Origin of the sequence: Nitratireductor sp. OM-1 (assembly GCF_003296175.1) — a bacterium.
Lineage (GTDB): Bacteria > Pseudomonadota > Alphaproteobacteria > Rhizobiales > Rhizobiaceae > Nitratireductor > Nitratireductor aquimarinus.
Map to the genome: position 1 here is coordinate 3325562 of NZ_CP029208.1, position 461373 is coordinate 3786934.

General features: G+C 62.0%; 408 protein-coding genes, 7 tRNA genes, 2 other RNA genes, 5 pseudogenes and 2 riboswitches (2 of these 424 only partly in view). Of the genes and pseudogenes, 180 read left to right on the forward strand and 242 right to left on the reverse strand.

The window, feature by feature from the left end; all coding sequences use genetic code 11:
* The 3 genes from dnaE to DEJ54_RS15960 all read right to left on the reverse strand — a co-directional run.
* Positions 1–678, reverse strand: partial view of a DNA polymerase III subunit alpha gene (dnaE, locus tag DEJ54_RS15950; protein ID WP_113155430.1) — the start only. Its footprint begins 2847 nt before the window's first position; the window shows 678 of its 3525 coding nt (coding positions 1–678); it begins with the start codon at positions 676–678; its stop codon lies beyond the left edge, outside the window.
* A 103-nt stretch (positions 679–781) separates the two neighbouring features.
* Positions 782–1465, reverse strand: coding sequence for an HAD hydrolase-like protein (locus DEJ54_RS15955; RefSeq protein WP_113155431.1), 684 nt, complete (start codon positions 1463–1465; stop codon positions 782–784).
* A 13-nt stretch (positions 1466–1478) separates the two neighbouring features.
* Positions 1479–3491: an acetyl/propionyl/methylcrotonyl-CoA carboxylase subunit alpha gene (locus tag DEJ54_RS15960; RefSeq protein WP_113155432.1), complete on the reverse strand. Its 2013-nt coding sequence runs from the start codon at positions 3489–3491 to the stop codon at positions 1479–1481.
* A gap of 209 nt (positions 3492–3700) precedes the next feature.
* Here DEJ54_RS15960 and DEJ54_RS15965 point away from each other — a divergent pair, with 209 nt between their 5' ends.
* From DEJ54_RS15965 to parE, 8 genes are all read left to right on the forward strand, one after another.
* Complete coding sequence (locus tag DEJ54_RS15965) at positions 3701–4828, forward strand: S-(hydroxymethyl)glutathione dehydrogenase/class III alcohol dehydrogenase (RefSeq protein WP_113155433.1); 1128 nt, start codon at positions 3701–3703, stop codon at positions 4826–4828.
* 4 nt (positions 4829–4832) lie between these two features.
* Entirely contained in the window at positions 4833–5297 is a 465-nt protein-coding gene (locus tag DEJ54_RS15970; protein WP_204360909.1) for a YaiI/YqxD family protein, read from the forward strand.
* A gap of 4 nt (positions 5298–5301) precedes the next feature.
* On the forward strand, positions 5302–6141 hold the full coding sequence (fghA, locus tag DEJ54_RS15975) for an S-formylglutathione hydrolase (RefSeq protein ID WP_113155435.1): 840 nt from the start codon (positions 5302–5304) through the stop codon (positions 6139–6141).
* Between the two features lie 221 nt (positions 6142–6362).
* A complete protein-coding gene (locus DEJ54_RS15980; protein WP_113155436.1) occupies positions 6363–6746 on the forward strand; it encodes a helix-turn-helix domain-containing protein in 384 nt (127 codons plus the stop codon).
* A gap of 125 nt (positions 6747–6871) precedes the next feature.
* A riboswitch (glycine riboswitch) is annotated at positions 6872–6970 on the forward strand.
* Positions 6971–7118: 148 nt separating this feature from the next.
* The gene (gene gcvT, locus DEJ54_RS15985; protein ID WP_113156333.1) at positions 7119–8222 is read left to right on the forward strand and encodes a glycine cleavage system aminomethyltransferase GcvT; all 1104 of its coding nucleotides are present in this window, start codon (positions 7119–7121) and stop codon (positions 8220–8222) included.
* A 7-nt stretch (positions 8223–8229) separates the two neighbouring features.
* A complete protein-coding gene (gene gcvH / locus DEJ54_RS15990) occupies positions 8230–8598 on the forward strand; it encodes a glycine cleavage system protein GcvH (RefSeq protein ID WP_113155437.1) in 369 nt (122 codons plus the stop codon).
* Between the two features lie 9 nt (positions 8599–8607).
* Positions 8608–11409: an aminomethyl-transferring glycine dehydrogenase gene (gene gcvP, locus DEJ54_RS15995; protein ID WP_113155438.1), complete on the forward strand. Its 2802-nt coding sequence runs from the start codon at positions 8608–8610 to the stop codon at positions 11407–11409.
* A gap of 298 nt (positions 11410–11707) precedes the next feature.
* Complete coding sequence (gene parE, locus DEJ54_RS16000; protein WP_113156334.1) at positions 11708–13780, forward strand: DNA topoisomerase IV subunit B; 2073 nt, start codon at positions 11708–11710, stop codon at positions 13778–13780.
* Positions 13781–13824: 44 nt separating this feature from the next.
* On the opposite strand, the gene DEJ54_RS16005 is transcribed toward parE, so the two are convergent.
* A complete protein-coding gene (locus DEJ54_RS16005) occupies positions 13825–14940 on the reverse strand; it encodes a DUF2336 domain-containing protein (RefSeq protein ID WP_113155439.1) in 1116 nt (371 codons plus the stop codon).
* A 177-nt stretch (positions 14941–15117) separates the two neighbouring features.
* Here DEJ54_RS16005 and DEJ54_RS16010 point away from each other — a divergent pair, with 177 nt between their 5' ends.
* On the forward strand, positions 15118–15573 hold the full coding sequence (locus DEJ54_RS16010) for a MaoC family dehydratase (protein WP_113155440.1): 456 nt from the start codon (positions 15118–15120) through the stop codon (positions 15571–15573).
* 2 nt (positions 15574–15575) lie between these two features.
* Entirely contained in the window at positions 15576–16454 is an 879-nt protein-coding gene (locus DEJ54_RS16015) for a CoA ester lyase (protein ID WP_113155441.1), read from the forward strand.
* Between the two features lie 58 nt (positions 16455–16512).
* Here DEJ54_RS16015 and DEJ54_RS16020 read toward each other — a convergent pair whose 3' ends face one another.
* Both DEJ54_RS16020 and DEJ54_RS16025 read right to left on the reverse strand, forming a co-directional pair.
* Positions 16513–17121 (reverse strand): flavin reductase family protein, encoded by a 609-nt coding sequence (locus tag DEJ54_RS16020; protein WP_113155442.1) that lies wholly within the window; start codon positions 17119–17121, stop codon positions 16513–16515.
* Positions 17121–17681 carry a nitroreductase gene (locus DEJ54_RS16025; protein ID WP_210343945.1) on the reverse strand — a complete coding sequence of 187 codons (561 nt, stop codon included), beginning with the start codon at positions 17679–17681 and terminating at the stop codon, positions 17121–17123. The genes DEJ54_RS16020 and DEJ54_RS16025 overlap by 1 nt, the downstream gene beginning before the upstream one ends.
* Before the next feature lie 222 nt (positions 17682–17903).
* Here DEJ54_RS16025 and DEJ54_RS16030 point away from each other — a divergent pair, with 222 nt between their 5' ends.
* Positions 17904–18797 (forward strand): hypothetical protein, encoded by an 894-nt coding sequence (locus DEJ54_RS16030; RefSeq protein ID WP_113155444.1) that lies wholly within the window; start codon positions 17904–17906, stop codon positions 18795–18797.
* 77 nt (positions 18798–18874) lie between these two features.
* Here the strand turns inward: DEJ54_RS16030 and thrS are convergent, their stop codons facing one another.
* From thrS to DEJ54_RS16050, 4 genes are all read right to left on the reverse strand, one after another.
* Positions 18875–20851, reverse strand: a complete 1977-nt coding sequence (gene thrS, locus DEJ54_RS16035) for a threonine--tRNA ligase (protein ID WP_113155445.1) — start codon at positions 20849–20851, stop codon at positions 18875–18877.
* A 124-nt stretch (positions 20852–20975) separates the two neighbouring features.
* Positions 20976–21395, reverse strand: a complete 420-nt coding sequence (locus tag DEJ54_RS16040; RefSeq protein WP_113155446.1) for a DUF2267 domain-containing protein — start codon at positions 21393–21395, stop codon at positions 20976–20978.
* Entirely contained in the window at positions 21392–21733 is a 342-nt protein-coding gene (gene yidD, locus DEJ54_RS16045) for a membrane protein insertion efficiency factor YidD (protein WP_113155447.1), read from the reverse strand. The genes DEJ54_RS16040 and yidD overlap by 4 nt, the downstream gene beginning before the upstream one ends.
* 2 nt (positions 21734–21735) lie before the next feature.
* Positions 21736–22182, reverse strand: coding sequence for an iron-sulfur cluster assembly scaffold protein (locus DEJ54_RS16050; RefSeq protein WP_113155448.1), 447 nt, complete (start codon positions 22180–22182; stop codon positions 21736–21738).
* Between the two features lie 243 nt (positions 22183–22425).
* On the opposite strand from DEJ54_RS16050, the gene folE reads away from it, so the two are divergent.
* The 3 genes from folE (at position 22426) to DEJ54_RS16065 (ending at position 24709) form a co-directional block, all read left to right on the forward strand.
* Positions 22426–23091, forward strand: a complete 666-nt coding sequence (folE, locus tag DEJ54_RS16055) for a GTP cyclohydrolase I FolE (RefSeq protein WP_113155449.1) — start codon at positions 22426–22428, stop codon at positions 23089–23091.
* Positions 23091–23537, forward strand: a complete 447-nt coding sequence (hisI, locus tag DEJ54_RS16060) for a phosphoribosyl-AMP cyclohydrolase (RefSeq protein ID WP_113155450.1) — start codon at positions 23091–23093, stop codon at positions 23535–23537. The genes folE and hisI overlap by 1 nt, the downstream gene beginning before the upstream one ends.
* 188 nt (positions 23538–23725) lie before the next feature.
* Positions 23726–24709, forward strand: coding sequence for a patatin-like phospholipase family protein (locus DEJ54_RS16065; RefSeq protein ID WP_371685904.1), 984 nt, complete (start codon positions 23726–23728; stop codon positions 24707–24709).
* A 9-nt stretch (positions 24710–24718) separates the two neighbouring features.
* On the opposite strand, the gene recJ is transcribed toward DEJ54_RS16065, so the two are convergent.
* From recJ to DEJ54_RS16090, 5 genes are all read right to left on the reverse strand, one after another.
* Positions 24719–26500: a single-stranded-DNA-specific exonuclease RecJ gene (gene recJ / locus DEJ54_RS16070; RefSeq protein WP_113155451.1), complete on the reverse strand. Its 1782-nt coding sequence runs from the start codon at positions 26498–26500 to the stop codon at positions 24719–24721.
* Positions 26501–26760: 260 nt separating this feature from the next.
* Positions 26761–27738, reverse strand: coding sequence for a class II fructose-bisphosphatase (gene glpX, locus DEJ54_RS16075; protein WP_113155452.1), 978 nt, complete (start codon positions 27736–27738; stop codon positions 26761–26763).
* A gap of 140 nt (positions 27739–27878) precedes the next feature.
* The gene (locus tag DEJ54_RS16080; protein ID WP_113155453.1) at positions 27879–29192 is read right to left on the reverse strand and encodes a homoserine dehydrogenase; all 1314 of its coding nucleotides are present in this window, start codon (positions 29190–29192) and stop codon (positions 27879–27881) included.
* A 40-nt stretch (positions 29193–29232) separates the two neighbouring features.
* The gene (locus DEJ54_RS16085; RefSeq protein ID WP_204360823.1) at positions 29233–30453 is read right to left on the reverse strand and encodes an LL-diaminopimelate aminotransferase; all 1221 of its coding nucleotides are present in this window, start codon (positions 30451–30453) and stop codon (positions 29233–29235) included.
* An 84-nt stretch (positions 30454–30537) separates the two neighbouring features.
* Positions 30538–30894: a hypothetical protein gene (locus DEJ54_RS16090; RefSeq protein ID WP_162742324.1), complete on the reverse strand. Its 357-nt coding sequence runs from the start codon at positions 30892–30894 to the stop codon at positions 30538–30540.
* Between the two features lie 200 nt (positions 30895–31094).
* Between DEJ54_RS16090 and DEJ54_RS16095 the strand changes: the two genes are divergently transcribed.
* The 10 genes from DEJ54_RS16095 (at position 31095) to DEJ54_RS16140 (ending at position 43353) form a co-directional block, all read left to right on the forward strand.
* On the forward strand, positions 31095–32924 hold the full coding sequence (locus DEJ54_RS16095) for an alpha/beta hydrolase (protein WP_113155455.1): 1830 nt from the start codon (positions 31095–31097) through the stop codon (positions 32922–32924).
* A gap of 280 nt (positions 32925–33204) precedes the next feature.
* Positions 33205–34353, forward strand: coding sequence for a YcbK family protein (locus DEJ54_RS16100; RefSeq protein ID WP_113155456.1), 1149 nt, complete (start codon positions 33205–33207; stop codon positions 34351–34353).
* Positions 34354–34434: 81 nt separating this feature from the next.
* Positions 34435–34510, forward strand: a tRNA-Glu gene (locus DEJ54_RS16105).
* Positions 34511–34658: 148 nt separating this feature from the next.
* Positions 34659–35633, forward strand: a complete 975-nt coding sequence (locus DEJ54_RS16110) for a hypothetical protein (protein ID WP_245447585.1) — start codon at positions 34659–34661, stop codon at positions 35631–35633.
* A 62-nt stretch (positions 35634–35695) separates the two neighbouring features.
* Positions 35696–36397, forward strand: a complete 702-nt coding sequence (gene sfsA / locus DEJ54_RS16115; protein WP_113155457.1) for a DNA/RNA nuclease SfsA — start codon at positions 35696–35698, stop codon at positions 36395–36397.
* Between the two features lie 57 nt (positions 36398–36454).
* The gene (gene map, locus DEJ54_RS16120; RefSeq protein WP_113155458.1) at positions 36455–37282 is read left to right on the forward strand and encodes a type I methionyl aminopeptidase; all 828 of its coding nucleotides are present in this window, start codon (positions 36455–36457) and stop codon (positions 37280–37282) included.
* 70 nt (positions 37283–37352) lie between these two features.
* The gene (radC, locus tag DEJ54_RS16125; RefSeq protein ID WP_113155459.1) at positions 37353–38108 is read left to right on the forward strand and encodes a DNA repair protein RadC; all 756 of its coding nucleotides are present in this window, start codon (positions 37353–37355) and stop codon (positions 38106–38108) included.
* Between the two features lie 248 nt (positions 38109–38356).
* Entirely contained in the window at positions 38357–39136 is a 780-nt protein-coding gene (dsrO, locus tag DEJ54_RS16130; protein WP_113155460.1) for a sulfate reduction electron transfer complex DsrMKJOP subunit DsrO, read from the forward strand.
* Entirely contained in the window at positions 39117–40274 is a 1158-nt protein-coding gene (gene nrfD / locus DEJ54_RS16135; protein ID WP_113155461.1) for an NrfD/PsrC family molybdoenzyme membrane anchor subunit, read from the forward strand. Before dsrO ends, nrfD begins: the two co-directional genes overlap by 20 nt.
* Positions 40267–43353 carry a molybdopterin dinucleotide binding domain-containing protein gene (locus tag DEJ54_RS16140; RefSeq protein ID WP_113155462.1) on the forward strand — a complete coding sequence of 1029 codons (3087 nt, stop codon included), beginning with the start codon at positions 40267–40269 and terminating at the stop codon, positions 43351–43353. Before nrfD ends, DEJ54_RS16140 begins: the two co-directional genes overlap by 8 nt.
* A 134-nt stretch (positions 43354–43487) precedes the next feature.
* Here the strand turns inward: DEJ54_RS16140 and DEJ54_RS16145 are convergent, their stop codons facing one another.
* The 4 genes from DEJ54_RS16145 to DEJ54_RS16160 all read right to left on the reverse strand — a co-directional run bounded on the left by DEJ54_RS16145 (position 43488) and on the right by DEJ54_RS16160 (position 46668).
* Complete coding sequence (locus DEJ54_RS16145) at positions 43488–43985, reverse strand: GNAT family N-acetyltransferase (RefSeq protein WP_113155463.1); 498 nt, start codon at positions 43983–43985, stop codon at positions 43488–43490.
* 76 nt (positions 43986–44061) lie between these two features.
* Positions 44062–44874 (reverse strand): aminoglycoside phosphotransferase family protein, encoded by an 813-nt coding sequence (locus tag DEJ54_RS16150; RefSeq protein WP_113155464.1) that lies wholly within the window; start codon positions 44872–44874, stop codon positions 44062–44064.
* 184 nt (positions 44875–45058) lie between these two features.
* Positions 45059–46495, reverse strand: coding sequence for a trigger factor (gene tig, locus DEJ54_RS16155; RefSeq protein WP_113155465.1), 1437 nt, complete (start codon positions 46493–46495; stop codon positions 45059–45061).
* Positions 46496–46583: 88 nt separating this feature from the next.
* Positions 46584–46668: transfer RNA gene (locus tag DEJ54_RS16160), tRNA-Leu, on the reverse strand.
* A 336-nt stretch (positions 46669–47004) separates the two neighbouring features.
* Between DEJ54_RS16160 and DEJ54_RS16165 the strand changes: the two genes are divergently transcribed.
* A complete protein-coding gene (locus DEJ54_RS16165) occupies positions 47005–47145 on the forward strand; it encodes a DUF1127 domain-containing protein (protein WP_008599151.1) in 141 nt (46 codons plus the stop codon).
* Positions 47146–47824: 679 nt separating this feature from the next.
* Here the strand turns inward: DEJ54_RS16165 and DEJ54_RS16170 are convergent.
* A complete protein-coding gene (locus tag DEJ54_RS16170) occupies positions 47825–48406 on the reverse strand; it encodes a hypothetical protein (protein ID WP_245447587.1) in 582 nt (193 codons plus the stop codon).
* 123 nt (positions 48407–48529) lie between these two features.
* On the opposite strand from DEJ54_RS16170, the gene trmFO reads away from it, so the two are divergent.
* Positions 48530–49933, forward strand: coding sequence for a methylenetetrahydrofolate--tRNA-(uracil(54)-C(5))-methyltransferase (FADH(2)-oxidizing) TrmFO (gene trmFO / locus DEJ54_RS16175; RefSeq protein ID WP_113155466.1), 1404 nt, complete (start codon positions 48530–48532; stop codon positions 49931–49933).
* Between the two features lie 84 nt (positions 49934–50017).
* Here trmFO and DEJ54_RS16180 read toward each other — a convergent pair whose 3' ends face one another.
* The 5 genes from DEJ54_RS16180 to yajC form a co-directional block, all read right to left on the reverse strand.
* A complete protein-coding gene (locus DEJ54_RS16180; protein ID WP_113155467.1) occupies positions 50018–51775 on the reverse strand; it encodes a DUF4153 domain-containing protein in 1758 nt (585 codons plus the stop codon).
* A gap of 178 nt (positions 51776–51953) precedes the next feature.
* Complete coding sequence (locus DEJ54_RS16185; RefSeq protein WP_245447591.1) at positions 51954–52802, reverse strand: phytoene/squalene synthase family protein; 849 nt, start codon at positions 52800–52802, stop codon at positions 51954–51956.
* 1 nt (position 52803) lies between these two features.
* Positions 52804–53193, reverse strand: coding sequence for an Mth938-like domain-containing protein (locus tag DEJ54_RS16190; protein WP_113155468.1), 390 nt, complete (start codon positions 53191–53193; stop codon positions 52804–52806).
* On the reverse strand, positions 53193–55763 hold the full coding sequence (gene secDF / locus DEJ54_RS16195) for a protein translocase subunit SecDF (protein WP_113155469.1): 2571 nt from the start codon (positions 55761–55763) through the stop codon (positions 53193–53195). Before secDF ends, DEJ54_RS16190 begins: the two co-directional genes overlap by 1 nt.
* A gap of 70 nt (positions 55764–55833) precedes the next feature.
* Positions 55834–56181, reverse strand: a complete 348-nt coding sequence (gene yajC / locus DEJ54_RS16200) for a preprotein translocase subunit YajC (RefSeq protein WP_113156340.1) — start codon at positions 56179–56181, stop codon at positions 55834–55836.
* A 253-nt stretch (positions 56182–56434) separates the two neighbouring features.
* On the opposite strand from yajC, the gene DEJ54_RS16205 reads away from it, so the two are divergent.
* Entirely contained in the window at positions 56435–57313 is an 879-nt protein-coding gene (locus DEJ54_RS16205) for an ATP-binding protein (protein WP_113156341.1), read from the forward strand.
* Positions 57314–57436: 123 nt separating this feature from the next.
* Here the strand turns inward: DEJ54_RS16205 and DEJ54_RS16210 are convergent, their stop codons facing one another.
* The 14 genes from DEJ54_RS16210 to DEJ54_RS16275 form a co-directional block, all read right to left on the reverse strand.
* Positions 57437–58927, reverse strand: coding sequence for a peptidoglycan DD-metalloendopeptidase family protein (locus tag DEJ54_RS16210; protein ID WP_371685905.1), 1491 nt, complete (start codon positions 58925–58927; stop codon positions 57437–57439).
* A 203-nt stretch (positions 58928–59130) separates the two neighbouring features.
* Positions 59131–59784 (reverse strand): protein-L-isoaspartate(D-aspartate) O-methyltransferase, encoded by a 654-nt coding sequence (locus DEJ54_RS16215; RefSeq protein WP_113155471.1) that lies wholly within the window; start codon positions 59782–59784, stop codon positions 59131–59133.
* Positions 59781–60539 (reverse strand): 5'/3'-nucleotidase SurE, encoded by a 759-nt coding sequence (gene surE, locus DEJ54_RS16220; protein WP_113155472.1) that lies wholly within the window; start codon positions 60537–60539, stop codon positions 59781–59783. Before surE ends, DEJ54_RS16215 begins: the two co-directional genes overlap by 4 nt.
* Positions 60540–60543: 4 nt before the next feature.
* Entirely contained in the window at positions 60544–61827 is a 1284-nt protein-coding gene (gene serS, locus DEJ54_RS16225; RefSeq protein ID WP_113155473.1) for a serine--tRNA ligase, read from the reverse strand.
* 68 nt (positions 61828–61895) lie between these two features.
* The gene (gene tatC, locus DEJ54_RS16230; RefSeq protein WP_113156342.1) at positions 61896–62681 is read right to left on the reverse strand and encodes a twin-arginine translocase subunit TatC; all 786 of its coding nucleotides are present in this window, start codon (positions 62679–62681) and stop codon (positions 61896–61898) included.
* Between the two features lie 52 nt (positions 62682–62733).
* Complete coding sequence (tatB, locus tag DEJ54_RS16235) at positions 62734–63369, reverse strand: Sec-independent protein translocase protein TatB (protein WP_113155474.1); 636 nt, start codon at positions 63367–63369, stop codon at positions 62734–62736.
* A gap of 52 nt (positions 63370–63421) precedes the next feature.
* Positions 63422–63646 carry a twin-arginine translocase TatA/TatE family subunit gene (locus DEJ54_RS16240; RefSeq protein ID WP_113155475.1) on the reverse strand — a complete coding sequence of 75 codons (225 nt, stop codon included), beginning with the start codon at positions 63644–63646 and terminating at the stop codon, positions 63422–63424.
* A 35-nt stretch (positions 63647–63681) separates the two neighbouring features.
* Positions 63682–64800: an ABC transporter ATP-binding protein gene (locus DEJ54_RS16245; RefSeq protein WP_113155476.1), complete on the reverse strand. Its 1119-nt coding sequence runs from the start codon at positions 64798–64800 to the stop codon at positions 63682–63684.
* Positions 64801–64853: 53 nt separating this feature from the next.
* Complete coding sequence (scpB, locus tag DEJ54_RS16250; RefSeq protein WP_113156343.1) at positions 64854–65585, reverse strand: SMC-Scp complex subunit ScpB; 732 nt, start codon at positions 65583–65585, stop codon at positions 64854–64856.
* Positions 65578–66384: a ScpA family protein gene (locus tag DEJ54_RS16255; protein WP_204360910.1), complete on the reverse strand. Its 807-nt coding sequence runs from the start codon at positions 66382–66384 to the stop codon at positions 65578–65580. Before DEJ54_RS16255 ends, scpB begins: the two co-directional genes overlap by 8 nt.
* 60 nt (positions 66385–66444) lie before the next feature.
* The gene (gene nagZ, locus DEJ54_RS16260; RefSeq protein WP_113155478.1) at positions 66445–67464 is read right to left on the reverse strand and encodes a beta-N-acetylhexosaminidase; all 1020 of its coding nucleotides are present in this window, start codon (positions 67462–67464) and stop codon (positions 66445–66447) included.
* Between the two features lie 91 nt (positions 67465–67555).
* Positions 67556–70564, reverse strand: coding sequence for an SPOR domain-containing protein (locus tag DEJ54_RS16265; RefSeq protein ID WP_113155479.1), 3009 nt, complete (start codon positions 70562–70564; stop codon positions 67556–67558).
* Between the two features lie 111 nt (positions 70565–70675).
* Positions 70676–72433, reverse strand: coding sequence for an arginine--tRNA ligase (argS, locus tag DEJ54_RS16270; protein ID WP_113155480.1), 1758 nt, complete (start codon positions 72431–72433; stop codon positions 70676–70678).
* 67 nt (positions 72434–72500) lie between these two features.
* On the reverse strand, positions 72501–73721 hold the full coding sequence (locus DEJ54_RS16275; protein ID WP_113155481.1) for a deoxyguanosinetriphosphate triphosphohydrolase: 1221 nt from the start codon (positions 73719–73721) through the stop codon (positions 72501–72503).
* A 170-nt stretch (positions 73722–73891) separates the two neighbouring features.
* On the opposite strand from DEJ54_RS16275, the gene erpA reads away from it, so the two are divergent.
* Positions 73892–74242, forward strand: a complete 351-nt coding sequence (gene erpA, locus DEJ54_RS16280) for an iron-sulfur cluster insertion protein ErpA (RefSeq protein WP_113155482.1) — start codon at positions 73892–73894, stop codon at positions 74240–74242.
* Positions 74243–74442: 200 nt separating this feature from the next.
* Positions 74443–74883, forward strand: a complete 441-nt coding sequence (locus DEJ54_RS16285; protein ID WP_224873587.1) for a cupin domain-containing protein — start codon at positions 74443–74445, stop codon at positions 74881–74883.
* A 62-nt stretch (positions 74884–74945) separates the two neighbouring features.
* On the opposite strand, the gene DEJ54_RS16290 is transcribed toward DEJ54_RS16285, so the two are convergent.
* Positions 74946–76325 (reverse strand): uracil-xanthine permease family protein, encoded by a 1380-nt coding sequence (locus tag DEJ54_RS16290; RefSeq protein WP_113155483.1) that lies wholly within the window; start codon positions 76323–76325, stop codon positions 74946–74948.
* Positions 76326–76594: 269 nt separating this feature from the next.
* Here DEJ54_RS16290 and DEJ54_RS16295 point away from each other — a divergent pair, with 269 nt between their 5' ends.
* From DEJ54_RS16295 to DEJ54_RS16305, 3 genes are all read left to right on the forward strand, one after another.
* Entirely contained in the window at positions 76595–77662 is a 1068-nt protein-coding gene (locus DEJ54_RS16295) for a polysaccharide deacetylase family protein (RefSeq protein WP_113155484.1), read from the forward strand.
* A gap of 95 nt (positions 77663–77757) precedes the next feature.
* Entirely contained in the window at positions 77758–78549 is a 792-nt protein-coding gene (gene xth / locus DEJ54_RS16300) for an exodeoxyribonuclease III (protein ID WP_113155485.1), read from the forward strand.
* A 97-nt stretch (positions 78550–78646) separates the two neighbouring features.
* Positions 78647–78934 carry a hypothetical protein gene (locus tag DEJ54_RS16305; RefSeq protein WP_162742325.1) on the forward strand — a complete coding sequence of 96 codons (288 nt, stop codon included), beginning with the start codon at positions 78647–78649 and terminating at the stop codon, positions 78932–78934.
* A gap of 19 nt (positions 78935–78953) precedes the next feature.
* Here DEJ54_RS16305 and DEJ54_RS16310 read toward each other — a convergent pair whose 3' ends face one another.
* The 12 genes from DEJ54_RS16310 to DEJ54_RS16365 form a co-directional block, all read right to left on the reverse strand.
* On the reverse strand, positions 78954–79757 hold the full coding sequence (locus tag DEJ54_RS16310) for a tetratricopeptide repeat protein (RefSeq protein WP_113155487.1): 804 nt from the start codon (positions 79755–79757) through the stop codon (positions 78954–78956).
* Complete coding sequence (gene ilvD / locus DEJ54_RS16315) at positions 79744–81468, reverse strand: dihydroxy-acid dehydratase (protein WP_113155488.1); 1725 nt, start codon at positions 81466–81468, stop codon at positions 79744–79746. Before ilvD ends, DEJ54_RS16310 begins: the two co-directional genes overlap by 14 nt.
* 229 nt (positions 81469–81697) lie before the next feature.
* Positions 81698–82630 (reverse strand): TerC family protein, encoded by a 933-nt coding sequence (locus DEJ54_RS16320; protein ID WP_113155489.1) that lies wholly within the window; start codon positions 82628–82630, stop codon positions 81698–81700.
* Positions 82631–82879: 249 nt separating this feature from the next.
* Positions 82880–84010, reverse strand: coding sequence for an outer membrane protein transport protein (locus DEJ54_RS16325; protein ID WP_113155490.1), 1131 nt, complete (start codon positions 84008–84010; stop codon positions 82880–82882).
* 427 nt (positions 84011–84437) lie between these two features.
* Entirely contained in the window at positions 84438–87290 is a 2853-nt protein-coding gene (locus tag DEJ54_RS16330) for a valine--tRNA ligase (RefSeq protein ID WP_113155491.1), read from the reverse strand.
* Positions 87291–87494: 204 nt separating this feature from the next.
* Positions 87495–88307: a PopZ family protein gene (locus tag DEJ54_RS16335; RefSeq protein WP_113156345.1), complete on the reverse strand. Its 813-nt coding sequence runs from the start codon at positions 88305–88307 to the stop codon at positions 87495–87497.
* A 294-nt stretch (positions 88308–88601) separates the two neighbouring features.
* Positions 88602–89966, reverse strand: a complete 1365-nt coding sequence (locus tag DEJ54_RS16340) for a TolC family outer membrane protein (protein WP_113155492.1) — start codon at positions 89964–89966, stop codon at positions 88602–88604.
* 205 nt (positions 89967–90171) lie between these two features.
* The gene (locus tag DEJ54_RS16345) at positions 90172–90846 is read right to left on the reverse strand and encodes a protein-L-isoaspartate O-methyltransferase (RefSeq protein ID WP_113155493.1); all 675 of its coding nucleotides are present in this window, start codon (positions 90844–90846) and stop codon (positions 90172–90174) included.
* Between the two features lie 201 nt (positions 90847–91047).
* Positions 91048–91983 carry a pirin family protein gene (locus DEJ54_RS16350; RefSeq protein ID WP_113156346.1) on the reverse strand — a complete coding sequence of 312 codons (936 nt, stop codon included), beginning with the start codon at positions 91981–91983 and terminating at the stop codon, positions 91048–91050.
* A 117-nt stretch (positions 91984–92100) separates the two neighbouring features.
* Positions 92101–93909 carry an amidohydrolase gene (locus DEJ54_RS16355; RefSeq protein ID WP_204360824.1) on the reverse strand — a complete coding sequence of 603 codons (1809 nt, stop codon included), beginning with the start codon at positions 93907–93909 and terminating at the stop codon, positions 92101–92103.
* 354 nt (positions 93910–94263) lie between these two features.
* A tRNA-Cys gene (locus DEJ54_RS16360) sits at positions 94264–94337 on the reverse strand.
* Between the two features lie 111 nt (positions 94338–94448).
* Positions 94449–94733 carry a hypothetical protein gene (locus DEJ54_RS16365; protein WP_222474230.1) on the reverse strand — a complete coding sequence of 95 codons (285 nt, stop codon included), beginning with the start codon at positions 94731–94733 and terminating at the stop codon, positions 94449–94451.
* A 187-nt stretch (positions 94734–94920) separates the two neighbouring features.
* Between DEJ54_RS16365 and DEJ54_RS16370 the strand changes: the two genes are divergently transcribed.
* From DEJ54_RS16370 to DEJ54_RS16385, 4 genes are all read left to right on the forward strand, one after another.
* Positions 94921–94995: transfer RNA gene (locus DEJ54_RS16370), tRNA-Asn, on the forward strand.
* 178 nt (positions 94996–95173) lie between these two features.
* A complete protein-coding gene (locus DEJ54_RS16375) occupies positions 95174–96736 on the forward strand; it encodes a CYTH and CHAD domain-containing protein (RefSeq protein ID WP_162742326.1) in 1563 nt (520 codons plus the stop codon).
* Positions 96737–96875: 139 nt separating this feature from the next.
* Positions 96876–97115 (forward strand): hypothetical protein, encoded by a 240-nt coding sequence (locus tag DEJ54_RS16380; protein ID WP_113155495.1) that lies wholly within the window; start codon positions 96876–96878, stop codon positions 97113–97115.
* Positions 97116–97138: 23 nt separating this feature from the next.
* The gene (locus DEJ54_RS16385; protein WP_113155496.1) at positions 97139–98590 is read left to right on the forward strand and encodes a deoxyribodipyrimidine photo-lyase; all 1452 of its coding nucleotides are present in this window, start codon (positions 97139–97141) and stop codon (positions 98588–98590) included.
* Positions 98591–98601: 11 nt separating this feature from the next.
* Here the strand turns inward: DEJ54_RS16385 and DEJ54_RS16390 are convergent, their stop codons facing one another.
* Positions 98602–98898, reverse strand: coding sequence for a Dabb family protein (locus tag DEJ54_RS16390; protein WP_113156349.1), 297 nt, complete (start codon positions 98896–98898; stop codon positions 98602–98604).
* Positions 98899–99096: 198 nt separating this feature from the next.
* A complete protein-coding gene (locus DEJ54_RS16395; protein ID WP_371685907.1) occupies positions 99097–101073 on the reverse strand; it encodes a bifunctional 2',3'-cyclic-nucleotide 2'-phosphodiesterase/3'-nucleotidase in 1977 nt (658 codons plus the stop codon).
* Positions 101074–101284: 211 nt separating this feature from the next.
* Between DEJ54_RS16395 and DEJ54_RS16400 the strand changes: the two genes are divergently transcribed.
* Positions 101285–101959: a 5-formyltetrahydrofolate cyclo-ligase gene (locus DEJ54_RS16400; protein ID WP_113155498.1), complete on the forward strand. Its 675-nt coding sequence runs from the start codon at positions 101285–101287 to the stop codon at positions 101957–101959.
* Between the two features lie 7 nt (positions 101960–101966).
* Here the strand turns inward: DEJ54_RS16400 and DEJ54_RS16405 are convergent, their stop codons facing one another.
* A complete protein-coding gene (locus DEJ54_RS16405) occupies positions 101967–102440 on the reverse strand; it encodes an Lrp/AsnC family transcriptional regulator (protein ID WP_113155499.1) in 474 nt (157 codons plus the stop codon).
* A gap of 151 nt (positions 102441–102591) precedes the next feature.
* Between DEJ54_RS16405 and ald the strand changes: the two genes are divergently transcribed.
* The gene (gene ald, locus DEJ54_RS16410; RefSeq protein WP_113155500.1) at positions 102592–103707 is read left to right on the forward strand and encodes an alanine dehydrogenase; all 1116 of its coding nucleotides are present in this window, start codon (positions 102592–102594) and stop codon (positions 103705–103707) included.
* Between the two features lie 93 nt (positions 103708–103800).
* Here ald and DEJ54_RS16415 read toward each other — a convergent pair whose 3' ends face one another.
* The 5 genes from DEJ54_RS16415 to DEJ54_RS16435 form a co-directional block, all read right to left on the reverse strand.
* Complete coding sequence (locus DEJ54_RS16415) at positions 103801–104274, reverse strand: DUF1203 domain-containing protein (protein ID WP_113156350.1); 474 nt, start codon at positions 104272–104274, stop codon at positions 103801–103803.
* An 83-nt stretch (positions 104275–104357) separates the two neighbouring features.
* Entirely contained in the window at positions 104358–104915 is a 558-nt protein-coding gene (locus DEJ54_RS16420; protein WP_113155501.1) for an OmpA family protein, read from the reverse strand.
* A 114-nt stretch (positions 104916–105029) separates the two neighbouring features.
* Positions 105030–105881, reverse strand: a complete 852-nt coding sequence (gene sseA / locus DEJ54_RS16425) for a 3-mercaptopyruvate sulfurtransferase (RefSeq protein WP_113155502.1) — start codon at positions 105879–105881, stop codon at positions 105030–105032.
* A gap of 15 nt (positions 105882–105896) precedes the next feature.
* A complete protein-coding gene (locus DEJ54_RS16430) occupies positions 105897–106637 on the reverse strand; it encodes an alanyl-tRNA editing protein (RefSeq protein ID WP_371685908.1) in 741 nt (246 codons plus the stop codon).
* On the reverse strand, positions 106637–107671 hold the full coding sequence (locus DEJ54_RS16435) for a cysteine synthase A (protein ID WP_113155504.1): 1035 nt from the start codon (positions 107669–107671) through the stop codon (positions 106637–106639). Before DEJ54_RS16435 ends, DEJ54_RS16430 begins: the two co-directional genes overlap by 1 nt.
* A gap of 228 nt (positions 107672–107899) precedes the next feature.
* Here DEJ54_RS16435 and DEJ54_RS16440 point away from each other — a divergent pair, with 228 nt between their 5' ends.
* Complete coding sequence (locus tag DEJ54_RS16440; protein WP_113155505.1) at positions 107900–108727, forward strand: SDR family NAD(P)-dependent oxidoreductase; 828 nt, start codon at positions 107900–107902, stop codon at positions 108725–108727.
* A gap of 6 nt (positions 108728–108733) precedes the next feature.
* Here the strand turns inward: DEJ54_RS16440 and DEJ54_RS16445 are convergent, their stop codons facing one another.
* The 4 genes from DEJ54_RS16445 to ilvA all read right to left on the reverse strand — a co-directional run bounded on the left by DEJ54_RS16445 (position 108734) and on the right by ilvA (position 113563).
* Positions 108734–109945, reverse strand: coding sequence for an MFS transporter (locus DEJ54_RS16445; protein WP_113155506.1), 1212 nt, complete (start codon positions 109943–109945; stop codon positions 108734–108736).
* 134 nt (positions 109946–110079) lie between these two features.
* The gene (locus tag DEJ54_RS16450; protein WP_113155507.1) at positions 110080–111450 is read right to left on the reverse strand and encodes a DEAD/DEAH box helicase; all 1371 of its coding nucleotides are present in this window, start codon (positions 111448–111450) and stop codon (positions 110080–110082) included.
* 280 nt (positions 111451–111730) lie between these two features.
* Positions 111731–112267, reverse strand: coding sequence for a DUF1697 domain-containing protein (locus DEJ54_RS16455; protein WP_113155508.1), 537 nt, complete (start codon positions 112265–112267; stop codon positions 111731–111733).
* 9 nt (positions 112268–112276) lie between these two features.
* Positions 112277–113563: a threonine ammonia-lyase IlvA gene (gene ilvA, locus DEJ54_RS16460; protein ID WP_113155509.1), complete on the reverse strand. Its 1287-nt coding sequence runs from the start codon at positions 113561–113563 to the stop codon at positions 112277–112279.
* 133 nt (positions 113564–113696) lie between these two features.
* Between ilvA and DEJ54_RS16465 the strand changes: the two genes are divergently transcribed.
* Together DEJ54_RS16465 and DEJ54_RS16470 are read left to right on the forward strand one after the other, a co-directional pair.
* A complete protein-coding gene (locus DEJ54_RS16465; protein WP_113155510.1) occupies positions 113697–115154 on the forward strand; it encodes a TrkH family potassium uptake protein in 1458 nt (485 codons plus the stop codon).
* Between the two features lie 81 nt (positions 115155–115235).
* The gene (locus DEJ54_RS16470) at positions 115236–116432 is read left to right on the forward strand and encodes an alpha/beta hydrolase (RefSeq protein ID WP_113155511.1); all 1197 of its coding nucleotides are present in this window, start codon (positions 115236–115238) and stop codon (positions 116430–116432) included.
* Between the two features lie 100 nt (positions 116433–116532).
* Here DEJ54_RS16470 and ade read toward each other — a convergent pair whose 3' ends face one another.
* The 3 genes from ade to DEJ54_RS16485 all read right to left on the reverse strand — a co-directional run bounded on the left by ade (position 116533) and on the right by DEJ54_RS16485 (position 120617).
* The gene (gene ade / locus DEJ54_RS16475) at positions 116533–118350 is read right to left on the reverse strand and encodes an adenine deaminase (RefSeq protein ID WP_113155512.1); all 1818 of its coding nucleotides are present in this window, start codon (positions 118348–118350) and stop codon (positions 116533–116535) included.
* 145 nt (positions 118351–118495) lie between these two features.
* Complete coding sequence (locus DEJ54_RS16480) at positions 118496–119098, reverse strand: TetR/AcrR family transcriptional regulator (RefSeq protein WP_113155513.1); 603 nt, start codon at positions 119096–119098, stop codon at positions 118496–118498.
* A gap of 535 nt (positions 119099–119633) precedes the next feature.
* Positions 119634–120617 carry a DMT family transporter gene (locus DEJ54_RS16485; protein ID WP_245447595.1) on the reverse strand — a complete coding sequence of 328 codons (984 nt, stop codon included), beginning with the start codon at positions 120615–120617 and terminating at the stop codon, positions 119634–119636.
* A gap of 119 nt (positions 120618–120736) precedes the next feature.
* On the opposite strand from DEJ54_RS16485, the gene DEJ54_RS16490 reads away from it, so the two are divergent.
* Together DEJ54_RS16490 and recQ are read left to right on the forward strand one after the other, a co-directional pair.
* Positions 120737–121633, forward strand: coding sequence for a LysR family transcriptional regulator (locus DEJ54_RS16490; RefSeq protein ID WP_113155515.1), 897 nt, complete (start codon positions 120737–120739; stop codon positions 121631–121633).
* 92 nt (positions 121634–121725) lie between these two features.
* Entirely contained in the window at positions 121726–123528 is a 1803-nt protein-coding gene (recQ, locus tag DEJ54_RS16495; RefSeq protein WP_113155516.1) for a DNA helicase RecQ, read from the forward strand.
* 47 nt (positions 123529–123575) lie between these two features.
* Here the strand turns inward: recQ and hdhA are convergent, their stop codons facing one another.
* The 3 genes from hdhA to DEJ54_RS16510 all read right to left on the reverse strand — a co-directional run bounded on the left by hdhA (position 123576) and on the right by DEJ54_RS16510 (position 125389).
* Positions 123576–124343 (reverse strand): 7-alpha-hydroxysteroid dehydrogenase, encoded by a 768-nt coding sequence (gene hdhA / locus DEJ54_RS16500; protein ID WP_113155517.1) that lies wholly within the window; start codon positions 124341–124343, stop codon positions 123576–123578.
* A gap of 116 nt (positions 124344–124459) precedes the next feature.
* On the reverse strand, positions 124460–125035 hold the full coding sequence (locus tag DEJ54_RS16505; protein ID WP_113155518.1) for a GNAT family N-acetyltransferase: 576 nt from the start codon (positions 125033–125035) through the stop codon (positions 124460–124462).
* 268 nt (positions 125036–125303) lie between these two features.
* Positions 125304–125389 (reverse strand) — tRNA-Leu (locus DEJ54_RS16510).
* Between the two features lie 235 nt (positions 125390–125624).
* Here DEJ54_RS16510 and DEJ54_RS16515 point away from each other — a divergent pair.
* From DEJ54_RS16515 to DEJ54_RS16560, 9 genes are all read left to right on the forward strand, one after another.
* Positions 125625–126377, forward strand: coding sequence for a competence/damage-inducible protein A (locus tag DEJ54_RS16515; RefSeq protein WP_113155519.1), 753 nt, complete (start codon positions 125625–125627; stop codon positions 126375–126377).
* Positions 126378–126453: 76 nt separating this feature from the next.
* The gene (locus tag DEJ54_RS16520; protein ID WP_113156351.1) at positions 126454–127296 is read left to right on the forward strand and encodes a universal stress protein; all 843 of its coding nucleotides are present in this window, start codon (positions 126454–126456) and stop codon (positions 127294–127296) included.
* A 146-nt stretch (positions 127297–127442) separates the two neighbouring features.
* Entirely contained in the window at positions 127443–127940 is a 498-nt protein-coding gene (gene gpt / locus DEJ54_RS16525) for a xanthine phosphoribosyltransferase (protein ID WP_113155520.1), read from the forward strand.
* Positions 127941–127995: 55 nt separating this feature from the next.
* Positions 127996–128697, forward strand: a complete 702-nt coding sequence (gene bluB, locus DEJ54_RS16530; protein WP_113155521.1) for a 5,6-dimethylbenzimidazole synthase — start codon at positions 127996–127998, stop codon at positions 128695–128697.
* Between the two features lie 262 nt (positions 128698–128959).
* The gene (locus DEJ54_RS16535) at positions 128960–129427 is read left to right on the forward strand and encodes an NUDIX hydrolase (RefSeq protein WP_113156352.1); all 468 of its coding nucleotides are present in this window, start codon (positions 128960–128962) and stop codon (positions 129425–129427) included.
* A gap of 115 nt (positions 129428–129542) precedes the next feature.
* The gene (locus DEJ54_RS16540) at positions 129543–131081 is read left to right on the forward strand and encodes an inorganic phosphate transporter (protein WP_113155522.1); all 1539 of its coding nucleotides are present in this window, start codon (positions 129543–129545) and stop codon (positions 131079–131081) included.
* A gap of 683 nt (positions 131082–131764) precedes the next feature.
* A complete protein-coding gene (locus tag DEJ54_RS16545) occupies positions 131765–135520 on the forward strand; it encodes a vitamin B12-dependent ribonucleotide reductase (protein ID WP_113155523.1) in 3756 nt (1251 codons plus the stop codon).
* A gap of 820 nt (positions 135521–136340) precedes the next feature.
* Complete coding sequence (locus tag DEJ54_RS16555; protein ID WP_113155525.1) at positions 136341–140660, forward strand: NACHT domain-containing NTPase; 4320 nt, start codon at positions 136341–136343, stop codon at positions 140658–140660.
* A 268-nt stretch (positions 140661–140928) separates the two neighbouring features.
* A complete protein-coding gene (locus DEJ54_RS16560; RefSeq protein ID WP_113155526.1) occupies positions 140929–141705 on the forward strand; it encodes an alpha/beta fold hydrolase in 777 nt (258 codons plus the stop codon).
* A gap of 339 nt (positions 141706–142044) precedes the next feature.
* Here the strand turns inward: DEJ54_RS16560 and DEJ54_RS23250 are convergent, their stop codons facing one another.
* On the reverse strand, positions 142045–142269 hold the full coding sequence (locus DEJ54_RS23250; protein ID WP_162742327.1) for a hypothetical protein: 225 nt from the start codon (positions 142267–142269) through the stop codon (positions 142045–142047).
* A 257-nt stretch (positions 142270–142526) separates the two neighbouring features.
* Here DEJ54_RS23250 and DEJ54_RS16565 point away from each other — a divergent pair, with 257 nt between their 5' ends.
* Positions 142527–143258 carry a metallophosphoesterase gene (locus tag DEJ54_RS16565; protein ID WP_113155527.1) on the forward strand — a complete coding sequence of 244 codons (732 nt, stop codon included), beginning with the start codon at positions 142527–142529 and terminating at the stop codon, positions 143256–143258.
* Between the two features lie 113 nt (positions 143259–143371).
* Here DEJ54_RS16565 and DEJ54_RS16570 read toward each other — a convergent pair.
* The 3 genes from DEJ54_RS16570 to DEJ54_RS16580 form a co-directional block, all read right to left on the reverse strand.
* Positions 143372–144474, reverse strand: a protein-coding gene (locus tag DEJ54_RS16570) for an IS3 family transposase (RefSeq protein WP_113154401.1) whose coding sequence is annotated in 2 segments (ribosomal slippage) — positions 143372–144213 and positions 144213–144474 — 1104 coding nt in all. Because the reading frame shifts where the segments join, the coding sequence is not laid out codon by codon here.
* Between the two features lie 169 nt (positions 144475–144643).
* Entirely contained in the window at positions 144644–146023 is a 1380-nt protein-coding gene (locus tag DEJ54_RS16575; RefSeq protein WP_113155528.1) for a DUF1254 domain-containing protein, read from the reverse strand.
* Complete coding sequence (locus DEJ54_RS16580) at positions 146020–147108, reverse strand: DUF1254 domain-containing protein (protein ID WP_245447597.1); 1089 nt, start codon at positions 147106–147108, stop codon at positions 146020–146022. Before DEJ54_RS16580 ends, DEJ54_RS16575 begins: the two co-directional genes overlap by 4 nt.
* 855 nt (positions 147109–147963) lie before the next feature.
* On the opposite strand from DEJ54_RS16580, the gene DEJ54_RS16585 reads away from it, so the two are divergent.
* The 3 genes from DEJ54_RS16585 to DEJ54_RS16595 all read left to right on the forward strand — a co-directional run bounded on the left by DEJ54_RS16585 (position 147964) and on the right by DEJ54_RS16595 (position 150900).
* Entirely contained in the window at positions 147964–148755 is a 792-nt protein-coding gene (locus DEJ54_RS16585) for a hypothetical protein (RefSeq protein ID WP_245447599.1), read from the forward strand.
* 214 nt (positions 148756–148969) lie between these two features.
* The gene (locus DEJ54_RS16590) at positions 148970–150220 is read left to right on the forward strand and encodes a mechanosensitive ion channel family protein (protein ID WP_113155530.1); all 1251 of its coding nucleotides are present in this window, start codon (positions 148970–148972) and stop codon (positions 150218–150220) included.
* 47 nt (positions 150221–150267) lie between these two features.
* Positions 150268–150900 (forward strand): response regulator transcription factor, encoded by a 633-nt coding sequence (locus DEJ54_RS16595; RefSeq protein ID WP_113155531.1) that lies wholly within the window; start codon positions 150268–150270, stop codon positions 150898–150900.
* On the opposite strand, the gene DEJ54_RS16600 is transcribed toward DEJ54_RS16595, so the two are convergent.
* Positions 150897–152573: a histidine kinase gene (locus DEJ54_RS16600; protein ID WP_113155532.1), complete on the reverse strand. Its 1677-nt coding sequence runs from the start codon at positions 152571–152573 to the stop codon at positions 150897–150899. The two genes, DEJ54_RS16595 and DEJ54_RS16600, sit on opposite strands and share 4 nt — an antisense overlap.
* A gap of 511 nt (positions 152574–153084) precedes the next feature.
* On the opposite strand from DEJ54_RS16600, the gene DEJ54_RS16605 reads away from it, so the two are divergent.
* Positions 153085–153351 carry a transposase gene (locus tag DEJ54_RS16605; protein WP_371685981.1) on the forward strand — a complete coding sequence of 89 codons (267 nt, stop codon included), beginning with the start codon at positions 153085–153087 and terminating at the stop codon, positions 153349–153351.
* A 190-nt stretch (positions 153352–153541) separates the two neighbouring features.
* Entirely contained in the window at positions 153542–154279 is a 738-nt protein-coding gene (locus tag DEJ54_RS16610) for a hypothetical protein (RefSeq protein WP_113155534.1), read from the forward strand.
* Between the two features lie 358 nt (positions 154280–154637).
* Here the strand turns inward: DEJ54_RS16610 and DEJ54_RS16615 are convergent, their stop codons facing one another.
* Both DEJ54_RS16615 and DEJ54_RS23255 read right to left on the reverse strand, forming a co-directional pair.
* Positions 154638–155540 (reverse strand): LysR family transcriptional regulator, encoded by a 903-nt coding sequence (locus DEJ54_RS16615; RefSeq protein ID WP_113155535.1) that lies wholly within the window; start codon positions 155538–155540, stop codon positions 154638–154640.
* The gene (locus tag DEJ54_RS23255) at positions 155530–155706 is read right to left on the reverse strand and encodes a hypothetical protein (protein WP_162742179.1); all 177 of its coding nucleotides are present in this window, start codon (positions 155704–155706) and stop codon (positions 155530–155532) included. The genes DEJ54_RS16615 and DEJ54_RS23255 overlap by 11 nt, the downstream gene beginning before the upstream one ends.
* Here DEJ54_RS23255 and DEJ54_RS23750 point away from each other — a divergent pair.
* A pseudogene (locus DEJ54_RS23750) lies at positions 155693–156514 on the forward strand (FAD-dependent monooxygenase); the annotation flags it as partial. The gene DEJ54_RS23255 and the pseudogene DEJ54_RS23750 sit on opposite strands and share 14 nt — an antisense overlap.
* 104 nt (positions 156515–156618) lie before the next feature.
* Here DEJ54_RS23750 and DEJ54_RS16625 read toward each other — a convergent pair.
* The 5 genes and pseudogenes from DEJ54_RS16625 to DEJ54_RS16645 all read right to left on the reverse strand — a co-directional run.
* Positions 156619–156960, reverse strand: a pseudogene (locus DEJ54_RS16625) (class I SAM-dependent methyltransferase); the annotation flags it as partial.
* A gap of 225 nt (positions 156961–157185) precedes the next feature.
* A complete protein-coding gene (locus DEJ54_RS16630; RefSeq protein WP_113155537.1) occupies positions 157186–157788 on the reverse strand; it encodes a thioredoxin domain-containing protein in 603 nt (200 codons plus the stop codon).
* The gene (locus DEJ54_RS16635) at positions 157785–159152 is read right to left on the reverse strand and encodes an ATP-binding protein (protein ID WP_113155538.1); all 1368 of its coding nucleotides are present in this window, start codon (positions 159150–159152) and stop codon (positions 157785–157787) included. The genes DEJ54_RS16630 and DEJ54_RS16635 overlap by 4 nt, the downstream gene beginning before the upstream one ends.
* Entirely contained in the window at positions 159149–159814 is a 666-nt protein-coding gene (locus DEJ54_RS16640) for a response regulator (RefSeq protein ID WP_113155539.1), read from the reverse strand. Before DEJ54_RS16640 ends, DEJ54_RS16635 begins: the two co-directional genes overlap by 4 nt.
* A 45-nt stretch (positions 159815–159859) precedes the next feature.
* On the reverse strand, positions 159860–160648 hold the full coding sequence (locus DEJ54_RS16645) for a L,D-transpeptidase (RefSeq protein WP_224873519.1): 789 nt from the start codon (positions 160646–160648) through the stop codon (positions 159860–159862).
* A gap of 150 nt (positions 160649–160798) precedes the next feature.
* On the opposite strand from DEJ54_RS16645, the gene dsbD reads away from it, so the two are divergent.
* Genes dsbD through DEJ54_RS16660 form a run of 3 tightly spaced genes read left to right on the forward strand, consistent with a single transcriptional unit; the run spans position 160799 to position 164042 of the window.
* Complete coding sequence (dsbD, locus tag DEJ54_RS16650) at positions 160799–162619, forward strand: protein-disulfide reductase DsbD (protein WP_113155540.1); 1821 nt, start codon at positions 160799–160801, stop codon at positions 162617–162619.
* Between the two features lie 2 nt (positions 162620–162621).
* Complete coding sequence (locus DEJ54_RS16655) at positions 162622–163449, forward strand: TlpA disulfide reductase family protein (protein WP_113155541.1); 828 nt, start codon at positions 162622–162624, stop codon at positions 163447–163449.
* Positions 163446–164042 carry a DsbA family protein gene (locus tag DEJ54_RS16660; protein ID WP_113155542.1) on the forward strand — a complete coding sequence of 199 codons (597 nt, stop codon included), beginning with the start codon at positions 163446–163448 and terminating at the stop codon, positions 164040–164042. The genes DEJ54_RS16655 and DEJ54_RS16660 overlap by 4 nt, the downstream gene beginning before the upstream one ends.
* A 117-nt stretch (positions 164043–164159) precedes the next feature.
* On the opposite strand, the gene DEJ54_RS16665 is transcribed toward DEJ54_RS16660, so the two are convergent.
* A complete protein-coding gene (locus tag DEJ54_RS16665; protein WP_113155543.1) occupies positions 164160–165161 on the reverse strand; it encodes a GH25 family lysozyme in 1002 nt (333 codons plus the stop codon).
* Between the two features lie 158 nt (positions 165162–165319).
* Here DEJ54_RS16665 and DEJ54_RS16670 point away from each other — a divergent pair, with 158 nt between their 5' ends.
* Positions 165320–166546 carry a GGDEF domain-containing protein gene (locus tag DEJ54_RS16670; RefSeq protein WP_162742328.1) on the forward strand — a complete coding sequence of 409 codons (1227 nt, stop codon included), beginning with the start codon at positions 165320–165322 and terminating at the stop codon, positions 166544–166546.
* A gap of 483 nt (positions 166547–167029) precedes the next feature.
* Here the strand turns inward: DEJ54_RS16670 and DEJ54_RS16675 are convergent, their stop codons facing one another.
* Entirely contained in the window at positions 167030–167494 is a 465-nt protein-coding gene (locus DEJ54_RS16675; RefSeq protein ID WP_113155545.1) for an aminoacyl-tRNA deacylase, read from the reverse strand.
* 490 nt (positions 167495–167984) lie between these two features.
* On the opposite strand from DEJ54_RS16675, the gene DEJ54_RS16680 reads away from it, so the two are divergent.
* A complete protein-coding gene (locus tag DEJ54_RS16680) occupies positions 167985–168698 on the forward strand; it encodes a L,D-transpeptidase (RefSeq protein ID WP_224924615.1) in 714 nt (237 codons plus the stop codon).
* A 206-nt stretch (positions 168699–168904) separates the two neighbouring features.
* Here DEJ54_RS16680 and DEJ54_RS16685 read toward each other — a convergent pair whose 3' ends face one another.
* A complete protein-coding gene (locus DEJ54_RS16685) occupies positions 168905–169954 on the reverse strand; it encodes an aldo/keto reductase (protein WP_113155546.1) in 1050 nt (349 codons plus the stop codon).
* 210 nt (positions 169955–170164) lie between these two features.
* On the opposite strand from DEJ54_RS16685, the gene DEJ54_RS16690 reads away from it, so the two are divergent.
* Positions 170165–170944 carry an META domain-containing protein gene (locus tag DEJ54_RS16690; protein WP_113155547.1) on the forward strand — a complete coding sequence of 260 codons (780 nt, stop codon included), beginning with the start codon at positions 170165–170167 and terminating at the stop codon, positions 170942–170944.
* Between the two features lie 19 nt (positions 170945–170963).
* On the opposite strand, the gene DEJ54_RS16695 is transcribed toward DEJ54_RS16690, so the two are convergent.
* The 7 genes from DEJ54_RS16695 to DEJ54_RS16725 form a co-directional block, all read right to left on the reverse strand.
* Complete coding sequence (locus DEJ54_RS16695) at positions 170964–172538, reverse strand: trimethylamine methyltransferase family protein (RefSeq protein WP_113156356.1); 1575 nt, start codon at positions 172536–172538, stop codon at positions 170964–170966.
* A gap of 155 nt (positions 172539–172693) precedes the next feature.
* A complete protein-coding gene (locus tag DEJ54_RS16700) occupies positions 172694–173119 on the reverse strand; it encodes a hypothetical protein (protein WP_113156357.1) in 426 nt (141 codons plus the stop codon).
* Between the two features lie 17 nt (positions 173120–173136).
* On the reverse strand, positions 173137–173523 hold the full coding sequence (locus DEJ54_RS16705; protein WP_113155548.1) for a hypothetical protein: 387 nt from the start codon (positions 173521–173523) through the stop codon (positions 173137–173139).
* An 8-nt stretch (positions 173524–173531) separates the two neighbouring features.
* Positions 173532–173990, reverse strand: coding sequence for a hypothetical protein (locus DEJ54_RS16710; protein ID WP_162742329.1), 459 nt, complete (start codon positions 173988–173990; stop codon positions 173532–173534).
* A 105-nt stretch (positions 173991–174095) separates the two neighbouring features.
* On the reverse strand, positions 174096–174548 hold the full coding sequence (locus DEJ54_RS16715) for a hypothetical protein (protein WP_245447601.1): 453 nt from the start codon (positions 174546–174548) through the stop codon (positions 174096–174098).
* Complete coding sequence (locus DEJ54_RS16720; RefSeq protein ID WP_113155550.1) at positions 174515–174901, reverse strand: hypothetical protein; 387 nt, start codon at positions 174899–174901, stop codon at positions 174515–174517. The genes DEJ54_RS16715 and DEJ54_RS16720 overlap by 34 nt, the downstream gene beginning before the upstream one ends.
* A gap of 9 nt (positions 174902–174910) precedes the next feature.
* Positions 174911–175384: a hypothetical protein gene (locus DEJ54_RS16725; RefSeq protein WP_245447603.1), complete on the reverse strand. Its 474-nt coding sequence runs from the start codon at positions 175382–175384 to the stop codon at positions 174911–174913.
* A gap of 335 nt (positions 175385–175719) precedes the next feature.
* On the opposite strand from DEJ54_RS16725, the gene DEJ54_RS16730 reads away from it, so the two are divergent.
* The gene (locus DEJ54_RS16730; protein ID WP_113155551.1) at positions 175720–176418 is read left to right on the forward strand and encodes a B12-binding domain-containing protein; all 699 of its coding nucleotides are present in this window, start codon (positions 175720–175722) and stop codon (positions 176416–176418) included.
* 31 nt (positions 176419–176449) lie between these two features.
* Here the strand turns inward: DEJ54_RS16730 and DEJ54_RS16735 are convergent, their stop codons facing one another.
* Positions 176450–176608: an entericidin A/B family lipoprotein gene (locus DEJ54_RS16735; RefSeq protein WP_113155552.1), complete on the reverse strand. Its 159-nt coding sequence runs from the start codon at positions 176606–176608 to the stop codon at positions 176450–176452.
* A gap of 49 nt (positions 176609–176657) precedes the next feature.
* On the opposite strand from DEJ54_RS16735, the gene DEJ54_RS16740 reads away from it, so the two are divergent.
* The 8 genes from DEJ54_RS16740 (at position 176658) to DEJ54_RS16775 (ending at position 184064) form a co-directional block, all read left to right on the forward strand.
* Positions 176658–177308: a DUF1638 domain-containing protein gene (locus DEJ54_RS16740; protein WP_113155553.1), complete on the forward strand. Its 651-nt coding sequence runs from the start codon at positions 176658–176660 to the stop codon at positions 177306–177308.
* Positions 177309–177377: 69 nt separating this feature from the next.
* Positions 177378–178007, forward strand: a complete 630-nt coding sequence (locus tag DEJ54_RS16745) for a DUF4893 domain-containing protein (protein ID WP_113155554.1) — start codon at positions 177378–177380, stop codon at positions 178005–178007.
* 142 nt (positions 178008–178149) lie between these two features.
* Entirely contained in the window at positions 178150–178767 is a 618-nt protein-coding gene (locus DEJ54_RS16750; RefSeq protein ID WP_224873593.1) for an exopolysaccharide biosynthesis protein, read from the forward strand.
* 159 nt (positions 178768–178926) lie between these two features.
* Positions 178927–179229, forward strand: coding sequence for a virulence factor (locus tag DEJ54_RS16755; RefSeq protein ID WP_113155556.1), 303 nt, complete (start codon positions 178927–178929; stop codon positions 179227–179229).
* The gene (locus DEJ54_RS16760; protein ID WP_113155557.1) at positions 179216–179815 is read left to right on the forward strand and encodes a methylenetetrahydrofolate reductase C-terminal domain-containing protein; all 600 of its coding nucleotides are present in this window, start codon (positions 179216–179218) and stop codon (positions 179813–179815) included. Before DEJ54_RS16755 ends, DEJ54_RS16760 begins: the two co-directional genes overlap by 14 nt.
* The gene (locus DEJ54_RS16765; protein WP_113155558.1) at positions 179812–180930 is read left to right on the forward strand and encodes a methylenetetrahydrofolate reductase; all 1119 of its coding nucleotides are present in this window, start codon (positions 179812–179814) and stop codon (positions 180928–180930) included. The genes DEJ54_RS16760 and DEJ54_RS16765 overlap by 4 nt, the downstream gene beginning before the upstream one ends.
* A gap of 53 nt (positions 180931–180983) precedes the next feature.
* Positions 180984–181937 carry a methyltetrahydrofolate cobalamin methyltransferase gene (locus tag DEJ54_RS16770; RefSeq protein ID WP_113155559.1) on the forward strand — a complete coding sequence of 318 codons (954 nt, stop codon included), beginning with the start codon at positions 180984–180986 and terminating at the stop codon, positions 181935–181937.
* A 72-nt stretch (positions 181938–182009) separates the two neighbouring features.
* Positions 182010–184064, forward strand: coding sequence for an ASKHA domain-containing protein (locus DEJ54_RS16775; protein ID WP_204360825.1), 2055 nt, complete (start codon positions 182010–182012; stop codon positions 184062–184064).
* A gap of 3 nt (positions 184065–184067) precedes the next feature.
* Here DEJ54_RS16775 and ligD read toward each other — a convergent pair whose 3' ends face one another.
* Positions 184068–184973: a non-homologous end-joining DNA ligase gene (gene ligD / locus DEJ54_RS16780; protein ID WP_113155561.1), complete on the reverse strand. Its 906-nt coding sequence runs from the start codon at positions 184971–184973 to the stop codon at positions 184068–184070.
* Between the two features lie 20 nt (positions 184974–184993).
* Positions 184994–185893, reverse strand: a complete 900-nt coding sequence (locus DEJ54_RS16785; protein ID WP_113156360.1) for a LysR substrate-binding domain-containing protein — start codon at positions 185891–185893, stop codon at positions 184994–184996.
* A 128-nt stretch (positions 185894–186021) separates the two neighbouring features.
* On the opposite strand from DEJ54_RS16785, the gene DEJ54_RS16790 reads away from it, so the two are divergent.
* From DEJ54_RS16790 to DEJ54_RS16800, 4 genes are all read left to right on the forward strand, one after another.
* On the forward strand, positions 186022–186204 hold the full coding sequence (locus DEJ54_RS16790; protein WP_113155562.1) for a hypothetical protein: 183 nt from the start codon (positions 186022–186024) through the stop codon (positions 186202–186204).
* Positions 186205–186659: 455 nt separating this feature from the next.
* Positions 186660–186800, forward strand: coding sequence for a hypothetical protein (locus DEJ54_RS23415; RefSeq protein ID WP_204360826.1), 141 nt, complete (start codon positions 186660–186662; stop codon positions 186798–186800).
* A gap of 227 nt (positions 186801–187027) precedes the next feature.
* On the forward strand, positions 187028–188026 hold the full coding sequence (locus tag DEJ54_RS16795) for a GlxA family transcriptional regulator (protein WP_113155563.1): 999 nt from the start codon (positions 187028–187030) through the stop codon (positions 188024–188026).
* Between the two features lie 77 nt (positions 188027–188103).
* Entirely contained in the window at positions 188104–188589 is a 486-nt protein-coding gene (locus DEJ54_RS16800; RefSeq protein WP_113155564.1) for an SRPBCC family protein, read from the forward strand.
* A gap of 6 nt (positions 188590–188595) precedes the next feature.
* On the opposite strand, the gene DEJ54_RS16805 is transcribed toward DEJ54_RS16800, so the two are convergent.
* Together DEJ54_RS16805 and DEJ54_RS16810 are read right to left on the reverse strand one after the other, a co-directional pair.
* Positions 188596–189438 carry a DUF1194 domain-containing protein gene (locus DEJ54_RS16805; RefSeq protein WP_113155565.1) on the reverse strand — a complete coding sequence of 281 codons (843 nt, stop codon included), beginning with the start codon at positions 189436–189438 and terminating at the stop codon, positions 188596–188598.
* Positions 189439–189663: 225 nt separating this feature from the next.
* On the reverse strand, positions 189664–192183 hold the full coding sequence (locus DEJ54_RS16810; RefSeq protein WP_113155566.1) for an FAD-dependent oxidoreductase: 2520 nt from the start codon (positions 192181–192183) through the stop codon (positions 189664–189666).
* A gap of 238 nt (positions 192184–192421) precedes the next feature.
* Between DEJ54_RS16810 and DEJ54_RS16815 the strand changes: the two genes are divergently transcribed.
* Positions 192422–194149 (forward strand): hypothetical protein, encoded by a 1728-nt coding sequence (locus DEJ54_RS16815; protein WP_113155567.1) that lies wholly within the window; start codon positions 192422–192424, stop codon positions 194147–194149.
* 440 nt (positions 194150–194589) lie between these two features.
* On the opposite strand, the gene DEJ54_RS16820 is transcribed toward DEJ54_RS16815, so the two are convergent.
* The 7 genes from DEJ54_RS16820 to DEJ54_RS16850 form a co-directional block, all read right to left on the reverse strand.
* Positions 194590–196017: an aspartate aminotransferase family protein gene (locus DEJ54_RS16820; RefSeq protein ID WP_224873469.1), complete on the reverse strand. Its 1428-nt coding sequence runs from the start codon at positions 196015–196017 to the stop codon at positions 194590–194592.
* 56 nt (positions 196018–196073) lie between these two features.
* Entirely contained in the window at positions 196074–197081 is a 1008-nt protein-coding gene (locus tag DEJ54_RS16825) for an NAD(P)-dependent oxidoreductase (protein WP_113155569.1), read from the reverse strand.
* The gene (locus tag DEJ54_RS16830) at positions 197078–197515 is read right to left on the reverse strand and encodes an EamA family transporter (RefSeq protein WP_090326855.1); all 438 of its coding nucleotides are present in this window, start codon (positions 197513–197515) and stop codon (positions 197078–197080) included. Before DEJ54_RS16830 ends, DEJ54_RS16825 begins: the two co-directional genes overlap by 4 nt.
* Positions 197516–197626: 111 nt before the next feature.
* Positions 197627–198976 carry an FAD-binding oxidoreductase gene (locus DEJ54_RS16835; protein ID WP_113155570.1) on the reverse strand — a complete coding sequence of 450 codons (1350 nt, stop codon included), beginning with the start codon at positions 198974–198976 and terminating at the stop codon, positions 197627–197629.
* Positions 198977–198979: 3 nt separating this feature from the next.
* Entirely contained in the window at positions 198980–200413 is a 1434-nt protein-coding gene (locus tag DEJ54_RS16840) for a UbiA family prenyltransferase (protein WP_113155571.1), read from the reverse strand.
* A gap of 221 nt (positions 200414–200634) precedes the next feature.
* Positions 200635–200898, reverse strand: coding sequence for a hypothetical protein (locus DEJ54_RS16845; protein WP_162742385.1), 264 nt, complete (start codon positions 200896–200898; stop codon positions 200635–200637).
* Between the two features lie 117 nt (positions 200899–201015).
* Positions 201016–203487, reverse strand: coding sequence for a mechanosensitive ion channel domain-containing protein (locus DEJ54_RS16850; RefSeq protein WP_113155573.1), 2472 nt, complete (start codon positions 203485–203487; stop codon positions 201016–201018).
* 220 nt (positions 203488–203707) lie between these two features.
* Here DEJ54_RS16850 and DEJ54_RS16855 point away from each other — a divergent pair, with 220 nt between their 5' ends.
* The 4 genes from DEJ54_RS16855 to DEJ54_RS16870 are packed head-to-tail and all read left to right on the forward strand — an operon-like array spanning position 203708 to position 208829.
* The gene (locus DEJ54_RS16855) at positions 203708–204967 is read left to right on the forward strand and encodes a sarcosine oxidase subunit beta family protein (RefSeq protein WP_113155574.1); all 1260 of its coding nucleotides are present in this window, start codon (positions 203708–203710) and stop codon (positions 204965–204967) included.
* A 10-nt stretch (positions 204968–204977) separates the two neighbouring features.
* Complete coding sequence (locus DEJ54_RS16860) at positions 204978–205256, forward strand: sarcosine oxidase subunit delta (RefSeq protein WP_113155575.1); 279 nt, start codon at positions 204978–204980, stop codon at positions 205254–205256.
* Entirely contained in the window at positions 205253–208246 is a 2994-nt protein-coding gene (locus DEJ54_RS16865; RefSeq protein ID WP_113155576.1) for a sarcosine oxidase subunit alpha family protein, read from the forward strand. Before DEJ54_RS16860 ends, DEJ54_RS16865 begins: the two co-directional genes overlap by 4 nt.
* Positions 208239–208829, forward strand: a complete 591-nt coding sequence (locus DEJ54_RS16870) for a sarcosine oxidase subunit gamma (RefSeq protein WP_113155577.1) — start codon at positions 208239–208241, stop codon at positions 208827–208829. The genes DEJ54_RS16865 and DEJ54_RS16870 overlap by 8 nt, the downstream gene beginning before the upstream one ends.
* A 122-nt stretch (positions 208830–208951) precedes the next feature.
* On the opposite strand, the gene DEJ54_RS16875 is transcribed toward DEJ54_RS16870, so the two are convergent.
* Entirely contained in the window at positions 208952–209557 is a 606-nt protein-coding gene (locus DEJ54_RS16875; RefSeq protein ID WP_113155578.1) for an EF-hand domain-containing protein, read from the reverse strand.
* A 414-nt stretch (positions 209558–209971) separates the two neighbouring features.
* Entirely contained in the window at positions 209972–210679 is a 708-nt protein-coding gene (locus DEJ54_RS16880; RefSeq protein ID WP_113156361.1) for a nitroreductase, read from the reverse strand.
* 315 nt (positions 210680–210994) lie between these two features.
* Here DEJ54_RS16880 and DEJ54_RS16885 point away from each other — a divergent pair, with 315 nt between their 5' ends.
* The gene (locus DEJ54_RS16885) at positions 210995–212197 is read left to right on the forward strand and encodes a pyridoxal phosphate-dependent aminotransferase (protein ID WP_113155579.1); all 1203 of its coding nucleotides are present in this window, start codon (positions 210995–210997) and stop codon (positions 212195–212197) included.
* 32 nt (positions 212198–212229) lie between these two features.
* Here the strand turns inward: DEJ54_RS16885 and DEJ54_RS16890 are convergent, their stop codons facing one another.
* Positions 212230–212412 (reverse strand): DUF3008 family protein, encoded by a 183-nt coding sequence (locus DEJ54_RS16890; RefSeq protein ID WP_113156362.1) that lies wholly within the window; start codon positions 212410–212412, stop codon positions 212230–212232.
* A 668-nt stretch (positions 212413–213080) separates the two neighbouring features.
* Here DEJ54_RS16890 and DEJ54_RS16895 point away from each other — a divergent pair.
* Positions 213081–214985, forward strand: a complete 1905-nt coding sequence (locus DEJ54_RS16895) for an autotransporter assembly complex family protein (protein ID WP_113155580.1) — start codon at positions 213081–213083, stop codon at positions 214983–214985.
* On the forward strand, positions 214982–219604 hold the full coding sequence (locus tag DEJ54_RS16900) for a translocation/assembly module TamB domain-containing protein (protein WP_245447605.1): 4623 nt from the start codon (positions 214982–214984) through the stop codon (positions 219602–219604). The genes DEJ54_RS16895 and DEJ54_RS16900 overlap by 4 nt, the downstream gene beginning before the upstream one ends.
* Before the next feature lie 223 nt (positions 219605–219827).
* On the opposite strand, the gene DEJ54_RS16905 is transcribed toward DEJ54_RS16900, so the two are convergent.
* The 3 genes from DEJ54_RS16905 to DEJ54_RS16915 all read right to left on the reverse strand — a co-directional run bounded on the left by DEJ54_RS16905 (position 219828) and on the right by DEJ54_RS16915 (position 221744).
* Positions 219828–220472, reverse strand: coding sequence for a protein-L-isoaspartate(D-aspartate) O-methyltransferase (locus DEJ54_RS16905; RefSeq protein ID WP_204360827.1), 645 nt, complete (start codon positions 220470–220472; stop codon positions 219828–219830).
* A 174-nt stretch (positions 220473–220646) separates the two neighbouring features.
* Positions 220647–220722: transfer RNA gene (locus DEJ54_RS16910), tRNA-Lys, on the reverse strand.
* Between the two features lie 104 nt (positions 220723–220826).
* Entirely contained in the window at positions 220827–221744 is a 918-nt protein-coding gene (locus DEJ54_RS16915) for a PhzF family phenazine biosynthesis protein (protein WP_113155582.1), read from the reverse strand.
* Positions 221745–222047: 303 nt separating this feature from the next.
* On the opposite strand from DEJ54_RS16915, the gene DEJ54_RS16920 reads away from it, so the two are divergent.
* From DEJ54_RS16920 to DEJ54_RS16930, 3 genes are read left to right on the forward strand one after another with little or no spacing between them, the layout of a single operon-like run.
* On the forward strand, positions 222048–223112 hold the full coding sequence (locus DEJ54_RS16920) for an efflux RND transporter periplasmic adaptor subunit (RefSeq protein WP_162742330.1): 1065 nt from the start codon (positions 222048–222050) through the stop codon (positions 223110–223112).
* Between the two features lie 2 nt (positions 223113–223114).
* Complete coding sequence (locus DEJ54_RS16925) at positions 223115–223837, forward strand: ABC transporter ATP-binding protein (RefSeq protein ID WP_113155584.1); 723 nt, start codon at positions 223115–223117, stop codon at positions 223835–223837.
* Positions 223831–225039 (forward strand): ABC transporter permease, encoded by a 1209-nt coding sequence (locus DEJ54_RS16930; protein ID WP_113155585.1) that lies wholly within the window; start codon positions 223831–223833, stop codon positions 225037–225039. Before DEJ54_RS16925 ends, DEJ54_RS16930 begins: the two co-directional genes overlap by 7 nt.
* Positions 225040–225100: 61 nt before the next feature.
* Here DEJ54_RS16930 and DEJ54_RS16935 read toward each other — a convergent pair whose 3' ends face one another.
* Complete coding sequence (locus DEJ54_RS16935) at positions 225101–226216, reverse strand: endonuclease/exonuclease/phosphatase family protein (RefSeq protein WP_113156364.1); 1116 nt, start codon at positions 226214–226216, stop codon at positions 225101–225103.
* A gap of 187 nt (positions 226217–226403) precedes the next feature.
* On the opposite strand from DEJ54_RS16935, the gene DEJ54_RS16940 reads away from it, so the two are divergent.
* On the forward strand, positions 226404–226868 hold the full coding sequence (locus DEJ54_RS16940) for a BA14K family protein (protein WP_113155586.1): 465 nt from the start codon (positions 226404–226406) through the stop codon (positions 226866–226868).
* 157 nt (positions 226869–227025) lie between these two features.
* Positions 227026–227583, forward strand: a complete 558-nt coding sequence (locus tag DEJ54_RS16945) for a BA14K family protein (RefSeq protein ID WP_245447607.1) — start codon at positions 227026–227028, stop codon at positions 227581–227583.
* A gap of 304 nt (positions 227584–227887) precedes the next feature.
* Here DEJ54_RS16945 and DEJ54_RS16950 read toward each other — a convergent pair whose 3' ends face one another.
* Positions 227888–228748 carry an AraC family transcriptional regulator gene (locus DEJ54_RS16950; protein ID WP_113155587.1) on the reverse strand — a complete coding sequence of 287 codons (861 nt, stop codon included), beginning with the start codon at positions 228746–228748 and terminating at the stop codon, positions 227888–227890.
* A gap of 113 nt (positions 228749–228861) precedes the next feature.
* On the opposite strand from DEJ54_RS16950, the gene DEJ54_RS16955 reads away from it, so the two are divergent.
* Both DEJ54_RS16955 and DEJ54_RS16960 read left to right on the forward strand, forming a co-directional pair.
* The gene (locus DEJ54_RS16955; protein WP_113155588.1) at positions 228862–229803 is read left to right on the forward strand and encodes a phytanoyl-CoA dioxygenase family protein; all 942 of its coding nucleotides are present in this window, start codon (positions 228862–228864) and stop codon (positions 229801–229803) included.
* A 275-nt stretch (positions 229804–230078) separates the two neighbouring features.
* The gene (locus tag DEJ54_RS16960; protein WP_113155589.1) at positions 230079–230642 is read left to right on the forward strand and encodes a DUF429 domain-containing protein; all 564 of its coding nucleotides are present in this window, start codon (positions 230079–230081) and stop codon (positions 230640–230642) included.
* A gap of 163 nt (positions 230643–230805) precedes the next feature.
* Here the strand turns inward: DEJ54_RS16960 and blaOXA are convergent, their stop codons facing one another.
* The 6 genes from blaOXA to DEJ54_RS16990 all read right to left on the reverse strand — a co-directional run bounded on the left by blaOXA (position 230806) and on the right by DEJ54_RS16990 (position 236075).
* Entirely contained in the window at positions 230806–231567 is a 762-nt protein-coding gene (blaOXA, locus tag DEJ54_RS16965; protein ID WP_113156366.1) for a class D beta-lactamase, read from the reverse strand.
* Between the two features lie 173 nt (positions 231568–231740).
* On the reverse strand, positions 231741–232073 hold the full coding sequence (locus DEJ54_RS16970) for a hypothetical protein (RefSeq protein ID WP_162742331.1): 333 nt from the start codon (positions 232071–232073) through the stop codon (positions 231741–231743).
* Positions 232074–232326: 253 nt separating this feature from the next.
* Positions 232327–233346 (reverse strand): ketol-acid reductoisomerase, encoded by a 1020-nt coding sequence (ilvC, locus tag DEJ54_RS16975; protein WP_113155591.1) that lies wholly within the window; start codon positions 233344–233346, stop codon positions 232327–232329.
* A gap of 49 nt (positions 233347–233395) precedes the next feature.
* Positions 233396–234046 (reverse strand): TetR/AcrR family transcriptional regulator, encoded by a 651-nt coding sequence (locus DEJ54_RS16980; protein WP_113155592.1) that lies wholly within the window; start codon positions 234044–234046, stop codon positions 233396–233398.
* A 591-nt stretch (positions 234047–234637) separates the two neighbouring features.
* The gene (locus tag DEJ54_RS16985) at positions 234638–235219 is read right to left on the reverse strand and encodes a hypothetical protein (protein ID WP_113155593.1); all 582 of its coding nucleotides are present in this window, start codon (positions 235217–235219) and stop codon (positions 234638–234640) included.
* 115 nt (positions 235220–235334) lie between these two features.
* A complete protein-coding gene (locus tag DEJ54_RS16990; protein WP_113155594.1) occupies positions 235335–236075 on the reverse strand; it encodes a pyridoxine 5'-phosphate synthase in 741 nt (246 codons plus the stop codon).
* A 145-nt stretch (positions 236076–236220) separates the two neighbouring features.
* Between DEJ54_RS16990 and DEJ54_RS16995 the strand changes: the two genes are divergently transcribed.
* Positions 236221–236628, forward strand: a complete 408-nt coding sequence (locus DEJ54_RS16995; protein WP_113155595.1) for an STAS/SEC14 domain-containing protein — start codon at positions 236221–236223, stop codon at positions 236626–236628.
* Positions 236629–236806: 178 nt separating this feature from the next.
* Here DEJ54_RS16995 and DEJ54_RS17000 read toward each other — a convergent pair whose 3' ends face one another.
* From DEJ54_RS17000 to DEJ54_RS17020, 5 genes are all read right to left on the reverse strand, one after another.
* On the reverse strand, positions 236807–237934 hold the full coding sequence (locus tag DEJ54_RS17000) for an ATP-dependent RecD-like DNA helicase (RefSeq protein ID WP_113155596.1): 1128 nt from the start codon (positions 237932–237934) through the stop codon (positions 236807–236809).
* 275 nt (positions 237935–238209) lie between these two features.
* Positions 238210–238710 (reverse strand): hypothetical protein, encoded by a 501-nt coding sequence (locus tag DEJ54_RS17005; protein ID WP_113155597.1) that lies wholly within the window; start codon positions 238708–238710, stop codon positions 238210–238212.
* A 128-nt stretch (positions 238711–238838) separates the two neighbouring features.
* The gene (locus DEJ54_RS17010; protein WP_113155598.1) at positions 238839–239435 is read right to left on the reverse strand and encodes a LysE family translocator; all 597 of its coding nucleotides are present in this window, start codon (positions 239433–239435) and stop codon (positions 238839–238841) included.
* A gap of 127 nt (positions 239436–239562) precedes the next feature.
* Positions 239563–240135 (reverse strand): acetolactate synthase small subunit, encoded by a 573-nt coding sequence (ilvN, locus tag DEJ54_RS17015; RefSeq protein WP_113155599.1) that lies wholly within the window; start codon positions 240133–240135, stop codon positions 239563–239565.
* Between the two features lie 83 nt (positions 240136–240218).
* Positions 240219–242021, reverse strand: a complete 1803-nt coding sequence (locus tag DEJ54_RS17020; RefSeq protein ID WP_113155600.1) for an acetolactate synthase 3 large subunit — start codon at positions 242019–242021, stop codon at positions 240219–240221.
* A gap of 335 nt (positions 242022–242356) precedes the next feature.
* Between DEJ54_RS17020 and DEJ54_RS17025 the strand changes: the two genes are divergently transcribed.
* Positions 242357–244234 carry an ATP-binding protein gene (locus DEJ54_RS17025; RefSeq protein WP_113156367.1) on the forward strand — a complete coding sequence of 626 codons (1878 nt, stop codon included), beginning with the start codon at positions 242357–242359 and terminating at the stop codon, positions 244232–244234.
* 151 nt (positions 244235–244385) lie between these two features.
* On the opposite strand, the gene DEJ54_RS17030 is transcribed toward DEJ54_RS17025, so the two are convergent.
* Both DEJ54_RS17030 and miaA read right to left on the reverse strand, forming a co-directional pair.
* On the reverse strand, positions 244386–245168 hold the full coding sequence (locus tag DEJ54_RS17030; RefSeq protein WP_113155601.1) for a GGDEF domain-containing protein: 783 nt from the start codon (positions 245166–245168) through the stop codon (positions 244386–244388).
* 80 nt (positions 245169–245248) lie between these two features.
* On the reverse strand, positions 245249–246193 hold the full coding sequence (gene miaA / locus DEJ54_RS17035) for a tRNA (adenosine(37)-N6)-dimethylallyltransferase MiaA (RefSeq protein WP_113155602.1): 945 nt from the start codon (positions 246191–246193) through the stop codon (positions 245249–245251).
* Between the two features lie 29 nt (positions 246194–246222).
* Between miaA and serB the strand changes: the two genes are divergently transcribed.
* Both serB and DEJ54_RS17045 read left to right on the forward strand, forming a co-directional pair.
* Positions 246223–247110 (forward strand): phosphoserine phosphatase SerB, encoded by an 888-nt coding sequence (gene serB / locus DEJ54_RS17040; protein ID WP_113155603.1) that lies wholly within the window; start codon positions 246223–246225, stop codon positions 247108–247110.
* Entirely contained in the window at positions 247107–247670 is a 564-nt protein-coding gene (locus DEJ54_RS17045) for a GNAT family N-acetyltransferase (protein ID WP_113155604.1), read from the forward strand. Before serB ends, DEJ54_RS17045 begins: the two co-directional genes overlap by 4 nt.
* 90 nt (positions 247671–247760) lie before the next feature.
* Here DEJ54_RS17045 and DEJ54_RS17050 read toward each other — a convergent pair whose 3' ends face one another.
* The 7 genes from DEJ54_RS17050 to DEJ54_RS17080 all read right to left on the reverse strand — a co-directional run bounded on the left by DEJ54_RS17050 (position 247761) and on the right by DEJ54_RS17080 (position 253613).
* Positions 247761–249260: a DegQ family serine endoprotease gene (locus tag DEJ54_RS17050; protein ID WP_113155605.1), complete on the reverse strand. Its 1500-nt coding sequence runs from the start codon at positions 249258–249260 to the stop codon at positions 247761–247763.
* A gap of 167 nt (positions 249261–249427) precedes the next feature.
* A complete protein-coding gene (locus DEJ54_RS17055; RefSeq protein WP_113155606.1) occupies positions 249428–249613 on the reverse strand; it encodes a DUF2065 family protein in 186 nt (61 codons plus the stop codon).
* Between the two features lie 12 nt (positions 249614–249625).
* Positions 249626–250564: a protease modulator HflC gene (hflC, locus tag DEJ54_RS17060; protein WP_113155607.1), complete on the reverse strand. Its 939-nt coding sequence runs from the start codon at positions 250562–250564 to the stop codon at positions 249626–249628.
* The gene (gene hflK, locus DEJ54_RS17065) at positions 250564–251664 is read right to left on the reverse strand and encodes an FtsH protease activity modulator HflK (protein WP_113155608.1); all 1101 of its coding nucleotides are present in this window, start codon (positions 251662–251664) and stop codon (positions 250564–250566) included. Before hflK ends, hflC begins: the two co-directional genes overlap by 1 nt.
* A 147-nt stretch (positions 251665–251811) precedes the next feature.
* Positions 251812–252306: a dihydrofolate reductase gene (locus DEJ54_RS17070; protein ID WP_113155609.1), complete on the reverse strand. Its 495-nt coding sequence runs from the start codon at positions 252304–252306 to the stop codon at positions 251812–251814.
* Positions 252307–252320: 14 nt separating this feature from the next.
* Positions 252321–253115, reverse strand: a complete 795-nt coding sequence (locus tag DEJ54_RS17075) for a thymidylate synthase (RefSeq protein ID WP_113155610.1) — start codon at positions 253113–253115, stop codon at positions 252321–252323.
* 186 nt (positions 253116–253301) lie between these two features.
* Complete coding sequence (locus DEJ54_RS17080) at positions 253302–253613, reverse strand: DUF2853 family protein (RefSeq protein WP_113155611.1); 312 nt, start codon at positions 253611–253613, stop codon at positions 253302–253304.
* Between the two features lie 158 nt (positions 253614–253771).
* Here DEJ54_RS17080 and ssrA point away from each other — a divergent pair.
* From ssrA to DEJ54_RS17100, 4 genes are all read left to right on the forward strand, one after another.
* Positions 253772–254139, forward strand: a transfer-messenger RNA (tmRNA) gene (gene ssrA / locus DEJ54_RS17085).
* A 268-nt stretch (positions 254140–254407) separates the two neighbouring features.
* Complete coding sequence (locus tag DEJ54_RS17090; RefSeq protein WP_113155612.1) at positions 254408–254995, forward strand: SspB family protein; 588 nt, start codon at positions 254408–254410, stop codon at positions 254993–254995.
* 2 nt (positions 254996–254997) lie between these two features.
* Positions 254998–255195 carry a DUF4169 family protein gene (locus tag DEJ54_RS17095; protein WP_113155613.1) on the forward strand — a complete coding sequence of 66 codons (198 nt, stop codon included), beginning with the start codon at positions 254998–255000 and terminating at the stop codon, positions 255193–255195.
* Positions 255192–255431, forward strand: a complete 240-nt coding sequence (locus DEJ54_RS17100) for a ribbon-helix-helix domain-containing protein (RefSeq protein ID WP_113155614.1) — start codon at positions 255192–255194, stop codon at positions 255429–255431. The genes DEJ54_RS17095 and DEJ54_RS17100 overlap by 4 nt, the downstream gene beginning before the upstream one ends.
* Positions 255432–255463: 32 nt before the next feature.
* Here DEJ54_RS17100 and DEJ54_RS17105 read toward each other — a convergent pair whose 3' ends face one another.
* Both DEJ54_RS17105 and DEJ54_RS17110 read right to left on the reverse strand, forming a co-directional pair.
* The gene (locus DEJ54_RS17105; RefSeq protein ID WP_371685982.1) at positions 255464–259336 is read right to left on the reverse strand and encodes an AsmA family protein; all 3873 of its coding nucleotides are present in this window, start codon (positions 259334–259336) and stop codon (positions 255464–255466) included.
* Positions 259337–259431: 95 nt separating this feature from the next.
* Positions 259432–260850, reverse strand: coding sequence for an FAD-binding oxidoreductase (locus DEJ54_RS17110; protein ID WP_113155616.1), 1419 nt, complete (start codon positions 260848–260850; stop codon positions 259432–259434).
* Positions 260851–261031: 181 nt separating this feature from the next.
* Here DEJ54_RS17110 and DEJ54_RS17115 point away from each other — a divergent pair, with 181 nt between their 5' ends.
* The 3 genes from DEJ54_RS17115 to DEJ54_RS17125 all read left to right on the forward strand — a co-directional run bounded on the left by DEJ54_RS17115 (position 261032) and on the right by DEJ54_RS17125 (position 263686).
* Positions 261032–261520 carry a thioesterase family protein gene (locus DEJ54_RS17115; protein ID WP_113155617.1) on the forward strand — a complete coding sequence of 163 codons (489 nt, stop codon included), beginning with the start codon at positions 261032–261034 and terminating at the stop codon, positions 261518–261520.
* 123 nt (positions 261521–261643) lie between these two features.
* Positions 261644–263284: a chloride channel protein gene (locus DEJ54_RS17120; RefSeq protein WP_113155618.1), complete on the forward strand. Its 1641-nt coding sequence runs from the start codon at positions 261644–261646 to the stop codon at positions 263282–263284.
* 171 nt (positions 263285–263455) lie between these two features.
* Positions 263456–263686 carry a hypothetical protein gene (locus DEJ54_RS17125; RefSeq protein ID WP_245447613.1) on the forward strand — a complete coding sequence of 77 codons (231 nt, stop codon included), beginning with the start codon at positions 263456–263458 and terminating at the stop codon, positions 263684–263686.
* A 2-nt stretch (positions 263687–263688) separates the two neighbouring features.
* Here the strand turns inward: DEJ54_RS17125 and DEJ54_RS17130 are convergent, their stop codons facing one another.
* A complete protein-coding gene (locus tag DEJ54_RS17130) occupies positions 263689–264567 on the reverse strand; it encodes a dienelactone hydrolase family protein (RefSeq protein WP_113155620.1) in 879 nt (292 codons plus the stop codon).
* A 153-nt stretch (positions 264568–264720) separates the two neighbouring features.
* On the opposite strand from DEJ54_RS17130, the gene DEJ54_RS17135 reads away from it, so the two are divergent.
* A complete protein-coding gene (locus tag DEJ54_RS17135) occupies positions 264721–265134 on the forward strand; it encodes a helix-turn-helix domain-containing protein (RefSeq protein WP_113155621.1) in 414 nt (137 codons plus the stop codon).
* A 116-nt stretch (positions 265135–265250) separates the two neighbouring features.
* The gene (locus DEJ54_RS17140; protein WP_113155622.1) at positions 265251–267749 is read left to right on the forward strand and encodes an ATP-dependent helicase; all 2499 of its coding nucleotides are present in this window, start codon (positions 265251–265253) and stop codon (positions 267747–267749) included.
* Between the two features lie 202 nt (positions 267750–267951).
* Here DEJ54_RS17140 and DEJ54_RS17145 read toward each other — a convergent pair whose 3' ends face one another.
* The gene (locus DEJ54_RS17145; protein ID WP_113155623.1) at positions 267952–268416 is read right to left on the reverse strand and encodes a hypothetical protein; all 465 of its coding nucleotides are present in this window, start codon (positions 268414–268416) and stop codon (positions 267952–267954) included.
* 214 nt (positions 268417–268630) lie between these two features.
* A complete protein-coding gene (locus DEJ54_RS17150; protein ID WP_113155624.1) occupies positions 268631–268996 on the reverse strand; it encodes a DUF488 domain-containing protein in 366 nt (121 codons plus the stop codon).
* Positions 268997–269257: 261 nt separating this feature from the next.
* Here DEJ54_RS17150 and DEJ54_RS23260 point away from each other — a divergent pair, with 261 nt between their 5' ends.
* From DEJ54_RS23260 to DEJ54_RS17160, 3 genes are read left to right on the forward strand one after another with little or no spacing between them, the layout of a single operon-like run.
* Positions 269258–269419, forward strand: a complete 162-nt coding sequence (locus DEJ54_RS23260) for a hypothetical protein (RefSeq protein WP_162742180.1) — start codon at positions 269258–269260, stop codon at positions 269417–269419.
* Between the two features lie 40 nt (positions 269420–269459).
* Positions 269460–270038 (forward strand): SCO family protein, encoded by a 579-nt coding sequence (locus DEJ54_RS17155; protein WP_113155625.1) that lies wholly within the window; start codon positions 269460–269462, stop codon positions 270036–270038.
* Positions 270039–270050: 12 nt separating this feature from the next.
* Entirely contained in the window at positions 270051–270923 is an 873-nt protein-coding gene (locus DEJ54_RS17160) for a 50S ribosomal protein L11 methyltransferase (RefSeq protein ID WP_113155626.1), read from the forward strand.
* Between the two features lie 39 nt (positions 270924–270962).
* Here the strand turns inward: DEJ54_RS17160 and DEJ54_RS17165 are convergent, their stop codons facing one another.
* On the reverse strand, positions 270963–272141 hold the full coding sequence (locus tag DEJ54_RS17165; RefSeq protein ID WP_113155627.1) for a diguanylate cyclase: 1179 nt from the start codon (positions 272139–272141) through the stop codon (positions 270963–270965).
* A gap of 191 nt (positions 272142–272332) precedes the next feature.
* A complete protein-coding gene (locus tag DEJ54_RS17170; RefSeq protein WP_113155628.1) occupies positions 272333–272512 on the reverse strand; it encodes a hypothetical protein in 180 nt (59 codons plus the stop codon).
* Positions 272513–272737: 225 nt separating this feature from the next.
* Here DEJ54_RS17170 and DEJ54_RS17175 point away from each other — a divergent pair, with 225 nt between their 5' ends.
* Positions 272738–274567: an aminopeptidase P family protein gene (locus tag DEJ54_RS17175; RefSeq protein WP_113155629.1), complete on the forward strand. Its 1830-nt coding sequence runs from the start codon at positions 272738–272740 to the stop codon at positions 274565–274567.
* Between the two features lie 19 nt (positions 274568–274586).
* Here the strand turns inward: DEJ54_RS17175 and DEJ54_RS17180 are convergent, their stop codons facing one another.
* The 22 genes from DEJ54_RS17180 to mraZ form a co-directional block, all read right to left on the reverse strand.
* Positions 274587–274886 (reverse strand): AzlD family protein, encoded by a 300-nt coding sequence (locus DEJ54_RS17180; RefSeq protein ID WP_113155630.1) that lies wholly within the window; start codon positions 274884–274886, stop codon positions 274587–274589.
* Positions 274883–275611 carry an AzlC family ABC transporter permease gene (locus DEJ54_RS17185; protein WP_113155631.1) on the reverse strand — a complete coding sequence of 243 codons (729 nt, stop codon included), beginning with the start codon at positions 275609–275611 and terminating at the stop codon, positions 274883–274885. Before DEJ54_RS17185 ends, DEJ54_RS17180 begins: the two co-directional genes overlap by 4 nt.
* Positions 275612–276308: 697 nt before the next feature.
* Positions 276309–278420, reverse strand: coding sequence for an NAD-dependent DNA ligase LigA (gene ligA, locus DEJ54_RS17190; RefSeq protein WP_113155632.1), 2112 nt, complete (start codon positions 278418–278420; stop codon positions 276309–276311).
* Positions 278421–278549: 129 nt separating this feature from the next.
* Positions 278550–280223, reverse strand: coding sequence for a DNA repair protein RecN (gene recN, locus DEJ54_RS17195; protein WP_113155633.1), 1674 nt, complete (start codon positions 280221–280223; stop codon positions 278550–278552).
* 8 nt (positions 280224–280231) lie between these two features.
* Positions 280232–281074 (reverse strand): outer membrane protein assembly factor BamD, encoded by an 843-nt coding sequence (locus DEJ54_RS17200; protein ID WP_245447811.1) that lies wholly within the window; start codon positions 281072–281074, stop codon positions 280232–280234.
* A gap of 171 nt (positions 281075–281245) precedes the next feature.
* On the reverse strand, positions 281246–282184 hold the full coding sequence (lpxC, locus tag DEJ54_RS17205; protein WP_113155635.1) for a UDP-3-O-acyl-N-acetylglucosamine deacetylase: 939 nt from the start codon (positions 282182–282184) through the stop codon (positions 281246–281248).
* Positions 282185–282566: 382 nt separating this feature from the next.
* Positions 282567–284279: a cell division protein FtsZ gene (gene ftsZ / locus DEJ54_RS17210; RefSeq protein WP_113155636.1), complete on the reverse strand. Its 1713-nt coding sequence runs from the start codon at positions 284277–284279 to the stop codon at positions 282567–282569.
* A gap of 69 nt (positions 284280–284348) precedes the next feature.
* Positions 284349–285665 carry a cell division protein FtsA gene (gene ftsA / locus DEJ54_RS17215; protein ID WP_113155637.1) on the reverse strand — a complete coding sequence of 439 codons (1317 nt, stop codon included), beginning with the start codon at positions 285663–285665 and terminating at the stop codon, positions 284349–284351.
* On the reverse strand, positions 285662–286540 hold the full coding sequence (locus tag DEJ54_RS17220) for a cell division protein FtsQ/DivIB (protein ID WP_113155638.1): 879 nt from the start codon (positions 286538–286540) through the stop codon (positions 285662–285664). The genes ftsA and DEJ54_RS17220 overlap by 4 nt, the downstream gene beginning before the upstream one ends.
* Positions 286541–286569: 29 nt before the next feature.
* Positions 286570–287496: a D-alanine--D-alanine ligase gene (locus DEJ54_RS17225; protein WP_113155639.1), complete on the reverse strand. Its 927-nt coding sequence runs from the start codon at positions 287494–287496 to the stop codon at positions 286570–286572.
* A 342-nt stretch (positions 287497–287838) separates the two neighbouring features.
* Entirely contained in the window at positions 287839–288801 is a 963-nt protein-coding gene (gene murB / locus DEJ54_RS17230; RefSeq protein WP_113155640.1) for a UDP-N-acetylmuramate dehydrogenase, read from the reverse strand.
* A complete protein-coding gene (murC, locus tag DEJ54_RS17235) occupies positions 288798–290201 on the reverse strand; it encodes a UDP-N-acetylmuramate--L-alanine ligase (RefSeq protein WP_113155641.1) in 1404 nt (467 codons plus the stop codon). Before murC ends, murB begins: the two co-directional genes overlap by 4 nt.
* Positions 290198–291322, reverse strand: a complete 1125-nt coding sequence (gene murG / locus DEJ54_RS17240; RefSeq protein WP_113155642.1) for an undecaprenyldiphospho-muramoylpentapeptide beta-N-acetylglucosaminyltransferase — start codon at positions 291320–291322, stop codon at positions 290198–290200. Before murG ends, murC begins: the two co-directional genes overlap by 4 nt.
* Position 291323: 1 nt before the next feature.
* Positions 291324–292478 carry a putative lipid II flippase FtsW gene (gene ftsW, locus DEJ54_RS17245; RefSeq protein WP_113155643.1) on the reverse strand — a complete coding sequence of 385 codons (1155 nt, stop codon included), beginning with the start codon at positions 292476–292478 and terminating at the stop codon, positions 291324–291326.
* 1 nt (position 292479) lies between these two features.
* Positions 292480–293877 (reverse strand): UDP-N-acetylmuramoyl-L-alanine--D-glutamate ligase, encoded by a 1398-nt coding sequence (murD, locus tag DEJ54_RS17250; protein ID WP_113155644.1) that lies wholly within the window; start codon positions 293875–293877, stop codon positions 292480–292482.
* Positions 293878–293887: 10 nt separating this feature from the next.
* Complete coding sequence (gene mraY / locus DEJ54_RS17255; RefSeq protein WP_113155645.1) at positions 293888–294970, reverse strand: phospho-N-acetylmuramoyl-pentapeptide-transferase; 1083 nt, start codon at positions 294968–294970, stop codon at positions 293888–293890.
* 3 nt (positions 294971–294973) lie between these two features.
* Positions 294974–296398 carry a UDP-N-acetylmuramoylalanyl-D-glutamyl-2,6-diaminopimelate--D-alanyl-D-alanine ligase gene (locus tag DEJ54_RS17260; protein ID WP_113155646.1) on the reverse strand — a complete coding sequence of 475 codons (1425 nt, stop codon included), beginning with the start codon at positions 296396–296398 and terminating at the stop codon, positions 294974–294976.
* Entirely contained in the window at positions 296395–297849 is a 1455-nt protein-coding gene (locus DEJ54_RS17265) for a UDP-N-acetylmuramoyl-L-alanyl-D-glutamate--2,6-diaminopimelate ligase (protein WP_113155647.1), read from the reverse strand. The genes DEJ54_RS17260 and DEJ54_RS17265 overlap by 4 nt, the downstream gene beginning before the upstream one ends.
* A 49-nt stretch (positions 297850–297898) precedes the next feature.
* Positions 297899–299623, reverse strand: a complete 1725-nt coding sequence (locus tag DEJ54_RS17270; protein ID WP_113155648.1) for a penicillin-binding protein 2 — start codon at positions 299621–299623, stop codon at positions 297899–297901.
* A complete protein-coding gene (locus tag DEJ54_RS17275) occupies positions 299620–299988 on the reverse strand; it encodes a hypothetical protein (RefSeq protein WP_113155649.1) in 369 nt (122 codons plus the stop codon). Before DEJ54_RS17275 ends, DEJ54_RS17270 begins: the two co-directional genes overlap by 4 nt.
* A 6-nt stretch (positions 299989–299994) precedes the next feature.
* A complete protein-coding gene (gene rsmH, locus DEJ54_RS17280; protein WP_113155650.1) occupies positions 299995–301014 on the reverse strand; it encodes a 16S rRNA (cytosine(1402)-N(4))-methyltransferase RsmH in 1020 nt (339 codons plus the stop codon).
* The gene (gene mraZ / locus DEJ54_RS17285; protein ID WP_113155651.1) at positions 301011–301478 is read right to left on the reverse strand and encodes a division/cell wall cluster transcriptional repressor MraZ; all 468 of its coding nucleotides are present in this window, start codon (positions 301476–301478) and stop codon (positions 301011–301013) included. Before mraZ ends, rsmH begins: the two co-directional genes overlap by 4 nt.
* Positions 301479–301851: 373 nt before the next feature.
* Here mraZ and DEJ54_RS17290 point away from each other — a divergent pair, with 373 nt between their 5' ends.
* The gene (locus tag DEJ54_RS17290) at positions 301852–302961 is read left to right on the forward strand and encodes a cystathionine gamma-lyase (RefSeq protein ID WP_113155652.1); all 1110 of its coding nucleotides are present in this window, start codon (positions 301852–301854) and stop codon (positions 302959–302961) included.
* Between the two features lie 62 nt (positions 302962–303023).
* Here DEJ54_RS17290 and rnpB read toward each other — a convergent pair.
* The 9 genes from rnpB to DEJ54_RS17335 form a co-directional block, all read right to left on the reverse strand.
* Positions 303024–303424, reverse strand: an RNA gene (gene rnpB / locus DEJ54_RS17295) — RNase P RNA component class A.
* A gap of 178 nt (positions 303425–303602) precedes the next feature.
* The gene (locus tag DEJ54_RS17300) at positions 303603–304331 is read right to left on the reverse strand and encodes a lytic transglycosylase domain-containing protein (protein ID WP_113155653.1); all 729 of its coding nucleotides are present in this window, start codon (positions 304329–304331) and stop codon (positions 303603–303605) included.
* Positions 304332–304542: 211 nt separating this feature from the next.
* Positions 304543–305286, reverse strand: coding sequence for an N-acetylmuramoyl-L-alanine amidase (locus tag DEJ54_RS17305; protein ID WP_113155654.1), 744 nt, complete (start codon positions 305284–305286; stop codon positions 304543–304545).
* A 20-nt stretch (positions 305287–305306) separates the two neighbouring features.
* The gene (locus DEJ54_RS17310) at positions 305307–306017 is read right to left on the reverse strand and encodes a DnaJ family molecular chaperone (RefSeq protein WP_113155655.1); all 711 of its coding nucleotides are present in this window, start codon (positions 306015–306017) and stop codon (positions 305307–305309) included.
* Between the two features lie 153 nt (positions 306018–306170).
* Positions 306171–306359 carry a hypothetical protein gene (locus DEJ54_RS17315; RefSeq protein WP_113155656.1) on the reverse strand — a complete coding sequence of 63 codons (189 nt, stop codon included), beginning with the start codon at positions 306357–306359 and terminating at the stop codon, positions 306171–306173.
* A 171-nt stretch (positions 306360–306530) separates the two neighbouring features.
* Positions 306531–307052, reverse strand: a complete 522-nt coding sequence (locus tag DEJ54_RS17320; protein WP_222474093.1) for a winged helix DNA-binding protein — start codon at positions 307050–307052, stop codon at positions 306531–306533.
* 2 nt (positions 307053–307054) lie between these two features.
* Positions 307055–308359, reverse strand: a complete 1305-nt coding sequence (locus tag DEJ54_RS17325) for a TRAP transporter large permease (RefSeq protein WP_113155658.1) — start codon at positions 308357–308359, stop codon at positions 307055–307057.
* The gene (locus tag DEJ54_RS17330; RefSeq protein WP_113155659.1) at positions 308359–308910 is read right to left on the reverse strand and encodes a TRAP transporter small permease; all 552 of its coding nucleotides are present in this window, start codon (positions 308908–308910) and stop codon (positions 308359–308361) included. Before DEJ54_RS17330 ends, DEJ54_RS17325 begins: the two co-directional genes overlap by 1 nt.
* Before the next feature lie 98 nt (positions 308911–309008).
* Positions 309009–309980, reverse strand: coding sequence for a TRAP transporter substrate-binding protein (locus tag DEJ54_RS17335; protein ID WP_113155660.1), 972 nt, complete (start codon positions 309978–309980; stop codon positions 309009–309011).
* 161 nt (positions 309981–310141) lie between these two features.
* Here DEJ54_RS17335 and DEJ54_RS17340 point away from each other — a divergent pair, with 161 nt between their 5' ends.
* From DEJ54_RS17340 to DEJ54_RS17350, 3 genes are all read left to right on the forward strand, one after another.
* A complete protein-coding gene (locus DEJ54_RS17340) occupies positions 310142–313768 on the forward strand; it encodes a hydantoinase B/oxoprolinase family protein (protein ID WP_113155661.1) in 3627 nt (1208 codons plus the stop codon).
* Between the two features lie 211 nt (positions 313769–313979).
* Positions 313980–315224 (forward strand): DUF3419 family protein, encoded by a 1245-nt coding sequence (locus tag DEJ54_RS17345; RefSeq protein ID WP_113155662.1) that lies wholly within the window; start codon positions 313980–313982, stop codon positions 315222–315224.
* A 2-nt stretch (positions 315225–315226) separates the two neighbouring features.
* Positions 315227–315904, forward strand: a complete 678-nt coding sequence (locus DEJ54_RS17350) for a class I SAM-dependent methyltransferase (RefSeq protein ID WP_113155663.1) — start codon at positions 315227–315229, stop codon at positions 315902–315904.
* A 138-nt stretch (positions 315905–316042) separates the two neighbouring features.
* Here DEJ54_RS17350 and DEJ54_RS17355 read toward each other — a convergent pair whose 3' ends face one another.
* Complete coding sequence (locus tag DEJ54_RS17355; RefSeq protein ID WP_113155664.1) at positions 316043–317440, reverse strand: serine hydrolase; 1398 nt, start codon at positions 317438–317440, stop codon at positions 316043–316045.
* A 129-nt stretch (positions 317441–317569) separates the two neighbouring features.
* On the opposite strand from DEJ54_RS17355, the gene DEJ54_RS17360 reads away from it, so the two are divergent.
* Together DEJ54_RS17360 and DEJ54_RS17365 are read left to right on the forward strand one after the other, a co-directional pair.
* Positions 317570–318373, forward strand: coding sequence for a GH25 family lysozyme (locus DEJ54_RS17360; protein ID WP_113155665.1), 804 nt, complete (start codon positions 317570–317572; stop codon positions 318371–318373).
* A gap of 58 nt (positions 318374–318431) precedes the next feature.
* Positions 318432–319610 carry a lytic murein transglycosylase gene (locus DEJ54_RS17365; protein ID WP_113155666.1) on the forward strand — a complete coding sequence of 393 codons (1179 nt, stop codon included), beginning with the start codon at positions 318432–318434 and terminating at the stop codon, positions 319608–319610.
* Between the two features lie 102 nt (positions 319611–319712).
* Here the strand turns inward: DEJ54_RS17365 and DEJ54_RS17370 are convergent, their stop codons facing one another.
* Complete coding sequence (locus tag DEJ54_RS17370) at positions 319713–321164, reverse strand: cation:proton antiporter (protein WP_113155667.1); 1452 nt, start codon at positions 321162–321164, stop codon at positions 319713–319715.
* Between the two features lie 30 nt (positions 321165–321194).
* The gene (locus DEJ54_RS17375; RefSeq protein WP_113155668.1) at positions 321195–322415 is read right to left on the reverse strand and encodes an alanine racemase; all 1221 of its coding nucleotides are present in this window, start codon (positions 322413–322415) and stop codon (positions 321195–321197) included.
* Positions 322416–322629: 214 nt separating this feature from the next.
* On the opposite strand from DEJ54_RS17375, the gene DEJ54_RS17380 reads away from it, so the two are divergent.
* Positions 322630–323553, forward strand: coding sequence for a DMT family transporter (locus tag DEJ54_RS17380; RefSeq protein ID WP_245447615.1), 924 nt, complete (start codon positions 322630–322632; stop codon positions 323551–323553).
* Positions 323554–323951: 398 nt separating this feature from the next.
* Here the strand turns inward: DEJ54_RS17380 and metF are convergent.
* Positions 323952–324871, reverse strand: a pseudogene (metF, locus tag DEJ54_RS17390) (methylenetetrahydrofolate reductase [NAD(P)H]).
* Complete coding sequence (locus tag DEJ54_RS17395) at positions 324871–325890, reverse strand: metalloregulator ArsR/SmtB family transcription factor (RefSeq protein ID WP_113156368.1); 1020 nt, start codon at positions 325888–325890, stop codon at positions 324871–324873. The pseudogene metF and the gene DEJ54_RS17395 overlap by 1 nt, the downstream one beginning before the upstream one ends.
* A gap of 162 nt (positions 325891–326052) precedes the next feature.
* Here DEJ54_RS17395 and DEJ54_RS17400 point away from each other — a divergent pair, with 162 nt between their 5' ends.
* Positions 326053–326388 (forward strand): DUF2293 domain-containing protein, encoded by a 336-nt coding sequence (locus DEJ54_RS17400; protein ID WP_113155671.1) that lies wholly within the window; start codon positions 326053–326055, stop codon positions 326386–326388.
* Between the two features lie 28 nt (positions 326389–326416).
* On the opposite strand, the gene DEJ54_RS17405 is transcribed toward DEJ54_RS17400, so the two are convergent.
* Together DEJ54_RS17405 and ettA are read right to left on the reverse strand one after the other, a co-directional pair.
* A complete protein-coding gene (locus DEJ54_RS17405; RefSeq protein WP_113156369.1) occupies positions 326417–327538 on the reverse strand; it encodes a beta-ketoacyl-ACP synthase III in 1122 nt (373 codons plus the stop codon).
* A 336-nt stretch (positions 327539–327874) separates the two neighbouring features.
* On the reverse strand, positions 327875–329524 hold the full coding sequence (gene ettA / locus DEJ54_RS17410; RefSeq protein ID WP_113155672.1) for an energy-dependent translational throttle protein EttA: 1650 nt from the start codon (positions 329522–329524) through the stop codon (positions 327875–327877).
* 101 nt (positions 329525–329625) lie between these two features.
* Between ettA and DEJ54_RS17415 the strand changes: the two genes are divergently transcribed.
* The 3 genes from DEJ54_RS17415 (at position 329626) to DEJ54_RS17425 (ending at position 333476) form a co-directional block, all read left to right on the forward strand.
* Positions 329626–330555, forward strand: coding sequence for an alpha/beta fold hydrolase (locus DEJ54_RS17415; protein WP_113155673.1), 930 nt, complete (start codon positions 329626–329628; stop codon positions 330553–330555).
* Positions 330556–330645: 90 nt separating this feature from the next.
* The gene (locus tag DEJ54_RS17420; protein ID WP_113155674.1) at positions 330646–331821 is read left to right on the forward strand and encodes a CaiB/BaiF CoA-transferase family protein; all 1176 of its coding nucleotides are present in this window, start codon (positions 330646–330648) and stop codon (positions 331819–331821) included.
* Positions 331818–333476, forward strand: coding sequence for a thiamine pyrophosphate-binding protein (locus DEJ54_RS17425; RefSeq protein ID WP_113155675.1), 1659 nt, complete (start codon positions 331818–331820; stop codon positions 333474–333476). The genes DEJ54_RS17420 and DEJ54_RS17425 overlap by 4 nt, the downstream gene beginning before the upstream one ends.
* Positions 333477–333899: 423 nt before the next feature.
* Here the strand turns inward: DEJ54_RS17425 and paaE are convergent, their stop codons facing one another.
* The 5 genes from paaE to paaA form a co-directional block, all read right to left on the reverse strand.
* Entirely contained in the window at positions 333900–334979 is a 1080-nt protein-coding gene (gene paaE, locus DEJ54_RS17430; RefSeq protein WP_113155676.1) for a 1,2-phenylacetyl-CoA epoxidase subunit PaaE, read from the reverse strand.
* A 22-nt stretch (positions 334980–335001) separates the two neighbouring features.
* Positions 335002–335529, reverse strand: a complete 528-nt coding sequence (gene paaD, locus DEJ54_RS17435) for a 1,2-phenylacetyl-CoA epoxidase subunit PaaD (protein ID WP_113155677.1) — start codon at positions 335527–335529, stop codon at positions 335002–335004.
* 98 nt (positions 335530–335627) lie between these two features.
* Entirely contained in the window at positions 335628–336413 is a 786-nt protein-coding gene (paaC, locus tag DEJ54_RS17440; protein ID WP_113155678.1) for a 1,2-phenylacetyl-CoA epoxidase subunit PaaC, read from the reverse strand.
* Positions 336413–336700, reverse strand: a complete 288-nt coding sequence (paaB, locus tag DEJ54_RS17445; protein ID WP_065814923.1) for a 1,2-phenylacetyl-CoA epoxidase subunit PaaB — start codon at positions 336698–336700, stop codon at positions 336413–336415. Before paaB ends, paaC begins: the two co-directional genes overlap by 1 nt.
* Positions 336701–336713: 13 nt before the next feature.
* The gene (paaA, locus tag DEJ54_RS17450) at positions 336714–337709 is read right to left on the reverse strand and encodes a 1,2-phenylacetyl-CoA epoxidase subunit PaaA (protein WP_113155679.1); all 996 of its coding nucleotides are present in this window, start codon (positions 337707–337709) and stop codon (positions 336714–336716) included.
* A gap of 120 nt (positions 337710–337829) precedes the next feature.
* Between paaA and DEJ54_RS17455 the strand changes: the two genes are divergently transcribed.
* Both DEJ54_RS17455 and DEJ54_RS17460 read left to right on the forward strand, forming a co-directional pair.
* Complete coding sequence (locus tag DEJ54_RS17455) at positions 337830–338264, forward strand: PaaI family thioesterase (protein WP_113156370.1); 435 nt, start codon at positions 337830–337832, stop codon at positions 338262–338264.
* A gap of 100 nt (positions 338265–338364) precedes the next feature.
* A complete protein-coding gene (locus DEJ54_RS17460) occupies positions 338365–338691 on the forward strand; it encodes a hypothetical protein (protein ID WP_113155680.1) in 327 nt (108 codons plus the stop codon).
* Between the two features lie 64 nt (positions 338692–338755).
* On the opposite strand, the gene DEJ54_RS17465 is transcribed toward DEJ54_RS17460, so the two are convergent.
* The 3 genes from DEJ54_RS17465 to DEJ54_RS17475 all read right to left on the reverse strand — a co-directional run bounded on the left by DEJ54_RS17465 (position 338756) and on the right by DEJ54_RS17475 (position 340438).
* Positions 338756–339244, reverse strand: coding sequence for a CreA family protein (locus DEJ54_RS17465; RefSeq protein ID WP_113155681.1), 489 nt, complete (start codon positions 339242–339244; stop codon positions 338756–338758).
* A gap of 100 nt (positions 339245–339344) precedes the next feature.
* Positions 339345–339563 carry a DUF6500 family protein gene (locus DEJ54_RS17470; protein WP_065814918.1) on the reverse strand — a complete coding sequence of 73 codons (219 nt, stop codon included), beginning with the start codon at positions 339561–339563 and terminating at the stop codon, positions 339345–339347.
* Between the two features lie 257 nt (positions 339564–339820).
* Positions 339821–340438, reverse strand: a complete 618-nt coding sequence (locus DEJ54_RS17475) for a TetR family transcriptional regulator C-terminal domain-containing protein (RefSeq protein ID WP_113155682.1) — start codon at positions 340436–340438, stop codon at positions 339821–339823.
* A 270-nt stretch (positions 340439–340708) separates the two neighbouring features.
* Between DEJ54_RS17475 and DEJ54_RS17480 the strand changes: the two genes are divergently transcribed.
* From DEJ54_RS17480 to DEJ54_RS17515, 8 genes are all read left to right on the forward strand, one after another.
* Complete coding sequence (locus DEJ54_RS17480) at positions 340709–342037, forward strand: aspartate aminotransferase family protein (RefSeq protein WP_113155683.1); 1329 nt, start codon at positions 340709–340711, stop codon at positions 342035–342037.
* Between the two features lies 1 nt (position 342038).
* Entirely contained in the window at positions 342039–342332 is a 294-nt protein-coding gene (locus DEJ54_RS17485) for a cupin domain-containing protein (protein ID WP_090327048.1), read from the forward strand.
* Positions 342333–342345: 13 nt separating this feature from the next.
* Positions 342346–343596: a Zn-dependent hydrolase gene (locus tag DEJ54_RS17490; protein WP_113155684.1), complete on the forward strand. Its 1251-nt coding sequence runs from the start codon at positions 342346–342348 to the stop codon at positions 343594–343596.
* Positions 343597–343647: 51 nt separating this feature from the next.
* Positions 343648–345099, forward strand: coding sequence for a dihydropyrimidinase (gene hydA / locus DEJ54_RS17495; protein WP_113155685.1), 1452 nt, complete (start codon positions 343648–343650; stop codon positions 345097–345099).
* Between the two features lie 15 nt (positions 345100–345114).
* Positions 345115–345939, forward strand: coding sequence for an ABC transporter ATP-binding protein (locus DEJ54_RS17500; RefSeq protein ID WP_113155686.1), 825 nt, complete (start codon positions 345115–345117; stop codon positions 345937–345939).
* A 159-nt stretch (positions 345940–346098) separates the two neighbouring features.
* Positions 346099–347025, forward strand: coding sequence for an ABC transporter permease (locus tag DEJ54_RS17505; protein WP_162742332.1), 927 nt, complete (start codon positions 346099–346101; stop codon positions 347023–347025).
* Positions 347022–347882 carry an ABC transporter permease gene (locus DEJ54_RS17510; protein ID WP_113155687.1) on the forward strand — a complete coding sequence of 287 codons (861 nt, stop codon included), beginning with the start codon at positions 347022–347024 and terminating at the stop codon, positions 347880–347882. Before DEJ54_RS17505 ends, DEJ54_RS17510 begins: the two co-directional genes overlap by 4 nt.
* Before the next feature lie 43 nt (positions 347883–347925).
* Positions 347926–348909 (forward strand): ABC transporter substrate-binding protein, encoded by a 984-nt coding sequence (locus DEJ54_RS17515; protein ID WP_113155688.1) that lies wholly within the window; start codon positions 347926–347928, stop codon positions 348907–348909.
* A gap of 112 nt (positions 348910–349021) precedes the next feature.
* Here the strand turns inward: DEJ54_RS17515 and DEJ54_RS17520 are convergent, their stop codons facing one another.
* Positions 349022–349927, reverse strand: coding sequence for a helix-turn-helix domain-containing protein (locus tag DEJ54_RS17520; RefSeq protein ID WP_113155689.1), 906 nt, complete (start codon positions 349925–349927; stop codon positions 349022–349024).
* A 111-nt stretch (positions 349928–350038) separates the two neighbouring features.
* Here DEJ54_RS17520 and pobA point away from each other — a divergent pair, with 111 nt between their 5' ends.
* From pobA to DEJ54_RS17545, 5 genes are all read left to right on the forward strand, one after another.
* The gene (pobA, locus tag DEJ54_RS17525) at positions 350039–351211 is read left to right on the forward strand and encodes a 4-hydroxybenzoate 3-monooxygenase (RefSeq protein WP_113156372.1); all 1173 of its coding nucleotides are present in this window, start codon (positions 350039–350041) and stop codon (positions 351209–351211) included.
* Between the two features lie 60 nt (positions 351212–351271).
* Entirely contained in the window at positions 351272–351670 is a 399-nt protein-coding gene (pcaC, locus tag DEJ54_RS17530) for a 4-carboxymuconolactone decarboxylase (protein WP_113155690.1), read from the forward strand.
* Positions 351667–352407, forward strand: coding sequence for a protocatechuate 3,4-dioxygenase subunit beta (gene pcaH, locus DEJ54_RS17535; RefSeq protein WP_113155691.1), 741 nt, complete (start codon positions 351667–351669; stop codon positions 352405–352407). Before pcaC ends, pcaH begins: the two co-directional genes overlap by 4 nt.
* Positions 352407–353021 (forward strand): protocatechuate 3,4-dioxygenase subunit alpha, encoded by a 615-nt coding sequence (gene pcaG / locus DEJ54_RS17540; protein ID WP_113155692.1) that lies wholly within the window; start codon positions 352407–352409, stop codon positions 353019–353021. Before pcaH ends, pcaG begins: the two co-directional genes overlap by 1 nt.
* Positions 353022–353128: 107 nt before the next feature.
* Positions 353129–354193, forward strand: a complete 1065-nt coding sequence (locus DEJ54_RS17545) for a 3-carboxy-cis,cis-muconate cycloisomerase (protein WP_113155693.1) — start codon at positions 353129–353131, stop codon at positions 354191–354193.
* A gap of 252 nt (positions 354194–354445) precedes the next feature.
* Here the strand turns inward: DEJ54_RS17545 and paaZ are convergent, their stop codons facing one another.
* Both paaZ and DEJ54_RS17555 read right to left on the reverse strand, forming a co-directional pair.
* Positions 354446–356476 carry a phenylacetic acid degradation bifunctional protein PaaZ gene (paaZ, locus tag DEJ54_RS17550; protein ID WP_113155694.1) on the reverse strand — a complete coding sequence of 677 codons (2031 nt, stop codon included), beginning with the start codon at positions 356474–356476 and terminating at the stop codon, positions 354446–354448.
* An 18-nt stretch (positions 356477–356494) separates the two neighbouring features.
* Positions 356495–357733: a cytochrome P450 gene (locus tag DEJ54_RS17555; protein WP_113155695.1), complete on the reverse strand. Its 1239-nt coding sequence runs from the start codon at positions 357731–357733 to the stop codon at positions 356495–356497.
* Positions 357734–357848: 115 nt separating this feature from the next.
* Here DEJ54_RS17555 and paaI point away from each other — a divergent pair, with 115 nt between their 5' ends.
* The 4 genes from paaI (at position 357849) to DEJ54_RS17575 (ending at position 361243) form a co-directional block, all read left to right on the forward strand.
* Positions 357849–358286 carry a hydroxyphenylacetyl-CoA thioesterase PaaI gene (gene paaI / locus DEJ54_RS17560; RefSeq protein ID WP_113155696.1) on the forward strand — a complete coding sequence of 146 codons (438 nt, stop codon included), beginning with the start codon at positions 357849–357851 and terminating at the stop codon, positions 358284–358286.
* A 27-nt stretch (positions 358287–358313) separates the two neighbouring features.
* Complete coding sequence (gene paaK / locus DEJ54_RS17565; RefSeq protein ID WP_113156373.1) at positions 358314–359624, forward strand: phenylacetate--CoA ligase PaaK; 1311 nt, start codon at positions 358314–358316, stop codon at positions 359622–359624.
* Positions 359625–359730: 106 nt separating this feature from the next.
* On the forward strand, positions 359731–360327 hold the full coding sequence (locus DEJ54_RS17570) for a TetR/AcrR family transcriptional regulator (RefSeq protein ID WP_113155697.1): 597 nt from the start codon (positions 359731–359733) through the stop codon (positions 360325–360327).
* Between the two features lie 40 nt (positions 360328–360367).
* The gene (locus tag DEJ54_RS17575; protein WP_113155698.1) at positions 360368–361243 is read left to right on the forward strand and encodes a PaaX family transcriptional regulator C-terminal domain-containing protein; all 876 of its coding nucleotides are present in this window, start codon (positions 360368–360370) and stop codon (positions 361241–361243) included.
* A gap of 2 nt (positions 361244–361245) precedes the next feature.
* On the opposite strand, the gene DEJ54_RS17580 is transcribed toward DEJ54_RS17575, so the two are convergent.
* The 10 genes from DEJ54_RS17580 to DEJ54_RS17625 form a co-directional block, all read right to left on the reverse strand.
* Positions 361246–362190 carry a DMT family transporter gene (locus DEJ54_RS17580; protein ID WP_245447620.1) on the reverse strand — a complete coding sequence of 315 codons (945 nt, stop codon included), beginning with the start codon at positions 362188–362190 and terminating at the stop codon, positions 361246–361248.
* A gap of 102 nt (positions 362191–362292) precedes the next feature.
* Entirely contained in the window at positions 362293–362760 is a 468-nt protein-coding gene (locus DEJ54_RS17585) for a carboxymuconolactone decarboxylase family protein (RefSeq protein WP_162742333.1), read from the reverse strand.
* Positions 362761–362790: 30 nt separating this feature from the next.
* A complete protein-coding gene (locus tag DEJ54_RS17590; RefSeq protein ID WP_113155701.1) occupies positions 362791–363288 on the reverse strand; it encodes an Rrf2 family transcriptional regulator in 498 nt (165 codons plus the stop codon).
* A gap of 130 nt (positions 363289–363418) precedes the next feature.
* A complete protein-coding gene (gene preA / locus DEJ54_RS17595) occupies positions 363419–364729 on the reverse strand; it encodes an NAD-dependent dihydropyrimidine dehydrogenase subunit PreA (RefSeq protein ID WP_113155702.1) in 1311 nt (436 codons plus the stop codon).
* 14 nt (positions 364730–364743) lie between these two features.
* On the reverse strand, positions 364744–366096 hold the full coding sequence (locus DEJ54_RS17600; RefSeq protein WP_113155703.1) for an NAD(P)-dependent oxidoreductase: 1353 nt from the start codon (positions 366094–366096) through the stop codon (positions 364744–364746).
* A 199-nt stretch (positions 366097–366295) separates the two neighbouring features.
* On the reverse strand, positions 366296–367258 hold the full coding sequence (locus DEJ54_RS17605; protein WP_113155704.1) for a peptidase inhibitor family I36 protein: 963 nt from the start codon (positions 367256–367258) through the stop codon (positions 366296–366298).
* A 258-nt stretch (positions 367259–367516) separates the two neighbouring features.
* Entirely contained in the window at positions 367517–369631 is a 2115-nt protein-coding gene (locus tag DEJ54_RS17610; protein WP_113156374.1) for an ABC transporter ATP-binding protein, read from the reverse strand.
* 25 nt (positions 369632–369656) lie between these two features.
* Positions 369657–370814 (reverse strand): ABC transporter permease, encoded by a 1158-nt coding sequence (locus tag DEJ54_RS17615; RefSeq protein ID WP_113155705.1) that lies wholly within the window; start codon positions 370812–370814, stop codon positions 369657–369659.
* A 12-nt stretch (positions 370815–370826) separates the two neighbouring features.
* Entirely contained in the window at positions 370827–371831 is a 1005-nt protein-coding gene (locus tag DEJ54_RS17620) for an ABC transporter permease (protein ID WP_162742334.1), read from the reverse strand.
* A gap of 114 nt (positions 371832–371945) precedes the next feature.
* Complete coding sequence (locus tag DEJ54_RS17625; RefSeq protein ID WP_113155707.1) at positions 371946–373598, reverse strand: ABC transporter substrate-binding protein; 1653 nt, start codon at positions 373596–373598, stop codon at positions 371946–371948.
* A gap of 276 nt (positions 373599–373874) precedes the next feature.
* Positions 373875–374087: riboswitch (cobalamin riboswitch) on the forward strand.
* Positions 374088–374211: 124 nt separating this feature from the next.
* Here DEJ54_RS17625 and DEJ54_RS17630 point away from each other — a divergent pair.
* The 4 genes from DEJ54_RS17630 to DEJ54_RS17645 are packed head-to-tail and all read left to right on the forward strand — an operon-like array spanning position 374212 to position 378708.
* A complete protein-coding gene (locus DEJ54_RS17630) occupies positions 374212–376074 on the forward strand; it encodes a TonB-dependent siderophore receptor (protein ID WP_204360828.1) in 1863 nt (620 codons plus the stop codon).
* A complete protein-coding gene (locus DEJ54_RS17635; RefSeq protein ID WP_113155708.1) occupies positions 376074–376943 on the forward strand; it encodes an ABC transporter substrate-binding protein in 870 nt (289 codons plus the stop codon). The genes DEJ54_RS17630 and DEJ54_RS17635 overlap by 1 nt, the downstream gene beginning before the upstream one ends.
* Positions 376940–377920, forward strand: coding sequence for an iron ABC transporter permease (locus tag DEJ54_RS17640; RefSeq protein WP_113155709.1), 981 nt, complete (start codon positions 376940–376942; stop codon positions 377918–377920). Before DEJ54_RS17635 ends, DEJ54_RS17640 begins: the two co-directional genes overlap by 4 nt.
* Positions 377920–378708, forward strand: coding sequence for an ABC transporter ATP-binding protein (locus DEJ54_RS17645; protein WP_113155710.1), 789 nt, complete (start codon positions 377920–377922; stop codon positions 378706–378708). Before DEJ54_RS17640 ends, DEJ54_RS17645 begins: the two co-directional genes overlap by 1 nt.
* Here the strand turns inward: DEJ54_RS17645 and DEJ54_RS17650 are convergent.
* The 3 genes from DEJ54_RS17650 to DEJ54_RS17660 are packed head-to-tail and all read right to left on the reverse strand — an operon-like array spanning position 378705 to position 381284.
* Entirely contained in the window at positions 378705–380066 is a 1362-nt protein-coding gene (locus DEJ54_RS17650) for a S8 family serine peptidase (RefSeq protein ID WP_113155711.1), read from the reverse strand. The genes DEJ54_RS17645 and DEJ54_RS17650 overlap by 4 nt on opposite strands.
* Positions 380059–380715, reverse strand: coding sequence for a hypothetical protein (locus DEJ54_RS17655; RefSeq protein ID WP_113155712.1), 657 nt, complete (start codon positions 380713–380715; stop codon positions 380059–380061). Before DEJ54_RS17655 ends, DEJ54_RS17650 begins: the two co-directional genes overlap by 8 nt.
* The gene (locus DEJ54_RS17660; RefSeq protein ID WP_113155713.1) at positions 380712–381284 is read right to left on the reverse strand and encodes a sigma-70 family RNA polymerase sigma factor; all 573 of its coding nucleotides are present in this window, start codon (positions 381282–381284) and stop codon (positions 380712–380714) included. The genes DEJ54_RS17655 and DEJ54_RS17660 overlap by 4 nt, the downstream gene beginning before the upstream one ends.
* Before the next feature lie 556 nt (positions 381285–381840).
* Between DEJ54_RS17660 and DEJ54_RS17665 the strand changes: the two genes are divergently transcribed.
* The 3 genes from DEJ54_RS17665 (at position 381841) to DEJ54_RS17675 (ending at position 388007) form a co-directional block, all read left to right on the forward strand.
* The gene (locus tag DEJ54_RS17665) at positions 381841–383721 is read left to right on the forward strand and encodes a hypothetical protein (protein WP_245447812.1); all 1881 of its coding nucleotides are present in this window, start codon (positions 381841–381843) and stop codon (positions 383719–383721) included.
* 11 nt (positions 383722–383732) lie between these two features.
* Positions 383733–387380 (forward strand): hypothetical protein, encoded by a 3648-nt coding sequence (locus tag DEJ54_RS17670; protein ID WP_113155714.1) that lies wholly within the window; start codon positions 383733–383735, stop codon positions 387378–387380.
* Positions 387381–387575: 195 nt separating this feature from the next.
* Positions 387576–388007: a hypothetical protein gene (locus DEJ54_RS17675; RefSeq protein ID WP_113155715.1), complete on the forward strand. Its 432-nt coding sequence runs from the start codon at positions 387576–387578 to the stop codon at positions 388005–388007.
* A gap of 415 nt (positions 388008–388422) precedes the next feature.
* Here the strand turns inward: DEJ54_RS17675 and DEJ54_RS17680 are convergent.
* Positions 388423–388499, reverse strand: a tRNA-Ile gene (locus DEJ54_RS17680).
* 110 nt (positions 388500–388609) lie between these two features.
* Here DEJ54_RS17680 and DEJ54_RS17685 point away from each other — a divergent pair.
* A complete protein-coding gene (locus DEJ54_RS17685; RefSeq protein WP_113155716.1) occupies positions 388610–389338 on the forward strand; it encodes an SIMPL domain-containing protein in 729 nt (242 codons plus the stop codon).
* 242 nt (positions 389339–389580) lie between these two features.
* Here DEJ54_RS17685 and DEJ54_RS17690 read toward each other — a convergent pair whose 3' ends face one another.
* From DEJ54_RS17690 to DEJ54_RS17700, 3 genes are all read right to left on the reverse strand, one after another.
* Positions 389581–389931 carry a hypothetical protein gene (locus DEJ54_RS17690; RefSeq protein WP_113155717.1) on the reverse strand — a complete coding sequence of 117 codons (351 nt, stop codon included), beginning with the start codon at positions 389929–389931 and terminating at the stop codon, positions 389581–389583.
* 103 nt (positions 389932–390034) lie between these two features.
* Positions 390035–390451, reverse strand: a complete 417-nt coding sequence (locus DEJ54_RS17695; protein ID WP_113156377.1) for a nuclear transport factor 2 family protein — start codon at positions 390449–390451, stop codon at positions 390035–390037.
* Between the two features lie 53 nt (positions 390452–390504).
* The gene (locus DEJ54_RS17700) at positions 390505–390954 is read right to left on the reverse strand and encodes a YcgN family cysteine cluster protein (RefSeq protein WP_113156378.1); all 450 of its coding nucleotides are present in this window, start codon (positions 390952–390954) and stop codon (positions 390505–390507) included.
* Between the two features lie 181 nt (positions 390955–391135).
* Here DEJ54_RS17700 and DEJ54_RS17705 point away from each other — a divergent pair, with 181 nt between their 5' ends.
* Entirely contained in the window at positions 391136–393178 is a 2043-nt protein-coding gene (locus DEJ54_RS17705; protein WP_113155718.1) for an OmpA family protein, read from the forward strand.
* A gap of 194 nt (positions 393179–393372) precedes the next feature.
* Positions 393373–394242: a dihydrodipicolinate synthase family protein gene (locus tag DEJ54_RS17710; protein ID WP_113155719.1), complete on the forward strand. Its 870-nt coding sequence runs from the start codon at positions 393373–393375 to the stop codon at positions 394240–394242.
* A 139-nt stretch (positions 394243–394381) separates the two neighbouring features.
* Here the strand turns inward: DEJ54_RS17710 and DEJ54_RS17715 are convergent, their stop codons facing one another.
* Positions 394382–395086 (reverse strand): orotate phosphoribosyltransferase, encoded by a 705-nt coding sequence (locus DEJ54_RS17715; RefSeq protein WP_113155720.1) that lies wholly within the window; start codon positions 395084–395086, stop codon positions 394382–394384.
* A 174-nt stretch (positions 395087–395260) separates the two neighbouring features.
* On the opposite strand from DEJ54_RS17715, the gene DEJ54_RS17720 reads away from it, so the two are divergent.
* The 4 genes from DEJ54_RS17720 (at position 395261) to DEJ54_RS17735 (ending at position 398123) form a co-directional block, all read left to right on the forward strand.
* On the forward strand, positions 395261–395647 hold the full coding sequence (locus tag DEJ54_RS17720; RefSeq protein WP_113155721.1) for a YciI family protein: 387 nt from the start codon (positions 395261–395263) through the stop codon (positions 395645–395647).
* Positions 395644–396897: an RNA polymerase sigma factor gene (locus tag DEJ54_RS17725; protein WP_113155722.1), complete on the forward strand. Its 1254-nt coding sequence runs from the start codon at positions 395644–395646 to the stop codon at positions 396895–396897. The genes DEJ54_RS17720 and DEJ54_RS17725 overlap by 4 nt, the downstream gene beginning before the upstream one ends.
* A gap of 117 nt (positions 396898–397014) precedes the next feature.
* Positions 397015–397437 (forward strand): glyoxalase/bleomycin resistance/extradiol dioxygenase family protein, encoded by a 423-nt coding sequence (locus DEJ54_RS17730; RefSeq protein WP_113155723.1) that lies wholly within the window; start codon positions 397015–397017, stop codon positions 397435–397437.
* A gap of 251 nt (positions 397438–397688) precedes the next feature.
* Complete coding sequence (locus DEJ54_RS17735; RefSeq protein WP_113155724.1) at positions 397689–398123, forward strand: peptidylprolyl isomerase; 435 nt, start codon at positions 397689–397691, stop codon at positions 398121–398123.
* A gap of 57 nt (positions 398124–398180) precedes the next feature.
* On the opposite strand, the gene DEJ54_RS17740 is transcribed toward DEJ54_RS17735, so the two are convergent.
* A complete protein-coding gene (locus DEJ54_RS17740) occupies positions 398181–398606 on the reverse strand; it encodes a VOC family protein (protein WP_113155725.1) in 426 nt (141 codons plus the stop codon).
* Positions 398607–398802: 196 nt separating this feature from the next.
* Here DEJ54_RS17740 and DEJ54_RS17745 point away from each other — a divergent pair, with 196 nt between their 5' ends.
* The 3 genes and pseudogenes from DEJ54_RS17745 to DEJ54_RS17755 all read left to right on the forward strand — a co-directional run bounded on the left by DEJ54_RS17745 (position 398803) and on the right by DEJ54_RS17755 (position 400128).
* Positions 398803–399411 carry a TetR/AcrR family transcriptional regulator gene (locus DEJ54_RS17745; protein ID WP_113155726.1) on the forward strand — a complete coding sequence of 203 codons (609 nt, stop codon included), beginning with the start codon at positions 398803–398805 and terminating at the stop codon, positions 399409–399411.
* Positions 399412–399442: 31 nt separating this feature from the next.
* Positions 399443–399850, forward strand: a pseudogene (locus DEJ54_RS17750) (transposase); the annotation flags it as partial.
* Positions 399851–399939: 89 nt separating this feature from the next.
* Complete coding sequence (locus tag DEJ54_RS17755; RefSeq protein WP_113155727.1) at positions 399940–400128, forward strand: hypothetical protein; 189 nt, start codon at positions 399940–399942, stop codon at positions 400126–400128.
* 21 nt (positions 400129–400149) lie between these two features.
* On the opposite strand, the gene DEJ54_RS17760 is transcribed toward DEJ54_RS17755, so the two are convergent.
* From DEJ54_RS17760 to dnaG, 7 genes are all read right to left on the reverse strand, one after another.
* Complete coding sequence (locus DEJ54_RS17760) at positions 400150–400872, reverse strand: DUF599 domain-containing protein (protein ID WP_113155728.1); 723 nt, start codon at positions 400870–400872, stop codon at positions 400150–400152.
* 54 nt (positions 400873–400926) lie between these two features.
* Complete coding sequence (locus DEJ54_RS17765) at positions 400927–401220, reverse strand: HlyU family transcriptional regulator (protein ID WP_113155729.1); 294 nt, start codon at positions 401218–401220, stop codon at positions 400927–400929.
* Between the two features lie 83 nt (positions 401221–401303).
* A complete protein-coding gene (locus tag DEJ54_RS17770) occupies positions 401304–401723 on the reverse strand; it encodes a secondary thiamine-phosphate synthase enzyme YjbQ (protein ID WP_113155730.1) in 420 nt (139 codons plus the stop codon).
* A gap of 57 nt (positions 401724–401780) precedes the next feature.
* Complete coding sequence (locus tag DEJ54_RS17775; RefSeq protein WP_113155731.1) at positions 401781–402074, reverse strand: GYD domain-containing protein; 294 nt, start codon at positions 402072–402074, stop codon at positions 401781–401783.
* Between the two features lie 218 nt (positions 402075–402292).
* Positions 402293–403045, reverse strand: coding sequence for a carbonic anhydrase (locus tag DEJ54_RS17780; RefSeq protein WP_113155732.1), 753 nt, complete (start codon positions 403043–403045; stop codon positions 402293–402295).
* 166 nt (positions 403046–403211) lie between these two features.
* Positions 403212–405206 (reverse strand): RNA polymerase sigma factor RpoD, encoded by a 1995-nt coding sequence (rpoD, locus tag DEJ54_RS17785; RefSeq protein ID WP_113155733.1) that lies wholly within the window; start codon positions 405204–405206, stop codon positions 403212–403214.
* A 360-nt stretch (positions 405207–405566) separates the two neighbouring features.
* Entirely contained in the window at positions 405567–407507 is a 1941-nt protein-coding gene (gene dnaG / locus DEJ54_RS17790; RefSeq protein ID WP_113155734.1) for a DNA primase, read from the reverse strand.
* A 238-nt stretch (positions 407508–407745) separates the two neighbouring features.
* Between dnaG and DEJ54_RS17795 the strand changes: the two genes are divergently transcribed.
* A complete protein-coding gene (locus DEJ54_RS17795) occupies positions 407746–410124 on the forward strand; it encodes an EAL domain-containing protein (protein ID WP_113156379.1) in 2379 nt (792 codons plus the stop codon).
* 67 nt (positions 410125–410191) lie between these two features.
* On the opposite strand, the gene DEJ54_RS17800 is transcribed toward DEJ54_RS17795, so the two are convergent.
* Both DEJ54_RS17800 and DEJ54_RS17805 read right to left on the reverse strand, forming a co-directional pair.
* Positions 410192–412558 (reverse strand): heavy metal translocating P-type ATPase, encoded by a 2367-nt coding sequence (locus tag DEJ54_RS17800; RefSeq protein ID WP_113155735.1) that lies wholly within the window; start codon positions 412556–412558, stop codon positions 410192–410194.
* 142 nt (positions 412559–412700) lie between these two features.
* The gene (locus tag DEJ54_RS17805) at positions 412701–413150 is read right to left on the reverse strand and encodes a GatB/YqeY domain-containing protein (protein WP_113156380.1); all 450 of its coding nucleotides are present in this window, start codon (positions 413148–413150) and stop codon (positions 412701–412703) included.
* Between the two features lie 398 nt (positions 413151–413548).
* Here DEJ54_RS17805 and carA point away from each other — a divergent pair, with 398 nt between their 5' ends.
* Complete coding sequence (gene carA, locus DEJ54_RS17810) at positions 413549–414748, forward strand: glutamine-hydrolyzing carbamoyl-phosphate synthase small subunit (RefSeq protein ID WP_113155736.1); 1200 nt, start codon at positions 413549–413551, stop codon at positions 414746–414748.
* Positions 414749–414808: 60 nt separating this feature from the next.
* Here the strand turns inward: carA and DEJ54_RS17815 are convergent, their stop codons facing one another.
* From DEJ54_RS17815 to DEJ54_RS17835, 5 genes are all read right to left on the reverse strand, one after another.
* The gene (locus DEJ54_RS17815; RefSeq protein WP_113155737.1) at positions 414809–416296 is read right to left on the reverse strand and encodes a TadE/TadG family type IV pilus assembly protein; all 1488 of its coding nucleotides are present in this window, start codon (positions 416294–416296) and stop codon (positions 414809–414811) included.
* 162 nt (positions 416297–416458) lie between these two features.
* On the reverse strand, positions 416459–416974 hold the full coding sequence (locus DEJ54_RS17820; protein ID WP_113155738.1) for a DUF2937 family protein: 516 nt from the start codon (positions 416972–416974) through the stop codon (positions 416459–416461).
* A 45-nt stretch (positions 416975–417019) separates the two neighbouring features.
* Positions 417020–417943, reverse strand: a complete 924-nt coding sequence (locus DEJ54_RS17825) for a neutral zinc metallopeptidase (RefSeq protein ID WP_113155739.1) — start codon at positions 417941–417943, stop codon at positions 417020–417022.
* 97 nt (positions 417944–418040) lie between these two features.
* Positions 418041–419021 carry a L,D-transpeptidase gene (locus DEJ54_RS17830; protein WP_222474074.1) on the reverse strand — a complete coding sequence of 327 codons (981 nt, stop codon included), beginning with the start codon at positions 419019–419021 and terminating at the stop codon, positions 418041–418043.
* A 158-nt stretch (positions 419022–419179) separates the two neighbouring features.
* Positions 419180–419929: a DUF4336 domain-containing protein gene (locus tag DEJ54_RS17835; protein WP_113155741.1), complete on the reverse strand. Its 750-nt coding sequence runs from the start codon at positions 419927–419929 to the stop codon at positions 419180–419182.
* Positions 419930–420218: 289 nt separating this feature from the next.
* Between DEJ54_RS17835 and carB the strand changes: the two genes are divergently transcribed.
* Positions 420219–423716, forward strand: a complete 3498-nt coding sequence (gene carB, locus DEJ54_RS17840) for a carbamoyl-phosphate synthase large subunit (protein ID WP_113155742.1) — start codon at positions 420219–420221, stop codon at positions 423714–423716.
* Between the two features lie 57 nt (positions 423717–423773).
* Here carB and DEJ54_RS17845 read toward each other — a convergent pair whose 3' ends face one another.
* Positions 423774–424766, reverse strand: a complete 993-nt coding sequence (locus DEJ54_RS17845; protein ID WP_204360829.1) for a GlxA family transcriptional regulator — start codon at positions 424764–424766, stop codon at positions 423774–423776.
* A 138-nt stretch (positions 424767–424904) separates the two neighbouring features.
* Between DEJ54_RS17845 and DEJ54_RS17850 the strand changes: the two genes are divergently transcribed.
* Positions 424905–425525, forward strand: a complete 621-nt coding sequence (locus DEJ54_RS17850; protein ID WP_113155744.1) for a cysteine hydrolase family protein — start codon at positions 424905–424907, stop codon at positions 425523–425525.
* A 69-nt stretch (positions 425526–425594) separates the two neighbouring features.
* Positions 425595–426053: a cupin domain-containing protein gene (locus DEJ54_RS17855; protein ID WP_113155745.1), complete on the forward strand. Its 459-nt coding sequence runs from the start codon at positions 425595–425597 to the stop codon at positions 426051–426053.
* A gap of 62 nt (positions 426054–426115) precedes the next feature.
* Here DEJ54_RS17855 and DEJ54_RS17860 read toward each other — a convergent pair whose 3' ends face one another.
* The 3 genes from DEJ54_RS17860 to DEJ54_RS17870 form a co-directional block, all read right to left on the reverse strand.
* Positions 426116–426943, reverse strand: a complete 828-nt coding sequence (locus tag DEJ54_RS17860) for an ABC transporter permease (RefSeq protein ID WP_245447622.1) — start codon at positions 426941–426943, stop codon at positions 426116–426118.
* Positions 426940–427950: an ATP-binding cassette domain-containing protein gene (locus DEJ54_RS17865; protein ID WP_113155746.1), complete on the reverse strand. Its 1011-nt coding sequence runs from the start codon at positions 427948–427950 to the stop codon at positions 426940–426942. The genes DEJ54_RS17860 and DEJ54_RS17865 overlap by 4 nt, the downstream gene beginning before the upstream one ends.
* 152 nt (positions 427951–428102) lie before the next feature.
* Positions 428103–428732, reverse strand: coding sequence for a lytic transglycosylase domain-containing protein (locus DEJ54_RS17870; protein WP_113155747.1), 630 nt, complete (start codon positions 428730–428732; stop codon positions 428103–428105).
* 156 nt (positions 428733–428888) lie between these two features.
* On the opposite strand from DEJ54_RS17870, the gene DEJ54_RS17875 reads away from it, so the two are divergent.
* The 3 genes from DEJ54_RS17875 (at position 428889) to DEJ54_RS17885 (ending at position 430550) form a co-directional block, all read left to right on the forward strand.
* The gene (locus DEJ54_RS17875) at positions 428889–429443 is read left to right on the forward strand and encodes a methylated-DNA--[protein]-cysteine S-methyltransferase (RefSeq protein ID WP_113155748.1); all 555 of its coding nucleotides are present in this window, start codon (positions 428889–428891) and stop codon (positions 429441–429443) included.
* Positions 429444–429652: 209 nt separating this feature from the next.
* Positions 429653–429910 (forward strand): hypothetical protein, encoded by a 258-nt coding sequence (locus tag DEJ54_RS17880; protein ID WP_113155749.1) that lies wholly within the window; start codon positions 429653–429655, stop codon positions 429908–429910.
* 145 nt (positions 429911–430055) lie between these two features.
* Positions 430056–430550, forward strand: coding sequence for a hypothetical protein (locus DEJ54_RS17885; protein WP_113155750.1), 495 nt, complete (start codon positions 430056–430058; stop codon positions 430548–430550).
* Positions 430551–430685: 135 nt separating this feature from the next.
* Here DEJ54_RS17885 and DEJ54_RS17890 read toward each other — a convergent pair whose 3' ends face one another.
* Together DEJ54_RS17890 and DEJ54_RS17895 are read right to left on the reverse strand one after the other, a co-directional pair.
* Positions 430686–431537: an EAL domain-containing protein gene (locus DEJ54_RS17890; RefSeq protein ID WP_162742335.1), complete on the reverse strand. Its 852-nt coding sequence runs from the start codon at positions 431535–431537 to the stop codon at positions 430686–430688.
* A 4-nt stretch (positions 431538–431541) separates the two neighbouring features.
* Positions 431542–432462: an EAL domain-containing protein gene (locus DEJ54_RS17895; RefSeq protein WP_113155752.1), complete on the reverse strand. Its 921-nt coding sequence runs from the start codon at positions 432460–432462 to the stop codon at positions 431542–431544.
* Positions 432463–432644: 182 nt separating this feature from the next.
* Here DEJ54_RS17895 and DEJ54_RS17900 point away from each other — a divergent pair, with 182 nt between their 5' ends.
* The 4 genes from DEJ54_RS17900 to msrP all read left to right on the forward strand — a co-directional run bounded on the left by DEJ54_RS17900 (position 432645) and on the right by msrP (position 438868).
* On the forward strand, positions 432645–433847 hold the full coding sequence (locus DEJ54_RS17900) for a pyridoxal phosphate-dependent aminotransferase (RefSeq protein WP_113155753.1): 1203 nt from the start codon (positions 432645–432647) through the stop codon (positions 433845–433847).
* A 125-nt stretch (positions 433848–433972) separates the two neighbouring features.
* Positions 433973–435508 carry a bifunctional diguanylate cyclase/phosphodiesterase gene (locus DEJ54_RS17905; protein ID WP_113155754.1) on the forward strand — a complete coding sequence of 512 codons (1536 nt, stop codon included), beginning with the start codon at positions 433973–433975 and terminating at the stop codon, positions 435506–435508.
* Positions 435509–435715: 207 nt separating this feature from the next.
* A complete protein-coding gene (locus DEJ54_RS17910; protein WP_113155755.1) occupies positions 435716–437764 on the forward strand; it encodes an elongation factor G in 2049 nt (682 codons plus the stop codon).
* A 120-nt stretch (positions 437765–437884) separates the two neighbouring features.
* Positions 437885–438868: a protein-methionine-sulfoxide reductase catalytic subunit MsrP gene (msrP, locus tag DEJ54_RS17915; protein WP_113155756.1), complete on the forward strand. Its 984-nt coding sequence runs from the start codon at positions 437885–437887 to the stop codon at positions 438866–438868.
* Positions 438869–439109: 241 nt separating this feature from the next.
* Here msrP and DEJ54_RS17920 read toward each other — a convergent pair whose 3' ends face one another.
* On the reverse strand, positions 439110–440000 hold the full coding sequence (locus tag DEJ54_RS17920; protein WP_113155757.1) for a LysR family transcriptional regulator: 891 nt from the start codon (positions 439998–440000) through the stop codon (positions 439110–439112).
* A 77-nt stretch (positions 440001–440077) separates the two neighbouring features.
* Positions 440078–441052: a thioredoxin-disulfide reductase gene (trxB, locus tag DEJ54_RS17925; protein WP_113155758.1), complete on the reverse strand. Its 975-nt coding sequence runs from the start codon at positions 441050–441052 to the stop codon at positions 440078–440080.
* Between the two features lie 468 nt (positions 441053–441520).
* Here trxB and DEJ54_RS17930 point away from each other — a divergent pair, with 468 nt between their 5' ends.
* Positions 441521–441994, forward strand: a complete 474-nt coding sequence (locus DEJ54_RS17930; RefSeq protein WP_113155759.1) for an Lrp/AsnC family transcriptional regulator — start codon at positions 441521–441523, stop codon at positions 441992–441994.
* A 47-nt stretch (positions 441995–442041) separates the two neighbouring features.
* Here DEJ54_RS17930 and DEJ54_RS17935 read toward each other — a convergent pair whose 3' ends face one another.
* The 6 genes from DEJ54_RS17935 to greA all read right to left on the reverse strand — a co-directional run bounded on the left by DEJ54_RS17935 (position 442042) and on the right by greA (position 446859).
* Positions 442042–442668: a hypothetical protein gene (locus DEJ54_RS17935; RefSeq protein WP_162742336.1), complete on the reverse strand. Its 627-nt coding sequence runs from the start codon at positions 442666–442668 to the stop codon at positions 442042–442044.
* A gap of 157 nt (positions 442669–442825) precedes the next feature.
* Positions 442826–443617 (reverse strand): glycosyltransferase family 25 protein, encoded by a 792-nt coding sequence (locus tag DEJ54_RS17940; RefSeq protein ID WP_113155761.1) that lies wholly within the window; start codon positions 443615–443617, stop codon positions 442826–442828.
* Positions 443618–443772: 155 nt separating this feature from the next.
* The gene (locus DEJ54_RS17945) at positions 443773–444567 is read right to left on the reverse strand and encodes a glycosyltransferase family 25 protein (protein WP_113155762.1); all 795 of its coding nucleotides are present in this window, start codon (positions 444565–444567) and stop codon (positions 443773–443775) included.
* Entirely contained in the window at positions 444561–445310 is a 750-nt protein-coding gene (locus DEJ54_RS17950; RefSeq protein WP_113155763.1) for a glycosyltransferase family 25 protein, read from the reverse strand. Before DEJ54_RS17950 ends, DEJ54_RS17945 begins: the two co-directional genes overlap by 7 nt.
* A complete protein-coding gene (locus DEJ54_RS17955; RefSeq protein ID WP_113155764.1) occupies positions 445289–446383 on the reverse strand; it encodes a glycosyltransferase family 4 protein in 1095 nt (364 codons plus the stop codon). Before DEJ54_RS17955 ends, DEJ54_RS17950 begins: the two co-directional genes overlap by 22 nt.
* A 2-nt stretch (positions 446384–446385) precedes the next feature.
* Positions 446386–446859, reverse strand: a complete 474-nt coding sequence (gene greA / locus DEJ54_RS17960; RefSeq protein ID WP_113155765.1) for a transcription elongation factor GreA — start codon at positions 446857–446859, stop codon at positions 446386–446388.
* Between the two features lie 278 nt (positions 446860–447137).
* Between greA and DEJ54_RS17965 the strand changes: the two genes are divergently transcribed.
* The 6 genes from DEJ54_RS17965 to DEJ54_RS17990 all read left to right on the forward strand — a co-directional run bounded on the left by DEJ54_RS17965 (position 447138) and on the right by DEJ54_RS17990 (position 453116).
* Positions 447138–448271, forward strand: coding sequence for a PQQ-dependent sugar dehydrogenase (locus tag DEJ54_RS17965; protein WP_113155766.1), 1134 nt, complete (start codon positions 447138–447140; stop codon positions 448269–448271).
* Positions 448272–448380: 109 nt separating this feature from the next.
* Entirely contained in the window at positions 448381–449271 is an 891-nt protein-coding gene (locus tag DEJ54_RS17970; RefSeq protein WP_113155767.1) for a DMT family transporter, read from the forward strand.
* Between the two features lie 85 nt (positions 449272–449356).
* Positions 449357–449785 (forward strand): DUF3775 domain-containing protein, encoded by a 429-nt coding sequence (locus DEJ54_RS17975; protein ID WP_113156382.1) that lies wholly within the window; start codon positions 449357–449359, stop codon positions 449783–449785.
* 60 nt (positions 449786–449845) lie between these two features.
* Positions 449846–450694 (forward strand): extensin family protein, encoded by an 849-nt coding sequence (locus tag DEJ54_RS17980; RefSeq protein WP_113156383.1) that lies wholly within the window; start codon positions 449846–449848, stop codon positions 450692–450694.
* A 120-nt stretch (positions 450695–450814) separates the two neighbouring features.
* Positions 450815–451744 (forward strand): extensin family protein, encoded by a 930-nt coding sequence (locus DEJ54_RS17985; RefSeq protein WP_113155768.1) that lies wholly within the window; start codon positions 450815–450817, stop codon positions 451742–451744.
* A 73-nt stretch (positions 451745–451817) separates the two neighbouring features.
* A complete protein-coding gene (locus tag DEJ54_RS17990) occupies positions 451818–453116 on the forward strand; it encodes a hemolysin family protein (protein WP_113155769.1) in 1299 nt (432 codons plus the stop codon).
* Positions 453117–453221: 105 nt separating this feature from the next.
* On the opposite strand, the gene DEJ54_RS17995 is transcribed toward DEJ54_RS17990, so the two are convergent.
* The 6 genes and pseudogenes from DEJ54_RS17995 to DEJ54_RS18020 form a co-directional block, all read right to left on the reverse strand.
* Positions 453222–453611 carry an acyl-CoA thioesterase gene (locus DEJ54_RS17995; RefSeq protein ID WP_113155770.1) on the reverse strand — a complete coding sequence of 130 codons (390 nt, stop codon included), beginning with the start codon at positions 453609–453611 and terminating at the stop codon, positions 453222–453224.
* 382 nt (positions 453612–453993) lie between these two features.
* A complete protein-coding gene (locus DEJ54_RS18000; RefSeq protein ID WP_371685983.1) occupies positions 453994–454890 on the reverse strand; it encodes an NAD-dependent epimerase/dehydratase family protein in 897 nt (298 codons plus the stop codon).
* A gap of 2 nt (positions 454891–454892) precedes the next feature.
* Positions 454893–455701, reverse strand: a pseudogene (locus tag DEJ54_RS18005) (glycosyltransferase).
* Between the two features lie 12 nt (positions 455702–455713).
* On the reverse strand, positions 455714–456934 hold the full coding sequence (locus tag DEJ54_RS18010) for an NAD-dependent epimerase/dehydratase family protein (RefSeq protein ID WP_113155772.1): 1221 nt from the start codon (positions 456932–456934) through the stop codon (positions 455714–455716).
* Positions 456935–457101: 167 nt separating this feature from the next.
* Positions 457102–457344 carry a DUF1344 domain-containing protein gene (locus DEJ54_RS18015; RefSeq protein WP_113155773.1) on the reverse strand — a complete coding sequence of 81 codons (243 nt, stop codon included), beginning with the start codon at positions 457342–457344 and terminating at the stop codon, positions 457102–457104.
* Between the two features lie 468 nt (positions 457345–457812).
* A complete protein-coding gene (locus tag DEJ54_RS18020; RefSeq protein ID WP_371685921.1) occupies positions 457813–458139 on the reverse strand; it encodes a BA14K family protein in 327 nt (108 codons plus the stop codon).
* A gap of 254 nt (positions 458140–458393) precedes the next feature.
* On the opposite strand from DEJ54_RS18020, the gene DEJ54_RS18025 reads away from it, so the two are divergent.
* Positions 458394–458627: a hypothetical protein gene (locus DEJ54_RS18025; RefSeq protein ID WP_113155775.1), complete on the forward strand. Its 234-nt coding sequence runs from the start codon at positions 458394–458396 to the stop codon at positions 458625–458627.
* 132 nt (positions 458628–458759) lie between these two features.
* Here the strand turns inward: DEJ54_RS18025 and DEJ54_RS23265 are convergent, their stop codons facing one another.
* Entirely contained in the window at positions 458760–458945 is a 186-nt protein-coding gene (locus DEJ54_RS23265; RefSeq protein ID WP_162742337.1) for a hypothetical protein, read from the reverse strand.
* A 205-nt stretch (positions 458946–459150) separates the two neighbouring features.
* On the opposite strand from DEJ54_RS23265, the gene DEJ54_RS18030 reads away from it, so the two are divergent.
* The 3 genes from DEJ54_RS18030 to DEJ54_RS18040 all read left to right on the forward strand — a co-directional run.
* Positions 459151–460245, forward strand: coding sequence for an autotransporter outer membrane beta-barrel domain-containing protein (locus tag DEJ54_RS18030; protein WP_162742338.1), 1095 nt, complete (start codon positions 459151–459153; stop codon positions 460243–460245).
* Between the two features lie 193 nt (positions 460246–460438).
* The gene (locus tag DEJ54_RS18035) at positions 460439–460978 is read left to right on the forward strand and encodes a DinB family protein (protein ID WP_162742339.1); all 540 of its coding nucleotides are present in this window, start codon (positions 460439–460441) and stop codon (positions 460976–460978) included.
* Positions 460979–460980: 2 nt separating this feature from the next.
* On the forward strand, positions 460981–461373 hold the 5' portion of the coding sequence (locus DEJ54_RS18040; RefSeq protein WP_113155778.1) for a hypothetical protein. 129 nt of this gene lie beyond the right edge of the window; 393 of the gene's 522 nt are visible here — the first part of the coding sequence; the start codon lies at positions 460981–460983; its stop codon lies off the right edge, out of view.

Genomic DNA, 461373 nt, shown 5'->3' on the forward strand with positions numbered 1-461373 from the left:
CAGTTCGAGCTTGTAGGCGAGATCGACGGTTGCCGCCTCGACAACCCGGTCATACCCCTCGAAACGCTCCAGTTCCACATAGAGCCGGTTGCCAAAGCATTCCTTCAGGAAAAGCAACCGCTCCTCGGCAACCTCGGGCCGGTCGGCCTTCAATGCGGCGCCGATCGGCCCGCGCGGACCGCCGCTCAGGCAGATGATGCCGTCGGCCAGCTCGGTCAGCCATTCCGTGGTGATATGGGTCGCCTCACCCGGCTCGTTGTCGAGATAGGCGCGGCTGACGAGCCGCACCAGATTGGCGTAACCTGCCTCGGTCGAAGCGATCAGAACCAGCGGTTCATACTGCGCGCCCCCACCCTTGCGGCCATTGCTGCGGCGGCTTTCCGCCAGCGCGTCCTCAAACGCGCAGTCAAGCTGGCAGCCGACGATGGGTTGCAGCCCCTCCTTGGAGGCTTTCTGGGAAAACTCCAGCGCGCCGAACAGATTGTTGGTGTCGGTGATGGCGATGGCCGGCGCTTCATCCTTCAGCGCATGGCCAATGACCTTTCCAAGAGGCAGCGCGCCTTCCAGCAGCGAATAGGGCGAATGCACCCGCAGGTGAATGAAGGGCCGTTCGGGCCGGTTTCTTTCACGCTCCGCCGCTGCGAAAATCGGATCGCGCAAACGCCTGTCGCTCGCCATGAACTGCTGCCAACTGCTTCTTGAAGACTCAAAGCACATTGTCCCGCATCGGGCACCGGGGGTAAAGGCCCGTCACCCGGCAGCACACGGCTTTCTGAACGCGTCAGACCGTCTCTGCAGCCAGAACCCGTTCGATTTCGACGGCCAGCTCTGCCGGCTCTTCCACGATACCGACCGCGCCCGCCTCCGCCAGCTCGGCCCGATCGCCAAATCCCCAGAGAACGCCAATCGCCGGCACGCCATTCGCCTTGCCGCCGGCAACATCATGAAGCCGGTCGCCGATCATCACCGTGTTCGCGGGCTCGATCCCTTCACTGGCGATGATGTGCCGGATCAGGTCCGCCTTGTTGGCATTGGTCCCATCGGGGGCAGAGCCGTGCACAGCATCGAAGAAGCGTGCGAGATCGAAATGCGCAATGATATCTTTGCTGTAGGCTTCCATCTTCGAGGTCGCCACGGAGAGGAAATGCCCTGCATCGACACAATGGGAAAGCGTCTCCCTGATGCCGGGAATGAGCTCATTCTCGAACTTGCCGACGTCCTGATAGCGCTCGCGATAGTGCCCGACCGCCTCCCAGATGCGCGCTTCGTCGCTGGTGTCCAGAAACGTGGCGAAGGTGACCTGCAGGGGCGGACCGATATGAGAGCGAATGGTGGCGTCATCCGGGGCCGTGCGCCCCATCTTCTCCATTGCATGGCGGATGCAGCTGGAAATGCCGACAAACGGGTTCGTCAGTGTGCCGTCGAGATCGAACAGCACCGCTGCCCGCTTTTCCATCTGCGCCATTTTCGGAAAGCTCCTATTCGAATTCCATGATGACCGCATCCACGGCGAGGCTGTCACCGGGCGCGGCATTGATCTTTGCCACCATCCCGTCGCGCTCGGCGCGCAGGACATTCTCCATCTTCATCGCCTCGACAACGGCGAGTATTTCGCCCGCCTTGACCTCCTGCCCGGTGGCGACCGCGATGGACACGACCAGACCCGGCATCGGGCAAAGCAGCATTTTCGACGTATCGGGCGCTTCGCGCACGGGCATCAGGCGGTCAAGCTCGGCAATGCGTGGCAGCATCACGCGCGCATTCGCAGCCACGCCCTGCCAGGCGACCTGAACGCCATTGAGGATCGGACGCACCTGAACGGCGACAGTGCGGCCATTGACATCGCCTTCCCAGACCGGCTCCCCCGGACGCCAGGAAGAGCGCACGGTCACCGGATCAGCATCGCCAATGCGAATGTCCATTTCCAGCGGGATCGAGATCATGCCTTCGACAAGGCTGACGGACAGATAATCGTCATCGAGCCGCACCACCCAGTCGCGCTTCAGTTCGCCCGAATGCGGTGCAAGACGGCCGGTCAGCCGGTCGAGCCGGTCACGCCGCAGAAGCTCCACGGCCAGCGCCACCGCAGCAAGCACCGTGCGCTCGCCCGCCATGGGCGATGGCGGGGCAAACCCGTCAGGAAATTCCTCCGCGATGAAGCCGGTCGACAGACGCCCTTCGCGCCAGCGCGGATGGCTCATCAGAGCCGCGAGGAATGGAATGTTGTGCTCGATCCCGTCGATCACGAAACGGTCCAGCGCCTCGCTCATCGCATTGATCGCATCAAGTCGCTCGGGCGCCCAGGTGCAGAGCTTGGCGATCATCGGGTCGTAGAACATCGAGATTTCCGACCCTTCCGCCACGCCCGTATCGTTGCGCAGGACGGCATCGCCCAAACGCCCCTCCTGCGGCGGACGGTAACGGGTGAGCCTGCCGATGGACGGCAGAAAGTTACGCACCGGATCTTCGGCATAAATACGGCTTTCAATGGCCCAGCCATTGAGCTTCACATCGGCCTGACCGAAGGACAGCGCCTCGCCTGCCGCCACCCGCAGCATCTGCTCCACCAGGTCGATGCCGGTGACAAGCTCGGTCACCGGATGCTCCACCTGAAGGCGCGTGTTCATCTCCAGAAAATAGAAATTCCGGTTCTTGTCGACGATGAACTCGACCGTGCCGGCGCTTTGATAATCAACGGCTTTTGCGAGCGCCACAGACTGTGCGCCCATGGCCGCGCGCGTCTCGGCGTCCAGAAAGGGCGACGGAGCCTCCTCCACCACTTTCTGATTGCGGCGCTGGATGGAGCACTCGCGCTCGCCCAGATGCAGGCACGCGCCATGCGCGTCCGCCAGAACCTGTATCTCGATATGGCGCGGCTCCTCGATGAATTTCTCGATGAAGATGCGGTCATCGCCGAAAGAGGACGCAGCTTCCGATTTCGAGCGCTCGAACCCTTCGCGCGCCTCGTCATCGTTCCAGGCAATCCGCATGCCCTTGCCGCCGCCGCCCGCCGACGCCTTGATCATCACCGGGTAACCGATTTCACCCGCGATGCGCACCGCATGTTCGGCATCATCGATCAGTCCCATGAAACCGGGAACGGTCGAGACGCCGGCCTCGGCGGCAATCTTCTTGGAGGTGATCTTGTCGCCCATGGCCTTGATGGCCTTCGGCTTGGGGCCGATGAAAACGATGCCCTCGGCTTCCAGTCGCTCGCAGAACCCTGCATTCTCGGAAAGGAAGCCATAGCCCGGATGCACGGCCTCTGCGCCGGTCTCCTTGCAGGCGGCGATGATCCTGTCTGCGACCAGATAGCTCTGACTGGCGGCGGGCGGTCCGATGTGAACGGCCTCGTCGGCCATGTCCACATGCACCGCGTCGGCATCGGCGTCGGAATAGACCGCGACGGTGGCGATGCCCATCCTCCTCGCTGTCTTCATGACCCGGCAGGCGATTTCACCGCGATTGGCGACGAGGATCTTCTTGAACATGAACGGTGTTTCCCCCCAACGAGCGACGTCGTTTCTGTTTTATGGCTTTGCTTGCCCCCGCTCAAGCGTTTCACACAATTGTCGCATGAGAAGCGGGTTTGTCAGATTGCGTCATCCTATGGCCGGAACGGGCTTGCGGGACATAACAATTCCTGAAACTTTCGGCTGAGATTTGCGTATGAGATTCCGGACTTGCAGGAGAATTGTCCATGAAAACCCGCGCCGCTGTTGCCGTTCAGGCAGGAAAACCACTTGAAATCATGGAGGTAGACCTCGATGGCCCGCGCGAAGGCGAAGTGCTGATCGAGGTGAAGGCGACCGGCATCTGCCATACGGATGAGTTCACCCTCTCCGGCGCAGATCCGGAAGGCATCTTCCCGGCGATTCTCGGCCATGAAGGCGCTGGCGTCGTCGTTGATGTCGGTCCCGGCGTGACGAGCCTCAAGAAGGGCGATCACGTGATCCCGCTCTACACGCCCGAGTGCCGCGCGTGCCCGTCCTGCCTGTCGCAGAAAACCAATCTGTGCACCGCCATCCGCTCCACCCAGGGCCAGGGCCTGATGCCGGACGGCACGAGCCGTTTCTCCCTCAACGGCGAGAAGCTGCATCACTATATGGGCTGCTCGACCTTCTCGAACTTCACCGTTCTGCCCGAAATCGCGGTCGCCAAGGTCAATCCGGACGCGCCCTTCGACAAGATCTGCTACATCGGCTGCGGCGTGACCACGGGCGTCGGCGCGGTCATCAACACCGCCAAGGTCGAGATCGGCTCGACGGCCATCGTGTTCGGCCTCGGCGGCATCGGCCTCAACGTGATCCAGGGCCTCCGGCTTGCCGGCGCCGACATGATCATCGGCGTGGACCTGAACAACGACAAGAAGGAATGGGGCGAGAAATTCGGCATGACGCATTTCGTCAATCCGAAGGAAGCCGGCGAAGACCTCGTTCCCTATCTCGTCAACATGACCAAGCGCGGCGCTGACCAGATCGGCGGCGCGGACTACACGTTCGACTGCACGGGCAATGTCCACGTGATGCGTCAGGCGCTGGAAAGCGCGCATCGCGGCTGGGGCGAGTCGATCATCATCGGCGTGGCCGGTGCGGGTCAGGAAATCTCCACCCGTCCCTTCCAGCTGGTCACCGGACGCACCTGGAAAGGCACGGCCTTTGGCGGCGCACGCGGCCGCACCGACGTGCCAAAGATCGTCGACTGGTACATGGAGGGCAAGATCGACATCGACCCGATGATCACGCACACCTTGTCGCTGGACGAGATCAACAAAGGCTTCGACCTCATGCATGCGGGCGAATCCATCCGCTCCGTGGTGGTCTACTGAGGCCATCACCTTGTCGACCATCTATGTGGATGCAGATGCCTGTCCGGTGAAACCGGAAGCAGCCCGTGTCGCCGAGCGGCACGGGCTTGTCATCGTCTATGTCTCCAATGGCGGGCTGCGCCCCTCACGCGACCCCATGGTGCGGCATGTGGTGGTGCCCGGCACCGCCGACGCCGCCGATGACTGGATCGTGGAGAATGCCGTGGCCGGCGACATCGCCATCACGGCGGACGTGCCGCTGGCCGCGCGCCTGGTGGAGATGGACGTGCATGTGCTCGGCCCCACCGGCCGCCCGTTCACGCCCGAAACCATCGGCATGGCGGTCGCCATGCGCAACCTCAAGCAGGATCTTCGCGAATCCGGTGAGATCAAGGGATACAATCCCGGTTTCACCGCACGCGACCGCTCCGACTTCCTGCAGGCGCTCGACCGCACCGTGCGCCGCGCTTTGAAAGAAAACAGGGACTGACCTCATGAAGACCGTCTCCACCGCCCGCTCTCGTGGCGGCGTCCAGGGCGTTTACAGCCACACCTCAAAAACCTGCCAGTGCGACATGACTTTCGCCGTGTTCGTGCCGCCGCAGGCAGCTGATGGCCCCTGCCCGGTCCTGTGGTATCTGTCAGGCCTCACCTGCACGCACGCCAATGTCATGGACAAGGGCGAATACCGCCGCATGGCTGCCGAACTCGGCATGATCGTGGTCTGCCCGGACACGAGCCCGCGCGGCGACGACGTGCCGGACGAGGCGGACAACTGGCAGTTCGGCAAGGGCGCAGGCTTCTATGTGGACGCCACGCAGGAGCCCTTCGCCAAGAACTACCGCATGTATTCCTACATCACAGAGGAACTGCCGGCGCTGATCGCCGAAAATTTTCCGGCGGACATGGATCGCCAGGGCATTTTCGGACACTCCATGGGTGGCCACGGGGCGCTGACCATCGCGCTTAAAAATCCCGACCGTTTCAAAAGCTGCTCCGCCTTCGCCCCCATCGTCGAACCATCGACTGCGGGCTGGTCGAAACCGGCGCTGGAGAAATATCTGGGAGCGGACGAAGCCACGTGGCGCGGACACGACGCCTGCGCGCTTGTAGCCGACGGCGCTCGCTTTCCCGAATTCCTGATCGATCAGGGCGCGGCTGACGGCTTCCTGGACGAGGGCCTCAGGCCATGGCTGTTCGAAGCGGCCTGCAAAAAGGCGGGCATTCCGCTCACGCTCAACATGCGTGAGGGCTATGACCACTCCTACTTCTTCATCTCGACCTTCATGGACGACCATCTTGTCTGGCACGCAAAGCGCCTCGCAGCCCGCTGACCTGAATCAACACATGAAGCCGATGAATCATCTCCTCATGTTCTTCGGCTAACATTCTGCCAGCAAACGGCTTTTCACCTCCACGACGATTGACGCGCCGGCGCAAACTTGTGCCGGCGCGTCGCATCCGGCATGCTTTCGGGAGCAAACCCGCCCTAAAATGCGGGATCATTGAGCTCAGAATGCCACCCAATGATGATCGAAAACGGAGGTGCTGCCCGGTGCAGGACACAGCACATATTTATTCAGACACACCCGACCGCGACACGATGGGCGGCCGCCTCTCCCGGGCGCGCGACGCCGTTGGCCTCTCGGTTGCAGAACTTGCCCGCCGTCTCGGCGTGAAGGCGGCTACGATACAGGCCTGGGAAAGCGACCGCTCGCAGCCGCGCGCAAACCGGCTGGCCATGCTCGCCGGCGTTCTCAATGTCAGCCTCTCCTGGCTGCTGCACGGCGTGGGCGTTTCGCCCGCCGACGAAAGCCGCTCGGAACTGGTCAACGCCGTCGCAGCCAACCTGAAGCGCATCCGCAGGCTCCAGGAAGAGACCAACCGCATTGTCGCGCAGATCGAAACCGACCTTGCGCGCGCTGAAGGCGCTGGCTGACGCGCGGATTTCTTCTGATGCGACATTGTGCACAGAAAGCGTGATGCCACGACCGCGACCGGCGTTATGACAGGTGACAAACGCAACGGCCTGCGCTAATTTCCAGCCGTCGAGGGCAGCAGCCCTGCCTGTTTGCGGGAGAGAACCAAACCGGGAAAAACCGGGGCGGACGCCGAAGGGGAAATCGCCCGAAATCTCTCAGGCAAAAGAACCGTAGACAGGTCAAGACACTCTGGAAAGTCGGGGAGTGATCCCCGCGCCGAAGGTGTAAGCGTGGTCGACAGAGTTCCGGCTGCGCGAGTCTCTCAGGCTTCCGACAGAGGGGCACGAACATGTCGCTTCCCGCGGCATGCGTGCGATTCTGGAGGAATGATGAGCAACACCGAATCCCTGAAACATCTGCCGCTGGAAGCGCTGCATGAAGATGCCGGCGCACGTTTTGGCGCATTCGCCGGCTGGCGCATGCCCCTGACCTATCCCGCCGGCGTGATGAAAGAGCACATCCACACGCGCGAAAGCGCCGGACTGTTCGACATCTCTCACATGCAGCTCTTCGAGGTTGAAGGCGCAGACGCAGCAGCCTTCCTGTCGCGCGCCTGCCCGCTCGATGCGACGGCGCTTAAGGAAGGCCAGTCGAAATACACCGTCCTTCTCAACGAGAATGCCGGCATCATCGATGACCTGATCGTCACCCGGCTCGGCGAAAACCGCTACATGATCGTGGCGAATGCCGGCAATGCCGCGAAGGATGAAGCGCATTTCCGCGCCATCGCCGCAGATTTCGACATTTCCTTCACCGCGCTCAAGCGCGTCCTCCTCGCCCTTCAGGGCCCCGACGCAGAAGCCATTCTGATCGCTGCCGGCCTCGACCTCAGCGATCTCGTCTTCATGACCGGCACAGAGCCGCATGAAGGCTGGTTCGCCACCCGTTCGGGCTACACCGGCGAAGACGGTTTCGAGGTGGCGCTGCCGGTCGATCAGGCGGAGCGCTTTGCCCGCAAACTGCTCGACGACGAGCGCGTCCAGTGGGTTGGCCTTGCCGCCCGCGACAGCCTCAGGCTCGAAGCCGGGCTCTGCCTGCATGGTCAGGATCTCGACGAGACGACCGATCCGGCCAATGCCGCCATCCTTTGGGCCGTGCCGAAGGCGCTGCGCTCCGAAGGCCGGTTCATCGGCGCTGAGGCCCTGCAGAAGATCATTGCCGATGGCGCGAAGGAAAAGCGCGTCGGCCTGAAGCCGGAAGGCCGCCAGCCGGTGCGCGCCGGCGCACCGCTCATCAACGAAGCCGGCGAAAAGGTCGGCCGCGTCACATCGGGCGGTTTCGGCCCCTCCGCCGGTCATCCGGTGGCGATGGGCTATGTCGCCAAGGGGCTTTCCGAACCCGGCACCCGTCTTTTCACCGAAGTGCGCGGCAACCGCATCGCACTTGATGTCCATACCCTGCCCTTCACGCCGCAGCGCTACAAAAAAGGATAACAGCCAGATGAGCCAGACCTATTTCACCGAAGACCACGAGTGGATCAAAGTCGAGAACGGCGTCGCAACCGTCGGCATCACCGATCACGCTCAGGAACAGCTCGGCGATCTGGTGTTCGTGGAACTACCCGAAACCGGCGCAACGCTCTCCAAGGGCGACACCGCCGTCGTGGTTGAATCCGTGAAGGCCGCTTCCGATGTGTACGCGCCTGCCGATGGCGAGATCTCCGAGGTCAACGAAGCGCTTGCAAGCGACCCGGCCCTCGTGAACTCCGCCCCCACCGGCGATGGCTGGCTGTGGAAGATGAAGCTCTCCGATGAAAGCCAGCTCGAAGGCCTGATGGACGAAGCCGCCTACAAGGCGTCGATTGCCTGAGGAAACACCATGTCCGCCAACACACTCCCTTTCGCCGCCCGCCATATCGGCCCGCGCGGTGAAGAAACCAAGGCCATGCTGGCCACGCTCGGCGTTCCGTCGCTCGAGACGCTGATCACGCAGGCCGTGCCGAATTCGATCCGCCTCGACCGTCCGCTCGACCTGCCGCCGGCAGCCAGCGAGACCGAGGCGCTCGAAGAACTCGGCGCAGCCATGCGCCAGAACAAGGTGCTCAAGAGCTTCATCGGCGCCGGCTATCACGGCGTGAAAGTCCCGCCGGTCATCCAGCGCAACCTGTTTGAAAACCCTGCCTGGTACACGGCCTACACGCCCTACCAGTCGGAAATCAGCCAGGGCCGCCTTGAGCTTCTGTTCCACTTCCAGACGCTGGTGACGGAACTGACCGGCCTGCCGGTCGCCTCTGCCTCGCTTTTGGACGAAGGTTCGGCCGTGGCCGAAGCCGTGGGCATTGCCTGGCGTCATCATCGCTCCAAGCGCAGCAAGCTGGCGATTGCCGGCGAACTGCACCCGCAGACCCGCGACGTGGTGGTCACCCGCGCGGAGCCGCTGGGCATCGAGGTCGATGGCGACACGATTGACGACAACACCTTTGCCCTCATCGTTCCGTGGACCGACACCTATGGCGTTCATGGCGACCACGGCGCGCTGGTCGCCGAGGCAAAGGACAAGGGCGCCATCGTCATCATGGTGGCCGACCCGCTCGGCCTGCTGTTGAGCGAAACGCCGGCAGCGCTCGGCGCAGAAATCGCCGTTGGCTCGATGCAGCGTTATGGCGTTCCGATGGGCTTTGGCGGTCCGCACGCGGCCTATTGCGCCGTATCGGACAAGCTGACGCGCCTCATGCCCGGCCGTCTCGTCGGCCAGTCGGTCGATGCGCATGGCCGTCCGGGCTACCGTCTGGCGCTGCAGACCCGCGAGCAGCACATCCGCCGCGACAAGGCGACCTCCAACATCTGCACCGCGCAGGCGCTGCTTGCCAACATGGCCGCAGCCTTTGCCATCTGGCATGGCCCGGAAGGGCTCGCTGCAATTGCCGAGCAGGTGCATGAGCGCGCAGCCCGCTTCCATGCGGGCCTCAAGGCTGCCGGCCTTTCGCTTGCAGGCGATGTCATCTTCGACACGGTCACCGTCACCGTTCCCGGCAAGGCGCAGGAGATCGCGGCCGGAGCCGAGGCCGAGGGTCGCCTTGTGCGGGTTCTCGACGCGGACCGCGTCAGCGTCGCCTTCGACGAGACGACGACCGAGGACGATCTGGCTGCACTGGCAGCCCTGTTCGGCGCCACCGTGCCGGAGAGCGCACCGCGCCTTGCCCCGGCCGCAGCGCGCGGCGAAGGCTTCCTCACGCAGCCGGACTTCCATTCGCACCGCTCGGAAACGGAAATGATGCGCTTCCTGCGCAGGCTCGCCGACAAGGATCTTGCGCTCGACCGCGCCATGATCCCGCTTGGCTCCTGCACCATGAAGCTCAACGCCGCTGCCGAGATGATGCCCGTGAGCTGGCCGGAGGTGGGCGGTCTTCACCCCTTCGCTCCGCCGGAGCACACGGTGGGTTATCGTCGCATGATCGACGATCTGGACCGCTGGCTCTCGGAAATCACCGGCTTCGATGCAGTTTCGCTGCAGCCCAATGCCGGTAGCCAGGGCGAATATGCCGGTCTTCTGGCCATCCGCCGCTATCACGCCGAGCGCGGCGAAGGTGACCGCGATATCTGCCTCATCCCGTCCTCCGCCCATGGCACCAACCCGGCGTCCGCCTCCATGGCCGGCATGCAGGTGGTGGTCGTGCGCTGCACGGAAGATGGCAATATCGATCAGGACGACCTGAAGGCGAAGGCCGTAGAGCACGCCGACAAGCTGGCGGCGCTGATGCTGACCTACCCGTCGACCCACGGCGTGTTCGAGGAAGGCGTGCGCGACATGTGCGCAGTGATCCACGAGCATGGCGGCCAGGTCTATTTCGACGGCGCCAATCTCAACGCGATGGTCGGGCTTGCCCGTCCGGGCGATCTGGGAGCGGATGTCTGCCATCTGAACCTGCACAAGACCTTCTGCATTCCCCATGGCGGCGGCGGACCGGGCGTTGGCCCGATCGGCGTCAAGGCGCATCTGAAGCCGTTCGTGCCGGGACATGTGGCGCTCGGCAGCAGCCATGCGGTGGCCGCAGCCCCCTATGGCAGCGCGTCGATCCTGCCGATCACATGGATGTATATCCGCATGATGGGCGGCGACGGCCTCAAGCGGGCGACGGAAATGGCAATCCTCAACGCCAATTACATCGCCCACAGCCTGAAGGAGCACTACCCGGTGCTCTACAAGGGCCGCAACGACCGTGTCGCGCATGAGTGCATTCTCGACACGCGGGTGTTCAAGGATCGCGCCGGCATCACCGTCGACGACATCGCCAAGCGGCTCATCGACTATGGCTTCCACGCCCCGACCATGAGCTTCCCCGTTGCGGGCACGCTGATGGTGGAGCCGACGGAGTCGGAGCCGAAGAGCGAAGTCGACCGCTTCTGCCAGGCGATGATCTCCATCGCCGAAGAAGCTGCGCGGGTGGAAAAGGGCGAATGGCCGAAGGATGACAATCCGCTCGCCAACGCCCCGCACACCGCCATGGAGCTGATGGGTGACGACTGGACGCATCCCTATAGCCGCAGCGAAGCCGCCTTCCCCGAAGGTTCGCTCGAGGCAGCGTCCAAATACTGGCCGCCCGTCTCGCGCGTCGACAATGTCGGTGGCGACCGCAATCTGGTCTGCGCCTGCCCGCCCATCGAAGCGCTGGCAAGCTAGAGCATCGGACCGAAAAGTGGAGCCCGGTTTTCGGGTTGTTCCGATACTCCATTCATAAACTGGATCGTCCTTTTGTGCGTCCGACTGGACGCACCGCGATCCAGCCCTCTATGAAACGGATCATCTCCCCAAGCTGGGGAGATGATCGCCTCAATTGCCGCGCACCTCTTGGCGCGCGCCCTCGCTTTCTGGTAAAGCGTCGTCCACACACTCCGAACGGAACCGGAACAGGCTTCGCTTTGCCTTGCAAACCATGGCAAACTGCGGGCTGATTCGCGGACAGGAAACAACACGCTTCATGGACGACAACAACGACCTCTTCGCCGGAATGCCTGCCGCCGGGACGCATGCCAATGTGGAACGTGCGAAAACGCCCGAGCCGGCAGCGCCTCAGCGCAAGCCCGCTGCGCGTCCCGCGCCATCTGCATCGCCCGCCCCGTCGGGCGACGGCTACAGTGCGGCCGACATTGAGGTTCTGGAAGGTCTGGAGCCCGTTCGTCGCCGTCCCGGCATGTATATCGGCGGCACCGACGACAAGGCGCTGCACCACCTGTTCGCCGAAGTCATCGACAACTCGATGGATGAGGCGGTGGCCGGCCACGCCACCTTCATCGAAGTGGAACTCGACGAGGAAGGCTACCTCTCCGTCACCGATAACGGTCGCGGCATTCCGGTCGATCCGCACCCCAAGTTCAAGGACAAGTCGGCGCTCGAAGTCATCATGACGACGCTGCATGCCGGCGGTAAGTTCGATTCCAAGGTCTACGAGACCTCCGGCGGCCTGCACGGCGTTGGCGTGTCCGTGGTCAACGCCCTGTCCGAACTCCTTCAGGTCGAGGTTGCCCGCAATCGCCAGCTCTTCCGCCAGACCTTTTCGCGCGGCCTGCCGCAGGGCGGACTGGAGAAGCTCGGCGACGTGCACAACCGGCGCGGCACCAAAGTGCGCTTCAAGCCGGACGAAGAAATCTTTGGCAAGGGCGCGAAGTTCGAGCCCGCGCGGCTCTACAAGATGGCCCGCTCCAAGGCCTATCTTTTCGGCGGCGTGGAAATCCGCTGGATCTGCGCCCCTTCCCTGATCGGTGAGAAGGACGAGACGCCCGAAAAAGCGACCTTCCACTTCCCCGGCGGTCTCAAGGACTATCTGGCCGCCTCGCTGGACGGGCAGTTCCAGGTCACCAAGGAAATTTTCTCCGGCCGCAGCGAAAAGACCACCGGTCATGGCGCTGTGGAATGGGCGATCACCTGGTATGGCGGCGACGCCATGCTCAACTCCTATTGTAACACCGTGCCGACGCCCGAGGGCGGAACCCACGAAAGCGGTTTCCGCAACGCGCTCCTGCGTGGCCTGCGCGGCTATGCGGAGCTGACCGGCAACAAGCGCGCTTCCATCATCACCTCCGAAGACGTGATGATCTCGGCCGCAGGCATGCTATCGGTGTTCGTGCGCGAACCGGAATTCGTCGGCCAGACCAAGGACAAGCTGGCGACGGCTGCGGCCACCCGCATCGTCGAAAACGCGATCCGCGATCCGTTCGACCACTGGCTTGCAGAAAACCCGCAGGAAGCCTCCAAACTGCTCGAATGGGTGGTGGCGCGCGCCGATGAGCGCCTTCGCCGCCGTCAGGAGCGCGAGGTCAGCCGCAAGAGCGCCGTGCGCAAGCTGCGCCTGCCCGGAAAGCTCGCCGACTGCACCATGGGCGCGGCAGCGGGTGCTGAAATCTTCATCGTCGAGGGCGACTCGGCTGGCGGCTCCGCCAAGCAGGCGCGCAACCGCGCCAGTCAGGCCGTTCTGCCGCTGCGCGGCAAGATCCTCAACGTCGCCAGCGCCGGCTCCAACAAGCTCGCCGCCAACCAGCAGATTTCCGACATCACACAGGCGCTCGGCTGCGGCACGCGCTCGAAATACCGTGAAGACGATCTGCGTTACGACCGCGTCATCATCATGACGGATGCCGACGTCGACGGTGCGCACATTGCCTCGCTGCTCATCACATTCTTCTATCAGGAGATGCCGCAGCTCATCGAGAATGGCCATCTCTACATGGCTGTTCCACCGCTCTACCGCCTCAGCCAGGGCGGCAAGACCATGTATGCGCGCGACGACGCCCACAAGGACGAGCTTCTGGAAACGGAGTTCACGGGGCGCGGCAAGATCGATATCGGCCGCTTCAAGGGTCTGGGCGAGATGATGGCGAGCCAGCTCAAGGAAACGACCATGGACCCGGCCAAGCGCACGCTGCTGCGCGTCACCGTGCTCGACGGTCAGGAAGCCACCAAGGGCGCCATCGACAGCCTGATGGGAACCAAGCCCGAAGCGCGCTTCCGCTTCATTCAGGACAATGCCGAGTTCGCTGAAGAACTGGATATCTGACGCGCAAAGCCGGCATTGATGCCGGCGACGCGGGTGCCCTTCTGTCAGGCGGCGGCGATCGCCTGCGCCTGAAGGCGTGCGTTCTCACGCAGGGCATCGAGATGGATTGAGCGCAGCAGGCCAGCGAGCTCGGCAGATTCCGCTGCCGGACCGGACTGGCCGGGCGTCGCGCCAATGCTCTCCATCATCAGCCAGGAAACCTCCTGCGCACCGGCCACACGCCGCCCCTGCGCGACGTCACGCCAGACCGACAGCGCCCGGATCAGGGGGCGATGAAAGGGCTTTGCAAGCCCCGCCTTCTGCAAAAGCGCCGATACGGCCAGATCGCGTCCGTTCACAAGCAGGCCGCGAATGCGCGTGTGCGACTGCCCGGTGAGCGCCATCATCACATGGCCGAAGAAATCGATCTTGCCATGCGCCACCATGCGCACGATGAAACCTGCCGTCAGATCACCACGCATGCGCAGATGCTCCACCAGCGCTTCGTGCTCATCCGGGTCAATCGTCTCGATCAGCGTGAGCGAGGCGCGCACGCATGCATCACGCGTCAGCTTCTCGGCCCGCGCCGCACCCACCAGCGCCTTGACCAGCGGCGCTTCGCGCAGGGCTTCGCCAAGCTGCACGAGAAGCGTGTGCCTGCAATCGGAGGGAAGACGCTGATCGGCCGCCAGCGCCACGCGCATGCGCGGCTCATGGCCATGACGCTCAATCATGCGGCGAAAGCTCACTGCGGCGATCTCCGCGCTCGGATTGTCGACCATCGCCAGACAGGCTTCGAGCGACCCCACCTCTGCAATGGCGGCCGAAACCCCCATGGCGAGCTGCGGACGCTGTGCAACAAGCCGCTGCGTCCCTTCGCGGCCGTCGCCCACGCGGTCGATAAGGTCGGAATCGGAAAGCATCGGCGAGCGCGCCAGGATCGGCGCAGCCACGTCCGGCTGGTCGGCGGCAAGAGCGGCGATCACCTGCATGGGCGCATGCCGGCTCATCGAGAGCGCTTCGGCCAGTGCAGCGCGCACCTTGGATGAAGGATCGTCGAGCAGCGCCGTCAGCGCGGCCTCGGCCGCGTAGCGGTCCTCAAACGGCAGTTCCCGGTCGAGATAGGCTCTGGCGAGAGCTGTGGCAGCCCCTGATCTGTCAACCACTCTGGCAGTCTCCATCCATTTAAGAAAATGCTGAACTACTTGCACTGAAGTCACGCTCCCGCCCTGTCTGGAATGACCCTAGCGCGAATTCGTATAGGAAACGTTTACCATAAGTGCCCGCTTGCGAGGGGCCGGCAGCCCGCCTATCAAGAAAGAGAGGATACATTGGTCAAACGGGATGCGGAGGACACGATGGCCGGTCTTTACCTAGAGGAATTCCAGCCGGGACAGGTGTTCCAGCACACGCTGCGCAAGAGCGTCACCGAAAGCGACAACATGCTGTTTTCGACCATGACGCTGAACCCGCAGCCGCTCCACATCGATTTCGCCTTTGCCGAGAAGACCGAATGGGGCAAGCCGCTCGTCAACTCGCTCTTCACGCTGGGGCTGATGATCGGCATCTCCGTTCACGATACGACGCTTGGCACGACGGTCGCCAATCTGGGCATGACGGAGACGGGCTTCCCTCACCCGGTCTTCCACGGGGACACGATCCGGGTTGAAACGGAGGTCAAATCGGTGCGCGAATCCAAATCCAAGCCCGACCGCGGCATCGTCGAGTTCGAGCACCGCGCCTACAATCAGAATGACAGGCTGGTGGCGCGCTGCCTGCGCCAGGCCATGATCCTCAAAAAGAAAGACGCCTGATCATGCGTTCGCTTCTATTCGTGCCCGGGGATTCCGAGCGCAAGCTTGAAAAGGCGCTTGGTTCCGCAAGCGATGTGCTGATCATCGATCTGGAAGATTCGGTCAGCCCCGACCGCAAGGCCGAAGGCCGGCGCATCACCACCGCTTTCCTGGAGGACGCGCGCGGCCGTACGGGCGCGCAGCTCTATGTACGGGTCAACGATCTGTCGAGCGGCCTGACGGAAGACGACCTCGCCGGCGTCATGCAGGCGGGTCCCGATGGCGTGATGCTGCCCAAGGCCGAGGGCGGCGCAGATGTGGCGCGCCTTGCCGCCGCATTGCGCGTGCACGAAGCAGAAAACGGCATTGAAGACGGAAGCACACGCATCCTGCCGATCATCACGGAAACGGCGCTGGGCGTCCTCAACGCCGCCAGCTACCGGGGTTCGAGCGACCGGTTGGCCGGGCTGACCTGGGGCGCGGAAGACCTGTCAGCCCATATCGGCGCGCTCGCCGCGCGCCATGAAGACGGAAGCTATACGCCGCTCTTTCAGCTCGCCCGCAGCATGACGCTGCTGGCGGCTGCGGCGGCAGGCGTTCCGGCCATCGACACCGTGTTCCCGAACTTTTCGGATACAGAGGCTTTTGCAAGGGATTGCCAATTGGCGGCGCGCGATGGCTTCGTCGCCAAGATGGCCATCCACCCGGCGCAGGTCGCACCGATCAACGCCACCTTCACCCCCTCCGCCGGGGAGGTGGAGAAGGCCCGCGCCGTGGTGGAGGCCTTCTCTGCCGCCGGAAACGCTGGCGTGGTCAATATTGGCGGGCGGATGTATGACCGCCCGCACCTGGCGCTTGCCGAACGCGTGCTTGCACGCGCAGCCGACGCGTCGTCAGACTAGAGTGGGGAGAAGCATCGGATTAACCCGAAAACCGGGCTACTCCGACTGCCCTGGCGCGTCAGTCGCCCTTCCACTGGGGGCGCGTCATCTGGAAGACCTCGGTCACAGCCGAATAGTCACGATATCCAAGACGGGCGAGATTGCCGGCAGCAACGGCATCGAACATGCCGTCCTTCAAAACGGCATCGCTGATGTGAACGCCGACCACCTCACCGGTCACCACGATGACGCCTGCCCACGCGCCATCGAGGCCGAGCGGACGACGCACTTCGGTCACCTTGCATTCCAGAGCAGCATGGCATTCGGCCACGCGCGGCGGCGCAACCAGCGTCGATGGGGCTTCCGTAAGTCCGACAAAGGCAAACTCGCTGACACCGCGCGGCGCATCGACCGAGCTTGCATTCAGCTGCTCGGCCAGATCATGGCTTGCAAGATTGACGACGAACTCGCCGGTTTCTTCCGCATGGGTGGCGCTGTCCTTCGCCCCTTCCGAGGAGAAAAACACCAGATGCGGATTGGACGAGATCGCATTGAAGAAGGAGTAAGGCGCAAGGTTTGCCGTTCCGTCCTTCGACAGGGTCGAAATCCAGCCGATCGGACGCGGCGAGACGATCGCCTTGAACGGATCATGCGGCAGGCCGTGCCCCTTGGAGGGTTCGAAAAACATCATGCTTCCCACGGGCCGGAGTAATCGGAAACAATGGCGTCCAGCGCAGGGCGCGGCCGCTCGACCAGTTCCACATCATAGGAACCGATATGCACGAAGCCGACCACACGCTCCTGCGGCGCCAGCCCCAGAATGCGGCGGCCTTCCGCATCGTCGGAATACCAGTTGGTGATGAGATTGGTGCCATAGCCGAGCGCATTGGCTGCAATCATAAGGTTCATGGCCGCCATGCCGCCGGACAGGAACATCTCCCATTCGGGAATGGTCGGGCTTTCCTTGGGCACGCAAACCACACCGATCACCAGCGGCGCGCGGGAAAAGCGGTTGCGCTCCTGCTCCAGACGCGTTTCCGGCAGCTCGCCCTCACGCTCGACCGCGCGTTTTGCCAGTGCCTCGCCAATCTCGGTGCGCGCATCGCCACGATAGAGAATAAAGCGCCAGGGTGTCAGTCGCCCGTGATCGGGCACGCGCGAGGCTGCGGTCAGGATGGTCTCGATTTCCTTGTCGGAAGGAGCTGGTTCCGCGAGGTCTTTCACCGGCGTGGAGCGGCGCGCGAGCATGAAATCAAGCACGGATGGATGCACTGTCTGTCTCCTGTGGGATCTGCATTGCCTGAAACAGGTTGTCTGGCTGGCAAAAGCTGGCTTTTCGCTGGAACCAGATCGCATAATCGCCTTGAAATTGCCACCGCCTTGGGCTTCATGTCAGCTATGCGCGGTTCACTTAAAACGACTCTGTCTCTTCTCGCCCTGTGCACGCTGTCCTTTCAGGCGTCGAACGTCATGGCGCAGGAGGATGCGGCGAAAGCCGTCGACGGCCTGCGCCTGCCCGGCCTCAACAATTATGCCCCCGCCTCCGTGGATGATGCGCTCGCCATTGCCGACACCGGCGAGGTCACGCTGGTCGCGCATCTGAACGAAGGCGGCGACGAAATCCCGAACGGTCTCGTCTGGCGTATTTTCGGCACGCAGCCCGGCCCCGATGACAAACTGCCGCTCGTCGCAACCGCGCGCGGCGGCAACAGCGTCTTCGAGCTCGCCCCCGGCAGCTATCTCGTCCATGCCGCCTATGGACGCGCAGGCGTGACGAAGCGCATCACGGTCAGCCGCGAGCCCATGCGCGAAGACCTGTTCCTCGATGCCGGCGGTCTCAAGCTCAACGCGATCCTGCCCGGCGGCGTGCGCATTCCGCAGAACCAGCTGCGCTTTGCCATCTATGAGGCGACGGAAGACAATATCGGCGACGGTGCGCTGATCCTGCCCAAGGTCGAGCCCGGCAGCATCGTCCGGCTCAATTCCGGCACCTATCACGTGGTCTCCAATTACGGAGACATCAACGCAGCGATCCGCTCCGACATCCGCGTGGAAGCCGGCAAGCTGACGGAAGCGACGGTGGAGCACCGCGCCGCCGACCTTACCATGAAGCTTGTGCGCGAACGCGGCGGCGAAGCCATTGCCGATACCGCCTGGTCGGTTCTGACCGACACGGGCGAAATCGTCTACGAAACGGTCAGCGCCTACGCCTCCATGGTTCTTGCCGAAGGCAATTACACGATTGTCGCCAAGAACCGCGACCGCATCTACCAGCGCGACTTTTCGGTCGTGCCCGGCCGCAATCAGGATGTGGAACTGCTGCCAACCGATCTGCTCGACACGCGCAATCAGTTTCCCGACTGAAAACCGGAACACATCGCAGAAATGAAAAAGCCCCGCTGCATCCAGCGGGGCTTTCTTCGTTTTGAGCGCCTTACAGCTCAGGCCTTCGCGGCCTTGCGCTTCAGGTCCGGCGGCGTTGCCTCTTCGACCAGCATGGCGGTCACATCGGCCATCGACATGGACGCCTGATCGCGGCTGCCCAGCCGGCGAATGTTCACCGTACCTTCTTCCGCTTCGCGCTTGCCGCAGACGAGGATCACCGGAACCTTGGCCAGCGAGTGCTCGCGGACCTTGTAGTTGATCTTCTCGTTGCGCAGATCCACCTCGGCCAGAAGTCCGGCCTCCTTCAGCGTCTCCGTCACTTTCAGTGCATATTCGTCGGCATCGGACGTGATCGTCGCCACCACCACCTGCACCGGTGCGAACCAGAGCGGGAAGTGACCGGCAAAGTTCTCGATCAGAATGCCGAGGAAACGCTCCATCGAGCCGCAGATCGCCCGGTGCACCATAACCGGCTGCTTCTTCTCCGAATCCTGATCGATGTAGAACGCACCGAAACGCTCCGGCAGGTTGAAGTCGATCTGCGTCGTGCCGCACTGCCATTCGCGGCCGATGGCGTCCTTCAGAACATAATCGAACTTCGGCCCGTAGAACGCGCCATCGCCCGGATTGATCGCCGTCTTGATGCGGCTGTCCGAGGCGGCGATCTTTTCGAGAACGCCCGTCATGATCTCCTCGGCGTGATCCCACAGCGCATCCGATCCGACGCGCTTTTCAGGCCGCGTGGAGAAGAAGACCGTGATCTCCTTGAAGCCGAAATCGGCATAGGTAGAGAGGATCAGGTCGTTGATCTTCAGGCATTCAGCCGCAAGCTGGTCTTCCGTGCAGAAGATGTGCGCGTCGTCCTGCGTGAAGCCGCGCACACGCATCAGGCCGTGCAGCGCGCCCGAAGGCTCGTAGCGATGCACATTGCCGAACTCGGCCATCCGGATCGGCAGGTCGCGGTAGGACTTCAGGCCATGCTTGAAGATCTGCACGTGACCGGGACAGTTCATCGGCTTCAGTGCGAAGGTGCGGGTGTCTTCCGCCTCGTCGTCCGCGCACTCGACCTTGAACATGTTCTCCTTGTACCAACCCCAGTGACCGGAGGTCTCCCACAGGCTCTTGTCGAGCACCTGCGGAGCGTTGACCTCATCATAGCCATCGGTTGCGAGCCTGCGGCGCATGTAGCTCACAAGGTTCTGGAACATGCGCCAGCCCTTGGAGTGCCAGAACACGACGCCCGGGCCTTCTTCCTGGAAATGGAACAGGTCCATCTCGCGGCCAAGGCGACGGTGGTCGCGCTTCTCGGCCTCTTCCAGCATGTGGAGATACTGGTCGAGCTCTTCCTGCGTGTGCCAGGCCGTGCCGTAGATGCGGGTCAGCATCGGATTGTTGGAATCGCCGCGCCAATAGGCGCCGGCCACCTTCATCAGCTTGAAAGCCTTGCCGATCTGACCGGTGGAAGCCATGTGCGGTCCACGGCAGAGGTCGAACCAGTCGCCCTGCGCGTAGATCTTGACGTCCTGATCCTCGGGGATCGCGTCGATCAGCTCGACCTTGTAGCTCTCGCCCTTTTCGGCGAACACTTCCTTGGCCTTGTCACGCGACCAGACTTCCCTGGTGAAAGGCTTGTTGCGCGCAATGATCTCCGCCATCTTCTTCTCGATGACCGGCAGGTCTTCGGGCGTGAAGGGCTCATTGCGGGCGAAGTCGTAATAGAAGCCGTTCTCGATCACCGGACCGATGGTGACCTGGGTGCCGGGCCACAGTTCCTGCACGGCTTCGGCGAGCACATGCGCGGCATCGTGACGGATCAGTTCCAGCGCGCGCGGGTCGTCACGGGTGACGATCTCGATATCGCCGGACGTGCCGACAGGCTCCGACAGATCGCGCACCGTGCCATCGAGCGCATAGGCGACGGACTTCTTGGCGAGCGACTTGGAGATGCCGGCTGCAATGTCAGCGCCGGTCGTCGCCGCGTCATACTCGCGAACGGAGCCATCGGGAAATTTTAGGGAAACGGCCTCGGCCATAAGTCTTCTCCTTATCCAGTCCCGCCAACGAGCGCGGGTGGTTTGGGCATTCTGGGTTTGCGGGCCCGAAATAAGCATTTCGCCAGCGAAGGTAAAGGGCAAACCGGCGGCAGTAGTGTCGCGGCTATTTCAGCCAGTAGTCTTCCGCCCCTATCGGCATGGCGCCAAGCACCCGCCGCAGCCGCTCCTCGCCAACCTCCGCACGCAGGACAGCGGCGACATCTCCAATGGCGGTTTCAGGCGCAGTGTTGTGCGGTTCCCGCACGGCCTTCATCTCCCGGTGCAGCGTTTCACGATCGGGAAACGGAGTGACTTCCGCCTCAACATCCCAGCCTTCAATGAAGATCACCCGCAGGAGCGGTGGCAGGACTTCCGCAAAGGCCAGCGCGTCCTTCACCGGCACGTGGCTGCGAAACACGTGCAGCACGGCGCGCGTCATCGCATAGCTCTGATTATGCGAACCGCGCATGGACTGCTTTTTCACCGCATCGAGAAAACGCCGGAAATCGCGGCTGGCGTAAAGATAGTCCATCGGCACCGTCATGAATGCTCGCCTTTCTGCCGCGCCACCCGCCAGAAGCGCCACGGCGTCCACCATTTCAGGTCTTGTTCCAGCACATCGGGCACCGGATCGATCCCATGTGTGCCGCCCGGCCCGCACCGCACCACGCGGAAAAGTCCCATCCAGCCGCCCGACCACAGCCCATGCCGGGCAATCGCCTCATAGGTGTATTCCGAGCAGGTTGGGAAATGCCGGCAGGAATTGCCGATGAAGCCCGACAGGGTGAGCTGGTAGAGCCGCACGAAAGCCGTTCCGAACAGGCGACCGGGCGTCTTCGGCCAGGGGCCCTGCCAGTTGCGGCTGCGAATGGGTTGAGCCATGATCAGGCGGCAGCGCCAGCGCGCGCCTTTTCGATCTGGTCGATGGCATCCACCACCGCATCGAAGGTGAGAAGCGTGGAAGCATGGCGCGCCTTGTAGCCGCGCACCGGCTCCAGATATTTCAGATCCTCGAAGCGGCCTGCCGGCGGCGGGCCTTCTTCCTTGAGCATGGCGTACATCGCGTCACGCACATGGCGCAGCTCATCAGCCTTCGCACCCACCACATGCGCAGCCATGATCGAGGACGATGCCTGACCGAGCGCACAGGCCTTCACCTCATGCGCGAAGTCTGTGACCGTGTCGCCATCCATCTTGAGATCGACAATGACAGTGGAGCCGCAAAGCTTTGAGTGCGCCTTTGCCGTGGCGTCGGGATTATCCAGCCGTCCAACCCGCTGAATATTGCCGGCAAAGCCAAGAATTTTCGCGTTATAGACATCGTCCAGCATGGTTTTCCCGCTCTGCCGCAGCCGAAACAAATCAAAGTCGTTTCGGCATCTTTCCTTCTGCTTCAAGGCACTTATATAATGATCGCTATGGGCCCGCGACAAGGCATGATGCCGCTGCGGGTTCCAGTTTCGCGCACGCCACTGTCGGGCCGGGCTGAGAATTTTTCTCCAATACCCGCTGGATAAGGCCGTGAACCGTTCAACTCGTTCCTGCTGAGACAGGAACTACGGGAGACGCCTTCTATGGACGCCATTATCAAGAACTTTCCGCCTCATGCCGATAAGGGTGAAGCCACTGCGGAGAAGAATTCCTATATGGACAAAGCAGTTACTGATCGCCCCTCTCAGGAAGAGGTCGAAAACGCCGTTCGCACGCTGCTGCGCTGGACAGGCGACGACATCAACCGTGAGGGCCTGATCGAGACGCCCAAGCGCGTCGCCAAGGCATATCGCGAAATGTTCTCCGGCTACGACCAGTGTCCCGCCGAAGAACTCGGCCGCACCTTCGAGGAGGTGCAGGGCTATAACGACATGGTCCTCATCAAGGACATCTCGTTCCATTCCCATTGCGAACACCACATGGTGCCGATCATCGGCAAGGCGCATGTCGCCTATCTGCCGGACGGCAAGGTGGTCGGATTATCCAAGATCGCCCGCGTGGTCGACATCTTCGCCCGCCGCCTGCAGACGCAGGAGGCCATGACGGCGCAGATTGCCCATGTGATTCAGGACGTTCTGAAGCCGCGCGGCGTTGCCGTTCTCGTGGAAGCCGAGCACATGTGCATGGCCATGCGCGGCATCCGCAAACAGGGTTCGGTCACGCTGACGACGACCTTCACCGGCGCCTATCGCGAAGACCTTCAGGAACAGGCGCGCTTCATGACCATGCTGCGCGACAAACACGGCTGATGACCACACTCACGTTTCCCCCTGCCCCATCCGACAAGGCCGCGCTCGAAGAGGGCGCGGCTTTTTCTCCGCGCTTCGATGCCAATGGCCTCATCACGGCCGTGGTGACGGACGCCGACACCAATGCACTTCTGATGGTGGCGCACATGAACGCCACGTCTCTCGCCATGACCCTTGAAACCGGCATCGCCCACTACTGGTCGCGCTCGCGCGGCAAATTGTGGAAGAAGGGCGAGACCTCCGGCAATGTCCAGCACATCGTCTCCATCGCCACCGACTGCGATCAGGATGCGGTGCATCTGAGCGTACGCGTCGCCGGCGATGGCGCAACCTGCCACACCGGTCGCCGCACCTGCTTCTACCGCAATGTGAGCATTCGCGACGGCAAACCGGTTCTGGTCGACCTCGGCATGAAGCCTTTGGACGACAAAGACGGACATGCTTGACCGAAAGTCGGTCTCGATTTCTTGAACGCCCGAAGCGTAGACTTTCTCCTCGGGAGCGCCCATCTACTGGGAAGGGGTAGTAGCCGCGTTCCTCGGTGAGGCAGCGTTGAACCATTCGGTTCGCCACAGCGACGCATATTCACCAATTCGATACAGTCCTCAGGCATGATGCTTCCGGGGACGAGGAGATGAACATGCTCGATTGGGCATCTCTACGCAGGAAACAGGAAAACCGGGAAATCGACGTGATTTCGCCGGAACCGCCCCCGCTTGATCCAGCGCCCGCGCCTGAAAAAGGCGGCATTGCCCTGGCTCTTGGCGGCGGCGCGGCTCGTGGCTGGGCGCATATCGGCGTCCTCCGCGCCCTCGATGAAGCCCAGATCCCCGTCGGCATGATTGCCGGAACATCCATCGGTGCACTGGTCGGCGGCTGCTATCTGGCTGGCAAGCTCGATGAGCTGGAAGAATTCGCACGGTCCCTCACCAAACGCCGCATCTTCGGCCTGCTCGACATCAATTTTGGCGGCAGCGGCCTGTTCGGCGGCATGAAACTAACGGCCCGCATGCAGGAGCACCTTCAGGACGTCACCTTCGATGACCTCGCCAAACCCTTCGTCTGTGTCGCGGCGGAAATCCGCACCGGTCATGAAATCTGGCTGTCGAAAGGATCGCTGATCACCGCCATGCGCGCGTCCTATGCGCTGCCCGGCGTTTTCGAACCCGTCACCTGCAATGGCCGCGTTCTGGTGGACGGCGCGCTGGTCAATCCGGTTCCCGTTTCCGCCTGCCGCGCCTATGAGCAGCCTCTGGTCATGGCGGTGAACCTGCATTACGACCTGTTTGGCCGCGCCGCCGTCATCAAGCATTCCGCCGACATGCCGCAGGAAAGCGAGGAAGGCGAGACTGCGTCTCTGGTGGTCGACAAGGGGCCGCAGCAGCGCGATCAGCGCCTTGGCATCACCGGCGTCATGGTCGAGGCGTTCAACATCATTCAGGATCGCATTTCACGGGCGCGCATGGCCGGCGATCCGCCCGACCTGTCGCTTCAGCCCAAGCTCGGCCATATCGGCCTGACGGAATTTCACCGCGCTGACGAGGCGATCACCATCGGTTACGAAACCACGCAGGCCCGGCTTACCGAACTCGAACGCCTGCTCACGGTCCTCGGATAGGCGCAGCCCTCAGGCGCTGGCCGCATCCTGGAGCCGCAACTGGATGCGCTTGTTTCCATTCCAGTGATTGGCCGCCAGCGTGCCCGCCACGTGAATGGTCGCACCGCGATTGCCAAACAGGAAATTGCCGAGATCCGTTTCCGCCGCACGGAAAGCAATCGCCTCCATGCGCGCGCCGGTCTGTGAGCGCAGTTCGGCGCGGATATGGCCATTGCCCACCACACGCGCATCCGCCAGACGGTGGCGCGGCAGCGCCAGAACCGGCGTCGAATGCCCGGACCCGAAAGGCCCGGCCGTCTCCAGTGCATCGAGCAGCGCAAGGTTCGCGCCATCGGCAGAAAGCGCTGCATCGATCTTGAGGCTCTCAGCGTCGCGCAGCCGCTTTACTGCACTCGCCGCCCGCTCCTCGAAGAAGGCGCGCAGCGGCCCAAGCTTCTCGCGCTCAACCGTGATGCCGGCAGCCATCGCATGCCCGCCGCCCTTGACCAGAATGCCCTCGGCCACCGCCTCGCGCACGATCTTGCCGAGATCGAAACCGGGAATGGAGCGGCCGGAGCCGGTGCCCTTGCCATTCGGACCGAAGGCGATGGCGAAGGTCGGTCGCCTTGCGTGATCCTTGAGACGGGAGGCGAGCAGCCCGACAATGCCCGGGTGCCAGCGGTCGCTTGCCGTTACCAGAACCGCAGGCCCCTCGCCCGAAATCAGTTCTGCATCGGCCTCCGCCTTCGCCTCGGCCAGCATCACCGTTTCCATTTCCTGCCGCTCGGTGTTCAACCGGTCGAGCGTCTCGGCGATCTTGGCAGCCTCGGCCGGATCGTCGCTGGCGAGCAGATTGCTGCCCAGCGCCGCATTGCCGATGCGCCCGCCCGCATTGATGCGCGGGCCGATCATGAAGCCCAGATGGTAGGGGTTGAGCGGTTCGCCGATGCGCGACACCCGCGCCAGCGCAGCCAGTCCCGGCGTGTTCATCTGGCGCGCGGCCACAAGCCCTTTCACCACGAAAGCACGGTTGACGCCAACGAGCGGCACCACGTCGCAGACCGTGCCCAGCGCCACCAGATCAAGAAGGCCGAGCAGGTTCGGCGGCGGCTTGGAGACACCGCCCTGACGCAGATGCTTCGCGGTCTGGACAAGCGCCAGAAACACGACGCCCGCAGCGCACAGGAACCCCTGGCCGGAAAGATCATCCTCGCGATTGGGGTTCACCACAGCAACCGCATCCGGCAGATCGCCGCCCACCTGGTGGTGATCGAGCACGACCACATCCGCGCCCGCCTCGTTGGCGGCGGCGATGGCGGCGGCGCTGTTGACGCCGCAATCGACGGTGACGATGAGGCTCGCACGCCCCGCAAGGTCGCGCATCGCGTCGGGATTTGGGCCGTAGCCCTCGAAAATGCGGTCGGGAATATAGATCTCGGCGTCGATGCCGTAATGCCCGAGAAAGCGCTTCATCATGGCCGAGGAAACAGCGCCATCGACGTCGTAATCGCCGAAGATCGCCACCTTTTCGCCGCGCCGCACCGCATGGGCGAGCCGCTCGGCAGCCTTGTCCATGTCGGTCAGCGTTGCCGGATCTGGCAAGAGATCGCGAATGGTCGGATCGAGGAAGCGCTCTGCATCGTCGATATCCACCCCGCGGCCGGCTAGAACCCGCGCCACGATTTCGGGAATGCCATGGGTCTGCGCCATGGCCAGCGCAGCGTTCTCGCCGCGCAGGTCAAGCCGATGCTCCCACGCAAGACCGCGTGCGGAGTGCCGGACATCGAGGAAATACCGTTTTTCGCCAGTCATTACCGCCTACGTTTCACAGCGGCCGAACAAAGGCAAGCGGGCCGTAACCCGCTTGGATATTTGTGCGTCCTCTCGGACGCACAAAGGACGATCTAAACCTATTGAGCAAGCGTCGGAGCGCACCGAAAGCCGCCCCTCCACTTTTCGGTCCGATGCATTAGATCGCCGTGCGTCCATCAGGACGCACAAAGGACGATCTAAATCATTGATGGAGCATCGGAATGACCCGAAAACCGGATCCCACTTTTCGGTCCGATGCTCTAAAACTTGTCCAGATCCTGGTGGCGGGCGATGATTTCGCGCACCGTCTGCGAAGAAGAGCGCATGACGATGGTGTGGGTGGAGATCTGGTCACGGCCGAACTTCACGCCCGAAAGCAGGTTGCCGTCCGTCACGCCGGTCGCAGCGAACAGAACGTCGCCCTTGGCCATCTCGTCCATGCGGTAGACCTTGGCGGGATCGGAAATGCCCATCTTGGCCGCGCGCGCCACCTTTTCCTCGGTGTTGAGCTGCAGACGTCCCTGCATCTGGCCGCCGATGCAGCGCAGGGCAGCAGCAGCCAGAACGCCTTCCGGCGCGCCACCGATGCCCAGATAGATGTCGATGCCGGTTTCGTCCGGGTCGGTCGTGTGGATCACGCCGGCCACGTCGCCATCGCCGATCAGGCGAATTGCAGCGCCGGTGCCGCGCACTTCCTCGATCAGGCGCGCATGGCGCGGACGATCGAGAATGCAGGCCGTGATCTCATTGACCGGAACGCCCTTGGCCTTGGCCAGCGCTTCGATGTTCTCCACGGCTGGCGCATCGAGATCAACAACGCCCTCGGGATAGCCCGGGCCGACGGCAATCTTTTCCATGTAGACGTCGGGCGCATAAAGCAGGCTGCCGCGCTCTGCGATGGCGATCACCGCCAGCGAGTTCGGCAGGTTCTTGGCGCAGATCGTGGTGCCTTCCAGCGGGTCGAGCGCGATGTCGACTTCCGGGCCTTCGCCCACGCCCACTTCCTCACCGATGTAAAGCATCGGCGCTTCGTCGCGTTCGCCTTCGCCGATCACCACCGTGCCCTGAATGGGCAGGCGGTTGAGTTCGGAGCGCATCGCGTCGACGGCCACCTGATCGGCGGCCTTCTCGTCACCACGTCCGCGCAGCCGCGCAGCAGCCACAGCCGCGCGCTCCGTCACACGAACGAGTTCCAGCGTGAGAATGCGGTCGAGACCCGCCTGCGAGGCTTTCAACATTGACTCAAATCCTGATGTTCTTCCGCTCCCCATGAGCGGGCCGGCTTCTTGTGACAAAGACGGCGCGGGACGGCAAGTCCCTCACCGCCCCGTCAAAAACATGAACCGATTGAATAAATGTGACAGACGCCAAACCTGCGTCAGGCTGCCCGCTCGATGCGGATAACCTGGGGCTTGTCGACCATGTGACCGTCCGCAATCACACCATCCACCGCCTTGCGCACGGCTTCCTCGGTGGTCTCATGGGTCACGAGAATCACGTTCTTCTGATCCTCCGGCAGACCGCCATCGGCGTGCTGAACGATGGATTCCAGCGAAATCTCGTTGTCGGCCATACGCTTGGCAATGGCTGCGAACACGCCGGCGCGGTCATGCACGGTCATGCGGATAAAGTAGCCGCCCTCATGCGCACGCATGCGCGCACGCTGGTAAGGCTTCAGCTTCGCGGCCGGACGCCCGAACACCGGGCCATGCTGGAAGCCGGGCCGGCTCTTGGCGATATCCGCCATGTCGCCGATCACGGCAGAGGCCGTCGCATTGCCGCCGGCGCCGGGGCCGGAGAGCAAGAGCTCGCCCAGAACATCGGTCTCGATTGCCACGGCGTTGGTCACGCCGTGCACCTGAGCGATCACGGACTGCGTGGGAACCATGGTCGGGTGCACGCGCTGCTCGATGCCGCTGTCGGTGCGCTGCGCGACGCCCAGAAGCTTGATGCGGTAGCCGAGTTCGCTGGCGGCGCGAATATCGGCCTGGCTGATGTTGGAAATGCCTTCCATGTAGATGTCGTCAGCCGAGATCTGGCAGCCAAAGGCAAGGCTCGTGAGGATCGAGAGCTTGTGCGCCGTGTCGTGTCCCTCGATATCGAAGGTCGGATCGGCTTCGGCATAACCAAGACGCTGAGCCTCTGCGAGGCAGTCCTCAAAGGAAAGCCCCTCTTCTTCCATCCGCGTCAGAATGTAGTTGGCCGTACCATTCATGATGCCGAACACGCGGCTCACATCATTACCGGCCAGCGCTTCGCGCATGGTCTTGATGACCGGAATGCCTCCAGCGACCGCCGCCTCATAGTTGAGGAGAACGCCCTTTTCCTCAGCAATCGTCGCCAGCGCCACGCCATGTTTGGACAGAAGCGCCTTGTTGGCGGTCACCACGTGATGACCGGCCTCAAGCGCTGCCTTCACCGCGTCATAGGCAGGGCCGCTATCGCCGCCGATCAGTTCGACGAACACGTCGATATCAGACGAACGGGCGAGCTCCACCGGATCATCGAACCACTTTGCATTGCCGAGATCGACGCCACGGTCACGGGTTCGGTCGCGCGCCGAGACAGCCGTGAGCGTCATCATGCGTCCGCATTGCCTGGTCAGTTCCGCTTCCTTCTCCGTCATGCAGCGCACGACAGAAGCTCCTACGGTTCCCAAACCCGCAATTCCAATACGCAACGCTTCGGACATGATGCGGCGTGCTCCTTCTTGAACAGTCTGTAAGTGGGACTCAGCGACGGGCGCCGAGCGGGATGACGTTGTCGGTGTTTTCGGGCGCCGTTGCAAGGAAGCGCTTGATGCTGCGCGCCGCCTGGCGAATCCGGTGCTCGTTCTCCACCAGTGCAATGCGCACATACTGATCGCCAAACTCGCCGAAACCGATGCCCGGCGCGACCGCCACCTCCGCCTTTTCGACCAGCAGCTTGGAAAACTCAAGCGAGCCAAGCGCGCGATAGGCTTCGGGGATCGGCACCCAGGCAAACATGGTGGCCGGCGGAGGCGGAACCTCCCAGCCTGCGCGACCAAAAGACTCGACGAGCACATCGCGGCGGCGGTGATAGACCTCGCGCACCTCTTCGATCTCGGAGCCATCGGAATTGAGCGCGGCGGCAGCAGCCACCTGGATCGGCGTGAACGCGCCATAGTCCAGATAGGACTTCACCCGCGAGAGCGCTGCGATCAGACGCTCATTGCCAACCGCAAACCCCATGCGCCAGCCGGGCATGGAGAAGGTCTTCGACATGGAGGTGAACTCCACCGTCACATCCATTGCGCCCGGAACCTCCAGAACGGAGGGCGGCGGGTTGCCATCGAAATAGATTTCCGAATAGGCAAGATCCGACAGAATGATGAGGTCATTCTTGCGGGCGAACGCAACGACGTCCCTGTAGAAATCGAGCGACGCCATACAGGCCGTCGGATTTGACGGATAGTTGAGGATCAGCGCCAGCGGCTTTGGCGTCGAATAGCGCACCGCGCGTTCAAGCGCGGGAATGAAATTCTCATCCGGCTCGGCGGGAATGGCGCGCACGACGCCGCCCGACATGATGAAGCCGAATGTATGGATCGGATAGGTCGGGTTCGGGCAAAGAACCACATCGCCCGGCGCGGTGATCGCCTGGGCCATGTTGGCAAAACCTTCCTTCGAGCCAAGCGTCGCGACAATCTGGGTCTCGGGATCAAGCTTCACACCAAAGCGGCGCTCATAATAAGCCGCCTGCGCACGGCGCAATCCCGGAATGCCCCGGGAAGAAGAATAGCGATGCGTGCGCGGATCGCGCACCACGTCGCACAGCTTGTCGACAATGGCCTGCGGCGTCGGCAGGTCGGGATTGCCCATTCCGAGATCGATGATGTCCGCGCCGCGCGCTCGCGCGCTGGCTTTCAGGCGGTTTACCTGTTCGAAAACATAAGGCGGAAGCCGGCGGATCTTATGGAATTCTTCCATCATCGTACCTCAAAACGGGATGCGCGATGCCGCGCCCGGTCCTCATATACCCAATCCCGTCAACGGTCGAGAGCAGGAACCCTGTCCCTACTCGGTCTTTTCGATTTCCTGAAGCTGCCGCTCGGCATGGGTTTTCGCCAGATTGCGCAGACGGCGCGCCTCGGCATCCGCATTATTTGCCGGCGCACTGTTCTCCAGCCTTTGCCGCGTCGCTGTCAGGTCGCGCATCAGCGCATCCTTTTCCGAAGGCGCGATGGGCGCAGTCGCCGAGGCCGGCGGCACATTCAGGTCAGGATAAGCGCCGGTCACATTTGCACCCGGTGTGGGCGCACCTGGTGTCGGCTTCTGCGACGGCGTTGCCGCCGTGCGCGGGGCGGGTTGTGGAACCACTGGCGGCGTGCGGAGGGCGGCGGCGGGCGCGGCATCCTCCAGGCTTGCGCTCATGCACCCCCCCAGAATCGGCGGCAACGCAACCACCGGAGCGAGAAGCGCGACTGCGCGAAAAAAACCGCCGTGAGATTTGATTTTCATATTCTCTTCCGATTCAAGCCACTACCATGCATGATGGCAGAGGGGGAGCCTCCCGTCAGATTATGTTAACACCGCGCCCGTTGAAAGGCGCGTTTAGGTTGTAGGCGCAGAACATGGCTCATGAAAAGCAGACCAATGGCGCAGAAAACCAAGCAGACAGCACGGTAGAGCAGTATTTCGCAAAAGATCCGCAGCGTTTTGCGCAGAATCTGGCGCAGGCGCTCGAAGAGCTCGGCAAGGCGGCCGCCTCCTGGAGGCAGGCCCGTGAAAGTGGCGAATCGACCGACATTTCCGCAGCGCCCCTCGCCGACATGGTCAAAACGTTCTCCCGCGTCAGTGAATACTGGCTGAGCGATCCGGCGCGCGCACTGGAGGCGCAGACGCGGCTCTTTGGCGAGTTCATGGGCATCTGGGCGAATGCGATCCGCCGCATGAGCGAAGACAACATCGCCGACTATGCGCCGGCATCCGACAGGGACAAGCGGTTTCAGGACCCCGAATGGGGCCGCAACGCCTTTTTCAGCTTCCTGAAACAGGCCTATCTGGTCACCGCGCGCTGGGCGGCCGACCTGGTTGATGGAGCCGACAATCTGGATGAGGCGACGCGCCACAAGGCCCGCTTCTATGTCGAGCAGATGAGCCAGGCCCTCTCGCCGTCAAACTTCCTGCTCACCAATCCCGAGCTTTACCGTGAAACCATGGCGAGCGACGGCGAAAATCTCGTGCGCGGCATGCGCATGCTCGCCGAGGACATCGCCGCCGGCAAGGGCGACCTGAAACTGCGCCAGTCCGACGCCTCCAAGTTCAAGGTGGGCGAGAACATCGCCACCACGCCGGGCAAGGTCATCGCCCGCAACCGGCTTGTGGAAGTGCTGCAATACGAGCCGACCACCAAGAAAGCTTTCAAGCGGCCCTTGCTCATCGTGCCGCCATGGATCAACAAGTTCTACATTCTCGACCTCAACCCCAAGCGCTCCTTCATCCGCTGGGCGGTGGAACAGGGCCACACGGTGTTTGTCATCTCGTGGATCAACCCGGATGAGCGCCACGCCTGTCTGGACTGGGGTGATTACATTGATGAGGGCATTCGCTTCGCGCTCGACACGATCGAACAGGCAACGGGCGAGAAGCAGGTCAACGCAATGGGCTATTGCGTGGGCGGCACACTGCTTGCCGCAGGCCTCGCGCTGATGGCGGCGGAGGGTGAGCAACGCATCGCGTCTGCAACCTTCCTGACGACGCAGGTGGACTTCACCTTTGCCGGTGATCTCAAGGTCTTTGTCGATGAAGAGCAGATAAAGGCGCTGGACGCGGCAATGCGTGAACGCGGCTTTCTGGACGCCACACGCATGGCCACCGCCTTCAACATGCTGCGCGCGGGCGACCTGATCTGGCCCTATGTGGTCAACAACTACCTGCGCGGTCAGGCGCCCCTGCCCTTTGACCTTCTCTACTGGAACTCCGATTCCACCCGGCTCGCAGCGGCGAACCACTCCTATTACCTGCGCAACTGCTATCTGGAGAACAATCTCTCGCAGGGTCGCGCGGTGCTGCGCGGCAGGACGCTGCATCTGGAAGATGTCGACATACCGATCTTCAACCTCGCAACCCGCGAGGATCACATCGCGCCTGCGAAATCCGTCTTCCTGGGAAGCCGTTTCTTCGGCGGACCGGTGGAGTTCGTGCTTGCGGGATCCGGCCACATCGCCGGTGTGATCAACCCACCCGAAATGAAGAAATACCAGTTCTGGAGCGGGCCGAAGCCTGAAGGCGAACTGGACGACTGGATGGCGCAGGCGAAGGAGAACGCGGGCTCCTGGTGGCCCAGATGGCACGAATGGATCACCGGCCTCGACAAGGAAGAGGTAAAGGCGCGCAAACCCGCAAAAGGCAAGAAAGCTCTGGCCGACGCACCCGGAGATTATGTTCGCACCCGCGCCTGATCACGCCCTTGGATCAGGACCAAAACCTTGATCACGCGTTGTAACCGAACGAAAGAAGCTTTTACGCACCGAGCCGGGTCTCTGGCCTATGCTTAAAAGCTAACATGTTGTTGCCTTAATTGTTTTCTAACGCCTATGATAGTTATCCACATGGGGACCAAGATTCGTTAGCAGACAAACGGTGGCTGCATGCCGGTAACCGGGCATGGGTTGTTTGGTTCGTGAATTCATATGAGGGGGCAGACTTCTGTTGCTGGGGGACGAGAGCGGAAAGCGCTGTATGAAGTTGATGAGTTGCGGGCGTGCGAGCCTTGCCAGCGTTCTTTGCGCTCTTTTTCTTGCTTCATGCTCCACCACATCAGATCCGGTAACGCAGTTCGGCCTGACACCGACCGATTTGCAGGTGAGCGCCGGCGAAGAAGGGTTTGAGGCCAGCGACAGCGACCTTATTGCCGCAGCACCTGGCGAAGAGAATGCCGCTGAAGGCAGCAGTGTTCCACTCCCGGCAGCGCGCCCCGGCTCCCAAACGGCGGCAGCCTCTACCCCGGAACCCCAGACACAGACCGCTCAGACGAATGAGCAGCCCCCGGCCGGCGAGACAGCGCCGGTAGAGACCGCAGCGCAACAGGCTGCCGAAACCACGACACAGACAGCCGCCGCAGAGGTTCCCCAGCCTGCAGCGCGCCCGGCGGAAACAGAAACTGCGGAGGCCGAAGCCGTCGCAGCAGCCGAGGCGGAAGCATCCGCCAAGAAACAGACTTTCCTAGCCGCATTCTTCTCGGCTCGCGAACCGAAGGCCGCCCAGGCTGCGGAAAGAGCGGCCCGCCCGCTCATCGACCCGAAGAAGACGCAAAAGAAGGTCGAAGAGAAACCCAAAGTGGTTCTCGCCGCCACCTCCGAGAGCCGGCCCGTGACAGCATCCCTCGGCACAGGCGCCGCCCTGCCCGGCGTGCGTCAGGGTGACAGCCTGTTCGAATTCTCGAGCAAGTCCGGCGCGGACGATGATGCCGACGCCGACATTTACGAAGAAGAGCCCGCCTATCAGGTCGCCTCTGCGGCCGGCATGGCGCGCCTTGCGCCCAATGGCCTCCTCAAGCAGCGCGAAAGCGTCGACACTGCCTGCCTGAAGCCAGCGCTCGTTGGCATGCTCAAGGCCATTGAGCGCCACTATGGCAAGCGAATCGTCGTCACCTCCGGCTATCGCAGCCCCAACTACAACCGTCGCGTCCGCGGCGCCCGCAAGTCGCTGCACATGTATTGCGCGGCAGCCGACATTCAGATTTCCGGCGTCAGCAAATGGGAGCTGGCCAAGTTCGTTCGCTCCATGCCGGGCCGTGGTGGTGTAGGCACCTATTGCCACACGAAATCCGTGCATGTGGACGTCGGTCCGGAGCGCGATTGGAACTGGCGCTGCCGCCGCAGAAAATAATTTTGAAAAAAATGCATGTTCCATCAATTGATGGGTTGCCCCATGCAGCGAAGCTTACTATAAGCCGTCTCGTTCTCGAGCGCGCCCATCGTCTAGCGGTCTAGGACGCCGCCCTTTCACGGCGGAAACACGGGTTCGAGTCCCGTTGGGCGTGCCAGTTTCTTTCCCGAAATTGCACATAGTAAAACGTCAGCCGAATGCTTCGGTTTGACCCGCTCTCGCAGTCCGCGTACTTGTCGGATGCAGATGTCTTCGACACATGGCCAGTCGCCTACCGTCGAGACCTTGGGAGAAAGGCGGGGAGAATGCAGGGCGTACTGACCGCCATTTCGAATACGCTCGGCTTTGCAGCCTCGCATGCGCGATTCTTTCTGATAGCCGGGCTTGTGGCGGGAATCGCTTCTCCGGCAGCAGCACACGCCGCAAAGCCATGGATTGCGGAAATGATCGCCGGCCTGCTCTTTCTTGCAGCGCTGCGCGTCGGCCCCAGAGCCCTCATCGGCGCATTGAGCGACCTGAGGCAGTCACTGGTCGCCACGCTCGCCTTTCAGCTGGCGCTTCCCCTCGCTTTCGCCCTCTTCTTCCTCGCCATCGGCTGGACCGGCGTTCTGCCCACCGCTCTGGTGCTCATGGCCGCAGCCGCGCCCGTTTCCGGCAGCCCACATCTGGCGATCATGACGGGAAACGATCCCGCACCGGTCATGCGGGTCATGACGCTCGGCACCGCGCTCCTGCCACTCACCGTTCTGCCCGTATTCTGGCTCACGCCCACGCTGGGGAGCGCTGACGTGATTCTGGCGGCCGCAGGCCGTCTGCTGGCCGTTATCGCGCTGGCGGTCTCTGCTGCCTTCCTGCTGCGCCGATTCGCGTTACGCAGTCCCGGCCCCGGCGCCATACGCTCGATAGACGGTCTTTCCGCGATTCTCATGGGTGTGGTCGTTGTGGGGCTCATGTCCGCCGTTGGCGAAACCCTGCTGGTCGACCCCGCTCTTGTGGGCCTCAACCTCGCCATTGCCTTCGCCGCGAACTTTCTTCTCCAGCTTGCCGTGACCACGCTTCTGGAACGCTCCGGCTCCAAAGCCATTGCAGCGCCTCTGGGCATTGCAGCCGGCAACCGCAATATCGGCCTCTTCCTCACTGCGCTTCCTGCGAGCGTCACCGATTCACTTCTGCTCTTTATCGGCTGCTATCAGATCCCCATGTATCTGACGCCGCTCGTGCTCGGCCGTTATTACCGTAAGCGCGCAGCGATCAGTGCCCACCGCCAGCCGTCCACCTGAATCAGCGCTTGCAGAAGCCCACGCAACCCGCTGAAAAGACTCCCCCCTTCGGAAAGACCCAAATGCAGTTTCCAGAGCCCCTGATCGAAGCCCGGCTGATCCGCCGCTACAAGCGCTTCCTGGCCGATGTCATCCTGCAGGATGGAACGCAGACAACGGTTTCGGTGCCCAACACCGGCTCCATGCTGGGCCTGACCGCCGAAGGGTCACGCGTCTTTCTCTCCCACTCCGACGATCCCAAGCGCAAATACGCCCATCGCCTGGAGATCGTGGAGGCGGACGACACGCTGGTCGGAATCAACACCGGCCTGCCCAACAGGCTCGCCGAAGAAGCAATCCGCGCCGGCCTCGTTTCCGATCTTGCCGCCTACCCCGTCCTGAAGCGCGAGCAACGCTACGGAGAGCGCTCGCGCATCGACATGCTTCTGGAGGCTGCAGACCGCGCCTGCGCCTATGTGGAGGTCAAGAACGTCCACTTCATGCGCGAGCCGGGGCTGGCCGAGTTCCCCGACACGGTCACGGAGCGCGGCGCGCGGCACCTGCATGAGCTCATCGGCATGCGCGCCGCCGGCCACCGCGCAATCATGATCTATCTGGTGCAGCGCGGCGACTGCGACCGCTTCCGCCTCTGTGGCGATCTGGACCCCGCCTATGCTGCGGCTTTTGCGCAGGCCAGCGCCGCCGGGGTTGAAGCTTACGCCATCAAATGCCAAATCACCCCTGAAGCCATCCGCCCGGATCGTCTGATAGACATCGTGCGATAAAAGCCGCAAAATCCGGCACAACGATTATTGAACAAAGCGCAAGCGAACCAAAGCCCCATGGTCACCTATCTCGAAGCAGACTCCGCCCCCATGCGTAATACCGGCCAGATCCGCCTTTACGGCGAAGAGGGCTTTGAAGGCATGCGCAAGGCGTGCAACCTCACGGCGCGCTGCCTTGATGAGCTGGCGGATCGCGTCGCGCCGGGCGTGACGACCAACGAGATCGACCGTTTCGTCTTCGAGTTCGGCATGGACCATGGCGCCATTCCCGCGACGCTCAACTATCGCGGCTACACAAAGTCCACCTGCACCTCGATCAACCATGTGGTCTGCCACGGCATTCCAGACAACAAGCCGCTGCGCGAAGGCGACATCGTGAACATCGACGTCACCTACATTCTCGACGGCTGGCACGGCGATTCGAGCCGCATGTATCCGGTCGGCACGATCAAGCGCGCGGCCGAACGGCTACTCGAAGTCACGCATGAATGCCTCATGCGCGGCATCGCCGCCGTAAAGCCTGGCGCACGCACCGGCGCAATCGGCGCCGCCATCCAGTCCTATGCGGAAGGCGAGCGCTGCTCCGTGGTGCGCGATTTCTGCGGCCATGGCCTCGGACAGCTGTTCCACGACGCGCCGAACATTCTGCACTATGGCACTCCGAGCGAAGGCGTCGAGATGCGGCCTGGCATGATCTTCACCATCGAGCCGATGATCAATCTGGGTCGTCCGCATGTGAAGGTGCTCTCGGATGGCTGGACGGCTGTGACGCGCGACCGCTCACTTTCGGCTCAGTATGAGCACTCGATCGGCGTCACCGAAACCGGTTGTGAAATCTTCACCCTTTCGCCTGCAGGGCTCGACCGCCCCGGCCTCTCCGCCTAAACTGCTCTACCGGTGCGTGCAGTCCGTTACGGACTCACGCCTGTTTGAGCGGTGCAAGGGGGAGGCACTTATGGGCAGGCAGGACGAGCACACATTCTTTGCTGAAGGGCCAGTCGGACCGACCACAAAGATAGAACGCGCAAAGCCAGCGCGAAAACCGCACTATCATGGCCATCGAGACAGGTTACGGCAGCGCTTCGCCGACAATGGAAGCGAAGCGCTTCTGGATTACGAGCTTCTCGAACTCTTCCTCTTCCGCTCCATTCCCCGCGCAGACACCAAGGGGCCGGCCAAGGCCCTTCTGGAGCGCTTCGGCTCGCTTCCCGAAGTGCTCGGCGCGCCAGAGCGCCTTCTGCAGGAAGTGGAAGGCATTGGCGAGGCTGCCGCACGCGATCTCAAGATTGCTGCTACCCTCGCCCGACGCATGCTGAAAGCCGAACTGCGCGGCCGCCAACTGCTGACCTCCTGGTCACAGGTCATCGACTATTGCATGGCCTCCATGGCGCATGAGCAGATAGAGCAGTTTCGAGTCCTGTTCCTCGACAAGAAGAATCAGCTCATTGCCGACGAAGTGCAGCAGACCGGCACGGTCGATCACACGCCGGTCTATCCGCGCGAACTCGTTCGGCGCGCGCTGGAACTGTCGGCGAGCGCCGTGGTGCTGGTGCACAACCACCCATCGGGCGACCCGACGCCGTCACGCGCCGATATCGAGATGACCAAGACCATCGTGCAAACCGCGACGCCGCTCGGCATCGCCGTGCATGATCACATCATCATCGGCAAGAACGGCCATGTAAGCTTCAAGGGGCTGCAGCTCTTCTAGCCTGCTCGTTTTCGCCAGCGCGAAACGGGAAGCCCCGCCAGACAGCAATGGCAGAGCAGCGCTGCTACGCGGCTCCCATTGCCGGCAAGGCATGCAGAAATGCATCGCACCCATGCTAAAAAGCATAACTCATTGATATTTTTGGAATTTTGACTCTGGTCAAATTCCACCTCGAACCTCCGGGCTACGACTTTCGTAGCAATGCCTGCCTGCAGATTCGCGGGCTAGCCAAACTCATTGGAGGTCACATGGATCTTGCAAGACGGATGTTCATGGGGCAGCTCGCGCGGCTTGCCGCGGGCGCCAGCCTCGTGCCACTGGCCACGGTGGCGGAAGCCGCCATCAACGACCAGCCGCCGCGTCGCGGCGGTGATCCCACAAAGCGCTACGCCATGCTGATCGACCTGCGCCGCTGCATCGGTTGCCAGGCCTGCACGGTCTCGTGCCATCTGGAAAACGATGCGCCGCTGGGCAAGTTCCGCACCATCGTGTCGCAATATGAGGTCGACGATCCGGAGACGGGCGACATGTCGACCTTCTTCCTGCCGCGGCTGTGCAATCACTGCGACAACCCGCCCTGCGTGCCGGTCTGCCCGGTGCAGGCCACCTATCAGCAGGAAGACGGCATCGTCGTCGTCGATGCGGAACGCTGCGTCGGCTGCGCCTATTGCGTACAGGCCTGCCCCTATGATGCGCGCTTCATCAACGACAAGACGCAGACCGCCGACAAGTGCACATTCTGCACCCACCGGCTGGAAGCCGGTCTTCTGCCGGCCTGTGTTGAAAGCTGCGTCGGCGGCGCGCGCATCATCGGCGATCTGAACGATCCCGAAAGCACCATTGCCCGCATGATCGCCGAGCACCGGGACGAATTGCAGGTTCTGCAGCCCGAAAAGGGAACGCTGCCGCACGTCTTCTATCTCGGCATGGATGAACGCTTCGTCGACCGCCCCGAGGCCTTCGCCTCGATCTGGGAAATCCGTGGCACGGACAATGAGGAGTTGCACTATGAATTCAGCGGTCATTGAGATCCTCGCGCCACGCTACCAGATCGCCTGGTACCCATGGGCCGTGCAGTACTTTTTCATGATTGCGCTGGCCTATGCCTCGCTCTGGCTGGCCCTGCCGGGTCTTCTCGGCGCACGCCGCTGGAAGGCGACGGCGCGCTATGCGCTCCTTGGCGCGATGACAACCGCCATCGTTGCCCCCATCGCGCTTCTGGCCGATCTGCATCAGCCGCTGCGGTTCTGGCATTTTTATGCCTACTTCACACCGTGGTCGTGGATGTCCATCGGCAGCCTCATGCTGCCGCCCTTCGTCTTCGCGATCATAGCGCTCGCCTGGCTTGTCTGGCGCGAGCCCATGCTGGCCTGGCGCACGCGTGACGACATGACCGGCCTCATCGCCCGCATCGCCACGCTTGGCGGCTGGCAGACCCCGCGCTTCGCAGTCGTTGCACTTGCGCTGTTCGCCGCCGTGATGTCGTTCGCCATTGCCATTTATACCGGCAGCGAAGTCGCCATCCTCAAAGGTCGTCCGCTGTGGAACACGCAATGGCTCCTGCCCTTCTTCGCAGCCACCGGCTTCATCGGCGCTGCCGGTCTGGTGCTCGTGCTCAACCGCTTCACCGGCACGCGCGACGCCGACACCGACCGCAACATGCTGATGGTGGTTGTCGCCGCCGCGGTGGTGACGGCGCTTGTGGCCCTTGCCTGGGCGCTTGAGGGCATCTTCGTGGAAGACAGCTCCGTCGCAGCCGCCATCCAGTCGGTGCGCCACAGCGCCGAATGGCGCTCCACGGCCATCTGGAGCCTCTCCGTCGGCGCATCCATGACGCTTGTCAGCTTCCTGCTCGTATGGCGCAACGGCGCGCGCATCTGGGGCTGGGTCATCGGGCTGGTGGCGCTGCATCTCGCCTGGATGGCCCGCTGGAACGTGCTGATGGACGTGCAGACGGTGCAGAAGCAGACCGCTGGCTATCTCGAATATGTGGTTGGCTGGGGTTCCAGCGGCTGGCTCGGCGTGATCGGAACCTTCGGGCTCTGGATCGCCCTCCTGCTTGTGATCGACATGTTCGTACCGTGGAAACAGGCGCTCGACGGCCCCGCCGACGCGCCCGCAGAAAAGACCGACATCTCCGCCAAGGGAGTTCCCAGCCATGGATAAGAACCGCCGCAACCTGCTCAAGGGTGGCGTTGCCGCCGCCGGCGCAGCCACTTTCGTCGCCGGCTATTCCGAGCCGCTGACCCGCATGGCCAAGGGCCTGACCGGCAGCTCGGGCGAAAAGCCCCGCCACCCCGTCTACGGCAATGCGCTCGATCCCGAATACAGGGTCGATCTCGAAACCGGCGCGATGGAGCTCAATCCCGACCAGCGCGTCGCCTTCACCGTCTGCTATGGCTGCACCACCAAATGCGGCGTGCGGGTGCGCATCGACAACAACACCGAAGAGGTGCTGCGCTCGATCGGCAACCCGTTCAACCCGCTGTCCTCGGAAGAGCACACCGACGAGACCATGCCGGTCAAGGATGCGCTCCTGCGCACCACCGCCTACGCCGACCAGGGCTGGGCCAACCGCTCCACCACCTGCGCGCGCGGCAATGCCATGATCGCGCAGATGACCAGCCCGCAGCGCGTCACCGCGTGCCTGAAGCGCACGGGAAAACGCGGCGAAGGCAAGTGGGAGACGATCAGCTTCGAGCAGCTCATTGAGGAAATCGTCGAGGGCGGCGATCTGTTCGGCGAAGGCCAGGTGGACGGACTTGCCGCGATCAACGACTATGAAACGCCGCTCGACCCGGAAAACCCCGAATACGGCCCCATGACCAACCAGCTTCTGGTCATGGAAGCCACCGATTATGGACGTTCGGCCCTTCTGCGCCGTTTCTCCGACAAGGCGTTCGGCACCCGCAATTATGGCCATCACGGCTCCTATTGCGGCCTCGCCTTCCGCATGGGCGCGGGCGCGATGATGAACGATCTCGCCAAGAACGCCCATGTAAAGCCCGACTATGAAAAGGCCACGTTCGGCCTGTTCGTCGGCACCGCGCCATCACAGGCAGGCAACCCGTTCAAGCGGCAGGGACGGCTTCTGTCCAAGGCGCGTGTCGACGGTTCGCTCGAATACATGGTCGTGGATCCGGCGCTGAACGCCTCGGTCGCGCGCGCCGCCGGCAAACGCGCCAACTGGGTGCCGGTCAAGCCGGGCACCGATGCCGCGCTCGGCATGGCGCTCATCAAGCTCCTGTTCGACAATGAAGGCTATGCGGCCGACTATCTGGCCATCCCCAACCCGGATGCCGCCAAAGCCGCCGGCGAGCCCTCCAACAGCAATGCGACGCATCTGGTTATCATCGATGAGAACCACCCGCGCGCCGGCGCTTTCCTGCGCGAGTCCGATCTCGGCCTGAAGGAAGCCGGTAGCGAGGACGATGCGCCCATGGTCGTGGATGCCAATGGCCAGATCGTGCCGGCCAACGCCGTCGATCAGGCAGCGCTCTTTGCCGCTGAGACCGTCACGCTGGCGGATGGCAACACCATTGAGGTGCGCACCGGCCTGCGTCTGCTTCGTGACGAGGCAGAAGCGCACACGCTGGACAAAATGTCCGAGACCTGCGGCATCCCCGTCGCGCGCATGCAGGAGATGGCCGACAAGCTGGCCGAGCATGGCCGCACCGCAGTGGTCGACTGCCATGGCGGCATGATGTCGGGTGCCGGTTTCTATGCAGCCTTCTCGCTGCAATTGCTCAACGTGCTTCTCGGCAACATCAACCACACCGGCGGCAATGCCCATGGCGGCGGCAATTTCAACGGCACTGCCGGAGGCCCCCGCTATGACCTCGCGGGCTTCGAAGGCGCGCGCAAGCCAAAGGGCGTGTTCCTGTCGCGCTCGCGCTTCCCCTATGAGAAGACGAGCGAGTTCAAGCGTCTCAAGGCCGAGGGCAAGAACCCCTACCCGGCCCGTGCGCCCTGGCGTCGGCTGGCGCCGCCGGTCCTGACCGACCACATCACCGCTGCCGTGGAAGGATATCCCTACCCGATCAAGGCGATGATCGGCGTCATGTGTAATCCGATGTACGGCCAGGCCGGCCTCAGGGCCGTGCTGTGCGACAAGCTTGCCGATCCCAAAGTGCTGCCGCTCTATGTGGCCGTGGATGGTTTCATCAACGAGACCAACACCTATGCCGACTACATCGTGCCGGATTCGGTCATGTATGAAGTCTGGGGCTTCACTGGCGCTTGGTCGGGCAATTTGACCAAGATGACCACGGCCTGCTGGCCCATCGTCGAGCCACGTCAAGCGAAGACGCAGGATGGCGAGCCCGTGAGCATGGACAGTTTCTTCATCGCGCTGTCCAAGCGTCTCGGCCTCAAGGGCTTCGGCGATGCAGCCATCACCGACGCCAATGGCGGCAAGCATCCGCTCAACCGGGTGGAAGACTTCTACCTGCGCGCGGCGGCCAACATCGCCTTCACCGGCGAGACGCTTCCCGACGCCAGCGAAGAAGACATCCGCTTCTCGGGCCTCGAACGCCTTCTGCCGGCCATCGAAGCCACCCTGCCGGCAGAAGAACACGGCCCCGTGGCGCATCTTTATTCGCGTGGCGGCCGGTTCCAGACTTTTGCCGACGCGCGCAAGGGGGATACGCTCGGCAATCTGTGGAAGCGCCAGCTCTGCGTCTGGAACGAGGATGTGGGCACCTGCGTCGACAGCATGACCGGCAAGCGCCTGTTCGGCACGGCAAAGCTGCAGCCGCCGGTCATGGCCGACGGTTCACCCATGCGCGATCACTTCACCGAGGAGGAATGGCCGATGCTCGCCTTCTCCTACAAGTCGAACGTGATGAACAGCTATGCCATCGGGCTTGAGCGGCTGCGCATGATCAAGCCCTACAACCCCATGCTCGTGAACAGCGAGGATGCGGCCGCGCTCGGTGTCACCCATGGTGACGAGATCGTGGTGGAAAGCCCCGGTGGCGCCATTCGCGGACTGGCGATCGTCACCAATGGCGTGATGCCCGGCACGATCGGCATCGAGCACAGTTTCGGCCATACGGAGCTGGGCGCGCGCGATCATGTGATCGACGACAGGACCATGGCCGGCAATCCGTGGATTGCGGCCGGCGTCAACATCAACGATCTGGGCTTTGCCGACCCGACACGGCAGACGCTCGGCACCTGGCTGGAGCCCGTGTCAGGCGCATCCGTGCGTCAGGGCCTGCCGATCCGGGTCCGTGCTGCCTGATCGAAGCCCGGAACAACGGTCTCAAGCCCTCGCGCCATGCGCGGGGGCTTTTTCTTGTAAACGCGGCATGCGCCCTGATTTGAGCGATGGAAGCAGTCGCGACCGGCGACGGGGCGGCTCTGTCGGCTCAGCTGTCAGGCAAAGTCGAGACGCATCAGCACTTCGTCAACAAATGCCCCCTCAACGCAGAGCGCCTTCTGATCAACCGCCCATTCCCTGAAACCCGCGCGCTGATACAGCCTTTTTGCCGCTTCGTTTGAAGCGGTCACGGAAAGCAGGACTGACTGGCAATCAACCATGGCCTCGTTGATGGCTGCCTGCAGCAGGTTTTTCGCCAGACCGGTGCCGCGACCAGAAGGAGCCACATACATCCCCCAGATGCTGGCCCTGTGTCTGATCTTGGCCGCCTTTTCCCTGCGGAGGCCGATGATCCCCTGCAAGGCTCCAGCGGCGTCAAATCCACCAAAAACGACATTCTCCGCCAAACGCGCGGCTGCCCGTTCGAGCGGCTGGGCAAGCTCATCATCAAACGAAGCGCCGAACGCTTCAGGATGCATCTTTAGCCCCTCGAGCCTCAGTACTCTGAACGCGCGCGCATCTTCGGCTCCAAGCCGCCTGATATTCATCTGCATGGCCTTCTCACAAGCACGAGCCTCCGCCCCCCCTTACCGGAGAGGAAAGTCGCCTCAACATGCCGCAAGCGACGTCTCACCGCGAAAGCTCCGCAGCCGCCAGTGCGGCAATCTTAAAATCCACTTCCGCCAATGGGTTCTCATCCTCGAGAAACCACGCCGCTGACAAGCCGGTCCATGCGAGAATCCACTGAAGCAGGGTGCGGCGCTCCACCTTCGCCGCTTCGGATACGACCGTCAGGCGTCGCTGAAAGCGGCCGGGCTGCGTTGCGACCGGTTGACTGGGGGCGCTCAAATCGGGGTTGGTGAAAATGTTCGCAAAGTCGAAGCCGCGATCACCCGTCAGGCCATGCGGATCGATGGCCAGCCAGCCCCGCTTGCCGAAATCAAGCACATTGCCGTGGTGCAAGTCGCCGTGAAGGACGACCTGCTCTTTTGGCTCGGCCAGAAGCTTTTGCGCTGTCTCAAGACAGTGGATCAGGATACCGCCATGCCTGGCCGCCGCCGGTTCGAGGCACCGGAACCAGCGCTTTAAAGGAACGAGTTCAGGCATGGGGCCGGGTCTGCTGCGATGCAGGCGGTTGGCGGTGGCGCAGAGAATACGGCAGGCCTCATCATCATCGTTGCCACGCGCCATGTCCGCCAGAGAGCGAGCGCCGGTGGCGCGCTCAAGAAGCAGAGCGCCTTCAGTGCACGCCAGAACCTCTGCCGCCCCGTCCCCGCTCCACCATGTCATAAGGCTCGCCCCGCGCTTCTGATCCGCGCTGGAGAACAGTTTGAGCATTGCCGGCTCGTCCCCTCGAAGCACCGGCAGAAGGTTCGCTGCCGGGGTAACGATCGGCTCACCATCAATGGCGAGCTTCCAAAGGCGCAGATACGGCTCGAACATCACAGTCTCTCCGGGCTCGTCCGAATACCGCAAGTGTCATATTCGGAAATCAGGCAGGTTCTTCGCATGCCCGCAGAAGAGCGGCAATGTCCACACCGTCGCACCGGCCCACAAGCCAGACAGCGCATAAAGAAAAAGGCCGCCCCGAAGGACGGCCTTTCTCGAACTTTCAAAAAGGAGAGGCTTATTCGCCCTCTTCCTTCTTCTTGGCAGCAGCCTTCTTCGGAGCGGCTTTCTTCTTCGGAGCAGCCTTCTCCTTCTTCGCCGGCTTCGCCTCGGTCTCGTCCTCGTCGTCAGCCATCAGCTCGTCGCGGGAGACCTTCTCGTCGGTAACCGCGATTTCAGCGAGCAGATGGTCGATGACCTTCTCCTCGAAGAGCGGCGCACGGATGTTGGCCATGGCCTGCGGGTTCTGACGATAGAACTCGTAGATTTCCTGCTGCTGGTGCGGCGGGTAGCGGCGGATCGATTCGATGAGCGCGCGCTGCATCTCTTCGTCGCCAACCTTGACCTCTGCCTTCTCGCCGATCTCGGAGAGAACCAGGCCCAGACGCACGCGGCGCTCAGCAAGACGCTGATACTCTTCGCGAGCCTCTTCCTCGGTCGTCTCTTCGTCTTCGAAGGAGCGGCCGGCAGCCTCAAGATCGCGGGTCACCTGGTTCCAGATGTTCTCGAACTCGGCTTCCACGAGCTTGGACGGCGCTTCGAACTTGTAAGCCTCGTCCAGCGCGTCGAGGATCTGACGCTTCGCCTTCTGGCGGGTCACCTGGCCAAACTGGTTCTCGAGCTGGCCACGAACGATCTCGCGCAGCTTGTCAGCCGATTCAAGGCCGAGCTGCTGTGCGGTCTCGTCGTTGATCTCCATCTCGTTGGGCTTGGAGACTTCTTTGACCTTGATGTCGAACTCGGCTTCCTTGCCTGCGAGATGCGCTGCCGCATACTCTTCCGGGAAGGTGACCTTGATCGTGCTCTCGTCGCCGGCCTTCAGGCCCACGAGCTGCTCTTCGAAACCGGCGATGAACTGGTTCATGCCGATCACGACCTCGGAATCCTCGGCAGCGCCGCCATCAAAAGCTTCGCCGTCGATCTTGCCGAGATAGTCGAGCTTGACCTTGTCGCCGTCAGCCGCCTTGCCCTTCTTCACCTCGTAGGTGCGGGCGGAGTCGGCAACGCGCTTGACCTGCTCTTCGACTTCCTCATCCGTCACGTCATAGACCTGACGCTTGATCTTGATGTCGGAGAAATCCTTCAGCTCGATCGGCGGAATGACTTCATAGGACATGGAGAATTCGAAGTCGGCATCGCCGGAGAGAACCTTGTCGGCTTCCTTCTCGTCCTCGGTCATCGAGATTTCCGGCTGAATGGCCGGCTTCTCACCGCGCTCGGTCAGGATGCTCTGCGTGCCTGCGAGGATCTCGTTCACGACTTCAGCCATGAAAGACTTGCCGTAGACGCGGCGCAGGTGCTGCGCGGGCACTTTACCGGGGCGGAAACCCTTGAGGTTCACCTTGTCCTTTGCGTCGTTGAGACGCTCAGCGAGGCGCGCCTCCATGTCCTTGGCAGGAACAACGACCTTAAGTTCGCGCTTGAGCCCTGAATTGAGAGTTTCGGTTACCTGCATCCATCATACCTTTGTATTCGCTTTTGCCGCCGCGTTCACGGCGCCCACCGCTCTTCCTGTCGGGGATACTTACCGGGAATGGCCCTTCTGGTGCGGGTGGAGGGACTTGAACCCCCACGGCTTGCGCCACAGGAACCTAAATCCTGCGTGTCTACCAATTCCACCACACCCGCTTCGAAAGACCCAAGGAACGCCTTAAGCTTCCGAAAGCGCGGGTTCTATATCACCTGCACCTAGTCTATCAAAGCAAAATTGGCAAGATTCAGGGCTTTTTTGATCGCTTCGGCCCCCTTGCGCATACCGGCTGCATCCCCCGCTCCCACCGTGCTTTTTATAAACCGATTAGAACCGCGCCAAACCCGAGCCATGCAGCAGCCGCAAAAAGGCCATGTTGCATTGCACAAATCGCATTGCTGTCATGCAACATTGTCACTTCAAAGCCGGGCGGCTTGGGACTATCTCCTGCTCACAAGACGAACACAGAATATTCGAACGAAGCGAGCAGCAAGATGAACATCATTCGCAACTACCGCAACTGGCGCCGTTACCGTCAGACCGTCAACGAGCTGAGCCGCCTGTCCAACCGTGAACTGAACGATTTGGGCATCTCCCGCGGCGACATCCCGTTCGTTGCACGCAAGTCTGTCTAAGGACAGCAGCTAATTCAGTTTCGCCAGGATTACCTCCTCCCAATCCTGACGGATATGACCGACAAACTCCTCCTCCCAATTGTCGGTCACCCAAAACAACCCCTGCCGAACCTCCTCCCTCGGCAGGGGTTGTAAAAAGGGCGGTAAGCCTCGTAAGAGCCCGCCAGACAGAGTTTTAGAGATTCCTTCGGAGTTATCCTCCTCCCAACTTCGAAGGAAACGACCGGCATCTCCTCCTCCCAATTGCCGGTCACCCTATAACGACACCCGCCGAACCTCCTCCCTCGGCGGGTGTTGTTTCCGGGCAGAGGCCTTCCTATATGGGCGCTGTCAGGATTTGAGTTTCATAGATTTCGTCCGGGTTACCTCCTCCCAACCCTGACGAATAGACCGGCAACCTCCTCCTCCCAAAATTGCCGGTCACCCTATAACGACACCCGCCGAAACTCCTCCCTCGGCGGGTGTTGTTTCCGGGCAGAAGCCTTCCTATATGGGCGCTGTCAGGATTTGAGCTTCATAGATTTCGTCCGGGTTACCTCCTCCCAACCCTGACGAATAGACCGGCAACCTCCTCCTCCCAAAATTGCCGGTCACCCTATAACGACACCCGCCGAAACTCCTCCCTCGGCGGGTGTCGTTTTTTTATCCCCTCCGCTTCCATGCACGCGCGCCGGACGCGCTATCGCTCGCCGCGCACGCCGCGCTTCTTCCACTCAGAAAGCTGCATGATGTCCGGCGCACCGCCAGCCGGCTCGTACCAGCTGTCGACAGCCCAGTCCCGGCCATCCTTCGCGCGCACCACGGCAGTGGCGTGCGGGTAGCGGATGTCGATGAAGAAGCCGCGTGCGGCGTTCCTGCGCACAGTGTGATGATGCAGCAACCCGTGGCGCTGCAGATAGGTCAGGAGCGTCCGCGTGTTGCGCGACTCGTCGATGCAGTCCATCTGGCCATAGACCCGTGCGCCGCCCGGTCCGGACTTCGCTCCATCACGCACGCCCATGGTCTGCGTCGCCAGTGTTTCGAAATAGCGGACCGCCTTGCTGATGGCCGCCCGTTCGGCGCTTGCGGAAGACCTGCCGCCCGCCATGATCGCGGCCAGCCGCTGCTTCGCAGCCGCCCCCAGATTCATGCTCTTCTTGTAGACACAGCCATAGCCGCTGCACAGATAGATGCGCTCCGCCTTCGCCGCCGCCGGCCCGGTCACACATGCCAGACACAGCGCCGCTGCAAGCAGCCCCGCCCGTGATGCTCCAAATTCCATTCGCACAGTATAAAACGCCCCTGTTGATTGCGAAACCGGATGGCAGAGCCGCCTCTATAATTGGTTAGCGCCACACGCCATCCACCGTTGCATTCCATGGTCCGGCGGCTTATCTCCTCCCCCATGAAACCGATACACATCATTGGCGGCGGTCTCGCCGGTTCCGAAGCTGCCTGGCAGGCGGCACAAGCGGGTGTTCCCGTCATTCTGCACGAGATGCGACCGGTGCGCGGCACCGATGCGCACAAGACCGACGGGCTTGCCGAGCTGGTCTGCTCGAACTCGTTCCGCTCCGACGATGCGGAAACGAATGCGGTCGGCCTGCTGCATGCGGAAATGCGGCTCGCAGACTCCCTCATAATGCGCTGCGGCGACGCCAACCAGGTGCCCGCCGGCGGCGCGCTGGCCGTGGACCGCGACGGATTTTCCGAAGCCGTCACCGCAGAGCTTGAGGCGCATCCGCTCATCACCATCGAGCGCGAGGAGGTCACCGGCCTGCCGCCGGAAGAGTGGGATCAGGCGATCATCTCCACCGGCCCGCTGACCGCGCCCTCGCTGGCGGAAGCCATTTCGGAGGCCACGGGCGCGCAGTCGCTCGCCTTCTTCGACGCGATCGCCCCCATTGTCCATTTCGATTCCATCGATCTCGACACCGCATGGTTCCAGTCGCGTTACGACAAGGTCGGCCCCGGCGGCACCGGCAAGGACTACATCAACTGCCCCATGGACAAGGAGCAGTATGAAGCCTTCATCCAGGCGCTGCTCGACGGCGGCAAGACCGAGTTCAAGGAATGGGAAGGCACGCCCTATTTCGATGGCTGTCTGCCCATCGAGGTGATGGCGGAGCGCGGACCGGAGACGCTGCGCCACGGACCGATGAAGCCGATGGGCCTCACCAATGCGCACAATCCCGACGTAAAGGCCTATGCGGTGGTGCAGCTGCGCCAGGACAACGCGCTTGGCACGCTCTACAACATGGTCGGCTTCCAGACGAAGCTGAAATATGCCGAGCAGACGCGCATCTTCCGCATGATCCCCGGTCTGGAAAATGCAGAATTCGCACGGCTCGGCGGCCTGCACCGCAACACCTATCTGAATTCGCCTGCGCTTCTCGACGGCCGGCTTCAGCTGAAAAGCCGGCCCGGCCTGCGCTTTGCCGGTCAGATCACCGGCTGCGAGGGCTATGTGGAAAGTGCGGCAATGGGCCTGATCGCCGGTCGCTTTGCCGCATCCGAGCGTCTGGGCCAACCGATCTCCACGCCGCCCGGGACCACGGCCTTCGGCGCGCTGCTCAACCACATCACCGGCGGGCATCTCATCTCCGACGATGAGCCGGGCAAACGCTCCTTCCAGCCAATGAACGTCAATTTCGGCCTGTTCCCGCCCGTCGAGGTGCCGAAGCCCGAAGGCAAGCGCCTTCGCGGCAAGGAGAAGACCGTCGCCAAGAAGAAGGCGATGACGGCGCGCGCGCTGGTCGACTTCAAGGAATGGCTCGCTGCCCAGCCGGCAAGCCAGGCCGCCGAATAGGCAGGTTCTCGAAAGAGAGCCCACAAAGAGAAAGGGGAAGCCGCAATGCCGGCTTCCCCTTTTTTATTCAGTCCTGGCTGCGCCTTACTTCCAGTCTTCAAGCCTTAGAAGCAGCGTCCCGGTCATGTTGCGCAACTCCAGCTCCGGCTCAAACGTGGCGTGGAGATGAGATGGCACGATGAGGATCTTTCGCCCCTCAGCCTCCAGAGAGAACATCACCGTCTGCCCATCCTGTGAGGCGAGAGAAGCGATGCGTTCTTCCTCCACGGGGAACAGCCCTTCAACCCCGTTCGCGGTTTTCACCGAAACCGCATTCTGCTTCAGCAGAAGCGCGATCTTTCCGCCATCCGGCAGAACGATATCGAAAGTACCCGGCTCCCCGTCCAGGAAAACCGCATTCTGGACAACGACATCGAAACCATCCGACTTGAACGCAACGATCAACGGGTTGCTGTAGAAAACCCCGTTTCGATCCACATGGACGGGATTGTCGGGATCGAGCCCCCAGGCGATGGCCACTTCGCGATATGCATTGCCGTCCGGGCTCAGCGCAAAACCTTCAGGCTCCACAGCGCCAACGGCGTCCTCTCCGTTGAGATAACGCAGCACCGAAAGCGCCTCGGATTTCGCCTCCACGCTGAGCGGCGTATCGTTGACGAGGTCCAGAAACCTCGCCGTCTGCGACCGCACCGACCAGTCGAGCGCACCCTGCGGCCCGAAACTGCCCAAAAGCAGCGCCAGAACCGGAATGCCGGCGATGAGCCGGATATCGCCCCGCAGACGCGGCAGCGCCTGCATCCCCACCAGCGCGAGCGTCACCAGACCGAACAGGCCGAGGAAATAGCGCTGCGGCGTCCAGCCGAACGCCCCCACCCGCAGGGCGAGCGCGTAGAACAGAAGCCCCAGCGGTACCAGAAGGAACAGCGGCCAGAAACGCACGAAGAAGCGCGTCGGCGCACGGGCGGTGTCCAGAAACGGCTTTGTCAGAAGAAGAACGGCGACAATGCACACGCCATATGTGAGCACCAGCCAGCCGATCTGGCCCTGCGGAACCTCTCCGGTAATCGCGATCTTGGCCGCATAGAGGTGCAGAATGAGCGCATAGATGATGAGCATGGGCACGGCGGCGAAGTCGCCCAGCGCGCGCATGCCGCTCTGCATCAACGCATGCTCATGACCGCCCGGCTCTTCATCGAAGGTGCGCGGCGTCTGCCCGAGCCCGAAGAGCGGTGCGACGAACAGGCCGATCGAGGCCCAGATATGCTCATAGAGATCATTCGGAACATCGATCCCGAAGAGATGGGTCAGACTTGCCAGAATGGCCGAAATACCGCCGCCGAACAGCGCAAACGCCAAAAGCCCGAGCCCCACGGCGAAAACCAGCCGCGCCGTAAACATCCAGAACGCATCGCCCGTCCCCCGCCATGCGAAGGGCGCAATGGGCGCAAGCGCCATCAGGGAGAGCACAAACGCCCATTCGACCGTGCGCTCGGTGATGTTCGGCCACATGACGGCAAAGGCAACAACACCGGCGAGCACCGGCAATGCCACGCTGATCCACGCAGAAAGCTGCCGGGCCTGCGCAAACAGGGTTGCGGCAAAAGAGGCAATCACGGCGGCGATCAGCGCAAAGAGGAGGTCATCCTTGTTGGCCGCGCCAAGAAGGGCGGCGGGCACAAGATCGATATCCGCAACGAGCGCGTTGGCGTAGGTGGCGGTCAAAAAGAGAAAAAACACCGTGACGGGAAAGCGCGCCACGGCATCGCCCATGGCGACAAGCGCCTCAAGCGCTGACGCGAGCCACCCCGTGGCCGCATGATTTCTGTTCAGATTTTCAGCCACAAACCTTCCCCCGATCAATGAGCCGATGATCAAAGACCATGCGGACGCGGCGTAAATTGGACAACGGCATCGTCAATCGCCATGCGCCCCTTCGGACGCATCAGGGACAATCCGGATTGTAAATGAAGCGTCGGAACAACCGAAAAACGGATCGCGCTTTGAGGTCCAGGTTCTGGGGTTATCCCCATCCCTTCGTGGCGCGCCGGAACATCAGCCAGTGCCGACGCCATTGCGGCAGCGTCACGATGTCTTCAAGTGCCGCAGCCCCGCTCGCCTCAAGGCGCTTGAGATAGGCCTGCGAAAGCCCCGCAGGCAGGAATGCCGGACGCAGAGAAGCCGGCAGCGCCTTCGCGCCTGCCTCGAATGCCGCCGCATGATGTTTGCCAAGGGCGACCATGGCCGCCACGGCGCGCGCCGCAGCGTCACGGTCCTCGCCGCTCAAAAGGTTTTCGCGCGTGGTGCCGGCGGCCCGTAACAGATCGCCCGGAATGTAGCACTGCCCGCGCCGGCGATGGATCGGCAGCATGCGCAGAAGCCCGGCAATGGCCTGCGCACAGCCCGCATGGCCTGCCAGTTCCGAGGCGCGCATGGCGGCTGGCGTGTCGAGCACCAGTCCGGCAAGCTGGATCAGAGCCGAAGCGGTCTCGCCGCAATAGCCTTCCAGGTCGTTGCGGCTTGGCATCGGGTCGTCATAGAGATCGAAGATGCGCGCTTCGAGAAGGTCGAGCAGTGGCTGCACGGGAAGCCCATGCGTGCGGATTGCCTCCAGAAGAGCCACCGCGAGCGGCGAACCGTCCGCACTCTCCGGCGCAGCCTCCGCCGTCAGAACATCCCGCCAGAACTGCAGCCGCACCTCGCCGGGAAGCGGCTCGCTCACCCGGTCGCGAATGCCCGCCACTTCCACATTGAAAGCATAAAGCGCAAACAGCGCCGGGCGCTTTTCCTCGGGTGCGTACAGCACGGAGAGATAGCGGTCGGGATCGGCGTCGCGCACCACCGACATGACAAAAGGCTGCGTTTCGGCCATCTCAGTCGACAGCGATCAGCGCTGCTGCAACCGTGCGGTCTTCCGCAAGCAGCACATTGTAGGTGCGTACCGCGGCGCCCGTCGCCATGGGCTCGACCGCCACGCCGGCCGCCCGGAAGCGCTTGCGCAGTTCAGCTGGCACAGGGATCAGGGTCTTTCCGGTGCCAAGAAGCAGAATGTCGAAGTCGGCGGCTTCGTCGAACAGCCTGGTGAAGTCGCCCTCGCCCAGCCCTTCGAAAGCCGCCACGTCCCACCCGTGAATGCCCGAAGGCATGCACAGGATGGAACCGCGATGCGACATGTCGGCAAAGCGAAAACCGCCATTGCCGTAAGCGTCGATGGGAGCGCGGCCCGGGAAATGGGCCGCGCGTATTTCAATGCCGCCCGCCATCACTTGGCCGGCATCTGTCCGGTCGTGTCCGAACCGGTCGCATCATCGTCCTTCTGCTCTGCGCCCAGCGCCCCGGTGGAGCGCATGCGGAACAGGATCAGCAGCGGACCGGCGATGAAGATCGACGAGTAGGTGCCGATCACCACACCGAAGATCATCGCGGCCGTGAAGGAACGGATCACCTCGCCACCGAAGACGAACAGTGCACCGAGCGCCAGAAGCGTCGTCACCGAGGTCATGATGGTGCGCGACAGCGTCTGGTTCATCGACAGGTTCAGAAGCTCCGGAAGCGGCATCTTCTTGAACCGTCGCAGGTTCTCGCGCACGCGGTCATAGACCACGACTGTATCGTTCAATGAGTAACCCACGATTGTCAGGATCGCCGCGATACTCGTCAGATTGAACTCGATGCCGGTTATCACGAAGAAGCCTACGGTCATGATCACATCGTGCAGTGTGGCAAGAATTGCGCCCACGGCGAACTGCCACTCGAAGCGCAGCCAGATGTAAATCAGGATCGCCAGGAGCGAGACCAGAACCGCAATCGTGCCGGCACGCGCAAGCTCACCGGAGACGGTCGGCCCCACCACTTCGACGCGGCGGAACTCATAGGCGTCCTCAAGCTCGCCCCGCACCTTGGCGATGACGGTCTGTTCGGCATTCTCGCCGCCGTCCTGCGCCTGAACGCGGATCAGCACCTCACGCGGATCGCCGAACTCCTGCACCTGAACGTCGCCCAGATTGAGTTCTGACAGACGCGCGCGGATATCGCCGATGTCAGCCGGTCCTTCGCGGGACTGCACCTCGATGGAGGAGCCGCCCTTGAAGTCGATGCCGTAGTTCATGTTGACGGTCATGAACAGCGCCACAGCCGCGATGGAAGCCAGAGCCGACAGCGTGAAGGTCACGCGGCGCAGCTTCATGAAGCCGATCTTCGTGTTGTCAGGCACGAAACGCAGCGGCGTGCGCGGCAGCTCACGGGGACGCCGGCGGCGCACCCAATCGGCAACGATCCAGCGCGTCAGCGAATAGGCGGTGAAGACCGTCGTCGCGATACCGATGGCAAGCGTGACGGCAAAGCCGCGGATCGGACCCGAACCCAGATAGAACAGGATCACGGCGGCGATCAGCGTCGTCACATTGGCGTCAACAATGGTTGCCAGCGCCTTGGAGAAGCCCGTGTCGACCGCCTGAATGAGCGAACGCCCGCCGGCCCTCTCCTCGCGAATGCGCTCGAAGATGAGCACGCTGGAGTCCACCGCCATGCCGATGGTCAGCACGATACCGGCAATGCCCGGCAGCGTCAGCGTTGCACCGAGCGCCGAGAGGATCGCGATGATCATCGTCACATTGGCGGCAAGCGCGATCACGGCGAACACGCCGAGAAGCCCGTAAGCGGCAATCATGAACGCAACGACAAGCGCCGCGCCGATCAACGAGGCGATCTTGCCGGCGTCGATGGAGTCCTGACCAAGGCCCGGTCCGACCGTGCGCTCTTCAATGATTGTCAGCGTCGCCGGCAGAGCGCCCGCGCGCAGAAGGACGGCCAGATCATTGGCCGACTGGACGTTGAAATTGCCCGAAATCTGGCCGGTGCCGCCGAGGATGGGCTCGCGGATCTGCGGAGCCGAAATCACCTGGTCGTCGAGAATGATGGCGAACAGGCGACCGACATTCTCCTGCGTCGCCTGACCGAAGCGCGTCGCGCCCTTCGTGTCGAAGCGGAAGCTCACCACCGGTTCGTTGGTGCGCTGGTCGAAGGTCGCCTGCGCATCCACCAGATTTTCACCCGAAACGATGACGCGGTCTTCGATCAGGTAGGGAACGGGCGGATCGTCCACCGAGTATTTGATGGTCGTGCCGATGGGCGGGCGGCTGTTGATGGCCTCCTGCACGGGCACCGACTGGTCGACCATCTGGAAGCTCAGCTTGGCGGTCTGGCCAAGAATGTCTTTCAGGCGCTGCGGGTCCTGAAGGCCCGGCACCTGAACGAGAATGCGGTCTTCGCCCTGCCGCTGGATCACCGGCTCGGTGGTGCCGAGCTCGTTGACGCGGCGGGAGACCACTTCAATGGACTGCGAAAGCGCGGAGGACACACGGTAGTTGATACCGTCTTCCGTCAGCGTGAAGCGCAGAAGGCCCGGCTCCGGTTCGGTGAGCGCAAGCTCGGTCACCGTGCCGCCGCTGAACAGGCCGGAATTCACCGGCTGTGTCAGCTCGCGCAGAGCCTCCTTGGCTTCGGCAACCTGAGCGGCGTCGCGAATGCGCACCTGCACGCTCTGGCCCGAACCGGTGAGGCCGGTATAGCCGATCCGCTTGTCACGCAGCGTACGGCGGATGTCGTCGCGCGTCGTAACGATGCGCTCCTCGATCAGTTCCTTCTTCTCGATCTGGAGAAGAATGTGCGAACCGCCCTGAAGGTCGAGGCCCAGCGTCATTGGCCGCGAAGGCGCCCAGCTCGGCATGGAGGACAAATAGGATGCCGGAATGATGTTCGGCGCCGCGTAGGCGACGCCAAGCGCCACGGCCAGCCAGATAAGTATCGTTTGCCAGCGCGAGAAGTGTAGCATGGGGCCTCGTCTGTTCAGGTTGGGAGGGCCGTTTTTGCCGGCCCTTCCCGGCAATCACGTCATATTGCGGTTATTTCTTGGCGGGCTGCTTGTTGTCTGCAACCGGCTCACCCTTCACGCGAACCTCTGCGAGCATGGAGCGCACGGCCGTAACCTTGTTGCCGCCGCCCAGGTCGATTTCGAGCTCGCTGTCATTGATGACCTTGCTCACCTTGCCGACCAGGCCGCCGCCCGTCACCACCGTGTCGCCACGACGAACAGCCGACAGCATCTCGGCGCGCTTCTTCATCTGCTGGCGCTGCGGACGGATGATGAGGAAATACATGATCACGAAGATCAGAACGAACGGCAGAATGCTGACAAAGATGTCGGGCGCTCCGCCTGCGCCAGCCTGTGCGTATGCCGGGGTGATGAACATCGAAAACTCCTGATATCTGCCGGACGTCCGGCTGGTCATAAATGTGGCCGGAATATAGACTTTCACCCCTTCATTGCAACTGTTGGCGCAGTGTGCACAGGCCCGCAGGGCCGCTTATGCGCAGACATCTGACGCTGCGTCCGGCAATACACTCCCCCGCGCCGCCTCCCGCACTTGCAAATCCCGCCCCCTTATGGAAGAACCGTACCGTACGGTACGCAACCCGTCTGCGCATGAGCTTTGCGAGGAAATCATGTCCGAAAACACCATCGAAGCGCTGTCCGAGAAACTCGACCGGCTGATCGATACGATCGCCCGCCTCACCCCGCAGCAGCCCGAGCCGCCGCGCTTCGAAGCCGCCGACTGTTTTGTCTGGAATGCGGAGCGCCGGACGCTGGATCCCGTCGAAAAGGTCAATCGCGTGGAACTTTCGCTGATTCGCGGCGTCGACCGCGTGCGCGATATCCTGGCCGACAACACCGAGCGCTTTGCCCGCGACCTTCCCGCCAACAACGTGCTTCTGTGGGGCGCGCGCGGCATGGGCAAGTCGTCGCTGGTGAAAGCCGTCCATGCCGAGATCAACCGCGCCGCCCCTGCCGGCCAGACGCCGCTGAAGCTGGTGGAGATCCACCGCGAGGACATCGAGACCCTGCCACAGCTCATGGCCTTCCTGAAAGCCGCGCCGTTCCGCTTCATCCTTTTCTGCGACGATCTGTCCTTCGATCAGAATGACGCCTCCTACAAATCGCTCAAGGCAGCATTGGAAGGCGGCGTTGAAGGCAGGCCCGCCAATGTCATCCTCTACGCCACCTCCAACCGGCGGCACCTCTTGCCGCGCGACATGATCGAGAATGAGCGCTCGACGGCCATCAACCCGTCGGAAGCCGTCGAAGAAAAGGTCTCGCTGTCAGACCGTTTCGGCCTCTGGCTCGGCTTCCATAAATGCTCGCAGGACGAATATCTGGCGATGATCGGCGGCTATGTCACCCATTACGGCCTCGAGATCGATCCGGAGCGCCTGCGCGCCGATGCGCTTGAATGGGCCACCACGCGCGGCAGCCGTTCGGGCCGCGTCGCCTGGCAGTTCATTCAGGATCTCGCCGGCCGCCTCGGCAAGCGTCTCGACGCCTAAGGCGTATCCCCCCGACCCAACGCTTCGCCTCAATAAAAAACCCGCCCTTTCGGGCGGGTCAAAGAGGCAGCCTGACCGGAGGTCTGGCAGGCCGCAGCTTTTTTCTCGTTATTCAGGGAACGTCTATTCGAGATAACCTGTCGGATTGACCGGCGTGGCGTCCTTGCGCACCTCGAAGTGCAGTTTCGGACGCTCGGCGCTGCCGCTCATGCCCGACAGGGCGATTTCCTGACCGCGCCGGACCTTCTCGCCACGCTTCACCCGAAGCGCGCTGGCATGGCCGTAAACCGTCACCATGCCGTTGTCATGGCGCACCAGAACCGTGTTGCCGAATTCCTTCAGCCCGTCGCCGGCATAGATCACGACGCCATTTTCGGCTGCCTTGACCGGCGTGCCTGCCGGAACGGCAATGTCGATGCCGTCATTGCGCACGGAACCCGAGGTGCTGCCGAAGTCCGAGATGATTCGACCACGCGCCGGCCAGCGCAGCTTGCCGATGCCGGTCGAGTCCGGCGCAACTTCATTGCTCTGCTTCGCCACGGCGGCAACCTGTGTCTGAGCCTGCGTCGAGGTTTTCACCACCGGTGCAGGATCGCGGGTCGTGGCGTTGGTCGTCGTGCGATCAACCGTCTTCGGAGCCGCTGCAACCTGCGTCGGCTGGCTCACATTGCCGGACGGGATGGTCAGAAGCTGGCCGACCTTCAGATAGCCATCAGCAAGACCATTGGCCGCCTTGATGTTCGCGACGCTCGCACCCGTCTTGCGGGCAATGCCGTAAAGCGTGTCGCCCGAAACCACGGTGTAGGAACCGGCAGAAGCCGTCTTGGTCTGCACCGGCGCCGTCTGGCTGTTCGTATTGGCGTTGCTCGCGGCATTGTTCGTTTCCGAACCCTGCGGGCGCGGCTTGGGCCGGGGCGTCTCGCGCAGAACCGCAAGGCGCTCCTGCGGCTCTCTCTGAGGCGTCGGCTCATTGGGAACAGGCTGCGGCGCAGCGGCCTGACGCTGCGTGGCCGCACCATTGTCAGACGCGGCAGCCGGCGCATTGCCCGAATAGGCATAGCTCGGGATCATCAGCGTCTGTCCCGTGCGCAGCTGCGATGCGCTGGAAAGATTGTTTGCGCCGAGAATGGCGGCAACCGGCACACCGAACCGGCGCGACAGGTTGAACACCGTCTCGCCTTCGCGCACCGTGATCGTCTGGCCGCCGCCCTGCCCGGTCTGCGCAGGCTGGCGCGTCACCGATCCGGTCGACGTGCGGTCAAGCTGCGGCTGCGCCGGCACGGGCGCTGCGGCAACGCGTGCCGGCTGCGGCTGCGACTGCGATGGCGCGGGAAGCGCCTGGCGCTGTACGTTGGAAGCGGTCTGATTGGTCAGGTCCACCGGCCGGGTCGCTGCGCGAACCGGCGTATTGGTCGGCGCGGGCAGAGGCTGGCTGACGGCACCGCCCACGAGACCGTTCGGCCGCGGGCTGGAGCCCTGCCGGCTGATCGAACCCGTGTAGGTGGTGTCAACACCGCCGACATCGCCCGGATAGGGCTGGCTGGCAGGGGCCATGGCCACCGCCCGGTTGGTCGACCGTGCATCTGCAAAATCGCTGGACTTGAAGCGGGACACATCGGAACTGCATCCTGCCGCAACACCGCCCATCAAAATGACAGCGGCTCCGCGCAAAATAGCGCGATCGAAACTCCGTGTAATGCAACGCATGTGACTACCCGCGTACCCAATACCTGAACACGGGCAATTAAATCGCGTTAATGTTACTCAGCGGTTAAGCTGCGGGGAGATTTTGAGATGAGCGCCCCTCGCCGGGAGCGTCAGATGGCCTCGGCAGCGCTTTTGAAAAGAGGCTGTAGCCGCACGTTTTCAAGGTCTGCGCGCTCGAAACGACTGCCCACCTTGGCCAGTTTCGTCATCATCTGCACATCGTCGCCCGGTCCGATTGGCGCGACCATAATGCCGCCGGTGGCAAGCTGATCGACGAAACGGCGCGGCAATTCATCGAAAGCGGCCCACACGATGATTCGGTCGAACGGCCCGTCGGAGGGTGCGCCTTCGGAACCGTCTGCATGCCGGGCCGACACATTGGTGAGGCCCAGATTCTCCCAGCGCAATTGTGCTTCCACACCAAGCGTCTTGTAACGGTCGAGCGTGAGGACCCGGCCCGCCAGCCTCGCGATCACCGCAGCGGTGAAGCCCGACCCCGTGCCGATCTCCAGAACCCGGTGCCCGGAAGAGAGTTCCAGCGCATCGATGGCCCTTGCCTGCAGGTCGCAGCCTTCTATGGCCTCGCCACAGGCAATCGGCACCATGCGCTGCGACCACGCCGCCGCATACCATTCCGATGGAAGAAAGCCCGCGCGCGGCGTCGCCTCCATGGCGGCAAAGAGTTCCTTGCCGCCAATTCCGCGCGCGCGCATGCGCAGCATGAACGCGGCAAAGCTCTCGCGCTCCTGCCCCGCTTCGTTCATGCCAGAGCCTTGGAAAGCTGGTCACGCACTTCATGCGCCGTCAGGTCGAGATGCAGCGGCGTCACCGAAACATAGCCGTCACGGATCGCTGCCTGATCGCTCCCCTGGCGAATATCGGCCTGCTGGCGGCCGAAACGCAGCCAGTAATAGGGATAGTTGCGCCCGTCGCGGCGCTCTTCCACGTTCAGCCCGTGCACCATCTTGCCCTGTGCGGTCACCAGAGTGCCCTTGGCGTCTTCCGGCGCACAGTTCGGGAAGTTGATGTTGATCAGAACACCTTCCGGCATGGGCCGGTCGATCAGCTTCTTCAGAAGCGGCGGCGCAAGCGCCTCGGCGGTGCCGAAGGGAATGTAGCGGCTTTCATCGGTAAAGTCATAGGCCTGGCTCAGCGCAAAGGACGGAATGCCCAGAAGCGTCCCTTCCATCGCACCGGCCACGGTGCCCGAATAGGTCACGTCATCGGCAATATTGGTGCCGTTGTTGACGCCGGACAGGATCAGGTCCGGCGGCGTGTCCATCACGTGCCGCACGCCCATGATCACGCAATCGGTGGGCGTGCCGCGTAAGGCAAAATGCCTGTCATCGATCTTGCGCATCCTGAGCGGCTCCGACAATGACAGCGAATGGGCAAAGCCCGACTGGTCGGTTTCGGGCGCCACTACCCAGACATCATCGCTCAAAGTGCGGGCGATACGCTCCAGCGTCGCCAGTCCTTCTGCGTGAATGCCATCGTCATTGGTCAACAGAATGCGCAAAGTCTCAATCCTTCGATGCTTCGATTTTCTCCAGGCCGCCCATATAGGGTTTGAGGGCTGACGGTATCGTGACACTGCCGTCCTCATTCTGGTAATTTTCCAGAACCGCGATCAGCGCACGGCCAACAGCGGTTCCCGAACCGTTGAGCGTGTGAACGAAGCGGGTCTGCTTCTCGCCGGCCGCACGGTAGCGCGCATTCATGCGACGCCCCTGGAAATCGCCACAGACCGAGCAGGACGAGATTTCACGATAGGCGTTCTGCCCCGGCAGCCAGACTTCCAGATCGTAGGTCTTGCGTGCACCGAAGCCCATGTCGCCCGTGCACAGAACCATGGTCCGGTAAGGCAGGTCGAGCTTCTTCAGCACGGTCTCGGCACAGGCCGTCATGCGCTCATGCTCGTCAATCGATGTTTCGGCATCGGTGATCGAGACCAGCTCGACCTTGTAGAACTGGTGCTGGCGCAGCATGCCACGCGTATCACGCCCCGCAGAACCCGCTTCCGAACGGAAGCACGGCGTCAGCGCGGTAAAGCGCAGCGGCAGCTTGTCACCTTCCAGAATTTCCTCGCGCACGAGATTGGTGAGCGACACTTCAGCCGTCGGGATCAGCCAGTGATCGTCACCGGCGCGGAACAGATCCTCGGTGAACTTCGGCAACTGCCCGGTGCCGAACATCGCATCGTCACGCACCAGAAGCGGCGGCTGCACTTCCGTGTAGCCATGCTCCTGCGTGTGCAGGTCGAGCATGAACTGGCCAAGCGCGCGCTCAAGGCGGGCAAGCTGGCCGGATAGCACCGTGAAGCGCGAGCCCGAAAGCTTTGCCGCGCGCTCGAAATCCATCAGGCCGAGCGCCTCGCCGATCTCAAAATGCTCTTTCGACCAGTTGGCGTGCTTCGGCTCGCCATGCCTGCGCACTTCGACATTGTCGTTTTCGTCCGCGCCAACCGGCACGTCTTCGAGCGGGATGTTGGGAACACGCGCCAGCGCATCGTTGAGCGCGGCGTCGTGGCGGCGCTCTTCAGCCTCGCCATCCTGAACGAAACTCTTCAGCTCAGACACTTCGGCCTTCAGCTTCTCGGCGAGGTCCTTGTCGCCGGATGCCATGGCCTTGCCGATTTCCTTGGAGGCGGCATTGCGGCGCTCCTGCGCCTCCTGAAGCTTCGTCAGGTGCTGGCGGCGCGCTTCGTCAAGCGCCAGGAGCTTCCCACTTTCAGGGTCCGCGCCGCGCTTTTTGAGCGCTTCGTCCAGCGCCTGCGGGTTCTCGCGAATCCATTTGATGTCGAGCATGTCTGATTTCCAATCGCGGAGAGATTGCAGTGAACCGCCCCGGGACAGACAGGAAATGACCTGCTGATCTAGGCGGTCGGCTGGTCCGTCTCGCCGGTGTCGTCCTGCGCGTTCGCTTCCTTCTCGCGCTGGCGCTCGACCATGCGGGCGGCCCAGATGGCAATTTCGTAGAGAAGGATGGTCGGAAGCGCAAGGCCGATCTGGCTCACCGGATCCGGCGGCGTGAGGATCGCCGCGGCCACGAAAGCCGCCACGATGGCGTATTTGCGCTTGTCGGCAAGCCCGGTCGAGGTCAGAAGCCCCACCCGCGCCATGAGCGTCGTCACGACCGGAAGCTGGAACACGAGGCCGAAGGACAGGATCAGCGTCATGATCAGGCCGAGATACTCCGAAACCTTGGGCAGCAGAGAGATTTGCACCGTGTTGTCAGGCCCCACCTGCTGCATGGACAGGAAGAACCACATCACCATCGGCGTGAAGAAGAAATAGACGAGTGCAGCGCCGATCAGGAACAGGATCGGCGAGGCAATCAGGAACGGAATGAACGCGCGGCGCTCGTTGCGGTAAAGCCCTGGCGCGACAAACTTGTAGATCTGCATGGCGATCACCGGGAAGGCGATCACCAGGCCGCCAAACATGGCCAGCTTGATCTGGGTAAAGAAGAATTCCTGCGGCGCGGTGTAGATCAGGTCCACCTTGTCCGCGTCGAGACCGGCCCACAGGGTCGCCCACTGGAACGGAATCACCAGCAGGTTGAAGATCTGCTTGGCGAAGAAGAAGCAGACCAGAAAGGCCACGAAGAACCCTCCGATCGCCCAGATGAGCCGCGAACGCAGCTCGATCAGGTGATCCATCAGCGGGGCGGAAGACTGATCGATGTCGTCGTCTCGTTCGGCGTTCACGACATTAGGCTCCGCTGGTCTTCTTGGTGGCCGGACGCTTCGCCGCGCCAGCCGCAGTGGTCTTGCTGGCGGCCTTCGGCTTGGCTGCCGCTCTCGGCTTTGCAGCGGCCGTCTTGGCTGCTGTGCTTTTGGCTGCCGTGCTCTTTGTCGAAGCAGCCTTCGTCGACGCCGCCTTTGTTGAAGTAGCCTTCGGCGACGTCTTGGCAGACGTGGACTTCGCCGGAGCCTTGGCGGCTCCAGCCTTCCCCTCGCCCGGCATGCGGGTTGCCCCGGCCTTGGCCGGTTCCGCCGCATGCGTCTCGGTCGAGGCCGGAGGCCCTGACTTTGCCGCCTGCGGCTTCATGGCCTCATCCAGCCCGGAACGAATATCACGTCCCACCTGCTCCAGAGGGTTCAGGTGCTTCTTGATCTCGTTGCGCGGATCGAGCTTGCGCGCGTCGTCCACGATAGACTTCACGTCATCAAGCTCGGCTTCCTGCAGCGCTTCATCGAACTGCTTGCGGAAATCGCCAGCCATGCTGCGCAATTTGGACGTCGTGCGCCCGAATGAGCGCAGCATACGCGGCAAGTCCTTCGGCCCGACCACGACGATCAGGACGATGGCGATCACCATGATTTCGGGCCAGCCAAGATCAAACATAAGTCACCGGAAAGAGGGGCAGGAAGTTTATCCGCAGCGCATCAGCGCCGAATCAGCCGGACTTCTTCTTGTTCGGCTTGCTTGCGTCCTTCACCGGCTCGTCAGCCTGATGCTCGACCGTCTTGGTCGTGTCCTCGTCATCGTCGGACATGCCCTTCTTGAAGCTTTTGATGCCCTTGGCCATGTCACCCATCAGCTCGGGGATCTTGCCGCGACCAAAGAGGAGCAGCACCACGACGAGCACGATGAGCCAGTGCCAGATTGAAAAGGAACCCATGATCAGTCTCTTTCACCAATTGCCATTGATTTGATTTATGCGCTTTCGCCCGATTGTTCAAACGATTGTCTCGCAAACACAAGCACATCGCTCGGGACGACATTCAGCCATATATCGCGCACGCCCGGCTCCAGATGTCCACAGCGCACACGCGCCCGGACATGATGATCCGCGCCGGGAATGGCGAGTTCGAGAAATTCCACCACGCCGAGGAACCGGCGCGAGATGATGCGGGCAGGCACTGCCCCGCCCTTCTGGTCCACCTGGAAGCCGGAAAGGCGCACCGCGACCGTTGCCGCAGCCCCCTCTTCCAGCCCATCGGCGGGAAAACGTCCAAGCGGCGTTTCCACCGCGCCTGCATGAACCCGCCCCTCGAATTCGTTGATCTCGGAGAAGAAACCCGCAACGAAAAGATCGGCAGGACGGTGATAGAGTTCTTCGGCGGTGCCCACCTGCACCAGCCCGCCATCCTTGAGCAGGGCGATCCGGTCGCCCATGCGCATGGCTTCCTCGGCGTCATGCGTCACCACAACCGCCGTGGCGCGGCTCTGGCGCAGGATCGCAAGCGTTTCGGCCCGCACATTGTCCTTCAGGCGCGAATCGAGCCCGGAAAACGGCTCGTCCATCAGGAGAACCGCCGGACGCGGCGCAAGCGCGCGCGCCAGCGCAACACGCTGCTGCTCACCGCCCGACAGGACATGTGGATAGGCGTCGGCATAGCCGTCGAGCCCGACACGCTCCAGCGCGTTCATCGCCTCCTGCCGCGCCTCGCCGCCCGACAGGGCTGTCAAGCCAAAGCGCACATTGTCGAGAATCGTCAGATGCGGGAACAGCGCGAAATCCTGGAACACCAGGCCGATGGAGCGTTTCTCCGGCGGCAGGAAGACATCCGGCCCCGCAATCTCCCGCTCATTGAGGAACACCTGCCCGGCGCGCTGCGCCTCGATGCCGGCGGCAATGCGCAGAAGCGTCGTCTTGCCGGAGCCGGAAGGCCCAAGAAGGCACAGCACCTCGCCCGGCTCGGCCGAAAGCGAAACATCGCGCAGCGTCTGCCCGCCCGAAGCGTAGGAATGGCTGATGTTCTTGAAGGAGAGACGCGCCGCAAAGCTGACGCCGGCTGTCCTGCGCGCCGAACTTTGCTTCTTACTGTCCATGCACCGGTATCCCTGGATGGATCGCAGGCGGCCCCTGTCCCGCGGACCTTCCGTCAATCATCCTCTGCGAGCGGTGTCAACAGACCGAGCTCTTCCAGGTCGATATCCGTCAACGGATCTTCATCTTCTGTGAGTTCATCGGGATCTGTCATGGGCTGGGGAACGGCAAAATTGGCCGGCATGCGGGCGGAAAGCAGCCCCGCGCCCTTCAACTCTTCGATCCCCGGCAGATCACGCAGTTCCGCCAGACCGAAATGGTCGAGAAATTCCGTGCTGGTTCCGTAGGTTACGGGCCGTCCGGGCGTGCGGCGGCGACCGCGCATCTTCACCCAGCCCGTCTCCAGCAGAATGTCGAGCGTGCCCTTGGAGGTCTCGACACCACGGATTTCTTCGATCTCCGCCCGCGTCACCGGCTGGTGGTAGGCGATGACCGCGAGCATCTCGAGCGCGGCGCGCGACAATTTGCGCTGCTGGACCGCGTTCCGGCTCATCAGAAAGGAAAGATCGCTCGCCGTGCGAAACACCCAGCAATCTTCCACGCGAACCAGATTGATGCCGCGCTTTTCATAGTCGCTGCGCAGTGCTTCCAGCGCCTCGGCAACATCCGTACCCTGTGGAAGCCGCTCGACCAGCGCCCGCTCGGGCACCGGTTCGGCGCTGGCAAAGATAATCGCTTCGACCATGCGCTTGGCTTCCACCAGATGCGGCGAAACAGACTTGCTCTCTTCCCTTTCCTCATCGCCATCATTGGCGACAAACGGAACCACATTGCTGTTTTCAGTCATCATAGCCCTCGAACAGGCTGGCGGGAGCCTTCTTGCCCGTGCGCATATAGATGGGCGCAAAAGCCTCCTGCTGCCGGATTTCCAGCGCGCCTTCGCGCACCAGCTCCAGCGAAGCGGCAAACGAACTGGCCGTCGCGGTCGCCCGCTCCTCGGCATTGGTCATGTAACGGATCAGAAAATGATCGAGCGCCGTCCAGTCTCCAAAATCGCCTATCATCCGCACCAGAATGTCGCGCGCCTGCTTCAGGGACCAGACGCCGCGCTTGGCGATGCGCACATTGGTCACCGCGCGCCGCTGGCGCTGTGCAGCATAAGCGGTCAGAAGATCGTAGAGCGAAGCGGAGAAAGCGCTCTGCTTCTGCACGATCACCGGCTCGGGCATGCCGCGCGCAAACACATCCCGGCCAAGCCGGTTGCGGTTCACGAGCCGCGCCGCCGCATCACGCATCGCCTCAAGCCGTTTCAGGCGAAACTGCAGAAGGGCCGCCATTTCCTCACCCGTCGGCTCTTCGTCCTCGGGTTTCTTGGGGATCAGCAGGCGTGATTTCAGATAGGCAAGCCAGGCCGCCATCACCAGATAGTCGGCGGCCAGCTCCAGGCGCATCTTGCGCACCTGTTCAATGAAGGCGATGTACTGCTCGGCGAGCGCCAGAACAGAAATGCGCGCCAGATCCACCTTCTGCGTACGCGCCAGATGCAGCAAAAGATCGAGCGGGCCTTCAAAGCCCGCCACATCGACCGTCAGCGCAGGCTCCGACACCCCGTGATCATCGGGTTTGTCGTCCCACAGCTTCTCCATGGGAGCCGGTTTGACGGCTGTCTTTTCAGCACTCTGCGCCAAGCGTTGTGGTTCCTATCATCAGGCGACCGCCGCGAAGCATTGCTCGAATTCCGCCCGCGCGGCCAATTCTTCAGTGTCGTCACCCGGTGTCAGGTACGCCATGGCGCGGTTCGCACGCTCCAGGCTCTTGCCCGACAATTCCGGCGCTTTTTCGGCGACGGCCTTCATTTCCGGCATGATGCCGTGACAGTGAAGGACGAGATCGCAGCCTGCCGCAAGGATTGCTTCCGCACGATCCGAGAAATCCCCAGAAAGTGCGTGCATCGAGACGTCATCGCTCATCAAAAGCCCGTCAAAGCCGATTTCGCCGCGAATGATCTCCTGCACCACCTTCTCGGAAGTGGTCGCCGGACGCTCCGCATCGATGGCGTGGAAAACGATATGCGCGGTCATGGCCATGGGCAGATCGGCAAGCGCCTTGAACGGCACGAAATCATGCGCGCGCAGCTCGTCCAGCGAGGCCGTCACCTCCGGCAGCGCCTTGTGGCTGTCGCAGAACGCGCGCCCGTGACCGGGCACATGCTTCATCACCGGCAGCACGCCACCGGCCATCAGGCCGTCACTGGCCGCGCGTCCGAGCGCAATCACGGCCTCTGGATCATGCGCATAGGCGCGGTCGCCGATCACGTCATGCGCGCCGGCGATCGGCACATCGAGAACCGGCAGACAGTCAGCGGTAATGCCGTAGCGCTTAAGGTCCATCGCATGCAGACGCGACATCAGCCAGGCAGCGCGCACGCCGGCCTCGGGATCCTTGTCGTAAATCCTGCCAAGCTCCGAAGCCGTCGGATAATTGGCGGCCATGGGCGGTCGCAGCCGCTGCACCCTTCCGCCTTCCTGATCGATGAAAACCGGCGCATCCGGCCGCCCGACGCTGTCGCGCATGGAGGCGACAAGGTCACTCAGCTGCCCGGCCTCCTCGATATTGCGCGCAAAGAGGATGAACCCCCAGGGACGCTCGTTTCGATAGAAGGCGATTTCGTCCGCCGTCAGCTTGGTCCCGGTCGCACCGAGGATCATGGATTTTGATTCGCTCATGCACACAGGATAGCCGGGCGCACGAATCTGGAAAAGAAAACAAAAAACCGCCGCGCAATGGCGGCGGTTTTGACTGGAGTGTCTGCGAAACCTACTTCGAGACGAAGCAGCTTCCGCCAGCCGATTTCAGCTGCGAGCAGAGACGGATTGCATCGTCCTTCGAAGAAGAAGGAATGCGCACACGATAGTAAGTGCCCTTCCCTGCGATCTCCGCCTTGACGATGTTCACGCCCTTGCCGGTCAGCAGGTTCCCGTAGCGCTGCGCCATGTCCTGATAGGATTTTTGCGCCGCTTCCACGGTCGGCTGCGAAGAAATCTGCACCGACCAGCCATCCGTACCGGTGGTCACCGGTGCGGGAGCCGGAGCCTGTGCGACAGGCTGCGTCGGCTGGCTCGGGGCTGCGGCCACCTGCGAAGACTGCTGCTGTGCAGCTGGCTGCTGCGGCGCCGCCGGCGCTGCAGGCCGCGATGTCGGCACCGGCGCCTGCACATTCGGGGCGGCGGCCGTTTCGCCGGCACCCGTCGGGGCTGTGCCGGAAGCAGGCGCATTCTCACCGGCTGCCGCCAGCCTTGCGTCAGGCGCAACCTCTTGTGCATTGCCGGTCGCAGCAGGCGCGCCCGCCGTTTCCGTCGCGGTCTGCACCGGAGCTTCCGGCTCGCGCGGAACAATCGTTCCGTCGGGACGAACCACCATGGTGCGCACGCGGCGCGGGGTCATTGCCGTCACCGGCTCACTGGTCGGCGCTGCGGTGTCGCCTGCATTCGGATCAAGACGTTCTTCCGACTTCGGTGCGGCAAGCGGAACCTCGACGGGCTCCTCTGCCGTGGACACCAGGCGCTCCTGCGCGGGATCGCTGTCCGTCTCACCACCGGTCACACGCTGATAGACCTGATTGTCCTGATTGGGGACCTGCTGGCCGCCCGGGTTTTCAGGCTTCACCTTGACCGGATCATTGTCCGCGCGAATCACCGCCGGGGCAGTGTTGTCATCGCCGCCACCGGATCCCAGTGCGAAGAAGGCAATCGCGCCAACCACGGCGACACCACCAACCGCAGCCGCGATCAGCGTGTTGCGACGGCTCTTGAGCGGGTTGGAGCGCGAGGCCGCAGCCGCAGCAGCTGCCGCTGCGGGCGCTGCCGCCTGTTCTGCCGGCGTAAATTCGTCGACGGGCTCGTCCCAGGGCGTCATGGCCGGGGCAAATCCATCTGCCGCTTCCGCACGACCGGAAACCGCCGCACCGGCATCCCTGCCCGCAGCGAAATCATCGTCGAACTCGCCGGTTTCGGCAAAGCTGTCGGCAAAGGCCGTCTCAAAGTCGAAATCGTCCTGCGGACGCCGCGGCTCATCGCCCTCAAGGGCGGCTGCGGCGTAAGCGTCTCTGGGAATGGACGATACCGGCGTTTCCTCGACCGCGCTTCTGGTCTCTGCACGCTCGGGCAGGCTTTCGCTATCGCCGAAAGCACGCGCCAGCGCCAGTTCCAGATCATCCGCCTCAGCCTTCGGCGCGGGCTCCGGCTCGCTCACGAATTCCGGGATATGAGCGGAATCGGTAACGGGAACGCGCTCATTGCCGGGAACATCGACCGTATCGATGAACGGCGTGCTGGCTTCGCTGCCGCCACCATAGCTCACAGTCGGCTGCGGCTCTTCAGGCTGCTGCCAGAACGGAATCGACGATGCCGGTGTGGTCTCGGTTGCCTCGGGCGCGACTGGCTCATGCGTCTCGACAGACTGGAGGGCCTCGGGCGCTCCAAAATCAAGATCACCCCAGTCGAAGCTCGTTTCGGGGGTCGGTTCTCTCTGCGGCTCCATGACGGGTTCCGCCACCTCCTCTTCCGCAAGAGCCCCCGCAGTCAGTTGCTGTTCGAGACTGGCCGCAAAATCCTGATCATCGCCGGCCATGTCTGCATCGACAGTACCAGACTTTTCAGCCCCCTGCGCAACGGAATTTGCGAAGGCCTGAGGCGAAAGATAGGGATCCGCACCGCCCGAAACCCGAACGGCGTCGGCAAGAGCCGCCGAAATGTCGGTGGCTGGCGGCACGTCGATTTCGGAGAATGTCGATGCAACATCCCCGGCAACGGCATCCGCCGTATCCGTGTCCTCAGAAGGCATGCTTGCCCAGGCGTCGGGCTCCGGGAACATGTCTTCATCCTCGACAGCCGCTCCAAAGCGGTCGGCGGAAGATGCAGCTTCGGCCTCCACCGGCTGTTCGGGCTGCCCGTCCGTGGGCTGTGCATCTACGTAATGCGTGTCCGCAGCCTGCGTTTCGACAGGCTGGGAGGAAGCAATGCCGTCCTGCCAGTTGTCGGCTGCAAGTGAAGCTTCAAGGTCATTGTCGAGCTGGGCAAAATCGCTCTCATCGAACGTTACGACCGGCTCCTCGGCTGGCTCCGGCGCGCTTTCCTCGATGGGCTGCTGCTCTTCCGCAGCGAAGGACGCAAACTCACGGGCGCTCGCATCAATGTCGAACTCGGAAAAATGCTGTTCGATATCGTGCGGGTCAAAAGCCGGAGGCGCTTCATGGCCCTGACGGCTCTCGGGAGCCTCGGGCGCTGCAAACGCATCGTGCTGCGGAACCTGTTCCGGCTCCGGAGCAGCGGCTGCCGGCGCACGCTCCATGGAAGGCTCAAACGACAGTTCGGGCTCTGCCATGGAAGCGGCCGGGGAAGCTGAAACGTCTGCCGACACGGCTTCCTCCACGGGCTCGAGGCGCATTTCGCTCTCAAAGCTCGCCGCAAAGGTCTCGTCGAGTTCATTTGCCATGTCGGAGGCAAGATCCACTTCGGGCTCCTGCTCCATCGCTCCGGGCTCTTCAGCCGCCGGCGGCGCTTCGAAGCGCCAGTCCTGCGTCTGCATTTCCGGACGGCTGTGGTCTTCGGCCGGTTCTTCGCGAACCTCGTCGGAAAACTCCGCCAGGTCGCCCAGCAGCTCGTTCTCAAGCTCGAGGGCGAGATCATCGCCCTCCTGCCCTGCTGCATTGCCAGAATCCTCGGCGCGCCGTGGATCATGCCCCATGATGCGGGTCAGTTCCGCAAACGGGTCATCATCAGCAAAAACGGCGCTATCCGCACGTTGGTTCGGGCTATGATCTGCCATACCTTTTTCCGCACTCACACTCGGTAGACGCCCGCGACGTCATACAATTGTCGGGTACCAGCGCAATGTGGGCAAAAGGTGACAGACGATCGCACCCCTTTCGGGATGAGATTAGCGCATCTCTGAAGGCGCCTCGGCCCCGATCAACGCAAGTCCGGATGTGAGTACATCACGAACTGCCTGCACCAGACCCAGTCTGGCGTAGGTCAATTCTGGATCGTTAACCTTAACAAAACGTAAGTCGTCTGTCTCGCTGCCGCGATTCCACTGAGCGTGGAAGAGGCTCGCCAGGTCGTAGAGGTAGAATGCCAGCCTGTGCGGCTCCATCGCCTGGGCTGCACTTTCGACCAGACGCGGGTACTCGGCGAGCTTGCGTACAAGCGCCATTTCGCCCTCGTCGGAAAGCTTCGAAAGCTGCGCCTTCATCTCCTCACGGCCGAATTCCGCAATGCCCAGTTGCTCGCTCGCCTGGCGGAAAGCCGAATGGCTGCGCGCCGATGCATACTGCACGTAGAAGACCGGATTGTCCTTGGACTGCTCGGTCACCTTCTGGAAATCGAAGTCGAGCGGCGCATCGTTCTTGCGATAGAGCATCATGAAACGGATCGGATCACGCCCGACCTCCTCCACCGCCTCGCGCAGGGTCACGAACTCGCCTGCCCGCTTGGACATGCGGACCGGCTCACCGCCACGGAACAGCTTCACGAGCTGGCAAAGCAGCACCGTCAGCTCGACCCTGTCTTCGGCCAGCGCCCGCGCCACGGCCTGAAGCCGCTTCACATAACCGCTGTGATCAGCACCCAGCACATAGATCATATGCTCGAAGCCACGATCCAGCTTGTCCTTCATATAGGCCACGTCGGCGGCAAAATAGGTGAAGCTGCCATCCGACTTCATCAGCGGACGGTCGATGTCATCGCCCACTTCGGTGGAGCGGAACAGGGTCTGCTCGCGGTCTTCCCAGTCTTCCGGCTTCTGCCCCTTCGGCGGCGGCAGCTTGCCCTTGTAGACATGGCCCTTCATGGTCAGATCGTTGATCGCGGAACGGATCGCCCCGCCATTGCCCTCATGCAGCGAACGTTCGGAGAAGAACACGTCGTGGCGGATGTTCAGCGCGGCGAGATCGTCGCGGATCATCTGCATCATGCTCTCGATCGTCCTGTCCTTGACGATCGCCATCGCGTCGGCGGACGGCATTTCCAGAAGCCGGGTGCCATATTCGTCAGCCAGCGTCTTGCCGACCGGCTTCAGGTAATCGCCCGGATAGAGACCTGCGGGGATTTCGCCGATGTTCTCGCCAAGGGCCTCGCGGTAGCGCACCATGACCGACTGGCCGAGCACGTCGATCTGCACGCCCGCATCGTTGATGTAGTACTCGCGCACCACGTCATAACCGGCGAAATCGAGCAGATTGGCCAGCGCATCGCCAACCACCGCGCCGCGGCAATGGCCCACATGCATCGGGCCGGTCGGGTTGGCCGACACATATTCCACGTTCACCTTCTCGCCCCTGCCGAGCTGCGAACGGCCATAATTCGTGCCCAGGTCGAGCATTTCGCCAAGCCGCGCCTGCCAGAAACTGTCGCTCAGCTTCAGGTTCACGAAGCCGGGACCGGCCACGGAGGCAACCGCCACATCCGGATCAGCCTCGAACGCCTTGGCGATCTTCTCACCCAGCGCGCGCGGATTGTCGCCAACGGCCTTCGCCAGCACCATGGCTGCATTGGTCGCCACATCGCCATGGCTGGCGTCTCGCGGCGGCTCCACGGCGACGCGCGAAAGGTCAAGCGGCTCACCGTTGCTGGCCTGCAGGCCAAGGGCTTCAATGGTCTTTGCGACCCGATCCGAAAAATCGGCGAAAATGTTCATGGACGATGTCCTGAAAAAGGTTCGGTTGAAAGGTACCGTCCGCCCGGTGGCGGAATTGCGGTTGGCACTAGCTCAATTCAGGAGTCTGGTCAAACAGACGTCGGTGTTCCTTCACCGCGTAGGTGTCGGTCATGCCGGCCAGAAAATCGGCCACATGCCGCGCCTTTTCAGCGTCTTGCGCCACATCCAGCCCCTCGCGCCAGCCCTCAGGCATTTGGCGTGGATTGTCGAAATAGGCGTCGAACAGGTCCTTCACGATGCGGTCGGCATTGGCCCGCACCGCCACAACCGTCTCATGCCGGTAGAGATTGGCGTAAAGGAAGCGCTTCAGCTCCTTTTCATCCGCCGCCATGCCGTCGGAGAAGGCCACAATCGTCTGTCCCGCATCGTGCACATCGTCCGCATTCGCGGGCTTCAGTTCTTCCAGACGCTGCCTTGACGCCACGATCACATCCTCGACCATCACCGTGATCTGCCGGCGCATCAGCTCATGCCCGCGCCGCACCGGATCGAGATCGGGATAGCGTTCCTCAACCGCGCTCAGAATTCTTCCCGGCAGGCCAACGCCCGCCATCATGTCGAGCGTGAGCAGGCCCGAGCGCAAACCGTCGTCGATGTCATGGGCGTTATAGGCAATGTCGTCGGCAATGGCCGCGCACTGGGCCTCGATGCCCGCATAGCGTGCCAGCTCCAGATCGTGCCGCGCCACATAATCCAGAATGGGCTGCGGCACCGGCCCCTCGAGCCCCCTGCCCTGTGCATCCATCAGAGGGCCATTGTGCTTCACCAGCCCTTCCAGCGTTTCCCAGGAAAGGTTCAGCCCGTCGAACTCGGCATAGCGGTTCTCAAGTTCCGTCACGATCCGCAGCGACTGGGCGTTGTGATCAAACCCACCCCAGCGCGCCATGCATTCGTCGAGCGCATCTTCGCCCGTATGGCCGAATGGCGTGTGGCCGAAATCGTGAACCAGCGCGATGGCTTCCGCCAGATCCTCGTCGCAACACAGCGCCCGCGCCAGAGCGCGGGCGATCTGCGCCACCTCGATGGAATGGGTCAGCCGCGTGCGGTAATGGTCGCCCTCATGGGCGATGAAAACCTGCGTCTTGTGCTTCAGCCGGCGAAAAGCGGTCGAATGGATGATCCTGTCGCGGTCGCGCTGGAAAGGCGTTCGTGTCGGGCTTTCCGGTTCTGCAAAAAGCCGCCCGCGCGAGGCCGCCGGGTCCGTGGCGTAAACCGCCCTTGGCCGATACCCGAAGCCGATATCCCGCAAACCCTGTTCACTGTTCATGATCCGCCACACCGTTGGGGCAGACCGTTTCAGGCCCGCCGCTGTTGCTGTTTCAACCCCAACCGCACCACTCGGACAAACCCGACTGCGTTGCTCAGGTTGACTTGCCGCCTGCGGCTTCATACCTATTCCATGAACACGAACGCAAGGTGACCGTCAGGACAACCACCATGGGCATTGACGCGGGAACGGAAATGAAGAGCGTTGAACTGACCGAGGCTGCGGCCCGGCGCATTACCAGCATCCTCAAGGACGAGCCGGGCAAGATCGCCCTGCGCGTGTCCGTCGAGGGCGGCGGCTGCTCCGGTTTCTCCTACGCATTCGACTTGGTCGGCGAGCGCAATGAGGACGACCACGCCATCGAGCGGGACGGAGCCACCGTCCTGATCGACGATCTCTCGCTGGTCTATATGGGCGGCTCGGTGATCGATTTTGTCGACGACCTGATCGGCCAGTCCTTCCAGATCAGAAACCCGAACGCCGTCGCCTCCTGCGGCTGCGGAACCAGTTTCTCCATCTGATCCAAAAATCCCTTTCAGAAAAAAGCGTCGCGCCCCCTGCGCGGCGCTTTTTTTTCGTGCGCATTTTCCGGCGCATTCTTTCCGTGGGCGCTCTGTCACAGCCAAAACCCGATTGACGCAGAGGCTGAACCCGTTACAAGGGCGACCGCCTCAATGAGGTATTTTTATTCAAGTATATATTTGTTTTAAAAGGTTATTTCATGAACAGACGAGATATGGCGGGGCTTCTCGTGCTCCCCGCATTGCTGGCGTCAATGCACACGCCCGCCCGCGCCGACGATCAGGCTCCGAAGGCCGATTACCAGCGGGTCCAGCCGCTCCTCGACACGAAGAGCACCATCCTTGATCAGAAGCTCATCTACCCGAATGGCGAGGCCGAGCTGAAGGCGGTCGTGGTCACGCTGATGCCGGGCGAGGAAACCGGGCGTCATATGCACACGGTTCCCCTGTTCGGTCACATTCTGGAAGGAGAACTCGCCATCCAGTACGAAGGCGAGGAAGAGAAGACCTTCAAGGCCGGCGACAGCTTCATCGAAGCGCTCAACACCTGGCACAATGGCCGCGTGGTGGGCGACAAGCCGGCCCGCATTCTCGCCGTCTTCATCGGCAACGCAGAAACGCCGCCCGTCATCCGCCCCTGACAGCGCGCGGCCCCGACGATTTTGCGTCTTCGGGAGCAAGCCCCCCCGAAGACGCGTGCGGCTTACGCTTCGTTCTCGCCCCCGACCTCTTCAGGCAGGATCAGGTTAAGGACGATGGCCAGGAATGCCGCCGGCAACAGGCCGGAGGTCAGCAGGATCTGCGCCGTCTTCGGCAGGTGCTGGAGTGCTGCCGGCTCCATCTGAAGCCCGAGCCCGACCGAAAGCGACACGGCGAAGATCACCATGTTGCGGCGGTTCCAGTTCACTTCCGAAAGCATGTTGATGCCCGCTGCCGCAACCATGCCGAACATCACGATCACGCCGCCACCCAGCACCGTGATCGGCACGGTCGAGATGATTGCGCCCACCTTGGGGATCAGACCGCAGACAATCAGGAAGACCGCGCCGCAGGTCACCACATGCCGGCTCATCACGCCCGTCATCGAGATCAGGCCGACATTCTGGCTGAACGAGGTGTTCGGCAGACCGCCGAAAATGCCGCCAATGGCCGTTCCAAGACCATCCGCATAGGTCGCACCGGAGATTTCCTTCTCCGTCGCCTCACGGCCCGCACCACCCTTGGTGATGCCCGACACGTCGCCCACGGTCTCGATGGCCGAGATGACCGCCATGAAGCACATGCCGATGATTGCGGGCGCAGCCAGTTCAAAGCCCCATTTGAAGGGAACGGGAACTGCCATCCAGGATGCATTGCCCACATTGGAGAAGCTCACCATCCCCATGGCGAGCGCGACCACATAGCCGGCGATGAGGCCCAGAAGCACGGCTGCAATCGACCACATGCCGCGCGCGAAGAATTTTAGAAGAAGCGTCACGACAACCACGACCAGCGCCACGCTCCAGTTCTGAAGGCTGCCATATTCCGGCTTGCCGATCAGCGGCACGCCGCCTGCCGAATACTGGATGCCCACCTGAATGAGCGACAGGCCGATCATGAGAACGATCAGGCCGGTCACCAGCGGCGGCAGCGCAAAGCGCAGACGTCCGACAATACTGCCCAGGAAGAAGTGGAAAATGCCGCCGATCACGACACCGCCCATCAGCGCGCCCATGGCGGCCACGCCCTGCCCGGCCACGACCGGGATCATCACCGGCAGGAAGGCGAAGCTCGTGCCCTGCACGATCGGCAGCCTTGCGCCCACCGGGCCCATGCCAATTGTCTGAAACAGCGTCGCGATGCCCGCAAACAGCATCGCCATCTGGATCATGTAGATCAAATTCGGAAAATCGGGCGAGTTGGAGCCAAAACCGAAACCGGCCGCTCCCGCCACGATAATGGCCGGCGTGACGTTCGAAACGAACATCGCCAGCACATGCTGAATGCCCAGCGGCACCGCCTGCATCAGCGGTGGCGTATAATCTGGATTGCTCAAATCGGCCCGCGATAAAGCATCGCCGGCGCGCTCCATTGTCTGTGTCATTTCGTTCCCCGGTTGTGTTTCAGATTTTCTGAAATCTTTTCTTGAAATCATCGGGCACAATGGGGCGCGCAACTATCTATAATTTTTTGAAAGACAGACACGGATTCAAACAGTAAGCGTCCGCAGCATTGAAGCTTTTCGCGAAGGAAATTCTTCAGCTTTTTCTGTTTGGATCGCCTTGTTCCCAGCCCTGACGGGACCGGGCTCACATGAGCCCGGTCCCACCGTTCAAAATCAATGCCAGCCCGCGGAAAGACGCCGAACGCCTGATGCTGCCACTCCAAGCCCTCAAGAGATCCGCTCGCTACGCGTTGATCCGGGCTGGCCTGGAAGGTTCAGCCATTGCCCTAAGAACAGGCCTGCCATCGAAAACGCCGGCACGCGGCGTCATCTTCGCCCTGCATCACGTGGATCCGCAGACGCCGCCAGGCTGGACGCCCAATGCGTGGCTCAGCATCACACCCGCTTTTCTTGAAGAAGCGATCAACGCCGCGCGCGCGCAGGGGCTCACCCCCATCGCGCTCGAAGACCTGCCCGAACGCCTGGCCGACGAGAGCGACACACGCCGCTATGTTTCTTTCACGCTCGATGACGGTTATCGCGACAATGCCCGCTTTGCCGCGCCCGTGTTCCAGCGTCACGGCATTCCCTACACGATCTTCATCACCTCGGGCTTCGTCGAGCGCAGCCGCTCGATCTGGTGGAAGACGGCGCAGGAAATCACCATGTGCTGCGAAACGGTCGACCTCGCACGCATCGGCATCGATGGGCGCGTGAGCGCCAGCACCCGCATGGCCAAGATCGCCCTGTTTGACCGGCTGTCGGATCTCGTGACGGATGCGCAGGACGAAGACGCGGCAATCGCGCTGCTGGACGATCTTGCGCAGGCCCATGGCGTCAATCCGCTGGAGATCACCGAACGCCTCACCATGAGCGCGGAAGAGCTTGCCGATCTTGCAGGCGATCCGCTTGCCCGTTTCGGCGCACACACGCTGACCCACGCCAATCTGCGCAAGGTCGATGACGCCCGCCTCCATCAAGAGCTTTCCGCCTCCGCCTCGAAGCTTCGCGGCTATGTGGGCGTTTCTCCCACGACCTTCGCCTATCCATATGGCTATCCGTCCGCCGTCGGCGCACGCGAAATCGCCGCCGTGGAACAGGCGGGCTTTGCCGCTGCGGTCACCACGCAGCCCGGTCTGCTCTCGCCCGGCGCACGCGACGCGCTCGCAGCCCTGCCCCGCGTCTCGCTCAACGGGTTCTATCAGCGCCGCCGCTATGTCGAGGCGCTTCTCTCCGGCCTGCCCTTCCGCCTGCGAGGCAACCCGGCCGCGCAATAGAGCGCGCAAGGCATGGTCTGTCAGTATCCTGCACAAGGCGGTTGCGGCCCCTTCCCGTCCAACCTAAGAAGAGGTTGAGCTGTGGAAGGACCCCCATGAAGATCGCTACCTGGAACATCAATGGCGTCAAGGCGCGCATCGACAATCTGCTGCACTGGCTCAGCGAGTCCAGCCCGGACATCGCCTGCCTGCAGGAGATCAAATCCGTCGACGAACTGTTCCCGCGCGAGGCCATCGAGGCGCTCGGCTACAATGTCGAGACCCATGGCCAGAAGGGCTTTAACGGCGTCGCCATTCTTTCCAAACTGCCTTTCGACGAGGTCAACCGCCGCCTGCCCGGCGATGACAGCGACGAACAGGCCCGCTTCATCGAAGGCGTCTTCTCCACCGACAAGGGCGTTCTCAGGGTCGTGTCGCTCTACCTGCCCAACGGCAACCCCGTCGACACCGAGAAATTCCCCTACAAGCTTGGCTGGATGGAGCGACTCGAGCGCTGGAGCGCAGAGCGCCTGAAGCTGGAAGAACCGCTCGTTCTTGCCGGCGACTACAACGTCATTCCCGAGCCCGAAGATGCGAAAAACCCGGACGCCTGGGTGGGTGACGCCCTGTTCAGGCCCGAAAGCCGCCAGGCCTTCCGTCGTCTCGGCGCACTCGGCTTCACGGACGCACTGCGCGCCGTCAATGATGAGGCCGGCGTCTACACATTCTGGGATTATCAAGGTGGTTCCTGGCAGAAGAACAACGGCATCCGCATCGATCACCTGATGCTGTCGCCGGAGGCCGCAGACCATCTGGGGTCCGTCACGGTGGAAAAGCACACGCGCGGCTGGGAGAAACCTTCCGATCACGTGCCGGTCGTTGTTGATCTGAAGCTCAACCCCGCCTGAGGCAAACGCCCCGCATTCTGCCCCTTGGGGTCCTGCCCCTCAAAGCCCCTTGATGGCCCGCGCCGCGCTTGCGTGCTATCATTTGCGGGTTATGGGCATGTTCCGGTCCTTCCCGGTCGTCGCACTGGCGACAACACTCTGCCTGCCGGTCGCAGCATCTGCTGCGCCCGAATGTGCGTGCCGCGCCAATGGCAAGACCTTCGCGCAGGGCGAAACGGCCTGTCTGGCAATGCCGGACGGCCCGCGCCTCGCGCGCTGCGAGATGGTGCTCAACAATTCTTCATGGAAGGTTCTGGATCGCCCCTGCGTTGAGACGGCAAGGCTTCCAGAGAAACTGTCTTATCCGACAGTCACGCGGCTCAGCGCCGCAACCAGCGGGAAATAGCCCCGCCGGGTTTCATGCTTCAGTCGAAGCCGTTTTCGCGCAAATCATGCGCCAGTGCGATTGCCGTGCGGCGATCCGATTCGCCGGCCAGCGCAAAGGCCTGCTCCTGCATACCGCGGATCCAGCCCACGTCGTTTGGTGCGGCATGGTCGAGCGCAGCGGTCATCATCGCCAGCCCCTTCACCACGCGCCCGCTCTCGAACAGGATGTGTCCGAGCATCGCCTGCGCGCCGGAATGGCCCTTTTCAGCAGCCAGCTGGAACCAGCGGGCAGCCTGCTGCACGCTCTGTGCAACGCCCTCGCCGTTCAGGAACATTCGGCCGACCTGATACTGCGCCTCGGAATTGCGATAGGTCGCAGCCGCACGCATGAAATGTTCCTGCGCGGCCAGCGGATTGGCGCGGATCGGGCTGTCGGGAATGCCTGCCTTGAGATATTTGCCAAGCGCCACAAGCGCATCGGAAATGTAGGTCTCGTCGGGGCTGCCCGGACGCACTTCCTGCTGCGCAACCGCAGAGAAGAACTTGAAGGCTTCGTAGTCGTTGCGCGCAACGCCATCGCCTTCGGCATACATGCGCGCCAGTTTCCAGCGCGCGCCGACCTGACCGTTTTCAGCGGCGTAGCGATAGGCCTCGACGGCTTCCTGCTTTTCGCCGCGCTTGTAGGCAGAGAAGCCGAAGCGGAACACGGCCCACGGGCTGCGCTTCTCCGGCTCCTGGATCACGGCGTTCTCGTCGAGCGCGTAAGCGGCTCCCGGTAGCGCCACGAAGGACGCTACCAGGCCGGCAAGAACAGCTGTTTTCCCTGCTTCAAATATCCGCATAACAGTGCGTTTCTTTCTTAGCCCCGGGATGGGTCACCGCGCCATCGCGAGCCGGACCAACCGTCTGGGCATACTTCCAGATCGCGCCCGACTGATAGTCTGTCTCACGCGGTTTCCAATCCTTGGCGCGCTCTGCGAGTTCTTCATCGCTGAGCGCCACGTCGATCGTGCCGTCAACGGCATTGATCGTGATCATGTCGCCATCCTTCAGAAGACCGATCGGTCCACCGACCGCAGCCTCAGGCCCGACATGGCCGATGCAGAAGCCGCGCGTTGCGCCGGAGAAACGGCCATCGGTGATGAGCGCAACCTTGTCGCCCATGCCCTGGCCGTAAAGTGCGGCCGTGGTGGCAAGCATCTCGCGCATGCCGGGTCCGCCCTTCGGGCCTTCGTAACGGATGACGAGCACTTCGCCTTCCTTGTAGTTCCGGTTCTGAACGGCTGCGAAGCATTCCTCTTCGGAATCGAAGCAGCGCGCCGGGCCCGTGAACACCAGGTTCTTCATACCGGCGACCTTCACGATTGCACCTTCCGGAGCCAGATTGCCCCTGAGGCCAACCACACCGCCGGTCTTCGTGATGGGGTTATCCGCCGAACGAACGACGTCCTGTTCTTCATTCCACGGAACATGCTCCATGTTTTCGGCAATTGTGCGGCCAGTCACCGTCAAGCAATCACCGTGTAAGTAGCCATGCTCCAGAAGCGTCTTCATGAGGAGCGGAATACCGCCGGCCTCGAACATGTCCTTGGCCACATATTTGCCGCCCGGCTTCAGGTCGGCAATGTACGGGGTCTTCTTGAAGATCTCGGCCACGTCAAACAGCGTGAAGTCGATGCCGACCTCGTTTGCAATCGCCGGCAGGTGCAGCGCGGCGTTGGTCGAACCGCCCGAAGCGGCAACCACGGCAGCGGCATTTTCCAGCGCCTTGCGGGTAACGATGTCGCGCGGGCGGATCTGCTTGGCGATGAGTTCCATCACCTTTTCGCCGGCGGCGTAGTTGAACCGGTCACGCATCTCGTAGGGAGCCGGCGCGCCACAGGAATAAGGCAGCGCAAGGCCGATGGCCTCGGCAACCGTCGCCATGGTGTTGGCGGTGAACTGCGCGCCGCAGGAACCGGCCGACGGGCAGGCAGCCTGCTCGATTTCGGTCAGGTCGGCGTCGGAGATCGAACCGACCGAGTGCTGGCCAACGGCCTCGAACACATCCTGAACGGTGATCTGGCGACCACGGTAATTGCCGGGAAGGATCGAACCGCCATAGATGAAGACGGACGGCACGTTGAGGCGAACCATCGCCATCATCATGCCCGGCAGCGACTTGTCGCAGCCGGCGAGGCCCACGATCGCGTCATAGCAATGGCCGCGCATGGTCAGCTCGACCGAGTCGGCGATGACCTCACGCGACACCAGCGACGACTTCATGCCCTGGTGGCCCATGGCGATGCCGTCGGTCACGGTGATGGTGGTGAATTCGCGCGGCGTGCCATGGGCGGCTGCAACGCCTTTCTTGACCACCTGCGCCTGACGCATAAGCGAAATGTTGCACGGCGCTGCCTCGTTCCAGCAGGTGGCGACACCCACGAGCGGCTGCGCGATCTCGTCCTCCGAAAGCCCCATGGCGTAAAGATAGGAGCGATGCGGCGCCTTTGCCGGGCCCACAGTCACGTATCGGCTTGGAAGTTTGTCTTTCGAAATTGCTTTAGCGTCCATAACTACCCCATCCGCAGCGCGCGGCATTCTCCTGAACATTCGGTTTTATCCCGAGCGCCATCGAGCATTTTCGATGCGCCGGGTTTATGGCGGGAAATTGACGTTCCGTCCCACGCTAGTCTTAGCCGAATGCTTATTGAGAAACTGTTGCCAAATGGGCACAGAAGTCTGTGCGTAGACTTCGGGGTGTCGGACAGGGCGAAAACACGCCCTGCCCCGGAGCGTCAAATCAGGACCGAGCCCGTTGTTCTTCACGCTTGCGCGCAAGGATGGAGATCACGACCGACCCACCGATCAGGAGCGCCGTAACAGAGAGTGCCACCGGCGACGGGATCTTGATCCAGTGCGCGATCAGCATCTTGAAGCCGATGAACATCAGCACGAGCGACAGGCCCGTCTGGAGGTATTTGAAATTGCGCATCATGCCCGAAAGCACGAAGAACATGGCGCGCAGCCCCATCACCGCAAAGACGTTGGACGAGAAAACGATGAAGGGATCGTTCGAGATCGCCAGCACCGCAGGGATCGAATCCACCGCGAAGATGAGATCGGTGAACTCCACCGTGACCAGAACCACGAAAAGCGGGGTCATGTAGAGAAGGCCGTTGCGCCGCGTCAGGAAGCGCGAGCCTTCATACTCTTCCGTCACGCGTCCGGTGCGCATCAACAGCTTCACCACCCGGCTTTCGCCGGGGTCCACCATTTCGTCGTCGGACGTCATCATCTTGAAGCCGGAGAAAACCAGCAGCGCGCCAAGCGCCATGCCGATCACCATGAACTGATCAACGAGCTTCACGCCCGGCACGATCAGCGAGAGACGCATCACGATCGCGCCAAGAATGCCGTAGAAAAGAACCCGGTACTGGGCCTCCGACGGCACTTTGAAATAGGTGAAGATGAGCGCGATGACGAAGATATTGTCGAGCGAAAGCGCCTGCTCGACCAGATAACCGGTCAGAAATTCGGCGCCACGGTCCTTGCCGCCGAAGTAGAACACGCCTGCTGCAAAGACCATGGCGAGCGCCACATAGCCCGCAACGGTTTTCATCGCCTCACGCGTGGTGATCACGTGATCGCGGCGATGCAGGACAAAAAGGTCGAAAAAGAGAATAACGGCCACAAAAGCTAGAAAGCCGGGCCAGAGCCAATCATGGGTTGTCATTGGAAGGATACGAGGTTTGCGCCGCGTTTGCGCGTTGTCGTTCGATCCGACATCACAGGCAACGCCTTGCCTGCCAGAGGGGCCCGGACCGGGTGACTGCCTCTTATGTGCTGCAAAATCCGGCGCAGTACAAGCCTTCGCGTCCGCCGAACCGCCCAAGCCATGCAAAAATGCATGGCATTTTCACCCCTTCTCCAAACAAAAAGACCCGGCCGAAGCCGGGTCTCGAAAAGCAGTCTGCGCGACGCGCTACCACTTCACCGAATAGTTGGCAGAAAGAATGCCGGCCCAACCCGAATCCACGGAAGCACCCCGCTCATTAGAATCCGCGGCATAGGCGCTTGCCGATGTCAGGTAAGATAGCGCAGCACCAAGGCGCAGTTCGCCGCCGAGATCGTCCTTGACTGCAAGACCGGCCGCCAGCAACCACTTGTCAGAGCGGAAGTCGTATCCAGTGGCAACACCACGGTCCCACTGCAATGAAACAAGTCCCGATATCTTTTCATTGAAGGAATGACCGACACCGCCGGTGACAGTCCAACCATCACGCCAGTAGTACTGGTTCTTCGAAGCTGCCAATGCAGTGACCAAGTCTAGAGTCTGGTTCACCGACCAGTCGGTCCATTTCACCGAACCAAAAGCCAGCCAACCAGGCGCAATGCCCGATTGCATGCGCAACTCGACACTCTGAGGCAGCTCTCCTCTGCCGAACGCCGGTCCGATGGGACGGCCACCAAAGGTCGCTGCGCCCTCAGCTTCATGCTTTGTACCCGAACGGTAAAGCAGTTGCGCGCGAAACGCGATATCCGGAATGTCGTAACCGATACCTGCACGCCAGCCATAGGCGGAGCTGTCCAACTCAACACCTAGAGGCATACGAACGCCCGCTCGAACCAGCGGGGCCGCCGCAAGCGCGTAATCAAACTTCTCGACAAACGCACCACCAAGAACAGCCAGCCGTCCAGGGCCAATTGGCATGAAGGCAGCACACGTCGCGCCAAACTCAGTCACAGTGAAATCCTCTGAGACCTTTGACGACGGTCCAAAAGGAGCAATATAGCCCGACTTCGCGCCATAGGCGTCCACATAGGTACCTGCGCATGCCAAATGCTCGCCAAAGCTCAGCTTAACGGCCCCAGAGGGGATCGCGTAGGTTTCCAGATAATCAGTGCCGACCACCGCAGTGTTTGTCGCACCACCTACATCCGTTTTAATCTTCTGTGTGGGGATCACGATGATCGCCCCGGCACGCATATTGAAATTCCCATCCTCGTAGAGAATTTCAGTGTCTGCAACACCACGCGAGAAACCGCCAGCGTGAGCTGTGCCGATTGCCGCAGCCAGAACGGACGCTGCCGAAACAAAGCGAACAAAACCCATGAGAACCCTCTCCTCCAATTGTCCGATGGGAGGATAGCAGCGCCATGCCCCACCACAATTGGCCTTTGTACAGTTTGTCGCACCTCACGCTTACGTCAACGTAATACCCCTATTGAATAGGCAGGCGACAGCGGTTGCGGTTAGCCTGAGTCTTGCCATCCACGCCTTAAAAAACCCCTGAATCTGACACATTCTGACATGGCGAGCATCACAAATGACGCCAGTGTTGCACAGGCGCAACACAACCTTGAGTTCTTCAAGAAACTGTCACGATCCGCTTGTTGAAAGCGTCGCGCTTCCCCTTGTGGACTTCCCATTCAGGCGAATCGCAAGCGGACATACAAAAGCCGCGCCCACCTTTCGGCGGACGCGGCCCTGATTGTCTTCACGCTGACGCCAGCCCTTTAGAGAGACTGGCGCAGTTTCGTCACCCGGCTTCCTTCACGCGGGCGAGCGCCACTTCCAGCCTGCCCTTCGCATCGGCGAACTCGGTAAGCTTTTCGCGCTCGGCGGCAACGATCTCCTGCGGCGCATTGGCCACGAACTTCTCATTGCCCAGCTTCTTTTCAAGCCGCTGCATCTCGGAGGACGTCTTGGCGATCTCCTTCTCAAGCCGCGCGGCTTCCGCCGACAGATCGATCAGGTCGCCCAACGGCAGGCAGAAGGTGGTGTCACCAAGCACGATCTGAGCCGAGCCCTTCGGCGCTTCACCGGCAAAGCCAAGCTCGCCGACACGCGCCAGACGGCGAATGGCCGGATCATGGCGGGCGATGCGCGCACGCATGGCCTCATCCGCACCGACGGCAACGAGCGGAGCCGTCGCAGACGGCGGCACGTTCATCTCTGCGCGCACCGAACGGATGCCCGAAACGAGGTCGACAAGCCAGTTAATGTCGGCTGCCGCATCCTCATCCACGAAATCGGGAGCCGGCCAGCGGGTCAGCGCCAGAACGGCGTCGCGCCCGGCGTCACCGCCGGTATGCGCCCACAGTTCTTCCGTCATGTAGGGCATCATCGGATGCAGAAGCTTGTAGGTCTCGTCGAGCACATAGGCCGCACAGGCGCGGGCCTCGGCCTTTGCCTCCTCGTCCTCACCGGCAAACACCGGCTTCAGAAGCTCCAGATACCAGTCGCAGAACAGGCTCCACACGAAGCGATAGGCCGTGCCTGCCGCCTCATTGAAGCGGTAGGCCTCAATGCCTTCCGTAATGCCCTTTGCCGCCCGCGTCAGCTCCGTCAGGATCCAGCGGTTGATGGCAAGCTTCGCGTTTTCGGGGCGGAAGTTCTCGTCCCGCTTGACGCCGTTCATCTCGGCAAAACGCGTCGCGTTCCAGAGCTTGGTGCCGAAATTGCGGTAGCCCGCAACGCGCGCCGGGTCGAGCTTCACGTCGCGGCCCTGTGCGGCCATGATCGTCAGCGTGAAGCGCAGCGCATCCGCACCATATTCCTCGATCAGCTCGAGCGGGTCGATGACGTTGCCTTTCGACTTCGACATCTTCGCGCCCGACTTGTCGCGCACCAGCGCATGGACATAGACCGTGTGGAACGGCTCTTCTTCCATGAAGTGCATGCCCATCATCATCATCCGGGCGACCCAGAAGAAAATGATGTCGAAGCCGGTCACCAGAACCGAGGTCGGATAGTAGCGTGCGAGCTCAGGCGTCTTGTCCGGCCAGCCGAGCGTCGAGAACGGCCACAGCGCCGAAGAGAACCACGTGTCGAGCACGTCCTCGTCGCGGGTAAGGATCTCGCCCGGCTTGAAGTTCTCAAGCTTGTCCTCAACCCAGGCCTTCCAGGGGCCTTCATGCGAGATGTAGTGCTGGATCGCGGCCTCGAGCGCCGTCTCCTCGTCCTTCTCGACGAAGACCTGCCCGTCCGGGCCGTACCAGGCCGGGATCTGATGGCCCCACCAGAGCTGACGGGAAACACACCAGGGCTGGATGTTCTCCATCCACTCGAAATAGGTCTTTTCCCAGTTCTTCGGCACGAACTTCGTGCGGCCCTCGCGCACGGAAGCAATCGCGGGCTTCGCCAGCGTTTTCGCGTCGACATACCACTGGTCGGTCAGGAACGGCTCAATCGGCACGCCGCCACGGTCGCCATGCGGCACCATGTGCTTGTGCGGCTCGATCTTCTCCAGAAGCCCGGCCTCTTCCATCATCGCGACGATCATCTTGCGCGCGTCAAAGCGGTCGACGCCGTCAAGCTCCGCGATCGTGCGGGCGAGCGGCGCATCAGCCCCTTCCAGCCCCTCGAGAAACGCCTCATTGCCTTTCAGCGTGATCGTTGCGTCCGTCGCCATCACGTTGATCTGCGCCAGATCATGCCGCTTGCCGACCTCGAAATCGTTGAAGTCGTGCGCAGGCGTCATCTTCACCGCGCCGGTGCCCGCTTCCGGGTCCGGATATTCGTCGGCAACGATGGGAATGCGGCGGCCGACCAGCGGCAGGAGCACGTTCTTGCCGATCAGTTCCTTGTAGCGCGGATCGTCGGGGTGAACCGCAACACCGGAATCGCCCAGCATCGTTTCCGGACGCGTCGTGGCAACCACCACATAGTCGCGCGTCTCATAGCCATCCGGCTGCCCGTCCGAAGGCCGCCAGATGACGCGGTTGCCCTCGTCGTCCAACTTGTAGGGATGCTCATAGGTCAGCCCGTCAGCGAGCGGGTAACGGAAATGCCAGAGATTGCCGTTGGTCTCGATCTGCTCGACTTCAAGGTCCGAAATCGCCGTCAGCAGCTTCGGGTCCCAGTTGACGAGGCGCTTGTCCTTGTAGATCAGCTCCTGCTTGTAGAGCGAGACGAACACCTCGACCACGGCCTTCGACAGGCCCTCATCCATGGTGAAACGCTCACGCGACCAGTCGCAGGACGCGCCCAGCCGCTTGAGCTGGTTCATGATCGCGCCGCCGGACTCCGCCTTCCATTCCCAGATCTTGTCGACGAACTTCTCGCGGCCCATGTCGCGGCGGTGCTGCTGCTTTTCCATGAGCTGGCGCTCGACCACCATCTGCGTGGCGATGCCCGCATGGTCCATGCCCGGCTGCCAGAGCACGTCCTTGCCGCGCATGCGCTCGAAGCGCACCATGATGTCCTGCAGCGTGTTGTTGAGCGCGTGGCCCATGTGCAGCGAACCGGTCACGTTCGGCGGCGGAATGACGATGGTGAAGGGATCCGCGCCAGGTTCTGCACCGGCGCCGGCCTTGAAGGCCTCGGCCTCTTCCCAGCGTGCGGCGATTTTGGGCTCGACGCTTGCTGCGTCGTAAGTCTTTTCAAGCATGAGGGTTTCCGCGCTAGAGCAATTCCGGAAAAATTGGAAACCGGATTTTCGCCCGGAATTGCATGGAGTCAAATGGTCAGCCCGCCCCGCCGTTTCATGAAACGGAGAAACGCACTGTCGAGACAGTAAACCAGAAGTCTGGTCCGTTCACAGCAGGGTGTAAAGCCGAAGGGTCAGATCAAGTCAACCGGCAGGCGGCGCGGCTTATCCGCCGCGCGCGATCCGTTCGATCTCTTCGCGCACCAGGCGCTCGACAATCGTGGGCAGATTGTTGTCGAGCCAATCCTGCAGCATGGGCCGCAGCATTTCCTCGGCCATCTGGTCAAGCTGACGGCGACGGCTGGCCTCGAAGGCCTCGTTCAGCTCGCCAAAGGCAGCCGCAACCTTGCGTCCGGTGTACTCGGAGAGGATGCCCTGTTTCGCGCCCTCGCCCTCATCTGCAGAGGCCTTCACCTGAGGAAGTTCCTCCGTACGAACATCTTCATGAGATGCCGCTTCGGGCTCCTGCTCCTCAACGCTGCGGTAGGAATAGACATCCGACGCATCGTCCGCGTCAGCCACATCCTCAACGACAGAAGCAGCAGCAGGCCGCGCCTCGGCAAGGCGCTGCATGAGACCGTGATCCACGGCCGGCTCAGGCTCGACAGGCTTGGAGGCAAAACCGTTTGCAGCCCGCCCCTCGTCGCGCTTTTCGCTGACGGATGGCTGGAAAGGCTCCTCGCGCAATCCTGCGCGGAAGCTCTCGACGTCAGGCGCGGGCTGGAATGGCGCGGCGCGCTCTTCAACGGCTGCGGCCTGCGGGGCGGCAGACTGCTGCGCCTCCACCGGCTGCGCCACGCGTTCTTGCGGACCTTCATCTGCGGAAACACCATTGGCCACTGCGCCAACGTCTTCCACCGCGCGCGCCGCGGGCGCGTCATTGTCTTCAATGATCCGTCGGATCGAAGCGAGTATCTCTTCCATGGAAGGCTCACGCTGGCTTCCACTCGAAGTCAGCGCTTCCACAGCTGCTTCCATTTTGTGCGCACCGAAACCCTGTGACATAGTCAAATCTGCCGCCTCTAGCCTGTGTCCGTTTCACCGACTTTGTCCGGAGCGACATTCCCATTCCAAGTCCGGGCGCCAGTGCAGACGGTCGAATCACTAAAAAAGGGTAACGCAGCGTCTGCGGTATGAGAATCCCCGCGCAGCACCTGTTTCAGGTTGCACACAAGAATGCCGGGCGCAAAAGCAAACCCGGCATACGAGACTTTATGAAAAATGCGTTAAACACGCAGCCCTGCGGGACCAGCGCTGGATACGCTTGCGGTTTCAGCGACCGTCCGGCGTGCGCAGTCCGTACCACTTGTCCTTGACGGCCTCGTAGTGTTCCTGCGGCCGATATTCAGCAACCTGCAGACCGAGACGGTTCGCGGACAGATTGCCCGTGGCAGAAAGAATGGCGTAGCTGGCGACCACGATGTCACGCTCGGCGCGAACACGGTCAACCTTCGCGGCAATCACGTCGGCCTGTGCGTTGAGCACGTCCAGCGTGGTGCGCTGTCCAACATTGCGCTCTTCGATCACGCCGTTCAGCGCCAGCTGTGCAGCCCGCACCAGTTCATGGTTGGCGGAAAGAACGCCCTGCGCGGCCTGATACTGGCTCCATGCGGAAACCACGGCAGCGCGAACCTGGTCACGCGCGACATCAAGATTGATGCGCGCCTGGCCCAGCGATTCCTTGTTCTTGCGCACCTGCGCAGAAGCCTGACCGCCCTGGTAGATCGGAACGGTCAGATTGATGCCGACACGCGCGCTGTCGCGCGAACCGTCGCTGGGAATGCCAGGCGACGTGTCCTGATAGCTGTGCGAGAGCCCGACCGAGCCATTCACCTGCGGCAGGAAAGTGCCTTCGGCAGACTTCACGCGGAACGAAGCCGCATCGATCTGATGCTGACGCCCCTTGATGGCCGGGTGGGCTGCAAGCCCGGTTGCCAGCGCACTGTCGAGGTTCTTCGGCAGAAGCTTGACCAGCGGGTTGGCGGTTTTCAGATTGTCCGGCGCATCGCCGATGAGCTGACGATAGACGGCAGAGCTCGACGTCACCGAAGCGCGCGCGGCGCTCAGCTGCGCCAGAGCCGCCTGACGGCGCGCTTCCGCCTGCGCCACATCGGTGCGCGTGCCCTCGCCCACATCGAAGCGCGAACGTGCGGAGCGCACCTGCTCTTCAAGGAATTCGAGGTTTTGCGCGCGCAGCGCCGCGATCTGGCGATCACGAATCACGTCCATATAGGCGCTGGCAGCGTTAAACAGCGTGTTGAGTTCCTGGTTGCGCAGCCCTTCATTCGCGGCGCGCACGCCGGCCTCGGCCGCACGCACATTGTTGCGCGTCTGGAAACCATCGAAGATCGGCTGCGTCAGCGAAACGCCAAACTCGCCCGTCCTGATATCCGTGCCGTCATTGTGGGTGAGCGCAAAAGACGCCGTGCCCTGAATGCGCGGGCGCATGCCGGACTTGGCAATCGCAACGTCTTCATCCGTCACCCGCACGCCGGCGCGTTCCGAGTTCAGGGTGGAGTTGTTCTGATAGGCTTTCGCCAGAGCGCCGAGAATGGTTTCGGCGGAAGCAATGGCCGGCGCGGCAATAAGCGCGGACGATGCCACCAGAGGGATCAGGAAACGACGGTAAAAGGACACGATCTGCCAACCTCGGACTGTTTTCGGCAGCCGCGCCGAATCGACACCACCACCTCTAATATCAATTCCGGCCTTTCGACCGGCGTCCACGCCCGGGAGATCAAACGGTTAGCCTGTCCCCCACCCCCAAATCCAGGCGCTCTTTATATAGACATTACATCAAACTCTTGATCAATTCCGTTGCAGGAAAGCAACAAGTCACTGATCAAAAGACAAATTCCGGTGCATTCTGGAAGCCGGGAAGCGGCTTCACGGCCAGATTGAATGCAACGCGGCTCGAAACAATGCCGTCATCCTTAACATAAAGCAGCGCCTGCGCAGCGTTGCCTTCACCGATCACGGCGACGAGTCGCCCGCCGTCGCGCAGCTGATCGATCAGCGTCTGCGGCACAGAATCCACCGCGCCGCCGATGAAGATCACGTCATAAGGCGCATCGTCGGCATAGCCGCCCTGCAGAGGTCCGCTGACCACGGCAACATTCACGCAACCGAGTTCGCTGAGCGCATCCGTTGCCTTGGCGGCCAGATCCTCATCGCTCTCCAGCGCAACCACGAAGCTTGCAAGACGCGAAAGAACCGCAGCCGAATAGCCCGAGCCCGCGCCCACATTGAGCACCACGTCGCTGGAGCGCACGTCGGCGAGCTGCACCAGCTTGCCGAACGCGGCCGGTTCCATGAGATAACGCGCCGCGCTCTCATTCGTGGCAGGCGCGATCTCAAGATCCTCGTCAAGATAGGCGAGAGCCTGCTTGCGGCCGGGCACGAACGCCTCGCGCGGAATGTCACCCATGGCGTCCAGAAGAGCACTCGCCGTCACGTCCGACGTGCGCAACTGTCCCTCAACCATATTGGCGCGCTGCTGGGAAAAATCGATTGTCATGCGTCTGGTTCCCGATGCCTGTTTTCGCACCACCCTCGGGACTGTACTCCCAATGCGGCGAAAACAACGATTTCACGGGTTTGCTAGCGGCTGCCGCCGCGCCTGTCAATTACTCCGCCCCGCTGCGGCATATTGGCGGTTGATAGCGCCCCGGCGCCCCCGAATCCCCGGCGCCAATTGTGTCAAAGGCCGGATACCCCTTCACCCGGGGAGCGGAATGAACTCCTGATCGTCTCCCGTGGGCAGATCGAACAGTCCCGCGCCCCAGCGCGCACGCTTCCAGTCTTCTTTCGCCGCCTCAATCCTGTCTTTCGAAGAGGCCACAAAGTTCCACCAGATATAGCGCGGGCCGTTCATCGTTGCACCGCCGAGAAGCATCATCCGGGCCCCTTCGCTTCCCGCCGCCACGGTGATCGAATCGCCCGGACGAAACACCATCATCCGCCCGGCCCCGAAAACCTGGCCCGCAACGGAGATCGCCCCGTCCGTCACATAGATGCCCCTGTCCTCATGATCGTCCGGCAACGGGAAACGCGCACCCGGCTCCAGCATCACATCCGCATAGAACATGTCGGAATACACCGTCGCCGGCGCAGTCTCGCCATAAGCCCGCCCCAGAATCAGACGCAGCGCGATGCCGTCATCGACGATCTCCGGCAGCGTCTCCTTCTCATGATGCTCGAATGCCGGGGCCGCGTCTTCCATCGCTTCGGGCAGCGCCACCCAGGTCTGGATGCCAAACAGGCTGTGCGGCCCCTTACGGGCTGCCTCGCTGGTGCGCTCCGAATGCGAGACGCCCCGCCCGGCAACCATCCAGTTGAGCGCGCCCGGATGAATGACCTGGTCCGAGCCGATACTGTCCCGGTGATGAAAATCGCCGCGGAAGAGATAGGTGACCGTCCCCAGGCCGATATGCGGATGCGGCCTGACATCAATCCCCTGCCCGGTCAGAAACTCGGCCGGCCCCGCCTGATCAAAGAAGATGAACGGACCAACCATCTGGCGGCGTGGCGCCGGCAGCGCGCGGCGCACCTCAAACCCGCCAATATCGCGGGCGCGCGGAATGATCAACGTCTCGATGGATTCGGCTTCAATGTCATCCGGACAGCCGGGTTCGAGTGCGGGGTTCCAGCTCATCGACGCCTCCATACACGGGACAGCTCTTCTCCAAACAGTACCATCCGCATGGTCGGCACAAAAGAAAAACGACCGCCGAAGCGTGCTCCGGCGGTCGATCTTGAACGGGTTCGTCCGTTACTTCTTGCTCATGCCGTCATACATGGCGTGCAGCAGATGATGCGATGCCTCGCCATCCGGGCCGACCGGCCAGTTCAGGAACTCGGTCTTCTGCATGCTTCCGTCCGCCTCATAGACCACCCTGTCATTCTTGATCGTCGCCTGGACGGTCAGGCTGGACAGGGTTTCCGGGTCGATTGCGGTCGGATCGTCGGAGAGAATCACGAAATCGGCCAGCTTGCCGGTTTCGATCGAACCCTTGTCGTCCTCCTCGAAATGCTGCCAGGCCGGCCAGATCGTCATGGCCTTCAGCGCCGTCGGCACGTCCACCCGCTGGCTCGGCCCCAGAATGTCGCCCGAGCGCGTGCGGCGGGTCACCGTCGCAGAGAGAATGCGCATGCTGTCTGGCAGAGCCACCGGCGCATCGTGATGCGAACCGAACATCATGTCCCGCTGACGCACCCAGCCGGTTGGCGAGATATTGTCTGCCGCCACCGGTCCGACCGTGTGATCGCGGTGCCAGTCGCCCCAATAGAAAGTGTGCATCGGGAACAGCGACGGGAAGACGTCAAGCCGCTTGATCGTGTCGACCTGATCCTCGCGCAGGAACTGGCCGTGCACCAGAACCGGGCGATTGTTCGCGTCGCTGTATTCCTTCTGCGCCACCTCGATGGCAGTCAGAAGCATGTCCGAGGCCGCTTCGCCATTGGAGTGCGTGATGATCTGCAGACCGTTCTTGTAGCAATGGTTGACGGCGTTTTGCACGACATCCATCCCGATCACCGCATAACCCGAATATCCGGGCGGATAATCGCCAACCGGGTTGTAATAGGGGCGGTCACGCAGCGCCGTAAAACCCTGCGGGGAACCGTCAATGGTCAGCTTGCAGCCGCCCACGCGGACACCGTTCGTATAGTCCTGCGAGAAATTCTCGACGATGTAATCCGGCGCTTCCAGAACGTCGGGAAACGCCACGACATCGATCGGCAGATCCCCTTCGGCGCCAAGCTTCTTCAGAACCTCCACGATCGATGGCGCAGAACGCCCGTCCTGTGCAGTCGTGTAGCCGAAGCGCGCCCAGAGTTCGGCGCCCGCGCGCGCAAATGCGTGCATGCCTTCCTCACCGAGGTCACCCAGCATCTTACCAAGAGCGGTAAAGAACGCATACTCTTCCAGCACGCCGTTCGGCTCACCGTTCTCGTCGCGCCGGATCACGCCACCTGACGGGTCCTTGGTATCGGCCGTAACGCCCGCCAATTCCAGCGCCTTGGAGTTCACGACGCCCAGATGCCCGGACTGATGGACGATCAGGATCGGCAACTCCGTCGAAACCGCATCCAGTTCTTCGCGCGTCGGATGGCGCAGTTCAGCCAGCTGCGCATTGTCATAGCCGAAGCCGATGACCATCTGGACCTTGTCGACGGTCTCGGCGTTGTCTTCGATCCACTTTCGAAGCGACTCCTGCAGGCTGGCGATGTCAGCAACGCCGCCATCCGGCGGCGGCAGAAGGTTTGCCGAGAGCGCCTGAAGGCCGCCAAACACCACATGACCGTGACTGTCGACGAAGCCCGGCACCATGGCGCGGCCGTCCAATTCGAAAACGGTCGTCTCATCGCCCTTGTGGGCCTCAATGTCGGCCAGCGCGCCAACGGCGAGAATACGTCCGTCCTTCACCGCAACCGCTTCAGCGGTCGGCTGCGCATCATTGATCGTCAGGATCGGGCCACCACTGTAGATCGTGTCGGCAATTTCCTGCGCGCAAGCCGCTCCACCAGCAAACACGGTGCCCGCCAAAAGCAATGCACGTAGTGCGTGAAAATTCATCATAAGATCGCCCCTGTGTACTTCCATACAAATACCGTCCCCGCCCGCTTTTCCTTTCACGAATCAAAGAAGAGCGGAACGCGAAGCAGTCTCGCCCCTTCTAAGGGCGAGCGCCAGTTTCAGCTTACGCTAGGGCAGGAATATGGTTATCAGTCGACTAACGGCTTCCCCCTCCCCCTCCCCCTCCCCCTCCCCTTCCCCCTTGCCAGCGGGCGGAGCAATCCAAGAGGTGAGGACGGTCGAGGCTGGATCGAGAGACAATCTGCTCTCGCAAGCCCCAGACAGCTGGCTTACGCCAGCCGGCGCGCCCACGGCAGCCAGCACCAAAACGATATGGATATATGAAGAAAGAGAATTTGGAGGCCTCGCCCGGAATCGAACCGGGGTGCAAGGATTTGCAGTCCTCTGCGTAACCACTCCGCCACGAGGCCATGCTGCCAAGCAGCATCGAGCAGTTCAATAGGTTGCGACTATTTCCCCGTCAAGCGGACAATGTCATTGATCCGCAATTTATCGTCATAGCCCCTTATAAGAGCCCTTTCTCACCGCCTGTTCGTCCTGTCGCCGCCCCGGCGGCTCCACCAGACGGTCATCTTGCGCCGTTTCCGTCGCACCACGGCGATGTCATAGGACAGAATCAAAAGACCAAGCGGAATCATCCAGAAGCCCAGCACGGGCAAAAAGCCGAATATGCCCAGCACCACGAGGCCCGACCCGCCCGTGATTCGTGCCAGACGCGACTGGGGAATCGGGATTCGTTTCCCCATCAGCGAAACCGAAGGCTTCGCGCGCTTGTCGTCGTCCTGCCTGTCTTCCTGTTGTTCCATCGCCCGTTCCGTCGCCCGTTCCGCACATTTCAGCGGTTTTGCTGCACAAACGCTGATGCTTCATATGCGTTGCAAATTGGATCCAAGGAATGGCGCTTGTGAAAAAAAAGACAAAAAACACATTTGCCTCTTTGCAAAGCTGAATTCGGTTTGCTATAGGCACGCTCACTCGACAGAGCACAGGCGTTCCCCGGTAGCTCAGTGGTAGAGCAACCGGCTGTTAACCGGTTGGTCGCTGGTTCGAATCCGGCCCGGGGAGCCACTTCTTTTCCAAACACTATACGCCGCCCACCCCTTCAGCACCTCCGCTGGAGCAGCACCAGTGTGCCCGACATCCATCCGGCGCGACACTCCGTCATCACCCCTCCCCGCTTAATTGCTTCCTCCTTCAACACCTTGACGCTAGGGTGACGCTTGACGTTCCTGAAGGAGTTGCGCCTGTGTCCGAAGTCGAGTTGAAACTCCTGCTGGACAGACAACAGGTCCCCGCTGTCCTCGCCCGCATTGACGAGTTGCCTTCGCAGGCCTGCACGAAGCATGCCTCCCGCCTCCTGCGCAGCATCTATTTCGACACGGCAGCGCGCGATCTGCGCAAGAACGGTATTTCCCTGCGCCTCAGGCGCGATGGAAAGCGTTGGCTTCAGACGGTCAAGCTCAACGGCACGATTGCAGGCGGGCTGTCGAAGGTCAGCGAGTTCGAGCGCCCCGTGCCGAGCGGTCAGGTCTCCATCGACGCCATCGAAGATGCAGACGTGCGCGAACGACTCAGGAAGCTCATAAGCGACAGGCCGCTCAAGACCATCGCCGAGACCCACATCAACCGCACCCAGATCGACCTCAGCCTGGATGACGGTGCAAAGGCGGAGCTCGCCGTGGACAGCGGCGCCATCAAGGCGGCCGGACGCAGCGAAAACCTGCACGAACTCGAAATCGAGCTGGTCGAAGGCGCTCCCGCCGACCTCTACCGAACCGCCCGGATGGTTCTCCCCAAAGGCAGCCTGCGGTTTTCGCGCTTCTCAAAGGCGGCGCGCAGCGTTCTTCTCGCCGAACAGGGGCATATAGAGCCGCCGGCGACGCCACGCAGAGCCGAGACGGTTCCCCTCAAACCCGGATACGCGACCGGTGAAGCGGCCCGCGCCATGCTGCACGAGTGCCTCAGCCAGATCGCGGCCAACATTGAGGCGGTGCAGCAATGCGACGATCCGGAAGGCCCGCACCAGTTACGCATCGGGCTCCGGCGACTGCGCAGCGCGCTTGCCCTCCTTGCGCACGAAATTGCCTCGCCGGAAGAAGCAGCCCCCGGCCTCAGCGAGGAAGCCCGCTGGCTTGGCCGCGAGGTCGGACGCCTGCGCGATCTGGACGTCGTCCTCAACGACATCGCACGCCCCTATTTCGCGCTCGATGGCCATGCCCATGGCGCTGCCCCCGTGCTTGGCACACTGGAGCGCCACGCCAAAGAAATACGCAACGATCTGCGCCAGATACTCTGCGGCGAGCGCGTCGGCGACTTCCTTCTGTCCCTCTCCGAGTTCATCGAAACCGCCAGTTGGAAGGATGACCATCGCAAGAAGCGAGAGCGCCGCAGGCTGACGGACTTCGCCGGCAAGATACTCGACAGGCGATGGGCCCACGTCCTGACCAAAGCAAAAGGGATCGAGCGCTTCGATCAGGAGCAGAAGCACGCGCTGCGCAAGGAGCTGAAAAAGCTCCGCTACACGATAGAGTTTCTTGGCCCGCTCTTCCCCAAACGCGATGTGAAGCGCGTGACCGAAAGGCTGAAAACGCTTCAAACCGTGTTCGGAAGCCTGAACGACGCCACGGTCGTCGAAGCCGTTCTCAGCAAACCGCCGCTTTCCTCGATCAACGACCTCGCGGCCCAGCGCGCGATCGGCCGGCTGCTCGGCGCATGCGAAACACGGGTGACCTATGACTGGACGACGGCGCAGGCCCACTGGAAGGCGCTGAAGACCTGTCACCTGTTCTGGAAGCGAAAACACAAATAGGCCACAGAGCGCACCCTCCGCCCCACCACCAGCCCACGCCGCGAACACAGTTCCGTGACCATGCTTACGGCGCGGAACCAAACCGGCTTTTGCAGGTTGTGCTACGACAATCCCCAAGGGGCCAGAACGGGCGGGCACGATGAAACAGGAAAACGAAAAGCAGGAAACCTTATCGGTCACGCTGCCGGCAAACATCATCGCCGCGCTGGACCGCTACGTCTCCACGCAGGATCAGGGCCAGAATCAGGGCATCACCCGCGAGGACGCGCTGATTTCGGCCCTGCGCGACTGGGCCATGCAAAATGGCCTCCTGCAAAGCGGCATGAATGGCGATGAAGGCTTGCGACCGGACCAGCTCAACGCCACAAACGACGACTGAACCAAAGCCGCACGGATAATCACATGCCCAATGAGAATGACCGGAACACGGTTCTGGTGCTGTTCCGGCACGATCTGCGCCTTTCCGACAATCTGGCGCTGTGCGCCGCCGCCAATGCCGGCAGGCCAGTCGCCGCCGCCTTCATTCTGGACGAGGAAAGCGAAGGCGCGCGCCCGCTCGGTGGCGCGCGGCGCTGGTGGCTGCATCACAGCCTCACGGCCCTCAGCAAGGATCTCAAGACGCTTGGCGTAAAACTCATCCTGCGCTGCGGCCCGATGGCGAAGACCGTGTCCGCCCTTGCAGACGAAACCGGAGCCGCCACGGTCTACTGGAACCGCCGCTACGACCCGCCCGGCATCGCCGCCGACACACAGATGAAGTCCGCCCTTCAGGAGGCCGGCATCGAGGCGGAGAGTTTTGCCGGCCACCTTCTGCACGAGCCCTGGCGCATCAAGACCGGCTCCGGCGGTCCCTACCGGGTGTTCACCCCCTTCTGGCGCGCGCTGGTCGAGCATGTGCATCCGCGCGCACCCGCCGACCGCCCCGGATCGCTAAAACCGTTCGGTGGCGACGTTACGGGCGATGCGCTCGAAGACTGGCAGCTTCTGCCCACAACCCCGGACTGGGCGGGCGGCCTGCGGGAGACCTGGACACCCGGCGAAGCCGGCGCCAGAGCCCGCCTCATCGCGTTCCTCGATGGCGGCGGTGATGGCTACAAGACGCGCCGCGACCGGATGGGAGACGATGGCACCTCCGGCCTCTCCGCCCATCTCGCCCATGGCGAGATCACGCCCTTCCAGATCTGGCAGGCGCTTGACGGCACGGAGGAGCTTGCCGGCGAAGACATGCTCACCTTCCGCAAGGAGGTCGGCTGGCGTGAATTCTGCTGGCATCTCCTGTTCCACAACCCGGATCTTGCGACGAAGAACTTCAACAGCGATTTCGACGCCTTCCCCTGGCACAGGGACGACCGCGCGCTTGCAGACTGGCAGCGCGGACAAACCGGCTATCCGGTGGTCGACGCGGCCATGCGACAGCTCTGGCAGACCGGCTGGATGCACAACCGCGCGCGCATGATCGTCGCCTCCTTCCTCGTGAAGCATCTGGGGCTCCACTGGCGCACCGGCGAGGAGTGGTTCTGGGATACGCTGGTGGACGCGGACCCCGCCTCCAACCCGGCCAACTGGCAGTGGGTGGCGGGCTCGGGCGCGGACGCCGCCCCCTTCTTCCGCATCTTCAACCCCGTGCTTCAGGGCGAGAAGTTCGATCCGCAGGGGCGCTATGTGCGCGCCTTCGTTCCAGAGATCGAAAACCTCTCCGACAAGCACCTGCACCAGCCCTGGAAAGCGCCGGTCGAAGCACTCAGAAAGGCAGGCGTCAGCCTCGGCGAGACCTATCCCCGCCCCATGGTCGACCACAAGGCCGCACGGGAGAGTGCGCTCTCCGCCTACAAGTCGATCAGAAATGCAGACTGACGGGTCGCCCGTCAGTCCTTCTTTTTGGAAACGAAATCCGCCGCCATGCGAATCTCGCGCATGGGCCGAACCTTCGCCGTGCAGGCGTCGTAGACCGGATGGGCCTTGTAGGCCGCCAGCGCCGCCTCATCGCGGAACTCGCCATAGACGATCACATCCACCTCGGTGCCGATCTGGTCGACCTTGCGGTTGATGCCGATCTCGAAGAAATCCGAATGCGGAATCTCGGCAAGCATGCCGAGACCCTCGGCAATCCGCTCCACATCAGCCTCATCCTTCGCGCTGAAAAAAACGATGTGTCGAATCACGGGCATGTCTCCTGGAAATTGCGCCCGCAAATCGCGCCGACCGCCCGAAAAAGTCAATGCGCCCCAGCGTCACGCAAAGCGCGAACCGCCTGAATCACTTTATCCGCCGAAGCCGGCAAACACTTGCTTCAAAAGAAGATAGGCCGGGCAATGCGCCCGACCTGTCATCATTGATCGTTATATTTATCCGACTACCGTTCAGAGCGTGATGCGGTAGAGCGCGAAACCTTCCTTGCCCTCGCCCGCCGGCTCGATGGAAACGCCCTCGACGCTCGAAGCGAACGCCGCGCCCTTCGGCCCGGTCTCGAACAGCACCGAGGTGTTTTCCAGCGGCTTGAAGTTCCAGTTGGCGTCGGCGGACGGGTTGATCGTGCCCTGTTCCACGATATAGCGCACAATCACGTCGCGGTTCGTGTCGGGCGCTTCGAAGATCACCTTGTCCGGGCCGATGCCGGGGAAATTGCCCCCACCCCCGCCACGGTAATTGTTGGTCGCGACGACAAACTTCTGCGCCGGATCGATGGCCGCACCCTTGAACTGCAGATCGACGATGCGGTTCGAATCCGCGTTCAGAAGCTCGCCCTTGGGCGAATATTTGGCAGGCTGCGAAAGATCGATCCGGTAGGTCACCCCGTCGATCACATCGAAATTGTAGGACGGGAATGTCGGATCGAGCAGTGGCTGGTCGGCCTTGCCCGGCTCCACCTGATTGAAGATGCCGGCCGACATTTCCAGCCATTCCTTCACATCCGCCCCGGTCACCAGAACCGCCTGCACCGTGTTGGGGTAGAGATAGAGGTCGGCGACATTCTTGATCGCCACATCGCCTGCCGGCACATCCGTATAATAGTCGGGCCCGCCGCGTCCGCCGGCCTTGAAGGGGGCTGCCGCCGAAAGCACCGGCACATCCCTGTGCGCGCCATCCTTCAGCATGTCGGTGATGTACCAGGTCTGCGCCTGGCTCACGACCTGCACGGACGGATCATCCGCCACCAGCGCGAAATAGGAGTGCAGCGGCGCGGAGGTCTTGCCCACGGCGGTGCGCACATATTTCAGCGTCGCCTCGTGGTCCTCGCGCACCGCGTCTTCCACCTTGGCCACGCTTTCCACCAGCGGTTCGGCCTTGCGCTCCACGCGCTTGAAGATCGGTCGTGCCTCCGAGGTGGAGTTCACCACCATCCAGCGATTGCCGTCGCGTTCAAGCATCAGATCGATCAGCCCCAGATGCGAGCCCCAGAAACCACCCATCACCGCCGGTTTTCCGGCAATCGTGCCCTTCGCATTGTCGACGCCTTCAAGCCCCTCGAATTTCGGTCCGGGGAAGTCCAGATGGCTGTGCCCCGTCACGATGGCGTCAACGCCGTCGACACCGGCCAGAAGCAGCGAGGCGTTTTCGAGGTTCTCCTCATACTTCGCCGGGCCGATGCCGGAATGCGACAGCGCCACCACAATGTCGGCGCCCTCTTCGCGCATCTGCGGCACCCAGGCCTCTGCGGCCTTCACGATGTCGCGCGTCATGGCCTTGCCAGCCAGATGCTTCGAATCCCAGTTCATGATCTGCGGCGGCACGAACCCGATCAGGCCCACCCGGATCGGATGCTCTTCGCCATTGCCGTCCTTCACCTTGCGATCGAGGATCACATAAGGTTTCAGGAAAAGCGCGTCATCGCGCGCGTTGGCAGCGAGCTCGCCCTTGGTCACATTGGCGCAGACGAAGGGGAAGTTCGCGCCATCGAGCACCTTGAACATGAAGTCGAGCCCGTAATTGAACTCGTGATTGCCAAGCGTCGAGCAATCATAGCCCAGCGTGTTCATGCCCTTGATCACCGGATGAACATCACCCTCGCGCATGCCGCGCTCATAGGCGATGTAGTCACCCATCGGGTTGCCCTGCAGGAAGTCGCCATTGTCCACCAGGATCGAATTCGTGGCTTCCGCGCGAATGCCATCGATGATCGCGGCCGTGCGCGCCAGACCCATCGTGTCGTTGGGCTTGTCGGCATAATAGTCATAGGGAAAGACATGCACATGCAGATCGGTCGTTTCCATGATGCGCAGATGCGCCTGATTGCCGGAAGCGCGTGCGGAAAACGGATGCATGAGAACCAGCGAACCGGCAGCCGCCGATCCGGCGAGGAAGGAACGACGGGAAAGCAGGGCGTGCGGTCGGGTCATGGTCATCTCTCTTTCGATCTTTGAAACGGAAACAGCGATCAGTCATGATTGCGCTCTCGTGGCGAGACTTCCAGCAAAAACTCGTGACGCCCGGATGACAGGGCCATGGCACAAACGGCGCTTCACATGTCGCAGCGAGAAAAGCGCATCAGCCGCCCGCCCCGCAGTCTTGATAAGCGCTGCACGAACAAAGCAGAGGGAGAGAAAAGAGATGAACACTTCTTCCGGCGACCGGGATTACGCGTCACCGCCCTGCTTCATGCATGAGCTGGCAAGCGGCGCACAGGCGGCTGATGCAGACCACTGGCCGGATGTCCGGCGCTGGCGCAAGGCGGCCCGCGAGCGCCTCATCGCCGAGCGGCTTGCCGTGCCGGCGAAAACCCGAAGCGAACTTGCCGAAGACATTGCCAATAAGCTCGACCGTCTCATCGGCGATCCCGCCGGCCGGGTGATCGGCCTCTACTGGCCGTTCCGGGGGGAGCCGGATCTACGCCCATGGCTTGCCCGATGCGCGGCGCGGGGAGCAGAGACGGCCCTCCCCGTCGTCATCGAAAAGGGCGCACCGCTCGTCTTCCGGCCCTACCGGCCCGGCGACACACTTGAACGCGGCGTGTGGAACATTCCCGTTCCCGCAACGCAGGCGGAAATCGCGCCTGATATCGTGGTTTCACCGCTGGTCGGCTTCGACGCCGCGCGCTACCGGCTGGGCTATGGCGGCGGTTACTACGACCGCACCCTCGCCGCACTGGCGAAGAAACCGCTGGTCGTGGGCATCGGCTATGCCTTCTCGCAATTGCCGACCATCTACCCGCAGCCCCATGACATTGCGATGGATCATATAATGACTGCGGGCGAGAAGATTTTGCCGTCAGGCGTCCCCGCCTGACCCCGGATCAGGACATTTCAGGCTTCAGTCCCAGCGCGGTGCGGTCCACCACTTCGCGAAGCGCAAAGGCCGAGTTGATCTTGATGACATGCGGCATGCCCGTCAGCCATTCCTTGTGAACGCGCTCATAGTCCTGCAGATCCCGCGCCGCGACCCGCAGAATGTAATCATATTCGCCCGCCATCAGATGGCATGACACCACATTCGGGCAGCGCTGCACCGCCGCCTCGAACTCGCTCAACGTGCGTTCGAACTGGCCCGACAAGGAGATATGGACTATCACCGTTACACCATGCCCAAGGGCTGCATTCGAAAGCCGGGCATGGTATCCCTTGACCACGCCGCTCTTCTCCAGATTGTCGAGACGGCGCGAGCAGGCCGATTGCGACAGTCCGACCTTCTCGGCAAGCGCGGAATTGGAGATCCGCCCGTCCTGCTGCAACGCATCCAGAATGGCGATATCAATCCTATCCAGGGCCATTTTTCGAATTTCCTTTTACGAACGCGACATTTCGCGCAAGGAATAGCGAAAATCGCCAGATACTGCAAACGAGTTCGCAAAGACGTTCGGTCTTTTTTGTGGTCTCATCGATTGAGCCAGAAAATTCGCACACATGTTGGAGGAGACAAGGATGCGTGTCGGCTGTCCGAAAGAAATAAAGAATCACGAATATCGCGTCGGCCTTACGCCGGGGTCCGTACGCGAATATGTGGCGCATGGGCACGATGTGCTCGTGGAAACCGGCGCAGGCGCAGGCATCGGCGCCGATGACAACGCCTATCGCGCCGCTGGCGCAACCATCGCCAAAACCGCTGAAGACGTCTTCGCCAAATCCGACATGATCGTGAAGGTCAAGGAACCGCAGCCCTCGGAATGGGTCCAGCTGCGCGAAGACCAGATCCTCTACACCTATCTCCACCTTGCACCCGATCCGGAGCAGACACGCGGCCTGATCGCATCCGGCGTCACCGCCATCGCCTATGAAACCGTGACCGACGCGCGCGGCGGCCTGCCCCTGCTCGCCCCCATGTCCGAGGTTGCCGGGCGTCTCGCCATTCAGGCCGGCGCAACCGCGCTTCAGAAGGCCAATGGCGGCCGCGGCGTGCTGCTTGGCGGCGTGCCCGGCGTGCTGCCCGGAAAGGTCGCCATCATCGGCGGCGGCGTGGTCGGCCTCAACGCCGCCAAGATGGCCGTCGGCCTCGGCGCGGATGTCACCATCATGGACCGCTCGCTCCCGCGTCTGCGCGAGCTGGACGACATCTTCAATGGCCGCGTCCATACGCGCTACTCCACCGTCGAGGCGCTCGAGGAAGAATGCTTCTCATCCGACGTTGTGGTCGGCGCAGTGCTCATCCCCGGCGCAGCCGCGCCCAAGCTCGTCAGCCGTGAAATGTTGTCGGGCATGAAACAGGGCGCCGTGCTTGTCGATGTTGCCATCGATCAGGGCGGCTGTTTCGAGACCTCGCACGCCACCACCCATTCCGACCCCACCTATGAGGTGGACGGCATCATTCATTACTGCGTGGCGAACATGCCGGGCGCGGTTCCCGTCACCTCCGCCCATGCACTGAACAATGCCACGCTGCATTACGGGCTCCAACTCGCCGACAAGGGCCTCAAGGCGCTCGTCGACGATCAGAACCTGCGCAACGGCCTCAACGTCCACAAGGGGCGGATCACCAATCAGGCAGTCGCCGACGCACTGGGCTACGAGATGGCCGAAGCCCGCTCCGTGCTCGCGGCCTGAGCCCGGCAAGACTTTAGCCCGGCAAGACTTTCCTCCTAAACTCGCCCGCCGGAAACGGCGGGCTCTTTTTTGTCTGATCTGAAGAGCCTCACTTCAGGCGCGTTCAATGCGCGCCTGATAGCAATTGTACTTTGCCGAGCGCACATGCAGATAAGCGATGTCATCGCGCTGCAAAAGTTCATGCGCCCGGGTGCAGATATGCTGCTGCGGAACGACGTCACCCGTCCCGTAGACGATGCGGTCATCATCTCCGTAGCCGCGCAGAAGCCATTGTGTTTCCGCCCGCAGAAGGTCGGGCATCACATCGCATTCCTGCGCCCGTTCACAGGCTTCCGCACACAGAAAGACCGGTCCCGTCTCGGCATAGGGCTGCAGATCGGGAAACGGCCTGTAGGCGAGGATAAGATAGGGTTTTCCTTCGGGAACGGTGCGCAGGCAATGGCGGCAGGGAACCCCGCTGCCCGTGGAAATCCGCCGTTCCGGCCTCCGCCCATAGGCATCGGGCACACCAGTGCGATACGCCCGCGCAACGTCGCTGTCCATGGCGACAAATCTGATCAAGCCCATCATTGCTCTCCTTCAAAGGTGTTGGAGAGCAATCTGCCTGGCGAGACCGGGGCTTCCCACCCGATTCCCGCCAAATGCGCCTGTCAGCGCAGGAAATCGTCGATGCGCCGCAAGGTCACACGCCGGTTGCGCCAGTTCTCCTGGCGTGTCGGCACCAGCAGATATTCCTCGCCATAGCCCACCGTTTCCAGCATGCGCGAGGGCACGCGGAACTCACGCACCAGAACCCGCCTCAGCGAATTGGCCCGGCGCTCCGAAAGCTGCTGATTGTAGGCGAATGACCCGACCGCATCCGTGTGGCCTTCAAGCAGCACAACCGTTCCCGGCCTGCGACGACGCAGGCGATGCAGGGCGTCTGCAATCTCTTCCACCTTGCGGAACTGCGAATAGGGTATCTCGGCTGAATCGAAGCCGAAATTGATGGCCTGAATGTCAATGGATGGCGCGCGCCGGCGCAGCTCCGGTCGCTGCTTCAGCTCCCGCACCGTCACACGGTCCTGCGGGCGCACGCGCTGCGCGGGCGCGGCTTCGAGACTGCGCTGGATGCGAGAGGCCGAAGGCATCTGGGATTGCGCCATGGCAGCGCCCGGCATCAATGCGGCGGCAATGGCCGCTCCCAGCATCTGGCGACGGTTCAGCATCGAGAATTCCTTTCAAAGACATGCGTCATCATTGCGCACATCTTCATCGAACCCCGCTGAATTTGCGATGAACGCCCCGTTGCGAAACGTTCAGCCGCTTCACATCCCTGATCGTCAGGCCTCTCCGGTCTCCACCGGCGTGTCTGCGCGGCCGCCCCACTCGCTCCACGAACCGTCATAGAGCCGGTGGTCGGAATGGCCGACCGTTTCGAGCGCCAGCGAGATAACAGCCGCCGTCACACCCGATCCGCAGGAAGTCACCACGGGCCGCGAAAGATCGACGCCCGCCCCTTCGAAAAGCGCGCGCAGCTCGTCCGGTGGCAACAGGCGTCCATCCCGCGAAAGTGCAGAGGCCGGCACATTGCGCGCGCCGGGCATGTGGCCCGAACGCATGCCTGCACGCGGTTCCGGCTCTGCACCGGTAAAGCGGCCTGCCGGACGCGCATCGGCGATCTGCGCCGTCGCATCCTCCACCAGTTGCAGCATCGCCTCAAGGCTCGCCACCCGCTCTTCGTCCAGCTTGGCGTTGAACACCGCCGGAGCCGTCTGGACCGGCTTGTCCGTCAGGGGCCGTCCCTCGGCGCGCCAGCCATCGAGCCCGCCATCCAGCAGAAGCACATTCTTTGCGCCCATCACGCGGAACATCCACCAGACGCGCGGCGCGGAGAAAAGACCCGGCCCGTCATACACGACGATGGTGTCGTCTTCGGAAATCCCCATCGCGCTCACGTGGCGCTGGAAGGTCGCGGCATCCGGCAGCGCATGCGGCAGATCCGTTTCGGGATGCACCACAGCGTCCTGATCGAAGAACACAGCGCCGGGAATGCGCCCCGCCTCATGTTCGGCACGCCCATCCCTGCCATGCGCCGGCAGATACCAGGACGCATCGACGATGGAGAGGCCCGGCGTCTCCAGTCGTTCTTCCAGCCATGACGGCGATACCGTGAAGCGGCTTTTCTCGCTCATTTTCTTCTCTCAGTCTCAGTTTGCTGGAATTGGTCCGAAGCGCAGGCGGAAACGACGGTTTTCGCGCCCTTTCTTCTCGATCTTGCCGATATGGATCTCGCCCACTTCCGACGTGCGGGCCACATGCGTGCCGCCACAGGGCTGGCTGTCGACCGACGCCTCGTCGCCAATGCACACGAGCCGGATGCGCCCTGCCCCCTGCGGCGGGCGCACATTCTTCGACTTCACCAGATCCGGATTGGCTGCAAGCTCGTCCTCGCTGATCCAGCGGGTGAACACCGGATGATCCCCGTTCACCAGCTCCATCAGCCGGGCGGTCACGTCTTCCTTGGTGAAGCTCGCATCGGGTAAGTCGAAATCGACGCGCGAATCCGTTTCGCTCACCGATGCCCCGGTGATCGGGAAAGGACAGACCACGCTCAGAAGATGACAGGCCGTATGCATGCGCATCAGCCGGAACCGCCGGTCCCAGTCAATGGCCAGCTGCAGCGTCTCGCCCACTTCCGGCAGGGTCTGTTCGGCGGCCGGCACGTGAATGATCTCGTCCTTGGTCTCGCCCGTCACCGTCGCCGCCACATGGATCAGCGATCCATCCTCGCGCGTGAACCTGCCGGTGTCGCCCGGCTGCCCGCCGGACGTGGCGTAAAACATCGTCCGGTCGAGCAGAATGCCCCCACGGTCATTAATGCCCACCACCCGCGCTGCGCCATCGCGCAGATAGGCGTCTTCGCGGAAAAGCGTCTCGGTCTGCGCCATCACGCGACCTCCTCGAAAGGAATGTCGATTTGCGGCGCGCCTTCCATCCAGCCCGGTGCCGGCAGACCCTTTTCACGCAGGAACGCGGGATTGAAGAGCTTCGACTGATAGCGCGTGCCATGGTCGCAGAGCACCGTCACGATGCGGTGTCCCGGCCCCAATTCGCGCGCCAGACGCATTGCGCCCGCAATGTTGATGCCGGTCGAGCCGCCAAGGCAAAGCCCCTCCTCCTGCACCAGATTGAAGACGATGGGCAGCGCCTCTTCATCGGGAACCTGAAACGAGAAATCGGGCGTGAACCCTTCAAGATTGGCGGTGATGCGTCCCTGCCCGATGCCCTCCGTGATGGATGTGCCTTCGGACTTCAGCTCGCCCTGCGTGTAATAGCTGTAGAGCGCGGCCCCCATCGGGTCGGCAAGCGCCACTTTCACGTCCCGGTTCCGGCCGCGCAGGCCATCGGCCACGCCGGCCAGCGTCCCGCCGGTTCCAACGGCGGAGACAAAGCCATCCACCTTGCCGCCGGTCTGCTCCCAGATCTCGGCAGCCGTCGTGTGGATGTGGCCATCGCGGTTCGCCACATTGTCGAACTGGTTCGCCCAGATCGCGCCGTTCGGCTCGGTCCTGGCAAGCTGCGCTGCAAGCCGGCCCGAAACCTTCACATAGTTGTTCGGGTTCTTGTAGGGCACCGCCGGAACCTCGATCAGTTCCGCGCCAAGCACCCGCAGCGCATCCTTCTTTTCCTGACTCTGCGTGTCGGGGATCACGATCACGGTGCGATAGCCAAGCGCCTTGGCAACCAGCGTCAGCCCGATGCCGGTATTACCCGCCGTGCCCTCAACGATCACGCCGCCTGGCTTCAGAAGCCCGCGCTTTTCCGCGTCGCGAATGATGAACAGTCCGGCCCGGTCCTTCACCGACTGGCCCGGGTTCATGAACTCGGCCTTGCCGTAAATCTCGCAGCCCGTCTCCTCCGAGGCCCGCTTCAGGCGGATCAGCGGCGTGTTTCCGATGGCGTCCACAACCGAGTGCTTCATGTCGTCCTCTTTGAATTTTTGCGGAGGTTAAGAAGCCCGTTCCTGCCTTGCAAGGAGGGATTTTTTACAAGACGCCGAAAGCACGCAAAGCTATCGCGTTTTGCAATTGCTTCACGAACGAACAGCTTCCGACAATAAGTTGAGGTTTTTCAGCGATTTCTAGCCCTGATACGCTTTTCAATCCATCACCCGCCCGTTAAATCTTGCGGACCAGAGAGAGGGGATGGGATGGCGCTTTATCGGGCCAGTCCGAATGATGGCGTTGCGTGGGTCACCGGTGCGAGCACCGGGATCGGCCGTGCGCTTGCGATTCATCTTGCCCGAAATGGCTACACGGTCGCCGCCACGGCGCGCGCCGAAGACGGCCTCGCTTCCATCACCGACGAGGTGGAAAACCTGAAGGGGCGCATCTTCGTCTTTCCGTGCGATGTGATGGACGAAGCCGGCATGGAGCGCACCGTCGCCAGTATCGAGAAGTCTCTCGGCCCCATCGTGCTCGCCGTCTTCAACGCCGGCACCTACCTGCCGGTTCGCGGCGACCGGCTGGAGACGACCAATTTCGTCCGCAGCTACCAGATCAATGTTTTTGGCACGCTGAACGGGCTCGTTCCCCTGTCGGACCGCATGCGCGACCGTGGTTTCGGGCAGATCGTCGTGATGGGATCGGTCACCTCCTTCTTCGGCATGCCGTCTGCATCGGCCTATGGCTCCACCAAGGCCGCCCTCAACAATCTCATCGAGGGGCTTCGCTTCGATTTCGAGAAGCTGAACATCCGCACGCAGATCATCAATCCGGGCTTTGTCGCCACGCCACTCACCGACAAGACCAGCTTTTCAATGCCGGCGCTTCTCACCGCGCCGGATGCCGCGCGCCGCATCGCCAATGGCATCAGCCGGGGCGGCTACGAGATCACCTTCCCCAAGCGCCTTGTCTGGCCGCTGAAATTTCTGCGCATGTTCCCCAAGCCCGTGGTCTTCTTCGTCATGTACCGCCTGACAGGCTGGAACAAGCGCTCGCTCGGCCCCCGCAAAAAGCGCCGCAGGGCCGCCGGCTGATCCGGGTCAGGCCCGCGCCCGCTCCACTTCCGGCGGCGCATCCCTGCATGCCAGATAGATTGCCAGCGAAAGCGCGATCAGCACCGCATAGAAGATGAACAGCGTCTGGTAGGCCGCCACCGGATCTCCCGGCACGACCGATGCCGCCACAACGCCACCGGTCAGGAACTGCATCACGCCCGCCCCGCCGACGGAGAAGAAATTGAGCAGCGTCACGCCGCGCCCCGTCAGATGGGCCGGCACAAAGGCCCGCCCATGCGCCATCAGAAGGCCATAGCTCGCGCCACACACGCCGATCACCACGAACACGACCGTCGTGATGAAGATCGTCGAAACCGGCATGAAAGCAAGCAGCACGATTGCCATGAGCCCGATCAGATTGCCCCCGACCGCAACCCATTTCCGGGTTTTGAAGAACACGTCCAGCGGCCCGTAGACGAAGCTGCCCGCCGACATGGCAAGCGCCATGAACAGCGTCACCTGACCGATCAAGAGCGCATCGGCGTTGTAGACATCGGCCAGATACGGCCCGGCCCAGAGCCCGCGTATGCCGGCCGCCGGCGCATAGTTGAGCGCGGTCAGCGGCAGGATCGGCCACAGGACGCGCAGCTTCAAGAGTTCCGCGTAGCCGCGAAAGCCAAAGCCCGCTTCACGCGCAGCCTGTGTGTCGGCCTCCGGATCGCGCACCAGAAACTGAATGGCGATGCCGGTCAGAATGGTGAAGCCCCCCAGCCCCGCCATCACACCGCGCCAGCCAAAGGCTTCAGCGGCAGCGGCCATCGGCGCAGACCCCACCACATTGCCCATCGTGCCAAAGGCGATCAGCCAGGAGATCAGAATGGTCAGGCGCGCCGGCGAGAAGGTTTTTGCGAAAATGAAAACGGAGGCCATCAGCACGGCGGAACAGCCAGCGCCGTTGAGCACCATGGCGAAAATGATTGCCCACGGCCCCGGCGCCATTGCGAAGAGCAGCGCGCCACCGCCGCCGCAAACCGCCAGCAAAAACGCCGCCGTGCGGCGCGGGCCGTAACGGTCGAGCGAAACGCCGACCACGAACTGCATGAGCGCGAAAGACACAAACCATGCGCCCGACGCCATGGAAAGCTGGGCTTTAGTGGCACCCAGCTCGCTGGTCAGTGCAGGTGTGAGAACGGCCAGAAACGACCGGTAGAATTGCGACAGGACGTATCCTATCGCCAGTGCCGCAAGACCGGCCATGCTTTCGCTGCTCCCTCCTCCGTCTGGCTAAACCGCCAGATGTTTCTGGCCTAGCCGAACGATGCCGGAGGGACAATTGGGCCAGACCGGCCTATCGGCCGATCAGCCCTTTTGAAGAAACCCGAATGCCGGGCTTATGCCGCGTGCGCGCCGGGGCGTTTGCCGCGGGTGCGGCGACGGCGACGGACCGGCTTGTCGCCTTCGGACTGACGCTGCTCGCCCTGCTGCGCCTGCGGCTTCGCACCGTGACGCGGCTTTGGCTTACGGCTGTCGCCGGCCCTGGCGGGCTTCTGCGCATTGCGGCGCTCACCGCCATTGTTGGCAGGCGCGGGGCGCGGTGCCGGGTCAGGCTCCGACGTGTGATCCGCCACCAGCGGAAGGCGCATGCGGATGATCTTCTCCACGGCCTTCAGCTTGTCAGCTTCGGCCGGATCACACAGCGTGACCGCCTCGCCGGATGCGCCGTTGCGGCCGGTGCGGCCAATGCGGTGCACATAGCTTTCCGGCTGGTCGGGAAGGTCGAAATTCACCACATGGCTGATGCCCGGAACGTCGATGCCGCGCGCGGCAATGTCGGTCGCCACGAGAATGCGCACCGATCCATCGCGGAAACCGTTCAGCGCACGCTGGCGCGCATTCTGCGACTTGTTGCCGTGGATCACCGCCGCCTCGAAACCGTCACGGCCGAGATCGCGGGTCACGCGGTCCGCGCCATGCTTGGTGCGGGCGAAGATGATCACCGAGCGCATGGCTTCGTCGGCCAGCATGTCGGAGAGGATTTTGCGCTTCTGCTTGGTGCGCGCCATCACCAGCCGCTGGCTGATCTCGCCTGCCGTGGTGGATTCCTTGGCGATCTCCACCCGCAGCGGATTGTTGAGCAGGCTTTCGGAGAGCTTTTCCACTTCCTTGGGCATGGTGGCGGAGAAAAGCGCCGTCTGCCGTTCGGAATGCGTGGCGCGCGCAATGCGGCGCACATCGTTGATGAAGCCCATGTCGAGCATACGATCGGCTTCGTCCAGAACCAGCCAGCGCGTTTCCGACAGCGAAAGCTCGCCCGAACGCACGATGTCGGTCAGACGGCCCGGCGTCGCCACCAGAACGTCGACCCCCTGTGCGAGACGACGAACCTGGCTGTTGCGCGAAACACCGCCCAGCACCAGCGCCGTGGAGAGATGGGCGTGGCGGGAGAGTTCACGCACCACATCATCGATCTGAACGGCCAGTTCGCGCGTCGGGCACAGGATCAGCGCCCGCGCGGTCTTCGGCTTGCGCTTGGTGCCAAGCGCGATGATCTGCGAGAGGATCGGCAGCGAAAAGGCCGCCGTCTTGCCCGAGCCCGTCTGGGCAATGCCCAGAACGTCGCGTTTCTCGAGCATGGCCGGAATGGCCTTTTCCTGAATTGGCTTGGGCGTTACGAACCCCACCCCTTCGGCCGCCTTCAACAGGTTGCCGGAAATTCCAAGATCAGCGAAACCGATCTGTTTCGCATTGTTGTCATTGGTCACTATGCAATCTTTCCTATGCCGGCGTCCGATGACGCCGCAATGATACGTGGCAGGGCGCAACCTGCCGAATAAATGTTTGAATGAACGACGTGACGAGGGGTGTCTCACCCACACGGCTGCGCTGTCGCGCCGGCTTTGCCGGCTTGAGCCTCACCCTTGGGTAGAGGCTTCAGACGCAACCAGTCTTTGAAGAAAGCCAGCATAACCAGCCCATGCGTCTCAGCGTCATATGGGGCATTGGCGGCAAAAGTGCAAACGCTATTTTGTGCACCGCAGTATCTCACTCGTCTCTGGCAAGTTTCGCCAGCGCCAGCATACTCCGCCAGTTGCGCCCCGTCATCGACAGTTTCAGCGTCGGCTCCATTTTTGGCACAAAGCGCGACTGCCCCATGCCATCGGGCGTGTGGAGATAGAGCGTGCGCCCGCTGACGCAAACCTCTTCCGTGCCCGTGACCTTCGCCTGAAGCGCTGCCACATCCGCTGCCGCCGGCTCCCGCTCCAGCGCATAGACATGCACCCTGGTCGGCTCGTCGGCAGCCTGCGGAAACGGATTTGCGGCAATCATCGCATTCCAGTCATCAAGACTGCGCACCATGATCGCCTTGTCGAATCCCATCTTCGCACGCACCAGATCGGCCACCTTTGCCCGCACCGCCTCTTCCCCGGACGAGGCGGTCAAAACCGCATTGCCGCTGTTGATGTAGGTCGCCACATCCTGAAAGCCGCCCTCGCCCAGCACCGCGCGCAGTTCCTTCACGGGAAGCTGCGTCGCGCCGCCAACGCCGCGAAAGAGAACGATGTATCGGGTCGCGGCCATGTTCCGTCCTCAGATGATCAGCCCGGCAATCGTGTCATTGTTGGTGATGTCCTGATAGGCCCAGCCCGCCGCATCGAAACGCTCGGTCAGAACATCGAAATTATCCCGGTTCTTGGTCTCGATCCCGATCAGGACGGAGCCGAAATTGCGCGCCGACTTCTTCAGATACTCAAAGCGCGTGATGTCATCCTCCGGCCCCAGAAGGTCGAGGAAGTCACGCAGCGCGCCCGGGCGCTGAGGAAAGCGGAAGATGAAATACTTCTTCAGTTCCTCGTAACGCAGCGCCCGCTCCTTCACATCCGGAAGGCGCTCGAAATCGAAGTTTCCGCCCGACACGACGGCGATCACCGTGCGCCCTTTGAGAACCTCCGGCGAGAAGTCCTTCAGCGTGTCAATCGCCAGCGCGCCCGCCGGCTCCAGCACCACACCCTCGATGTTCAGCATCTCGATCATGGTCGCGCAGAGCCGGTTCTCCGGCACCAGATGCACGGCCTCCGCATCGAATGTCTTCAGATGCGAGAACGGCGTCGCGCCGATCTCGGCCACCGCCGCGCCATCGACGAAATTGTCCACCCGGTCGAGACGCACCGGCCGGTCCTGAACCAGGGCCTGCTGCAGGCTGGCCGCCCCTTCGGGCTCCGCAAAGGCGAAAGCGCCCGCCTGTCCCGCGGTCCTCAGATAACGCGTCACACCGGAGGCAAGTCCGCCACCGCCCACGGGCAGAATGACGAGGCTGTCATCCATCCGCACGCCGTCAAACGCCTTGATCTGCTCGGCGATCTCGCGGCCAACCGTCGCCTGCCCCTCGATGATGTCGGGATGATCGAAAGGCGGCACCATCGCGCCGCCGCTCTCCTCGGCAAAATCCAGCGCCGCGCGAAGGCAGTCGTCAAAGAAATCGCCGATCAGGCGGATTTCCACGAACTCGCCGCCGAAGATGCGGGTCTTGTCGATCTTCTGCTGCGGCGTCGTCACCGGCATGAAGACCACGCCCTTGCAGCCAAAATGCCGGCAGACATAGGCAAAGCCCTGCGCGTGATTGCCTGCCGATGCGCAAACGAAGGTGCGCTCCGGCCCGCCCTCGGCCATCGCCTTGCGGAAGAAGTTGAAAGCACCGCGGATCTTGTAGGAACGGACCGGCGTCAGATCTTCGCGCTTCAAGAAAACCCGCGCGCCGGTCTTCTTCGACAGATAGTCGTTCTCCTGAAGCGGCGTTGCAGCAAACAGTGACCGCAGGGCCTCTTCAGCCTCCGCGACGGCCTCAACGAAGTCGGTCTCGTTCGTTCCTGCACTCATGCGTCTCTTGCCTATCCAGTCCGTGTGTCCTACGGGCTATTGCATATCAGGGCGCGTGACGCCACTCTCGCGCCAGGGAGGGGACCGTTTCCCGGATACAGACGCTTATACCGAGCAGCCTGAGGTTCACCACTTGCAGTATCTCGCCGTCCGCGCCGCGCTCCACATTGCGGCGGTTTTTGCCATCTATCTCGCGGCTGCCATGCTCATACCGGCGGCGGTCGATCTTTATTACGGCAATGACGACTGGCGTGTCTTCGCCTTCTCCGCGCTGTTCACCGGCGGGCTCGCCATCGGCGTTTCGCTCGCCACCCAGGGCCGCCCGCCCGTCATTTCGTCCCGTTTCGGCTTTCTGGTGGTCAACCTTCTGTGGATGACGGCCTGCATCGTGGGCGCCGTGCCCATGCTCGCTTCCTCCGTGGAGTTCAGCATTGCCGACGCCTTTTTCGAATCCGTCTCCGGCGTCACCGCGACAGGCGCGACCGTCATTGTCGGCTTGGATGGCATGCCCCCGGGCCTGCTTCTGTGGCGCTCCATCCTGCAGTGGATCGGCGGCCTCGGCGTGATCGCGCTCGGCCTGTTCGTCCTGCCGTTCCTGAATGTCGGTGGCGTTTCCTATTTCCGCATCGAATCCTCGGACATCGCAGACCGCCCCTTCGACCGGTTCTCGACTTTCGGGCTCGGCCTTGTCAGCATCTATGCGCTTTTGACGCTCGCCTGCACCATCGCCTATGCGGCAGCCGGCATGCGCGCCTTCGACGCCGTCAATCACGCGCTCACCACCATCGCCACTGCCGGCTTCTCCACCCATGACTCCTCCATGGGCTTCTATGCCGACAACCCCGCCATCCTGTGGATCAGCACGTTCTTCATGTTCGTGGCGGCGCTGCCCTTCTCCATCCTCATCCTGTTTGCCCTGCGCGGCAGGCTCGATGCGCTGCGCGATCCGCAAATCCGTGTCTTTGCCGGATATGTGGTCGTGTTCGTGCTGGCGGTGGCCATCTATCTGCGCATCGTCCACGACCACACCTTCTTTGCAGCCCTCACCCATTCGGCGTTCAACTTCGTGTCGATCATCACGACCACCGGCTATGCCAGCTCGGATTATTCACAGTGGGGCGCCTTCGCGGTTGCGGCCGCCTTCGTCGCCATGTTTCTCGGCGGCTGTTCCGGCTCCACGACCGGCGGCATCAAGGCCTATCGCTTCCTGATCCTGTTCAAGCTGATGGCCAATGGTCTGCGCCGCTTCGTCTATCCGAACACCGTCGTCACCGTGCGCTATGGCGACCGCACAGTGGATGATGACCTGCAGCGCGCGGTTGTTCTCTATATTTCGGCCTTCTTCGTCATCTGGGCCGTCATCATTCTCATTCTCGCGGCAACCGGTCTCGATTTCGTCACCGCTATCTCCGCCGCCCTCACCGGCCTCACCAATGTCGGCCCCGGTCTCGGCCAGGTGGTCGGCCCCGCCGGCAGCTTTGCGCCCTTGCCGGATCTGGCCAAATGGGTCGTCGCTTTCGCAATGCTCATGGGACGGCTCGAGATTCTCGCCGTGCTCGTCATCTTCGCACCGGTTTTCTGGGAGAAGTGACCTCCACAAGACGTCGCTTTCCCGCTAAGGATGAGCGACGTCGAACCTTCCGACCCTCCGGGCAAGCAAAGACTGTATCCAATGTCGTTTCGCAAGTTTCAGCGTCCGTTCGCGTTTTTGTTCATCCTGATGGTGGTCACGGGCTGCGCCAACCAGAAGCCCTCCCGACTGATCGCGCAGACCATGGCGCCGGCGCGCACCGATCAGATCGAAGCCACGCACGAGATTTTCATCGCCACCAACCGCGCTGCCGCAGAGGAACCGGGTGAACTCTTCTCCGGTCGCCGCCTTGCGCACCAGGGAGCGCCCAAGGCAGCCTTCGCACATGTCGACGTGTCCATCCCCAAGGTGCACGAAACCGGCAAGCTGGAGCTTTCGCCCAATCCTGCTGTGGCGGATCCAGCGCGTTACTTCACGGCGCAAAAGGCGGTCCTGTACCCCGACGCCAGCGATTTCGAAGCGGCCCTGAGAAAAAGCATCGCCTCCCATGGCGGTCGCGCCCTCGTCTTCATCCACGGCTACAACACCGGCTTCGACGACGCGGTCTATCGCGCAGCCCAGATCTTCAACGATGCCGATTACAGCGGCACGCCGATCATGTTCTCCTGGCCATCCGCAGGCCGCATGCTTGATTATGTCTACGATCAGAACAGCGCCACCACCGCCCGCGATGCGCTGGAAGAAACGCTCCGCCTGGTGGTTCGCGCCGGCGCAAAACGCATCGATATCGTTGCCCATTCCATGGGTAGCTGGGTCACGATGGAGGCCCTGCGCCAGCTCGCCATTTCCGGTGACCGGGATCTGGGCGGACGTCTTGCCGACGTGGTTCTCGCCTCTCCCGATCTCGACATCGATGTCTTCAAATCTCAGATGCGTCGCTATGGCGTGCCGAAAAAGACCTTCCTCATCCTGACGTCCCAGAACGACCGCGCTCTTACACTGTCCGGTTTCATCGCCGGCAATCAGCCCCGTCTCGGTGATTATAGCGACGCCAAGGAGCTGACCAATCTCGGCGTGGTCGTGGTCGATGTAACCAAAGTGTCGTCAGGCGACTGGCTCAACCACACCAAATTTGCCGAAAACCCGATCCTTGTCCGCCTTCTGGGCGAGCGCCTTTCCAGCGAAGGCAATCTGAACGCCAGAGATCACGACGCCGTTGCCGGCAAACTGGAAACGCTGGTGCGCGGTCTCGGCCAGACGGTCGGCACTGCCGCCGATATCGTCATCACCACACCGCTCACGGTCATCGATCTGGCCACAGGTCCGGTCCGGCGTTAAGAACGAACACGGAAGCGCGTAAAATCAAGAGATTAGACGCGCTTCCAGACTCAAGACGAGAAGCATTTGAAGGGCATTCATCGCGAAATGACGCGCCCTTTCAAAGGAACAGATCGACCTTCTGGAAGCTCGTCACGTCGATGAGGCCGGTATCGGAAATCCTGAGTTCCGGGATCACCACCAGCGCCAGAAGCGAGTGCTGCATATAGGCGTTGTTCAACGTGCAGCCCATGTCGCGCATGGCATCGGTCAGCTTCGCCGCCTTCTGCGCCACCACTTCCGCCCGCTCATCCGACATCAGCCCGGCAATCGGCATCTCCACCAGCGCCAGCTCGCGCCCCTTCGAGAACAGCACGACGCCGCCGCCCACTTCGCCAAGACGGTTGGCCGCTTTGGCCATGTCATCCTTGTTGGTGCCGACCACGATCATGTGGTGTGAATCATGCGCCACCGTCGAGGCCATGGCGCAGTCCTGCATGTAGCCGAAGCCCGAAACGAAGCCATTCGTCACATTGCCCGTGCCGCGATGCCGCTCCACCAGCGCGATCTGGCAGACATCATTGCGCCGGTCCATGGCGACGATGCCATCCTCGACGCCAAGCTCCGCCTCCAGCGCCCGCGTCGGCGCCTGGTTCTCGATCACGCCGATTACCCGCGCCCGCACATGGTTTGCGCCCTCGGGCGCAGCAATGTCGAAATCCTGCGCCGCAAGGCTTTTGCCAAGCCGCACCGTGTTCTTGGCCTTTGCGGGATAATCATGGGCCGGAATATCCGCCTCCAGGCGCCCGGCGCGCGCCAGCCTCACACCACGCGCGAAGACGTCATCGATCACGAGTTCCGCCAGATCCGAAACGATCAGGAAATCCGCCCGCCGTCCGGGCGCGATGGAACCCAGCTCCCGCTCCAGCCGGAAATGCTCTGCCGTGTTGATCGTCGCCATCTGGATCGCAGTCACCGGCTTCAGACCCTGCGCGATGGCGTGGCGCACCACGCGGTCCATATGGCCGTCATTCACCAGCGTTCCCGAATGGCTGTCATCGGTGCACAGAATGAAATTGCGCGGATCGAGCCCCTGCTCCGTCACCGCCTTGATCTGGCTTGCCACGTCATACCAGGCAGAGCCCAGCCGCAGCATGGCCTTCATGCCCTGACGCACCCGCGCAATCGCGTCCTCGGCGCGCGTGCCCTCATGATCGTCTTCCGGCCCGCCGGCCACATAGCCATGGAACGGCAGCCCGAGATCGGGCGAGGCATAATGTCCGCCCACGGTCTTGCCCGCCGCCACAGTGGCCGCAATCGCGCCCGTCATGGTGGCGTCATTGGCCGCAACGCCCGGGAAATTCATCACCTCGCCGAGCCCGATAATGTTCGGCCAGCCCATCGCCTCGGCCACGTCTTCGGCGGAAAGTTCGGCCCCGGCATTCTCCAGCCCCGGAGCGGAAGGCACGCAGGAGGGCATCTGCACAAACACGTTGATCGCCTGCGCCATCGCCTCGTCATGCATCAGCCGCACGCCGTCGAGGCCCAGCACATTGGCGATCTCATGGGGATCGATGAACATGGAAGTGGTGCCATGCGGGATCACGGCGCGGCAGAATTCCGTCACAGTCACCATGCCGCTTTCCACATGCATGTGCGCGTCGCACAGGCCCGGCACCAGATAGCGCCCCATGGCGTCGACCACCTTGGTCTTCTCGCCGATGGCGTGGCTCGCGTCCGGCCCGCAATAGGCAAACCGGCCTGCAACAATGGCAATGTCGGTTGCGGGGATCACCTCGCCCGAATGCACATTCACCCAGCGGCCATTGCGCACCACAAGATCCGCCTTCTGGCGCCCCATGGCCACATCCACAAGCTGCGGCGCGACCGCCTGCCAGGGTTTGAGATCGGTGGAAGGCACGGGCTTGGTGTCGGGCATGGATATCCTCCTGATGGAGAGCGCACTTTCGCAAACCCGCGCCGCGCGCGCCAGCCCTCACATCAATCAGTCAGCGGAAAGAATGGGGATTGCGTCACCGGGACCGTCATATGCCCATGGGGACGGCCTCGCTCTCGCCGAGCCCCTAACGCGCAATGGCGTCCCAGGCGGCAATGGCGCTGTCCACCACCCGCTCCAGCGCCGCGCATGAGGCCCCGTCGCGCGCCTGGATCGAAAGCCCGTGCAGAACGGTCACATAGAAAGCCGCGACCCGCGCCGGATCGGCGCTCTCGGGCACGTCGCCATCGCTGATCCCGCGCTCCACACGGCGGCGAAAACAGGCCTCGTTTTCACGGCGGTTTTCGGTCAGAAAGCGGCACACGGGGCTGTTTTCCGGCGCGCCGGCCAGCGCCGCCGTCACCACCATGCAGCCGCGGGGATTGTCAGGGGCGGTGTAGCAGCGGGCATTCACACGCAGCGCCCGTTCGATTGATCCGCGCGCCGTATCGCCTTTTTCCAGCGCCTCGCTCACCGGTGCGCTCTGTTCGCGCCCATACAGCTCGATCGCTTCGCGAAACAGCGTTTCCTTGCAACCGAACGCCGCATAAAGGCTGGGCTTGTTGATGCCCATGGCCTGCGACAGCTCGTTCATCGAAGCGCCCTCATAGCCGCACGACCAGAACACCCGCATCGCCTGATGCAGTGCTTCGTTCCTGTCAAATGCTCTGGGCCTGCCGCGTCCCGCCATCTCGAATACCTTTTGTACCAAGCCGTAAATAATTACGTCCGCTCGATATCTCAAGGCATGAGTCTGTTTCGACAGCCCGGCGCCTTGCATCTCGCCGGCGCACGGGGCCGGATCATGACGCAGAAAACAGGCGCATTGCATGCAATCGCAGCGCTGAAGCGCATGCGGTCATCTGCGCTTTCGAACAAGGCTCACAATTGCCTTTGCCAGCAGCATTGAAGAGAAAAACAGCACGAGCTGAGACGCGTTGATCCCAAGGACGTAATCATTTCCCGTAATCGTTGCTGCAGCTGAAGTTATCACAATAAGCGCAACCAAAATGATGTCGTGCACAGATCGGACTCCGGGTTTTCATGAAGCGCACATGCCCAGACCGAAGCCTTTTCACCTACGTCCACGAATGCGACTTCAAATAATTATTCAAATAAAAACAACACTATAAATGGATTTTGGCCTCTGCTCCGCAGGATTGTCAATGATCCATCCGGACCCCGCGCATTTCGCGTTGATGGCAAGGCGAAACCACCGCACGCCATCACCCCGCCTGCCCGGCGGCTGCTCGCCCCGCAGCCCCGGCGCCCCGCCGCAACAGGATCACAATGGCGGCAATCACCATCACGCTGCCCGGCAGCCAGTGCCAGCCGATCAGGCCGGGCCGGGTCACGAACAGAACCAGCATGGAAACGAATGGCACCAGATAGCTGTAGGCGGTCACCGCGCCCGGCGTCAGAACACCCGTGCCACGCTGCATGAGCCAGAAGGTCACGCCGCTCGAAAACACGCCCAGATAGGCAACCAGCAGAAAATCCCCGATCTGCATCCGCGTGAGCCCGTCAACCGGCTCCAGAACGAGACCCGCCGCCGCAATCAGAACGCCGCCGCCGGCAAGGCTCCAGAAAGTACGCGCCGCCGCATCGCTCGACAGCATGTTGCGCGCCATCCCCCATTTGGAAAGCACGGGATAAAGCGCAGACGCAATGCAGCCGACGAAGAACAGCGCCTCGTTCCAGCCGAACTGCAACTGCGCGAGATCGCCACCCGTCTGCGCCATGGCAAGCGCCAGCGCCCCGAACGCGCCAAGTGCGAGAATGGCCAGAAGCCCGCCTGCCCTCGGCTCCACGCCAAGCACGCGCCCCAGCCCGTAGGCGATGAGCGGCATGGTCACGAACAGCGCCGACATGGAAAACGCCGTCACCCGGTGCGCGGCCCAGAACATGATGCCGAAGAACCCCGCCAGACAAAGCCCCATCACCGCATAGAGCAGAAGGGCTGAAAGCCCCGGCCGCCAGTCCTCGCGCACCCGCACCATCGGAGCCATGGCCAGCGCCGCAATGGCAAAGCGCAGCGCCGTCAGAAGCAGCGGCGGCAGACCATCGGACAAAAGCCCCACCGCCGGAAAGGAAGCCCCCACGATCAGCGCCCATAAAAGCATGCCCATATGGGCCTGCATCACGCTCTTTTCCCTGTCAGCCCTGTCAACCATGTCAGCCCTGTCAGCCCTGTCAACCATGTCAGCCATCGGTGATCCGCCTTCCACATTTCCTGCAAGCCCTGAACATGAAACCAAAGCTAGTTCATTGCGGATCGATTGATAATGTGCGACTTCGCTCAATAACCATTCACTCAGAGTGTTTAATAATGGACCGCTTCACCGCCCTGAACGTGTTCCGCACGGTCGTAGAGCTGGGCAGTTTCGCCGGGGCAGCCCGGCGGCTTCGCCTTTCGCCCGCCGCCGTCAGCAAGAACATACGGGAACTGGAAGCGCATCTCGCCGTCCGTCTCATCAACCGCACCACGCGCCGCATGAGCCTGACAGAAGCGGGCGCGCTCTACCACAGGCGCATCGCCGGCATTCTCGATGATCTGGAAGACGCCGATGCCACGCTCGGGCCGCTTCAGCAGGAACCGCGCGGCCTCCTGCGCGTCAGCGCCCCCATGGCCACCAGCCTCGTCGCCCTTTCCCCGGCAATCCCGCAGTTTCTGGAACGCTACCCCGAGATCACGCTCGACCTCAGGCTGGATGACCGCCGCGTCAACATCGTCGAAGACGGGTTCGACCTCGCCATACGCGGCAGCGACCGGCTGGAAAACTCCAGCCTGATCGCCAGAAAGCTGCTGGTTCTCGATCACGTCCTGTGCTGCGCGCCGGCCTATCTCGAGCGCGCCGGGCCGCTTGAAACGCCCGAAGACCTGCGCCGCCACGAATGCGTGCAGTTCAGCCTGTCCGGCCATGCCGACGAATGGACCTTTCACAGAGCGGGCCGCAGTGTCACCGTGCCGGTCAACGGGCGCTACAAAGTCACGTCCAGCCTCGCCGTGCGCGACGCGCTGCTTGCAGGCTTTGGCGTCAGCATGACCCCGCGTCTCTATGTACGCGAGCATCTTGCCGCCGGCGCGCTGGTCCCCCTCATCCCGGACTGGACGCCCATGGACACCACGCTTTACGCGATCTACCCCTCCGCCCGCCATGTGCAGGCCAAGGTGCGCGCCTTTCTCGATTTCCTCGTCGAAACGCTCAGTCCACAGGCGCATTGACGCGCACCGGGCCACAAGCCCGCCATCCTCTGCACCCGGCCCGCAAACCTGTTAAGAGGAAACAACCTTCCGATTCCCCTGACAGGCCTGCCGTGACCGCCGATCCCACGCATATCCTCAAAACCGTCTATGGATACGAGGCCTTTCGCGGCCGCCAGGCCGAGATCGTCGAACACGTCATTGCCGGCAACAATGCCTTCGTGCTCATGCCCACCGGCGGCGGCAAGTCGCTGTGCTACCAGATCCCCGCGCTCTGCCGGCCAGGCCTCGGCCTCATCATTTCGCCGCTCATAGCCCTTATGGCCGATCAGGTGGCCGCGCTGAAACAGGCTGGTGTCCGCGCAGCCGCGCTCAACTCAAACCTGCCGCTCGAAGCCCGTCAGGCCATCTGGCGCGCCATGGGCGACGGCTCGCTCGACATGCTCTACGTCTCGCCGGAAACCCTGTTGCGCCCCGCCGTCCTCGACCGGCTGAAGCAGGTAAACCTCTCGCTCATCGCCATTGACGAGGCACACTGTCTCTCGCAATGGGGCCATGATTTCCGCCCCCATTACCGCCAGCTCGACGCGCTGGTCGGTGAGTTCCCCAACACGCCGCGCATGGCGCTGACCGCCACCGCCGACGCCCCCACCCGCGCCGAGATCATCGCGCATCTGGGCATTGATGAGCGCGACAGCTTCGTTGCCGGCTTCGACCGCCCGAACATCCGCTACGCCATCGAAGAAAAGGACAGCCCGCGCCGCCAGCTCGCGCGCTTTCTGGAAAAGCACAAGGATGAGAGCGGCATCGTCTATTGCCTCTCCAAGCGCAAGACCGACGAGACCGCCGAATGGCTCCGGTCGGAAGGCTACAACGCGCTTGCCTATCATGCCGGCATGGACCGCGAGGCGCGCGAGGCAAACCAGACCCGCTTCCAACGCGAGGAAGCGGTGGTCATGGTCGCCACCATCGCCTTCGGCATGGGCATCGACAAGCCGGATGTGCGCTTTGTCGCGCATCTGGATCTGCCCGGCAGCATCGAGGCCTATTATCAGGAGACCGGCCGCGCCGGCCGCGACGGCCTGCCGTCGGAAGCCATGATGCTCTACGGTTTCGATGACATCGCTCTGCGCCGCCGTTTCATCGAGGAATCGGACGCATCCGACCAGCGCAAACGCATGGAGATGCAGAAGCTCGACGCGCTTCTCGGCCTTGCCGAAACCGCCCAGTGCCGCCGTCAGGTCCTGCTCAACTATTTCGGCGACCATTGCGAGCCCTGCGGCAATTGCGACACCTGCGCAAATCCGCCCGAACGTTTCGATGGCTCCATCGCGGTCCAGAAGGCGCTCTCCTGCATCTACCGCACGGGCGAGCGTTTTGGTCAGGCCTACATCGTCTCCGTGCTTCTGGGGGCCGAAGACGAGCGCATCGCCCGCTTTGGCCACGACCAGATTTCCACCTATGGCATCGGCAAGGAATACGATCAGCGCGTCTGGCGCTCGGTCCTGCGCCAGATGGTGGCGCACGGCCTGGTGGATGTGGATTTCAGCGGCCATGGCGGCCTGTCCATCTCCGAGCGCGGCGCGCAGTTCCTGCGTGAAAAGCCCACGCTCATGCTGCGCGTTCCGCGTCCGGCGGCAAAGGGCAAGAGCCGGCGCTCTTCCGGCAGCGAGGCCGCCAGTGCGCTTGATCCCGAAGCCGCGGCCCTGTTCAAGGCGCTGCGCGAAAAGCGCATCGAGATCGCCCGCGAGCAGAACGTGCCGCCCTATGTCATCTTCCACGACCGCACGCTGATCGAGATGGCCTCCGCCCGCCCGTCCTCACGCCAGGCCATGGCTGGCATTTCCGGCATCGGCGAAGCCAAGCTCGACCGCTACGGCGAAGCCTTTCTGGATGTCATCGCAAATCACGACTGACAGAGCGGATCAATCCGGCGCGAAACCGTTGCGGGAAACAGGCCCGCTCAGTCGAGTTCCTGAACGCCTCCACCGGAAACCGTCAGAATCTGCCCGCTGACCCAGCTTGCCGCAGGTGAACTCAGAAACAGCGCGGCATTCGCCATGTCGACCGGCTCGCCCAGCCGGTTGATCGGCGTATGCGCCAGCATCTTCTTCTCAATCTCGTCGTTCAGGACAGACTCCAGCGCTTCCGTGCGGGTTGCGCCGGGCGCGATGCCATTCACCCGAATGCCCCTTGGGCCGAGGTCGAAGGCGATGTTCCGGATCAGATGGTTCGTCGCGGCCTTGGACGCACCATAGGACGCCATGCGCCTGTTCTTGTTCTCGCCGGCCATGGAGGTGATGGCGAGAATGGATCCACCGCCCGCCTTCTCCATTTCAGGCGCGGCAAGCTGCGCCAGCCGAAACAGCGAGAAGACGTTGAGATCGAACGCCCGGCGGAAATCCGACATCGGCATGTCGAATGGCTTGGGACCGCCACCGCCGGCATTTGAGACCAGAAGCGTCAGCTTTCCAAGCTGGCTCACCGTCTCGCTCACTGCGCGGGCAAGGTCATCTTCGCTGGTCACATCACAGGCGACGCTCGCGGCCATCGCCCCCGTCTTTCCGATGTCATCCGCAACCTGCCCGGCGCGCTCTGCATCAAGATCGGTCACCATCACCGAAGCGCCGGCGCCGGCAAATGCCTCGGCAATTGCGCGCCCGATCCCTGCGCCAGCCCCCGTTATCAGCGCGACCTGACCGTCCAGCATGAAATTCTGCGGATCATACATTCAAAGCACTCCTTTTGAACAAGCCACGCCAGAGAACCTAGCCCTAAGCGTTGCATTGCCCAGTGCAATCTCATCACGGAGTCTGTCGGATCGGAGTTTCCATCGCCACCGGCTCTTCAAAGCTCTTTCGTCAAAAGCACCCAGTTTTGAATTTCGGTCTGCCAGCCATCGCTGACACAGCGCCGCCGCGCCTTTTCGGCGTATCCCACGCGCTCATAAAGCCTCCGGGCTCCGTGATTGTCATCGGAGACGATCACGCTCATGCGGGAGATGCCGCGATCCGCCGCAATCTTCTCAGCAAGGTTGAGCAAATGGGTTCCTATTCCCCGCCCCTGCGTTTCGGGAAAACACGCCAGCACATTGACGTACCAGCTGTTCAGGGCGAGGTTTTCGAGTTCCTGAAGCGGGCGAAAGAGCGCGGGAAACTCCGCACCGATTGGCTCCGGCGTCGGACCGATTGCGTATACCGTCAGGCTTGCGACCGAGCCCTCTCCAAAATCCACGACATGGATCTGGCCATCTCGCGCCTTTTCGGCCTGCCGCTCGCGCCCCACCTCCCACGGGTCCTGATCCGGCGCGGCCATCGTTGACCAGATGTGAAGCGGAAGCCCCTCGCCGGCAAGGTTTACAAGCCGAGCGAGCGGCAGGGCATCTCCCGCCTCGGCGATACGGGTAAAACGCTCAAGCTCCATGAAACGCCTCCCCCTCAAAAACCACGCATAAGGGTTGAGAGCCAATATAGCACTGCCTTGGAAACCTGTCTGTAAGGGCGCTCACGGGCATACAGATACCGGGGTTCCTGCCCGCACCAGAAACCGCTGTTGCAATCCTTGCTGGCCGTGAGAGGCATCGGGCGCGAATGCATCTTCGCCAGTGAAGACGGCAACCGCATTCTCGTCGGTAGAGAATCGCAAAGCTTCCCGAACGGAAAGGCTGCTGCTTGGTGTTGTTCAGAAACTCTGGTGCGGACGGCGGGAATCGAACCCGCAAGCCCCAGGGGCGGCAAATTTTAAGTCTGCTGCGTCTACCAGTTTCGCCACGTCCGCATCGCAACAACGACTAGCGGTAGAAATCCCGGCAATCAAGCGGGATACGCATGTTCTTCAGAAAATACGCATGTTCAACGCCTGCGAAACAGGCCACCGCCCCGCTCCATCCGCCGCCAACCCGCCGCCCGCCACGTTCCACCGCCCGCCACGTTCCACCGCCCGCCACGTTCCACCATTGCCCTCACAGGGGCGCGGGTCTATCTCTCCACACATCAACAGGGATCACACTGAGATGAGCGAACTCGTAACGGCCGCAATGGTTGTCATCGGCGACGAAATTCTTTCCGGCCGCACCAAGGACAGGAATATCGGCCATCTGGCCGACATGCTCACGGCCGTGGGCATCGATCTGAAGGAAGTGCGCATCGTCTCCGACGACGAGGCGGCAATCGTCGAGGCGGTGAATGCGCTGCGCGCGCGCAACACCTATGTGTTCACCACTGGCGGCATCGGCCCCACGCATGACGACATCACCGCCGATTCCATCGCCCGCGCCTTCGCTCGCCCCTGCAACTATGACGACAGGGCCTTTTCCCTGCTCGAAAAGCACTATGCCAGCCGCGACATCGAATTCTCGGACGCCCGCAAGCGCATGGCCCGCATGCCCGAGGGAGCCGAGCATATCGACAACCCCATTTCCATCGCCCCCGGCTTCCGCGTCGAAAACGTCTATGTGATGGCCGGCGTGCCGGCGATTTTCCAGGCGATGCTCGACAATGTGATCCCCACGCTCAAAACCGGTGCGAAACTCATCTCCGAAACCGTCCCCTCCAGCCTTCCCGAAGGCGCAATCGGCGGCCCGCTCGGCGAAATTCAGGCAGCCCATCCCGAAACCATCATCGGCTCCTATCCAAAGTATCAGGATGGTTCCTTCTGGACCGAAATTGTGGTTCGATCCCGTTCGAAAGCGGCGCTTGAGGAGGCGGTTGTGGCCATCCGGTCCATGCTCGAAGATATCCCGCCCAGGCAGGTCGCAAAGGGTTGATCTGGCGCAAAACGGTTTGGCCGCAGATGGGCTAGAAAAGAAAAAGCGCACTGCATCGCAGCTCAAGGAGGCTGACATGAGCTACAAGACCATTCTCGCAATTCTGCAAAGCGAGGCTGACGCCCCGCGTGTCCTCGATCTGGCGCTGCCGCTTGCAGCCCGCCACGACAGCCATGTGATCGGCCTGCACGCCGAAGCGCTTCCCATGGTCATGGCCTCGCCCATGGGCGGCCCCGTGGTCGATCTCAGCATCGACATGCAGGAAGAGACGACCCGCCGTCACAAGGTCATCCGCCACCTGTTCGACGAACGCGCCCGCGTCGAGGGCGTGGCCAGTGAGTGGCGCGGCTTCGACAGTGTTTCGGGCGATTCGGCCGTCTCCGGCATCGAAAGCGCCCGCAGCGCAGATCTGGTGATCGCCCAGCAGACCGACCCGGACGCCACCGCCAGCATGGACGCCAATATCGAGGCCCTGCTTTTCGAGACCGGACGCCCCGTCCTCCTCGTTCCCTATATCCGCAAGGCCCGCGAGGCCGAGTTCAAGAAGATCCTGCTCGCCTGGAACGGCAGCCGGCAGGCAGCGCGTGCCGCCTTCGACGCCCTGCCCTTCATGAAGGAAGCCGACAGCGTGGAAGTGTTCTGTATCGACCCGCAGGATACGCCCCGCCGTGACGCATCCATGGCCGGCACGGCCATCGCCGCAGCCCTTGCCCGCCACGGCATCGACGTCACGGTCAAGGTGGAGCAGTCGGGCGGCGTCTCCCATGGCGAGGTGCTCGACAATCGCATTTCCGACACCGGCGCGGATCTTCTCGTCATGGGCGCATTCGGGCGCTCGCGCCTGCGTGAATTCGTGTTCGGCGGAGCCACGCGCACCATCCTGCAAAGCATGACGGTGCCCACCTTCCTCGCCCACTGAGGCGGGCCACGCCCACAGCCCGCATCCAAACTGTTGGGAAAATGCGGGATGAACCGGATGCCGGGCTTGCGCTCGGCATCCCTTTCCGGCTAATTCACCGCGCATTCCAATCAGCAGCCGCGATGCGCCCATGGAGTGCGAAGCCGATGTCTCTTCCTGAAAAAGCCTTTCCCGTTTCCTGGGATCAGTTCCACCGTGACGCGCGCGCGCTCGCCTGGCGTCTGTCCGGCGTCAACGGCGAATGGAAAGCCATCGTCTGCATCACGCGCGGCGGCCTCGTGCCCGCAGCCGTCATTTCGCGCGAACTCGGCATCCGCCTCATCGAAACCGTGTGCGTCGCCTCCTATCACGACTACACGTCGCAGGGCGAACTGCGGGTGCTCAAGGAAATCAATCCCGAGCTCCTCAAGGATGAAGGCGAGAACGTCCTCATCGTCGACGACCTCACCGACACCGGCAAGACGGCAGCCATCGTGCGCGCCATGATGCCCAAGGCGCATTTCGCCACCGTCTACGCAAAGCCCAAGGGCCGTCCGCTTGTCGACACCTTCGTCACCGAAGTCTCGCAGGACACCTGGATCTACTTCCCCTGGGACATGGGCTTCTCCTACCAGAAACCCATCGCCGAAGGTCAGCCCGACTGATCGCAACGCGCCGCGCTGCCCCCTTCCCGCCCGCAGCACGCCCAGGAGCAACTTCATGTCGCGCAGCGACGACAGGCCCGAACCGACGGACGGTCTCACGTCCGGCGCGCCCTTTGACGTTGCCGGGAGTGACGCCGTCTATCGGGCCATCGCCACCCGCCGCGACGTGCGCGGCGAGTTTCTGCCCGATCCGATCGACGAGGCCGCGCTCGCCCGCATTCTGGACGCCGCCCATCGCGCCCCCTCGGTCGGCCTGTCGCAGCCCTGGGACTTCATTCTCATCCGCAGGCTGGAGACCCGCCAGCGGATCGCCGACATCTTCGCCGATGCCAACGCGCAGGCCGCAGAGCGCTTTCCTGCCGGGAAGCGGGATCAGTACCGCGCCCTGAAACTCGCCGGCATCACCTCGGCTCCCCTCAATATCTGCATCACCAGCGACCGCGAGCGTGGCGGCCCGGTCATTCTGGGCGCAACCCACATGGCCGACACCGACCTGTTCAGCACGGTCTGCGCCATCCAGAACCTGTGGCTTGCCGCCCGCGCCGAAGGCATTGGCGTCGGCTGGGTCAGCATCCTGCATGAAGACCGCGTCACGGCAGTGCTCGGCATCCCCGAGCGCCTGCGCCTTGTCGGCTATCTGTGTGTCGGCCACGTCAAGGGCTTCTTCGACAGTCCCGAGCTTGAAAAGCGGGGCTGGAAGCGCCGTTCGCCACTCGCCTCTCATATCCATGATGAAGGCTGGCGCGAAGACGGCTGAAGCGTGCAACGCTCGCCTTCATATCCGACAAGCGACGCATGATCATTGCGCCAACCTCTTGATTCTCTGCGTAAATTGATTATGTCTGCGATCAAGCTTTCCGCGCGCCCTGATTCGAGTCCGAAAGCTTGAGTGGCAATTGTTCCGCCACCCGGCGCGCAAATAAGCGTAGAAACAGTAACTTACAGGAAAAACATGAATCTGGGCGCGATGTGCCCGGTTGAGGAGAAGTACGATTTTCACGCACGGCACACGTTTGCGGCTGACCGAAACGGTTCGGCGTCTGTTCGGTGGCAATCCCCGCCGTGTTCAGGCAGCAGCGCTGCCGTGGCGCAACGCGGCGAACGGCAGTGGCATCGAGATCATGCTCGTGACCAGCCGGGGAACCGGTCGCTGGGTGCTGCCCAAGGGCTGGCCCGAAGGGCTCGAAACCCTCGCCATGGCCGCTCAGCGTGAAGCGCGTGAAGAGGCCGGGGTGCGCGGCAGGCCCGCAGCCGGCGAAATCGGACGTTTCTACTACCACAAGGAAGACGGCACCGGAGTCGAGTGGCCCTGCGAGGTTGCGGTCGTCCCGCTGGAAGTGACCGAGGAGCGCGCCAAGTGGCCGGAGCGCAAGCAGCGCACCCGCCAGTGGTTCTCGCCCCAGGAGGCGGCAGCCGCCGTGAAGGAGCGCGATCTCGGTGAGCTTCTGATCGCATTCAGCCACAATCCACGAGAAATCGCCGCCTGATCGGTCTTTTTTGCCGTCGGCGCTTGCCGCGCGCGGGTTTGTTTCCTAACCCGGTGCGGAGTTTTTTTCCGCACACTTTCACCATCGTGAAGCCAGGGCACGAGATGGATATCGCATGAGCGAAACCAGCAATCCACGCAAACAGACGCTCGACAAGGATCTGGACAAGCTCGTCTATGTCGAGGAAGCCACCACCACCGTGGCGCGCGGCCTGGTTGCCCCCGGTCTTGCCCTGTTGTTCCTCGCGCTCACCGCCATCTTCGCCGCCACCTACACGTTCGGCGAGCCGCGCGCGGTGATCATCGTCGCCGCCGCCGCGATCGGCGCCTATATGGCGCTCAACATCGGCGCGAATGACGTGGCCAACAATGTCGGCCCGGCTGTCGGCGCAAAGGCCATGACGCTCGGCGGCGCTCTCCTGATCGCAGCCGTCTTTGAAAGCGCCGGCGCGCTGATCGCCGGTGGCGATGTCGTTTCCACCATTTCCAAGGGCATCATCGATCCCGCCGCCGTGGGAACGCCCGAGGCCTTCGTGCGCGCCATGATGGCCGCGCTCATCTCCTCCGCCCTCTGGATCAATCTGGCCACCTGGATCGGCGCCCCCGTTTCCACCACCCATTCGGTGGTCGGTGGCGTCATGGGTGCGGGCATCGCGGCTGCCGGCTTCTCCTCCGTGGACTGGGCCACCATGTCCCAGATCGCGGCAAGCTGGGTCATTTCGCCGGTTGTCGGCGGTGTCATCGCCGCCCTCTTCCTGGCGTTCATCAAGACCGCCATCATCTATCAGGATGACAAGATCGCCGCCGCGCGCCGCTGGCTGCCGCTGCTGATCGCCATCATGGCCGGCACATTCTCCGCCTATCTCACCCTCAAGGGTCTGAAAAAGGTCTTCCCGGTCACCGGCGGGGGCGCAGCCATCATCGGTCTCGCCTTTTTCGCAGTCACCTGGTTCCTCGCCCATCTCTTCGTGCATGCGCAGTCGGAAGGGCTCGAAAACCGCAATCAGTCGCTGCGCAGCCTGTTCAAGGTGCCGCTGGTCATTTCGGCCGCCCTCCTCTCTTTTGCCCATGGTGCAAATGACGTGGCGAACGCCGTTGGCCCGCTGGCCGCCATCGTCTTCACCGTGCATGAGAGCACCGTCAACACGACCGTCGCCATCCCGCTCTGGGTCATGGTCATCGGCGCGGCCGGCATTTCCATCGGCCTCGTGCTGTTCGGCCCCAAGCTCATCCGCATGGTCGGCGAGCAGATCACCAAGCTCAACCCGATGCGCGCCTTCTGCGTTGCCCTGTCGGCAGCCATCACCGTCATCATCGCCTCGGGTTTCGGCCTTCCCATCAGCTCGACCCACACAGCCGTCGGCGCCATTTTCGGCGTCGGCTTCTTCCGCGAGTGGTACACCGCCCATTCCAAGCGCCGCCGCGCCTATCTGGAGCGCAAGGGCGTGCGCCTCAAGGCAGACAATGGCATCCAGTCGAACGACGATGACGATCTCGAAGTCGAACAGCAAAAGACCTCACGCGAGGAAGTCGCCCGCCGCAAACTGGTGCGCCGCGCCCATGTGCGCACCATCGTTGCCGCATGGGTCACCACGGTTCCCGCCGCCGCCATCCTTTCAGCCGTCATCTTTCTGGTGCTCGACCTGATCGCCTGACCCGGAAACTGCACAGGCCCTCATCGATCAAAGCGCACAGCCCCTCCGGCCTGTGCGCTTTTTTCTGCACGCCCCTCCCCCCGAGACGCCGGGAAAGATGGGTTTTTCAAACCGCAACAGCTGGCGTGCGACTTCCCCATAATTCACACACCCCACACACTACATGTAGTGATTGCCTGTCATAATCCGCCGACTTCTTGACGCCACGGTACGAGTCGCATTTTATGGTCCGGCACTCGCGTTCGTACGGTGCGGTTGGTCGGCGCAAAGCCGGTCGATTTTCCAATTCGTTTGAGTTTCCAGCATCTGCCCGGACATCTTTTTCGGGCGGAACGGCATCGTTTGCGCCGTGGAAAAAGCAGGCGGGGGCGTCGGCTGCCGTGAGGCATCAAGAATCTGTTAACACTATATTTAGTGATTTCAGAAATCCTGCGCACCATATAATGTATCGGTTCTGTGACATTGACGTCGCAGTCGCATCAGGTTGGGGGCGGTTTCGCACCTGCGAAACAAGACCTAGCGGTTTCCGGATCCCGGACCGCATAAAGGAACCAACCTTCGGTATCTAGGAGTCGCGCGCTTCAAGCGCCCGGCATGGCGGACACGGTGTCCGCGCGGTGAAGATGTGATGAGCCATTCGCTGCGCAAGACGCTATATATGGATTAGGGGCAAAGAGGACAAAATGCGCATCGAACGCCGGTTCACAAAGCAAGGCCAAAGCCCATATGCGGAAATCGCGTTCCGCAAGGCCACGAGCGAAATCAAGAACCCGGACGGCTCCATCGTCTTCCGGCTGGAGAACATCGACGTTCCGGCGCAGTTCTCCCAGGTCGCCAGCGACATTCTCGCGCAGAAATATTTCCGCAAGGCCGGCGTGCCCGCGCACCTGAAGAAGGTCGAGGAGAATGATGTCCCCTCCTTCCTGTGGCGTTCGGTTGCCGATGAAGAAGCGCTGAAGGATCTGCCCGAAGACGAGCGCTATGGCTCCGAGACCAGCGCCGCGCAGGTCTTCAACCGTCTCGCCGGCACCTGGACCTACTGGGGCTGGAAGGGCGGCTATTTCGATGGCGAGGAAGACGCCCGGACCTTCATGGACGAGCTGTGCTACATGCTCGCCACCCAGCGCGTTGCCCCCAATTCGCCGCAGTGGTTCAACACCGGCCTGCACTGGGCCTATGGCATTGATGGTCCCGGCCAGGGCCACTATTACGTCGACCCGTTCACCGGCAAGCTGACCAAGTCCAAGTCGTCCTATGAGCACCCGCAGCCCCATGCGTGCTTCATCCAGTCGGTCGGCGACGATCTGGTCAATGAAGGCGGCATCATGGATCTGTGGGTCCGCGAGGCGCGCCTGTTCAAATACGGTTCCGGCACCGGCTCCAACTTCTCTCATCTGCGCGGCGAAGGCGAAAAGCTCTCCGGCGGCGGCAAGTCTTCGGGCCTCATGTCCTTCCTGAAGATCGGCGACCGCGCTGCCGGCGCCATCAAGTCGGGCGGCACCACCCGCCGCGCGGCCAAGATGGTCGTTGTCGATGCGGACCATCCCGATATCGAGGCTTACATCGACTGGAAGGTGAAGGAGGAGCAGAAAGTCGCCGCCCTCGTCACCGGTTCCAAGATCGCCAAGAAGCATCTCGAAGCCATCATGAAGGCCTGCATCAACTGCGAGGCCGACAATGACGAATGCTTCGACCCGTCCCAGAACCCGGCGCTCAAGCGCGAGATCCGTGCTGCAAAGCGCAATGCCGTGCCTGAGAACTACATCAAGCGCGTCATCCAGTTCGCCCGCCAGGGCTATACCGACATCCAGTTCAAGACCTACGACACGGACTGGGATTCGGAAGCCTACCTCACGGTTTCGGGCCAGAACTCGAACAACTCCGTTTCGCTCAAGGACGACTTCCTGCGCGCCGTTGAGACCGACGGCAACTGGGATCTGATCAACCGCATTGACGGCAAGGTCGCAAAGACCCTCAAGGCACGCGACCTGTGGGACAAGATCGGTTACGCCGCATGGGCGTCCGCCGATCCGGGCCTCCACTACAACACCACCATGAACGACTGGCACACCTCGCCGGCAGCGGGCCCGATCCGCGCCTCGAACCCGTGCTCGGAATACATGTTCCTGGACGACACGGCCTGTAACCTCGCCTCGATGAACCTCCTGCAGTACCGCAACCAGGACGGCACCATCGACATCGCGGCCTACGAGCACACGGTGCGCCTGTGGACCATGGTGCTGGAAATCTCCGTGATGATGGCCCAGTTCCCGTCCAAGGAGATCGCAAAGCTCTCTTACGAGTACCGCACGCTGGGTCTCGGCTACGCCAATATTGGCGGCCTGCTGATGACGTCGGGCATCCCCTATGATTCAGCGGAAGGCCGCGCCATTGGCGGCGCGCTGACGGCGATCATGACCGGTGTCGCTTACGCAACCTCGGCAGAGATGGCCGGCGAGCTCGGCGCGTTCCCCGATTATGAGCGCAATGCCGAGAACATGCTGCGCGTCATCCGCAACCACCGCCGCGCCGCCCATGGCCAGAGCGACGGTTATGAAGGCCTGTCAGTCAATCCGGTGCCGCTCAAGGCGGACGAGTGCCCGCATGCCGATCTGATCGAGCATGCCCGCGCCGCCTGGGACCGCGCGCTTGAGCTGGGCGAAAAGCACGGCTACCGCAATGCGCAGGCCACCGTCATCGCGCCCACCGGCACGATCGGCCTCGTCATGGACTGCGACACGACCGGCATCGAGCCCGACTTCGCACTGGTGAAGTTCAAGAAGCTGGCCGGCGGCGGCTACTTCAAGATCATCAACCGCGCCGTGCCGGAAGCCCTGCGCACGCTCGGCTATTCCGAAGCCCAGATCGCCGAGATCGAGGCCTATGCGGTCGGCCATGGCAATTTCGATCAGGCTCCGGCCATCAACCCGACCAGCCTCAAGGGCAAGGGTTTCGACGACGAGAAGATCGCCGCCGTCAACGGTGCGCTGAAATCGGCCTTCGACATCAAGTTCGCCTTCAACAAGTGGACGCTCGGCGAGGATTTCTGCAAGGAAACGCTCGGCCTCACCGACGAGCAGCTCGACGATTTCTCCTTCGACATGCTGGCCGCCCTCGGCTTCACCAAGAAGGAAATCGAGGCCGCCAACATCCACATTTGCGGCGCCATGACGCTTGAAGGCGCACCGCATCTGAAGGAAGAGCACCTGCCCGTCTTCGATTGCGCCAATCCGTGCGGCAAGGTCGGCAAGCGCTACCTTTCGGTCGAAAGCCACATCCGCATGATGGCTGCCGCGCAGCCCTTCATCTCGGGCGCTATCTCCAAGACCATCAACATGCCCAACGAGGCGACGGTCGAGGACTGCAAGGCGGCCTACCTCCTCTCCTGGAAGCTGGCGCTCAAGGCCAACGCGCTCTACCGCGATGGTTCCAAGCTCTCGCAGCCGCTGAACTCCGCGCTCCTGTCCGACGATGAGGACGATGCCGACGATCTGGCCGAAGAGCTGGTCGCCGCACCGGCTGCCGCGCAGGCCGCCGTCGTCTCCGAGAAGATCGTCGAACGCATCGTGGAAAAGGTTGTCCGCGACGAGCGCGAGAAGCTCCCCAACCGCCGCAAGGGCTACACCCAGAAAGCGGTGATCGGTGGCCACAAGGTCTATCTGCGCACCGGCGAGTTCGACGATGGCCGCCTCGGCGAGATCTTCATCGACATGCACAAGGAAGGCGCTGCCTTCCGCGCGATGATGAACAACTTCGCCATCGCCATCTCGCTTGGCCTGCAATACGGCGTGCCGCTCGAGGAATATGTGGAGGCCTTCACCTTCACCAAATTCGAGCCGGCCGGCATGGTCATCGGCAATGATGCGATCAAGAACGCCACGTCGATCCTCGACTATGTGTTCCGCGAGCTGGCCGTGTCCTATCTCGGTCGTTCGGATCTCGCCCATGTGGACACGTCCGACTTCACCAACACCGCGCTCGGCCGCGGCATCAAAGAAGGCAAGGCGATCCCCTTCTCCAAGGGTCTGACCCGCGGCGCGACCCCGTTCAAGCTGGTTTCCGGCAAGAGCGGTGAGCCCAAGGGCGAAGCCGGCGGCCCGTCCGTCCGCGCCATCGCTTCGGGCGCAACCGTCCACGCGCTGAAGCCTGCCGTTTCGGAACTGCAGGAAGAAGCCACCGCCTTCCGCCGCGACTATGAGGAGCGTGCGAAGGAGCTGGCAGAGGAAGCCGCGCAGGAAGGCGAAACCGACGCCCTCTTCACCGAGGCGGCCGCTCAGGAAGCCGCCGAAGCGAAGAAGGTCGAGAGCCACCGCCGCCAGCAGGCGATCATGCAGGGCTATACGGGCAATATGTGCTCGGAGTGCCAGAACTTCACCATGGTGCGCAACGGCACCTGCGAGAAGTGCGACACCTGCGGCGCAACGAGCGGCTGCAGCTGAGGCAGGGGCGGCATTGAGAAGGGCAACATAGTTTGTCCTCCTGCACACTAAAATGTCCGCAATGGCAGCCTCAAGATGTCCCAATGCGAGATCGCGTTGGGAATCAAGGAAATCCGGGCACATCGGCCCGGATTTTTTTGTTCTACGCCAAGGCCTTGGGAATCGACGCGCTTACTTTGGTCGTTAAGCCGGTGAGCGGCCCATACTTGAAGTATGCGGATGTTTTGCAGCTGCTGTTTCCACTGCGTGATCAGGTTCGGGTGAACGTTCCGCATTAAGCGCCCTCACCTCCGGTCATGCACGCCTGTGGTGAGCGCGGAAGCCGCACAGCATTTCCGATCGGAGGGGGGCGTGAAAGCGGACAAGCACATTTCGGGCAACCATTTAGGGAAAAAGCCATTCGCACCAAGTTGTCACTTTGACAACAACGCGCCCTCATTGCGGCCTCTCTAAGGGTTTCGCCTGATCTGCAACATGCCATTCATTGCACCGCGTGCGAACGTCTTCAGAGGGCGGGAAGTGTGAATTCGCTGCTTTGCAGCGAGGATTTTCAGAAACCGCGAAAGCGGACCTTCGTCGCCATGAACGGGAGGGCCTGATTTTGGGACAGTTCTTCCAAGATCCGGCCAGCTCCGCACATGCGAAGGTACCACAGGTCGTTCAGGAGGGCGGCCATTCGCAGTGTGTTTTACAAGTGTTCGGCTTTTGGCACACTACTTGTTTCCAGTTGATGGAAAAGGTAATTTGAGCGAGACGAAAGGTTGGCTTTCAGAGACTTATTCGTTCTGCGAGCAGTACCTTGTTTCAAGCGACTGTAGAAATGATTAAACGTACTTTCCAAAATATCCCCGATGAAAAAATAAGCGAAGCCGATCAGCAATCGTTCCTGGTCAGTCTAGGTTGGGCAAGAGGATCTACGTGGGATGATTTACTGCAATCAAAACGCGTACTGATAATATCCGAAGCGGGTGCGGGAAAAACATATGAATGTCGCACTCAGGCGACGCATCTGTGGTCTGCGGGAGAACCAGCATTCTTCGTTGAATTGGCCGCGCTGGCGACTGACGAACTTCGCAGCCTGCTAGATGCTGATGAAGAAGCCCGGCTGGACGCTTGGCTTGCTTCACAGTCCGAGGTGGCGACATTTTTCTTGGACTCGATTGACGAGTTGAAATTGACGTTGGGTTCATTTGAGCGCGCGCTCAAACGACTGAAGAAGTGCATCGGAAATCAGCTTCACCGGGCGCGGGTCGTCATCACGACACGACCGATACCCTTCGACGAACAGCTGGTCCGAAATGTACTGCCTGTTCCTCCGCTGCCGTCCGCGGAATCTGGTGAAGAAGCATTTGCGAAGATCGCAATGCGTAAGCATCGGGAGCAACACGACTACAGAAGCAAGGACCAACCGCCCGATTGGCGGTCCGTAGCCTTAATGCCGCTGTCGGACGAGCAGATCGTCGATTTTTGTCGGCACCAGGGCGTGAGCGATCCCGATCTTCTTTTTGAAGATCTACGACGTCGCAATGCCCTGGAGTTTGCGCGCAGGCCTCAGGATCTCATTGAGTTGTGCGCGGACTGGCGTGAGCACAAGCGCATCCGAACGCATCGCGATCAGGTTGCCACGAATGTTCGCGTGAAGCTGCTTCCTCGCGACGACAGACCTGAACCGGCGGAATTGTCCGTCGACAAGGCGATCGAAGGAGCTAGCCGGCTCGCGCTCGCAGTTCAGATGACACGTCGTCTGACAATCCGTCACAATGCAGCGTCCGACTCTGGTGACGAGGAGGCTGCTCTCGATCCAGCGATCATACTGTCCGATTGGCAACCGAACGAACGAAAAGCACTGCTGGAGCGACCACTATTTGGCTTCGCTTCATATGGTCGGGTGCGCTTCCATCATCGCTCGGTGGCGGAGTATCTTGCTGCGGAGCGGCTAATAGCTCTTCGAAGACAAGGGATGCCGTTTCGAGCCCTCAAGCGGCTTCTCTTCGCAAAAACCAAAGGCAAGACAATCGTCCGCCCGTCCAAGCGACCAGTGGCAGGTTGGCTAGCCTTACGAGAAGACGGGATATTTGAACTCTTGCGGGACAATGAGCCTGCCGTGCTCTTGGACGAAGGCGACCCAGAGTCGCTAACGCAAACGCAGCGAAACCAAGCTCTTCGCGCCTATGCTGAGCGTTACGGTCCTGGTGGCTGGAGAGGCCTGCAGGTGCCCCACATTCAGGTCCATCGTTTTGCATCGAAAGAGCTGGCAGATGAAATCGACGGTATTTGGCGTAGCGGAGTAGAGAATCCAGATGTGCGAGAAGTCCTCATCAGCCTTATCGAGGCAGGCCGCATAGCAGATTGTGCCGACATCGTATTCGATATCACTCAGGACATTGCAGCACCTGCGGTTGAGCGCATAATAGCTATTGATGCGCTAGTAGCCCTTGATGATGAGAGGCTAGGGAATACCGCTTCCAGTATAGCAGATGCTGGCGATCTCTGGCCTGACAGAGTGGCCCGAGGTGCCGTAATACGCCTTTTCCCCAAGTACATGTCGGTTGAGCAGCTTAGTCGGACTCTTCGATGGGTGAAGCGGGAGAAGCGGAGTGTAGGCGACCTTAGCTGGCAACTTCCACGCCTGATAGCAGGATCGCAACTTGATCTCCCTGTCCTTGAGGACCTTCGAGATGGCCTCCTAGCGTTAGTCTCAGAGGGGCTTAGATGGCGAAAAGAATGGCCACATATTTCGAGTGATCGGCCACATCTCAGCGGAGCGCTCGCAGCAACGTGTGAACGCGGCCTCGATATGAGCCAAGATGAGGAATGGCTGCATGCTGGCGCACTTGCATTGCGATTACATCACCGGGACCATGGCGACGATGAGCCGATCAAATCGCTTCGCGAACGACTGAGCAATCTCAATGCAGAGGGCAATGCTCGTCTCTTTTGGGTTGAGGACGCTTTGCTTCAGTCGCTCTATAAAGTCAAAGACCCGTGGAGACGGCTCGCAGAGATCACGATTCACGATGGGCCCGTCCATCTTAGACCGGACCGAGATCTAACTTGGGTGAGCGAAGCGCTTGGCGACACGACCCGGGATACGGATGAACGCGCAATGCTCTTGGAGGCAGCTATCCGCCTGTCGCCGGATCGTGATACATGGAAAGAGCACGTTGAAGGACTTAGGCCTCTCATAGCGGATGACCCTTCATTCATGCAAAGGCTTGATGACTGGCTGAAGCCATCGAAACAAGACAATGAACATCGTCGTTGGGAAAAGAAGCAGGCTGAACGAAAGAAGCAAGAAGAGCGGCGAAAGGCCAAGAGCCACGCTAGTTGGATTCAGTTCTGGCGAGAAGTAGCCAATCAGCCTGAGAACGCATTCTCGACAGAGCAAAGTTGGAACACGGCTTGGAACTTGTGGCGCGCCATGAGTCACGATGGTGATGACAGTCGATCGTCTGGTTGGAATCGGCGCTTCATTGAAGAGCAATTCAATCAAGAAACAGCCGACAAGCTTCGTCGCGTGCTGATGAAGATCTGGCGCGATGATCACCCGACGTTTCCCAGCGAACGGCCCGAAGGTGAGCGCAATACATTTCTTGTACGTTGGCAACTTGGTCTGGCCGCGATCTACGCCGAAGCGGAGGACCCCGACTGGGCAGCTAAACTCAGCGATGCCGAAGCTGAGCTGGCCGCGCGGTACGCTCCGATTGAACCGAGCGGCCTTCCCCAATGGATCGAGCGTCTCGGAGATAGGCACCCAAACGCTTTGGATCGGACGCTTGGAAATGAACTGTCGTGGGAGCTGAGCCGCCCGCCAGGTGAGCATGGACATTCAGGCCTGCTTCAAGGAATTGTTTACGCGCCTGAGAGAGTTGCGAGACTATTTCTCCCACGGCTGGAATCTTGGTTAGATGCCGGTGGGGACCGGATCAATGGCGCCGATAACGCAACTGGGATGACCGAAAGGGTTCGGCAGGTCACACGGGTGATCTTGAAGCATGGCGATGTTGCTGAAATTGAGAGACTTCAAGAACGGGCACTCCAAAGATTGGAGCAACAATTGCCGTTCGCGCTGCGTCTTGTTTGGTTGTCGACCTTGATGCGGATTGATCCGCAGGCGGGTGTCGAAAAGCTGGCTGATCAGATCGAGATAGTTGAACCATCTGAGCGATCAGACGCTGTGACGTGGCTGGCTAGCCTCTTTGGGGATCGCCAAGACGGAATTGGGTTGGGTGACGAACGCTTCACGCCGCAATTACTGCTGCGGCTGCTTCGTCTGGCCTATCGACACGTTCGAATACAAGACGACGCGCACCACGAAGGATCCTATTCACCAGACACTCGCGACGATGCGGAACAGGCACGCAATAGCATTGTGACAGCACTGTTCAACGCGAAGGGCGAGGAGGGCTTGGCTGCCAAACTCGAGATGGCCGCAGATCCTTTGTGCGCCCATTTCAAGGATCGCATTTTGGCTGTGGCGGAAGAGAATTGGGCACAAGAGATTGATGCTGACGCATTTGATGAGGCTCAAGCGGTAGCGCTGGATCGAAGCGGGGAAGCGCCTGCCTCAACGAATGAAGCCATGTTTGCGATTATGAAGGATAGGCTATCTGACCTCGATGACCTTCTTCTCCGTGATGCCTCACCGCGAGAGGCTTGGGCAGGGATATCAGACGAGAAGGTCATGCGTCGAGAAATCGCTCGAGAGTTGAGCCATGCGGCCAACTCAATCTACACTGTGGACCAAGAGGCCGTAACCGCAGACGAAAAAGAAACCGATATCAGATTGCGTTCTGTAGCCTCTCCCCATGAGGCGGTGATCGAACTCAAGCTCGGGGATGGGCGCACAGCCAAAGACTTGCGCGATACAATCGGAAATCAGCTGGTGAAAAAGTACATGGCAGCGGAGCACAGCCGAGCCGGAGCCTTGATGGTGACCCTTGCGAAAGATCGGAAGTGGGACCATCCGGACGGCGGGCCGCGGATTGGTGTGGATGAGCTTTTTCTCCTTCTACGCGCAGAGGCGGAGCGAATTGAACAAGCTTCGGCAGGTGCCTTGTCGATAGCGGTTCACTTTCTTGATCTGCGGCCGAGATTGAGGACCGAGCGCCAAGAAAAACTGCCAGAACAAATTGGGTAACTCCACGCGTCGATGGACCTCCTTCCCACCTATTTGAGAATTCGCCACCTCTGAGAATTTGTGGGTGCGGCGAACGTCTGGAATGACGATTTGCACCGCAGCGATGGAGTGTGATGATCAACGGCGGCTCTGGGCCGATCGGATCGATACGGTGGCGCTGTTCTCCAGACAGGCTCGCCGCGCCGTGGCATGACCGTTCTAAGCCCTTTCGCGACGTTGCCCCAACCGAATGAGGCCGCTATACGGATCGAGAACGGAAGGTGAATCTATGCACAGACGCAGTTTTGAGCACGATGGCGTGGTCTTTTCTTTTCTTGACGCCGGCGGCGACGGCAAACCGTTGCTGGCTCTTCATGGCCACTGGATGGGGGCGTCCGACTTCACGGAAGTTGCGGACGATCTTTCGCCTGAGTGGCGCGTAATCGCACTCGACCAGCGTGGTTTTGGGGAAACCGACCATGGGGCCGCGCACAACATGGCCGCCTATCTTGGCGATGTGGTCGCCCTGTTGAAGAATCTCTCCATTAACGAGCCAGTTCCGGCCTTGGGGCACTCGTTCGGCGGTATCGTCGCCTATCATCTTGCAGCAGCGCACCCGGATCGGGTTTCCGCAATGATAATCGAAGATATCGGCGTGAACATTCAGGATGATTCAACGCCCTACGTCACAAATTGGAGTGGCACGTTCCGCCTGCGCGAAGAGTTGGAGGAACGGCTCGGCCCACGACTTTCTCCATATCTGCAGAAGTCCATTCGCCGCGTGAAGGATGGCTGGACGCTCAATTTCGATCCTGCCGAATTTCTTGTGTCGGAACGGGCTACGAACGGCAATCACTGGAAGGTCTGGCTGCAAAGCCGCTGCCCCGCCTTGGTCGTGTCTGGCAGTGAAAGCCGCGTATGTGATGGGACAGAATTGCAGACCATGACAGAGAGGCGTGAAGGCACTGTCTTCACCCAGCTAAAAGCTGGTCACTCCATCCATATTGATAATCGCACAGAGTTCGTAGAAACCTTGCGGCACTTTTTAAACACGCAAAACTTGTGAGTGCGGTTCTGTCCGCATTGCCGTCGACTTGCAGCCAGCCGTCTTCGCAGATGCAAAGAATGGCTACTTCGGTGGGCCGCAGCGCAGCGCCACATCACCAAGTGAATAACCAGGATGCGGGCAAAAGCGGAACAGCAACTTTCGTGATCTGCTTCACTGAGCAGTTCCCAACCTGTCTATCACCGATTAAGCAAAAAGTTCGGCATTCATAAAGAACGGTGTCTGCAGGACGTTTTTCAGATTGTAGGGACATTCTTCACGGACCAATTTCCGCACCTAGCCCCCCTCAACGCAGGCACCGCCCAACGGCTACACAGGGCAAAATCCAGACGAAAACGTCTAGTTGTTATCTAATGGCCCGCCAGCCACCAGAAACGCATTGGCTACCTTTGTGTCGGGGGCCCGGATCAGTCTGATGCTGAACTCTCGCTCCCCATCAACTATCGTATGCGGACCACTAGATGCGATAGCTTCCAGAAATTCATCAAAATTGCTTCGCACCTCGTCAGCAGACCAAGAAGAGGCTGTTTTTCCTTCACCAATGGTAAGTTTGCCTTTGACCATGAGAAATCCTTCAAGGCATTAAAATGCTAGGGGCGTATTTTGCATGAAATTTGATAATTTTGCATCTATCACAAAGAGAAAGTCGAACGGTCCCAACGCTTCCCCCTTGTCCCACGAGAAGCAATCAAACCATGATCGTCCAAGCCAAGCCAGAGTTGTGTTGGTAGGAAAAGAAGCGGCGGCCATCTCACGCGGAGCCTGCTTCGTCAGGCGCACCCAATTTGCTTGCCCGCAGTCAGTAAACGGAACGGATAAAAATGCGGACATTTGCGATCGGGGATGTACACGGCCGAGCTGATCTACTGGAGGCGCTATTAGCAAAAATCGCGATCAGTGACTCGCCAAACGCCAGGATCGTATTCTTAGGCGATATCATTGATCGCGGACCAGAAAGCCGCAGAGCGTTGGACCTCGTAGCTGAAGCACTAAACAGCAGCAAAAATTCACGGCTCATCTTGGGAAATCACGAAGAATTCCTGCTACGCTTTATCAATCAGATCGGCGACGCCGAGAAACTGCTTTGGGCTTGGATGCGCAGCGGTGGATTACCAACTCTAGAATCCTACGGAATCTCACACGGTACAAGTATCCAGCAGGCGCGTGAGAAGATCCTTCGTGAACACCCCCTTCACGTAGAGATCATCAGAAGCGCGGTCTCATTTATTGAAACCGAACGATTCCATTTGGTTCATGCGGGTGTTGATCCGAGCGTCCCGCTTCCACACCAAGAAGAGCGAAAAACCAGATGGATCAGGGAAGAGTTCCTAGATTACCCTGAGAGCTTTTCGAAGATAATTGTGCACGGCCATACCCCGACTCCTTCTGGGCTTCCAGAGGTCCTGAGCAACAGAATTGCACTTGATACCGCCGCATATCGATCAAACCGTCTCTGCTGCGCAATACTGGATGATCTTCATCCTGTTTCATTCCTAATAGCGGAAGGGCACACCCACAGCATCCACGTTCATAGAAGCACCCATTGCGGGTAAAGTAGCACTGCTGACGTGCACCCCGTTTTTGGACCGCCCCGAGCCGGAACTTCCGGGGTGCTGCTCTGAGACCGAACTTTGGAGCGCCGGTGGCTGGAGTTTTCCGGCTTTCTTCACGGTGACTGGCTGGCATCGCCACCGGGATTTTGTAATGCGATCGGGACGTTGTATCCGATCGCCGAGTGAGGCCGAACCTCGTTGTAGTATCTACGCCAATCCTCCAACTTTTCGCGGGCATCCGCAAGACTCAGGAACCAGTGTGCGTTCAAACACTCGGCCCGCAGCTTGCTGTTAAAGGCTTCGATGAAGCCGTTGTCCGTAGGCTTGCCCGGCCGTGAGAAGTCGAGGGTGACATCGTTCGCATAGGCCCACAGATCGAGGTCCCGGGAGATGAACTCGCTGCCATTATCGACCCTGATCGTCTTCGGATAGCCGATACGGCCACATACTCGCTCGAGCGTCTGGACGACATCCTCGCCGCGATAGGAGAAGCGCGGATCGACCGCTGGGCAATAGCGGGAATGAGTGTCGACAATGGTCAGGACACGGAGCTTCTTGCCGGTCGCGAGCTGGTCATGGACAAAATCCATGGCCCACACATCGTTCGGTCCGATGGCCTCCTGGCGATCCTCCCTGAGCTTGGCCTTCACCCGTCGCTTAGGGTGCCTGTTCCTGAGCTGTAGTCCCAACTCATTGTAAATCCTACGGGTCTTCTTCATGTTGATCGTCCATCCCTCACGACGCAACAGCACGTGGACACGCCGGTAGCCGTAGCGAACCCGCGTCTCGCAAATTTCCTTGATCCTTCGTTCGAGCGCGGCCTGACCGGTGCGACGGGACTTGTAGTGGTAGGTGGAGGTCTCGAACTTCAGTGCCTTGCAGGCCCGTCTGATCGATATCCCCCACTCCACCAGCATCCCGTCGACCAGCTTGCGCTTCCGGGCAGGCCTCAGAGCTTTCGGCGAATGACGTCCTGCAGCATCTCGCGATCAAGCGTCAGGTCAGCGACGATCTTCTTCAGCCGACTGTTCTCGTCCTCAAGGGCCTTCAGCCGGCGCATCTCATCTGGCAACAGTCCAGCATACTTCTTCTTCCAGTTGAAATAGGTCGCCTGGCTGATCCCGGCCTTGCGGCAGATCTCTGCCACGGGCACGCCGTCATCGCCCTGCTTCAGAATGAACGCCTTCTGCGCGTCCGAAAACTTCGATGCCTTCATCGCTCTCCGCTCCATTCCAGCCAGGGAAAACTAAGCGGAAAAATCTAACCAAAAGCGATCCAGTTTGTGGGGATCAGAGCAGTGCACGTCAGCACGTCACTGGTTACCCCTCAAACACGTCGATGGGGAGGCCCCCACCGTTACTTCCAGCATACTCAGGCCGGGAAGCCTATTTTGCGATCTCTATCGCCGGAGGACGCCACCTTCCAGAAAGGGCCTCCTCCTTAGGAAGATACAAGCGCAGGACGGCTGCAAAAGGCCCATCTGGAGCGGGTAACCAATTGCTTTCACGTTCGGGACCTGGACTATCCTTCTGCAAGTACAACACAATGTCGCCATTCTGCTCCGCCTTCAGCTGATCGAGCATCGCTGAATTAATCAAATACCTATCCAGCGGGTTTGGGACTAGCAGACGACTATTCGCATCGTACATTGTAAGCGACCAAAATGCGTCAACAGGGGGCAGATCCCCCTTCTTCATTCGCACCGTGTAGCGATTCTTCGAGGCATCAAAAGGCTGCCCCTCGGCGTCCATCTGATAACTAGGATACAGTGCTTCAATAGCTGTGTTCCCATAAAGCCCGCCCATAGCCCCCATCGCGCGCTGCAAGTACTTGCCCTGCATTGCCTTTGGCGTACCGAAAAGATCAGCGGTATCGGTGATAGCCTGAAGTGAGCGGGCAATCATTGCGTGGGCATCCTGGCCCGCGTTCCGTACACTCGCTTCGCCCTCTTCACCGATCTCACTTGCAGGCCACATCGAAGCAGGCTCCACACCGAGCATCGTGAAACTCTCCCGAAGGTCAGCCTCCCAGGCCAACGGAGGAGCAAACTGAAGCAAGAAATTTGCATACTCCCAAAAACGCTCCGGAATCTCATCACGGCTAATTGACGGCCAGTTGATCTCAGAAATATCTGGGGAGTTACTTTCCCCGGAAAATTTTGAAAGTGTCTCTACAGTATACCCACCTTGAATCTCTTTAACCCGCTCAATATCAGAGGGTTCAAAAAGCTGGGTTCTGTAAAGAGCAAAAGCGATCTCAGTGTCTATCCGGATCACACGATCAACCTCTTCGGGAATCTCACCTGACCAACCTGGACCAGAGATAAGAAAAACCCCACCTTCATTCCCGTTCTCACGGGTCCCAATGTAAGCTACATTGTGGGAATAAAGATCAATAATCTGAACAGAATAATACCTATCGTCTTCGATGCTGGGCAAACGAACTACAAGAGGCTCTGCCCTTAGATCCATGACCAGGAAGGAATATGGCGTATCCGAATTAGGAGTAACAACCCCTGCATCCTCTGGAGTAAAAACTCGCGCTACGCTATTCACCCTGTTTATCTCTCCCTTGTAATCAGAAGAGTTCTCATCAATCGCGTACTGATAGAGAGAAAGATAATTCTCTACCATTGGATAAAGATAAACGTAAGCAAAACGGGCGAGTGCAGAGTACGAGTCTTCCGGAGTAAGGATATCAGCCTGCGCAATCAACGGGAACCCCGCTGAAGCAAGGCAGGCACTCATGAATGTGCGACGTTTCATTTTACTTCTTCCACAACAGGAAACTGCCAATCTCCGCTCAGCACTGCGGGGTGCGGGCGATAAAGCCGTATCATGTAGTTCCAATCGGCCGGCACAGGAATGCAATTAGAGATATTCGAGCTGCAATCGCCAAACTGAATGGTGACGGATCCATCCTTATTTTTATCAGATGTGACGTTATTCAGCGTATATACGCCGATCTCGTTGGGCTCGAAAAATCCTGACTTGTTATAAACACTGACAGACCAGAATCCGTCGACGGGAACATCGCCAACATTCATTCTGTATACTGTCTCACCATCATTCTTTTCCGGAACAACATTCAGATAGAATGCAGCAGCATCTGGATTGCCGCCCCAACCAGAGGCCGCACCGATCAGATGCCGAACGGGGTCTACCTCATTCTTCGCCCCAAACGACCGAGCCAGATCGGGCAGATCTTCGGCCAATGCCAACAGCTTCTGTCTGGTTTTCGACCGCTCTTCAGCATCCCAATCTGGAATGTCAAAGTTACCAGAACTTTCCTGGCTTACCGATATCTGGTCCTGAAGCTCGTGAACTGCCGCCATGTCATCGGCGCTTGCGGGATTCGCAAATGATCGGATCGCTACCATCACATATCGCGTACCGATTTCATCTCGTTCTAGCGTGTACTCACCGCCGTCATAGTAAACACCATTTGTGAAATGATCCTCATTGATCACTTGCATTGACATGAAGCGATCGCCGGATTCGGGCAAGGTGATGGTGACGGGACCTGCTTCAAGATCAAAAACAGCTGACGAATAGAGCGTGTCACGGTTCAGCCGAATAACGGTCTGCTTATCGAGTGGAGCCATCTCGCGGGTGTGATCAAATTTGCCAAAGCCGCCGTTTGCTACCACCCCGCTGAAATACAGGTCGCTCTCAGCGCGAACGAAATTGTCAGCGTTTACTGGAATACCACCCTGAGCAAGAGCCCCACCCGCCAAGGCGATGAGACAACCCGAAATCGCTGCAGAGCGTTTCACCAGAACTTTCACCTTGCGAGTCCCCGCATCAAACATGGGCGAATGCGACGACGATGGCGACTTAAATGGTATCATCTAGAACTCCTGAACCTCTGCATTGAAGAAATAACTAGCTGACCAGTTCTCGAGAGAGCTCAGAAAAGCCACTCACTGAATGCCCCGGTCCAAGCGAACAAATCCGCCTTCACTCACCGAAACCTTTTATCATGCGACCCAGGGTCAAAGTATAAGTACCAACACCGACTTCTCTATAGGTATTATTACGGATCTTACCCTCACCATCTTCCTTCAAATAGCCAGAGACTAACGCCTCGGACCTGCTCCACTAGCATCACCGATAGGGGATATTATTTTCCCAAATAGGTGTTTTCACCGATTCACATTTCTCCGCTTGACAGGCACCTAGAGACTAATGTTCCGGCGCTCTGGAGAGCCGTTTTGTATACGAAATCTATATTCAAATTCGCAGAAACTGCTTTGCTTATGCCCCCGAACTGGTCCAGCGTTCTTGCGAGGGGCTCTAACGATCTGCCCAGAAAACGAGCCAACACCCTCGCCAATCGCATCAAGCATGCCTGGTCGCAGGCAAGCTCAAGTGAACGCTCAAATGGCAGCAGGGGCTCGGCTCAACCGTTGGCCTCTCACATATCTGGTCGCGGAGATTTACCGACCCCAAGCACCTTTACCAACTACGACTGGCTCAGTGAACAGCGGACAGCTCCGGTTAGCATTGGGCGCTTCTACGTCTTTACAGTCAACACGCAGACAATGAGCCGACCACTCGGCTGGAAGGACCGCCTGGACAGTCCAGCCGATGAATCCGTTCTGGACCCCCGGAGGAATCTGACGCTCCCGCTCCCCAAGTGGATGCCAACCTTCCAAACCACCGAGACGCGTGACGCGCTTCGAATTCGACCGTAGGACAATGCTATGCTTCCGACCAAAGAATCCATGCTCTTAGCACTCTTTGTTGCCTTTACGGCGACATCCGCCCCCGCTGCCGACAACCTTAATCCAGCAGTAATTCCTGAAAATCGCCCAAGCGATCCTGGTCAATGGAGCTTCGCGGCCAGCCCCTATTTTTGGGCTGCAGGCATGTCTGGAAATGTCGGGCAATTCAACCTTCCGGTCGTGAAGGTCAAGTCGGATTTCAGCGAGATTCTGAGTGATCTCGATTTTGCATTTATGGGAACTGCCGAAGCTCGCAAAGACCGGATCAGCATATTCAGCGACGTGATCTACACAAAGATCTCGACCGCTTCTGGAACACCTCAGGGTGTCTTAGCCACGAGCGTGGATCTCAAATCGGAGACATTTGCGGGCCTATTGGGACTTGGATACACAGCCTACCAGGATAGTGCGAGCAGTCTTGATCTGGTGGCCGGCGTACGTATTTGGCACGCGAATACGAAGCTCTCTTTCAATGGCGGATTTCTTGATGGCGTCTCAAGAACGGATGGAGCCACCTGGGTCGATGCCATGGCCGGAATTCGTGGGAAATTCGCTCTAACTTCAAATATTTATCTGAGCGGTTGGGGCCTCGTTGGCGCTGGTCAAGCCGATCTGGACTGGGATGCAGCAGCGATAATCGGATATCAGGTTAGCGACAGGGTTTCAGCGGTTGCCGGCTACCGTGCCTTGGGAGTGGATTATCGCGAAGACAATTTCGTTTTCGATGTTGTGCAGCAGGGCCCCATCCTCGGCATGGTTGTTCGCTTTTGACGCAGCCTGAATTGCGCCGCACGGGGGCTCTTCGGGAGCCCCCGATGGGCTAATGCAAGTCAGTTTCACCAATGACTGACCGCGCAACAACATCTCTCAAACACTGAGATTAATACTCATATCCACCGAGTTCACGATACAGTCTAGAACAAACTACTGACTCCAGAAAAAATATAATAGCTTTACAAAACAAATAAACTGGCAGGGTGACGAAATGAAAATTTCAACAATCAAAATTGTATCAATAATATTTATCACCCTATCTCTTGCTTCATTATTTCCGGCAGCGTCTTTTTCTCAGCCGGAAGACAAAGCCCCCCTCCCCCTGTCTGACGAATTGCTGAATAATGAAACTCCGTTTACCGAGCTGGCAATTCTGCTCTCCCCCCTATCCGTGACGGAATTGCAAACACTCGCTGACCATTGGTTCCAGAATGTCCAGGTAGCAGCCGAAGAAGTCGCCCAGGCGCAAATTGCATATCGCTTCGGACAACCCGAGGAAGCCCTGGCGGCACAGGCAGCTCTACCTACAAAAATCCGCGTACGAAACGACTTACTTCGCAAATTGAGTGAGATAGCCCGCTCCCTTGAGCGCAAGGGCGGGAACGCGGACTACATTGCTCAACTGCGGTACTATCGCAACGCATTACTCTACTCAGACATGAGGTTCTCAGACCTTCGCACCAAGTTTGTTCGCCTTTATATGTGGGTAGCTTCGCGGGACGGCGGCGGTGCGCTAGTACTCGGCGCGATGGGCGTTGCGCTAATGGTTGGCATTGCGATTGCAGCTGCAGGCACCGTACGAGCACTGACCATGAAATGGGTTATGCAGATTCCGAATGTCTCCAAGCTGCTGGCGGTATTTCTTAGCAAATCCGCATTCTGGATCATCATTGTCCTGGCTGCGCTGATGATGCTTGTGAGCTACGGCATAGACATTACCCCGTTCTTTGCCCTGATCGGCGGTGCGTCCTTCATTCTCGCCTTTGCATTTCAAGACACTCTTAGCAATCTTGCGTCCGGGCTGATGATTATGATCAATCGCCCCTTCGATGAGGGGGACTATGTTGAGATTGGTACAGCCATAGGCAAGGTCCAGTCTGTCAATATAATAGCCACCCGAATTGTGACGCCGGACAACCGCACAGTGGTCGTGCCCAACAAGCAGGTTTGGGGCGCAGTGATCACAAATTCGAGCATCGCACAGACCCGCCGCGTCGAAATGACGTTTAGCATCCCTCTACGAGATGGCGCTGAAAGAATCGAAGAGAAGGTAAAAGAGGTTCTTGAGATGCAGCCTCTTATCCTGAAGAATCCTGCCCCACAGACAGGGTGGTCAAAAATCGGAACCACCGCCGCTGATATGACCATGAGGTTTTGGGTGAAGAAGCAGGATACCTCATCAGCTCAATGGGACCTGAATCGCAAGGTCAAAACGCTATTTAAGGAACTTGGTTTAGCATAGCGAAGCGAACGCACGCGCGCGCAACCAGAAGACGATATGGGTGAAGAATGCCTCGAGTACTCATAGTCGACGATCACGCTGTGGTGCGCAAAGGCATAGCCGCTATCTTAGCCAGCAAGGAAGGCTGGCAAATCGTCGGAGAAGCGACAAACGGCAATGAAACGATTGCCCTCGTGAAGGCGCTAAAGCCCGACATCGCGATACTTGATTATTCGATTCCACCAACAAATGGCGCAGAGCTTCTGCGCGAGTGCCTGCTAGTACATCCAACAATGCAGGCACTGCTGTTCACAATGCACAGCGAAGACACCGTTGTCCTAAATGCACTTCAAGCGGGAGCGCGAGGGGTACTGTTTAAAGGTGAGCAGTCCGACCTCCTGAATGAAGCGCTCGAAACAATAGCACGCGGAGAGCCGTTCCTGAGGGGGCGCGTCGGTGAACTTGCCCTAAACGCATGGCTACATGGTGCGACTTCCGACAAAGCCGCCCTGACCACCAGAGAAACGGAGGTATTATGCCATCTAGCGAAAGGGTTCTCAGGAAAAGAAACAGCTCAACTACTCGGAATAAGTCCCAAAACGGTGGAAATCCACCGCTCCTCAGTGATGCGAAAGCTCAACCTCCGCAATCTAGTCGAGCTCGTTCACTACGCAATCAGAGTGCACCTTATTGACCCCTAAGCCCTCACCGCAGAGTCTGGAAACGGAAACCAAACACTGATCAGTGTGCCGGTTTTTGTATCGCTTATCGCCAGTGTTCCATTCAGACTGCGTACTGACTGCTCCATCCCCACCACCCCCAATCCGACACGAGCAGAACTCCCGCCACTGGGAAAAGAAATACCTCCGCGGCCATCGTCGGAAATCTGCAGATAAATACAGTCCACATGCCTTCTGAACGACATGGCGACCCTATGAGCCGCAGCGTGACGATGGATGTTGGTCAGCGCCTCCCGAACAACCTTCAGGACGCCCGCTTGAAACTCGGGTGACAACCTACCGATGCTCGCATCGATCTCCATGGAACAGTCCAGCTCTGCACGCTCACAATACCCTTCGCACAGATCCTTAAGCACTTCCCTCATGTCGCCGGCACTGTCCAGCATGGGGCGCAACAGGAAGCTGAAACTGCGCAGTTCACGCAAGGCCCGCTTCACCAGAACTTGGAGTTCACGAACCACTTCGTCGCCTCCAGTACGGGACGGCACATTTCGCTCTAGAACACCAAGATACAGGTCTGCCGCCACCAGATGCTGCGCCGTTGTATCATGCAGTTCCTGAGCAATGCGCCTATGCTCCTCCTGGCGAACGTCAGTTATTCCTGTCCTCAGAGCATCGATCGACTTCTGAGAAGTCTGGACAATTGTCTCCATGTCCTCAATAGGATTTTCGATACCTCTTTTAAGAAGCCTATAAATAAAAAAGCAAAAAATTGAGAAAAATAGGAATGAGAAAAATATCAAATTTAAGAATTTATAGAAACTTCCATCAATCATATCCCTCGGCATAATTGCATAGGTATTCCACATCGAAACCGAAGACGGAACATTCGCGACCCCGAAATACTCACCACTATTGTCAGAAATATACTTAAATCTACCAAAATACCCATCAGCAGATAATTCAAAGTTAAGTCCATATACACCAATCGAATCCAACAAATTATTATCGCCGAACAATATATTATCATCGTGGTCAACAACAATAACATCAAGCCCACCGATTTGAGCGAGCTGAGACATTATTTTGTCTAACCGATCAACAGTTAAAGAGGAAGTTAATATATACTCAATATCGCCAGAATCATCCAAAATAGATACACTAACAGTTGCTGCTTTAATCTGAGCAACCGGACCATAAATGATGCCCGAAACATAGAAGCCGGCGCTTCTCAGTTTCTCGTAAAAATCTGGTTGAGGCTTGTATACTGTTAAGCTTGGCAGATCAGCACCAAAACGCGTGTTCGAATTCGCGATTTGACGCTCCACATCTGACAAAACCAGGTGCGACCCAGTAGGCACTTGGGTGCGCTTCATCTGCGCATGAAACTCCCTTATGTCACCGTCCAACAATGATGGGGAACTGGCCAAACCGAGTAAAAGAGCTCGCGAGGCTTCTACTTCGCGATCAAGCAATTGCATTGCATCATTTGCCCTCGCGACCAACTGGACAATCTTGTTCCGCGCTTCAAGCTTGGCAGAATATGCACCGACCAGTGATGCTGAGATAAACGCAAAAACGGCACCTGCAGCGACACCCAGGTAAACTCGACGTCTCAGAACGCCAGACTTGGGCATCAGGGAGTGTGATGCAGAGACATCAGCCTCAGCGAATATCCGCGAGGACGCAGTCATCCGATAAACTCGGTCACGTGAAACCTCCCATTCAAGAACCAATCAACCGAAACCCTTGGCAGATTACCCAGACCGAACTTAAGCCAAACAATGAATTATCTCCAGCCAACCCCATCTTTGAAACACCTCTGTCGCGCAGTCCTGAATGATTGGCATTCACTCCGTATTGAACGCGCCCCCGCCACTATTCATCCGGCTGCGCCTCAAAGTCGTTCGGCTTCTACGAATCCAGGAACTACTCAACGAACCAGAAATCAACACCCTACGAACAATCAAGCCGAACGAAACACGCGGGCTAATCACGATGACCTGCCCCCCCTTTTTGGGCACCACCCCGTTTGGGAGCAAGAGTCCCCCTCAGCTTTGCCATCAACCTGAACAGTTGCTTGGGTCTCAAGAACCCGAATGACACGGACAGGAGCTCTTCACCACGCCACAGATCATCTTCGGCTGCGATCTTTCCCGCGCCTTCATCGACGTTTGCCAGAATGCGCGACGGGCAATTTCGAGGATCGAAAACACCAAATCCGGCATCATGGAATGGATAGAAACCCTCGACCCCACCGCTGTCCTCGTCTTCGAGGCGACCAGCGGATGCGATAGCGTTCTCATGGATGCTCTTGCAGCACGGCATATCAACTATGCCCGCGTCAATCCAAGGCAAGCAAGGGAGTTCGCACGCGCGTTGGGCGTCCTCGCCAAAACAGATCGCGTCGATGCAGGAGTTCTGGCCCAGATGGGGCAGCGCCTGCCTTTGACTATCACCACGCCTCTATAGCCGGAAAGGCAACGCCTTGCCGGTTTCTGAGACGACGCAAACAGTTGATCGAAACCCGCAAGGCTGAAAAGCTTCGACATCACAGCGCCGGTCAGAGCGAACTGCTACACGACAGCGACAACATGATCGCATCCTCAATCGCAGGATCGATAAGCTCGACAGCCAGATCGCGCAGATCAATGCCCGCATCATGCTCGACGCTGAGGAGATCGCGGAATTTATTGCGGAGATCGAGGGCACCGTATCCGCGAAGGAGGCGCAGGAACTCGTCAACGCACCACGGGTTCACTGGGGCATCCTGGTCGACCGGGGTTACCTCGCACCCCACGTTGGGGCGGGAGCCAAACACGGCCTCCAATTCCGATTTCGTCGCGAAGATGTCAGTGTGTTTTTAAACCGACTGCTGGCAAACACGAAGCAGTTGACGGACCAGGAATCCGAATTGTGTAGCATCCCTCAGGCCGTTCGGAGGGCGAACTGCAAGACGGTCGAGATCCTGGATCTACTGTTGGCTGGGAAGCTGGAGCGCGCTTTCCGCGATCCTAGCCGGCACGGCTACATGGCAGTGCTGATCGACCCGACCGAACTTCGCGAAAAGACAATGCTCGAAGACCATGGCGGGCTCTCACTGCGTGAAGTTGAACGTCAGCTGCGAGCGACTACCAACGTCGTGAAAGCTCTGATCGAGCACGGGCACCTATCTGCGCGCACTGCGGTAAACCCGATCAATCGGTGCCCGCAAACGGTCGTCATGCCGGACGATCTGGCTCGCTTCCAACAGGCCTACGTGTCCCTCATGAACCTCGCCAAGGAGCGTGGCGAACATTTCAGAAAGGTCAAGAACGACCTCAATAGCCGTGGTGTCGAACCTGCATTCGTGGCCGACCTTATCGGGGCCCGGTTTTATCCACGAGCCGAACTCCAGTAAGCCTCGACAGACACGAGTATCTAGATCAGCGCCTCGGCAATGCCGGGGCGTTTTTTTTTACCGCTTAGCTCCCTGCCGCTCAAAGCACTCGACTTTGGGACACCACCAAGCTGCCATTGCGGACAAACTAAATTGCCGATTTTCACCCCGCATTCAATAATTTCAATGAGTTAGCTTCAGAATTGGGACAAACTATGCTCGCCCTCACATTGAGGAGGGCAACATGGTCTGTCCTCCTGCACCCTGAAATACCCGCAATGGCAGTTTGGTGATTTGCCGGCGCCATGCGACGACAGAACCAGAGAAAATCCGGGTCCATCGGCCCGGATTTTTTCGTTTCAGGCGCTATCGGAAGCCTTCATTCAACCGGACCCGCAGAGAACTCAGCGAGTGCCGATTGAAGGTGTTCCAGAAACGCCTTCACCCTGACCTGCGGATATTTTCTGCCTGAGTAAAACCCATAAAGCACCAGATCCTCTGGCGCGGGCTCGAGATCAATTTTGATGAGGGAGCCGGCATCGATGTCTGACTGACAGGCATGAAGGGGCAAAACGGCAAAACCCAGCCCTTTCAGCGCCGCCGCCCGCGCCATCTGACCGCTGTTCACCCTGTAGCTGGATCGCACCTGAACGGTCTGGTCAGGCTTGAAACGCCAGGGCATTCCCTGAAGCACCGACATGCTCGTAATACACGGGGCCCTGCTCAACGCCTCCAGCGATTGCGGCGCCGGGTATCGCTCCAGAAGCTCTGGCGCAGCCACCACACAGCTCGGCCAGCGCAGGATTTCCCTTGCAACCCAGCCGGAATTCTCCAGCGGTCCGCGTCCAAAGCGCAACACCAGATCGAACCCTTCCAGCAATCCGTCCGTCGGGTCCAGCCGGGTGTCACAGCTAAGCTGTATCTGCGGATGCCGAACGCAGAAATCCGCGAGGATTTCGGCCATGAACGGGAGGTCCGGCGTGATGATCCGCAGGTGACCGGACAGGGAATCCCCGAACAGGGACACCTCTTCCAGCGCATCATCCATCGCTTGCGTGAGCGGTGTCATGGACCGGTAAAGCTGCTTGCCGGCCGCCGTCGGGATCATCTTCCGCGTCGTGCGTTCCAGCAAACGAACATTGAGCCGCCGCTCCAGCAAAGCGACATGCCGGCTGACATTGGATGTCGGCAACTGAAGCTGCTCCGCCGCCAGCTTGAAGCTCAGCTTTTCATAGACCGCCTGGAAGCAGAGCAACCACTGAAGTTCGATTTTATCCAGCATCCATTCGCCCAAATAACGGGATTAATAAAGCAACAAAGCCAGATTTATCGCCAATCAGGAGCTCGATACAAGCTGCATCAGATTTCTTGATCAGGAGAGAGCGGATGACCAGTGCAAAGCGAATTGCCATCGTGGGCGCCGGTGTCGCCGGGATGGCGCTCGCCATTTTCGCCACCAGACAAGGCCATCAGGTAAGCCTGTTTGAGCGTGGCAGTGCGGTTTCCTCAATGGGAGCCGGGGTCACCCTGTGGCCGAATGCCGTCTTCGTTATGGAGCAGATGGAGCTGGGAGACGCCATCAAACGCGAGGGCGGCGCACCCCGCTTCATGCGCCAGTTCGATCAGCATGGCATCCAGAAGGCCGAATTTGATATCCTGGAAGTGAACAGGCTGTGCGGCTTCCCAAGCGTGACCATATTGCGTCGCGATCTCATGCGCATTCTGGCCGGGGCGTTACATGCACTGGGCGTCGACATCAAGTTCAATCACACAATTGCCGCGCAGGATATCGAGGGGCTCAGGACGCAGTATGATCTCGTCGTCGGCGCAGATGGCCGCATGAACTCGGCGGTGCGTCAGGCGATCCATGCAGAAGACGTGCTCCCCCGCTATCAGGATTTCATCAACATTATCGGCATCAGCCAGCCGGGACGTGGCGTCATCGATGCCGCCATTCACGATTTCTGCGGGGCGGGAGAACGTTTCGGCATCGTCCCTGTTGGTGATGGCCTGTGTTTCTGGGCAGCCGCGTGGCGCACCCCGGTCGACAGGACGCGGCCGTTGCCCGTCTGGTACGATGAGATGGACCAGCGTTTTCGGGACTGGCCCGGCCCGGTCCGGAATGTGCTGCAATCGCGCGACGAAACATCGCTCAATCGCATTTTCGTCCATGACCTCGATCCCCTGCCCCATTGGCATCGGGACAATGTCCTGATCATCGGGGATGCAGCCCACGCTCCCCTGCCCACCTCCGGCCAGGGCGCCTGTCAGGCGCTGGAAGACGCTTGGCATCTTTCCAGAATGCTGGAAGAACATGATCGTCTGGAGACAGCGCTTTCGCGCTTTTATGAGACGCGCATCAGCGCGCTGAAGGCAAAATCGAACGCGCCCTGCAGCAGTTCCAGCGTTTCCAGATCGGCAATGCGGTATTCGATGGCCGCATCATTCGTGTCGGCGCGGGCGCGCTCGATCATGTTCTGCGAGACATCGAGGCCAAGAACGCTCTGCGCCCCCGCCTCGCGCAGATAGCGGGACGCCCAGCCAAACCCGCATCCCAGATCAACCACCCGCCGATCCGTCATATCCGGCAGCATGGCCTTGATGGCCGGCCATTCCGGCGCGCCCGCCAGACCATGCACCTGCCTCGGCAGCTGGCTGTAGCCTTCGAAGAATTCCGGGGTGTCGTAGATGTTCTGTGCCATTGAAAGTCTCCATTCCTTGAAAAAGAACGGGGCGCAGCTTCACGCACAAAACCCCGTCCGCACTGCGGCGAGGTTGCAGGATCATGGACCGCGTCTGGTTGTCAGCGTGTCTTAAACCCCGGCATCTCGCCTGAAGAGATGCCGGCCATCCGGGAAACGATGTGGGTGTCCTGTTCGAGCATGAGGCCATAATCTCCGCCATGGCGGATCTGCCAAGCCGCGGCCTCAGCGCCCGGAGCGCGCCAGCGCCACCGCTTCCACGATCTCGTCCGCGCTCATCGGCCGGCGATAAAGCCGGTTGCCGATCAGGAAACTCGGCGTTCCGGCAAGCTTGAGCGCCTTCGCATGGGCCTCGTTTCGGCCAATCAGCGCATCGATTGCCTTCAGATGCACATCCAGCATGTCACGCACCGCGCCGGCGTCCGCCCCCACGCTGCGCAGCGCATCGTCCACCTTGCCATGCGTCAGCCCGCCCTCAATGACGATCACTTCATTATGCGCCGCCTCATAGACGCCCAGCGCCGCCGATGCATGCACCATGCGCGAGGCATACCACGCCACATCGCCATTGATCGGCCAGTCCTTCATCACCAGCCGCAGATTGCCGTCAGAGCGCACGATCTCCTTCAGCGCCGGGTGGATCGCCTTGCAGGAGGGGCAGAGATAATCGAAGAACTCCGCAATGGTCACATCGCCCGCCGGATTGCCCAGCGCCTGAAGCGCCGGGTCGCGCACCATGTCATTCAGACTGGGCGCGGCGCGTGCCGCCAGCGGCGCAGCCACCAGTGCGCCGGACGCTCCAGCCAGAAAGAAACGTCGGGAAATCATGCAGCCGCCTCCGCCTTTCGCACGGTCAGAATGGCGCGCAGACCGCCACCGTCGCGGTTTTCGAGCGCCAGCGTCCCGCCCATGCGCGCCATCGCCGCCTGTGCAATGGCAAGCCCCAGCCCGCTGCCGGTTGCCGAGCGGTTTCGCCCGCGCACGAATTTCTCCACCACCTGCGAAAGCTCTGCCTCGGGAATGCCCGGACCGCGATCTTCCACGACAAGGCGTACGCCATCATTCGCCTCGTCCACCCGGCACACCACGCCCGTGGTCTTCGGCGCATGGTTCAGCGCGTTCTCGATCAGGTTGCGCAGCGCCAGCGAGAGGAAATGCGGCTCAATAAGCACCCTGTCCGCGCCTTCGCCATCCGCCTCCACGCTCAGCCGCGCCGCGCCCTGCGGCAGCGGCAGCTCCGCCGCCACACTGCGCATCAGCGCCCGCGCGCTCACGGGTTGCAGGGTCGGCTCACTGTCATTCGCCTCAAGCGCGGTCAGGTCGAGAAGCTGCTTCACAAGCCGGCTCGTTCGATCCACGCCCATGGTGATCTGCCGCAACGCATTGGCGTGCACGGTCGGGTCATCGCTCGCCAGTGCAATCTGCGCCTGCGTTTTCACGCCGGCCAGCGGCGTTTTCAGTTCATGGGCGGCAAAAGCCGTAAAGCTGCGTTCGCGGTCGCGCGCATCTTCCACCCGCTTGAAAAGTCCGTTCAGCGCGTTCACCGCCGGCACAATCTCCTTCGGCAGACTGGCCGCCTCCAGCGGCCGCAGATCATTGGCCGCGCGCGTCGAAAGCGTTTCGGCCATGTCGCTCAGGGGCGAAAGGCCGCGGCGCACCGAAACGAGAATGACCCCGGCCAGAAACGGCAGGATCAGAAGCGCCGGCACCACCAGCCCCTTGATCACATCGCTCACCAGGCTGTCGCGGATCTGGAGGCTGTCGCCCACCATCACCCGCACGCCCAGAACCTCGTTTTCCACGGTGAACACGCGCCAGCGCTCGCCACCCACTTCGGTCTCTGAAAACCCGTCCTGAATTTCCGTCAGCTGGGCTTCCGGCGCATTTTCCGAGCGCCCCACAAGGCTGCCTTCCAGCGTCCAGATCTGGCAGGAGAGCTGGCGTTCATAGGGGCGATTGCTGAGTTTGAACTCCCCCATCGCCTTGCGGGCGGCATTTTCCTCCAGCCCCACCTCGATACGGTGGTCGGAAAGGAGCGAATTGACCATCCGCGCCGCTTCCATCAGCCGCGCATCCAGCACCCGCTCCACCTCGGCCTGCGTGCTGAGATAGATCCAGCCGACCGCGAGCAGCCACACGAGCCCCGTCGAGCCCATGAGGATCAGGATCAGCCGTGCGCGGATGGATCTCATGCGCCAGCCTCCCGGAGCCGGTAGCCAACCCCGCGCACGGTTTTGATGAAATCGGAGCCAAGCTTGGAGCGCAGCTTGTGGATGTGCACCTCCACGGCGTTGCTCTCCACCTCTTCCTGCCAGCCATAGATCGTTTCTTCGAGCGCCGGCTTGGAAAGGATGCTCTCCGGCCGCTCCATCAGCGCCGCCAGAAGCGCGAATTCACGCCGCGTCAGGATCACCGGATCACCGTCGCGGGTCACCGACTGGTTTGCCGGATCGAGCGTCACCCCGCCCCATGCAAGCGTTGCGCTGGAGCGCCCCTTGCCCCGGCGCACCGCCGCGCGCACACGCGCCGACAATTCGTCGAGATCAAAGGGCTTTCCCACATAGTCGTCTGCACCGGCATCCAGCCCGGCAATCCGGTCGGGAACCTGATCGCGCGCCGTCAGAAGAACCACCGGCGTGGCGTCACCCCGCCGGCGCAGATCCGAAAGCACGTCAAGGCCAGAGCCATCCGGCAGCATCAGATCGAGCACGACCCCTTCATAAGCCTGTGCGCTGAGCGCGGCGAAAGCATCCTCGCAGGTGGCCACGGCATCGACCGCAAAGCCGGCAAGCCCCAGCCCCACGGTCAGCCCGTCCAGAAGCAGCGGATCGTCTTCAACCACCAAAAGTCGCATCGCACGCGTCTCATTCGATCAAGCATTCAGACCCGAAGGCCCGCATCAGGTCACCAGAAGATGTTCCATCTTCGGATCGGGAATGACAACAATCGGGCTGCCGTCCCTTACATTATCGTGCAGGTGAATCACATCCTGGTTGATCAGACGGATACAGCCGGACGAAACCGCCTTGCCGATGCTCCACGGCTCCGGCGTGCCGTGAATGCGGTAAAGCGTGTCCTTGCCGTTCAGATGGATATAGTGCGAGCGTGCGCCAAGAGGATTGCGCAGGCCCGGCGGCATGCCGCCATTGGCGATGCTGTAGGGCTCCAGTTCCGGCCGCCGCGCCACCATCTCGTTCGGCGGCGTCCAGCGCGGCCATTCACGGCGATAGGCCATGATCGCACGCCCCGCCCAAGAGAAGCCGTCGCGTCCGACGCCAATGCCATAGCGCGTCGCGCGGTTCGGTCCCGTCACGTGGTAGAGATACCTGTTCGGCGTATCCACGATCAGCGTGCCCTTGCGCTCGCTGGTGGGATAATCCACATCCTTGCGCCACCAGCGCTCTTCCAGATGGCTGACATCCACTTCGGGAATGGGAAAACGCTCATTCGGCATGGCGTAATACATCGGTGGAACGACGCGCCTGGGCTTGGGCGGCTCAACCACTTTGGGAGCCTCGGGCCTTGGCGTCGCAACGCAGCCCGAAACCGCCAGCGCGCTTAACCCGGCCAGAAAGCCACGCCGCCCCAACCGTCCTGAACCGACAGAATGTCCATCGTCGATATGTTCCTCGTCCGGTCGGTCGGACGCCCGCATCCGGGCGCTCATGCCCGTGCGAAAATGCGCCATGCTGAAAACTCCTTGCTGCATTGAGCTGTTTGCCGTCTGCCCAAACAACACCCACCTTAAGGCTGCCTTAAGTTGAGGCGTTCAATTCGCTCTCCAGCATCCCGCCATGAGGGTACGATCCCGGCGGTCCACACAATTTGAAGTGACAGAATGAAGACGATCCTGATCGCGCTTGTGGCTTTCCTGTCCGTCAGCCTTGCGCCCGCCCCCGCCTCGGCCCAGACCGCAAAACCGCTGCCGGTCGAAGACGCCTTCACCCTTGAGGTCACCCGCACGCAAGACGGCACGCTTGCCCTCAACTGGCAGATCGCCGAAGGCTATTATCTTTATCGCGATCACATCGGCGCTTCGCAAAACGGCGCGGAACTGCCACTGGAAACCAGCCCCGGCATCCGCAAGGACGATCCCACATTCGGCCTCTCCGAAGTCTATTACGATGCGGCGAGCGCGCACTTAGCCGAACAGGTCTTCGGCACATTCGACGTCACGTTTCAGGGCTGTCAGGATGGCGGCATCTGCTATGCGCCGGAAAACCGGCAGGTAAACGCCCTGTCACTTGCCGTCACCACGCCGGCGGCCCCGCAGGCCGCAGCGCCCGTGGAATGGGTCACGGAAGAAGCGCCGGCCGCCGCATCACCCGCCGCCCCCGCAACCATTGAAGACACCGGCTTCGCGCTTGCCGAAGATGACGGGCTCATCCAGTCGCTGCTCGGTCGCGGCGGCGTTCTGCTCGTTCTGGTCAGCTTCCCGCTCTTCGGCCTGCTTCTCGCCTTCACCCCTTGCGTCTTCCCCATGTATCCCATCATGGCCGGCGCACTGGCGCGCGAGGGCGACCGGCTCACCGCCTGGCGGGGCTTCGAGCTTTCCTCGATCTATGTGATCGCGCTCGCCTCGGCCTTCGCGCTTCTGGGCGCTGCCGCCGGCTGGTCCGGGCAGAACCTGCAGCTCGTTCTGCAGTCGCCTGTCACGATCGGCATTCTGTCCGCGCTCTTCGCGGTTCTGGCGCTTTCCATGTTCGGCCTGTTTGAGCTGCAATTGCCCACCGCATGGACAAGCTGGGTGGCAAACCGAACGGGCGGCGTCGGCGGCTCACGCCGCTCGGCGGCCATTCTCGGCCTCTCGTCCGCCCTCATCGTCGGCCCCTGCGTCACCGTTCCGCTTGCCGGCGCACTCCTCTACATCGCCCAGACCGCCGATGTGGCGTTGGGGGCGGCAGCCCTTTTCGGCCTTGGCATCGGCAAGGGCATCCCGCTCATCATCATGGGCACGCTGGGCGGCAAGGCCCTGCCGCGCGCCGGCGCATGGATGGAAAGCGTCAAGCGCGTGTTTGGCTTCGGCTTCCTGGCCACCGCCATCTGGACGGCGACACCCCTCCTGCCCGCCGGCCTTGATCTCGCGCTCTGGTCAGCCCTTCTCATCGCCATCGCAAGCTTCGCCTTCAGCGCAAAGATCGCAGAAACGACGCCGCTCGCCGCCGTCCGCTCGGTTGGCGCGCTGTCGCTCATCTACGGCATCATCCTGATGCTGGGCGCGGCGTCCGGCGGCACCGATCCGCTCAAGCCGCTGGCCCAGATCGCCCAGCGCAGCGAGGCATCCGCCCCCGCCCGCGAACTCGCCTTTCGACAAACCGGCTCGATCCCCGAGCTCAAGGCGCAGCTCGCCAGCGCCGGCGATGCGCCCACCCTCGTCTATTTCACCGCCGACTGGTGCGTCACCTGCCGCGTCATCGAGCGCTCGGTCCTGCCGGATGCCGGCGTGATCGACGGTCTCGACGGCTTCCAGCTCATCAAGGCCGACCTGTCGGACTTCAACGACGAGAACGCAGCTCTCATGAAAGCCCTTGAAGTGGCAGGCCCGCCCACCATGCTCTTCTTCGATCCCGCAGGCCGCGAGGTCGCCGGCACCCGCCTCGTCGGCTCCGTCACGGTGGAAAACCTGACCGGCTCGGCCAAAACCGCAGGGGCGCTCTGATCATGAATGCCGTATCTCTCGGGCCGCTCGTCCTTGCGGCAGACCGCTTCGCAGTTGTACTCGCCATCTTCGTCTTCCTCATCGTCACCGGCATCATGGCCCGCAAGGTGGACGAACGCTTCAACGCCTGGTCCTGGTGGGCGTTTCTCGGCGGCATCATCGGCGCGCGCCTCGGCCATGTGCTCATCAACATGGAAAGTTTTGTGGCCGACCCGCTGCGCATTTTCGCGGTGTGGCAGGGCGGCTTCTACTGGCCAACGGGTGCAGCCGCCGTCATCGTCAGCCTGCTCGTCATGCTGCCCACCGGCCGCCAGCGCCTCTGGGCGGTCCTGCCGCTCGCCCTCTCCCTCATCGTCTGGAACACAACATGGCAGCTCACCGGCGGCACCGACCCGCTCGCCGTACCGGATCAGGCCTTTGAAACGCTGGAGGGCAATGGCTACCGCCTCGAAGAGCACAAGGGCACGCCGCAGGTGGTCAATCTGTGGGCGACGTGGTGCCCGCCCTGCCGGCGTGAAATGCCCATGATGGCCGACATCGCCGCCTCCACGGAAGACGTCACCTTCGTCTTCGCCAATCAGGGCGAAGGCCGCACCGCCATCCAGCGCTATCTCGCCGCCTCCGGCCTCTCGCTCGACACGATACTTGTCGACCAGTTCAGCGATCTGTCGCGCTTCTACAGCGCCCCCGGACTGCCCGCCACGCTGTTCATCGACGCCGACGGCGTCCTGCAACACGCACATCTGGGCGAAATCTCACGCGAGGTGCTCGTCGAAAAGATAGAGGACCTCAAAACCAGCATCAGCCCATCAGGAGACACAAGGCCATGATGAACCGCCGTACCCTGCTCGTCGCCGGCGCAGCGACGCTCGTCACCGCCGCCGGTCCGGCCCGCGCCCAGCTTTACCCGACCGTCGAAGAGGTTCTGTTCGACCCCGAAATCCCGGTCATCGGCAATCCGGATGGCGACGTCACCATCGCCGAGTTCTTCGATTACCAGTGCCCCTATTGCAAACGCGGCCACCCCGACCTGCTCGACGTGGTGCGTGAAGACGGCAATGTCCGGCTGGTGATGAAGGACTGGCCCATTTTCGGCGGCCCGTCCGTCCATGCGGCGAGCCTCGTTCTCGCCGCCGGCCCGGATTATGAAGCCGTCCACAACGCGCTGATGGCAACGCCCGGACGACTGACGCAGGACGAGGTCGACGAGACGCTTGCCGCCGCCGGCCATGACCCGGAAAAACTCCTGTCGAACTTCAAGAAGGACCGCCAACGCATTGAAGGGATTCTCTCCCGCAACATGGAGCAGGCCAATGCGTTCGGCTTCAACGGAACGCCGGCATTCCTCTTCAACACCAAGATCCAGTATGGCGCGATGCGCCGCAACGACATTGTTGCCGCCATTGCCGAGGCCCGTGGCTAAAGCAATTCCAGCAAAAATGGGAAGCGGTTTTGCGTCCAAAATTGCGCAAAACAAAAGCACCGCAAAAGATAGGGGGGCGTAAAGCCCCCCGAACAAGCGGTCATTCCGTACAGGCGGTCAGCCCGCCACCTTCCCGACCCAGCGCCACCAGGCGCTTTCATTGCCGTGGAAGACGTTCAGGTCGATCTTGCCGTCAACGCCCTGGCTCAGGCCCGATCCCGAATACTGCCAGAACACCCAGTCACGGCCCGGATAGACCTTCGAGGGATGTTCGGCCACGGCGCGCAGCCAGAACGGATGGTTCGGGAACGCGCCCTTCAGATTGTCCTCATAGAAATCCGGTGCGGTGTAGATGACAGGCCGCTGGCCGTAATGGCGCTCCAGCCGGTCGAGGAAGACCTTCATCTTCTCCAGAACTTCGGCACGCGAAGGCTTCCATTTACAGCTCGACTGGTGGTTCCACTCCACATCCAGAACCGGCGGCAGCGCGCCCTTCACCTTGGGCACATTGCGAATGAACCACTCGGCCTGGTCAGACGCCTTCCGGCACCAGAAGAAGAAGTGATAGGCGCCCCGGCGAATGCCCGCCTTCGCGGCCCCGTTCCAGTTCGTCTTGAACATCGGATCGATATGATCGATGCCGTCGGTCGCCTTGATGTAAGCGAAATTCGCGCCACGCGAGCGCAGCTTCACCCAGTCGATGTCGCCCTGCCAGCGCGAAACATCGACGCCATGCACCGCATGATGCTTGGGCGTCACCTTGCCAAAATTGATCGGATGCGCATCCCCGAACCGGCTGCGATACACCTTGCCGGAAGAAGAGCTTTTGGGCCGCACGGAGGGCGCCGGCATCGGCGTGATCATCGCCACCTGCTGCAACGCGGGCGCGGAAACCCGGTCCGGCTCGGCAATCGCCATCATGCCCGCTTCGCTCGCAGGCTCGGCCATCACATCGGCGCTCCCCGCCCCGGGGACACCGACGCCGGGCCGCACAATGGAGCTCGTCACCTCGTTCGAGGGCGGGTCAATCTTGAGCGCTGTATCGATACTGGGGCCACCGGTGCAACCGGCAAGGCCGAGGGTCAGAACGACAGGTCGAAGGAACGCGGGAAGACGCATATACGATCTGCATGGGTTCGAGGGATCTGTGTCCCCGGCAGCTTTCGCCGGGCGAATAGCCAGCAATAGCCTCAACTTACCAATAAAGTTTGAATCAAGCCGTTAACCACGCTGCAAGGATGTCGGCCCTGCATCCCGGTATACCTGGGGTTAATGGAATGGAAACCAAACACCGAAACCAGACGTTAGGCCCCCATTTGCAAAACTTCCCCAGGGGCAACTTTGGGCATTCGGTTTTGGACAATTTCACCTTATTTGCAGCGAACGCGATTGTCGTTCTCGTCATGGCGACGGTGTTCTTCATCGCGGGACGAGCAAGGAACGAAGTCTACTGGGACTCATGGGGTCTCGCGAATGTGGTGATCGGGTTCGCCCTTCTGACCTTCATGTTCGAAAGGTTCTTGCCAGACGTTCTGACAACACTGTTGCCCAACTCACTGCTTGTTCTCGGATTCAGCCTGCGTTGGCAGGCCGCCCGTCAGTTTGAGAAGCGCAGCGCTCCGCGTTACGTCATGCTGTTACCAGCAGTTGTTTTCGTCGCCTTCTGTGCAGTGCCACCGATATACAACTCCTATGCAAGCGTCTATTCGACGGTCAACATTGTGCTGACAGTTCTGGCTGCAGGCTGCACATTCGAGTTCTGGCGCAATCGAAGCGACCGGAAGCTATCCAGAACCGGCATGATCATCGCCTATGGCGTTCTAACCGGCATGTTTGCCGCCAGAACACTCCAGGGACTTCTGGCCACGAACGACATGGCGCGCCACATTCCCGACGACGCCATACTGACGATCCACCTTTCCGTCGCCCTGTTTCATGTCACGGCTTCCGGTGCCTTCGCGCTGGCCCTCGCTTACGAACGCGACGCGACCGAACTGCGCCGCCTTGCCTCCCGCGACGGGCTCACCGGACTCCTGAACCGCAGCGCCTTCGAAACAAGAGCCACGGCGCTCATCAGGGCCAATCCCGAGCAGCCCTTCGCGCTCGCCATCTTCGACCTTGATCATTTCAAACGCATAAACGACCTGCACGGTCATGCAGCAGGCGACCATACGCTTGTCGCCTGCGCTCAGGCTTTTGACGAGACGTTCGACGACAACGCAATTGTCGCCCGCTGGGGCGGCGAGGAATTCGTTGCCCTCCTGCCCGGACTGTCCAGCGCCGGGGCCACTCATGTGGTTGAGGCGCTGCGCGCCAAAATCTCAAGGCTCGCTGTCCCCGCGGGCAACACCGTGATCCACCCCTCCCTCAGCGCCGGCATCTGCCATAGCGACTGCGGTTCGCGCGATCTCGATCATCTTCTTTCCCATGCGGATTCGGCTCTGTATGCAGCCAAGAAAAGCGGGCGAAACCGGGTGGAGCAGGTCATAAATGCAGCCGCCTGACCCACAGAACGGGGATAGATCCCGCGCATCATCCCCGCACATCCCATAAAGACCGGTCATCGCTTCCCGTTTCGGGGCGCGTTTTCTCCCCTCCCGTTCAAACAGGCTTATCCTTCTCCCTGCCCATCTCGTGGGAAAGCAGGTCGCGACGGTGATCTCGCGGAGATGGGACGGTGCCCGGGCCGGCGGCATAACGTGTGCTGCCGCTGCTAGCGGGCGGCTGGTCCGGCGAAGGACCGCATTCAGACGCGGTCTGGTGCAACGGCCCGCCTCCGGGCGAAGCCTGAACACCCGGTTCCAGGGCGATCCCTGTCGGAAGTTGTCAAGAGCCGGGCGGGTGGCTGAAGGGTCGCACGTTTTACAATAAAGATGAGCGTCGCTTCAGCCGCCCGTCTTCCCATACTCCAGCCAGAACCCGGCGCAGGCGCGGGAGCGTTTCCGCACGCCTGCACTCCACCTTGAAACTGGCAACCGGCAAAGGTTCTAGCTGCTGATATGCGCCCTTGGCATTCCATACATCAACTGCTCAAACCCCTGCCGCGTCACATGCACCAGCGTGCGATGATCGCCGCCCTCGAAATAGACGTCGTCATCGGCATCGAGCGCTTCATCGATCATGCATGCGATGCGGTATGGCGCACCAAACACGGGAACAGCACCCTCATCGCAATCGGGAAACAGCGCTGCCGTTTCCTCCTCGCTCGCGAGCACGACCTTCTCACCCAGAATGTCGGCCACCTTGCCGAGATCGACCTGCCTGGAGGCAGGCACCACGGCCAGCAGATAGCTGTCATCCCATTTGAGCACCACGCCCTTCGCCATTTCGCGGCCCGGAATGTGGCTCACCCGCGCCGTCATGGCAGAGCTCGCCGTGCGGTTGTGTCTGGCCACGTCATAGGGCACGTGGCTGTCTTCCAGAAATTCATGCATCGTCATGGCGATACCCATGGTCCCGTTCCTTTCCTGCCTTCGGGCCGGCAGCGGATGCAGACATGGATTGCGCATCGGCCCTGCCCGGTTTCTGACCCATCGGTCAGCCGGCGCGTCGGGCGCGGTTCTGGATATGCGGACAAGGGCGGCGTCATACCGCCGCTTGCGAAAGCCAGCGCCGCGCCAAACCGTCGTCCGGTCGCCTGCTGGTCTCTCATGCTTCAAGAATACACCCATCGCGCCCGTTGGAAAAGCATCGGAGCCAAGCACGCCGCACCTGACGGACAACCGACCTTACGCAGCGTCACTGTGGGAAAAATGCCTCACCCCGCAATCAGAATGGCCAATCCCATTACGATTCACGCGACATTCGGGCACGATCGCCGGGATTTGCCACAATTTATCAAGAACCGGGTGGCAAGTGCCCCGCAACGCCTCCGCGCAGCCGCGCCTTCGGGGCGAAAGACATCAAAAACCGACCGGTATTTTACACTTAAGGAGAGTTTCCTTGTTCCACACCACTGTTGCACGCGCAGCCAATCGCGGCGCGCGGGTGTTCCTGCTGTTGCTTCTGCCAGCCTTCGCGGCGGCATGCACCACCACCGGCAGCGGGCCCGGCACCTCTGCAAACGCCCCATGGCCAATGCTCTCCTATTATCAGGACATGTATGGCGAGATCGAAGACAACGGCATCGTCATCCCTGCGGTGGACGTGACCAAGATCGACCGCCAGTATCTGCGCCAGATGGTCGACTACCCGACCAGCGAGCCCGTGGGCACGATTGTCATCGATCCGGGCAACCGCTTCCTCTACCTGGTCATGGAAAATGGCAAGGCCATGCGCTACGGCATCGGCGTTGCCAAGGCCGGCCTCGAATACGAAGGCGATGGCGTGATCGGCCGCAAGGCCGAATGGCCGAACTGGGCCCCCACCCTCGCCATGATCGAGCGCGAGCCGGAGCGCTATCGTCCGCTGGCAGCCGGCCTGCTGGGCGGCCTCACCAACCCGCTCGGTTCGCGCGCGCTTTACCTCTACAAGGATGGCAAGGACACGCTCTACCGCATCCACGGCACCACCGAGCCGTGGTCCATCGGCAAGTCGGTGTCCTCGGGCTGTATCCGCCTGCTGAACCACGACATCATGGATCTCTACAAGCGCGTTCCACGCGGCGCCCGCATGGTTGTGCTGGGCGCAGGCCAGCCGCAGCCCGGCACGGTCTGAACCTTACGGCGCGACAGACAGACAAAAACCCCTGCCATGTTGCCACACGGCAGGGGTTTTTCGTTGTTTCACATCAACTGCGGCAACACCGCAACCGACATTATCTAAAGCAATTCCAGGAAAAGTGGAAACCGGTTTTCCGTCCGGAATTGTGCAAAATCAGTACATTAGAGCGTTTTCGCGATTCAACGAAAAGCGGAAACGCTCTAGGGGCTGGGATTGCCGATTTTCTGATGCAGATCATCAACGGCAGTCTGCATTTCCTCGGTCCAGCGCACATCGAGCGCATCAAGCGCCTCTTCGAGCTGCTCCATTTTGGTCGCGCCAATGATGTTCGACGTCATGAAGGGGCGCGAATTGACGAAGGCATGCGCGAAAGCGGCCGGCGTCAACCCGAACGCGCGCGCCATGGTGTTGTAAGCCTTGACTGCGTCCTGCGCGCCAAGCTTCTCATAGCGTTTGAGACGGTCAAACAGCGCCTTGCGCGACCCTTCCGGCAGCGCGCCATCGTCGTATTTCCCGGTCAGATAGCCCTGCGCCAGCGGCGAATAGGCAAGCAGGCCCACTTCTTCGCGCTGGCACGTTTCGGCAAGGTTCACCTCATAGGTGCGGTTGACCAGGCTGTAGGCATTCTGAAGCGAAACCACACGCGGACCAACGCCCTTGTCGGCTTCTGCGACGTAGCGCATCACGCCCCAGGAGCTTTCGTTCGACAGACCGAAATGGCGGATCTTGCCAGCCTTCACCAGATCGTCGAACACGGCCAGCGTCTCTGCAATCGGCGTTTCGTCGGCCAGCGGCTCGTTCAACGCGGTCACCCGCGTGGGGTTGGAACCGAAAGGGTTTTCCCGGTCCGGCCAGTGGATCTGATAGAGGTCGATATAGTCCGTCTGAAGCCGCGCCAGCGACTTGTCGATGGCGTCCATGATATCGGCGCGAACGAGCTTCGACGGACGGTCGCCACGAAACCATTCATTGTCGGTGCGGCCGATCACCTTGGAGGCGATGATGAGCTGATCGCGGTTGCCGCGCTCTTTCATCCATGTGCCCACATAGCGCTCGGTGCGCCCCTGCGTCTCGGCTTTGGGCGGGATGGGATAGAGTTCCGCCATGTCGAGGAAATTCACACCACGCTCGACGGCGCGGTCCATCTGTTCGTGGCCTTCTGCCTCGGTGTTCTGTTCGCCAAAGGTCATCGTGCCCAGGCAAATCTGCGAAACAAGGAGGTCGCTGCGTCCAAGACGGCGCTTTTCCATCAAAAGTCTCCGGATGCTGAAATCTGGCGCGAACGCGCCAATGCCGGCATCATAAGGCCGTTCAGTGGGCGCGCAAGCATCCGCACGCAAAGCAGGACGCATTCGCGCCGCTCTCAACGCAATCACGTCACAATACAGTGCAAAACAATTGCTCATCCGGAATGTCGGCTAGAGTATCCCGTCGACAACACGTTCAAATTCGAGGTTTCCATGTCCTTTCAACGCCGTTCGGTTCTTCTTGGCCTTGCTCTTCTGTCCACCACGATCTGGAGCGCACCGTCCTTCGCACAGGAGGAGAGCATGCTGAAAATCACCGGTGAGCTGACCTATTTCGCGCGGATCGCCCTGCCGGAAGACGCCCTCGCCATCGTCGAGCTGCGCGAGGCTGACGCAGACGCTTCGCAGTCGGTCGCAGCGGAAACGCGCATTGCAACGGAAGGCCGGCAGGTGCCGATCCCCTTCACGCTTTCAGTCGACCGGGAAACGCTCGACAAGGACGGAACCTATCAGCTGCGCGGCGGCATTCTTGATGGCCTCCAGCCCGGCTGGATCTCCGAGCCCGTCACCATCGACATTGCCCGGACCGAGATCGATCTGGGCACGCTGATCATGAAGCCCTACGAGGCCCCGGCCCCGTTCGGCGTTATCGGCATGGACAAGATCACGGGCACCGAATGGGTGGTCGAAGACATTGATGGCGGCGGCATCATCGACAGTTCAAATGTCACGGTGACCTTCGGCGAAGATGGCCGGGTCGCCGGCAACGCCTCGTGCAATCGCTACACGGCCGGATGGGAAGAAGACAATGGCAGGCTGACCATCAGCCAGGCCGCGTCGACCCGCATGGCCTGCGCGGAAGCGCTGATGAATCAGGAACAGAAATTCCTGGAGATTCTCGCAGACGTCACCTTCTTCACCATGACGCCCGAGGGCGCACTCGTCCTCCAGACTGTCGACGGGCGCACGCTCAAGGCCTTCCCGGCCGGCTGATTTCGGATGTCCGGTGCGCTCAGGTGAAGGCGTCGGGCATCGATTCCTTGCGCCGGGCGATGAAGTCCAGAAGCCCCTCCTCGATGCCTGCATCGAGCGGGGGCGCTTCATAGGCTTCCAGCCAGTTGCGGGCGAGTTGGTTCGCCCGCTGATGCGCCGCCTTCTCGCCTTCCGCCGCCCACTGTTCATAGGAATTGTTGTCGGCGATGGAAGAGCGGTAGAAAGCGGTCTGGAAATTGGCCTGGGTGTGGGCGCATCCAAGATAATGGCTGCCCGGCCCCACTTCCCGGATGGCGTCCATGGCCTGCCCGTTTTCCGAAACATCCAGTGGTTCGCAAAAGCGCTGCTGCATGCCCAGCTGGTCGATGTCCATCATGAATTTCTCATAGGACGACACCAGCCCGCCCTCCAGCCAGCCAGCAGCGTGGAGCACGAAATTGGTGCCCGACATAACGGTCGAGTTCAGCGTGTTCGCGCTCTCATAGGCAGCCTGCGCGTCGGGGATCTTGGACCCCGTCAGCGAACCACCCGTACGGAACGGCAATCCCAGCCGGCGGGCGAGCTGTGCTGCGCCGTAGGAGACCAGCGAGGGCTCCGGCGTGCCAAAGGTCGGCGCGCCCGACTGCATGGAAATGGACGAGGCGAAGGTGCCGAACAGAACCGGTGCGCCGGGGCGCACCAGCTGCGTGAAGGCTGCGCCGGCCATGACCTCGGCCAGAACCTGCGTCAGCGTGCCGATCACGGTTACCGGGCTCATGGCACCGGCCAGAATGAAGGGCGTGACGATGCAGGACTGATTGGCCCGCGCATAGACCTTGGCCGCGCCCAGCATGGTCTCGTCAAACACCATGGGCGAATTGGCGTTGATCAGATTGATCACCACCGCATTCTCATCGACGAACTTCTCGCCGAACAGGATGCGGGCCATCGACACCGTGTCCTCGGCGCGATCCGGCGCTGTTACCGAGCCCATGAAGGGCTTGTCGGAGTAACGCATATGCGCAAACACCATGTCGAGATGCCGCTTGTTGACCGGCACATCGACCGGTTCGCAGACAGTGCCGCCCGAATGATGAATGGACGGCGCCATATAGGCGAGCTTCACGAAATTGCGGAAATCCTCAATCGTCGCATAACGGCGCGCGCCATCGAGATCGCGCACGAAGGGCGGGCCATAGACCGGCGCGAATACGGTGGTGTTGCCGCCAATCTCGACCGAGCGCTCGGGATTGCGTGCATGCTGGGTGAAGGTGGAAGGCGCGGTTTTCAGGAGCGCGCGGCAGAGCCCTTTGGGGAAATGCACCCGGTCGCCCTGCACATCCGCACCTGCCTCCTTCCACATGGAGAGCGCCTCGGGATCGTCGCGAAACTCGATGCCAATCTCTTCGAGAACCGTATCGGCATTGGCCTCGATCAAGGCCAGCGCTTCTTCGTCCAGAACCTCGAAGGGCCTGAGCGTGCGGCGAATATAGGTCAGCTGCGGCCCGGGCCCTGCACCGGCTCTCGCCGCCCTGCGGGCCGCCGCACCGCCGCGCTCGCCACGCCCTGCCCGTCCACGACGTGGCCGATCCTGTGCTTCGTCGTCTCCAGCCATCACCGTCATCCCACAAGCTCCCTGTCAGGGGTCCTCAAGCAATCGTGCTAATACAAGCCTAGCGTTTGCAGCATGGACTTCCATTCCGCAAGCGGCACGCGGTGTCGCAACTGGTCTGCCGGTCGCAGGGCATGGCTTGTGGACGTCAGGGCGCATCATCTTTGCCCGGCATCGGTCCAGCCCCCGCTTTCCGACCAGTCTGCCCGGTCTGCGGGCTGGTGACCGATCATCCGCGGATCAAGCCCCTGTTCCAGAAGCTTGACCTCTAGTTGCAGCCGCCGCAGTTCGAGTTGATAGAGCCGGTCGCAATTGAGTCGCTTCGGCCGTTCGCCCAGGGGAATGACCAACCGGCCATAAGCCGACAGCGATTTGTCGGGCGAGTTCAGGGAATCGCTGATGACGCCCGTATCGAAATAGCTTCCGCCACTGGATATCGATGAGTGACACGTCGTGCCGTCGGCCGCGCGAACTTCGTCATATCCATTGGGTGAGACGACCCCCGGCAGGGCGAAACCACTGTGGTTCTGCCTGACGGCATAGACCTGCTCGCTTGCTCTGGCTCCACCCGCTAGAGAGGCCATGCAGACGGCCAAACCGATCACAGCCGGTGTGCAATGAACTTTCCGCATATCTGTGCCTTCATACCAAGATGAGCTTCGGGAAACGGGATGCTTTCCGTGCATATCCGCACGCGACGTTCGCGCTCGCCTTCGAAATTGACCACAACAACAACCGGACGCGACTGTTTTGCTCCGAGCGTAAAAATCTGAGGCGTCACGCGTGCTTTCACGGGCCGGAATTCGGCATCGTAAACGCGCACGGCGACGTCGATCCGGTGGCTGTAAGGGTTTTGCGGATAAACGCGGACGGCAAAGCTGTCCGTATAGCTACGGACCACACCGCGCATGGGAGACATGGACTGCGAAAATGCAGGTGGCGTCGATGCGGCGAGAGCGGCACCGAACATCATGACAAACCGGAGCATGGCCGTGCCTACTCGCAAACGACCGTGACAAAGGTTTCGTATTTTCCCTTGTGAAAGATCGACTTCTGAGAGACTGCGCGCAGGTTTACAACGACATTTGTCACGCCCATTTCCAGCGGGGTCTTCGTCGCCCCTGAAACACTGGAAGTCGTTGTTCCACCGCTGGTTTTGTAGCTGGAAGTGAATGTCGCAGACGCATCACCAGCGGGCGCGGTGGTAAAGTTCTTCGGGTTGCGCAGATTGACCTTGAAACCAGACGAGGTGGTGTAAATGGCGGCAACACCGGCGCGACCGCCAGACGCTGCAGAATCGAGCGCATAGAAGCCATCGCGCGCCAGTTTGCCTGGGGTCTGAAACTCCACGCTGCATGTATCATCGATCACTGCTTTGAACGGAATATTGGCCTCCAATGCAGAGGCAGATGTTGAATATGGTAATAATAACAATAATGAAAATAAATACTTCACTTTAAACCTCATTTGAAAAATAAATATAGAATTACTCAAACCAAAGAGATCGTCAAATGAAATAAAGGAACATTGCATATCTGCTTTAAAGTAGGCAGGCGCTTTTCAGCGCCTGCCCTTGTTGGTCCAGGAGGCGTCGCTCGCCCAACTGCCCGATGACCGGGAACTCATGCGCGGGTCCAGCCCCTGCCGCATGAGCTGAACCTCAAGCTCCAGCCGCTCGATCTCCAGCTGATAAAGCCGGTCGCAGTTAAGGCGCGTTGGTCGTTCTCCCAAGGGCACAACGAGACGGCCATAGGCCGATACGTTGTCATTCGCGCCGCCAATGACGCCGGAATCGAGGTACGCACCGGAACCGGACATGGAAGCGCGACAGGTGGTGCCATCTGCGGCACGCACTTCGTCAAACCCGTTTGGCATCGTGACGCCCGGCAGGGTCACGCCTGTCTGGTTCTGATTGATGATGTACTGATCCTCTGCATGGCTGGCGGCCGCACCAGCCAGCAGGAAACACAGGGCCACGCTCAATTGGCGCGGTAAGCTATGAAGCGTCCACATATCTGGGCTCTAATCCTCGTTTTCTGATCGGGAAAGGGAATGCTCTCCGTGCAAATCCGCACGCGTCTGGTTCTGCTCTCGCCGAAATCGACGGAGACCAGAACAGGACGCGACACATCGCTCCCCAGCATCATTTTTGAGGGTACGACCTTCGCCGCAATCGGTCGGAAATCCTCGTCATAGACCCGCACCGCCACCTCTATGCGATGGCGGTACGGATTGTGCGGGCGAACCCGCACGGCGAAGCTGTCGGAGAAGCTTCTGATCTCCCCGCGCATCGGTGTCATGGATTGTGCTGCGGCAGGCGTGACCATCGCCAGAACGATGATCGCCGCGACAAACTTCGCCATCATGGCTGCCTCCTACTCGCAGGTGATCGTGACGTCGGCGATGTAGGTGCCGACGGCAAAGATCCCCGTGGACTTCGTCGCCGTGAGGTCGACGCTAGCCATCGTGAGGCCCGTTGAAAGTGGGGTCAGAGTTGGACCAGGGATATCCGTCACGCTGGTCGCGCCCGTCGTCGTATACTTGGATGCAAAAGTTACATGAGCATTGCCGGTCGGCGGCGCCGAGGAAAATGCGGTCAGCGCCGTGGTCGACAAGGAGTATCCCGCGCCCGTTGCCAGAACGGATGCGCGACCGGCAATGCCGCCGCTCAAATCGGAACTCAAGACGGTAAAATCACCGCTGATACCCAGGGTTCCCGGAGAATCCACCGTAATGACACAGGTGGAATTAACCTCTCCACGGAACGGGATAACGCCACTGGCGGCAAAGGCGATGGATGGTGAAACAAGCACCGTGAGAACGGCACCCGCCACAAGGGACATACGCATATGCGACTCCTACTTGATACGCGTGGGCCGCCCCTTGAAGAAATACTACCATGGGACGCATTTTAGAAAAGAAGAATGTAATCTAAAGTTGCATTTATTCCTGATCATGGTTAACAGTTTTATCGCTTTTCGAACCCGCGAACGCACGCCATCCGACGCGGAGGAAAGATACCAGCCGCCCCTCCCCCGTCGCTTTCCCTGCGCTGCAGGTCGCAAATCAGCCATGGGAACCGGCAGATCGCGCCCTATTCTCCTTTGAGACGCATGTTTGCGAGCAATCCGGAGCGCGGAGCGGGAAGCCCTGCCCGCGCAATGTGAGCAGCGGGAGCCAGAGAATGTCCGACGACGAGATCATCCTGTCCGAGCTTGCGGACGACGAACTCGTGCAGCAGATGCATGACGACCTCTATGACGGGCTCAGGGAGGAGATCGAGGAAGGCACGCGCATTCTTCTGGACCGGGGCTGGAAGCCCTATGAGGTTCTGACCGAGGCGCTGGTCGAAGGCATGCGGATCGTCGGCGAGGATTTCCGCGACGGCATTCTCTTCGTTCCCGAAGTGCTTCTGTCGGCCAACGCCATGAAAGCCGGCATGGCGATCCTGAGGCCCCTTCTGGCCGAAACCGGCGCACCCAAACAGGGCAAGATGGTGATCGGCACCGTGAAGGGCGACATTCACGACATCGGCAAGAACCTCGTCAGCATGATGATGGAGGGCGCGGGCTTCGACGTGATCGACATCGGCATCAACAACCCGGTCGAGAACTATCTGGCGGCAATCGAAGAGCACCAGCCCGACATTGTCGGCATGTCGGCGCTGCTGACGACGACCATGCCCTATATGAAGGTCGTGATCGACACGATGAAGGAAAAGGGCATCCGCGACAATTACATTGTTCTGGTGGGCGGAGCGCCGCTCAACGAGGAATTTGGCCAGGCCGTGGGCGCGGACGCCTATTGCCGCGATGCGGCTGTGACGGTGGAAACGGCCAAGGAACTGATCAGGCGCAAGCACAATCTGACGGCCGGCGCCTGACCTTCTTCAAGGCCGGGTGTTGCCCGAAATGTCAGTTGGCGGCGCGCACGACATTGCGACCGGCATTCTGGGTCGCATCGACCGCATTGGCCGTATCCTGTCCGACGCCGCGGATCGTGTTGGCGCAGCCGGCTGCAGAGCCTGCGACCAGAACGAGGATCGCCAGACGGGAAAGAGTGGAAAGTTTCATGGTTTATCTCCCTCACGGATAGACCGCCCGAACAGACTGGGCCGCCACGATGAATGAACGCGCAAAACCGGAAAAAGTTCTCAGCCCCGCGAAAGTTCCCGTCCCGGAGCGCGTCCTCGTCATCGCCTGCGGAATGATTGCGCGCGAAATCCTTGCGGTGCGCGACCGCTACGGCTTCGACCATCTGGAACTCACCTGCCTGCCGGCGGAATTTCACTACCGCCCCGAGCGCATCGCGCCAGCCATGGACAAAGCCATCCGGGAGGCGCGCGCGCAGGGCTATCGCCACATTTTCGCGGGCTATGCCGATTGCGGCACGGGCGGCGGGCTCGACCGGGTTTGCGAAAAGCATGGGGTGGAACGCATAGAAGGCCCGCACTGCTTCGCCTTCTATCAGGGGCTTTCCCGCTTTGAAGCGGTTGCCGAGGAGGACATGCTCTCCTTCTACATGACGGATTTTCTCTGCCGCCAGTTCGACGCGTTTTTCATGAAGCCGATGGGGCTCGACCGGCACCCGGAGCTCATTCAGGATTTTTTCGGCAATTATCAAAAACTTGTCTATCTGGCACAGACGGAAGACCCTGCGCTTGAGGCCGTGGCGCAGAAGGCGGCACGCCTGCTTGGCCTCACCTATGAAAAGCGGCAAACCGGGTATGGCGACCTGCCGGCAGCCCTTGCGGGGGCGATGCAAAAGCACTGACGCTTCGGAAACCGCCATGAAATGGTTACATTGGCGGTGCTTTGCTGACCTGCGTTCCGGAGAAACTTCATGCACCGTCTCATCACCATTTTACTGGCGCTCGGCCTCATGGCCGGCGCGGCCAATGCCCAGTCGCTGGTTCAGGAAAAACTCGACATGGAGCGGGCCGGTTTTGAGAAGGACACGGTCGTACGGAAGATCACCTATCGCGATGCGGCGCGGCTGGACGCCTATGAGCGGATGCGCAGCGAAGCTTTCAAACAGGCCAGAGCCGGCGGCGCGGCAGAAGACATCGCGCTACTCAATGAGATCGACGGGCGGCAGAAGCGCTCCTTTCAGGGGCTCGACCTTTCCGGCGCGTGGCAATGCCGCACCATCAAGACCGGGGGGCTTGCGCCACTCATCGTCTATGGCTGGTTCGGGTGCGAGGTGAGCGATGACGGATCAGGCTGGTTCTTCGAAAAGCTGACCGGGTCGCAGCTGACGGACGGACATTTTTTCGACGATGGCGGTTCGCGCATGATCTATCTCGGCGTCTTTTCGGTGAGTGGCGATCAACCGCCGGCCTATGGCGCAGGGCGCGAAACCGATCAGGTGGGCTATGTTTTCCGCGACGGCGAAGCGCAATGGCGCATTGAATTTCCAGCGCCGGAGCGTGAATCCATCCTCGACATCATGGAAATTCGACGGGCGCAATAACATATCGGATGGGGGCGGAAGCTTGCAGCCATTGTCATGAAGGCTTAACGGCATTCGAACAAGACTGTTTGACGTCCCCTTTGGGATTCGCAGGGCGGGCAAGACGAGTACGATGAAAGCTGAGGGAACGGACTTGGACACGGTGTTGGGCGCACCGCCCGCTGAGCTGCCGCCGCGCCGGCTGTCGCGCATCTTCCGCGACCTGGCAAAACGTGCAGAAGACAAGGTTTCCATCGGCGAAATCCGCCAGGCGCTCGGTGATCGCAGCTTTGCGACGCTTTTCGTGTTCTTCGCCTGCCTCAATCTCCTGCCCTTCCCGCCCGGCAGCACGGTGATCCTGGGACCGCCGCTGGTGCTGATTGCGATCCAGATGGTGATGGGCAACCGCACCGTCTGGCTGCCCAACTTCCTGCTCAACAAATCCATCGGGGCCGACAAGTTTCGCCATATGAGCGAGCGCTTCATTCCCCGGCTGATCCTCGTCGAACGGCTGATCAAGCCGCGTTACTGGCCGTTTGCGCGGGACCATGCAGACCGGGTCATCGGCCTCATTGCGCTGGTTCTCTCGATTGCGGTGACGCTGCCGATCCCGCTCGGCAACTGGTTCCCGGCCTTTTCCTGCGTGCTGGTGGGCCTCGCGCTTTCGGAGCGTGACGGCATCCTTCTCAGCATCGCCATCACATGCGGCGTGCTTTCGCTTCTGGTGATTGCCGGCGTCGTGGTCGGCGCCAGCATGATGGCCGGCGCCGTGATGCACTAGATCGCCCTGCTGCGTCCCACAGGACGCACAAGGGACGATCCGGACTATTGCCGTACCACCTTCTTCCACGTCGCATTTGAATGCGCGCGCGTCGCCCGCCAGCAAGCGGGCGCGCAATGCATTCGGCAATGCTGAAAACGGAGGAAGGAACAAGCGCTTATGGCCAATCTGATCGTGGTATACTGGCGTGATATCCCCGCGCAGGTGATCGTCCGGAAAGGACGGCAGAACGCCAGGCGCGAACTGCCGCTGCGCTTCACCGAGGCGATAGACATGTGCGCCATGCGGGTGGGCGCGCGCGACAGCGACGCCTATCTGGCCGAGTGGCGGCGCGGCGATCCGGTTTCCGTCAGCGACGATCTGGAGGCGGAAGCTGACAGAGCACTCGAAGCCATCGAGCGCGATTATGACAGGGCGCGCCTCGTGGCGCTCGTCAAGGCAGGCGGTCATGACGGGAAATGACAGCGCAAAAACGACCACGGTAACCCAGGCGACGCTGGTGAAGAAAACCCGCGAGCGGCTTGCCTACCGGCCGGCTGACGTGTCGCCGCTGCGGCGTGTGCAACGACGCTACACGATGCGGGGCTGGTCGGTTCGGCATGCGCGGTTTCTCGAATGGGTCTATGCGCGCTTCTCCAGCCTGTTTCTGGCGCTGCATCCGTTCTGGACCGCCGTCGGCTATGCGCGGGCTGAAAAGCCGGTGAAATTTGTCGAACGGCAGGTGAAGGGCCTGATGTTCGACTGCCGCATGTGCGGTCAGTGCATCCTCTCCTCCACTGGCATGTCGTGCCCGATGAACTGCCCGAAACAGTTGCGCAACGGCCCTTGCGGGGGCGTGCGGGCCAATGGGCACTGCGAGGTGGAGCCGGACATGCCCTGCGTGTGGGTGAAGGCCTGGGAAGGCGCACAGGCAATGCGGAATGGCGATGCGATCCTCGACGTGCAGAAGCCGGTGGATCAGTCACTGCGGGAGAGCTCGGCCTGGCTGCGGGTGACAGCGCGGGCCGCACAGGAACGCGAAAATGCAGCCGGCAGCAGTGCCGCATGAGCCCGCGCCCGCCGCAGATCGACGAGAACCCCGAAGGCGTCGACCTGCCGCTGGAGCCCCTGCCCGGCCACGCCTCACGCGGGCGGCTGGAACGCGTTCTGCGGCGCGGAGAGTTTGCAGTGACAGCGGAGCTGAACCCGCCCGACAGCGCCAATGCGCAGGATGTCTATGAGCGGGCGGCGATCTTCGATGGCTGGGTGGACGGCATCAACGCGGTGGATGCATCGGGCGCGAACTGCCACATGTCGTCCATGGGCATCTGCGCGCTGCTGACGCGCATGGGCTACGCCACCATCATGCAGATCGCCTGCCGCGACCGCAACCGCATCGCCATTCAGGGCGACGTGCTGGGGGCCGCCGCCATGGGCGTGAGCAACATCATGTGCCTGACGGGCGATGGCGTGCAGGCGGGCGATCAGCCGGGCGCAAAACCCGTGTTTGACCTCGACTGCATGTCGCTTCTGGAAACCGTGCGGACCATGCGCGACGAGGAGAAATTCCTGTCGGGCCGCAGGCTCACCACGCCGCCGGCGGTGTTTCTCGGCGCAGCCATCAATCCCTTCGCCCCGCCATACGATTTTCGCCCGCAGCGGCTCGCCAAGAAGATCGCCGCCGGCGCGCAGTTCGTGCAGAGCCAGTATTGCTACGATGTGCCGATGCTGAGGGAATACATGAAGCGCGTGCGCGACATGGGGCTTGATGAAAAATGCTTCATCCTTGTGGGTGTCGGCCCGCTCGCATCGGCAAAGACGGCGCGCTGGATCCGCACCAATGTGCCGGGCGTGCACATTCCCGACACCGTGATCGCGCGGCTTGAAGGGGCCGAAAACCAAAAAGAGGAAGGCAAGCGCCTGTGCATCGACATCATCAATGAGGTGAAGGAGATCGAGGGCGTTTCCGGCGTTCATGTCATGGCCTACCGGCAGGAGGAGTTCGTGGCCGAGATCGTGCATGATTCAGGCGTTCTGAAGGGCCGCAGGCCATGGAAGCGCGAACCCGGTCTGGACGATGCGCTGGTCGCCGAAAGGCTCGACCATATTCTGCATGACAACCCGAGCGAACGGCCCGTGGAGATGGTGAAAGACGCCAGCGAAACGAGTGTCGATACGAATTGAGATCATCGATCAGCGACATGAAGCGCGTTTCATGTCTCCCAGGAGGACAGTGAATGACCCGAACCATCGTCGCCTCTGCCACAAAGGAAGTCGTGATCGGCTTCGACCAGCCCTTTTGCGTGATCGGCGAGCGCATCAACCCGACCGGGCGCAAGAAGCTCGCCGCAGAGATGGTCGCAGGCAATTTCGAGACGGTGAAGAATGATGCGCTGGCGCAAGTTGCGGCCGGTGCAACCATGCTGGACGTGAATGCCGGTGTGACGGCGGTCGATCCCAACGCCACCGAACCCGGCCTTCTGGTGCAGACCCTGGAGATCGTGCAGGAGCTGGTGGACGTGCCGCTCTCCATCGACTCTTCCGTTTCCGCTGCCATCGAGGCCGGGCTCAGGGCTGCCAGGGGGCGTCCGCTGGTGAATTCGGTGACCGGCGAAGAAGAGAAGCTGGAAGCCATCCTGCCGCTGATCAAGAAGTACGATGTGCCGGTGGTCGCCATTTCCAATGACGAAACCGGCATTTCGGAAGATCCCGATGTGCGTTTCGAGGTGGCGAAGAAGATCGTCCAGCGCGCCGCCGATTTCGGCATTCCCGCGCATGACATCGTGGTCGATCCGCTGGTGATGCCGATCGGCGCCATGGGCACGGCCGGCCAGCAGGTGTTCCGGCTGCTCAGGCGGCTGCGCGAGGAATTGAAGGTGAACACCACCTGCGGGCTTTCCAACATCTCGTTCGGACTGCCGCACAGGCACGGCATCAATGCCGGTTTCATTCCGATGGTGATCGGGGCCGGCATGACGAGCGCCATCATGAACCCCTGCCGCCCGCAGGAAATGGAGATGGTGCGTGCGGCCAATGTGCTGAACGGCACGGACCCCAACTGCTCCCGCTGGATCATGACCTATCGCGACCATCAGCCAGCTGCGGCTGGAGCAGCGGCCCCCGCTGCAGCACCTGCCTCCGGCAGCGGGCGGCGGCGCGGCGGACGCGATGCGCGCCGCGCGCGGGAGTGAGATAACCTTGGACATACCGACATGCATAAGGGCATCGGACATGACACAGGCTCCCGGCATGCGGGGATGGCCATGAGCGACGACCCGCTCGTGCTCTTCATGCCGTCGGGCAAGCGCGGGCGCTTTCCCAAAGGCACGACAATTCTGGACGCGGCGCGACAGCTTGGCGTCTATGTGGAGAGCGTATGCGGTGGCCGCGCCACATGCGGGCGCTGCCAGATCGAGGTTCAGGAAGGCCAATTCGCAAAGCACAGGATCACGTCCTCCGAGGATCACATCTCGCCGGTCGGCCCGCGCGAGGCGCGCTATGCGGAGAAACGCGCCATGCCGGCGGGACGCCGCCTCTCCTGTTCGGCGACAGTCGAGGGCGATCTCGTCATCGACGTGCCGCAGGATGCCGTCATCAACGCGCAGGTGGTGCGCAAGGACGCCGACACCCGCATCATTGAGCGCCGCCCGGCAATGCACCTTTGCTATGTCGAGGTGGAAGAACCCGACATGCACAGGCCGCTCGGCGATCTCGACCGGCTGAAGGCAGCGCTCCAGATGGACTGGGGCTTTGGGCGCATGGAAGTGGATGCACACCTGCTGGCGCGGGTTCAGGGCATACTGCGCGCCGGCCAGTGGGCGGTCACCGCAGCCGTGCATCAGGATGCCGAAGACGACATTGCAAGGCTCGTGGCGCTGTGGCCGGGACTGAAGAACGAAGCCTATGGGCTTGCCTGCGACATCGGCTCCACGACCATCGCCATGCATCTCGTATCGCTTCTGTCGGGCCGCGTGGTGGCGTCTGCCGGCGCGTCGAACCCGCAGATCCGGTTTGGCGAAGACCTGATGAGCCGGGTTTCCTATGTGATGATGAACCCGGACGGGCGCGAGGCCATGACGCGCGCCGTGCGGCAGGAAATCTCGAAACTGGTGCAGAAAGTGGCGGACGATGGCGGCATCGAACGGCATGACATTCTCGATGCGGTGTTCGTCGCCAACCCCATCATGCACCACCTGTTTCTGGGGATCGACCCGACGGAGCTGGGCGGCGCGCCCTTCGCGCTGGCCGTGTCGGGCGCGGTGAAGCTCAAGGCCGACGATCTCAGGCTGAAGCTCAACCCCGGTGCGCGGACCTATCTCCTGCCCTGCATCGCCGGCCATGTGGGCGCAGACGCTTCTGCCGTGACGCTGGCGGAAGGCCCGCACCGGCAGGACGAGATGATGCTGATTGTCGATGTGGGCACCAATGCGGAGATCGTGCTTGGCAACCGGGCGCGCGTGGTGGCTGCCTCCTCGCCGACAGGCCCTGCCTTCGAGGGCGCCGAGATTTCCGCCGGCCAGCGCGCCGCCCCCGGCGCCATCGAGCGGGTGCGCATCGACCGCGAAACACTCGCTCCGCGCTATCGCGTCATCGGCTGCGATCTCTGGTCGGACGAGCCCGGCTTTGCCGAAGCGCTGGGCGAAACCGGCGTCACCGGCATTTGCGGTTCGGGCATCATTGAGGTGATTGCGGAGATGTATCTGAGCGGCATCATCTCGGAAGATGGCGTGGTGAACGGAGCACTGGCAGAGACGAACCCGCGCATCATCGCCGAGGGACGCACCTTCTCCTACGTTCTGAAGGAGAGCGGACCACGGCTGACCGTGACCCAGAACGATGTGCGGGCGATCCAGCTCGCCAAGGCCGCACTCTATGCAGGCATCAGGCTTTTGATGGAAAAGCAGGCAGTGGCGACGGTGGACACGATCCGTTTTGCCGGCGCATTCGGCTCCTTCATCGATCCGCTTTACGCCATGGTGCTGGGGCTCATTCCCGATTGCGACCCCGACCGGGTTTCAGCTGTGGGCAATGCTGCGGGCACCGGCGCGCGCATGGCCCTTTTGAACCGCGACCACCGGCGCGAAATCGAGGAGACGGTGCAGCGCATCGAAAAGATCGAGACGGCGCTGGAGCCGAAATTCCAGGAGCATTTCGTGCACGCCATGGCGCTGCCCAACAAGATCGACGCCTTTCCCAGGCTGGCCGAACGGGTGACCCTGCCGCCACGACAGCTGGCGGATGCGCAAAACGGCGATGGCGAAGCGCGCCCGCGCAGACGCTCACGCGAGGAGCGCGCGGCGCGGCGGCGGCGCGACTGAGTTTCAGCCGGGATCGACCGCCCGGAGCATGTCCGCAGTGATGGACTGACGCCAGCGGGCGCTTTCAGCCCAGGGATCAGGCCCGGAGAGACGTTCTGCCATGTCGGCAAGCGTGAAGGCGTTTGCGGCTTCGATGCTTTTCAGTTCCGCCCATGAAACGGGCGTCGCCACCGGCGCGCCGGGCCTTGCCCGTGTCGAATAGGGGGCGATGGCGGTTGCGGCGCGCTCATTGCGCAGCCAGTCGACAAAGACCCGCCCTGTCCGTTTCTCTTTGGAGGCTTCCGCCAGAAAGCGATCCGGCTCGTCCTTCGACAGTTTGCGCGCGAAGCCACGTGCAAAACGCTTCCCATCGGGCCATTCGCGCCGGCGCTCCAGCGGCGCGACCACGTGAATACCCTTGCCGCCGGTCAGGAGCGGCTGACTTTCAAGGCCGAGATCAGAAAGCCGCGTGCGCACGGCGAAGGCGGCGCTGCGAACGGCAGCGAAATCCAGTTCTTCATCCGGATCGAGATCGAAAACCAGCCGGTCCGGCGCGTCGAGACGGTCGATGCGCGATCCCCAGATATGGAACTCCAGCGTGCTCATCTGCACGGCGGCGATGATTCCGGCGAGATCGTCAATGTGGAGATAGTGGTCGCGCTCACCGCTCTTTTCGGTAATCTCCATGCGCCCGACCGCTTCGGGAAAGCCCTTGCCGCCATGGCGCTGGAAGAAGCAGGGACTGCCCTGCCCGTCCGGGCAGCGCACGAGGCTGACGAGGCGCTTTTCAACATGCGGGAGCATGCGTCCTGCGACACGCTCATAATGGCGCGCCAGATCCAGCTTGCTGACGCCGGCCTCGCCAAACAGCGCCTTGTCGGGGCTGGAGAGCGCAATGCCGGCAAGCTGCGGCCGATCATCCGAACGCATCGTATATGGCCTCCCCGTGTTCAGGCCCGATTGTCCTCCACGAAGGCATCGAAGGTGGAGCGGATGTGGTCGGCTGCGGCCTTTACCGGCGCGGAAGCGTCGGGCGCGACGACCATGCCGATGTGATAGTTGCCAAGTTTCGGCAGCCCGTCCTTGACGCCCAGTTCCACCAGATCTCCGTGCAGGAAGGATTTGGGAAGCGGCGCGATGGCGAGATCGGAAAGGATGGCGGCGCGCTGGCCCGCCGTATGGGCGCTCATATAGGCGATGCGATAATCGCGGCCGTCTTTTTCCATGGCCTTCAGCGCGCCGGCGCGCCAGGCGCAGCCCTCTTCCCAGATGGAGAGCGGCAAAGGCTCGCGCAGATGGGCGCTTCCGCCCTTTGCGCCGGCCCAGACGATGGGCTCGGTGTAGACGATCTGCACCCCGTTTTCAGCGGAGTCGTCCGTGCATGTGAGAAGGGTGAGATCAAGTTGCCGGTTGGCCATGCGCTTGCGCAGATTGAAGCTCTGGTCGATGACCACGTCAACGGCAATGGCAGGATGGGTTTCTGCAAAACGCTTCAGGACGTTTGGCAGGATGCGCTCGCCGTAATCGTCCGGCGATCCTAATCGTACGATGCCGCTGATGTCGGGCATGACGAATTTCGAGACGGCTTCACGGTTTAACGCCAGGAGCCTTCTGGCGTAGCTTAATAATAACTCGCCGTCAGAGGTGAGCGATACCGAACGCGCGTCACGCACGAAGACCGAGCGCCCGAGCATGTCCTCAAGCTTCTTGATCTGCATGGAAACCGCCGATGGCGTGCGGAAGACGGCGTTGGACGCCGCAGTGAAACTGCCCGTTTCCGCAATCGCGACGAAGGTTCGCAGAACGTCCAGTTCCAATAAGGGAACGGGATGATTGACGGGAGCGTTCATGGCGTTCTCCATTCAATAACTTTGAACGAAAGCATCATTCGATTGTGTTTGATTGAACATCAACCTTGCGGCATAGTCAACAGCGTCAGGCAACGACGAGAGGCGAAAGCCAACCAAAGGAGAAGACGATGTCTGTTTTCACACGCGTCAATCATTTTGTCCGTCACTACCGCACAGCCCTCAACCGCCGCCGCACGGAGCGTCTGATCGGCACATTGCCGGCAGAGATCCGCAAGGATATCGGCTGGCCCAGCCACTATACGGGCCTTCAATCGGATGGTCAGGACAACCGCGGCATCTCGCGGTTCTGAACAACGGGGCATCAAACAGGAGTGCGTTCAATGATATCGCTGGGAAAAGCCCTCAAAGCGGTGCGTGATTTCGCGATTGAATTCGACGCAATGACGCATCATGCAAAATACGGCCTCCGTCCAACGGAGAAGAAGAACGCGTCGTCGACCAGACACGCGGACTGAGATGGCCAAATCCGCCACGCGCTTAGTTGCACCCGCAGCCAGACCATCCCTGCATTGAAAGACCCCGGCCAAACCACCGGGGTCTTTTTTGTCTCCGGTGGCGCTGAGAACACGACGATTTCGCCGGAAATGTCGTTTTCCCGGCGGAGCGCTTCGCATTTCCCATGCAACAGCGCCCGCGCAGCGGTTAGTTTCCCGCCATCGAACGAGCGACCCCATTCCATCACGCATGGAAGGCGCCCGGTGAGAGCCGACTGTCTTTCGATATTGCTGTTTCCATGGAGCGCAGGATGAAGCTTTTCGCACGCATTTTCCGCCGCAGGCGGGTTTCCAATCCGAACACGGTTTTCGCACGCCAGCGGCTTGGCAGGACCATGCCCGGCGAAACCGGCGCGCTGGCCGGCACGCGTTTCGGATTTCTGGTGAACTGAGTTCCCCGGCCCAGTTACCCCATCCGTTTCAGAGCCACCGTCCGACACGCGGAACGGTGGCTTTTTCGTTCTACCGTTTAAGAATTCGCCACGAAACAGTTGGGTTGGGCGTACATAAAGCTGGGACTGCCCGCGCCTGCCGCATTGACAGAAAACCCTTTTCCTGATGACGCTTTGACGACAGCAGCATGATGAGGAGAGAGCATCATGCGTGATCGGGAGGCAATATGGCGGAAGAGCATAGCTGCAAGCGGTCCATTGTTTTCTTTCTGATCCCCGACTTCACCATGATGGCGTTTGCCGCGGCGCTTGAGCCGTTGCGCGCCGCCAACCGCATGGCGGGCTACGCGGCCTATCAATGGCGGCTGGCGAGTGCCGATGGCCTGCCGGTGCGCGCATCGAACGGTGTTGAAGTGGCCGTCAGCTCATCATTGGCCGATGAACGGCGTATGATGACCGGCCATGAACGCCCCTCGATGGTGATCGTGTGCAGCGGCCTCAATGTCGAGGATTACAGCGACAAGACCGTGTTTGCCTGGCTGCGCGAGGAATACAATCGCGGTGTGACCCTGGGCGGGCTTTGCACGGCCGCCCATGTGCTCGCCAGCGCCGGCCTTCTGACCGACAGGCGCTGCGCGATCCATTGGGAGAACCTGCCGGGCTTTGCAGAAAAGTTCCCGCGCGCCAATGTCTATGCGGATCTGTTCGAAACCGAAGCGAACATCTACACCTGCGCCGGCGGCACCGCCGCCATGGACATGATGCTCAAACTGATCGGGGAGGATTTTGACGAAAACCTGATCAACCGTGTCTGCGAGCAGTTACTCACCGACCGGGTGCGCAGTCCTTCGGATCGCCAGCGCCTGCCGCTGAGAGCCCGGCTCGGCGTTCAGAACTCGAAGGTTCTGACCATTATCGAACTGATGGAGGCCAATCTCTCCGAGCCGCTTTCGCTGGTGCAGGTGGCGGAGACTGTCGGGCTTTCCCGCCGCCAGATCGAGCGGCTTTTCCGGCAGGAGATGGGACGCTCCCCGGCGCGCTATTATCTCGAAATCCGGCTCGACCGCGCGCGGCATCTCCTCATCCAGTCTTCCCTGCCGGTGGTGGAGGTGGCGGTCGCCTGCGGCTTCGTCTCGGCATCGCATTTCTCCAAATGCTACCGCGAACTCTACGCGCGCTCGCCGCAACAGGAGCGCGCCGACCGAAAGCAGCTTCTGGTCGCCTGAGCGAAAAAATCCGCCGGGCGTGTCGGATCGGGCCGCTCTCATTCGTTTCTCGAACATCAGAAGCAGGAGACACAGCGATGACCGAGACAATCGACGTAAAGCCCGAAACCGAACATGAACTGGTGCTGGCGCGCATCATCGCAGCGCCGCGCGAAAAGATTTTCCGCGCCTGGACCGATCCGGAAATCCTGAAACAATGGTTCGTGCCGAAACCATGGACCATTGCCAGGGCCGAGCTCGATGTGCGTCCGGGTGGCAAATCGCTGATCGTGATGCGCGATCCGGAGGGAAACGAATATCCCAATCCCGGCGTCTTTCTTGAGGTGGTGGAGAACGAGAAGATCGTGACCACCGACGCCTACACCGATGCGTGGACGCCTGCGGCCAAACCCTTCATGACCATGATCCTGACGCTTGAAGATGCGGGCGAAGGAAAGACCCGCTACATTGCCCGCGCCCTCCACTGGTCTGCCGAAGACGTCGCAGCGCATGAGAAGATGGGGTTTCACGAAGGCTGGGGCCAATGTGCAGAACAGCTGGAAGAGGTCGCCGCAAGACTCTGAAACGACTCACGGATCGGTCCACATCCAGGAGCGGTCCTGCCACATCTTTTCGCCGATCAGGCAATCATAGATGTCGTGATAGCGGGCGCGGATCACCGGTGGGCGCTCGCCGGGCGCGCCGGCCAGCTCCAGAACCAGCTTTCGCCGGATCGCCTCGGGAAACTGCGCCCATTCATTGACCGGCACCACAAAAGCACCCGGCCCGCCAATCACGCATTCGCGGTAATAGGTGTCCAGATCCTCGACATCGAAACGGGTGGTGAGCCCGCCATTGGTCATGAGCGGCAGGCCATTGATGGTTATGCCGAGCGCCACCAGCCGGTCGCGGGCCGGAACGACCGGGCCGCCCTGATTGTTGGGGCCGTCGCCGGAAATGTCGACCACGCGCCGCAGGCTGCGAAAACCGCTTTCGGCCAGAAGATCGCCGGCGAAATCGAGCGCACCTGAAATCGAGGTGCGCCGCGCGCTGCCGGGCGGATTGGACGAGAGACGGGCAGCGAAGCCGGCCGCGTCTTCGACGGAAGCGATGCGGGTCCAGGGCACGACAACCCGCTGCGAGTAGTTGCCCGCCCATTCGAAATAGGTGACCGCGATCTTGCCGTGCAGGCCGCTCAAAATGGCCTTGATGACGTCTTCATGGGTCATGGCCTCGGCATAGCCGCGCCGCTGGATCTCCAGCTCGCCCGCCGACATGGAAAGGGAGACATCCACGGCGAGGACGAGCTGGACATCGACAGCCTCCTGCGCATCTGCGGGCCGGTTGCCCGCAAGAAGAGCACAAGAGAGCGCCAGGAGAGCGGCCAGAAAACCGCCATCCGTGAAGCGCCGGGGCTTTGACGAAATGGACATGCCCCAGTTTAAACCATGCACAGGGCATCAAAAATCAGGCAATTGGACGTAGTCGCCTAACAACTCGGCTGGATCGCCGTGCGTCCATTTGGACGCACAAAGAATGATCTACATCATTGAAGGAGCATCCGTGTAACCGAAAACCGGATTCCACTTTTCCATCCAATGCTCCTGATCGCTGCGTAAAAAGAAGCGCGCTGATGACGCGCTTTCTTCCAGATTTATTCAACCATCGGTTCGCAGTGCGGCATTCTCCGGGTCGAACGGGCTTTCGCCAATCACCCGGGCCGGATGCAGATCACCAAGTATCCTGATCTCCAGTTCCGTGCCGTCGGCCGCATGTTCCGGGCGCACCATGGCGAGCGCCAGGCTCTTGCCGACGCGCCAGCCATAGCCGCCATGGGTGGCGCGCCCCACCAGTTCACCGGCCCTGTAGATCGCCTCATTGCCGCGCGCATCGGCATCGCGCACGCCGCCGATTTCCAGCGTGACATAGTTCCAGCCAAGCCCCTCATCGCGCTGCTTGAGCAGAGCCTCACGGCCAATGAAATCGCCCTTGTCCGGGTGCACGAAACGGTCGAGCCCGCTTTCCCACGCCGTGTATTCGATGGAGAGTTCGCGCGGGATCAGGCGATAACTCTTCTCGATGGCCATGGAAGTCATGGCGCGGATGCCAAAGGGGCGAATGCCAAACGCTGCACCGGCCTCCATGATGAGATCGAAGATAAGGTTCTGCTGCTCGATGGGATGGTGCAGCTCCCAGCCCAGCTCGCCGACGAAATTCACGCGCAGCGCATGGGCGCTCGCCCGGCCAATGGAGACCGGCTTTCCCGACAGCCACGGGAAGTCCGCATTGGAAAGCCCGGTGCGGGTGAGCTTTGCCAGAACATCACGGCTTTTCGGGCCGGCAAGAACGAAGACGCCATATTGCTGCGTGATCGGTTGCAGGAGGACCGAGCCATCGTCAGGCAGAAGCTTGAACAGCACGTCGTGGTCATGCGCCTCGTAAGCGCCGGCGGAGACCAGATAGAAACGGCCGGGCTTCCACTCATAAACGGTGAACTCGGACCGCACGCCGCCATTCTTCGTCAAGAGATGGCAGAGCGCCACACGGCCACGCTTCTTTGGAATACGGTTGGCAAAAATACTGTCGAGCCAGGCCCTTGCGCCCGATCCCGAAACCTCGATCTTGGCGAAGGCCGACATGTCGAGCAGGCCGACATTCTCGTGCACGTTTTTCACTTCACTGCCGACATGCTCGAAATAGTTGGAGCGGCGGAAGGACCATTTCTCCACCACGCGGCCATCTTCAAGCGCCGGCGCATGATTGTGTTTGAGAAGCACATCCGCACCGACGCCAAGGTCGTTTTCGGGGACTTCATAGCCCTCGGGCGCGAACCAGTTGGGCCGCTCCCAGCCATAGACGGAACCGAACACGGCTCCCAGCGCCTTCATCCGGTCATAGCTCGGCGAGGTCTTGAGCGGACGCGCCGCCGAACGCTCCTCGTCGGGATAGTGAACGGTGAAGACATTGGCATAGGCCTCCTCGTTTTTCTCGCGCAGATAGCCCTCGGTGGCGTAGGGACCGAAACGGCGCGGGTCGACGCCCATCATGTCGATGGAGGGTTCTCCCTCAACAATCCATTCGGCAAGCTGCCAGCCTGCGCCGCCAGCCGCCGTGACGCCGAAGGAATGGCCCTCATTCAGCCAGAAATTCTTGAGCCCCGGCGCGGGGCCGATGATGGGAGAGCCGTCGGGCGTATAGGCGATGGCGCCATTGTAGATCTTCTTGATACCCACCTCGCCGAAGGCCGGAACACGCTCGATCGCCGTCTCCACATAGGGCATGAGACGTTCCAGATCTTCCTGAAACAGCTCGTATTCGCTGTCGTCGGTCGGGCCATCCACATAGCAGCAGGGCGCGCCGACCTCGTAAGGCCCAAGCAGGAGGCCGCCATTCTCCTCACGCATGTACCAGGAGGAATCGCTCTCGCGCAGGACGCCCATTTCCGGCAGGCCTTCCTTCTTGCGCGCGACAATGGCCGGATGCGGTTCGGTGACGATGTATTGGTGCTCGACCGGGATCACCGGCACGTCGAGCCCGACCATGGCCCCGGTCCTGCGGGCAAAATTGCCGGTGCAGGAGATAACGTGCTCGCAGGCAATCTCGCCCTTGTCGGTGGTGACCGTCCATGCCCCGTCATCGCCCTGCGCAATCGCCGTGACGGCGGTGTTGCGATAGATGGTTGCGCCGAGATCCCGCGCGCCCTTGGCGAGCGCCTGCGTCAGATCGGCAGGCTGGATATAGCCATCGTCGGGATGCTGGATCGCGCCAAGGAGCCCGTCGGTCTCGCAAAGCGGCCAGATCTCCTTCACCTGTTCGGGCGTCAGGATGTTGACCGGAATGCCGATGGTTTCGGCAATGCCGGCATAGTACATGTACTCGTCCCAGCGATCCTTCGTGCGCGCCAGACGAATGTTGGAGCATTGGGTGAAACCGACATTCATGCCGGTCTCCTCCTGAAGCTCCTGATAGAATTTCACCGAGTATTTGTGAATCTGGCCGACCGAGTAGCTCATGTTGAACAGCGGCAGCAGGCCGGCGGCATGCCAGGTGGAGCCGGAAGTGAGTTCCTTGCGCTCGACCAGAACGACGTCCGACCAGCCCTTTTTGGCAAGATGATAGAGCGTGGACACGCCCACCACCCCACCGCCGATGACAACCGCCCGCGCCTTCGTCTTCATGGTCTCTCACTCCCTCGATCGCATTCCGGCCAACCGCGCAGGCAGGCTGGATGACACCCATGATCCGAAACGATCCTAGTCCGCCAAAGTCTTTGCCTCTTTGCCTGAATGCGACATTGCCGAAACGGCGCGCGCCATTAAGCAAAAGCGCCAATCAGACTGCCAGATTAACTTCTTCTGATCGCCTCTTCTGTAGAAACGACGCGACGACAGGCAGAAGGCACCCCGGGGGCACGACATGGCAACGGCAGTAGAACACGGCACGGCGGCAGGACGGCGCATGCGCCTGACAAGTCCGATCGCCATCCTCGGCATGACGGCCATCGCCATGGCAGTCGTTTTGATGCTGCCGCTCAACGTGCCCATCGGGCCGATGTACTGGGATCTCTTCATCTATTTCGATGCGGCCAACCGGATCTTTTCCGGGCAGGTTCCGGCAACCGATTTCTTCGCGCCTGTGGGACCGCTCGGCTATTATCTGTTCGCCGGCGGCGTGAAACTCTTCTCGAACGCCCAGCCGCTGCTTCTGGTGCACTGGTCGCTCTTCGTTGTGACGGCGCCGCTGATGGCGCTGGCGCTGTGGCAGGTCGACAGGACGTCACGCGGTGTCTCTCTGGCGCTGCTCCTGCCCTTCCTCGCCTTTGCCGTTCTGCCCTTCAACACACGCGAGTTCTATCCGTTCCCGGGTTCGGACGGGTTCGCCGTCTACAACCGGCAGATCTGTCAGCTTCTCTATGTGCTGACGGTGGCGCTGGTTTATCTGCGCGACCAGCGCCTGCTGCTCATCTCCATCGTGGCAGGCATGACGGCGCTGTTCCTGACCAAGATCACCGGCTTTGCCTCAGGCGGCATTCTGTGCGCCTTCGCCTTTGCGGCAGGGCGCGTGCAGCTGCGCACGGCCATCGCCTCGGCGCTGATCTTCTTCGCCATTCTGGGCGTTCTGCAACTGTGGAACGGCATCACCCTCGCCTATATCAACGATATTCTGGCGCTCGTGGTGATGAACGAGGGCAGCCTCCTGCCCCGCTTCCTGCAAGCGGCATCGCACACATTCGGCATCGTGGTGCCGGCGGGGCTTCTGGCGCTGTTCCTGCTCTACCGGGACCGCACGACACTCACAGAAACCCTGCGCGGCAAGCCGCGCCTTCAGGCCATTGCCGGCTTCCTCGATCATGACGCTTTCTGGATCATGGTCGTGCTTTTTGCTGGCATCTTCTTCGAGACGCAGAACACCGGCAGCCAGGCGCTGATCTTCATTTGGCCGGTGCTTCTGCCGGTCCTGATGCGGCTCTGGCAGAGCGATGCACCGCGCAGCGCCTTCATCGCCGCCGGCCTGCTTGCCGCCGCTGCAGCACTTCCGCCGCTGGTGAACACCACAGAGCGGGCCGCACGTACCTATGTCGGCGCGATCAAGAACGTGACGATGCCAAGCGAAAACCTGAAGACGCTTGGCCGCCTCAACATGCGTCCGGAAATCCTCGCACGGGCGGAGAAGATGATGGGCTTTTACGCGAAGCATCGCGAGACCTATGCGGACTTCATCCGCATTCAGGAACTGCCCTCCTATGTGTTCTACTCGGAATTCGATTTCCAGATCGCGCATCTGATGGCCATCGACGAGGCCATCACCGCGATCCGCGAACTGGAGGCGGAACAGGGCGTTACCTTCGACACGGTCATGAACCTCAATTTCGTGAACCCCTTCCCCTGGCTGATGGACAGGGAAGCGCCGCGGCACGTCTCCATCGGCGCGGACCCGACCCGCACCGTGCCGCCGCCCGACGCCGAGGCGCTGAAGGCGGTGCGCGAGGCCGATCTCATTCTGCACCCCACCTGCCCGCTGACGACCGCAAATGCAGACCTTCTGGCGCTCTACGCGCCCGCCATTAAGGACCATGAGCAGATCACGCTCAATGAGTGTTTCGACGCCTATCTGAGCCCGCTTATGGCGGACCGGATCGAATAGGCCCGGCAGTTTTCTTCAAAACTGGGCGCAGGCCCCTCATCCGCCTGCCGGCACCTTCTCCCCGCTCGCGGGGAGAAGGAGGCGTTGCTGTTGTTCAGTGCCAAGCGCTGCCGTCCCAACCGCCGCACTTCTGCAACGTCTCACTGCCGGGTTTGAGCGCCGGTGCACGCCCCTCATCCGCCTGCCGGCACCTTCTCCCCGTGGACGGGGAGAAGGAGGCTTTCATCAGCGTTGCGGCCATCGTCCTTCTCCCCGCAGGCGGGGAGAAGGTGCCGGCAGGCGGATGAGGGGCCAGCGCCATTGCAGTCAAAAAAAAAGACAGGGGCAGACAAAAAGAAGGCCGGGACAAGCCCGGCCAGTTGTCGCGCGAGAGGCGCTGTTTCCTAAATTTTTCAGAGCCTTGAGAGGCTGCCCTGAATCACCCTGTCAGAAGCCGGACCTTACTTCACCTGGCTTTTGACGAAATCCTTCACGATGGAAACGACACCGCGCCCAAGCAGCGCGTCGAGCGAATCCACCAGCTTGTCCACGTGCTCCTTCTGCATGATGAGCGGCGGCAGGAGACGGATGACATTGCGGTTGTATTCGGTGAAGGCGACCAGCACATCGTAATCGCGCAGGAGAAGCGCGCCCACGAAGCCCGACAGCGAGCCCTTGAGCTTCTCGTCCAAAACGCCGACCACCGGGCGCAGAACCGCCGGCAGGGTCTGCGAGAAATCGTGGAACTCGAGCCCGACCATGCAGCCACGGCCGCGAATGTCCTTGATGATGCGCGGATATTTGTCCTTCAGGGCGTTGAGACGCTCGACCAGATAGGCGCCGGTGCTTTCGGCGTTCTCCATCAGCGCTTCGTCATAAAGCACATTGGTGCCCTCGATGGCCGTGGCGCAGGCCTCGCCAATGCCGCCAAAGGTGGCCATGGCGTGGATCATCGCATTTTTCGGAGAGCCATAGGCCTTCATGTAGATGTCGCGCTTGGCGATCATCGCGGCCATGGCGGCCTTGCCCGCACCCAGCGACTTGGCGAGCGCGGTGATGTCCGGCACCACGTCGTAATGCTCAAAGGCATAGAAACGGCCGGTGCGCCCGTAGCCGCACTGAACCTCATCCGCCACCCAGATGACGCCGTACTGATCGCAGAGCTGGCGCAGCTTCTGCCAGAATTCGCGCGGGGCCTCGTTGATGCCGCCCCCGCCCTGAACGGTTTCAAGCACGATTGCGCCAATCTCGGGATCGGTGCGGAAGGCGTGTTCGATGGCGTCGATATCGCCAAAGGGCACGCGCACCGTGTTGTCCGTCAGGCGGAACTCGGCGCGGTAGAGATTGCCATCGGTGATGGTGAGAACGCCCTTGGTCTTGCCGTGGAAGGAGTTCTCCGCATAGACGACCTTCGGACGCTTGGGACCGGCGGCGCGCTCGGCAAGCTTCACGGCCGATTCCATGGCCTCGGAACCCGAGGAACCGAGGAACACCATGTCGAGGTCGCCCGGCGAACAGGCTGCGAGATTGGCAGCCAGCGCCGTCGAATACTGCGACATGAAGGCGATGGCGATCTCGTGGCGCTTCTCGTCCTGGAATTTTTTGCGGGCTTCGAGAATGCGCGGATGGTTGTGGCCGAAGGCCAGCGACCCGAAACCGCCGAAGAAATCGAGGATTTTTCGGCCGTTCTGGTCGATGTAGTACATCCCCTCCGCACTCTCGATCTTGATCTTGTGGAAGCCCAGAAGCTTCATGAAGTGAAGCTGGCCGGGGTTCAGATGCGCCTTGAACAGATCGGTCATCCGCTCGACGCTCAGAGCCTTGGCGTCTTCCACGGTGAGAAGATCGGGCTTCACGATTGCCCTGGGTGCAAGGTCAGGTGCGTCCATCACGGGCCTTGCCCCTTTTGTATCGGTCTTTGTCACGACGGTCATGGCGACCTCCCCTATTCGGCCGGAACCTGGCTGGCGCCAACGGCCTGGCCAGATTTCTTGGCGCGATATTCGTCATAGGCGGCGATCAACATGTCGCCGTCATTGTATTGCGGCACCCAGTTCAGGTCGCGCTCGCCCTTGGAGACGTCGAGCACGCACATCTCGTCGGCGATCAGATACTGCTCCGGGTCCATGAGCGGCATGTTCATCCAGTCGAGCATGTCGAGCGTGCGCTTCACGGCCCAGCCCGGCGTGGGCAGAAGCAGGGATTTCGAGCCCGCATGCTTCACCAGATCGCCCAGCAGCTTGCGCACCGGCGGCGGATTGATCGAGCCGAGATTGTAGGCCTCGTTCGGCACGCCGGCCTTCCACGCAAGACGCGCGGCTTCCGCGCAGTCGAACACGGAGATGAACTGATAGGGGTTTTTGCCTGCGCCAATCATCGGCACCGGCAGGTTCATGTCGATCAGCTTGAACAGCTTTTCGAGAATGCCCAGACGTCCCGGCCCGATGATGAGACGCGGGCGGAACAGCGAAATGTTCATGCCCCGCTTGCGCCACTCGGCTGCCAGCACTTCCGTGTCGAGCTTGGACTGGCCGTATTCGCCAAGCGGCGAAACGGGATGATCCTCCGTCATCGGATAGGTGACGGTGTGGCCGTAGATCATGTCGGTGGTGAAGTGGACGAGGTTTTTTGCCCCCGCCTTGTCCATCGCCTCGATGATGTTGACGGTGCCGTGATAGTTCACCGGGTAGAAGAAGTCGTGCCGCTTGGCGCGCACCTGGATCGGCGACAGCATCTTGGCCGACAGGTTGTAGACCATGTCGTCGGCCTTCATGCCCAGCGCCTCGATGGCGGCCGGATCGGTCACGTCGCAATGGACGAACTCCACCTGGCGGTAGTGCGGCAGGTCGCTCTTCACGATGTCGGCAACGATGACCTCTTCGCCATCGGCCACGAGCTTGGGGGCCAGGTGCCGGCCGACGAAGCCGTCACCGCCAAAAATGATATGTCTCATTGGATCATCGACCTTTCGGACTGAAGTTTGTCTTTTGCGAGCGCCGCCTGTTCTTCAGGCATTTCGCGGCCGCTCTGCGCGATCAGCACGGTGCCGACGCAGATCAGCGCGATGCCGGCGATGCGGTAGGCGTTCAGGTCTTCCTTGAAGAGGAAGTAGGCGAACACCGCCACCGCCACATAGGCAAGGCTCAGAAACGGATAGGCGAAGGACAGCTCGACCTTGGAAAGCACGTAGAGATGCGACGCCATGGAGATGACGAAGACGCACAGGCCGGCAAAAATCCACGGGCTGAAGACGATCTGAAGAATCTTCAGGATCGGGTTCGCACCCGCAAAGCTCAGATCGCCCAGCGTCATCATGCCGTGTTTCAGCATGAGCTGCGCAGCCGCGTTGGTCATCACCGTGAAGAGTATGAAGGGTATGTATTTCATCTTGTCCCGCCCGTCCCTGTCATAGCGCCTTCTTGCAAACAAAGCGTGAAGCGCTGGATATAAATTGCATCTTTTGCGTGAGTTTCCGGTGTCTGGCCGGGTTGAAAGAAATCATTCGGCGGCATGCCGGCCTCCCGCCTCGCTGGCCGGCAGCTTCTGCGCCGTGCGCCGCCAGAAATCGGAAAGGAAGGCCGGGTCGCGCAGCGCCTCCAGATCGCGCCAGTGCGGGAACGAGGCTTCGAAAAGTGCAGGCCCCATGCGCGCATCCTTGTAGGGATTGACCGCGCCGCCCGCCTCGACCGTCATCCGGTCGAGCCGCTCGAAAAGCGCATCTGTGGCGGCGCCCGCATTGGAGAAATCGAGCGTCAGCGTGTAGCCCGGCCGCGGAAAGGAAAGCATGCCCGGCGAGGCGACATCGCCAAACCGCTTCAAAACGGTGAGGAACGACGCCTGACCGGCCTCGCGCGCAGCCGCCAGCATTGCCGGGATGGTTTCGCGTGCAGCCCCGAACGGCACCACGCTTTGATGTTGCAGGAGACCGCGCGGGCCATAGAGCCGGTTCCAGTGGCGCACGGCGTCGAGCGGAAAGAAATAGCTTTCGTAAGAGGAGCGCCGAACGCCTTCGGCGCGCGCCTTGCTCCAGGCGAAGGCCCGGTTGAACAGGGTCAGCGACCAGCGGTTCAGAAGATTGAGCGGCGGCCGGAAGGGAACGGTGAGACGGCGCGGGGACGCGGCGCGAAACACCGCGCCATCTTCGGCGTGATTGGCGGTGAGCAGGAAGCCCCTGCCCGCCTTTGCACCCGACGCAAGCTGGTCGAGCCAGGCAACGGCATATTCGTTCCGGGCGTCTGCGTCTTCGGCCAGATCGAAATATTCATCCAGACCGGAGAAGCCGCGCACGCATTCGTTCACGTCGACGGAGGCGACCTTCATCAGGCGGATGGTGGCGTCGAGGATCAGGCCCGTCAGCCCCATGCCGCCGATGGTGGCGCGGAAAAGCTCTGCATTCTCATCGGCGCTGCAACGGCGGACCCCGCCATCGGACCGCAGAAGCGTGAAGGACACCACGTGGCAGCCAAACGTGCCGCGCCGGTGGTGGTTTTTGCCGTGCACGTCATTGGCGATGGCCCCGCCCAGCGTGACGAACCGGGTGCCCGGAACGACCGCCGGAAACCAGCCCTTCGGCCCCACATGGGTGATGACATCGGAGAGCATGAGACCGGCCTGCGCCGTCAAAAGCCCGCTCTGTTCATCGAAAGCGACGATGCGGTTCATGGGGCGCATGTCGATCAGCGCGCCGGCATCGTTCAGACAGGTATCGCCATAGGAGCGGCCATTGCCATAGGGCAGAACGGAGGACGGAAGCCCCCTGCCCGCGCGCAGGCGCTCAATGGCGTCTTCAGCGCCAATCGCCACAGGTGCTCGACGGCGCACCAGCCCGAAAGCGGAGTAATCGGCCATGCCTCAGAGTCCCGCCGTGAAGAGGAGGACCGCGCCGAGCAGACCGAAAAGCTGGCTGCGCCAGTCGCCAATGATGAAGACGATGGGATCGTCATGCATCTCGTCGCGCCGCGCCAGGATCCACATGCGAATGGTGATGTAGAGCACGATCGGGCAAAGCGGCCAGATCAGCCAGGGCATCTCGTAGAGCTCACGTACGGCGCTGCTCTCGATGTAGAGCGCCAGAACCATGGCGGAGGAGAAGGCCGAGGCCATGCCTGCCTGGGCGATCACTTCCTGATCCTCGGTGCGATAGCCACGCCCGGCAATCCGCTCGCCTGCGGGCAGAACGGTTGAGCGCAGCTCCACATAGCGCTTCACCAGCGCCAGCGAGAGGAAGAAGAAGACCGAGAACGCCAGAAGCCAGAAGGAAACGCCGATGGTCGTGGCCGCGCTGCCGGCAAGAATGCGCATCGTGTAGAGACCGGCAAGGGTCAGCACATCGATCAGAAGCATTCGCTTGAGCGACAGGGAATAAGCGGTGGTGGCGATCAGATAGCCGACAAGCACAATGCCGAAGAGCGGCGGCAGGAACAGCGCCGTGAAACCGCTGATCGCCAGAAGACCGATCATCGCCGCAAACCCGAACGGAATCGAGAGCATGCCGCTCGCAAAGGGCCTGTTGCGCTTGGTGGGATGACGCCTGTCCAGACCGAGGTCGAAGAAGTCGTTCAGGATGTAGATGGCCGATGCGGCGGTGCTGAACGAGATGAAGGCCAGAACGCACAGCGTCAGCAGGGGCATGTTCAGATATTCATGGCTCAGGATGAGCGGCACGAAAATCAGGCTGTTCTTCAGCCATTGGTGCACCCTGAGCATCTTCACATAGGTCTTGATGGTCGGTCTGGGCGCTTCCAGAAGCTCGGCGTCATTTGCCGCCTGCCAGCGCGCTGCGGCGCGATCCGGCGCGACCACAATGCCATTGCGCGCGGCATCAAAGACAGCGACATCGGCGCGGCTGTTGCCGGCATAATCGAAGCCGCCATCGCCAAATGCCGCAACCAGCGCATCGCGCTTCATGCCAGAGGCCATGTTGCGTCCGGGCTCGGTGGAGATCACCTCATCGAAAACGCCCAGATGCTCGGCAATCGCATCGGCGAACTTCTTGGGCGAAGCCGTGGCAAGAACGATGTGGCGGCCAGCGGCCCTGTCTTCGCGAAGCCGGGCGAGAAGATCCTGCCGATACGGAAGACCGCCTGCATCAAGTTCGACGCGCGAGGCGATTTCGCATTTCAGCCGCGCCTTCCCTCCCAGAAGCCAGAACGGCAGAAGAAAGACGCACAGGGGCTTGCGACGCAGGAGAAGAAAAAGACTCTCCCATAAAAGATCGGTCGCAATCAGTGTGCCGTCGAGATCGACGGCCAGCGGCACCGCATTGCGTTCAGATCGCGCGTCCATAAAAGCCCCCAGACAAAACCCGTACTGGAGACGGCCTTACGTGAAAGGAACTTCTGAATTCTGAACTTGCTAACGCAGGGGCACGTCAAGCGATGGAAAATGCCGTTCAGGCTTAACAGGCTCATAACAAAACAAACAAAAGGCCGCGCAATGGCGCAGCCTTTCTTTGCTTTCCCATGAAACAGGGAACAGATTTCGAGATCTATTCTTGGGTCCTGGCCCTAGCGCACGCGGCCCTTGCCGCCGGAAATCTCGATGGTCTCCGAACCGCTCAGAACCTCGCGGTCGCCATTCGGCATGGTCACGAAGCACCCGGCAGCGCAAAACTCGATGGTTTCGCCCGCGCCGACAACCAGCTCCGTCTGGGAGCCGCCCTCGGTCACGACAAGCGTGTGGGCCTCACTGTCGAGATTGACGGCGCTCGCCGCGAAAGCCGCGCCACCGGTGACGAGCAGCGCTGCGGCTGCATAAACGAATTTCTTCATTGTCTTCATCAGTGTGTCTCTGCCCCTTGAATGTCAGAGCCTTCCAGCTGCGTTCTTGTGTTCGGTTATATAGCTTCCAACGTGAACGGCAACTGAACGCCACATTCATGCCGCACATTACTCCGGATCAGTTTTGCGGCGGCGACGGCGACGCACCACCTTCTCCGCGCCGGGCTCTGCAGGCGTTTCCTCTTCAAGATCGTCCGTTTCCCCGTCTTCAGGCAGCTCCGGCTCTTCCGGTTTCAGGAAACCGGAGCGCACATGAATGTCGCGCTGCGGGAACGGAATCTCGATGCCCTCGGCCTCGAACGCATCGACGATGGCGAAGCGGATGCCGTTCTGCACTTCGAGCTGCGTCAGGATATCGGAGAGATAGACGCGGATTTCAAAATCGAGCGATGAGTCACCGAACCCGGCGAAGAGCACGAAAGGTTCCGGGTTTTTCAGAACCATCGGATGCGATTTGGCGATTTCCAGAAGGATCTCGTGCACACGCCGCACATCCGATCCATAGGCCACGCCCACGGCGATCTCCATCCGGCCCAGCTTGTTGCGATGCGTCCAATTGCCAACCGCCGCGTTGATCAGCTCGGAGTTCGGCAGGATCACAGACTGACGCTGGAACGTCTCGATCTCGGTGGCGCGCACGGAAATCTTCTTCACCGTGCCCGACACTGCGCCAGCCACGATCCAGTCGCCGGCCTTGAAGGGCCGCTCGGCCAGAAGGATCAGGCCCGAAACGAAGTTCGACACGATGTTCTGCAGGCCAAAACCAATGCCCAGAGAAAGCGCACCGGCAACGAGCGCCAGATTGGAAAGATTGATGCCCGCTGCCGAAACGCCGATGAGGCCTGCGATCACGAGGCCCACATAGCCAACACCGGTGCGAATGGAGTTGCGCACGCCTGAATCCATACGGCTGCGCGCCATCACCTTGCCGTCGAGCCAGCCCTGGAACCAGCGGGTGACAAAGTAGCCGACAACGAAAACGACAATGCCTGTCACAATGCCCATGATGGAGAAGGAGAGCGAGCCGATCTGAATGTTGCCGGCAATCCGGTAGCTCCAGGCCGTTAGGTCGGCGAGCCGGAAGCCCCATTGCAGAAGAATGAGCGGCACACCGATCAGAACGACGATGACATTGATGATCATGCCCGAGATCAGGCCGAGCTGATCGAGCGCGGTTTCGTCAAAGGCCGTGTGACGCTCCAGACGCCGGGCGAACCAAGAATGCGCGAACGCGCCTTCCGACGTGATCGCACCGGCCGTCAGGAAACCGATATACATGGTCGCAATGATCGCGCCGGTCACCACCACCTGTTGCGACAGGAAGCGGGCGAAACCGATATAGCCAAGCAGTGCGGCGATGATGATCGCAGCGCCGATGAAAAACAGAAGGTAGCGGAATTTGAGCGGCCACTGCCGGGGCTTGCCCTCTTCGTCTTCAAGCGGCCGGACTGCGCCAATGGCCATGATGAGAAGCCCGACGACAACCGTGGCAACCAGACTTGTGGCGACGGTCAGCGAAAGCTGCGAGCTGAGCACCGAATAGACCTGGTCCATGAAATGGTCGAAGCCGGTCGCAACCGCCGTGACAACCGCAAGAACGAGAAGCCACTGCGCCGCCTGGGACCGCACCGGCAAAAGGCGCCAGTTGGGACGCCGTGGCGCAAGGATTGCGCGCGCCAGCCGGTAGACGAAATAGACCAGTATGATGACCGAGAAGAGCGACCAGAGAAGCGGCGCGATGTCACTGCGCAGCAGGTTGAAATAATCCAGAAAGAGATAGCTGAGCACGAGGAACGTGCCATAGGAAACCGACGGGATCAGCGTCGAGAAGAGCGCTGTCGCCAGACGGCTGAGATAGGTGGGGTTCTGCTCACTGCGGTCCGGCTCGACGAAGTCGTCAAAGAGGCGGCGTCCACCGAACAAGAGGGCAAGTGCAGCAATGGAGGCAAGCGCCGTCGCCAGAAGCAGCGGCTTCAGGCGGTATTTGACCGTGAAGCTGAGCCAGGCGGACACCCGCGTGTAGACACGGCCCAGTTCCTGCGTGAATTCACCCAGAACATCGGTGCTGACCGCCGCCGAAATGTCGTAGCGGCGCGACAGGGTGCGGGTGAACAGATCGCGGCGCAGTTCCGCGATCTCTTCGATCACCGTCTTGATGCGCACCGAAAGGCGCTCCGCATCGCCGATCAGGACGTTGAAGCTCGCCTTTTCATCAAGAAGGCGCGTGCGCTCGCGCGTTACCTCTTCCGGTTCGGGCGGCTCGCCTTCCTTGCGCGGCTCGCCCAGTTGCTCGAGGCGCGTGTTGATTTCCGAAAGCCGGGGGCGGAACGCCAGGCTGGCGTCGAACACCTCACGCCCCAGCCTCTCCAGTTCGACGCGAATGTCGACGAGCTCGGCATCGTCGGTCGACTGGTGGCCGATCTCCGTCTCCAGCCCAGCGACGCTGTTTTCGATGCCCGAAAGCATCTCGCGCTGGCCTTCCAGAAAGCTTTCCGTGTCCTGCGCTGCGGCAAGCGAACCGAAAGCGAGCAGAAAAACAAGGCACAGGAAAGCTGGCAGGGTGCGGAGCTTCAACAACATTTCTGTCAGTCTTCTCAAAGAATCAGGATCGTTCAGGGGGCGATTTTGGTGCGCCGACATTGCCCGAGGCATGCGTCAGCAGCAAGCATTGCCGGCGTCTGCATGGCAATGAAAGGCAAGCCTGTGAAAAGACATACGCCTTATTTGCCACCATCGGCCGGGGTGTCCTATAGGTTTAGCCCTGAACCTAGACTTCGTTCTGGCAAAAGAATGGCGGCGCATGGCGGAATATTCAGCACTTTCGCTTCTGAAGAATGCCCTTTCAGGCAATCGTGACTGGAAACCGGCCTGGCGCAAGCCCGATCCCAAACCGAATTATGATGTCATCATCATCGGTGGTGGCGGGCACGGTCTGGCGACGGCCTATTATCTCGCCGCCATGCATGGCATCACGAATGTGGCCGTTCTGGAGAAGGGCTGGCTCGGATCGGGCAATATCGGCCGCAACACGACCATAGTGCGCTCCAACTATCTGCTGCCCGAATCCATTCGCTTCTACGAACATTCGATGAAGCTCTGGGAGAACCTCTCCCACGAACTCAACTACAATGTGATGTTCTCGCAGCGCGGCGTCTTGAACCTTGCCCACAGCCCGGGCCAGGCGGATGATTACATCCGCCGGGGCAACGCCATGCGCCATGACGGCGTGGACGCCGAATGGCTGACGCCGCAGGAGATTTCGCGCAGGGTGCCGGGGCTCGACGTTTCCGGATCGGCGCGCTTTCCCATCGCCGGTGGCCTGTTGCAGCCGCGCGCCGGCACCGCACGACATGATGCGGTCGCCTGGGGGTATGCGCGCGCCGCCGACCGGCGCGGCGTCGACATGATCGAAAATTGCGAAGTGACGGGTTTCCTGCGCGACGGAGACCGGATCACCGGTGTCACCACCACACGCGGCGATATCCGCGCGAAGAAGGTGGCGATGGCGGTGGCCGGCAGCACGGGCCAGGTGCTGAAGCGCGCCGGCGTCGACACATTTCCCATCGAAAGCCATGTTCTGCAGGCTTTCGTGTCCGAAGCCATAAAGCCGTTCGTGAACTGCGTCGTGACCTTCGGGGCCGGCCATCTCTATGTCTCGCAATCGGACAAGGGCGGCCTGGTGTTCGGCGGCAGTCTGGATTTCTACAATTCCTACGCCCAGCGCGGAAACCTGCCCGTTGCGGAAGACGTGATGAGCGAGATCTGCGCCATGTTCCCATCGGTCGCGCGGCTTCGCCTCCTGCGCTCCTGGGGCGGCATCATGGACATGTCGATGGACGGTTCTCCGATCATCACGAAAGGGCCACTGCCCGGTCTCTATCTGAATTGCGGCTGGTGCTATGGCGGCTTCAAGGCGACGCCGGCCTCGGGCTATTCCTTTGCGTGGACCATCGCCAAGGACGAGCCACACGCCATCAACGCGCCGTTCACGCTGAGCCGCTTCGAGCGCGGCGCGGTCATCAACGAAGCGGGCCAGGGCCCGACCCCGAAACTGCATTGAGGGAACCGCCATGCTGATCGACTGCCCGCATTGCGGCCCCCGCGACCTTGCCGAATTCTCCTATCAGGGCGACGCGACGCGCACCCGGCCCGATCCCGCCTCGACCGACACGCAGGCGTGGCTCGATTATGTCTATAACCGGCCCAATCCGGCGGGGCGCCACCGGGAATACTGGCAGCACTCCGGAGGGTGCCGCGCGCATCTGATGGTGGAGCGGGACACGCTGACCCATGAAATCCACGCGGTCGCTCCCGTTCGCGGCAACGCCAAAAGCGGAGACGCCGCATGAGCCCGCGCCGCACATCCGCCGGCGGATCGATCGACCGCACCCGCACCATCCGCTTCACCTTCGATGGCGAGGCCCATACCGGCCATGCCGGCGACACGCTGGCCTCTGCGCTTCTCGCCAACGGCATTTCGCTGGTGGGCCGCTCGTTCAAATATCATCGCCCGCGCGGCGTCTTCAGCGCCGGGGCGGACGAGCCGAACGCGCTCGTCACCATTTTGCGCGAGGGCGTGCGCGAGCCGAACATTCCCGCCACGCAGATCGAACTGCATGACGGGCTCAGGGCGGAAAGCCAGAACCGCTTCCCTTCACTCGCCTGGGATTTCGGGGCGCTGAACCAGCTCGGCGGCCGTCTTTTGGGTGCAGGCTTCTACTACAAGACCTTCATGGGGCCGGTGGTCGGACCACTGAAGGGCACGCGCTTCTGGATGATGTGCGAGCATGTCATCCGCCGGGCCGCCGGCCTCGGCCGCGCCGATTACGAAGCCGATCCCTCGCGCTATGAGCACATGAACGCCTTTTGCGACGTGCTCGTGGTGGGCGGCGGCATTGCGGGTCTGATGGCGGCGGAGGCAGCCGCAAAGGCCGGCAAGCGCGTGATCCTCGCCGAACAGGAGAAGCAGACCGGCGGCTTTGCGCGCTGGTCGGGCGAAACCATCGACGCAAAACCGGCGAATGCATGGGCAGCGGAAATCACCGCTCGGCTTGCCGGGCTCGACAATGTGCGCCTCCTCACCCGCACGGCCGTCTGGGGCTATTATGACGGCAACACGCTGGCAGCGCTCGAGCGCGTCAACGATCATGTGGCGCGCACCCCGAAGGGGCATCCCCGCCAGCGCCACTGGACGATCCGCGCCCGCACGGTCGTGCTTGCGACGGGTGCGCTTGAGCGCCCCATCGTCTTTCCCGGAAATGACTGTCCCGGCGTGATGCTGGCGGGCGCGGTGCGCCGCTATGCGGGCGAATTCGGCGTCTTGCCAGGCGAAAAGACGGTTCTTTTCACCAATAATGACAGCGCCTATCAGGCAGCCGCCGCCATCAGACGCGCCGGCGGGCATGTGGCGGCCATCGTGGATGTGCGCAAGCAGATCGGCGATGAAGCGACTGCGCTTGCAACCGAGGCCGGCGTGGTGCCGCTGACCGGTCACGCCATTGTCGGAACCAAGGGTGGCAAGGCGCTTTCAGGCGCTGTGGTGCAGGCATTCGACGCCGATACGGGCAGGCTCTCCGGCGAGGCAAGGCCGATAGACTGCGACAGCCTCGCGGTTTCCGGCGGCTGGCAGCCGGTCATCCATCTGGCGAGCCAGGCTGGCGGGAAGCCTGTCTGGGATGCCGAAAAACAGGCGTTTCTGCCGCCTGAACCGACGCAGCGCTGGATCGGCGCGGGCGCGTTTCTCGGCGAAACGGGGTCGGCGGAAGCCTTGGCGAGTGGCCGCAATGCGGGGTTAAAAAGCGCCGACAAGCGCCCCTCGCGGGCCAAACTGCCGGAAACGGCTCCGTCAGCGCTTGATCTCACCCCCGCCCCGGTTCTGGAAATCCGGGGCAAGGGCAAGGCGTTCGTCGACTTCCAGCACGATGTGACCGCCGACGATGTGCGGCTTGCGCACCGTGAGGGTTTCGTCAGCGTCGAGCACCTGAAGCGCTATACGACGCTCGGCATGGCGACCGATCAGGGCAAGACCTCGAATGTGCCGGGGCTGGCCATCATGGCCGCCGCGCGCGGCATCGAGATTCCGCAGGCCGGCACAACGCGGTTCCGCCCGCCCTTTTCGCCGGTCGCCATCGGCGCGCTGGCGGCGGAGCGTTATGGCGACCTGAAGCCGGAGCGGCTGACGCCCCTGCACGACTGGCATGAAGAGCATGGCGCAGAGATTACGCCGGCGGGCCTGTGGCATCGCCCCCTCGCCTATGCCGGTGCGGGCGAGACGGTGGAGCAGGCCTATATCCGCGAGGCGTCGGCGGTGCGCCGTTCGGTGGGCCTTGTCGATGTGTCGACGCTCGGCAAGATTGCCGTGAAGGGACCGGATGCCGCCACATTCCTCGACCGGGTCTACACCAACACCTTCTCCACGCTGAAAGTTGGCAAGGCGCGCTATGGGCTGATGCTGCGCGAAGACGGGCTGGTCTTCGATGACGGCACCACCTGGCGGCTTGGCGAAACCGATTTCCTGATGACCACCACCACCGCCAATGCAGGCCCGGTGGTGCAGCATCTGGAATATTGCCTCGATATTCTATGGCCGGACCTGAAGGCGCATCTCACCTCCGTCACCGACCAGTGGGCGGGGGCTGCGATTGCCGGTCCGAAGGCCCGCGCGGTTCTCGAACGCTGCGTGACCGGAACCGGTGTCGACAATGAAACGCTCCCCTTCATGGGCATCGTGCATGGCGAGATTGACGGCGCGCCCGTCATGATCTGCCGCCTCTCCTTCTCCGGCGAGCTTGCCTATGAGGTCTATTGCGGGGCCGGCCATGGAGTTCATGTCTGGGAAGCGCTGCTGGAAGCCGGCGAACCCTTCGGCATCACGCCCTATGGCATGGAAGCGCTCGGCGCGCTGCGCATCGAGAAGGGCCATGTGACGGGCGCGGAGATCGACGGCCGAACCACGGCGCGCGATCTCTATCTCGACGGGATGCTGTCCAAGAAGAAGCCCTTCATCGGTTCGGGCCTGATGGACCGCCCTGCCCTGATCGACAGGAACAGGCTGCGGCTCGTGGGCGTCGTCTCGCTCGATGGTCAGCCGCTTGGCGGCGGCGCGCATCTGGTGGAAAGCGGGAACCGAGACGAACCGGGCGAAAGCATCGGCCATGTGACCGGATACTGCTATTCGCCGGCGCTCGAAAAATACATCGGTCTGGCGCTGGTCAAGGGCGGCAAGACACGACACGGCAAACGGGCCTTCCTGTCCGATCCGCTGCGCAAGCGCTTCGGACAGGTGGAAATCGTCAGCCACCATTTCTTCGATCCGGATGGGGAGCGCATGCATGGTTGAGCGCGCATCACCGCTGGGCAGCGATTTTCGCCCCGGCTCCTATGGTGATTTCGCCAATGGGGCGGAAGTCACGATCCTTGAAATCGACAGGGCGGGCATTATCGAGGCGACAGCCTGGCCGGGCCAGGAGAAGGCGCTTGCGGAAGCACTGGCGGATGCCTGCAATCTCAGGCTCTCGGACGGTTCGGGCAATGGTGCGGCCAATCGCGAAGGCGTTTGCGCCTTCAACATCGGACCCGGCCGGTTTCTGGTGAGCGGCCCGCGCGAGACGCTTGCGCATGAGGTGGAAAGCGCGGTGCCGGACACGATCGGCACGGTGACCGACCTCTCGCATGGGAGAACGGTGCTTGGCATTGAAGGGCCGAAGGCGGAATGGGTCCTGGCCAAGCTGTTCGCGCTCGATTTCGCAAGTGCAGCCTTCCCCGTCCATTCGGGATGCGCGACGGCGCATCATGAGATCGCCGTTCAGATCCAGCGCCGGGGCGAAAAACGCTTCGAACTCTACGTCTTGCGCTCTTTTGCACGGTCCTTCGCAAACACGCTGCGCCGGGCCGCAGAAGATGTGGGTTACACAATCAAATAGGTCCGGCGCGGCGACACCGGACCTATTCACCGGTTCGCAGAAACGCGAAGCGAACCGGCCCCACCGCCGGGGAAGTGATCCAGCACTTCCCCACCGATGCCTTTTTAGTCACCTACGTATTGTCAGCCATTGTCGGAGGGAGCTGCGCCGCGGCGCATTTCGCCCTTGCCACCGCCTTTGTGCTCACCACCCCTGTGGTCGTGCCTGCGCTCCATCTTCCCGCGACCTTCGCCGCGTTCACCACCACCGCGCTTGCCATGCTCCGCCGCCATCTGGCGACCGCCACGGCGCATCTCGCGCTGGTCGAGCTGACCGTCATTGTTGGCGTCCATCAGCGCAAAACGCTTGGCGTGCTGGCTTTCGATCTCGGCGATGGTCACCTTGCCGTCGCCATCCGCATCGAGATGCTGTGCGGCGCGCTTGGCGCGGCGCTCTGCCATGCGCTGGGTTGCGAGATCCTGCAGTTCGGCATCGGAGAGCGTGCCGTCGCCATCGGCATCGGCAGCCTTGAGGCGATCAAGCTGAATGCTGGTGAACTCTTCAGCGGTGATGACACCATCGCCATCGGCATCAAAGCGGGCGAAACCGCGCATCTGCTTGCCGCCCTTCATCTGCTGCCCGGCAGCCTGGGGGTTGCCCTGACCATTCTGCGCAGCTTCCTGGGCGATGGCGGCGGAACCGGCAACCAGGCTGAGAGCCAGAGCCGACAACAGGATCTTGTTTTTCATGTCTTCATCCTCGTAAAGGGGCGCCGCTTGGGAGGCGCGGCAGGGAACGAGGTGAAATTGACCGATCCCACATTACGGCAACCTTGCCGGGGAATTACAAATTCGTAAGCAAGGGCCGTAGGTGGAAAAACATGATCCAGGCTCAGGGCCCTAGGGTCAGGACCCATTAATATGACCGCAATGGCGTTCGATAGACCAAGAGATGCCAGGAAAAGCCCGCAGAGCGGGGTTCCCCCCGGTCAAGGGGTTTGACGCAGCAGGTCGCCGGTCTATCGAGCGTCCTTCGGATCAGCCTGATTTGCACGGGCTACTTTGTCGCAAAGCCTTGAAAGACATCAAGTCTTCCTGCAGCCTTGCTTCGCGTATCCGCACAAATCAGGCCGACCATTGCGGCCATATTAATGGGGCCTGACCCTAGCGCACGAAGGAAACGAATTCCTCAAGCGGCTCGCGCTCGCTGCGCAGGCCGTTTTCCGGTGCAGAAGCGTCTTCATAGCCAAGTGCCATGCCGCAGACCACGATTTCCTCATCCGGAATGTCGAGGATCGGGCGGATCTGCCTGTGATAGGGCGCAAAAGCCGCCTGCGGGCAGGTGTGCAGGTCACGGCCGCGCGCGGCGATCATCACCGACTGCACGAACATGCCAAGATCGATCCACGAGCCCTTGTTGAGGCGGCGGTCGATGGTGAAGATCAGCCCGACCGGCGCGTCGAAAAAGGTAAAGTTGCGGTCATGCTGGGCGCGCATACGGTCCACTTCGCGCCGCCCGATGCCCAGAAGGCTGTAGAGCGCAAAGCCAACGGCGCGGCGGCGGGTCAGATAGGGCTCGAAGAATTTGTCGGGGTAGTATTTGTACTCGTCCCACTCGATCTTCTCGGGGCGGACGCCCGAAGAGAGGATCGCATCCGACAGTTCCTGCTTGCGCTCGCCAGAAACGACATAGACCTTCCAGGGCTGCATGTTCGTGCCCGAAGGCGCGCGTGCGGCAACGCGCAGAATATCCCGGATCGTGTCGTCATCGACCGGCCGGGGTAAAAACGCACGCACGGAGCGGCGCGACAGCATCGCCTCGTCGACGATTTCCGAAACAGACAGTTCGTTCTTCTTTTCAGGGGCCAACATGCCGCCATCCTTCTGCAAAAATGCGGTGCGAACCGACGGATGCCCCTCACATCCATACCGCAACCCGTTCAGGATCGGATCGCCGAGCGTCCATCAGGACGTACAAAAACCGATCCAGACCATTGATGGAGCGCCGCGATAAACGGAAAACCGGTTTCCACTTTTCGATCCGATGCTCTGGGAACACATGCCCCCGGGTGCGCTATTTGGTTGCGCTGTTCTCATGACTGCCACTCTGTTAAAAGAGCGGCCAGTGCGCGGTCCTCGTAGTCGAAGGGCCTTCCTTTTTCAAGTCGAATGCCAAGAGCCTCACCCATGCCAAAGCCTTCATCACGCATTTCCGGCATCGTTCCTTCCGGCAAAAACGGTTGGGAAATCCATTTCGCAGCCATGGCCCGCAAACAGGCCGGCGACAAGGTCATCATGCTCTCGGTCGGAGACCATGATTTCGACACGCCGGCCGAAACGGTCGAGGCCTGCGTCGAGGCCGTGCGCGACGGTCACCACCATTATACGCAGCTTCCGGGCCAGCCCCGACTGCGCGCCGCACTCGCCAAGCTCTCTGAAGAATGCACCGGTATCGAGACCAGCGCCGACGAGATCATGGTCACCATTGGTGGTCAGGGTGCGCTTTACGCAGCGTTTCAGGCAGTGCTCGATCCGGGCGCGCATGCGGTGATCGTGTCGCCCTATTACGCGACCTATCCCGGCACGGTGCGCGCCGCAGGCGGCCGTTTCACCGAGATCGAGACGCATGCGGAAAACAATTTCGAGCCGAGCCTTGAGGAAATCGAGGCCGCACTTGAGGCCGACACGCGCGCCATTCTCATCAATTCACCGAACAATCCGACGGGCGCGGTCTATTCGCGCGCCACGATTGAGCGCATTGCCGAAATCTGCCGCGAGCGTGATATCTGGCTTCTGTCCGACGAAGTCTACTGGACCATCCGGTCCGACAAGGAGCATGTCTCGCCGCGCGCCCTGCCCGGCATGAAGGAGCGCACGCTGGTCATCAATTCGCTGTCGAAGAGCCACGGCATGACCGGCTGGCGCGTCGGCTGGCTGACCGGCCCTGCCGACATGATTGCGGTGATGACCAATCTCAACCTCGTCGCCACTTATGGTCTGCCCGACTTCACCTCGCATGCGGCCACCGCCGCCGCCGAGAACGGTTTCGGTGTGGTTGAGATCGCCGAACTCTACACGAAACGGCGCGAGGCGTTTCTCGATGCCGTGCGCGGCATGAACGGCATTGTCGTTCGCGGTTCGGAAGGCGGCATGTATGTCATGCTCGACATTCGGGCCATCGAGCAGGATTGCGAAAAGTTCGCCTGGGACTTCCTGAACGCGGAAGATGTGGCGGTTCTGCCGGGCGCCAGCTTCGGTGACGCCGCAAAAGGCCATATCCGTATTTCCATGTGTCAGGATGAGGAAACGCTGCGGGAGGCTGCAAAGCGGCTGGAGCGTTTCATTTCCGGCCGTCTCGATGCGGGCAAGTCAGCCACAGCCGCAGGCTGACCCTGAGGCCATGAGGCGCGCGCTGGCGCGCCTCAGTCCTTCTTATCGGGCAAATCGTCGTGGCTGGTTTCCGCCAGTTCTTCGAGTTCTGCCTCGCTCATCGTCTCGAACATCTCCAGCGAAGCGCCCTTCAGATCCGATTTCGGCGTGTCACCACGCCTCGCAGACAAGGCGGCCCCGGCGGCTTTTTGCTGAGCCTTTGACTTTGCTGGCATCGGCATCTCCTTTCGTCTTGCATCCGAAAGGGAAACTCCGCGGATGCACCCAGAGTTCCCACAATGACACGATTTGCGGCTCTCACGGCATGGCGCGGGGTGACGCTGCAATTTTCAGCCAGTAAGGATCGGGGGAAAGGGGCCGGGCTTGCCGCGCGCCTTCAAAAAAGGCGTGCGCGCGCCATCAACAATTTAGATCGCCTCCCTCGAAACCGAACTGCGCCGGATCAGGCTCTCTGATGTCTGGCTCCATCAGCGCAGCAGAGCTTCCGAGCGCTTCGGCTTCTTGCGGCGACGACGATTCGCCCTGGGTATTCCGGGTTTCCGGGCTGCGTGGTTTTTGTGCCATTCGACACGTGCCTCTCCTTGAAAACAAACGTATTGCGATTGCCTGAACCGCCCCCGGCAACCCTGAATTGGCCACGGACAGACAACCACCTTCTCATTTCGTAGGTCTCAATTCGGCTTCACTTCAAATAACGCCGGCTTTAAGCCACATTTTTTCGAGACAGCCGACTAGCTGCATTGGCCGTGATCGTTGTTTGTGATTTAACCTCGATATTCTGCACAGTGAGAGCGTGAGACGTTAACGTCACGGCAAGACCGATGGCCGACACTCGGCTCGAGAATGGGAGACGGGTTTGAGTAGGATCGACGTCAAGTCGTCGATGGGTCGGCGTTTGCAGGGGCCTCTTGCGCTCTCGCTCATGCTCGCCTTCACGACCGCTCCCGCCGACGCTTTCGAGCTGTTCGGCATCAAACTCTTTGGCAAGGACAAGGTCGCCGAGGAAAACGAGACCATTGGCGAACCGTGGAATTACACGGTCGACTTCGTCGTTCCCTATGGTTTCGAGGATGTCGAAAAGTCGCTCAAGGGTTCTTCAACTCTATGGGCCGACCGGGAAAGACCGGCCTCCGGCGCTGCCGGCCTCATCGTCAGGGCGCGCGGTGATTACCGCCGCATCCTGAACACGCTTTATGGATCAGCGCTCTATGGCGGTTCGATCACGATCACGATCGACGGCAGGGAAGTCTCCGAACTCCCCATCGACGCAAACATTGCCAATCCGGCCAATGTGCGGGTCGAGGTGGACCCCGGCCCTGTCTTCCGCTTCGGACAGGCACAGATCATCAATCAGGCCCCGCCTGCCAAAAGGCGCAGGGACCGCGTCGAAGACCCGGCCAGGGAAGGCTTCCTCACCGGCGAAATTGCCCGTTCGGGAACGATCCTCCAAGCCGGACGCCTGGCGGTCGAAGCCTGGCGCTATCAGGGGCACCCAAAGGCGAAAATCGGCAACCAGCAGGTGACGGCAGAGCACAGGACCAGCACGGTGGATGCGGTTCTGACCATGGAGCCCGGCCGCAGCGCCGTCTATGGAGAGGTATCGGTCAGCGGGACCGAGCGCATGGACCCGGAGTTCGTGGCGCGCCAGACAGGCATCGTTCCCGGCCGCGAGTACAATCCAAACGATCTGGAACGCGCCAAAAAGCGCCTTGCAAGGCTTGATGTCTTCCGTTCCGCCCGCATCGAGGAAGCAGAAGAGATCAAGCAGGATGGTTCCCTGCCTCTTTCGGTCAGCGTTCAGGAACGTCTGCCGCGCCGCTTTGGCGTGGGCGGCACCTATTCCACGCTCGACGGTCTCGGCGTGGAAGCCTACTGGATGCATCGCAATCTGTTCGGCCGTGCCGAGCGCCTGCGCTTCGAAGGCAAGGTGCTGGGCATCGGCAACACGTTCAAGCCGGAAGACCTGACCTATCGGGTTGGCGCATCGTTCACCAAACCCGGCGTCTACACGCCCGACACGGACTTTCAGGCGTCCGTCTTCGGCGACCGCGAGGTTCTGGAGCGCTACACCCGCACCAGCGTGACCGCGCAGGCCGGTTTCCACCATGAATTCAACGAAGAGCTTTCGGGCAGCCTCTTTGCGAATGTGGACCGGGCGCGCTTCGACGACGATTTCGGCACACGCGATTTCCTGACGGTGGGGCTTTCGGGCACGGTCACCTATGACAGCCGCGACAATCCGGCCGACGCGACGGAAGGCTTCTTCGCTGAAGCCTCGCTCGACCCGTTCTACGAGATGGAATACGGCAATCTGGCGGCACGCATGATGCTGGAAGGCCGGGCCTATTACGATTTCGGCAGCGACGGGCGCTTTGTGGCGGCCGGCCGCGCCAAGCTCGGTTCACTCGTGGGCGCCCCCATCTCCGAAACGCCGCCCGACAAGCTGTTCTTCGCAGGCGGCGGCGGTTCGGTGCGCGGCTACGCCTATCGCAATATCGGTGTCGACACGCCCAATGGCGTGGCTGGCGGACGCTCTCTGATGGAGGCATCGGCCGAGCTGCGCGCCCGCGTGACCGACAGTATCGGCCTTGTCGGCTTTGTCGATGCCGGTCTGGTCGGCGCTGAATCGTTCCCGGATTTCAATCAGGATGTCAGGATCGGCGTCGGCGCCGGCCTGCGTTACCTCACACCTCTTGGCCCCGTGCGCCTGGATGTCGCCGTGCCGCTTGACCGGCGCAACGACGATCCGAGCGTCGCCTTCTATGTCGGGATAGGACAAGCATTTTGATCCGCCTCCTCGCCGCCCTCAGCCTCCTTCTCCTCCTGCTGCCGGCCATGGCGCAGGACACGCCGAGCGAAAGCACGCCCGAAGAGGAGCGCTCTTTCCTGACGCGGCTGCTTGAAAACCAGCTCTCAACACCGAACCGGCAGATCCGCATTTCGGGCATTCGCGGGGCGCTCTCCTCGCAGGCGACCATTGGCGAGATCACCATCGCCGACCGCGAAGGCGTCTGGCTTCGCCTTCAGAATGCGTCGATCAACTGGAGCCGCTCGACCCTGATTCTGCGGCAGCGCCTTGAGGTGCAGAGGCTCGCCGCAGAGAGCATCGAGGTGACGCGCCGGCCGCTGCCGGATGAAACGGCCCTGCCCTCCCCTGAATCGCGCTCGTTCCAGGTTCCCGAACTGCCGCTGGCGATCAATCTGGAACAGCTGGAAATCCCGAAGGCAACTTTCGGCCACGATGTGTTCGGCCTCGCCGCCGAACTGTCGCTTACCGGTGCGCTCAGAATTGCCAGCGGAACGCTGGACACGAATTTCGACGTCAAGCGCCTCGATGGTCCCGGCGGGCAGTTCGCCCTGAAGGCGGCTTTCTCCAACGAAACGGAAGTTCTCGACCTCGACCTCGTGCTCGACGAGCCCGCAGACGGCGTTGTCGCCAACCTGCTTAACGTGCAGGGACGCCCGCCGCTGAAACTGACCATTGCCGGCAACGGCCCGCTCAGCGATCTGGACATCAAGCTGGCGCTGGAAGCCGATGGTGTGCCCGCCTTTGGCGGCACGGCGCGTCTCCGCGAGCGTGACGAGGGCCTTGGCTTCTCGGCAAGGCTCGCCGGCGCCATCGGCCGGCTGGTTCCGGCCCAGTTCCGCGACTTCTTCGGCGCAGGCACACACATCAATGTGAGCGGCGTGTCCAAGACGGGCGGCGGCGTTCTGCTTGAGAACCTTCAGATCTCCAGCGCCTCCATGCGCATCGAGGCAGCAGCCGAAACCGGCAGCGACCACTTCCTGACCGCTCTTTCGCTGAGCGCCAGCGTGGCCGACCCCAATGGCAAGCGCGTCCTCCTGCCCGTTTCGGGCGGCGAAACCTCGTTGCAGACTGCAAACCTCAATGTGACCTTTGGCGAAGCCGGCTCCGAGCGCTGGCGCGGCAATCTGGCGATTGACGGTCTTCAGACCTCGGAATTCGCTGCCGGCCGGACAGAGCTCGTCATGGGCGGGCTTGCCCAGAACCTGAACAATGCAGAAAACCGCCGCATCAGCTTTGACGTCGATGGCGGCCTTTCCGGCATCACCGCAAAGCAGGCCAAGATCGCCAAAGCGCTGGGTGATGCGCTGGATATCGCGGTCAAGGGGGACTGGCGGGCCGGCAATCCGGTCATGCTGGAGAATGCCAGCATTTCGGGCAACGGGCTGGAAACCGCCCTGCGCGGACAGATCGATGAGTTCGCCTTTACCGGCGACATCCTGCTCAGTGCCGAGGACATCGCGCCCTTCTCCGGCCTTGCCGATCAGGAACTTGCAGGCGCGGTCGACCTCAAGGCAAGCGGCACGGTGCGCCCGATCAGCGGCGCATTCGATCTCGACCTTGATGGCACGGCGACCGATCTGCGCATCGAAAACGAGATGGCGGGCAATCTTCTGGCCGGCACGACCCGCATCGATGGCGGCGTGGCGCGCGGCGCCGACGGGCTGACGGCGCGCAAGCTGCGCCTGGCCAATGACCAGCTGACGCTGAACGCCGACGGCAATTTCGCCACCGGCAAGGCCAATTTCACCTTCGACGCCGCTCTGGAAGACATGGCGCTCCTCTCGAAGGAGGCGTCGGGACGCCTGACGGCCACCGGCCGCGCCCAGGGCGCGGAAGGACGCATCAACCTGACCTTCAAGGCCGACGCCCCGAGCGGCAGCCTCGCGGGCCGCGCACTGACCGAAGCCGCGCTTGGCTTCACCGGGCAGCTGGAGAAGCAGGTGCTCACCGGTCAGGTGGACGGCACGGCCTTCCTCGCCGGCGAACGCGTTGAACTGGCGAGCCACATCGTGCTTGACGACACGCAGCGCCAACTGACGGAACTGAGCTTCCGCGCCGGCGGCGCAAGCGCAACGGGCAATGTCATTCAGGATGTTCAGAAGAACCTGATCGACGGCCGGCTGAACATTGACGCCGCTGACATCTCCACCGCCGCAGCACTGCTGCTGCGCGAGGCGAGCGGCAGCGTGAACGCCGAAATTTCGCTCTCACCGGTGAATGACAGCCAGACGGCCGACATCAATGCGACGGTCCGCAATCTGGAGATCGATAAGACGCGCGTCTCGAACGCGGAGATCGCCGCCACGATCGAAGATCTGTTCGGCGTGCCCGCAGCGGTGGGCGAGATCTCTGCCGACGACATCACCGCCGGTGGCATCGGCATCACGCGGCTGGACGCCAGTGCACGGCAGGAAGGCGACTCCACCCAGTTTGAAGGCTCCGCCCTTCTCGATCAGGGCACGAAGCTCGCCACAAAGGGAGCGCTCGCGCCCGAGGGCGAAGGTTTTCGGGTGAGCCTCGACCGTCTCACACTCGATCAGGGAGCTATTAGCGCGCGTCTCGTCAACGCCACCTCCCTGCTGGTTCAGGGCTCAAGCTACACGCTGGATCCGCTGGAAATAGACGTTGCGGGCGGCCGCATCAGTGCCAGCGGCAAGGTTGCCAATAGCCTCGACCTGGCCGTCGATCTCGCCAATGTACCGCTCTCCATCGCGAACACGATCCAGCCGGATCTCGGTCTCGGCGGTACGCTGAACGGCAAAGCCGACATCAAGGGCACACGCGCGAAGCCGATGGTCACATTCGATGTTGCTGGCCGCAGCATCACCTCCTCCATGCTTCAGCAGGCTGGCCTGAGCATGCTGACCGTGGACGCCTCCGGCACGACGGACGGCAACCGCCTCAATGTGAACACCAGCATCACCAGTCCCGAAGGTCTCAACGCTTCCGCGAGGGGCGTCGTGCCCTTCGATGACAGCCAGCTTGCCATGGATGTGGCGCTGAACGCCTTCCCGCTGGCCGCGCTCAACCGCGTGGTGAAGGGACAGAACCTGGCCGGCCAGGTGACGGGCAATGCCCGCGTGACCGGCAGGCTCAATGCGCCTGAAGCGCGCTTCGATGTCCGCGCCTCCGGCCTGAATGCAGCGCCGCTGGCAAGCGCCGGCCTCGGCCCGCTGCAGCTTGCCGCCAATGGCAGCTTCGCCCGCAATACGGTGCAGCTTGCAAGCCTCACCGCCAATGATCCCAATGGTCTCGCCATTCAGGCCAGCGGCAGCGTGCCCCTTTCGGGCTCGGGCCTCGGCATCAATGTGTCGGGCACCGCGCCGCTGTCCATCGCCAACCGCATGCTTGCGACACGCGGCACCCAGCTTTCCGGCACGGCAACAGCGGATGTGCGGGTTTCGGGCGCGCTCTCCAATCCGGTGATCAACGGCACGATCTCCACCGCCAATGCAGCAGCCGTCGATCCGCTCACCAATCTGCGCGTCAATGATGTGCGGCTTGCCGCCACGCTGACAGGCGACCGCGTGTCGATCACCGAAGGTTCGGCAGCACTTGCCGCCGGCGGCCGGGTTTCCGTTTCCGGAACGGTGTCGACCAATCCACAGGCCGGCTTCCCCGCCGATCTGAGGATCAGCCTCGACAATGCCCGCCACACGGATGGCGAGATGGTGACCGCCACGGTGGATGGCGCACTGTCGCTGACAGGCGCCCTCACCCGTGATCCGCTTCTGGCCGGCGAGGTCAATATCGAGCGCGCCGAAATCATCGTCCCGGAAAATCTGGGCGGCGGCGCGGCGGCCATCAATGTGCGCCATGTCGATCCGCCCCGCGCGGTGGCGCTCACGCTTGAACGCGCCCGCGCCGACGACGGCACGCCGATGCCAACCGCGCGACCGAGCGTGATGCGGCTGAACGTCAATGTCACGGCCCCTGCCCGCATCTTCGTGCGCGGCCGCGGCCTCGACGCCGAGCTTGGCGGTTCGGTTCGCCTTACCGGCCCGGTCACCAACATCCAGCCGGTCGGCGGCTTCAAGCTCATTCGCGGCCGCCTCTCCATCATCGGCCAGCGCATCACCTTCGATGAAGGCGAAGTCACGCTGGTTGGCGATCTCGACCCGCAGCTCAACTTCGTCGCCCGCTCGCGCGGCAATGACATCATCGTCTTCATCAATGTGCGTGGCCGTGTTTCCGATCTCAACATCTCGTTCTCCTCGCAGCCGGAGCTGCCGGAAGACGAAGTGCTCGCCCGACTGATCTTCAATCGCGGCGTGAACGAGCTGTCCGCCGTGCAGATCGCACAGTTGGCCGCAGCGGCGGCGGAGCTTGCCGGCGGCGCCAACACGTCGCTTCTCGGCTCGCTGCGCAACGCCACCGGGCTTGATGACCTGGATGTGATCACCGACAGTGAAGGCAACGCGGCGGTGCGCGCCGGGCGCTACATTCAGGACAACATCTATCTGGGCGTGGAGGCCGGTGCGAAGGGCACGACGCGCGGTACGGTCAATCTGGACATCACCGAAGACCTGAAGGCGCGCGGCTCGCTCGGCTCCGATGGCGATTCGAGCGTCGGCATCTTCTTCGAGAAGGACTATTAGGCCGCCCTGCGTCCATTGCGGCAATATTCATGGGTGCTGACCCTAAGTAGCCGCCAGAGCAAAAAGAAAGCCGGCCAGAAAACTGGCCGGCAATCGGCGCGCATGGTTCGGGTCGGGGGGATGGTGGGGCGCGCGCCTGGAGCAAGAACACACACGCCCCGCAAAGGTTCCGCACCGTTTCAATTTTATCGAACGCGCACGAACACCCGCGCGTGAGACCGTCTCAGCGCTGCCAGCCCTGTGCGCCGATGAGCGGCACGAAGGACACCGGCGCGAGATCCTCGGTGCGGAAGTTCTCCTCCCCGTCCCGCGTCACGCATGTCAGCTTCTGGGGACCGGAGGCGGAGCCGACGGGCATGATCAGCCGCCCGCCCATGGCAAGCTGCGCGCGCAGCGCCTCCGGCACACGTGGCCCGGCCGCAGCGATGATGATCGCATCAAACGGCGCTTTCTCGGGAAGCCCGAGCGTTCCATCGCCCACGGAAAGCGTGACATTGTCGAGATAACCGCCCGTCTCCAGCCGCTCGCGGGCGGCTGTGGCAAGCGTGTCATGTCGCTCGATCGAAAAGACGTGGCCGGCGAGCAGAGAGAGGATTGCGGTGGAGTAGCCAGACCCCGTGCCCACTTCGAGAACCCGGCTTTCAGGCCCGAGCTCCGCCGCTTCCGTCATCAGGGCAACGATATAGGGTTGGGAAATGGTCTGCCCGTCGCCAATGGGCAGGGCCCCGTCTTCATAGGCGAGTTCGGCGAGATGATCGGGAACGAAGCGTTCGCGCGGCACCTGCGCCATGGCGTCCAGAACCGCTTCGGAGGCAATACCGCGCCGCCTGAGCACCGCCAGCATCTCTGCGCGGCGCACTGTCTGCATGTCTGTGTCGTCGTCTCTGCTCACGCCTGCCCGGCTCGATCAAGGATTGGTTCCACAATCCCTATAATGTCGCCAAAAGGGCTGCAACGTCCATAGTTGGATGTGATCTGAGCTTGGCCACAAACGTGCGGCGAAGACCTAAAGAGAGGTTCTTTTTCAACTTTGAAGGAAGATTGGTGGGTGATACAGGGCTCGAACCTGTGACCCGCTGATTAAGAGTCAGCTGCTCTACCAACTGAGCTAATCACCCGACCGATCCGTGCGGCGAAGAAGTTGCCGTCAACCGAATGACCGGCTCCTTAAAGGGTTTTTCTCAAGCTGGCAAGACACTCTGACACGGGTTTGTCACTTTTCTCAAATGAACAGCCTTCCCTCCGCCACGCGAACCGCCTGACCACCGATCCGGGCAGCCTCGATACGGCCCGCAAACGCTTCAATTTCAAGGCGTATGCTCGATGGACGGCCCATTTCCAGCCCCTGCTCGATCAGAAAGCCGTGCGCGCCGTCCACAAGCGCGTCATGGCGCATTATTGCGCCGGCAAAGGCTGCTGCGGCCGATCCCGTGGCCGGATCTTCACTGATTCCCAGATCATTGCCGAACATGCGGGCATGAAAGGCGTGATCGTGATTCACCGTCTCGCGGCAATAGACATAGGGATTGGCCACGCGCCCGTTCAGCTCCGGCACCAGAGAGGACCAGAGCGCCGGATCGAACCTGGCGCGCGCGGCCACATCGAGATTGGCGACCGGCACGCAGACATAGGGAACGCCAGCGCTCCACACGCCAACAACGTGGTTCTCAAAACCGATCTCGTGATGGCCGAGCCCAAGTGCGGCCGCCACCGCCTCCGGCTCAAAAGAACCTGCCACGGGTTCGGGAAGCTTCGGCAGGTCGAATTCGGCATAAGCGGCCTGCGCGCCGAGCGACACAGCGCAGCGCACCGGCCCGACCGTCTCTTCCAGCATAAGAATCGAAGTCTGCGCGCGCTCCTGCCCTTCGCCCGCCCGTTCCGCCAGGGCAATGGCCGTGCCCACCGTGGGATGGCCGGCAAAGGGCAGTTCACACCCCGGCGTGAAGATGCGCAGTCTGGCGGCGTGGTTCTTTTCGTCAGGTGGAAAGACGAACACGGTCTCGGAAAGATTGAACTCGCCGGCGATCCGCTGCATGGCCGCGTCATCCAACCCTTCGCTGTCAAGAACGATGGCCAGCGGGTTTCCCGTGAGGGCCTCGGCGGAAAAAACGTCATAAATATAATAGTTTCGCCCGTTCATCCTGCCTCCAGATAAAAATGCACTGCCCGGAGCGAAAGAGTGCTCTCGTCCAGTTTCCTGCCATCTTTTGTCCACTTTCCTGTTACCACGTTAAGATCACAGGCGCGCGCTCAATGCTGCGATGGGTCCATGAAAAAGACAGGCAGCGATCCACAGGCGATCGCATCGACGCATGTTCGAGGCACTAGCCAAAAAGCCAAGCCTTCCCAGAGAAAAAAACGCCGATGGCCGCTAGCGCTGCCAGTCGCCGGGCTCCTTGCGACCGGCGCATGGTTTTTCGCCGGCGCGCAATCCGGCCAGACGATGGCAGGCTATATGAGCCAGCCGGTGGAACGCGGCGATCTGGTGGCGCGCGTGGCGACGACCGCCGTCTTGCGGCCGCGCACGCAGATCCAGATCTCCAGTGAGCTGAAAGGAACGGTGCAGTCCGTCCCCGTGATGCAGAACCAGCGCGTGAAACGCGGCGATATCCTCATCCAGCTTGATTCCACCATATTCGAGTATGAGCTGGAGCGCTCGGCCGCACTGGTCGAAGCCGCCGAGGCGAGCCTTTCCGATGCGATGATCGCCCTTGAAGAAACCGACCAGAAGCTCACCCGCGCAAAGGCGCTGCGCCATCGCAATGCGCTCAGCGAGCAGAAGCTGGAAGACGTGCAGGCCGAGCGAAACCGCGCCGCCAACCGCGTCGAGACAGCCAAGGCCGATCTTGCGGTCAAGCAGGTGGATCTGAAACTCCGGCGCTTCGACCTGAGCCGCAGCAGGATCCGCTCGCCCATTGATGGCATCGTGCTGGCGAGAAAGGCCGAACCCGGCCGCACCGTCTATGCATCTTCGGAAGACAGCGTGCTGTTCATCCTTGCCGAGGACCTGGAAAGGATGGAACTCATCGCCAAGGTGAACGAAGCCGATATCGGATCGATTGCCGAGGGACAGGAAGCAACCTTTCTGGTGGACGCCTATCCCGATCGCACCTTCAGAGCGACGATCCGTGACGTGTCGTTCGCACACCGGCGCGAAAACAATCTCGTGACCTATGAAGCCAATCTGGATGTGCGCAATGACGACCTGAAGCTCAGGCCGGGGATGACCGCATCCGTGTCGATCACCACCGACGAAACGACAAATGCGCTTCTGATCCCCACCAGCGCGCTGCGCTATCGGCCGCAGACGGTTGAGCCCGAAAGCTCCGAGGAAACGAACGCCGAAGACGCACCGGGCAAGGCGCTCGTTCATGTGCTCGGAGAGGATGGAGAGCCGCAGCCGGTGCGCGTGGAGCTCGGGGTGCGCAACTGGGAGAAAGCGGAGGTTCTTTCCGGCCTAACAGAGGGGCAGCGCGTCATCACTGGCGATGCGCTGCACACGCAATAGCGATGGACGCCGAAAGCGCGAGCACGCCGCTCATCGCCTTCGAGGCCGTCTGGCGCAGCTATGGCGCCGGAGACACGCAGGTGCATGCGCTGGCCGGCGCGAGCTTTGACATTGCCCGTGGCTCCTTCGTGGCGGTGACCGGCCCCTCGGGCTCGGGAAAATCGACCGCGATGAACATTCTGGGCGCGCTCGACGTGCCGACGGGTGGCGCGTACCACTTCATGGGCGAAGATGCCGGCACGTTCGACAAGCCCCGCCGCGCCGACCTGCGCAACCGGCATATCGGCTTCGTCTTCCAGGGCTACAATCTCCTGCCCCGCACCACGGCGCTGGAAAACATCGAGCTCCCCCTTATCTATCGGGGCCTGCCAAGGCGCACCCGGCAGGAACTCGCGGAAGAAGCGCTCCTGCAAGTGGGGCTTGAAGGCCGTGGCCACCACACACCAAACGAGCTTTCCGGCGGACAGCAGCAGCGCGTGGCGATTGCGCGCGCACTGGTTTCGGAACCCACACTCCTTCTGGCGGACGAGCCGACCGGCAATCTCGACACCGAACGCAGCCATGAGATCATGGAGCTTCTGACCGCGCTCAACCGCGAACACGGGCTCACAATCGTGATGGTGACGCATGAGCCGGACATCGCGGCATTCGCCGGTCGGCAGATCGGGTTTCGCGACGGGCGCATCGCCTTCGACAGCGCCACGGGGGATGCGGCGTCATGCTGATGCAGTCGATTCTGCTTGCGCTGCGCTCCATCGCTCGCAACAAGCTGCGCTCGCTGCTCACGCTTCTTGGCGTGATCATCGGCGTTGCCGCAGTGATCGCGCTTCTCACCATCGGCGGAGGCGCACGCGAACACATAAATGCGGGAATGGCGAATATGGGCAGCCGCCTCATCTTCGTGTTCGCAGGCGAACGGCCAGATCCCTCGGCTCCGGTAATAAACGAGGCCAAACCACTCACCAATGCGCATTTCAACGGCCTCGAAAAGGCCATTGGCAGTCAGGCCATTGTCGCGGCCGTCGCCACGACCAGTATGCGCGCCTCTTTTGGTGCGCGAAGCGTTTCTGCGCAGGTCACGGGTGCCAGCGAAAATCACTTCCTGCAACGCGAATGGAAGCTTGGACGTGGTCGCCTGTTTTCGCCCGTGGAAGCCGAGAGCAGCGCCAGCGTCTGCGTTATCGGCAGCCAGGTTTCAAAAGCGCTGTTCGGCCAGGAGAGTGCGCTAAGCGCACGCATCAGGATCGGCCCGGCGCATTGCAGGGTGGTCGGCGAGCTGAGCGCGAGAGGCTCTTCCTTCTCCGGCCAGCAGGACATGCAGGTCTATGTCCCGCTCGGCCTGTTCCAGACCCGGCTCAGCGGCAAGACGGAAATCAATGAAATATTGATCAATGCGCCAAACCAGGCCGCAATCGAACCGCTGAAAGCCCAGATCACGCAGGAAATGCGCAATCTGCGCCGCATAGGCCCCGGTCGCAATGACGATTTTCAGGTCGATGACATGGCCGAATACATAGAGCAGACAAACGCGCTCGTCGGCAGCATCACGGCGTTTCTGAGCGCTATCGCCGCCATCAGCCTTCTGGTGGGCGGCATCGGCATCATGAACATCATGCTGGTCTCGGTCACCGAGCGCACACGGGAGATCGGCATCCGCATGGCGATAGGCGCGCGTCAGCGGGACATTCTGGTGCAGTTTCTGACCGAGGCTTCCGTGCTGTCGCTGCTGGGCGGCCTGACCGGCATAGCGCTTGGGCTCGCCATCGCATGGGGCGTGACCACACTGATGGGGGTGCACTTCGCGCCCGGCCTTGCCGACATTGCCGCCATCACGGCCATCTCCATCGCCATCGGCATCGTTTTCGGCTTTTTCCCGGCGCTGCGCGGCGCGCGGCTAGACCCGATCGAGGCCCTGCGGCACGAATAGAGCAATTTTGGGAAAAGTGGACACCGGATTTCCGTCCGGAATTGCGCAAAAACGCTCTCGATCAGGCGATGTCGAGCTGAACCACGACCGGGCAATGATCGGATGCCTTGGGGCGGTCCCAGCCGACGCGCGGGAAACGCGGCACATCCTGCTCGGGCGGAAAGATGGTGCGCCAGGGCTGGCCGGCGCGGATGATCTCCGGCACGGCCCGCGTGTTGTGGCGGGCGAGCGCCCGCGACGCCAGAAGATAGTCGAGCTGGCACAGATGCCGCTCTTCCGGCCCGCGCGTGTGATAGAGCGTCCAGCGGTCCATTTCCGGGCGACGCTCCACGAGGTTTTCGCAGAAATCGCCCGCGGTCAGCGCATTGACGCTCGATTGTTCTTCCGTCGCCGGCTCGAACCGATAGCCCAGATGCGCCTCACCGGTGATGATGACGCGCTCGCGATAATCGTTGAGATCGCCGCAAATGACCCAGCGCTTTTCCGCCGCCCGTTCAGCACCGCCAAAACGCTGCTCGATGATGTGCCGCACCGCCGCCGCTTCGGCCATGCGCACCGGCATGGAAGCCGTGCGCCCGTCCATGCCATTGCGCGGCGGGCTCATCGCCTTGAAATGCACCACATAAAGCGTGAGCGGCCGGCCACCGACCTTGATGTCCAGCTCCAGACAATCGCGCCGGAAAATGCGCTCATGCGGCTCAATGCCAAGTTCGGCCAGTTCCTCATTGTGCAGATCGAGATCGGCGAAGGTCAGATGCGCATGGCTGGTCATGCGCACGAACTCGATGGGCTGGCCATGCGCCGTTTCCGGCCGCATCATCACCGCCACATCAATGCCGCGGGAATCATTGCCGGAAGCGGAATATTTCTCCCGGTAGCCATTGCCGATCATCTTGAACAGATAGCCATATTCGAACGCCTTGAGCGCTGCGAGATTGTCGACCTCCTGAAGGCACAGAATGTCCGCGCGCGTTGCGGCAATGGCCAGCGCCGTCAGCTGGCGCGCATCATCCGTCAGCGCAATGGCGCGGGCCTGTTCAAGCGCACGGTAATGCGCCTCGTCCTCGATCTCATAGAGCGCGAGGGCGCGATCCCTGCGCAGATCATTGCGGAAACCGGAGAAATCGAACCGGTTCATCAGGTTTTCGACGTTGAATGTGGCAAGGCGGAGGGACATGCATGCACGTTTAACCGGCATGGCGATGAATACAAGCCCGCGTTTTGACGCCCCCCTCTCGCAACCGTCTCATTCATCACGCGTTCATGGTGGATATGATTGGTTATGATACCATCAGCACATGCAACAATTCTTGAAAAATGGGGTTGAAGGGCATCTTGGGGGCGCCTGAAAACAGGAGACCATCATGAAACGCAATCTCGTCAACATCGCCTGTTCGGGGCTGCTTGCGTTAGGCTTCGCCGTCATCGGCGCACCGGCCAACGCCAATGCACTGGGCATTGCCGGCAGCGCGACGACAAACGCGGTCGAGCGCTCTGCAACGCAGGCGCCCGTCGTGCAGGTTGACCGCCGCGAGCGCCGGAACTGGCGCAGGCACAATGACCGTCGCAAATGGCGGCACCGCCACAACCGCCGCGACTGGCACAGAAGGGGCCCAAGCGCCGGCTTCTATTTCGAGTTCGGCCGCCCTGCCCCGTATTACTACCGTCCGCGCTATGTGCGCCCGCCGCAGTATCGCCGGCCGGTAAGGCTTTCGCGCGCACATGTGAACTGGTGCTATGACCGCTACCGCTCCTATCGCGCGTCGGACAACACGTTCCAGCCCTATCACGGCCCGCGCAAGCGCTGCATCTCGCCCTATTACCGCTAGGGCACCGGTCTGACGGAACACGAAATGGCGCGGCGAGAGCCGCGCCATTTTTCGTTCACCCGGGCAATCTGAATTTTCAAAAAGTCTGAATACAATCAGACTTTTAAATCGAAACGGCACGCATAGGCTTCAGGACGTCACCCTGGAGTTGCGCCTCATGTTTCATCTGAGACTTATCCTGATTGCCCTGTTTTGCCTGCTCGGTGTAGAGACGACTTCTGCCGGCAGCCTCGTCGGCTGGGCGGATGCGGACCGCGCCTGCGCCGATGGCTGGGCCGATGGCTGGAACGAGCGCCGCGCCATGCGCCGGCTGTTTCCGGGCCGCATGCAGCTCACGCTTGGCGAAGCACACCGCCGGCACTGGCGCGAGCGCTGCCCCCACGAACGCCGCTGGCGCGACCGTGCCGTGCCCTTCTGGTCACGCTGGCACGATCCCCATGGCCGCTTCGCCGGCGAATTCTACGGCTTCAACGATGTCTACGGCCCCGGCCGGCCGATCCTGCGCCCGCGCCATGGCGCGCGCAGCTTTCACTGGCGGTATGAACGGCAGCCGGAGCAGCGCCGCACCGCAAGGCGGGCCTATCCCGGCCACGACGCCCGCGCGACGCATCTTGCCTGGTGTCACGACCGCTATCGCTCCTACCGCGCGCACGACAACACGTTCCAGCCTTATAAAGGGGCGCGCAGAGTGTGTGTTTCGCCTTATGGGCGTTAGGGCGCGATTGGCCCGGTCGGGTGCCACGACGTGGGATGCATTAGGATTTCCAGGCGTGTTCGGTCCTGTTGCAGCAGCGTTGTGCGTGGTTCGACAAGCTCACCATGAGGGATGGGTAGAGGCTTGCAGAAGCGTTTGGTTCCGGGGCTTTGTCAACAGGACTGCAGCGATCCCCCCTCCCTCATGGTGAGCTTGTCGAACCACGCACAACATCATTGCAACGCGCCATCATGCACTGTGCATCACTGATGGCGTATCAGACCTTTCACAGTGCTCGACTTCCCCGAAAGCCCCCACCCACCCATCAGCCGCGAAAGAGTGCGCGATAGGCGCGTGGCGTCATGCCGCGCAGCGCCTTGAACTGGCGGTTGAAATTGGCCAAAGCGCGATAGCCGACAGCCTCGGCCACATGGCCGATGGGCTGATCGCCGGATGAAAGCCTGGCGCACGCCTCGCCGATGCGCAGCCGCATCACATAGTCTGAAATGCTGGTGCGCATGTGGCGGCGAAAGAGCCGGTGCAGGCCGGACGGGCTGAGCGCCGCGATCCCGGCCAGATCCTCATTGGCGATGCCGGCGGCATAATGCCTGTGAATGTGGAGCAGCACGCGGTCGATGCGCTCGCGGTCGGCGCTGTCGAGATCACGGGCGGCAACCGTGCCCGCCAGCGGCGCGGCCCCGTCATCGCCGGCCAGAACCAGAAGCACCCGCACCAGCGCCAGAAAGCGCTCGGCCAGCTCCGCCTCGAACAGCGCCTCGATCATCGGCCGGGCGCGCGACGCCGCCTGCGGCGAAAAGGCGAGCCCCGCCTCCGCCCGCGCCAGAAGCCCGGCAATGGGCCGCAACTCGGCAAACCCCTCGCCCAGCGCCTGCGCCCATTCATGGCGAAACCACATGACCAGCGCCACATGCGGGCGCGCGGGGTCTGGCCGGGCGCGCGAGGCCCAGGTGTGCGGCAGGTTCGCGCCCACCAGAACCAGATCGCCATCGCCATATTCGCCCACATGATCGCCGACAAAACGCTGCCCCTGAGAATTAAGCGTCAGCGTCAGCTCATATTCGGGATGGTGGTGCCACTCGAAGGGAATGCCCTCCTCCAGCCGCCGGTTCAAAAGGCTCCACGACGCGCCGGGAATGGCGGGCAGCTTTTCCAGAAACGGTCTCATAGAGCGCACTCACAGGCCATGACGCCAGAATAGTATCAATATCGGCCATGTGAGTACAACACCGCCCGCGCAAGCGCGCTAGGCTTGCAAGGCAGGATATCTGGGAGGAAGCCATGCAGGAAGCAGCCATCAAGCGCGATGCGCATCCCTCGTCGACCAAGGTCGGCTCACAGCTCAAGGACATCGAGAAGACCCTGCCGCTGCGCGTTCTCTCGAAGGACGACTGGCAGCACTGGATCACCAAGGGCTATGTGATCGTGCGGCAGGCCGTGCCGCGCGAGAATGTGGAGCGGCTGGCGGAGCTCCTGTGGGCGTTCGACGAGAAAGACCCGAACGATCCCTCCACCTGGTATGCCCCGCAGCGCCGCGCGCACAAGATGAAGGAGCTCAACAACACCGGCATGCTGGAGATCTACAATCACCAGTATCTGTGGGACAACCGCATGGAGCCGCGCATCTATGACGCCTTCGTGGACATATGGGACCGCGAAGATCTGTGGGTGACCATCGACCGCGCCAATCTGAACGTGCCGAAGAAGAGCCCCGGCAATCCCAACGGCTTCATCCACTGGGACGCCGACACCTCGCTCCGCCCGCTGCCCATCGGCGTTCAGGGCGTGCTGAGCCTGAAGAAGCAGGACGGCGATGTGGGCGGGTTCCAGTGCATTCCCGAACTGTTCGAGCATTTTGACGAATGGGTGAAGACCCAGCCCGCCGACCGCGACCCGATGCACCCGGACATAACGGGCCTTTCGATCACCAATATCGACATGGAAGCCGGCGACCTCCTGATCTTCAACTCGCTTCTGGCGCATGGCGTGCGGCCCAACCATTCGAAGGACCGGGTGCGGATGGCGCAATATGTGTCGATGCATCCGGCCGAGTTCGAGAACGAGGCGGAACGGCGCGAGCGCATCCGCCTGTGGCGCGAACGCGACCACCCCAAACGCGACGCCTTCCCCGGCGACCCGCGCGAATGGGAGAAGAAGAACGCGAAAACGGCGAAGCTTACGGAGCTGGGGGAGAAGCTCTTGGGCTTGAAGGGGTGGGATTGAGGGGGGAGTTGGCGCGGCTCGAAAGCGACCTCCGCTGAAAGCGGAGGTGGGGCCGCAAGTAGACTGGCCGCTAAGCTGCTCCGATTGAGTTAGCTGACATAAGTCGGCCCCTGAACACGTCGGCACTCGGCCCAAAACAGACGTCCCTTTATAGAACATGCGCTGCGGTGCAGCATCGCGGAATCGGACGTTCAAGTCGTGCATTCCAACTCAGTCGACGCAAAGGTCTTCGGTAAGTAGGATGCTGCACCGACAAAAATAAGAAGGCATAGAGCATGGCGCTGTTTCTTGGATACGATCCAGGCGGGAAAGGTAAAAACGGTGTTGCGGCAATTCAGGTGGTATCCGATATGCCAAAGATTGTGGACAAAGCGACAGTTCGCGATGCCGCCGAGGCGCTGTCTTGGCTTCAGGCCCATGCAAAATCAGCGGTTGCGCTCGGCATAGACACCCTCTTGGCCTGGTCACCCAAGGGAGGGAGGGCCTGTGATGATGCTCTACGGCGCAAATATGGAGGCAACTCGATTGTCGCGCAGAACTCCTTATACAGCTCCATGACCTTGAATGGCGCGATTGTAGCCAAGCGTCTTGGATTGCCGGTCTACGAAAGCCACCCCAAGCTGTTGCTCCGCGTATCCGGCGAGAATGCAATCCGTGAGGTCTATCAAGACGCACTTGCAAGCTCGGGAGAAGATCATGAGGGTGACGCCATCGTTGCGGCCTGGTGTGCAGCCATGGGGCACAATCGAAAATGGATTGTGGATCTCTTCTCAGACATTGAAGATGACATAGAACTTGTGGTGCCCAGAGCTTGCTACCCTTGGTTTGAGGGCCTGTAATACATCCCAGCTTGGGGCAATAATTGCCAAAGCTTGAGATCGGCCCTTAGCTACCTTCCACTCACCACGCCGATGCCGCGCTGCAGCTTCACCAGACCGGCCATTTATCCATGGCGCAGCATTTTCGGAGGAAGAAGGTCGGCAGAGCGGACGAAGCGGACGTTCAATCGAACAGCACGGACCAGTCCGACAGAAAAGCATCTCGCGTCAGATTACCGGGCGACATCTCCATGCGCTCATTCGCTTGGGTCAACCGGACAAACACCAATTTTCGATCGCCATCTTGTGCCCAACCCACGAACCAACCCCATCCGCGTGCGTAGTCGAAGCTGCGGTCCGCGCGGCGCGGGTAGGCTGTGCCGGTTTTCCCGTAGATCACCCAGTTGCCGGTCTGCCAACTCTGGATGATGGCGCGCGCGTTCTGCATGGCCTGAGGCGAAACGGGGAGTGTTTCCAATACCAGAGACCGCAAGAAAGCCGCCTGCTCGACAGGGGAGACCAGAAGGGATGAGGCAACCCATGCACGCTCAAGCCCATTCCCGAAACCGGGGTCGCCGGAAAAATCCGCATTCCCATACCCGAAGTCTTGGGCGTATCGGGCTAAGACCTGCTCGCCAATCGTCCGGGTGATCCGCTGAGAATACCAAATCACCGAGTATCGCATCCAGTCTGTCGGATCGGTGTTCCTTGTCCAATTGGCACCGCCCCAGTCGGGATCGCCCGCCTGAAATGCCCAAACGGGCTCATGTGAATTTCTCAGGATACCGGCGTCGTAAGCCATGACAGCGAGGGGGACCTTGAAAGTCGATGCCGGCGTCACACGGGACTGGCAATCGCCCTCTTCCATCAAGACATGCTCCGACGCGGCATCAAGTATCAGGGTGCAGACCGTGTCTGCCTTTGCTGACAATGAGAAAGACGCCATCGCGATCAGTATTAAGAAAATGCGCAAATCAACTGCTTTCAACGTCTCAAGTCCTGTCCCGAACTAGCAAAATTGCCAGTCCTTGTGAAATGGCGAGTTGAAGCCGCATTGCCGCAAAAGTGCAGTCGGGGCCCAAATGACCGCCTCCCCAAATTGGTCGCCAGCCCCCCCCCTCACTCAAACGCCACGCCGATCTCCGTCAGGCTGCGCCAGCGGATGACCGCCGGGCGGACGCGGTCGCTGCCTTCTATCTCTATGTAGAAGGCGTCCGGCACGGCGCAGATGTCGCCGAAGCGGATGCGCGCACCGTGCGCGTTCTGGTCGAGAACAGCGCCCAGAAGCATGCAGCCGCCATGGTTCCAGAAGAGCCTCGCGTGACGCGTCGCATCCTCGCGGCCGGCCGCGCGGCGCTCTGAGGGAAACGGGCGGTCCGCGTCCGCCAGTTTTCCGCCCGCCCGTCTTTCGCCCGCCCGTCTTTCGTCCACCGGCCTTTTCATGTCCGACATCATCTTCGCCTCCTGGCCTTGCCCACGCCCGCAGGCGCGGCTGGCTTTTCGCCTCCATGCCCGTTCGCCTCCATGCCCGTCAGGCGCGCCTGACCGGTGGCAAGAGGCCCATGCGGTTCTTGCGGTACTTGTGGGTCATGCAGCGAAAACCGTGCCAGAAACCTGTTTCATCGCGGGACAGGCAGGCGGAAGACCGGCAAAGAAAAAGGCCGCGGGCGATGCCGCGGCCTTCTGTCTGAGACTTTGGAAAAGATCAGTTCTTTTCCTTGTCCACCAGCTTGTTCTTGGAGATCCACGGCATCATGCCGCGCAGCTTCTCGCCAACTTCCTCGATCGGATGCTCGTCGTTCAGGCGACGGGTCGCTTTGAAGCGGGCCGCACCTGCGTGCCACTCCTGCATCCACTCGGTGGTGAAACGGCCGGACTGGATGTCGTGCAGAACGCGCTTCATCTCTGCCTTGGTCTCTGCCGTGATGATGCGCGGGCCAGAGACATACTCGCCCCACTCAGCGGTGTTGGAGATGGAGTAGTTCATGTTGGCAATGCCGCCCTCATAGATGAGGTCGACGATCAGCTTCACTTCGTGCAGGCACTCGAAATAGGCCATTTCGGGAGCGTAACCGCCCTCGACCAGCGTCTCGAAGCCGGCGCGGATGAGCTCGACAAGACCGCCGCACAGAACGACCTGCTCACCGAACAGATCCGTCTCGCACTCTTCGCGGAACGTGGTCTCGATGATGCCCGAACGGCCGCCGCCAACGCCGCAGGCGTAGGACAGGCCGAGGTCCAGCGCATTGCCGGAAGCGTCCTGGTGAACGGCGACCAGGCACGGCACGCCGCCGCCCTTCTCATATTCGCCGCGCACGGTGTGGCCCGGGCCCTTCGGCGCGACCATCAGCACGTCGACGGTCTTCTTCGGCTCGATCAGGCCGAAATGCACATTGAGGCCGTGCGCGAAGGCAATGGCCGCACCGTCGCGGATGTTCGGCGCGATCTCGGAATTGTAGATGCCGGCCTGCAGCTCGTCGGGCGTGGCCATCATCATCAGGTCGGCCCATGCAGCAGCCTCGGCCACCGACATCACCTTGAGGCCATCGGCCTCGACCTTCTTGGCGGTTGCAGAACCCGGACGCAGCGCCACGGCGATTTCCTTGGCGCCGGAATCCTTCAGGTTCAGCGCGTGCGCGCGACCCTGGCTGCCATAACCGATAATGGCGACCTTCTTGCTCTTGATGAGATTGAGATCGGCATCGCGATCATAATACACCCGCATACTCAATTCCTTTCCTGATCCAACTGACTGTTGTTCACCTTCGACCGCCTTAGACGCTGTCGCGGCCGGTCGTCTCGTTTTTCCGCACCCCGAAAAGCACGAAAAACTGGTCCACCGCCTCTTCTGCAAGGGCGGCGTAATGTTCAGGCCGGCGCACACCGGCCTCGCCCAGAAGCATGCGCACATGAAGGTCGCGCACGATCAAGCCGTATAATGTGTGATAGGCAGTTTCGCGGTCGTGATAAGCAATAAGGCCGCGCTGCCTGCCGGCCTCCAAAAGCGCGCCGGCACGTTTATCAATACCATGCCGACCCCGCTCAATAAGAAGCGCGCCGAGCCGGCTACCTTCCCGGCTCGCCTGTCCAATGGCCAACCGGTTAAGCGCCAGCGATACATCTCCACCGAGAACCTGCAAGAGGTCATTTGCGAAATCCACCAGATGCGTGCGGAACCGGCAAAGATCCAGCCGCTCGCCGCCGTCGATCTGGGCGCGCACCTTGCTCGCCTGATGGGAGATCATGGCCGCCAGAAGACCGTCGCGGTCTCCGAACCATTTGTAGAGGCTTTCCTTGGAGCAGTTGGCCGCGCGCGCCAGCCCGGCGGTCGTCAGCGCGCGCTCGCCGCCTTCCAGCAGGAGGCCCAGCGCCTTGTCCAGAACCGCGCGCTGGCGCGGTGTGAATGTATCCTGCATTTCCGACATGTGGCGCACGAAGGTCTCTGTTCCCGTTTACGGATCGTACCGTACGGTACGGTTCTGTCATAGGGAAAAACAAAATGCAAGCCGCTTTGCCACAGGGTCCGGGGAGATTGCGCCCCTCGCCCGCCCGGCCCTGCGAAACGGCATCGGCCCCGCATCCTGTGGATACGGGGCCGAGCGATGAAGACAGGCGGTCAGGCCGGGCTCTGGCTATGAGCTTTTCAGAAAAAGCGGAAGCGCTCCACGTGGATGACAGCTTCTTTCTCCCCGCTTGCGGGGAGAAGGTCCCGGCAGGGGGATGAGGGGCTGACGCGGCGCATGAAAGTCTCGCCATATGTGGGTTCGCGGAACCTGGCGCCCGCCCCTCATCCTCACCTTCTCCCCGCGCGCGGGGAGAAGGGGGCCTTGACGGTGGGGCCTGGTCGTTTGACGGCGTGCGGCTTTGGGCCGTTGGGCGGGACGGTCGGGCAGCCTCCTTCTCCCCACGCGCGGGGAGAAGGGGGCTTCGAAGTCGGCGCCCGCAATTGCCCAAGAAGAATGAATGAGAGCGTTTCGCGATGCAATGAAGAGTGGAGACCGCTGGAAGCAGGTCGTTCAGCGCCCGCACTGGCGCATCTGGCGGCCGTAATTACTGGACATGGTCGCCGCTTTGCGGGCGGATTTCTGCATCTGCGGATTGTTGCGCCATACGCCGCGCCGATAGCCCGCATGGCCGGCATAATAGTTCAGGTAAAGGCTGTAGGCGTCGTTGAGCGCCACGCCATTGGTGCGGTTGCTGGTCTGGTGATACCAGCCGACGAAATCCACCGCATCGGCGAAGCTGCTGCGCCGCGCCATCATATTGCCGGTCTCGCGCTTGTAGCGCTGCCAGGTGCCATCAAGCGCCTGCGAATAGCCATAGGCGCTGGAGGCGCGCTTCCACGGAATGAAGCCGAGCAGCTTGCGGCGCGGCGGGCGCGCATCGGCGTCGAAGCCAGATTCGATGCGGATGGTGGCCATCAGCACTTCCGCCGGCACGCCATATTTGCGCTCGGCGCGCTTGGCCTGCGTATACCAGCCGCCGAAAAAGCTCTGCTTCTGGTCGAACACGGTACAAACATTGTTGATGCTGCGCGGCGTCGAGGCACAGCCTGCCAACGCCAGCGCGAGCAGCACGGTCACTGCAACGATACGCATTAAAACACCTCAAAACCCACCCCATGCATAGGTCAGGGAATCCTAAGAAACCCTGTCCATGCGCGTTAACGGTCTGGGCAATGCCGTGACCATTTGCGGGCGATTTGGAGGTGGATCAGCCCTCGCAGGCGCGGATGAAGCGGCGCACGGTTTCCGCCATGCCGTATTCCAGCGCGTCGGCGGTGAGACCGTGGCCAATGGAAACCTCGCAGAGTTCCGGCATGCGGCGCGCAAGGGCCGGAAGGTTCGCCACCGTCAGATCGTGACCGGCATTGACGCCGAGCCCGTGCGCGGCAGCGGCGTCCGCCGTTTTGCCGAGCTTTTCCAGTTCGATAGCGGCCTTTTCGGAATCATCATGGCAACCGCCATAAGGGCCGGTGTAGAGCTCGATACGGTCCGCCCCGAGTGCTGCCGCCGCCGGCACCTGATCGGGATCGGGATCTGCGAAAAGCGAAACGCGAAAGCCCTGCATCTTGAGCCGCGCGATGACGGGTTTTAGAAAGCCGCCCTGCCCGGCAAAGTCCCAGCCATGGTCGGAGGTGGCCTGCGCCGGATCGTCGGGCACCAGCGTCACCTGTTCGGGCTGATGCTCTTCGACGAGCGCCAGGAATTCCTCGGTGGGAAAGCCCTCAATGTTGAACTCGCGGCCGGGGAACTCGTCATCAAGCAGCGCGCGGATCTCCGGCAGGTCGGAAAAGCGGATATGGCGCTGGTCGGGGCGCGGATGCACGGTCAGCCCGCAGGCGCCCGCTTGAAGCGCGATGCGGCCAAGCCCGGTCACGCTCGGCCATGGCAGATCGCGCCGGTTGCGCAGCATGGCGACAGCGTTGAGATTGACGGAGAGTTTTGCCGGCATTGTTGCGTCCCGCTTTTCTGTTGCGCTCGATGCGTTACCATCGCTCCATACCGCGTTCGGGTCGGAACGGACAGGCCCAGATCGCGTTGTCGATAAAGACAAGCCGGGTCGATAGAGGCAAGCCGGAAAGCGTCAGGAGCAGACCATGACCGTCAATGAGAATCCCCCCAATGTGCGGCGCATCGAGACAGACCGCGACGACGCATATGCCTTCGAGATCGTCGGCCACATCACGGCAGCCGACATGGAAAACCTCTACGGTCTTCTCGAAGGCGCTTATGAAGTGCACGACAAGATCGACGTGCTGGTCATCATTCACGACTATGAAGGCTTCGACTGGCATGCCGCCTTCAAGGAACAGACGATGATCGGCAAGACCAACGCACTGAAGCACATCCGCAAATATGCAGTGGCCGGCGGGCCGGCCTGGATGGGCACGACCATCGCCTTCTTCCGTCCGTTCTTCTCCATGGAAATGGAGTATTTTCCCTATGAGAAGGTGGAGGACGCCTGGAATTGGCTGGGCGCGGAACCAGCCCCGCCGCCGGGCTGACCGGCAATGGCCAGTGCCCTATCGCATTTGCGCTGCGCCGGATGCGCGCATCCGCTGCAAAATGCTCTTTGCTTTCCCGCATTTATGCTGCGCCGGATGCACGCATCCGGCTGCAAAATGCTCTCTGCATTCCCGCATTTGTGCGACGCCGGATGCGCGCATCCGGCTGCAAAATGCTTTAGCGCACGATGGTCAGGCGCTCGGAGGCACGGGTGATGGCGGTGTAGAGCCAGCGCTGGCGCGTGTCGCGAAAGGCATAGCTCTCATCAAAGAGCACCACCTCATCCCACTGCGAACCCTGCGCCTTGTGCACGGTCAGCGCGTAGCCATAGTCGAAATCATCGTAACGCTTCTTGGTCTGCCACGGAATTTCCGCCGTGGGATCCTCAAACGCCGCCTTTAAAAGCTTGATCTTGGCCACGCCGCGATCGGGATCGTCCTCTTCGGGCGAGACCAGAAGGTTGATGCCCGGCTTCACGGTCTCGCGCGACGAGGTCATCACCTTCCACAGCGAGCCGTTCAACAGCCCCTTGGCGGGGTCGTTGCGCAGACACACCAGCTTGTCGCCGGCCTGCGGATAGTCGGCGTCGAACCCCTTCAGCTCGCGCAGGCGCTGATTGTAGCGGCGGCGCGTGCGGTTGGTGCCGACAAGCACCTGATCGGCCGAAAGCACCAGATCCTGATCGACCTCGGCCTTTGAAATGACCCTGGCCGCACCATAATCCCCATAGGAGATATCCCGCCCCTCGCGCACATCGAGCGCAAGCTGGATGATGGGATTGTCGCGCGCCTGCCGGTGGATTTCGGTCAGGAGATGGTCCGGCTCATGCTCGGTGAAGAACCCGCCACCGGAAATCGGCGGAAGCTGGCCGGGATCGCCCAGAACGAGGATCGGCGTGCCGAACGACAGGAGGTCGCGGCCAAGCGCCTCATCCACCATGGAGCATTCATCGATGATCACCATCGCAGCCTTGGCGATGGGGCTCTGGCGGTTGAGCGAGAAGGTGGGCGACATGGAGGTGCGTCCCGTCACCTCGTCTTCCACCTCTTCCTCGCCGCGCGGGCGATAGATCAGCGAATGGATGGTGCGGGCATTCTTGGCGCCGCGCGAGCGCAGCACCTGCGCGGCCTTGCCGGTGAATGCGGCGAACTGCACCTCGCCATCGACATGCTCTGCGAAATAGCGCGCCAGCGTGGTCTTGCCCGTTCCGGCATAGCCGAACAGACGGAAAACCTGGGTCTGACCGGCCTTGAGCCAGTTCGCCACAGCGTTAAGCGCTGCATCCTGTTGCGGGGAGAATTCCATGCCGTCCAGAAAGCAGATTCGGCCCGAAATGAACAGGCTGCAATCACACCGGAGGCAGCAGGATCGCTCACGCCATTCGTGCTCAAACCCGTTGCAACAGTGTTGTGCGTGGTTCGACAAGCTCACCATGAGGGATGTTGGGCTTTGCCGCAAAGCCTCGTCCCGCGAGGCTCCCGAGGGGATTTGCCGTCCCCATACCCACCCTCATGGTGAGCTTGTCGAACCACGCAAGACATCAATGCAGCGGGGCATTGAAACCGGTGTCCGCCCCCTCCCTAGCGCGTGTGCGGCGAGAGGTCCCGGCCGGGCCAGGTGGTCAGAGGCGGCTCGGGCATCACGTCTTCACCCAGATGGCTGCTCACATAGATGATGTCGCTCCACAGCTCTTCCTCGCCCTGATCGTTCAGAACCCGCAGCATGACGAGATAGCGCTTGCGCGCCCGCACCCCGCAAACGGGCGGTGAACGCAGGCTGTAGCGCTTGCGCCAGCGCTGCACGCGCTCGCGCACCACATAATAGCCATTGCCCGCAGGGTCTTCGAAGTCGGCCTCGATGATCATGCCGTGGCGCAGATGGCGGATCTCCCGCACCGCCAGATCGTAGTGAATTTCCGAAGAGTTGTGATCGATCGTGAAACCACCGCCCAGGACGGCGAGCAGCGGCTTCTCCTCGGCGCGCTCACAGGTCACCCAGCCTATGGCCAACAGCACAAGGCATATGCCAGACGTCACCAGAAACAGTCGCCAGGTAAGGGCGGCCTCGTCGAATTCCGCCATTTGCTCGCTCCGCGTTTCACGCGGGGCGCATTCAATCATATAGCCGACTAACTATCTAGCCGCAGAAATTGTGGCTGAGAGACCCGCTCACCCCGCATTTTGTGGAATGGATTGTTGTCAGCCTGACCCTAGCGCATCATCGGCCATAAGGTGGCGGCGAGCGCCAGCCCCATGGCGATGTTGAACCATTTGAGCCGCACGGGATCGGCCAGAAAGCCGCGCAGAACCACGCCGAACCCGGCCCAGACGGAAACGCTTGGAAAATTCACGATGACGAAGGCGAGCGCGACAAGGAGAACCGTCGCGAAAGGTGCGGTGGGGTCGGTGTAGACCGCCATGGCGGTCAGCGCCATTACCCAGGCCTTCGGATTGACCCACTGGAACGCGGCGGCCTGCAGGAACGTCATCGGCTGCGCATTGCCTTCACCGCCCTGCCCCAGCGCGCGCGACATGGCGATGCGCCAGGCGAGGTAGAGAAGATAGGCCCCGCCGGCGATTTTCAGGATCGTGTGGAGCGCGGGAAACGCCGTCAGAACAGCGCCAAGCCCGAAGCCAACCGCGAGCAGGAGCGACGCGAAGCCACCGGCAATGCCAAGCATGTGGGGGATGGTGCGGCGGAACCCGAAATTCACGCCCGAGGCCAGCAACATGAAATTGTTCGGCCCCGGCGTCACCGAAGCGACGAAGGAGAAAACCAACAGGGCAAGGAAAACGTCCGGCGACATTCGCCAACTCCCAAACGGTCGCCCGGCGCAGGGGCAATTAGGTCAGTATTATTGACCTTATTTTTCCTGCGGGCAAGATACAGATCGCCCTGCCCGCAGAAAATATCCGTTCACGGAGAGGCTGCGCCTACATGCCTTCCGGGCCGCGGTTCATGGCGGCAACGCCCGTGCGGCACACTTCGACCAGGCCGAGCGGCTTCATGATGGCGATGAACTGCTCGATCTTGGAGACGCGCCCCGTGATCTCGAAGATGAAGTGCTCGGTGTTGGCGTCGATCACCTGAGCGCGGAAAGCGTCTGCCAGACGCAGCGCCTCGACGCGGTCCTCGCCCTGTCCGCGAACCTTGACCAGCGCCAGTTCACGCTCCATCGGGCGGTCATGGCCGCGCTCATCGGCAACGATGGAGAGGTCCACCACGCGGTGTACCGGAACGATGCGCTCGAGCTGATGCTTGATCTGCTGAAGCACATGGCCCGTGCCGCGCGTCACGATGGTGATGCGCGAAAGGTGGCGTTCGTGCTCGGTCTCGGAGACGGTGAGGCTGTCGATGTTGTAGCCGCGACCGGAGAACAGGCCGATCACGCGGGCAAGAACGCCCGGTTCGTTGTCGACGAGGACGGCCAGGGTGCGCGTCTCGGCAACCTGGGTTTCCTTGGTGATGAAATAGGCAGAGCCGGTGGGTTGTAGCTGCGCGTTCATTGCGTGAATCTCTTTTGCAAAACCATCGTGTAACTAACTGAAAACAAAGCGTCCTGCCGCTGAGACAGGACGCCTCATAACCGTCACACCAATTGCCGGCCCTCTTCGTCGATGGCGTTGGCCACCGCCTCGTCGCTGGCCTCGTCGGGAAGCAGCATCTCGTTATGCGCCTTGCCCGACGGGATCATCGGGAAGCAGTTGGCGAGTGCGGCAACACGGCAATCGAAGATCACCGGCTTGTCGACTTCAATCATCTCGCGGATGGCGTCATCCAGCTTGCCCGGCTTGTCGCACATGATGCCGTGGCAGCCATAGGCTTCGGCCAGTTTGACGAAGTCAGGCATCGCTTCCGTATAGGAGTGCGACAGGCGGTTGCCATGCAGCAGCTGCTGCCACTGGCGCACCATGCCCATATACTGGTTGTTCAGGATGAAGATCTTGATCGGCGCATTGTGCTGCACCGCTGCGCTCATCTCCTGAATGGTCATCTGCACCGACGCATCGCCTGCAATGTCGATGACCAGCGCATCGGGATGCGCGATCTGCACGCCAAGCGCCGCCGGCAGGCCGTAGCCCATCGTGCCCAGACCGCCGGAGGTCATCCAGTGGTTCGGCGCATCGAAACCGAAATGCTGCGCCGCCCACATCTGGTGCTGACCGACTTCGGTCGTCACATAGACATCGCGCTCCCTGGTCAGCTCATAGAGCCGCTGGATCGCGTATTGCGGCATGATGATGTCGTCATTCGGCTTGTAGGCGAGCGAGTCGCGTGCGCGCCAGATGTCGATCTGCGTCCACCAGGGCTTGAGCGCGGCCTTGTCCGCCTTCGCAGTCGCGCGCCACAGGCGCACCATGTCTTCAAGGATACGGCCTGCATCGCCGATGATCGGCACGTCAACATGAACGTTCTTGTTGATCGAGGACGGATCGATGTCGATGTGGATCTTGCGCGAATGCGGCGCAAAGGCGTCGAGACGGCCGGTGATGCGGTCATCGAAGCGCGCACCGATGCACAGCATGACGTCGCAATCATGCATCGCCATGTTGGCTTCATAGGTGCCGTGCATGCCCAGCATGCCGAGCCAGTTGTCGCCGGATGCCGGATAAGCGCCCAGTCCCATCAGCGTGGAGGTGATCGGGAAGCCCGTCAGATCCACCAGCTCGCGCAGCAGATGGCTCGCCTCCGGACCGGCATTGATGACGCCGCCACCCGAATAGATCACCGGCCGCTTGGCGTTGGCCATCAGTTCGATGGCCGCCTTGATCTGGTTGATGTCGCCCTGCTCCTGCGGGTGATAGCTGGTGCGCGGCGCGGTCTGCGGCGGGGTGTAGGTGCCCTTGGCAAACTGGATGTCCTTGGGAATGTCCACGACGACCGGTCCCGGGCGGCCCGTGGTCGCCACGTGGAAAGCCTCGTGAATGATCGCGGCAAGCTGGTTCACGTCCTTCACCAGCCAGTTGTGCTTGGTGCAGGGACGGGTAATGCCGACCGTGTCGCACTCCTGGAAAGCGTCGGAGCCGATCAGTGCGGTGGGAACCTGGCCACTGATGCAGACAAGCGGGATGGAATCCATCAGCGCGTCCTGCAGCGGCGTCACCGCATTGGTCGCGCCGGGGCCGGAGGTCACCAGCATGACGCCGGCCTTACCGGTAGCGCGCGCATAGCCCTCGGCTGCGTGGCCTGCTCCCTGCTCGTGGCGTACAAGAATGTGCCGGACATCTTCCTGCTGGAAGAGCTCGTCGTAGATGGGAAGTACGGCGCCGCCCGGATATCCGAAAATATCCTCGACACCATTGTCCTTGAGCGCCTGCACGACGATCTCTGCGCCCGTCATCTCGTTTTGGGCGGATGCGTCCGCTGCTGGCTCCGACACTGCCTTGTTCATCTTGGTCTTTCCGTTCTCTCTACCGGCGATTTGTTTAGCTGCCCAACGCCCCCAAGGAAACACCAGGCCAATAAAAAAGGCCCCCGAGGGAGCCTGTGTTTCGCGCATGGGGTGCTTTCGCCAGACAGCTACGCTGCCTTGCCCATGCGCCTTCCTACGATAAGAATGTTTCCTGTCATCATGGCTGCGCACAATAAGGTTGCTTGAACGCATCGTCAACCAGCTTGATAAGCCCAATTTGAAGAGCCCCGTTTACCCCTCCTCAACCATCCCGCGACACGCCGCCTTAACTTCGCGGCACTAGCCTTGAGCGTTAGGGATAATGGGGTGGCATGATGTTTGTGGAACGCGGAACGACGCAGGGCGAGACGACATCTCAGGAAAGGCGCGCAGCCGATCAGCCGCGCACGCGCCTGCTTGGCCATGTCGTGCATTGCGACGGCTCCCGCGCCACGATTGCCGCAGAGACCGACACCGATGACAGCGGCCAGTCCAATTACTGGACCGTCGGCAAGATGATCTCCATCAATCTCGGCGCGATCCGCACGGTCGGTCTCGTCTATGCGGTGGAGCGGCCCGAACACCGCTGGCGCGATGGCGAGGCGAACCCCATCGCGATCTCGGTCGAGCTGGTCGGCGAAGTGCGCGACCGTGGCGCCGAGCCCGTGTTCGACCGCGGCATCACGGAATATCCGCATATCGGCGCTCCCGCCCACCGCATCCGCTCGCGCGACCTGCAGGCGGTCTACGATCTGGCCGGCCGCCAGCAGGCCGTGATCGGCAACCTGTCGCAGGACGAAAGCATCGATGCCTGTATTGCGGTGGATGACACGCTGAACCGCCATTTCGCGGTCGTCGGCACCACCGGTGTCGGCAAATCGTCGGCCGTATCGCTTCTCCTGCGCAAGACCATCGCCTCACGGCCGGATCTGCGCGTGCTCATTCTCGACCCGCACAATGAATTCGCTTCCGCCCTGCCGGAATACGCGGTGCGCATCGACACCAACACGCTGGACCTGCCGTTCTGGCTGTTTCGCCTTGAAGAACTGGTGGAAGTGCTTTTCCGGGGCCGCGAGCCGGTGACGGAAGAGGTGGAACTGCTGCGCGAGATCATTCCCGCTGCCAAGCATCTCTATCGCAATCCGGGAAGCGCTGCCTCGCTGCGCCGGTCAAACGACACGGGCGGGCTGACGGCGGACACGCCGGTCCCCTACCGCATGGCCGATGTGCTGAAGGAAATCGAGGAGCGCACCGGCCAGCTTGCCAACAAGGCCGACCGGCCGATCTATCGCAGCCTGCGCACACGCATCGAGGCTGCCCAGAACGATCCGCGTTACCGTTTCATGTTCGCCTCGCGTCTCATCGAGGATTCGATCCACGAAACGATCGGCAGGCTCTTCCGCATCCCCAGCCACGGCAAGACGGTGACCTGTTTCGAAATGGCCGGCATGCCGCCGGAGGTGGTCAATTCCGTCTGCTCGGTCATGGCCCGCCTCGCCTTCGACCTGGCGCTGTGGAGCAACGGAAAGCTTAATCTTCTGGTCGTCTGCGAGGAAGCTCACCGCTACATGCCCGCCGATCCACGCCTGGGTTTTGCGCCGACGCGCCACGCGCTCGCGCGCATCGCCAAGGAAGGCCGTAAATATGGCTGCTATCTCGGTGTGGTGACACAGCGCCCGGGCGAACTCGACCCGACGGTCCTGTCGCAGTGCTCCACCGTGTTCGCCATGCGGCTCGCCAACGATCAGGACAAGGCGATCATCCGTTCGGCAATCGCGGACTCCTCCGCGTCCATGCTGTCATTCCTCTCGGCCATGGGCCGGCGCGAAGCCATTGCCTTTGGCGAGGGTGTCGCAACGACCATGCGCATGAAGTTCGAGCAATTGCCGGCGCATGCGCTTCCGGGCCAGCGGGACGATGCGAAGAAGAAGGCGTCGCGCCCCGAAGACATCGACAATGACGTGGATCTCGCCTCAATCGTGGCAAATCTGCGCGATGCCGGCCGCTCCATGCGCTCGCAGGTGCAGTCGCCACCGGATATCGGCTCGCCCGTCCCCGCAGACATGCAGGCCGGCGACCGCGACTACCGGCCCCGGCCGGCAAGGACGCCTGTTCAGCCCGAGACCTTCGAACAATGGTCCCGGCCGTCGGACGATTACGCGCGCCCGGCGAGCTATACTGTTCCGTCGCGCGGTCACTTCGGAAACCGCTAGCGCTCCTCATTTTTTCAGTGCACGGCTCGTGAAGGTTCCGGCGAACTGCCGGAGCCAAACGCCATGCAAGCGGGAGCGCGCCACGCGCCAGCGCAGCGTTCAGTTCTTTCAGTTGAGCGTTGGGAGAGTGTCGCCCTGCCGGGCGCAGACGTCAGGCGCAGACGCGGTTGCGGCCCAGGCGTTTGGCCTCATAGAGCATCTTGTCGGCGCGACGGTAGAATTCCTCAGCCGATTCACGCCCGTCCCAGATGGACAGGCCGACGCTGATCGTCACGCGGATGTTCACATTGCTCGCTTCGATCAAGAGCTGTGACACGGCGCGGCGGATGCGCTCGGCAAGTTTGACCAGAGATTCATTGTTCATGTTCGGCGCAACCACGGCAAATTCCTCGCCGCCCATGCGCGCGACCACATCATGATAGCGGGTCAGGTCTTTCAGGCAGCGCGCCACTTCGCGCAGCACATCGTCGCCCACATCGTGACCATGCGTGTCGTTGACCTGCTTGAAATGATCGAGATCGAGAACCATCAGGCCGACCGGCTTTTCGATGCGACGGAACTCCTGCAGATATTCGCGCAGCGCATCATCGAAGAAGCGCCGGTTCTGCATGCCTGTCAGGCTGTCGGTCAGGGCGGCGTGCTGGAGCGATTCCGAACGGGCGCTCAGCGTTTCCGTCATGGCCCGTAACTTCCCCTCCTCGCGCACCTGGGTGCGGATCAGCGGATAGATGAAGAAGATGCCGAAAATGATGGCGGTCGCCAGAAGGACGCCGGTGACGAACAAAATCTGGATAAAACTCTTCAGATCCTGCGGAGCCGGGAAAATGCTGATGTCGGAGCGTAAAAGCCAATAGGCATAGGCAAGCAGGGCACCCGCGCCCAGCACCAGCAAAATGAAAACAAAGAACGCGGATTCCGCTTTGTGGAAACGCATGCCTGCCCCGAATGACACCCTTTATCGCCTTCTCGCACAGTCTCACTTACGCAAGGTTAATCTCCACAGGCGGAATGCTTCTATTCCGCCGGTTTGGCGCTCGCCTGAAGAACCTCTGCAAGACTTCGCGGAAGCGCGTTTTCCGAAGAAATCGGCACACGTTTCCAGTCTTCGCCAAGCTGGTTGCGAAACCATGTGCCCTGGCGTTTGGAATAGCGCCTTGTGGCGGTTTTCGCCCGCTCGATTGCGTCTTCCAGCGTGCATTCATTTTTGAGACAGGTCGCCAGTTCGGGCACGCCAATGGCTTTCATCGCCGGCAGTTCGGGTGGCAGATCAAGCGCCAGTAGCGCCTTCACCTCTTCCAGAGCGCCCTCCTCCACCATGCGGTCGAAGCGCTGGCCGATGCGCTGTCTGACAAATTCGCGTTCCGGCTCCAGAACAATGCAGCAAGCGGATGCGCGGTCGACCAGCGGCGGCGTGTTTTCCTGCTGCCAGGCGCTCAGCGGACGCCCAGAAGCCTCGAAAACCTCGAGCGCGCGCGTGATGCGCTGCGCATCGCTCGTGCCGATGGCGGAAGCGGCCCCGGGGTCGCGCTCGGTCAAAAGCCGGTGCAGCGCCTCTGGCCCCTCTTTCTCCATGCGCTGACGCCAGTGCCGGCGCACCGCATCAGGCACCGGCGGCACCGGCGCAATGCCCTCCAGAAGCGCGCGGAAATAAAGCCCCGTACCACCTACGAAGACAGGACGCTTTCCTTCGAGCGCACCGCTTTCGACAAGCTTCGCCACATCGTCCAGCCACGCGCCCGTGGAATAGGCGACCGATGGCAGCACATGTCCATAGAGAAAGTGCGGCGCGCGTTTCAGGTCTTCGGCAGAGGGCCGCGCGGTCAGGAGCGAAAGCACGTCATAGACCTGCATGGAATCGGCGTTGATCACCACCCCGCCCGTTTCCTGCGCAAGCGCCAGCGCCAGAGCGGACTTGCCGCTGGCAGTCGGCCCCGCTATCAGGATCGCATTATTCAACATGCCCGCCGCTCACTATTCCGGAAACGCTCATGTCCCTCGTCGCCACACTCATCTCTCATCCGGCAAAGCGCGCTCTCACGCCCGCGGTTGCGACTATGGCCATGGAGGCGCTCGATGCAAGCGCCATCGACTGGCTGGGTGAAAACCTGGCCTGCGACATCGCCCTCGCCCCCGGTTCCGATGCCGCAGAGGCCGAAGCACGCCTGCGCGCGGCACTGGCCGGTGCGCCCATCGATGTCGCGGTGCAGAAGACCGACAACCGGCGCAAGAAGATGCTGATCGCCGACATGGATTCCACCATGATCGATCAGGAGTGCATTGATGAACTGGCAGCCGAGCTTGGTCTGAAGGACGCCGTTGCCGGCATCACGCGGCGCGCGATGAATGGCGAGATCGCTTTCGAGCCGGCGCTGGAAGAGCGTGTGGGGCTCTTAAAAGGCCTGCCGCTCAACGTCATCGACAGCGTGATCGAAAAGCGCATCACGCTCGCTTCCGGCGGCCCGGCGCTCGTCGCTACGATGAAAGCCGCAGGCGCATTCACCGCCCTCGTCTCGGGCGGATTCGAACAGTTCACCGGGCCGGTCGGCGCAAAACTCGGCTTCCACACGCAGCAGGCCAACCATCTGCTGACCGATGGCGACCGGCTGAGCGGCGAGGTCAAGAAGCCCATTCTGGGGCGGGAGGCAAAGGCCGTCGCGTTAAACCGCTTTGCCGCAGAACACGGCCTGACGCCCGACGATGTGCTGGCCGTGGGTGACGGCGCCAATGATCTAGACATGCTGGTTCTCGCCGGCCTCGGCGTTGCCCTCCATGCCAAGCCCGCCGTTGCGGAACAGGCGCGCGTGCGCATCGACCATGGCGACCTCACCGCCCTTCTCTTCCTGCAGGGCTATCGCGAAGCGGACTTCGTCACATGACGCTTCTGGAGACCGACCGGCTGATCCTGCGCAACTGGGGCGAGGAAGACCGCGCCTTCTTCCACCACATCAACTCCGATGAGACGATCATGGAGTTCTTCCCCTATCGTCGCAGCCGCGAGGACGCCGACGCAGCGATGGATTTCATCCGCGATGGCATCGAACAGAACGGTTTCGGCTTTGCAGCGGTGGAACTGAAGGAAACCGGCGACCTCATCGGCTTTGTTGGCCTGCATCGCCCGCGCGGGCTCTCCAACCTGCCCGAAGACGCCATCGAGATCGGCTGGCGTCTGGCCCCGGAATTCTGGGGCAAGGGCTATGTCACCGAGGCTGCGCGCGCCTGGCTCGCCCATGGTTTCGAAACGCTCGGCCTTGATGAAATCGTTTCGTTTGCGGTGGCCGGCAATGAGCGCTCCACCGCCGTCATGCGCCGCATCGGCATGCGCCACGACGCAGCTGACGATTTCGACCATCCCGCCGTGCCCGACACGCACCCCGAGCTGAAGCGCCACGTGCTCTATCGCCTGTCCCGCGCGGACTGGAAAGCCCGGCAGGCATAGCCGGCACTTTTCTCCCCAAATATAAGAAAACGGCCCGGAAACCATCGCTTCCGGGCCGTTTTGCATTGATCTGGCAAGATTGCCTGAAGATCAGTCCATCCGCAGCGTCACGAAGCGCAGCTCGCCATTCTTGGAAGCCAGCATCAGAAGCGCATTGCGGCGGCCCTGCCCTTTCAGCTCCTCAAGACGGTCCAGCACCTCCTTCGGCGTGGAGACCGTCGCCTGGGCGATCTCGACAATGACATCACCAACGGCAACGCCCTTGTCTGCGGCAACCGAATCCTCATCCACCTTGGTGATGACGACGCCGTTCACATCGGCGGAAATCTCATACTGCTCGCGCAGCGCGTCATTCAGCTCGGCCATGTGCATGCCCAGAACGGCGGCAGACGACACGGCTTCGCTCTCGCCGGCCTGCTCATCGCCCGGCGTTTCGGTGGAAGCCAGCTTCTCACTGTCTTCAAGACGACCGAGCGTGACCTTCACGGTCTCTTCTTCGCCCTTGCGGACAACGGTGACGTCCACTTCCTTGCCAACCGGGCTTTCAGCGACGATGCGCGGCAGTTCGCGCACATTTTCGACCGTCTGACCATCGAAGGTGATGATCACGTCACCGGGCTGGATCGATCCGTCATCGACCGGACCGCCTTCGATCACGCCGCTCACCATCGCACCCATGGCCTCGTCCATGCCAAGGCTCTCGGCAATGTCGTCGGTCACTTCCTGAATGCGAACGCCGAGCCAGCCGCGACGCGTCTCGCCGAACTCGCGCAGCTGATCGACAACCTTGATCGCCAGCGCCGAGGGAATGGAGAAGCCGATGCCGATGGAACCGCCAGTCGGCGAAATGATCGCCGTGTTGATGCCGATCACCTCACCATCCATGTTGAACAGCGGACCACCGGAATTGCCCCGGTTGATGGCCGCATCCGTCTGGATGAAATCATCATAGGGGCCGGAACCGATTTCGCGGTTGCGGGCCGAAACGATGCCCACCGTCACCGTGCCACCAAGGCCAAACGGGTTGCCGATGGCCATGACCCAGTCGCCGATGCGCATCCTGTCGGAATCGCCAAACGGCACTTCCTGCAATTCGCGCTTGCTCGCATCCACCTTCAGAACGGCAAGATCCGTCTTGGTGTCAACGCCGAGCAGCTCGGCGTCCAGCTTGCCGCCATCGGTGAAGTTGACGACAATCTCGTCGGCATCGGAGATCACGTGATTGTTGGTGACAACGATGCCTTCCTTGGCGTCGATCACGAAACCGGAGCCCAGGGACTGGGCCTGACGCGGACCACGATCGGCCTCCGGTTCATCCTGAAAGAAATCGTCGAAGAACTCCTGCAGGGGCGAGCCCTCGGGCAGCTTGGGCAGCGGCACCCGGCCGGAGCTTCCGCCGCCTGCGGAGCGCGAGGTGGAAATATTGACCACCGCACCGGCAAGCCGCTCGGCAAGGTCGGCAACCGAGGCAGGGCCTTCCGCCCGCGCTTCCTGCGCAACGATGACCGGCGTTGCGGCAAGACCTCCAAGCGCAAGGAGAGCGGCCACTGGCGCCACCCGCGTGGCGCGTAAAATCTTGGATGGGGTCATAAAGAGCATTTCTCCAGATGGCTTGCTTGGTGGAACGACGATTGGCCGGAATTCTATGCCCTATGCTGGGCCGATTCCATTAACAGGCGCTTCAAATTTCCATGATTCGCCGTGATTACGGCACGTTTGCGGCCCGCACGGGATTTCCGTACGGGCCGCAAAATGTTTCATCCTCTGACGAGCCAGACCACGAACACCCCCAGCATCATGGCGGTGATGCCGGCAGTGCGAAGCGCACTGTCCGGCATTTCGAGGACCTGCTCGGCAAGCCTCTTGGCCAGCCCTGGCATGCCGCCGTAGACCAGACCCTCGATAACGAGGACAAGGCCCAGAGCGGCAAGGAAGTCGCCCATGTCGACCGCCGGCTACTGGCCGGCCGTCGCGCCCTGTGCGGCCGGAGCCGCCGGAGCGGATGAGCCCGAGGCACCGCCGGTCGAGTCGTTGAAGAAGCGGAAGAACTCCGAATTCGGCGAAAGCAGCATGGTCGTGCCTTCCGGGTTCAGCGCCTGCTGGTAAGCATTCATCGAACGATAGAACTCGAAGAAGTCCTCATCGCGCGAGAAAGCATCGGCGAAGATGGCGTTGCGCTCTGCTTCGCCCTCACCACGCAGGATTTCCGATTCACGCTGTGCAGCAGCCAGGATCTCGACGACCTCACGGTCGGCGCGGGCGCGGATGCGGGCAGCGGCCTCACGGCCACGGGCACGCAGGCGCTCGGCCTCGGCCAGACGCTCGGCCTTCATTCGGTCGTAGGTCTGCTGAGAAACCTCTGCCGTCAGATCGGTCCGGCGAATGCGCACGTCTTCGATCTCCAGGCCCAGCGATGCAGCGGCGGGACGCAGTTCGTCGGCGACTTCACGCATCATCGATGCGCGCTCTTCCGAAAGTGCAGCCTCAAAGCCGCGACGGCCATAGACACCGCGCAGGGCGGAGTCGAGACGCGTGCGCAGACGCTGCTCGGCAAGAGCGACGCTACCCGAAACGGCCTGCCGGAAACGGCGGGGATCGCTGATCGAGTAAGCGATGAAGGCATCCACTTCGTAGAACTTGCCGCCCGAGACCTGAACGCGGATGTCGTCAAGGTCGAAGCGCAGGATGCGGTCTTCGATGATCTGGACGTTGTCCGCTTCGAGGAAGCCGAACGGAAGTTTGAAGTAGAGACCCGGCTCGGTCTTCACATCGACGATTTCACCGAAGCGAAGAACAATGGCCTGCTGGCGTTCATTGACCACGAAGATCGACGAATAGACCAGGAACAGGATGACCGCGCCAATGACGACGAGAATGGGGAAACGGTTGGACATCAGTTGCTCCCTCCCGCAGTCGTGCGCGGCTGCGATTGCTGGCGAAGTTCAGGCAGCGGCAGATAGGGCACAACGCCCGAACCGCCATCCTGGCCGACAATCACCTTGTTCGAGCCCTGAAGCACGTTTTCCATGGTTTCGAGGAACAGCCTCTTGCGTGTCACGGTCGGGGCCTTTGCGTACTCGTCATAGACGGAGACGAAGCGCTGTGCCTCACCTTCGGCTTCCTGCACGACGCGGTTCTTATAGGCCGCGGCTTCTTCGCGGATCTGGGCCGCTTCACCACGGGCCTGACCGAGCTGCTGGTTGGAGTACTGGTTGGATTCCTCAACGAAGCGGTCTTCGTCCTGCTCGGCGCGCTGCACCTCGTCGAACGCATCGGCCACTTCGCGCGGCGGCGCAGCGTCCTCGATCGACAGGGCGTTGACCGTCAGACCCGTGCCATATTCGTCAAGCGCGGTCTGGATGGTCGTGCGCACATCCTCGGCAATGCCCTGACGGTCATCACGGAAGATGTCCTGAGCCGGCCTGCGACCGACAACCTCACGCATGGCGCTTTCGGCAACCTGGCGCAGGGTTTCGTCGGGATTGGCGACATTGAACAGATAGGCTGAAGGATCGGCAACCTGATAGGCGACGGAGAACTTCACGTCGACGATGTTCTGGTCACCGGACAGCATGAGACCGCTGGACGTGCCGCCCCGCGTCTCACCAATGTCCACCAGACGCTCGGCGACCGTGGCCTTCTCGACCGTTTCGATCGGCCACCAATGGAAGTGCAGGCCCGGCTCGGAGAGCTCCGGCTTCGGCTTACCGAAACGCAGTTCCACCGCCAGTTCGTCCGGCTGAACCGTGTAAACGGATTTGAACAGCCACAGACCGGCCAACGCAACGAGCACCAGAACGATCATGGCCGGGCTGACGCCACCGCCACCGGGCAGTGCGTTTTTCAACCGGTCCTGTCCGCGTTTGATGATCTCTTCCAGATCGGGCGGAGATCCCTGCGGTCCGCTCGGCCCACGCGGTCCCTGGTCCCAGGGCCCCCCGTTATTGCCGCCGCCCCAAGGGCCGCCTCCGCCACTTTGATTGTTCCAGGGCATTCGTGTTCCTTTTCTTGATCCGGGCTCCGGCCCAAAGGCCAGCTCTCCCATCCGGTCAGTTATAGGTAGCGGCAAATCCCCTTTCAACGCGGCAGCCCGCCGCGTTCCCTGATCTTTGCAGGGAAAAGAGTGCCTTGCCCAGCCTGTTCAGCGCCGTTGGTAGACCACATAGGTTGTGGCGTAAACGTCCTTTTCACCTTCGGGCACGTCCTCACGCGAGACTTCTTCCCAGATTTCCGGGTCGATTTCGGGAAACACCGTATCACCGTCGATCTCGGCATGCACATGGGTGACATGCAGACGGTCGGCCATCTCCATCGCCTCGCGGTAGATCTGCCCGCCGCCGATGACGCAGATATCGGCCTTCGCATCGCCACCGCCAGCCAGCGCAAGCGCAACGGCAAGCGAAGAGACGCATTCCGCCCCTTCAGCCTCGTATCCCGCCTGCCGCGTGATGACGATGTTGCGCCGTCCCGGCAGCGGTCTGCCGATGCTTTCCCAGGTCTTGCGCCCCATGACCACGGGCTTGCCCGTGGTGATCGCCTTGAAGCGCTTCAGATCGGTCGACAGCCGCCACGGCAGATCGCCCTCGCGGCCGATCACACCGTTTTCGGCCATTGCCACAACCAGTTCGATGCTCATCGCCCCCTCCCCGCTCAAACGGCAATCGGCGCACGGATCGTCGGATCCGCGACATAGCCATCAAGACGGAAATCCTCAAAGCGGAACGCAAAGAGATCCGTCACATCCGGGTTCATCCACATGGTGGGCAAGGGCTTGGGCGTGCGCGTCAGCTGCTCGCGCGCCTGATCGAAATGGTTGGAATAAAGATGGGCGTCGCCCAGCGTGTGCACGAAATCGCCGGCGCGCAACCCGGTCACCTGGGCGACCATCATCGTCAAAAGCGCATAGGAGGCGATGTTGAAGGGCACGCCCAGAAAAATGTCGGCGGAGCGCTGGTAGAGCTGGCAGGAAAGCCGCCCGTCGGCCACGTGGAACTGGAAAAGGCAATGGCATGGCGGCAGCGCCATGGAATCCACCTCGGCCGGGTTCCACGCCGACACCACGTGACGCCGCGAATGAGGATTGTCGCGCAAACCTTTCAGAAGATTCGCGATCTGGTCGATATGCCCGCCATCCGGCGCCGGCCAGGAGCGCCACTGCGCACCATAGACGGGCCCCAGATCGCCATTCTCATCCGCCCACTCATCCCAGATGGAAACACCGTTTTCCTTCAGGTAGCGAATGTTGGTGTCGCCCTTCAGAAACCAGAGAAGCTCGTGAATGATCGAACGCAGATGCAACTTCTTGGTGGTGAGAACGGGAAAGCCTTCTTCCAGATCAAAACGCATCTGATGGCCGAACACGCCGCGCGTGCCGGTTCCCGTGCGGTCGTCGCGGTCGACACCGTTTTCGAGAACATGGGAAAGAAGATCGAGATACTGGCGCATGGCTGTCCGATTCGGGCTGGCGTTATCGCGCCATCATAAAGCAGCCACCTGCCACGAAAAGTGCGCGCCACAGGGTTTGGCGACGCCATCCACATACGCCGGCGCATATTCGGGCAACAGGGTTAAAGTCTAAGCCGCCCCTTCCCCCGGCAGGACGAGGCGGCGAAGTTCAGCGAAGCCGGAACCTCAAAGTTCGGAAAGCTGGCCCAGATGCTTCGCAACCAGATAGTAGAACGTCACGCGGCTCTTGGACCGGTCGCCAGACATGGTTTCGCACACGCTCTCGATCACGCCATCGCATTTTGCGGCGTCGGTCTGTCCGAGCTTCTTCATGCACCAGCTGGTGCGAACGCGGTCAAGCTCGCTGGAATCGCTGCAGGAGACCAGGGAGGAATCCCTGTTGCGCAACGCGATGCCAAGATGCTTCACGATCTTGTTGACGACTTCCTCACTCGCGGTGGCATCGTATTTGCGGACATCCGCAAGATAATCGGCCATGATCTTTTCCCTCACTTTTCAACGTGGGTACGCTTCCACAGAAACGGCCGGACCCACGCAACCTGTGCGTTTGCCAAGGCCGCCTCACACCAAAAAAAGACATTTATTAAAGGTTGACGTTAAGTCAATGCGAAAACCCCACGGGTTTCACGCGAAGACCCCTTTTCTTGCGAAGGCCGGGTCACTATATTCGTTGCGTCGGCTCGACCGACTATGGCGATAAACTGCCGGTGAAATAAGCCATTCGGACCCGGGGGCAGTGCCCGGCGCCTCCACCACAAACCGCCGCAGGGCTCCGGCCCAAGGGCGGCTTCTGATGGGGGCGAAACAGGATCGACGAGGGTGTAAAGATCGGACTTTCGCTCGGCATGATACCACCGTTATCGGGTCAAACTAGTAGTTGCAAACGACAACTATGCGGAGGCACGTCTCGCTGCTTAATGCAGTGCGACAGCTTCACTTGAACTCCTAAGGGTTCGCACCTTTAGGCGGGGTCCGGAGGCACCTGGCAACAGAAGCCTCCACTCTTGCCCCGCTCTCGACCTCTCCTTTCAATCTCCCCTTCCCTGCATCGACATTCGCGCGCAGTCAGCGAAGCTGTCAGGCAATGTCTCCGGCGCAGTGCAGCGTCCCGCAGCGATTGTCTGCAATACAGACAAGAGGGCCATGGTTGAAAAAACTGGTCTGTCAGGCGGGTGGGAGCGTGCGAACAGACATAAGCCGCCTTTTGCCGGTTTACGTGAGCACGGTCCTTGATTAGAGGTAAGTCAAAGATTCAACAACCGGTTCGCAGAATGGCCGAAGACCGCATTAGATACGATATTCTCGCTCAGGATGCGCTGCGTGGCGTCATGCGCAAAGTCCTGACTGAAGTTGCGCGCACGGGGCTTCCCGGCGAGCATCACTTCTTCATCACCTTTCTGACCAATGCACCCGGTGTCCGTGTATCGTCACGCCTGCGTGAACGTTATCCCGAACAGATGACAATCGTGTTGCAGTATCAGTACTGGGACCTGAAAGTCAGCGAGACGGGTTTCGAAGTGGGCCTCTCCTTCGCCGATGTGCCGGAAATGCTGAGCGTTCCCTTCTCTGCGGTGCGCGGGTTCTACGATCCGTCCGTGAATTTCGAGCTCGAGTTCGATGTGAAGCCCGAGCAGGAAGACGCTCCCAGCGCCGAGATCACCGCGGTTCACACCGATGGCGACGAGGCGGACGAGGGATCGGCGAAAAAGGCCGGTGCAAAGAAAGCCGCCCGCAAGCCGAAGAAGAAGGAAAAGGCCGAAGCGGATGCCGAGACGGCAACCGATGAGGCAGAAGACGACGCCGGGTCCGGGAACAAGGGTGCGGAAGTGGTTTCCCTGGACGCCTTCCGGAAGAAGTGACGATGGGCGAGCTGGTCAATCTTCGCCAGCGCCGCAAGCAGCGTGCGCGTGCGGAAAAAGAGCAGCGCGCCGCCGAAAACCGCATCCTGCATGGCCGCAGCAAGGCCGAGCGCATGCGCGATGAGAGCGACAGATCGAAGACCATCGCGCAGCTGGACGGGCACCGGCTCACCGGTCGCCCGGAACGCGATCCCAAATGAGCGGAATTGCCAAGCGTTCGGTCAGCATTCGCGGCCACCGCACGAGCATTTCCCTCGAAAAACCATTCCTTCAGGAACTTGAAGCCATCGCCCGGCGGCAGAACATGCCGCTGGCCACGCTGATTGCCGAGGTGGATGAGAACCGCAGCGCGGACAACAACCTGTCCTCCGAGCTTCGCCTCCATGTGCTGCGTGATCTCAAGGCGCGTCTTGAGGAAACGACCGGCAAGGCATGAGAGCCTGCCGGGAGAAATGAGCGGCGACCGCTCTACTGGCCACCGTCCAGAAGCTCGCGCAGACGATCCGCTGAAAGATCCTTGGCCCGGAAGAACTCCGACACCGCATCAGGCGTATTGATGCTGCCTGACGGCGGCTCAAGCGGCGCACGCTCGATCTCTGCTGCGGAGCCATTTCCAGAAGGAGCCGGCGCGACACGCTGCGTGCGCTTAAGGGCTTCGGCGGCGCGGGCGGCTTCCGCCTCGCGGCGGCGGGCCTCTTCAGCCTCCAGCCGGGCCGCTTCCTCGGCTTCACGGCGGCGGGCCTCTTCTGCCTCACGCGCCTTGCGCTCCGCCTCTTCAGCTGCGCGGCGCTCGGCCTCCTCGCGCTCCAGCCGGAGTTCGCGCTCAAGCCGCTGCCGCTCGGCTTCGGCCTGCTCGCGCTTGACCTCAAGCTCTGCGAAATAACGCGCTTCACGGCGTAGGCGCTGCTTCTCCAGAAGCACCGACTGCATGCGCTCCACACGCACCTGCTCGCGCTCAAGCGCGCGCTGGGTGAGATACTGCGCCAGAGGTTCGACCGAAAGCCCGGAACCAACAAAGCCGAATGGCCCGGAGGCAACCACCTCGACACGCGGCTCCGCCCCCACCACCGCATCCACACCGGGATCGAAGACCAGCGCGCCATCGGTGGAGACTTCCATCTTCTGCAAATCGGCCGTGGCCGTGGTGCTGAAGGTCGCGCCGTCTGTCGCCAGCTGCACGGGCGGCGTGCGCGCCATGCCGCCGGCAATGGTGAAGGCGAATTCCGTTTCGCCTGCGGAAAACTGTCCTTCGCGGATCAGCCGCGGCGCGAAAGCCTCGGTCTTTTCAAGATCGATCCCATTGCCCACCGCATCGGCTTCTTCAAGGATCTGCGGCAGCGCCTTCGGGTTCAGCCCGTTGATGACCAGATCCTTCAGCGTCGCGGAACCGGAGCCCGTCAGGGCCGCCGCCATCGCATTCACGCTCTTGCCGCTGGCGGTCACGCTGGCGCGCGCGCTCATGCGCCCTTCCAGGCTACCCTGCGGCATCAGCGTATCAAGCGCTGTGTCGTTGAGACCGATCTGCGCCGAAAGAAGCCCGGTGCCTGCATTGTTTTTCAGCGTGGCAAAGCCTTCGACGGAACCATCGAACAGGGAAGCCTTGAGATCGGAGACCGTCAGCCCCTCATCGTCCAGCCTGAGTTTCAGGCGCGCATCGCGGCCAGCCGAGAGAAATCCCGTCCAAAGCGCATCCGTGCGCAGCTCGAGATTGGCCGAGAACGGCAAAGACACGTCGTTGCCGAATGGCGCCTGCGGCCATGCCCCGTCTTCTTCGCCCGAAAGCACGTCCGGCCCCATGACGAGTTCGGCAGCCGGTGCGAGATCAAAGCGCGTCATGGTGAGCGCGCCATCGATATGCGGCTTGCCGCCATCGAGCGCGATGTTCAGATCCCCCGTCACACCGCTGCCGGCCACCTCGCCTTCGAGATCGGTCAGAACGGCAAGCTTCTCGCTCCATTCAAGATCAGCGGAAAGCGCAACGGGCATGCCAAGCCCGAAACCGGGCAGAACCACGCCGCCAACGGCAAGCCAGGTTTCAATGTCATCGCTGACAAGCTTCACCTCGCCGTCGAGGGATGGCGCGGAAAGCGCATTGAGCGCCTGCCCCTTGAAGGAGGCGACAAGCCCCTCGCCCATCACCCGCGCCTGCCCGTCAACCGTATCGGCCAGAGAGCCTTCGGCCGAAAGCTCAAGCCGCGCCTCGCCGACCAGACCAAGCGGCAGGGCCGGAATGCCGGCCAGTCCATAAAGAACGGCGGCTTCGTCGTTTCGCGCCGTCAGCGAGAGCTTGAAATCACCGCGCGCCAGATCGTCCTCTGCGCCGCTGTCGGAAAGCGAAAGGCTCAGATCCGTGCCGCCGGCAACGCCTTCGGCGCTGACGGCGATGCCCATGGTTTCATCGCCATTCTCGGCGGCACTGGCGACGAGGTTCAGCTCGGCGTCCTGAAGCAGACCGGGAAACGCCTGAACGCGCTGCGCCAGCGCCCTGAAGACACGGTTCTCGGGAAAGCGTCCCGCCAGCGCCAGAACCAGCTCGCCAAGATCGGTCGACAGAACCGTCGCATCGACCTGCCCCGTGGGCATGCCTGCAAAATTGCGCAACTGACCGGTCGCGCTCAGCTGCGCGCCGGCGAACCCGCCGAGCGTCAGCCGGTCGATTTCCAGAACGCCCTCGCGCAGGCGAAGTGCCGTGTCGAGCGTGTTGGCCTGCATGCCCAGCGCCGCCACCGGGCCGGCCTTGATGTCGAGATCCACATCATGGCCCGAAAGCCGGTTCACGCCCGCATCGCTGACAAACAGCGACATGAAGGCCTGAATGCCTTCCAGATCGAGCGCCTCGCCGTCGAGCTTTGCATCGAGCCAGGGCTTTGCGTTCTCCGGCTCCCGGCGCTCGACGCGTCCGTTGAAACGCGCGTCACCCAGGATGAGTTCAAGCCCCTCAAAGGTCTGCGCGCGGCGCGAAAGCGCCACATCGGCGCTGAAACCCGCAGCCGGAAGTCGGCGGATCGCATCGTCCACATCGCGCGAAACCCAGGCGGCAAAGCCCGAGGGCTGGGCGATGGCCAGAAGCATGTGCCCGTTGAAGCCCAGCTCTTCATCTGTCGCCAGAAATCCGTTCGCCTCGAAGCGCGTGCGCCCGGGAAGCGTGGCCGCAACGGAGCCGACCGCCCAGCCGCCCTCGGCGGGCTCGGCGCGCAGTTCGATGTTGCGGATCGTGGTGTCGCCGGCAACGATCGCCGGCAGGTTGATTGCAACCTCACCCGGTATGGTTGGCGAGGGCACGGCGCGGATCAGTGCGGCAAACGCCTCGAAACGCCTGGCGATATCCAGACCGCCCGACGCGCTGTCGCCGTCATTCTCGCCGTCGAAACGCAATTGCGCGCCGTCGGCTGAAATGAAGAAGCGCGGTTCGCCGCCAAGCTCCAGACTGGCCCGCCCCTCGGCGGTGTAAGGCGCGTCGGCCGGCCCCGTCTCGAAACGGAACTGCTCGACCGCCAGACGGTCGTGGCGCAGGTCGAAGAGACCCGTCAGCCGGTTGGTGGCGGCGGCACTCGTCAGCGCCAGCGGCCGCTCGGCCTCCTTGCGCAGCCTGGCAATGGCCTCATCGGAATAGGTGTTGAGCGCAAAGGCGCCGTCATAAAAGGCGGCCCCTTCCTCAATCCGCGCCTGTCCATCGGTGGCGAGCCTGACCGGTAGGTCGTCCGGCAGCGCCTCGAAACGCACCCGCATGCGGCCATCATCGCCCAGCGAGCCGGTGGAAACGGAAACGCGCATCGGCATGTCGTCGAGCGAGAGCGTTCCGCCAATACGCCACGGCCCGGCCAGACTGCGGGCGGAAAGCTGCGCATCAATGTCGGTCAGTTCGTGCTGACGCCCGCTTGCCGCATGCGCCAGCGTCACCGAGCCATCGACGATGGAGACATTCTCCAGCGTCACCTGTCGCGCATCGAACGGCCCGGACGGACGCACCGCCCAGTCGATGCCGCCATCGGCGGCAATCGCGATCTGCGCATGCGGCCGCGTGAGCTGCATGTCGAAGATCAGCACCTCGCCGCGCAGGAAGGGCGCAAGCTCCGCATGCATGGAGAACTCGTCCACCGTCATGCCCGGCGCCTGCGGCGTCTTCCCGGCCACGACGACATCGGTGAAGGTCAGAGACGGAAACGGCAGAAGCCGCGCGCGCGCAGAGCCTTCCACCCGGACTTCACGGCCAAGCACCCGCCCCGCCTCACGTTCGAAGGCGGAGCGATAATGGTTCCAGTCGATGAAATAGGGAGCCACCAGCGCCGAGGTCAGCGCCAGCACCACAAGTCCACCGAAGAATACGAACAGCCGGGCCAGTTCCGTCTCCTAAATATGCGTCCTCAGCCCCTACACTATGCGTATTTCAGTGGCGTTAAAGGGGCTAACACCATGCATGGTCGCACAAATCCGGCTTATGTGCGCCTTGCCCCGATGATCTTGCCCGGGTTCATGATGTTGTGCGGATCGATGGCTTCCTTGACCGCGCGCATCACGTCCACCGCGTCGCCCAGCTCCTCTTCGAGGAAGCGCATCTTGCCCTGGCCGATGCCGTGTTCGCCGGTGCAGGTGCCGTCCATGGAGAGGGCCCGCCGGTTGAGACGCGCAACGAAGGCTTCCGCCTGCTCGATCTCCTTCGGATCGTTCATGTCCATCAGAACCAGCACGTGGAAATTGCCATCGCCCACATGGCCGATGACCGTGGCGATCAGGCCCGATTCGGCGATGTCGGCCTCGGTCTCGACAATGCATTCGGCCAGCCGCGAGATCGGCACGCAGACATCGGTGGAAAGCCCCTGCGCACCGGGGCGCAGCGCCACGCAGGCCCAGTAGGCGTTGTGACGCGCCTTCCAGAGCCTGGTGCGCTCCTCGGCAACGCTCGTCCACTGGAACGGCCCGCCGCCGAACTCCTCGGCGATCTCGCCAAAGGTTTCGGCCTGTTCCTTCACGCCTGCATCGGTTCCGTGGAATTCCAGGAACAGGCACGGGCCCTCCGGGTAATCCAGATCGGAATAGGCGTTGATCGCCTTCATGGCGAGGCCGTTGACGAATTCGATGCGCGCCACCGGCACGCCCATCTGGATCGTCATGATGACCGCCTGACAGGCCGATTCCACATCCGGGAACGAGCACACGCCGCCGGATACCGCCTGCGGGATGCCGTAGAGCTTGAGCGTCATCGCCGTGATGATGCCGAGCGTGCCTTCTGAGCCGACCATGAGCCGGGTCAGATCGTAACCGGCAGAGGTCTTGCGGGCGCGGCGCGCCGTGGTGATGAGACGCCCGTCAGGCATCACCGCCTGCACATTCACCACATTGTCGCGCATCGTGCCGTAGCGCACGGCGTTGGTGCCGGAAGCGCGCGTCGAGGCCATGCCGCCAAGGCTGGCATTCGCGCCCGGATCGATGGGGAAGAACAGGCCCGTATCGCGCAGATAATGGTTCAGATCCTCACGCGTCACGCCGGGCTCGACCGTGCAGTCCAGATCCTCTGCGTTGACGGCGATGATGCGGTTCATGTTCATGAGATCGAGTGAAATGCCGCCGGCCGGCGCATTCACATGCCCTTCAAGCGAAGAGCCCGTGCCGAAAGGAATGACCGGTACGCGGTGCTCGGCGCACAGGCGCACCACATCCTGCACCTCTTCCACATTGTTCGGCGCGAACACGCCATCGGGCAATTGCGCGGGAATATAGCTGGTCGAGTGGGCATGCTGCTCACGCACCGAATGTCCCGTCAGCAAACGCTCGCCATAGCGCTCCCCGAGGATCTCAAGAACGCGGGCAATGCCCTCTTCGTTGCGATCCAGCTTTTCCAGTTCCGCCAGCGCCATGCCTGTTCTCCAATTACCTGGTCCAACCCTTCGCGTGGTCCAACACTTGTCCAGCGGGGTGGTTTTCGTTTCTATCCGAATCTGCCGCAATAAAGCACCTTTACAGGCAGTTTGGATCAATTTGGGTGACACAAACGCCGCAGGTCCGAAACAGTCCACAGGCCAGAAATACGGAAGAACAATGCCAGACAACGCGCCCTACACTTCCCGCCTCTTCGAATTGCAGAAAGACTGGATCGATTTCAACGGCCATCTGAACATGGCCTACTACACCGTGCTCTTCGACCGCGCCTATGAGGAAGTGGGGGAGAGCCTGGGCATGGGCGCGCACTATGCGGCAACCCGCAGGCTCACCACCTACACGGCGGAAATCCACCTCTGCTATGTGCGCGAACTGCATCTGAGCGACCGGGTGCGCGGCACCTACCAGCTGCTCGACCATGACGAAAAGCGGCTTCACTCCTATCAGGAGCTGCGCCACGCCGACGAGGGCTGGCTGGCGGCCACCTGCGAAACAATGACGCTTCACATCGACATGTCGGGGCCGAAGGTCACCCCCTTCCCCCGTGATGTGCTTGAGCGGGTCGAAGCGATGCGCACGCTCCACGCGACGCTCGAAACACCCGCCCGCGCCGGCCGGTCAATCGCAATCCGCCGCCGAAAGAGCTAGATCGCCAGCATCCCCTTCGGACGCAAAAAGGCTGATCTAAACTATTGATGGAGCATCGGAATAGCCGAATACCGGATTCCACTTTCCGGTCCGATGCTCTAGGCTCGGGAAAACGGGGCAGGCATGTCGATTCTCAGGCTGATACAGCGGCTTCCGCAAATTCTGCGGACGTGGATTGAACCAAACGTCAGCGCGTTCCTCAACGCGCGCCTGCCGCTTGTCTGGCTTCTGTCGCTGTTTCTGGGGCTCGGCGTCGCCATTGCCGCAATCATCTTCCGCGAGCTGATCGGCGTCTTCCAGCTTTTCTGGCTCGGCACGCGTTCGGAGCGCGTGTTCACCGCCGCCCTGTCGCTCCCCTGGTACTGGATCGTGGCCGGCCCCACCGTGGGCGGGCTTTTCGTCGGCCTGCTGCTCACGCGGCTTGAAGCGCGCCGCACCGGCGCGGTGGCCGACGTGATCGAGGCGCGCGCGCTTTCCGGCCGCAGCAAGCTTTCCTTCCGCGAAGGCATCCTGTCCGCATTCATCACCGCGCTTTCGCTCGGTTCGGGCGCAAGTGCGGGGCGCGAAGGCCCCGTGGTGCATCTGGGCGCAGTGCTTGCCAGCGCCATCGCCTGGCGCGCAAACCTGCCCGAATGGTGCCGGCGCACGCTGCTTGGCGCGGGCGTTGCGAGCGCCATCTCCGCCTCGTTCAACGCCCCCATCGCCGGCGTCCTGTTCGCCCATGAGGTCATCCTCGGACACTACGCCATGCGCTCCTTCGTGCCCATCGTCATCGCCTCGGCGGCGGGTGCGGTTGCCTCGCGCCTCTGGTTCGGCAGTTCGGCTGCCTTTCTGGTGCCCACCCACCAGATCACGTCCTTCTGGGAGTTTCCGGCCTTCGCACTGCTCGGCGTGACCGCCGCCGTGGTCGCAATCCTGTTCCAGTTCTCGCTCTTCGTCTCCGACTATGCGGCGCGCGGCGTGCGCATTCCCTTATGGACGCGCCCCGTGGTTGGTGGGCTCATCGTCGGCGGCATGGCCGTGGTCTTCCCGCAGATCCTCGGCGTCGGTTACGAGATCACCGACATGGCGCTGTGGAACCGCCTGCCGCTCATGACCATGCTGGCGCTCATCGTCGTCAAGACGGCCGCAACTTCCATCACGCTCGCCATGCGGTTTGGCGGCGGCATCTTTTCCCCAGCCCTCTTCCTCGGCGCGCTCACCGGCGGCGCATTCGGCATCATCGCCGCCGCAGCCTTCCCCAACATGGCATCCAGCGAAGGGCTCTACGCCATCCTCGGCATGGGTGCCGTTGCCGGAGCCGTTCTCGGCGCCCCCATCTCCACCACCGTCATCGTGTTCGAACTGACTGGCGGCTACGAACTGTCCATCGCGCTCCTGCTCACCGTTGCGGTGGCGCATGGCATCACCCAGGCCATTCATGGCCATTCCTGGTTCCAGTGGCAGCTGGAGATGCGCGGGCTGTTTCTCGTGGAGGGGCCGCACAAGACGCTCGGCCACATGACCCGCGTGATGGATTTCATGGAGCCATTGCCGGAAGACGAAGAGCCTGTCGCCTTCGACCCGGAAACGGGCGCGCCGGCGCTCAAACCGACCGACACGCTGGAGGCGGCGCTGCGCGCCTTCGACAAGGGCGGCTATGACCGCCTGCCCGTGGTCGATCTGCAGGATCCGGGCCGCGTCATCGCCTTTGCCAGCCATGTGCGGGCGCTGCGTTTCTTCAACCGCGCGCTGGTGGACATCAGCGAGGAAGAACACCGATAGTCCTTTAGTGCCAAAGGCTTAAAGGGATAAGGAGTGGTTAAAGGCTCCGTTAACCATAACGCCAGCGGCCAGATCTTTGCACAAGTTTAACCATGTCGCCCGCTTGAAGCGGCCCCTCCCCGCGCAGACCATCGCCTGAAACCAGTCGATTCGTAGGCGGCGAGAAGCCAGTTGTTGAACGAGGAAGCCAGAGCCCTGTCGGACAGTCTCGCGCATTCGCACGAGATTTCCGATTATGATTTCTGGCGCGCGCTCAAATCCATCGAGGACGAGCTCTACTGGCTGGAGCGCAACCGCAGGCCCATTCCCATCGATCTGATCTATGTGCGCGCCATCGTGCGCACCGCGCGCCAGAAACGCATTTTTCTGGACTTCGATCCCCTGCCCTTCGGCTCATACTGAAGTCAGGTCAGGTTCTCCTTCAGAAACGCAATCGTGCGCTCCCAGGCCAGTTCCGCCGCCGCACTGTCATAGCGGGCTTCGGACGTGTCGTTGTTAAACGCGTGGTTCACCCCTTCATAGACATGGATGGTGAAGGTCTTGCCCGCATCTTCAAGTGCGGCCCGATAGGCGTCGATGCCCGCATTCACGCGCTCATCCAGCCCCGCATAGTGCAGGAGCAACGGCGCTTCGATCCGCGCCACATCTTCCGCCGCCGGCTGCGAGCCGTAATAGGCGACGCCCGCATCCAGTTCGGGATCGGCAACGGCCAGATTGTTCACCAGCGCCCCGCCCCAGCAGAAGCCGATCACGCCCACCTTGCCGGTCGTGGCGTCATGGCCTGCCAGAAAAGCCTGCGTGGCCACCGCATTGCCCACCGTCTGATCGCGATCCAGTTCGCCGAACAGACCGCGCGCCTTGTCCTCGTCCTCCGGCGTGCCGCCCAGCGGTGAGAGGAAGTCCGGGGCAAGCGCCACAAAGCCTTCCAGCGCAACACGCCGCGCCACATCGCGGATATGCGGGTTTAGGCCGCGGTTTTCGTGCACGACGATCACGGCGGGCAGTTTCTCGCCCGCATCCGCAGGCCGCACGAGATAGCCCTTCATCTCGCCGCCCTCCCCCGGATAGGTGATGTCTGCGGCTTCAAGGCGTTCGTCATCGTCTGCGACCATGGCCGCGCGGGCGGAATTTGCCGCCAGAAGGGGCGCGATGGCGGCCGCAGCTGCGCCCGATCCGGCCAGTCGCGTCAGCCTGTTCATGAAGGCGCGGCGGTCGAGGGTCAGATGGGTGTATTCGTCATAGGCGTCGATCATCGCCTGGGTAATCTTCGGCTGATCCTGCATGAATTCACTCCCATTTCGTTGACTGGTTCCCGCCGAAGTCCAAGGTAGGGCCAGCCGGGAAAACGTCCATTCACGCCCGCGTGAACCATTTTGCCTTTCGCAGAGCGCCGGCAATACCTATATAGACTAGAGATTTTGAAGGAGCCGCGCGGCATGTGGTCAATTGGCGAACTGTCGAAACGGGTGGGCGTAAAGGTACCGACCATCCGCTATTACGAGGAAACCGGGCTGATCGAGCCGCCCGAGCGCTCCGCCGGCAACCAGCGCCGCTATGGAAAGCAGGCGATGGAGCGCCTCGCCTTCATCCGCCACGCCCGCGACCTGGGGCTGGGCATCGACGCAATCCGTTCTCTGATCGAACTGAGCGGGCATCCCGAAAAACCCTGCGAAACGGCGGACAGCATTGCCCGCGAGCACCTTACCGAAGTGCGCGAGCGCATTGCCCGCCTGCAAAGGCTGGAGCATGAGCTCCAGCGCATCGTCGACAGTTGCGACAGCGGCTCGGTTTGCGATTGCTATGTGCTGCGGGCGCTATCCGACCATTCACTCTGCGAAAGCGAGCACTGACGACGCTGTTCCCCCGCATTTTGCCGGCTTGGCACCCCCTTGGTTCGTGAGGCGCAAACCGGTACAAATAGAAAACATCCATGGGCTATGCCCCCGAATCACCATAAGCAGGTGCGATGTCCGGCTTTCCTGATGATATTCCGTTCTTTGACGAGGACGAACCCGCCCCGACGCCCCCAGCTGCGCAGAAGCCCTCCGGCATTGCAGCGCGCGCCATGGCTGCGCGCACGGGCGGACCCGACACGCGCTATCTCGATGCGCTCAATCCCGAGCAGCGGCTCGCGGTGGAAACCACCGAAGGCCCGGTTCTGGTGCTTGCGGGCGCGGGCACCGGCAAGACACGCGTTCTGACCACCCGCATCGCGCATATTCTGGCCTCCGGCCGCGCCTATCCCTCACAGATCCTGGCCGTGACCTTCACCAACAAGGCCGCGCGCGAGATGAAAGTGCGTATCGGCACGCTGGTCGGCGAGGCCATCGAGGGCATGCCATGGCTCGGCACCTTCCACTCCATCGGTGTGAAGATCCTGCGCAAGCATGCCGAGCTGGCGGGGCTCAAAAGCTCCTTCACCATTCTCGACACCGACGACCAGATCCGCCTCATCAAGCAGATCATTCAGGCCGAAGGGCTGGACGACAAGCGCTGGCCGCCGCGCCAGTTCGCGCAGATGATCGACGGCTGGAAGAACAAGGGGCTGGCACCAAAGGAAATTCCCGAGGGCGACGCCCGCGCCTTCGCCAATGGCAAGGGCCGTGAACTCTACACCGCCTATCAGAACCGCCTGAAGACGCTCAACGCCGTCGATTTCGGCGATCTCCTTTGCCATCCGATCCGCATTCTGCGCGATCATCCCGATGTGCTTGCGGACTATCACCGCCGGTTCAAATACATTCTGGTGGACGAGTATCAGGACACCAACACCGCCCAGTACATGTGGCTGCGGCTGCTCGCCCAGCGCCCCAAGAGCACGGAACCGGTGAACATCTGCTGCGTCGGTGATGACGACCAGTCGATCTATGGCTGGCGCGGCGCGGAAGTGGACAACATCCTGCGCTTCGAGAAGGATTTCCCCGGCGCTGCCGTGATCCGGCTGGAGCGCAATTACCGTTCCACCAAGCACATTCTGGGCGCTGCCTCGCACCTCATCGCCAACAATGAAGGGCGGCTTGGTAAAACGCTATTCACCGAGCATTCCGACCCCGACGATCCCAAGGTGAAGGTGCATGCCGCCTGGGATTCGGAGGAAGAGGCCCGGGCCGTGGGCGAAGAGATCGAGGCGTTGCAGTCCAAGGGCCACGCGCTCAACGACATCGCCATCCTCGTGCGCGCCTCCTTCCAGATGCGTGAGTTCGAAGACCGCTTCGTCACGCTGGGGCTCAATTACCGCGTCATCGGCGGACCGCGCTTCTATGAGCGCCTCGAGATCCGCGACGCCATGGCCTATTTCCGCATCGTCGCGCAGGCCGCCGACGATCTGGCATTCGAGCGCATCGTCAATGTGCCCAAGCGCGGGCTGGGTGAAGCCAGCGTGCGCCAGATCCACGATGTTTCGCGCATGCGTGAGGCAACGCTCCTGCAGGCCGCACGCGATCTGGTCGGCACCGAGGAGATGAAGCCAAAGCCGCGCGCCTCGCTGCGCACGCTGGTGGAGAACATCGAGCGCTGGCAGAGCATGCTCGACCGGACGCCCCACACGGAACTGGCCGAGATGATCCTCGAGGAATCCGGCTACACGGAAATGTGGAAGAACGACCGTTCGGCCGAAGCGCCGGGACGGCTTGAAAACCTCAAGGAGCTGATCCGCTCCATGGAGGAATATGAGAGCCTGCGCGGTTTTCTGGAGCATGTGGCGCTGGTGATGGACGCCGAGCGCCATGAAGAGCTCGACGCCGTAAGCCTGATGACGCTGCACTCGGCCAAGGGTCTTGAATTCCCGACCGTGTTCCTGCCCGGCTGGGAGGAAGGCCTCTTCCCGCATCAGCGCGCGCTTGACGAAGGCGGCCGCTCGGGCCTCGAGGAAGAGCGGCGGCTGGCCTATGTGGGCCTGACGCGCGCCAAGAAGAACCTGCACCTGTGGTTCGCCTCAAACCGGCGTATCCACGGTCTGTGGCAGTCGACCATTCCTTCACGCTTTCTGGACGAGCTTCCCGAAGCGCATGTGGACGTGGCCGAAGAGAGCAACAGCTATGGCGGGTATTCCGTCGGCCAGCCCGGCCGGCCCAACCCCTATGGCAAATCGCGTTTCGACGACCAGAGCGTGTTCTCCAACAGCTACGCGACGCCAGGCTGGCAGCGCGCCCAGAAGAACCGCACCGACGCAACCGCGCGCAACTGGGGCAATCGCTCCGGCCATCAGGTCGAGCGCATCGGCTATGGCGAGGCGGATTCGGGCTATGGCGCGGGGCGCGGCTCGGTGAAGGGCCGTGTGATCGAAGGCGAGCTGGTCGCCAGATCCGTGTCCGAAAAGCCGTCCACCTTCAAGGTCGGCGACCGCGTGTTCCATATGAAGTTCGGCAATGGCAATGTCTCGGCAATCGAGGGCAACAAGCTCACCATCGATTTCGACAAGGCCGGCCAGAAACGCGTTCTCGAAGGCTTCGTGAAGCCGGCCTAGAGCCGGTCTAGACCCAGCGGCAAAATCGGGAAACGGTTTTCCGTCCAAAATTTCGTAAAAACAGGAACAAGGGGTCAGGTGGAATCACCTGACCCGCAAAATGCGCGGCCCCGACGGGAATCGAGCGTTTCGATTTTCTGGAAGGAGCAAACCCGGGCGGCTGTAAGCGCACTCACCCGGCCCGCAATGTGTGCGCGCTGCTCTAGGCAGCCTTTTGCGGATCGACGTAGACGAACTTGCCGTCTTCATTTTTCTCGCGGGTCAGAATGCCGTTGCGGGCATGGCGGGAGAGCGGGCCTGAAAAGGCGTTCGACTTGTAGCGCGTGCCAAACTGGCTCTGGCAGTGGGCGACGACATCGCCAATCGTGCGCGGCTCGCTGAAGAAATCGCCTTCAAGCAGCTCATTCAGCGCCGCGACGGCGCCCCTGGCGCTGTCGGTGGTCGTCTTCTTGCGTCCGGGACGCGGCGTGTTGCGCACAATGTGCATCATGCCCGGTCCGGCAATGTATCCATCGATACCATTTTCGGACAGGCCGGCAACCTGACCGTCGCGCTGGCCCAGAACAAGCTCCACGACGCGCAATTGCACCGCTTCAGACTCGAACTTGTTCACCGCCTCGGAAAGCTCGGCAAGTTGCTGCTTTAACTTGTCAAAATCCTTGATCATAAAATCCGCCCCGATGCCGCAGCTGCCCAAAACAAGCACGCTGCCTGAACACATATGTCTCTGTCTGTATGAATGAAGTCAAGAGAGAGCCTCTGCGTATACGCTAAAGGCAAACAGGTTTCATTACCGTCTCTACTCTTTTTTACAAGAAACAGTCATTTGCGAAAAAGTACAATGGCAGGTTGCCGTTTTCAGAATTCGTATACTTTTTCCCTCAGCCATCCGTGCTTTCTTGAAAAAGATTTCGGATCACAGCCGCCTGATTGCGCTCACGGTCCCGCGCCGAGAAAAGCAGCGTCACAGGTCCTTTCCGCGCTTTTTCACGCAAGTCTTCGAGAAGATCAGGCTGCGCCTTCAATTCAGCGCAATATCTGTTGCAGAACGTGTCCCAGCGCTCCGGCTGATGCGCAAACCACCGGCGTAGCTCGTGGCTCGGCCCGATCTGAGGCAGCCAGCTTTCAAGCGCAGCGCGCTCCTTGCTGACGCCGCGCGGCCACAGCCGGTCGACGAGGATGCGCGCGCCATCCTCCGGCTCGACAGGATCATAGATCCGCTTGAGACGAATGCCCGCAATCGACATTGCCCGGTCTCCTGCTCATTGGCGATACAATCATCCACACCCGATGATTGAAGATCAAGGACACCATTTCCTAGCCGTGAATGCCTATTGTGTTCCTGCGGGCCAGAAACCCGCGCAATGCCTCCAGGCAAAACACCTCAACCCCGCAGTCCTCCCGTCGCGCTCCCGGCGACGGGAGGTTCCCTCCCCTTCCGATTTTCTGCACAGGCTTGCGACAAGATGGGCTTTGCGTCCGGCAGCGCATTTCGCCTATCATGGGGCATGAAAACAAACGGCTCCAGGCCTTTGGCCAACTGGATCGTGATGGGCGCGGCAGCATTGGTTCTTGCCGCCCTGACCGGTCTTGTCTTTGCCATGTGGCTGGAAAACGGAGCCGACATCTTTCTCGCGCTGGCCCAGTCCGGGCTGGCCTGGTGCATCTGACACCGCCTTTCAGCGCTCTCTTGTTTCCGGGTGAACTTCAATGATGCGATCCATTCTTATCGGCATTCTCGCGGTCATGGCCGTGGGCGTCGGACTTCTTACCTTCCAGTGGTACCAGCAGCAGAATTCCGGCAAGGCCTTCGGCGTGCCGTTCGAACTGGTCGATCAGGATGGCAACACCATCACCGAAGCCGCGTTCAGGGACGGTCCAACCGTCGTCTTTTTCGGCTTCACCCATTGCCCGGAAGTGTGCCCCACCACGCTGTTTGAACTGGATGGCTATCTGGAAGAGCTGGGTGAGGAAGGCGAGGAGATCGAGCCCTATTTCGTTTCCATCGATCCCGAGCGCGACACGCCGGAAGTGATGAAGACCTATCTCTCCAACTTCTCCGACCGCATCACCGGCATCACCGGCGTTCCCGAGAAGGTGGCGGCCATGGCCAAGGGCTTCTCCATCTATGTGCGCAAGGTGGAGCTTGAAGGTGACGACTACACGATGGACCACACCGCATCGATCCTGCTGCTCGACAGCGATGGCGACTTTTTCGGAACGATCGCCTATGAAGAAAATCGTGACACCGCAATCGCCAAGCTGAAGCGTCTGGCGAACGAAACCTGACATCGGAAATCCATGGGCCAGACACGACTTTTCCTGACCGCTCAGCGCGAACAAGCCGAAGCGATCTTTTCTATCCTCGATACCCGTTTTGAAGAGGATGGGCTGCCGATCAGCATCTTCGAACCGGAAGAAGACAGCGGGATCTTCCAGATCTCCGTCTACACGGAAGACGATGTCGACCAGCTCGAAAAGCAGGTTCTCGAATGTCTGGCCGGCATATCGCCCACGCCCGCGCTGGAGCGTGAGACGGTGCCGGACATCGACTGGGTCGGCCATTCGCTTGAAGGGCTGCAGCCCGTCCGTGTCGGGCGCTTTCTGGTTCACGGCAGCCACGACCGGCATCTGCAGCGCATCGGCGACATCGCCATCGAGATCGATGCGGGCCTCGCCTTCGGAACCGGACATCATGGCACCACTGCCGGCTGCCTTGAAGCGATTGCCGATGTCCTGAAATGCGAGCAGCCGCGCAATGCGCTGGATCTGGGCACCGGCAGCGCCGTTCTGGCGATTGCCGTGGCCAAGGCCGCGCGCATCCCGGTTCTGGCAACCGACATCGATGACATCGCCACGCAGGTCGCCCGCGCCAATGTCCAGCTCAACGGCGTGACCAGCCTGGTCGACACGCAGACGGCGCCGGGCTTTCACCACGCCATCTTTGCCCAGCAGAAACCCTTCGACCTGATCGTGGCAAACATTCTGGCCCGGCCGCTGATGGGCCTTGCACCGGCCATGGCCCGGCATCTTACGCCGGGCGGCTCGATTATCCTGTCAGGCATTCTCGAGCGTCAGCGCCGCGCCGTCATCGCGGCCTACAGCGTTCAGGGCTTCCGGCACATTCGCACGCAGGCGCGTGAGGGCTGGGTCACCATTCACATGAAGCGCTAGGGTCAGGAAAGCGGAACCCGGCACCGCCCGGGTTCCCTGTCAGCCCAGGGCGCGACGCCTGTCTTCCCCTTCGGGCACATCCGTCGCATAGCCGTTTCGGCCGGAGCGCTTGGCGTCGTAAAGGGCGGCATCGGCGCGCGTGAGCGCTTCAAAAAGCCCCTCGCTTCCCACCGGACTCCACTCGGCAATGCCGATGCTGACCGACAGCGGAATGCGGCTCTTGCCGGCAAGGAACGGTGTCGTGGAGATCTGCTTCACCAGCATATCGGCAATCTGCGCTGCATCGCGCATATCCGTCGCCGGCAGTATGGCGCAGAACTCATCACCGCTCACACGGGCCAGAATGTCCTTGCGGTGCAGACCATTGCTCAGAATGCCGGCGATATGCACGAGGCAGGCATCCCCGGCATGATGGCCGAATGTGTCGTTGATCTGCTTGAAGGAATCGACGTCCAGCATCATCACCGAAACGCACTCCCCCTGCTCACGCCCCCTTCTCTCGACCCGCCGTGCGCGGTTGCGCAGCCCACGGCGGTTGGGCAAATCCGTCAGGTCATCGCGGCTCGCGAGATCAGCAAGCGCGGAGCTCAACCGGTCGATGGTCATCAGCAGGAAACCGAGATTGAGAACACTCGTTCCCAGAATGTTTGCCACCAGCAGCCATGGCGCAAACGCATAGTATCCCGCATCGGACAGAGAACCGGCAATCCGGGCAAGATTGGCCGCAATCTCCAGAATCTGACCGGAAAGCGCAATGCCGGCAGCAAAGGTCGCCACCGTAGCGCCGAGCCGGACGGGCCGTCTTGTCGCGAGCATGAGCAGCAGCAGTGATGTCGGCAGCGCCTGAAGCAGCGCGAAAACGACATTCTGCACGGCCCGGTCAGGCCCTGCCAATTCCGCCAGAACCGCACAGACGACCGCATAGGCGGCTAGAAGTCTCCAGCGCGCGCGGCCGTCATAGAACACGGCCACGCCCTGAAGGATCGTCGCGAAGCCGCATCCGATGAAGACCATGCCGGCCACCGTGGCAACACCGACCGCTCCATTCGCATCGACTGTGAGAAGAAGCCCGCCAATGCTGGTTCCGACCAGCGCTGCCAGCCAATACCGCGCGGCAGCGATCTCCCGGTAAACGAAGGCAACGGAGGTCCAGACCACGATCAGCCCGAGGGAGTTCAGCAGAATGATGATGTAGAGGGTCTGGAAATCAAGTTGCATGGTTCAGGCCAACGATGGTCATGAAGCTTCGCGCCGGAAAACAATAAACCCGGCAGATAGCCGCCTTCCTTACATGGAAGGGGAAAGAACACTTCTAACATGCCGGCGAAATTCTCAAGGATACTTAACAAAAAACAAAAACCCCGAAAGCAGAGCTTCCGGGGTTTCGGTCAAACGCTGTTTCCAGCGGATCAGAACATGTGCGAGACGCTACGGCTGCGCTTCAGCTCTTCACGGTTGTAGCCGTGAGCACGCAGGGTCTCGTCGTCAAGCATCAGAAGCGCGCCGTTGACATAGCTCCGGACCTGCTTCTGACGAGCTTCGATCAGCGCGTCGAATGCGCCGCGGAAAAAGCCACGCTTATTGGCCATCTGAGTTCTCCTAAAAATCCTGCGAAGGATGTTCCCTCGCCCGTGGCCCAGTAGATAGGCCTGTCTTTCCGCCACAACCAGCGCAGTTTGCGCATGGCTACCATCTCATTTTGCATTGCACACTTGAAATTGTGCAGCGCAACATAGCGTCTCGCGGGAAACCCGTTCCGCTTTCTTCGGCCATGCTGTAGGTTCGGGCCGATTTCGAAGAAGCGACAGGGTTCCATGTTTCAGTCTTTTGATGTCACCGCCGATCCCAGCCAGGGCATATCCCGCGTTGAACGGCTCCGCGAAGCGCTCCTGAAGGCCAATCTGGACGGCTATCTCATTCCCAGGGCGGACGAGCATCAGGGCGAGTATGTCGCCCCCTCCTCGGAGCGGCTTGCCTGGCTCACCGGCTTCACCGGGTCTGCCGGCGCTGCCCTTGTCATGAAGGACCGCGCCATTCTCTTTGTCGATGGCCGCTACACGCTTCAGGCAGCGGAACAGACCGATCCATCCACCTTCACCGTGGAAAGCCTGATCGAGAATCCGCCCAAGGCGTGGATCGGCCAGAACGCGCCGAAGGGCGCGCGCATCGGCTTCGATCCCTGGCTTCACACGATTGCCGAACTGCGCGCGCTGCGAAAGGCGGCTGCGGCGCGCGGCGTCGAGATGGTGCCGGTCGATGACAATCTGGTGGACAGTATCTGGGATGATCGCCCCGCCCCGCCGCTTGGACCGGCGCGCATCCAGCCGAAGGAATACGCAGGCGAACTGGCGAGCGCCAAGCTCGAACGGATGGCGGAGACCGTGCGCGAAGGCGGCGCGGACTGCACCGTTCTGACAGATCCGTCATCACTCGCCTGGGCGTTCAACATTCGCGGTCAGGACGTGCCGCACACCCCGCTCGCGCTCGGCTTCGCGCTGATCCCCGGCGAAGGGCGTCCGATCCTGTTCATCGACAAGCGAAAGCTCGACCGGGAGACCGAAGCCTATCTGACGCAGCTTGCCGATCTGAAAGCGCCCTCCACGCTTGACGACGTGCTGGCAGAGCGCGCCGAGGGCGGCAACGCAATCGGCCTCGACCCGGTGCTGGTCGCCGAGCGGTTGCGGCAGGTTGCCGAACAGGCCGGCGGAAGCATTGTCGATCTGGGCGATCCCGCCCGCCTGCCCCGCGCCATCAAGAACGCGACGGAGCTTGAGGGCGCGCGCGCGGCGCACCGCCGCGATGGCGTCGCCATGGTGCGTTTCCTGAGCTGGCTGGACCGGCAGAACCCCGGCACGGTCGACGAGATCAGCGCCGTGCGCAAGCTGGAGGAAAGCCGGGCGGATACCGGGCAGGAATTGCAGATGCCGCTGCGCGACATCTCGTTCGACACGATTTCCGGCGCCGGCCCCAATGGCGCGATCATCCATTATCGCGTGACCACGAAAACCAACCGCACGCTTGGCCAGAACGAGCTCTATCTGGTCGATTCCGGCGCGCAATACGAAGACGGCACCACCGACATTACCCGCACGGTGATTTCCGGCACGCCAAACGATGAAATGCGCGAGCGCTACACGCGGGTTCTCAAGGGGCTGATCGCGCTCACCACCGTGCGCTTTCCCAAAGGCACGCGCGGCATGGATCTCGATCCCTTCGCGCGGCACGCCCTCTGGCAGGCCGGGCTCGACTATGCCCACGGCACCGGCCACGGCGTCGGCTCCTATCTTGCCGTTCACGAAGGGCCGCAACGGGTCGCCAAAACCGGTTCGCAGGCGCTGGAAGCCGGCATGATCCTCTCCAACGAGCCCGGCTATTACAAACCGGGCGGCTATGGCATTCGTCTGGAGAATTTGATCGTCGTCGAGCCTGCCACCGCCATCGAAGGCGGCGAAATCGACATGCACGGTTTCGAAACGCTCACCCTGTGCCCGTTCGACCGCCGTTTGATCGACACCGCCCTGCTCTCAACGCAGGAGCGCGCCTGGCTCGATGCATATCATGCGCAGGTGCGCGACACGCTCTCGCCCCTGCTCGATGGAGAAGCGCTTGGCTGGCTGGAGAAAGTGACCGCCCCGCTCGATTGAGCGGGTTCGGTTCGGGCATCTAACCAAGCAGGTGGCGGAGCAGAATCAGCACCGCCGCCGATGACAGAAACATCGGCATCATGCCGCCCGTCACCAGCGAAACGGCGATGCCGGTCACAAGGGCCGCCGTTTCGGCCACGCCGCCATTCATGGCCGCCGGCGCGACCAGCGTGGTCAAAACCGCTGCGGGAACCGCATTGAGGCCCGCCTCCACACGCGGATGAATGCGCTCGAAGCGCGACAGCACCACATGGCCGCCAACGCGTGTCAAAAAGGTCAGGAGCGCGCCTGCCAGAATGATCCAGACTGTCGTGCTCATGACTTCTCCTTCCCTGCCCGCGTGCCCGGCGCCACGGCGGCGGCAAGCGCCACACCGGCAATGGCTCCGATCGAAACATGCCAGGGCGAGCCGACCGTGCGATACGCGATCACCGAGACAACGGCGCTCATCAGCACCACCGGCAGCCAGAAAGACCGCTTGCGAAAACTCATGACGAGGCCGAGGAAATAGATCGGCAGAAGGAAGTCGATGCCCAGCGCCTGCGGATCAGGCACCAGATTTCCAAACAGCGCGCCAACCCAGCCTTCCGCCACCCAGCACAGATAGAGCGGCAGTGCGGAGCCCATATACCAGCCGAAGGTGATCTTGCCATGTGTCTCGCCACGGCGCTCGGCTTCCGCAAAGACCGGATCGGCCAGCAGGAAGAACCCCATCAGACGCTGCACCGGCCCCCAATGCGCAATGCGCCTGCCCGTGGTGGCCGAATAGAGCACATGCCGGAAATTGACGGCGAAGATGGACAGGACGATGAGCCATGGCGCAACCTTCTGGCCGAACAGGTCGATGCCGACCATCTGGCTCGCGCCCGCAAAGATCGTCGCGCTCATCAGCACGACTTCGAACGTGGTGAAACCGTTTTCGACGGCCAGCGCCCCGAAAAGAAGGCCGAACGGCATCGCCGCGACGACCACAGGCACGCTGTCGCGCAACCCGTCCACAAATTCGCGCGAAGGCGCATCTTCTCTGGCAATCTCGACTGACATCAAACCCTCAAAAGCGCGACCCTAGGTCAGCAGTGCTGACCAGTCACGTAAATTCCTTTGAACCACGAATCAGTGAATACCGAAGCTGACCTGACGCATCTTGCTTTCAATGGGTCAGAGCGTTGCTGGAGCTGTCCGGATGCTCAGGCATGGATCCTCGGGTCAAGCCCGAGGATGACGACGGGGGATGGTGTCCAGTCCAGTTCGAATATGGTTGCGTACAAGCGTCAAAACACACTCGTCATCCTCGGGCTTGACCCGGGGATCCATGCCAGAACGCCACGACCGCATAATCACCCAGCCAAAGAAGGCCATCGGCACGGTGCGCCTCAAACAGTGCACCACCGACGGCGCGCTGTTTGAGGTGCATCCTGCTTTCAAGGGGGGAGAGCGTTTCTGGAGCTGTCCGGGATGCCCGGGCATGGATCCTCGGGTCAGGCCCGAGGATGACGACGGGGGATGGTGTCCAGTACAGTTCGAATACGGTTGCGTACAAGCGTCAAAACACACTCGTCATCCTCGGGCTTGACCCGAGGATCCATGCCAGAACGCCACGACCGCATAATCACCCAGCCAAAGACGGCCAGCGGCACGGTGCACTTCAAACAGTGCACCAGCGACGGCGCGCTGTTTGAAGCGCATCGTGCTTTCAATGGGTTAGAGCGTCCGTTGTGCGTCCGAACAGACGCATGGCGCTCTAACCTCCGACGCGCTCGAACCACGCGTCTTCGTCGATCACCTCGATGTCGAATTCAGCCGCCTTCTTGAGCTTGGAGCCTGCGCCGGGGCCGGCCACCACCAGATCCGTCTTCTTGGAGACGGAGCCGGCCACCTTCGCGCCCAGCCGTTCGGCCATGGCCTTCGCCTCATCGCGCGACATGCGTTCGAGGCTGCCGGTAAAAACGATTGTCTGGCCGGCCACGGGCGAATCGGCTGCCGGGCGCTCGGCTTCCTTCACGGTCACTTCGCCTGCCAGACGCTCGACCAGTTCCCGGTTGTGCTCCTCGCCGAAATACTGCGCGATGGAAGCGATCACCGCATCGCCGATATCGTCAAGCGCGTCCATTTCCTCACGCGCCTGCGCGTCGCCATTGGCCACCGCCAGCGCGGCGTCGTGAAACTCCTGCCAGCTGCCATAGGCGCGCGCCAGGGTCTTGGCCGTCTGCTCGCCCACATGGCGAATGCCAAGCGCATAGACCATGCGCTCCAGCGTGATCGTGCGGCGCTGCTCAATGGCCTCGAACAGCTTGACGGCGGAGGTCGCGCCCCAGCCTTCCTTGTCCTTCAGCTTCTTGAAGCTTTCGGCGTCGCGCGCAGCCAGCGTGAAGATGTCGCCCGGCGCTTTCACCGGCAGGTCGGGATCGTTGAAGAAGAATTCGATCTGCTTCTCGCCAAGCCCGTCAATGTCGAAGGCGCGGCGCGAAACGAAGTGCCGCAGATGCTCCACGCGCTGGAACGGGCAGGCAAACTCGCCCGAACAGCGGCGCACCACACCCTCAACGCCAGAGCCGATGCCCTCGCGCACCACCGGCGTCTTGAGATCGCAGGGGCAGACCGTGGGAAACGCGAATGGCACGGCGTCTTTGGGACGCTTCTCCTCGATGAAGCCGAGGATCTGCGGGATCACATCGCCGGCGCGCTGAACCGTCACCGTGTCGCCGACCATCACGCCCAGCCGCTCGATCTCCTCGGCATTGTGGAGCGTCGCATTGGTCACCACCACACCGCCGACCGTGACCGGCTCCAGCCGCGCAACCGGCGTCAGCGCGCCCGTGCGCCCCACCTGAATGTCGATGCCATGCAGGATCGTCGTCGCCTTCTCGGCCGGGAATTTGTGGGCAATCGCCCAGCGCGGGCTGCGCGAGACGAAGCCGAGCCGCCGTTGCAGTTCAAGATCGTCCACCTTGTAGACCACGCCGTCGATGTCATAGGGCAGCATAGCGCGCTCTTCCTCGATCTTGCGATACTGCGCGATAAGCGCTTCGGCACTCTCGCAGCGCTTCATCAGATCGTTGACGCGGAACCCGTATTCCTCGAGCGCTTCCACCATGCCCGTCTGCGTGCCGGACGGCATTTCCGACACCTCGCCCCATGCATAGGCGAAGAATTTCAGCGGCCGCGCGGCGGTGACGGAGGAATCGAGCTGGCGCAGCGAACCGGCAGCCGTGTTGCGCGGGTTCACATAGGTCTGCTTGCCCGCCTCTTCCTGGCGCTTGTTCAGCGCGAAGAAGTCGGCATGGGTCATATAGACCTCGCCGCGCACCTCGATCACCTCGGGCGGATTGCCTGCAAGCACGCTCGGGATGTCAGCCACCACACGCGCATTGGCCGTCACGTTCTCGCCCTCCTGCCCGTCGCCACGGGTGGCGGCGGAGATCAGGCGACCGTTTTCATAGCGCAGCGACAGCGACAGGCCGTCGATCTTGGGTTCGGCGGTCATCACCACCGGCGCGTCGGCGGCAAGCTTCAGATAGCGGCGGATGCGCGCCACGAAGTCGATCACGTCCTCGTCGGAAAAGGCATTGTCGAGCGACAGCATGGGCACTTTGTGCCGGACCTTCTCGAACTTCCCGGAGACAGGCGCACCAACCCGCCGCGAAGGCGAATCGTCCCGCACCAGAGCCGGAAAATGCTGCTCGATGGCCAGGTTGCGCCGCCGCAGCGCGTCATAGTCAGCATCCGAAATCGCCGGAGCGTCTTCAGCGTGATAGAGCCGGTCATGCTTGGCGATCTCAAGGGCGAGCGCCTCGAGTTCTTCACTGGCTTGGGCTTCCGTCAGCGTGTCAACGGCGGGCTTGGCTTTGGGCATGACAATGGATCCGACTGTGTGAAACGGCGCGCAGTGTAAAACATTCGCGCCCGATAGGGGCAGCGGTCTTTTTAAGCGCCTGAAGCCTGCTGACAAGGGTCGCCGGCAAACCCCGAACAGAAGAATGGATCAGGAGGCGACTGCGTTGCCCTGAAGCAGTTTGTGCGCGGCTGCACGGGCCTCGTCGGTCACCGTCGCGCCAGCCAGCATGCGGGCGATCTCTTCGCGCCGTGCGTCGGTGTTCATCACCGAAACGCCGGTCGCGACGCGGTCCGTATCGCCGCTCTTGGCGATCAGGTAATGCGTGCCCGCGCGCGCCGCCACCTGCGGCGCATGGGTCACCGAAAGCACCTGAATGCGGTCGGAAAGGCGCGCAAGGCGCTGACCGATGGCGTCCGCCACCGCACCGCCCACACCCGTGTCGATCTCATCGAAAACGAGCGTCGGCGCAGAACCGCGATCCGCCAGCACCACCTTGAGGGCCAGCAGGAAGCGCGAAAGCTCACCGCCCGAAGCAACCTTCATCATCGGGCCTGCGCGGGTGCCCGGATTGGTCCGCACCCAGAACTCCACATGGTCGATGCCATCCTCGCCCCGGTCATCGGCCTCGGTGGCGATCTCCACGATGAACTCGGCGCGCTCCAGCTTGAGGGCCGGCAGTTCTTCCATGACGGCCTTGCTCAGCGTCAGAGCCGTCTCACGGCGTCGCTGAGAGAGTTCTTCCGCCGCGGCGCTGTAGATGCCGATCGCGGCCTTCGCCCGCTCCTCCAGCGCGCCAAGGCGCTCCTCACCGGCGTCGAGGTCATCCAGATCGCCCACCATGCGGGCGCACAGATCGGCCAGATCATCCACCTGCACATTGTGCTTGCGGGCAACGGCGCGCAGCGCAAAGAGGCGCTCTTCCGTGTCTTCCAGACGCTTCGGATCGAACTCGGTTGCGCGCATCGCCTCATCCACCCCGGACTGGGCGACATCGAGCGACAGAAGCGCTGAATCGAGCGGTTCAATAATGCCGTCCAGCAGGCCCGGCGCTTCTTCCGCCTTGCGCTGCAAGCGGCGCAGCAGGCTGGAGAGCTGTGACACGGGTGACGCATGGCCAGACAGCACTTCCTGCGCATCGGAGATGTCGGACGCGATCTTCTCCGCACGCATCATGTCCGCGCGTTCGCCGGCGAGCACCGCTTCCTCGTCCGGGCGCGGATCGATCTTGGTCAATTCCTCGACCGAGGCGCGCAGGAAATCGGCCTCGCGGGCCGCGGCCTCGACGCGCGCACGGTGCCGCGCAAGCTCCTGCTCACACTGGCGCAGATCGCGCCATGCGGTGCGCACACGCTCGACGTCAGGCCCATGCCCGCCAAATGCATCAAGCAGGTCCCGGTGCATTGCAGCATCGACAAGCGCGCGCTCGTCATGCTGGCCGTGGATCTCGACAAGCTGTCGCCCCACCTGCCGCATCAGCGCAACGCTGGATGGCTGGTCGTTGATGAAAACACGGGTGCGGCCATCCGCGCTCTGCACGCGGCGCAGAATGACGTCGCCCTCATCGTCAATGGCGTTCTCGGCCAGCACGGCGCGCACGGGGTGTGCCGCCGGCAGATCGAACACGGCGATCACCTGCCCCTGATTTGCGCCATGGCGCACCAGTGAGGCGTCGCCACGGCCACCAAGGGCCAATGAGAGTGAATCGAGCAGGATGGATTTTCCCGCACCGGTCTCACCGGTCAGAACCGAGAGCCCCGAGGAGAAATCCATGTCGAGGCGTTCAATCAGGACGATATCGCGGATCGACAGATGAGACAGCATGGTGAGGGTCAGCCGCCCAGAATTGCCGCTCCAGCCTTGGAAATCCAGGAACCGCTGTTTTCACGCGGCTCCAGCCCGCCAGACTGCAGCAATGCGTAGGAATCCTTGTACCACTGGCTGTCCGGGTAGTTGTGCCCCAGAACGGCAGCAGCCGTCTGCGCTTCCGACACGAGGCCCATCGCGTAATAGGCTTCGGTCAGGCGCGCGAGCGCTTCCTCGACATGGCGTGTGTTGGGATAGCTCTCCACGACGCCGCGGAAGCGGCGCACGGCGGCAACATATTCACGACGCTCTAGATAGTAGCGGCCGATCTGCATTTCCTTGCCGGCGAGCTGGTCGCGGGCAACACGGATCTTGGCTTCGGCATCCGGCACATATTCCGAATCCGGCCAGCGCTGCACAACCTCTTCCATCGCTTCGACGGTGCGGCGCGCCTCGCGCTGATCCTGCGTCACATCGCGGATCTGGCGGAAATAGCTCAGGCCAACGAGATACTGCGCATAGGCTGCATCTTCCGTGGTCGGATAGAGCGCCACATAGCGCTTGCCGCTGTTGATGGCCTCGTCATACTTGCCCTGCCGGTAATTGGCGAAGGTGTTCATCACCATCGCCTTGCGGGCGTATTCCGAATAGGGGTGCTGACGGTCGATGGACTCGAACTTCGCGCTCGCCTCCTTCAGCCGTCCGGCATTCATGTTGGCCAGCGCCTGATTGTAGAGCACGTCAGCCGGATCGGTCTGCTCGACATAGGTCGACAGATCAAGGTCCTTCTCCGCATTACAGGCGGAAAGAAGAAGCGAAACGCCAAGCACGGAAGCTGTCGTGATGGCAGCTCTGCCTGTCCTGGTCATGCCGGCAACAAAAGTTGAACGCATTTCGCCTCTCGCAAACGGAAAATCGATATCGGAACGCAGTCATAGAGCAAATGACCGCCACGCGGCAACGCTATTGCCCGCCAATCGTACAATTTTGTGGCACGAGGAAGGAAGCGCAGGCCCTGGAGTGGCGCATAAAGCGCAGAACTAAAGCGTCCAGGGCGCGTAAACGGGTGCGCTGACGGCAACCATTTCCGCACGACGTCCCTGCTCACGACGCGTCGTTTCGACGATCTCGTAGGCAGAATGGTCGGTCAGAAGGTGACGCAGTGCAGCCGCATTGAGTCGGTGTCCGCCACGGTAGGAGCGGAAGCAGCCGATGAAACGCGCACCGGCCAGAGCCAGATCGCCCACGGCGTCGAGCATCTTGTGACGCACGAACTCGTCAGGGTAGCGCAGACCTTCCATGTTGATGACCTTGTGGTCCTCACCGATGACGACCGAGTTCTCCAGCGAAGAACCCAGCGCATAGCCGGCAGCCCACAGCCGCTCAACATCCTTGATGAAACCGAAGGTACGGGCGCGCGCAACCTCTTTGCGGAAGTTCCCGGCATTCAGGTCCAGCGCAAGCGCCTGCCGGCCGATGGCCGGAGTGTCGAAATCGATATCGACCTCGAAACGCGTGCCGTCATAGGGGCGGAACTCCGCCCAGGAACCACCATTGTCGACGCGAACCGGTTTGACGACGCGGATATAGCGGCGCTTGACGGCAAGCGTTGCAATGCCGGCCTGCTCGAACGCATCCATGAAACCGATGGCGCTGCCATCGAGAACCGGCACTTCGGTGCCGTCGATCTCGATCACGACATTGTCGATGCCGACAGCCAGAAGCGCTGCCATGAGATGCTCGACGGTGGCGACATATTCGCCGCGGGCATCGCCCAGCGCCGTGCAGAGATCCGTCTGGCAGACTTCAGAGGCGAGCGCGCGAATCACGCGACCGGTGCCGGCCTCGTCGATCCGCTGAAACACGATGCCCGTGTCAGGCTCAGCCGGAGAAAAGTGAATGGAAACGGGCTTACCGCTGTGAACGCCGATACCCGAGAGAGAACAGCGCGATTTGAGTGTCGTCTGATATTCGAGCAAAATGGTCCCCGTAAGCTCTCAAAGGCCTGCGCTCAGTCAAGCGCCAGCACGTCCATGGTTTTCAGGACAACACCCCCAAAATGCGTCCCACGCCCCGCCTTTAGTTGCGACGGAAGATAATGTCGCCAAATACAGACTCCAAATCACGCTTTCTTACTTCTTGTTACGGCATCACAAAAATCAGATTCAGTCATAACGACATGATTTGTTTAGGAATTTTTAACAAAAAGGGGGATGCGCCGCATCCCCCTCCCTGACATTTCGTTACAGGCGTTACCGCCGGAGCATCGGACCGAAAAGTGGAATCCGGTTTTCGGTTGATTCCGATGCTCCTTCAAAAGCCTGGATCGTCCTTTGTGCATCCAATTGGATGCACGGCGATCTAGTTGGCCTGCCGGCGAAGGAAAGCGGGAATCTCCAGCTGATCCTCTTCCTGCACATTGCGCTGCTGCGTGGTCAGGCGGCCATGCTCGTCGAGACGGCCCTGACGCGGCGCATAGAGCTGACCGTCGCTCTCGGGAGCGCGGCGCGCCTGCGGGGCTGCCTGGCGCAGCTTCGGCTCACGCGGCTGCTCCGAATAACCCTGCTCGGGGTCACGACGCGAAAGACCATGCGTGAGGCGCTTGATCAGCCCCATCGGACCACGATCCTCGTGCTCCTGCGCCTGGGCTTCCATCTCGGCCTTCACAACCGGCGGGAAGTCCTCGACGCGCGGCATGCGCGGTGCGGCGGCCTGCGGCTGCGGCTGAACCTGCTCGGCGCGCGGCTGCATCGGAGCCGGCTGCGGCTGCTGCGGAGCCTGTGCGGCGACCGGAGCCGGTGCGGGCTGCGGCTGTACCGGCTTGGGAGCCGGCGCAGGCGCTGCGGCCTTCGGAGCCGGCTGAACCGGCTGTGCGCCACGGAAGAGCGAGCTCTGCGGCTGGAAACCACCATTGCTGACGGCAGGACGCGGCGTCGGCGCACGGGCGGCTACCGGAGCAGGTTCGGCGCGCTCGGCTTCACGGATTGCTTCGGCCACCGGATCGGCAACAACCTGCGGCTTGGCTTCAACGGCTGCCGGGCGCTGCATTTCCACCGTGCGCGGCTGAGCCGGACGCGAAGCGGATGCAGGTGCGGAAATCTCCGCTGCCGACTTGTCGATGCCGGTCGCGACGACCGAAACGCGGATGACGCCTTCCAGGTCTTCGTCGAAGGTCGCGCCGAGAATGATGTTCGCGTCCGGGTCCACTTCCTCGCGAATGCGGGTCGCAGCTTCGTCCACCTCGAACAGGGTCAGGTCGCGGCCGCCGGTGATCGAGATCAGAAGGCCGCGTGCGCCCTTCATGGAGCTCTCGTCCAGCAGCGGGTTGGCGATTGCAGCCTCGGCGGCGGCCATTGCACGGCCCTCGCCGGATGCTTCGCCGGTGCCCATCATGGCCTTGCCCATCTCGCGCATCACCGAGCGAACGTCGGCGAAGTCGAGGTTGATCAGGCCTTCCTTGACCATCAGGTCGGTGATGCAGGCGACACCCGAGTAGAGCACCTGGTCGGCCATCGCGAAGGCGTCGGCGAAGGTGGTCTTGTCGTTGGCGATGCGGAAGAGGTTCTGGTTCGGGATGACGATCAGCGTGTCAACGCACTTCTGCAGCTCCTCGATGCCGGCTTCCGCCGTCTTCATGCGGCGCTGGCCTTCGAAGTGGAACGGCTTGGTGACGACGCCAACGGTCAGGATGCCCTTCTCGCGGGCGGCGCGGGCCACAACGGGCGCAGCACCGGTGCCGGTGCCGCCGCCCATACCGGCGGTCACGAAGCACATGTGGGTGGAGGACAGGTGATCGACCAGTTCGTCGATGCATTCTTCGGCGGCGGCCTTACCAACTTCCGGCTGCGAACCGGCGCCAAGTCCCTCGGTCACGGCAGCGCCGAGCTGGATCAGGCGCTCGGCCTTGGACTGGGTCAGAGCCTGCGCATCGGTGTTTGCGACGACGAACTCGACGCCACGCAGACCGGCATTGATCATGTTGTTGACGGCGTTGCCGCCCCCGCCCCCGACACCGAAAACGGTGATGCGTGGCTTCAGCTCGGTAATGTCCGGCTTCTGCAGATTGATAGTCATTGTCCTCGTCCTTTCCGCCTTTGCCGCCGCCTGGTCGCCGCCGCGGTCGTCAATTTGGGGCCGCCCCCGCTAGAAGTTGCTTCTCAGCCACTGGCTGACGCGCTGGAACCGGCCGCCAGTGCCAGTCGCGCGCGTGAATATGCCGCTCTTTCCGCTGCGGCCACGGTTTTCGAACTCCGCAACCTGCGGATAGATCAAGAGGCCCACCGAGGCGGAGAAAGCCGCCCCCTTGGCCGCTTCCGGAAGCCCCGCCACGCCGAGCGGACGCCCGAGCCTGACATTGCGTCCGAAAAGCCGGCGGGTTGCCTCAGGCAGACCGACAAGCTGGCTTGCGCCACCCGTCAGCACCACCCGGCGCCCCACCAGGCCGCCATATCCGGAGCGGTTCAGCTTGTCGCGAGCCATCTCCAGTGTTTCTTCGATGCGCGCGCGGATGATCCGGGTCATCACGGCGCGCGGCACCTGGATCGGCTGTTCGCTCGGATCCGCCCCCATCGGGTGGATCGAAACGATGTCCCGGTCGTCGCTCGAAGAGATGAGCGCCGAACCGTGCATGACCTTCAGCCGCTCCGCATCCTCAAGCCGCGCCGACAGGCCGCGCACCAGATCCATGGTCACGTGGTTGCCGCCAACCGGCAGCGCCTCGGCCCACACGAACTTGCCTTCGGCGAAGACGGAGATCGTCGTCGTGCCGCCGCCCATGTCGATGCAGGCCGCACCCATCTGCGCCTCGTCATCCACAAGTGCAGCCAGACCGCTTGCGTAGGGCGTCGCCACCATGCGCTCGACCGAAAGGTGCGAACGGTTGATGCAAAGCTCCAGATTGCGCAGCGGCGCTGCGTCCGCCGTCAGGATGTGCATGTCGACGCCGAGTTCCGCACCAACCATCCCGCGCGGATCGCGAATGCCGCGCTCGGCATCGAGGCTGAAGCCCGTCGCCAGCGAATGCACCACTTCACGCTCGGTCTCGAGCCCCTGCCGCGCACCGGCCGCGAGAACGCGGTTGATGTCGGACCGGGCGACCTCGTGACCGCCAAGATTGATCGACGCCGAGATCGTCTCGCTGCGCAGGCGTCCCGCCGACACGTTGACGATCAGCGAATCCACCGTCAGGCCCGCCATGCGCTCGGCCGCATCCACCGCAAGCCGGATCGATTCCTCGGCCCGGTCGAGATCGATGATGACGCCGGACTTCACGCCCTGCGACTGCTGATGACCGATGCCGATAACCTTCACACGATGCGTGCGATGGCGCAGCGCGCGGCCTTCCTCCGCCGGCATGAGCTTGGCGATGATGCAGCACACCTTGCTCGAACCAACATCGAGAACCGTGATGATGCCGGAGCGGCGCGCAGCGTTCTTCTTGGGATCTGATAACCAGCTCATATCTGCGCCCCACCTGCAATCCGCGCCTTGTAACGCTTGCGCATCGCTTCCTGGTGATCCTCGGCGGCATCCTCGGACAGACCGATGGCGATGCGGTCGCCAAGACGCATGTCCACCGAGGTGATGTCACGCGACAGAAGGCCCTTCTGGCGATCGAGTGAAGCCAGTGTCGCCAGCGTCAGCGCCTCGTCACGCTCGGGCAGTTTGATGGTCACGCCATTCTTCAGACGCAGATCCCAGCGCCGGTCGCCAATGCGGATATAGGCGCGCACCGCATCCGCAATCGCGGGATGACGCGCCACCTTGGCGATGAACTCCGGCCCGGCCTCACGCGCACCAACGCCGATCACCATCGGCAGCGCCGTGTAGCGCCCGCCATCGAACGGCGCGATCACCGAACCATCCTTCTCGATCAGGGAAAGCTCGTTGCCGTGCTGCCAGATCGCGAAAGGCTTCTTCTCGGTGATGTCGACTTCAAGCGTCGCCGGGTAAATCTTGCGGACAGCCACACCTTCGACCCATGGCAGGGCGGAAAGCCGCTCGCGCGCGCCCTCGGCGCTGAAACCGACCAGCGCCGTCCAGCCGTCGAGACCCACTTCCTGGATCACGTCGATCTCGGACGTTTCATCATTGCCGACCACATGAACCTGCGCAATCGCCAGACCGGTGCGCGCGGTCACGCTCTGCACCACCTGCGGCAGATGTCCACCGGCAAGCGTTCCATAGATCGCGGTCGCGCCGAGAAGGGCAGCTGTTGCAATGCTCGCGCCAAAGCGCGGCGGCTCCACTTCGCCCGCATTGACGCGCTGCATGAAGCGGGCCGGCCGGCGCAGCCAGCGCGGCAGCACCACATCGCCGCCACGACGCCTTGCCATGTACCGGTCCTTCCCAGCCTTTGATGACGTCAGCGAGAACACGAAGCGTCCTCCACAATCCAACTCAACAATTCACCAAACCCAATTCCCGCCGCTGCGGCGATCTCGGGCACCAGAGAGGTTGGCGTCATGCCGGGCTGCGTGTTCACCTCCAACCAGACAAGCTCTCCATCAGCGGATTTGCGATCGTCAAAACGGAAGTCGGACCGGGACACGCCCCGGCAGCCAATAGCCTTGTGTGCCGTGAGGGCCAGTGTCTCTATTTTTTGGTAAATATTTGGTGAAATTTTTGCCGGGCATTCGTGTTTTGACCCACCCGGAACGTATTTCGAGTCGTAATCGTAGAAGGTGTGACCGACCGGAATGATCTCGGCAATGCCGAGCGCACGATCACCCATCACCGCACAGGTGAACTCGCGTCCGGCCACATAGCGCTCGACCATCACGCGCTCGCCATACTGCCAGTCCGTCGAGCTGATGATCTGCGGGGGCGTGCTCTGCCCCTCCTGCACGATCACCACACCAAAGCTGGACCCCTCATTGACGGGCTTCACCACATAGGGCGGCTCCATCGGGTGCTCATTGCCGATCTGGAAACGGTTGACCACCAGCGCGTCGGCGACCGGAATGCCTTCCGCCTTCGCCACGGTCTTGGCAAGCTGCTTGTCCATGGCAAGCGCGGACGCCAGCACGCCGGAATGCGTGTAGGGAATGTCGAGATATTCGAGAATGCCCTGAATGGCCCCGTCCTCACCGAACGGACCATGCAAGGCATTGAAGGCGACATCGGGATTGAGATCAGACAGGACCCGCGCAACATCGCGCCCAACATCGACACGCGTGACAGCATAGCCCTCGACTTCGAGAGCGTCGGCGCAGGCAGTACCGGAAGAAAGACTAACCGGCCTCTCGGAGGAGAATCCCCCCATCAGGACGGCAACGTGCTTCCTCTTCATTTTCCGGCTACCCCCTTGTCCAAGCGCCCGGAATTTCGGGCAATATTCCGCATTGGCCGAGCAAGACCTCCTCAAATGGGAAAGCCCCCGACCCGAACGCCGCGACTCAAATCAGTGATTACTTATGGGCCAAAGAATCAGAGGTTTGATTCCAAGGCAAGGGCTTGAGATTCCCGAAGATTCAATTTTCTGAAAATTTTACATTTTGTGAACGCAAACACCCCCGGGACGCAACTTGACACATCCGGGAGGGGCAGAACTGCTGCGGCGCAACATAGACCGCGCGGGAGCAAATATCCCCGGCCGCATCCTCGTGCGACCGGTATTCACAGTGGAGCAAAACTAGAGCATCTGCCCCAGAAACGGGTCGATCTCGCGACCGTCGCGGAATTCACCGATGCGCTTGATCTCCCATTCGAGACGAACGCCCGAATGCTCAAGAACCTTCGCGCGCACCGTCTCGCCCAGATATTCCAGGTCGTAGCCGCTCGCCGTTCCGGTGTTGATCATGAAGTTGCAGTGCATGGGCGACATCTGCGCGCCGCCGATGGTCAGCCCGCGGCATCCGGCCTTGTCGACCTCTTTCCAGGCCGAGCTTTCAGGCGGGTTCTTGAAGGTGGAGCCACCCGTTTTCTCACGCACCGGCTGCACGGTCTCGCGGTGGTGCTGAACCGCATCCATCTCGCGACGGATGACATCGGGATCTTCCCGGTAACCTTCCATCAGCGCGGAGGTGAAGATCAGGTCACGGGGCGCGTCCGAATGCCGGTAGGCATAGCCCATATCGGCATTGGAGAAGACATGAAGCTCGCCCTTCCGGTCAAGCGCGCGCACTTCGATCACCCGCTCTTTCGTCTCGACGCCATTGGCGCCCGCATTCATGCGCAGCGCACCGCCCAGACCACCGGGAATGCCGTGGTAGAAATGAAACCCGCCAATGCCGGCCTCAAGCGCCGCTGCGGCAAGCCGCTTGTCGGGAATGGCCGCGCCCGCGCGAATGCGCGTATCGGAAACCACTTCCGCCTGGCCAAACCCCTTGGCTGAAAGCCGCACCACGAAACCGCGAATGCCGCCCTCGCGCACCAGAAGGTTCGAGCCGATGCCCACCATGGTCACCGGAATGTCTTCCGGCACCGCTTTCAGAAATGCCGAGAGGTCTTCCTCATCGGCCGGCTGAAACAGAACATCTGCCGGACCGCCGGCGCGAAACCAGGTGATCTTGTCCATGCCGGCGTCGGGCGTCAGCCGCCCGCGCAGACCCGACAGCCGGTCGCCGAGACGCTCCAGCAGTTCCGCTCCGCTCATCCCTTGGCCTCAAGCTCTTTGGGCAGCGCATAGGCCCACTGGGTGATGTTGCCGGCGCCCAGATAGACGATGAAATCGCCTTCCTTCGCCCAATCGCGTACAATCTGCTCGACCGCTTCCGGCCCTTCGATATACGCCACGTCGCGGTGGCCCGAAGCGCGGATGCGCGAAACGAGCGTGTCGGACGACACGCCTTCGATCGGGTCTTCGCCCGCCGAATAGACCGGCGCGACCAGCACCTTGTCCGCCTCGTTGAAGCAGGCGGCGAAATCGTCGAACAGGTCATGCAGGCGCGAATAGCGGTGCGGCTGCGCAATCGCCAGAATGCGCCCCTGACACGCCTCGCGCGCAGCCTTCAGCACGGCGCGGATTTCGACCGGGTGATGGCCGTAATCGTCAAACACGCTGACGCCGTTCCACACGCCCGTAAGCGTGAAGCGGCGCTTCACGCCGCCAAAGCCCGCCAGACCTGCGCGGATCGCCTCATGGTCGATGCCAAGCTCATGCGCCACGGCAATGGCCGCCGTCGCGTTCGACACATTGTGCCGGCCGGGCATCGGAAGGCGCAGGCCCTCAAGCGTCTGCGTCTCGCCCGTCTTGCGGTCGCGAAACGTCACATCAAACACGGAGACCGGACCGTCCATGTGATGATTGGAGAACCGCACATCGGCCTGCGGGTTCTCGCCATAGGTGATGACGCGGCGGTCCTCGATGCGGCCAACCAGCGCCTGCACCTCGGCATGGTCGATGCACATGGCGGCAAAGCCGTAGAACGGCACATTCTCGACGAACTGGCGGAAGGCCGCGCGCAGCTTGTCGAAATCGCCGTAATGATCGAGATGCTCGGGATCGATATTGGTGATGACGGCAATGTCGGCGGGCAGCTTGAGGAAGGTGCCATCGCTCTCATCGGCCTCGACGACCATCCAGTCGCCCTCGCCCATGCGCGCATTGGTGCCATAGGCGTTGATGATGCCGCCATTGATGACCGTCGGGTCGAACCCGCCCGCATCGAAGAGTGCCGCCACCATCGAGGTGGTGGTCGTCTTGCCATGGGTGCCGCCAATGGCGACCGCCTGACCGAAGCGCATCAGCTCGGCCAGCATCTCGGCGCGGCGAACGATGGGCAGATGCTTCTCACGCGCCGCAACGATCTCGGGATTGTCTTTCCTGATGGCCGTCGAAACGACGATGACTTCCGCCTCGCCCAGATTTTCTCCGGCGTGACCGATGAAAACCTCGATACCCTTCTCGCGCAGGCGCACCACATTGGGGTTCTCGGCCTGGTCGGATCCCTGCACCTTGTAGCCAAGCGTGTGCAGCGCCTCGGCGATGCCGCTCATGCCTATGCCGCCGATGCCGACGAAATGCACGGTTCCAATCGTCTGCGGCATTTTCATGCGCGGGTTCCTTCCTTCATTGTGTCTGCGGGTTGGCCGGAGGCAATAGCCTCCACGAGGTCGGCAAGCAACTCCGCTGCATTGGGTTTGCCCACGCTGCGCGCGGCAGCCGCCATCTCGGCCAGATGCCGGGGATCGTTCATGGCTCCGCCGATCAGCTCTGCAAGCCGCTCGGGCGAGAGCGTTGACTGGGCGTGTAGCTCCGCGCCGCCGGCCCTTTCAAGCGCTGCCGCATTGGCCGCCTGATCGTGATCGAGCGCATGCGGATAAGGCACCAGAAACGCCGGACGGCCAATGGCCGCGATTTCCGAAACGGTCGAAGCGCCGGAGCGTGAAATGACCAGATGGCTCTCGGCGATGCGGCGCGCCATGTCCTTGAAAAAGGTGGAGACCTCGGCTGGCACGCCAAGCTTCTCATAGGCCGCGCGCACCTCGCCCTCGTCTTCGGGACGCGCCTGCTGCGTCACGACGAGCCGCGCCCGCTGCTCAGGCTCAAGCAGCGCTATTGCTGCGGGGATCGCATCGGAAAAGAACTGCGCGCCCTGGCTGCCGCCAAACACCAGAAGCCGGAAAGGCTCCTGCGCGCCTGCCGCACGATAGGGTTCTGCCGCAGCTTCGATAACCGCAGGGCGCACGGGGTTGCCCGTCGCCACGATCTTGTCGGCATACGCGCCCTCATCGGGCAGAAAGCCGCCGGCAATCGCCTGCACGCGGCCAGCCAGCGCCTTGTTGGCGCGCCCCATCACCGCGTTCTGTTCGTGAACCAGCGCCGGTATGCTGCGCCGTGTGGCGGCATAAAGCGGCGGAAGCGTCGGATAGCCACCGAACCCGACCACGGCTGCCGGCTTGAACCGCTGCAGGATCACCGAAGCCTGTTTGACGCCGCGCCAGATGGTCCAGCCAGCCTTCAGAAGCGCAATCGGATTTTTGGAACCGAACGTGGCGCTCTCAACGATGTGCGTCTCGTCGGCGGGAAACGAACCCGCAAAACGCGCCGCACGCCGGTCGGTCGCCAGATGCACCGACCAGCCACGCTCATGCAGCGTGTGCGCCAGAGCTTCGGCCGGAAAAAGGTGCCCGCCGGTCCCACCGGCGGCAAGAAGGATCGTACCCTTGGTCATGTTATCCTGCGACTGCCTCGCGTCCCGCCGGCTGCGCATAGGCGACCGGGCGGCGCTTTTCGGGCTTGCGGCGCGTGAGCGCCAGCACGAAGCCCATGGAAATGGCCATGGCGATCAGCGATGAACCGCCATAGGAGATGAAGGGCAGCGTCATGCCCTTGGCCGGCAGCATGCGGACATTCACGCCCATATTGATGATCGACTGGAAGCCGAACAGAATCACCAGCCCGCTCACCGCGTAACGCGTAAAATCGTCTTCTTCGCGGCGCGCCTTTGAAAGACCGCGCAGCACAACGAAGGCGAAGATGCTCAAAATGATAAGAAGGATGATGATCCCGAACTCTTCGCCCGCCACGGCGAACACGAAGTCGGTGTGGCTGTCGGGAAGAATGCGCTTCACCGTGCCTTCGCCCGGTCCACGTCCAAACCAGCCACCGCGGGTGATCGCCTCGATGCTCATGTCCACCTGATAGGTGTCGCCCTCGCCGGTCAGAAAGCGGTCAATACGGTCGGCCACATGCGGGAAGATCGTGTAGGCGAGAAACGCGCCGCCCGCGCCCAGCGCGCCGAGCACGGCGATCCAGAGCCACGGCATGCCGGCGATGAAGAACATCGCGCCCCATGTGCCAAGCACCAGCATGGTCTGACCCAGATCGGGCTGCGCGACCAGAAGCGCAATGACGAGACCGAGCAGCAGCATCGCAAACAGATTGCCTGGAATTTCCGGCTGGCGCGCATGCTCATGGAAGAGCCAGGCGCAGATCACCACAAAGGCGGGTTTCAGATATTCCGAAGGCTGAATGGAGACGCCGAATATGTGAAGCCAGCGCCGCGAGCCCTTCACTTCCATACCGGCAAAGAGCGTCAGCACCATCAGCGCCAGAGCGCCCACCAGCATCACGAGCGCCAGTCGCCGCACCAGACGCGGGCTGAGGAACGAAACACCGATCATCACCACCACCGCAGGCAGCATGTAGACGATCTGGCGCGTCACGAAATGGAAGCTGGACAGACCGATGCGATCGGCAACGGCCGGGCTTGCCGCAAACGACAGAACGACGCCAAGCCCCATAAGAAGCAGGAACGCGCCAAGGAACCAACGGTCGATGGTCCACCACCAATTGGCAACCGGGCTTCGGTCGGTGCGGCTCACCATGTCACTTGCTCCCCATTATCTCGGCGCCGGCGAGCGAACGAACCGCCTCGCGGAAGGCATCGCCACGCACCTCAAAATTCCTGAACTGATCGAAACTCGCACAGGCTGGCGATAACAGGACTACAGCCTCCGGCGCGGGATCGCCCGCCGCATCGCGCGCCGCATGGTCGACGGCTTTGTCTATGGTACCCGAAATCTCGAACGCCGTCGCCTCTCCGATCGTAGCAGCAAAGGCTGGTGCGGCCTCGCCCACCAGATAGGCCTTGGCAACGCGCGGAAAGAGGCTCTTCAGCGTTTCAATCCCGCCATCCTTGGGCAGGCCGCCGGCAATCCAGTAAATGCGTTCAAAGCTTGAAAGCGCCCGCTCCGCCGCATCGGCGTTGGTCGCCTTGGAATCGTTGACGAACAGCACCCGCCCCTTGCGCGCCACCTGCTCCATGCGGTGGGCAAGCCCCGGAAAGCTGTTGAACCCGGCCTGTATCTCTTCAAGGCTGAGCCCGCATTCCAGACAGGCCGCCAGTGCGGCAAGCGCGTTCTGCGCATTGTGCGCGCCGCGCAGCGAGCCGATGCCTTCAAGCGTGGCGAGCTGTTCGGCAACGCCGTTCACCGCCCGCATGAGGGCGAGCCCGTCGAGGTAGAACCCGTCATCGAGCCGGGACGTTGATGAAATGCGCTCGACCCTGCGCCCTGCCTCAGCAAGCCGGTCGGCGATGCGGCGGCAATCGGGATCGTCGACACCGACAATCGCCAGCCCGCTTTTCGCCACCAGCCGCTCCTTGATCGCGGCATAATTCTCAAACGAGCCGTGCCGGTCGAGATGATCGGGCGACAGGTTCAGGAGAATGCCGACCGAGGGGTCGAGCGTGGGTGCGAGGTCGATCTGGTAGGAGGAGCACTCCACGACGTAATGCCGTTCGGGCTGCGGCGCGTCGAGCGTCATGACCGCCCGGCCGATATTGCCACCCATCTGAGTGTCGCGCCCCGCATCGGCGAGAATATGCGCGATAAGCGCCGTGGTGGTCGATTTGCCGTTGGTGCCGGTGATCGCCACCAGCGGAGCGTCGGGCGCATGGACCTGCCGCTCGCGGGCGAACAGCTCCACATCGCCGATGATCTCCACGCCCGCCGCCTGCGCCAGCTCCACGCTCCAGTGCGGGCGCGGATGGGTGAGCGGCACGCCGGGCGACAGGACGAACGCATCCTGCGCGCTCCAGTCGATGCCGCGCAGGTCGCCCGTGGACACGCCTTCGCCGGCAGCCCGCGCCACGCTTTCGGGATTGTCGTCAAACGCGGTCACCACCGCGCCACCGGCAACCAGCGCGCGCGCCGTCGCGATGCCCGAGCCGCCAAGCCCGAACAGAGCGACATTCCTGCCCTTGAAGACGGAGGCCGGGATCATCGCGCCCGCCCTAGCGCAGCTTGAGGGTGGACAGGCCCACCAGCGCCAGAAGCACCGCAATGATCCAGAAACGGATCACCACCTGGCTTTCGGTCCAGCCGAGCTTTTCGAAGTGATGGTGTATCGGGGCCATCAGGAACACCCGTTTGCCGGTCATCTTGAAGACCGCCACCTGAATGATCACCGAAAGGATTTCCACCACGAACAGGCCGCCGATGATGGCGAGCACGATCTCGTGCTTGGTGGCCACGGCAACCGAGCCGATCAGGCCGCCAAGCGCCAGCGATCCCGTGTCGCCCATGAAGATTGCCGCCGGCGGCGCGTTGAACCACAGGAAGCCGAGCCCCGCACCGATCACCGCGCCAAGGATCACCGCCAGCTCACCCGTGCCGGGCACGAAGTGGATCTGCAGATAGTTGGCGAAGATGGCGTTACCGGAGAGATAGGCGATCACGCCGAACGACGCCGCCGCCACCATGACCGGCACCGTGGCAAGCCCGTCGAGACCATCGGTCAGGTTCACGGCATTGCCCGCGCCCACGATCACGAAGGCCGCGAAAGGCACGAAAAAGATGCCCAGATTGAGCAGGAAATCCTTGAAGAAGGGGAAGGTCAGAGACGAGGAGAACGGCGCCTGCCCCGCATTCATGATGACCCAGGCCGCAATGCCCGCAATCACGAATTCGGCCGTCAGGCGCGCCTTGCCCGAAAAGCCCAGATGCGACTGCTTCGTCACCTTGAGATAATCGTCATAGAAGCCGATGGCGCCGAAGCCCAGCGTGACCATCAGCACCACCCAGACATAAACGCTGGAGAGGTTCGCCCAGAGCGCACAGGAGCCCAGAATGCCCGACAGGATCATGAGCCCGCCCATGGTCGGTGTGCCGGCCTTCTTGAAATGGGTCTGCGGACCGTCGGCGCGGATCGGCTGCCCCTTGCCCTGACGCACACGCAGCGATGCGATGATCATCGGCCCGAACAGGAAAACGATCAGCGCCGAGGTGATCAGCGCACCGCCGGTGCGGAAGGTGATGTAACGAAATACGTTGAGAACCGAAACTTCATCGGCCAGGTCAACGAGCATCATGAGCATGGATCAGTCCCCCGTCGCCGCGCCCGGATAGGTTTTTAGGATGGCGTCGACCAGTTTGTTGAAGCCGATACTTTTTGAAGATTTGATCATGACGGCGTCGCCGGGCTTCACAGCCTCGAGCACAAGCGCGCGCAGATCGTCCGTTGCTTCGCGGTGTTCCACCGGCAGCCCTTCGGGCAGTGCCGCGGCCAGCGCTTTCATTTCCCTGCCGGCGAGGAAAACGAGCTCCGTGCCCGCATCCGTCACCATGCCGGCGAGCCCGGCATGCAGTTTTTCTGCATGTTCGCCAAGCTCCGCCATATCGCCCAAAACGGCGATGCGCCGTCCACCGGCTTCCGGCTCGGCGCGCTTCAACAGGTCGAAGGCAGCCGCCATGGAGGCCGGATTGGCGTTGAAGCTCTCATCGATCAGCGTGAACGCGCCGCCATCGAGCATCAGCCGGTGGCGTGCGCCGCGCCCGGCCTCGGCGTCGAAAGAGCCAAGCGCCATCGCAGCCTTCTGCATGTCGGCCTGCGCCAGATGCACCGCACCCAGCGTCGCCAGCGCATTCTGCACCATGTGCCGCCCCGGCGCGCCCAGCCGCACCTCGGTCGCCTCGCCATCGATCTCGATGGCAAAGGTTGAGGATTGCGGACCGCACTCCACATGGGTCAGCCGGATATCGGCCTTTTCGTGCGCGCCGAAGCCGGCAATGGTCTTCACGCCGGCCTCTTCGGCCAGACGCGCAAGCGTGTCCCAGTGCGCATCGTCGCGGTTGATCAGCGCCGCGCCGCCCTTCACCAGCCCCTCGAAGATCTCGCCCTTGGCCTGGGCGATTTCCTCAACGCTCTTGAAGAAGCCCAGATGCGCGGCAGCCACCAGCGTCACCACGGCGATGTGCGGACGCACCATCTTCACCAGCGGGCGGATTTCGTCGGGATGGTTCATGCCGATCTCGAAGATCGCGTAATCGCAATCGGCCGGCATGCGGGCGAGCGTCAGCGGCACGCCCCAGTGATTGTTGAACGAGCGGTCGGCTGCATGCACGCTGCCGCAGGCGGAAAACGCCTGACGCATCATGTTCTTGGTGGAGGTCTTGCCGACCGAGCCGGTCACCGCCACGATTTTCGCGCGGCTGCGCAGTCGCGCCGCGCGCCCCAGATCTTCCAGCGCGCCCAGAACGTCCGGCACCACCACCATCGGCACGGCCAGCCGCCCGAGCGCCGGCAGCTTCGCCTCGGCGACGATCAGCACCGAAGCGCCTGCCGCCATGGCAGCGGTGGCGAAGCTGTGCCCGTCAAAACGCTCGCCCTCAATGGCGAAGAACGCGTCGCCCGGGTTGAGCGTCCGCGTATCGATGGAAATACCGGTGATGGGGCCTGATGCCTGGCCCAGCGGTCTTCCGCCCGTCGCCTGCACCAGCGCCTCGAAGGTCCACAACGTGCTCATCCGGCGCGCTCCGCGAGTGCCGTGCGCACTTCCTCATGATCGGAGAAATGGTGTTTGCGGCCTGCAATTTCCTGACCCGTTTCATGGCCCTTGCCGGCCACGATCAGCGTGTCGCCTTCCTCAAGCATGGCGACGGCGGCGCGGATCGCTTCACGGCGGTCGCCGATCTCACGCGCGCCCGACGCCGCTTCCATGACGGCGGCGCGGATCATCGCCGGATCTTCCGAGCGCGGATTGTCGTCGGTCACGATGGCCACATCGGCAAGCCGCGCGGCGATCTCACCCATGATCGGGCGCTTGCCCGTATCGCGGTCGCCGCCGCAGCCGAACACCACGATCACGCGACCGGTGGTGAAGGGCCGCACCGACTGGAGCACATTCTCAAGACCGTCCGGCTTGTGGGCGTAGTCCACATAGACCTGCGCGCCATTGCCGGCCGTTCCGACCAGCTCCAGCCGTCCCGAAGCGCCCTTCAGCGTCTCAAGCGCGGCAAAAGCCGTTTCCGCCGCAGTGCCGGTGCTGATGGCAAGGCCTGCTGCAACAAGCGCATTGGCCACCTGGAAGTCGCCCGCAAGCGGCAGGTCCACCTCGTAGATCACGCCATCGACATCCACTTCGGCGCGCTGGCGATGCCGCTCATGCTCAACCCGCTTCAGGGTCAGAAAACCGCCCTTGCGGCCCACGGTGCGCACATCGAGGCCTGCCGCCTTCGCCGCCTTCTCGGTCGGCTCCGACCACGGATCGTCAGCGAAGATCACCGCCGGCGCGCCCTTGGGCAGCAGCGCATCGAAGAGCCGCATCTTGGCGCGGTGATACTCCTCGATCGTCGGATGGTAATCCATGTGGTCGCGGCCAAGATTGGTGAAACCGCCGGCATCGAGCCGCACGCCATCGAGGCGGCGCTGGTCGAGCCCGTGGCTGGAAGCCTCCATGGAGGCATGCGTCACGCCCGCCCCCGCGAGCTCGTCCAGAAGACGGTGCAGCGCAATCGGGTCGGGCGTCGTCAGTTCGCCATATTCGTCGCGCCCCGGCGCAACCACCCCGGTGGTGCCGATGCTGGCAGCGGGCAGTCCCGCATGTTCCCAGATCTGCCGCGTGAAAGAGGCAACGGAGGTCTTGCCGCTGGTGCCGGTCACGGCGACCATGGTTTCGGGCTGGCGCGGAAACACACGCGCAGCGCAGAGCGCCAGTGCATGGCGCGGATCGTCGGTCTCGATGACGGGAATGCCCGGATCAGACGAAAGCGCGCCCGGTCGGGCAATGATGGCCGCAGCGCCCCTGCGCGCAGCCTCCTGCGCAAAGGACGCGCCGTCCGCCTTTACGCCGGCGAGCGCGAAGAACAGGTCACCGGCTTCAACCGTGCGAGAATCCGACGAAACGCCTGAAATCGGTCGATCCGCCGGCAAGAGCCCCTGACTGGAAAGAATGTCTGCAAATTCACTGAATTTCATGGGCCCCGGCGCTTTCAATTACCACGTTTCCCCTCGGCGCATGGCCGACTCACTGCTGTGAGACCAGCAAAGCATTACTTTCTTGACCGAATTCGGGCTTCACGCCAAGAAGCGGCGCAGAGCGGCGAATGATGTTACGCACCATCGGTGCGGCATTCATGCCCGCTGTTGCACTGATGCCATCCCGCTCCGGCTTCGGCTCATCGACGAAGACGAGAACCACATAGTCCGGATCATCAGCCGGGAAACCGGCGATGTAGGCGTTGAAGCGCACATTGTTTGAGTAGCGGCCATTCACGACCTTTTCTGCCGTTCCGGTCTTGCCACCCACATAATAGCCTTCCACCTCGGCGCGGCGGCCTGAGCCCTTTTCCGTGTTGAGACGGAAGAGGTAGCGCATTTCGGCGCTGGTCTTCGGCGAGATCACCTGTTCGGCGATTTCGTTGGCCTCGGCCTCGGTGCGCGGCAGGAAGGTCGGCGGGAAAAGCTTGCCGCCATTCAGCATCGCTGCCGCTGCCACCGCCGTCTGAAGCGGCGTGGTCGCCATGCCGTGACCATAGGAGATCGTGATCGAGTTGATCTTCTTCCAGGTCTTCGGCTCGGTCGGGAGAGCAACCTCCGGCAGTTCCGTGGGCAGGCGTCCCAGAAGGCCGATCTTCTGCAGGAAGGCGCGGTGTCCGTCGATGCCAACAACGTCCGCCATCTTGGCCGTGCCGATGTTGGACGAGTAGATGAAGATCTCCGGAACGCTCAGCACACGGCGCTTGCCATGGAAGTCGTTGATGGTAAAGCCGCCGATACGGATCGGCCGTGTGGCGTCAAAACTGTCATTGATGCTCACCAGGCCGGAATCGAGCGCCATAGCGGTGGTGAAGAGCTTGAAGGTCGACCCCATCTCGAACACGCCTGCCGACATGCGGTTCAGCCGATCCTTGTCGAGCGCGTTGACCGGGTTGTTGGGATCGTAATCGGGCACCGAGCCCATGCCCACCACTTCGCCCGTACGCGCATTGAGCACCACCGCACCGGCGGCAATCGCCTTGTAGCGGTCGAGCGCCTGCACCAACTCGTCGCGTATGATGTGCTGGACGCGCAGATCAAGAGAAAGCCTGACCGGCTCCAGATGCCCCTCAACCGCGAGGCCCGTCGCCTGTAGGTCGGCAAGCCCCTGATCGTCGACGAATTTTTCGATGCCGGCGATACCCTTGTTGTCGATGTTCACGAGACCGACAATGTGCGAGGCCGTCGGGCCACCCGGATAGAAGCGGCGCTTCTCGGTGCGGAAACCAAGGCCCGGAATGCCGAGCGCCAGAATGTCGGCCTGCTGACGCGGCGAAAGCTGGCGACGCAGCCACACAAAACCGGCATCGCTGTCGAGCCGGCGATAGGTCTGCTGATAGTTCAGATCGGGCAGAACCGTGGAGAGCTTTTCAATGGCCTCGTCGATGTCGACGATGCGGCGCGGCTCGGCAAAGAGCGACGCCGTCTTGATGTCGGTTGCCAGAACCTCGCCATTGCGGTCCACGAGATCGGGCCGCGACGCGGTCACGCGGGCTGCGGGAAGGCTCGCTTCGGGCTCTTCCTGCATGGCCAGATGCACGAGACGGCCACCAAGCGCGGCGTAAATGCCGAAGATCACGGCCATGGCCATGACGACGCGGTTCTGCGCCCGGCCGCCACGCGCCTTGCCTGCGCCATCCATGACAATGGTAGCCGCCCCGCGGCGCACCGCAGAGGTATCCGTGTCGTGGGTGTATTCGCTTGCCCCAGTCATGGCCGCACCGCCCCGGTTGTCGTCTGGTCAGGACCGCCATCGGCACCCGCCATGTCGGTGACGATCCCCTCAATGGTCAATGGCCGCTCCGGCAGATCGGAGAACTCGGCGATGCGCGGCGCTTCCACCGGCTCAAGCCCCAGTTCTTCCTTGTAGGTTTCCGTCAGCCGCTGCAGGCGCGCAGGCTGCGTCAGCAGGCTCCAATCCGCCTTCAGAATGTCGATGGAATCCTTCTCCAGCTGGGCCTGCCGCTCAATCGTGCGCAGTTCCTTGTAGCTGGCCTCGGCGTCGTGCTTGGTCTTGTAGGTAAAGGCGGCGGCAGCCATCATCACCGTGATCAGAACAATATCGCTCGTGCGAAACATCTGAGCCTACCTTTCACCAGCACGTGTCGGCCGCGGGAACCGCGAAAGACCGACAATGTCGAAATCCACATCGCCCGCCGGCGCATCGGTGCGCACGGCCAGACGCAGACGCGCCGAGCGCGCCCTCGGGTTGACGTCCGTCTCTTCCTTCGACGGCGAAACGGATTTCGCCGGTTTCTGGAAAAGGGGCGCCGCCTCGTGAACCTGCGGCAGATGGCGCGAACCGCCGGAACCGCCGGCCCGCTCAGCCATGAAACGCTTCACGATCCGGTCTTCGAGCGAATGGAACGTCACCACGACCAGCCGCCCGCCGGGCTTCAGAGCACGCTCGGCTGCAAAGAGCGCGCGCGCCAGTTCGCCCAGCTCGTCATTGACGTAGATGCGCAGGCCCTGGAACACGCGGGTCGCCGGGTGGATCTTTTCCTGCGGACGCCGGCCCACGATTTTCTCGACCGCATTGGCAAGGTCGAGCGTCGTCTCGAAAGGCTTTTCGGCCCGAAGCCGCTCAAGTCCGCGCGCGATGCGCCCGGCCTGCCGCTCTTCGCCCAGAATGCCGAAGATGCGGGCGAGATCCCCCGCCTTCATCGTGTTGACCACGTCGGCTGCGCTCAGCCCGCTGCGCTCCATGCGCATGTCGAGCGGGCCTTCCTTCTGGAAGGAAAAGCCGCGCACCGCCTCGTCGATCTGCATGGAGGAAACGCCGATGTCGAGAACGACGCCGTCAACCGGCGCGTCAACCACCTCGTCGAGGCGGGAGAAGCGGTTCTCCACCAGACGCAGGCGTCCATCCCATTTGTCGACCAGCGCCTGCCCTGCGGCAATCGCCGTCGGGTCGCGGTCAATGGCCGTGACCGAACCGCCGGCTTCCAGAAGCGCGGTGGTGTAGCCGCCGGCGCCGAATGTGCCGTCGATGAAGGAATGACCATCGAGCGGATGCAGGGCTTCGAGAACTTCACGCAAAAGAACCGGAATGTGGCGGGCCGGTCCGCCACCGGCCGGGCTTTCGCCGCCGGGGCCCGCCATCATTCCGACTGTCCGGCAGTCCGGCCGGATGCAGCCGCTTGCCGAAGTTTGAGGAGCCGTTCGCGCACTGCCTGCCCATGGGCCTTCAGCCGCTCCGGCTCCCAGATCTGAAAGAACAGTCCACGCCCCACGAAGGCCACTTCCTTCGTGATGCCCGTGTGCTCGCGAATAAAATCGGTCACCGTGATGCGCCCATCTTGATCGAATTTGAGGAAGGCGCCGTCGCCATGCACGAAAAAGGACATGTCGTCCGCCGTCTGCAGGAACGGATCCTCCTGCGCAATGCGCTCCTCGTAGCGGTCGAGCAGGTCGAGACCGCCCACATCCATCGCCGGGATGTCGAGCGCACGCAGTGCATAGAGTTCCGTGAAACCACGCTTTTGAACAACGGAGCGAAAGTGCGCCGGCACCGAGACCCGACCCTTGGAGTCGATCTTGTTTACTGCATTCGACAGAAACCGGTCCATGACGCTTAACGGCCAATTGGCCTATGCCCCTTTGCATCTCTTCTGCCGCTGTCAAAAGCGGCTCTCCGAATGTGTGCCCGCCCCTCTGCAAGGGTGAATCCCATACGCCACGTCGCCCTGAAAAAGAGGCCGACATGGGTGGAACCCGTACTCCAACTGCAACGAAACGCTGATTTGATTTATGGGGTACCATGGGCCGATATGGGCGTCAACGGGATTAACCTTCACTTATGCCTCGATGACAGGCGATTTCGGCATGCATCGGGCCATGGTCATTTATCGTGCATTAAGGCTAACAAAAGGTTAGGAAAGGCTTCGGGCCGGCCGGTCCGCACCTGCCCCAAAGTCACCCATGACGCCTGCGAGGAGCCCCATGTCCGACAGCCAGAACGCCCGCGCTGCAAGCCTTTCGCACCTCCATTCGGCACGGCTCGCAAAGGGCGATCCGCTCTCCACGCCCATCGTCATGAGCTCGGTGTTTCATCTTCCCGGCGATCCCGCAGGCTTTAGGCAATATGGCCGTTTCGACAATCCCACCTGGGAAGCGGTCGAAGCCGCCCTCGCCCATCTGGAAGATGCCGGGACCGTGAGCTTCCCATCGGGCATGGCTGCGATTTCGTCCGTCTTTCTGGCGCTGCTTTCGGCCGGCGACCGGGTGCTTCTGCCCGCAGACGGCTACTACACGCCGCGCGTTCTTCTGGAGAAACACCTCTCCCGGCTTGGCATTCTTTACGACACGCGGCCCACGGCCTCCTTCCTTGAAGGCGGGTTTGAAGACTACCGCATGGTTCTCATTGAAACGCCGTCCAATCCGGGGCTCGATGTGTGCGACATCGCCGCCGTTGCGAAGGCTGCCCATGAACATGGCGCCATCGTCGTTGCCGACAACACGACCATGACGCCTTTCGGCCAGCGCCCGCTGGATCTGGACGCGGACATCGTTCTTGCCGCCGACACCAAGGCGATCAACGGGCACTCGGATGTACTGTTCGGCCATGTGGCAAGCCGCGACAGCGCGCTGATCGGCGCGGTACGCGACTGGCGCAAGCTTTCCGGCAACATTCCCGGCCCGTTCGAGGCCTGGCTGGTGCTGCGCGGGATCGAGACGCTTGAACTGCGTTTTGACCGGATGTGCTCGTCGGCCGAAACCATCGCCACCCGCCTCGCCGAGCATCCAGCCATCAAGGCATTGCGCTATCCCGGCCTTGCAGGCGATCCATCCCATGCGCTCAGCCGCACGCAGATGCTGCGTTTCGGCTCGCTGATCGGGCTGACGCTGGAAACGGAAGAAAAGGCGGAAGCCTTCATCAACACCTGCCCGCTGCTCGAAGCAACGACCTCGTTCGGCGGCGTTCACTCTTCGGCTGAACGGCGTGCAAGATGGGGTGACGATGTGGCGGAAGGCTTTGTGCGCCTGTCGATTGGATGCGAGCCGACCGAGGCGCTGTGGGCACCCATCGAAACGGCGCTGAACGGCCTGTAAATTTTCCAAAAGCACCCGGAATTTTCCCAAACGGGACAAAATTCCGGAAAATGAAAGACGAAAATGCCAGCCGGTCTATAAGCCGGATTTTGTATGGCCGCACCGCCCGAAAGCGATGCAACGTGACGACCATTCCTCTGGGACCGATGTTGCCATCGGCCTCTAGCAACCTACCCGAACGGTCAAGCCGGAAAAAGCCCTGAGGGTTGCCCCTCGCGCCGTTCCTATTCGGTCTTGCTCCCGGTGGGGTTTACCTTGCCGCCTCCGTTACCGTCGACGCGGTGGGCTCTTACCCCACCCTTTCACCCTTACCCTGCCCGAAGGCGGGGCGGTCTGCTTTCTGTGGCACTGTCCCTGGGGTCGCCCCCGCCGGATGTTATCCGGCACCGTTCTTCCGTGGAGCCCGGACTTTCCTCGCGAACAGCCTTTCGGCCCCGGTCCGCGCGGCCGTCCGACCGGCTGGCAATGCGTATAAAGGGTTTCATGCGGCAAAACGCAACTCAAAACAGCCGCGTTCGCGCAGGAAAGCGCCTTCGTCCCGAACTTAAATCGCCGCGCGCCCTTCCGGACGCGCGGCGATCCAAATTTCACCTGAAGCAGCGGAGGAACCGAAAACCGGTTTCTGCCGCCGAGCCCGAGAATTAATGCCCCAGGATCTGCTTCACCTTGGAGCAGTAGCGCGAGGAGATCGGGTTCATGCGCTTTGCACCGTGACCGGCATTGTATTTGAGGATCGTGCCGCAGGTGGAACCGCCGCCGAGCTTGTGCGCCTTGGCGAGATATTTCATGCCGTATTTGATGTTGGTCTCGGGGTTGTAGAGGCCCTTGGAGGAACCGCTGTAACCCATCATGCGCGCGGTTGCCGGCTTGATCTGCATCAGGCCGATTTCACCTGCCGCACCGCGGGCATTGGCGCGGTAGTTGCTTTCAACGCGCACAACGGCGTTGGCGAGCGAGACCGGCACGCCATAGGCAGCCGCATATTTGGAAATGATGGTGTGGTAGGAGCCACCCGAACCGCTCTTGCGGACCGACGTCTTGACGGTGATCTTCTTCCGGGACTTGGAAGCCTTGGCCGTTTTCGTGGACTTGCGGGACTTCGCCTGCAGGGCCTTCTTGACCGTCTTCTTGTCGGCCTTGATGGAACCGGTGGTCGTCATGTCCACGTCAGTCGCACTGGAACCTTTTCCGCCGCGAATGATTGCCTGAAGGAGCGTGGTCGGCTCCTTGCCCGTATCAACCTTCTTCTCTGCAGCCTTCTTTGCAGAATGCGTGGCAATGACCTGGCTGTAGCGGGGCTCGTCAGCGTGAGACAAAGACGTTGCTGCGCAGACAGCAAACGCTGCCGCGAATAAGGTAGTGATTTTCATTTCGACCCGTAATTCTGTGCCGCTGCATCAGGGCGCGGCAGGTTTTGTTTTCCACGAGGCCGGGACGTGGTCCCTCGGCCTCAACACGGGTCGCTGTTTTGCAGGGGAAGGAGAAACAAAAAAGGCGCTTCAATTCAAATAATATGAACTGATGAAATTTTGCGCCAGTCTTGGGAGTGAGTGATCGTCAGGGAGAAGAATCAATCACAGGTTAATCATACATTAGTTTTCGCAAAATTGCGCATGTCCAGACATCGGCAATCCCATTTATCTCTAACGGTCTGAAATGCCTTTGAAATTCCCTAACGGCAACCTCCGTATCACGGTCGAAAATGCCTGTTTGGGCGATTCCATACCCATAACCGGAGAGTAATCTCTGGAGAGCCTGCACCGCCGGCCCCGCGTCACCGGGGCCCAGGGAATGGCCGCCCGAAATGGGCGGAACTGCGACAAAAGTGCCAAGGCCGCCCTTTGCAAGACGCTCCCAGGGGAAGTTTTCGCCGGGGTCAACCTTGCGGCCGGGCGCAATATCGGAGTGTCCGAGGACCCGTTTTGGCCCGATTTTGTGACGCCGGCAGATATCTTTGCCCAGTTTCAGGACGGCTTCGATCTGGATATCGGGGAAATCAGGCAGCCCCTGCGGGTGTCCCGCATTGGCGATTTCGATGCCGATGGAGCAGGAATTGATGTCTTCGCAGCCCTGCCATGAGCTGCGCCCGGCATGCCAGGCGCGGTCTGCCTCGCGCACCATCTGCACGATCCGGCCATCCTCGTGAACGAGATAATGGCTGGAGACCTCGCTTTCGGGCGCGCACAGCCAGTCCTGTGCGCCCTGGCCCGTTTCCATGCCGGTGTAATGCAGGATGAGCATGTCGGGCAGAAGTCCGCCACGCCGCTCTCCAAAATTCGGAGACGGACACACTTCGGCGCCTGCGAAATCAGGCTCGAACATCATGCCAGAACAGTCCTCCGCGCTCACGCGCGAACCTGCGCTTTCTCGATGCTCTCATAGGCGGCATTGATGGAAGCGAGCCGCGTGTTGGCGATGGCGAGGAATTCTTCGGGAACGCCACGTGCGATCATGCGATCAGGATGGTTTTCGGCAACCAGCCTGCGGTAGCGGCGCTTGATCTCGTCAAACGGGGCATCCTGCTCGACGCCAAGAACCATGTAGGGATTGCCCTCGCCCTGAAGCGCATGGCGCGAGAGGATCTGCTCGAAATGGTCTTCGCGGATATCGAAGATCTCGGCAACCCGCTGAAGGAAGTCACGCTCGCGCTCATGGATCACACCATCGGCCTTGGCGATGTGGAAGAGCGCATCAAGGATATCCTCAAGCATGGCGCAATTGGTGTCACCGGAGCCGCAGAGACCGGACATCTGACGGGCATAGGCCTCGAAGCCGGCCACATCCTGCTGCGCCAGACCATAAAGACGCGAAACATTGGCCTGCTCATTGCGCGGAACGGAGAAAATCTCGTGAAACGCCTGCACCTCGTCGGGCGTCACGACGCCATCGGCCTTGGCCATCTTTGCAGACAGGGCAATGATGGCGACGGAGAAGGCGACACGCCGTCGCAACTGCGGATCGCCTTCGAAAACGGTGCGAATGGCCTCGACCATCGCCGAAAGCGCGCTGCCGGGTGCGCGCGTAATAAAGTCTGTAATGCGATCCCAAAAAGTCATGCGGTTTTGTAACCGCAATTGCCGACGATTTCGAGACGCAGATTGGCGCATGAAGAAACCGGACGAGCCGCACGGCTCACCCGGTCTCATTCATGAGCGTCAACGCCCGCCGGCATCAGCTCAATGCCAGACGGTGCATCACCTTACTGGACCTTACTGGCTGGTCGTGCCCTGATCCTGCATCGTGTCAGGCGCTTCCGGCGCAGCAGCGGGCGCATCCATCGGGGTCGTATCCTGCTGCTCGGGCTCGATGCTCTGGGTGGTCGTGTTGTCGCCTTCACTGCAGGCGGCAAGTCCGAGAAGGGCCAGCCCCGAAACGGTTGCAGCTAGAAACTTTTTCATATCCACTCTCCATACAAAGCACATCTTCCGGACGCGTCGCCGCGCGCCCACAGCGAGGAAATGCGCCAGACCGCATGGAGTTTCGTAACGTTGAGTGACGGGCCGTAACGATGCGGGATCGCGGACGCGCCATGCGCCCTGCCCGCAGGCTTACGGGCCAGGGTCAGGCCCCTAAAGGCTGGTGGCGCTGCGCGCGGCCTGATCATATTGCCCGGACAGGGCGTGCATTACCGCGGCGATGCCGGAAAGCGCTTCCTCGTCGAGTTTGAGGCGCTTGGTGCTCGATACGAGCAGCGCTTCGCGAACCTCATGATAGCGCTCGCAGGCGGCAGCCCCTTCCGCAGTTGCCTTCACCGTCTTCTCCTTGCCCCTGCGCCCGGTCTTGACCAGACCGAGCGCGGCCAGCTTCTTGATGGCGTAGGACGCGACGTGAACGTCCTCGATGTTGAACATCATGCACAGTTCCGAAAGCGTCTTCTCCCGGTTCCTGTGATTGACGGCGTGCAGGATCTGCACGGCGGTGGGCTGCAGACCCGGAACCCCCGCCGCCGCCATGCAGCGCACCATCCAGCGCTCGAAGGAATGGCTCATCACGGTCATCGCAAACTCGATCTCCGACAGCGCCGGCATGGCGCCAGCGGCCAGATGGGCTGCGGAGACGACCGGTCCGACTTTCCGTTCGGCGTTCGACATCATTACCTCGCGAGCATGGTTTGCGGCAGCCATAGCGCCAGTTGCGGGAACAGGACGACCAACGCAACGGCGACGATCATCATGAGGAAGAACGGCAGGGTCATGCCGGCGACCTTGAGAATGTTGTGCCCGGTGAGCCCCTGAATGACGAACAGGTTGAAGCCGACCGGCGGCGTGATCTGACTCATCTCGACCACGAGCACGAGATAGATGCCGAACCAGATGATGTCGAGCCCCGCAGCCTCGACCATGGGCAGAATGACCGATGCGGTGAGCACGACGATGGAAATGCCGTCCAGAAAACAGCCCAGCACGACGAAGAAAAGGGTCAGCACCGCCAGAAGCGCATAGGGCGAGTAGCCCTGCTCGGCGATGAACTGCGCCAGCGCACGGGGAATGCCCGTATAGCCCATGGCCACGGTCAGAACGGACGCACCGGCGAGGATGAGCACGATCATGCAGGAAGTGCGCGAGGCGTTGCGCAGCGCAGCGAAAAAGGCCGAGCGGCTTAACGTGCCGGTGAACCATGACAGGGCCAGTGAGAGGACCACACCGACAACGGCGGCCTCGGTGGGCGAAGCAAAGCCGCCATAGATCGAACCGATGACACCGATGATGAGCCCCAGGATCGGGAACAGGCGGCGCGTCTGCCAGATGCGCTGAAGATAGGGAATGCGCGGATCAGCCTCGGGCATGCGCTTGTGATTGATCATCGACCACACGGCCGTGTAGCCCATGAAGAGCGCCGCCAGCATGATGCCGGGAATGACGCCGGCGATGAAAAGACGGGCGATGGACTGCTCGGTGGCAGCACCATAGACGATCAGGATGATCGATGGCGGGATGAGCAGGCCGAGCGTGCCGGAACCGGCAAGCGAGCCGATGGCCATGCGCTCGTCATAGCCGCGCTTTCGGAGTTCGGGCAGAGACATGCGGCCGATGGTGGCCGTGGTGGCGGCAGACGAGCCGGACACGGCGGCGAAGATGGCGCAGCCCAGAATGTTGACGTGCAGGAGCCGGCCCGGCAGACGCCGCATCCACGGCGCAAGACCGGCAAACATGTCTTCGGCCAGCCGCGTGCGGAACAGGATCTCCCCCATCCAGATGAACATGGGAAGAGCAGCCAGATCCCACGAATTGATGGAACCCCACACGGTGGTGGCCATCACCGCGCCAGGCGGCACCGGAACCATGAGATAGATGGCCGTAAGGCCGGCCACCATGAGCGCCAGAGCGACCCAGAGGCCGGCGGCAAGCAGGACGAGCATCAGCCCGCCGAGCGTGAGGGAAATGGTCAGAAGGTCCATCACACTTCCTCCGCTGCGCCGTCTTCGGTGGCGAGATAGGATGGAGACCGGCCCGTGAGCGCAGCGAACAGGTCATCCAGCAGCGCAACGGCGAAGATGCCGATCCCGAGCGCCATGACCGTCTGCGGTATCCAGAGCGGGATGGCAATGATGCCGTAAGACAATTCGTTGAAGCGGTGACTGTCGAGGGCGAGCTTCGCTGCATAATAGAAGAAGAAGCCGGCCAGCGCCGCGCCGACCAGAAGCACGAACACCTCGGCCACCCGGCGCATGCCCTCGGGCATGGCGGCAAGACCCAGCGTCACACGGATCTGCGCACCGCCGCGCAGGGAGCCGGCAAGCGCCATGAAAGACGCGCCGACCAGCAGGAAGCCCGCGATCTCGGCCAGCGACGGCACGAGAAACCCATATGGTGGCAGGCCGAAAAGCCCCAGCAGGGTGTCCACCACGCGCCCCATGACCTGGGCGAACACCAGAACTGCAATCGCGCAGAGGGCAGCCATGGCCAGCCACTCGGCTGCGCCATAAAGCCCGTTCAGTATTTTTCTCATTGTCGTCGTCTCCGCTCGACGGTCTCATTCTGGTCGCACAAGGCGACCGGTCTGCGGGCGGCCGGACATCCAGCCGCCCGCAGGGTCAGTCAAAGCGGTCAGTTCCTGTAGGCGTCGAGGACGGCCTTGCCTTCGTCGCCAGCCTTTTCGGCCCATTCGGCGGACATTTCCGCACCGATTGCGGCAAGCCCTTCCTTGAGCCCGGCGCTCGGCGCAGTGACGGTGATGCCATTGTCCTTGAGGATTTGGGTCTTGTCTTCCGTCTCCTTGACGGAGGCTTCCCAGCCGCGCGTCTCGGCCGTGGCCGCTGCCTCAAGCACCGCTGCCTGCTGATCTTCCGGCAGCGCATCGAACGCGGCCTTGTTGACGAAGACCATGTTGCGCGGGAGCCAGGCCTGCGCGTCGGAATAATGGGAGAGAAAGTCCCAGACCTTGGAGTTTGCGCCGGTGGAGGGCGACGTGACCATGGCCTCGACGCGACCGGTGGCGAAGGCGGTCGGCAGGTCCGGCACCTCTACCTGGGTCGGCAGCGAGCCGGCGAGCTGCGCCAGACGCTCGGTGGCGGCATTGTAGGCGCGCATCTTCAGCCCCTTGAGGTCGTCGACCGAGGAGATTTCCTTCTGGGTGTAGATGCCCTGCGGCGGCCACGGCACGGAGAAGAGAAGCTGAAGCCCCTGCTCCTGAAGCTTTGCGGCAAGCTGGTCCTTCGACGCGCCATAGAGCTTCTTCGCGTCATCATAGCTGGTCGCCAGGAAGGGGATCGAATCCACTTCATAGATCGGGTCTTCATTGGAAAGACGCGATCCCAGAACCTCGCCGATCTGGGCAAGGCCCTGACGCACGGCGTTCTTGATGTCGGGATGCTTGAACAGCGAGCCGTTGGAATGAACGGTGATCTCCAGACCGCCATCGGTGGCGGTTTTCACATCCTCAGCGAACTGGGCGATGTTCTGCGTGTGGAAATTGGTGTCGCCATAGGGCACCGGCATGTCCCACTTGGTCTGCGCGGAGGCAGAGGTGGCAAAGCCGAGAGCGGCTGCGGCCACAGCGAATTTCACGGAATGATGCATCGTCAATCTCCCATTTGTATGAGGCAACGGAGGCGTTCCCTCACCTTCTTTCGTTGCAATGGAAGGAGCGTCGCACACTCAGATAATATGTCAATAAATTATTGACGTTTTATCCGAGACATGTTTCTCCTTTTGCCAAGGATAATGCGAAGGAACCGACGATGACAGCTGGCAAATGGGATTTTTGGATCGACCGCGGCGGCACGTTTACCGATGTGATCGGCCGCGATCCGGATGGCGGGCTTTTCGCCCGCAAGCTGCTTTCTGAAAATCCGGAAGCCTATGCCGATGCCGGTATTCAGGGTATTCGCGATCACCTCGGCGTCAAGGCCGGCGAAGCCATGCCTTCGCATCTGATCGGCGACGTGAAGATGGGCACGACCGTGGCAACCAATGCGCTTCTGGAGCGCAAGGGCGACCGCGTGGCGCTGGTCATCACCAGGGGTTTCCGCGACGCGCTCAAGATCGCCTACCAGGCGCGGCCCGACATCTTCGCCAAGGAAATCATCCTGCCCGAACAGCTCTATGAGCGCGTGATCGAGGTGCCGGAGCGCCGCCGTGTCGACGGCACGGTGGAAACGGAACTCGACCTCGACGCCGTGAAGGGCGAGATCGAGGCGGCCAAGGCCGACGGCATCGATGCGGTCGCCATCGTCTTCATGCATGCGTGGAAATATCCCGAGCATGAGAAAGCGGCGGCAAGCCTTTGCCGCGATTCCGGTTTTTCGCAGGTTTCGGTCAGCCATGAGACCTCGCCGCTGATCAAGCTGGTGGGTCGTGGCGACACCACGGTAGTGGACGCCTATCTGTCGCCGATCCTGTCGCGCTATGTGAGCCGCGTGGCGGCAGAACTGGGCGTCAACGAGAACGGCGAAGGCCCGGGCCTCAAATTCATGATGTCGTCGGGCGGCCTGACGGCGGCCGACAAGTTCCAGGGCAAGGACGCGATCCTTTCCGGCCCTGCCGGCGGCGTGGTCGGCATGGTGGAGACGGCGCGGCTTGCCGGCTTCGACAAGGTGATCGGCTTCGACATGGGCGGCACCTCGACGGATGTAGCCCATTATGACGGCGAATATGAACGCGCCTTCGACACGGAAGTGGCGGGCGTGCGCATTCGCGCGCCGATGATGCGCATTCACACCGTGGCCGCCGGCGGCGGTTCGATCCTGCATTATGAAGACAACCGCCTTAAGGCGGGTCCGGATTCGGCCGGCGCAAACCCCGGCCCCGCCTGCTATCGCCGTGGCGGGCCGCTGGCCGTGACCGATGCGAATGTGATGCTGGGCAAGCTGCAGCCGGATTTCTTCCCGGCCATTTTCGGCCCCGAGCAGAACGAGCCGCTCGATGTGGACGCCGTGCGCGCCCGCTTCACCGAACTGGCGGAGCAGATCGGCGACGGACGTCCGGCGGAAGCCGTGGCGGAAGGCTTCATCACCATTGCCGTGGAAAACATGGCCAATGCGGTGAAGAAGATCTCCGTGCAGCGCGGCTATGACGTGACCGGCTATCTGCTGAACTGTTTTGGCGGCGCGGGCGGCCAGCATGCCTGCCTCGTGGCCGACGCGCTGGGCATGGAAGCGGTGCTGATCCATCCGATGTCGGGCCTGCTGTCGGCCTATGGCATCGGACTTGCGACCGTGTTCGCCTCGCGCCAGCAGGCGCTTTTGAAGCCCTTTGCGGAAAGCTCTCTGGACGCCATCGACGCGCTTTCGGCATCGCTGCGCGAAGAAGTGCGCGCGGAGCTGGCCGATCAGGGCATCACCGGCGACAAGGTGATCTGGGCAACCAAGCTGGAGATCCGCTACGAGGGCACCGACACGACGCTGCCCATCGCCTTCGACGGCACGCTTGAGACCGCCAAAGCCGCCTTCGAGGCGGCGCACAAGGCGCAGTTCGGCTTCGTCTATGACGACAAGCCGATGGTGGTGGAAGCCGTCAGCGTCGAGGGACTGGACGCCGGCGATGGCCGTCCGGTGGAGCAGGAGCAGGCGACCAGCGACGCCACGCCCGCCCCCGGCGAGACGCGCGCAATCTTCTGCGACGGCGCATGGCACGATGCCGGCATCTACCGCCGCGAAACGCTGTCGCGCGGCGCGAAGGTCAACGGCCCCGCCCTCATCATCGAGGCCAACCAGACGGTAGTCGTGGAGCCCGGCTGGCAGGCCGAGATCACCGCGCTCGACCACATTCTGATGCGCCGTGTGGAAAAGAAGGCCCGCATGGCCGCACTCGGCACCAAAGCCGATCCGGTGATGCTGGAGGTCTTCAACAACCTGTTCATGTCGATCGCCGAACAGATGGGCGTGACGCTGCAGAACACCGCCTATTCGGTGAACATCAAGGAGCGGCTCGACTTCTCCTGCGCGGTGTTCGACCAGAATGGCGCGCTGGTGGCCAATGCCCCGCACATGCCGGTGCATCTGGGCTCCATGGACCGCTCGGTGGAAACCGTCATCCGGCTGAACAAGGGCAATATCCGCCCCGGCGACGTGTTCGCGCTGAACGCGCCTTACAATGGCGGCACGCATCTGCCCGACATCACGGTGGTCACACCCGTGTTCGACGACAAGGGCGAGAACATTCTGTTCTACACCGCCTCGCGCGGCCACCATGCCGATGTCGGCGGCACAGCACCCGGCTCCATGACGCCGCTGGCGACCACGGTGGATGAAGAAGGCGTTCTGTTCGACAATTTCCGCCTCGTCGAAAGCGGCAAGTTCCGCGAAGAGGAGCTGCACACGCTTCTGACCGACCACGCCTATCCGGCGCGCAACCCGCACCAGAACATCGCCGATCTGAAGGCGCAGATCGCCGCCAACGAAAAGGGCGTGGCGGAACTGCGCAAGATGATCGACCAGTTCGGTCTGGACGTGGTGCAGGCCTATATGGGCCATGTGCAGGACAATGCGGCGGAAGCCGTGCGCCGCGTGCTCGAACGCCTGCCGGACGCCTCGGAATATGAATATCCGACCGACACGGGCCAGGTGATCAAGGTGAAGATCACCGTCGACCGCGAGAAGCGCGAGGCGACCGTCGACTTCACCGGAACGTCGAATGTTCAGAAGAACAATTTCAACGCGCCCGAACCGGTGACCCGCGCAGCGGTGCTCTATGCCTTCCGCGTGATGGTGGAAGGGCAGATCCCGATGAATGCGGGCTGCCTCAGGCCGATCAACATCGTGATCCCGGAAGACTGCATGCTGCGCCCCTCCTATCCGGCGGCGGTCGTGGCCGGCAATGTTGAGACGTCCCAGCACGTCACCAATGCGCTGTTCGGCGCGATGAAGGCCATCGCCAACAGCCAGGGCACGATGAACAATCTGACCTTCGGTAATGAAGAGTATCAGTATTACGAGACCATCTGCTCCGGCTCGCCGGCCGGCCGCATGAATGACGGTCGCGGCTTCGATGGCGCGTCGGGCGTTCATGTCCACATGACCAATTCGCGCCTGACAGACCCGGAAATCCTCGAACTGCGCTTCCCGGTTCTGCTTGAGGACTTCCACATCCGCGAAGGCTCGGGCGGCAAGGGCAAGTGGAATGCGGGCGACGGCACGCGCCGCACCATCCGCTTCCTGAAGACCATGGAATGCGCCATTCTCTCCTCCCACCGCACCCAGCCGCCACGCGGCGTTGAGGGCGGTGGCGATGGCGAAATGGGCAAGACCGAGGTGCGCCGCAAGGACGGTCATGTCGAAACGCTCAAGGGCTGTGACCAGACGGTGATCGAGGCCGGCGAAGCGGTGATCGTGACAACGCCCACCGCCGGCGGTTTCGGCAAGGCGTAAAGCAATCAGGATTGCGGGCGGGGGAGCATGCTTCTCCGCCCGCATTGTCACTGGAGTCCCGGTCCGGGGCCAGGCGCTGCCGAACGGGCGGTGCGCGGGGCTAAACCTGCACCCCGCCTTTAACAGCCCCGTCACACTCGGTCATTCAGGTTTCACGCGCGCGTCATGGAAGCGCAGTAGCCCCTCAAGACAAGATTGAGGGGAGAGACCCATGACAGATCTTTCAGCCGGCACCGGCCTTTCCACCCGCCGCCATCTCGGCAAGGCGGTCTATCAGAACAGGGCCACCACGCGCGCAGGCCTTTCCGAACGCCTCTTCGCCCTTCTTTTTTCGGGCCTCGTCTATCCGCAGATCTGGGAAGACCCGGACGTGGACATCGCGGCGATGGAACTCGATGAAAGCCACCGCATCGTCACCATCGCGTCGGGCGGCTGCAACGTGCTGGCCTATCTCACCCGCCAGCCGGCGAAGATCGACGCCGTGGATCTGAACGCCGCGCATGTGGCGCTCAACCGGCTGAAGCTCACCGCCTTCAGGGCGCTGCCCGCCCATGGCGACCTGCTGCGCTTCTTCGGCGCAACCAACCAGCGCAGCAACAGCGAAGCCTATCGCCGCTTCATCGCGCCAGCGCTCGACGCCCAGTCGCGCCGGCACTGGGAAAGCCGCGGGCCGCTCGGCCGCAAGCGCATCGACGCCTTCACGCGCAATTTCTACCGCAAGGGCCTGCTCGGCTTCTTCATCGCCACCGGCCACACGGTCGCAAAGTTCTATGGCGTGAACCCCGCCGACATCATGAAATCGCGCTCGCTTCGCGATCAGCGCATCTTCTTCGATGAGCAGTTGCGCCCGCTGTTCGACCGCGGGCTCGTGCGCTGGGCGACCTCGCGCAAGGCATCGCTTTTTGGCCTCGGCATTCCGCCGGCGCAGTATGACTCGCTGATCACGGCGGGTGACGGCACCATGGCGGACGTTCTGTCGAGCCGGCTTGAGAAGCTCGCCTGCCATTTTCCGCTCAAGGAAAACTATTTCGCCTGGCAGGCCTTCGCCCGCCATTATCCCGCACAGGGCGAAGCCACCCTGCCCGCCTATCTGGAACGCAGGAACTTCGACACGATCCGCGCTGCGGCGGACAATGTGACGGTGCACCACGCGAACCTGATGGATGTGCTGGGCAACAAGCCGGCGCTGAGCGTGGACCGCTATGTGCTGCTCGACGCGCAGGACTGGATGAACGACGATCAGCTCAACGCACTGTGGAGCGAGATCACCCGCACGGCAGCGCCCGGCGCGCGCGTCATCTTCCGCACTGCCGCAGCGCCGAGCCTGCTGCCGGGCCGCGTGAACGACCACATTCTGAACCAGTGGCGCTATGAGAAGCTCCGCTCGCGCGAACTCTCGGCCAATGACCGCTCGGCGATCTATGGCGGGTTCCACCTCTATGTGAAAGCGGCCTGAGAATGGCCATGCCGCAGACCGCCGGCCACGCCAGTCTGATGGACGGCGTCTATCGCCGCCAGCGCCATATCTACGACCTGACGCGCAAATATTATCTGCTTGGGCGTGACGGGCTGATCGGCGGGCTGAACGCGCCGGAAGGCGGTGCGGTGCTGGAGCTGGGCTGCGGAACGGGGCGCAATCTGGCGCTCGTTTCGGACCATTATCCGAAAGCGCGTCTTTTCGGCCTCGATATCTCGCAGGAGATGCTTGCCACCGCAAGAAGGCGCATGGAGCGCGAGGGGATCGACGCCCGACTGGCCAAAGCCGATGCATCGTCTTTCGATGCCGAGGCGCTGTTCGGGCAGGCCCGGTTCGACCGGGTTTTCATTTCCTATTCGCTGTCGATGATCCCGCCATGGCGCGAGACCATTGCAGCCGGCCTCGACTGCGTTGCGCCGGGCGGGTCGCTGCACATCGTGGATTTCGGCCGGCAGGAACGGCTGCCCGGCTGGTTTCGCGCAGGATTGCGCCGCTGGCTTGCGGCCTTCCACGTGACACCGCGTGATTCACTGCGTGAAGCGCTGGAATCGGAATGCGAGAAACGGGGCGCAAGCCTGCGTTTCGACTCGTCTTTTCGGGGTTATGCCGTGCGGGCGATTGTGGAACTGCCTGCGGTAGACGAGATACTGCTGCAGTGACGTGGTGCGTGCTTCGACAGGCTCACCATGAGGGAGGTGGAGCTTCGCGGTGAAGACCGGTTCCACGCCCTTGCTCAACAGTTGTGCAGCCAATCCCATCCCTCATGGTGAGCCTGTCGAAGCACGCACCACTCCACCCTACTCCATCTCCCCCGGTATCTTCGCCAGAGCCTCGATCAGCGCCTGCGGCTTGTAGCCGAGGCGTGAGGGCGTGAGGCCCATGCGCACCACCACCATGCGCAGCGAGGGAATGACCGTGATGGTCTGGCCATCATGGCCGAGCATCCAGAAAGCGTCGGGCGGCAGGTTGAAGCCCTCGTCTTCCGGCACGCCGCGCGGCGTGTTGGCGCGGGGGCCGTGCAGCCAGGTCTGCCAGCCATATTCGCCGCCCGAAGCTTCCGTGGGGGTGCGCATCCACCGCACCCAGCCTTCCGGCAGAATGCGTTCGCCCTTCCACACGCCATCCTGCAGGAGAAGCTGGCCGAACTTCGCCCAGTCGCGTGCTGACGCATAGAGGTTGGAAGAACCGGCATAGGTGCCGCGCGGGTCCGTCTCGAAGACGGCGCTGTCCATGCCCAGCGGACCGAACAGGGCCTCATAGGGCCACGCCAGCGCATCCTGTGGCGCATTGAATGTGTCCTGCCAGACACGCGACAGGAGAACGCTCGTGCCGCTCGAATAGTTGAAGACCCCGCCAACCGGACCTTCAAGCTTCTGGTCAGCCGCGAAGGCCGGCATGTCGGAGGCGAGATAGAGCATGCGCGTGACATCGCTCACATCGCCGTAATCCTCGTTGAAATAGAGACCGCTCTCCATGGCGAGAAGATCGGCAACGGTGATCTTCGATCGCTCGTCACCCGCCCATTCGGGGAACAGATTGCTGTCCTCGACGGACAGGCGGCCAGCCTTGACGCGGGTGCCGATGAGCGCGGCGGTGACGGTCTTGGTCATGGACCAGCCGATCAGGGGCTGCGTGTAATGGGCGACATCCTCGCCAAAGCGCTCGCCGATGATGCGGCCATCCTGCACGACGACCACGGCGCGCATGCTGGGGCCGGTGAGCGCCGGATCATCGAGGAGTTCGGCCACCAGCTCATGTCCCTCGACGTCGATGCGCGGGCCATCCGGCCACAGATCCGATCCCTGAGACGCAGGCTCCGGCCTGTCGAAACGGGCGCCCAGCGCCGCCTTCACATCGCCATCGGGCACGGCGGCGCAGCCGGTCGCACCACGATAGACGGCAAGCCCGTCGCCAAAGACCCCGAAGAGGCCGGTGTGAACCGTGGCGTCAGACGGCTCGACCCGCACGCTCATGAGCTTCAAAAGCGGATGGCCCGGGGCCTGAACGTCGCGCTCGAGCACGGTCTGCGGGTCGCGCCCGGCTATGAACACATTGGAGCAGATAATTTTGGCGGCGTAATTGGAGCCGACACGAATGAGCGCGGGCGGCGAGACGTAGAGCCAGAGCGCTGCACCGGCGATTGCAACGGCAAGGAGACCGAGGAGCCATTTGAAGAGCCTGAGAGCAGTTCGCATTCCGTCGTCTTCTCCGTCTTCCCTTGCGGCCAGCCCTTTCATCCTGTGGTGACGGGGCCGGCAACTTCGCCTATTTCTGTCGGCAACGCCCCTATTTGCTGATTCGCACCCTGAGGAGCCCCGCTCATCATGCGTCGATTGATGATCGCCAGTCTATCCGCTTTGCTCGTCGGCTGCTCGACCGTCGACTATGATTTTTCCGATGTTGCGCCCAAGGCGCAACCCTCGACAATGCGCAGCAGCGGGGGCCTGCGCTTCGCCGACACCGACCCGCATGAATGGGAGGGTGGCGCGCCCTGGCACTATGCGGTGCATGGAACGGATGTCGCCAAATATCAGGCCGACATCGACTGGAAGAAGGTTGCCCGCAACGACATCTCTTTTGCCTTCATCAAGGCGACGGAGGGTGGCGACATTGTCGACGATTATTTTGCGCGCAACTGGCGCGCGGCGAAGGCGGCCGGCGTTCCGCGCGGGGCCTACCATTTCTACTACCATTGCCGCCCGGCCATCGAGCAGGCGCGGTGGTTCATCCGCAATGTGCCGCGCGACGCTTCGGCCCTGCCGCCCGTTCTGGACATGGAGTGGACGCCCTTCTCTCCCACCTGCACCATCCGCCCGCCGGCGGAGAAGGTGCGTTCGGAGATGCGCATCTTCCTGAACGCGGTGGAGCGCCATTATGGCAAGCGGCCGATCATCTACACCTCGATCGACTTCTTCGACGACAATGATCTGAGCAGCTTCAAGGGCTATCCCTTCTGGTTACGCTCGGTGGCCGGTCATCCCGATGACAAATATTCCGATCATCCTTGGGTCTTCTGGCAATATACGGGCACCGGCGTGATCCCGGGCATTGAGGGGAAGGCCGATATCAACGTGTTCAACGGCAACGCCAGAGCCTGGAAGAACTGGCTCCGGGCCAATGCCAGCTGATCGCGCCAGACGCCTTCAGCCCGAGTTATCAAGGCCCGTGTTATCAAGGAGAGTTCATATGCGCAGAAAATCCATCGCGCTTGGGGCGCTGTTCGCCTTTGGCTTTGCCGGCAGCGCCGTGGCGCAGCAATGCGGCGGCGATTTCAACGCCTGGCGGGAAGGCGTGCGTCAGGAGGCTGCGGCCGACGGCATCGGTGAGCGCGGCCTTTCGGCGCTGAACGGCGCCGGCATCGAGCAGAAGGTTCTGCAACGCGACCGCGCGCAGGGCGTGTTCAACCAGACCTTTGCCGAATTCGCCGGCCGCATGATCAATGATTACCGGCTGAAGAACGGCGCGGCCAATCTGAAGAAATACGCCAATACCTTCGCGCGCGCCCAGAACGAGTTTGGCGTCCCCGGCCCGGTGATCGCCTCCTTCTGGGCGCTGGAAACGGATTTCGGCGCGGTGCAGGGCGACTTCTCGACGCTCAACGCGCTCGCCACGCTGGCGCATGACTGCCGCCGGCCGGAAATCTTCCGCCCGCAGCTGATCGCGCTTCTGCACCTGATCGATCAGGGCTGGGTGCCGGCCAATGTGACCGGCGCGTGGGCCGGCGAGATCGGCCAGATGCAGATGCTGCCGTCCGACTATTACACCAAGGGTGTCGATGGCGACGGCGACGGCAAGGTGGATTTGAAAGGCAGTTCGCCCGACGCCATTCTGACGGCGGCGAAGAACCTCCAGTCGCTTGGCTGGAAGCCCGGCCAGCCCTGGATGGAAGAAGTGCGCGTGCCGGATCAGATGGCCTGGGAGAAGACCGGCCGCGTGACCAAGCTGCCGCGCTCGGAATGGGCGGCGATGGGCGTGACCTATCGCGATGGCAGCCCGCTGCCGGCCGATGGCATGGCGACGGCTGTGGTTCTGCCGATGGGCCACAAGGGACCGGCCTTCCTCGTCTACGACAATTACGACATCTATCTGGAATGGAACCAGTCGCTCATCTACACGCTGACGGCGGCGCATCTGGCGGCGCGCCTTGCCGGCGCACCGCGCTTTGACGTGCGCTCGCCCGAGCAGGGCCTTGCGCCCGAGACGATGAAGCAGTTGCAGACCAAGCTTGCCGCGCGCGGCCATGACGTGGGCAAGATCGACGGCATTCTGGGCGCCGGCACCCGCGAAGCGGTGCGTCAGGAACAGCTGCGCCTTGGCCTGCCCGCCGATGGCTGGCCGACGCCGACGCTGTTCTCGAATCTCTGAGCATTTTGCAGTCAGGTGGCATCACCTGGCGTCCGCATAAATGCGGGAAACAAGGAGTTAGGGTGGATCAGCGTTTCTCTGAAACGATGAACCGCTCTACGCCTAAAGCTTAGACGCCCCGGCAGCCTGATCTTCATCGGGTTGCCGGGGTTTTTCTTCCGCCGCCTCAGATGCGACCGTCGCCTCGGCGGCTTCCTTTTCCGCCTTTTCCTCTTTCTTCCGGGCGGCCTTCGCGGCCTTTTCGAGCGCGCGGCGGGCGCGCCATTTGCGCAGGGTCAGACGGCCGGCGCGATAGCGGGCGCGCACCCACCAGAGCCCCTCACCCACATTCCCGATCTCTTCGGCATAGGCTTCCGACAGCGCTTCACGATAGGAAGAAAAGCCCTTGGCCGCCACATAGTCGATGCGGCGCATGACCGACATCCAAGCCGGCGAGAAGAGAAGCGAGATGGCCGTAACGGCGATGGCAAGGCGATAGCTGTCCTGCCCCAGCGCGCCCGCCGACAGGCCGGCAGCCGCCAGCACGAAGGAGAACTCGCCGATCTGCGCCATGGAAAGACCGCCGATCAGCGCCGTGTTGCGGTCGTGCCCGGTGGCGCGCAGCAGGAAGACGTTGAGCAGCGTCTTGGCGGCGATGACCAGAAGCGCGGCCCCCAGCACCATCCAGAGATTGTTCCAGATATAGGTCAGGTCGAACAGAAGGCCGATGGACAGGAAGAAGATTACCACGAGGATGCTCTGGATCGGCTCGATGACCGGGATGATGCGGGCGCGCAGGTTGGAATTGCCCACCAGAATGCCGGCCACGAACGCGCCATAGGCGGGCGAAAGACCGAGAAAGCCCGAGAGAGCGGCCGCGCCGAAACAGACGCCCAGCGCGCCAAGCGCCAGGATCTCGACATTGTCGGCAATGGCGGCCGCGAAGGGCACGCGCAGCTTGCCGCGCCGCCCGAGCCACCACAGCAGCCAGCCGAGAAACCCGACCGCCAGCGCCACCTTGGCGGCGATGGCGAGAAGGCTCGTGTCGGCCCCGCCAAGCGCCGAGACGATGATGAGCATCGGCACCACGGCAATGTCCTGCGCGATCAGAACGGCGATGGCGATGCGGCCCGCGTCGCGGCGCAGCTCGTCCATGTCGCTGAGCATCTTCATGGCGACGACCGTGCTCGACAGGCCGATGATGAAGCCGAAGATGATGCCCTCGGAAAGCCCGGTTCCGCCCATCCATGCGATGGACAGACCGATGGCCAGCGCCACCGCCAATTGCCCGACCGCAACGAGTACGGCGGGCTTGAGGCTCATGATGAAGGCTCTCAGCGAAAGCTCCATGCCGATGAAGAAGAGCAGCATGAGCACGCCCATCTCGGCAAGCGCGGTCACGCTGTCGGAATTGCCGATGAGGCCGAAACCGGTCGGCCCCATGACGACACCGGCCAGAATGAAACCGACAAGCGGAGGCTGTTTCAGGCGCATCAGGCCGAGCCCGAGCGCAATGGCCACCAGAAGGACGAAGGCGATCTCCGTCAGTGGAAAGGCGTGTGCTTCCGCTTCCAAATTCCGGTTCCCTTTTCCGTGTGCGCCCGATCAGTCCGCCATGGTTTCGAGGCTGGCGAAACCTTCCGGTGCGGACCCCGCATCGAAAGGCGTTTTCACCTCGACGAACGTGTCAGGATAAAACCCGTTGAACCGGGTTCTTAGCGACATGGAATAGGCGCCAATATGGCCGATCTCGATCCAGTCGCCGGTATCCACCGTTTCCGGCAGCCAGAACGGACGGGACAGGATGTCGACGGAATCGCAGGTCGCCCCGCAGACCTTGAACGGCACCACCTTTTCAGGATCGCCATTGCGGTTGCGGATCGCGGGGTCGGGAATGAAGCGGGCCGGCAGGGTGATCTTTCCGGTCCAGGAATCGGAGAGCGAGGCCCAGATGCCGTCATTGATGTAAAGCCGGCGGCCCTTGCGCAGGAGAACGCGCACGATGAGCGAAAAGGCGCGCGCGACGATGACGCGACCGGGCTCCGCAACGAGCGGCATTTCATCAAAGCCCCACTCCACGATATCGGCCCGCAACCGCGCCATGATTTCATCAAGGCTCGGCATTTCGGGCTTCTTGCGGTTCGGGTCGTGGCCATATTCCGCCGGGAAACCACCGCCCACATCGAGCGCGGCCAGCGGCACGCCCGCCCTGCCCCGCACCCAGTCTGCCGAGGCAAGCGCGCGCTCATAGGTATCCGGGTCCTGGATCTGTGAACCGACATGGAAGCACAGGCCAAGCCTGTAGCCATGGCGATGCAGACGCCGCAGGAGCTCGACCGCCTGTGCGGGACCGGCCCCGAATTTCTTCGACAGTTCGTAGGCCGCGTGGCCCTTGGTCTGGATGCGCACGAAGACAGTGAGCGTGCCCGGATCGATATCGAGGGCGCGGACCACGCGGATCAGCTTGGAGACCTCATCCTCGTGATCGACCGCGATGACGCGAATGCCGTATTCCTCCAGCGCAAGGCGAATATCGGACTGCGCCTTGACCGGGTGCATGTAGAGCATCTCGGCCCGCGGCGCGACGGAACGGACGGCGGCAAACTCGGCGGGTGAGGCCACATCGAACGCATCGACGCCGGCCTCCGCCAGCGTCTTCAAAACCAGTTTCTCGCCATTCGTCTTGACCGCATAGGCTGTCTTGCCGGGGAACTGCCCCATGAAATCACGTGCATCGGCTTTCAGAACATCGGGCCGGAAGCAGTAGATCGGCTCATCCGGACGAAGCTTCATGGCGGCGTCTCGGGCGGTCTCAAAAAACTGCATTGGCGGCTCCGGGTTCGGTTGAACGCTTAGGGCGGACCGGAAGGGTAGAGGATTTGCCGTTCAAGTAAACGCTCCTCCAAAGGGTTTTTCCGGCACAGGAAACGGGAAGGCATGTTTCGGGTGGGCGGCGCGCGCCTCTCCGATTTAGGGTCCTGATCCTAATGCACCAGACAGGCATTCGATCCCGAATGTTTCCAAGACGAAAGACAATGCGATGACCGCACAATCGCCAGCCGGAACCGCCACGCCGCATATGTCGCTTGAAAACTGGGCGCTTCTCATCGTTCTCGGCGCGGTCTGGGGCGGCTCCTATTTCTTCGCGCGGATCGCGGTCGGCGAGATGCCGCCGCTCATGCTGGTCATGTTTCGCGTGTCGATCGCAGCCCTTATCCTTCAGACCTATCTCGCCCTGCGCGGCCCTTCTTTCCGCACGGCGCTGCCGCTTGCGGGCAGTTTCTGCGTGATGGCGCTCCTGAACAATGTGATCCCGTTTTCGCTGATCTTCATGGGTCAGACGGAGGTTGGCGCGGGGCTTGCCTCGGTGCTCAATGCAACGACGCCCTTCTGGACGGCCATCCTCGCAAACATGCTGACGGCGGATGAAAAACTGTCGGTCACGAAGATCACCGGCATAGCACTCGGCATCGCCGGAACGGCGGTGATGATCGGCCCCGGCCTTTTTGCCGGGCTGGGCGGGCCGATCTGGGCCAAGTTCGCCATGATCGGCGGTGCGGTCTCCTACGGCTTCGCCTTCATCTATGCGCGCCGCTTCCGCAACGTGCCTTCGCCCATCGTCGCCGCCGGGCAGCTAAGCGCTTCGAGCGTGATCATGATCCCGCTGGTTCTGGCGCTTTACGGCACGGGCAACCTGTTTGCGTTCTCGGGCAATGTCTGGGCCGCCGTGATCGGGCTTGCCGCCCTTTCGACGGCCTTCGCCTATCTGATCTATTTCCGTGTCCTGGCAAGCGCGGGCGCGACCAACGCTTCGCTTGTCACCTTTCTCAATCCGGTGAGCGCGATCCTGCTTGGAACCGTGTTTCTGGGGGAAAGGCTGGCGCATTTCGAGATGGCCGGAATGGCGCTGATCGCGGCGGGCCTGATCGTGATCGACGGGCGGCTGATCGCGCGCATCCGTTAACACAAAGTGAATCAAACCGATTGCCCAATGATTTCAAAAGGGCGCGCGCGACAGTGGTCAGATTTTCCAGAATCCTACCGCAGCGCAGCATAAAATCCGCTTGCCGCAGACCCGTCTATCCCTAGAATCCGGGAAGCATAAGCAGAGGAGGCTTTGCCATGGGACTGACACGGCCTGTTAATGCACTGATGATTTGTGCGGCATTCGTCTTTATCGGCGCTCTGGTGATGGGCGTGTTGGCGTAAAGCCATAACCGGAACAGCCACCCAGCCCCTCCCCGCATCCATGCGGATGCAAAAGGGTTGTTCCAGGGTTTCGATGCTCTGGAAGGCAGCCATCCGGATTTTGTTGATAGACATAAAAAAGGGCCGGTTCGCCGGCCCTTTCTCAAATGCGGTTTATGCTGCCGCCGGCTGCTCGGCGCCAAGGTCCGCCTTCGGGCGGATGCCGATCATGTGGCTGACGGCGTAGACGAGATCCGCACGGTTCATCGTGTAGAAATGGAAATCGTCAATGCCGCGCTCGATAAGGTCCAGAACCTGCTCGGCGGCCACCGCCGAAGCCACGAGAGCGTGGATCTGCGGTTCGTTTTCCAGCCCAGCGAAACGCTCGGCCAGCCAGCCGGGAACACTTGCGCCGCAGCGGCCCGCAAAGTTGGCCACCTGGGTGAAATTGTGCACCGGCAGAATGCCCGGAACGATGGGGATGTAGATGCCGGCGCGGCGCGCGCGCTCGACATAACGCTCATAGAGATCGTTGTCGAAGAAGAACTGGGTGATGGCGCGTGTCGCCCCATTGTCGACCTTGCGCTTGAGCATGTCGATGTCGGTTGCGAAATCCGGGCTTTCGGGATGCTTCTCCGGATAGGCGGACACCGAGATATCAAGATCGCCCTGCAGCTTCATCGCGCCCGTGAGCTCTGCGCCATTGGCGTAGCCATTGGGATGGGGGCGATAGGCAGCGCCGACACCCGCACTCGGATCGCCGCGCAGCGCCACGAAGCGCTTTACGCCCATTTCGACGAACTCGGCCACCACCTGATCGACTTCCTCGCGTGAAGCGTCAACACAGGTCATGTGAGCGGCCGGCGTCAGCGTCGTCTCTTCAAGGATGCGGCGGACCGTGCGGGCCGTGCGCTCGCGCGTGGAACCGCCCGCGCCATAGGTGACGGAGACGAAGGACGGCGCCAGAGGCTCAAGCCGCTTCACCGTTTCCCACAGCCGGTCCTCCATCGCATCCGTCTTCGGGGGAAGAACTCGAACGAAACACGGAGCTTGCCAGCCGTGTCCGGCTGACGGGAAAAACGCTGTTGCGGCATCAAGCCGTCTCCTTCTGAGCAATCGACGGCGCCATGCCGTCGGCAATCTGCATGCGCCGGTCGCGGGCCAGCCAAAGCTTGACCGTGAGGCCCTTTCCGGCCTCGCCACGCGGCGCAAATTCCAGTGTTTCGGCCAGATCGAGTTCGGCCTCTTCGAGCCATTCTGCAATCTGGCTATCAGCCAGTCCGAGCCGCATATGGGCATGTTCCTCGCGCAGGAACTCGTGCTCATGCGGCGCGAAATCGACGATCACCAGCCGCCCGCCGGGCCTCAAAAGCCGGGCGGCCTCGCGGATGGCGTTTCCTGGCCTGTCGATATAGTGCAGCACCTGATGGATGGTCACCAGATCATGCGCATCACGCTCAAGCTGCGGGGCGGAGATATCGCCAAGGCGCACCTGCGCATTGGCGATGCCGGCCCGGTCGAGATTGGCGCGGGCCACCGCAAGCATCTCGCGCGACAGATCAATGCCGACCCCGCGCTGGTAGAGCGGCGCGAACAGCTCCAGCATGCGGCCGGTGCCCGTGCCAAGATCCACCATGGACTGGAAGGGCCGGTCGCCGATGAGCTTTCGGAGCTCTTCTTCCACGGCCTTGTCGGGCACGTGAAGCGAGCGGATCTCATCCCAGCTTGCCGCGTTCTGCGAAAAATACTCCGCCGCCCTCTCCTCGCGCCGACGCTTGATCGCGCCAAGCCGCTCCAGATCACGCTCAATGACCGGGTCGGCCTGATCGAGCCGCACCACGACGCCATCGACGAATTCACGCGCGGCGTCGGCATCCGACAGGCGGAAATAGGCCCAGGAACCCTCTTGGTAACGGACGATGAGATGGGCTTCGAGCAGGAGCTTGAGATGACGGGAAACGCGCGGCTGCGACTGGCCGAGAATCTCGGTCAGATCGGTCACGGTCAGATCGCCCTGCGACAGAAGCGCAAGGATACGCAGGCGACTGGTTTCAGCCGCCGCCTTCAACGTATCGACCATCTGGTCGAGATGAATTGCCGGACGCATCAGCATGCGCTTCTCCTGATACATATAAAGATATGTTTATATCGTTTCAGCTTGCTTGGCAAGGCGGCGCAGTTCACACTGCACAGCGCGGGGCAAAGCGTGCGGCAAAGCGGGGCAAAGCGCGCAGCAATGCGGGCCGCGCACAGGAAGAAGAGAGTTTTCAGGGACATGAAGCGGGCATCAACCGGGCGGCGCAAAGCGGTCGACAAGGCGCTGACGCTGCTGATTCCCTGGGCGCCGATGGCGGATGCCGAGGCGATCCGCGACAAGGCAGACGACCGCAAGCTGCGCACGCTGCCTCCGGCCATCGCCGTTTGGCTGGCAACGGTGACGCATGTGCGCCATGAGCACACGGATTACGACGCGATGCTGGAAGACGGTTATGACCGGGATGCGGCGCGGCACTTCGTGGTGGACGACATCAACACCGTTCTGACGCGCTGGCGCGCCACACGCCTGCTCGATCCGGCGGAAGAAGACGGCATGGAAGCCCGGCAGGACTGAACCTGCCGGCGGGCAGCCATGCCCTGCATCACATCATGCGCAGGAGCGCGCCGCCAATGGAGTAGCCGGCGCCGAAGGCGCAGAGCAGCCCATGCTCGCCGGGTTTCATGTCCCGGTGCTTTTCTTCAAGCGCGATGATTGCGCCAGCGGCTGCGGTGTTGCCCAAACGGTCGAGCACGGTGGGTGCACGGTCCTGCCCCACCTCGCCGCCAAAGGCGAGCTTGAGGATCATGGCGTTCATGCGCGCATTGGCCTGATGCAGCCAGAAGCGACGCATCGTCTCCGGTGTGTGACCGTGCTCCGCCAGAAAGTCGACAATGAATTTGTGACCTGCAATGGTCACATCCTTGAAGACCTTGTTTCCGTTCTGCTTGATGAGATTGCCTTCCATGGCGAGATAGGACGGATCGTCCTGCGCCAGGCGGCTCATGAAGCCGAAATTGGTGCGGATGTTGTTTGAGAACTGGGTCCAGCTGCGCGTGTCGACGATCTCGAAACGGCCGGGGCGCTCTTCGCTCGCGCCCAGCGCCTCGATGAGAACGGCCACGGAGGCGTCACCGAAGATGAAGTGGGTCTGCCGGTCGCGGAAGTTCAGATGCGCGGTGATGAGCTCCGGCGTTACGACGAGCACACGGCGGTGCGCGCCGGAGCGCACGAGATTGGTCGCCACATGCAGGCCGGCGAGCGCCGAGGAGCAGCCAAGCCCCATGTCGAAGCCAGCGCCGCTGGTGCCGAGCGCCTTCTGGATCTCGATGGCGATGGCCGGATAGGGCCTCTGATGATGGGCAGACGCACAGATGACAAGATCGACATCGCGCGCCTCGACACCGGCATGAGCAAGCGCCTTTCGGGCTGCGGCCACGCCGAACTCGGCCATGACGGAAAGTTCGTCATCTGCGCGGGCGGGAATGTTGGGCGCCATGCGGGCTGGATCGAGAATGCCGTCACGCTCATAGACATGGCGGCGCTGGATGCCGGACGCATGCTCGATGAAGCCGGCATCGGATTTCGCCAGCGGCGGCAGGCCGGCGGCCTCGCGCTTCGGGTTTTCCGTATCGACCCAGGCGTTGAAGCTCTCGACCAATTCTTCATTGGAGATGGACGCTTCAGGGATTTCGACGCCAATTCCGCCGACGCAGACGCGCGTCATGGCGTTGGAATGGTGCGGTGCGAAGTCTGAAGCCTCTTGCTCGCTGGTGCGCAGCATGATCCGTGCCTGTGTTTGCCTTCTGGAGGTTCGGACCGGAAACCGGTTTCGGTTGATCCGACGCCCCACAAATAGTTTCGATCGTCCCTTTTGCGTCCGAATGGATACATGGCGATCTATGGCCGATTTACGACGTGACGCCACGGTGTCAAGGAAACACTGCCCCGGGCGTTCACGATGCAATAATGAACGAAACACTCAAACAGAGTGTGAACGCAAAAAGAGAAGGGGCCGAAGCCCCTTCCCGAATGCTCATTCTACAGACACGTTTCGGTCTGTCTACCGCGTCAGGCGCTTGTAGGTCACCCGCCTGGGGTTGACGCTGTCGGGGCCGAGACGGCGGATCTTGTCCTGCTCGTAATCCTCGAAGTTGCCCTCGAACCACTCTACGTGGCTGTCGCCTTCAAAGGCGAGGATGTGCGTGGCCAGACGGTCGAGGAACATGCGGTCATGCGAGATGATAACGGCGCAGCCGGCGAAGTTTTCCAGCGCGTCTTCGAGTGCCGCAAGCGTCTCGGTGTCGAGGTCGTTGGTCGGTTCGTCGAGCAGCAGGACATTGCCGCCTTCCTTGAGCAGCTTGGCCATGTGAACGCGGTTGCGCTGACCGCCGGACAGCGAGCCGACCTTCTGCTGCTGGTCGCCGCCCTTGAAGTTGAAGGACGAGCAATAGGCGCGGCTGTTCACTTCGTGAGCGCCAAGCTTGATGATGTCGTTGCCGCCGGAAATCTCTTCCCAGACCGTCTTGTCAGGGTCGAGCGAGTCGCGGCTCTGGTCGACATAGCCGAGCTTGACGGTCTCACCGACACGGATCTCGCCACCATCGGGCTTTTCCTGGCCGGTGATCATGCGGAACAGCGTGGTCTTACCCGCGCCGTTGGCGCCGATCACGCCGACAATGCCGCCAGGCGGCAGCTTGAAGTCGAGACCGTCGATCAGGAGGCGGTCGCCATAGCCCTTGGAGAGGCCCTCGGCCTCAATGACCACATTGCCGAGACGTTCGCCGGCCGGAATGATGATCTGCGCATCGCCGGGACGCCGGTCGGCGGCCGACTGCACCAGCTCGTCATAGGCGCGGATACGGGCCTTCGACTTGGCCTGACGGGCCTTGGGGCTGGCCGCCATCCACTCGCGCTCGCGCGACAGCGCCTTCTCGCGGGCGGCCTCTTCACGGCCTTCCTGCGCCATGCGCTTGGCCTTGGCTTCCAGATAGGCGGTGTAATTGCCTTCATAGGGAATGCCGCGACCGCGATCGAGCTCGAGAATCCAGCCGGTGACATTGTCGAGGAAGTAGCGATCGTGGGTGATGATCATCACGGCGCCGGGATATTCGCGCAGGTGCTTTTCAAGCCACGCGGTCGTTTCGGCGTCGAGGTGGTTGGTCGGTTCGTCGAGCAGCAGCAGATCGGGCTGGCGCAGGAGAAGCTGGCACAGCGCCACGCGGCGCTTTTCACCACCCGACAGATGGTCGATGGACGCATCGGCCGGCGGGCAGCGCAGCGCTTCCATGGCCATTTCGACCTGGCTTTCCAGATCCCAGAGGTTCTGGCTGTCGATCTGATCCTGAAGCCGGGAAGCCTCCTCCGCCGTCTCGTCGGAGTAGTCCATCATCAGCTCGTTGTAACGGTCGAGGATCGCCTTCTTGGCGGCGACGCCCTCCATCACATTGCCCATCACGTCGAGGGCCGGATCAAGCTGCGGCTCCTGCGGCAGATATCCGCAGGTCGCGCCTTCGGCGAGCCATGCTTCGCCGGTGAACTCCTTGTCGAGACCGGCCATGATCCTGAGCACGGTCGACTTACCCGCGCCGTTGGGGCCGAGAATGCCGATCTTGGCGTCCGGGTAAAAGGACAGATGAACGTTCTCAAGAACCTTCTTGGAGCCGTAGGCCTTGTTGAGGCCGGACATGTGGTAGATGAATTGGCGTGCCATGTGGCTCGTCGCGCTCCGTCTCACTCGAATTGGGGGGAACCTGTTGAGCAGCGTATGTAGGCCAAACGAAGCGGCGGGGCAATCCGCAGCACGGAGGGAAGATGGGCTTCGATATCGAAACGCGGCTTGCAACGCCGACCGGTGCTGATCTGCATCTGTTCAAACGCTCGGCGAGCGGCGAGGCGCGCGCTGCCGTGCAGATAAACCATGGTGTTGCGGAGCATGCCGCGCGCTATGCGACCTTCGCCGATTTCCTGTCGCAGCGTAGCTTTCACGTCTATGCACACGACCATCGCGGCCATGGCGAAACAAAAGCGCCGGGCGCCCCGCTTGGCCATTTCGGACCGGGCGCCGGGATGGACACGCTGCTCACGGACGTCAACGCGGTGCATGATCATATCGCCGGGGAACATCCCGGTCTGCCGGTGGTCATCTTCGGGCATTCGATGGGCGGCATGATCGCCCTCAATTTCGCACTGCGCCATGGCGACCGGCTGGCGGGTGCTGCGGTGTGGAACGCACCACTGACCACCGCGCTGGAAGCGTTTGCCGGCCGGTCCGTTCTGGCGTGGGAGCGCTTCCGCCTCGGATCGGATGTGCCTTCATGGCTTCTGCCGAAATTTACCTTTGCGCTCTGGGCGAGCGCCTTCCCGGAGCGGCGCACCGAGTCCGACTGGCTGTCGCGGGATGCCGCCGAAGTCGACGCCTATATCGCCGATCCGCTATCCGGCTGGGATCCGTCGGTCGGCATCTGGACGGTGCTGTTCGAACTGGGTCGGGGCCCCGCCGACCCGGCGACGCTTGCGGCAGCGCGCAAGACCCTGCCCTATCAACTGGTCGGCGGTTCGGAAGACCCTTCGACACGCGGCGGCAAGATCACACGGAAGCTTGAAACGCATCTGCGCAAACACGGCTTTTCGAATCTCGAAACAAGGATTTACGAGGGTTTCCGGCACGAATCCCTCAGGGAGATCGGGCGCGAGCAGGCCATGGAGGACTTTGCGGCCTGGGCCGAAAAAATCATCAATTAATGCCAAAATAATGCGGTGAGCGCATCTAGAAGGCGACCGGGCCGTTTGCTACCTCAAAAGCATATCAGTTTTGGAGGGCTGCGGGCGATCATGAACAACCCACCCCTGAAGGGCGTTCGCGTCATCGAATTGGCGCGCATTCTGGCCGGTCCCTGGGCGGGCCAGGTTCTGGCCGATCTGGGCGCCGATGTCATCAAGGTCGAAAACCCCAATGGCGGCGACGACACCCGCAAATGGGGACCGCCCTTCGTGGAAGGTGCGGACGGCGAGAACCTTTCGGCCGCCTATTACCATTCGTGCAACCGGGGCAAGCGCTCCATCGCGCTCGACTTCTCGAAGGCGGAAGAGGCGGAGAAGCTGAAAAAGCTGATCGCCACCGCTGACGTTCTGATCGAGAACTTCAAGCTGGGCGGGCTTAAAAAATACGGGCTCGATTATGAGAGCCTGAAGGCCATCAACCCGCGCCTCGTCTATTGCTCCATCACCGGCTTTGGCCAGACCGGCCCCTATGCGCCGCGCGCGGGCTACGACTTCATCATTCAGGGCATGTCGGGGCTGATGTCCATCACCGGCGCACCGGGCGGCGAGCCGCAGAAGGTGGGCGTGGCGGTGAGCGACATCTTCACCGGGCTCTACTCGGTGATCGCCATTCAGGCCGCACTTCGCCACGCGGAGGCGACCGGCCAGGGCCAGCACATCGACATGGCGCTGCTCGACAGCCAGGTGGCCGTGCTTGCCAACCAGAACATGAACTATCTGATCTCCGGCAACAGCCCGGTGCAGATGGGCAACGCCCACATGAACATCGCGCCCTATGAGGTGCTGCCGGTGAAGGACGGGCACATCATCCTCGCCGTGGGCAATGACGGGCAGTTCCAGCGCTTCTGCAAGATCGTCGGCCTTGACGATCTGCCGGCAGACGAACGCTTTGCAACCAACCCGGCGCGCGTGGCCAACCGCACGGCGCTGCGCGAGCGCATCGTCGCCACGCTGGCGGGCTGGGAAAAGGCGGAACTTCTGGGCAAGTTCGACGCCAATGCGGTGCCGGCGAGCCCGATCAACACGATTGAGGAAATGTTCGATGATCCGCAGGTGAAGGCGCGCGGCATGCAGCTTTCGCTCGATGACGGACACGGGACGGCGCTGCCTTCGGTGCGTGCGCCCATCGCCCTTTCACAAACCCCGCTTTCCTATGAACGGCCAAGCCCCCGGCTTGGCGAACACACGGCAGAGATCCTGCGCGAAATCGGAGACGACAGCGAATGAAGACCGGCGGCCAGCTTATCGTCGACAGCCTTGAAGCCAATGGCGTCGACCGCATTTTCAGCGTGCCGGGCGAAAGCTACCTGGCGGTGCTCGACGCGCTTCACGATTCAAAGATCCGCAACATTGTCTGCCGCCAGGAAGGCGGCGCGGCGATGATGGCGGACTGCCACGGACGGCTGACCGGCCAGCCCGGCATCTGTTTCGTGACACGCGGCCCCGGCGCGACCAACGCATCGCCCGGTGTCCACATCGCCATGCAGGACTCCACGCCGATGATCCTGTTCATCGGACAGGTGGCGAGCCATGCCCGCGAACGCGAGGCGTTTCAGGAAGTGGATTACCGCGCCTTCTTCGGCCCCATCGCCAAATGGGCGACCGAGATCGACGATGCGGCGCGGATTCCCGAAATCCTGACGCGCGCCTTTTCGGTCGCGACCTCCGGCCGCCCCGGCCCGGTGGTGATTTCGCTTCCCGAGGACATGCTGACCAGCGTGGTGGATGCGCCCGTGGCACGGGCCGCCACGCCGGTCGAAACGCGCCCGGGCGCAGCCGAGATGGAAGAGCTTGCCGCTCTCCTGAAGGACGCCAAACGGCCCTTCGTCATTCTTGGCGGCTCGCGCTGGAACGAGAAGGCCGTGGCCGATTTCCAGAAGGCGGCGGAAGCATGGTCCCTGCCCGTTGGCTGCTCGTTCCGCCGGCAGATGCTGTTCGATCACCTGCACCCCTCCTATGCCGGCGATGTGGGCATCGGTCCCAATCCGAAGCTCGCAGCCGCAGTCAAGGATGCCGATCTGGTGCTGCTCGTCGGCGGCCGGTTCAGCGAGATGCCATCCTCAGACTACACGCTCATGAAGAGCCCCTATCCCGACCAGAAGCTGGTGCATGTGCACGCCGACGCCAATGAGCTTGGCCGCGTCTATCGCCCCACGCTTGCCATCAACGCATCGTCGGCAGCCTTTGCCGAGGCGTTTGCCGGGCTCGCGCCGGGTAACGCGCCCGGTGACGCCCCATGGGCAGAAGAGACCGAGCGCCTGCATCAGGCCTATCTCGACTGGTCGACCCCGCCAAAGACCGGCCCCGGCGCGGTGCAGATGGGTCCGATCATGGAGTATCTGGAAAGCGTTCTGCCGGACGATGCGATCTTCACCAATGGCGCAGGCAATTACGCCACCTGGGTGCACCGTTTCCACCGTTTCCGCCGTTTCGCCACGCAGGGCGCGCCGACCTCCGGCTCGATGGGCTATGGCACGCCGGCAGCCGTGGCCGCCAAGGCGCTTTTCCCCGAGCGCCCCGTGCTGGCGTTTGCCGGCGATGGCTGCTTCATGATGAACGGTCAGGAATTCGCCACTGCCGTGCAGGAGAACCTGCCGATCATCGTGGTGGTGGTGAACAACGGCATTTTCGGCACGATCCGCATGCATCAGGAGCGCGAATATCCCGGCCGCGTTTCCGGCACCTCGATCAACAACCCCGATTTCGCAGCGCTTGCCCGCGCCTATGGCGGACATGGCGAAACGGTGGAGAAGACGGAAGCGTTTGCCGCAGCATTCGAGCGCGCACAGGCCAGCGGCAAACCGGCGCTGATCGAAATCCGGCTCGACCCGGAAGCCATCACGCCCGCCAAAACGCTGACGGATATCCGCGAGAAGCGCTGAGGTTGATTGAATGCCGGGCCGTTCAGGCCCGGATGACGCTGCCTAGTTGACCAGCGGCCATGGCAGCGCGTGCCTTCTCCCCCGCCCTTCGACACGCTCAGGATGAGGGAGAAGGCAGATCAGCCGTTGTGGCTTCGAATGGGCGAGGCTGTAAGCAGGTTTCTGCATAGAGCGCGAAACGGGCTGGAAGATTGCTCAGCCTGTTTGAAGCCACTCGTAATCTTAGAGCCGCTCGCAACTACAACACACGCACCAACACAGCCCTCATCCTGAGCTTGTCGAAGGGCGGGGGCGGCATGAAGGGGGCAGTGGCAAATCGATAAGAGCAGGCGCTTGCCCCTCATCCCCCTGCCGGGACCTTCTCCCCACATACGGGGAGAAGGAGTGCGTCATTGACGGTTGCGCAGAAATGAAGCGCGCTGATCAGGCGGCGTCGAAATCGAGGACCAGTTTCTTCGCCGTGGGGCGGGTCTGGCAGGCGAGTGTGAAGCCGGCTTCCACTTCCCAGGGTTCGAGCGAGAAGTTCACGGCCATCTCCGATTGTCCCTCCACAACGCGGCAGCGGCAGGTGCAGCACATGCCGCCGGCGCAGGAGTAAGGCAGCTCGATGCCGGCCTTGTGGGCGGCGTCGAGCACGGTGCCATCGGCATCCTGCATGGAGAAGCTGCGGCGCACGCCATCGACAACGACCTCAATGGCAACACCATCCTGAACCGCTTCGCGTGCGGCCTTCGATGCCTTGCGGGGCGCGGGCGCTTCGCCGGAGGGCGTGAAGCGCTCGAAGCGGATGCGGTCACGCTCGACGCCCATGGTCTCAAGTGCGCCGGAAACCGCGTCGATCATCTCGCCGGGGCCGCACAGGAACACGCCATCCATGGCGGCGGGCTCGATGAGACCACCGGAGGCGAGCTCGCCAACGCGCCCGGCATCGATGCGGCCATTCAGGAGCTCCACATCCTGCGTTTCGCGCGACAGGAGATGGATCAGCGTGAAGCGGCCCATATGGCGGTCCTTGAGATCGTTCAGCTCCTCAAGGAACATGATCGTCTCGGTGGAGCGATTGCCATAGACCAGCGTGATGGTGCTCTCGGGCTCGTGGGCGAGAACCGTGCGGGCGATGGAGAGCATTGGCGTGATGCCGGAGCCGGCGGCGAACAGCAGGTAATCGTGGCGCTCACCCTTCAGCGCGGTGAAGCGGCCCTGCGGCGGCATAACCCGGATCGTGTCGCCAACCGACAGGACATCGTTGACGAAGGTGGAGAAGCGGCCATCGGCCACCTTCTTCACGCCGACGCGGAGATACGGATCGCCGGGCGCGGAGCAGATGGAGTAGGACCGGCGCGCCTCCGTGCCGTCAATATCGGTGGCGAGCGTCAGATACTGGCCGGGCGTGAAGGCAAAGGCCTCGGCCTGATCGGCCGGGATCTCAAAGGCGATCGCCACGGCTTCGGGGGTCTGGCGCTCGATGGAGGCCACTTTCAGATCGTGAAAACGCGGGGCCATGGTCACCTCGGTCTGGGTTCAGTCAGATACATTTGAAATAGTCGAAAGGCTCGTGGCAGGTCTGGCAGCGGTAAAGCGCCTTGCAGGCCGTGGAACCGAACTCGGAAATGCGCGCGGTCTCGAGCGAGCCGCAGCGCGGGCACGCCACCTCCGTCTCGCCGAAAAGGGAGCGGATGGAATTGGACGCATTCGCCGGTGGCGCAATGCCATAGGCGCGCAGCTTTTCACGCCCCTCCGCCGTGATCCAGTCCGTCGTCCATGCGGGCGAAATGACCCGCTCGATGCGCGGTTCGAAACCAGCCTCGCGCAGCGCCGTCTCCACCGCAAGTTCGATGGCAAGCACCGCCGGGCAGCCCGTATAGGTGGGCGTGACGCGGGCAACGGCGACGTCGCCCTCCATCTCCACACCGCGCAGGATGCCGAGATCGGCAATGGTGACGGCGGGGATTTCCGGATCGACCACGGAAGCGGCGGCGCGATAGGCGCGCTCTTCCTTCTCCCCGCTTGCGGGGAGAAGGTGGCCCGAAGGGTCGGATGAGGGGCTTTGCACAGCATCCGAGAGGCAGGCTCGCCCCTCATCCCCCTGCCGGGACCTTCTCCCCGCCTGCGGGGAGAAGGAGGCTGTCACGACCTTATCCGACCTCGCACTCACCAGATCATCCCCGGATAGGTGCGCTGCATGTATTGCAGCTCCGCGAGCAGGAAGCCCAGTGCCTCGCCATGGCGACCCTGACGGCCACCGGTCTGGCCATAGGGCGTTTCCACCCATTCAAGGCCAGCTTCGGCAAAGACCGGGCCGACAATGGCGTCGAAGGCAGGCCGCAGGGTGGACGGGTCGGGCGCGATCCCGGCCCCGGCCACGGTGCGGGTGACATCGTCGCTCTCGAACAGCTCGTCCACATAGGGCGCGAGCGCCTCGACCGCCGCCTTCATGCGGCGGGTGCTTTCTTCCGTGCCATCGCCAAGGCGCACCACCCATTCGCCGGCATGGCGGATGTGATAGGCGACTTCCTTCTCGGCCTTGGCGGCGATGCCGGCCAGACGCTCGTCGGTCGACGTCATCATGGCCTGCCAGAGCGGCTGCATGAAGGCTGCGAAATAGAACTGGCGCAGCATGGTGTGTGCGAAATCGCCATTCTGGCGCTCGGCCATCAGGCAGTTCACATATTCACGCTCGCGGCGCACATAGGCGATCTGGTCCTCGTCGCGGCCCTTGCCCTCGACCTCGCCGGCATACTGGTAGAGCGCGCGCGCCTGGCCGATGAGATCGAGCGCCATGTTGGGCATGGCGAGATCCTCTTCCAGCATGGGCGCGTGGCCGCACCACTCCGAAAGCCGGTGGCCGAGGACCAGATGATCGTCGGCAAGCCGCAAGAGGAAGGCCGTCAGCGTTTCGCCAGAGATGGATGAAGCGGTGGAAGAAGCGGCGGCCATCACATATGCCCCACTTCTTCCGGAATTTCGTAAAAGGTCGGGTGACGGTAGACCTTCGACATTGCCGGCTCGAAGTTCTCGTCCTTGTTTTCCGGGTCCGACGCGGTGATCGCAGACGACGGAACGACCCAGATGGAGGTGCCCTCGCCGCGGCGCGTGTAGACATCGCGCGCAGCCTGAAGCGCCATCACCTCATCGGCGGCGTGCACCGAGCCGCAATGCTTGTGGGCCAGCCCGTTGCGCGGGCGGATGAAGACTTCCCAAAGGGGGATCTGGTTCTTGCTCATAGCGTCTCTCCGCTCACTCTGCCGCCATTTTCGCCGCTTCGCGGCGGGCATTTCGTTTTTCCGCATGCGCAAGGGCCGCCTCGCGCACCCATGCGCCATCGTCCCAGGCCTTCTGCCGGGCGGCGATGCGGTCGCGGTTCATGGGGCCATGCCCCTTCACCACGCGCCAGAACTCATCCCAGTCGATGGCGCCGAAATCGTAGCCGCCCTTCTCCTCGTTCCATTTCAGGTCCGGATCGGGGAAGGTCAGGCCGATGAACTCGCCCTGCGGCACCGTCGCATCGACGAATTTCTGCCTGAGCTCGTCATTGGTGAAGCGCTTGATCTTCCACTTCATGGACTGGTCGCTGTGCTGGCTGTCGCCATCATGCGGACCGAACATCATGAGCGAGGGCCACCACCAGCGGTTCAGCGCATCCTGCGCCATTTCCTTCTGCTCGGGCGTGCCGCGCGCCAGCGTCATCATGATCTCGTAGCCCTGACGCTGGTGAAAGCTTTCTTCCTTGCACACGCGGATCATGGCGCGCGCATAGGGGCCGTAGGAACAGCGGCAGAGCGGTATCTGGTTCATGATGGCCGCGCCATCCACAAGCCAGCCAATCGCGCCGATGTCGGCCCAGGTCTGCGTCGGATAGTTGAAGATGGAGGAATACTTCGCCTTGCCGGACAGAAGCTCCTCGGTCATCTCCTCGCGCGAAACGCCCAGCGTCTCGGCGGCGGAATAGAGATAAAGCCCGTGGCCGCCCTCATCCTGAACCTTGGCGAGCAGGGCCGCCTTCCGGCGCAGCGACGGGGCGCGCGTGATCCAGTTGCCCTCCGGCAGCATGCCGACAATCTCGGAATGCGCGTGCTGGCCGATCTGGCGGACGAGCGTCTTGCGGTAGCCCTCCGGCATCGGGTCGTTGGGCTCGATTTTCTCTTCGGCGTCGATGCGCGCCTGAAACGCGGCGAGGAAGGCCTCGTCTTCGTTCGTATCGGTCTTAGCGCCGATAAGCCCTTGGCTATACATCGCTTGTCCTCCATGCTTGCGGCGGCTCAGGGCGGGGGAACATGCCCTCACAGAAAACGTGTAACAAAAAAGCTTGAAACTTGCAATATTTTGTAACGCTTTTTGGCGACGGGAGGAATGATGAGCGAAACGGCGATCGAAAAGAACGCGCTGACGGCCGCGCGCGACACGCTTGCAACGGTTTTCGCACCGTGGATTGCAGCGCTTGAGATCGAGGCGCTCGCAGCGGACGAAACGGGCGTGGACTTCTGCCTGCCGGAAAACCGGGACCTTGCGCATGCGGGCGGCGTGATCTGCGGGCAGGCAACGGCTTCCGCCGCCGACACATGTGCGGTGGCAGCGCTTTCCGCCGCCAATGGCCGCTTCCGCACCTGCACGACGGTGGACATGACGACCCATTTCATTCGCCCGTTGAAGCCCGGCCCCGTGGCGATCCGCGTCGAGGTTCTGTCGAATGGGCGGCGCATGGCCTATGTGCGGGTGGAGATGCGCGCTGAAGGCGACACACGCCTCGCCTTCACGGCAACTGGCGCCTACGCTTATCTTGACGGTTAAACTTCCAAGGAGCTGCGTTTTATTTCGAGTGACAGATCAATCGGAATTAAAGTAGCCTGATCCGGCAATTCTCGCTGCAATTACGCTGTGGAGGAAAGTCATGATCCGGTCACTTGAAGATTTCGACGAGTTCTGCGGGGACGACCAGAAACTCGATACGTCGCACCTTTCGATCCTGAGCAATGAGGAAATCTCGTTTTTCAGGCATTGCCTGGACTTCGACGAGAACGGCTTCGTCTCGAAAATCTACTTTGGCGACCTGGCGAAAGCCGGCCTTAACGATTTCCAGATCGCAGACGTGGCGGCCCTTTTCGGCATTGACGAAAAGCGCTTCAAACGCACCTATCACGCCTTTGGCGATGGACAGGGAAACTGCATTCACAGGGCTTACTGGTGGTGCCCTTACGACAGGCCACGCGCGGTCTAAGGATGAGAAAACGAGGCGAAAGCGGGCGAAACGCGTTGCGCCCGCTTCGCACCAGCAGAGAAGACTATTCCCCCTCTTTCCAGACCGCGTCCTGCCCGTAGAGCGGCACGGTGGAGATCGCCATCTTGGCCGAACCGTCCTGCACCTGACGGGCATGGGAAAGATAGATCAGCGTGTCGTTGGCCGCATCATAGATGCGCTTGACGACAACCGACTTCCAGATGAGCGACTGGCGCTGCTTGAACACTTCTTCGCCACCGTCATCCATATCGATATCGCCAATGACGATGGGACCTGTCTGACGGCAGGAGATGGAGGAGTTGGACGGGTCCTCGAACCAGTTGCCCTTCTGAAGACGGTCGATCACGCCGCGATCAAAATAAGTGACGTGACAGGTCACGCCCTCCACTTTCGGGTCATTGACGGCTTCGATGATGATGTCGTTGCCGAGCCAGTCGACACCGATTTCACCCACCTGCTCGGCGGATGCGGGGGCTGAGATGAAAACGGACGCGATGAGGGACGCGGCAAGAGTCGGGAGGGAAAAACGCATGGCCTGTCTCGAACGGTTGAAACTCGGATGCCCCCAATATGGGGACTGACCGGCGCAAATGGAATGCGCCGGCCAGACGAACCGCTTTGCAGGACGATGGTTATTTGCCGGACCGGATCATGTCGCGGATCTTCACCGCCTTCTCGAAATGATCGAGCGCGTGCGTCCTGATCCACCATTCCGCCGCTTCCATGAGAAGCTCGGGATCGTCATTCTTGTTCGCGAAGAAGGCATAGAAAGAGAGCCCGACGCCCTCACCCTTCTTCGCGATTTTCTCTTCGCAGATCGCGATGGCTTTCGCCCTGAGTGCAGGCCGCATGTGAGTGCTCCGGTTGAGTTGGGACCGGGCGTTTAACAGCTGTGCGGCGCAGAGGCAACGCGCCCGACAGTATGCGAACAAGGCTCAGATTATCGGAGTTCGACACCGCCGAGGCTCCGCGAAGATCAATGTCGAACATGTCGCTGAGAAGGGTTTTGAAGAAAACCTGCCAAATACCCGCTTTGCAGAAATTCAAGTCCCAACCGGACACGGTGAGAAAAACGATGCAAAATCTGCTATCGCAATCTTGCCGTTACTTACTCCAAAAACAACCCCTCCAGAAACCGCGCGGCATCCTCGAAACGGCCTTCGCCGCCGCGCTTTTCACCGAGAACGGCGCGTACCTGGACGTCGAAATCGGCGTAGTGCTGGGTGGTCGCCCAGATGGCGAAGATGAAGTGATAGGGATCGCTCTTCTTTAGCCGCCCCTCGCGCATCCATGCGGCGATGACGGTCGCCTTCTCGTCCACCAGCTCCCTGAGCTCGCCCTCAAGCAGCGGAAGGATGCGCGGCGCGCCCTGCAGGATCTCATTGGCGAAAAGCCGGCTCTCACGCGGAAAGTCGCGCGACATCTCCATCTTGCGGCGGATGTAGGAGCGGATTTCCGACTGTGGGTCGCCTGCCGCATCCATGGCGCGCAGGGGGGCGAGCCAGGTCTCCATGAGACGCTGAATCAGGGTCGTAAAAATCTCCTCCTTGTTCTTGAAATAATAGAGGAGATTGGGCTTCGACATACCCGCCTCATCGGCGATCTGATCGATGGTCGAACCGCGGAAACCGTGTCTGGAAAAAACCTCCAGCGCGGCCTCTCCGATCAGCTCGCGTTTCTCGCGCTGGATGCGGGTGCGTTTGGGGCGGGGAGCGGGCTCGTCCATCAGGCTGCCGCTCCATGGGCTGCGGGGTCGGTTGCGCGCGTGGGACGGGGGCCATCAAGGCCGTGTAAACGGCGCTTCTGGTCCAGCCGATTAGTCCACTGTGGAATGCGCCGGCGCAAGGACATTTCCCCTACTATACTCTTGACCGCCCACATGGCGGTGTTAACGTTTGTCCAAACGGTCAAAAATTTCGTAGCATAACTATGTGCGAACTACCAAGCATTGACCGGGATAAGCCGAGCGCAACAAACAATCAGGGGAAGCTTGGTCATGCTCGACAGGCAAAACAAGAGGCCGAACGACCTATCCGCATTCTGGATGCCGTTCACTGCGAACCGGCAGTTCAAGGAAACGCCACGGATGCTGGTCGCAGCCAAGGACATGCACTTCACGGCCGAGGACGGCCGCAAGATCATGGATGGCACGGCGGGGCTGTGGTGCGTGAACGCCGGGCACTGCCGGCCGAAAATCACCGAGGCCATCCAGAAACAGGCCGCAGAGCTGGACTATGCGCCCGCCTTCCAGATGGGCCATCCCATCGCGTTTGAATTCGCCAACCGGCTGGCCGCGATGGCCCCGGAGGGCATGGACCATGTGTTCTTCACCAATTCGGGCTCGGAAAGCGTCGACACGGCGCTGAAGATCGCGCTTGCCTATCACCGGGTGAAGGGCGACGGCTCGCGCTTCCGCCTGATCGGCCGCGAGCGCGGCTATCATGGCGTGAATTTCGGCGGCATTTCGGTGGGCGGCATCGTGTCCAACCGCAAGATGTTCGGCACGCTTCTGACGGGCGTTGACCACATGCCGCACACGCATCTGCCCGGCGAAAACGCGTTCACGCGCGGCGAGCCGGAGCATGGCGGCGATCTGGCGGACGAGCTGGAGCGCATCGTTGCGCTGCATGACGCCTCGACGGTGGCAGCGGTGATCGTCGAGCCGGTGGCCGGTTCGACGGGTGTTCTGATCCCACCGAAGGGCTATCTGAAGCGCCTGCGCGACATCTGCGACAAGCACGGCATCCTCTTGATCTTCGATGAGGTCATCACCGGTTTCGGCCGCCTCGGCGCGCCGTTTGCTGCGGATTATTTCGGCGTGGTGCCGGACATCATGACCACCGCCAAGGGCGTGACCAACGGCGTCATCCCGATGGGCGCGGTGTTCGTGAAGAAGGAAATCCACGACGCCTTCATGAACGGGCCGGAGCACCTGATCGAGTTCTTCCACGGCTACACCTATTCGGGCAACCCGATTGCCTGTGCGGCGGGTCTGGCAACGCTCGACACCTATCAGGAAGAGGGGCTGCTCACGCGCGCCTCGGAGCTTGCCGACCACTGGGCCGATGCGCTGCATTCGCTCAAGGGCGAGCCGCATGTGATCGACATTCGCAATATCGGCCTTGTCGGCGCGGTGGAGCTGGAGAGCATTCCCGGCGAACCGACCAAACGCGCCTTCTCGGCCTTCCTCAAGGCCTATGAGCGCGGGTTCCTGATCCGCACCACGGGCGACATCATCGCGCTTTCACCGCCGCTGATCATCTCCCGCGGCCAGATCGATGAGCTGATCGACAATCTGCGCGACGTTTTGAGGATGATTGACTGATATGGCGACGGAACGCGAAAAGGCCACCCATGAGGTGCTGATCGAAGACGAGCGCGTGCGCGTGACCCGCTGGGATTTCGCGCCGGGGGCGGAGACCGGCTGGCACCGCCATGGCATGGACTATGTCATCACCACGCTCACGCCCTGCGCTTTCCATCTGGAAATGCCGGGCGGCGAAACCGTGCACAACAACCTTGAAGCGGGCGTTTCCTACCGCCGCGACGAGGGCGTGGAGCACAATGTCATCAATGGCGGCGACAAACCGATGTCGTTCGTCGAAGTCGAATTGAAGTAAGGGAATACGCAACATGGCCGCACCGGGCGAGAACTTAAAGATCAACGCCGACCGCCTCTGGGATTCACTCATGGAGATGGCGAAGATCGGGCCCGGTGTGGCCGGCGGCAACAACCGCCAGACACTGACGGACGAAGACGGCGAAGGCCGCAGGCTCTTTCAGAAATGGTGCGAGGAAGCCGGGCTCGAAATGGGCGTGGACGAAATGGGCACCATGTTCGCAACGCGCGCAGGCACCGACCCGGACGCCCTGCCCGTCTATGTGGGCTCGCATCTCGACACCCAGCCGACGGGCGGCAAGTATGACGGTGTACTCGGCGTTCTGGGCGGGCTCGAAGTCATCCGCTCGATGAACGATCTGGGCATCAAGACCAAACACCCCGTCGTGGTGACCAACTGGACCAATGAGGAAGGCACGCGCTTCGCTCCGGCCATGCTGGCGTCGGGCGTGTTTGCCGGCGTGCATGAGCGCGACTGGGCCTATGACCGCACGGATGCGGAAGGCAAGCGCTTCGGCGACGAGCTGGAGCGCATCGGCTGGAAGGGCGACGAACCCGTTGGCCAGCGCAAGATGAAGGCCTTCTTCGAACTGCACATCGAGCAGGGCCCGATCCTTGAAGACGAATTCGTCGATATCGGCGTCGTCACCCATGGGCAGGGCCTGTGGTGGCTGCAGGTGACGCTGACCGGCAAGGAGAGCCACACCGGCTCGACGCCGATGCCCAAGCGCCGCAATGCCGGGCTCGGCATGGCGCGGGTGACGGAGCTGGTGCACGAAGTGGCGATGGACTACCAGCCAAACGCCGTGGGCGCCATCGGCCATGTGGAGGTCTACCCCAATTCCCGCAACGTCATTCCGGGCAAGACGGTGTTCACCGTAGACATCCGCTCGCCCGACGAGAAGACGCTGAACAGGATGCGCGCGAAGATCGAGGCGGGCATTGAAACCATCTGCGACGCGCTCGACATCAAGTTCGAGATCGAGCCGGTCGGCCATTTCGCCCCGGTCACCTTTGACGAGGGCTGCGTGAAGGCGATCCGCGACGCCGCCGAACGGCTTGGCTATTCGCATCGCGACATCGTTTCGGGCGCTGGTCACGACGCCTGCTGGATCAACCGCGTGGCGCCGACCGCCATGGTGATGTGCCCCTGCGTCGACGGGCTTTCGCACAATGAGGCGGAAGAGATCACGAAGGAGTGGGCGCAGGGCGGCGCGGATGTCTTGTTCCATGCCGTGGTGGAAACGGCGGAGATCGTCGAATGATCTGACGATCCTGCATATCCGCCGAGGACAACACAATAAGAGGGGAAACTCATGTCCAAGGTCATCAGAAACGGAACCATCGTCACGGCCGACCGGACGTGGAAGGCCGACATTCTCGTGCAGCATGACAAGATCGTGGCGATCGGCCACGATCTACATGGCGATCACGAGATCGACGCCACCGGCTGCTATGTGATGCCGGGCGGGATCGACCCGCACACCCATCTCGAAATGCCCTTCATGGGCACCTATTCAAGCGACGATTTCGAAAGCGGAACACGCGCCGCCGTTTCCGGCGGCACCACCATGGTGGTGGATTTCTGCCTGCCCTCGCCCGGCCAGTCTCTGCTGGAAGCCATCCAGATGTGGGACAACAAGTCGACCCGCGCGACCTGCGACTATTCCTTCCACATGGCGATCACCTGGTGGGGCGAGCAGGTTTTCAACGAGATGCCGCAGGTGGTGGAAAAGGGCATCACCTCCTTCAAGCACTTCATGGCCTACAAGGGCGCGCTGATGGTGGACGATGACGAGATGTATTCGTCGTTCCAGCGCTGCGCCGAGATTGGCGCGCTGCCGCTCGTTCATGCCGAGAATGGCGATGTGGTCGCGCAGCTTCAGGCAAAGCTGATGGAGGAAGGCAATAACGGGCCGGAGGCGCACGCCTATTCGCGCCCGCCCGAAGTGGAGGGCGAAGCCACAAACCGCGCCATCATGATCGCCGACATGGCGGGCACGCCGCTTTATGTGGTGCACACGTCCTGTGAACAGAGCCATGAGGCGATCCGCCGGGCGCGGCAGAAGGGCATGCGCGTTTACGGCGAACCGCTGATCCAGCATCTGGTGCTGGACGAAAGCGAATATGCCAATGCCGACTGGGACCATGCGGCGCGACGGGTGATGAGCCCGCCCTTCCGCAACAAGCAGCATCAGGATTCGCTGTGGGCGGGGCTGCAGGCTGGCTCGTTACAGGTGGTGGCAACCGACCATTGCGCCTTCTCCACCGAGCAGAAACGCTACGGCGTTGGCGATTTCACAAAAATCCCGAACGGCACGGGCGGACTGGAAGACCGCATGCCGGTGCTCTGGACACGCGGGGTCAACACCGGGCGGCTGACCATGAACGAGTTCGTCGCCGTCACCTCCACCAACATTGCGAAAATCCTCAACATGTATCCGCGGAAGGGCGCGATCGTTGAAGGCGCGGATGCAGATATCGTGATCTGGGACCCGAAAGCCACGAAGACGATTTCGGCAAAGAGCCAGCAATCGGCCATCGATTACAATGTGTTCGAGGGCATCGAGGTGAAGGGCCTGCCGAAGACCGTTCTGTCGCGCGGCGAGATCGTGGTCGAGGATGGCGTGGTCAAAGCGAAACCGGGCCACGGAAAATTCGTGGCGCGCGAACCGCATATGGCGGTGAACAGGGCGCTGTCGCAATGGAAGGAAGTGACCGCGCCACGCAGGGTGGAGCGGACGGGCATTCCGGCAAGCGGCGTTTAAGGGGGTACGGATCCAGTGAACGCCAACCCAGCCATTCGCCAGGAAGCGTCCTCCCCTCAAACCAGCCAGCCCGTCGTGGAAGCCAAGGGGCTTGGCCTCACCTTCGAGACCAATGACGGGCCGGTGCGCGCGCTCGCCGATGTGGACCTGACCATCAACAAGGGCGAGTTCGTCTCCTTCATCGGCCCATCGGGCTGCGGCAAGACCACGTTTCTGCGTGTGATCGCCGACCTGGAGCAGCCGACCGCCGGCGAGATCCTCGTCAACGGGATGACGCCGGAAGAGGCCCGCCGCAAGCGGGCCTATGGCTACGTGTTTCAGGCGGCGGGGCTCTTTCCCTGGCGCACCATCGAGCAGAATGTCGCCCTGCCGCTGGAGATCATGGGCTATTCGCGGGCGGAGCAGAAGGAGCGCGTGCACCGCACGCTCGATCTGGTGAACCTTGCGGGCTTTGAGAAGAAGTTCCCCTGGCAGCTCTCCGGCGGCATGCAGCAACGCGCCTCGATTGCGCGGGCGCTGGCGTTTGACGCCGACCTTCTTCTCATGGACGAGCCGTTTGGCGCGCTCGACGAGATCGTGCGCGACCATCTGAACGAGCAGCTTCTCGAACTGTGGGCGCGCACCGGCAAGACAATCGGCTTCGTGACCCACTCGATACCGGAGGCGGTTTATCTGTCGACGCGCATCGTCGTCATGTCGCCACGGCCCGGCCGCGTGACGGATGTGATCGTTTCGCCCCTGCCAAGGGAGCGGCCGCTCGATATCCGCGAAACGCCGGAGTTTCTGGAGATCGCACACCGGGTGCGCGATGGCCTGAGAGCGGGGCATGGCGATGACTAGGAAAATGTCCACCGCCAGCGCTGCCCCTCATCCGCCTGCCGGCACCTTCTCCCCGCGCACGGGGAGAAGGACGAAGCGACACCGTCTACGCCCCCTTCTCCCCGCCTGCGGGGAGAAGGTGAGGATGAGGGGCGAGCGCCCCGCCCCAAAGGTGACGCCATGACGGCGGCGGCGGGAACGGCGCCGGCGGGCGCCACAACGCCCTTCTTTCGCCGCGCGGTGGAGGGCAAGACGCTGCCGATCCTGATCGTGCTCGGCGTCATCGTTCTGATCTGGTACGCCTTCACCGTCTATCTGAACGCGCCATGGCAGATCGACGCCTATGAGCGTGCGGGGACGGAATGGACAGCCGCCGATCTCGTGCGCGATACGATGGCGCAGGAGCGGCCCGTGCTGCCCTCGCCGCATCAGGTGGTGGCGGAAATCTGGAAAACCACGGTCGGCACGCGGCTCACATCCAAGCGCAATCTGTTCTATCACGCCTGGATCACCCTCTCCTCCACCCTGCTCGGCTTCGTGATCGGCACAGCGCTCGGCGTGCTGCTGGCCGTCGGCATCGTGCACAACAGGGCGATGGACAAATCGGTCATGCCCTGGGTGATCGCCAGCCAGACGATCCCGATCCTGGCGGTCGCGCCGATGATCATTGTGGTGCTGAACGCCATCGGCCTCTCGGGCCTTCTGCCCAAGGCGCTGATTTCCACCTATCTGTCCTTCTTTCCCGTGGTGGTGGGCATGGTGAAGGGGTTCCGCAGCCCCGAAGCCTTCCAGCTCGACCTGATGCGGACCTACAATGCCAGCGGCGCACAGACCTTCTGGAAACTGCGCTGGCCAGCCTCCCTTCCCTATCTCTTCACCTCCATGAAGGTGGCGGTGGCGATCAGCCTTGTGGGCGCAATCGTCGGTGAACTGCCGACGGGTGCTGTTTCGGGCCTCGGCGCGCGGCTTCTGGCCGGCTCCTATTACGGCCAGACGGTGCAGATCTGGTCTGCCCTCTTCATGGCAGCCGCACTCGCCGCCATTCTGGTGGGCGTGGTGGGCATCGGCCAGCGCATGGTGATGGCGCGGATGGGAGAAAAGCCATGAACTGGGCGCTGACGGGAGCCTTTCTTTTCTGGGCAGGGGCCTGGGCGCTCAATGAGTGGCTTGCGCGGCTCAACCCGCGCTCGGCATCGGCCAAACGCGCGCTCGGCATTCTGATCCCGGCCATTTTCGGCATCACGCTTCTGGTGGTCTGGGAAGGGCTGGTGCGCGGCTTCAACATCTCGCCCGTGCTTCTCACACCGCCCAGCGCCATCTGGGCGCGGCTGGTCTCGTCCGTTCCCACCCTGTGGGCGGACTTTCAGCAGACCTTCCTGAAAGCGGTGCTGATCGGCTACGCCATCGGCTGCGGCGCGGGCTTCCTGACGGCCATCGCCATCGACCGCTCGCCCTTCCTGCAGCGCGGCCTGATGCCGCTGGGCAATTTCGTCTCCGCGCTGCCGATCATCGGCGTCGCGCCGATCATGGTCATGTGGTTCGGCTTCGACTGGCCCTCCAAGGCCGCCGTCGTGATCATCATGACCTTCTTTCCCATGCTGGTGAACACGGTGCAGGGGCTGACCGCCTCTTCCGTCATCGACCGCGACCTGATGCGCACCTATGCATCATCCTACTGGCAGACGCTCTTCAAGCTGCGCCTGCCGGCAGCCGCCCCCTTCATCTTCAACGCGCTGAAAATCAATTCCACGCTGGCGCTGATCGGGGCCATCGTCGCCGAGTTCTTCGGCACGCCGATTGTGGGCATGGGGTTCCGCATCTCAACCGAGGTGGGGCGCATGAACATCGACATGGTGTGGGCCGAGATTGCCGTTGCCGCACTCGCCGGTTCGCTCTTCTATGGTGCGGTCGCGCTTCTGGAGCGCGCTGTCACCTTCTGGCATCCATCCATCAGGAGTGGATAATCACGGCCGTGAGGAGAACGGCCCAATCAAAGAGGGAAGCGAAATGAAACACGCAGTCACAGGCATACTTTCCGGCGCGCTGATGCTCGCCGCTTCGCAAGCTCTTGCAGCCGACGACGTGACCCTGCAGCTCAAATGGGTGACGCAGGCGCAGTTCGCCGGCTACTACGTCGCCAAGGATCAGGGTTTCTACGAGGAAGAAGATCTCAACGTCGAAATCAAGCCCGGCGGTCCGGACATTGCGCCCGTTCAGGTGCTGGCCGGCGGCGGCGCGGACGTGATGGTGGACTGGCTCCCGTCAGCACTGGCCGCACGCGAAAAAGGCGTGCCGGTGGTCAACATCGCCCAGCCTTTCGCCCGCTCTGGCCTGACCATGGTCTGCCGCAAGGAGACCGGCATCGAAAAGCCGGAAGACTTCAAGGGCAAGACGCTCGGCACCTGGTTCTTCGGCAATGAATATCCGCTCTATAGCTGGCTGTCGAAGCTCGACCTGCCGCGCGACGGTTCCGAAAACGGCGTGACCATCCAGAAGATCGGCTTCAATGTCGACCCGCTTTTGCAGAAGCAGGCCGACTGCATCACCGCCATGACCTACAATGAATATTGGCAGGTGATCGACGCCGGGCTGAGCGAAGACGACATCGTTGTGTTCAACTACACGGACGAGGGCGTGGCCACGCTCGAAGACGGGCTCTATGTGCTGGAAGACAAGCTTCAGGACCCCGAATTCGTGGACAAGATGGCGCGCTTCGTGAAAGCCTCTATGAAAGGCTGGATGTGGGCCAAGGACAACCCGGATGAGGCGGCGCTCATCGTGCTCGACAATGATGCGACCGGTGCACAGACCGAAAAGCACCAGAAGCGCATGACGCGCGAGATTGCCAAGCTTCTGGGCGACAGCCCGACGCTGGATGAAGCTGCTTACCAGCAGACCGTCGACACGCTGCTGCAGGGCGGTTCCGATCCGGTGATCACCAAGGAGCCGGAAGGCGCATTCACGCACGACATTTCCAACAAGGCTATGTGATGGCTGGCCGGGCTCAACGCCCGGCTGACCACATAACCCATGCTTTTCCAGGGAAGAGGCAAAAAAGGAAGGGGCCAAACGGCCCCTCTTCTTTGTTCTGAACCGGAGCCTGTCAGGCGGCCATGCGCCGACGTTCCGCCTCGCGATACGCGCCGGGCGTGGCGCCTGTCTGCCGCCGGAAGAAGCGATTGAAATAGGCCGGGTCCTGAAAACCCAGCGAATAGGCGATGGCCTGCACCGGGGTTGGCGTGAACACCAGATCCCGCCGGGCCACATCGAGCAGGCGGCGGGCGATGAGCTGCGAAACGCTGACGCCGGCCTCCTGTCTTGCGATGCGGTTCAACTGCGCAACGGAAACGCCGACCCGCCCGGCGTAGAAACCAACCGGGCGATGCTCGCGAAAATGCGCGGCGATCAGCGTATCGAGCGCCTCCATGCGTGCATTGTCCCGTGTCGACATGGCTTTCTTCGGCAAGCCGGCCCGTGCGCCAAGACGCGCCAGCCAGACCAGAACCTCCGTCAAAAGCGCATCGAGGATGAGATCGCGGCCAATGTCCCTCCGCCCGTTTTCGGCATGAATGCGCCGCAGGAGACGCCCCACCTGCGCACCGCCCTCCCCGGTGGAAGCATCAGGCTCGCCCAGCGGAACGATGCGGGTGGAGGCGAAGAAATCGGCAAGGGTCCGGTCGGCGGCGATGGGCAGGGAAAGCCGGTCTGCCAGAACCGTGGTCACCAGCCCTTCGGACTGGCCGAGAAAGCGGAAGCCATGTGCAGCGCCGGGCGGAATGAAAAGCGCGCAAGGGGCGGTAAAATGAAAATCGGCCTGTCCTTCGGCCATCATGACGCCCTCGCCCTCGGTCACCCAGAATATCTGGAAAAGCGCGGAATGGCGGTGCACCGAAATTTCCCAATTGTGCAGTGAACTGCGAACGGACAGCGTTTCGCAATGCAGCCAGAAATCAGGAGATTCGCCTGTTTTTTCTTGGTAAAGTCTGTAATTCGGTATCGATCTCTGCACCGGGCCCCTCCCGCACGATGCGCGAATAGTGCAATCGTTTGCCGGAAATGTCCATTGCCGCGCCCGACGGAAACAACCACTCTTCCCGATGCAATTGGGAGGATTGCCATCGTGCGGACTCAGGTCGCCATCATCGGCTCCGGCCCGGCCGGGTTATTATTGGGGCAGCTCTTATCGCGCGCCGGGATCGACAATGTGATTCTGGAGCGCGCATCCAGAGCGCATGTGCTTTCGCGCATTCGCGCAGGCGTTCTGGAGGAAGGCACCGCCGCCATGCTGGACGAAGCCGGCGTCGGCGCACGCATGCGGGCCGAAGGCCTGCCGCATGACGGTTTCGATCTGGCCTTCGACAATCGCCGCCACCGGGTCGACCTTCACACGCTGACCGGCGGCAAACGGGTTCTCGTCTACGGGCAGACCGAAGTCACTCATGATCTGATGGACGGTCGCGACGCCATCGGCGCGCAGACGGTCTACGAAGCGCGGGACGTGCAGCCGCACGGTTTCGATACCGAAACCCCTTCCGTGACCTATGAGAAAGACGGCCAGACGCACCGCATCGCCTGTGATTTCATCGCCGGCTGCGACGGGTTTCACGGCATTGCGCGGCAGTCCATCCCGCATGAGGCGCTGGAGACGTTCGAGCGCATCTACCCGTTTGGCTGGCTTGGCATCATCGCCGACGTGCCGCCGGTGGGCGACGAACTGATCTACGCCAATCATCCGCGCGGCTTTGCCTTATGCTCCATGCGCTCCACCACGCGCAGCCGCTACTATGTGCAGGTGGCCGCCGATGAGCGCGTCGAGGAATGGACGGATGCGCGCTTCTGGGACGAGATCCGCCGCCGCCTGCCGGACGCCACCGCCGAGGCCATGACCACCGGCTCCTCCATCGAGAAATCCATCGCGCCGTTACGCTCCTTTGTCGCAGAGCCCATGCGTTTCGGCCGATTATTCCTCGCCGGCGACGCGGCGCATATCGTGCCGCCAACCGGCGCAAAGGGCCTGAATCTCGCTGCGAGCGACGTGCGCTATCTCTTTGATGCGCTTCGAGAATATTACATCGAAAAATCCACAGCCGGCCTCGACGCCTATTCGCAGAAGGCGCTGGCCCGCGTGTGGAAAGCGGAGCGGTTTTCCTGGTGGATGACCAGCACGCTTCACCGCTTCCCCGATCAGGGCACATTCGGCCAGCGCATCCAGCATGCGGAGCTCGACTATCTGTTCCAGTCGCGCGCAGCACTTACCATGCTCGCCGAAAACTATGTCGGCCTGCCCTTCTGATCCCCTGCCTTCAGAATACCCGGCCCCACGGTCGGGCCCCAGACTACCAAGGAGAACAGCATGTCCAGCAAGGAAGAAAGCGCCCGACACAAGGAGGGCATGAAGACGCGTCGCGCGGTGCTGGGCGATGCCTGGGTGGACAATGCGCAAGCCCGCAAGACCGCCTTTGACGAGCCTTTTCAGGAACTCATCACGGAAGCCGCCTGGGGACATGTCTGGTCGCGGCCCGAATGGACAAAGCGTGAGCGCTCGATGGTGACCATCGCGCTTCTGGCAGCGCTCGGGCAGGACGAGGAACTGGCCATGCATGTGCGCGCCACCGCCAATACGGGTGCGAGCGCGGAGGATCTGCGCGAGGCCATGCTGCACGTGGCCATCTATGCCGGCGTGCCTGCGGCAAACCATGCAATCAAGATCGTCAAGCAGACGCTTGCGGCGATGGAGGAAGACAAGGCATGAAGAACCAGAGACCGGAAACCGGCGGCTTCTTCCAGCGCGACCGGGCCTGGCAACCGCCAGCGCTGACACCGCTTTACAAGACATCCGTCGTGCGCTCGCCGCAGAAAGCGCCGATCGCCTTTCCGCACACGCCGTCTGAGATCACCGGACCGACATTCGGGCACGGCATTCTGGGCGCGCTCGACAACGACCTGACGCTGAACCATGCGCGCTCCGGCGAAAGCGCGATTGGACCGCGCATCATCGTCTATGGCCGGGTTGTGGACGAGAATGCGCGCCCCGTTCCCAATGTTCTGGTCGAGTTCTGGCAAGCCAATGCAGGCGGTCGCTACCGGCACAAGAAGGACGGCTACCTCGCCCCGCTGGACCCCAATTTCGGCGGCTGCGGACGGACCATCACCGACGAGGACGGCAATTATTCCTTCCGCACGATCATGCCAGGAGCCTATCCCTGGCCGAACGGCATCAATGACTGGCGGCCGGCGCATATCCACTTCTCCGTGTTCGGACACGGTTTCGTGCAGCGCCTGATCACGCAGATGTATTTCGAGGGCGATCCGATGATCTGGAAATGCCCGATTGTCGGCACCATTCCCGACCGCAGGGCCGTCGAGGGGCTGATCGCGGCGCTCGACATGGAGGCGACCGTGCCGATGGATGCGCGCGCCTACAAGTTCGACATCGTTCTGCGTGGCCGCCGCTCGACCCTGTTTGAAAACCGCATGGAGGGCAATTGATGGCCCAGGATATCAATCGCCTGAAGGAAAGCGCGTCGCAGACCGCCGGCCCTTACGTCCATATCGGCCTGACGCCGAATTTCTGCGGCATTGAAGGCATCTTCCCTGAAGATCTCGGCGCATCGCTCATCAGCGACCAGACGAAGGGCGAGCGCATCAGCGTGGAGATCCGCGTGTTTGACGGAACAGGCTCGGTTCTGAAGGACGCGCTGGTGGAAACCTGGCAGGCAGACGCCGAGGGGCTTTACAACTCCCCTTCGGAGACGCGCGGCGCGGCGGACCCTGCCTTCAGCGGCTGGGGGCGGTTTCCCTCCGACATGGAAAGCGGCGAAATCCGCTTCGAGACGATCAAGCCCGGACCGGTTCCCTTCCCCGGTGGACGCATGATGGCGCCGCACATCAATCTCTGGATCGTCGCGCGCGGTATCAATCTGGGGCTGGCGACGCGCCTGTATTTCGGTGACGAAGAGGCAGCAAACGCCGAGGACCCGGTGCTCGCGCGGATCGAACATCGAAACCGCGTGCCGACGCTGATCGCCAGCCGCGACGGCGACGTCTACACGTTCGACATCCATCTCCAGGGGGAGAAGGAAACGGTGTTCTTCGACATCTGAACGACACCCCGCTTTCTTTTTTGCCGCATCAACCTGCCGCCGGGCCAATCGCCCGGCGGCAGATGTGTTATTGAGCTATTCAGAACGCCAACCGGGACATTTGCCGCATGACCATCTCCGTGTTCGATCATCCCATCCTTTCAGGCCTTCTTGGCGATGAGGAGCTCGCGCATCTCTTTTCCGCGCGGGCGGAACTCGACGCGATGCTGAAATTCGAGGCCGCGCTTGCCGAAGCCGAAGCCGATGAGGGCGTCATTCCGCGCCCGGCGGCGGAGACGATCACCGCGACGCTAGCGCGCTTCAGCCCGGATGTGGCCGGTCTGAAGGCCGGCGTGGCGCAGGACGGGGTGGTCGTGCCGGCGCTGGTCAGGGAGCTGCGCGCAGCCCTTCCCGAAGACGTCAGGGCGCATCTCCATTTCGGCGCGACCAGCCAGGACGTGATCGATACGGGATTTGCGCTGCGGGCGCGCGAGGCAACAGCGATCCTTGCGCGGCGGCTTGCCGGGCTGATCGACGCGCTGGCGGCGCTGGAGACGCGGGACGGACAGACCAAAGTGATGGCGCACACGCGCATGCAGGCCGCCATTCCCGTTTCCGCCAGCCGGAAAATCCGGTCATGGCGCGAACCGCTCATCCGCGATGTGCGACGGCTGGAGGCGGTTCAGGGCGACATCGCGGTGCTGCATTTCGGCGGTGCGGCGGGCACGCTCGACAAGCTCGGCCACAAGGGTGAGACCGTCGCCGGGCGGCTGGCGGCACGGCTTGGCCTTGCGCAGCCCGACCATGCCCGCCACAGCGAGCGCGACGGGATCGCCGCTTTTGCCTCCGTTCTCTCGCTGATCAGCGGAAGCCTCGGCAAGATGGGGCAGGACATTGTGCTTGCGGCACAAAGCGAAATTGGTGAGATCGAACTGGCGGCGGGCGGCGGATCTTCCGCCATGCCGCACAAGAAGAACCCGGTCGCCGCCGAAGCGCTGGTGACGCTCGCGCGCTTCAACGCCACGCTGGTGGGTGGCGTGCATCAGGCGCTGGTGCATGAAAACGAACGCTCCGGCGCGGCATGGACGCTGGAATGGATGCTTCTGCCGCAGATGGTTGTCGCAACGGGTGCGGCGCTGCTCAAGGCTTCGGAACTGGTGGACGGGCTGGCCTTCAAGGCCAGGAGCGTTTAGCGGGGCGCGATGTTCCCGGGCGCCCGTCGGCGCTCGCCCCTCACCCTTACCCTCTCCCCGCCAGTGGGGAGAGGGAGACCTCGACGTGGCGGGTCCAATGTTCAGCCGGTGGTATTCCTGAGAAACGCAGCGGCGTAACGCTGCCTTCTCCCCGCAGGCGGGGAGAAGGTCGCGGCAGGGGGATGAGGGGCGCTGCGCCGGTTCTCCAGAAAGCGGGAGGACATGGCAAAGGACGCCCCAAATCTCCCCACACTACATGGCGTTCATGGTCAGGAGTTCGTAGGCGGCAACCTGCTCGCCTTCCTGATTGTAGACGCCGACATCCCAGCGCACTTCGCCATATTCATCCTTGCGGCGGGTCTTCTGCTTGACCGTGAGGCGCACTTTCAGCGTGTCGCCGGGGGAAACCGGCTTCATGAAGCGCAGATTGTCGAGGCCGTAATTGGCGAGCACCGGGCCGGGTGCAGCCTCAACGAACATGCCTGCCGCAAAGGACAGGATGAGATAGCCATGGGCGACGCGGCCGGGGAAGAACGGATTGGCGGCAGCCGCCTCCTCGTCCATATGCGCGTAGAACGTATCACCGGTGAACTCGGCGAAATGCTCGATGTCCGCCAGCGTCACCTCGCGCGGACCGGCCCAGAGTGTGCGGCCGGGCTCCAGTTCGCCAAAGGTCAGGCGGAAGGGATGCGGCTCTTTCTCTTCGGTCGAAGCGCCAGCCACATAGCGGTTGGTGATGCCGGCGATCAGATCGGGGCTCGCCTGGATCGCGGTGCGCTGCATGTAGTGCATCACGCCACGGACGCCGCCCAGCTCCTCGCCGCCGCCGGCGCGGCCCGGACCGCCATGCACCATGTGCGGCAGCGGCGAACCGTGGCCGGTTGCCTCCTTACCGGTGTCGCGGTTGGCGAAATAGAGCCGGCCATGGAAAGCGCCCGCTTCCAGAACCGCCTGCCGGGCCACCGCCGGGTCATGCGTGAAGACCGAGGCGACAAGCGAGCCCTCGCCGCGATTGGCGAGTTTCAGCGCATGGCCGAGATCCCGGTACGGCATGATGGTGGACACGGGGCCGAACGCCTCGACCGAATGCAGCTTCTGAGCGCCATCGGGATCGTCGCAGGAGAACAGCATGGGCGGCACGAATGCGCCCGCTCCGGCATCGGCATCGGTGACCGAAAACGCATCCGGATCGCCGAAGACACGGCGGGCCTCGGTGGCGAGAATGCCGGCCTTCTCAAGAACGTCGTCGCGCTGGGCGAGGCTTGCGAGCGCGCCCATCCGCACGCCTTCGCTGCGCGGATTACCGACCACGGTCTTCTCAAGCCGGGCGATGAGCGCGTCGGTGACCGCATCGCGGTGTGCGTCGGGCACGAAAATACGGCGTACAGCGGTGCATTTCTGGCCGGCCTTGGCCGTCATCTCGCGGTGCACTTCCTTGATGAAAGCGTCGAATTCAGGCGTTCCGGGGGCTGCATCCGGCCCAAGCACCGAAGCGTTGAGCGAATCCTGCTCGGCCACGAAGCGCACGGAATTGCCGATGATCTTCGGGTTGGCGCGCAGCATGGATGCGGTGGAGGCGGAGCCCGTGAAGGACACCACGTCCTGACCGGTCAGGCGGTCAAGCAGGTCTCCGGTGGAACCCGCTATGAACTGAACCGCGCCTTCCGGGAACAGGCCGGATTCCACGATCATGCGGAAGCAGGCTTCAGCGAGCCACGCGGTGGCGGAGGCCGGTTTGACGATGGCCGGAACGCCGGCGATCAGCGTCGGCGCAAGCTTTTCCAGCATGCCCCAGACGGGGAAGTTGAAGGCGTTGATGTGGACGGCCACGCCCTGAAGCGGGGTTGCCACGTGCTGGCCAACGAAGTTTCCGGAGCGGGAAAGCTGCTCGAGCGCGCCATCCACATAGACCTTGTCATCGGGCAGCTCACGCCGGGCCTTGGACGAATAGACGAACAGCGTGCCGATGCCGCCATCAATGTCGATCATCGAGTCAGGCTTGGTCGCACCGGTCTCGTAGGAAAGCTCGTAGAGCGCTTCGCGGCGGTCGTTCAGATACTGCGCCAGCGCCTTGATGGCGAAGGCGCGGTCGTGGAACGTCATCGCGCGCAGCGCCGGCCCGCCCACCTGGCGGGCATGATCGGCCATGCCGGCGAAATCCAGCTTCTGCGAACCGAGTTCGGCAACCACATCGCCGGTGACCGCACTCCGCAGGGGTTTGAGATCGCCCGAGGGCGCAACCCACGCCCCTGCCGCATAGCTTTCAAGCCGCATCACGCTCATGGAAAACTCCTTTATTGATCAGCGCACCCGCGCCGGCAGCCGGGAGAAGCCGCGAAAACGCACACGTCCGGTGCGTTCCGGCTCGCCCGTCATCCGGTAGTCGGGGAAACGTTTGAGAAAATGCGAAATGCCGATGCGCCCTTCCATGCGCGCAAGCGAGAAGCCCGCGCACAGATGAGGCCCACCGGCAAAGGCCAGATGCTTGTTGGGCCTGCGCCCCACATCAAGCCGGTCCGGATCGGCAAACTGGCGCGGATCGCGGTTGGCAGCACCAATGCACAGATGGATCGGCGTGCCCGGCTCCACGGTTTCGCCATGGAACTCCACCGGCTCCACCGCCATGCGGTTGCCGAGCTGGTTGGGGCTCTGGAAACGCAAGAACTCATCGACCGCCGTCGCGATCAGGTCCGGGTCGGCTTCAAGCCGCGCCTTCTCTTCAGGCCAGTGCAACAGCTCATAAAGGGCGTTGCCGATGAGGTTCGTGGTGGTCTCGTGACCGGCATTGAGGATGAAGATGCAGTTCTGCAGAAGCTCCACCTCGGAGAGCTCTTCGCCCTCATTGCCATTGATGAGACGGGTCAGGACGTCGGTCGCCGGATCACCGGGATTGCGCCGGCGATCATCGGCAATCTCCTTCAGGAACGCCTTGAAATCGGTGACGGAGGTGTTGCCCCATTTGAGCTGCTCGTCGGTGAGAACCGGTTCGAGCGCACCGAGAATGGCAAGCGACCAGTCGCGCAGCGGCTCGCGCGCCTCGTGGGGAATATCGAACAGATTGCCGATCACCTCGATGGGGATCGCGGCGGCGAAATCCTCGATGAGATCGACCTCGCCCTTCTCTTCCATACGGTCGAGCAGGCCATCGACCAGCGTGATCAGACCCGGCTCAAGCGCCGCCAGCGCGCGCGGCGTGAGCGCGCCCATCATGATCTTGCGCACCCGTGTGTGGAGCGGCGGATCGTTGAAGACGAGGCTCGTCGTGTGATGCTCGTAAAGCGGCGTGTCGCCGAACTTCGGCAGGAACTCGGCCTTCTTGTCGGAGGAAAAGGTTTTCGTGTCGCGATAGACGCGGTCGAGATCCTCATAGCGCGACAGCATGACCGAGCCGTCGGCGAAACGCTTCAGGGGCGCGTGCTCCAGAAGTGCGTGATAGACCGGAAACGGATCGTCCACGAAGCCCGCGGGCAGCGCCGTCAATTCAAAGTCCTCCGCCAGTTTCTCGCCATTGGTTGCAGCGTTGTCTGCCGTTTTTGTCATGCTCTCCTCCCGGAAGCGGCCCCACCGCCTCCTCTCAACAGTATTATTGACCGACCGGTCGGTTTATGCAAGTCTGCTTTCACCGACGCCGTTGGGAGGAGCCTAGATGTCACAAATGCAACTGTCTCCACAGGAGATCGCAGAGCGCAGCGCAGCAGCCATGTGGGCGCGCGACGACGCCTCGCAATGGCTGGGATGCAGCCTTGATGCGGTGGCGCCGGGCAGCGCCACCCTGTCGATGACGGTGGAAACGCACCACACGAACGGGCACGACATCTGCCACGGCGGCTACATCTTCACACTGGCGGATTCCGCCTTCGCCTTTGCGTGCAACTCCTACAACCAGATCGTTGTCGCGCAGCACAATTCCATCACCTTCGTTGCGCCCGGCGCGCTGGGCGACCGGCTTACAGCGGTGGCGCGCGAGGTGGCGCGGTTCGGGCGCTCGGGCATCTATGATGTTCGCGTGGAGAACCAGAACGGCAAAGTCATCGCGGAGTTTCGCGGCAATTCCCGCGTCATTGGCGGCAAGCATTTCGAGGAAGACGCCTGACGGCATCCTCATCTTCGGGAGATAATGATGAAAGACCTGACCCCCAAAAAGGAAGACCTGGACCCGATCGAAATCGCCTCGCGCGATGAAATCCAGGCCCTGCAGCTTGTGCGCCTCAAATGGTCGCTCAGGCACGCCTATGAAAACGTACCGCATTACAAGAAGAGCTTCGACGCGGCCGGTGTTCATCCCGACGATCTGAAGCAGCTTTCCGACCTGTCGAAATTCCCCTTCACGGTGAAGACGGACCTGCGCGACAATTATCCGTTCGGCATGTTCGCCGTGCCGCGCGAGAAGGTGGCGCGCATTCACGCCTCATCCGGCACGACCGGCAAGCCGACCGTTGTGGGCTACACCGCAAAGGACATCGACACCTGGGCCGAGGTGATGGCGCGCTCAATCCGCGCATCCGGCACGCGGGCGGGCGACATTGTTCACGTGGCCTATGGCTATGGGCTCTTCACGGGCGGTCTGGGTGCGCATTACGGTGCGGAGCGGCTGGGCGCGACGGTGGTGCCGGCATCAGGCGGCATGACCACACGGCAGGTGACGCTGATCGAGGATTTTCGGGCCGACACGATCATGGTCACGCCCTCCTACATGCTGTCGATCCTCGATGAATACCGCGCGCGCGGCCTCGACCCGCGCAAGAGCCCGCTCAAAGTGGGTATTTTCGGCGCCGAGCCATGGACCAACGCCATGCGCGCCGAGATCGAAGACGCATTCGACATGCATGCGGTCGACATTTACGGCCTGTCGGAAGTGATGGGACCGGGTGTTGCCAATGAGTGTGTGGAGACCAAGGACGGGCTACATATCTGGGAAGACCATTTCTATCCCGAGATCATCGACCCGGAGACCGGCGAAGTGCTGCCGGACGGCGAAAAGGGCGAGCTGGTTTTCACCTCGCTCACCAAGGAAGCCTTCCCCATCGTGCGCTACCGCACGCGCGACCTGACGCGGCTTCTGCCGGGCACGGCGCGCTCCATGCGCCGCATGGAGAAGATCACCGGCCGCTCGGACGACATGATGATCCTGCGCGGGGTCAATGTGTTTCCCACCCAGATCGAGGAGCAGATTCTTACCGTCAACGGGCTCGCGCCGCATTTCCAGATCGAGCTGACGCAGGAAGGCCGCATGGATGCGATGACCATTCATGTGGAGATGGAAGCACTGGAAGCAGGCGAAGAAGTGCGGCTTGCGGCCTGCCGCCAGCTCGGCGAACGCATCAAGGATGTGGTCGGCGTGACGGTGCGCGTCAACGCGACCGACCCCGGCGGCGTGGCCCGCAGCCAGGGCAAGGCCGTGCGCATCATCGACAAGCGCGACAAACAGTGAGAGTACCGAAGCTCATTTCAACAGTGACTCGCCCCTTCCCGCCCATGAACGGCGCGAGGGGCGACACGGACGCACAAACGCACAAACGCCCCCGGGATATGCATTGATGGCCCGCACCCGAGCCAAGGATTATGACGACAAGCGCGACGCCATGCTGCATGGCGCAGCGCGCATCTTCGCGCGTGACGGCTATGACCGCGCCTCGATGAACCAGCTTGCAACGGAACTCGGCGTTTCGAAGGCGCTGCTCTATCACTACTACACCTCCAAGGAAGCGCTGCTTTTCGACATCATCGAAACGCATTTGCAGGAACTGGTGGAAGCCGTGGAAGAGGCTGACCAGCCCCATGAAGCTCCGCAGGAGCGGCTGGAAGGGCTGGTGACGGCGCTGCTCGACGCCTATCGCGATGCGGACAATGAGCACCGCGTGCAGCTTTCCGGCCTCCAGCTTCTGCCCGACGCACAGCAGGAAGAGCTGAAAGCGCTGGAGCGCCGGCTGGTTGCGCTGTTTGCCGAAGCGGTGCGGCAGGTGAACCCGGAAGTCTTCGACAACAGGCCGCTTCTGAAACCGGTGACGATGAGCCTGTTCGGCATGCTCAACTGGTTTTACATGTGGTTCCGCGAGGATCGCGGCATCTCCCGGCAGGACTATGCGAAGCTTGCCACGCATCTTCTGGTGAGTGGCGTGAAGGGGCTCGACTGACAATCTTGCCCGCCTCCCCGTCCCGTGGCATGTGGATGGCATGGATGCGCCGACCGAAACTGCAGAAACCACCCTTTCCGATCTGATTGACCGCCTGCACGGGCGCGGCCGCCTCAGGGTCTGGTCACTGGTGATCACCCTGTTCGGCGACGCCATCGTGCCGCGTGGCGGCGAAGCGCCGCTGGCCGCACTTCAAACCGTGATGGCGCGGCTGGGCATCGAGGCCGGTGCGCTGCGCACCGCCATGTCGCGGCTTGCCGGCGATGGCTGGGTGGTGCGCGAACGGCGCGGCCGCAACTCCTTCTTCTCGCTGGACCGGCATGGCCAGCACGCCTTCGACCTGGCGACACGGCGCATCTATGCAGCGGGCGCGCCCGACTGGGATGGCTCGTGGACGGTGGCGATCGCGCCGCCCAACGGCAATGGCGAACATGACGAGGCGCTGAAGGAGCGCGGCTTCCTGAAGATCGCGGAAGGCGTTCACCTGCTGCCGCGCACCAGAATGCCGAACGGTGACGCCGTGCTCGCGGACATGCTGGTGATCCACGGCTCAAGCGCCGAACATCCCGAAATGCTGCGCAGCCTCTGGCCTTCAGACGAGATCGCCGCCGCCTATGCGGAGCTGATTGCCGATTACACGCCGCTGGCCGATCAGCTTGCCGGCACGCATATGCCCGCGCCCATCGACGCGATGGCGGCGCGAACCCTGCTCATTCATGACTGGCGACGCATCGTGCTGCGCGACCCCGGCCTGCCGACCGCGCTCCTGCCACAGGACTGGCCGGGCGAGACGGCACGCAGGCTGGTGCGCGACATCTATCGCAGACTGAGCGCACCGAGCGAAGCGTGGCTCGATGAAACCGGCCTGCCGGCGCTGGTTGATCCAAAAGGGTTCGGACGGCGCTTCGGCGACTGAACTCAGCCTTCAGGCGACAGCGCCAGAATGACCAGGCCGAGAATGGTCACCACGGCGCCAACCATCACCGAAAGGCTCGCCCAGCCATGGCCGAGCAGGCCTTCGAACACGATGATCAGCGTCGGCGTGAGGTAGTTATAGGCGAGCACCTTGGAGGCGGGCAGCCGCAGGGCGGCGAACTGGAGCAGGAAGAACGTGCCGGCCGTGGTGAAGATCGCCAGATAGAAGATCGCCAGCCAGGTGATCGACGGCAGGGCGAACCAGTCGGTCGCGGCGATCTCGCCCACGCCGTAAAGCGCAATCAGCACGCCTGTGGCCAGCAGCGTCCAGAAGGTGAAGGCGAAGACCGGCTCGCCGCGATTGTAGAGCCGGACGAGCGAGGCATAGGCCGCATGCCCGATGACCCCGACAAAGAAAATCAGCTCCCCCTCGCCCATGTCGAAGCGGCGCATGGCTTCGAAATTGCCGTCGAAAATGACCCAGACCGAGCCGAGACCGGCCAGAACGAGACTCGGGATAACGAGCCCGCACGGCACCTGCCGCAGGAAGAGATAACCGAAAAAGGCGCTGAGCAGCGGCATCAGCGTGAAGACCGCGCCGGTCGAGACCGGACTGGTCATGCCGAGCGCCACGAACATGGTGACGAAATAGAACGCCATCAGGCCGCCCAGAACCAGAAAGCGCCAAGGGGCTTTCGGGAAGGGAAGCGGCTGGCGCAGCACAAAGCGCACCACCAGCCCCATGAAGACAATGCCGATCAGGAAACGGGCGGCATTGAGCGCGACCGGGCCGATATGCTGCGCGGCCATCGACCCCAGAGAGAAGGAGCCGGCGACCAGTGTTGCAAAGGCCAGCATGGCCAAATGGCCAAGCCGCTTTTGCACCCCCGTCGCGCTGGTGCGATACGCCTCGCGCCGCGCGGCCTTCGTCTCTACCGTGTCAGTCAATGCATCCCCCGAAGAACGCCATTCAGCCTAAACGAACAGCCCGGAAATCCAAGCCGGATTTCGGGCTGTTCGGCAGAATAGCGCTGTCTGGCTTAAAGGGGGTCAGGCGGCAGCAGACGCATCATCGGCGATCACGGGATGGACCGAGCGGAACGGGATCGCGATGCGGTTCCACACATTGATGAGACCGACGAGCACGGTAAGCTGCACCAGCTCCTGCTCGGAGAAATGCTCCAGCATCTCATTGTAGAGCGCATCCTCGACCGGACCGTCGGAGATGTGCGTCAGACGCTCGGTCCAGGCAAGGGCTGCACGCTCACGCCCGGTGTAGAGCGGGGATTCGCGCCATGCCGAGACGAGATGCACACGCTGCTCGCTCTCGCCATCGCGCCGCGCTTCGCGGGTGTGCATGTCGACACAATAGGAGCAGCCATTGATCTGCGAGGCGCGCAGGTTCACGAGATGGATCAGTCCGTGATCGAGGCCGCTTTCGTTCACCGCCTTCTTGAGATTGAAGATCGCGCCAAGCAGTTTCGGCTCGGTCTTCACATAATTCAGGCGTTCTTGCATGATCATTCCTTTCCATTTCAGAAGATGGCGTCAGCCCTGCGGACGCTGGTTTCGCGCAACGAAGGCGCAGCTGAAGGCGAGCGCGCGCGGATCGGCCTCCCCCAGATAGTCGGAGATCACGTCACTCAGCCGCGTCTTGCGCAGCTCGGCGCGATAGGCCTGCTCGGCGCGCAGCATGGCGGCGTTGATGTTGCAGGGCGCGGCATAGACCTCGGGTTCCAGCGCGCCCGGCCCGCGCTGGCGGATCTCCGCACAGCGAAAGGCCGGCTGCGGCCCCTCGATGGCAAGCACCACGTCCAGCAGGGTGATCGCATCCGCCGACCGCGCCAGACGATAGCCGCCATGGGGCCCGGAAACCGATTCCAGAATGCGGGCGGCCGTCAGCGTTTTCAAATGTTTGAGCAGATAACTTGGCGAGAGGCCGTGATATTCGGCAAGCGCGCTGGCCGGCATGGTGCGCCCCTCTTCCAGCTGCGCAAGAAGCGTGGCGCAATGGATCGCCGCCTCAACGCCTTCACTCAGTTTCATGTCGATCTCCCTATTGCGGATAAAATATATCCTGGATAATAATTATCCGCAATAGGAGTAGACGTTGCTTCTGCCACTTCCTGACAGACGCTCAAAGAAAAACGGCGGCGGATAACCGCCGCCGTCAGACCTATTCCGCAGCCACTTTGGAAGGGTTGTTCGGATGCGTCGTCCAGTTGGCGTAGACCGGCTCGACCTTCTCGCCTGTGCGCTTGTCGAGCGCCCCGGCGGCCAGCGGCACCATGTCGATGCAGCCCTCCACCGGACAGACATTGACGCACAGATTGCAGCCGACGCACTCCTCTTCGATCACCTCGAAATGACGCTTGCCGTCGACCATGGCCGTGATTGCCTGATGAGACGTGTCCTCGCAGGCGATGTGGCAGCGACCGCACTTGATGCACTGGTCCTGATCAATGCGCGCCTTGGTGACATAGTTGAGGTTCAGATACTGCCAGTCGGTGACATTGGGCGCCGCGCGGCCGATCACGTCATCGAGCGTGGCGTGCCCCTTGGCGTCCATCCAGTTTTCAAGCCCCTCGATCATCTCCTCTACGATCTTGAAGCCGTAGGTCATGGCGGCGGTGCAGACCTGAACCGTACCGGACCCCAGCGCCAGAAACTCGGCGGCATCGCGCCATGTGGTGATGCCGCCAATGCCGGAGATGGGCAGGCCAGCGGTCTGCGGATCGCGGGCGATCTCGGCCACCATGTTGAGCGCGATGGGCTTCACCGCCGGGCCGCAATAGCCGCCATGGGAGCCCTTGCCGTCAATGGTGGGTTCGGGCGCGAAATTGTCGAGATTGACCGAGGTGATGGAATTGATCGTGTTGATGAGCGACACCGCATCCGTTCCGCCGGCATGGGCCGCGCGGGCGGGCTGGCGCACATCGGTGATGTTGGGCGTGAGCTTGGTGATGACGGGCATGCGCGTGTTCTGCTTGCACCAGCGCACCACCATCTCGACATATTCGGGCACCTGGCCAACGGCTGCGCCCATCCCGCGCTCGCTCATGCCGTGCGGACAGCCGAAATTGAGCTCGATGCCATCAGCTTCCGTCTCTTCCACCAGCGGAAGGATGGCTTTCCACGCCTGCTCCTCACACGGCACCATGAGCGAAACGATGAGCGCCCGGTCCGGCCAGTTCTTCTTCACCTGCTTGATTTCGCGCAGGTTCAGATGAAGGTCGCGGTCGGTGATGAGCTCGATGTTGTTGAGGCCGAGAAGCCGGCGGTCCGCGCCCCAGATCGCGCCGTAGCGGGGTCCGTTGACATTGACGACCGGAGGCCCCTCCTCGCCCAGTGTCTTCCAGACGACGCCGCCCCAGCCCGCCTTGAAGGCGCGCTCGACATTGTAGGCCTTGTCTGTGGGTGGTGCGGAAGCAAGCCAGAAGGGATTGGGAGACTTGATGCCGACGAAATTGCTGCGAATGTCTGCCATGGGTTTTCCGCTCCTCAGCCGGCCAATGCGCGATGGATGCTCTCGGCTGCGTCGCGCCCCTGCGCGACCGCCGATACGGTGAGATCGTCGCCGCCGGCGATGCAATCGCCACCGGCCCAGACGTTCGGCATGGAAGTGCGCCCTTCCGCATCGGTCTTGATGCGACGCCCTTCAAGCTCAACCGACGCGGTGCTGCCGTTGAGAACGCCTGCCTCGAAGGACTGACCAATGGCCTTGAAGACCTGATCGGCGCGCAGCGTCAGCGTTTCGCCGGTGCCTGAAAGCCTGCCATCCTTCAGCGCCGTGTATTCAAGCTCAATGCCGCTCACCCGGCCATTGTCGGCGATGATGCGCGTTGGCTGGAGCCAGTGCCTTATGGTGACGCCTTTGGACGCCGCCAGATCCTGCTCGAACGCCGAAGCGTTCATGTGTTCCTGACCGCGCCGGTAGCAGATCGTCACCTCCTCCGCGCCCAGAAGCCGCGCCTGAACGGCTGCGTCGATGGCCGTCATGCCGCCGCCGATGACGACGACACGCCGACCGACCGGCAGGCTGGCGAGATCCTTCGCCTGACGCAGATGGGCAATGTAGTCGACCGCGCTCTCGACGCCGTCAGCCGCTTCGCCTTCCGCACCGAGCGCATTGACGCCGGCAAGCCCCATGCCAAGAAAGACGGCGTCATGATCGCGCGTTAAATCGCCAAGCGAAAAGTCACGCCCCAGCGCCTTTCCTTCCTCAAGACGGATGCCGCCAATGGCCATCAGGTAATCCACCTCGGCCTGGGCGAAACCATTCGGCGTCTTGTAGGCGGCGATGCCAAACTCGTTGAGCCCGCCGGGCTTGGGCCGCGCCTCAAGGATCGTCACGTCATGACCATGCATGGCCAGACGGTGCGCACAGGCAAGGCCTGCGGGCCCTGCCCCGACAATGGCAACGCTCTTGCCGGTTGGAGCAGCGCGTTCATAAAACTGCGCGTCAGCCTCCATGGCCGCGTCCGTGGCATAGCGCTGGAGCCTGCCGATCTGGACCGGCTTGCCCTCCGCCTCCTCACGCACGCAGGCCTCCTCGCAAAGGGTCTCCGTGGGACAGACGCGGGCGCACATGCCGCCCAGAATGTTCTGGTCGAAGATCGTTCTGGCCGAACCCAACGGATTGTCCGTCGCGATCTGCCGGATGAACATGGGTATGTCGATCGATGTCGGACACGCCGTGGTGCACGGCGCATCGAAGCAGAAGTAGCACCTGTCCGCCTCGACGGCCGCCTCATGGCGGTCGAGCGGTGGATGCAGGTCGGCGAAGTTCTTTTCGTATTCCTCACCGGAAAGGCGGCCGGCGGCGATGCCGTCCGCGTAGAGACCATCAGCCATTCCGTATTCCCCTTTTATTATTGGGGAAAAGCTAGCGCAGTTTCTTTTTTTTATCAATCGGTCAAATTTTTGGCCCCGCCGCATCCTCTTGAATTAAAACATGAATTTACAATTCATGTTTACAAGCCTCGGATATCAAACAAAAAACGCCGCCCGGCAAGGGCGGCGTTTGCGATGCGGACGGGCCTGCAATGGACGATCAGAAGACCTCGATGGAACTGATGTCGTCGTTGTAAATGTCGCGCAGTCGGCGGGTGTCGCGACGGATGGTTTCACACCAGCCGCCAAAATTGCGCCGCTCGCAGACACGCGCCTCGGCACCGCCCTCAAGCGTCACCGAGGAGATGCGGTTGTTCCATTCGCGCGGCAGGCGCGCCGTGCCGTCACCGGCATCGAAACAGATGCTCGCGCCCCGGAAATCGACACGCTCGTAGAAACAGGCGCGACGGACCCGGTCGTAGCTGCCCTCGTCGCCCGGCCGGCGGCGATAGACCCGGTAAGACGAAACCGTGTCGCCCCGGCGCAGAGAAGGCACATCACGGGTGAGGAGATCGCAGCGACCGGCAAAATCGATCCTTGAGCAGATCTCGACGGAGGTGCGCTCGCCAACGCGGATCGAGGCCACGCGGCCATCCCAGTTGCGATCCATCACGCGCGCATCGTCGCCAATGCCGGCGCAGAGACGGCGGCCCTGAAAGTTCGGACGGTCGTAAAAGCACACATTGCGCGGGGTCGGACGGCGGTCGCCGTCGAAACGGTCATCATTGTCGAAGGCGGTATCGTCACGGCGGCGATCATCCAGCTCGCGCATGACGAAATCGAACAGTTTGAGCCCGAGCGTCGATCCGATATCAGAGATCGGGCGATCCCTGTAAGCCGGCCTTGTGTCGCGCAGATAGCGCGCGGAAACCCAGCCCGTGCGCCCCGCATAGCCCACTTCGCACCATTCGTAACGATCAGTGCAGCGCAGCGTCACCACACGCGCGCCATTCGGAATGGTCAGAACCACGCGATAGCGCGTGCCGGGGCCTTCCCGCATGTTGAGATCGGTCGTGACCACTGCCTGAACATTCTGCTGCGCGCGCGCCGGAACCGACAGCACGGCCGCCAGGCCAAGAGCGGCGAACGCCATGAGAAGGAAGCGGAAGAACCCCGAGGGCATGCGAATCTCCTGTTGCAGTCCGGTTAGAGCATTTCCCCTTTTCGTCGAATCGCGAAAACGCCCTAACTCATTGTTTTTACGCAATTCCGGACGGAAAACCGGTTCCCACTTTTCCTGGAATTGCTTTAGTCGGCGCAAAGTGATGGAAAATCAGCCGCATATCCAGAAGTCATTGAACAAAACGATGATGATTGCGCGGGGCACGGAAAGGATGCGCGGCGAAAACGCCACAGCCTGCATCCCCGTCTGTTGCGTGGATCAGTCGGATGGCGCGTCGAAGCTGATGACCGGCTCCATGCCCGCAAGCGTTGCATCATCCAGCCAGCACAGGCTGAAATGGCCATTGCCCAGATCCTTCAGCGGCGGCACCTCGCGCTCGCATTTTCCGCCCGGCACCTGATCCTTGTAGCGGCAGCGGGTCTGGAACGGGCAGCCGGAAGGCGGGTTCATGGCTGAGGGTATGTCCCCTTCCAGAACGATGTGCTTCTTGCGCACCGAGGTATCGGCGATGGGGATCGCGGAAAGAAGCGCCTCCGTATAGGGGTGATAGGGCGGCGCGAATATCTGGTCGGTCGTGCCCTGCTCGACGATGTGGCCGAGATACATGACCACCACCCGGTCCGCGAGATAGCGCACGACCGAGAGATCGTGGCTGATGAACAGCATGGTCGTCTTGTTCTTGCGCTGGATATCCATCAGCAGCCCGGTCACCGCCGCCTGCACCGAAACATCGAGCGCGGAGACCGGCTCGTCTGCCACAACAACCTTTGCATTTCCGGCAAAGGCCCGGGCAACGCCTATGCGCTGCTTCTGACCGCCCGAAAGCTGGCGTGGCATGCGCTCGGCGAAGGCGCGCGGCAGCTTGACCAGGTCGAGCAGCTCCAGCATGCGCTGCTTTCGGTCGGCCAGCGTCTTCCCGATGTTGAATTTTTCCAGCGTGCGGATGATCTGCGAGCCGACGGAATGGCTCGGATTGAGCGTGTCGAACGGGTTCTGGAACACCATCTGGATGCTGGCGACCGTGCCGGTGGAGCGGTCTTCGACCGGCGTCGCCTGAATCGGTTCATTGCCGAGCATCACCGTGCCATCAGTCGCCGTCTCAAGCCCCAGAAGCACCTTGGCGAGCGTCGATTTTCCGCAGCCGGATTCGCCAACGATGGCCACCGTCTCAGACTCGCGCGCCTCGAAGCTGATCTGCTCGTTGGCCTTCACCGTCTTGGTGTCGCCACCGCCGAAAATGCTGTTTGCGGCAACGTGATAATACTTTTTGAGATTCTCGATCCGCAGCATGGGAGCGCCGGGCGCGACAGGCTCCTGCTCCACAAGCGCTCCCTCCGGCAGTGCCTTCCAGTCGATATCGTCGAAACGCACGCAGCGCGAACGGTGCTGCTCATGCCCCTCGACCGCGCGCATGGGAATATCGCCGGCATCGCACAGGCCCGCCTTGAAGTGCTGGCAGCGTGGGCCGAAATTACAGCCATCGGGACGTTCATGCGGCAGCGGCAACTGGCCGGGGATGGCGATCAGCGGCCGGGCGTTCTTGTCGGCGCCGGGCAGCGGGATCGAGCGGAACAGGCCCTGCGTATAGGGGTGCCTCATGCGGTCGAAGACATCCTCGACACGGCCCGTCTCCACCGCCTCGCCGGAATACATGACCGTGACGCGGTCGCAGGTTTCCAGGATCAGGCCCAGATTGTGCGACACGAAGATCATCGACGTGCCGTATTTCTTGCCGAGCCCCTTCACCAGTTCCACGATGCCCGCCTCAACCGTGACATCGAGCGCGGTAGTCGGCTCGTCCAGAAGAAGCAGTGCCGGCTTTGACAGAAGCGCCATGGCGATGACGATGCGCTGTTGCTGGCCGCCTGAAAGCTGGTGCGGGAACGAGCGCATGATGCGCTCCGGGTCCGGCAGGCGAACGGCCTCCACCATCTCCAGCGCGCGGTTCCAGGCTTCATCCTTCGATACACGGTCATGGATGATTGGCACTTCCATGAGCTGTTTGCCGATCTTCATGGCCGGGTTCAGGCTCGCCATCGGCTCCTGATAGATCATGGCGATCTCGTTGCCGCGGATCCGACGCAGTTCCTCCTCGCTCATCCCGGCCATGTCCCGCCCCTTGAAGCGGATGCGGCCGCCGACGATCTGCCCCACATTGGAGAGATCGCGCATGATGCCGAGCGCCACGGTGGACTTGCCGCAGCCGGATTCGCCGACAATGCCCATGGCCTCGCCCGGCATGACCCTGCAGGAGAAATCCATCACCGCCGGTATCTCACCGGCCCGCGTGAAGAAGGAGATGGACAGGTTCTCGATCTCGAGGATCGGTTCGTCAGCATTCACGCTGCGCGTCGTGCTGATGGCTTCGTTCATGGCGTCGCTTTCAGTGTTCATCCACTCAATCCTTCAGCGATTGCTCACGCAGCGCATCAGCGAGCAGGTTCAGCCCCAGAACGAAGGACATGAGGGCGAAGACGGGCGGAAGCGCAGGATGCACATAGGCGCGCAGAAGGCGGCTCGATTCCTTGATGCCGGTGCCCCAGTCGGGACTTTCGGGCGCAAGACCGAGGCCGAAATAGCCAAGCGTGCCGAGCAGGATGGTTGTGTAGCCGATGCGCAGGCACACATCGACAATGAGCGGCCCGCGCGCATTGGGCAGCACTTCCCAGAGCATGATGTACCAGGGCGTTTCACCCCGCGTCTGGGCGGCGGCCACATAGTCCCGGGTCTTGATGTCCATGACGAGGCCGCGCACGATGCGGAAGACGCCGGGCGACGAAGCAAACACCACCGCAACGAAGATGTTGAGCTGGTTGGAGCTGATCGAGATGATGCCGAGCGGATCGGCATCGAAGACGAGGCCGACATAAATCCAGCCGCCGATCAGAAGCGTCAGCGCGAGCTGGATGGCCAGCAATTGCGGGCGGCTGCGATAGCGCGTCCAGAACAGCGTCACGAAAAAGATGATCGGGAATATGAAGAAGGTGCCCGCCATCCATTGCGGGATCGGCGTTTCGCGAATGCCCGGCGTGACCAGCAGATAGAAGAGCAGGATCACCGGGAAGGCCAGAACCAGATTGGCGAGGAACGACAGGAGACTGTCGATGCGCCCGCCATAATAGCCGGCGGGCAGGCCAAGCGTGGTGCCCACCATCAGCGCAAACAGCGTGGCCGCCGGGGCAATGATCAGCACGATCTGGCTGCCATAGACCATGCGCGAAAAGACGTCACGCGCGAGCCTGTCGCCGCCGAAGAGGAAAGCCTGTCCCGTCTCCGGCTCGATGGCGCCGGGCAGCACGTTCTTCATGATCGGGAACTGCGCCAGCGGGTCGAAGGGGGCGACCGTGCCGGCGAAGATTGCGGTGAACAGCCAGAAGCAGCAGATCATGACGCCGGTAATGCCAACGCCCGTGTCGAAAAGCTGGCCGTAAAGGCCGAGCCGGCTGCGAAAGCGCAGGCTTAAAACCAGAATGATCGCCAGCGCCACCCAGACCGGCCAGAAGCGCGCCAGAACGCCAAGAATGATGCCGAAGGTTCCAAGATAATCCACTTGCATCGCGCGTCCTCCCTACTGCACGCGGATGCGCGGATTGAGATAGGCATAGCCGACATCGGAAATGAGCTGCGTCGACAAAACCACGAAAACCGAGACCAGCGAGCAGCCGAGCAACAGGTCGATATCGTTGTTGCTCGCCGCCTCCACCAGCGTGAAACCGAAGCCCTGATAGCGGAACATCACCTCGACGATGACCACGCCGGTCAGGAGCCAGGGGAACTGGAGCATGATGACCGTGAACGGTGCGATCAGCGCATTGCGCAGCGCGTGTTTGAGCACGACGGTGCGGAAGCCGAGCCCCTTGAGGCGCGCCGTACGGATGTATTGCTGCGTCATCACCTCGACCATCGAGGCCCGTGTCATGCGGGCGATATAGCCGATGCCGTAGATCGCCATGGTCATGACCGGCAGGGTGAAATTGTAAAACGAAATGCCCTGCCGTGTGGCGGTGGCGGCGGAACCGTTGAGCCAGCCAAGCCAGGAAGCGAAGATGACGGCGAAGATCACGCCCGACACATATTCGGGCGTTGCCGTGGTGGCGATGGAGGCGACCGACAGGGTGCGGTCAGTGCGGCTGCCCTCCCGCATTCCAGCCAGAACGCCGATCAACAGCGCGACGGGCACCATCACCACCATCACCCAGAACATGAGGATGCCGGTGGCGCCCAGGGCCGGAAAGAGCTTCTCGGCCACCGGCACCTTGAACTTGGTGGAGCAGCCGAAATCGCCCTGCAGAATGCCGCCGTAATAGGGTTCGGCGGGTTCGTCGCAATAGGAAAACCGTGGCGTGGCGACGCCCGTTTCGGGGTCGATGTTGGGCTGTTTCTGGACGACGCCGAGCCATTGGCCATAGCGCACAAAGAAATTCTGCCGGTAGCCGTTCTTCTCAAGCCAGCTTTCGAGCTCTTGAGCCGAGGAGCGCATGTCGAGCTGGCTGATCGCGAGCTTCTTGAGATTGGGCTCCAGATTGACCAGAAAGAACACGACAAGGGTCAGGCACAGCATCGTCAATGCCATGACGCCCATACGTCTCAGAATAAATCCAAGCACGGTTTCCCCTTCCCCCGTTTACGGAGGTTGTAGTTGGTTGCCTGCGCAATGGGGGCCCGTGCGGCCCCCTTGTTCCGGGTCTCAGCCCTCGTCGAGCCAGACCTTTTCCAGGTCGATCTCGAAGGTCTGGTGCATGCCGTGGTTCATCACGGTCTCCACGGAGTGATTGTAGAGTTTGCGCCAATAGGGCTGGATGATGATGCCGGAGCCCTGAAGGATCTCTTCGATCTGCTTCATCACCTCGCGGCGGCTGTCGGGGTCCGGAATGGCCAGCGCCTGTTCGATCAGCTTGTCGAGTTCGGGATTGGAATAGGCGGACTCGTTCCACGCCTCGCCGGTGCGATAAGCGAGCGCGACCACCTGAATGCCGAGCGGACGCATGTTCCAGTTGGTCATGGACAGCGGGTATTTCGTCCAGTCGTTCCAGAAGGTCGAACCCGGCAGAACGGTGCGCTTGACCTTGAAACCCGCCTCGCGAAGCTGTGCGGCAATGGCGTCGCCGGTGTTCTTGTGCCAGTCCTCGTCGACCGAGATCAGCTCGTGCTCGTGCTCCATCTGGCCGGCCTCTTCCATCAGCGCCTTGGCCGCGTCCACATTGCGCTCGATCTTGGGCAGCTCCGCATACTCGGGATGGATCGGGCAGACATGGTGGTTCTCGGCCACCTCGCCGGCATTGTCGTAGCCAAGCGCCAGAACTGTGGCGTTGTCCACGGCCATCTGCAGCGCGCGGCGCACCCGCTCATCGTCATACGGCTTGTTGTTGACATTGGTGCGGGCCACAATCGTCGTTGCCGTGGTGACCTCGGACTTGACCAGGCCAATGGCGTCGAGAATGTCCACGAAATCGGCGGTGGTCTCGTAATTGGTGTGGATCTCGCCGGATTCAAAGGCGCTTACCATGGCCGATGGATCGGTGCCGTAATCGATGAACTCGATGCCATCGAGATAGGCCTCGCCGCCCCACCACTTGCCGTCTTCGCGCTTCTTCAGTTCGACGCGGTTGCCCACTTCGTATGAAACGAGTTCGAAGGGACCGGTGCCGATGGGATTGGCGATGAAATCACGGCCCGTCTCATCAAAGCTTGGATGCACGATCAGGCCCGGATAGTCGGCCATGCCGGGAATGATGGAAATGTCAGGGGCAGACAGGTTGAGCTTCACCGTCATGTCGTCGACCTTCTCGATCGCGCCTTCGCGCGCCTTCTTGGTCTCCGGATCGATGAGTGCGGCCATGCGGGCGGGCATCGAGTTGCCCTCCACCGTCTGATCGCACCAGCGGTTGAAGTTGTAGATCACATCGTCTGCGGTAAAGGCGTCGCCATTGTTCCATGTCACGCCCGGACGCACGTGGAGAATGTACTCGGTGGCGTCTTCGTTGACCTCCCAGCTTTCCAGAAGCCGGCCCTCAAAGGTGAAGTCGCGCGTGTATTTCACCAGCGGTTCAAGCGTCTGGCGCATGGCGTTTGCGATCTCGGACCAGTCGGCCGTGCGCGGGTCTTTCGGATCCTTGATGAACATGGCCACACGCAGCGTGCCGCCCATTTTGGGCTCCTGAGCGAGCGCATGGGTGGGCGCGGCAAGACCGAGCATGCCGTAGGCGGCGGCTGTCGATGCGCCGAGTGCGCTTGCGAGCGCCAGGAACTCACGTCTGTCCATTTTTCCGACGCGCGCTTCGTTCGCCATTTCGGCGACGCGGGCTGGCACTTTCTCGCCATTGCTCTTGAAAAACGTCATCGACGCACTCCCATTTCTTGCCGTTATCAGTTTGTGTTCAGCATTTCCCATCGCGCCAGCGATGTCAAAAAACGACCGGGGCCTATGGTAAGTTTTGCAGGTTTTTCGACCGCTGAAATGACGAGTTTGCGACAAATCAGCCGCAAAACTGATAAATAGAGCCGATTTCGCAACAATTTCCGAAACCTGTACTGACAACCACAGCCGCTTGCGCCTCTGCGGGCGCAACAGCCGCCCCACAGGCCGCGATTGACGCTGCCGGAGCCAGTTGGTAAGCGATTTTTGTTCGCTTGAGGTGCTCCGGCAGGCACTCGCATGCCGGGGAAAAGGGAACACGGAACGGCCCTGCATGATCAGGCCGCAGCCGTGGCTGCTCCCGCAACTGTGAGCGCCGAGGCTCCTCCTATGCCACTGGGTGCAATGCCCCGGGAAGGCGAGGAAGCCGATGAAGCGCGAGCCAGGAAACCTGCCTTGAGCCGTCACCGACCGGATGCGGGACGCTTCCGGGGCTGTGGATCTCGCAGTGGTGACGAAATGTCATCGCTGGCGGGGGACAGATTCAGACAGCCATCGCTCTCCAGCAAAAGAAGCAGCATTCTCATGGAGAGCACGCATGCCATCCAGACGTTATCGCACCCGGCTCCTGCTCAGCGCTTCGGCGCTGCTGACGGGCCTTTCAGCCACCATGGCGGGCGCAGAAGACTATATGCTTGAAAAACTGGTCATCACGCCCAACCGCACACCGGCAGAGGCATCCACCGTGGGGTCGACGGTGGACGTGGTGGGTCGTGAAGAGATCGAGGAACAGTCCCTGCCGCTGGCCGTCGAGTATCTCGACCTTTTGCCGGGTGTGAGCCTCTCATCGCCGGGTGGCGTTGGCGCAGAGGGCAGCCTTTCGATCCGCGGTGCGCCGCGCCGCTATGTGAAGACGCTCTATAACGGCATCGACATTTCCGATCCGACCAGCCCGCAGGTGCAGACGTCCTACCAGTATCTTCTGTCGGGCGGCCTGCAGAGCATCGAAGTACTCAAGGGATCGCAGAGCACGCTTTACGGCTCCGATGCGATTGCCGGCGTGATCAGCCTGTCGACGCTGGGCGACATCGAACCGGGCATTTCCCATATCATTCAGGGCGAAGGCGGCTCGCACGGCACGGTCGGCGGCTCCTATGGCTTCAGGGCGGCGAACGAACAGTCAAAACTCTCCATCAACGCAACCGGCTACCGCACCGACGGCGTCTCGGCCGCGGCTTCGGGCACGGAGCGCGATGGCTATGAGAACGTTACCTTCGACGTGAATGCCGAGCATGCATTTTCCGACGTGTTCTCCGTATTCGGCTCGGCGCTCTACATCGACGCGGAAGCCGAGTTCGACAATCAGGGCTTCGGCACCATTCTGCCGAGCGACAATCTGACGGCGACCAACCACAGCAAACAGCTGGCCGGCCGGGCCGGCTTCAATCTCGACCTGATGGACGGCCGTTTCCGCAACACCGTTTCCGTGCAGGCCTTCGACCTGGAACGCTCCATCACCGGCACCGCGTTCGACGGCTCTTATGACGGTCGCCGCTACAAGGCCGATTATCTGGGCGCGTTCGACGTCAATGAATGGCTGACGGTTCAGGGTGGCGCGGATTACGAACGTCAGAGCGCAGTGTTTCCCGCCGGCATGTTCAACCCCCAGATCGATTCCGATTTCTGGATCGCAGGCGTCTGGGGCGAGGCCATTGCCACGCCGGTAGAAAACCTGACGCTGACAGCCGGTCTCCGGCAGGACGAGCACAGCGAATTCGGCGGGCACACCACCTACCGGGCAACCGCCTCCTATCTCATCGATGCGACCGGAACGCGTCTGCACGGCTCGGTGGGAACCGGCTTCCGTGCACCCAGCCTCAACGAGCTTTTCGGTCCGTTCGGGGCAAACCCCAATCTGCGGCCTGAAACCAGCTTCGGTTTCGATATTGGCGTGGAGCAGCGTTTCTGGAACGACAGGGCAATCGCCGACATCACCTACTTCCAGCTCGAGATTGATGATCTGATCGGTTACACGACCCAGTACAATCAGATCCCCGGCACGTCGCGCATGCGCGGTGTCGAGGCCTCGCTCAGCTATGCCGCGACCGACTGGTTCGATCTCACCGGAGCCTACACCTACACGCATTCGGTGGATCAGAACGATGCACGGCTGCCGCGCGTGCCGCGCCACGAGATCGGGCTGGTCGCCAGCGTACGGCCTGCCGAGAAATGGACCATTTCGGCCTCGGCCAAAGCGGCTATCGACACGGTGGACACGGGCAATTTCAAGCTGGACGATTACCTGCTGGTCAACGCCAAAGTGGCCTACAAGCCGACCGAGGACACCGAGCTCTATGTGCGCGCGGAGAACCTGCTCGATCAGGATTATCAGACGGTGCGCGGCTACAACACGCCCGGCTTCTCGGTGTTCGCCGGGTTCCAGGCAAAATTCGCTCCCTGATGCGTGAGCGCCGGAAACGCCTCTCCCGCCTTTCCGGCCTGACATTTCTGGCCGGCGCGCTTCTCATCGCGCCGGTTTCAGCCGCGCCCGAGCGGGTGATGTCGCTCAATCTGTGCACCGATCAGCTGGCCATGACGCTTGCCGAACCGGAACAGCTGATCTCGGTTTCCTTCCTTGCCCGCGAGTCTGACCTTTCCATGCTGCATGAGAAGGCGCAGGATTTTCCGGTCAATCGCGGTCTTGCCGAAGAAGTGTTTCTGAAAAAGCCGGACCTCGTGGTGACCGGCACCTACTCGCTGCACAACACGACCACGCTCCTGAAACGGCTCGGCTTCAGGGTCGAGGAGTTTTCCTTCGTGCAGACGCTCGACACCATTCCGGGCGAAATCCGCCGTATGGGCGCGCTTCTCGGTCAGGAAGCGCGGGCCGAGAAGCTGGCCGATGATTTTTCGCGGGAGCTTGATGCAATCGCAAAAAGCCAGTGCGACATACGCCCCACCATGATCGCCTATGATCAGAACGGGGTCGCGCTCGGCAGCGGAACGCTGGCCGATTCCGTTATGCAGGCGGCGGGCTTTGCCAATCTCGCGGCTAATCTCGGACTGGTGGGCGTTGCGCCCTTCCCGCTCGAACAGGTCATCGCCGCCCGGCCTGACGTCATCGTCACCAGCGCGTCAGAGGGCGCGCCCACGCTTGGCGAACATGTGCCGCGCCATCCGGCAATTGCCGCGCTGCCCGACACGCGCATCGGCGCATTCGTGCCTGCCGGCGCATGGTCCTGCGGGTCGCCCGCCGTGATTGAAGCCGTGCGCGCGCTGGCAAGCCTGCGCGCCGAAATCGCGCCCTGCCCGCAGGACGCCACGCAATGAAGCTCTCCATCTCGCTCGCAATGCTCGTCCTTGCACTCTTCATACTGTCGCTGCTGGTCGGGCCGGCTGCGCTTGGGATCGGAGACAGCATTGCAGGACTTTTCGCCGGCGGCGGTGAAGCAGCCGCCATCATCATGCGCGAAATCCGCCTGCCGCGCGCCCTGCTCGGCCTTGCCATCGGCTTTTCACTCGGCCTTTCCGGCGCGGTGCTGCAAGGGTTTCTGCGCAACCCGCTCGCCGAACCCGGCGTGATCGGCGTTTCGTCCATGGCCGCACTCGGCGCGGTCGCCGTGTTCTATTCGGGGCTTGCGGGAAGCTCGCTCTACGCGCTGCCCGCCGGGGCGCTGATCGGTGCGCTTGCCGCCGTGCTCATCCTGCTTGCCATTGCAGCGCGTCAGGGCTCCACGCTCACACTCATTCTGGCCGGCGTCGCGCTATCGAGCCTTGCCGGCGCGCTGACCTCTCTGGTGCTCAACCTCTCGCCCAATCCGTTCGCCGCCTATGAAATCATCTTCTGGCTGCTGGGCTCGCTCAAGGACCGCTCCATGGAGCATGTGCTGCTTGCCCTGCCGCTGATGGCCGCCGGCTGGCTGCTGATTGCGCTTTCGGCGCGCGCCATCGATGCGCTGTCGCTCGGCGAAGAGGCTGCCGGCAATCTCGGCATTCACATGGGCCGCGCGCGCTTCCTGATCGTCGCCGGCGTGGCGCTTTCGGTGGGAGCGGCGACGGCCGTGGCCGGCACCATCGGCTTCATCGGGCTCGTGGTGCCGCATCTGATCCGCCCGCTCACGAACCGCATGCCAAGCAGCCTCCTGCTGCCGGCAGGCCTCGGCGGCGCGGCGCTGCTTCTGGCTGCCGACATTGCAGCCCGGCTCGTTTTGCCGGCGGGCGAACTGAATGTCGGCGTTCTGACGGCGCTGATCGGCGCGCCCTTCTTCCTGTGGCTGGTGATCCGCGCCCGCCGGGAGATGCTGTGATGCGGCTGCAGGCGGACAATATCAGCGTGAAGCTTGGTGGCAGACGGGTGCTTGAGGGCGTCGGTTTCGACATCGAGCCCGGTCAGGTGATCGGGCTGCTCGGTCCCAATGGCGCAGGCAAGTCCACACTGATGCGTGCGCTGACCGGGCAATTGCCGGCTGAAGGCGCGATGCGGCTCGGCGCGCACGATCTTGCGTCCATCAGCCCGGCTGCGCGCGCGCGCCTTATCGCCTATCTGCCGCAACAGCGCATCATTGGCTGGCGCCTCACCGTGCGCGATCTGGTGACGCTGGGCCGCCTGCCCTGGCGCGCCTTCGGACGCCGCCCGGATTCCGGTGATGAAGCGGCCATCGCCCGCGCCATGGAGATGGCCGATGTGACGCCGCTCGCCGACCGGATCGCCACCGAGCTTTCAGGCGGCGAGCAGGCGCGCGTGCTGATGGCGCGCGCCATTGCGCAGCAAACCCCGCTGCTGATCGCTGACGAACCGGCATCAGGCCTCGACCCGGCACATCAGATCACCCTCATGCAGTCGCTGAACCGGCTTGCAGAGAATGAAGGGCGCACGGTTCTGGTATCACTCCACGATCTGACGCTGGCGGCGCGCTGGTGCGACCGGGTCATGCTCCTGAACAAGGGCAGGCTGGCAGCCTTCGGCACACCGGAAACGGTGCTTTCGGAAGCGCATCTGGCGGAGATCTATGGCGTGAAGGCCCATCGCGCACGCGACGAAGATGGCCTCATCATCGCCCCCGTCGGCCTCACCGAAAGGCAGAATAGAGACTAATCGCCGGTACGCCCCGCCATGGCCGCTTTGGCATTCAGAAGACCATCGCCGAACTCTTCATCCCGGCCCGGCGCGCCCAGATCCACCGCAGTGGTGCGCAGAAGTTCGGCCAGCGCTTCGGGCGCGGCGTCCTCACCGGCATGCATGAGATTGGCAATCGCACCGGAAACGATCGCGGCGGCGAAAGACGTGCCCGTCACCACATCCATACCACCGGGGATGGGCGCGACAACGTTTACGCCCGGTGCGGAAAGGTCGATGTAGCGGCCGCGATTGGCCTGGCCCATCAGCCGGTCGTGAACGTCGGTGGCGGTCACGGCGATCACATCCTCATAGGCTGCCGGATAACCGAAAGGCGCGCCCGGCCCGTTGTTGCCGGCCGCAGCCACCAGAACGACGCCACGCGCCATCGCATTGTTGCAGGCAGCGGAAAAGAGCGGGTTTTCCGGCCCGACAAAGCTCATATTCACGATCTGCGCGCCCTCTTCCACCGCCCAGTCGAGTGCGGCGAGCAGCACATTCGTGCTGGACACGCCGCTCTCGAAAGCGCGCGCATGAAGCAGGCGTACGCCCGGCGCGATGCCGCGAAAGGTCTCGCCGCCGGCGATCAGGCCGGAGATGGATGTGCCGTGATCCCGGTCAGCCACCTCCATGTCGGGCAGCGCATCAAACGTGCCCGCCACACGCCCCTTCAAAGCCGGGTGGTTCCCGTCAAGTGCGGTGTCGATGACCGCCACGCTCACATTCTCGCCGCTTGCAGCACCGGCATCGAGCGCGATGCGTTCAAAGGCGTAGTTCACCACGCCCGCCGCCTGCTGAAGCTGGAAAACATGGTTGGGCACACGATCCGCCAGCCGGCCATCGCCGGCAAGCTGGGCAAGAACGAAGCCCACCGGGCGGCCATCGGGAATGCCAAGCCGCGCAACGGTGCGCCCCAGAAGCGTGGACGCACGGGCGGAACGCAGTTCAAGCCCGAACTGCGCGGCAACGGCGGCCGCCACGCCTTCATCGCCGTCCAGCGTGACAAGCACTTCGTCGGGCACGAAAGCCCCGGATATGGCGCGCTGCGGCGCGACCGGCAGGGAAAAGGCTCCTGCCCCGGCGGGTGTGGGAAGGGTCGGCGTGGGTCCGCCACCGGATGTGGCGGGCTGTGCAGGCGCATCGCGGCCCGCTCCAGGTCCGAAAAGCTCGGCCAGCATCTGCGGCAGATAGACCACGTGACGCCCGGAGGGCTGTGTCTCGACGCGCATCCCGTCTGGTGCAGCCTGCGGGTCGGGCGTGGTCTGGGCGAATGCGGGACCACCCGCGAAGGCGGTGAGCAGGATGCCGGTCAGAATGCGCGTGAGAGGCCTATTCATCGGCAGGTCTGCGCCCCGTCACAACGGTTTCCACCACGCTTGCCTCCGCCAGCGCGGCAGCGATCCCGTCATATTGGGCAGCCGTTTCTGCGGGCACAAGCACACGGTAGAGCCCGCCCGGCAACGGCCCGGCAGCGATCTCGACACCGCTTTCATCGAGCAGCGCCGACACCTCCGCCATGGACGCATCGGCCCTGAAGGTCACGAAAACGAAGGGGGCCGCTTCACGATCTGCGCCAGCGACGGAGAATTGCTCGTTCTGGGACAGGTTGAGCCAGACGGTCTGGCCGACGAGAATGGCGAGCGCCAGCCCGGCTGCCACCCAGGCGGCCTGCACGGGAAGCGAGGGGAGGAAGCGGGCAAACCGCTCGCGCAGCGTAAGCCCTGCCGCCCGGTCAGGCCCGGCCTCTTCGGCCAGCGCCGCCGAGAAGCGCGCCAGCGCATCGGCCGGCGGATGGATTGCCTCATTGTCTGCAAGGGTTGCCGAATACTCGCCTTCGGCTTCCGCAAGAGAGGCGAGCGCCTCGGGATCGGAGGCGAGCCATTCTTCCACCTCACGCAGCTCAGCTCCCGAGAGCGTGCCATTCAGGAAGAACGGCAGCAGCGCTTCCAGCCGGTCGCGCCGGTTCGATTGTGCGTTCTCGCTCATGGCCAGCCTCGATCATATCCTGACGCCTGCAGCGCTTCTCCAAGCTTCTTGCGGGCGTAAAACATTCTGGTTTTTACCGTTGCGACGGGCACCGAGAGGATCTCGCCGATCTCGGTCACCGACTTGCCGTGATAATAGGCAAGATCGACCACAGTGCGGTGCTCTTCGGACAATTCATTGACGAAGCCGCGCAGCGCCGTCGCCTTGTCGTCCTTCATTGTTGCGACCTCCGGCGTGTCCGCGCCGTCCGGCACGGCCTCGGCCTGCCCTTCTTCCAGAGCGCTTTCCCGGCGCTTGCGCAACATGGAAAGCGCCTTGAAGCGGGCAATGCCCAGAAGCCAGGTGGTGACCTGCGAGCGCGCCTCGAAGCGGGGCGCCTGACGCCACACTTCCAGAAACACTTCATTCGCGATTTCGTCCGCCATGGTTTCCGATCCCGTCTGGCGCATCACGAAGCGGTAGACCCGCGTGTGATGACGCATGAACAAGAGCCTCAGCGCCGCCTTGTCGCCGCGCGCCGTTCTGACCACGAGTTCGGTGTCGGACGTCTGGCCCGTGGCACCGCTCATGACCGGCTCTTCGAGAGTGTGTGTCGCGACGGGACGTTCCGGTTCATCGCTTTTCCCCCAACTCCCGAAAAAACTAGTCCATTTGCCAGGCTGTGGGAACAGGCCCATCGTTCAACCCCGGCGCAGCACAAGCCATTCCACCCACTGGTGCCCCCGGCGTGAACCTTTTCACCGCCGCGACCGACACAGGCTTCAGGGTACGCATGGTGCGCGCCCGGAAAGGAGTGTTGTGATGACACGGCATATCAACTGCAAACGGTTGTTGAAGCCGCCGCGGCGCATGGCCGGGGCGGCTTTGTTGACCTTGGGTAAGCCGAGGCGTAGTCTTGATCCAGACGGGGTAGAAAAGAACCTCGCTTCGGGGGAACACACCGGAATCAAGGGGATCGGGCGCACCAGGGACGCCCGGCCGGGCACCTCCCGAAACGGTATCGGGAGGCACGTTATGCGGCAGGACCACCGGTTCCCGGCACGAGGTGACGGGCGCGCAATTTTGCGACCCGCTTTTTTCATCAGACATCTTCGCGCAGGCACGGCAGCCATCACGCTCGCCATCATGGCGGGATTTGCGCTGCACGCACCTGCACACGCACAGGACGGCGCGATCATCCAGCCGGGCTTCATGGCCATGACGGGATTTCCCGGCACGGTCATTCCCGGTTTCGAAGAGGGGCTTCTGCCGGGTGTGGACCCGGTGGACGAAACCTTCATCGACACCGCTCGCGCCTCGCTACGCATCTTCGACATGACCTGGCTCGGCGGCCCGCCGACCGGACAGGTGGTCTTTACGCCACCGCCCTTCGAGACACCGGCCTCCGAAATCGGTCAGGTGTTCGGCCTTGCCTATGATGATGGCAGGCGCGAAGAGACCACGACCATCGTGCCCAATCTCTATGCCGCAGCCACATCCATGCACGGCCTCCAGATCGTTACGGAGGACGAGGATGAGGACGGGCGGCCCGAGCGGCAGCGCCGCGGCAAGGCCGGCGCCCGTTTCATGGACGGCCAGTTCGGTGAGAAAAATGGCGGCGGTCCCGGTTCGATCTGGAAGATCGACGGGATAACCGGCGCGGTCACACTGTTTGCCGATATCGACACCAATAGTGGTCCGGGCATCGGCAACATCGCCTTTGACCGCTCGCACCGCCAGTTCTTCGCCTCCGATCTCGACAGCGGCCTCATTCACCGCATCGATATCGACGGCAATCTGATCGACACGTTCGATCACGGCGTTGACGGGCGACCGGCGCGCGGGCTCGATCCCGTGGCCGACGATGGCGCGGTGATGGACATTCAGGGCGCAGCCTTCGACACGGAAGAGCCGAAGAGCTGGGGCTACACGCAGGAGGAACGGCGGGTCTACGGCCTCGCCATGCATGGCGGACGCCTCTATTACGCGGTCGGCGAAGAGGCGGAAATCTGGTCGGTGGGCATTGCCCGTGACGGCGCGTTTGCCGGCGATCCACGCTGGGAGCTGACCGTGGAAGCCGAGGAGGAACTCCCGGTCACCGACATCGCCTTCGACACGCGCGGCTTCATGTATCTCGCCCAGCGCGGCGAGGTTGAAAACCGCTACGACTATTCCAGCTTTGCCGACAGCGGCGAGGCATCGGTGCTGCGCTACTGGCGCGAAAGCCCCGATGACCCGGAAACCGATAGCATCTGGGTACCGACGCCCCAGGAATATGCGGTCGGGTTTCCCGAACCCTATCGTCAGACGGCCGGCGGCATCGACCTGCAATACGGGTACGATGCCGAAGGCTTCTTCAACCGCAATGCATGCGCAAGCACGCTGGTGAAGACCGGCGACAGGCTGCGCGACAACCCTGCCCTTGAAGAACAGCTCATCGAAGGCGGGCCTCTTGCCGTTCACGGGGCGCAGCTCACGCGAAGCACCCTTGTGCGGCCGAAGAACGAACCGCCCTTCGGCTCCTGGTTTGCCGATTACGATGGTTTTTTCGAAGACCCCGAGGTGAAGGGCCATGTGGGCGACGTGGAGGTCTGGCGTCCCTGTGAGGGCCGCGCCGGCTACTACGAACCAATCCCCTATCCGGGTGAAATTCCGGTTCCCGGCTGGCCCCCCGGCTTCCCGCCCCCCAACGATCTCCCGCCTTGTATCGAGCTGGAGACGGCGGCGTATTTCTGCACGCCGGCAGGGCTCGAAGCCGATCTGTACATCCGTGACCGCGCCGGCATCGGCGGCGATACGCTTTCTGCCAAATCGCTGACGCCCGGCATCGACGTTTCCCCGTCCAGGCAGACGGTTCCCGGCCTGGCCACGCCGTTCACACTCGGCATCAACGGCCATATCCCTGGTGAAACCGTCGATCTCGGCCTTTGCTTCTTCAGAAAGTCCGATGCCGATGCGGGTGGCTACTTCCCCTGTTGCAAGGTGACGTTGCCGCTTGAAACGCCGCTTGAATCCTGTGCGCCGTGAGGGAGGGAGAGATGACCATGTTCACCCATCCCGCCGAACGGATCACGTTCAACACCGTCATGGAGACGATCATGAAACCCCTTGCAGACAAAGCGCGCACGCCGCGCTGGCTGCTGGTGGCCGGCATGGCGCTCTCCACAGCGCTCATGCCGTTTGCCGGCATCGGTCAGGCCCACGCTCAAGGGCGTGTGCTTGAAGAAATCGAAGTGCTTGAAACACCGGGCGACGCAGACGGCCCGCGCATCGAGCTCGAACCGAAAATGCCTGAAGTCGAGCCCGTGCTGACGCCGTTCCTCGAAAAGCGCGGAAGACAGCTTGATTGCGATTATGTGGAATACCGCCTGCGCCTTGGCGTGCGCGGAGAACCCGACATGATTTCCCATCCGGGTCTCGGTGCATTCCTGTCCAATGTGAAATTCGAGTTCACGGACCAACTTCCCGCCAGTCTGGCGATCGTGGGCGTGACATTCAGCGGCGATATAATCGGCGTTGGCGGCGTGCCGGTTTCACCTCATGTGGTGAGCACGACCGCGACCATGGACGACACGCTCACCCAGTCGGATTTCCATCTGACAGCCGCCGATCTCGACGGCGATGGCAGCCTGACGGAACGCGCCATCGACATCACCATCAAGGCGAAGATCGATCAGGCAGCCTTCCCCGCCATCGTCAATGTGGACAATCAGGCCAATGTGGCCGTGATCCGCACGGCGACAGGCAGCCTCGTGGCCAACATCCCGTCGCATGACCCGGCTCTGCCGGATGATGGCGACTGGAAAACCGGCGATCCGACAACCATCACCATCGACGTGACGGATTGCGAGCCGCCACCACCGCCGCCACCACCGCCGGGCGACGGGCCGGACGAGGCCTGTTTCTCGGTCGAAACCGGCGAGGTGGACTGTCTGCCCGGCGGCGGCGCCTATATCTATCGCATGAACGTGGGCCCCGAGATGGCGGGCAATGTCGTCACCGTGACCTCGACCACGCCGGGCATCACCATTGATCCGCCAGATCAGGTGGTTCCTGCCGGCGGCGGCACGCTTGAATGGGAGATCACCGGTGCGGTACCCGGCGATACGGTGCATCTGATCGTCACCGGCATCGAGACCTATGCGGGTCCGGCCGAGGGCGTTGGCCTGTGCTGTTCGCAAATGGTCGACATCGAGATCCCGGAAGACCTCGAATGTCCGCCCGATGATGAAGGCGAACCCGACATCAAGGTCGAAAAGCGGGCCGACGAAGGCGAATGCGAAATCGACGGTTCGTGCGATTTCACCATTCGCGTCTCCAATGCGGGCGATGCCCCGTACACCGGCAAGATCGTGCTGGACGAGGTGACGACACCCGGCAATGCAACGGTGGTCTCCGGCCCCAACGCACCTTGGGTCTGCGCCCCGATGATGAGCCCGATGTCATGCGAGCATCCCGAAACCACGCTCGATCCGGGCGCTTTCGTGGAGCTCAAACTCGGCTTCCAGCCGGGGCCGGCATGGGTCTGGGGTGCAATCCGCAACTGCGCCGAATATGACTACACGGCCAGTGGCAAGGACCCGTTCGGTGATCCGACCAACGACAAGGCCTGCGCCTCCATCGCGATCTGCCTGCCGGGCACACCCGGCTGCACGCCACCGGATGACGACACGCCCGACATTGCCGTGCGCAAGCGCGCCGATCCTTCGATCTGCACGCCTGACGGGCTCTGCACCTATGTCGTCACCATCCTCAATGCAGGCGCAACGCCGATCAACGGCCCCGTCAGCTTCGTGGACACGTTCCCGGCTGGCGACGTCGCCTCGGCAGGCTTCAGCCCTTCACCGCCCTGGATCTGTGCGCCGCTCGCCGGCAACATGTTCCAGTGCGATCATCCGGGACTGAACCTCGTGCCCGGCGCATCGACGGACATTCTGGTGACCACGGTGGTCGGCGACTATCCGACCAATGTGGTGGAGAACTGCGCGAAGGTGACGCCGCTTGAAGGCGAAACGAACCTCGCCAACAACGAGGCCTGCGCCACGGCGACCATTCCGGGTGTCCCGGAAGGCAAGGCGGAAATGCGCATCGAAAAGACGTGCGAACCCGTCCTGTCCATGACCGCAGGCGTCGCCTGCCGCATCCGCATCACCAATGCGGGCACGGCTGCACCGGTCGGCCCGGTTCGGGTCAACGATGCAGCGGAAATCATCGGCAGTGGCGCGCCTGTCGACATTCAGACGGTTACGCCGGATGGTCCCGAATGGTCGTGCGGGGCGGTTCCGGCAGCGAACCTCACCTGCCAGATCCCCGGTGCGGTCATGACCCCCGGTGTCTCGCGTTACTTCGATGTGACGGTCAATGTCTCGACCAATGAGCGGTTCGAGAACTGCGCACGCGGTTCCTACGGCCCGGCTCCGGGAGACGACATCGTCTATCCCATCGGCGAGGCCTGTGCGCAGGGCGGAACGCAGATCTCGGTCGAGAAGACCGGCGATGCCGAGTGCCTTATCGGCCAGCCGTGCCGGTTCCAGATCACCATCCGTAACGAGGGGCCCGCCTCCATCTCCGGTCCGGTTCGCATCGGCGATGCGCTTCGGGTCGAGGGTTTCGGTGGTGTTTCTGCACGGATCGTCTCGGTGAACCCGCCCTTTGGCTGCTCGCCGGAACCGACCGAACTGCCATTTGCCTGCGAAACCGACCTTGCCCTTGCGGCCGGCGAAAGCCGCACGCATGAGGTGATCGTCGAACTGCCGGTGGATGGCGGTCTGGCCGACGAAGTGGCCAATGGCGCAAACGGGCTGAACTGCGCCGCCGTGATCGACCGTGAAGCGGATGTGCGCACCGCGCCTTCGCTCTCGGGCGCACCAGGCGGAGCAGAAGACGACCGCGCCTATGACTGCCATGACTTCACGGTTCTGGCGGACGAGAAAGAGGACCAGCAATGTTCGCCGGGTCTCGTTCTCAACAATGCGGGGCGCTGTGTCTGTCCGGAAGGCACCACCTTCCGCAATGGCCAGTGCATTGGCGTGCAGACCGCGCCGGTGCCGCTGCCCACGCCGCGCCCCACACCGCCGCGTGAACCGGATCCGAAGCCGCAGGCCGATCCCCGGCCGCAATGCCGGCTTCTGCCGGGGCAGATCCGCACACGGGATGGCCGCTGTGTCTGCCCGCGCGGAACACGCCTGACCAACGGGCGCTGCGTAACACCGCAGGTGGAGCGGGATTGCCCGCGCGGCACGACGGGCACACCGCCCAACTGCCGGCCGATCCGCCAGCAGTGCCGCCTGCTTCCGGGCCAGATCCGCACCCAGGACGGACGCTGTGTCTGTCCGCGCGGAACGCGGCTGGTGGCCGGTGCCTGCCGCAGGCCGGAAGTGCAGCGTCAATGCCCGCCCGGAACGACGGGGCGCTATCCCAATTGCGCGCCCATCGTGCGGCCGCGCTGCCCGCGCGGCACGACAGGCACGTTCCCGAACTGCCGTCCGGTCGTGCAGCGCCGCTGCCCGCAGGGCACAACGGGCAATTATCCAAACTGCCGTCCCATCGTCGCGCCCCGCTGCCCGCGTGGCACTGTCGGCACACCGCCGAACTGCCGCAAGATCCAGCAGCCGCAGACGAATGTGCCGCTTCGGGTGGTCCCGCAGCTCCTGCAGCCGCGCAATGATGGCAGCCGGTTGCAATAAACCGGTACGCTGAAAACGCCCCGCCGGTCCGCCGGCGGGGTTCTTCGAAAGATCGCCCTCTTCCAGCACTTTGAGACAAACGGCACAGGCCTGAGACACACGGCATGATGCGTGTTCGATAGAATGCGCTTTGGAGAACCCTCAGTCATGCGAAAAGGCTGCGGGTCTTTGGTGTTTCAAATTCAGGGGGAAGCAATGCGGCGCTCATCAACACTCGGCCTTCTGGCAGTTGTCGCTCTCGCCGGCTGTGTGTCCGAAAGCACAAGCCCCGGACCTTCAACCGCGCCTGTCGCGACACTTTCCGAAAGCCGCGACCCGATCATCGGCAAATGGCGTGTGGAACCGGCCGTGAGCACCGGCACCGACAGCTGCACCGTTACCTTCAGCGCCGACAGTGGCGGAAACAGCGGGCGCGTGTCCCCATTTGCCTGCCATCAGGTGAGCGGTCTTGGCGGCCTTCACGGGTTCGCAGATGTCAACAAATGGGCGCGCGATGGCGACACCATCACCCTGTCGGGCATAGCGCAGCCCGGCATCGGCACGGTCTATCTGTCCCGCAATGGCAGTGCACGCCGGGCCGGCGGCGTGGTGGACGATGGCATCCGCTTCACACTGATCCGCCAATGAATGCCTGACGGAGGCAGGATCGGGCGCAGCGCCTGCTTCCAGAGTATAACGGTTACCCCGAGCAACATTTCGTCATTCGCATTTTGGTTGAGAATCCGGCCATCTGCGCATGCGGCGGACCTGACCCGGACCGCCTGGCCGACGCCTCATCCGCCCTGCCGTAGGCGTCGGCCTGCCCGACAGCAGGCGATGGGCAACTACGTTATCGCACCAGTAGAATACGCATTCCAGTTGGGTAGCTTGGCGGCGCTGGCGGGCGAAATATCCGTCCTCCTGCCCCAAGCTCGAGGTCGCGGAACGAACCCTTTCGCCCGTCAGCACCCGGGATCCTGCGATGCATCAACGCATCTGAAACTCAAGAGAAATTCGGAAGAGACCGGGAAAAGACCAACAAAATCAACGACTGAAAAGTCATTGGTGGGCCCGGAGGGACTCGAACCCCCAACCAAGCGGTTATGAGCCGCCGGCTCTAACCAATTGAGCTACAGGCCCGGTGGGCGATGGATTAGTTGCTTTTTCATCGCTGCACAAGTCATCTTGCCGCAATCGATACACAATCGCTGTCTACTTGCCGTATGCGGACATCGCAAAAGGAGATTTCCATGACCAAATCCATCTTCCCCGCCGCCTTCGCAGCCCCGATGCTGGCCGCTTCGCTGCTGGCAGCCGGCCCGGCAGTCGCCAGCGACAAGGACGGACGAATCATCGTGACCGGCGAGGGAGAAGCCGCCGTCAGCCCCGACATGGCGATCCTCAACATCGCCGTCGTGCGAGAGGCCGAGACGGCGCGCGAGGCGCTCGACGCCAACAATGAGGCAATGACCGCCGTCATCGACGCGATGAAGGAAGACGGCGTCGAAGCCCGCGATCTGCAGACCGGCGGCCTGTCGATCAACCCGCGCTATGTCTACCCCAACGACAAGAATGACGAGAAAGCCCCGCGCATCATCGGTTACGAGGTGGGCAACACGCTGACCGTGCGCATCCGCGATCTGGACAAGGTCGGCGCAATTCTCGACCGCTCCGTGTCGCTCGGCGTCAACCAGGGTGGTGGCCTGAACTTCACCAATGACGATCCGTCGGAAACCGTTACCGAAGCGCGCAAGCGCGCGGTGGCAAACGCGATGGACAAGGCGAAGACGCTTGCAGAGGCCGCCGGCCTGAAGCTCGGCGACATTGTCGAGATCTCCGAGCAGATGCAGCAGCGCCCGCCCATGCCCTATGCCGGCAAGGCCGTGCGGATGCAGGCGTCGGCCGAATCCGTTCCGGTGGAAGCAGGCGAAAACACCTATCAGGTGCAGGTCAACGTCACGTTCGAACTGGACAACTAGGCCTTCTTGGCTTGCCCGTCAGGCCCCTGCCTGGCGGGAGACCGCTCAAGACAGAACATGTGACGCACAAAAAAGCCGCTGGCACCCTGCCAGCGGCTTTTCTCTTTTTGAATGGGTGTTTCTTGCCGGTCGACAGACTGGTTAGAGAAACTCCGCTTTTCGTTGAACAGAGGAACTCCCTAACCAATTGTTTTTACGTAATTCCGGACGGAAAACCGGTTCCCACTTTTCCTGGAATTGCTTTAACGGATCACCGGGCAACGCGGGGCGCGTGCAAACACGATGTGCTGGCGGCCCCAATGGGTGCGTCCGACAACGCGGATGATGTTGCGGTTGGCCTTCACCACGCGCGCCCGGCGCATGCCGAAACGCTCAGCCTTGCGAACTGCCTGACGCGGCGTGCAGGCGCGGTTGCGGCGGGGGCGTTCTGCGCGATGGCCGCGTCCGTTATGGCCGTAGACATAACCACCCGAGGGGCCGCCGATGCCGAAACCGAAATAGAGATTGTCCGCCTGCGCCGTGGTCGGGGCCGCTGCCAGCGTGCCGAGACCGATCATTGCCGAAAGGGTTGCGATCTTGAGCTTGTGTAACATGGTGCTTTCCTCGGTTGGTCAGGACTTCTTCCGCGCCCCGTGATGAAAAGCACTTTGTCAGGGTGTGCCTGAACGGCCCGGGAATGAGCCGTTCACATGGCATTCAGCGACTGGGCGACAATGCGGCGCGCCACTGCACCGGGTTGCGCTGCTCGCTGATGCGGGTGATTTCACCGCCATCGATCTCGAAGAACATGCCACCCGGCAGCGTGTAATTCTGGCCGGTCGCTTCCGGCAGGCCTTCGGCCGTTGCGCGATAGGTCCCGCGCACGGTGAACTCGGCCGCAGCCCGCACGCCGCCCGGTGCGCTCATCAGCGCAATGTCGGCGAAACGTTCATCGAAATGCCGTGCCTCGAGCCCCAGACGCCAGCGCAGCCTGTCGCGCCCGATCTCGCGTTCACCGTCGAAAGGATCATGCGCAACGTCTTCGCTCACCAGCGCCAGCGCGGCATCGTGATCATTGGCGTTCAGCGCATCCAGAAAGGACTGCACGAGGCTCAGCGTTTCATCGTCCGACATGGTCATTGCTCCGTGTTTGCTCGTTCGCCTGAAAAGAAAGCCGCGTTCGCGGCCTATGGTTCCTCATCCAGGATGAAAGAGAAATAATCCTCCGGCTGCGCCAGATCGTCTTCGCTGGCCTTCACACGCCCGCGCATGGAAATGCCGGCTTCATGCACCGTTTCGGGATCACCGGAAATGAGCGGGTGCCACCAGAGGAGATCCTTGCCCTCCGCCACGAGACGATAGCCACAGGTTGCCGGCAGCCAGGGGATGGTTCCGACATTCTCGGGCGTCAGCTGCACGCAGTCGGGCACCCGCGCGAGGCGGTTTTCATAATCATGGCACCGGCAGCTTGCCCCGTCGAACAGGCGGCAGCCAACGCTGGTCCAGTAGATGTCGCCGGTATCCTCATCCTCAAGCTTGGCGAGGCAGCACTTGCCGCAGCCATCACACAGGGCCTCCCATTCCCTGTTGCTGAGCGCGGAAAGCGGTTTGGTTTTCCAGAATTCATTCGTTGTCATGGCAGAGCTTTGGACCGCCTTTTCGCGCGCGTCAAGCGAGCTGTTGGGCGCATTTTCGCCATGCCTGCGCCATCGCCCGGCCATGCTTTCACACGCAGCGGTGTCAAATGCACCGAAATGGGAACCGATTGCCCGTGGAGCGGTTTAGGCGGCGATGGGACGCCCACACAGGAGAGATTTTATGACGACGCGAAAGCGGATCATGACGACCACGGCCCTTGGCCTGCTCATCGCGGCCACACCGCTTGCCGTCCAGCCGGTGCTCGCACAGGAGCGCAATGCCGGCATGGTGCTGGCGCAGGCGGAAAAGCCCGAGGGCATGTCGGAAGAAGCATGGCGCGCCCTTTTGAAGAAGCGCGGCGGCGGCAAGCAGGAAGAAAGCGCTGACGAAGAGGCTGGCGAGGCAGAAGAATCCGCACCGGAAGAACCTGCGGCAGCCCCAGCACCAGCCCCTGCCCCTGCCCCTGCCCCTGCCGATGAGGCGCCTGAAGCGGCGCCCGAGGCTGAATACACATCGCCCGCGCCCGTTGCCGAACCGGAAGCCGAAGCCCCGGCTGAGCCGGAGGCCGCACCGGCTACGGAAGAAACGCCCGTTCCCGAGGCGCGGCCAGAGAACCCCGCACCGGAGGAGGCTGCCCCCGAAGCCGAAGAACCAGCGGTAGAGACAGAGGAAGAGCCTGCGGCGGAGACAACCGAACCTGCGCCGGTTGAGGCTGAGGAAGAAGAGCCTGCTGCACCCACTAAGGAGCAGCCGGCAGAACCCGCAGCTCAGAAAAGCGAAGAAGAACAGCCGGCGGCCGAGACGAGCCCCGCTGAAGACGCGCCTGCTGCCGAGACGGCGGAGCCCGAGACGGCGGAGCCCGAGACGGCGGCCCCCGAAACGGCCACCGAAGAGCCGGCTGTCGAAGAGCCGGTCGAAACGGAGACTGAGCAGCCGGAGGCCACCCCTGCCCCGGATGAGCCTGCTGCCGATGAAAGCCAGGCAAACGAGGAACCCAAAGCAGACGACGCAGAGGTAGAGGCGGAAGCCGAGAACGATGTGGAGGCGGCTGAAGAAGAGGTGCTGCCGGAAAACGCCGCACCCGTCCTCGACAGCCAGAAAGAGCCTGAAGTGCAGGACGAGGTGCAGCCGGAAGGCAATGCGGACGCTCCGGCTGAAACCCGAACGGCAGCTCCTGAAGCCGAAGCTGCCGCGCCGCCGCCTGAAAGCGATGCGGAGGCGCAGGCCGAGGCACTGGATCCGGAGGCGCTGCGCACCGAAATCCGCAACATTCTTGAAGAACAGGGCGAGCGGATCGAGATGGGCACGACGCGCGAAGAGCGCCGCGAACGCCGCCGGGAGCTGCGTCAGCAGCGCGAAGATGCGGAAATCGTGCAGGAGTTCAACGACAACCGCACCATCGTGGAGATCAACAACCAGATCTTCGTCGAAAGCCCGGACAGCGACCGCCTGATCCTTGATGAGGACGAGGTCTATTACGAGGAGCTACAGCGCGGTCGCGTGCGCGAGGTGGTGACACGCCCCAATGGCGTTCGCCTGATCACCGTGCGCAACCGCTATGGCGATGTGATCCGCCGCGTGCGTGTTGCACCGGACGGGCGCGAGCAGGTGCTGGTGTTCGTGCCGGATGAGCGTCTGGACACGGTCGACCGCTGGCGCGATCCGGCGCGTGACCTGCCGCCGCTGCGCCTCACGATCCCGGTGAGCGATTACATTCTTGAGGCAGAGCGCGTGGAAAACCCCGACCGCTATTACACCTTCCTTGAGAAGCCGCCGGTGGAGCCGGTGCGCCGCATGTATTCGCTCGAGGAAGTGAAGCGCTCGGCCCGGGTGCGCGACATGGTGCGCCGCATCGACCTCGACACGGTCGAGTTCGGGTTTGGCTCGGCTGAAATTCAGGAAAGCGAGATCGACGAGCTCGAGGCAATCGCCACGGCCATCGACCGCATGCTGGAGAGGAACCCGGCCGAAACCTTCCTTATCGAGGGACATACGGATGCGGTGGGCTCCGATCTCGCCAATCTGGCGCTTTCTGACCGTCGCGCGGAATCCGTCGCACGTGCACTGACCGATGTGTTCGGCATTCCGCCGGAAAACCTGGTCACGCAGGGCTATGGCGAGCGCTACCTGAAGATCGACACGCAGGCGCGCGAGCGTGAGAACCGGCGTGTAGCGCTCAGACGCATCACCCCGCTTGTCGCACCGGTCGCGAGCGCTAACTAACCAGGCACAGCTTTCCGCCGTGAGCCCGGGGCAACCGGGCGGGCGAAAAGAGCCCGGCCGGACGTTCCCTCCTCCGGCCGGGTTTTCATTTGCCGGCAGCCGGGCGGCCCGGCTCAATGGCCCAATGGTCGGTTGTTTCCTGCCCGGCGCAAAATGCTCTACACATCGAAGCGCATATCCAAAGGAGTTCTTCCGTGACCTCTAAACGCTTAAGCGGTGTCATTGCCGCCGTTCCCACCCCCGTGACCGAAACCGGCGATCCCGACATCAAACGTTTCCTGCGCCATGCAGAATGGGCGCTCGACAATGGCTGCGATGCGCTGAACGTGCTTGGCACCACTGGCGAGGCGAATTCATTCTCGCAGGATCAGCGCATTGCGCTCATGGAAGCCGCCGCCGGTTCTCTCGACAAGGCCCGGCTGATGGTGGGCACCGGCACACCCGACCTCAAAACGACCATCGCACTGACGCGGCGCGCGCACGCGCTCGGGTTTGCCGCAGCACTCGTTCTGCCGCCCTATTACTACAAGGGTGTCAGCGATGACGGCCTGTTTGCCTGGTTCGAGCGCCTCGTCACGGCCACGGCGGACGCACCCATCGACATTTATCTCTACAATTTCCCGCAGATGACGGGACTGACCTTCTCGCCCGAATTCGCTGCCCGGCTGAAAGCCGCCTTCCCGCAGCGCATCATCGGCGCGAAAGACAGTTCCGGCGATCTCGATTACGCCTCGAAACTGGCGAAGATTGAAGGGTTCGACGTTTTCCCAAGCAATGAAGCCGCTCTGTCAAAAGCCGAGGCGGAAGGCTATGCCGGCTGCATATCGGCCACCGCCAGCGTGACGGCTCCGCTCGTTGCGAAGCTCTGGTCGGAACCGACCAATGACGATGCGCTGGAAGCGGCCTCGGCGGCGCGCACGGCCATTTCGGCGCAGCCGCTCATTCCGGCTGTGAAATATCTGACGGGCAAGCTGCACGGGGATAGCGGCTTTGAAGCGCCGTTGCCGCCGCACATGCCGCTCACCAGCGCGCAGAAGGCGGCGCTCGACGAAATCCCGCTCTGAATATCGTCTCCCACCGCCGGTGCTGCGTCACCAAAATGCACCGGGCAGTGGAAGCTTCTGAAAAATGAAAGCGGCAGTTCCGACCAGCCGAACTGCCGCTTTTTATTTTTTACAGGCCCGGAGGCCGGAAGGCTCTCGATCAGCCGGCCTTTTCACCGAGCTCGGCGATGCCGCCATTGGCAGCGGACCATTCGAGCGGCTTGTTGAGGAACTTCTCCACCTCGTCGAGCGTCTTCTCGTCGAACAGCTTCTCCGCACGCGCAACTTTCAGCACATCCCACCAGGTGGTGAGGTAGTGCAGGCGCATGCCGGCGTCTTCCAGACGCTTCGGCGTTTCGGGGAAGATGCCGTAGTAGAAAACGGCGAAGGTGTCGGTGACCTCGGCGCCGGCCTTGCGGACGGCTTCGGCGAATTTCAGCTTGCTGCCGCCGTCGGTGGTCAGGTCTTCGACCAGAAGAAGGCGTGCGCCCTCATTCAGGTCGCCTTCGATCTGCGCATCGCGGCCAAAGCCCTTGGGCTTCTTGCGCACGTAGAGCATAGGCAGGCCGAGCTTGTCGGAAAGCCAGGCTGCGAAGGGAATGCCTGCCGTCTCGCCGCCGGCAACGGCATCGAACTTCTCAAAGCCCGCGTCTCGAAGCACGACGGAGGCCGCAAAGTCCATGATGGCCGAGCGGATACGCGGGTAGGAAATCAGTTTCCGGCAGTCAATATAGACGGGGCTCTTCAGCCCGGAAGTGAAGGTATAGGGTTCATCGGCGCGAAAATGCACCGCCTTGATCTCGATCAGCATCTTGGCCACGGTCTCGGCGATCAAGGCGCGATCAGGGAATGTGTTGGCGAACATGGCTGGCTCTCGGTTGGTGACGCGGCTTTCAGCTATCAGGATTGAACGCCGGTAGGAAGTTTTCTTGACAATATTCCGGTGGATGGCTTTGCGCCATCCGCAGAAGTTTTTTCTCGACGCGTCGTGTCGGACTGCGGCAAGCTTCGCCGTCTTCCAATCGAGAGAGGAACCGGAATGCTCTATGCAATTCTCTGCTACCACAATGAAGACGTGGTCATGTCCTGGTCCAAGGAAGAGGATGACGCGGTGCTGGCCAAGCGCCGCCGGGTCCAGAAAGAGCTGGTCGACAAGGGGCGCATGGGTCCTGCGATCCGCCTCATGCCCACATCTGCTGCGACCACGATCCGCGCATCCGGCAGCGAACAGCTCGTGCTCGACGGCCCCTTTGCCGAGACCAAGGAACAGCTTCTCGGTTTCTACGTGGTCGATTGCGACAATCTTGATGAAGTTGTCGATTTCGCCAAGCGAATGAAGGAAGGCGAGAGCGTCACCTTCGAAATCCGCCCGATGCAGATCTTTGAAAAGGGCAATCTCACTGGAAAGGAAACCCTGACCTTATGACCGAACTGGCCTGGATCGAGAACGCGCTGACAAGCGCTCGCCCACAGGCGATGGGCGCGCTGCTGCGTTACTTCCGCGATCTGGACCGGGCCGAAGAAGCCTTTCAGGAAGCGTGCCTGCGCGCCCTGAAGACCTGGCCGCTCAAGGGACCGCCGCGCGATCCGGCTGCCTGGCTCATTTTTGTCGGACGCAATGCCGCGCTCGACAGCGTGCGGCGCGACCGGCGCAACACCGCCCTGCCGCCCGAGGACCGGATTTCCGATCTTGAGGATGCGGAAACCGACATCGCCGAACGGCTGGACGACGCGCATTATCGCGACGACATCCTGCGCCTCATGTTCGTGTGCTGCCACCCGGACCTGCCTGCCACGCAGCAGGTGGCGCTGGCGCTGCGCATCGTTTCCGGCCTCAGCGTGCGGGAGGTGGCGAGCGCCTTTCTCGTCAATGAACGCGCCATGGAACAGCGCATTACGCGCGCCAAGCGTCGGGTGGCGGAAGCGAACATTCCTTTTGCCGCACCCGATGCGGTGGAGCGTTCGGCACGCCTCGGCGCAGTGGCGGCCATGATCTATCTCGTCTTCAACGAAGGCTATTTAGCCTCCGGCGGCGATGAGACCGTACGCGCTTCACTCTGTGACGAGGCGATCCGGCTTTGCCGCCTGCTGTTGCGCCTGTTTCCGGCAGAACCCGAGATCATGGGGCTTCTGGCCCTGATGTTGCTTCAACATGCCCGAAGCCCCGCCCGCACGGACCCCGAAGGCAAGGCCGTGCTTCTGGAAGATCAGGACCGCACACTCTGGAAGAGGGCGAACATCGATGAAGGGCTGGCGCTGGTCGACAAGGCGCTGCGCCACCGTCAGCCGGGGGCCTATCAGGTTCAGGCAGCCATTGCCGCACTGCATTCTCGCGCCAGGACGGCTGCGGACACGGACTGGGAAGAGATCGACCTGCTCTATCAGATGCTCGAACACCTGACGCCTTCCCCGGTCATCACGCTGAACCGGTCGGTTGCCGTGTCGAAGACGAAGGGGCCGGAAGCCGCATTGAAGCTCATTGCCCCGCTTGCCGACCGCCTTTCGGGCTATTTCTATTTCCATGGTGTTCGGGGCGCATATCTCAGTGAGATCGGACGCATGGCGGAGGCCCGCGAGGCCTTCAACCGGGCAATCGCCCTTGCGCGCACGCCCGCCGAGGCAAGCCATATTCGCGAACATCTCGACAGGCTGTCCCAACGGGTTTCGGCAGACTGAAGCCTCTCTCCCACTTTTTTTTTCAAAAAAACGCACGCTCACTGTCGGAAGGGCCAAGCGCTTTTCGTCCTTCCGACATGGGCCGACTTTCCGGTCCCCAATGAGGAGAGAGCCATCATGTCCGAAACCAGCGTAACCGTTGATGAAAATCAAGAACTGCCCAAGGTTCAGGGCGGTGTCGCCCCCTATCTGATGGTGGACGGCGCATCGAAGGCGGCCTCGTTTTATGAGCAAGCCTTCGCCGCGACCGAAATCCATCGCCATCCCGCGGATGAGAGCGGCCGCACCATGCACATCCACCTCGTTATCCATGGTGGCTCGATCATGCTGAGCGATGCCTACCCGGAATACGGCCAGCCACTGCGTGAGCACTCCGGATACACGCTCACACTAGCCGTGGAGGATGTGGACGGGTGGTGGTCGCGCGCCGTTGGCGCGGGCGTGGAAGTCGTGATGCCGCTTGAGCGCATGTTCTGGGGAGACCGCTACGGGCAGATCCGCGATCCGTTTGGCGTGAACTGGGCCATCACCGGAAAGTAGACCGTCAGAGATCGCGGCGGTTGGTCCGCATCAACCAGCTCCCCAAGCGCCGGGCCAGAAAGAACTGCCGCAAAGGCCGGGGACGCCGCGCTGTCCCCGGCCGTTTTGCCACAATCGCTTTACAGGGCCGTATCTGACGCACTAGGCTGTGTCGGCAAGGGGTGAAGGGCGCTGCCGCACCCCCTGTTCACCGACGCTGAGCGCTATGCCGCGTCACCATCTTCTCACACAAAAGCGATTGAGAGACAGACATGAGCCAGGTCAAAAGCGGCGATGTCGTGAGGATTCATTACACTGGCAAGCTGGCTGACGGCACGCAGTTCGATTCATCAGCCGGACGCGAGCCGCTTGAGTTCAAGGTCGGCAGCGGCCAGATCATTCCCGGCCTCGACCGGCAGATTCAGGGCATGAAGCAGGGTGAGAGCGGAACGCTGACCATTCCTGCCGCAGAAGCCTATGGCGCACGGGACGAAAACCAGGTTCAGGTGGTTCCGCGCACGGCGCTTCCGCCGGAGATGGAAGTGCAGGTCGGCTCCAACCTTCAGGCCACCACCCCGGACGGCAACCAGATTTCGCTGACGGTTGTCGGCGTTTCCGAAGCCGAGATCACCGTCGACGCCAACCACCCGCTGGCTGGGCACGACCTGGTCTTCGAGATCGAGATCGTCGAAGTCGTCGCCGGCTGATTGAGCCGGCCGGGAGCCGCCGCCGCAAAAGCGCCGCGGCTCCCCATATGCCCCCCGCTACTGCGGCAATGCATCCTGTGCATACTGCTCCGCGAATTCCGCCGATGGCGGGATCGGCTTGATCACATCGATCAAAACGCCATTGGGATCGGCCGTGATGAAGTGGCGCTGACCGAATGCCTCGTCGCGCAGTTCGAGCAGGATCGGCAGGCCTGCCCCCTTTAACCTCGCATATTCGGCATCGGGATCTTCGACCTCGAAATTGAGGATCAGGCCCGTCACGTTACCCTGCGCCGCCTCCGGCACCGTCGGGTGCGATCCATCCAGTATGGCGAGATTTACGCCCGGATCTTCCTTTGACTGAAGATGGACATACCAGTCGGCCTCAAATGCCGGCTGGAAACCGAAATGATCGCAATAGAATGCAGCCGTTTCGGCCACGTTTCCCGTCATAATGACCGGGTAGTAGCTGGTGACTTTCATCGGTCTTCTCCCTCACCGCGTTTCTCATGCAGCCGCTTTCCCTGCAGGTCGTCGCCACCGCCCCTTTGCCCGACCCTCGCCGCTGCCCGGCCTCCTGCCGCCCGGCAGACAGGCCGGAGGTCTTGGCAAGACGCGGGCGATGCGCCTATAAACATACAGACTGCATGTATTATCGATTAACATACAGGCTGCATGTATGCAACAGACCACACCCCGCCGTTCAAACCGCGAACGCAGTGAAGACACGCGCGACAGGCTGATCAGGGCGGCCCGCCGCCTCTTCGTCGAGAAGTCCTACGCGGAAACGGGCACGCCGGAGATCGTCCGCGAAGCCGGCGTGACACGCGGCGCGCTCTATCATCACTTTGCAGACAAGCAGGCGCTGTTCGCCGCCGTAGCGGAACGGGAAGCCGAAAGTGTTGCGCGTGAAATCGAGACGGGCGCTCTGGACACGACCTCCGCAACAGCCGCGCTGATCGACGGCGGTGCAGCCTACCTCAACGCCATGACCCACCCTGGAAGAACACGCCTCCTCCTGCTTGACGGCCCGGCCGTTCTGGGACGCAGGCGGATGGATGAAATCGAAGATCGCCACGGCAACAGAACCCTGCGTGAAGGGCTCCACGCAGCCATGGAGGCAGGCGCGCTGCGCAGCCTGCCACTGGATGCACTGACGGGCCTGCTGGCCGCCGCCTTTGACCGGGCAGCCCTTGCCATCGACGCGGGCAGCGATGCGGTTGCGCAGATCGCGGCCCTGAACGGGCTTATCGAAGGCCTCGCCACAGCCCCGGGTCCTCAAGCCTGATGATCTTCCCCCACTGAAATGGTCCTCCACTATGTTTAGGAAAACGGGGGACCATAAGACAAACAAGCGACCGAAGCCTGAGGAGATTGTCACGAAATTACGGCAAGTTGAAGGACTAACGGGGGCAAGGCATGCCGCGTCTGGATGTGATCCGGCAATCGGAGTGACTGAACAAAAGCTCTACCTCTGGAAGAAAAATTTGTAAAATGCACGGATCAGCTGAAGGAGTTGAAGCGTCTGCGAAAAGAAAATAAGCGATTGCGCAAGGCCGTGTCTGATCTGATGTTCGACAAGTTGATCCTGGCAGAGGCAGCAAAGGGAAAATTTTAAGCCCCGCTCGCCGCCGTTCTTGTATTGACCAGTCCGTACTGAGATGAACGTCTCACGGCGCTCGGGACCCTGTTTGAGGAGAACTGGTACGCACTCGCTATCCAGGAGGGCCGGCTTGTCCATCAGGCGGCAGTCAGACTCAAAAATCTGCTTGAAACGATACGAGGACTAAAGGTCTATCCGGCCAACGCCAATTTCGTGAGCTTTCAAAACCGCACGCCGGATGGCAAGGAAATCCTGCCGCGCAGACTTCTTGAAGACCTGCCCTGCAAGATCTGGAACAATGGACTGGTGCGCATGACCATCGACCGAACGCGCGAGGCCGATACGTTCGCAGTACTCAGCCAATGGGCTGATGCTGCCAGACAGAAAACCGGACAGGCATAGGCAATCGCGAACAGAAGCCGCTCAGGGCTTCCGCGCGCCCGTTTTCTTCGCCCCTGCGCTACCCTTTTTCCCGGCGGGTTCGATGACTTCGACCTTGAGCCCCGCCACCAGCTCGCGTGCGGCGGAGAAGAATTCCCGGTAGAGAATGGAGGCGAAGATGACGAGACTGACCGCAATCGCCGCCCAGGCGGAGACAAACCACGCAATCATGCCGATCGAGAAGTAGTAGGCGCGAATGCCCTGATTGAAGTTGCGCGCCGCAATCGTGTTGAGCGCGGCCATGATGTAGATTTCTTCCGGGTCGCTTTCCTCGGAATCGTCGGCAGCGCCAAGCATGATGCAGAAATGGTTGAACTGGCGCAGCGAAAGCGTGAACGACAGAAACGCCATCACGAACATCAGCAGAAAGATCACCAGATGCCGCTCGACCGCCGCCTTGTCGACATCGAGCGCCGGCTGCATCACCGTCACCGCGTCCAGCACCGCATTGACCTGCCCGAAGACGGCAATCATCGCCAGAATGATCAGCACCGTCGTGGAGGCGAAGAAAGACACCGCCCCCATGAGATTGCCCGACAGGATTGCATCCATGGGCGTTTCGCGACGGACGGCATTGCGCACCCAGCGATGGCGCTGCGCGCCCATGATGATGGACAGAGACGGCCGGCGCTTCTCCAGCCAGCTGGCGAAGACGGTGTAGAAGATCCAGCACAGGATCGGAAACAGCGATGCCGCGAGCGTCAACGTGCAATCCCTTTCAGCACAAAGAACCAGCGAGTCAGACCCCCTCGTTGAAGATCAGGTGAAGATCTTCTCGCCCTGCTCATCGATCATCTGCCGCGCCTTGCGGATCGACTGATCGGCGGCGAATTCAGCGCTGGGGAAACGGTCCGCGCGCACCAGCCGGTGTTCCCTGCGTTCGCCATCCACGTCCTTGGAGATAAGCGCGCAGGTCTGGAACTGGCCGCCTTCGGAGAAGGGCGTCGGCTGGATCGTGAAGCCCTTGTGCTCCACCGCGTCTCCGACAGGCTTTGCCTCACCCGTTTCCGGTGTACTGCCCCCGCCGCCGAAAAGCCGCTTCAAGAATGACATACGCTTACTCCCGTCAAATTCGACATTTGATATCGTTTTACCCGCAGAAGCATTGCTGCGAAACCATTGCGAACACTCTCTCCTCAGGAGAGGTGCAATACGACCTCGCGCTGGTGCGGATGTGTGCGGTGTTCGAAGAGGTAGATCCCCTGCCAGGTTCCAAGCGCCAGACGCCACCGCACCACCGGAATACCGATGGAAACCTGTGTCAGCGCCGTCTTGATGTGGGCTGGCATGTCGTCGGGACCTTCGAGACGGTGAACCACCCAGCTCATTGAAGCGTCATCCGCGGGAGGCACGAGACGGCGAAAGAACACCTCCAGATCCCGCTTCACATCCGGGTCCGCGTTTTCCTGAATGATCAGGGAGCAGGATGTATGACGCACGAAGACCGTCAGGAGACCGGCCTCAACGCCTGCCTCCCTGACGAAATCCTCAACCCGATCGGTAAATTCGTAAAGCCCCGCGCCCATGGTCGACACGGAGAGAATTGCCTGTCGCATCCGGAGGTGGTGCCCCGGCGGGCCGAACCTGTCAAGCGCACCGGAGCGAGCTTATCCCTAGCCAAGCGAGCCGATGATGTCACGATAGGCGGCTTCGGGGAAGGCCTTCACCACCTTCGTGCGCACATTGCCGCCCATGCCGAGCGTCAGCGCAAAGCGCGCCGCAACCTCATCGTCAGGAGCCTCGGACACGGCGACCATGTCGTATTCACCCATGGTCAGATAGAACGCCCGCAGGGTGCCACCCATTTTGGAAAGCGCAGCCTTCGCGCTTTCCAGCCGGTTTGGCGAATCCTTCACATTCTTGATGCCCTGGTCGGTCCAGTTGATGAGAATGATGTAGGTGGTCATGTCACACCTCCCTGCGACGCACACCGGCCACCGACCGGATGCGCCCTTCATCGCCCATACCGCCTGCCACAAATCCTGCCGCCTGCCACACTGGCGTTGCAAGCTGGGCTTTGGAGGTAAAACAGGACCTTACGGAGCATGAAGGAAGCCGGACACGAAGCCCGGCCCTCATCATTCCGAATATGCCCGCGCATGCCGGCGCAAGAACCTGAAGCCAATCACTGCGAAGCGAGGATGAAGCGCCGGTTTGACTGGAGCACGGGCCTTGCATTGCCCGAATAGAGCGCCGTGAACCGGCGAATGTCTTCAGCCGCGACCCGCTTTGGTGTGCGCAAAACCATCCAGTCGACGATTTCGGAGCAAGGCGGCGTCGTGAGCGAGCCCTCATAGAACCAATAGGCAAGGTCGTCCGGCAGGAGCCCGCCCGGGTCGACATCCGCAACCGACGCACTGCCCTGCACCTTGCCAGGAAAGACAGCCGCGAGGCTTTCAAAGCTCTCATCACGCTCTCCCGGCTCAATGAAAACGCCGAGCACGCCAAGGGCGCCGCTCTCAGTGTCCCTGTGCACGAAATGAACTTCCATGGCGAAGCTCCGCCCGTTCACCAGATGCTCGCTTGGCGCATGGAAATGATACTGCAACAGCTCATAACGCCTGTCGCCTCGCGCGAGCGTGCTGCCCTTCGGCATATTGACCTGAATCGTGTGGCCATTGTTGAGGAGCGTGCCACCGGGTCGCCAGTCGATTTCAAGCGGAGGCAGGCTGGCCTCGACGACCCCGGTTATATCGATTGGCGATTGCTGAGCGCCGGCAGAACAGGCCGCATTGGCCTTCTCAAGCGCGCCCCACTGCGCAGGCCCGCTGACTTCCTGATAGCTCCACGTCGAACGCTCCGACGCACGGGCAGTCTGAGCGCAGATCGGACACAGACCGGAAGCTAAAAATCCACCAATAAAAAAACGCCGATCCATAACTTACTCCAAATATAACAATTTAAATAAACAGAACAAATCAAATTATAGATCAGAAAGGAAAGACGATCACGGACAAATATAGAATTATTGTATTACAAATTTAGATTACAAAAAACCCGGCTTTGCAGCCGGGTTTTTATCGCAGGTCGTAAGTGACCTCTGATTAGCTGTCCAGGAAGCTCCGCAGCTTTCTGGAGCGGCTCGGGTGCTTGAGCTTGCGCAGCGCCTTCGCCTCAATCTGGCGGATACGCTCACGCGTCACCGAGAACTGCTGGCCGACTTCTTCAAGCGTGTGGTCGGTGTTCATGCCGATGCCGAAGCGCATGCGCAGCACGCGCTCTTCGCGCGGGGTCAGCGAGGCGAGAACACGGGTGGTGGTCTCACGCAGGTTCGCCTGAATGGCCGCATCGATGGGCAGGACAGCGCCCTTGTCCTCGATGAAGTCGCCGAGATGCGAATCTTCCTCGTCACCCACCGGGGTTTCGAGCGAGATCGGCTCCTTGGCGATCTTGAGCACCTTGCGCACCTTCTCCAGCGGCATGGCCAGCTTTTCGGCCAGTTCTTCCGGGGTCGGCTCGCGGCCGATCTCGTGCAGCATCTGGCGCGAGGTGCGGACGATCTTGTTGATCGTCTCGATCATGTGGACCGGGATGCGGATCGTGCGGGCCTGGTCGGCAATCGAACGGGTGATTGCCTGCCGGATCCACCAGGTCGCATAGGTGGAGAACTTGTAGCCACGACGGTACTCGAACTTGTCCACCGCCTTCATCAGGCCGATATTGCCCTCCTGGATCAGATCCAGGAACTGAAGGCCGCGGTTCGTGTACTTCTTGGCGATGGAGATCACGAGACGCAGATTGGCCTCGACCATCTCCTTCTTGGCGATTGCAGCTTCGCGCTCGCCCTTCTGCACCTGGTTCACGATGCGACGGAACTCGCCGATGGAGATCGCGGTTTCCTGCGCGAGATTCTGGATCTCGGTGCGCAGATCTTCGATCGCCCTGGCTTCATTCTTCGAGAACTCCTTCCAGCCCTTGCCGGAAAGCGTTGCAACGCGCTCGGTCCAGTTCGTGTCGAGCTCGGACCCCTGATACTCCTTGAGGAAGGATTCGCGCTTCACGCCATAGCTTTCGGCGAGCCGCAGCAGACGGCCCTCGTTCTGCACAAGGCGCTTGTTGATGTCGTAAAGCTGCTCGACCAGCGTCTCGATACGCGCATTGTTGAGCGAAAGCGACTTCACCGAAGTGATCAGCTCGCCCTTCAACTGCTTGTAGCGGCGCTCCTGGCTGCTCGACAGGCTGTCGGCGTCGGCCAGGCTCGATTCCACCTTCTGGTCCTGCAGCTTGCGCAGTTTCTTGTAGGTGTCGGCGATGAAGTCCAGCGTTTCCATGACGCCGGGCTTGAGTTCGGCCTCCATCGCGGCAAGCGACAGGTTGGCCTCATCCTCTTCGTCGTCCTCTTCCTCGCTCTGGCCCTCGCCGCCTACATTGGTGACGTCGTCACTGCGCGAACGCGCGGACTTGTCATCGGCAGGCTTGTTCTCTTCATCAGGGCGCTGAACGACCGGCGCCTGCTTGGCTTCCGGGCCGGCATAGGTCGCTTCGAGATCGATGATCTCGCGCAGCAGGATCTTGCCTTCGTTGAGTTCGTCACGCCAGATGATGAGCGCCTGAAAGGTCAGCGGGCTTTCGCAAAGCCCCGCGATCATCGTCTCGCGGCCAGCCTCGATGCGCTTCGCGATGGCGATTTCGCCTTCGCGCGACAGAAGCTCGACCGAGCCCATTTCGCGCAGATACATGCGCACCGGATCGTCGGTACGGTCCGTCGGCTCTTTCTTGGTCGTCGTGGCGACAGCCGTTCCCGACTGCGTGGTCAGCTCGCTGCTTTCCTCACTGTCATTGGAATCGTTGTCTTCCGCAGCTTCCTCATCCTCGACCACATTGATGCCCATATCCGAGAGCATCGCCATGGTGTCTTCGATTTGTTCGGAACTGACCTGGCCAGAAGGAAGAACGGCATTAAGCTCGTCCATTGTCACATAGCCGCGCTTCTTCGCGGCCTTGATCATCTTCTTGACTGCGTCATCGGAAAGGTCGAGCAAAGGGCCGTCGGTGCCCTCGCGTTCGGTTTCGACCTCTTCCTTCTCTTTTGTCGCCATGCTTTGCCTTCTCCAACCGAGCGGGGTTCCATGCCACCCCGTCGCCGCCGCTGCAACGGCTGTCCGTCACGACATCCCGCAACCTGATTCGTGGTCTAGCGCCGGCCGCGTTAATGTCGGATTAACCCTGATACTTAGGTGGACTCCCTATCGTGTCCAATTTCGGTATCTTTTCACTTGCGTGCCGCGCTTTTCGCGGCGTCGGCACAGCCCATTCTCGAATCGATCCTGATTCCTGCATTCCGGCGCAACGTCAAGCCGAAGCACCCTGATTCGGAGTAAAAAAGCGAATCAGAGGGTGATTCTCGTGCTTTTTCCCGTTTCGGCTGGTTTTTAGCCAACCAGATAGGTTTGTCACGCTCAAGATCGATTCGCACGCCCTGATAGAAGACCGAAGCCTTCAATGAGCGCTTCAGTTGCCTGCAGATTGCTCAGCTCCGCCTGGATCTCAGTCAGATGCCGCGCATCCTCTTCATTCCAATCGTTTGCGAGCGCCAGTTCGGCCGCTTTCAGCTCCTTATGTAGAGAGCCTGCGCGCCGGTGCAAGTAGAGGGTCTGCGCAAAAGCCTCCCGCGCATCGTCCAGAGCAGCATTCTCAAGGGCCGGCCACATGTAAGCACCCTTCACGCGCGCCTCCGCCTGCTTCCAGATGCCGACCAGTCCGTCATCCTCGATCTTTTTGAGGATCATGTCCCGGTCATGCGCGGGGTTGTGCGCCACCGCATCAAGAAGAGACATGCGCAGCCGGCCGAGATCGGCACTGGCCAGAAGCATCTGATCAAGCGCATCGAAATACTCATCCAGAAGGCCCGGATGGTTTACCAGCGTCACGAGGAGCGTTGCCTCGCGCAGCGGCATTGCGGGTTTGGAACTGCGCACCAGAGCCGAACGGGCCAGACTTTCGGAAACCGCAAGCCGTCCTGACGCCCCACCGGGCCTGCCGCTGAAACCGCGATTGCGCCCACCACCACCGCCGCCATCGCGGTAGCCACGCTGGCCGCCACGCTTCGACTGCTCGCCCCCAAAGAAGGTGCGCGCACGCTCACGCATGTCCTGGCTGTAATGGCGTTTGAGGTTTTCGTCGCGGATCTGCGCCGTCAGCGTCTGCAGATTACGCTCCAGTTCGGCGCGGCGTTCGGGTGTATCGAACACCTTACCGGAGGTTTCGCGCATCCAGAGCATGTCGGCCAGCGGGCGCGCACCGGACAAAACCGCTGCAAATGCGTCCGGCCCCTCCTCGCGCACCAGATCGTCGGGATCCTTGCCCTCGGGCAATAGCGCAAAGCGCAGGCTACGCCCCGGCTGCACCACCGGCAGGGCGAGATCGGCAGCGCGCCAGGCAGCGCGCAACCCGGCCTCGTCGCCGTCGAAACACAGGACCGGCTCACCGGTCATGCGCCAAAGCAGTTCGAGCTGGTTTTCCGTAAGCGCCGTTCCGAGCGGCGCAACGGCGTTTTCAAAGCCCGCCTGCGCGAGCCCGATCACGTCCATATAGCCTTCCACCGCGATAACGGTATCGCCCTTCGCGGACACACGGCGCGCGCGCGCCAGATTGTAGAGCACCGTTCCCTTGTGGAAGAGCTCGGTATCGGGCGAGTTCAGATATTTGGCAGGCACATCCTTGGACATGGCGCGACCGCCAAACGCGATCACCCGTCCCCGCGCATCCTCGATGGGGAACATGATGCGATCACGGAAACGGTCATAGGAAACCGGGATATCAGGGCCGAACACGACGAGACCGCAGGCCTCGATCTGATCCTTCCCAACGCCCTTGCCGGCAAGAAACTCCTTGAGCGCATTGCGGCTCGACGGCGCGTAACCGATGCGGAAGCTCTGCTGCGTGGCACTGGAGAGCCCGCGCGAACGCAGATAGGCCCGCGCCTCGGCGCCCTGCTGCTCCTGCAGCATGCTCTGGAAATAGCCTGCCGCCATTTCCATGACCTCGGAGAGTGAGGCGCGCTTCTGCTCGCGGCGCTCCGCCTGCGGATCGCGCTGCGGCATCGGCACACCGGCCATGTCGGCAATGCGCTCGACCGCTTCGGGGAAGCTGATTCCATCAAGCTCGGAGAGAAAACGGAAATGATCGCCCGACACGCCACAGCCGAAACAGTGGTAACGCCCCTTGCGGTCCTCGCAGTGAAAACTCGGGGACTTCTCGCCATGGAAGGGACAGCAGGCCCAATAGTCGCCGCGCGAGGCGTTTGTCTTGCGCCTGTCAAACGTCACACGTGTGCCGATCACCTGCGAAATCGGAACGCGGTCGCGTATCTCATCAAGAAAGGAATTCGGAAAGCGCATTGTTCAGTTCAGAGCCTCTAGCCGCTCCATATAAGCACGTTCGTCGGCCACGGCGAATCGAGATCCGGCTTCTTCACGGTATTCACAGCCCTGCCCCGTCAAGCTGGTACTTCATAATCGAAATACAACTTAACCGATTATTCAAATCAGTGGTGCTAAACGCTGGGTCAAAGAACAGCGCGCTGCGCCCGAATGCACGGCCAGCGACTGACAAAACGATCAGGTGGCGGGACACAAAGTGCTTACGGTTTACAATTGCATCGTCAATGAACACGACCCGGGAATGGTGCTTCTGGCCGGGGTCATCGGAGCCATCGCATCCTTTGCAGCGATCATCCTGCTCCAGCATTTATGTAAATCCACCGGCCGCACGCGCTGGTTATGGACCGCCGTTGCCGCAATCTGCTTCGGCTTTGGCGTGTGGGCGACACACTTCATCGCCATGCTCGCCTTCGCTCCCGGGCTGCCCACGGCATATGACGTGCCGCTCACAGCCGTCTCCCTTCTGCTCGCCATCCTATTCAGCGGACTTGGCATGTCGGTCGCAGCCCGTCAGAAGCTCGATCATCAACTGGTCGGCGGCGCGATTGTCGGCTCCGGCATCGCCGTCATGCATTTCACCGGCATGGCAGCGCTTGAGGTTGAAGGCCGTCTCATATGGGACATGGGGCTGGTCGCCGCTTCACTCATTGCCGGCGTCGTTCTTGGCGCACTGGCGATGCGCATCGCGCTCTCCCGCAGCAATGAAGCCAAGACCATCGCCGCGAGCCTGACGCTTACGCTGGCCATCTGCACCATGCACTTCACCGCGATGGGCGCCGTTTCGATCATTCCCGACCCGACGATCACCATCTCGCCCTTCTCCATACCGTCCATGTGGCTGGCCATGGCGGTCGCGTTCGCAGCCTTCATGATCTTCCTGATGACGGCTGTGGCACTGTGGGTCGATATCCGTGACCGCAGCCGTGCAATCACCGAAGAACGCCGCATGCGCGGCCTCGCCAATGCCGCCATGGAAGGGCTTCTGGTCTGCGATGACACAACCATCATCACCGCAAACCAGAGCCTTTGCACACTGAGCGGTCGCCCGCTCGATGAGCTCATCGGCATGGACTTCACCAGGCTCTTCACCTCCATCGAAAAGAATGGCGTTCTTGCCGACGAGCCGGTCTGGGAGACCACGCTGAAACATGCGGACGGCACCACGCAGCCTGTTGAGCTTCTTTCGCGCGTCATCGATTACAGCGGCAAGCCGCACACCGTCGTCGCAGTGCGCGACCTGCGCGAGCGCAAGAAGGCGGAGGCCGATATCCGCCGGCTCGCCATGCATGACACGCTGACCAACCTGCCCAACCGGCGCAACTTCACCGCACAGCTGGAAGAAGAGATGGAAGCGCTCCCGGAAGGCAAATCCATTGCACTTCTCTGTCTCGACCTCGACCGTTTCAAGGAGGTCAACGACCTGTTTGGCCATGCAGCCGGAGACACGATGCTGCGCAAGGTCGCCGACAATGCTGGCCGTGCGCTTCGCCATGGGCAGATGCTCGCGCGCCTTGGCGGCGATGAGTTCGCAATCATTGCACCGGGGCTTTCTGATCCGCGCGAGGCTGCGGCACTCGCAGAGGAAATCCTGCACGCTTTCCGCAAGGAAAACGAGCAGGCGAGCAATGATGGCCTGATGTCCACCAGCATCGGCATTGCGCTTTATCCGCAGGACGCCCGGGATCAGGAGACCCTGATCAACCATGCAGACACCGCGCTCTACCGCGCAAAGTCCGAGGGCCGCGATACCTATCGCTTCTATGAACACGAAATGGGACAGGAAGCGCGCGCGCGGCGCATCATGGAGCATGAGCTGCGCCATGCGGTGAACCGCAGAGAGTTTCACCTCGTCTACCAGCCACAGAAGAAGCTCGATACAGGCGAGCTGATCGGATACGAGGCGCTTCTGCGCTGGAAACACCCCGAGCGCGGCAACATCTCTCCGGGCGTCTTCATTCCTGTTGCCGAGGAAAGCGGCGCCATCGTGCCGATCGGCGAATGGGTTCTGCAGACTGCCTGTAGCGCAGCGGCCAGCTGGAAAGACGATCTCATGATCGCGGTCAACGTCTCCGCCGTGCAGCTGCACAGCGTGAACTTTCCGCAGACCGTACATCGCGTGCTTCTGGAAACCGGTCTCTCGCCGCATCGCCTGGAGATTGAGATCACCGAAACGGCCCTGGTGCGCGACATGCACCGTGCGCTCACCACGCTGCGCCAGCTCAAGGCGCTCGGCATCAAGGTGGCGATGGACGATTTCGGCACCGGCTATTCCTCACTCTCCAACCTGCGCGCCTTCCCGTTCGACAAGATCAAGATCGACGGCAGCTTCATTCGTCAGGTGGACACCAACGAACAGGCCGCAACCATTGTGAAAGCGGTTCTGGGCATCGGGCGCGGCCTCGGCCTGCCGGTGCTGGCGGAAGGTGTGGAGACCTCCGGCGAACTGAGCTTTCTCGCCAGCGAGTTCTGTCAGATCGGACAGGGCTATTATCTGGGTCGACCCAGCCCGATCGAGGATGTGCTCCGGGAGTTCGAAACGGAGGAGCAAAAGCGCTCCGACGCGAACGCAGCCTGAGAGATCTCAACAAAAAGCCCCGCTCAGGACGGGGCTTTTTCATTTCAGGCTTCGCGAAGAACCAGATCTATCCGAGCTTCACGGTGCGAAGGCGCAGGGCGTTCGCGATCACGGAAACCGAAGACAGGCTCATTGCTGCTGCTGCGATCATCGGTGACAGGAGCGTCCCGAAGACCGGGTAGAGAATGCCAGCGGCCACCGGCACGCCGAGCGCATTGTAGACGAAGGCAAAGAACAGGTTCTCCTTGATGTTGCGGATGGTCGCCCGCGCCAGAGCGCGCGCCCGCACAATCCCGTTCAGATCGCCCTTCACCAGCGTGATGCCAGCACTTTCCATAGCCACGTCTGCACCGGTCCCCATGGCGATGCCCACATCGGCAGCGGCGAGTGCAGGCGCATCATTCACGCCATCGCCCGCCATCGCCACGCTGGCTCCCTTGGCGCGCAGCTCCTCGATCAGCGCCTGCTTGCTCTCCGGCAGCATGTCGGCGCGCACTTCATCAATGCCGAGGCGTTCTGCCACCGCCTTTGCCGTGCGGGCATTGTCGCCGGTCGCCATGATGATGGTGAGGCCGAGATCATGAAGCGCGCGGATCGCATCGGCCGTCGTCTCCTTGACCGGATCGGCGACGGCAATGAGGCCGGCTGCCTTTCCGTCGACAGAAACGAACATGGCTGTCTTGCCATCGCTGCGCAGTGCGTCGGCCTGTTCAACCAGAGCGTCAACCGTGACGCCGGCCTCTTCCATCATCGCCCTGTTGCCCAGCGCGACATGGTTGCCCGAGACCGTGCCGGAAACACCCTTGCCGGTGATTGCCTCGAAATCGGAAGCCGTTTCGAGTGTGACGCCACGCTCTTCCGCGCCAGCGACGATTGCCTCGGCCAGCGGATGTTCGGAGCCTCGCTCCAGACTTGCCGCCAGTTTGAGGAAGCGTTTTTCGTCGATCCCTTCGGCAACCACCACATCGGTCAGTTTCGGACGCCCCTCGGTCAGGGTTCCGGTCTTGTCCACGATCAGCGTGTCCACCCTGGCAAAGCGCTCCAGCGCCTCGGCGTCCTTGATGAGGACACCCGCCTGCGCGCCCCTGCCCGTCGCCGTCATGATCGACATGGGTGTGGCAAGCCCAAGCGCACAGGGGCAGGCGATGATGAGCACCGAGACCGCCGAGACGATGGCGAAGACCATTGAAGGCGCAGGACCGAACATCGCCCAGACGACAAAGGCAATGATGGCGACCAGCACCACCGTTGGCACGAAGTAGAACGAAACCCGGTCGGCCAGCCCCTGAATGGGGGCGCGCGAGCGCTGGGCCTTGGCCACCATGTCGACGATCTGCGACAGGACCGTTTCCGAACCGACCCGGTCGGCGCGCACGATCAGCGTGCCATTCTTGTTGATCGTGCCGCCCGTTACCGGGTCCCCTTCGGCCTTTTCGACGGGAACGGGCTCGCCGGTGATCATGGATTCATCGACGGAGGAACGCCCCTCCTCGACCGTGGCGTCGACGGGAATGCTGTCGCCGGGGCGCACCCTCAACCGGTCGCCTTCACGCACGTCATCCAGCGGCACATCGGCCTCAGAACCATCCTCGGCGATGCGCCGCGCCGTTTTCGGCGCAAGATCGAGCAGGGCCCGGATGGCCGAGCCGGTGCGCTCACGCGCTCTCAGCTCCAGCACCTGACCGAGAAAGACCAGCGCCACGATGACGGCCGCTGCCTCGAAATAGACCGGCACCACACCGCCTTCGCCGCGAAACTGGGCTGGGAAGATATCCGGCATCAGGGTGGCGACGACGCTGTAGGCATAGGCCGCGCCCACACCGATGGAGATGAGCGTCCACATATTGGGGCTGCGATTGACGATGGAATCGTAGCCGCGACGGAAAAACGGCAGCGCCGCCCACAGAACCACGGGCGTTGCCAGCGCGAATTCCAGCCAGACCGCAAGCGGCTCACCGATCCAGTGGCGGAAAGGCAAGCCAACCATCGGCCCCATCGCGATCAGCAGCAGCGGAACCGCCAGAACTGCGCTTACCTTGAAACGGCGGGTGAAATCCACGAGTTCGGGATTGGGCCCCTCCTCGCCGGTGGGCACGCCCATAGGCTCCAGCGCCATGCCGCAGATGGGGCATGAACCCGGCTCGTCGCGAATGATCTCGGGATGCATGGGACAGGTGTATTGGGTACCCCTGGGCATGGGCTCCTGTTGCCGCGCGCCATCCAGATACCGCTCCGGATCAGCTTCGAACCGGTCCTGACAGCGCTGCGAGCAGAAATAGTGACGCTCACCGCCGTGCTCCAGCGTGTGCCCGGCTCCCTCTATCGTCACGTCCATACCGCAAACCGGGTCACGCGCCGTGGCTTCGGCGTGAGCCTCCTTATGTCCGCCACAACAGGCTTTTCCAGCGTGGTCATGTTTATGCGCATCGGCCATTGCACACCTCCAGAGATATGTGTTCGCTCCTGCGTTACTCCTTCCAGCCGCTGGAAGGTCAAACCCCTCTTCGCCTCAATGCAAAAAGGGCGACCCGATCGAGCCGCCCTGACATCCTGTTTCCCGCAATATGTGAAAGGCGCTAGCGCAGCATGCCCTTCACGATGCCGCTGGCTTTGCCGAAATCCATACGGCCGGGGAATTTTTCCTTCAGAACGTTCATGCAGCGCCCCATGTCGCGCAAACCGTCTGCGCCGACTTCCTGCACCACCTGGGCGCAGGCCTGCTTCAGATCGTCTTCGCCAAGGGGTTTTGGCAGAAACTCGGTGATCACCACGATCTCCTCGCGCTCCTGCTCTGCGAGCTCGAGGCGGTTTCCTTCTTCGAAAGCCTTTGCCGATTCCTGACGCTGCTTGGCCATTTTCGAGAGAATCTGGAGGATATCCTCATCACTCACAGGATCCTTGCCGGCTCCGCGATTGGCTATATCGCGGTCCTTGATAGCGGTCTGAACCAGACGCAGCGTCGAAACGCGGCGTTTGTCCTTCTGTTTGACGGCATCGTTCAACGCCCTGGCGAGTTTCTCGCGCATCATAACACCTGTCTCCAGTCACTAGGATGAACATAGCCCCGGCCGAATCTCGAAGCAAGCCGCAACGCCCCCATAAGTCATTGGAAACATTGGCATAAATATTTATTTGCTACAGATTGACCGTTTTTGAGCCTTTGCCTATTGTCCGCGACCTGCATGGACAATTTCCGTTTCGGCCTGAATCCACCGGCGATTTCGCCCGGGGCTGGACCCATGTCGATGGGCCATATGGCCTATAAGGCACTTTCTTTCAAGGCCCCTCGGGCGCAAGCCTCTTGCGCTCGGCGGCAAAAAGTGAGAACCGGTCTGCTCGCAGATCATGCTAAAGGAACCTGAACGGAGCGCCCGGTCATATGACCGTGATCGCGCCCGGGCACACGAAGGATGGAGACTTCCCAATGGCGACCAAGACCGCCCCATGGAGCACGACCCGGCCAACGGCTCTCATCGTGCTTGCCGATGGCACTGTCATAGAGGGCAAAGGCATTGGCGCTGGCGGAGAGGCCATTGGCGAGCTCTGCTTCAACACCGCGCTCACCGGCTATCAGGAGGTTCTGACCGATCCGTCCTATGCCGGGCAGATCGTCACCTTCACATTCCCGCATATCGGCAATGTCGGCGCCAATGACGAAGACATCGAAGACCTGCACCCGGCGGCGCGCGCTGGCGCGGTCGGCGCTGTTTTCCGCGCTGACATCACCAACCCCTCGAACTACCGCTCCGGCGGCCATCTCGATGGCTGGCTGAAGCGCCGCGGCATCGTGGCCATCAGCGGCGTGGACACGCGCGCGCTGACCGCGCTTCTGCGCGAAAAGGGTGCGGCCAACGCGGTGATCGCACATAATCCCGATGGCGCGTTCGACATCGAAGCCCTGAAGAGCAAGGCGCGCGAATGGTCGGGTCTCGTCGGCCTTGATCTTGCCAAGGAGGTTACCTCCGGCCAGTCGATGGGCTGGACGGAAACGCCTTGGGTCTGGGATGAAGGGTTTGGCACGCAGGACGAGCCGACCCACCACATCATCGCTGTCGACTATGGCGCGAAGCGCAACATCCTGCGCCTTCTGGCCGGTCTCGGCGCGAAGGTGACGGTGGTGCCCGCCAAGACCAGCGCCGCAGACATCCTCGCCATGAAGCCCGACGGCATCTTCCTCTCCAACGGCCCCGGCGACCCGGCGGCAACCGCCGATTATGCCGTGCCGATGATCCGTGAACTGCTTGAAACCGACATCCCGGTTTTCGGCATCTGCCTCGGCCACCAGATGCTTGCTCTGGCGCTTGGCGGCAAGACGGTGAAGATGCACCAGGGTCACCATGGCGCGAACCACCCGGTCAAGGACTTCACCACCGGAAAGGTGGAGATCGTGTCCATGAACCACGGCTTTGCGGTGGATGGCGACACGCTGCCGGAAGGTGTGGAAGAGACCCATGTCTCACTGTTCGACGGCAGCAATTGCGGCCTGACCATCGCCGGACGCCCGGTCTTTTCGGTGCAGCACCACCCGGAGGCCTCGCCCGGCCCGCAGGACTCGCACTACCTCTTCCGCCGCTTCGCCAATCTGATCCGCGAACGGCGCGGCGAGCCCGCACTGGCGGAATAACGACACAGCAAAAAGGGCGGCTCACAGGCCGCCCTTTCCTTTTCAGCACTCCGTCTTCCGTCAGGTCGACAGGCGAAGCCGGACGATTTTCTCGCCAATCTTCTCGAACACCTTCTTGAGCTGACTGCTGGAGGGAGTGTCATAGTACTGATCCGGTCGACTGGCGCATGCGCTCATCAGCGTACCTGTATCGGAGTCGTCCTCTTCAAGCCGGATCGTGTAGATGTCGATCCCGTCCTTTTTGGCATAATTGCAGGCCTCAAGCGTCTTGTTGTTCATCAGCTTGGTCGACTTGCCGGAACTCGCGTTCACTTCACCCTCGAGGCGACCGTCGACCATGTATCCAAAGCTCGAGTAGCGCGACCTGAGACGATCATCACGAACACCGAAGATATTCTTGCCGTCGGTCAGCACAACCATCACCTTGATGATGCCGTCATCCGGATTACCGCCCGCAAAGGGCTCCTGCGGCGAGAGTACCCGCGAGCCCCACGCCACACCCTCCATGATGTTCGTGTTGCCGCTTGCCTTGAGCTTTTTAACCTTCGTTTTCAGATCGGCGTAGTCGTTCGTCAAAGGCGTCAGAGGTTCCGAAACACACATATAGTTCGGGCCACGGTTGTCCTCCAGGTCCTCGAGCGTAACGCGCTTGTAGATCTGTTTGTAACCGTTGTAGCCATATTTCTTGAGCTTTTTCTCCCGGTCGTTGCCACGCGGATCGACCTCGGATTCGATGTAATCGTTACGGTAGTCCTCGGGCTCATCGATCGCGAATGTCGGTATGAACAGCGATGCCTGCTGTGCAGGAACAGCCGGTGTGTCGGCTACATCGTGACGTTTGTCGCCATCGGGCATGCGTGTCTCAACGCAACCTTTCCATTCAAGCCCCATATTATGATAGGCCTCGAAGCGGCTAACCCCGGCTTCCAGCTCCAGCTGAGGGATCTCGCTGACGCCTTCAAGATCAAGCCATGATGCGCCTGTATCCTTGACGATCTTGCCGTTTTTATCAAAATCCGGCGCGAACTGCGGACCGACATTGACGAAGGTGGAGAACGGCACAAGCGCAAAACGCAGGCGCTCGGGATCCTTGACCTGCGCAGAGATGTTGTCGACCAGCCCCTCGACTGCCGTTTTCATGTCGCGGAGTTTGCGACCGCTCATGGAGCCCGTCGTGTCCAGAACCAGAGCGATTTCATAGGAAATCAGCGCCACATCCGCCTTCGACAGGGCGGAAACCGGCATACTCTCCTTCCCGAGAATACCGCCGAAGAACAGCTTGACGTCCACGTCCGCCGTTACGGTGACGGATTCATCGACACGGTCGACGTCCAGATTCTTGAAAACAACGGGAAGATTGCCCGCAAGATAGGATTCGGCGATCGTGCGCGCCTCGGTATCCGTGATCGTCTTGCCCTTTTGCGCGACAGCAAGTGCTGCACTGTCCAGACTGTTCTGGAGACTTGCACGCACGCGGCTCATATTCGCGTAGTCCAGGGCAAAGCCAGAGCCCCCGATGAGGGCCATCGCCGACAGAGCCGTGATCATTGCAAAATTGCCAGATCGGTCCGCTCCGAAACGCTCACACAAGCGCGTCCCGGAACGCAAAAAGCGTTCTAAAAGAGAAATCATATGCCCACCCAAGCTTTTATTGTTTGGGGCAATCTATTTCTCTGCTTTTAAAAACACGTTAAACGCGAGTTGTAAATTTTACACGCGTAAATTGTGAGCCGGGTAATGCTTTTTTCTACGGAACAGTAGTCCCAGGAGCCAGATTACAGAAAAGCCAAATAGAACGCCGATGCCTGTCCAGATAAATCCGTGAAGCGTCAATGGAACCGCTGGTTCATAATCATCCAGCGCGCCCTGTAGAAGCGGTCCGTCGGGAGAGCGCGCGACGATAAGCGGTCGCAGAACGGGCGAAGCCTCGTCAAATGCAGCTGACTGCCGCTCCAGATCGCCAAGCCGCCCGATCGCGACACGAACGGACGTGGCGCGGTCACGCAGAAAGTCGCTGCCCGCCTCTTCGTAGACGACAATAGCTCTCTCGCGGGTGAGGTTGTTCCGGGTGGCGTCGGCATCGAAGGCCGAGACCACCAGCCTTAGTTCATGCAGGGCGCCATTGAGGCGCTGGCGGTATTGCTGTGCGAACTCCGGCGCCTGCGAGGTTGCGGCTCCACATGCCAAAGCCACGGCAAGGCCGAGAATTCGTCCTGTTCCAAACATGTTCAGATCTACCTCTCGGGTGGCAGCAGAACAGCTGGCTTCGGCTTAGATCGGATCGTTGAACGTATCGCAATCGGCCAGCCGTCCGCTTTTGAGCCCCCGCGCAAACCATGTCCGCCGTTGCTGCGACGTGCCATGATTGAAACTCTCCGGCACCACATACCCCTGGGTGCGGCGCTGCAAGGTGTCGTCGCCAATCTGGTTGGCAGCGTTCAGCGCTTCCTCGATATCACCATCTTCCAGAAGCCCCTTCTGAGCCGTGTAATGCGCCCAGATGCCGGCGAAGCAATCCGCCTGCAATTCGACACGGATGGACATGGCGTTGGCCTCGGCCTGGCTCATGCGCTGGCGCATCTGGTTGAAGCGCGGCAGGATGCCGGTCACGTTCTGCACGTGATGCCCAACCTCATGCGCCACGACATAGGCCTGGGCAAAATCACCGGTCGCGCCGAAACGCCGGGCAAGCTGATCGAAGAAGCTCAGGTCGATATAGACCTTCTCGTCGCCGGGGCAATAAAATGGCCCGGTCGCCGCCGAAGCAAAGCCGCAGGCCGAACGCACGGAATCGCTGAACAGAACCATCGAAGGTTCTTTGTAATCGAGGCCCTGAGATTCGAAGATGCCGTTCCAGGTGTCTTCCGTCTCGGCGAGAACGACGCTGACGAACTGCTTCATCTCGTCGCTTGCGCCGCCTGTTTCCTGACGCTGTGTCGTGGTCGTCTGGCTTCCTGCGCCCGGCTCGCCAGTGAGCATGCCCAGCGGATCAATCCCGCAGGCCCGCAGAACGAAGAACAGGACGACAAGAACAATGATCCCGGACAAGCCGCCGCCAGCGCGCCTGCTACCACCGGAAGGCAACCTTATGCGCCCGCCGGATCGACCAAACCCACCCGGTAAAGAACCACCGCCGCTCGAGCGGCCCCGGCGGTCTTCGACATTGCTGCTTTGACGGCGGCCTTTCCAGCGCATGCGTGCAATTCCCAGTTGTCTTCAGTGAACTCTAGTTATCGGCTTATACACCACAACGCCAGAGATTGTTTCCCGTCAGAATCATATCCGAAGCGGCTCAGGACATGATGACAAAGTCCTTGCCCGAACGTGTTTCCGGATGAAGCGGGGCGTCAGTTAAAATCATCACCATGCCCGGATGCATGCGGTCATGCATGGCTGCGGAAAAGGCATTGTCCGTGGTCAGCCGCGACAGAAGTCGCTGCTCGGGCTGGAAATTGCCATCCGCGCCACTGTCATGGCTGATGACATACCAGCTCATGCCCTGCGCCTCTCCATCAGCGCCGTGAAGCACAAAGGCGTGGCTGCCAAGCTTCCCGCGCCCGGAGATGTTCAGATCTCCCTCGGCCAGAACGCGGCCATTCTCGACAAGCATGATGCGCCGGTCGGCGGATGAGGCAATCACCGAGGTAACGGGATATTGCTCGGCCGCGCTCCAGTCCTTCGGGTGCTTCTTGCCGTCCAGCGAGGCTTCGATCTTCTCGAACTCATGCTCGGCATAACCGGACAGGACCATGCCCGGATGCGTCAATTCCCAGGGGTCTCCATGCGCGCCGGAAATGATGACCGGCGTGCCCAGATGGGTAACCTCAAAGAGCTTTTCGGAAAAGGCCATCGGCAGGCGCACACAGCCATGCGAGGCGGGATATCCCGGCAGATTGCCTGCGTGAAGCGCGATGCCCGACCAGGTCAGCCGGTTCATGTTCGGCATGGGCGCATTGTTGTAGGTGCTGGAGCGATGGTCCCTGTCTTTCTGAAGAACCACGAAAACACCGGTCGGCGTCTCATGCCCCTGCTTGCCCGTCGAGCAGGTGGAGGCAGCGATGCGGATGCCGTTGCGGTAAACATGCACGCGCTGCTCCGGCAGCGACACGACCACTGCAACCGGCCCTGAAGGCTGACGGTCCGGGTGCCAGGTGAACTCACCGGGCTTCAGCGCATTGATGTCCTTGAGCACCTGCTCTGCGGCCACTTCCAGCCCGATCAGGCCTGCTGCTCCCAAGGCCCCTGCCCCGACCATAAAGCGCCTGCGGTTCATGCCTGACATTCCCAAGTCGCGCATTCCCATCAAGCTGGCTCCTCTCCCCGATGCCCTCCAGAAGCGCGGGAAGCGCGGAAGGCTTCAAAGACAGCATTACAGCCAAGCTTTCCACCCAAGTAAAGCAACCATAGGCGGTGAGGCGCTAATCCGTCCGGTCAACGCAGAAGCCAACTGAAAGCCCGCTTCAGCGCTTCCGCACCATCACGTTCGAACCAGCGGCCATGTGCAATGATGACACGCTCCGGTCCCCAGCCGATCATCGTTTCCACGGCCCGTTTCAACGCGGGGCGCTGGCTGGCGAAGGTGAGGCGCATGTCGCGCGGCATCGCGCCTTGCGGCGCAAGAACGCCGCCAAGCCGCGCCATGATGCGCCGCCACCAGTTGAGTTTCTGCGGCTCGAAATTCTCGATGAAATCCGTCAGGATCAGCGTTCGGCTTTCGATGTGGAAGAACTCCACCTCCGTCATGAAGCTGCCCGCAACCGGCAGGGTGCGGATTTCATCATCCCACGGATAGCCGTTCTCGTCCGTGAGTTCGCGTGTCGGGAAGTCGATGTGGCCCCTGGCCTGTTCGCGAATGCGCGGGGCCATCCAGATTTCAGCATCGGGAAAGGCAGCGCGCCACACCGGCACCCACCAGTAATGGATGCGGTTCGGCGCGACGATGAAGCGAACCGGCCCCAGCGTCTCCACGGCCGCACGCAGATCCTCCGTCATATGCGTCGGCGAATGCACGAAAAGACCGCCACCGCGCAGCCGGATGATCGTCATGCGCGTGGGGAACGGCATTTTGAGACCCGGCGGACCAAAGGGAATTGTCGGGCCGTCAACAATCCAAAGATTTTCCGTCACCGGCTTCAGCGTGTTGAGCGGCGGATAGGTGGCAGTTTCTTCATGTGCGCCCATGGCCTGCTCCCAACGGTTTGATGCCGGCTTGAGATGCCGCGCCTGCGAGAATCGGGGCAGCAGAAATGAGCGTCCCCCGCTCCGATACGGTGCCACCCGCCCCTCACAAGCGCAACTTGCCGTGTACAATATGCCTTCGTAACCTTTGGTCGCGTTGAAATCGTCATTTTCGGGGTTCCGTCAGGGCCGCCCATTGCCTATAAGGCGCGCCTAGCCCGACAATTTTTTGCCCGGCCTGCGCGCGGCATCCGCCCGTGCGGCGACGGCTTCTACGCGCGAGTGTACTTCCATGCCCAAACGCACCGACATCAAGTCGATCCTGATCATCGGGGCCGGCCCCATCGTCATCGGCCAGGCCTGCGAGTTCGACTATTCCGGCACCCAGGCCGTCAAAGCGCTGCGAGAAGAGGGCTACCGAGTCATTCTGGTGAACTCCAACCCGGCCACCATCATGACCGACCCGGAGCTTGCCGACGCCACTTATATCGAGCCGATAACGCCGGAAGTGGTCGCCAAGATCATCGCCAAGGAGCGCCCGGACGCGCTGCTGCCCACCATGGGCGGCCAGACCGCGCTCAACACCGCACTCAGCCTGCGCCGCATGGGCGTGCTCGAGCGCTACAATGTCGAGATGATCGGCGCGCAACCGGACGCCATCGACAAGGCCGAGGACCGCTCGCTGTTCCGCGAGGCCATGGCCAAGATCGGCCTCGAGACGCCGCGCTCGATGCTGGCCAATGCATCCGACGTCAAAAACGCCGACCGCCAGAAGCACGAAGTCAAACGCCAGGAGCTGAAAGACACGCTCTCCGACGAAGCGCTCGACGCAGCGCTGGACGATCTGGAAAACGAGTGGAACCTCGGCGAGAGCGACCGCAAGCAGCGCTACATGAACCACGCCATGGGCGTGGCCGCGCAGGCGCTCGACTTCGTCGGCCTGCCGGCAATCATCCGTCCCTCCTTCACGCTGGGCGGCACGGGCGGCGGCATCGCCTACAACCGCGAAGAGTTCTTCGAGATCGTTTCTTCCGGTCTCGACGCCTCGCCGACCACGGAAGTGCTGATCGAGGAATCCGTGCTCGGCTGGAAGGAGTATGAGATGGAAGTGGTTCGCGACCGCGCGGACAACTGCATCATCATCTGCTCCATCGAGAACGTCGATCCGATGGGCGTGCACACGGGCGATTCGATCACCGTGGCCCCTGCCCTGACGCTGACGGACAAGGAATACCAGATCATGCGCAACGCATCGATTGCGGTGCTGCGTGAGATCGGTGTGGAAACCGGCGGCTCGAACGTTCAGTTCGCCGTCAATCCGGAGAATGGCCGTCTCGTCGTCATCGAGATGAACCCGCGCGTGTCGCGCTCCTCCGCGCTGGCCTCCAAGGCGACGGGCTTCCCCATCGCCAAGATCGCAGCCAAGCTCGCCGTCGGCTACACGCTGGACGAGCTGGAGAACGACATCACGGGCGGCGCGACGCCGGCATCCTTCGAACCGTCCATCGACTATGTGGTCACCAAGATCCCGCGCTTCGCATTCGAGAAGTTCCCGGGCTCCAAGCCGGTTCTCTCCACGGCGATGAAGTCGGTCGGCGAAGTGATGGCCATTGGCCGCACCTTCGCGGAATCCTTCCAGAAGGCGCTGCGCGGCCTTGAGACGGGCCTGACCGGTCTCGATGAGATCGAGATCCCCGGCTATGTCGTCGATGGCGATCCTTCCGAAAACAAGAACGCCATTCGCGCGGCCCTTGGCACGCCCACGCCGGACCGCCTGCGCATGGTCGCCGAAGCGATCCGTCTCGGCACCAGCCTTGAAGACGTGCACACGATGTGCCGCATCGACCCGTGGTTCCTGGAGCAGATCGCCGCGATCCTCGCCATGGAAGAACGCGTGCGCGAACATGGCCTGCCGGAAGATGCGGAAAACCTGCGTCTGCTGAAGTCCATGGGTTTCTCGGATGCACGCCTCGCGTCGCTCACGAAGAAAGAGGCGGAAGAGATTCAAAAGCAACGCCATTCGCTTGGCGTGCACCCCGTCTACAAGCGCATCGACACCTGCGCGGCCGAGTTCGCGGCGCCCACCGCCTATATGTACTCGACCTACGAGCTTCCCTTTGCGGGCGAAGTGGCCGATGAAGCCCGCGTTTCGGACCGCAAGAAAGTGGTGATCCTTGGCGGTGGCCCCAACCGTATCGGCCAGGGCATCGAGTTCGACTATTGCTGCTGTCACGCCGCCTTCGCGCTGGCCGACGCCGGTTACGAGTCGATCATGGTGAACTGCAACCCGGAGACGGTTTCCACCGACTACGACACGTCCGACCGCCTCTATTTCGAGCCGCTGACGCCTGAAGACGTTCTGGAGATCCTGCGCGCCGAACAGGCGGCGGGCACGCTGCATGGCGTAATCGTGCAGTTTGGCGGCCAGACGCCGCTCAAGCTAGCCGACGCGCTGGAAAAGGCCGGCATCCCGATCCTCGGCACCGAGCCCGACATGATCGATCTGGCCGAAGACCGCGACCGCTTCCAGAAGCTGCTTATCAAGCTTGGCCTCAAGCAGCCGAAAAACGGCATCGCCTACTCGGTCGAGCAGGCCCGTGTCGTGGCCTCCGAACTCGGCTTCCCGCTGGTCGTGCGCCCGTCCTATGTTCTGGGTGGCCGCGCCATGCAGATCATCCACAATGACACGATGCTGCAGACCTATCTGCTCGACACCGTGCCCGGCCTGGTGCCCGAGGAGATCCGCCAGAAATATCCGGCCGACAAGACGGGCCAGATCAACACGCTGCTCTCCAAGAACCCGCTTCTGTTCGACACCTATCTGACCGAAGCAATCGAGATCGACGTGGACTGCCTGTCCGATGGCAGCCAGACCTATGTGTCGGGCATCATGGAGCACATCGAGGAAGCCGGCATTCACTCGGGCGACTCCGCCTGCTCGCTGCCGGTTCACGGGCTCGACGCGGAGCTGGTCAGCGAACTGGAGCGCCAGACGGCAGCCCTTGCCCGCGCCCTCAAGGTTGGCGGCCTGATGAACGTGCAGTACGCCGTGAAAAACGGCGAGGTCTACGTTCTTGAAGTCAACCCGCGCGCCTCGCGTACGGTGCCCTTCGTCGCCAAGACCATCGGTCGCCCGATTGCCAAGATCGCAGCCCGCATCATGGCCGGCGAGACGCTGGGAGACGCCTTCTCGCATTACGGCTCCATGCCCGATGCACGCGAGCTGGGCCACATCGCCGTCAAGGAAGCCGTGTTCCCGTTTGCCCGTTTCCCGGGCGTCGACACGCTGCTTGGACCGGAAATGAAGTCCACCGGCGAGGTGATGGGCCTCGACACCGATTACGCGCTCGCCTTTGCCAAGGCGCAGCTCGGCGCCGGCGTCGACCTGCCGCGCGAAGGCACGCTGTTCGTGTCGGTGCGTGACGACGACAAGGCTCGCGTCCTGCCGGCCGTCAAGCGTCTGGCCGATGCCGGCTGGCATGTTCTGGCCACCGGCGGCACAGCCCGCTTCCTGCGTGAAAACGGCATCGAAGCCGAGAAGATCAACAAGGTTCTGGAAGGCCGCCCGCACATCGAGGACGCCATCCGCAACCGTCAGGTCCAGCTCGTCTTCAACTCGACGGACGGCCAGAAGGCCATGTCGGATTCCAAGTCGCTGCGTCGCGCAACGCTGATGCAGAAAGTGCCCTACTACACCACGATGGCGGGCGCTGAAGCCGTGGCCGAGGCCATTCTGGCGCTCAAGGCCGGCAGCCTCGAAGTCCGCCCGCTGCAGAGCTATTTCGGCTAACCGCAAGCAACACTACGCAGCCGCCCGCAAATGACAGGCGGCTGCGCCTTGCTCTCCTTATGGAAGCGCGCGCTCATCCGCCCCGGCAGTGCGAAACTGCCGTCGATAGGCCATGGGTGAAGTGCGGAACGCATCAACGAAGCGCTGCCGCATGGTGACGGCCGACCCGAAACCCGCCGCCTCGGCAATGGTTTCCATCCGCCTGTCCGTGGTTTCGAGAAGGCGCTGAACAAGCGCCAGCCGCTGCGCAAGAATCCACTGCGACACCGTTGTGCCGGTTTCCTTGCGAAAGCGGCGCGAGAAGTTGCGCCGGCTCATTGCCGCCTTCTCGGCCAGACGGTCAAGGCAGAGCGGCTCGCTGAGATTGCCGGCGGCCCACTCCAGCGTTTCCTTCAGAAGATCGCCCTGAAGCGTCTTGTGCAGCGGCTGTTCGATATACTGCGCCTGTCCGCCGCTGCGATGCGGCGCCACCACCATGCGCCGTGCAACGCGATTGGCCGTCTCTGCCCCGTGGTCACGCCGCAGGAGATGCAGGCAGCAATCGATGGCCGCAGCCGTTCCCGCCGAGGTCAGAACATCGCCTTCATCCACATAGAGCACGCTGCGATCCAGAAACACATGCGGATAGCGCTCGGCGAAATCCTCCGCAAACACCCAGTGGGTGGAAGCCCGTCGCCCATCGAGAAGGCCCGCCTCGGCCAGAACAAAGGCCCCGACGCACAGCCCCACCAGCCGCGCGCCCCGTGCATGGGCGCGTTGAAGAGCCTCGAGCAGCGCCTCAGGCGGTCTGATCTCTGGCCCTGGCCAGGCCGGTACGATCACCGTATCCGCAGTCTCAAGCGCCGAAAGATCGTGTTCCACGAACAATGAAATCCCCGAGGTGGTCCCGATCCGCCCCGGTGTCTCGGCGCACACGATCAACGCGTAACGCGGTGCCGTCAGGCGCGCCAGATCGTCGGCAAACACCATGCAGGGCACCGAAAGGTGGAACGGGCTGATCCCCTCAAAAGCCACGACCGCAATCCTGTGCACCCCTTCACTCCCCTTCATGGCCCAAATCCATCGCTCTTTGTCGTCCGGGACACTTGTGACTGAAAGGCAGTTAAACGATTTTCCGGATCGTTACAAATCGACTGGTAATCACGCAGCGAATTATCGTAACTGAACCTGTAAACGAGAGGCAGATTGATGACCGAAGCATTGCACCCAAGCATTAGAACCATGACGGGAAGCACGCCGAAAGAGGTGATAACCCCGGGAAAAACAGCACTTATTGTTATTGATTTTCAAGAAGAATATTTTTCCGGCAGAATGCCTGTCCCCAATGGCGAAGCAGCGCTATCCAAAGCGCTTGAGCTGATCGCATGGGCCGACGCGAACAAGATTGCCGTTTATCATATACAGCATGTAACGCCGAAAGGTGCGCCAATCTTCGCGCAAGATGGAGAAACGGTCGCATTTCACCCGGAAATCGGGCCGGCAAAGCATCATCATGTCCTTTGCAAGACGTCCGTCAGCGTGTTCCCAAGCACCGATCTCGATGCCCGTCTCAAGGTGGATGGGATCGACACGCTCGTCATTGCCGGACTGATGACCCATGCCTGTGTTTCGGGAGCGGCGCGTGATGCGGTTCCGCTCGGATATGACGTGATCGTTGCCTCCGACGCCTGCGCCACACGCGACATCACCGGACCGGATGGGAAGGTGATTTCCCACGACGTTCTGCACGAGGCATCGCTGGTGACGCTTTCCGACACCTTTGCCGAAATCCTCGACACGAAGGCCATTCTCGCTCTGAAAACCCGTTAGAGCGCGAATCCGGGGCTCCGTATTTCAAGGCCCCGCGCATCCATTTAAAGCACCAAGGACTTTTCTGAAATGAAGCGCTTTGCAAGACATGCCCTGCCTCTTGTGGCAATGCTGGCTGTGATAGCAGCCTGTACGAGCCAAGCATTGATCAAGAAAGGGTTGATTTCCTTTCCCGTATCCGAACTCGAATGGATCGAGATCCCGGATTCGGGTGGCATAAAATACGCGAATGTTCGGGGCGACCTTGCAGGCGAGAGCCCTTACGAGGCTTTCGTCCTGTTTCCGGCCGGCAAGAGCAATCCGTATCATTATCACAGTCGGGACATTTCGACGGTGGTGATGCAGGGCACATTTTACGCCGTGGTCGACGGCGAGCGTACAGAATATCCGGCTGGATCATTCTACTTCCTGCCGGGACGACTGGACCACTTCAGCGGTTGCGCTGAAGGCCAAGACTGCCTTCTCTTCCAGTATCAGGACGAAGGGTTTGACCTCGTCCCGCAAAAGGTGAAGGCCAAGGCAGATTGAATGAAGCAGAGCGCGCCCTTCTGAAGGGCGCGCTCTATTTTCTCACGCAAAGAATGCACCGCCTAACGGCGTCGGTAGAGCCACAGAACCACGGGCGCCAGAATGACCGTCAGCAATGCCGGTGCAAGAAGCGCCAGGAGCACTTCACCAGCTGTGGCCGTCCCCGCCATCAGTCCCCTCAAAGCCGTTGTCATATGCGAGACCGGGTTCCGGACCACAAAGGCCTCCAGCCAGCCAGGCATGGTTTCCGGGCGCACCATGATGTTGGAGGCGAAGACCAGCGGGAAGATGAAGGTGAAGCCGATTGTCATCACCGTCATCGGCGTGCGGATCAGAAGCCCGAGCACGATGAAGATCCAGCCCGTGCCAAACCCGATTGCGATGAGAAGCAGGAAGGAGGCCACGATGCCCGTCAGCCCGGCTTCGGGCCGATATCCCAACACCAGCCCGACGGTCAGGATGATGAGGCCCGCAATCGTGTGGCGCAGGACATCTCCGACCATCAACCCGGCAAAGGGCGACAGGGACCAGATGGGGAGTGAGCGAAAACGCTCGAAAAGCCCTTTCGACAGATCCGTCGAAAGCCCCATGCCCGAATAGACCGAGTTGAACACCACCGTCTGCACGAGAATGCCCGGCAGGAAAAACTGGAGGTAATCGCTGGTCGAGCCCGCGAGAGCGCCGCCAAACACGAAAGTGAAAAGCAGCGTGAACATGAGCGGCGTCATGATCAGATCGAACAGCTGCTCGGGCACATGTTTGAATTTCAGCACCGCCCGCCAGCCAAAGGTCAGCGCATTTGCCAAGGCCGAAGGTCGCGGCGGCCGCGTCACATTGGAAAGCATGGCAGGGCCAGTCTCTATGGCAGGACCAGTCTCGGCGGAACTCATGACACGTCTCCCTGTGCATCCTCTTCGATGGGCTGGCCTGTCAGCGCGAAGAACACTTCATCAAGGCTGGGCGAGCCCATGGAGAAATCGGAAAGTTCAATGCCGGCCGCAAGCAGCCTGGCGATTGCCTCATTGGCGGCTTTCGGAGACCCGGCGACGATGGAGAGCGTCGCCCCCTCGGCGCTGCGCTGCGCCGTACCCTCCAGCGCATGCTCCAGAATGGCCTCGGCCTCATCCAGACGCTCCGTATCGGCAACGGCCACATGCAGAAAGCCCGAGCCGATTGCCGACTTCAACTCGCGGCTCGTGCCCTCGGCGATCTTGCGGCCGTGATCGATCACGGCAATGCGGGCGGCAAGCTGGTCGGCTTCCTCCAGATACTGTGTTGTCAGGAGAATGGTGACGCCCGATTTCGCCAGCGCGCGGATCATCTTCCAGACACCCTGGCGCGCCTTGGGATCAAGACCGGTGGTCGGCTCATCAAGAAAGAGAACACCCGGCGTGACGATCAGGGAAGCGGCGATGTCGAGACGCCGGCGCATGCCGCCCGAATAGGACTTCACCTGCTTCTTCGCCGCATCGGAAAGCTCGAAGGCGGAAAGCAGCTCATCCGCCCTCGCCTTTGCGGCGCGCCCGGCAAAGCCCCAGAGCCGCGCCAGCATGATCAGGTTTTCGCGCCCCGTGAGATCCTCATCCAGCGAGGCAAACTGCCCGGTCAGCGCGATTGCGCCGCGCACGGCATGCGGTTCGGCCGCAAGATCATGCCCCATGACGCGCGCGGTTCCGCCATCAGGCTGCGCAAGCGTCGCCAGCAATCGTATGAGCGTTGTCTTCCCCGCGCCATTGGGGCCGAGAATGGCGAAAATCATGCCGCGCGGCACGTCGAGGTCGATCCCGTCCAGCGCCTTGACGTCACCGAAACGCTTGACGAGCCCGCGCACTGAAATGGCGAGCTGCGCGGCGTCCTGCGCCGCTGAACCGGTCTGAACCGGTAAAGTATCGTTCATGCCTGTTCCTCCGGCAGCCTGTTGTCAGCTGCAAGACGGATCCGGGGGGCGGAATCCGACAGCGCGGAGAAATACACCAATGAGCAATTGCCCTGAACCGCATTTCGCGGAAGGCGGACAGGTTTGCTGACATCTCTTGCCGTCAGCTGACGTCAGTTACGCAGGCCGGTTTCCTTAAGGATACCCTTGCGCTTTGCGTCGTAATAATAGCCGCTTGCATAGAAACGAACGGCTTTATCCTCGTTCCCGTCAGCCGTCATATAGGCGCCGCGCAGATATTTGACGGCGTATTTGAGGTTCGTTTCCGCGTCCAGAAGACCGGAAGCGGGCCCACGGTAGCCCATGGTCTGCGCGGTATCATGACGGATCTGCATGAGCCCCCAGTAGATACGGTTGCGGGCAGCCGGGTTGAAATTGCTCTCACGCTTGACGACACGCCGCACCAGCCGCTCGGGCACCTCGTAAATGCCCGCATATTGCGCGATCAGTGCATCGAGCTCAGCGCTGCGCGGGGCAACCGGCGACACCTTTCCGCCAGCCTCCAGCGCCGTCAGGGCCGCGCTGGGCGGACGCTGGCCCGCAAAGGCATCCGGCGTCACATCTCCATCGCTGATCTGGGCGTCCTGCTCTGCCACCAGGCTGTTTGCCACAAGCTGCGCATCGGCACGGCTTTCAGCGGCATCGGTCTTCGCCTGAACGTCGCTCCCCGCGGTCGTGCATGCAGCCAGCGACGGCAGCGCGATCACAAGTCCGGCAACGAGATAACGGGAGAAAAGAGGCAAGGCGCATTCCTTCGATCAACGAGTCCCCACCCGCGCGCCTTCTATCGCGCAACCTTGGGTAAGGCAATCATTTGTCAGGTGACCCTTCGTTCACTCTTCGTGCCAGAATGTATCCATGTTAGAGCTGGGCCGCGAAACGATCGGAATGGAAGCGCCATGTCCGTGCCCGGCCATCATGTGTTTGAAACCGCCTTCGGCTTTTGCGGCGCGGGCTGGAGCGATGCCGGCCTCGTGCGCTTTGTCCTGCCAACGCCAGAGCCTGACGCGGTTGAGCAGCAGCTGAAAGCCCGGCTGCCGGATGCCGCGACTTCCACCCTATCCGGCGCGATGGCCGGGCTCGTGGCGGCAACGCAGCGCTACTTCGCCGGAAGCGAAGAGGATTTTTCCGGATTTACCCTCGATCTCACGGGCATCAGCCCGTTTCACCGCACGCTCTACACGGCCATGCGAAGGCTCGCCTATGGCGAGACCACGACCTATGGCGCGCTTTGCGAGAGCGTCGGCTTTCCCAGGGCCACCCGAGAAACGGGCGCAGCCATGGGGCGCAATCCCATGCCGCTCATCATTCCCTGCCATCGTGTTCTGGCGGCCGGTGGCAAGATCGGCGGATTCTCGGCTCATGGCGGCATCGCCACCAAGCAGAAGATGCTGGCCATGGAGAACGCCCGCTCTCCGAATGCGGAGCCAGCCCAGGCGTCATTCTCATTCTAGCCGGGCTCCAGGGTCAGGGCCCTAGCCTCTGGTTGAATCTTGCTCTTGCGCACAAACACAGGTCGCGCATAATTACAGCGATTCTGGCGGTCCCGGTGGTTAGTGGGGACAGCCACAATCTTGCCGCCAATCGGTCGATTTCTTGGCGGTATTCTTGTTCAGCGTTGGGTCTCTTTTGCGTCAGTGTCATTCAAACCGACGAGAATTCCATGCGCCATTCAACCGACAACGGTATCAAGGACCGCCTGACCGAACCTTCCGAGATGGTTGCGGAGGTCAAACGCCTCCTGTCCAGCGGCATAAAGCTCGATCAGGTCCCCGCCGAGCTCTCCCAGCTGTATTACATCGACGTTGACCTCTTGAATGCCGTCCTGCGTGTCGTGCGCAAACATGCCAGCACGAATGCAGCAAAAGCCGGAAGCGCTTCGAGCCAGCGTCCGGATATTGACTCTCAGGCAGCGGCCTGAACAACAGGAAAGCCCTGAAAGAAGGGCTTTTTCATCAAATTGTAGAGAAGGCAGACACGGTTTCAAAATCCTCCTCTGGTAGCAAGAGAACAACGGGCGCAACCAACCGCCCAAACGCATCGACCAGAAAAGAGGATAGACCCTGTTGCTCGGCAATATCTTGAATCTGCCGCTGATTGGCGGACACACCTTCAGGCCACCGGCCCCGGCCCCCGCGCCCTCCACTTCCGAACCGTCTTCCGCCACGCCAGCACAGGGTGGAACCAGCCAGTCGCCGGCGGCGGCGGACACGTCCGGCACACCGGCATCAGGCGCAAGACCGGGCGCGCAGCCAGCGGCGGCGTCACATGCGCGCGGCGACCTCTCCACATATCAGGCGAGTTCCGGAAGCTTCGGACCGGCAAAGGCCGATGACGACATAGCTGTTGAAGCATGGGCAAGACGCGCCGCAGTCGAGGTGCAGAGAAACGAACAGTTTGCCTCCATGCTCTCGCGCATTGCAAAACCGGAGGCATCAGAAAGCATCGTGCTGATGCAGAACCATCGGGAAGGCACGACGGATCTGGCATCGGCCACCGCCGCCTATGGCGAGAACGAAGCCTACGATGCACCGCCGGCAAGGGACAAGGCAGGCGCGTAGCTGCTCTCAGTTACAGGCCCGGTGCAAGCCGGGCCTGGATCGCCGGTCGCTTCTCTGGAGGCCAAGGAACGATACAGGCGCGTGATGGAACATCGGGGTGCCCGAAAACCGGATTCCACTTTTCGGCCCGATGCTCTAACGCAATGAAACGACAACCTTTTCAGGATCCCGGAAAAAGCGGTCGATTTCGAGTGGGCCAAGCTCCTGCACCGATCCGGCCATTGCCCGCCTTGCAAGCAGATCGCCCTGCACCAGATCTGCCCCGGCATCCAGCGCCGCTTCGAGCTGCGGGGGTGTCTCCACACCCTTCACAAGAACGCTGGCTCCCTGCCGCTTCAGCCCTTGCACGAGCTTTGCAAGGAGGCGTCTGGCAGGCGCAACGGGCGCGATCCGGCGGAACCAGCCCCCATCAATCTTGACGATTTCAGGCCGCAGCTTCTCGACGCGCTCAAGCGCGCTCTGCCCCGGTCCGAAACCATCGACCGAAAGGCGCACACCGCTGCTGCGCATCGTCTCCAGAAGGCGCTCCGACACTTCTGCCAGCGGATCCGGAGCAGCCCGGAAACCGCACACAAGCGCCTGAGGCGCAACGCCGGTCTGCGCAAGCCGCGCGAGCATGAAGGCAAGATGGCTCATCGCATCCGCGTCGCTCTGCCGCTCTGTGTCGAACCCCAGATGCAGCGACAGACCGTCCTCACGCATCTGGTGGCAGTTTCCAATGTGCAGGAGACTGCAAAGTGTTCGCACCTGCCGCTCGCGCTCCGGGGCGACCGACAGCAGGAACATTTCTGTCTCGACGGACTGTCCATCGAGCATTGGCTTTGCGCAGGCATCCAGCGCCTCCGGCTCAAGGCTCTCGCCGGAGACACGGAAGACCGGCTGATAAAAGGATTTCAGCCGGTAGGCTCCATGGAATCCTGTCTCCAGACCGACTTCATCGGCGATGATGGATCCGGCAGGCGCGCCGGGGACAGTCACGGCTCCCATGACATTACGCTCCGCGCCGGCCAAATGTGCGCCTTGCACGCGCAGCAGGCGCAGACGAAGTGTCGTCCGCTAGCTTGCTCCGCTCCAGACGGGCCGCTGCATTGGAAAGGATTTCCTTGCGCGCAGTCTCGCGCGCAACTTCGAATTCATCGAACGCACCCGGCGCAAGCTGCGGTTTCGCCAGCGCAAAACCCTGCACCATCGAAACACCACAGCGCTCGGCCAGCTGAAGCTGCTCGCCGTTTTCGATGCCTTCGAAAACCGTGCGAATGCCTTTTTCGGAAAACGCGCTGACCATGTCGGTGAGCAGGCTGACGCCGGAGGCGGAAGCGAGCAGGCGCGCCGTCCACGCCCCGTCGAACTTCACGATGTCCGGTCCCAGAGCCTCAATCCGCTTCATGTCGGAATTGTCGGCGCCGTAATCGTCCACCGCCACGCGGTAACCAAAGCCCTTCAGGGCGCGCACAAACTCAAGCAGGGACGCATCGGAACCGGTTTCCTGCTCGGTGATCTCACAGACCACGCGGTGCGGCTCGACGCCTGCCTCGGCCAGCACTGTCTGAATATCCCGCAGGGCGATTGTCGCAGAAGCAGCATCCACGAAGTGCGACGGGTCGAAATTGACGAACAGGGAAGCCCCCCGGTTCAGGCATACACCGGCATTCAGAAGATGCACGGTTCGCGCCAGCGTCTCCACGTGAAAACGGTCGACTTCGGGAATGCTGGAGAAGAAAATGCCCGGCCCCACGGGCTGGCCATCGCGAAAAGGGCGCAACAGCCCCTCATAGGCGCTCACCAGAAGTCGTCCACCGCGAAAGGAGAAGATCGGCTGGAAGGCGGTTCTTAATGTGTAGCCACCCCAGACACCCACTGCACTTGCGTCCGCCTGTCGGACGATGTGGGCCAGGCCGATGCTGCGCGACATTCTGCGCTTCCTTGCAAGTCGTCATTCAATCCCGGCAGAATGGCACCCCAGCCTTTATTCGCGGTTAACGACTGGTTTAACGCTGCAAATTCGCTGGCGGCTTGCGATTTTCCTCGTGATCGGACAAGAAGGGAAACGCTGATCCTCAGCGTAAAATCTCACAGGAACCGGAGTCTTCCATTATGGCTTTCCTTGCCGATGCCCTTTCACGCGTAAAACCCTCCGCTACCATCGCGGTTTCCCAGAAAGCGCGCGAACTGAAAACGCAGGGCCGCGACGTTATCGGTCTTGGCGCAGGCGAGCCGGATTTCGACACGCCGGACAATGTGAAGAATGCGGCCATCGACGCGATCAATCGCGGCGAAACGAAATACACGCCGGTCTCCGGCATCCAGCCGCTGCGCGAGGCGATTGCCGCCAAGTTCAAGCGCGAGAACAATCTCGACTATGACTGGAAGCAGACCATCGTCGCCACCGGTGGCAAGCAGATCCTATTCAACGCCATGATGGCGACGCTCAATCCCGGCGATGAAGTTGTCATCCCGAGCCCTTATTGGGTCAGCTATCCGGAGATGGTTTCCATCTGTGGCGGCACGCCCGTCTTCGCCGAGACCAGCATCGACAACGGCTTCAAGCTGACCCCGGATGCGCTTGAAAAAGCCATCACGCCGAAGACCAAATGGCTGATCATGAACTCGCCGTCCAACCCGTCGGGCGCAGCCTACACCGAAGCCGAGCTCAAGGCGCTCGCCGACGTGCTCATGGCGCATCCGCATGTGTGGGTGCTGACGGACGACATGTATGAGCACCTCACCTATGGCGACTTCAAATTCTTCACCATCGCCGAGGTGGAGCCGAAGCTCTATGACCGCACGCTGACCATGAACGGCGTCTCCAAGGCCTATGCCATGACCGGCTGGCGCATCGGCTATGCGGCCGGGCCCATCGAGCTCATCAAGGCGATGGACATGATCCAGGGTCAGCAGACCTCGGGCGCATGCAGCATCGCACAGTGGGCCGCCGTCGAGGCGCTCAACGGTCCGCAGGACTTCATCACCAAAAACAAGGCGATCTTCCAGGGCCGCCGCGATCTGGTGGTTTCCATGCTCAACCAGGCGAAGGGCATCAACTGCCCGGTGCCGGAAGGCGCATTCTACGTCTATCCGTCCTGCGCCGAGCTGATCGGCAAGACCGCGCCTTCGGGTAAGGTCATCGAGACCGACGAAGACTTCGTGTCCGAGCTTCTGGAAGCCGAAGGCGTTGCAGTGGTGCATGGTTCGGCCTTTGGTCTTGGCCCGAACTTCCGCATTTCCTACGCCACGTCGGAAGAGCTTCTTGAAGAAGCCTGCAACCGGATTCAGCGCTTCACCGCATCGCTGAAGTAACTGCCTTAGGGGGCGTTTTGATGGCGCGGCAAAATATCTTTTTTGCCGCGCAACATTCTTAACGCCCCCTTAGAGTTTCGTATTGTTCTGTCCTTCTCCAGGGGCCTTGGGGAGAAAGCGGGGGCATGAGCATCCTCTCCACCGTGCAGCGTAATGGCGAACGGTTTTACAGCGGCGTTCAAGCGCTTTTGATTTCGGCGACGGCGATGGTGGCCATCGCCTATTTTGCGCCGCCTGAGGAAAGCGCTTTCACGACGTGGCTGCTGCTGACCTGCATGGTGCTCAGTGTCGCAGGCCTGGCCCTGCTCACCTATCTGCGACGCACCGTTTCACAGCAGCTTCAGGATGCCGTGCGCATCGAGGCCGAGCGCCACAGGGTCACCGAAACCGACCTCATGACAACCGCGCTCACACGCGGCCGTTTTCTTGACGAACTGAGCGCAAGCATCGGCACGCTGTCCAAGCCGCGACGCATCATGCTCCTGCTCGTCGATCTCGACCATTTCAAGCAGCTCAATGACGGTTTCGGCCACCAGTTCGGCGATGAGGCGCTTGCGCATCTGGTCGCCTGCGCGCGGCATTGCTTTCCCGACTGCGCCATTGGCCGGCTGGGCGGCGATGAGTTCGCCATCCTGATGTACGGCAATGACCTCAACCGCTGCCGCACGCGCGCCCAGAAGCTGCTTGCCATGCTGCAGGACGGGCGCGCCTGCGAAGGACATCAGGTGCCGCTCAGCGCTTCCATCGGCATTGCCGTCGCGCCACAACACGCGAGCAGCCACAAGGAACTGCCGCTTCTGGCGGATCTGGCTCTTTACGAAAGCAAGGGCGCAGGACGCGGCAGGGTGACGGTTTTCGATCCGGACATGCTGTCGGAGAAACGTCAGCGCCGTCTTCTCGAGCGTGAACTCAGGGCGGCCGTCTACCTAAACGAACTCGAGCTGCACTATCAGGTCATCACCGATACCGAGCGAAACCGCGCGGCCGTGGAGGGGCTTGTGCGGTGGCGACACCCGGTGCGCGGAATGATATCGCCGGGCGAGTTCATCCCCATTGCCGAACGGTCAAGCCTGATCGACATGATCGGCGAATGGGTTTTCCGCCGGGCCTGCCTCGATCTGCACCGCTTCCCCGACAACCGCATCAGCATCAATGTCTCGGGCGAGCAGCTGAAGCGTGATGGTCTGGTGCACATGCTGGACCGCGTTCTGCAGGAGACGGATGCGCAGGCCAACCGCTTCATTCTCGAGATTACCGAAACCGTGGCCACCGCCGCCACGCCGGAGATCATCGCCCGCATCGTTCGGCTGCGCGAGATGGGCTTCCACATTGCGCTCGACGATTTCGGCACCGGCCATTGCGGCTTCAACTACATCAAGACGCTGCCCATCGATGCGATCAAGATCGACCGCAGCTACATTCACAATCTGGACGATGACCGCATCGCCCAGGTGTTCGTCTCCGCCCTAACCCAGATCGCGCGCATTCAGGATCTCGTCATCGTGGCGGAGGGGATCGAAACAGAGGAAGAGTTCCGGCTGGCCCGCTCGGCCGGCTGCAATCGCTTTCAGGGCTATTATCTGGGAAAACCGCAGCCTCTGCCCCCTTTTCGAGAAGCGCCCGGCCTCACTGAACGTCGGGCGCTAGCTCTCTCCGCCTGACGCCCCTTGCCCAAAACCCGCAGCCGTGTGACGATATTTTCACGGAGAACGTCGGCGCTCCGGCATACAGATGCCACGCACGGGTTTCTCAAGGGCGCAGAATGCTCCTGATCATCCGTCAACGCGCCACGACCGCGCGACGGCCGCTGAGGCCGGCCGCCGCTCATGAAACGTGTGGGTGAAACGCGTGACAGGAGACCGCCAGCCATGGGAACACGCTCGGGAGAAAGAAGCCGCGGACCGAAATGCATCGCCATTGTCGGTCCGTTTGCAAGCGGTAAGACCACCCTTCTTGAAGCCATTCTGGAACGCACCGGCGCCATAATGAAACAGGCCGCAACCGGCTCCGGCGCGACAGTCGGCGATCATTCGGCAGAAGCCAGAGAGCATCAGATGAGCGTCGAGGCGAGCATCGCCACGACGGAGTTTCTGGGCGAGAGCATGACCTTCGTGGACTGCCCGGGCTCGATAGAATTCGCCCATGAGGCCGATCCCGTTCTGGCGGCAGCCGACATGGCCATTGTCGTGACGGAACCCGACGAAAAGAAAATCGCCGCCCTTCAGCTCACCCTCCACCGGCTGGACGAGCTGGGCATTCCGCGCATGATCTTTCTCAACAAGATCGAGCATGCCACGCTCGGCGTGCGCGACATGCTGAAGATGCTGCAGCCGACCAGCGACACACCGCTGATGCTGCGCCAGATCCCGCTGCGCAAGGACGGCATTGTCATCGGCTCCATCGATCTGGCGCTTGAGCGCGCCTATATCTACCGCGAACACGCCAGCAGCGAGATCGCGCCCATCGACGATGATGACAGGGCGCGCGAGGTGGAGGCCCGCTTCTCCATGCTGGAAACGCTGGCCGACCACGACGACAAGCTGATGGAGCAATTGCTCGAAGAGATCGAACCGCCGCGCGATGCGATCTTCGACGATCTGGCGACCGATTTGCGCGAAGGCAGTGTTACGCCGGTGCTCATCGGCTCGGCGGAAAAGGGCAATGGCATCCTGCGACTGCTAAAGTCGATACGGCACGATTCCCCCGACATCGAAGCCACCCGCGAGCGTCTTGGCCTGCAGGAGACGGACGACACGGTTCTTCAGGTCATGAAGACCATCCACACGCCCCATGGCGGCAAGCTCTCGGTCTCGCGCGTGCTGTGCGGCACGCTCACCGACGGAACGGAAGTGCGCAACGAGAAGGCATCCGACAAGGTCTCGGGCATATACACGCTGCTTGGCCGTGAGCAGAACAAGATCGCCAGCGCACAGGCCGGCGAAACGGTTGCTCTCGGCAAGCTGGACGACGTACGGACAGGCGATACGCTCACCACCGGCAAGACGCCGATTGCGCCGCTGATCGCGCTTGAGCCGCCTCAGCCCGTCTACTCCATGGCTGTGCGGCCCGGCGACAGAAAGGACGAGGCAAAGCTCTCGCTCGGCCTGCAGAAGCTGGCGGAGGAAGATTCAGCACTTGGCCTCGAACAGCGGCAGGAAACCGGAGAGACGGTTCTGTGCGGCCAGGGCGAGATGCACCTGCGCGTCACCCGCGAGCGGCTGGAAGGCAAATACCAGGTACCGATCACCACTGCCCCGCCCAGCGTCGCCTACCGTGAGACGATCCGCAAGAACACCACCCAGCGCGGCCGCCACAAGAAGCAGTCGGGCGGGCACGGGCAGTTCGGCGATGTGGTTCTGGATATCCGCCCCCTGCCCCGCGGCTCGGGCTTCGAGTTCACCGACACGATCACCGGTGGCGTGGTGCCCAAGCAGTACATCCCGTCCGTGGAAGCCGGCGTCATCGATTATCTGAAATGCGGGCCGCTTGGCTTTCCCGTCATCGATGTGGCGGTGAACCTTGCAGACGGCTCCTATCACAGCGTCGATTCCTCTGACATGGCCTTCCAGCTTGCCGGCAGGCTGGCCATGAAAGAAGGTCTTGACGACTGTTCGCCTGTTTTGCTCGAGCCGATCCTCAAGGTGGAGGTTCACACGCCGTCCGATGCGACGGCGCGGGTGACCGCCATCCTCTCCCAGCGACGCGGGCAGATCCTCGGTTTTGACGCGCGCCCCGGCTGGAACGGATGGGACGTGGTGGAAGCGATGATCCCGGCATCGGAGACCGGCGACCTGATCATCGAACTGCGCTCGGCCACCGCAGGCGTGGCGGGCTACCGCGCAAGCTTCGATCATATGGCCGAGCTTACGGGGCGGCTGGCAGACGCCGCAATGAACGCGCAGGGCAAGGCCGCATGAGCGGCAACAGCCGCAGGGCTTCAGCCCCTGCGGCACACAATCGTGAAGTCGTGTGATTTTGACAGGCGGGCATCTGGCCCTACCACTTGGACAAACTGGAAAAGCAAGCTGGAGAAAGCCATGCCCGCCATCCACCGCCGCCCGCGCTGGGCGGTCGCCGAACACGCGGCCACGCCGGAAGACGTTTTCGCCAACCGCCGGACCATTCTGAAAGGGCTGGGGCTTGGCATGGGCGCGATTGCCGGCGCCGGGTTGCTGCCCGGGATGGCACGGGCGCAGGGCGGGGATGACGCCGCCGCCCGCACCGCCGCGCTTTATCCGGCAGAGCGCAACACGGCCTACACGATCGAACGTGACGTGACGCCGGAAGACGTCAGCAGCGCCTACAACAATTTCTACGAATTCGGTTCCCACAAGCAGATCGCGCGCGCCGCACAGGCGCTGCCCACCCATCCGTGGGACATCGAGATCGACGGTCTGGTGGAAAAGCCCATGACCATCGCCTTCGAGGATCTGGCCAAACGCATGCCGCTGGAAGAGCGTCTCTACCGGCATCGTTGCGTTGAGGCATGGTCGATGACCGTTCCGTGGACGGGCTTTCCGCTCTCCGCCCTTGTCGCGCTCGCCAGTCCGCTCTCATCCGCCCGCTATGTGCGTTTCGAGACGTTCAACGACCCGAGCGTTGCCGGCGGGCAGAAACAGGTCTGGTATCCCTGGCCTTATGTGGAAGGCGTGACGATCGAGGAAGCGGCCAACGACCTCGCCTTCATGGTCACGGGCGTCTATGGCAAGCCGCTTGCAAAACAGTTCGGTGCGCCCCTGCGCCTCGCCCTGCCGTGGAAATACGGCTTCAAGTCCATCAAATCGATCCGGCGGATCAGCTTCACGGAAGAGCGGCCCGTCAGCTTCTGGGAAGAGATCGCGGCCAGCGAATACGGTTTCTGGGCCAATGTGAACCCGCAGGTTCCGCATCCGCGCTGGAGCCAGGCAGAAGAGCGTGTCCTCCACACGGGCGAGACCGTGCCCACGCAGCTCTTCAACGGCTATGGCGAAGAGGTTGCCGCGCTTTATGCGGGGCTCGAAAGCGAACAGCTCTATCGCTGACAATAGCGGTTTTGGGGTTCAGATAAAAAAAGAGCCGGATCAAAAGAGATCCGGCTTAGTCATTGGAAGTGCCATATAGGCGAAACCTCCAGAGGGGAACACTCGCGGGGGCAAATGGGAGGAGAACGCCCCCGGGAGTGCTTCTCATATGGGCAATCGCCGCCTAAATAACAACCACATGATTTTGCAATTCACCCATGCAATTTTGCATGACACACCGTATTTCTTTGGAAATACTGCGTCAAAATGCCCAATGACGCGATTTTGAGATCAAGAAATCGCGGAAGGCATGCAGCTTTGCCTGATTTTTCATCACGTTCGGATAGCAGAAATAGGTGTCGAAGGATGGCACCGCCGTTTCGGGCATAAGCTGCACGAGATCGTTGCTCTTGCCGACCACATAATCAGGCAGCATCGCGATGCCGGCACCACGCTGAACGGCCAGCTTGATCGACAGGATGTTGTTGATCTGAAGCGCGGTCTGGCGCTTTTGGCCCTCCGGGCGGCCAGCGGTCTCCAGCCAGTTCATGTCGCTCAGATGCGGCGGCACTGCCTCGCCAAACGTCACGATCCGGTGCTTGTCCAGATCCGCGATCGACGATGGTTTGCCATGCTTGTTCACATAGGATGGTGATGCGAACAGGTGGAAATGCACGGTGAACAGCTTGCGCTGAATGAGATCCGGCTGCTGCGGCTGACGCATGCGAATGGCGCAGTCGGCCTGCCGCATGGTCAGATCCAGCTCCTCATTGTCGAGGATCAGCTGCAACTCGATGTCCGGATAGAGTTCGATGAACTCCGGCAGACGCTCCGTCAGCCAGCCCGTGCCGAGCCCCACCGTGGTGGAGACCTTCAACAGGCCGGATGGGCGATCCTTCGCCTCGGTCAGCCGCACGCGCACGCTTTCGAGCTGCATCAGCACCTCATGCGCGGTGCGGTAGAGCATCTCGCCCTGCTCGGTCAGAACGAGGCCGCGCGCGTGCCGATGGAAAAGCGGCACGCCCACTTCCTGCTCCAGCGCACTCACCTGGCGCGAAATCGCCGACTGCGAAAGATGCAGTATCTCAGCGGCGTGCGTAAACGAGCCAGCCTCTGCGGCAGCGTGAAAAACTCTGAGCTTGTCCCAGTCCAACGCCTCGTTCTCCTCTGTCAGGCGCTCGTACCGTTATGGGCGTTGCCGCCCGGCTGTCGTTGCGTGTTGTTCCCGCTCTATTCGGCAGCCGCCTTTTCTGTTTCCAGCGCCGCCAGGTATTTTTCCGCTTCAAGCGCCGCCATGCAACCAAGGCCCGCCGCCGTGACCGCCTGGCGGTAGACATCGTCGGCAACGTCGCCCGCTGCAAACACACCCGGCACATCGGTCTGTGTCGTGCCCGGCTGCGTCCAGAGATAGCCATTCGGCTTCTGCTTCAGCTTGCCTTCAAACAGCTCGACCGCCGGCGCATGGCCAATGGCCACGAACACGCCGTGCGTTGCCAGCTCGGAAACCTCGCCCGAATGCACATTCTTGAGGCGCACGCCCGTTACCGATGCCGGCATTGGCGGCTTGGCCGGGGTGCCGGTGATTTCATCGATCACCGTGTCCCACATGACCTTCACATTCTCTTTCGCCAGCAGGCGCTCCTGCAGAATGCGCTCGGAGCGCAGTTCGTCGCGGCGATGAACCAGCGTTACGGTCTTGGCGAGATTGGAAAGATAAAGCGCTTCCTCGACCGCGGTATTGCCGCCGCCGACCACCACGACGTCGCGCCCGCGATAGAAGAAGCCATCGCAGGTGGCGCATGCCGAGACACCGAAGCCCATGAAGGTTTCTTCGGAGGGCAGGCCAAGCCACTTCGCCTTTGCGCCTGTGGCGATGATGAGCGCGTCACAGGTGTATTCCGTGCCGGAATCGCCCTTGAGCCGGAAGGGGCGCGAGGAAAGATCCGCTTCCACGATCAGGTCGTTGGCGATTTCCGCGCCGACATTCTCCGCCTGGCCGCGCATCTGCTCCATCAGCCAGGGGCCCTGGATCGGATCGGCAAAGCCCGGATAATTCTCCACCTCGGTGGTGATCATCAACTGACCGCCCTGCTCCATGCCCGCAACGAGAAGAGGCTTCAGCATGGCGCGCGCCGCATAGATGGCGGCCGTGTATCCGGCCGGCCCCGAACCAATGATGAGAACGGGTGCATGACGACGTGACATGGAGTGAATCCTTTCTTCCTCGATGGCCTGCAGAAGCTGACATCAGGTCGCTTGCCGGCTACAATTCTGGCTCAGCGCGCATCAAAGCAGCCACCCGCCAACGATACGCATTTTCTGGACGGCCGACCTATTAGGCCACCATCCGGACAATTCGGTGACATGATCTAAGTATTCACCACCCGATTGTGCAAGGCGAGGAATGCGTTTCCAACAGCTACCGAACGCCGCTACCGCTGTTTATCGCAGTCTGCATACCCTCAAACACGGTGGATAGAGCCCATCGCAAACAAATGCATTGCTTGGCTTGCCATGACGCATGCCCTAATTTCGGTCTGCGTGCAGGAGAGATTCTCGCGCGCTGGGGCGTTTCCGCATTTCGGGCTGTTCCGATGCTCCAGTAAAATGTAGATCGTCCTTTGTGCGCCGAGATGGACGCACGGCGATATGGCAACAGAATTGGGAAACACAATGCCGCTACAGGCCGATCTTGACGCAATCGACTGGAAAATTCTGCGCGAGCTTCAGGCCGACGGCAAAATGACCAATGTGGAACTGTCGCGGCGCGTCGGCATTTCCGCCCCGCCCTGTCTTCGCCGTGTCAAACGGCTCGAAGAGAGCGGCATCATCAAGGGGTACCGCGCCCTCCTGAATTCACCGGCCCTTGGTCTCGACGTGGTGGCGTTCTGCCTCATCGGGCTGCATTACCAATCCGAGACGGAGCTCAAGACGTTTGCCGAGCGCACGCTCAAATGGCCAATCGTGCGCCGCGCATGGATGGTGTCGGGCGATTCCGACTTCATGCTGCATTGCGTGGCCCCGGACCTCACCACCTTCCAGACCTTCGTGATCGAGCAGTTAACCTCCGCGCCCAATGTCGACACGGTGCGCACCGCGCTCACCATCCGCCAGGTCAAGGACGAAGGCCTCGTCGCCATAGACTAGGCACGCGGAAGCCGCATATCGCGACTTCCTGCACTTACCCGGCATTGCTATTCGTAGTTTTCGAAATCGGGCGCGGGCACCAGTTGCAGAATGCGCCGGTGATATTCGAGCGTGAGCGGCGCAAGCACATCCCCAAGCAGAAAGCTCCACGGCACCGGGTAGCGTGAAGGCCCGTCGCCATAATCAACGCCCGGCACTTCCTTCGGGTATCGCGCGGGATTGGCCTTCAGATGCGGCAGAAGAATATCCAGCCGCTTTTCGACAATCGAAAGCCAGCGACCGGTCAATTCAGTGTCAGGCCGGAAGATGAAAGCGCCGTTGCCGATCACATGCGCACGCAGCCGCTTTGTCCTGCGATAGCGCCAGGCCATCTCCAGCGCACCGGCCGGCCTATCCAGAAAATACCGCTGGCCCGCGATTTTCGACTTATGGAAACGCGCCGTGCCACCCGGCACTTCACCATATCCCGCGCCAAGCGCTTCTTCACGCTCGATTGCCTCAAATGCGGGTTTCCATGAAGCGTGGCAGCGCTTGATGTCCGTGTAGCCGCCACCGAAATGATGCATGAAATAGGCGCGCAGATAATCGGACTGGTGGATCGGCGAAAGAAACGCGAACCCCGCATGGAAGGGCCGTCCAGGCAGAACAAAGCTCGCAAGCGTCTGCTCGGTCACGAGGTGGATCCTGCATTCGCTTGTTGTCTGTGTTCGAAGCCCCTCAAGCCGCGTTTCGGAAAGCTCCGCTGGCCCCAGCCAGAACACGAAAATGCGGTCTCGCCAATCAGGTGCGATCTGATCACGACTGGAAAGCCAGGAAGACGGATCCTGCATCTTAACGGAACTCCACGACCTGCCGCCGGCGTTTACCGGCAAGCGCCATGAGTTTGTTTGTCAGCGTCCGGCTTTCCTTGCCCCAGACCTCGCGCAGCCTCTCGCCTGGCGGCAGCCTGCGCTTCACCTTGTCGTCGCGCCCTTCAATGCTGGTGTGCGGGTCATGCGTTCTGCCGTCGCCCGTCGTTTCCCATTGCTGAACGCAGATCGCCGGTGAAAGCTGATAGATCCTCGATGACTTGAAGACCGGCGAGAGACCACTGAAGAGAAAATCGTCCAGCGCCTCGCAGAATGCTTCGCTCTGCGACAGAAGCCTCTGCGCGCAATCGCGCGAGACGATGTAACCCGCCGCGCAATAGTGCGATGAACGCAGACGATGGAGCGCTCGATCATCGACAGCACCACGGGCTTCTGCGTCCAAAAAGACACGGGATGCGGTCGTCTCGATCTTCACGATATCCGCGTCCTCGGGGATCCAGGCAGTGTCGCCCAGAACCGCGCCGGCATTCTCGCCAAGCAGAACATCATCCTCAAAGACAGCGCCAAAGCGCCCGCCATCCTCAAGCAGGGCGCGCCAGCAGGCCCGATGGCTCAGAAAACAGCCGACCTCGCCCGGCGTCAGCCGTCCCCAGCGCCCTTCCCCGGAAATGTGCCGATCCAGCTCGGACTGGTCCAGCAATCTGCCGTCGACGCCTTCGACGCGCGTAACCTCAAGCCCCGCCGCCCCGAAACGCTCGCGGAGCAGCGCCAGGCGATCTTCTGCCCTGCGAAGGTTTATCAGGTATAGCTTCATTTACTCGACACTGCCAATTTATTGCAGAAATCAGATTAAACCGACTCCTGAGTCGCAATAAACGACCTTATAAAATATCAATTGCCGCATAAATCGGGCGAGATCTAATTTAACCAACAAGAGCCCATCATTGTGGTGAGATCCGTCCCTTCCTTTCAGCGGAAAGGGACACGCACCCAGCGACGGTCGGAGAAAAGTCCGGTTACCACGCCGCTGATCACCCCACCCAATTGCTCGAAGGGGCGCGCCGCTTCACGGCGCAGCTTGTCAAAGCCCGTACGCCGCTTGGTGCGCCGCTCACCCTGCAGAGCGCTGCCAAGCGCCTGACCGGATGCCGGTTTCAGAAAAACTTCCTGGATCGCCACTGCGGGCATCAGCTGATAGATCGGCCTGCCATGCCACCCCGGCACCGTACGGTTGAACAGAAACTGATCCGCAGGATCGCAAAACGTCTCCGTCAGCGCCAGCAGTTCGCGCGCGCAGTCACGGGAGATGATGTAGGCGCCCGCACCGGCATAATCGCGATGAAGCGCGAAGACGCCATGGCCCGCAATTTCCGCCACGGGAACCTTGCCCACAAGGGTCTTGAAGCGTGACGCCTCCACCTTCACGATCCCCCCGTCGGCAGGCATCCAGTCTCCACTGGCCAGCACTTCCCCGGCATTCTCGCCCAGAAAGAGGTCGTCCTCGCACACGAGCGTGTGGTTTTCCGCACTTTCCGCCGCGATTTCCCAGCATTTTCGATGGGAAAGAAAACAGGCCACCTCACCCACGCCGAGTTCGTAGAAATTCGGTTTGCCCTTTCGATACGCCGCAATGGTCTCGTCGGAAAGCCGGGCGGCATCAACCGCCGCAACACGCTGAAACGCGAGCCCATGCGCGGAGAACTCCTTGCGCATGTGTTGAAGACGCTTTTTCTCCCGGTCGAGATTGATGACCAGGATTAGCATCGGTCTGCAGCCGACAGGCGTCGCACGGCCTGCCTGTACATGAAGCGGTGATACTCACGCGAGACCCGCTGCCAGGGCGTCTTGCCACCCTGAATCGTGCTGCCGCCCGTCTCTTGCGTGCGATCGGAAACGCCAGACGGAACAACGCAGACCGGCGTAATGCCCGTCAGCCAGCGCATCTGGAGAAATGTGTCCACCGGACGGTCGAAACGTTCGCTGAGATTGAGCAGTTTTTCCGCCGTTTCGCGCGAAACCAGCTGGGCAGACGTGCGCAATTGCGTGATTTCGGGCGAAACCACGTCAATCCCATCACCGCGTGCGACAGTGCGAAAAGCGCCTTTCACAGGCCGCGTCTGAAACTGCACATAGGCAGCCCCCTTGCAGGCGGCCTTCCCCATCTCAAAGCAGCGCCCGAAAAGCGCGACGTCGAGCGCCACATCGTCTTCGATGACCAGCCCCGCATCGAGCCCGCGCTCCACAATCATGCGCCACACCTTGCGGTGCGACAGGAAGCAGGCGACTTCGGATTTGCGCAGGGCGAACGGATAAGCCGGCCTGTGAAGCTCCTTCACATAATGGCCTGCGATCTCTTCATCGCTCATTGCCTGACCGTCCACCGCGTCCACCACGCTGGCCTTGACCGGCAGTTCTTTCAGAAGATGATCCACCTGCTGTCGCCGGGCGGTCGCGCGCTGAAGGTGAATGATGAAGCCTTCGATCTTCACTTTGAAGCCTTTCGCCACAGATCCTCATAGATCCCGTTCAGCGTTTTTGCCTCACCTTCAAGGGGAAAATGCGACCGTGCATGCAAAAGCGCTGCATCGGCTGCCCTGCCCCGCAACGCGTCGTCGTCCATGTAACGCGCTGCCGCAGCGACCATCGCACCGAGATCATCAACGGCAACAAGCGTGCCCGCACCGCTATTCTCCAATAACTCGGAGAATGCGCCCACATCCGTGGCCACGACAGGCACCGCCGTCGCCATGGCTTCGAGCGGCGTCAGGCCGAACCCTTCCCAGCGCTGCGGCGCGATGAAAAGCGAAAGCGCACGGTACCAGGCGGGAATATCCTCGCGGGTGCCGACGAAATGAACACGGTCGGCAAGTCCGGCAGCGCGCACCTTTTCCTTCAGCCCTGCCTCGAAAGCGGCGTGCGGCTGCGTCGCCTGACCGGCGATGATCGCAGACCAGCCCGGTCGCTCCGGCAGCAAGGCAATCATCGCATCGACGAAGAGATCGGTGCCCTTTTGATGCCGTACCCGGCCAAAGCAACCGACATAGCGCTGCCCTTCAGGCATGCCGACAGCCGCCGCCCCCTCGGCGGGGCCTGGCGGCGGCGAGAAGCGCGTGGTGTCGATGCCATGCATCACAACCTGATTGGGGACCTCGAGATAGCTCGCCGTCTTGCGGCTCGTCGCCACCACGCGGTCCATGCGGTTGATCAGAAAGCGCGTCCAGCGCGTGTGATGACGCTGGGAAGCGGAGGTGAAGACCAGTTTCAGGGGCGCGCGGAAAACATCACGCAGCACCACACCGGCCAGCATCTCCGGATTGCGCCGGGCATGCCAGACACGGAACGGACGGTTATGGGGTTTCAGCAAAAGACCCGGCACCTGCCACCAGCGCAGCTTCGGCAGTGTGTCGGGAAGGCCCGGCCCCACGGTTGTGATGGCCAGGCTCTCGGCCTGTTTGGGCACCAGTTGCACGATTGTGCTGGTGACGCCCGAAAGCCGCTTCTTGAAGTTCGGGGCCACCACTTCCACGTCTCTGACGGGAAGTGGCTGGCCGCTCGCGCTTGCGGGCACTTTGCCGGACATGGTCAGCCGTAGCGGACTTCTATCACTTCGTAGCCCCGCGCACCGCCCGGAGCATTCACTTCGATGGAATCACCAACAGCCTTGCCGATCAGCGCACGCGCGATGGGCGAGGAAATGGAAATACGACCGGCCTTCACATCGGCTTCCTGATCGCCAACGATCTGGTAGGTCTTTTCCTCTTCCGTGTCTTCGTCGACCAGCATCACGGTTGCACCAAACTTGATGGTGTCGCCGGACAGCTTCGACACGTCGATCACTTCAGCGCGGGCGATGTAATCCTCGAGTTCGCCGATGCGGCCTTCATTGAGGCTCTGCGCCTCCTTGGCTGCATGATATTCAGCATTCTCCGAAAGGTCGCCATGCGCGCGCGCCTCGGCAATTGCCTCGATGATGCGCGGGCGCTCTTCCTGCTGACGCCAACGCAGCTCTTCCTTCAACGCCGCAGCTCCGGCGAGCGTCATCGGAACCTTGATCATTTCATTCACCTTCCAGACATGAAAACAGGAACAGCTTCCGCACGCGATGCGCGAAACGCCGCCCTGCCACAGGCGCAGACATAAAAAGAAACGGTCCGAAAGCTTCTGCCTGCGGAACCGCTTCTCATGACCCCTGTCAATATAACAAGGTCATGACGTTTTTCACGCAAATTTTTGCGTTCCGAACGTACAACTGCTCCAATCGCGAACAAATCTGTCTTGCCTGAATGTGGCTACATCCTGTCTGTTGACGGAATCGCGTAATGGGAGAAAGTTTCATGCACAACCTGGTCCTGCGAACAGCTCTGGCTTCCGCCCTTCTGGCCCTGCCCTCATTTGCGGCTGCCAAATCGTTTGCCACGGACAAGGTGACCGTCTCCTCCGAAACGCTCGCGCGCGGTCTTTCCAATCCCTGGGGGCTCGATTTCCTGCCCGACGGCAGCGCTCTCGTCACGGAGCGGTCGGGCCAGTTGCGCCTTTACGCCGATGGCGCCCTCTCGGCTCCCATTCCGGGTGTGCCCGCCGTCGCCGAAACCGGACAGGGCGGGCTTCTGGATGTTGCAGTCGCGCCGGACTTTGCCGAGACGGGAACGATCTTCCTCTCCTATTCAGAACCTGGTGAGGGCGGAGCCGGCACGGCCATCGCACACGCCCGGCTGGTTCTGGACGGCGAGACCCCACGACTTGAAGACGTGACCACCATTTTTTCGATGAACCGGAAAACCGGGGCCGGTCAGCATTTCGGCTCGCGCATCGTGCTGCATCCCGACGGAACGCTGTTCTTCACCATCGGCGACCGCGGCGAAGGCGGCCGCGCGCAGGATCCCACGGATCATGCCGGCTCCGTCCTGCGCATCAATCGCGACGGCAGCATCCCGCAGGACAACCCATTTGCAAACACGCCCGACGCCGCGCACGAGATCTGGTCCATGGGGCACAGAAACCCGCAGGGCATGGTCTTCGATCCCGTCACCCAGTCGGTCTGGACGGTGGAACATGGCGCGCGCGGCGGGGATGAAGTCAATCGCCCCGAGGCCGGCAAGAACTATGGCTGGCCGGTCATCTCCTACGGGGTCAATTACAGCGGAACGCAGATCGGTCAGGGAACCGAAGCCCCCGGCTACGAACAGCCGGAATATTACTGGGACCCCTCCATCGCCCCGTCGGGAGCGGCTGTCTATGAAGGCGAAATGTTCCCCGAATGGGAAGGTGATCTTCTGGTTGCGGCCCTTAAATACCACCTCGTTGCCCGTCTCGAACGCGATGAGGACGGGGAAATCACCGGTGAGGAACGCCTGTTCCGGGGCGCGTTCGGCCGTATCCGCGATGTGAATGTCGCGCCTGACGGTTCGATCTGGCTTCTGACCGACAAGCGCAAGGGTGAGATCATCCGCATATTCCGACCGGAATAGCCCGAAACTTTCCTGCCGTTCTGGACCATAGGCCGCCGGGCCTGCGGCCCTTGCGCCGCAGGGTTGCGCTGCGTAAGGAATACGCTCTTTCTACGATCCGGATACGCGCATGACACGGGTTCAGGCCAATCTTCTTCTGCTTCTTGCCGGCGCCATGTGGGGCATGGGCTTTGTTGCCCAGTCCACGGCCATGGATGCGATTGGCCCGTTCCTTTTCATCGGTCTGCGCTTTGCAATCGCCTGCCTCTCGGTGCTGCCCTTCGCCCTGTGGGAAAGCCGCCGCAGCACAGCGAGCCTGACGGTTCTGGACAAGCGCAATTTCGTGGTCATCGGCGTGCTCCTCTTTGCCGGCATGGCTGCGCAGCAGGTGGGGCTTCTTACAACGACCGTCACCAATTCCGGTTTTCTGACCGGGCTTTATGTGGTGATGGTCCCCTTTCTCGCCGTCCTCCTGTTTCGGCAATGGCCGCACCGGATTGTCTGGCCGGCAGCACTTTCCGCCCTTGCCGGCATCTGGCTCCTTTCCGGCGCAGGCAAGGTTTCGCTCCAGATCGGCGACTGGCTCACGATCCTCTGCGCCCTGTTCTGGGCTCTTCAGGTGATCATGATCGGGCGCAGCGCCAGCCACACGGGGCGTCCCGTCACCCTGTCCGTGACACAGTTCGGGGTAACTGCCGTCATCGCGCTCGCCATCGCTTCATTCATAGAGCCCATCGATCTTGCCGCCATCCGCATCGCGCTGCCGGAAATCCTCTATGCGGGCGTCTTTTCCGGCGGCATCGCCTTCACGCTGCAGGTCATCGGCCAGCGCTATACGACAGCGCCGCAGGCAGCCATTTTCCTCTCCACCGAGGCCGTGTTTGCCGCCCTGTTTGGCGCGATTTTCCTCGGAGAACGGCTTCCGCCGCTTGGCCTTGCCGGCTGCGGACTGATCTTTGCGGCGATCCTTGCCGTCGAGATCGTTCCCGCCATCCGCAGCCGCCGGCGAAGCGTGGCCTGAGCGTTTTCTCACGGAGCGATCGACAGGCATCGCGCTTTCAACATTTTCTGCGCTATCATGATAGCGTTTGCTGGAGGATATGGACGTGCAGAAGCCTGTCGAACGAGAATGGGAACTGTCGATCGATCCCGACACAGTGCGCCTGCTCGCAAGCAAGGCGCGCGCCATCAGCGCCGGCCTCAACAGCGACTATGACGACGGCCATGAGCATGAAGTGGAGATCGATGGCGAAGCGCGCGACACCCACCAGCATGACGGCCTCATTGAAGAGGAAGAAGAGGATCTGACGGAAGAGGAGTTCCGCGAACTCGTGGCCGACCTCAACGTGGATGAAGCGGCCGAACTGATGGCGCTCGCCTGGATCGGTCGGGGCGACTACGACATCAGCGAATGGTCCAATGCCGTCAATGACGCCAAACAGCACGGCGCAAAACGGGTGGCGACCTATCTTCTCGGCATGCCGATGCTCGGCGACTGGCTGGATGAAGCCCTCGACGCCATTGGCGCGCGATAAAGTGCCGATCAGAAAAAGCGCTTATTTCCCGATTATCGGGTTTTGATGCAATCAACCCGCATGATCCACAGACCTGCCGTCCGGCGCGCCTTTCGGCCCATTCTGCTCAGTCTTTTCGCGCTGACACTGTCTCCGGCGCAGAGTGTCCTTGCCGAAAAGGGCGGGCGCATCACGCTTCCCCCTTCGGGACCCATTCCGCATATGCGGGGTGAGGTAAAGCGTCAGGAAATGTCGGTCGTTGTGCCGATCCCCTCTCCGCGCCCGACCGACAAAGACAAAGGCAAAGAAAAAGAAAAGGCCGGGACCAAAAAGGATCAGCCAGCACCGCAGCGCAAGGATCAGCCCAGACCACAAAGCACACCGAAGGAAGAAACAGCCTGCCGCAAGGCGCTGTCCGAGCTTGGCGTCACCTTCGAGGATCGGGAGCCGATTGGGGACAAGGACATCGGCTGCAGCATCCCGCATCCCCTTGTCATCAAAGACCTGTCGCGGAAGATTTCGCTGGAGCCTGAAGCCACGCTCAACTGCACGACTGCGCTGGCGCTGGCCCGCTTCTTCGCCGGGCAGGTGCCAGCCCTTGCTCGCAAGCACCTGAAGCAACCCATTCGTTCCGTGCGTCACGCCTCCGCCTATGTCTGCCGCGCGCGCAACGGCACGAACACGCTCTCCGAACACGCCTTCGGCAATGCGCTCGACATTGCAGCCTTCACGCTGGCAGACGGCACCACACTGACCGTCTCCAAGAAGGACGACCCCAAGAGCGACGGTGCGCGCTTTCTCGACGCGTTCCGCAAGGCGGCCTGCGGCCCGTTCCTCACCGTGCTCGGTCCCGGCAGCGACGCGGACCACGCCGATCACTTTCATCTGGACATGAAATCGCGCCGCAACGACCGCCCCTATTGCCGATAGGTCCTCCCCCTCGCCACAAAGACGTCACAGGTCTGAACGGCGTCACTGATACTTCCTTTACCTTGACGCGCTAACCTTCAGCTTCTCTCAGCAAATTCGAGAGGTGACGGGGGCGTGTTCATGGCGGGTATTCGAGTTGACAGGCTGGTTGCACCGGTGCGGCGTCCGCGCGTGCGGCTCATGCTCGCCGGCCTGACGCTTGCAACCCTCTCCGCCTGTTCCGTCAGCGATGTGATGTCACCGCGACCGTCCGTGGATCTCGGTGTGCGCACCGCTGCCGTTCCCGCGGCCACGGTGAGCCAGATCGCACCGCCAGCGCCAGTCATGCAACAGGTTGCGCCGCCGGCACCGGTTCAGGCTCAGCTGGTGCAACCCGCAGCACCGGCTGCATCACCGGCGCCGGCCAGGGCGCAGGGCCTTCAGGCGCTCGTCCCGTCCAATCCGATGATGGTGTCCTATCCGCGTTTTACCGTACCGCGTGACGAAAGCTCCGCGCGCGTCATGCCGCCGGAAGAGGTCGCATGTCGCAAACGCCTGAAACGCCTGGGCGTCCAGTATCAGGATCTTGAGCCGATCAATGATGGCGGCGCATGCCGCATCGACTGGCCGATCAAGGTCAGCGGACTGTCCGGCGGCATCGAGATGGCGCCCGCCGCAACGCTTAACTGCCAGATGGCCGAAACCTTCGCCCGCTGGACAAAGAACGAGCTCGCACCAGCCGCACGCACCCGCTATTTCACCGGCATCGGCAAGATCCGCCAGGGCTCGAGCTATTCGTGCCGACGGATCGCCGGAACCAGCGTCGCCTCGGAGCATTCCAAGGGCAACGCGCTCGACGTGATGAGTGTGGAACTGAAGAACGGACGCGAAGTCGATGTGCGCAAGCCCGGCTTCTTCGCCTTCCGCCAACGCGGCCTGCTCAACTCGGTTCGCGCCGAAGGCTGCGACTATTTCACCACCGTTCTCGGCCCCGGCTACAATTACGATCACCGCGATCATTTCCACTTCGACCTGAAGGGCCGCCGCAACGGCTATCGCGCCTGCAAGTAAAGCTGTGCGCTGAAACAGTCATACACACACACCAAGGCTCGCGCCGTCCTTTCCGGGGTGCTAAAGAGCAACCATGCTCATCGTTGAAATCGTCATTCTGTTCGTCCTCATTCTCTTCAACGGCTTCATGGCCATGTCGGAACTTGCCGTGGTGTCGGCAAGGCCCGCGCGCCTCAAGTCGCGCGCCGATCAGGGGCAGCGGGGTGCGGCCCGCGCACTGGCGCTTTCCGCCGATCCCGGCCGTTTTCTCTCCACGGTGCAGATCGGCATCACGCTGGTCGGCGTCCTTTCCGGCGCCTTCTCCGGCGCAACGCTGGGCACCCGGCTTTCGGAATGGCTGATTACGCAGGGCTTTTCGACCAGCGTGGCAAACCCGCTTGGCGTCGGCATCGTCGTGGCGCTCATCACCTATGTGTCGCTGATCGTCGGCGAGCTGGTGCCCAAGCAGATCGCGCTCAAGAATGCCGAAGGCATTGCGGTCAAGGTTGCGCCGATCATGGGGCTCCTGTCACGCATCACCCTGCCCCTCGTCTGGCTGCTCGACGTGTCGGGCCGTCTGGTTCTGGCGCTGCTCGGGCAGAGCGCGGAATCGAGCCAGCGCGTGACGGACGAGGAGATCAGGACGCTGATCGCCGAAGCCGAGAGCAGCGGCACCATCGAATCCGACGAACGCCGCATGATCGCCGGCGTGATGCGTCTTGCCGACCGCAAGGCGCGCGCCATCATGACGCCGCGTGGCGAAATCGACTGGCTGGACCTTTCGGCGGGCGAAGAGGCGCTGGCGGCCAACCTCAAGACTTCGGGACACTCACTCCTGCCGGCCGGCGAAGGCTCGATTGACGAGATTGTGGGCGTCGTCAAACTGCGCGACCTTCTGGCGTCCGATCTCGCGGGCGAGCCCCTCGACATTCGCGCCCATGTGCGCCCTGCCCCCGTCGTGCATGACATGGCGGATGCGCTGGATGTGCTTTCCATCCTGCGCGAAGCTGACATGCCCATGGCGCTTGTGCATGACGAGCACGGTCATTTTGAGGGCATCGTCACGCCGTCGGATATTCTGGAATCGATTGCCGGCCTGTTCCGCGCCGATGCCGAAGAAGGCGAGATGGACATTGTCGAGCGCGCTGACGGTTCGTGGCTGCTGCCGGGCTCCATGCCCGCCGACGAAATGGCGGACCATCTGGGCTTCACCCTGCCGCTTGACCGCAGCTACACGACGCTCGCCGGCTTCCTTCTGTCCGAGTTCACCCATTTGCCGAAGACCGGCGAAAGCACCGATGCGATGGGCTGGCGGTTTGAGATCATGGATCTCGACAATCGCCGCATCGACCGTGTTCTGGCGACCCGCCTCGACGAGACGCCGGAGGCCTGAGCGCCGTGCGTCCATTCGGACGCACAAAGCACGCTCCAGCCTGTTGAATCTGCGCACCGTGCTTTCCGAAAATCAATTCCGATTTTCGGGCCGATGCGCCAAGCCTCACTCCTCCGGCGGAACAGGCGTCGGCTTGCCATTGACGTCGAGCGCCACCATCACGAAATCCGCATGCGTCACCATCTCGATGGTCGGCGAGAGATAACGCTGCGCCCAGGCTTCCACCTTGAGCCGGATCGACGTCCGCCCCACGCTTTCAATGTGCGTGTAGATGCACAGCGTGTCGCCCACCTTCATGGGCTTGGCGAAGGCCATTTCCTTCACCGCTGCCGTGACCACGCGGCCATGCGCGCGCTCGGCGGCGCGAATGCCGCTGGCAAGGTCCATCTGCGCCATGACCCAGCCACCGAAAATGTCGCCGGCGGCATTGGCGTCACCGGGCATTGCCTGTGTGCGCAGCGTCAGATCGCCGGTAGGGTTTTCCGGTGCATTCATGGTTCCTGGTCCCTTCATCCTGTCTGAACCGGGCGTAGCTGCGCGCCAATGACAGGTCAAGAATCCTGCCGCATGGCTCCGCCCCAATATCCGGCACGCCGCACCTTTCTCACGAAGAATGCAGCGAGATTTTTCGATTCTGCGTCAAAGCCTTGGCGCAACAACGTGAATCATTGCGCGAAAAACATGAATCAATACATCAACATCTTGAATCGATGGATGAGGTTTTACCGTAAACGTGCGGCAACGGCTCGCATAACCGCAGGCAGCGCCCGCCGGTCTCGCCACTTTTCACCAGAAATGCTTCACGGGGAAAATCTCGGTGGTGGTCTGCCGCCGCTCATCCCGAACGGCGACGCAACACGATCTCACCACAACACGGTTAATAGCCGTTTAACAACTTACTGACGGTGCGCTCCAGAAGTGCTTCGCCGCCGGGGTTCCACCCCAGTGCGCGCAGCCGTTCGGTGTGCATCGCATTGACGGCACTGCGGTCGGCAGCCTCCGGCAGCGTATTGCCGCATCCCGTTTCACGCGCCACCAGCGCCAGAAGATCGCGACGGTCGAGCACCAGATCGGACACGTTGAAGAGGCCCTGCGCAAGCGCCGTCACCGGTGCTTCCAGCATCAGCCGCACCGCGGATCCGACATCCTCGCCATGCACCTCAGTCGCCGCGCGCGGCGTGATCTCACGGCCGGCCAGATAGTCTTCGAAGAGCCCCGCCCATTTGTGCCGCCGCCCGATGCCAGCCGGCCCGTAAACGCCGGTCACCCGAAGGCTGACGCCTTGAAAGCGGTCATCACAGAGCGCGGAAAGCGCCTCTTCGGCAGCAAGCTTCACCTCGCCATAAAGCGTATCGGGAAGGCACGTCTCCGTCTCATCCAGCATCGCACCGGGCGCACGCGGCCCATAGACGGCGCGCGTGGAGAGGAACACCGTACGGGAAACCCCAGCGGCCCTTGCCGCGCGAAAAAGGGCAAGGCTGGCATCGAGATTGCGCCGCCGAAACCCTTCCGCGTCATCGCCCTCGCCGCCCCGGTATTTTCCGGGTGCATGGTCGAAGGCTGCATGCACGAAGAAATCCGCCCCTTCGAAAAGGGCAGTCGATATGGACGCCGGTTCGAGGCGAAGCGGGGCAAAGGCAACGGGCTCAGAAAAGAAACCATCCGGCGGGGCATTGCGCCCCATGATTGTGACCCGGTGCCCGGCCGTCAGCAGCGCCTCGACGATGAAGCGGCCGACAAGCCCGGTTCCGCCGGAGACGATGCTGTGCGGCATGCTCATGACGCGGGGTTCGCCAGCGTATCGATGTCGGGAATGTTCTCGCCCGAATGATAGGCGTGCCAGAGATCGATGAGCGGCTTGAGCTCGCCCGCCCTGGGATGATCGCGCTCCCACGGCTTTTCATACTGGTAGTGAACCACGGAAACGGACTTCCAGTCCCACAGCTCCGGCAGGTTGAACCAGACATATTGCAGCATGTTGAAGAACACCGGCAGGCCATGCCAGTCGGGAAAGAAATCCTGCAGAAAGGTCTGGTCGGTGCGCCGCCAGAAGGCGTCGGGCCGGTCGAGCCGCTCAAGCATCGCAGCGAAGGTCGCCTGCGATGGCTGCGCGACAAACACGCCGGAGTTCAGCCGGTGAAAATCCGCCAGCCCCTCATAGACATTGGGGCAGCGGAGAATTCGGGATAGCCGAACAGCCGGTCGATATTGCGCACGACAACGGCGTCGGCGTCGATGAACACCACCCGCTCATATTCGGTGAGCTGCCACAGGCGCAGCTTGGCGAAATTGTCGAGCGGCGTGTGGAAGGCCGGCTTGTTGCCCTTGGTGAAGGGCGCATTGGCGTGAAGCCGCGCCCGCTGATGCCGCTCATTGAAGGCATCGGAGGTCGGCAGAAGCTCCGCCGGCACCAGAAGCGCGCCAAGAGCCGCAAGCGGCTCCAGCGCCTCGGCCGGCGTGCCGCCGGTGTGCATCACCACAAGATCGGCATCGGCGCCCGTCAGCCGCAGGGAGCGCACCAGAGCCAGTGCGCCCATTGCATAATCGGCATTGGTGACGAGCGTCACATAGGCCTGTTTCGGCATTGGGAGCGCCGCTTAACCGACGCTCTTGAGGCGCTTGCCCTCGGGATCGCGCTCGATTGTCGGCGCGATGTCCTTGGTCCATGCGGAAACGGCGGGAATGCGCGAACGGTCGACGCGGTAGTCGAACTTCTTCGCCACATCCACCACTTCGGCCAAAAGCCCTTCCTCGAGCGTGATCGGGTTGAGGCCCAGCGCAAGGAACTTGTCGTTCTTGACCACGAGTTCGTTTTCAGCGGCTTCCTTGCGCGGGTTGGGCAGATAGGCCACCTCGGCGCCGGTCATGCGGGCGATCATTTCGGCCAGATCGCGAACGCGATGCGTCTCGGTCATCTGGTTGAAGATCTCGACGCGGTCGCCGCGCTTGGGCGGATTGGCGAGCGCAATCTCCACGCAGCGCACGGAATCCTGGATGTGGATGAAAGCGCGCGTCTGACCGCCCGTGCCGTGAACGGTCAGCGGGTAGCCGATGGCCGCCTGGATCAGGAAGCGGTTGAGCACCGTGCCATAATCGCCGTCGTAATCGAAGCGGTTGATGAGCTGCGGATGCTGCTTCGTCTCTTCGGTGTGCGTGCCCCAGACGATGCCCTGGTGCAGGTCGGTGATGCGCACGCCGTCATTCTTGGCGTAGAACTGGAACAGAAGCTGATCCAGCGACTTGGTCATGTGGTAGATGGAGCCCGGATTGGTCGGGTAGAGGATATCGAGCGAAGCCGTATCGCCCGACAGCGTCTCGACGCCAACCGGCAGATAGCCTTCGGGAATGGCTGCGCCGACCGAGGAATAGCCATAAACGCCCATCGTGCCCAGATGCACCAGATGCGCGTCGAGGCCGATCTCCGTCATCGCGTTGAGCAGATTGTGCGTCGCGTTGACGTTGTTATTGACCGTGTAATTCTTGTGCCGGTCGCTCTTCATCGAATAGGGCGCGGCGCGCTGCTCGGCAAAGTGCACGATGGCGTCAGGGCGATGCTCATCGAGCCACGCCTTCAGCACATCGTAATCGCGCGCAAGATCGATCAGGTGGAAATGGATGCGCCGTCCGGTCTCCTGATGCCAGATGCGCGTGCGCTCCTGGATCGAATCCATCGGGGTCAGCGACTGGACACCGAGCTCGGTGTCGATCCAGCGCCGGGACAGATTGTCAACGATATGAACATCATGTCCGCGTGCCGACAGGTGAAGCGAGGTCGGCCAGCCGACGAATCCATCGCCGCCAAGAACTGCAATCTTCATGGAATTCTGCCTCCGGTAATCAAAGCATCAGGCTATGGGAACCATTCGATTCCCTTTCAGAGAGCCCCCTTAGCAAAGTTTTATGACAGTTTGTTCCGAAACAACACACAAAAGGAAACCGGCCCCGCGTGGAGACCGGCTTCCCGTTCAGGTGAGAGTGGGCAGAATTACATTTGCGCGTCTACGGACGTCACCTCATTGGTCGTGTCATCGATGGTCAGCGTAACCGCCGCTCCAGACGCTATGCTGGCAAGATCGACGCCCTCACCAGCGGTGTAGACCGTGCCGTCGTCAAGCGCGATCGTCCGGGTCTCCGCATCCACGGATTGCACCGTGCCCTGCACTTCGGCGGCATAGGCCGAGAGCGTGAGAAAACCGGTGGCGGCCAGGGTTGCGAGGATCTTCTTCATCAACAGAACTCCCTTTGTTGCTCAACTGTCGGCCCAGTCCCCGGTGACAGTTCTTGGGGGAAGCGGGAACCAGGCCGACGGACAGAAAGATGGGGCGGAACACCGCCAATCTCAAATCAATCAGAGTGACCATCCAAAACACGGCCTGCGCCAAAGCTTTGCCGCAATCGCCACTGCGGCGGGCACTCTCCGCGCAACAACGCGCAATCGCAACTTTGGTTCAATCAAGCCGTGCTGCAAAGCAGACAAAATCCATGAAATGCGCGTTCACATCCGCGCGTGTTTTTTCCGCGTTCCGGCAAAGCCCGATAAACAACGGTTACCGAACGCACCCGACACGTGAATCGGGCCGGCGCCTGAGGGAAGCACCGGCCCGCGAATGACCGCGATGAATGGGAGAGAGGGAGAAAGCGGTGATCCGGCGTCCGCTCGCACCTCCTTTCCTTTGCTGCGTTTCAGAAATGAGGGTTAGAGGCGACAGCGATGACGATAGCCGTCGTAGCCGAGGAACGTATCGCTATAGGCATCATAAGAGCGGTACCGCGCATGACAGCGGGCCACATGGCGATCCCAGGCGGAAGGAACGCCGTAAACAGGTGCAGGGCCGTAATACCGGGCGCGGGAGTCCGCGATCAGACCACCGGCGATGAAGCCGCCAAGCCCGGCAATCGCAGCCGCCTCACCCGGAGACAGGCTGCCGGCGCGGCTCTCAGACGGCGCAAACGAAAGCGCGGAAGCGGTGAGCGCGAGAGCGAGCAGGCCACGGGCGAAAATGCGTTTCAGGGTCAGGGTCATTTCATCATCCTCCTTTTGCAACGAAGGGCCGGCCATCTCGGCCGTCCGATATGCGTCTGTCGCGGAGGTAAGCGAAAAGGTTCACGCGCCCGGGCATTTTTTTGCCTTCGGAGCTGTCGCATGGGCGCAACATAGATTCGCCATAATGGAAAGAGGAAATAAACGTGTTACCGTATAGCGTGGGGCGAAGGTGGACGGCGGCAGAGGAGGTAACGCACGCCGACCGCAGCTCAACGACAGAGGAGGGCCGGACGATGGCCAAGTCTGGAGTACCGCATATCAGCGCCGGCATCTATGACGCAGCAGAGATGGCTGAAATGGAAAGCGCCATCGAAGCTGTCTGCAGCGAACTTGGCATAAAGCGTAGCGACAACAAGACCCGCGAACGTGTGGCAGGACATGTCATGCGATCATGGGCCGATGGACGCCGCACACCGCTCAACCTGGTTCAGGCCGGACTGGACGGCGGAACGCGGCTGGAAGCTTAGAGCATCAGCCGAACAGAGACTGCCCGACGCGCCGTGGCGCGAAAGGGTTTTGCTGCGCCCAGCTTCTCCCCCGAACGCTCTCGGAGAACCAGCGGACGCTGTCCATGACTGCGTCTCTCGCTTTGCCCGCCGTCAGGCCAGAATCACAAGCAGCGCGGCCAGAAACCATGGCAGCGCTGCAATCGAAACGAACTCCAGATTCAGAAACTCCGATAGCGTAACGGCGCAGTCCGGCCGCCAGCCATTGCGACCGCACATCAGGCTCTTCGCCATGCGCCAACACGCAACCGATGCGAAGAAGGTGATCATCGCCTGCACGGAACAAGAGAACTCCCGCCTTTTCCCTCCGGGACCCCGGGCCGGCTGAGGAGCCCCTGCATCGCCTCCTATGGCATATCGACAACAGGGCCGGACGAAAACGGAGTATTTCACACAGAAACACGTCGTGATCATTCCGCTCGCGCTCCGAACATTCTATCTTCGTGGGCGTGTTCGTCCCAAACAATGCCGGGGCCTTTCAGGAATGTTCTTCGCCCGCAAACGCTCCACCCCCGTGGTGGCAGCGCTCGTCATGATTGTCGCATTTTCGTCCGCGCCTCCGGAAGGAGCAGCTGCGGCGGAACTGGCGTTCGACATGACGGCGATCCATGCGCGGCAGCGGGCGCGCGCGGCCGACAGCGAAGCGCGGCAGCTCTCCATCGTTCGCGAGCGGATGGCCAATACGCGCCAGCTCAGGGCGCCTGGCGGCAATGCCGAGGCAAGCCTCGTGCGGCTGCATGTGAAGCGCAGGCACGGTCATGATGCTGAAAGCCGGCTGCTCGACACACGCCGGATCGTCGCGGCGGAGAAGCTGCGACGCACACCAAGGCTCGCCCGCTGGATGGGCGGCAAGGCCGTGCTGAGCGAAACGCGCGCCAATGACCGCCGCGCTTCGGCGTTCTCCACCAAGGGGCTGGCGTTTGGCGCAGATTACCGGGTGAGCCCGCGGCTCCTGATCGGGCATGCAACGGGCCTTGCCTATGACCGCTCGCCGCTTGCCACCGATATGACCTATTCGACACGCATCCTGAGCCAGACCCTCTATGGCACGCTGTTTACCGGCGACCGGACCTATCTGGATGTGGCGCTGGGCGCATCGCGCAGCAGCTTTTCAGGATGGTCTTCGCGTGGCGTCCGGGCTCCGGGCGGCGAAGGCGACCGACTGTTCGCCATGCTGCGCGCCAGCCGCGCCTTCACACTGGATCGGCTCAAGCTGCGCAGCTATGGTGAAGCCACGTTTTCGCACATGCGCTTCAGCGGCGCGGCCAGCGGCCACCGCAATGAAGCGGCGAAGATGAAACTCGGCCTGACCGGCGAAACCCGGATTGAAACCCTGCGCGGACGGGTCACGCCGCGCGCAGGGCTGGAATGGAGCGCCGCCCGCAGCGAACGCACCGCGCCCGGCGCAACGCAGAAGGTGCGCCGCCTGGAAGACAGCGCAAAGATCACGACCCGGGCGGGTTTCGACTGGGCGCTCAATCCGCGCGCGACGCTGACCACGGATTATGGCCTGAGCGCCGACACGCGCGGCAGCGGCAGAAAGCAGACGCTGAAAACCCGCTTCACTCTCCGCTTCTGACGCCGCTCCAGCGCATTTTTGGCACAGCCCTGCCGACGCTTTCCGGCCCTGTCTCCTCCATTCAGAGCGCGTAACGCACCCGTAAAATTGCCTCCAGAGTACTTCCTCTACCGGGGGGCACCTCAATCATGGGGTGCAACCTCACGCTTACCCGGAAACGGAAAACCGGGCGAACATCCAATGGGAGGGGAATTTGAGCGGAATCAAGGATGCCATCAGGCGTCAGATCGACACGAGTGGAACACTGCTATTACGTGTATCCAAGACACTTTCGGACGACGGCTTTTTCGAGGAGCCCGCCAATGGCGGCTCCATGGCCTGGACATTGACACATCTCTTTACGCTGCAGGACTGGGCGCGGAACCGCGTCTTTGGCGGTGTTGAACCAAGGGTCGACCGCGCGTCCCGCGAAGCCTTCAAGGGCGGGCGCGCCGTTTACGATGAAGACCGCGACCGGTTCGGCACAAGGCGAGAGATCGAGAACGCCTTCGCCAATGAGCAGTACCGCACGATCGCTGCACTGAACGCCTTCGATGTGGCCAAGTGGGACCAGCCAACCCCATCCGGTTGCCGCTTTCCGGCCTATGGAGCCCTGTGGGAACACCTCGCCGCGCACAATTACTGGCATCTGGGCGCACTCTCGGTGAGCCATCCCCACATCCTGCACCTCACACTGGTGGCGCCCCGCTTCTACAGCGTGGATCCGGAAGAAATGGCGGCTGAGGGAGTATGACAATGCCCGGACAAGACACACATCACGCAGCAGCTGCCGAAGAACTGGCGCGCTTCTTTCAACTCCATGTCGCGCTCGACCGCCCGATCGAAATGTGGTCGGAGCGCATCGACAGACACTGGCACGACATGTTGCCCGGCAGCGAGACCGCCGCGCCGGGCACATCCTCTTCGAAAGCCCATGAAGCCTATGACCGGTTCTGCATCGAGGCATGCGGCCGGCGCATCATCCATGCCGAAGGCAAGGGTCACGGGCTGATTTCATGGACTGCTGAATATGAAAAGCGGTTTGGAGAGTTGCCCGAAATCTGGTTCATGAATGAGGCCGGCGCGGTGGACCGCCCTGCCCGTGACCACTATCTGCGAACCGGCATGGTCATCGCCTCGTGGGATTGC

Excerpts from the sequence above, each read along its gene's own strand:
- DEJ54_RS15955 (WP_113155431.1), bottom strand. The coding sequence starts at position 1,465 with ATGGCGCAGATGGAAAAGCGGGCAGCGGTGCTGTTCGATCTCGACGGC.
- DEJ54_RS15960 (WP_113155432.1), bottom strand. The coding sequence starts at position 3,491 with ATGTTCAAGAAGATCCTCGTCGCCAATCGCGGTGAAATCGCCTGCCGG.
- DEJ54_RS15965 (WP_113155433.1), top strand. The coding sequence starts at position 3,701 with ATGAAAACCCGCGCCGCTGTTGCCGTTCAGGCAGGAAAACCACTTGAA.
- fghA (WP_113155435.1), top strand. The coding sequence starts at position 5,302 with ATGAAGACCGTCTCCACCGCCCGCTCTCGTGGCGGCGTCCAGGGCGTT.
- gcvT (WP_113156333.1), top strand. The coding sequence starts at position 7,119 with ATGAGCAACACCGAATCCCTGAAACATCTGCCGCTGGAAGCGCTGCAT.
- gcvH (WP_113155437.1), top strand. The coding sequence starts at position 8,230 with ATGAGCCAGACCTATTTCACCGAAGACCACGAGTGGATCAAAGTCGAG.
- gcvP (WP_113155438.1), top strand. The coding sequence starts at position 8,608 with ATGTCCGCCAACACACTCCCTTTCGCCGCCCGCCATATCGGCCCGCGC.
- parE (WP_113156334.1), top strand. The coding sequence starts at position 11,708 with ATGGACGACAACAACGACCTCTTCGCCGGAATGCCTGCCGCCGGGACG.
- DEJ54_RS16005 (WP_113155439.1), bottom strand. The coding sequence starts at position 14,940 with ATGGAGACTGCCAGAGTGGTTGACAGATCAGGGGCTGCCACAGCTCTC.
- DEJ54_RS16010 (WP_113155440.1), top strand. The coding sequence starts at position 15,118 with ATGGCCGGTCTTTACCTAGAGGAATTCCAGCCGGGACAGGTGTTCCAG.
- DEJ54_RS16015 (WP_113155441.1), top strand. The coding sequence starts at position 15,576 with ATGCGTTCGCTTCTATTCGTGCCCGGGGATTCCGAGCGCAAGCTTGAA.
- DEJ54_RS16020 (WP_113155442.1), bottom strand. The coding sequence starts at position 17,121 with ATGTTTTTCGAACCCTCCAAGGGGCACGGCCTGCCGCATGATCCGTTC.
- DEJ54_RS16025 (WP_210343945.1), bottom strand. The coding sequence starts at position 17,681 with ATGCTCGCGCGCCGCTCCACGCCGGTGAAAGACCTCGCGGAACCAGCT.
- DEJ54_RS16030 (WP_113155444.1), top strand. The coding sequence starts at position 17,904 with ATGGCGCAGGAGGATGCGGCGAAAGCCGTCGACGGCCTGCGCCTGCCC.
- thrS (WP_113155445.1), bottom strand. The coding sequence starts at position 20,851 with ATGGCCGAGGCCGTTTCCCTAAAATTTCCCGATGGCTCCGTTCGCGAG.
- DEJ54_RS16040 (WP_113155446.1), bottom strand. The coding sequence starts at position 21,395 with ATGACGGTGCCGATGGACTATCTTTACGCCAGCCGCGATTTCCGGCGT.
- yidD (WP_113155447.1), bottom strand. The coding sequence starts at position 21,733 with ATGGCTCAACCCATTCGCAGCCGCAACTGGCAGGGCCCCTGGCCGAAG.
- DEJ54_RS16050 (WP_113155448.1), bottom strand. The coding sequence starts at position 22,182 with ATGCTGGACGATGTCTATAACGCGAAAATTCTTGGCTTTGCCGGCAAT.
- folE (WP_113155449.1), top strand. The coding sequence starts at position 22,426 with ATGGACGCCATTATCAAGAACTTTCCGCCTCATGCCGATAAGGGTGAA.
- hisI (WP_113155450.1), top strand. The coding sequence starts at position 23,091 with ATGACCACACTCACGTTTCCCCCTGCCCCATCCGACAAGGCCGCGCTC.
- DEJ54_RS16065 (WP_371685904.1), top strand. The coding sequence starts at position 23,726 with ATGAACATGCTCGATTGGGCATCTCTACGCAGGAAACAGGAAAACCGG.
- recJ (WP_113155451.1), bottom strand. The coding sequence starts at position 26,500 with ATGACTGGCGAAAAACGGTATTTCCTCGATGTCCGGCACTCCGCACGC.
- glpX (WP_113155452.1), bottom strand. The coding sequence starts at position 27,738 with ATGTTGAAAGCCTCGCAGGCGGGTCTCGACCGCATTCTCACGCTGGAA.
- DEJ54_RS16080 (WP_113155453.1), bottom strand. The coding sequence starts at position 29,192 with ATGTCCGAAGCGTTGCGTATTGGAATTGCGGGTTTGGGAACCGTAGGA.
- DEJ54_RS16085 (WP_204360823.1), bottom strand. The coding sequence starts at position 30,453 with ATGATGGAAGAATTCCATAAGATCCGCCGGCTTCCGCCTTATGTTTTC.
- DEJ54_RS16090 (WP_162742324.1), bottom strand. The coding sequence starts at position 30,894 with ATGAGCGCAAGCCTGGAGGATGCCGCGCCCGCCGCCGCCCTCCGCACG.
- DEJ54_RS16095 (WP_113155455.1), top strand. The coding sequence starts at position 31,095 with ATGGCTCATGAAAAGCAGACCAATGGCGCAGAAAACCAAGCAGACAGC.
- DEJ54_RS16100 (WP_113155456.1), top strand. The coding sequence starts at position 33,205 with ATGAAGTTGATGAGTTGCGGGCGTGCGAGCCTTGCCAGCGTTCTTTGC.
- DEJ54_RS16110 (WP_245447585.1), top strand. The coding sequence starts at position 34,659 with ATGCAGGGCGTACTGACCGCCATTTCGAATACGCTCGGCTTTGCAGCC.
- sfsA (WP_113155457.1), top strand. The coding sequence starts at position 35,696 with ATGCAGTTTCCAGAGCCCCTGATCGAAGCCCGGCTGATCCGCCGCTAC.
- map (WP_113155458.1), top strand. The coding sequence starts at position 36,455 with ATGGTCACCTATCTCGAAGCAGACTCCGCCCCCATGCGTAATACCGGC.
- radC (WP_113155459.1), top strand. The coding sequence starts at position 37,353 with ATGGGCAGGCAGGACGAGCACACATTCTTTGCTGAAGGGCCAGTCGGA.
- dsrO (WP_113155460.1), top strand. The coding sequence starts at position 38,357 with ATGGATCTTGCAAGACGGATGTTCATGGGGCAGCTCGCGCGGCTTGCC.
- nrfD (WP_113155461.1), top strand. The coding sequence starts at position 39,117 with ATGAATTCAGCGGTCATTGAGATCCTCGCGCCACGCTACCAGATCGCC.
- DEJ54_RS16140 (WP_113155462.1), top strand. The coding sequence starts at position 40,267 with ATGGATAAGAACCGCCGCAACCTGCTCAAGGGTGGCGTTGCCGCCGCC.
- DEJ54_RS16145 (WP_113155463.1), bottom strand. The coding sequence starts at position 43,985 with ATGCAGATGAATATCAGGCGGCTTGGAGCCGAAGATGCGCGCGCGTTC.
- DEJ54_RS16150 (WP_113155464.1), bottom strand. The coding sequence starts at position 44,874 with ATGTTCGAGCCGTATCTGCGCCTTTGGAAGCTCGCCATTGATGGTGAG.
- tig (WP_113155465.1), bottom strand. The coding sequence starts at position 46,495 with ATGCAGGTAACCGAAACTCTCAATTCAGGGCTCAAGCGCGAACTTAAG.
- DEJ54_RS16165 (WP_008599151.1), top strand. The coding sequence starts at position 47,005 with ATGAACATCATTCGCAACTACCGCAACTGGCGCCGTTACCGTCAGACC.
- DEJ54_RS16170 (WP_245447587.1), bottom strand. The coding sequence starts at position 48,406 with ATGGAATTTGGAGCATCACGGGCGGGGCTGCTTGCAGCGGCGCTGTGT.
- trmFO (WP_113155466.1), top strand. The coding sequence starts at position 48,530 with ATGAAACCGATACACATCATTGGCGGCGGTCTCGCCGGTTCCGAAGCT.
- DEJ54_RS16185 (WP_245447591.1), bottom strand. The coding sequence starts at position 52,802 with ATGGCCGAAACGCAGCCTTTTGTCATGTCGGTGGTGCGCGACGCCGAT.
- DEJ54_RS16190 (WP_113155468.1), bottom strand. The coding sequence starts at position 53,193 with ATGGCGGGCGGCATTGAAATACGCGCGGCCCATTTCCCGGGCCGCGCT.
- secDF (WP_113155469.1), bottom strand. The coding sequence starts at position 55,763 with ATGCTACACTTCTCGCGCTGGCAAACGATACTTATCTGGCTGGCCGTG.
- yajC (WP_113156340.1), bottom strand. The coding sequence starts at position 56,181 with ATGTTCATCACCCCGGCATACGCACAGGCTGGCGCAGGCGGAGCGCCC.
- DEJ54_RS16205 (WP_113156341.1), top strand. The coding sequence starts at position 56,435 with ATGTCCGAAAACACCATCGAAGCGCTGTCCGAGAAACTCGACCGGCTG.
- DEJ54_RS16215 (WP_113155471.1), bottom strand. The coding sequence starts at position 59,784 with ATGAACGAAGCGGGGCAGGAGCGCGAGAGCTTTGCCGCGTTCATGCTG.
- serS (WP_113155473.1), bottom strand. The coding sequence starts at position 61,827 with ATGCTCGACATCAAATGGATTCGCGAGAACCCGCAGGCGCTGGACGAA.
- tatC (WP_113156342.1), bottom strand. The coding sequence starts at position 62,681 with ATGGATCACCTGATCGAGCTGCGTTCGCGGCTCATCTGGGCGATCGGA.
- tatB (WP_113155474.1), bottom strand. The coding sequence starts at position 63,369 with ATGTTTGATCTTGGCTGGCCCGAAATCATGGTGATCGCCATCGTCCTG.
- DEJ54_RS16240 (WP_113155475.1), bottom strand. The coding sequence starts at position 63,646 with ATGGGTTCCTTTTCAATCTGGCACTGGCTCATCGTGCTCGTCGTGGTG.
- DEJ54_RS16245 (WP_113155476.1), bottom strand. The coding sequence starts at position 64,800 with ATGGACAGTAAGAAGCAAAGTTCGGCGCGCAGGACAGCCGGCGTCAGC.
- scpB (WP_113156343.1), bottom strand. The coding sequence starts at position 65,585 with ATGACTGAAAACAGCAATGTGGTTCCGTTTGTCGCCAATGATGGCGAT.
- DEJ54_RS16255 (WP_204360910.1), bottom strand. The coding sequence starts at position 66,384 with ATGGAGAAGCTGTGGGACGACAAACCCGATGATCACGGGGTGTCGGAG.
- nagZ (WP_113155478.1), bottom strand. The coding sequence starts at position 67,464 with ATGAGCGAATCAAAATCCATGATCCTCGGTGCGACCGGGACCAAGCTG.
- DEJ54_RS16265 (WP_113155479.1), bottom strand. The coding sequence starts at position 70,564 with ATGGCAGATCATAGCCCGAACCAACGTGCGGATAGCGCCGTTTTTGCT.
- argS (WP_113155480.1), bottom strand. The coding sequence starts at position 72,433 with ATGAACATTTTCGCCGATTTTTCGGATCGGGTCGCAAAGACCATTGAA.
- DEJ54_RS16275 (WP_113155481.1), bottom strand. The coding sequence starts at position 73,721 with ATGAACAGTGAACAGGGTTTGCGGGATATCGGCTTCGGGTATCGGCCA.
- erpA (WP_113155482.1), top strand. The coding sequence starts at position 73,892 with ATGGGCATTGACGCGGGAACGGAAATGAAGAGCGTTGAACTGACCGAG.
- DEJ54_RS16285 (WP_224873587.1), top strand. The coding sequence starts at position 74,443 with ATGAACAGACGAGATATGGCGGGGCTTCTCGTGCTCCCCGCATTGCTG.
- DEJ54_RS16290 (WP_113155483.1), bottom strand. The coding sequence starts at position 76,325 with ATGACACAGACAATGGAGCGCGCCGGCGATGCTTTATCGCGGGCCGAT.
- DEJ54_RS16295 (WP_113155484.1), top strand. The coding sequence starts at position 76,595 with ATGCTGCCACTCCAAGCCCTCAAGAGATCCGCTCGCTACGCGTTGATC.
- xth (WP_113155485.1), top strand. The coding sequence starts at position 77,758 with ATGAAGATCGCTACCTGGAACATCAATGGCGTCAAGGCGCGCATCGAC.
- DEJ54_RS16305 (WP_162742325.1), top strand. The coding sequence starts at position 78,647 with ATGTTCCGGTCCTTCCCGGTCGTCGCACTGGCGACAACACTCTGCCTG.
- DEJ54_RS16310 (WP_113155487.1), bottom strand. The coding sequence starts at position 79,757 with ATGCGGATATTTGAAGCAGGGAAAACAGCTGTTCTTGCCGGCCTGGTA.
- ilvD (WP_113155488.1), bottom strand. The coding sequence starts at position 81,468 with ATGGACGCTAAAGCAATTTCGAAAGACAAACTTCCAAGCCGATACGTG.
- DEJ54_RS16320 (WP_113155489.1), bottom strand. The coding sequence starts at position 82,630 with ATGACAACCCATGATTGGCTCTGGCCCGGCTTTCTAGCTTTTGTGGCC.
- DEJ54_RS16325 (WP_113155490.1), bottom strand. The coding sequence starts at position 84,010 with ATGGGTTTTGTTCGCTTTGTTTCGGCAGCGTCCGTTCTGGCTGCGGCA.
- DEJ54_RS16330 (WP_113155491.1), bottom strand. The coding sequence starts at position 87,290 with ATGCTTGAAAAGACTTACGACGCAGCAAGCGTCGAGCCCAAAATCGCC.
- DEJ54_RS16335 (WP_113156345.1), bottom strand. The coding sequence starts at position 88,307 with ATGGAAGCAGCTGTGGAAGCGCTGACTTCGAGTGGAAGCCAGCGTGAG.
- DEJ54_RS16345 (WP_113155493.1), bottom strand. The coding sequence starts at position 90,846 with ATGACAATCGATTTTTCCCAGCAGCGCGCCAATATGGTTGAGGGACAG.
- DEJ54_RS16350 (WP_113156346.1), bottom strand. The coding sequence starts at position 91,983 with ATGAGCTGGAACCCCGCACTCGAACCCGGCTGTCCGGATGACATTGAA.
- DEJ54_RS16355 (WP_204360824.1), bottom strand. The coding sequence starts at position 93,909 with ATGATGAATTTTCACGCACTACGTGCATTGCTTTTGGCGGGCACCGTG.
- DEJ54_RS16365 (WP_222474230.1), bottom strand. The coding sequence starts at position 94,733 with ATGGAACAACAGGAAGACAGGCAGGACGACGACAAGCGCGCGAAGCCT.
- DEJ54_RS16380 (WP_113155495.1), top strand. The coding sequence starts at position 96,876 with ATGAAACAGGAAAACGAAAAGCAGGAAACCTTATCGGTCACGCTGCCG.
- DEJ54_RS16385 (WP_113155496.1), top strand. The coding sequence starts at position 97,139 with ATGCCCAATGAGAATGACCGGAACACGGTTCTGGTGCTGTTCCGGCAC.
- DEJ54_RS16395 (WP_371685907.1), bottom strand. The coding sequence starts at position 101,073 with ATGACCCGACCGCACGCCCTGCTTTCCCGTCGTTCCTTCCTCGCCGGA.
- DEJ54_RS16400 (WP_113155498.1), top strand. The coding sequence starts at position 101,285 with ATGAACACTTCTTCCGGCGACCGGGATTACGCGTCACCGCCCTGCTTC.
- DEJ54_RS16405 (WP_113155499.1), bottom strand. The coding sequence starts at position 102,440 with ATGGCCCTGGATAGGATTGATATCGCCATTCTGGATGCGTTGCAGCAG.
- ald (WP_113155500.1), top strand. The coding sequence starts at position 102,592 with ATGCGTGTCGGCTGTCCGAAAGAAATAAAGAATCACGAATATCGCGTC.
- DEJ54_RS16415 (WP_113156350.1), bottom strand. The coding sequence starts at position 104,274 with ATGGGCTTGATCAGATTTGTCGCCATGGACAGCGACGTTGCGCGGGCG.
- DEJ54_RS16420 (WP_113155501.1), bottom strand. The coding sequence starts at position 104,915 with ATGCTGAACCGTCGCCAGATGCTGGGAGCGGCCATTGCCGCCGCATTG.
- sseA (WP_113155502.1), bottom strand. The coding sequence starts at position 105,881 with ATGAGCGAGAAAAGCCGCTTCACGGTATCGCCGTCATGGCTGGAAGAA.
- DEJ54_RS16430 (WP_371685908.1), bottom strand. The coding sequence starts at position 106,637 with ATGGCGCAGACCGAGACGCTTTTCCGCGAAGACGCCTATCTGCGCGAT.
- DEJ54_RS16435 (WP_113155504.1), bottom strand. The coding sequence starts at position 107,671 with ATGAAGCACTCGGTTGTGGACGCCATCGGAAACACGCCGCTGATCCGC.
- DEJ54_RS16440 (WP_113155505.1), top strand. The coding sequence starts at position 107,900 with ATGGCGCTTTATCGGGCCAGTCCGAATGATGGCGTTGCGTGGGTCACC.
- DEJ54_RS16445 (WP_113155506.1), bottom strand. The coding sequence starts at position 109,945 with ATGGCCGGTCTTGCGGCACTGGCGATAGGATACGTCCTGTCGCAATTC.
- DEJ54_RS16455 (WP_113155508.1), bottom strand. The coding sequence starts at position 112,267 with ATGGCCGCGACCCGATACATCGTTCTCTTTCGCGGCGTTGGCGGCGCG.
- ilvA (WP_113155509.1), bottom strand. The coding sequence starts at position 113,563 with ATGAGTGCAGGAACGAACGAGACCGACTTCGTTGAGGCCGTCGCGGAG.
- DEJ54_RS16470 (WP_113155511.1), top strand. The coding sequence starts at position 115,236 with ATGTCGTTTCGCAAGTTTCAGCGTCCGTTCGCGTTTTTGTTCATCCTG.
- ade (WP_113155512.1), bottom strand. The coding sequence starts at position 118,350 with ATGCCCGACACCAAGCCCGTGCCTTCCACCGATCTCAAACCCTGGCAG.
- DEJ54_RS16480 (WP_113155513.1), bottom strand. The coding sequence starts at position 119,098 with ATGGCGGGACGCGGCAGGCCCAGAGCATTTGACAGGAACGAAGCACTG.
- DEJ54_RS16485 (WP_245447595.1), bottom strand. The coding sequence starts at position 120,617 with ATGGCTGACATGGTTGACAGGGCTGACAGGGCTGACATGGTTGACAGG.
- DEJ54_RS16490 (WP_113155515.1), top strand. The coding sequence starts at position 120,737 with ATGGACCGCTTCACCGCCCTGAACGTGTTCCGCACGGTCGTAGAGCTG.
- hdhA (WP_113155517.1), bottom strand. The coding sequence starts at position 124,343 with ATGTATGATCCGCAGAATTTCATGCTGGACGGTCAGGTCGCGCTGATA.
- DEJ54_RS16505 (WP_113155518.1), bottom strand. The coding sequence starts at position 125,035 with ATGGAGCTTGAGCGTTTTACCCGTATCGCCGAGGCGGGAGATGCCCTG.
- DEJ54_RS16515 (WP_113155519.1), top strand. The coding sequence starts at position 125,625 with ATGAGCGAACTCGTAACGGCCGCAATGGTTGTCATCGGCGACGAAATT.
- DEJ54_RS16520 (WP_113156351.1), top strand. The coding sequence starts at position 126,454 with ATGAGCTACAAGACCATTCTCGCAATTCTGCAAAGCGAGGCTGACGCC.
- gpt (WP_113155520.1), top strand. The coding sequence starts at position 127,443 with ATGTCTCTTCCTGAAAAAGCCTTTCCCGTTTCCTGGGATCAGTTCCAC.
- bluB (WP_113155521.1), top strand. The coding sequence starts at position 127,996 with ATGTCGCGCAGCGACGACAGGCCCGAACCGACGGACGGTCTCACGTCC.
- DEJ54_RS16540 (WP_113155522.1), top strand. The coding sequence starts at position 129,543 with ATGAGCGAAACCAGCAATCCACGCAAACAGACGCTCGACAAGGATCTG.
- DEJ54_RS16545 (WP_113155523.1), top strand. The coding sequence starts at position 131,765 with ATGCGCATCGAACGCCGGTTCACAAAGCAAGGCCAAAGCCCATATGCG.
- DEJ54_RS16555 (WP_113155525.1), top strand. The coding sequence starts at position 136,341 with ATGATTAAACGTACTTTCCAAAATATCCCCGATGAAAAAATAAGCGAA.
- DEJ54_RS16560 (WP_113155526.1), top strand. The coding sequence starts at position 140,929 with ATGCACAGACGCAGTTTTGAGCACGATGGCGTGGTCTTTTCTTTTCTT.
- DEJ54_RS23250 (WP_162742327.1), bottom strand. The coding sequence starts at position 142,269 with ATGGTCAAAGGCAAACTTACCATTGGTGAAGGAAAAACAGCCTCTTCT.
- DEJ54_RS16565 (WP_113155527.1), top strand. The coding sequence starts at position 142,527 with ATGCGGACATTTGCGATCGGGGATGTACACGGCCGAGCTGATCTACTG.
- DEJ54_RS16575 (WP_113155528.1), bottom strand. The coding sequence starts at position 146,023 with ATGAAACGTCGCACATTCATGAGTGCCTGCCTTGCTTCAGCGGGGTTC.
- DEJ54_RS16580 (WP_245447597.1), bottom strand. The coding sequence starts at position 147,108 with ATGATACCATTTAAGTCGCCATCGTCGTCGCATTCGCCCATGTTTGAT.
- DEJ54_RS16585 (WP_245447599.1), top strand. The coding sequence starts at position 147,964 with ATGCTTCCGACCAAAGAATCCATGCTCTTAGCACTCTTTGTTGCCTTT.
- DEJ54_RS16590 (WP_113155530.1), top strand. The coding sequence starts at position 148,970 with ATGAAAATTTCAACAATCAAAATTGTATCAATAATATTTATCACCCTA.
- DEJ54_RS16595 (WP_113155531.1), top strand. The coding sequence starts at position 150,268 with ATGCCTCGAGTACTCATAGTCGACGATCACGCTGTGGTGCGCAAAGGC.
- DEJ54_RS16600 (WP_113155532.1), bottom strand. The coding sequence starts at position 152,573 with ATGACTGCGTCCTCGCGGATATTCGCTGAGGCTGATGTCTCTGCATCA.
- DEJ54_RS16610 (WP_113155534.1), top strand. The coding sequence starts at position 153,542 with ATGCTCGACGCTGAGGAGATCGCGGAATTTATTGCGGAGATCGAGGGC.
- DEJ54_RS16615 (WP_113155535.1), bottom strand. The coding sequence starts at position 155,540 with ATGCTGGATAAAATCGAACTTCAGTGGTTGCTCTGCTTCCAGGCGGTC.
- DEJ54_RS23255 (WP_162742179.1), bottom strand. The coding sequence starts at position 155,706 with ATGGCGAGCGCCATCCCGGCGACACCGGCGCCCACGATGGCAATTCGC.
- DEJ54_RS16630 (WP_113155537.1), bottom strand. The coding sequence starts at position 157,788 with ATGATTTCCCGACGTTTCTTTCTGGCTGGAGCGTCCGGCGCACTGGTG.
- DEJ54_RS16635 (WP_113155538.1), bottom strand. The coding sequence starts at position 159,152 with ATGAGATCCATCCGCGCACGGCTGATCCTGATCCTCATGGGCTCGACG.
- DEJ54_RS16640 (WP_113155539.1), bottom strand. The coding sequence starts at position 159,814 with ATGCGACTTTTGGTGGTTGAAGACGATCCGCTGCTTCTGGACGGGCTG.
- DEJ54_RS16645 (WP_224873519.1), bottom strand. The coding sequence starts at position 160,648 with ATGGCGCATTTTCGCACGGGCATGAGCGCCCGGATGCGGGCGTCCGAC.
- dsbD (WP_113155540.1), top strand. The coding sequence starts at position 160,799 with ATGAAGACGATCCTGATCGCGCTTGTGGCTTTCCTGTCCGTCAGCCTT.
- DEJ54_RS16655 (WP_113155541.1), top strand. The coding sequence starts at position 162,622 with ATGAATGCCGTATCTCTCGGGCCGCTCGTCCTTGCGGCAGACCGCTTC.
- DEJ54_RS16660 (WP_113155542.1), top strand. The coding sequence starts at position 163,446 with ATGATGAACCGCCGTACCCTGCTCGTCGCCGGCGCAGCGACGCTCGTC.
- DEJ54_RS16665 (WP_113155543.1), bottom strand. The coding sequence starts at position 165,161 with ATGCGTCTTCCCGCGTTCCTTCGACCTGTCGTTCTGACCCTCGGCCTT.
- DEJ54_RS16670 (WP_162742328.1), top strand. The coding sequence starts at position 165,320 with ATGGAAACCAAACACCGAAACCAGACGTTAGGCCCCCATTTGCAAAAC.
- DEJ54_RS16675 (WP_113155545.1), bottom strand. The coding sequence starts at position 167,494 with ATGGGTATCGCCATGACGATGCATGAATTTCTGGAAGACAGCCACGTG.
- DEJ54_RS16685 (WP_113155546.1), bottom strand. The coding sequence starts at position 169,954 with ATGGAAAAGCGCCGTCTTGGACGCAGCGACCTCCTTGTTTCGCAGATT.
- DEJ54_RS16690 (WP_113155547.1), top strand. The coding sequence starts at position 170,165 with ATGTCCTTTCAACGCCGTTCGGTTCTTCTTGGCCTTGCTCTTCTGTCC.
- DEJ54_RS16695 (WP_113156356.1), bottom strand. The coding sequence starts at position 172,538 with ATGGCTGGAGACGACGAAGCACAGGATCGGCCACGTCGTGGACGGGCA.
- DEJ54_RS16700 (WP_113156357.1), bottom strand. The coding sequence starts at position 173,119 with ATGGCCTCTCTAGCGGGTGGAGCCAGAGCAAGCGAGCAGGTCTATGCC.
- DEJ54_RS16705 (WP_113155548.1), bottom strand. The coding sequence starts at position 173,523 with ATGCTCCGGTTTGTCATGATGTTCGGTGCCGCTCTCGCCGCATCGACG.
- DEJ54_RS16715 (WP_245447601.1), bottom strand. The coding sequence starts at position 174,548 with ATGTGGACGCTTCATAGCTTACCGCGCCAATTGAGCGTGGCCCTGTGT.
- DEJ54_RS16720 (WP_113155550.1), bottom strand. The coding sequence starts at position 174,901 with ATGATGGCGAAGTTTGTCGCGGCGATCATCGTTCTGGCGATGGTCACG.
- DEJ54_RS16725 (WP_245447603.1), bottom strand. The coding sequence starts at position 175,384 with ATGCGTATGTCCCTTGTGGCGGGTGCCGTTCTCACGGTGCTTGTTTCA.
- DEJ54_RS16730 (WP_113155551.1), top strand. The coding sequence starts at position 175,720 with ATGTCCGACGACGAGATCATCCTGTCCGAGCTTGCGGACGACGAACTC.
- DEJ54_RS16735 (WP_113155552.1), bottom strand. The coding sequence starts at position 176,608 with ATGAAACTTTCCACTCTTTCCCGTCTGGCGATCCTCGTTCTGGTCGCA.
- DEJ54_RS16740 (WP_113155553.1), top strand. The coding sequence starts at position 176,658 with ATGAATGAACGCGCAAAACCGGAAAAAGTTCTCAGCCCCGCGAAAGTT.
- DEJ54_RS16745 (WP_113155554.1), top strand. The coding sequence starts at position 177,378 with ATGCACCGTCTCATCACCATTTTACTGGCGCTCGGCCTCATGGCCGGC.
- DEJ54_RS16755 (WP_113155556.1), top strand. The coding sequence starts at position 178,927 with ATGGCCAATCTGATCGTGGTATACTGGCGTGATATCCCCGCGCAGGTG.
- DEJ54_RS16760 (WP_113155557.1), top strand. The coding sequence starts at position 179,216 with ATGACGGGAAATGACAGCGCAAAAACGACCACGGTAACCCAGGCGACG.
- DEJ54_RS16765 (WP_113155558.1), top strand. The coding sequence starts at position 179,812 with ATGAGCCCGCGCCCGCCGCAGATCGACGAGAACCCCGAAGGCGTCGAC.
- DEJ54_RS16770 (WP_113155559.1), top strand. The coding sequence starts at position 180,984 with ATGACCCGAACCATCGTCGCCTCTGCCACAAAGGAAGTCGTGATCGGC.
- DEJ54_RS16775 (WP_204360825.1), top strand. The coding sequence starts at position 182,010 with ATGAGCGACGACCCGCTCGTGCTCTTCATGCCGTCGGGCAAGCGCGGG.
- ligD (WP_113155561.1), bottom strand. The coding sequence starts at position 184,973 with ATGCGTTCGGATGATCGGCCGCAGCTTGCCGGCATTGCGCTCTCCAGC.
- DEJ54_RS16785 (WP_113156360.1), bottom strand. The coding sequence starts at position 185,893 with ATGAACGCTCCCGTCAATCATCCCGTTCCCTTATTGGAACTGGACGTT.
- DEJ54_RS16790 (WP_113155562.1), top strand. The coding sequence starts at position 186,022 with ATGTCTGTTTTCACACGCGTCAATCATTTTGTCCGTCACTACCGCACA.
- DEJ54_RS23415 (WP_204360826.1), top strand. The coding sequence starts at position 186,660 with ATGAAGCTTTTCGCACGCATTTTCCGCCGCAGGCGGGTTTCCAATCCG.
- DEJ54_RS16795 (WP_113155563.1), top strand. The coding sequence starts at position 187,028 with ATGGCGGAAGAGCATAGCTGCAAGCGGTCCATTGTTTTCTTTCTGATC.
- DEJ54_RS16800 (WP_113155564.1), top strand. The coding sequence starts at position 188,104 with ATGACCGAGACAATCGACGTAAAGCCCGAAACCGAACATGAACTGGTG.
- DEJ54_RS16805 (WP_113155565.1), bottom strand. The coding sequence starts at position 189,438 with ATGTCCATTTCGTCAAAGCCCCGGCGCTTCACGGATGGCGGTTTTCTG.
- DEJ54_RS16810 (WP_113155566.1), bottom strand. The coding sequence starts at position 192,183 with ATGAAGACGAAGGCGCGGGCGGTTGTCATCGGCGGTGGGGTGGTGGGC.
- DEJ54_RS16815 (WP_113155567.1), top strand. The coding sequence starts at position 192,422 with ATGGCAACGGCAGTAGAACACGGCACGGCGGCAGGACGGCGCATGCGC.
- DEJ54_RS16820 (WP_224873469.1), bottom strand. The coding sequence starts at position 196,017 with ATGGACGCACCTGACCTTGCACCCAGGGCAATCGTGAAGCCCGATCTT.
- DEJ54_RS16825 (WP_113155569.1), bottom strand. The coding sequence starts at position 197,081 with ATGAGACATATCATTTTTGGCGGTGACGGCTTCGTCGGCCGGCACCTG.
- DEJ54_RS16830 (WP_090326855.1), bottom strand. The coding sequence starts at position 197,515 with ATGAAATACATACCCTTCATACTCTTCACGGTGATGACCAACGCGGCT.
- DEJ54_RS16835 (WP_113155570.1), bottom strand. The coding sequence starts at position 198,976 with ATGGCCGATTACTCCGCTTTCGGGCTGGTGCGCCGTCGAGCACCTGTG.
- DEJ54_RS16840 (WP_113155571.1), bottom strand. The coding sequence starts at position 200,413 with ATGGACGCGCGATCTGAACGCAATGCGGTGCCGCTGGCCGTCGATCTC.
- DEJ54_RS16845 (WP_162742385.1), bottom strand. The coding sequence starts at position 200,898 with ATGAAGAAATTCGTTTATGCAGCCGCAGCGCTGCTCGTCACCGGTGGC.
- DEJ54_RS16850 (WP_113155573.1), bottom strand. The coding sequence starts at position 203,487 with ATGTTGTTGAAGCTCCGCACCCTGCCAGCTTTCCTGTGCCTTGTTTTT.
- DEJ54_RS16855 (WP_113155574.1), top strand. The coding sequence starts at position 203,708 with ATGGCGGAATATTCAGCACTTTCGCTTCTGAAGAATGCCCTTTCAGGC.
- DEJ54_RS16860 (WP_113155575.1), top strand. The coding sequence starts at position 204,978 with ATGCTGATCGACTGCCCGCATTGCGGCCCCCGCGACCTTGCCGAATTC.
- DEJ54_RS16865 (WP_113155576.1), top strand. The coding sequence starts at position 205,253 with ATGAGCCCGCGCCGCACATCCGCCGGCGGATCGATCGACCGCACCCGC.
- DEJ54_RS16870 (WP_113155577.1), top strand. The coding sequence starts at position 208,239 with ATGGTTGAGCGCGCATCACCGCTGGGCAGCGATTTTCGCCCCGGCTCC.
- DEJ54_RS16875 (WP_113155578.1), bottom strand. The coding sequence starts at position 209,557 with ATGAAAAACAAGATCCTGTTGTCGGCTCTGGCTCTCAGCCTGGTTGCC.
- DEJ54_RS16880 (WP_113156361.1), bottom strand. The coding sequence starts at position 210,679 with ATGTTGGCCCCTGAAAAGAAGAACGAACTGTCTGTTTCGGAAATCGTC.
- DEJ54_RS16885 (WP_113155579.1), top strand. The coding sequence starts at position 210,995 with ATGCCAAAGCCTTCATCACGCATTTCCGGCATCGTTCCTTCCGGCAAA.
- DEJ54_RS16890 (WP_113156362.1), bottom strand. The coding sequence starts at position 212,412 with ATGCCAGCAAAGTCAAAGGCTCAGCAAAAAGCCGCCGGGGCCGCCTTG.
- DEJ54_RS16895 (WP_113155580.1), top strand. The coding sequence starts at position 213,081 with ATGGGTCGGCGTTTGCAGGGGCCTCTTGCGCTCTCGCTCATGCTCGCC.
- DEJ54_RS16905 (WP_204360827.1), bottom strand. The coding sequence starts at position 220,472 with ATGCAGACAGTGCGCCGCGCAGAGATGCTGGCGGTGCTCAGGCGGCGC.
- DEJ54_RS16915 (WP_113155582.1), bottom strand. The coding sequence starts at position 221,744 with ATGAACGGGCGAAACTATTATATTTATGACGTTTTTTCCGCCGAGGCC.
- DEJ54_RS16920 (WP_162742330.1), top strand. The coding sequence starts at position 222,048 with ATGGCAGGCTATATGAGCCAGCCGGTGGAACGCGGCGATCTGGTGGCG.
- DEJ54_RS16925 (WP_113155584.1), top strand. The coding sequence starts at position 223,115 with ATGGACGCCGAAAGCGCGAGCACGCCGCTCATCGCCTTCGAGGCCGTC.
- DEJ54_RS16930 (WP_113155585.1), top strand. The coding sequence starts at position 223,831 with ATGCTGATGCAGTCGATTCTGCTTGCGCTGCGCTCCATCGCTCGCAAC.
- DEJ54_RS16935 (WP_113156364.1), bottom strand. The coding sequence starts at position 226,216 with ATGTCCCTCCGCCTTGCCACATTCAACGTCGAAAACCTGATGAACCGG.
- DEJ54_RS16940 (WP_113155586.1), top strand. The coding sequence starts at position 226,404 with ATGAAACGCAATCTCGTCAACATCGCCTGTTCGGGGCTGCTTGCGTTA.
- DEJ54_RS16945 (WP_245447607.1), top strand. The coding sequence starts at position 227,026 with ATGTTTCATCTGAGACTTATCCTGATTGCCCTGTTTTGCCTGCTCGGT.
- DEJ54_RS16950 (WP_113155587.1), bottom strand. The coding sequence starts at position 228,748 with ATGAGACCGTTTCTGGAAAAGCTGCCCGCCATTCCCGGCGCGTCGTGG.
- DEJ54_RS16955 (WP_113155588.1), top strand. The coding sequence starts at position 228,862 with ATGCAGGAAGCAGCCATCAAGCGCGATGCGCATCCCTCGTCGACCAAG.
- DEJ54_RS16960 (WP_113155589.1), top strand. The coding sequence starts at position 230,079 with ATGGCGCTGTTTCTTGGATACGATCCAGGCGGGAAAGGTAAAAACGGT.
- blaOXA (WP_113156366.1), bottom strand. The coding sequence starts at position 231,567 with ATGGCGTCTTTCTCATTGTCAGCAAAGGCAGACACGGTCTGCACCCTG.
- DEJ54_RS16970 (WP_162742331.1), bottom strand. The coding sequence starts at position 232,073 with ATGTCGGACATGAAAAGGCCGGTGGACGAAAGACGGGCGGGCGAAAGA.
- ilvC (WP_113155591.1), bottom strand. The coding sequence starts at position 233,346 with ATGCGGGTGTATTATGATCGCGATGCCGATCTCAATCTCATCAAGAGC.
- DEJ54_RS16980 (WP_113155592.1), bottom strand. The coding sequence starts at position 234,046 with ATGTCGGAAATGCAGGATACATTCACACCGCGCCAGCGCGCGGTTCTG.
- DEJ54_RS16985 (WP_113155593.1), bottom strand. The coding sequence starts at position 235,219 with ATGCGTATCGTTGCAGTGACCGTGCTGCTCGCGCTGGCGTTGGCAGGC.
- DEJ54_RS16990 (WP_113155594.1), bottom strand. The coding sequence starts at position 236,075 with ATGCCGGCAAAACTCTCCGTCAATCTCAACGCTGTCGCCATGCTGCGC.
- DEJ54_RS16995 (WP_113155595.1), top strand. The coding sequence starts at position 236,221 with ATGACCGTCAATGAGAATCCCCCCAATGTGCGGCGCATCGAGACAGAC.
- DEJ54_RS17000 (WP_113155596.1), bottom strand. The coding sequence starts at position 237,934 with ATGGAATTCTCCCCGCAACAGGATGCAGCGCTTAACGCTGTGGCGAAC.
- DEJ54_RS17005 (WP_113155597.1), bottom strand. The coding sequence starts at position 238,710 with ATGGCGGAATTCGACGAGGCCGCCCTTACCTGGCGACTGTTTCTGGTG.
- DEJ54_RS17010 (WP_113155598.1), bottom strand. The coding sequence starts at position 239,435 with ATGTCGCCGGACGTTTTCCTTGCCCTGTTGGTTTTCTCCTTCGTCGCT.
- ilvN (WP_113155599.1), bottom strand. The coding sequence starts at position 240,135 with ATGAACGCGCAGCTACAACCCACCGGCTCTGCCTATTTCATCACCAAG.
- DEJ54_RS17020 (WP_113155600.1), bottom strand. The coding sequence starts at position 242,021 with ATGAACAAGGCAGTGTCGGAGCCAGCAGCGGACGCATCCGCCCAAAAC.
- DEJ54_RS17025 (WP_113156367.1), top strand. The coding sequence starts at position 242,357 with ATGTTTGTGGAACGCGGAACGACGCAGGGCGAGACGACATCTCAGGAA.
- DEJ54_RS17030 (WP_113155601.1), bottom strand. The coding sequence starts at position 245,168 with ATGCGTTTCCACAAAGCGGAATCCGCGTTCTTTGTTTTCATTTTGCTG.
- miaA (WP_113155602.1), bottom strand. The coding sequence starts at position 246,193 with ATGTTGAATAATGCGATCCTGATAGCGGGGCCGACTGCCAGCGGCAAG.
- serB (WP_113155603.1), top strand. The coding sequence starts at position 246,223 with ATGTCCCTCGTCGCCACACTCATCTCTCATCCGGCAAAGCGCGCTCTC.
- DEJ54_RS17045 (WP_113155604.1), top strand. The coding sequence starts at position 247,107 with ATGACGCTTCTGGAGACCGACCGGCTGATCCTGCGCAACTGGGGCGAG.
- DEJ54_RS17050 (WP_113155605.1), bottom strand. The coding sequence starts at position 249,260 with ATGACCCCATCCAAGATTTTACGCGCCACGCGGGTGGCGCCAGTGGCC.
- DEJ54_RS17055 (WP_113155606.1), bottom strand. The coding sequence starts at position 249,613 with ATGGGCGACTTCCTTGCCGCTCTGGGCCTTGTCCTCGTTATCGAGGGT.
- hflC (WP_113155607.1), bottom strand. The coding sequence starts at position 250,564 with ATGTCCAACCGTTTCCCCATTCTCGTCGTCATTGGCGCGGTCATCCTG.
- hflK (WP_113155608.1), bottom strand. The coding sequence starts at position 251,664 with ATGCCCTGGAACAATCAAAGTGGCGGAGGCGGCCCTTGGGGCGGCGGC.
- DEJ54_RS17070 (WP_113155609.1), bottom strand. The coding sequence starts at position 252,306 with ATGAGCATCGAACTGGTTGTGGCAATGGCCGAAAACGGTGTGATCGGC.
- DEJ54_RS17075 (WP_113155610.1), bottom strand. The coding sequence starts at position 253,115 with ATGCGCCAGTATCTCGATCTTCTTTCCCATGTTCTCGAAAACGGTGTC.
- DEJ54_RS17080 (WP_113155611.1), bottom strand. The coding sequence starts at position 253,613 with ATGGCCGATTATCTTGCGGATGTCCGCAAATACGATGCCACCGCGAGT.
- DEJ54_RS17090 (WP_113155612.1), top strand. The coding sequence starts at position 254,408 with ATGGCCGAAGACCGCATTAGATACGATATTCTCGCTCAGGATGCGCTG.
- DEJ54_RS17095 (WP_113155613.1), top strand. The coding sequence starts at position 254,998 with ATGGGCGAGCTGGTCAATCTTCGCCAGCGCCGCAAGCAGCGTGCGCGT.
- DEJ54_RS17100 (WP_113155614.1), top strand. The coding sequence starts at position 255,192 with ATGAGCGGAATTGCCAAGCGTTCGGTCAGCATTCGCGGCCACCGCACG.
- DEJ54_RS17110 (WP_113155616.1), bottom strand. The coding sequence starts at position 260,850 with ATGGCGCTGGCGGAACTGGAAAAGCTGGATCGCAACGAAGAGGGCATT.
- DEJ54_RS17115 (WP_113155617.1), top strand. The coding sequence starts at position 261,032 with ATGCCAGACAACGCGCCCTACACTTCCCGCCTCTTCGAATTGCAGAAA.
- DEJ54_RS17120 (WP_113155618.1), top strand. The coding sequence starts at position 261,644 with ATGTCGATTCTCAGGCTGATACAGCGGCTTCCGCAAATTCTGCGGACG.
- DEJ54_RS17130 (WP_113155620.1), bottom strand. The coding sequence starts at position 264,567 with ATGCAGGATCAGCCGAAGATTACCCAGGCGATGATCGACGCCTATGAC.
- DEJ54_RS17135 (WP_113155621.1), top strand. The coding sequence starts at position 264,721 with ATGTGGTCAATTGGCGAACTGTCGAAACGGGTGGGCGTAAAGGTACCG.
- DEJ54_RS17140 (WP_113155622.1), top strand. The coding sequence starts at position 265,251 with ATGTCCGGCTTTCCTGATGATATTCCGTTCTTTGACGAGGACGAACCC.
- DEJ54_RS17145 (WP_113155623.1), bottom strand. The coding sequence starts at position 268,416 with ATGATCAAGGATTTTGACAAGTTAAAGCAGCAACTTGCCGAGCTTTCC.
- DEJ54_RS17150 (WP_113155624.1), bottom strand. The coding sequence starts at position 268,996 with ATGTCGATTGCGGGCATTCGTCTCAAGCGGATCTATGATCCTGTCGAG.
- DEJ54_RS23260 (WP_162742180.1), top strand. The coding sequence starts at position 269,258 with ATGAAAACAAACGGCTCCAGGCCTTTGGCCAACTGGATCGTGATGGGC.
- DEJ54_RS17155 (WP_113155625.1), top strand. The coding sequence starts at position 269,460 with ATGATGCGATCCATTCTTATCGGCATTCTCGCGGTCATGGCCGTGGGC.
- DEJ54_RS17160 (WP_113155626.1), top strand. The coding sequence starts at position 270,051 with ATGGGCCAGACACGACTTTTCCTGACCGCTCAGCGCGAACAAGCCGAA.
- DEJ54_RS17165 (WP_113155627.1), bottom strand. The coding sequence starts at position 272,141 with ATGCAACTTGATTTCCAGACCCTCTACATCATCATTCTGCTGAACTCC.
- DEJ54_RS17170 (WP_113155628.1), bottom strand. The coding sequence starts at position 272,512 with ATGGCCAATAAGCGTGGCTTTTTCCGCGGCGCATTCGACGCGCTGATC.
- DEJ54_RS17175 (WP_113155629.1), top strand. The coding sequence starts at position 272,738 with ATGTTTCAGTCTTTTGATGTCACCGCCGATCCCAGCCAGGGCATATCC.
- DEJ54_RS17180 (WP_113155630.1), bottom strand. The coding sequence starts at position 274,886 with ATGAGCACGACAGTCTGGATCATTCTGGCAGGCGCGCTCCTGACCTTT.
- DEJ54_RS17185 (WP_113155631.1), bottom strand. The coding sequence starts at position 275,611 with ATGTCAGTCGAGATTGCCAGAGAAGATGCGCCTTCGCGCGAATTTGTG.
- ligA (WP_113155632.1), bottom strand. The coding sequence starts at position 278,420 with ATGCCCAAAGCCAAGCCCGCCGTTGACACGCTGACGGAAGCCCAAGCC.
- recN (WP_113155633.1), bottom strand. The coding sequence starts at position 280,223 with ATGCTGTCTCATCTGTCGATCCGCGATATCGTCCTGATTGAACGCCTC.
- DEJ54_RS17200 (WP_245447811.1), bottom strand. The coding sequence starts at position 281,074 with ATGACCAGGACAGGCAGAGCTGCCATCACGACAGCTTCCGTGCTTGGC.
- ftsZ (WP_113155636.1), bottom strand. The coding sequence starts at position 284,279 with ATGACTATCAATCTGCAGAAGCCGGACATTACCGAGCTGAAGCCACGC.
- ftsA (WP_113155637.1), bottom strand. The coding sequence starts at position 285,665 with ATGAGCTGGTTATCAGATCCCAAGAAGAACGCTGCGCGCCGCTCCGGC.
- DEJ54_RS17220 (WP_113155638.1), bottom strand. The coding sequence starts at position 286,540 with ATGGCAAGGCGTCGTGGCGGCGATGTGGTGCTGCCGCGCTGGCTGCGC.
- DEJ54_RS17225 (WP_113155639.1), bottom strand. The coding sequence starts at position 287,496 with ATGAAGAGGAAGCACGTTGCCGTCCTGATGGGGGGATTCTCCTCCGAG.
- murB (WP_113155640.1), bottom strand. The coding sequence starts at position 288,801 with ATGAGCGGAGCGGAACTGCTGGAGCGTCTCGGCGACCGGCTGTCGGGT.
- murC (WP_113155641.1), bottom strand. The coding sequence starts at position 290,201 with ATGAAAATGCCGCAGACGATTGGAACCGTGCATTTCGTCGGCATCGGC.
- murG (WP_113155642.1), bottom strand. The coding sequence starts at position 291,322 with ATGACCAAGGGTACGATCCTTCTTGCCGCCGGTGGGACCGGCGGGCAC.
- ftsW (WP_113155643.1), bottom strand. The coding sequence starts at position 292,478 with ATGGTGAGCCGCACCGACCGAAGCCCGGTTGCCAATTGGTGGTGGACC.
- murD (WP_113155644.1), bottom strand. The coding sequence starts at position 293,877 with ATGATCCCGGCCTCCGTCTTCAAGGGCAGGAATGTCGCTCTGTTCGGG.
- mraY (WP_113155645.1), bottom strand. The coding sequence starts at position 294,970 with ATGCTCATGATGCTCGTTGACCTGGCCGATGAAGTTTCGGTTCTCAAC.
- DEJ54_RS17260 (WP_113155646.1), bottom strand. The coding sequence starts at position 296,398 with ATGAGCACGTTGTGGACCTTCGAGGCGCTGGTGCAGGCGACGGGCGGA.
- DEJ54_RS17265 (WP_113155647.1), bottom strand. The coding sequence starts at position 297,849 with ATGAAATTCAGTGAATTTGCAGACATTCTTTCCAGTCAGGGGCTCTTG.
- DEJ54_RS17270 (WP_113155648.1), bottom strand. The coding sequence starts at position 299,623 with ATGACTGGGGCAAGCGAATACACCCACGACACGGATACCTCTGCGGTG.
- DEJ54_RS17275 (WP_113155649.1), bottom strand. The coding sequence starts at position 299,988 with ATGTTTCGCACGAGCGATATTGTTCTGATCACGGTGATGATGGCTGCC.
- rsmH (WP_113155650.1), bottom strand. The coding sequence starts at position 301,014 with ATGATGGCGGGCCCCGGCGGCGAAAGCCCGGCCGGTGGCGGACCGGCC.
- mraZ (WP_113155651.1), bottom strand. The coding sequence starts at position 301,478 with ATGGACCGGTTTCTGTCGAATGCAGTAAACAAGATCGACTCCAAGGGT.
- DEJ54_RS17290 (WP_113155652.1), top strand. The coding sequence starts at position 301,852 with ATGTCCGACAGCCAGAACGCCCGCGCTGCAAGCCTTTCGCACCTCCAT.
- DEJ54_RS17300 (WP_113155653.1), bottom strand. The coding sequence starts at position 304,331 with ATGAAAATCACTACCTTATTCGCGGCAGCGTTTGCTGTCTGCGCAGCA.
- DEJ54_RS17305 (WP_113155654.1), bottom strand. The coding sequence starts at position 305,286 with ATGATGTTCGAGCCTGATTTCGCAGGCGCCGAAGTGTGTCCGTCTCCG.
- DEJ54_RS17310 (WP_113155655.1), bottom strand. The coding sequence starts at position 306,017 with ATGACTTTTTGGGATCGCATTACAGACTTTATTACGCGCGCACCCGGC.
- DEJ54_RS17315 (WP_113155656.1), bottom strand. The coding sequence starts at position 306,359 with ATGAAAAAGTTTCTAGCTGCAACCGTTTCGGGGCTGGCCCTTCTCGGA.
- DEJ54_RS17320 (WP_222474093.1), bottom strand. The coding sequence starts at position 307,052 with ATGTCGAACGCCGAACGGAAAGTCGGACCGGTCGTCTCCGCAGCCCAT.
- DEJ54_RS17325 (WP_113155658.1), bottom strand. The coding sequence starts at position 308,359 with ATGGACCTTCTGACCATTTCCCTCACGCTCGGCGGGCTGATGCTCGTC.
- DEJ54_RS17330 (WP_113155659.1), bottom strand. The coding sequence starts at position 308,910 with ATGAGAAAAATACTGAACGGGCTTTATGGCGCAGCCGAGTGGCTGGCC.
- DEJ54_RS17335 (WP_113155660.1), bottom strand. The coding sequence starts at position 309,980 with ATGCATCATTCCGTGAAATTCGCTGTGGCCGCAGCCGCTCTCGGCTTT.
- DEJ54_RS17340 (WP_113155661.1), top strand. The coding sequence starts at position 310,142 with ATGACAGCTGGCAAATGGGATTTTTGGATCGACCGCGGCGGCACGTTT.
- DEJ54_RS17345 (WP_113155662.1), top strand. The coding sequence starts at position 313,980 with ATGACAGATCTTTCAGCCGGCACCGGCCTTTCCACCCGCCGCCATCTC.
- DEJ54_RS17350 (WP_113155663.1), top strand. The coding sequence starts at position 315,227 with ATGGCCATGCCGCAGACCGCCGGCCACGCCAGTCTGATGGACGGCGTC.
- DEJ54_RS17355 (WP_113155664.1), bottom strand. The coding sequence starts at position 317,440 with ATGCGAACTGCTCTCAGGCTCTTCAAATGGCTCCTCGGTCTCCTTGCC.
- DEJ54_RS17360 (WP_113155665.1), top strand. The coding sequence starts at position 317,570 with ATGCGTCGATTGATGATCGCCAGTCTATCCGCTTTGCTCGTCGGCTGC.
- DEJ54_RS17365 (WP_113155666.1), top strand. The coding sequence starts at position 318,432 with ATGCGCAGAAAATCCATCGCGCTTGGGGCGCTGTTCGCCTTTGGCTTT.
- DEJ54_RS17375 (WP_113155668.1), bottom strand. The coding sequence starts at position 322,415 with ATGCAGTTTTTTGAGACCGCCCGAGACGCCGCCATGAAGCTTCGTCCG.
- DEJ54_RS17380 (WP_245447615.1), top strand. The coding sequence starts at position 322,630 with ATGACCGCACAATCGCCAGCCGGAACCGCCACGCCGCATATGTCGCTT.
- DEJ54_RS17395 (WP_113156368.1), bottom strand. The coding sequence starts at position 325,890 with ATGCTGATGCGTCCGGCAATTCATCTCGACCAGATGGTCGATACGTTG.
- DEJ54_RS17400 (WP_113155671.1), top strand. The coding sequence starts at position 326,053 with ATGAAGCGGGCATCAACCGGGCGGCGCAAAGCGGTCGACAAGGCGCTG.
- DEJ54_RS17405 (WP_113156369.1), bottom strand. The coding sequence starts at position 327,538 with ATGACGCGCGTCTGCGTCGGCGGAATTGGCGTCGAAATCCCTGAAGCG.
- ettA (WP_113155672.1), bottom strand. The coding sequence starts at position 329,524 with ATGGCACGCCAATTCATCTACCACATGTCCGGCCTCAACAAGGCCTAC.
- DEJ54_RS17415 (WP_113155673.1), top strand. The coding sequence starts at position 329,626 with ATGGGCTTCGATATCGAAACGCGGCTTGCAACGCCGACCGGTGCTGAT.
- DEJ54_RS17420 (WP_113155674.1), top strand. The coding sequence starts at position 330,646 with ATGAACAACCCACCCCTGAAGGGCGTTCGCGTCATCGAATTGGCGCGC.
- DEJ54_RS17425 (WP_113155675.1), top strand. The coding sequence starts at position 331,818 with ATGAAGACCGGCGGCCAGCTTATCGTCGACAGCCTTGAAGCCAATGGC.
- paaE (WP_113155676.1), bottom strand. The coding sequence starts at position 334,979 with ATGGCCCCGCGTTTTCACGATCTGAAAGTGGCCTCCATCGAGCGCCAG.
- paaC (WP_113155678.1), bottom strand. The coding sequence starts at position 336,413 with ATGGCCGCCGCTTCTTCCACCGCTTCATCCATCTCTGGCGAAACGCTG.
- paaB (WP_065814923.1), bottom strand. The coding sequence starts at position 336,700 with ATGAGCAAGAACCAGATCCCCCTTTGGGAAGTCTTCATCCGCCCGCGC.
- paaA (WP_113155679.1), bottom strand. The coding sequence starts at position 337,709 with ATGTATAGCCAAGGGCTTATCGGCGCTAAGACCGATACGAACGAAGAC.
- DEJ54_RS17455 (WP_113156370.1), top strand. The coding sequence starts at position 337,830 with ATGAGCGAAACGGCGATCGAAAAGAACGCGCTGACGGCCGCGCGCGAC.
- DEJ54_RS17460 (WP_113155680.1), top strand. The coding sequence starts at position 338,365 with ATGATCCGGTCACTTGAAGATTTCGACGAGTTCTGCGGGGACGACCAG.
- DEJ54_RS17465 (WP_113155681.1), bottom strand. The coding sequence starts at position 339,244 with ATGCGTTTTTCCCTCCCGACTCTTGCCGCGTCCCTCATCGCGTCCGTT.
- DEJ54_RS17470 (WP_065814918.1), bottom strand. The coding sequence starts at position 339,563 with ATGCGGCCTGCACTCAGGGCGAAAGCCATCGCGATCTGCGAAGAGAAA.
- DEJ54_RS17475 (WP_113155682.1), bottom strand. The coding sequence starts at position 340,438 with ATGGACGAGCCCGCTCCCCGCCCCAAACGCACCCGCATCCAGCGCGAG.
- DEJ54_RS17480 (WP_113155683.1), top strand. The coding sequence starts at position 340,709 with ATGCTCGACAGGCAAAACAAGAGGCCGAACGACCTATCCGCATTCTGG.
- DEJ54_RS17485 (WP_090327048.1), top strand. The coding sequence starts at position 342,039 with ATGGCGACGGAACGCGAAAAGGCCACCCATGAGGTGCTGATCGAAGAC.
- DEJ54_RS17490 (WP_113155684.1), top strand. The coding sequence starts at position 342,346 with ATGGCCGCACCGGGCGAGAACTTAAAGATCAACGCCGACCGCCTCTGG.
- hydA (WP_113155685.1), top strand. The coding sequence starts at position 343,648 with ATGTCCAAGGTCATCAGAAACGGAACCATCGTCACGGCCGACCGGACG.
- DEJ54_RS17505 (WP_162742332.1), top strand. The coding sequence starts at position 346,099 with ATGACGGCGGCGGCGGGAACGGCGCCGGCGGGCGCCACAACGCCCTTC.
- DEJ54_RS17510 (WP_113155687.1), top strand. The coding sequence starts at position 347,022 with ATGAACTGGGCGCTGACGGGAGCCTTTCTTTTCTGGGCAGGGGCCTGG.
- DEJ54_RS17515 (WP_113155688.1), top strand. The coding sequence starts at position 347,926 with ATGAAACACGCAGTCACAGGCATACTTTCCGGCGCGCTGATGCTCGCC.
- pcaC (WP_113155690.1), top strand. The coding sequence starts at position 351,272 with ATGTCCAGCAAGGAAGAAAGCGCCCGACACAAGGAGGGCATGAAGACG.
- pcaH (WP_113155691.1), top strand. The coding sequence starts at position 351,667 with ATGAAGAACCAGAGACCGGAAACCGGCGGCTTCTTCCAGCGCGACCGG.
- pcaG (WP_113155692.1), top strand. The coding sequence starts at position 352,407 with ATGGCCCAGGATATCAATCGCCTGAAGGAAAGCGCGTCGCAGACCGCC.
- DEJ54_RS17545 (WP_113155693.1), top strand. The coding sequence starts at position 353,129 with ATGACCATCTCCGTGTTCGATCATCCCATCCTTTCAGGCCTTCTTGGC.
- paaZ (WP_113155694.1), bottom strand. The coding sequence starts at position 356,476 with ATGAGCGTGATGCGGCTTGAAAGCTATGCGGCAGGGGCGTGGGTTGCG.
- DEJ54_RS17555 (WP_113155695.1), bottom strand. The coding sequence starts at position 357,733 with ATGACAAAAACGGCAGACAACGCTGCAACCAATGGCGAGAAACTGGCG.
- paaI (WP_113155696.1), top strand. The coding sequence starts at position 357,849 with ATGCAACTGTCTCCACAGGAGATCGCAGAGCGCAGCGCAGCAGCCATG.
- paaK (WP_113156373.1), top strand. The coding sequence starts at position 358,314 with ATGAAAGACCTGACCCCCAAAAAGGAAGACCTGGACCCGATCGAAATC.
- DEJ54_RS17570 (WP_113155697.1), top strand. The coding sequence starts at position 359,731 with ATGGCCCGCACCCGAGCCAAGGATTATGACGACAAGCGCGACGCCATG.
- DEJ54_RS17575 (WP_113155698.1), top strand. The coding sequence starts at position 360,368 with ATGGATGCGCCGACCGAAACTGCAGAAACCACCCTTTCCGATCTGATT.
- DEJ54_RS17585 (WP_162742333.1), bottom strand. The coding sequence starts at position 362,760 with ATGCAAGAACGCCTGAATTATGTGAAGACCGAGCCGAAACTGCTTGGC.
- DEJ54_RS17590 (WP_113155701.1), bottom strand. The coding sequence starts at position 363,288 with ATGAAACTGAGTGAAGGCGTTGAGGCGGCGATCCATTGCGCCACGCTT.
- preA (WP_113155702.1), bottom strand. The coding sequence starts at position 364,729 with ATGGCAGACATTCGCAGCAATTTCGTCGGCATCAAGTCTCCCAATCCC.
- DEJ54_RS17600 (WP_113155703.1), bottom strand. The coding sequence starts at position 366,096 with ATGGCTGATGGTCTCTACGCGGACGGCATCGCCGCCGGCCGCCTTTCC.
- DEJ54_RS17605 (WP_113155704.1), bottom strand. The coding sequence starts at position 367,258 with ATGCCCTCGGGGTTCTTCCGCTTCCTTCTCATGGCGTTCGCCGCTCTT.
- DEJ54_RS17610 (WP_113156374.1), bottom strand. The coding sequence starts at position 369,631 with ATGAACGAAGCCATCAGCACGACGCGCAGCGTGAATGCTGACGAACCG.
- DEJ54_RS17615 (WP_113155705.1), bottom strand. The coding sequence starts at position 370,814 with ATGCAAGTGGATTATCTTGGAACCTTCGGCATCATTCTTGGCGTTCTG.
- DEJ54_RS17620 (WP_162742334.1), bottom strand. The coding sequence starts at position 371,831 with ATGGCATTGACGATGCTGTGCCTGACCCTTGTCGTGTTCTTTCTGGTC.
- DEJ54_RS17625 (WP_113155707.1), bottom strand. The coding sequence starts at position 373,598 with ATGACGTTTTTCAAGAGCAATGGCGAGAAAGTGCCAGCCCGCGTCGCC.
- DEJ54_RS17630 (WP_204360828.1), top strand. The coding sequence starts at position 374,212 with ATGCCATCCAGACGTTATCGCACCCGGCTCCTGCTCAGCGCTTCGGCG.
- DEJ54_RS17635 (WP_113155708.1), top strand. The coding sequence starts at position 376,074 with ATGCGTGAGCGCCGGAAACGCCTCTCCCGCCTTTCCGGCCTGACATTT.
- DEJ54_RS17640 (WP_113155709.1), top strand. The coding sequence starts at position 376,940 with ATGAAGCTCTCCATCTCGCTCGCAATGCTCGTCCTTGCACTCTTCATA.
- DEJ54_RS17645 (WP_113155710.1), top strand. The coding sequence starts at position 377,920 with ATGCGGCTGCAGGCGGACAATATCAGCGTGAAGCTTGGTGGCAGACGG.
- DEJ54_RS17650 (WP_113155711.1), bottom strand. The coding sequence starts at position 380,066 with ATGAATAGGCCTCTCACGCGCATTCTGACCGGCATCCTGCTCACCGCC.
- DEJ54_RS17655 (WP_113155712.1), bottom strand. The coding sequence starts at position 380,715 with ATGAGCGAGAACGCACAATCGAACCGGCGCGACCGGCTGGAAGCGCTG.
- DEJ54_RS17660 (WP_113155713.1), bottom strand. The coding sequence starts at position 381,284 with ATGAGCGGTGCCACGGGCCAGACGTCCGACACCGAACTCGTGGTCAGA.
- DEJ54_RS17665 (WP_245447812.1), top strand. The coding sequence starts at position 381,841 with ATGGCGGGATTTGCGCTGCACGCACCTGCACACGCACAGGACGGCGCG.
- DEJ54_RS17670 (WP_113155714.1), top strand. The coding sequence starts at position 383,733 with ATGACCATGTTCACCCATCCCGCCGAACGGATCACGTTCAACACCGTC.
- DEJ54_RS17675 (WP_113155715.1), top strand. The coding sequence starts at position 387,576 with ATGCGGCGCTCATCAACACTCGGCCTTCTGGCAGTTGTCGCTCTCGCC.
- DEJ54_RS17685 (WP_113155716.1), top strand. The coding sequence starts at position 388,610 with ATGACCAAATCCATCTTCCCCGCCGCCTTCGCAGCCCCGATGCTGGCC.
- DEJ54_RS17690 (WP_113155717.1), bottom strand. The coding sequence starts at position 389,931 with ATGTTACACAAGCTCAAGATCGCAACCCTTTCGGCAATGATCGGTCTC.
- DEJ54_RS17695 (WP_113156377.1), bottom strand. The coding sequence starts at position 390,451 with ATGTCGGACGATGAAACGCTGAGCCTCGTGCAGTCCTTTCTGGATGCG.
- DEJ54_RS17700 (WP_113156378.1), bottom strand. The coding sequence starts at position 390,954 with ATGACAACGAATGAATTCTGGAAAACCAAACCGCTTTCCGCGCTCAGC.
- DEJ54_RS17705 (WP_113155718.1), top strand. The coding sequence starts at position 391,136 with ATGACGACGCGAAAGCGGATCATGACGACCACGGCCCTTGGCCTGCTC.
- DEJ54_RS17715 (WP_113155720.1), bottom strand. The coding sequence starts at position 395,086 with ATGTTCGCCAACACATTCCCTGATCGCGCCTTGATCGCCGAGACCGTG.
- DEJ54_RS17720 (WP_113155721.1), top strand. The coding sequence starts at position 395,261 with ATGCTCTATGCAATTCTCTGCTACCACAATGAAGACGTGGTCATGTCC.
- DEJ54_RS17725 (WP_113155722.1), top strand. The coding sequence starts at position 395,644 with ATGACCGAACTGGCCTGGATCGAGAACGCGCTGACAAGCGCTCGCCCA.
- DEJ54_RS17730 (WP_113155723.1), top strand. The coding sequence starts at position 397,015 with ATGTCCGAAACCAGCGTAACCGTTGATGAAAATCAAGAACTGCCCAAG.
- DEJ54_RS17735 (WP_113155724.1), top strand. The coding sequence starts at position 397,689 with ATGAGCCAGGTCAAAAGCGGCGATGTCGTGAGGATTCATTACACTGGC.
- DEJ54_RS17740 (WP_113155725.1), bottom strand. The coding sequence starts at position 398,606 with ATGAAAGTCACCAGCTACTACCCGGTCATTATGACGGGAAACGTGGCC.
- DEJ54_RS17745 (WP_113155726.1), top strand. The coding sequence starts at position 398,803 with ATGCAACAGACCACACCCCGCCGTTCAAACCGCGAACGCAGTGAAGAC.
- DEJ54_RS17765 (WP_113155729.1), bottom strand. The coding sequence starts at position 401,220 with ATGTCATTCTTGAAGCGGCTTTTCGGCGGCGGGGGCAGTACACCGGAA.
- DEJ54_RS17770 (WP_113155730.1), bottom strand. The coding sequence starts at position 401,723 with ATGCGACAGGCAATTCTCTCCGTGTCGACCATGGGCGCGGGGCTTTAC.
- DEJ54_RS17775 (WP_113155731.1), bottom strand. The coding sequence starts at position 402,074 with ATGACCACCTACATCATTCTCATCAACTGGACCGACCAGGGCATCAAG.
- DEJ54_RS17780 (WP_113155732.1), bottom strand. The coding sequence starts at position 403,045 with ATGGATCGGCGTTTTTTTATTGGTGGATTTTTAGCTTCCGGTCTGTGT.
- rpoD (WP_113155733.1), bottom strand. The coding sequence starts at position 405,206 with ATGGCGACAAAAGAGAAGGAAGAGGTCGAAACCGAACGCGAGGGCACC.
- dnaG (WP_113155734.1), bottom strand. The coding sequence starts at position 407,507 with ATGCGCTTTCCGAATTCCTTTCTTGATGAGATACGCGACCGCGTTCCG.
- DEJ54_RS17800 (WP_113155735.1), bottom strand. The coding sequence starts at position 412,558 with ATGGCCGATGCGCATAAACATGACCACGCTGGAAAAGCCTGTTGTGGC.
- DEJ54_RS17805 (WP_113156380.1), bottom strand. The coding sequence starts at position 413,150 with ATGCGCGAGAAACTCGCCAGGGCGTTGAACGATGCCGTCAAACAGAAG.
- carA (WP_113155736.1), top strand. The coding sequence starts at position 413,549 with ATGGCGACCAAGACCGCCCCATGGAGCACGACCCGGCCAACGGCTCTC.
- DEJ54_RS17815 (WP_113155737.1), bottom strand. The coding sequence starts at position 416,296 with ATGATCACGGCTCTGTCGGCGATGGCCCTCATCGGGGGCTCTGGCTTT.
- DEJ54_RS17820 (WP_113155738.1), bottom strand. The coding sequence starts at position 416,974 with ATGTTTGGAACAGGACGAATTCTCGGCCTTGCCGTGGCTTTGGCATGT.
- DEJ54_RS17825 (WP_113155739.1), bottom strand. The coding sequence starts at position 417,943 with ATGCGCTGGAAAGGCCGCCGTCAAAGCAGCAATGTCGAAGACCGCCGG.
- DEJ54_RS17830 (WP_222474074.1), bottom strand. The coding sequence starts at position 419,021 with ATGAACCGCAGGCGCTTTATGGTCGGGGCAGGGGCCTTGGGAGCAGCA.
- DEJ54_RS17835 (WP_113155741.1), bottom strand. The coding sequence starts at position 419,929 with ATGGGCGCACATGAAGAAACTGCCACCTATCCGCCGCTCAACACGCTG.
- carB (WP_113155742.1), top strand. The coding sequence starts at position 420,219 with ATGCCCAAACGCACCGACATCAAGTCGATCCTGATCATCGGGGCCGGC.
- DEJ54_RS17845 (WP_204360829.1), bottom strand. The coding sequence starts at position 424,766 with ATGAAGGGGAGTGAAGGGGTGCACAGGATTGCGGTCGTGGCTTTTGAG.
- DEJ54_RS17850 (WP_113155744.1), top strand. The coding sequence starts at position 424,905 with ATGACCGAAGCATTGCACCCAAGCATTAGAACCATGACGGGAAGCACG.
- DEJ54_RS17855 (WP_113155745.1), top strand. The coding sequence starts at position 425,595 with ATGAAGCGCTTTGCAAGACATGCCCTGCCTCTTGTGGCAATGCTGGCT.
- DEJ54_RS17860 (WP_245447622.1), bottom strand. The coding sequence starts at position 426,943 with ATGAGTTCCGCCGAGACTGGTCCTGCCATAGAGACTGGCCCTGCCATG.
- DEJ54_RS17865 (WP_113155746.1), bottom strand. The coding sequence starts at position 427,950 with ATGAACGATACTTTACCGGTTCAGACCGGTTCAGCGGCGCAGGACGCC.
- DEJ54_RS17875 (WP_113155748.1), top strand. The coding sequence starts at position 428,889 with ATGTCCGTGCCCGGCCATCATGTGTTTGAAACCGCCTTCGGCTTTTGC.
- DEJ54_RS17880 (WP_113155749.1), top strand. The coding sequence starts at position 429,653 with ATGCGCCATTCAACCGACAACGGTATCAAGGACCGCCTGACCGAACCT.
- DEJ54_RS17890 (WP_162742335.1), bottom strand. The coding sequence starts at position 431,537 with ATGGGAGCCGTGACTGTCCCCGGCGCGCCTGCCGGATCCATCATCGCC.
- DEJ54_RS17895 (WP_113155752.1), bottom strand. The coding sequence starts at position 432,462 with ATGTCGCGCAGCATCGGCCTGGCCCACATCGTCCGACAGGCGGACGCA.
- DEJ54_RS17900 (WP_113155753.1), top strand. The coding sequence starts at position 432,645 with ATGGCTTTCCTTGCCGATGCCCTTTCACGCGTAAAACCCTCCGCTACC.
- DEJ54_RS17905 (WP_113155754.1), top strand. The coding sequence starts at position 433,973 with ATGAGCATCCTCTCCACCGTGCAGCGTAATGGCGAACGGTTTTACAGC.
- DEJ54_RS17910 (WP_113155755.1), top strand. The coding sequence starts at position 435,716 with ATGGGAACACGCTCGGGAGAAAGAAGCCGCGGACCGAAATGCATCGCC.
- msrP (WP_113155756.1), top strand. The coding sequence starts at position 437,885 with ATGCCCGCCATCCACCGCCGCCCGCGCTGGGCGGTCGCCGAACACGCG.
- trxB (WP_113155758.1), bottom strand. The coding sequence starts at position 441,052 with ATGTCACGTCGTCATGCACCCGTTCTCATCATTGGTTCGGGGCCGGCC.
- DEJ54_RS17930 (WP_113155759.1), top strand. The coding sequence starts at position 441,521 with ATGCCGCTACAGGCCGATCTTGACGCAATCGACTGGAAAATTCTGCGC.
- DEJ54_RS17940 (WP_113155761.1), bottom strand. The coding sequence starts at position 443,617 with ATGAAGCTATACCTGATAAACCTTCGCAGGGCAGAAGATCGCCTGGCG.
- DEJ54_RS17945 (WP_113155762.1), bottom strand. The coding sequence starts at position 444,567 with ATGCTAATCCTGGTCATCAATCTCGACCGGGAGAAAAAGCGTCTTCAA.
- DEJ54_RS17955 (WP_113155764.1), bottom strand. The coding sequence starts at position 446,383 with ATGTCCGGCAAAGTGCCCGCAAGCGCGAGCGGCCAGCCACTTCCCGTC.
- greA (WP_113155765.1), bottom strand. The coding sequence starts at position 446,859 with ATGATCAAGGTTCCGATGACGCTCGCCGGAGCTGCGGCGTTGAAGGAA.
- DEJ54_RS17965 (WP_113155766.1), top strand. The coding sequence starts at position 447,138 with ATGCACAACCTGGTCCTGCGAACAGCTCTGGCTTCCGCCCTTCTGGCC.
- DEJ54_RS17970 (WP_113155767.1), top strand. The coding sequence starts at position 448,381 with ATGACACGGGTTCAGGCCAATCTTCTTCTGCTTCTTGCCGGCGCCATG.
- DEJ54_RS17980 (WP_113156383.1), top strand. The coding sequence starts at position 449,846 with ATGATCCACAGACCTGCCGTCCGGCGCGCCTTTCGGCCCATTCTGCTC.
- DEJ54_RS17985 (WP_113155768.1), top strand. The coding sequence starts at position 450,815 with ATGGCGGGTATTCGAGTTGACAGGCTGGTTGCACCGGTGCGGCGTCCG.
- DEJ54_RS17990 (WP_113155769.1), top strand. The coding sequence starts at position 451,818 with ATGCTCATCGTTGAAATCGTCATTCTGTTCGTCCTCATTCTCTTCAAC.
- DEJ54_RS17995 (WP_113155770.1), bottom strand. The coding sequence starts at position 453,611 with ATGAATGCACCGGAAAACCCTACCGGCGATCTGACGCTGCGCACACAG.
- DEJ54_RS18000 (WP_371685983.1), bottom strand. The coding sequence starts at position 454,890 with ATGCCGCACAGCATCGTCTCCGGCGGAACCGGGCTTGTCGGCCGCTTC.
- DEJ54_RS18010 (WP_113155772.1), bottom strand. The coding sequence starts at position 456,934 with ATGAAGATTGCAGTTCTTGGCGGCGATGGATTCGTCGGCTGGCCGACC.
- DEJ54_RS18015 (WP_113155773.1), bottom strand. The coding sequence starts at position 457,344 with ATGAAGAAGATCCTCGCAACCCTGGCCGCCACCGGTTTTCTCACGCTC.
- DEJ54_RS18020 (WP_371685921.1), bottom strand. The coding sequence starts at position 458,139 with ATGACCCTGACCCTGAAACGCATTTTCGCCCGTGGCCTGCTCGCTCTC.
- DEJ54_RS18025 (WP_113155775.1), top strand. The coding sequence starts at position 458,394 with ATGGCCAAGTCTGGAGTACCGCATATCAGCGCCGGCATCTATGACGCA.
- DEJ54_RS18030 (WP_162742338.1), top strand. The coding sequence starts at position 459,151 with ATGTTCTTCGCCCGCAAACGCTCCACCCCCGTGGTGGCAGCGCTCGTC.